The organism is Roseovarius litorisediminis (assembly GCF_900172295.1).
Classification (GTDB): domain Bacteria; phylum Pseudomonadota; class Alphaproteobacteria; order Rhodobacterales; family Rhodobacteraceae; genus Roseovarius; species Roseovarius litorisediminis.
Window position 1 is genome coordinate 1 of sequence record NZ_FWFL01000003.1, and the last position, 452,816, is coordinate 452,816.

A 452,816-nucleotide genomic window follows, 5' to 3' on the forward strand; every position below is an offset into this window, starting at 1 on the left:
ACGCCTGTTTCGAAGGCTGAAAGGATACCGACGCATCTTCTCAAGGTTCGAAAAGCTGGACGTCATGTACCGCGCTTTCCTGAATTTCGCCCTAATCGTCGATATGATTAAGTGTTAACAGGCCCTAGTATAAGGTCCGGTTCGCCTGATGGGAGGTAACGTTAACGTCATCGGCGGCAAACCTTTGACGGCGCAGGGTTATATGGCTGCTGCTGTTTTTTTATTTTCCGGGGGTGACGTGCTTTGGAAATAAGCTAGGGTCTGCGCGAATGCGAACAAGGCGGAAGGGCCGGATATGAAAAGGAACCCGTTGGGACGCACCGGGATTATGGTGAGCGAATTATGCCTGGGATCAATGACTTGGGGCACCCAGAATACGATGGCCGAAGGGCATGCTCAGATTGATCGCGCGCTGGACGCCGGGGTGTATTTTGTTGACACAGCCGAGATGTATCCGGTCAATCCAATCAGCGGTGAAACCACTGGAAAAACTGAGGAAATCATCGGTGAGTGGTTTGCAAGAACCGGGCGGCGGGATGATGTAATACTGGCCACAAAACATTCCGGCGCTGGGTTTGCACATGCCCGAGACGGGGCGCCGATTTCTTCCGAAACCATCCCTCAAGCCGTTGAAAGTTCATTAAAAAGACTAAAAACAGACCATATCGACCTGTATCAGTTTCACTGGCCCAACCGGGGCAGTTACATGTTTCGGCAGAACTGGCGGTTTGATCCGTCAGGGCAGAACCGCAAAGATACGCTGGCGCATATGGAAGACGCGCTGGAAGCTTTGCAGCGCGAGGTCGAGCGCGGGACAATCCGTCACTTTGGCCTGTCTAACGAAAGCGCCTGGGGCACGGCGCAATGGCTGCAGGTGGCCGGGGAAAAAGGCGGTCCAAGGGTGGCCTCAATCCAAAATGAATATTCGCTGATGTGTCGGCTGTATGACACCGACCTTGCCGAGTTGAGTGTCAACGAAGATGTTGGTTTGCTTGCCTTTTCGCCGCTGGCGGCAGGGCTGCTGAGTGGTAAGTACCAGAATGGCGCGGTGCCTGAAGGGTCCAGGATGGCACTTAATGGCGACCTTGGCGGACGCAAAACAGATCGGGCGTTTAACGCGGTGGAGGCATATCTGGAGATTGCCAAGCATCACGATTTGAATTGCGCGCAGATGGCGCTGGCATGGTGCCTGACGCGGCCATTCATGTGCTCGGCCATTTTTGGTGCTACGACGATGGCGCAACTGGATCTGGCATTGGGCAGTGCCGATCTGACGCTGTCAGAGGAGGTGCTGGCGGAAATTGACGCAGCCCACAAGGCGCACCCAATGCCCTATTGAGATGGCGCAGGATTGCCGTCGGCGACGTGTACAGTTTGTACGATTTGTACGTGGAATTTGTACAAATCCGGACGGTTTTCTGCGGTGGCGTACAAATTGCACAAAAACTGCGCTGACTAGGCCCGTTTCAGCCTGGTTGGCGACTGGGTGGGCCTGACAGGAACACATATGGTACGTGCGAAAATCGCCGAATGGAGCAATGCGATGATCAACTACAAGCCCGGCGATGATGTGGGCCCGCTAGAGGACTGGCCGTTTGATAATCCGGCCAGCGGGTATCGGATCAAAGAGGGCCGCCCAAGGGCATCGGGCCGTATTGATGCGGGTGGGCCCGGATACCCAACCCGGTTCGGCATCTGGCGGTGTACGAAAGGCGTGTTCGATTGCACCGAGCAGGGGGACGAGTTGATGGCAATCCTTTCCGGCCGGTGCCGGTTGATCGATCACGTCAGCGGAAAGACAAGCAGCCTTGGGCCCGGTGACAGCCTTTTTGTCCGCGATGGCACCCGGGTAACGTGGGAGATTATCGAGGATGTCGTGAAAGTTTTCTTTGGTCAGAAGCCCGACGGCTTTTAACCTGAAGATGCTGACCAAGGGCTTCTGAGGGCTGGTGACCCACGGAAGAGTCACCAGACACCTGTCACAGACAAAGCTTACCGGTTTGCAGTCAGCCTGCCTTTTGGATTTCCACCTGATGCGGGTAGGGAATGCTGATTCCTCCTTTGTCGAAGGCTTCTTTGACGGTCTTTGTCATGCCGAATTTCAGGTCCCAGAAATCATCGGCGTCGCACCAAAGCCGCGCTGTCAGATCAACGCTGCTGTCGCCCAGGTTGGTCACGCGCACCCACGGTGCAGGGTCGTCATGCACGCGGTCGTCGGCTTGGGCCAGATCAAGAATGATCTGGAGTGCACGGTCGGCGTCATCACCGTAGTCGATGCCGAATGTCAGGTCGCAACGGCGGGTCGGGTGATGTGAGAAATTGGTAATGACCGAGCCCCAGGCCTGACCATTGGGCAGGATGATCTGTACATTGTCCGGTGTTGCCAGTTCGGTGAAGAACAGGTTGATTTCCTTGACCGTACCCGAGGTGCCGCCGACGTCAACATATTGTCCGATCCGGTAGGGCCGGAAAAGAATCAGCATGAACCCCGCGGCCAGATCGCTGAGCGTGCCCTGCAACGCCATTCCAATGGCCAGCGTCGCCGCGCCCAGAACGGCGACAAGGCTGGTGGCCTGAATGCCGAAGATGCCCAGCACGGCGACCAGCACCATAAGCAGGATCACCCATTTGATGATCGAGGCCGCGAAATTGCCAAGCGTGTTGTCGATGCGGGGGTTGGCGTTAACCTTGCGGCGCACCAGTGCGGCGACCATACCTGCCAACATCCAACCGATAACGAGGACCGCCAGTGCCTTGACGGCGCTGATGACAAGGGGGCCATAGCTGATGATCTGCTCAAATATTGCCTGCATTTTCGTCTCCTCTTGTCGTGTTTGGATACAGGGTATGGCATGAAAAAAGGCCCGCCGAAAGGCGGGCCTTAGCGTCATGTCCGACGCTTATTTCTTTTTGGCCAGCGCGTCGCGGATTTCCATCAGGATATCCAGTTCGGAGGGGCCCGGTTCTTCGGCGGGGGCCTCTTCTTCTTTCGTGGCAGCGGCATCTTTGGCCTTGTTCACCATCTTGACCAGCATGAACACAACCCATGCAATGATCAGGAAGTTGATGATGGCCATGATGAACCGGCCGATGGCAAAAACGGCGGCGCCGGCCTCTTCTGCGGCGGCGAGTGTGGGGTAATCGCCCCCATCCAGCACGACGAAAATTTCGGTGAAATCAATGCCGCCCATGAACAGCCCGATGATCGGGTTGATCAGATCGGCCACAAGCGAGCTGACAATCGCGGTAAATGCCGCGCCGATGATGATACCAACGGCCATGTCCATGACATTACCTTTGGCGATGAAGTCTTTGAATTCTTGAAGCATTTCTGTCCCTTTACTTCACTATAACGAGTCTGTTCGCACCTGCCGCCCTTGCTTTAACATAAATTGGGGCAAAATGAATCCTGCAAATTGGGGGGGAAAACGCATTGGTATTCCCTTGCGCATTTTGTCGATGGAACGCGCCAGCTATGCTGTGCTTCTTTCCTGCATCGTGACACGCAACCCTTCGCCCTGGCCGGTGAACCGGGCATCCGTGGCTGACAGCGTCTGAATACGGTCAACGCGGAAAGTGCGGAAATCACGACGCAGGTGACACCATGCCGACACGACCGAGACCTCGACATAGTAGGTGAGCATCAAAGGCCAGATGCGGCGTGTGGTCTGCGTGTCGGCCAGTGACAGGTAGGTGATCTCAACCTCGGTCTCATCTCTGATGGCGCGGCGCAACAGGGCCCCGGTATTGCGCGGATCGGAGGGAATTCCCCAATCCGACACATCCATTGCCGCACTGGCGCCTGTTTCGATCTTGTCCAGTACCCGGCGCGCGGCCTGTTGCAGTTCGGCGTCACCAGTGCGGGCCAGAAGACCCATGCCGACAATCAGCGCTTCTTGTTCGGTGGCATCGAAATTCAGCGGCGGCAGGTCATAGCCGGGGCGTAGAATATAGCCCACGCCAGCGGCACCGTCGATGGGGATGCGCAAAGACTGCAGGCTGGCAATGTAGCGATAGATCGTGCGTGACGACAGCTCCATCCGGGCGGCGATCTGATCGGCGGTCATCGGGCCGCGGGCCCGGCGCAAAAGGTCGATGACTTCGAACAATCTGTCGGTGCGCTGCATGAGTGCTCCGTTTTTGGTCTGGCTACCCGGACACTCCTGACAGCTAGCTGTCAGGAGTGCAACGCTAACAGTTTCAAAGGACAAGGAGTATCCGGGCAATGGATGACAGTGGCAAACGGCAAATCGGCATTTTTTTGATGCTGGGATCGGCGTTTTTGTTCAGCACCGCAGGTATTTTCACCAAGGGGGTCACGGCCAGCGCATGGCAGGTGATTTTCTGGCGGGCGCTGTTCAGTGCAATACTGGTGGTTGGCACAATTTCCGCGCGGCGGCGCTGGCGCACCGAGGTCACCGGAATGGGGTGGCGCGGGATTTTGGCCGCCATTATCGGGGCCGGTGGCACCGCGGCGTTTCTGAGCGCTTTCAAACTGACCAGCGTGGCCAATGTGGCGCTGATCTATTCCATGACACCGCTACTGGCCGCGCTTCTGGCCTGGGCGCTGATCCGTGAGGCACCGGGGTGGAGCGTTGTGCTGGGTGCCCTGTTGGGGGTTTGCGGAATTGGCGTGATCCTGAGCGGGTCGCTGGGGCAGGTCCATCTGAAGGGCGATCTGCTGGCGCTTGTGATGTCGGTGGCGCTGGCGTTGTTGTTCGTGCTGTACCGGTGCTGGCCCGATACGCCCTCGGCGGGGCCGACAGCATTGTCGTCGGTGTTGCTGCTGCCGGTGGCCGCCGTGATGGCACCGCCGTTGGCAGTGCCGCTGGCCGAGATTGCGGTGATGGCCGCGTTCGGGCTGGTATTCGCATTGGCCTCGGTTCTGATGTTCGAGGGGGCCAAGTGCCTGCCATCAGGGCAAACCGGATTGTTGAGCACAGCCGAGACGCCTTTTGCCATGGTGCTGGCCTGGCTGATCCTGGCAGAATGGCCGGGTGCCGCAACGTTGGCCGGCGGGGTGCTGGTGTTGGCAGGGGTGATGACGGGCAGTCGGCGCCCGCGCCGAAATACCAGTAGTCGGCCATTGACCGAAAACAGCAGCGGTTGAGGTGTCAGATTGCCTTTGCGGTTCGGGACTTGCCATCCAGATAGTGCCGGCAGAACCGGTCCACGCCCGCATGCAGGAGCAGGGTGAAAATGGCCAGCACGATCAGGGATGCAAACATCAAGTCGATTTTTGCACGGCCATTGGCAAGCAGCATCAGATAGCCCAGCCCTTTTGAGGCCCCGACCCATTCGCCGATGATGGCGCCGATGGGGGCGTAGACCGCAGCCAGACGCAGCCCCGAGGCAAAGCCGGGCAGGGCGGCAGGCACACGGATGTGCCACATGATACGGCGTGGATGGGCGCCCATGACGCGGGCCAGATCAAGCCAGGGGGCGGGCGTGCGCATCAGCGCGTCGAAAAACGCTGACGTAACCGGGAAGTAGATGATCAGCAGGGCCATGAATATCTTGGACGACAGGCCATAACCCAGCCACAGGGTTAGAACCGGGGCAAGGGCAAACACCGGGATGGCCTGACTGAACACCATCATTGGCCGGATCAGGGTGCGTGCGACCGGCGACGTGGCCAGCCCAATTGCCGAAAGTCCACCCAGTAGGGCGCCCAGCATCAGCCCGATCAGCACCTCGGCGATGGTGATCACTGCATGTTCTGCGATTAGTGCCCGGCTTTTCCACAGTGTTTCAGCCACCAAAACGGGGCCGGGAAGGATAAAACGCGGCAGGGCGCCCAACGTGACGACGGCCTGCCAGAGCAGCACCGCAAACAGCGCCGAGGCGAAAAGGCTGGCGGCTTTTTTCATCGCTGCCCTCCAGGTCGAACAGCATCAAGGCAAAGGCGCGAAGATCTGTTCGTGTGCCGACGGGTTGTGCTGTGCGGTCTCTGAAGGAAGGCGGGGTGCATATTCTATACGCTTTCGTCTTGTTGCGTGGTTTGACGGAGCAGCGCCAGAAGCTGCCCCTGTGTCTTGAGGGTTTCGCCATCATCCACCGCACGCGGGGCAGGGCTGGGGGGCGGCGGAAACGAGGATATTCCGGTTTCGGTCATGATCAGGATTGTATCGGCCAGTCTTGCGGCCTCGGCCGGGTCATGAGTGACCATCAGCACGGTGCGCCCGGACAGCAATTCCACCGTCAGGTCCTGCATCTGCGAGCGGGTGCGCGCATCCAGCGCCGAAAAAGGCTCGTCCAGCAGGACGATGGGGCGGTCTTCCATCAGGGTGCGGGCCAGGGCGACCCGCTGGCGTTGTCCGCCCGACAGGGCATCAGGTGTCTTGCGGGTGTGGTCTGAAAGTCCGACCCGGCCCAACACACGCGCAGCGCGCGCATGATCTGGCGTCTTACCGCGCAAGCGGGCCCCCAGCAGAACGTTATCCGTCACATTCAGCCAGGGCATCAACAGATCGCTTTGCGCCATCAGCGCAGTGCGCCCGGCAAGTGGAAGATCATCCGAGGCGTTGAGATGCCCGTCAAAGCGCGTGACGGCATCAAGCCCCGCCACCAGCCGCAACAGGGTTGTTTTGCCGACCCCAGAGGGCCCCAGCAGGCAGGTCCATTTTCCGGCCCCGATGGTCAGTTGCAAAGGACCGAAGAGCAGGGTGCCATCAAACCAGGCAGACCCGGATATCAGCAGCGAAGGGGCCGGAGTCATGTAGATGCCCCAGTCCTGAGCGGGCCGATGAAATGCCGACACCGGCAAGTCATCAAAAAGCGTGGCTGGCGTTGTGTTGCCATGTCTTTTCCTAGCGTTGTCATAGCTTTGCAGAGGAAGAGCGTGGCGTGTTGGCAATTTTGCCTGCTCCGTTCCCTCCGCCGGTGCTGACCGGATCAGGTTCGGTGGGTTGGTTTGTTAAAACCTCTCAGCCACGATAGCGGCACCCCAACGGATGCAGGGGTTCTATCAGCAAGCTGAGCCCGGAACAAGCCGGGTCGCGAGGCTGACGCCAACCGGAAAGTTAGGGACAATTTCCTATGTTGGTAGAATCTTAACATAGCCTTGGGATGCTTGCCGTGAAGTAGTGGAGTGACGAATGCACGGGCTTATCAACAAATCGGTCGAGCGGTTTGTACGTGATACCTATGGGCGGGATGTCTGGGTTGGAGTGACCCGGAGGCTGGATCTTGGATTTACTGAATTCGAGGCGTTGCTAACCTATGATCCCGACATTACCCAGCTGGTGCTGGACGAGGTTGCGCAAACATTAGCAAAAGCACGCTCTGAGGTTCTGGAGGATATCGGGACCTATCTTGTATCGCACCCCAGTTTCGAAGCGCTCAGGCGGCTTTTACGGTTCGGTGGCGTGACCTTTGTAGAGTTTCTGCAATCACTTGATGACCTGCCGGAACGGACCCGTCTGGCGCTGTCCGACTTTGACCTGCCGCGCCTGGAATTATCCGAACACTCCAATGATTTTTACACCCTGACGGTCTATACAGGCGACACAGAACTGGCCCAGTTTGGCTATGTTGTGGTTGGATTGCTAAGGGCGATGGCGGATGATTACGGGGCGCTGGTGCTGCTGGAACACAAGGGCGTTCGCGGTGGCACGGAAATTGTCGAAATCCACCTGTTGGAAATGGCATTTGCCGACGGCCGTGCCTTTGACCTTGGGGCGCGGGCGCGATGAGCGGGCTGCCAGGTGAAAATCATCTGGGTCCGGTGCTGGATACCCTATGCCCGATGCATGCAGTGCTTGATGCGACGGGACAGGTGATCCACCTTGGGCCGACCCTGAAAAAACTGTTTGCAGACAGGAATCTGAACGGAGCCCGGTTCACAGACCTGTTCGAGATCAGGCGGCCACGCGTCGGCCCGACCATGGACGATCTGCGCCGGATCGCGCACGGCAAACTGCATCTGCGGCTGCGCGACGCGCCCTGTACCGAACTGAAAGGTGTCCTGGTTCCGTTACCCGAAACCGGGGACTTCGGGGTTTTGGGCGGGGCCATTGTGAACCTGTCGTTTGGAATTTCCGTGACCGATGCCGTGCGGGATTTCTCCCTGACCAGCGCGGATTTTGCGCCCACGGACCTGACCGTGGAAATGCTGTACCTGATCGAAGCGAAATCAGCGGTTGTTGCGGCATCCCGCAAGCTGAACCTGCAATTACAGGGCGCAAAAATTGCCGCCGAGGAACAGGCATTTACCGACACACTGACCGGATTGAAGAACCGGCGCGCGATGGATCTTGTCCTGAGGCGCCTGATCCTGAGCGGGCAGAATTTTGCGTTAATGAATCTGGACCTGGATTATTTCAAGGCGGTCAATGACAATTTTGGTCATGCGGCGGGGGATCATGTGCTGCAACATGTGGCGCGGGTGATGGTGGAAGAGATCCGCAGGGAAGATACGATCATCCGTACCGGCGGGGATGAGTTTGTACTGGTGCTCACGCAGAAGGTTGACAGGCACGCGGTCGCAGAGATTGCCAGGCGGCTGATTGAGAGACTGGAACAGCCGATATCCTTTGGCGGTCACGAATGCCGGATATCGGCAAGTGTCGGTGCGACGCTGAGTTGCAGGTATTCGGACCCCGACCTGTCTATGTTGCACGAAGATGCCGATTGCGCGCTTTATGCCGCAAAGGGCCGCGGGCGTGGATGTTTCGTTCTTTACCATGCGGCGTTGCGATCGGGTTCAGGACAAGCCGGTGAACTGCCCGAGCGGCGGGTTGACGACTAGGCCCAGGACCGGTTGCCGCCGCCGGATGGCAGACACGGCAACATGGCGACAATGCCCAGCATCACCGAGATAAACGCCAGACAGCGGCCGAGGGGGAGGCACCGTTTTCCTGAAATTCACTGCCTGTTTCAGCCAACTCAAACCTGGCCGCCGATAACAGGTGCGGCGGCATCATAGGGTTTTCCTTTGCAACGCAACGGAAACGCCTATTTTCCAGAGCATGACTGGGCTGATAGCGAAAACTGTAAGATTTATTTTGCCGCGCCCCGCCGCAAACCGGGACCGGCCAAGCTGAAAGGACACGTAATGCTGAGAACCGGTGATCAATACCGAGAATCCATCCGCGGAACCCGCGAGGTGTATATCAACGGTGAAAAGGTCAGGGACGTCACCGTGCATCCGCAGTTCAAGCCGCTGGTCGATATCCGTGCACGCATCTACGATATGCAGCACGAAGAGGCGCACCGCGATATCATGACGGTCGAGCAGGACGGCGAACGCAATGCGCTGGGCAATGCGCTGCCCTATACGCAGGATGACTGGTGGGCCAAGCGAAGGGCCACTGACAACATGATGAATGAAATCGGCGGCGTTGTGACCCGCGTGGGCGACGAGACCGTGGGCGAGATGTGGTCGCTTTACGATGGTCAGGACGTGCTGAACGAGGTCGATCCGCAGTTTTCCAAAAACATCGAGAACCACATTTTCAACGTTCTGAAAAACGACCCCTTTCACGTGTCGGCGAACACTGACCCCAAGGGCGACCGATCCAAAGCGCCTCAGGATCAGGACCCGGATATGCTGTTGCATGTGGTTAAGGAAACAGATGCGGGCATCATCGTGCGCGGGGCCAAATATGAAACCGCTGCCGCCTATGCCAATCAGGCCTTTACCAAGCCGACGATTGCCAACTGGGGCAACAACGAGCTGTCGGATTATGCGGTGGGATTCATTTGCGATCTGAACTCACCCAACCTGAAATTCATCTGCCGGACCGGGTTTGCCGGACGTGCGCCGGAAAAAGACTATCCGCTGGCGAACAAGTTCGACGAGGTCGATACGATTGTCATTTTTGATAACGTACTGATCCCATGGGAAAATGTTCTGTTTTACCGCCATACACGCGCGGCGGCGTTTATCCGGGCAACGCTGCACCGCTATTCGGCTTTTGCCTTTGTGCAGCGCAATCTGAAGCTGGCGGACATGATGATCGGTGCCGCACTGTTCAATGCCCGTCAGACCGGGTTGGACAAACAGCAGGCGGTGCAGGAAAAACTGGCCCAGCTTGCGGTTTACCGTGAGGGCATTAACGCGCATTTGACTGCGGCCATCACTTTGGGGGAACGCAGCCCGGCGGGACTGATGATGCCGAATCCGTCGCTGTTGTATACCGGGCGTGTGCATGCCTGTTCTCAATTGCACAACATGGTCCATATCGCGCGCGAGCTATGCGGGGGGCAGATTTGTGTGACACCGGATTTAGCTAGCTTTGAACATCCCGAGACCAAGCCCTGGATGGACAAGTATTATACCATCAACGACGAATGGGTGGCGGATGACCGGCGCAAGCTGCTGGCCTTTGCCCGTGACATGCTGAATTCGGACTATGCCGGGCACCGGCTGACGTTCCAGCTGTTCGCGCAATCACCGCCCTTCGCACATCTGGGTGCGGTCTATCGCAACTTTGGCTGGGACGGGCCGCTTGCATTTGTGAAAGATGCGGCCAACCTGTCGGATAACGTGATGAGCGGGCAGGCAGGATCGATGGGTGACCCTGCCGTGGCCAAATGGTTTGCCGCCAAGGCGGCGGAATGAGCGAAAGGTTGAAAGATGGCCAAGGATCACATCGACGCGGTTGAAGCCCTGCGCGGCAACACGTCCCTGCCATTTGAGCAGGCCAGGGCGATGCCGCCCGAAGTTTATACCTCGGACGCGTTCACCGAGCAGGAACTGGAGAAAATCTTTCGCAAGGAATGGTTTTGCGTTGGTCGCGTGGATGCGTTGGCCAGGTCTGGTGACTACGTGACCTGCGATCTGGCGGGGCAACCGATTGCGGTCGTGCGGGACGCCGCGGGCGATTTGCGGGCGTTTTCGAATGTTTGCCTGCACCGGATGTCGACACTGCTGCACGGGCGCGGCAATACCAAATCCATCGTCTGCCCCTACCACGCCTGGACCTATAATCTGGACGGGTCCCTGCGTGGCGCGCCGGCAATGTCGCAGAACCAAGGGTTTTGCAAAGACAATTACAAACTGCCCAAGATCCGCTGCGAGGAATGGCTGGGCTGGGTTTTTGTCACGCTCAACCCCGACAGCGCGCCGGTGGCCGAACAACTGGCCGAGGTTGAGGGGCTGATCGAAGACTACGACATGGCTGGCTATGTCGAATCTTTTTATGAAACCCATGTCTGGGATACCAACTGGAAGGTGCTGGCCGAGAATTTCATGGAAAGTTATCACCTGCCGGTCTGCCATGCGGGCACCATCGGCGGCATGAGCAAACTGGAAGAGGTGGTGTGCCCCGAGGGGCGCCCTGCGTTCAATTTCCATACGTTTTTCAAGGATGGTTCGCTGCCCATCGCGCAGGCACACAAGGATAATGACCGACTGAAAGGAGACAGGCGGCGCACCAGTTTTCTGCTGGTGATCTATCCGTCGCTGATGATCACGCTGACACCGGGGTATTTCTGGTATCTGTCGCTGCATCCCAACGGGCCGGGGCAGGTGCGGATGGGATTCGGCGGCGGCATGGCGCGCGACTATGCCGCCGAGCCAGAAGCGCAACAGCATTTTACTGCTTTGCGCGCGCTGTTGGAGGATGTGAATGTCGAGGATCGCGGATGCACCGAAAAGGTCTATCGTGGCCTGTGTTCGGGGCTGTCGCGGCCGGGACATCTTTCGCATCTGGAGCGCCCGAACTATGACTTCGCCCATTACCTGATCAACCGGATCGACGCGGCCTGACAGGGCAGCTCAAAGAATTGGACCTGTAGAATGATTCACAAACGTATTCGCCCTTTCAATACCAAAGAAACCTATCCCGAACAGAAGCTGGACAACGATCTGAGCCAAGGCGTGGTGGCCCGCGGCACCATGGTGTTTCTGCGCGGTCAGGTCAGCCAGGATCTGGACAGCCGCGAAAGCCTGCACACAGGCGACGCGGCGGCACAGACCGCAAAGACCATGGAAAATATCAATATGCTGCTGAAGGAAGCGGGCAGTGAGATGGCCCATGTGTGCCGGATTGTGGTTTACCTGACCGATATCCGCTACCGCGAGGCGGTGTACCAGGAAATGGGCAAATGGCTGAAGGGGGTGCATCCCTGTTCCACCGGAATTGTCGTGCCCGCCCTTGCGCGCCCGGAATGGGTGGTGGAAATTGAAGTAACTGCCGTAATTCCTGACTGAAGAACTGGACCTGACATGACTTTTTCAATCTCGGCCCGCTGCCCCGACAGCAATATGTTTGGCATTGCGGTGTCGTCGTCTTCGCCTTGTGTGGCGGCGCGTTGTGCGCATGCGCGTGCCGGGGCGGGGGTGGTGGCCACGCAGAATATCACCGACCCGCGACTGGGGCCGAAGGGCTTGGATCTGATGGGGCAGGGGATGTCTGCCTCTGAGGCGCTGGAGCGGCTTAAGGTGGATGCGCCGCATCTGGAATACCGCCAACTGGCGCTGGTGGATGCCAATGGCGGCACAGCGCATTTTTCGGGCGCGAATACGCTGGGAACACACCATGTGGTCACGGGCGACGGGGTGGTTGCGGCGGGCAATCTGCTGTCGACGCCAAAGGTGCCCGAGGCCATGGTCACCGCTTTTGCCGATACCGCCGGTCAGCCGCTGGGTGACCGTCTGGTTGCCGCGATGCGGGCCGCGCTGAAAGCGGGCGGTGAAGAAGGGCCAGTGCATTCGGTGGGTATGGTGCTGGTACGTGATGTGGCATGGCCCGTGGCTGACCTGCGCATCGACTGGACCGACGGATGCCCGATCGAGGAACTGGACGCGCTTTGGTCCCGCTGGAAAAGCGAGATGGACGCCTATGTCAGCCGCGCGCTGAACCCGTCAGAGGCGCCAAGCTATGGCGTGCCGGGCGATCTGTGAGGTGGCAACAACGCTGGACATCCTTGAGCGGTTGATTGCGTTTCCAACACTTAGCCGCACGTCAAATCGCCCCCTTATAAGCTACGTAACCGGGTTACTGGACAGCGCGGGTATCGGGTGGTCTCTGATTGAAAGCCCGGATGGGACGCGGACCAACCTGTTTGCCACTGTCGGCCCGCAGGACCGCCCTGGGGTGGTTCTGTCGGGGCACACCGATGTGGTGCCAGTCGAAGGACAGAACTGGACAACCGATCCGTTCCACCTGCGGCATGCGGAAGGCCGGTATTACGGGCGCGGCACGGCAGATATGAAGGGGTTTGTCGCCTCGGCTATATCGGCGGCTCTTTTTGCGGCCAAACGCCCGCTGGTGGCGCCGCTGCATCTGGCGCTGTCGTATGATGAAGAAATCGGCTGTATCGGCGTGCGCGGGTTGCTGGACTGGTTGCAGCATCACGGCCCCAAAGCGGCGGTCTGTATTGTAGGCGAACCCACAGGCATGAAGATTGCCACCGGCCACAAGGGCAAGACAGCGCTGCGCGCAAGTTGCACTGGCCATGCCTGCCATTCGGCGTTGGCACCCGAAGGGCTAAACGCGCTGCATCTGGGCGCGGATTTTCTGACCTGCCTGCGACAGCATCAGGCGCGTATCGTTGCCAATGGCCCCCGCGAAGAGGGCTATGATGTGCCCTATACCACGCTGCATGCCGGTCTGATGTCGGGCGGTCGGGCGCTGAACATTGTGCCGGACCATTGCGATATCGATTTTGAAATCCGCAACATTGCAGCAGATGATCCGGCGGGGATTGTCGAAGCCTTGCGGGCGGATGCGCAGGCCATAGCGGCACCGTATCGCAAACGTTTCCCCGAAGCTGCCATAGAGATCACGCAGGAGAACGCCTATCCCGGACTGCAAGCCGGTGAAGACATGGATATTGTCGCCCTTCTGCGCGATATCACCGGAAGCAATGACGCGCTGATCAAGGTGGCCTTTGGCACCGAGGGCGGGCTGTTTCAAAGCGTTCTGGGCATGCCCGTGGCCGTCTGCGGCCCCGGTGATATGGCGCAGGGCCACAAACCGGACGAATTCATCACCGCCCAACAGCTGGCCCGGTGTGACGCAATGATGGCGCGGCTTATCGGACGGCTGGAAACCGGCCTTTAAGCGACCGCCTGCCGAGATGGGAAAGACCGCACAGGACTGGACATTTGCGGTGGCCTCGCCCACGAATTGATGTGCCGCCTGTGACCGAGGGCTGTCGCGGATCAGGCATTAACCGGGATTTAAAACGCCATGCGATTCACCTTGCGTCAGCTTAGTTATTTCATCGCAGCCGGTGAAACCGGCAGTGTTACCCGCGCGGCTGAGAGCGTGAACATCTCGCAGCCCTCTGTTTCAGCGGCGATTGCGCATCTGGAAAAGGAATTCGGCGTGCAGCTGTTTGTGCGCCAGCACGCGCAGGGCCTGTCGCTGACGCCGGCGGGCGAGCGGTTGTTGCAGGCCGCGCGCAAATCGCTGCGCAGTGCGCAGGATCTGTATGACCTGGCGGGGGATATGGCCGGCGTTGTTTCGGGGCAAATCAATGTCGGAACATTCCGGACGTTCGGCGCCCTGATCATCCCCGAACTGTGGCGGTCGTTCACCGAAATTTACCCGGATGTTCAGATCAGACTGACCGCTGGCAACGAAGCCGAATTGATGGAGCAGCTTCGCAAGGCGCGGATTGATGTGGCATTGACCTATCAGGTGCATCTGGCCGACGACATGCAGTTTCTGCCGCTTGCGGAATTGCCCACCTATGTGCTTTTGGCGGCGGATCATCCGCTTGCGGACAGGTCCTCGCTTAATCTTGCAGAGCTGGCGGCGGACCCGTTTGTGCTGCTTGATCTGCCACTAAGCCGACAATACATGTTGTCGCTGTTCGAGCGCTCGGGGCTAACCCCGAAAATCATCGCGGAATCCGGGGATGTGGCGATGTTGCGATCACTGGTGGCCGCCGGGATCGGGTATTCGCTGATGACGTCACGACCGCTGAACATGCGTGCCGAAAACGACCGACCGCTTGTCTATGTGCCGCTGGAAGGGGATCAGGCACCACTGGTGATCGGGCTGGCGTCTTTGAAAGACATGCAGCGTACCCGGCTTGTAAACGCGTTTGAAGACCACTGCCGGGACACCATCGTGCCTGGTAATATTCCGGGCATGCGGTCTTTTTGAAACCAGCGGACCGGTTGCCTCGTAAATCCTGAATATCTGCTGCAGAAATCCCGTCTTTGAACCGGGCGTTCCTTCTTGCACGATGGGGCACCATCAAAATGGCCGGGAAGGATATGACATGACTGCCAGAACAGATCAGAGTTTGCGCGACCGGTTTCTGTCGGGCATGAGCAATGCCGCCTGCACCGTCAATGTGGTGACAACAGACGGGACGGCTGGACGGGCCGGGGTGACGGTATCGGCGATGGCGTCCGTATCGGCGGATTCGGACAAGCCGACCCTGCTGGTCTGCGTTCACGAGAAAAGCCCGGCTGCGGCGAAGATCATGGAAAACGGTGTGTTTTGCGTGAATGTCCTGCGGGATGATCAGACCTATATCTCGGACACGTTTGCCGGGCGCTTCAATCATGAGATCGGCGACAAGTTTGACTGTACCGACTGGGTTACCTGCGAGACAGGCGCGCCGCGTATCAAGGATGTGCTGGTGGCCTTTGACTGCCGTTTGCAATCCGGTGAACGCGTCGGGACACATCATATTTTTCTGGGAGAGGTGAATGATCTGCATCTGTCAAATAACGGCTCGCCACTGATCTATGCCAACCGGGCCTATGGCTCCTCTAACAGGATTGACGGGGCCAAAACACTGGGGGCGGCACGTTCGATGGAGGCCAGCAAGCTGACGGTCGGTTGTTTTCAGACATTCGCCCCGTTTGTGATGCCCCGATTGCTGGGGGCGTTGCCCGATTTCGATATCAGACTGATCGAAGGCGATCACCGTCGTTTGCGTGAAAGCCTTGCTTCAGGCGAATGTGAACTTGCCTTGGTCTATGATCTGGATCTTGGCGATGACATGGCTGCCGAGCCGCTGGTAGAGCTGGAGCCCTATGTATTGCTGCCCCAGGCGCATCCGCTGGCGCATCTGCACGAGATTGCCCCCCATGAACTGGCAGAAGAGCCAATGATCCTGCTCGATATCGACCCAAGCCGTGATTATTTCGTGGGGCTGATGCAGGCCGCAGGTGTGACGCCGATGATCCGGCATCGGATCAGTTCGTTTGAGATGGTCCGCGGCATGGTCGGGCATGGTCTGGGCTATTCGCTGCTGGTCACCCGACCGGCGGTGGGGATGACCTATGACGGCATGCCGGTTGTCGCCCGCCCGCTGACCGGCGTGAGTAAAAGATCCAACGTGGTTCTGGCGTATCGCAAGGATCGCAACCTGTCCCCTGCGGCCAAAGGATTTGCAAGCAAGTGTCACGCTTTGTTTGGGGCGAATACTGCTACAGCGGCAGTCACCCGGAAAGCCAGTTAGTCAGGGGCGGTCTGCAGAGACGGGCCGCGCGGGATTATCTGATTGCCCTGAGCAGCCGGTAGGCCAGCGCCAGAATGCCCAGGGCGGCCAAGGCGATGACAGACCAGTTTTGCGTGGGAAGGTTCGCGGCGATGACCCCGGCAAGCGCCCATATGATGGCCAGGGGATAGGCCCATTCCCTGCTGCGGCAGGACTGGACATAGAGCGCGACAATCAGAACGATGCCAAGCATTGTCAGCGCAGCGGTATTGGGCGAAACGAGCCCGTAGCCCCCCAGAACCACGCCAGTGCCCACACCTGTGGCTGCGGTCAGCCAACCGGCATAAAGTGCGACCGGGCGCACTTGCCAGACAGGAGTGCCGTGCCCGGCGCGCAACATGGCCATGATCGCTGCGACTGCCATTGCCACGATCATGAATGTCGCCAGAACCGGAGAGGCATTCGCGGCAGCCACCCAGAACGCGCCGATCGCAAGGCTGATCAACAACGGTTTGCGCATGGCCTGCCAGTCGGTATCATCGGGTGTCTTGAACAGCCCCCAGATGGCACCCGCAATCAGCCACAGATAAATCACGCCCCAGATGCTAAAGGCCCAGCCTGCGGGCTGCACCGGCCAGAAATCCTGCTGAATAGGAAACTGTTCCGGCCTGTAGCCTGCGAAACCGGAACTTAACAGCGGTGATGCAGCAAATGCGATGGCGGCCAGTAAAACTGCAACGGCAAGGATCGGGAAGGGGCGGGACATTGGGAATACCTTTTGATGTCTGGTTTATGGCTTGGCGGCGGTATCGGGGCGCATGGTGGCGATCAACTCGGCCACCTTTATGCCGAACAGGCGCATTTCGGATCTGTTCATGATGATCCCGTTTTCAGTCAGGTACATCCAGTCAGTTGCGTTAAGCGTATAGCCCCCGGCCTCTTTAGGCAGGATGATCTTGTAGCGCAGCATGACGGTCGTGCCGGACACAACGCCCTGAGCCACACCTTTGATATCATCCGCCGTGGCGGTAAACCGATTGCCGGGGCCAGTTTTCAGATACCATTTACGTCGCTGCCTGCGACCGTTGGAATAGGTGAAATCTTCGGTCAGGGTGCCGCTGTCGCCGCTCCAGTCCCCCTGCATTTCAGCGACAAAGCTGTTGGTCATCCTGCCAGCCGGTCCATAGATCAGCCCCTCGGACAGGATCGACCCGGAAAGGTGTTTTTTGAGATCGAGATCAGGGCCGGTATCCGAATAGTCGTCGGGGGATTGGGCGCGAAAGCTTAGAAGCAGGGTTTTTGCCAGGAACGCTGCGACAGACAACAGTAAAAGGACCGTGAGGGTCTGCATGGCGTTCAATCCCTATCAGGAAGCGTCAGGACAAAGCCCAAGGCAACAAGTTTCAGAAGGCAAGGGACAACAGCGTAGGCAATGTTAAGCGTTGCCAGCGCCGCTGCGCTGTTGGCTTGCCCGGGGGTAAAGCCGTTTCTTTCAAGCAGGGGCAAAACGATGAAGGCGGCCAGTGCCAGACCCAGTTTTCCGGCAAAGGACCAGATGCCGAAAGCAGCCGAGGCATTCAGCCCGGCCCTGGTCAGGGCAACTGAGAACATTGCCGGTAACACCACCATGTCAGCGCCCAGAGCGGCACCCGAGGCAACGCAAATCGCTGCAAAACCCAGAATGTTTCCAGGCGCCAGAAAACCCGCGCCGATAAAGCCCGCGATGGCCAGTGGCATGGCAATCAGCAGCGTCTTTTTGGCACCAGAACTGTGGCTGACCCGTGCCCAGAGCGGCACGCTTAATCCCGCACTGAGGAAAAACAGGATAAGCAGCGGGCCCGCGCTGCCTGTCAGTTGCAGGCGATCCTCGACAAAGAACAAAAACAGCGTTGACGTCAGCGCCACCGGCAGGCTGTTGACCAACGCCAGTATCAAAAGGCGCAGAGCGCCCGCGCTTGCAAGCCCCTTCAGGGAAAGGGTTTCTCCGACAATGGGTGTGCGGCGCCAGATCGGGCAGGTGACAATGGCAGTGACCACAGCAATGGCGCCAAGAAACACGCCAAAGGCCGGGTAGCCCTGATCGGTCGCCCCCAGTCCGACAAAGACAGCCGGGGCGATCGCGGCAATCACCACGCCCGCCAGCATGCCGCCTTCGCGAAAGGCCGCAAGTGTCATGAGTTCGCGCGGATCAGGGCGTTTGGCCAGCGTCGCGCTGCGCCCGTAAAGCAGGATCATTCCAAGGCTATAGGCGGAAAAGAGCAACACCAGAATGACAACCAGTTCTGCCACCAGATGGGGGCCTGAACGGGGCGCAAACAGCATCGGGAAACCGATGGCAAGTCCGCCTGCTGCCAGCATGGCAAACAGGCCTTGCGCCCGCGGCCAGCGGTCAATGGCCCAGCCGATCAGCGGGTCCTGCACCAGATCAATCAGTCGGATCAGCAAAAGCACCGTGCCGATCACGCCCAGCCCCACACCCAGATTGACCGAGGCAAACCGCGGCAGATGAATATAAAGCGGGATGCCAGCTGCCGCCAGCATCAGCGCATAAAGGCTGACGCGCGGGTAGACCATCAAAGGCCCTGCGATCTGCAAGTAAAGCTGGATAAACGGGCGTTTCCGTTCTGTGAGGTTGCGCTGAAGCGGTCTTTTGTCCGAAGGTGCTTCAAGGGGCAGTCGGTTCGCCCGTTGCGACGCAGCAACATAGGGGCGCTGCGGTTACGCATGTGCCAATTCAACCTGCACGACATTGGTGTGACCGATCGCAAACGAGGCGGCGCAGATTTCCAGATAGTATTGCCAATTGCGAAAGAACGTCTTGCCATAGCCCAGTTCATCAATCCGGCGTTTCTGTCCGGCAAGCCGTTCGGCCCAGATCCGGCAGGTCTTGGCATAATCCTGACCAAAGGCAAAGTTATCCTTTACCTCAAGCCCGGCCCCTTTGGCCTGTTGCGCGATCACCTTGTCAGATAGCAGCATGCCGCCCGGAAACACATATTGCCGGATATAGTCTGAAGAGGTTTTGTAGGTCTCAAAATAGCTGTCCCTGACGGTGATTGCCTGCAGCAAAACCCGCCCGCCTTCTGCCAGGTTACGTTTCAGCACGTCAAAATAGCTGGGCCAGTAGCGCGCACCGACGGCCTCGATCATTTCGATCGAGACAATGTTGTCATACTGCCCTTCAATGTCGCGATAATCGCGCAGCTGGATGTCCGCGCGCCCGTCGAGGCGGCATTCGGCATAGCTGTGCTGGTTACGAGAAATCGTGACGCCGGTCACATCCCGACCCTCGCGGGCGGCGTGTTCGGCAAACCCGCCCCAGCCGCAACCGATTTCCAGCAACCGTTCGCCCTGACCCAGCCGCGACAGGGCGCGGGTGTTCTTGAGGCTCTGCGCCTGCGACAGGTCAGTGCCGCCGGGTTCGAAAAGGCCCGAGGAATAGTTCATGCCCTCGTCCAGCCATAGCTGATAAAATTCGTTGCCGACATCATAATGCGAGCGGATGTTCTTGCGCGCTCCGCGCCGCGAATTGGCCCGCAGGAGTGTATCCACCGCCCGGAATTTTGCCCGGTTGAACATGCTGGCCTGATCATAGTTGCCAAGGTGATCGCGGTTGCGCATGGCCAGTTTCATCAGCCCCTCGATCGAGGGCGTATCCCACAGGCCCTGGACATAGGCTTCACCCAGACCGACCTGCCCATGCGCTGCCATCGCAGACACCGCCGCCCAGTCGCGGATCACCATCTCGGCCTCGGGGCCGGAGGTGCCAAAACTGTACCGCTCGCCCTCGGGCGTGCGCAGGGTCAGTCGGCCTTCACGCAGTCGCCCGCACGTCGTCAGGAATTCTGATTTCAGGGCTTTGTTTGTCAGTCGCAAAGGATGTTCCTTTCATCTGCAGGGGATCGTCGATCATGCGGACAATGCGCATGGCGCTGGCGATGCCGTCCTCGTGAAAGCCGTGACGGTTATAGGCCCCGGCGAACCATGTATTGTTCTGCCCCTGCATAGCGCGGATCCGGCCCTGTGCCTGCAAAGCAGCCTTGTCAAAGACCGGGTGGGCAAACTGAACCTGATCATAAATCTTTTCGGCGGGTATATCGCGCGAGGGGTTGAGCGTGACAAAAAGCGGATCATCCTCGGGTATGTTTTGCAGTTTGTTCATCCAGTAGGTCACGCCGATCGCCCCATTCTGGGACCGATAGGCCCAGCTGGACCAACAGGCCCGCCGCCTGGGCATCTGGTTGGTGTCACAATGAAGAACGGCCGTGTTGGGTTGATACCGGATCGCGCCAAGGGCCGATGCCTCGGCCGGGGTGGCATCCGCACCGAGGATCGCCAAAGCCTGATCCGAGTGGCAGGCCAGGATGATGTCATCAAAGACCTGCGCGTCTTGCCCCCGGGTCTGAACCGAAACGCCAAACCGCTGCCGTGTCACCCGTGCAACAGGGGTATTTTTAAGAATATTGCAACCGCGCGCTTCAAGCGCCGTTTCAAGGCGGCGCACATATTCGATACTGCCGCCCTTCACCGTCCACCATTGATGTTGACCGCTGTATGCCAGCAAGGCGTGGTTTCTGAAAAACTGAATCAGTGACTTTGCTGGAAAAGCATCGACTTCGGCCACGGGCGTTGACCAGATCGCGCCACACATTGGCAAAAGGTAGTTGTTACGGAACCACAGTCCCAGGCCCAGATCATCCACCAGTTCACCGATCGTCTTGCTGTCGTCGGTCGCTGCGGCCTCGGCGTGTTTTCCAAAGCGCAGGATATCCGCGATCATCCTGTAATACTGGGGCCGCACCAGATTGCGTTTCTGGGCCGAAATTGCCCGTAGACTGTTCAGACCATATTCAAGCCTACCGTCATCAATACTGGCCCCAAAACTCATTTCGCTTTTGATCACCGGTACGTTCAGATCGCGGAAAAGCCGGGTCAGATAGGGGTATGTGACATAGTTAAACACGATAAAGCCGGTATCAACCGGCTGATCGCCGTTCCGCCCAGCCAGAACCGTGCGGGCATGTCCGCCAAGCCGCGGAGCGGACTCGAATAAGGTGACTTGATGCCGAGCCGACAGGTAATAGGCGGCTGAAAGGCCGGAAATACCCCCCCCGACAATCGCGATGTTCTTTCGGGGGCCTTGGGTCTGATCAAGCATTCGGTCCTCATTCACTCTTGCTTACAAGGCAGATACGCTGGCTTTGACGGGTTGGATCACAATAGGGTTTACAAAAATTCCGGCATGCGATTGTTCGCGTCGGGAAAAACCGAAAACAAATGATCCGGATGCACAGTTGCTGCGTATTGATCTTGTCATGATGGAACATATTCAAGCACAGACCTGTCACGCCCGACGCGGCGCACTTAAAAATGCTTTTCGCTATGGTGTGGATTACGTGCTGAGCGATCTGCATGATACCGGCCCCGCGTTGATGTCGCGCAACCGCTTCAACCTCTGGTCGCTCTGGGATCGCAGGCATGGCGGTCCGCGTGGTGACGGACGCGGGCTTGCATGGTTCAGGCAGGTTTTATCAGAACGCGGGTTTCCGGTGGAAAATGCGCAACTTTTATTGCTGACCCAGCCCAGTTTTCTGTGGGTGCATTTCAATCCCGTCAGCTTCTGGATCGCGCTGCTGGAGGGCAAACCCTGTGCCTTTGTGGCCGAGGTGAACAACACCTTTGGCGACCGCCATTGTTATTTCTGTGCCCATGATGATTTTCGGCCGATTGGCAGAACGGACAGAATTATTGCCGAAAAGCTTATGCATGTGTCGCCGTTTCAAAAAGTGGCAGGGCGGTATGTGTTCAGTTTTGACATGTCCGGGGGCGCGATTGATATCCGTATCAACTATGAGAACGGCGACCAGGGTGTGCTTGCCACCCTTGCCGGCGCGCGCAGGCCTGCCACGAATGCGTCGCTGCTGTGGGCCGCGCTTCGCCGCCCGTTTGGTGCAGCGCGGGTTGTGGCGCTGATCTACTGGCAGGCGATGATCCTTTACCTCAAGCGTGCGCCGTTCCTGAAAACACCTGAACCGCCCGAGCCGCTGATTTCCGACAGTCATACCTTTCGAAGGCATCAGTAATGGTTTCGGTTTCAGGGAAAACCTACTGGCTGGTTGGCGCCAGTGAAGGTTTGGGGCGAGAGCTGGCCAGAGAATTGAGCGCCCAAGGTGCACGGCTGGTGCTCTCGGCGCGCAATGCCGGCCGCCTTGAAAGCCTTTGTGCCGAATTGCCTGACGCGCGCGCCGTGCCTCTGGATGTGACCGATCTGAAAGCGGTTCGGCAGGCCGCTGCCGGGATCGGTCCGATCGACGGCTTGATCTATAATGCGGGTGCCTACGATCCGATGCGTGCGACCGGGTGGGATGCCGATGCCGCGCTGACCATGGCAGATGTCAACTTCACCGGGGCCTTACGGGTGCTGGGCGAAGTGGTGCCACAGTTCATGCGTGCAGGTAGGGGTGACATCACCCTGGTCGGATCGCTTGCCGGGTATCGCGGGTTGCCTGCCTCCATCGGCTACGGCGCCAGCAAGTCTGCGCTGATCAGTCTGGCCGAAACCATGCGGCATGACCTGAAAGGCAGCGACGTTGTCGTCCGGATCGTTAACCCGGGTTTCATCAAAACCCGCCTGACCGCGAAAAACGATTTCAAGATGCCGATGCTCATGTCACCCCGCGACGCCGCTAAACGGGTTTTCAAAGCCATGTGTTCTACCCGATTTCGCACAGATTTCCCCGCCCCGTTTTCATTTGCCATCCGGGCGCTGGATTTCATTCCAGACTTTTTGCTCTACCGCGGAAAGTAACACCCGGCAGATATCAACCGGATATCATTTGGACATCACATGAATCATACCGATGACGGCCAAAAAGCCCAAAATCGTGTCATCCGCGATCAGGATGTTTATGTTTCCAGTGGTTGTGGTTGGGCCTGCAAACGGATTTATCGCTAGATGCGAAAGAACGGTTGAAGCAGGCGCGGCACAAGCGAGTTAAAGCGCAAAGGCGCGTCGGTTGCCGCCAGGCAAATGCAGGGATCCCCCATATCCGCCACCGGCGTATGCTCTAGATCCTCATCGCCGATTTCAACGTCCCCCACACCGAAGCGTCCGGTTTCGTCGCTAAAGCTGCCTTGCAAAACCAGCGTCAGCTCCAGCCCGTTATGGCTGTGATCAGGCACCGCTTGACCGGGTGGAATGAACAGCAGCCGGACCGAGCCTTCGTTGTTCGAATACAGGATGTTCTGGCGCACCCCCATGCCCAGGGTTTTCCAGCGCGGAGGTTTGCCTTTCAGCGCCTCCATGACCGGGCCAGGAAACACCCCCGTGCGATCATAGGCCGGCGCAGGTACAAAGGGTGCATCAAGCTGTGCCAGAATATCCGCTCTGAGGTCACTGGAGACTGCAACCGCATCTGTTGCCTCAAGCACTGTGCCGCCTAAAGCTTGATGCGTCTCAAGCGCGCCACGGCAATCCGGGCACAGGGAAACATGGCTGGCCACGACCAGAGCAAATGGGTGTGGCAGGTTGCCGGCCGCATAGGCCGCCAAAATGGATTCGGGGATGTGGTGGGTGATTGCGGTCATCTATCGCAGTCCCTTTAACTCGTGTCTCAACCGTTCCAGCCCTAGCCGGATACGTGATTTTATCGTTCCAAGCGGCAGGCCGGTGAGTTCGCTGATCTCTTGATGAGTCAGTTCGCCCAAATAGGCCTTTTCGATGATGTCGCGCTGATCTTCTTTCAGCTGCGCAAGTGCCTGCTTCAATTGCCCCGCTTCCTGATCCATGGCAAGAATCTGACCGGCGTCAGGCTCAGCGTCCAGATTGTCGCCCAATTCTTCGGGAACGGGGCGTTTTTCCTTGCGGACTATGTCGATCTGCCGGTTGCGGGTGATCTGGTAGATCCAGGCTGAAACCTGCGCACGATGCGGGTCGTAAAGTGCCGCCTTGCGCCAGACTGTCAGCATTACATCCTGTACAATCTCTTCGGCCTGGGCGGCCGATGTACCCGACCGCATGATAAAGCCTTTCAAACGCGGTGCGAAATAATCAAACAGCGCAGCAAAGGCGTCGCGATCCCGGGAGTCCCGGATGGCAATCATCCAAACGGTTTGCTGCGATAGCTCAGTTTCGGTCGACGGCACCGGTCTGCTTTCATCTCTGGGCGCAGGAGACACAGTTGGTCTTGTGCGCGGGATATCAAGGCTCAGCGTCATCATAGACTGATTACGCAGACGCATGTAACTTGGATCATTCGACCTGTAATTTTTTTCTTACCTGGTCAAGCCGTCTGATCCGGCCTTGGCCAGATGCCAGGATGGCAAAGAAACATTTCGGGCGCCAGTGCAAGACGGGATCAATTATCAGGGCCTGCTTGAAACGCGTTGGGCCTGGTCAACCCGGCAATGTGGTTTCGAGTGTGAAAAGCCACCTGCCGTCGAAGACTGAAACGGAAGGTCGATCGATTGGCCGACAGGCGCACTAAGCAGGTTTACAACAGCCCTTCAGGCAGGTCGACAATGATGCGGCCCGAGGTCAGGTCGATGGTCGGCACGGCCTCGTGGGTGAAGGGTAGCAGAACCGCTTCTTTCAGGTCAGGGCCGTTGATTTCCAGAAGATCCGAGGCACCATGGTTAAGCACGTTTTGCACGCGTCCAAGAGAGGCGCCACCGGTATCGAAGACTTCCAGGCCAATGAGGTCTGCGTGGTAATATTCGTCATCCGGCAGATTGGGCAGCTGATCGCGGCTGGCGTAAAGCCGGACACCGCGCAGGGCATCGGCCTGTTCCTTGGTGCGGACACCAGTAAGTTGAGCGATGAAACCGTTCTTGATCTGGCCGGTCAGGGTGACACTGAAGGTTCTGCCGCCATCTTCGTCTGAAAGCGGGCTGTAGGCGGCGATATCCTCGGGCATGGCGGTAAAGCTTTTCAGCCGTACCTCGCCTTTGACCCCAAAGGCGCCGACGATGGCGCCAACGCAGATACGGGTTTCATCTGTCATCCGTTTGCTCCGGTACAAAGGCCCGACACAACTGCCCCCCCTGCGGCGGCGCAACGTTCGCCGTGCTGGTATCGTTCAAAGAAGACACCGGCCAGAAAGACCAGAACCATCAGGAAAAGGGTGCGGACCGGCCGAAACATGGTTACCGCACCTCAACGGGCAGGGTGCCGCGGCGGGTTTCCCAACCAAGGTTTTCAAGTTCGGGTGAAAGGCTTTCTTCTTCTGGCCAGCCAACGCAGAGGTAGGCCACCAGTTGCCAGTTGTCGGGCATCTCCAGATCGCGGCAAAGCTGATCGGGATCAAGGATCGAAACCCAGCCCACGCCAAGACCAAGCGCACGCGCGGCAAGCCAGAAATGGGTGATTGCCCCAACCACCGAATACCGCCGGGTTTCGGGCATGGTAGCCGCGCCAAGCCCGGCGCCTTTGTCGGTCTCGTCTGCACAGAAAATGGCCAGCTGAACCGGCGCTTCCTGCATGCCTGAAAGTTTCAGGCTGCTGTAAAGGCGGGCTTTTTCACCCTGATATCCGGCCAGCGCCCTGGCGTTGGCGGTTTCGAAGTTCTCAAGCGCGGCGCAACGGGCGCCGTTGCTTTCAACCCGGACAACACGCCAGGGTTCAGAAAGGCCCACCGACGGGGCCAAAAGAAAAGTGTCGAGGCACTGCGTAAGCAATGCCTCGTCCACCGGATCTTTTCGAAAGCGACGCACGTCGCGCCGCCACCGCATCAGATCTAGCAGGTCGTTCTGGAAGTCTTGTGAAAACTCGGACATTCCAGTGCGATCCTGCCTTATTCTTCTGCGGACGCTTCTTCAGCAGCGGCCTCTTCAGCAGGCGCTTCTTGTGCTGGCGCAGCAGCGGCTTCGGCTGCGGCGGCAGCTTTGGCGGCTTTTTCCTCAGCGCGTTCTTTGGCTTTCTTGCCCGGCTCACCCTTGTTGGGGTTCGAGCGTTCTTTTTTCTCGACGACACCGGCGGCTTCCAGCATGCGGCTGATCCGGTCGGTGGGCTGGGCGCCCTGCCCAAGCCAATGCTTGACGCGGTCGATATCCATTTTCACGCGCTCTTCGCTGTCTTTCGGCAGCAGTGGGTTGTAGGTGCCCAGTTTTTCGATGAAACGACCGTCGCGTGGCATACGGCTGTCGGTTGCTACGATGCGATAGAAGGGACGTTTTTTCGAGCCGCCGCGGGCGAGACGAATTTTCATAGCCATGATTAGATTCTCCTATTTTCTAGCTATTTGAAGGGCTTTTGCGCCCATCATTCCTGATGTTTCTTGTGGTGTTGAATCACTTCGCCAATGATGAAGTTCAGAAACTTCTTGGCAAATTCGGGGTCGAGATCGGCATCCATCGCCATGCGCTGAAGCCGTTCGATCTGCTGGCTTTCGCGCAGCGGATCAGAAGGGGGCAGGGTGTGTTCAGCCTTGAGTTTACCCACGGCCTTGGTGTGTTTGAACCGCTCTGCCAGCGTGTACACCAACACGGCATCCAGCCGGTCGATGCTGTCACGATGTCCTTTGAGCAGGTCAGCGGCGATTTTGGAATGATCATCAGTCAACGGGCATTCCTTTCGGTTTGAAAAGCGGGTCGCAGTAGTGGCTGATCTCAAGTGCGATGCCGTCTGCGATCTGGCCGGATTTCAACCGGTCAGGTGAAGGGTGCCGGTAAACGGCGTCACTACCATCAATTGTGGCGGCTTCTTTATCTTTCACAGCGCCCAGACGTTCAGCCAACCGGATGCTGTCAAGGTTTTTGGGGTCGATATAGCTGACCGCGCCGTCCCAGCCCATCTCATGGTAGAGATGATGTCGCGCGGCATGGGTGGCCTCGAGCGCATAGCCGTGGCCGGATTTCTCGGGCCATATGATCCAGGCGATCTCGCGTTCAGGCCAGCCTGCGGGGAACCAGCCACCGGCCATGCCAAGGGTTTCACCGGTGGTTTTTTCGTGGATCATCCACATGCCGAAACCACGGATATTCCAGTGGCCGATCTCGGCGGCATAAAGCATCCACGCCTCGTATTTGTTCAGCGGCCCACCCATGAAACGCGAGCGGTAAGAGCTGAATGTGGCTTTGAAATCGGGGTAATCCTGCGGTTCGGGGCTGCGCAGGAAAAGGCGTTTCGTTTCCAGGGTTGGTATGGTCACCACAGACATCTCAGGCAACTCCAAGCGTCGGGTGACGGTAGATATGGCAGGGCTTGCCCAGCAACTGGCCTACGCGTTCGAAGCCCGCCCCAAGTCGGCGCGCAAGAGCGACGGAGCGGGTATTGGCCGGATCGATATAGGAGATGACCCCATTGAGGCCAAAATACCGGGCAGCGTGGTCGCGAGCCGCGATACTGGCCTGATAGGCGTATCCTTTGCCTTCAAACCCGTCGTAGATATGCCAGCCCAGTTCAGGTTCGTCCCAGCCTTTGTTGTTGATCATGCCAACCCGGCCTGCAGTCTCACCGCTGCTGCGATGTTCGACCATCCACATGCCGTAGCCGCGCAGCATCCAGTGGCCAATGCCCGCCAGAAAGGCGCGCCAGCTATCCCACTGGCTTTGCGGGCCACCCACGAATTTTGACCGCTCAGAACCCCCAAAGGCAGCAAAGGCGTCGAAATCGGATTCGACATAGCCGCGCAGGATAAGATCGGCGGTGTAGATGGTTGGGGCGTGGGGGGTAATTGTCATGCGTAGGCCTCGGGGTTGCCATCGGCATCGGTGTTGAGGCCCAGATCAGACGGCGAGGGGTGGCGAAAGAGCATCTCGGTGCCCATTTCGACATTCTCGTAGGTGCGCTCCAGATGGGCTCCCATGCGTTCCGCCAGCGCGATCGAGCGGGTGTTGCCGGGCACGATATTCGAGGTGAGGGTGGTCATCCCCAGATGTTCATAAGCCCAAAGGCGTGCCCGTTCAGCGCCTTCGCGGGCAATGCCCTTGCCTTCATGGGCCTGGTAAACGACCCAGCCCAGTTCGGGTTCGGGCCAGCCATGGGGGTTCCAGATCCCGGTGATGCCGCAGGGCGTCCCTGTTTCTTTCAGTTCCATAGTGAAATAGCCATAACCATGTAATGCCCAGTGGCCGATCGAGGTGGCAAACCAGCGCCACGCCTTGGAGCGGTCGGGGGTGGCCCCGAACCCATGAGCCCGTTCCTGATCGGTCAGGAAGTCGGCCAGTGGGTCGAAATCTGACGCGAGGGGCCCACGCAGGATCAGCCGGTCGGTTTCCAGCCGGGGTATGTTGAGGGTCAGGCTCATGGCAGCGTGATCCAGATGTCGCGCTGCCGCGCGGCTGATTTCAGAGTGGGGCGGGTGCAATACATCGCCGCCGCCGGTTGGGCGGGGTGCGAGGGCAGAAGCCTCGGGCGGGGATATTTGGGGCACGAATAATACATGCTATTTTTTCTTGCCAAAACCGCTGAGGCCGGGGGGCAGACCCATGCCGCCGCCAAGGCCGGGCAGGCCACCGGGAAGTTTACCGCCCATCTGTTTGGCTGCCTGTTCCAGCGCCTTGGGGTCCATGCCCGCAGCGAGGTCTTCGGGAGATGGGCCGCCTTTGCCGAACATGCCTTTCATCGCCTGTTTCAGCATGCCGCCTTTGCCCATTTTGCCCATCTTCTTCATCATGTCGCCCATCTGGCGCTGCATTTTCAGAAGCCGGTTGAGTTCCTGCACCTCAAGGCCCGCCCCTTTGGCGATGCGTTTCTTGCGGCTGGCCTGAAGGATTTGCGGATTGGCGCGTTCCTTTTTGGTCATTGACTGGATGAGGGCGATCTGGCGGCTGAGGATCTTGTCGTCAAAGCCAGCGTCCTGCACCTGTTTGGCCATCTTACCCATGCCGGGCATCATGCCCATCACGCCTTCCATGCCGCCCATCTTTTGCATCTGTTCAAGCTGCATCTTGAGGTCGTTCATATTGAACTGACCCTTCTGGAAGCGCTTCATCATGCGTTCGGCCTGTTCGGCCTCGATGGTTTGCTGGGCTTTCTCGACAAGGCTGACGATATCGCCCATGCCGAGGATGCGGCCGGCGATGCGTTCCGGCTCGAAGGTTTCGAGCGCGTCCATTTTCTCGCCAAGGCCGACGAATTTGATCGGTTTGCCGGTGACGGCGCGCATCGACAGGGCAGCACCGCCGCGGCCGTCGCCATCCATCCGGGTAAGGACAACGCCGGTGACGCCGATCTTGTCGTCAAACTCCGTGGCGACGTTGACGGCATCCTGACCAGTCAGGCCATCGACCACCAGCAGGGTTTCGCGCGGGTTTGCAACGTCGCGAACGGCAGCGGCCTGGGCGATCAGTTCTTCGTCGATATGGAGCCGGCCAGCGGTATCGAGCATGTAGACGTCATAGCCGCCAAGGCTGGCCTGGGTTTTGGCGCGTTTGGCGATCTGTACGGGGTCTTCACCCTTGACGATGGGCAGGGTATCGACGCCGATCTGTTTGCCCAGAATTTGCAGTTGTTCCATCGCCGCCGGACGGTTGACGTCAAGCGAGGCCATGAGCACGCGCTTGCCATCGCGTTCGGTCAGGCGTTTGGCAAGTTTGGCCGTGGTGGTGGTTTTACCTGAACCCTGCAGGCCGACCATCAGAATCGGCGCGGGCGGGTTATCAATTTTCAGAGCACCCGGTTCGCCTTCGCCGGACAGCGTTTCAACCAGCGCGTCATTTACAATCTTGACGACCTGCTGGCCGGGTGTGATGGATTTGGTGACAGCCTGACCGGTGGCTTTTTCCTGCACGGCCTTGACGAAGTCGCGCGCGACGGGAAGGGACACGTCAGCCTCGAGCAGGGCCACGCGGACCTCGCGCAGGGCGGTTTTGACGTCATCTTCGGACAGGGCGCCCTGTTTGGTCAGACGGTCGAAGACGCCAGAGAGGCGTTCTGACAGATTTTCAAACATCCAGGCGGCTCCTTCATCACCGTTTCATTCTGGTCCAAAGGTAGGCATGGACCGCTCCAATTGCCAATGCCCGAACGAGCAATCCCAAACGTTAAGCGCCCCCGTGGGCGCAACGCGCTGACGGAGGGCGATCCCGGCACAAGGGCCATGGGACCGGAAGCTTGACGAACTTCCGGAGTGTTGCGGGCTGTTACTGCGCCATGAGGGGAGAGTCAATAACTGCGGTGACTGACCTGCCAATGGTAGGGCCGTTTGGGTTTCGGGATAACACTTGTACCTGCTATATATCCGGCGGACCCGCTTAGGCAGGCTAACGGCGGCCTTGCAGAAGGGCGCGCAGGGCGTTTGTCATTTGCTGCGCCTCAGAACCGGAAAGCCGACCATGCCGGGTAAGAAATTCGGCGATATCGTTTCCACTATAACGTCCGACAAGCCTGTCGTCGCGAATGGCAAGGCGCAGCCTGGCAAATTCAAACGCGCGGTCGTGGCAGTTACGGCATTTGCTCTCAAACAATCCCTCCGATGTGATCTGCGCGCGAAACACATCCAGAAACAGGGCCTTTTCCGGTGCTGACAAACCGCCAGCGTGGTGGTCAAGGAAATCATCAAGAGACTGGCCGCGACTGCTGGTCAATGTGTTTTCGTCGAGAGTGACGTGGTCGCGCATGAAGGGGCCGGCATGTCCGTGACAGGACAGACATCTTTCCTCGAAAAGCTCATGAAAGTTGGCCCCTACGACCGGATCGGCGACTGCCGCGACGGTGGCGGCGACGTAGAGGAAAACCGCTGGCAAATACGCGTTAATCCTGACCATCCTTGCCTCCGGCCATTTGTTGCAGCGGCTCGCATCACCTCACCCTGCGCTTCTTGTTTATAGCGTTTGGAACATCTGCGCATTGAGACAGATCAACCGCAGCCAGCTGACGGCTTGGAAGAAGCTAAGAATATGGGTGCTTTTTGATCGGCGTGCCGTACCAAACCCTGAAAAGGTGCTTTTTTGATTGCGCCATTCATTTTGCCGCCGATAATAAAACCAATGCCCCGGCGGACTATCGGGCCGGGGTACGGTCGGGTTGGACATGTCGGCTTGCGAGGCTACATCTGCAAGTTGATTGTCTGGGAGTGTCTGAGATAAGTGATTGTGGTGCGCGCCAGTAGGAAAAAATCACAAATTGCAGAACATTGCTTGCCAGGGGGTAAAGCCGAATTTGGGCCGTTAAATTTGGGGGCAAAGGTTTGGCAGTTGGCCCTGGGGGCTTGCGAAAAGGCCCGACGCTGAATTGAGATGCGGGCATGGTTTGGTAATGAAAAGGGTTTTGCATGAATAATTGGGACGAAATTCGCACAGCATTTAACGTGGCACGGGTCGGGACCGTAAGTGGGGCGGCAGAGGTTCTGGGCGTGCACCACGCCACGGTCATCCGGCATATCGATGCGCTTGAGGAACGCCTTGGTGTAAAGTTGTTTCAGCGGCATGCACGCGGTTACACACCGACCGAGGCCGGCGATGACCTGCTGCGCGTGGCGCAGGCCACTGACGATCAGTTCAATCAGTTGGCGGGCCGTATAAAAGGGCGCGGCAATGATGTTTCGGGAGAGCTGGTGGTAACATCTCTGGGCGGGCTGAGCCATCTGCTGGTGCCGGTTCTGGCAAACTTTCAGATAGCGCATCCCGGGCTGATCGTGCGCTATCTGACGGGGGACCGGCTGTTTCGGCTGGAATATGGCGAAGCCCATGTTGCGATCCGTGCAGGTTCGGTGCCGGACCAGCCGGATAATGTTGTGCAACCCTTTGTCAGCCTGCAATACACGCTTTTTGCCAGCAAGGACTATATCGACCGGCATGGGAAGCCTACAGACCAGGAAAGCTATGCCAGACATCGATTTGTTGGCGTGGATGACGCAAATTCGCGGGCGCCTTTTGCCCGCTGGATGCGCGAGAACGTGCCTGCGGATCGCATCGTTTTTCGAAGTGGTGACGTGCATGCGCAGCGGCGCGCTATCATTGCAGGTGCCGGTATCGGTTTCATGCCTAAACTGGAAGCTGTTGAAACGGGTGGATTGATACAGATTACCGAGCCGAAGCCAGAGTGGTCTTCGCCCTTGTGGTTGGTAACGCATATGGATTTGCACCGGACCACAAAAGTGCAGGCCTTTCTGTCCTACCTCAAGGAACGGTCCAAAGCATGGGAGGTCGCGTGACAAACGCCTTGCGCGGCCATCTGGCGATGCTGTGCTTTTCGGCGTTGATTGCCGGATCCTTTGCTTTGGGATCCATGGCGGCCCCGCATATCGCCCCAACGGCCCTAAATGCGGTGCGGTTTGTGCTGGCCTCAATGATCGTAGGTACGGTGGCGCTGGCCACGTCCGGGCTGTCGCGGTCGGCACTGACCGCCCCCTGGCGGTATCTGCTGATGGGCGCGGCGATGGGAGTCTATTTCGTGCTGATGTTCGAGGGTCTGAAAACCGCGCCGCCGGTGTCAGCCTCGGCAGTGTTTACACTGACGCCGATTTTGTCGGGCGTCGCAGGCTATGTTCTGTTGCGCCAGATCACCACAGCGCGCATGTCCATGGCGCTGAGCGTCGGGGCCGTAGGCGCCCTTTGGGTGATCTTTCGTGCCGACTGGTCTGCACTGCTGGCGTTTGAGGTCGGCCGGGGAGAGATTATCTATTTCTGGGGCTGCGTGGCGCATGCGGTCTATACGCCGCTGGTACGTCTGTTGAACCGCGGTGAATCGCCGGTGGTGTTTTCTTTTGGCGCCCTGACGGCTGCGGCTGCATTGATCATGTTGTTCGGGTGGCGGGATATCTTGCTCACAGATTGGGCCGCGCTGCCGGGGATTGTCTGGATCACCATCCTTTATACGGCTGTCTTCGCCACTGCAGTGACCTTTGTCTTGCTACAATATGCCAGCCTGCGCCTGCCCAGTGCCAAGGTCATGGCCTATACCTATCTGACACCCACCTGGGTGATCTGCTGGGAGGCCGCGCTGGGCCACGGCGTGCCGCGTGGATTGGTCCTGGGTGGGGTGGGCCTGACGATACTGGCCCTTGTTTTGCTGCTGAAAGACGAACACACCATGAACGCAGCGCCCGCGCGCGCCGCGCAATAGCCCCTGGGCCACTTGTTGCTCAGCCTGCGTCCGGAAATTCGGTTGCCAGAAACCGCTCGAAGTCGTCCAGATTGACCGCCTCGAACTGACCAAAACTTTGCATCCAGATGCTGGCATCGCGCAGGGCGTCTGGCTCCAGCTTGCACCATTTCACGCGCCCGCGCTGTTCCTGACTGATCAGGCCCGCGCGGGTCAGGATGCCAAGGTGTTTTGAGATCGCGGCAAGGCTCATGTCAAAGGGGTGGGCCACGTCCGTCACAGCCATGTCATCCTCCAGCAGCATCGACAGGATCGTGCGGCGGGTGGGGTCTGCGAGGGCCGAAAAAACGGTATCAAGCGGATCGGACATACCGCATGCGTTAGCGGGTTGGCAGGGGGGGCGTCAACCGGATTGACCTGTGACAAGGCCGGTCGGCTGTGTGATTGTTACGGTCAGGCAAATCAATGAGAGAGGAGGCCAATATGTTTAGTCACATTATGGTGCCGGTTGACCTGTCGGTGAAAGACACATTGACCAAGGCGCTGGACGCGGCGGCGGATATGGCCAGGCTGTACGATGCAAGGCTGACGCTGGTGAGTGTCTGCGGCGGGATACAGGCGAAAGTATCGCATTCGATCGAGACCTATAGCCGCCTGTTGGATATCTTTGCCGAAGAGCTTGGCCAGGGCAAGGGCATCGAGGTGAGCACGCTGACGATTTCAGTGCCTGACCCCAGTGTCGAGGTCGACGCAAAGCTGAGGCAGACAATTGACGAGATCGGGATCGATCTTGTGGTCATCGCGTCACATCAGCCGGGATGGGCGGAATATATCGTCGCCTCGCACGGCGGGCGGCTGGCGGTGCACGCGCCGATCTCGGTTTTCGTGGTGCGCGATTGAAAGGCCTGCGCGCGGCGATGAGGCCGCGCGCAGGTGTCATTATCAGGCCGGGCAGTCCCTGTTGCCCGTGCCCCCGCAGTGCGCAAGTCAGCGGGCCTGAAACGCGATGGGCCACATGAAATCAAGCGGTCTGTAGCCTTGCCCAAGATAGCGCACGACCCCGGCGCTGTCGGTCTTGTTATAGCCCGGATGCAGCGCGCCTGTCGGCACCGAGAAGGGGAAGAAGGCGGCGGTCTGCGGATTATAGGCCGCTGTTGCATGGCAGCCATGGCAACTGGCCTCGAACGCTTTCCAGTACTGCGGTTGCGCGGTGTTGGGGCTGCCGGCGAAATCTTCCATATCGGTGTGGCCGAGGATAACCGGTGTGGTGCCGTCCGCATTTTCGGTAAAGCGAATCTGGGTGCCATTGGGGGCATAGGATTCGAACCCGAAACCGGCCAGCCCCCCGGCCTTGAGGATCTCCGATATCTCGTCCTGGGGCAGAGGCGCCCGCTGGGTGATCAGCGTTTCGCGCACATGGGCCACGCCGGGGTTGTCGTTGAGCTCAAAAGTCGTCCAGAACCAACTGGGCTCTTCGGTATAAAAGGCATCGCCGGGATCTTTGAGCGGCTTCATCTTGACCATGATATGCAGCCCGCGCCACCAGTATTCGCCACTGTCGAACCTGAAGGTCAGCGCGCCCTCGGGGGCCGGGCTGCCTTTGGTAACCTGTAACCATGAGGCCTTGAGTTCAACCGAGCCGACGGGCATGTCGACGTAATCGTGTTTGGTGAAATAGGTGGCCACGTCAATCTTGGTCGTAAGGCCGTTATGGATCAGGTAATCATAGCTGATTTTGTTGCGGGTCACCTCTTCGTTGGCACCGTCGGGGTCAGCGGTGGCGATGCGACCGGCCTTGATATCCTTTTTCTCGACCGAGGGGTTGAGATCGTTGCGGACATCCTTGTCTAAGGCAAAGGGCCAGGCGGTGCCGAAGGTGTCGGGATCGGTGGGCCAAGCCATCCAGACCGGGGCTTTGCCCTTGCCGGACATGCCGCCCTTGTCGGGGTCGTCGACCAGCTGGCTGATCCGGGCAAAGAACATCCAGGCCAGTTTCTGACGTTCCTCAAGGTCGCCGTCAAAGGCCATGTCGGCACAGTCGGCGGCAAATTTTTCGTCCGATTTGGCTAGCCAACCGTCATCGGTGCAGCCGGACGAGGCGCTTTGGGCCGTAACGGGAAGCGAAAGGGCGGCCAGACTGGCGAGGAGTGTCAATTGTTTTGAGGGCAGGGTCATGATTGGCTCCAGCGGTAAAGGAATTGAAAAATCGTGGCGACGCGAACGAGTAAATTTTTATAATTGATCTCCCGTTGGTTGAGGGCATGGCATTGGCTCGCGCCAAAATCAATCACTGCGTGTATATTCCTGTTTGTTGGCGCAGTGTTGTCGTGCGGGCCGGTAGGGCAGAGTCAACCAGATGGTTGAATATCGCAAACCGTGGCTTTTGGCGGTTTCACGGCCTGCGGCAGAAACCCGCATAAGTTCAGCGGGAAATAAATTTACTATAAATCAATAATTTAACCCTGTTCGACGGGAGGTTTAGGTGCGCTTGACTCAGGGCCTGACGCGGCTTAGCAAAGGCGCAACCGTTTGAGAGGGCAAAAGCGTGACCGAACCCGATCCAGCCGAGCGCCTTGCGCAGCTTGAGGCGAGGATCAACAAGCTGAAAAGCAAGGACGCGCCCAAGGCCCATCAGAACGAACATTATTCTCAGGCACAACATGCCTGGCGGATGGTGATAGAGTTGGTTGCCGGTCTGTTGATCGGTTTTGGCATCGGATACGGGCTGGATAGCCTGTTCGGGACGCTCCCGATCTTTCTGGTGCTGTTTACTTTGCTGGGGATGGCTGCGGGTATCAAGACGATGATGCGCAGTGCAGCAGAACTCCAGCGGACAAATATGGCCGCAGAGGCCGGGGACAAATCACCCGAAACGGGTGGAGACGAGAGGGCAAAGAATGGCGACTGAAGCGCATGGTGCCGAAGGCGGGGCGTTGGAACTGGTTTTCCACCCGATGGATCAGTTTATCGTCAAACCGCTGTTTGGCGACGGACAAGTGGGCATGTTCACAATCACCAACGTGACCCTATGGATGGGCCTGACCATTCTGGCGATTGTCGGTCTGTTGGTGCTGGGCACCTCGGGGCGCGCAACGATCCCTTCGCGCATTCAGTCGATCGCAGAACTGGCCTATGGCTTTATCCGCAAGATGGTAGAAGACGTCGCGGGCAAGGATGCGCTGCCGTATTTCCCCTATATCATGACGCTGTTTATCTTCATCGTTTTCGCCAACTTCCTGGGTCTGCTGCCGATGGCTTTCACCACAACCAGCCACATCGCAGTTACTGCGGTCATGGCGATGATGGTGTTCCTGACCGTGACAATCCTGGGATTTGTCAAAAACGGCGCGGGTTTCCTGAGCCTGTTCTGGATCAGTGCGGCACCGTTGCCGCTACGGCCCATTCTGGCGTTGATTGAAATAATCTCGTATTTCGTGCGTCCGGTCAGCCACTCGATCCGGCTTGCGGGCAACATGATGGCGGGTCACGCGGTGATCAAGGTTTTCGCGGCTTTCGCGCCGATGATCCTGATTGGCTGGATCGGCGTTATTGTAACACCGTTGAGCATCATTGCCATAACAGCGATCTATGCGCTTGAGGTGCTGGTGGCCTTTATCCAGGCATATGTTTTCACGATCCTGACCTGTGTGTATCTCAAGGATGCGCTGCATCCGCACCACTAAGGTCATAGAGACAACGGCGGGTTCGCCCGCCTTACGAACAAACGAAACAACGCAAATTCCAATGTAAGGAGAATTCTAATGGAAGGTGACGTCGTACAAATGGGTGCATACATCGGTGCTGGTCTGGCTTGTACAGGCATGGGCGGTGCTGCTGTAGGTGTGGGCCACGTTGTTGGTAACTTCCTGTCGGGCGCCCTGCGCAACCCGTCGGCTGCCGGCGGCCAAACCGCAACCATGTTCATCGGTATCGCGTTCTCGGAAGCGCTGGGGATCTTCTCGTTCCTCGTTGCCCTTCTGCTGATGTTTGCTGTCTAAACCTGACGGAATCTGATCCTTACGAGGGGGTGAAGGGTTTAGGCCTTTCACCCTTTGCAGACGGAAAGTTCCCCGAGGGAGGACGACATGGCAAGCGAAACGCACGAAGCCACGGAAATCGCCGCTGACGCGGCGCATGGTGCAGCCGATGCTGCCCATGGTGGTGCCGAAGCTGTCGGCATGCCGCAGCTGGACTTAACAACTTTTAGCAACCAGATATTTTGGTTGGCGGTCACGCTGGTCGTGATCTATTTTGTCCTGTCGCGCATCGCGCTGCCGCGCATCGCGGCGGTTCTGGCCGAGCGTCAGGGGACCATCACAAATGACCTTGCAGCGGCAGAAGACCTGAAAGCCAAAGCTGTCGAGGCCGAAGAAGCCTATAACAAGGCGCTGGCAGATGCCCGTGCGGAGGCGCAGAATATTATCGCTCAGGCCAAAGCCGACATGAAGGCGGATCTGGATGATGCTATTGCCAAGGCCGACGCCGAAATTGGCGCCAAGGCGGCTGAAGGTGAAAAGAAAATCGCCGAAATTCGCGCGAACGCCATGGAAAGCGTCAAAGTTGTCGCCAAGGACACCGCAAAGGAAATCATTGCGGCGATGGGTGGCAAGGCGGATGCCAAAACAGTCACGGCGGCCATTACAGCCCGGATGAAGGGGTAACAGATATGCGCGGAATACTTGCTACTCTGACGGCCCTGATCACAGCCAGCCCCGCGCTGGCGGCATCCGGCCCGTTCTTTTCACTGACCAACACGAACTTTGTCGTGTTGATCGCATTCCTGCTGTTTGTCGGCGTTCTGCTTTATCTCAAGGTGCCAACCCTTCTGGGTGGCAAACTGGATGAACGCGCCGAAGGCATCAAGAGCGAGCTGGAAGAAGCCCGCGCCCTGCGCGAAGAGGCCCAGACTTTGCTGGCGAGTTACGAGCGCAAGCAGAAGGAAGTGCAGGAGCAGGCCGACCGTATCGTCGCCCATGCCAACGACGAGGCTGTTTTGGCAGCCGAACAGGCCAAGGCAGACCTGAAGGTGTCAATTGCACGCCGGTTGCAGGCCGCTGAAGATCAGATCGCTTCCGCCGAGGCGCGCGCCATCAAGGATGTGCGCGATCAGGCGGTATCCATCGCGATTGGCGCGGCCAAGGATGTGATTTCCAAGCAGATGACAGCGACAGAAGGCAACAGTCTGATTGAGTCTGCCATTGCGGATGTGGATGCCAAACTGCACTGAGAAACGTGGGTGTAACCCACCCTACCGAATAAAGCTGCGGAATATAGCCTGGGCCGAAGTGCCCGGGCTTTTTTCTGTTCAACTTCCTCTGTCATCGTCAACTGTAATGGCATCAAGCCCTACATTGCCCATTTGCTGACCTATCTGCCGCAACAGGGCATCTCGGGCGATATCCGCAAATGCCAAGGGCAGGCCGCCCATTTCCTTGTCACGCGCGACAACGGTGATGCGGCGCGACAGACCGGCAACAGGCAGGGGGCGGATGTTCATGGGCATCTTTTCGACAAAACCATCAATCAGCAGGGTGGGGCTCAGCAGAGTGAACCCCATGCCGCGGGCCACGCAAGCGGTCACCATGCTGGATCGGTCGGCCTGTATGACCCGGGGGACCTGCAGTTTCAGCCGCCGCAGATGCTGTTCGATCTGACGACCTACGCTTGTGGTATCTGCAAAGCGCACCAGCGGCAGGTTTTGCAGGATGTCCCCCAGGTTCTGCTGTGGTCCGTTATAGCTGGCAGGCAAAACCAGCAGGAACGCCTCTTGCAGGACATCGTGCCGCTCTAACCCGTCCATGTCGTAGAACGGATTAGAGCTGATAACGACGTCGGCGCGTTTGGTACGCAGCAGTGTTTCATGATCGCCGCTTTGCCCTGCGTGCAGGGTCATGTCCTGAACGTTGAACCTGTCCTTGGCAAGTTGAACCAGCGGCACTGACAGCGTTGTCGCAATCGAGGCCAGCATGCCGACGCGCAGCACGCTGATCGGGTGCGGGCCCTGATGGCGCAGGTCAGTCGCCAGATCTGCCACCGAATTCAGGATGCGTGCGGCATGGCGATACATCAGCGTCCCGGCTTGTGTTGGTTTGACCGGGCGGGTCGAGCGGTCGATCAGCCTGACATCATAGGTGCGCTCAAGATTGGCGATATGTTGCGATGCAGCGGATTGGGTCAAACCCACCAGTCGTGCAGCAGCGGTCATCTGACCGGTTTCAACAATGGCGACAAAGACCTCCATCGCCTTGATCAGATTAGTGTCTGTAGAAATGCGGGTTGCCATTGGGGGCCCCATGAGAAATTTAATAGTATTAGAAATACTTATGATGCGATCTATCAATTGATTGCAACGGTCCAAAGCGCGCAGAGTCGGCGCAAGGAGGGCCCGGGCAGGTGGTTGATGCAAGGATCAGAACTGGCAGGCGGCGGGGGGTAGCCCGTAAGAACGTGCAGCGGCGGGCGCCTTATATCCTGCGACAGATCGGGACACTTAATGCCCTGAGTGAAGAGGGGCTTTGCCTGATTGAGGAAAACGCGGATCGTATCCTCAATCAAACAGGAATGGAATTTCACGACGACCCCGAGATTTTGCGGATTTTCCACAATGCCGGGTGTGACGTGCAGGACACGAGAGTACGGTTCGAGCCGGGTTTTTGCCGCCAAACCATTCAGGCAACAGCGCCCGCAACGTTCATCCAGAACGCCCGAAATCCTGCCAACGCTGTGCAGATGGGCGGAGATGCGACGGTGCTATGCCCGTCATGGGGGCCGCCGTTTGTGCATGATCTGGACGGTGGGCGGCGTTACGCGACCTATACCGATTTTGAGCGGCTGGTGAAACTGCACCAGACCATCCCATGGCTGCACCATTCTGGCGGCGTGGTGTGTGAACCGGTGGACCTGCCCGCCAACAAGCGTCATCTGGATATGCTTTATGCCCACATCCGTTGGTCCGACCGGCCGTTTATGGGCGCCTTTATCGGGGCCGAGCGGGCCGGGCATGCACTGGACATGGCTAGGATTGTGTTTGGCAAGGATCATGTCGCGGACAACGCGGTTCTGTATTGTGTGTCTAACACCAACGCGCCGCTGGTGATGGATGCCCATATGTCCGGCGCACTGAAAACCTATGCGCGGGCCGGGCAGCCGGTGGCTTGTACGCCCTGGGTTTTGACCGGTGCAATGAGCCCCTGCACCGTGGCCGGAACATTGGCGCAGGTTCTGGCCGAGGCGATGGCGAGCCTGGCGCTGGTGCAGTTGATCAATCCCGGGGCACCCTGCCTGATGGGGTCGTTCGCCTCGACTATGTCGATGCAGACGGGCGCACCCACATTTGGTACGCCCGAGGCGGGGCAGATGGTGTTGGCCGCCGGGCAGTTAGCACGCCGATTAGGGGTGCCTTTGCACACAGTTGGCACGTTGTCGGCTTCGAAATTACCTGACGCCCAAAGCCAGCAGGAAGGAACCTGGGGCTTGATGATGGCGATGTTTGCCGGGGCAAATGTGATCAACCATGCCACCGGCTGGCTGGAGGGCGGTCTGGTCACGAGTTTTGAGAAAACGATGATTGATGCCGATCTGTGCGGCAAGCTGGGGCGTTTCTTTGAAGGCATTGACCTGAGTGAGAATGCCCAGGCCATGGCCGCGATTGCAGCCACCGGCCCGGGCCAGCATTTTCTGGGCTCGGAGCATACACAGGATAATTTCATGTCTGCACTTTTCCGGGCCGAGACGCCCGACAACAACGCCTATGAACACTGGGAGGCTGCAGGGCGGCTGGACTCGGGTCAGAGGGCCAATGCGTTATGGAAGTCGCATTTGAGCGCCTATGAAGACCCTGGACTGGACCCTGCTATTGATGAAGAACTTCGCGGCTACATCGCGCGACGAAAAGCCGAGAAACCGGACATGGATTATTTCTGATGGGACGCACCGTGATCATCGGCGGAGGGGCTGTCGGGCTGAGCGTTGCCTATCATCTGGCGGCACGCGGGACGAAAGATGTGCTGCTGCTGGAACGCAACCAGCTGACCAGCGGTACCAGTTGGCACGCGGCGGGAATAGTCGGGCCACTGCGCGCCACACCCAACATGACCCGGCTGGCGATGTATGCGCTGGAAATGTTTCCCCGACTTGAGGCCGAGACCGGGATGAGCACAGGCTACAGGCGTACCGGTGGCTACTGGCTGGCTCGGGTGCCCGAGCGGATGGATGAATTGCACCGGATTGCGGCACTTGGGCGGCATTTTGGGTTGGATGCGCAGATCTTGCCCCCCGGTTCGGTCGCGGTGCCAGGGCTGAACCTGGACCTGTCTGCCCATGTGGGGGCTATGTCTGTGGCCGAGGATGCCAACGTGAACCCCGTGGATCTGTGTATGGCCTATGCCCGCTCGGCCCGCCGCGGCGGGATCGAGATGCGCGAAGGGGTTGAGGTCTTGGATGTTCTGGCCCGGGGACGCCATGTAACCGGGGTTCGTCTGGCAGATGGTGAGGTGATCGAGGCAGACAGCGTGGCGCTTTGTGCCGGGGCCTGGTCCAAGCCGTTGGCCGATGGTCTGGGTGTGGCGCTGCCATTGCAGGCGGTTGAGCATATGTACGTCGTGACCGCGCCAATTCCTGGCCTGCCCGATCCCTTTCCGGTGCTGCGCGATCTGGATACCGGCATTTATATAAAAGGCGACGCGGGCAAGCTGGTCATTGGCGGGTTTGAACCCCATGCCAAATGCTGGAATGCCTTTGGCCCCGAGGGCAGCCGCCCGTTTCTGGAATTGCCCGAAGACTGGGATCAGTTCACCCCGTTCATGGAGGCCGCACTGGCCCTGATGCCGGCACTGGAAAACGTTGGCATTCAACATTTCATGAACGGGCCTGAGAGTTTCACCCATGACACGCGACCGTTGGTGGGGCAGGCGCCCGACGTGGACGGGCTTTATGTGGCGGCGGGGATGAACTCGGTCGGGATCATGTCTTCGGCCGGTATCGGACGGGCGCTGGCCGATTGGATGGTGGATGGGGTGGCGCCAATGGATCTGTGGGAGGTGGATGTCGCGCGGGCTGATCCCGCGGCATCCGGCACGGCCCATATGGCTGCGCGGATGGACGAGGCGGTGGCGGATCTGTTTGCTTTGCATTGGCCGTTCAAACAACCCCGCGCCGGGCGTGGATTGCGATGCTCGGTCCTGCACCACAAGTGGGCAGCGCAGGGCGCTGTCTTTGGCCTGACCGCCGGATGGGAGCGCGGGTTGTGGTATGCCAGCTCCAGATCCGAACGTGATCTGCCCTATTCGATCGGGCCACAGCCATGGTGGCCGATTGCGGCCCGCGAGGCGGCGGTGATGGCTGATGGTACGGCGCTGCTGGATCTGTCGCCTTTTGGCAAGTTCGATGTCAGTGGGCCGGACGCCCTGTCATTCCTTGAAATGCTTTGCTGTGCCGGCATGGATCGGGCGATTGGCCGGGCCACATATACGATGGTCCTGAATGAAACGGGCGGGATCGAGGCGGATGTAACCGTGACGCGGCTGGCGCCCACATGGTTCCGCATCACCTCGGGGGCGGCCACACGCTGGCGCGACATGGCGCTTTTACGGCGGCGGGCAAAACCATGGAATGTGACCGTTGACGATGTCACCGAAGACGAAGCTGTGATCGGGGTCATGGGCGCTGGTTCGCGTGAACTTTTGGCACGTCTGTCGGACGCGAATTGGGCCGGGTTTGAATTTTCCACCTGCCGGGATGTTAGGGTGGCAGGGCAGGGGTGTCGGGCCACACGGATGAGTTTTGTCGGCGAGATGGGCTGGGAGCTTTCCATCCCTTCGGAGGGCGCCGGAGTGGTTTTCGACAGCCTGATTGAGACAGGCGCACGGCCTATGGGACACTACGCGCTTGAAGGTTGCCGGATTGAAAAAGGATTTCGGCACTGGGGCCATGACCTTGGCCCCGAGATCACACCGCTTGAGGCCGGGCTTGGCTTTGTGGTCGACTGGAACAAGGCGTTTACCGGAAAACCGGCGCTGGAGCGACAAAAGGCCAAGGGGCTGACGCAGCGGATCTGTCTTTTTGACGTCGCAGGCGGGCCTTTGATCCTGCATGATGAGCTGATCTATGAAAATGGCGGTGTGGTTGGCCTGACAACCTCGGGCGGGCGCGGGGCGCGAACCGGTTTGACACTGGCGCTTGGGCTGATTGAGGTGGTGGCCGGAGAAACATTGGCTGCGACGTGCAAAAGAAACTTCGAGATCGAAGTTGCGGGCCAAAGGTACGCGGCCAAGGCGCTGATGGCGCCACCGTTTGATGCAAAAGGCGAAAGGATGCGCGCATGACAGATGCACAGGTGGTCATTGTCGGCGGTGGGGTGATGGGCGTGTCGCTGCTGTATCATCTGGTTAAGGCCGGGTGGCGCGATGTGGTATTGCTGGAAAAGAATGACCTGACCCATGGATCAACCTGGCACGCGGCGGGGCTATGCACGCATTTTGCCCATAACCCGACGATACAGGAGTTACGCGCCACATCTGTCCGCCTGTACCGGGATATTCTGCCAGCCCAGACAGGACAGGAGTGTGGCTTCCATGCCTGCGGTGCGATGCGGATCACGCGCAACCCTGACAGGATGGACGAGTTTGCGCATGTGGCTGGTCTGTCGGCGTTTACCGGCTATCCACTGGAAATTCTGACGCCTGAACGGGTGGCCGAGCTGCACCCGCTGGCGCAGATAGAGGGGCTGCTGGGCGGTATATTCGAGCCCGACGACGGTCACGTCGACCCGACCCTGGCCACCACTGCGATGGCGCAGGTGGCGGTTCAGGGTGGTGGTGTGATCCGACGTTACAGCCCGGTGCAGGCCATCCGGCGTGAGGCCGGAAAATGGCTGGTTGAGACACCCAAAGAAACCTTCCGGGCCTGCCATATCGTCAACGCCGCCGGCACATGGGGGTATGAGATTGGCCGGATGATGGGCATCAACGTGCCCTCGGTGCCGGTGTTGCATCAGTATCTGGTGACCGACACGGTGCCGGGTGTGGCCGAACGTATCGTGGCGGGCGCACCTGAGTTGCCGATCATCCGTGACCCTGAAGAAAGTTGGTATGTACGGCAGGAACGCGAGGGACTGATACTTGGGCCCTATGAGAAGGACGCGCAGGTCTGGTCGGTGGATGGCGTACCGCCAGAGTTTGGGGCTGATCTGATGCCGCCGGATCTGGACCGGGTTGAACATATCATCGAAGCGGCGATGGCCCGCATACCTACGCTGGCAAATGGCGGAGTGAAATCGGTGATCAACGGGCCGATTACCTTTACGCCCGATGCCAATCCTTTGATCGGCCCGGCGCATGGGGTTGAGGATGCATGGTTATTGACCGGGTCTTCGATGGGCGTGATGGAAGGTGGCGGGGCCGGTTGGTTTTTGGCCCATTGGATGACCCATGGCGCGCCACCAATGGATGCGCTGGCAGTGGACAGCCGGAGGTTTGGGCGGTGGGCAGATCGTGATTTTCGCGTGGCCAAGGCGGTGGAATGTTTCGGCTTGCAGTTTGGCGTCCATTATCCGCATGAGGAACGGCCCGCCGGGCGGGGGCTGCGCCTGTCGCCCCTGCATGATCTGATGATCGCGCGTGGTGCGGTGATGGGGGCGGTCCATGGCTGGGAGCGGCCTAACTGGTTTTCCGATACTTCCGGTGTTGTCGCGGATGAAACGTTCCGCCGGGCCAACTGGTTTGAGCCTGTGGCGCGCGAATGCCTTAAGGTAAGTGAAGCTGCCGCGCTTTCGGATCTGTCGGTGTTTTCCAAATTTGAAGTCACCGGGCCGGACACCCGTGAATTTTTAGATAGCCTTGGCGCCAACCGCGCCCCGGCAGAAGGGCGGATCGGTTTGACCCATGCCCTGACCCCTGCTGGCGGAGTGTTATCTGAATTCACGGTGGCGATGGTGAACGAGACCTTTGCCTATCTGACTTCGGCCGCCGCAGCGGAAGAGATTGATTACGATGTTTTGCGCGTTCATGCGCAGGGCTTTGACGTTGACCTATCGAATCGGACCGACGACCTGGCGGTGATCGGTCTGATGGGGCCTAAGGCAAGGCAAATCCTGGAAACGTTGACTGAGGCGGATTTGCAGTCCGAATTTCCCTGGCTGAGCGTACGAGAGATTGACGTGGCAGGCGTGCCGGTCAGGGCCTTGCGGGTGTCTTATGTCGGGGAACTGGGTTGGGAACTGCATGTGCCCCGGGCGCACGCAGTTCACCTTTTCACGGCACTGGAAGAGGCGGGAAAGCCCTTTGGTGTAGGGTTTTATGGCGCCTATGCCGCCAATGCGATGCGGTTGGAAAAGGGCTATCGTGCCTGGGGCAGCGATCTGACCACCGAACGCACGCTGACCGAAAGCGGGCTTGGCAATCTGGTGCATCATGCTGCGCGTGATTTCACCGGAGGCGCGGCGATGCTGGCGCGGCAAGGGGACAAGGCCTGGGATATGGTTCTGCTGGAAGTTGAGGCAGGCGCGATTGACCCGTTTTATTCTCACCCTGTTTTTCAGGGCCAAAGGCCTGTTGGCATAGTGACATCCGGGGCTTACGGGCCACGAACGGGCAAGGTGCTGGCATTGGCGTACCTGCGGGATAAAACGGTGCGCACAGGCTTGGCGCTGCGGATTCTGGGGCAGGTCCGCAAGGCGAATATTCTGGATGCTGCCCCCTATGATCCTGACAATGTAAGACTGAAATCCTGATGCGAAGGACACGATATGACAGATACGAGCCTGACAACTGACTGGTCGATCGAGGCGACGGCAAAGCGGCGTGATACCTATTATGCGGCTTCGCAAAAGAAATTCGTGCCGTTTGCCGCGCCGATGGTCTTTAAACGCGGGTCAATGCAATACCTGTGGGACCCGGAGGGCCGAAAATATATCGACCTTCTGGGGATGAATGTCTGCATTTCGGTCGGGCATTCCCATCCCAGGGTTGTGGCCGCCGCGATGGCGCAGGCGCAGGAACTGACCCATTGCACAACAATGTTTTACCACCCCACCCCCGCCCATCTGGCCGAGGAACTGGCCGCGACGATGCCCAAGGGCCACGACTGGGTTGTGCACTTTACCAACTCAGGCGCCGAAGCGATCGATCTGGCGATGACCATGGCGCGAACCTTTACCGGCAACCTTGATCTTCTGGCGCTGCGTACAGCCTATCACGGACCCACGGCGGCCGCACAATCGGTGACGGGGATCAGCAGCTGGCGGCATCCGGGTATGCCGGGTAATGTGGCCTTTGTGGCCGAGCCCAACCAGTATCGTGGTATATTCGGAGAAAACGCCGGGGCGGCCCCTTATCTGGACGAGATTGAGCGGGTGATTGCCACCTCGACCACCGGCCAGCTGGCAGGCATATTGGTTGAAAGTGTGCAGGGCTACGGCGGGGTGATCGAGATGCCACCTGGTTACATGTCCGGCGCGGCAGAAAGGGTACGCGCGGCGGGGGGGCTTTATATCGCGGATGAGGTGCAGTCGGGCTTTGGCCGCACGGGTGATCACATGTGGGGATTTCAGGCCGACAATCTGGTGCCGGATATCGTTGTGATGGCCAAGGGTATCGGCAACGGGTTTCCGTTGGGGGCGGTTGTCGCGCGCAAAGAGATTGCCGCACCGATGGCGGAAAAGTTCATGTTCCACACCTATGGTGCCAATCCTACCAACTGCGCCGCCGGGCGCGCAGTGTTGCAGGTCATTCGGGAAGAGAACACACAAGAAAATGCACGCGAAGTCGGGGCTGCTCTGCTTGGACATCTGCACGATTTGAAGGCCAAATATCCGGTCATCGGTGACGTGCGCGGGCGCGGCCTTATGCTGGCCATCGAGATGGTCAAGGACCGCAAAACCAAAGAGCCGGATCGTGATGTTACCGCTGCTGTATTTGAAGAATGCCGCAAGCAGGGGCTGATTTTGTCGAAATCAGGCGCCTATCAATCCTGCCTGCGCATGGTGCCACCGATGTGTTTGACACGTGAAGATGTGGTGGACGTCGCAGAAGGGCTGGAGCGGGCATTTTCTGCGCTATAGCCGCATATTGACATTCTTCGAAGCCGGCGAAATCGTCACCCGAGAAATAATCCTGCCAAAAAAAAGAAAGGGGGCCGTTGAACCGGCCCCTCATTCGTTCCTGCCTGGTGTCTTCGAATAACCTTGAGTTGCTGAAATGCCTGTGCGTTTAGCTGTTGTGTCCACATATAGTGTGATCCATGCGAATCGGTCAACAAGAAGTGATTCGCAAAAGCGTCAAATTGGCAGTTTTTATGCCGGGTGATTCGAAAAAGGCAGAAAATCAACCCAACGAGGTCTGATGCTTCGTCAATTCACATCAAATTTTTGAAGAACCTTGGGTGTACGGTCTTAGCCGTTTGATCGCAGAATTACCCCAGCCAGATACAAAGAACCGCAGATCAGAATTCTGGCCTTGGGGTCCTGTGCTGCAATTTCAGCGACGGCTTGCAGGGCTGACGCGGCCGTTGACGTGGCCAGCCCAACAGCGCGGGCCGCTTCAGCCGTGGCTTCAGCGGGCAGTGTATTCGTTTCCCCCGGTATCGAAATGGCGGTCAGGCTGTCGGCCTGCCGGGCCAGTGGCGCCAGAAAGCCGGTAACGTCTTTGGTATTCAGCATTCCGCAGACCAGATGCGTGGGACGCGCCGGAAGACCCGCCAGATAGCGGCCAAGCGCCTGTCCTGCCGCGGCATTGTGGCCACCGTCAAGCCAGATTTCGGCCTGGGGCGCGGTGTCAACAATCGGGCCGTTTTGCAGGCGCTGCATGCGGGCGGGCCAGTGGGCCGAAGTGACAGCACCCTCGTAAGCCGCATCACCCATTTGAAGGTGACGCAACGCCGCCAGTGCGGCTCCTGCGTTGTCGATCTGATGGGCACCGGGCAGGTTGGGCAGGGGCAGATCGCGCAAGCCTGCCTCATCCTGAAAGATCAGGCGTCCGCGTTCTTCGTGGACATGCCACTGCTGACCCTGGGCGATTAACGGCGCGCCAAGACGTTTGGCTGTCGCCTCGATCACCTGCATCGCCTCGTCGGGCTGCGGACCGACGACGCAGGGCACGCCGCGTTTGAGTATCCCGGCCTTTTCGGTGGCAATCTTGGCCAGCGTGTCGCCCAGATATTGTTCGTGGTCTATTGAGATCGGTGTCAGGATGGTAAGTGCCGGCTTTTCAATCACGTTGGTGGCATCCAGACGCCCGCCAAGGCCGACCTCTAGCAAGGTGAAGTCCGCAGGAGTACGGGACATGGCCAGAAGGGCCGCGCAGGTGGTGATTTCGAAATAGGTGATGTTGCCACCGTCATTGGCCGCATAGCATTCATCAAGCGCGGCAGTCAGATCGGCTTCACTGATCAGCGTGCCTGCAAGGCGGATACGTTCGTGAAACCGTGCCAGATGCGGCGAGGTGTAAGCGTGCACAGACTTGCCTGCCGCTTCAAGCCCCGCGCGGACCATTGCCTGGGTAGAGCCCTTGCCATTGGTGCCTGCGATGTGAATTACCGGAGGCAGATTGTTTTGGGGGTTTCCAAGTGCGTCCAGCAGACGCCAGACCCGATCAAGCGTCAGATCGATAATCTTGGGGTGTAGCGCCATCATCCGTTCAAGGATGATGTCCGATGTGGGGGCGGTCATTTCTTGGCTGACTTTTCGGTGGCTTTATCAGCGGGCTTCCCCTTTGCCGTTTCCGGCTGCGTTGCATCTTTGGTGTCGGGGGCGGGTAAATCGCCTTTGACCGCGGGTGGCAGTTTCAGAAGCATGCGGATGATCGTAATCAACTCGTCCCGCATCTGCGGGCGTGCGGTAACGCGGTCCAGCATGCCGTGGTCCAGCAGATATTCAGCGCGCTGGAAACCGTCAGGCAGTTTTTCGCGGATCGTCTGTTCGATCACACGGGGCCCGGCAAAGCATATCAGCGCATTGGGTTCGGCGATATGCACGTCACCGAGCATTGCATAAGATGCGGTAACGCCGCCTGTCGTGGGGTGGGTCAGTACGACGATGTAGGGCAGACCTGCCTCTTTCAGCATCTGAACGGCAACGGTTGTGCGAGGCATCTGCATGAGGCTTAGAATACCCTCTTGCATACGCGCGCCACCGGCGGCGGAAAACAGGATCAGCGGGCGTTTGAGTTTTACCGCCTCTTGTGCGGCCGCAATGATGGCATTGCCCACATACATGCCCATCGAGCCAGCCATGAAGCTGAAATCCTGTGCTGCGGCAACGACGGGTGTGCGGCCCATTTCACCGGTCACGACAAGCATCGCTTCTTTTTCGTTCGTGGCTTTCTGCGCGGCCTTCATCCGATCGGGGTATTTTTTCTGGTCTCGGAAGTGCAGCGGGTCGGTGGGGGGGACGGGCACGTCAACTTCGGCAAAAATCCCGCCATCGAACAAAGCGGAAAAGCGTTCGCGCGGGGTAATTGCCATGTGGTGGCCGCAGCCGGTGCAGACATTCAGGTTTTCGCTGAGTTCGCGGTGAAATAGCATGGTGCCGCATTCATCGCATTTAGACCAAAGGTTTTCAGGGATTTCGCGCCGCGAAAAGATCGAATTGATCCGCGGTCGTACATAGTTGGTGATCCAGTTCATCGGGTCCGATCCCTTATTGCCTTGCCGCCCTGAAATAATGGCCCGCGACAGGAATTGCAATCAGCGTCGCAGGGCAAGTCTTGCGGCCAGCCAACTGCAGAGCAGTATCATCAGATCTACCGGTAGCCAGGCGCGAAGTGCGGCGGTGTCATCGAGCGAGAATGGATAGGTGTATAGGGTCAACCCGTCGAAATTTCCCTCGGGGGCTGCGATGAGAATGGCACTGAAATTGTTGACCAAATGCAAGGCGATAGCGGGCCCCAAAGTACCCGAACGGGCCGTAAGATCGGCTGCAGCAAGCCCGAATGCTCCAGCCCAGATCACGATCAGCCAGGCGTTGGCGCCACCTACCTGGGAATCGTAGTGCAGCAGGGCAAAAACGATCGTTGGAATGCCGATCCAGACCGCAGGATGCGGAAACCGCGCCGCAAGCTGGCTTTGCAGATAGCCCCGAAACACCAACTCTTCGGTGGCTGTTTGAACCAACAGGCCACAGAGTGCTAGCGGCAGAAATTTCAGCCAGCTGTCGAAAGGTAGGTTTTCAGAAATCTCTCCGCCACCCGGCGATGGTAAAACCGATACCACAACATAGAGCGCCAGAATGGCAAACACACAGCGTTTGAACTGGAAAACGGTTTGCGGCAACGGGCCTATCAGGCTGGTCATGCCCCGCCCGTGCACCAGCAGCAGGGCCGCCCACAGCGCCAGTATCATAAGTCCAAACAGATACAGATTGATAAGGGCAGAAACCGGGGTCGAACCGGTTTGCAGGTCGGCAGACAGGGCTTCCCACTCGGTCGGGGAGAGCAGGCCCTGATGGAGGGTCGAGTAGATATGGCTGAAGAAAAGAAACAAAACAGCTGTCAGGCCCATTCCCGCCAGCAGGCGAAACGGGTCTGACGAGGGGCGGGCCGGGGCGACCAGTGTTTCATAGGCGTCATATCGCATGACCCGACGCTATCCGGGCTGTCAACGGGGTGCAATCATCGACGTGTTGTCGCCTGCAGCTTTGTTTAACGTTGCGCGGAACCGGCTTGCCGAGGGCGCGCCTGTGTCCTAGACCGTTGAAGACAGTTTTCGGGAGGCCCCTTATGACCAAATTCGACAAAGCCAAACTACCCAGCCGCTACGTAACCGAAGGCCCCGCACGGGCGCCGCACCGGTCGTACTACTATGCCATGGGTATGAGCGAGACAGAGATTCATCAACCACTTGTGGGTGTTGCCACCTGCTGGAACGAGGCGGCGCCGTGTAACATCGCGCTGAGTCGGCAAGCACAAGCAGCTAAGATGGGCGTGAAAGAAGCGCACGGCACACCGCGTGAATTTACCACCATCACAGTGACCGATGGGATTGCCATGGGGCATGAAGGCATGCGGTCGTCGTTGGCCAGCCGCGAGGCGATTGCCGACACCGTGGAACTTACAATGCGCGGCCATTGCTATGATGCGCTTGTAGGTCTGGCGGGCTGTGACAAATCTCTGCCGGGGATGATGATGGCGATGGTACGGTTGAATGTGCCGTCGGTGTTCCTCTATGGCGGATCGATTCTGCCGGGCCGTCTGGATGGCAAAGATGTCACCGTACAGGACGTGTTCGAAGCCGTGGGCCAGCATCAGGCAGGTAATCTGAGCACCTGCGAGCTGGAAAAGCTTGAAGCGGTGGCATGCCCGTCGGCGGGCGCCTGTGGTGGCCAGTTCACCGCCAACACCATGGCCTGTGTGTCCGAGGCAATCGGTCTGGCACTGATGAACAGTTCGGGCGCACCGGCCCCCTACGAGAGCCGCGACCAATACGCCGAGGCCTCGGGCCGGGCGGTAATGAACTTGCTGGAGAAAAATATCCGCGCGCGTGACGTCGTGACGCTGAAGTCGCTGGAAAATGCCGCGCGCGTCGTGGCCTGCACCGGCGGCTCCACCAACGCTGGTCTGCACCTGCCGGCGATCGCCCACGAGGCGGGGATTGATTTCTTCCTTGATGATGTCTGTGAGATTTTCCGCGACACCCCCTATTTCGTTGATCTGAAGCCGGGCGGACAGTTCGTGGCCAAAGACCTGTATGAGGTCGGCGGCGTACCGGTGGTAATGAAAGAGCTTCGCAAAGCAGGGCTTCTGCACGAAGATTGCATGACTGCCGATGGCACTTCGATTGGCGAGGCGCTGGACAAGATCACGCACGAGGCTGACGGCCGGGTGATCTATCCTATTGAAAAGCCGCTTAGCAAATCCGGTGGTGTTGTTGGCCTGAAAGGCAATTTGGCACCGGGTGGTGCGATTGTGAAGGTTGCCGGCATGACCGAGGAACAGCAGGTCTTTAGTGGGCCGGCCCGCGTCTTTGAATGCGAAGAGGATGCCTTTGCTGCTGTACAGGCGCGCACGTACAAGGAAGGTGAGGTGCTGGTCATTCGTAATGAGGGACCGGCTGGCGGCCCTGGTATGCGTGAGATGCTGGCAACCACAGCGGCGCTTTCCGGTCAGGGCATGGGCAAGAAGGTGGCGCTGATCACCGACGGCCGGTTCTCAGGCGCGACACGCGGTTTCTGTGTCGGTCACGTGGGCCCCGAGGCTGCGCACGGTGGCCCGATCGCAATGTTGCAGAATGGCGACATGATCACCATTGACGCGATCAAAGGCGAGATCAGCGTTGATCTGAGCGATGCCGAGCTGGCCAAGCGCAAGGAAAACTGGGCCGGTCCGCGCGAGACGATTTATGCCAGTGGCGCGCTGTGGAAATACGCACAGCTGGTGGGAGAGACCTACAAAGGCGCGGTAACCCATCCTGGGGGCAAGGCCGAGCGCCATGTCTACATGGATATCTGACAAGAAAAGGGCCTGGAAGATTGTCTGCCGGGCCTTTTTTCTAGCGATTTTTCTGCCAGTCGGGGCTTGTATCAAGAGCACAGGGGGCCTTGAGTTACGACCTAATGAAGACCCACCCCTGAAATCCGTGTCCCTGTTTGCCGGAGATGTCATGGTGAGCGCCCCCCAAGGCTACTGCCTGGATCGCAGTAGCTTGCGGCAGAGCGCGCAGGGTAGTTTTGTCCTGATGGCCAGTTGTGCCAATCTGAGTGCGGCGCCTTCTGCACGTGTTCCGCTTGCGGTGATAACCGTGGCGGTGCTGCCTGCCGAGGCGGACGTCAACCCGCCTACAGCGGCCGAGCTTGCCACGGCAATGGCGCCAAGCCTACCGGTTCAGAAGGTGGACAACGAACATTTTTCTCTGGTTCGGCTGGCAAAAGGCGGAGACGCAGCTGTACCCGGAGGGGACCCAAGCCACTGGCGCGGTTACCTGGTCGTAAACGATCATCTGATCGGCTTGGCGCTATACGCCCCCAAAGGCAGCATTTTGACAGGAAAGCATGGCAAACGCATGGTTTCGGACTTGGCAAAGACCCTGCACGCCAAGAGCGCGATGCGCAGCGCCAGCCAGTGACCTAGACGCTCGCTTGCCACATCACGGGCGCCTGAAAATTCGAACTGCGTCACAGGATGGATTGTTCGTTAAAATCAGGTAATGCATTGCAAGGGCGAGGTCGGGTAGGATGGAGCGGAGTAGGCACAAGATGGATCCGAAGTGGTAAAACTACGTAAATCGTTCTTTGATTGGTTTATTCATCAGCGTGCTTTGCGCCGGTGGAAAAAGGCAGCCCGAAACGCCCCGATGATGAGTTATGCGCGGTTGCGCGAAGAACGCGCTCGCGCCCGCAGGCTGCGGCAGTCATTGAACGAAGTCATATCGATCGCAGACAACAGGCTGGCGCTGCCAATGATCGGTTCAACCGCATTTCCCAAACCCCATGGAACGGATTGGTCGTGGCGACCCGCCCTCTGGCGAGAGCCGCTGGCAGTGCCGGGCCTTTCCCGGGTTGAACAAAAAGCCGGGCTGGGCAGAGACGTCACGGTGTTTCATGACTGTACCCAGTCCGAGCTGACCCTGCGGCAAATCAGGAACAATCGCGAGGCCGATCTGGCGCCCTACGGCTTGCGCATGGAAGTTTTCAACTTTGATGGTTCATTTCTGTCGCTGGTGCTGGATTTGCCGGGTGACGTGATCGAAGGAATGCTCAAACGGCACCTGATCCGAATGGACACGATTGTTGAAATGGAAAAGCCACTGGAAATTTTTGCGCGGTTGAATATCAAAAATGGGCCTAACACCGAACAGATCGTACGCGAATTGCCCCTGCGCCAAGACGGTAGCATGGTCGAATTCGATTTGGCTTACAGCCACATCCATGAAAAACGCATCGAGAAGGCCTGGGTTGACCTGATATTTAAAGACCCGGCGATGAGTCAGGTCATCCTGCGGGATCTTACCTTTAGCCGCCGCCCAAGGGCCGAGCTTTGACGGAGCAATGCATGAGTAACCTTACACTGACCAAAACACGCTTGTTTGAAGGGGTTTGGGAGGGCGTCCTGAGCCGTAACGGCGATGGCAACTATCAACCGGATATCGAGGTGACACACCTGCAAGAGGCGTTGAATGATGTTCAGGTGACCGAAAAAGCCGAGCAGGGGCTTTGGGTCGTCCGGGTGCCAATCCCCGCGAAGCTGATCGCGGATGGGGTGCAGACATTCCTGATCAATGACAAGCGCAGCGGCGAGACGCTGAACAGTTTCTCGCTGATGTCCGGGGATGCGCTCAGCTATGATATCCGCGCCGAGGTGACCTTGCTGCGCGAAGAACTGGATATGCTGAAAAGCGCCTTTCGGCGGCATTGTCTGGAGACGATGTAGAGTGGCTGACCAAGGCTGCTGGTTTTGTGAACAATTCAGCCCCTCGGTTTTAAGTTTCCAATATCCGGCATCGGCCCCACGCTATCCCTTTTTCGAGCATCAACAGGACCTGCGACAGAATCGATTGCCATTTACATCGCTAGATGCCAAGCAGGTTAGCTGGCTGAGGTAAGGTCGCAAACAATTGCAGTCGCCGATGTATCCCCGCGATTGTAAAACCAGTGCACCGTATCGCCGTCCTCAAGAATCCCATCCGTACCACCGCTCTTGTAGGTCGCTTCACCATCCGGGCGGCCCTCGGTCCATTCACCGGAAATCACTTTGACAAGCCCGGGACGTTTCTCATGTGAATGCTGTGCGATTTGCCCGCCCGGCTCAATTGTGATGGCGCGCAATTGCATAAAGTATCCGTCCAGCCCGGTTTGCCTGCGCAGCATATCCTCATCGATCACGCCCAGTTTCTCGACAGAAAGCCCTTTGTGTTCAGTCGGGCCGGATACCTGTGCCAGAGCAACCCCCGCCACCAGACCACAGATTGAGAATGCCGACGCTGTAACGAAATCGAATTGTTTGCGTTTTTGAACGATTTTACGAATGACTCCTAGCATTAACCTTGCTCCAAATTTTGTGATTTCTGGAAATTAGGGTAATGTGTCAGGCAAAATCTTTGCAAATGATAGGAATTCAACCCAGGTTGAATTGAATTCACCTAATGAAACGCAAACTGCCCCCTTTTCCTGCGCTTCGTGCGTTTGAAGCTGCTGCTAGACTAGGTAGCTTCAAGTCGGCGTCCCAAGAGCTGTGCGTTACACCGTCAGCGATCAGTCACCAAGTCAGCCTGCTTGAAACATACCTGGATAGACCTTTGTTCAAACGAGGTGCGCAGACTGTGGTGCTGACCGCCGATGGCCAGCAATATCTTGATCGGGTCAGTCCGGTTCTAGACGAATTGGAGGCCAGTACGCGTGAGATAACCGGTGAGACGACACAAGGCCAATTGCGGCTCAAGATGACCGAATGGTTTGCAAAGCGCTGGCTTATCCCAAGATTGCCAAGCTTTATGCAAGCTTGTCCAAATATAGAGATCAAAATCGAAACGGGCCTTCCCCCTACGAATTTTCGGGGAGGTAACTTGGACGCAGTTATCCATTGGGGTGACGAGCCTGTCGAAGGCGCTGTCATCGAACCATTTTTTTCCTCAACTCGAACACCCGTTTGTAGCGCTACATATTTGGCGGCTCACCCCGAACTGAGAGACCCACAAAACCTGACATCCCATGTGCTTTTTCGGGATGAGACATCCGATGGATGGCAAGAGTGGTTTGATACCGTCGGATTACCCAATTTATGCCCTGATGGCGGGCCGGAATTTTCGCATTGCGAATTGTCCACCAACGCAGCGCTGGCCGGCGCGGGGATTGCTCTTTCCTACAGAGAACTTATTGATGACCTCATAGAAGAAGGTCAATTGAAGCAAATTTTCGATGTCTGTTCGCCCGTGAGGACAATCTATTCTCTGGCATATGAGAAGAGGCGAGCAAAAAATTCCAAAATACTTGCATTCCGCGACTGGCTCTTCAGTCAGATTTTACAAGATTCTGGAGAAAAGAGAGCGGCTTGAATCCTATTAACCGTTGTTCAAAAGCGTCTAAAGCGAAGCAAACTGTAATGTCAGTTTAGGAAGTTACTTTTTCCTGGTCGTTCGACGTGCATCATAGGTCAGAATGGGCTCTTAGCTGTCTTTTGTCAGCTTGATGATCGTCGGGTCGGTGTCGGGTGCGAGTTCCTCAAAATCGAAATTGTCCAGCCGACGAGCCCGGCGACCTGCCTTGTCCGCAGAAATCTTGATGTCCGAGATATCCTTGGAGGCCTGATTGAAATGTCGGTCAAGGTTTTCCACCCGCGCGCTTAGCCGCTCGACATCGCCAAAAAGCAGGCCCAACTCGCGTCGGATGGCCCCGGCCTGTTCGCGCATGCGCGAATCTTTCAGGATGGCACGCATGGTATGCAGCGTGGCCATGCAGGTGGTGGGCGAGACGATCCAGACCCGCGCGGCAAACCCGTCGCGTACCAGTTCGGGGAAGTTGGCGTGCAATTCGGCGTAGACCGCCTCGGACGGCAGGAACATCAGGGCGCCATCTGCGGTTTCTCCGTCAAGGATATATTTTTCGGATATATCGCGAATGTGTTTCCTGACCGAGATACGCAGGAATTTGGCGGCCTCGTTCAGCTCCCAATCGGTTTTGGCGTTGCGCAGGGCCTCGTAGGCTTCCAGCGGGAATTTGCTGTCGATGCAGATCGGGCCCGGCGGATTGGGCAGATGGATCAGGCAATCGGCGCGTTTGCCGTTCGATAGCGTGGCTTGCATCTTGTAGCTATCGGCGGGCAGGGCCTTGGATACGATATCGGTCAGCTGGATTTCACCAAACGCCCCTCGGGTTTGTTTGTTCGACAGAATATCCTGCAATGTCAGGACATCGCCGCTGAGTTTTGTAATATTATCCTGCGCCTTGTCGATGGCCATCAGACGTTGTTGCAAATCGCCCAGTGACTGCGCTGTGCGCCGTGCAGAGCCATGCAGATTTTCGTTCATCTGTGCGGAAACTGTCGATAACCGCTCTTCCATCAGTCGCAGCATATTTGCCTGCGAAGCGGCCTGGGCCTCGGATACATGGTTAAGCCCACCAGCCAGTTGTTGCTGTCCGTCACCAAGGCTTTGAATGCGCAGGCCCATCTGGCCGATCTGCTGTGACAGCGGCTCAGCCAGCCGGGCCGAGCGGCCAGCGGCCCGAACGGCAATGATCAGCAGGATCAGGACCAGCAGCACGATCGCGGCGCCGGCGAGGGCGGTCATGACGAGGGGGTCGTCAAAAGCATAGGTTTTTTCGCCGATCTGGATCATGTGCGCCCGAAAAGCCGTTCGATATCGGCAAGCTTGAGTTCAACGTAGGTTGGTCGCCCGTGGTTGCACTGGCCTGAATGCGGTGTTGCCTCCATCTCGCGCAGCAGTGCGTTCATCTCATCGGCCCGCATGCGCCGGCCCGCGCGGATTGAACCGTGACAGGCCACGCGACTCAGGATCGCCTCAATCTGGCTGCGTACGGTCTGGCTATCACCCTGATCGGCGAGTTCATCAAGGATATCAAGAACCAGGGCGCGGGCATTGACCTGGCCCAGAATGGCCGGAGTTTCGCGCACAGCGATGGCGCCACCGCCAAAGGCCTCGATGACAAGGCCAAGACGGCCCAGATCATCAGACAGGTCGAGCAGACGCGCAGCGTCACCCTCGGACATCTCGACAATTTCGGGGATCAAAAGCGCCTGTGCAGCCACGCCGTTTTTGGCCATCTGGGTTTTGAGCTTTTCATAGACCAGACGCTCATGTGCAGCGTGTTGATCGACAATCACCATGCCGTCAGCCGTCTGAGCGATGATATAATTCTCGTGCACCTGCGCGCGGGCTGCGCCAAGCGGCAGATCTTGGGGGGGCGTCTCTTCCGGTTCTGACAGGCAAGTCTCGACCGGTTCGACCCGGGCGCTGTAGGCCGCCTGCATATCGGCAAAGCCGGGGGCCTGCGCCTGATAGCTGGCGGCACGGGCGGTGGGCGAAGGGCGGTCCATCTGGTAGACGCGAGCGCCAGTCTGTTCAGGCCGGAAAGCGCCAAGCGTGGCCCCGGCGACGGTGGTTGAGGCGCGATGCCCGGCCTCGGCCAACGCATGGCGCAGGCCCGACACGATCAACCCGCGTGCCAGGCCCGGATCCCGAAACCGGACCTCGGATTTGGCAGGATGTACATTGACATCCACCAGTGTTGGATCGCAGTTGATGAAAAGGGCTGCAGCCGGGTGCCGGTCGCGGTTTAGAAAATCGTGATAGGCGGCGCGCAAGGCGCCATAAAGCATCTTGTCCCGCACCGGCCGACCATTGACGAAAAGATATTGTGCCACCGCCGAGCCACGTGAATAGGTCGGCAGGGCAGCATAGCCCGTCATGTGAAGACCTTCGCGGCTGGCATCAATACGCAGGGCATTTTCGGCGAATTCTGCGCCCAGAATGCGGGCCAGTCGCCCGTGAAGTGCGTCAAAAAGATCGCCTGTTTCGGCATCGGCGCGGAAGGTCACACGCCCCTCTCCGCCGCCCGATACGTCGCGCAGGGTAAAGCCGACAAAAGGTTCGGCCATGGCAAGGCGTTTGACTGTGTCGGTGATAGCCTGCGCCTCGGCCCGGTCGGTGCGCATGAATTTCAGCCGCGCTGGTGTGGCGAAAAACAGGTCACGCAGGGTGACAATGGTGCCGCCGTTCAGCGCGGTTGGTTTGGGGGCGGTTACCTGCCCACCATTGACCGAAATCTCGGTCGCCTCAAATTCGGGCACACGGGAGGCAATGGTCAATCGCCCAACTGCGCCCAGAGACGGAAGTGCCTCGCCGCGAAAGCCAAAGGTGTGGATGTTCAGCAGGTCGCTGCCATCGATTTTCGACGTCGCATGTCGCGCCAATGCCAGCGGCAGATCGTCGGGTGCGATGCCACAGCCATCATCGGTGACGCGAACAAGGGTTTTGCCCCCATCGGCGAAACAAATTTCGATTCTTCGGGCGCCGGCATCAAGTGCGTTTTCCACCAGTTCCTTTACTGCCGAGGCGGGGCGCTCGACCACTTCGCCTGCGGCAATACGATTGATTGCGCCTTCATCCAGCTGGCGAATAACCGGGCGATTTTCGCGTATATGGGGGGTCGTTTGAGCCATGCCACAAGACTTAGCACAATCCATCGCGATTCGGCCACTGGATTGCTGTGGTGGCGGCACATTGTTGACGCTATTATTTTGCGAATAGATTCGAGCAACCCGGAGGCAGAAATGCAAAGCGAAACCATCAATGGTGCGGTCTTTGAGACTTGGGATATCGATGAGGTTGCCGACGCGTGGGCGGCCAACCGGATCGTATTGATCGACGTGCGCACCGTGCAGGAATACAGCTTTGAACATATCGAGGGTGCGCTGTTGCTGCCCATGCCATTTTTCAACGCCGAAAAATTGCCGGGCCAAAGCGAAAAACAGATTGTTTTCCACTGCGGTTCAGGCGTCCGTTCAGAAAAAGTGGCACGCGCGGCGATCGCTGCAGGCATCACGAAAGTCGCGCATATGGCAGGCGGATTCGCAGCGTGGAAGGCGGCTAAGCTGCCCTATATCGGCACGAATTTGGGAACCGGGGCGCCGCAAAAAGTAAATGCGGGGGCTTGAATTAGTCTATTCCAAAATCTTTTCTGCGGCGCGAAGGGCCAGCGCCTGAATGGTTAGCGACGGCGCCTCGCCGCCGCCACTTGCCGGAAACAGACTGGCATCTGCGATCCAGAGGTTTGCGTGATCATGGGTGCGCCCCCAAGGATTGGTCACTGAATCAGCGCTGTCATTACCCATGCGCGCGGTGCCAAAAACATGCGTCGCGGTAAACCGATCCCATGAACTGTTTTCTTCGGCAAATTCGGTCACACCGATTTCCGACAACATACTGCGCGCTGTCTTGGCCATGAAATGCAACAGCGAGATGCTGTTCTGCGTCAGCACGGAATGAATGACAGGCAGTGGCAGGCCGTTCTCATCCTTCTGATCCGGCGACAGGGCAATGTGGCTGCGTTCATCGGGAAGAACTGCGCCGGTGGCCGCAACCACAATTGCCGATCCGAACTGGTCGCGCATCTGTTGTTTGAAATCGGTTCCGAACCCCGGAATCAGCCGCGTCGCATACCCGATCGGGCCGTTCAATCCAACTTCGTGGACGGCAGAGGTAAACCGGCAACCGCCGATCGCGCCTGCCGTGGCGTCGGGCGCATTGTAAGTCCAGCATATTGCGTCTGCAGGCAGGCCCATATGGCTGTTCTTGAGGCCGGGCAGAAGCGCGGCACTGGACCACGTCAGGGTTTCCATGAAATTGCGACCAACCTGTCCTGAGCCGTTGGCAAGCCCGCTGGGAATGTCCCGGCCCTGATTGGCTAATAGCAGCCGAGGCGTCTGCACCGCGCCGGCGGCCAGGATCGCAATGGGGGTCTCTTGTACCACAGGGCCGTTTTCTGACAGATACTCGACCGCCTTAATTCGCCCGCTTGCCCCGGATAGAATTTTGCGTACCGGTGCGTTTGCAATGATTGTCAGAAGGCCGGTTTTCAGGGCGTGACGCAAAAACGTCTGATCAACTGATCCTTTGTCCCGCAGGGGGCAACCACGGCTGCACTGGCCACAATAGTTGCAGGCCGGACGGTCATCATAGGCAGCAGAAAGCGCCGCGCGGGAGTTGGCCTGCCATCCCATGCCGGACCGTGCCGCCGCCGCCAAAAGGCGCTCTGATGCCGGGCTAAGTGGATGAGGGGGCAGCGGAAAAGGTGCCGAGCGCCAGCGAGCGCCCTGGCTTTCGGGGCCGGCGGCACCGATCAGTGTTTCACAAGTTTGATAGTGTGCTTCAAGATCTGCATAGCCCAAGGGCCAGTCCGCACCTGTTGCGTGATCGGTTTGCAGGCTGAAGCTTTTGGGGTGCAGCCGGTGAGCCTCGCCCACGTAGTGCAAGGTGCTGCCGCCAACGCCCTGTACATGGGCGTAACCGGATCGGCTGGGCGTTCGGAGGGGCCCGGGTTCGTGACGGCCCTCAACACGGTTCCAGCTGGCTAGATCAGCGTCGGCTGTATTCAGCTTTCCAAGGTCGCCGTACAGAACCTTGCCACGGCTGTTGGGTTTGTGCGGGAAAGGCCGCCGTTCCCACCCCGGCTGATCCAGTGAATAGTCAGTGTCCGGGTCAAACCATGGACCAGCCTCGAGGATCAGTACTTTCAACCCTTCGCGGGTCAGGCGCCAGGCTGCCGCAGCACCGCCTGCGCCTGCGCCAATGATAACGGCGTCGAAACGTTGCCTGGTCATGCGATCTCTATGTCCAGGGGGGCGGATAACCCTGCGGTTGCGGCGTAACCTGCAGCGGGAATCCGGTAATCGCCCCGGGTCGGGCATAGTAAAGTTCAACCGCGAAAAGCCGGATCACCTGATAGAAACGTCCCGGGATTTCATTGACATCTGCCTGGCTCATCCACGTGACGACTTTGAATTGCGTCTCCTCAGGCAGGGTTGCAAACCTCCGGGCGTCGAGACTGTCGAGCCAGGTTAGCCCAAGGCTGAGCAGTTTTCCCGGTAGGCTGTCCGGGACAATGATTTCCAGCATTTCAGCCCCGATATTGAGCGTGCTAGCAGCGGGGGACATCGCATCAGCAGGCAGCAGAACATCAAGAAATGCGTCCAGCGTCGCGACATCGTCCATAGGTGTCTGGGCCTCGACCAGACGCGCCGACATCGGCAAAAGACTGGCCGCAGCAAACCCCAGAAGCGCCGAGCGGCGGTCTGGGGCAAGATATCGTTTCAACAGTTTTTCCTTATCAGGTCGGAGGTGGCATGGTAGCAGGAGCCGGTGCTACTGGAGCACGTGGCTTGTCGTCAAAATCGCCGAAGCTGTGCCCACCGACATATCCTTCGAATGTTCCGTCAAATCCAATGGTTGTGCCGAGGTTCCAATAATTCCCGACACCGCCAACTACGCCAAATGGCCCGCTGCCATCAAAATTCAGACCCAAGCCCAGCTCGCCCGCCAGATCATCACTGCCGATCAGCCCGGTCAGGCGGATATCGGTTGGATTACCGCGGCCCAGCAGATCCATGTGAAGGGACAGGCGTCCGCCAACAATGTCTCCGCTGCTGTCAATTGATGTCTGCATCACGCCGATCACGCCTTCAAGCGTGCTTGTCTTGCCGAATGTCCAGTTCAGGCCAACAAAAAGATCGGTTGAATCATTGTCGCCTACTGTGGCTGTGGGGGCAGGCAAAGGTGGCGGAGCCGGTATGCTGCCAGCGACGGCTGAAATCGGAAAAAAGGCTGCCGTCGTGGCAATAATGACGTTTCTTAAGTACATTAAATTTCCCTCATAAATAAAAACTGAAGGAATTATATCACCTTGGCAGGACTGTGAAAAGAAGGGCAATGTATTTTGGGACCGCGTGCAAGCAGGTGTCTGGCTGTAAAGTGAACGAATATCCATTGTGATTTGATACCCTGCTGGCGAATAGGTGATGAAAAAAACGGAACTGGGCTAAATCCCGGGGGTCTACATTGTTACATTGACGCTATAGAGTGCAGGAAAACAAACAGGTCCGGGCAGGACAATTATGAAAAGCACAGGTGGAAAAAAGCCGCAACTGGCGGCTGACAAACGCTACACCAAGGCAAAGCCGGCGGCGCGGCGCAAGCCTGCGGCCAAGCGCAAAAGGCGTGCGCCTGCGCGCAAACGAAACCCGATAGTGGCGTTTTTCCGGGGTATCCTGAGGTGGATTTTACGGTTGTTGTGGTGGATCACCTGGCGGGTTACCGCAGTGGTTGCCGTGGTCGTTGGCTTGGCGGTGGCTTATGTTTATGTCAGCCTGCCGGATGTGGCGCATTTGCTGGACGGCCGCGCGCGCGGGTCGGTCACATTACTGGATCGCGACGGCGAGGTTTTTGCCTGGCGTGGCGATCAGTTTGGTGGCGCCGTGACGGCCGAAACTGTCAGCAGGCATCTGAAGAATGCAGTCGTGGCCACCGAGGACAGGCGTTTTTATATGCATCCCGGTGTCGATCCCATCGGAATTGCCAGCGCAGTAAGGATCAACCTGCGTGAAGGGCGGGGGCCGCTTTCGGGCCACGGCGGGTCAACCATCACCCAGCAGACGGCCAAGTTGCTTTGTCTTGGCGTCGAGTTCGACAAGGACACTTGGAAGGACGAGGCCACTTATATCGCGGATTGTCGCCGGGGTTCGCTTGGTCGCAAGATCAAAGAGGCGATCTATGCGCTGGCCATGGAGGTGAAATATACCAAGGACGAAATTTTGTCGGTTTATCTGAACCGCGCCTATCTGGGCGGTGGCGCTTATGGGGCCGAGGCCGCAGCGCAACGCTATTTCGGCAAACATGCTGCACAACTGAACGTGGCGGAAAGCGCTATGTTGGCGGGCCTGCTTACTGCGCCATCGACACTGTCGCCAACCAGTAACCTGGAGCGCTCGCAAAACCGCGCGTCAGTGGTTGTCCAGTTGATGCAGGAACAGGGATATCTGTCAGCATCCGATGCTGCGGTGGCATTGGCCAACCCGGCTGTATTGTCGGCAGCGGCCGAGGCACAGGCCGGCGGGTATTTTGCCGACTGGGTGATGGAAACCGCGCCTGATTATTTTGCACGCGACACGACCGAAGATGTGATCATCAAGTCCACACTGGATCAGCGCATCCAGAGGGCTGCAGAGGACGCTTTGACATTCATCTTTGAAAACAAGGTGCGTGACGGTTCAAAGGCGCAGGCGGCAATCATTGTGATGTCGGCAGACGGCGCCGTGCGCGGCATGGTCGGGGGGCGCAAGACCAAGGTTTCAGGCGCGTTCAACCGGGCGACGCAGGCCAAGCGCCAGACCGGATCTGCGTTCAAGCCGTTTGTCTACGCAACCGCGCTTGAGATGGGGTATCACTATGATTCAGTTATTGTGGACGAACCCTATTGTCTGAATATTCCCGGATCAGGCCGGTGGTGCCCGGAAAACTATACCCGAAAACATTATGGCCGCGTGACGTTGGCTGAAGCGTTGCGCCAATCTCTGAACGTGCCGGCGGTCAAGGTGTCCGAAAGCGTTGGGCGCGACCTGGTACGTCGTGTGGCCAGCGATTTTGGTATTGAAAGCGATCTGGCAGCGGGGCCTGCACTGGCGCTTGGGGCGTCAGAAAGCACCCTGCTGGAGATGACAGGCGCCTATGCTGGCATTCTGAACGGGGGCTCTTCGGTGACGCCATATGGCTTGGTCGAACTACGCCTTCTGGGCGACGATAACCCGATGATCGCCACGACAAGCGGCATCGGCGAACGTGTGATTCAACGCGCTGCCGCAGAAGAGTTGATCTATATGATGAGCCGGGTGGTCAATGGCGGCACAGGCGCGCGCGCGGCTTTGCCGGGGCGCGAAGCTGCGGGCAAGACGGGTACAACCCAGGCAGCTCGGGATGCCTGGTTTCTGGGCTTTACGGCTGACTATGTGGCGGGTGTCTGGATGGGGTATGACGACAACACACCATTGTCTGGTGTGACGGGGGGCGGTTTGCCCGCTGAAATCTGGAAAGAAACGATGGTTCGGGTTCATGAAGGACTGCCTGCAAAACCGTTGCCGATGCTCCGCGCCAAGCCCAAGCAACAGCCCGTCAGACAGCAGCGGCGAAAACCCAGAGACAACTCAATAGAGAACCTTCTCAACCGCCTGCTGGGGAGATAGCCGATACAGACGCAAGTTGCGGAAGGATTTAAGGCCGGTTCAGTATATTACGGTAAGTAAAACGGCCCACGTAGCTAGTCACTATGTGGGCCGCTATCATAAATGCAACTGGACAAGTCGCTGCGAGCTTTAACCGGCTTTGCGCAAATCCGCGATCATGGCATCGATATCACCTTTGCGGCGGTCCAGCATCGACCCGATTTCCGTTCGTTCGCTCAGTCGCAGGCTGATGCCTTCGATCGTCATGTCAAAGAACAGATCCTTGCCCGAGCGATCTGAGACCAGAAAGTTTACCTCGAAAGGCGCTTCGCCACGCAGGAACGCCATTGACTTGACTTCGTGCCAGGACTTGACCTTGCGCACGGATTGCACTTCGATGCGACCGCCGACGAACTCGTTGAAACGCTTGCCATATTTACGGGCGATATAACCCCGGAATGCCTTGGTAAAGGCCTGCATCTGGCTTTTGCTGATACGGCGGGCATCGGCCCCCAGGGTGGACCGGGCAATGATATTTACATCGGCGTAGCGGGTGAAAATACGCTCAAAGTCGGAAATCATCGCTGAGAGCGATTTGCCCGATGAGATAACCTTGTTGATATCGGCCACCACTTGGTCAACCAGGGTTCTGGCCTTGGCATCCGTCAGGGCAAACGCCCCGTTGGGCAGCGCCGTAACTGACACTGTGGCGATTGTTGAGATTAGAAAGCCACGGCGTGAAAAATCATTCATCATAGGGGTCCTCATAAGGGTCGCTGTAAGGATCTAAATAGGTATCATCCACGCCCTTGCCCAGTTCGAAGCGGCGGTTTTGAAGGTAAATTGAACGTGACTGAGCGTAACTGTCGGCGCTCTCATAAAGGATCGAATCAATTGTATCAGAATAGCGCCCGCGGTTGCTAAGACCGGACGACACTGAAGCTGCTGTCCCGTATAAGTTTTCGGGTGATTCAAGTACGTACGTCAGCGGGTTGGTGAACAGATCTACCGCTTTGCCCCAGGTATCGCGTTCTGTGCCCGGGCCCAGCAGTGGCAGTTCTACATAGGCGCCTTCACGCGCCCCCCAGACATACAGCGTTTCACCAAAATCCGTATCTGTGGGTTGTGGCAGCCCCATTTCAGTTGCGGGATCGAAGAAGCCGCCAAGACCAACGGTTGTGTTCACAGCAAAGCGGAAGGTGTCTTGTATTGCGCCCTTCATATTGCCCTGAAGAACATTGTTTACCACGTCACTGGGAATCGCCAGGTTAAAGGCAAACCGGCCAATTGCAGTTTCAATATCATCCGGCAGAAAGTTGCTATAACCCTTGCTGGCAGGCCGGATCAGCGCTCGGTCCACACCCAGGTTGAATGCGTGGACTTTTCGGTTCTGACGTTCGTAAGGGTCAAACGGATGATCTGGCGGATGGGATGCATCTGGCCGCGCGCAGGCCACAAGCAACATCATGCCTATAAGGCTGATGAGAAGTTTGAACTGACGAGTGAAGCAATCGTATAAATATCGGAGCAAGAGTCTAACCACTTTTAGATGTGTCAATCAGGTACTTAAACTATCAGAGCCTTGTGCCCAGCACGAGCATAATGTCATCACATTGCTGTGGCAGAATGGTGACATTCACTGTATTGCAGGAAGCGGCGAAGTATCAAGCCAGCGAAACCAGACGTGACCGGTGCAGGAACTTACATGAACAAGACAATGATTGCGGTCGGGCACGAGGAATTGCGTACGGCACGGCGTGAAAGCCGCAAGCTTTACTGGTTTGTAGGCAGCTTCAGCTTTTTTGCCAATCTTCTGATGCTGACTGGTCCGCTTTACATGCTGCAGGTCTATGACCGCGTGCTGGGCAGCCGGTCGGTCGAGACGCTGATTGCCTTGTCTGTGTTGGTTGCCTTTCTTTACGGAATCATGGCGCTGCTGGATTATGCGCGCGGAAGGATCATGGGGCGCGTCGGCGCGCGTTTTCAATCGCGTCTTGATCAGCGTGTCTTTGATGCTGTCATTCGTAAATCGGCGGTCAGTCCTGATGAGCAGACTGCGACCGGGCTGCGCGATCTGGAATCGGTGCAGCGCTTGATGACCTCACCTGTCCTGACGGCGATGTTCGATATCCCCTGGACCCCGTTCTTCCTGGCTGGCATTTGGATATTCCACCCCTGGCTGGGCGTTCTGGCGTTGGTTGGTGGTCTTGTTTTGATTTCGGTGACGTTCATCAACCAGTATGTCACACGCGGCCCTGTGGCCAACGCAAACCGCGCCACAGTTCAGTCCGAGGCCATTTCGAACCAGATACGAACAGAGTCCGAGATGGTGCAGGCCATGGGGATGCGCCGCGCTGCATTTGAACGCTGGCAGATCGCACGGGACCGGTCGCTTAAAGAACAGATTTTATCGGCGGATTTGGGGGGGACGTTCACATCGACCACCAAAGCTTTCCGGCTGTTTCTGCAGTCTGCCATGCTGGGTGTCGGAGCTTATCTGGTGCTTCAGAATAAGATGACGCCAGGCGCGATGATTGCTGGTTCGATTCTGCTGGGGCGGGCACTTGCACCGATTGAGCAGGTAATCGGGCAGTGGCCGCTGGTTCAGCGCGCGTCAAAGGGCTGGACCAGCCTGGCCGAGTTACTTGGTTCCGTTCCCCCCGAGGTTTCGCGCACAGAGCTGCCAGTTCCACGCGCCCTGCTGGAAGTGCAACAGGTGACCGTTATCCCGCCGGGCGAACAGCAGGCCGCACTGAAAACAGCCACATTTACCCTGCAGCCCGGCCAGGCCGTCGGTGTGATTGGACCCTCAGGGGCGGGCAAGTCTACCCTGGCGCGGGCGCTGACGGGTGTTTGGCGCCCTGCGGGGGGCAAGATCAGGCTGGATGGGGCCTCGCTTGAGCAATATGCCCCCGAGGTTCTTGGCCAACATATTGGGTACCTGCCGCAGCGGGTGCAGCTTTTTGATGGCACAATCGCGGAAAACATCGCGCGCCTTTCTGGACATCCGGATGCCGAAAAGGTTGTCGCGGCGGCCCGCAAGGCGGACGCGCATGAGATGATTCTGAAACTTCCCGATGGCTATGACACGCGCGTCACCGCAGGTGGGGGGCGCCTTTCAGGCGGGCAGATGCAACGCATCGGCCTGGCGCGGGCGATGTATGGCGATCCGGTTCTGCTGGTTCTGGATGAACCTAATTCGAACCTCGACAACGAAGGCAGTGAGGCCGTGAACAATGCGATACGCAGCCTGAAGGCCGAAGGAAAATCGATCCTGATTATGGCGCACCGGCCCGCTGCGATCAAGGAATGCGATTTGTTGCTGGTGCTTGAGAACGGTGTTGTTCGGGCGTTTGGCCCCAAGGAAAAAGTGCTGCGTGAAGTGGTGCATAACCATTCGCAAATTGCAAACGCACCAGGATTGGGAGGGGTCCAATGACAACTTCTGGCGGTGTCTGGTCGGCGCGCAAGCCGATGACAATTGGCCTTCTTGGTCTGGTCCTGTTGCTGGGTGGCTTTGGCACCTGGGCCAGTGTGACAAATATTTCAGGTGCCATCATTGCCAGTGGTCGTATCGAGGTTGATCAGAACCGCCAGGTGGTTCAGCACCCTGATGGCGGCGTTGTTGCGTCGATCGAGGTGGATGAGGGCGAGCAAGTTGAAGTTGGTCAGGTGCTTTTGCGGCTGGATCCCACACAGTTGAAATCGCAACTGGCGATTACGGAAAGCCAGTTGATAGAGCTAATGGCACGGCGTGGCCGGCTTGAGGCCGAGCGTGACGGAGCCGATACCGCAAGCTTTGATGAATTGCTACTTGAGATGGCGCGAAAGAACCCGGACGCTGCCGGTTTGATTGCAGGGCAGGAGCGGCTTTTAGTCGCCCGACTGGAATCAACCAACAATGAGATTGACCAGCTTCAGAAACGCCGTAGCCAGATCACCAATCAAATTGAAGGGATACAGGCGCAGCAGGTTTCTCTGGAACGCCAGCTTGAACTGATTGCAAAAGAGCTGACAGATCAGCAGGCTTTGTTGGCGCAGGGGCTGGCCCAGGCCACACGGGTGCTATCCCTGCAGCGCGAAGCGGCCCGCCTGAACGGCGATATGGGGGATCTCAAGGCGCAGGAGGCGCAAGCGGGCGGGCGGATCACCGAAATCGATATCGAAATCCTCAAGCTGGGATCAGCCCGTCGCGAAGAAGCCATCTCAAATCTGAGGGACCTGCAGTATCGCGAACTCGAACTGCGTGAAGAACGGCGCGCGCTGATCGAACAACTGGACAGGCTGGACATCACTGCGCCGGTGTCCGGGCTGGTCTATGGGTTGCAGGTTTTTGCGCCGCGCTCAGTTCTGCGCCCCGCCGATCCGGTCTTGTTCATTGTCCCGCAGGACCGGCCTCTGATCATCAATGCTCAGGTCGAAACCATTCACATCGACAAACTGCACATGGGGCAAGAGGTGACCCTGCGCTTTTCGGCGCTGGATCAGCGGCGGACGCCGGAACTGTTCGGCCATGTGACGCAGATATCAGCGGATGCATTTCAGGATGAGGGAACGCAGCAATCCTACTACCGCGCTGAAATAGCGCTCAGCGAAGGCGAACAGACCCGTCTGCCTGAAGGCACCGTTCTGATCCCCGGTATGCCGGTCGAGGCGTTTATCCGCACCGAGGACCGCACGCCAATTGCTTATCTGGTCAAGCCGTTCAGCGATTACTTTGCCAAGGCATTCCGTGAGTAACCATAACTTGGTCGTGCGCGGCCCGAGTTTTTGATTTCCTTCTTGTGGACCAACGGCTAGCGTCTGGCAAAAATCAGAATCCCGGAGGAATGATCATGGGGAAATTCGAACAAAAACTTGCAGCCATGGGTGTCACCCTGCCCGAGGCCCCGGCGCCAGCGGCCAACTATGTGCCCTACGTCGTCGTCGGCGATATGGTTTATGTTTCGGGCCAGATTTCGAAAGATGACAGCGGACTGATCATTGGCAAGCTGGGCGATGACATGGATACTGCCGCTGGTGCAGAGGCTGCAAAAGTCTGCGCGATCAACTTGTTGGCGCAAGTCAAAGCCGCCTGCGGTGGCGATCTGGACCGGCTTGTGCGCGTGGTGAAACTTGGTGGTTTCGTCAATTCGACTCCGGATTTTCTTGAACAACCCCAAGTAATCAACGGCGCCTCGGACTTCATCGGCGATGCTTTGGGGGATGCGGGGAAACACGCGCGGGCTGCTGTATCGGCCGCCTCTTTGCCGTTTGGCGTTGCGGTCGAAATAGAAGGTGTTTTCCAGATCAAATGAGCGCACTTCCGGCTGTTTTCCGGCGTGTTCCGCTGGCTCATCGGGCGCTTCACGATGTGGATGAAGGTCGGCCCGAAAACTCTTGCGCGGCGATCCGCGCAGCGATGGATGCGGGCTATGGCATTGAAATAGACCTGCAATTGTCCCGCGACGGGCGGGCCATGGTCTTTCACGACTATAGCCTTGATCGCCTGACAGGGGAAAAAGGTGCTATTCAGCAGCGCGATGCTGCCGAGTTGGGGCGCATTCTTCTGACTGGTGGAGACGAAGGGATTCCGACTTTCGCGCAAGTGCTTGAACTGGTCGCAGGGCGTGTGCCTTTGTTGATTGAACTGAAAGATCAGCACGGGCAGATGGGCGTGACCGATGAGCGGTTGGAAAAGGCGGTTGCCGCTGATCTTGCCGGGTACTCTGGCCCGGTTGGGTTGATGTCTTTTAACCCAAATTCTGTCATGTCTCTGGCCGGCCTCGTACCTGACCTGCCCCGGGGCATCGTAACCGAAGCCTACCCGGCAGAGCATTGGCGGTTGCTCAAACCCGAGGTGCGCAGGCGGTTGCGAAATATCCCCGACTTCGACCGGGTTGGAGCCAGTTTTATCAGTCATGACAAAAGTGATCTGGACAATCCGCGTGTCGCCGAACTCAAAGCGCGCGGTGCCACGATCCTGTGCTGGACAATCAGGTCACGTGAGCAAGAGACCGAAGCGCGCAAGGTGGCACATAATATCACGTTTGAGGGGTATCTGGCTGAAATCCCGTCTTGATTACGGCTGAAGTGGCCACAGATTGGACAAAAGGACAAGCGGGGCCATGGCGGACAATCAGGTGATGATCAGCTTGCATGACAATCTGGCGCGGATTGACGCGGCCGATTGGGATGCCTGTGCCTGTCCCGAGGCAGTGGATGGCGGACGCCCCGAAGATCCTTTTACAACCCATCGCTTTCTCAAAGCACTTGAGGATAGTGGTTCGGTTGGGGCGGGCACCGGGTGGGAACCGCAATACATGACGGCCGAGCTGGATGGCCAGATGATCGGCTGCGCGCCGCTTTATGCGAAATCTCATAGTCAGGGCGAATATATTTTTGATCACAGCTGGGCCAATGCCTATGACCGGGCCGGTGGGCGGTACTATCCGAAACTGCAAATTTCCGTGCCTTTTACGCCAGTTACAGGGCGGCGGTTGCTAGTGCGGCCCGGATTTGAAGTGATCGGACAGGCGGCGTTGATACAAGGGGCGGTGCAGGTGGCGGACCAGAATGGCCTGTCCTCGTTGCACGTGACCTTCTGCACCCAAGACGAGGTGTCAGCCGGGCGGCGGCTGGGATTGATGGACCGGACCAGCCAGCAGTTTCACTGGGTCAATCAGGGCTATGAGGATTTCGAAGATTTCCTGGGCAGCCTGAGTTCGCGCAAGCGCAAAAATATCCGTCGGGAACGCCAGAAGGCTGCCGATTTTGGCGGTGAAATCAAAGTGTTAACGGGTGATCAGATTGAACGTCACCACTGGGATGCCATTTGGACCTTCTATCAGGACACCGGCGCGCGAAAGTGGGGGACACCCTATCTGACACGTCGTTTCTTCGAGATTGCGCATGAGGTATTGCGCGATGATATCTTGCTTGTGTTGGCCGAAAGGGACGGAAGCGCCGTTGCGGGGGCAATGAACCTGATTGGACGTTCGGCGCTATATGGCCGATACTGGGGTTGCATAGAGGATCATCCGTGCCTGCACTTTGAGCTATGTTATTACAATGCAATAGGTTTTGCGATTGCGAATGGGTTGGACAGGGTGGAGGCTGGCGCGCAGGGAGAACATAAACTGGCGCGGGGCTACCTGCCGGTAAGCACCCATTCGCTGCATTGGATCCGTGATGCAGGATTTGCTGAGGCGGTTGAGCGTTACCTTGAGGCTGAACGGGCTGCGGTGGCGGAAGATATTGAAATTCTTACAAGTTTTGGCCCGTTCCGAAAAGAAAATGTGGAGGACCACCAGTGACAGAACTTTTAAGCGATACCGCCCGCAAAACAACGCTTGAACCGTTGCTGAAAACCGGATGGAAATTGGATTCAAACCGGGATGCTATAAAAAAGACATTTAAATTCAAAGACTTTGCCGATGCGTTTGGCTGGATGACACGGGCCGCGATATGGGCCGAGAAATGGAACCACCACCCGGAATGGTTTAATGTCTACAAAACGGTAGAAGTTACCCTGACCACTCATGACGTGGGCGGTTTGAGCACGCTTGACGTCAAACTGGCGCGCAAACTGGACACGCTGGCAGGCGAGGCGCGCGCGTAAGGTCTGTACGTTTTGTACGTGGATTTTGTACGGAATTTCCAAGGTTTTTTAACCGCCGCGTGCAAAACGGGGCTGATATGCGAAATGCCAAATATCGCGCACCCCAGCTTGGCCGGGCGTTTTAGGTGCTGCGGAAAATGCGGGATTCACCGATCATTTCTTCGAGGGCCGCGATGCGTTCGGCGCTGCGGCTTCGGCTTTGAATTTCGGCGACAAGCGCCTCGATCAAAAAGTTGATCGCCAGGGTGGAGTCCCAGCTTGAGGGGACTTCGACCATGCTGCGAAAACAGAAGGCTGCGTATTTTTCTATGGGAGATCCCCACTCATCGGTGAAAAGAACGATGTTTGCCCCCTGATTGACGACCAGTTTTGCAAGGCGTTCCAATTCTTTTTCGTACCGGCGGATGTCAAAAACGATCAGCGTGGATTTTTCATCCATGTCCAGCAGCGATTGTGGCCAGACACTGGGTGAGAAATCCAGTAGCGAGACGCCGGGCCGGATGATTTGCAGATGGTTGAAGAAATAATGCGCGTTGGACCGCGTGATCCGGCCACCCAGCAGATAAAGTTTTCTGTCCAGGTCGGAAAGCACGGCTGCGACCTTGTCAAATTCCTGTAGATCAAGGCGGTCAAGGCTTCGGTTGATATTGTGAGATACCGCTGCCGCAAATCGGCTGACGATGTGGTCTTTTCCGCCGCTCAGTCTGGCGGTTTCAAGCTTTGCCAAGGGCTCTTTCATCCGCGCGGCGACCTCTTCGCGGATTGCATTCTGTAGATCGGGATACCCATCATAACCCAGCTTGCGGGCCAGGCGGATGACGGTAGGTGTGGACACGCCGACGCTTTCGGCAAGTTTTGTAATCGATTGCAAGCCGGCGATCAGCGAGTCATCAAGAAGCGTTGCTGTGAGTCGCCTTTCGGCAGCTGTCAGCTCTTCCTGCTTTTCCTTGATCAGGTCCTTGACGAGGGGTTTCTTTCCCATTTTTTCACCGTTGTATTCAGGAAGCATTTCCATGTTGGAAAAGTTTCTGAAATAATCTTGACATCCGATGTCGTGATGTAGTGATAATTACACAACATGAATTGGGGGACAAGGGACATGCACAACGCGGGATGGCCACCAGCTGCGGTTTTCGGCATTGCTGGAACAGCCCCTGTGGTGCTGGTGTGTGAACATGCCTCGGATTTTATTCCGCCGGAATTCAGCGGGCTGGGATTGGCGGCCGGGGTGGAAAAAAGCCATGCGGCCTGGGACATCGGGGCGCTGGATGTTTCAAAATGCCTGAGCGCCCGGTTGAGCGCACCGCTGGTGGCAGGGCAGGTGTCACGGCTGGTTTATGATTGTAACCGTCCGCTAGAGGCGCCTGACTGCATTCCTGCAAAAAGCGAGATTTTCGAGATACCGGGAAACAGAAATCTGAGCGACGCTGATAAACAGGCCCGGTTTGAAACGATTCACAGTCCCTTTCACGAAACGATTGGCTGGGTTCTGGACCGGCAGATACCCTTTGCTAATGCCCCCGTTCTTTTGATTACGATTCACAGTTTCACGCCGATTTACAACGGCAAGAAAAGAGAGCTTGACCTAGGGTATCTGTTTCATTCGAAAGGGAAAATAGCCAATTCGGCAGTATCTGTCGAGAAAAAGCGAGGGGTGATGCGCGCCGCCGTCAACGAACCTTACGCGGCGTCTGACGGTGTAACCTATACCCTGGCGAAACACGCAGAGGCGCGCGGGCTGGACAGTGTCATGATCGAAATTCGCAACGATATGATTGATACCCCTGAAAAGGCCGAGCGCGTGGCCGGGCACCTTGCGGAAACGCTTGGCCGAGTGGACGCGCGGTGCAAAAGCCTGGAGGGTTTTCAGGTATGACGGCAATGCGAACGTTCATCCGTTTTGTGGACCAGATCAACTATCGGATCGGCCGGGTCGCCATGTACGGGATCTTTGTGATGATGGCGATCCTGCTTTGGTCTTCGGTTTCCAAGATGTTCTTCAACCCATCTCTCTGGACCCTTGAAATGGCGCAGTTCGCCATGGTGGCCTATTATATTCTGGGCGGCCCGTATTCGATCCAGATGGGATCGAATGTACGCATGGATTTGCTTTATGGCGGGTGGAGTACACGGCGCAAAGCTGCGGTCGATACGATCACCGTGTTGTTCTTGATCTTTTATCTGGTTGTTCTGCTTTGGGGTGGAATCGACAGTACTGCTTATTCTTTCAAATATGGCGGGGAACGCAGTCCGACAGTCTGGCGCCCCTATCTCTGGCCGATCAAGGTGATCATGTGCTTTGGCATCGTGCTGATGCTGCTGCAGGCGTGCTCGGAGCTGTTCAAAGACATTCTGCGCCTGCGCGGAGAGGAGATCGACCATGTCGTATGAGATGATCGCGCTCTTCATGTTTGCCACGATGATGGCACTGCTGTTGACCGGGCAGCGGGTTTTCGGGGCCATCGGCTTTGTCGCGGTCATCGCTGCGCTGGTTTTGTGGGGGGACAGGGGCGGTTATGACATTGCGTTTTCCTCGGCGATCAAGCTGATGAAATGGTATCCGCTGCTGACCCTGCCGATGTTTATCTTCATGGGCTATGTCCTGTCGGAATCGAAAATCGCCGATGACCTGTACAAGATGTTCCATGTTTGGATGGGCGGCCTGCGGGGTGGGCTGGCGATTGGCACAATCGGTCTGATGGTGCTGATTTCGGCGATGAACGGCCTGTCTGTGGCGGGCATGGCCATCGGGGCGACGATCGCGTTGCCCGAACTGCTGAAGCGCAATTACGACAAGAGAATGGTAACGGGGGTGATCCAGGCCGGATCGTCTTTGGGTATTCTTGTGCCGCCTTCGGTTGTTCTGGTTCTCTATGCAATGATCGCACGTCAGCCGGTGGGACAATTATGGCTGGCGGGCGTATTACCGGGGCTGATGATGGCCGCGATGTTCATCCTGTACATCGCTATTCGCTGCCGAATGAATCCGTCGCTGGGCCCGGTCATGCCGCCCGAGGACCTGGTGGAATACGATCGCGTGTCCGAAGTGCCGGTACGTCTGAATTATATCGTGCTGGGGGCGCTGGTGCTTTTGCCGGTGCTGTTTTTTGCCGGTGTGCTCGACTTCAAACAGGTCGGCCTTGGGGCGATTGCGGCGGGCATTCTGGCACTGTTGGTGCGCAAAACTCCGGTCTTTACCCATGACGTTTATCTGATCGAGAAAAACCGGCTGCTGTTTGCCGGGGTTCTGCCGCTGGCGATTTTTGCCACCATGATGATCCCCTTTGTGAACGGCTGGACCTCGCTGGTGGAAAGCTCGGCCATCGGGGCGATGACCGCCTTTGTCGCAGCTTTCCTCAAGGGGCGCATGACGCGCAAAGTGTTCGAGGTTTCGGTCCGTCAGACGTTGGGCATTTCGTGCATGTTCATGTGGATCATTCTGGCAGCACTGGCCTTTGGCGCGGTGTTTGACGGGCTGGGCGCGGTGAAGGCGATCGAAAGCCTGTTCACCGAAAAGCTGGGCCTGAACCCCTGGGTAATCCTTATTCTGATGCAGCTTAGTTTCATCTTGATGGGGACGTTTCTGGATGACACGGCCATGCTGGTGATCGTGGCCCCGCTTTATGTGCCACTTGTCGGCGCGTTGGGCTTTGATCTTATCTGGTACGGGGTGCTGTATACGATCACAACGCAGATTGCCTATATGACGCCGCCCTTTGGCTATAACCTTTTCCTGATGCGCGCGATGGCTCCGCCAGAGATTACGTTGAAAGACATCTATGCGTCGATCCTGCCTTTCGTACTGGTTATGGTTATTGCGCTTTCGGTCATCATGGTGTTCCCGGAAATCGCCCTTTGGCTGCCAGAATATGTATATAACAAATAAGGACAAGACCCCGGCGAAGGGGCAATTCAACCCGAGCAAAAACAGAGAGAGGAAATAAAAATGACTTCAAGACGTAAGTTTTTAACATCCGCTGGCCTTGGCGGTGCTGCGGTTCTTGCCAGCCCGGCCATCGTCAAAGCCCAGGCTCCAATCAAGTGGCGCTTTCAGACCTATGCGGGGGCTGCGCTGGGTGAGCATGTCACCAAGCCCATGGTCGATTATGTCAACAACGCTGCCAATGGCGAGATGGAGATCGAGCTGTACTACGCCGACCAGATCGTGCCCACCGGCGAGTTGTTTCAGGCGCTTCAGCGCGGCACCATTGATGCGGTGCATTCGGATGACGACTCGATGGCGTCGCCCACGCCGCTGCGTCAGTTTGGCGGCTACTTCCCCTTTGCCACCAAGCACATCCTGGATGTGCCGGTGTTGTTCAACCAGTATGGTTTGGCCGACATCTGGCGGGCGGAGTACGAAAAGGTCGGTGTCACCTGGATCTCCGCCGCAGGCCAGGACCCCTGTAACTTCAACACCAAAAAGGAAATTAAATCGGTTGCCGATCTGGATGGCCTGAAGCTGTACACCTTCCCCACCGCCGGCCGTTTCCTGGCCAAGTTCGGTGTGGTTCCGGTAAACATTCCCTACGAGGACGCAGAGGTTGCGGTGCAAACTGGCGAACTGGACGGCATGTCATGGTCGGGCATCACCGAAGATTACACCGTTGGTTGGGCAGAGGTGACAGATCACTTCCTGACCAACAACATTTCGGGGGCCTGGATCGGGTCGTGGTTCGTGAACCAGCAGCGCTGGGCTGATCTGCCCGATCACCTCAAGCAGTTGGTTATGGCCGCAACCGAGGCAAGCCATACCTACCGCAATCAGTGGTACTGGGGTGGTGAGGCGCGGCTGCGGGCAAAAGGCGACAAGCTGGCGCTTCGGACCGTGCCCGCAAACGAATGGGCCGAAGTGGAAGATGCCGCCAAGGAATTCTGGAATGAGATTGCCGAAGAAGGCGAAATCCAACAGAAAATCATCGGTATTTTCCGCGAATACAACGAAGTCATCAACCAGGCCGGACCGCCCTATACCAACGGCTGAGTATTGTTGTCCCCCGGCCGAAGTCGGGGGGCAATTTTTTTCGCAAAAAAATTGACAAAATTCTTTGGAAGAATTTTGCCTCCGCAAACAACAACGGATCGCCAGAATGAGCCTGAGTTTTGAAGAGCTAAAGTCACAAATTGCCTCAGGAGAGGTCGACACTGTCCTTGCCTGCCTTGTGGACATGCAGGGCCGTCTGCTGGGAAAGCGGTTTCATGCCGGCCATTTTGTCAGCAGCGCCTGGGAAGAGACCCATTGCTGCAACTATCTGCTGGCCACTGATCTGGAGATGGCGACGCCCGATGGCTATGCCTCGACCAGTTGGCAATCGGGCTATGGCGATTACGTGATGAAGCCGGACCTTTCCACGCTACGCCCGGTGCCGTGGTTGGAAGGTACGGTGATGGTGCTGTGTGATGTGCTGGATCATCATACTCACAAAGACATTCCCCATTCGCCCCGCGCGGTGCTGAAAAAGCAGCTGAAGCGGTTGGCGGCGATGGGATATGACGCGATGATGGCGACCGAACTGGAGTTTTTCCTGTTCGAGAAAAGCTTTGACGAGATCCGCAAGGACAAGTTCCGCGATCTTGAGCCGATCAGCGGTTATAACGAAGACTATCACATCCTGCAGACCACCAAGGAAGAACACGTGATGCGCCCGATCCGCAATCACCTGTGGAATGCGGGTATTCCGATCGAAAACTCAAAAGGCGAGGCCGAGGCCGGACAGGAAGAGCTGAACATCAAATATGCCGCCGCTCTGGATACCGCCGATTATCATACGATTGCCAAACATGCGGTGAAAGAGATCGCCTGGCAGCAGGGCCATGCGGTGACGTTTTTGCCGAAGTGGCATCATGACAGGGTCGGATCGTCCAGCCATGTGCATCAGTCGCTGTGGCAGGACGGCAAGCCGCTGTTCTTTGACGAGACCGATGCGCTGGGCATGTCTGAGCTGATGAAGGCCTATATGGCGGGTCTGCTGAAATACGCCCCCGATTACACCTATTTTCTGGCGCCCTATATTAACAGCTACAAAAGGTTCCAGAAGGGTACGTTCGCACCCACGCGGACAATCTGGTCGGTGGACAACCGCACGGCCGGGTTCCGCTTGTGCGGGGACGGCACCAAAGCGGTTCGGGTTGAGTGCCGCGTCGGCGGGTCTGATCTGAACCCATATCTGGCCATGGCCGCGCAGATTGCTGCCGGACTTGCCGGACTCGAGGAGAATTTGGCGCTTGATCCGCCGTTTTCCGGAGACGCCTATGAGGGCGACTCGGGTATGATTCCCCAAACTCTGCGAGACGCCCGGAAAATGCTGACCAGTTCGAAGATGCTGCGTGCGGCAATGGGAGACGATGTGGTCGATCACTATGCCCGCGCGGCGGAATGGGAGATCGAAGAGTTTGACCGCATCGTCACCGACTACGAAGTGGCACGCGGGTTTGAGCGGGCGTGAGATGCCTTCGGCGAGAGTATTTGCGGAAAAATGAAAGCCCGGCTTTCACACTGATGAGGATGAAATGACCCAGACACTGAAATGTATCTCTCCGATTGACGGATCGGTATTTGCCGAGCGTCAGGCGTTGACACGCGATGCCGCGATGGAGGTGGCCCGCAAGGCACGTGCGGCGCAGGCGGCGTGGGCAGACAGGCCCTTGCAGGAGAGGATAGATCTGGTCATGGCCGGCGTTGCCGCTGTGGGCGAGATGAACGACGAGATCGTGCCGGAGCTGGCCCATATGATGGGGCGTCCGATCCGCTATGGTGGTGAATTCGGCGGTTTTAATGAGCGCGCCAGCCACATGGCCAAAATTGCCCGCGATGCGCTGGCCGATATCGCCGTGGGCGAGGATGCGACGTTCAAACGCTATATCAAACGTGTACCCCATGGCGTTGTCTTTGTGGTGGCGCCGTGGAACTATCCCTACATGACAGCGATCAACACTGTGGCGCCGGCGCTGATCGCTGGCAATGCGGTGGTGCTGAAGCATGCCACGCAGACGCTGCTTGTGGGCGAACGCATGGCGCGCGCCTTTCATTCGGCGGGCGTGCCCGAGGATGTGTTCCAGAATGTTTTCCTTGATCACGACACCACGTCCGATCTGATCGCTAACCGCGCGTTTGATTTTGTCAATTTTACCGGATCGGTCGGCGGGGGCCGCGCGATGGAACGTGCGGCGGCGGGAACTTTTACCGGCCTCGGGCTGGAACTGGGCGGCAAGGACCCCGGTTATGTCATGGACGACGCTGATCTGGAGGCGGCGGTGGACACCCTGATTGACGGGGCGATGTTCAACTCGGGTCAGTGCTGCTGCGGGATCGAGCGGATTTATGTGCATGAAAGCCTGTTTGACGCCTTTGTGGACAAGGCTGTTGCCATTGTGAACGGCTACAAACTGGGCAATCCGATGGCTCCTGAAACATCAATCGGGCCGATGGCAAATGTGCGGTTCGCCACGGAGGTTCGCGCGCAAATCAATGAGGCGCTGGCGGATGGCGCCAAGGCGCATATTGACAGGTTTGCCGAAGATGACGGTGCGGCCTATCTGACACCGCAGATCCTGACGAATGTGACCCATGACATGCGGGTGATGCGCGATGAAAGCTTTGGCCCCGTGGTGGGCATCATGCCGGTCAAAGACGATGCCGAAGCGATTGCGCTGATGAATGACAGCAACTTTGGCCTGACAGCCAGCCTGTGGACGCGCGATTTAGACCGAGCGGCACGGGTGGGCGATGCCGTTGAAACGGGTACTGTTTTCATGAACCGCGCCGATTATCTTGATCCGGGCCTGTGCTGGACCGGGTGCAAGGATACCGGCCGCGGCGGCGGCCTGTCGATCATCGGTTATCACAACCTTACACGTCCAAAATCCTACCATCTGAAAAAGGTAACATCATGAGCCCTGTTGGAAACTGGTCTTACCCGACCACAATGAAATTCGGCGCTGGCCGGATCAAGGAACTGCCCGACGCCTGCGCGGCGGCGGGGATCAAACGGCCGCTTCTGGTGACCGATAAGGGGCTGGCGGGCCTGCCGGTCACGCAATCGACGCTGGATATCCTGGAGGCCGCAGGGCTGGGCCGGGCGATGTTCAGTGAGGTGGACCCCAACCCGAACGAAAAGAACCTTGATGCCGGTGTTGCAGCCTATAAGGCCGGTGGCCATGACGGGGTGATTGCATTTGGCGGCGGCTCGGGGCTGGATCTGGGCAAGATGGTGGCCTTCATGGCCGGTCAGACGCGACCGGTGTGGGACTATGAGGATATCGGAGACTGGTGGACCCGCGCCGACAGCGATGCCATCGCGCCCATCGTCGCCGTGCCGACAACGGCCGGGACCGGCTCGGAGGTCGGGCGCGCCAGTGTCATTACCAATTCCGAAACTCATGTGAAAAAAATCATTTTTCATCCCAAGGTTTTGCCCACGGTTGTGATCTGCGACCCGGAACTGACTGTAGGCATGCCGAAGTTCATCACCGCGGGCACCGGGCTTGATGCCTTTGCCCATTGCGTCGAGGCCTTCAGCAGCCCGCATTACCACCCGATGAGCCAGGGTATCGCCCTGGAAGGCATGCGCCTTGTGATCGATTACCTGCCGCGTGCCTACAAAGACGGTACAGATATCGAGGCGCGCGCACAGATGATGAGTGCCGCCGCCATGGGCGCCACTGCCTTTCAGAAGGGTCTGGGTGCCATCCACGCCATGAGCCACCCGATCGGTGCGGTATTCAACACCCATCACGGTACGACCAACGCCGTTTGCATGCCTGCTGTGCTGGATTTGAATGCACCCAAGATTGCGGACCGTTTCAACATGGCAGCGGCCTATCTGGGGATTGACGGCGGTTTTGACGGTTTCCGCAGCTTTGTGCAGGAGTTAAACGACAGCTTGGGCATTCCGCGCAAACTGAGCGAAATGGGTGTTAGTCTGGACAAGCTGGATGATCTGGTGGCCGGGGCGATTATCGACCCAAGTTGCGGCGGCAATCCGATTGAACTGACCAAAGAGAACCTGACGGATCTGTTCAAGGCGGCTATCTGACCAATACTTTCAGGCCGCCCCGCAGCGCTGCCAGATGGCAGGGCGGGGCGGTTCTGCCATGTTGAAGGCTATGAACGGAATTCACCCAGCTTGTCGTTATAGACCAGCTGGTGAATGTCCCATTTGGCGCCGCTGCCTGCGGGTTCTTCCAGTTTTTGGGCAAGGATTACCTGATCGCCAAGCGCGCGCAGGGTGATCATGCCGTAAACCGCGACGTTGCGGTCCTTGCGGGCCTCAATCGCTGAAGTCAGGCGTTTCTTTTCAGCTTCACTGCTGGCAGCGGCGATGTCTGCCAGATATTTCTCAATGGTGGTCAGAAATTTTATCACCGGGGTGAATTCGCGGGTGGACCGGGCCAGTTCGGTTGAAAAGATCAGCGGCCGCCGCCCGCGCCCATATTTCCCAAAGGCGCCAAGGGCGTCTGGGCGGGGATGCGCATAGCTTTCGGCATCGCCGCTGGAAATTACCGTTGCCGTGGCATCGAGGCATTGCAGGAACGTGTCCGAAAAATGATGGCTGCCGTGATGGCAGGCCTTGGCCACGTCGCATCGAAACACCCCGCGGGCCTGCGTGATGATGTCGGCGATATCGGTTTTGGCGTTTTGCAGGGCCTGTAACTCGGCCGGGGAGGCGGTGTTGCCCTTGGCCTCGATCCGGTCAATCAGGTTTTCCAGGTCTGATGCCAGAGCCGGGACATCGGTATAGCTTTGCAACAGAAAGTCCTGCGCCTGTGTATTCAGATCACCGCCCAGCATCATGGTCAGCTTGCCGTGGACCAGACGCAGGATTACCGAATGGCCATTCTTGGTGACGCCCTCATTCCCCAGCTTGCGCAGTCCCTCGCGCGTCTGGCCAGCGTGGCTGACATCTTCGCGCAGGGGGCCGAGGATTTGCAGTGACAGGCCGTTGCCCGGCCCGAAAGAGGGCATGAAACGGGGGGTGGACAGATCATCCAGCCGTGTGCCCAGAGCCATTATCGTGGCCGCGGGTGAGTTTTCTAGGCAGGCACGAATCGTTGAAAGATAGTATTTGCGCGTTGTCGGGTGCGCATCGTTCAACGCCTGCATGCGCGCGGTATCCTGTACCACATCCCAAAGGTATTTTTGCCCGCCCGCTGATGCGTAGCCCCCCAGATCATCCGGGTATTCCAGATTTGGGTCTTCTGTTTCACTGGGGCGCTCAACCACACCGTTGTGGTAGACTGCGCCGAAGGACAGCTTTGGATCGTCAAAGATGTGGCGCAGGCCATAGTAGTGATCCGCGTCGGGGTGTGAAATAACCACATGGTCAATCTTCCAGGGCTCGCGCGCTGGCTTGGCCGGGTCGAAATCAGGCGCGCGGGCCACATTGCGCGAGCGCAGGTTGTAGCGCCAGCACAGGAAGCGGTACATGTTGTCGTCTTCGCCAGCATCAATCAGGATGATGTCATCGTCGGGCGTCACGATGTGACAGCCATCCCCCTGACCGATATCAACAAAATTCACTTCAAGGGCACGCGTGGGCGTGACCTGATCCTCTTTCAGCCAGCCGGTGTCGCCGCGGCAGCGGACTTTGACCCAATCGCCGTGTGTGTCGCCCAGATAGCGCAGCCAGTCGCCCAAAAGCAGGTGATTTTCCTTGGCCCCGCTGCCCGGGCCAGCACGCAGATAGACATCGGGTTTGGCAATGTAATAGGTCTGCTCGTTTACTAAAGTCATCAAATCCACCCCAAATGGCTGAAATAAGCCTGTGGAGGATACCACTTAAACGGGATTCGGGAAAATCCTGCCGTTGCCCGCCTCAGATGGCCGAGCTGTGGCCGGCCTCGCTCATTTCATAGGCGTCAAGGCTGCGCGCGATCATCCGGGTAAGGGGCCGTGCCTCGGGCGGGATGAAAAGCCCGTCGGTATCAACATGCAAGAGGCCGGGAAACTCGGCGCCTACCTTGGCCAGCATGGCGGCCAGGGCCGGTTTTTCGATCCCGAAACTGTTGCGGATCTCGGCGGCATCAATGCGGAAATCACACATCAGCGCCTCGATCATCCGGCTGCGCATCTTGTCGTCGCCGCTGAACACATGACCGCGCGCGATGGAGAATCGTCCGTCGCGAATGGCGGCTGTATGCGCACCGGTGGCCGGTGCGTTCTGCGCATAGCCCTGTGGAAACCGTGATATGGACGAGGCGCCGACCCCAATCAGCACCTCGGCCGTATCATCGGTATAGCCTTGAAAGTTGCGTCGCAGCTGGCCGGTTTTCTGTGCGATGCCAAGGCCGTCTTCGTGAGTGGCGAAGTGGTCAATTCCAATCTCGGCGTAATTGTCCCACAGGAACAGCCGCCGTGCAGTTTCAAAAAGTTCAAGCCGCTCTTGCGGGGTGGGCAAGGCATCCGAGGGGATCATCTGCTGACGCTTGGCCATCCACGGCACGTGGGCATAGCCATAAAGGGCTACCCGGTCCGGGTTCAGCGACAACAGTTTTTGCACGCTTTCGGTGATCCGAGCCTTGGTCTGATGTGGTAAGCCATAAAGGATGTCGGCATTAAGACTACCCACACCGCGGGCCCTGATTTCATCCACAGCCTGACGGGTGATATCGTAGCTTTGCAAGCGGCCAATGCTTTGCTGAATCTCTTCGTCAAAATCCTGCACCCCGATCGAGGCGCGGTTCATGCCAGCCGCAGCCAGCGCATCAAGTCGCGGGCCGTCAATTTCGTTGGGGTCAATCTCGACCGAAAATTCAGTGTCTCCGGCGAAGGGGGCGACCTGTTTGATCGCATCTGCCAATTCGGTCATCATGTCCGGCGCCAGCAAAGTGGGCGTTCCGCCCCCCCAGTGCAGTCGTGACAGGTGCACGCCTTCAGGCAGGTGCCGGCCCAGCATGGCCAATTCGGCTTTCAGCGTTTCAAGATAGGCGACGACCGGTTTGTCGGTCTGAGTACCTTGGGTGCGGCAGGCGCAGAACCAGCACAGCCGCCGACAAAACGGGACATGGACATAAAGCGATATCTTTGCCCCTTGTGGAATCTCACTGATCCACCGGGTGAATTGATCCGGCCCCACGTCGCGGCTAAAATGCGGGGCTGTGGGGTAGCTTGTGTATCGCGGCACCTTTGCGTCAAAGAGACCCAACTTGCCCAGTTGTGCTTTTGTAACCATATCCTTACCGTTAGAGCACGCGAACAGACCTAACTTTGACCCAGATCAAAAACCGAAAAGTGACCTGTGATGCTGAATGAACAGACAACAGCCGCCCCACGTGACTGTGGTGACTGCCCGATCCGTCATCGGGCTGTTTGTGCACGATGTGAAGCGGATGAACTGAAGCGGCTGGATGAGCTGAAGTATTACCGCAGCTTCGAGGCAGGTCAGACAGTGATCTGGTCAGGGGACCATATGGAGTTTGTAGGCTCGGTCGTGACAGGTATCGCGACGCTGACCCAGACCATGGAAGACGGGCGTACTCAAATGGTGGGCCTGTTGCTGCCCAGTGATTTTGTGGGACGTCCGGGGCGTGATGCGGCTGCGTATAATGTTGTGGCGATTACTGACATGGTGATGTGTTGCTTTCGCAAGAAACCGTTTGAGCAGATGATGAATGAGACACCTCATATCGCGCAGCGCCTGCTTGAGATGACATTGGATGAGCTGGACGCCGCCCGTGAATGGATGCTGGTTCTGGGCCGTAAGACTGCCCGCGAAAAAATTGCCTCTCTTATGGCAATCATCGCCCGTCGCGACGCCACGCTGAACCTGGCGGGAATCGACAAGCCGATTGTATTTGATCTGCCTCTGACGCGCGAGGCGATGTCTGATTACCTGGGTCTGACGCTGGAAACTGTCAGCCGCCAGATTTCGGCGCTGAAAAAGGATGGGGTGATTCATCTTCAGGGCAAACGCCACGTGACCGTGCCCGATTTTGAACGCCTACTGGAAGAAGCCGGCGACGACAGCGATGGCGGTATGCTGGCCTGACGGCGCGTGTGGTTCATTGGCTGCGGCGTATAATAGGGCATGCGGGCAACGGTCTGGATGGCAGACTTTGGAGGAAATCCTTTAAGCTTTGACCGTGCCGACGGGCGTGACGGCACGGCCACTGGCCGAGGGATTTAGAACGTCAGAATCCGGTAGCCGTCATCAAGATAAGCCGAGAGGTCGATGATTCCGTTGGTGCCGGGGATCGCCTTGTTACGGATCAGGCTGAGGCCTGAGGCCTGTGCATCATCGGTGGCCCCGAAAACGTCTGCGCAGCCACCACATACACCCACGACTGTGTCTTCCACTGCTTGGAAAAGCGCATGTGCCGGATGTTCCGGGTTTACCAGTTCGGCCGCCCAGCGGACACCGGTGCCTTGAAAGATCAGGGCGACATCCTGTTTCTTTTCCTTGAGTTCATAGGCCACGAACATGGCATTGAAGATGCGCCCAAGCGCCTCTTCCGACTTTGACGCGGGGTCTGAATATACAACAATTGCGGTTTTGGTCATTCGATTTCTCCTTATTACCGATCGTTCGGTAAATTACATATTGGTCCGCCGTTGCATTTGTCAATAAATAATATTACCGTCCGTCCGGTAAATAATTGGATCGGGGAAACCGTGGCGCGACCGGCATTGATTGAAGATGACGAATTGCTGAGCAAACTCAGCCAGACGTTTCGGGAAACTGGATATGAGGCGGCTTCGGTTGCAGCGCTTGCATCGGCCGCCGGGTTGCAGAAGGCCAGCCTTTATCACCGGTTTCCCGGCGGTAAGGAACAGATGGCGCGAGACGTGCTGACTGCTGCAGAAATCTGGCTGACCGAAAACGTGATTGCCGCGTTGAAAGCGGATGGTACCCCACGACAGCGGCTGGCAGGCATGGCTGATGCGCTGAATGTCTTTTATTCGGGTGGAAAACTGTCGTGCCTTCTGAACGTTCTGTCCACCGATTTTGGGAAGGTCGGACCGTTCACAGAACAGTTGAGAGGGCTGATGCAAAGCCTGATTTCTGCGATCGCAGCAACACTGGAGGATGCCGGGCTTGAGTCCGACGAGGCGCAGGCGAAAGCTGAACAGCGTGTTTCGGAACTGCAGGGAAGCCTGATCGTATCGCGCGTGCTGGAAACGACCGCACCATTCGAGCAGTGTCTTAACAGAATGAAAGAAGTGCCCTGTGGTTAGGCGTGTCAGCCCATAATTTTGATCGAATAGGATAGATCAGATGCGGGCAAACGGCCCCCAAAAAGAGGGCGGGACATCGTGATGGCCCCGCCGCATTTTGTGCGCTCAGATCGAGGCCAGCAAGGCCTCGCCGCCGGAAATTTCACAGGTACCAGGGCTTTCTTCGGCCTGAAGCACGGACACGGTGCCATCCTCGACCAGCATCGCATAACGTTTCGAGCGGCCCAGAAGCCCTGCGGGAGGCGCATCAAAATCCATTCCAATGGCTTTGGTAAAGCTGCTGTCGGCGTCGCCCAGCATGGTAATGCCTGCCTCGGTCGCGCCGGTGGCTTCGCCCCATGTTTTCATTACGAATGGATCGTTGACGCTAAGGCAGATGATCTCGTCCACGCCTTTGGCGGCGAACTGATCCTTGTTGCGGACGAAACTGGGCACATGGGCGGAATGGCACGTGGGGGTGAAGGCGCCGGGGACGGCGAAAATCACCACCTTGCGGCCCTTGAGTTTATCGGCGAGGGCGACGCCCTGAGGCCCTTCATCGCCCATTTGCAATAGGGTTGCATCGGGGAGTTTGTCGCCTTTGGAAATGGTCATGGTCGTTCCCTGTCTATCGTTTGCGTTTCCGGTGCGTGTAGATATAGGGTCAGCGCGCATGCGTGACCATAAAAATTAAAGGGAGGGGCCGATGCCCAGTGTTGTTGTGATAGGGGCCGGGCAGGCGGGATCGTCGCTTGTTGTGAAGCTGCGCAATGAGGGATTTGAGGGCCAGATCACGCTGATCGGTGAAGAGCCGGTACCGCCTTATCAGCGCCCGCCCTTGTCCAAGAAATACCTGCTGGGCGAGATGGAACTGGAGCGGCTGTTTCTGCGGCCTGAAAGTTTTTACGGCGAAAACGGGATTGATTTGCATCTGAACGAAGTGGTCAGCGGGATTGATCGTGACTCACATGAGGTCATCGTTGGCGATAAACGGGTGGCGTATGACCATCTGGTGCTGACCACGGGATCGGTGCCACGGCGCCTGCCGGCGGCGATCGGCGGGGATCTGGACGGTGTGTTTGTGGTGCGTGATTTGCACGACGTTGACACGATGGCGCCGGGGTTTGTGCCGGGGGCAAAGGTGCTGATTGTCGGCGGCGGATACATCGGGCTTGAGGCAGCAGCCGTGGCGGCCAGTAAGGGCCTGAATGTGGTGTTGGTCGAGATGGCCGAGCGGATCTTGCAGCGGGTCGCCGCACCTGAGACATCGGATTATTTTCGCGCCTTGCACACCGGGCACGGTGTGGACATTCGCGAAGGCGTGGGGTTGGACCAGTTGTTGGGCGAGGATCACGTAAGTGGCGCGCGGTTAAGTGACGGCACTGAACTGGACGTTGATTTTGTGATTGTCGGCGTGGGTATTGCCCCGGCGACCGGGCTGGCCGAAAAAGCGGGCCTTGAGATTGAGAACGGCATCAAGGTGAATGCGTTGGGTCAGACCAGCGATCCGGCGATCTGGGCGGCGGGCGATTGTGCCTCGTTTCCACTGGGCGAGGGGCGCTGCCGTTTGGAAAGCGTGCCCAATGCAATTGATATGGCTGAATGTGTGGCCGTCAATATCATGGGCGCAGGCAAGGCCTATGTGCCGCAGCCGTGGTTCTGGTCGGATCAGTATGATGTGAAGCTGCAGATTGCCGGGCTGAACACCGGTTATGACCGGATCGTGAGCCGTGAAAGCGAGGGCGGTGTATCGTTCTGGTATTTCAAGGGCGATCAACTTCTGGCGGTGGACGCAGCCAATGACGCGCGGGCCTACATGGTGGGCAAGCGGCTGATTGATAACGGAAAAACGGCTGACCCCGCAGTTGTGGGTGATCCAAGTGCCGATCTGAAAGCCCTGTTGAAAGCGTGAGGATCATTGGTGGTCAGCATCGCGGCCGGACGCTGGCATCCGTCGGCAAGGGCGATGCTGCGGCGCATCTGCGCCCCACGACCGACCGGGTGCGCGAAAGTCTGTTTAATGTTCTGGCCGGTGCGTACGGCGATCCGGTGACGGGTGCGCGGGTGCTGGACATATTCGCGGGCACCGGCGCGCTGGGGCTGGAGGCGCTGTCGCGCGGCGCCGAATTTGTGGGCTTTGTTGAGGATGGTCGCAAGGCGCAGGCGATTTTGCAGCAGAATATTAACCTGCTCCGGGCTGAGACGCAGACAAAACTGTTTCGCAAAGATGTGCGGCGGCTGGGCGAAAATCCGGGTGCGGCGTATGACCTGATCTTTCTTGATCCACCTTATGGCAAGGGTCTGGGCGAGGCGGCGATGGAGGCCGCACTTAGGGGCGGCTGGATTGCCGATGACGCGCTGATTGTCTGGGAAGAGAACACTGCCCTGGTAGTGCCCGAGGGGCTGTCCCTGCTGGAGGCGCGCAAATACGGGGATACGATGATTTCGTTTTTGGAGCGCAGTTAACGCGAATGGGTTCGTAACGGCATCACGGGTAGCGCCCGATCTCCGCCATGGGCGGGCGCTGTTTCTTGTTGGGATGAATCTTCTTCTTAACCCCGCATCAAAGCGGGCAGATCACCCGTCAGTCCCGCCGCCTCGCGGATGAATTTGCGGCGTAGCCCCGGCATGGTGTTGAGCGCGCCCATGCCAAGATCGCGCGCGGCGCGCAGCAGGGGGTTATCGTTTGAGAACAACCGGTTGGTCAGGTCGGTGGCCATGGCCAGCGTGGCGGTGTCAAAGCGGCGCCATTGCTGGTAGCGGGCCAGAACATCCGCCGCGCCGATGTCTTCGCCGCGGTGTGTGGCCTCGTCGATAACCTGCGCCAAAGCACCCACGTCACGCAGCCCGGCATTCAGGCCTTGGCCCGCGATTGGGTGCATGCCGTGGGCCGCATCGCCGATCAGCACCAGCCGGTCGGCGATGAAGCTGTTGGCGACAGTCAGGCCAAGGGGGTAGGTAAAGCGTTTGCCGCGCAGGCTGATCTGGCCCAGAAAATCCCCAAAACGCGGGCGCAGGACCGCCATGAATTCCTCGTCCGAAAGGGTGGCGAACTGGGCGGCGGTCTCGTCTGTTTCGCTCCAGACGATCGAACTGACATTTCCGGGCAGGGGCAGGATGGCCAGCGGCCCCGGCGGCATGAAGAACTGATGGGCGATGCCATTGTGCGGCAGCTCGTGTTCGATGGCGGCGACAAGCGCAGTCTGACCATATCCCCAACCGGTGCGTTTGATGCCAGCGCGGGTGGCAGTGCCCGAGGCGCGCCCGTCCGAGCCGATCAGAACCCGGCCCGAGACGGTTTTACCCGAGACCAGGGTGACCGTCGCCCCCTGAGTGCTGGCTGCCTGAGCAACGACGATGTCGTTGACCTGCGTGACCAGCGGCGCCCCATCCATCGCCTCAAGAAAGGCGCGGCGCAGATAGCGATCTTCCAGCATGTGACCCATCGGGCCTTCTTCGATCTCTGCATGGTCGAAATGCAGGAAAAACGGCGAGGGGCCTTCACCGGCGCGGCCATCCGATACCTTGATTTCAAGCATAGGCTGACTGCGATCGGCTACGCGCGACCAGATGCCGATATTGTCCAGAAGCCGCACCGAGGCCAACGCCAGTGCATAGGCGCGGCCATCAAAGTCATCGGTCTGGCGGGCACCTGTGCTGAGCGCGTCGATGACGGTGACGCTGTGGCCTGATCCGGCCAGAGCCAGGGCAAGAGCCGGGCCGTTGAGCCCGCCGCCCACGATCACGATATCGCTGTCATATTCCATACCTCTCAATATCGGCAGTCGTGCGGGATTGTCCATGCGCCGTGCTGCCGCTACCGTTGGTTTTAACAAGATGACATGAAGGGGGCGGATATGAGCGATTGGCTTTATATGACGGCAGGGGATCTGGGCCGTGGGATAGGCGCAGGGGAAATTGATGCGCAAGCGCTGACCGAAACCTATCTGGAAGCGATTTCAGGGCATTCTGCCCGAGATCGGATTTATTCGGCGGTCACCGCAGAGCGGGCGCGGGCCGAGGCCGCGGCTGCGGGCGCGCGGGCGAAGGCCGGGCAAAGGCTTGGCCCTCTGGACGGCGTGCCGATCAGTTGGAAAGACCTGTTTGACAGCGCCGGCGTGGCAACCGAAGCGGGCAGTGCCCTGCTCAAGGGCCGGGTACCGGGGCGCGATGCCGACGTGCTGCGTAATGCCACGGCGGCCGGATTGGTCTGTCTGGGCAAGACCCATATGAGTGAGCTGGCCTTTTCGGGGCTGGGGCTGAACCCGGTCACGGCCACGCCGCCTTGTGTAAATGATGCAGAGGCGGTGCCGGGGGGATCTTCTTCGGGGGCGGCGGCATCGGTTGCGTTCGGACTGGCGGCCTGCGGGATCGGGTCGGACACGGGCGGATCGGTGCGAATTCCATCGGCATGGAATGATCTGGTAGGGTTGAAAACCACCAGTGGGCGGGTGTCTTTGGGCGGGGTGGTGCCGCTGTGCGCAAGGTTCGATACGGTAGGCCCCTTGTCGCGCTCGGTCGAGGATTGTGCGCTGATTCTGGCAGCGCTGGAAGGCGGCAAGGCTGCGGATCTGCGTGGTGCCTCACTGAAAGGGGTGCGTCTGGCGGCCTTGCAGACCGTCGTGATGGACGATGTGCGTGACGCGCCTTTGGCAGGGTATCGCAGTGCAGTAGAGAGGCTGCAGGCCGCAGGGGCCATTGTCGACAAACTCGACGCGCCGGAAGTGGCCGAGGCGATGCCCCTGTCGGGTATTTTGTTCACCGCCGAGGCCTATGGCACCTGGGGAGATGTGATCGAGGCCAGTCCGGACAAGATGTTCGCCCACATTCTGGAGCGGTTTCGCAGTGGCCGTGATTTCAAGGCCAGCGATTATGTGGCGGCTTGGCAGCGGCTGGACGCATTGCGCGCGGACTGGAACGCGCGGGTGGCAGGCTATGACGCGGTGATCATGCCGTCGGCCCCGATCTTGCCACCTGATGCCAGGCGGCTGATGGAGGATGAGGATTATTACCTGACCGAAAACCTGCTGGCGTTGCGCAATACCCGCGTTGGCAACCTGATGGGCCTGTGTGCCGTCAACCTGCCCACGGGTGTGCCAAGCTGTGGCATCATGTTGTGCGGCAAACCTACGCAGGAAGAAAGATTGCTGCGGGTGGCGAGTGCTGCCGAAGAGGCGCTGAGCTGAGCCTGCCAGAGTAAAAATACCTGCGAGGCTGATTGCAATGTGCGTGCGGTCGGGATGTGCAAAGCAGGGCGTTCGGCATGTGATCCTCTGCGAACTGCCAAAAATGCCACAATAGCCATGTCAAGACATTGGTTTTGCTGGACCTGAGCGTCGGGCTTGGGTAGATTCGGGACAAACGGGGCGATAACGATCCCGAAGTCTGAGGCAGTATTGATGTTTCCCGAGCGGTTCTCGAACCTACCGGCCTACGCGTTTCCGCGCCTGCGGAGCTTGCTGGACGCCCACGCGCCCGGCGGCGAAGTGCTGCATATGACCATTGGCGAACCGAAACACGAATTTCCCCGCTGGATCGTTGATATCATTGCAGAAAACGCCGATGGCTTTGGCAATTATCCGGTCAATGAGGGCATGCCCGAACTGCTGGTCGCGATCACCGACTGGATCGAGCGGCGCTATGGCGTCACGCTGGACCCGCAGGCCAATGTAATGGCGCTGAATGGCACCCGAGAGGGGCTGTATAATGCGATGATGGCGCTGTGCCCGGAAACCAAGAGCGGTCAGCCCAAGGTGCTGATCCCCAATCCGTTTTATCAGGTCTACATGGTGGCGGCCCTCAGTGTCGGGGCCGAGCCGGTGTTTTTGCATGCCACACGCGACACCGGATATCTGCCGGATTTCAATACCTTGTCCCCCGATGAATTGAACCGGGTTGCGGTGGCTTATCTCTGCTCGCCGGGGAATCCGCAGGGCGCCGTGGCAAGCCGCGCCTATTGGGCCGATCTGATCGGATTGGCGGAGAAATACGATTTCAAGATTTTCGCGGATGAATGTTATTGCGAGATCTACCGCGATGTGCCCCCCGTGGGTGCGCTGGAAGTGGCGCGTGATCTGGGGGCCGATCCCGAGCGCGTGCTGAGCTTTCATTCGCTTTCCAAAAGGTCGAACCTGCCTGGGCTGCGCAGTGGCTTTGTGGCCGGCGGCCCGGAAAGCATCAAACGCATGAAGCAGTTGCGCAACTATGCAGGCAGCCCGCTTCCGATGCCGCTGCAGCACGCTGCGGCCAGGGTCTGGGCGGATGAAGAGCATGTGCGCGAAAATCGCCGACTGTATGGCGAGAAATATCTGATCGCCGATGAAATCATGGGGGACGTGCCCGGCTATCTGGGACCCGAGGCGGGATTTTTTCTGTGGTTGCCGGTGAAAAATGGCGAAGAAGCCGCGCTGCGGCTGTGGCGCAAGACCGGAGTGCGGGTGCTGCCCGGTGCTTATCTGAGCCGCGAGGCCGGGGGGGTTAACCCGGGTCAGAATTATATTCGGGTCGCGATGGTGGCCCCAAAAAACGAGATGGCGCAGGGGCTTATCCTGCTTCGCGACTGTCTTTATTAATAAGTGAGGACGAGGGAAAAGATGGCTTATCAGACACGTGGGCGCGATCCTTTGCTAGACAGCAACATGGCCGAGGCGATTGAAAAGCGCGGCAAGGAGTTACTGGGTTTGGCGCTGGTTTTTCTGGGGGCGATGGCCGCGGCGATGATTGCATCGTACAGCCCTGATGATCCAAGCTGGATGTCAGCCACGGATGCCCCTGTGCAGAACTGGATGGGTCAGATCGGCGCCTCGATTGCGGCGCCGTTGTTCATGATTGTGGGCTGGGGGGCCTGGGGGCTGGCGATTGTGCTGGGGGCCTGGGGCCTTCGGTTTACCCTTCACCGCGGCGAAGAGCGGGCTATTGGCCGGTTGATCTTTGCACCGATCTGGGTGGCTGTGCTGGCGCTTTATGCTTCGTCTCTGGCGCCAAGCCAGGAATGGGCCGCGACCCACAGCTTTGGTCTGGGTGGCCTGTTCGGTGACACCGTTCTGGGCACCGTTCTGGGCGTTCTGCCTATCAGCGCAGGACTGGGGCTCAAGCTGCTGTCGCTGGTGTTGGGCGTTGCTGTGCTGGTGTTGGGTGCTTTTGTTCTGGGCTTTACCAAGGTCGAACTTATGCGCATTGCGCGGTTCCTGATTGTGGGCGTGATCATGACCTATGCCGGGTTGATGACGCTACTGGGCAAAGGTGCCGTTGGGGCAACGCAGACTGCGCAGAGCCTGCAGGCAAAACTGGCCGAACGACGCGAACGTCGTGCTCAGGCCCGTGCCGAGGCTGATGAGATCGCCGCAGCGCATGCCGCTGTGCCAGAACCCCGTGTGCGCCGGGCTTCCATGGCAATTCCGATTGCCGAGGAACAGGATCATGGCATTGAAAAAACAGGCAGTCTGCTGGCGCGTATGCCCTCACTTCTGCGGCGTCCCGATGTGATGCCCGAACCTGAACTGGTGGAAACTGCCGATTTCGAGGGCGACGCTGATGCGCCCGGCGACGAGCGGATCAGTGCCAAGATTGCCGATGTGATCAAGGCCCGGGTACGTCAGACGCCTGCACTACGGGTTGAAAGCGTGGCACCGCTGACAAAAGGCCGCGGTCGTGGGCCCGATCCGCTGCTGTTGAATTCCGGCCCCGCCGCCGGGTTGCCGCCCGAGCCGCCGCTGACCGCGCGTCATATGACGCCGGCCGGATCAGAGTTGAACGTGCCGGAAATGCCCGATGAATACCTCATCGAGGAGGATTACGAAGCGCAGGAGCCATACGATCAGGTGCGCATCCCCGTGGCAGAGCCCCGCAAAGTGGTGCAGCATGCCCCGCGCAAAGCCCCACAGCCTTCAACGCGCGCTTTGGCCGAAGCCCAACCGCGGCTGCAATTCGAAGAAAAGAACAGGATCGAGTACGAACTGCCGCCACTGAGCCTGCTGTCGAACCCGGTCAACATCCAGCGGCACCATCTGAGTGATGAGGCGCTCGAAGAAAACGCCCGCATGCTGGAAAACGTTTTGGATGATTACGGGGTCAAGGGCGAGATCGTGTCGGTCCGCCCCGGTCCGGTTGTCACCATGTACGAACTTGAACCGGCCCCGGGCCTCAAGGCGTCGCGCGTGATCGGTCTGGCCGACGATATCGCGCGTTCGATGTCGGCTTTGTCAGCACGGGTTTCTACCGTGCCGGGGCGTTCTGTGATCGGGATCGAGCTGCCGAATGAAAACCGCGAGATGGTGGGTTTCCGCGAAATCCTGTCAACGCGCGACTATGGGGATGGCAATCAAAAGCTGCCGCTGGCCTTGGGCAAGGATATCGGCGGCGATCCGATTGTGGCCAATCTGGCCAAAATGCCCCACCTGCTGATTGCCGGGACAACCGGATCGGGCAAGTCGGTGGCGATCAATACGATGATCCTGAGCCTGCTGTATAAACTGACGCCGGATGATTGCCGGATGATCATGATTGATCCCAAGATGCTGGAACTCAGCGTCTATGACGGGATTCCCCATCTGCTGAGCCCGGTCGTCACTGACCCGAAAAAGGCGGTTGTTGCCCTCAAATGGGTCGTCGCCGAAATGGAAGACCGCTATCGCAAGATGTCGAAAATGGGTGTGCGCAACATCGACGGCTATAACGGCCGGGTTTACGAAGCGCTGTCCAAAAACGAGCTGTTCAGCCGCACGGTGCAGACCGGATTTGATGACGATACCGGCGAGCCGGTGTTCGAGACCGAAGAATTCATGCCCGAAAAGATGCCCTATATCGTGGTCATCGTTGACGAGATGGCCGATCTGATGATGGTGGCCGGCAAAGAGATCGAGGCCTGCATTCAGCGCCTTGCACAGATGGCACGTGCATCGGGTATTCATCTTATCATGGCCACGCAACGCCCCTCGGTGGATGTGATCACCGGGACGATCAAGGCCAACTTTCCAACCCGGATCTCATTTCAGGTGACTTCGAAAATCGACAGTCGCACGATCCTTGGCGAAATGGGCGCCGAGCAACTGCTGGGCATGGGCGACATGTTGTATATGGCGGGTGGCGGCAAGATCACCCGTTGTCACGGGCCTTTTGTTTCGGATGAAGAAGTTGAAGAGGTGGTTAATAACCTCAAGGCGTACGGCCCGCCTGAATATGTGAACAGTGTTCTGAGCGGCCCGTCCGACGACAAGGCCGACAGTATCGATGCGGTGCTGGGGCTGAACACCGGTGGCAATACTGATGGCGAGGACGCGCTGTACGATACGGCAGTAGCGATTGCGATCAAAGACCGTAAATGCAGCACCTCGTATATTCAGCGCAAACTGGCGATCGGGTACAACAAGGCCGCCCGTCTGGTAGAGCAGATGGAGGACGAAGGGATTGTCAGCGCCGCCAACCACGTTGGCAAACGCGAGATTCTGGTGCCCGAGCAGCAATAGGGTGTTTCGCGTTCAATGTGCTGCGCCCGGTAACTTTGATTCCTTTGCAGCATGAACTGCCGCGAGAAACGCCGAGCATGCACGTGATCTTGGCCTTTTGCTGCAGTTCAAGTTTACCATCCCGCGCGGGTTCAAGGCCGCAGGCCGCCGCGCATCGACGGGCCGCCCCCCGGCACGGCGATTCGGCTGAGGCTGGGCGCAATGCTATGATTTGGTTCGGATTTGGCTGGCATAAAGCGCTGCAAGGCCAGCGTTGGATCGCCCTGCCGCAGCCCGTCGATACGCGTCTTGTTTCTCAACCCGCCAAAGGCAGAAAAAAGGTCATTTGCCATCACTACTCGGCAGTTCAGGAACGGCCGAAAAGGGCTCAGAGCGGGCATTTTCTGCTATCTCGCATTTCCTGAAATTCACCAGAAAACTGCCTCCACATCAGGACGCGTTATCGGATATCAAGCGGCATGTTATTGCCAGTCTGGATGCGCGTGCCCATTTCATAAGGCGAACAGGATGCAATACCTTGCAAAAAGGCTTAGATCAGAGGCTATGAAATTTATGCGTATCTTGATGGTTCCCGCGCTTCTTGCGGCAATGGCGGTACCGGCTGCGGCTGAGAAGCTGTCGCTGAGTGCCTTGTCGAGCTATCTTAACAGTCTCGGGACGGCGGCGGGCAAGTTCACCCAGATCAACGAAGACGGCACAATCAGCACTGGACGGATTCTGATCAAGCGTCCGGGACGGGTCCGGTTTGAATATGACCCGCCAGAGCAGGCCCTGGTGGTGGCCGATGGCAATTCGGTTGGTATTATTGACCCTAAATCGAACACCGGGACCGAGGCCTATCCGCTTCACCGTACGCCGTTATCTATCATTCTGGCGCACAACGTCGATCTGACGCGGACGCGCATGGTGACAGGCCACACAAGCGATGACAAAACAACCACCGTGCGGGCGCAAGACCCGGACAATCCCGAATACGGCAGCATCGATCTGATATTTACCGGTGGCCCGGTCGAACTGCGCCAATGGGTGATCCATGACGGCAATGGCGGTCAGACAACAGTTATTCTTGGCGACCTCACCAAGGGGGTGCGCCTGAGTGACGAGCAATTTGTCATCCCCGGGATTGGCGTAAGCGAAGTAGAGCGCTGAGGGACATTCGCCCAAAGACCCTACAACGCGGTTAAATGTGGCAGCCAGGCTGAGCAACCGGGTCGGTTACAATCCCGCAAATCGATTGCCACCACAGCGCGCCAGTTGTGCGCGGTAGGTCTGAGACCGGGTCTCGACCTCGCCTGCCACGCGCAAAAGCCACGGCTTGCTGTTGTGGCTGCCGCGCGAATAACCTGTGCGGCCTTCATGATAGGCCAAATACTGGTTGCGCGCATCATTGCGGGAAATACCCAGCCGATCCGAAGAGCCCACCATGTACCAACCGATAAAATCGGCAGAGTCGTGGATGTCATTGCGCCGGGCACGATGTCGGTTGGTATCGCGGCGGTATTCATCCCAGGTGCCATCAAGAGCCTGAGAAAACCCGTAGGCCGAGCTTTGTCGCCCCATCGGAATCACGCCCAGAGTATAGCGAAACGGGGTGCGGGCGGAGCCGTCAAATTTGCTTTCCTGATAGATCGTCGCCATTTGCACATGCACCGGCACGCCCCAGCGGCGTTCCGCTGCGCGGAAGGCACGTGAATATTCAGGGCGCTGATCTAGGATTAGACAGGCATCATCCAGCGCACGTGGCGCGGGACCGTGGTTGCCGCCTCCACCGCCGCAGGAGCCCAGCAGCAAGATTACCATGATCGCGCGAAGAGTTCTGCTCATTTGCCTCTCGCTTTCGTTTGTTTTTGGCCTTTTTAGCGTAAAGTGACGCTGGTGGAAATCACCAATTCGGCATCGGGTGCGAATGTCAGAATGCATCATGCCGGAGGGCGCCAGGTTGGTCGGCGAATTGATGCCGATACGGATCGGGCCAAATCACTGTCCAAATAAGGTTCACAGACTGTTTCCATGATTTTGTCAGCGTTTGTTGGACAAACCGCCCTTGAAAACGGTAGACTCTATCGGTAGGGGCTGCAGGAATATGTTGAGAACACGTGCAAAATATCATTTAGGCCAGGTTGTGCGCCACAAGAAACATCCCTTTAGGGGGGTGGTTTTTGACGTCGATCCCGAGTTTTCGAATACCGAGGAATGGTATGATGCCATTCCCGAAGAAAGCCGGCCCGAGCGTGAACAGCCGTTTTACCACCTGCTGGCGGAAAACGATCAGAGCTATTACGTGGCCTATGTGAGCGAACAGAACCTTGTCGCCGACTATTCCGGCGAGCCAGTGGACCATCCCGATATCCCGGATCTGTTTGGCCCGTTTGAAGACGGGCAATATCCGCTGCATTTTCACATGAACTAAAGCCGTAGGGCTGGCCCCGCGGCTTTGATCAATAGCCAAGCGCACAGCCATCCTTGCGCGGGTCGCTACCGCCTTCCAGCACGCCGTCATCGTGGATCAGGATCGCCTGAGCGCCACCAATGGGTTCGTCGGGGATAACAATCTTGTGGCCCATATCTGCCAGTTCCTGCCGGACGCTTTCGCAATAGCCTCGCTCGACCTTCAACTGGCCAGCGTCCGCAAAGCAACGGGGCGCGTCGATGGCTGATTGCGGGTCCATCCCGAAATCGCGCAGGTTCGAGACAAACCGTGCATGCCCGTTGGGCTGATACTGTCCGCCCATGACACCAAAGGGCATCGTCACGCGGCCGCCTTCGGTCAACATGCCGGGGATGATTGTGTGCATCGGGCGTTTGCTGCCTGCCATTTCGTTCGGGTGCCCTTGTTGCAGGTTGAAACCTGCCCCGCGGTTTTGCAGCAGAATGCCGAATTTTTCTGATGCAATCCCCGAGCCGAACCCATGAAAGATCGAGTAGATCAGTGACACTGCCATGCGGTCGCGGTCGACGACGGTGATATAAATCGTGTCGCGGTGCACTGCTTCGGTCAGCGGCGCCGCGGCTGGCATGGCGCTTTGCGGGTCAATCAGCGCTGCCAGCTTCTCTGCCAGCTCTGGCGAGAGCATCTTGTCCAGCCTGGTGGTGTAATCGGCATCGGCGATGATGCGGTTGCGCGCGTCATAGGCCAGTTTAGCCGCTTCAGCCTCGATATGGGCCCGCTGGCTACCAAACGGATCCATCAGGGAAATATCGAAATGTTTGAGGATGTTGAGCATCAGGATCGCCGTTGCGCCCTGGCCGTTGGGCGGATGTTCCACCAGTGTGACGTCTTTGTAGTCACCGCTGACGGGCGTGGTGTATTCGCTGGTGGCCCCGGCAAAGTCCTCGGCTGTGTGCACGCCACCCATTGCGTTTAATGTGGTCAGCATATCTTCGGCCACTTCGCCCTCGTAGAACGCGCGACGCCCCTCACGGGCGATCCGGCGCAACACCTCGGCCTGACCGGGGGCGCGAAAAATCTGCCCGGTGGTAAGGGGCGTGCCACCCGGCATGTAGTGGGTCAGCCCATGACCCTGAAGCGCCCTGCCAGCCCTGGGCCAGTCCAGGGCAACGCGGGGGGCCACGGGCACACCCTCTTGGGCATATTGAATGGTAGGGGCCAGCAACGCATCAAGGCCAAGACGGCCGTGATCGTCGGACAGGCGGCAGAAGGCATCAATCGCGCAGGGGATGGTTACCGCCTCGGGCGCGTATAACGGCACGGCATCCAATCCGCGCGCCCTGAGCTCCGCAGCCTGCGCCGCCGCCGGCGCACGCCCCGAGCCGTTGATCGCATGGATCGTGTTGTCACCCGGTTTAGAGAAAAGCACAAAACAGTCACCTCCGATCCCGGTCATTTGCGGTTCGCAAATGCCCAGGATCATGGCGCCCGCTATGGCCGCATCCATCGCATTGCCGCCACGTTGCAGGACATTGATGGCTGTCTGGGCCGCAAGTGGATGCGACGTGGCACAGATACCATTGCTGGCATAGATGGCCGAGCGGCCGGGCAAATGAAAATCGCGCATGTAAGCTCCTGTACATGAATCAGGGGAACACTAGAGCCGCGTTTCGGAATTGCCAATTGTCAGGGGAGATAAAGCCTCGACGTCGCGCACTGGGTGGGGGCTGTTAACGCACGACGCCGAGGGAAGCTATATGCAGCTACGAGATTATGTATGTTGGATCATTCAGGCCAATTTTCGCTAAGATTTTGGTCAGATTGCGGCACACGCCCACTATAAGTTGCATTTTCCCATGTTTTTCCGGGGAAATGACAGTGTCAGCTGATTTTTCTCGTTTTCACGCCTGTACTTGACGCTGGCAGCCAGGGTGCGAATCAAAAACCAGCCGAATCCCCCCTCGGGCAGATCATGAACGGGTACGTTGTGGTCGGGTAATTTGCCCAAGGCAAGCCCCTGGTCCGGCAGGGGCTTGCCGAAATCTTGCAGGTCAAAACGCAAAAAGCTTGGGCTGACCCGGGCGCAAATGTGCAGTTGTCCGGGGCTTTCTGGCTCATAGGCGTGCTCCGCGATATTGTTCATAGCCTCGGCCAGGACCAGTTCAACCGTGCCGCAGGTGTTTTCGCTAATACCCAGATCACTCAGTTGGTTACGTATCTGGGTAAGCGCCTCGCGTACGCCAGCCATGGAGCCGGTGACTGAAATAGAAAAGCCCTTTTTGGGTTCATCAATTTTCAAACCGGCCCCCGCAGAATGGGTTGGAATATCCTGTGCCGTTCAGCCTGCCGCACGACATTTCAGGCTTTCAATATTTTCGTGGATGTCAAAGATTGAATCCATCCGGGTCAGTCGAAAAACCTTCGCCACATCCGGCGTCAGGCAGGCCAGATCCAGTTTGCGGTTGCTGTCTAGCTGTTTCATCGAAGCAATGATCGCCCCAAGGCCGCTGGAGTCAACGAATGTGACATTGCCAAGATTGAGCACCACAAGCGGGGGGCCTTCGTTGGTGGCTGCGCGCATGGCATCCTTGAACCGGATGGCCACGGACGCGTCGATGCGGGCGTCTTTGACGGTAATGATATTGAGGTTGTTGTGATAAGTGCTTTGCAGGTCCATGATGCCTCCGGCGGTTACGAAGTAGTGGGGGGCAGGCTAGACCTCATTCCTTACCATTCGGTATTCAAGGGCAGAAAAGCAGGAGGATTATCCATGAAAGATGTTGTTATTGCCGGGGCGGCACGCACACCGATGGGCGGGTTTCAGGGGGACTTCGACGGTGTTGCGGCCAGCGTGCTGGGGGGGGCTGCGATTCGGGCGGCTTTGGCCGATGCAGGTGCTGATACGGTGGATGAGGTGCTGATGGGCTGTGTGCTGCCCGCAGGTCAGGGTCAGGCGCCCGCCAGACAGGCCGGATTTGCTGGCGGTCTGGGTGAAGAGGTGCCCGCCACCACGCTGAACAAGATGTGTGGATCAGGCATGAAGGCGGCGATGATCGGGTTTGACCAGATCGCCCTTGGCCAGACCGACACGATGATAGCGGGCGGCATGGAATCGATGTCGAATGCACCCTACCTGTTGCCCAAGATGCGCAGCGGCGCCCGGATCGGGCACGCACAGGTGATCGACCACATGTTTCTGGACGGGCTGGAAGACGCTTATGACAAGGGCCGTCTCATGGGCACCTTTGCTGAAGACTGTGCTGAGAAGTTCCAGTTCACCCGCGAGGCGCAGGATCAATATGCGCTGGCGTCGCTGTCCAATGCCCTGGAGGCCGAGCGCAGCGGTGCGTTTCAGGGCGAGATCACACCGGTCACGCTTCACAGCCGCACCGGCGAGCGGGTGATTGCCACGGATGAACAGCCCGGCAAGGCACGGCCCGAGAAGATCCCGAACCTGAAACCGGCGTTTCGCAAGGACGGCACGGTGACAGCAGCCAATTCCAGTTCCATCTCGGATGGGGCGGCAGCGCTGGTGCTGGCCTCGGCCGAAGCAGCCGGGCGTCAGGGCCTGAAGGTACGCGCAAGGATCATGGGGCATGCCAGCCACGCGCAGGCGCCGGGCTGGTTTACCACGGCTCCGGTGCCGGCTGCGCAAAAGCTTCTCAAGCAGCTTGGCTGGAGGCTGGGCGATGTGGATCTTTGGGAAGTAAACGAGGCCTTCGCCGTGGTGCCGATGGCGTTTATGCATGAAATGGGCATTCCCCGGGATCAGATCAACGTCAATGGCGGGGCCTGTGCCTTGGGCCATCCGATTGGCGCCTCGGGCGCGCGGATCATGGTGACGCTGCTGAATGCGCTGGAAAAACGCGGGCTCAAACGCGGTATTGCTGCGATCTGCATTGGCGGTGGCGAAGGCACGGCAATTGCCATTGAGCGGGACTAGCTTTCTTCTTGCCATAAATATCCCGGGGGTGCGGGGGCTGGCCCCCGCCTTTTTTCGCTGTCAAAGGTCGAGACATGCAGATTGATTACGACAACCTTGCCAGAACGCTGCGCGCCCTGACGCAAGGCGAAACCGATACAGTGGCCCTGATGGCCACGGTGGTGTGCGAGTTGCACCACGCCGACGACCGGTTCGACTGGACCGGGTTCTACCGGGTGGTGGGCCCGGAGCTGTTGAAGATCGGCCCTTATCAGGGTGGTCATGGCTGCCTGGTAATCCCGTTTTCAAGGGGGGTTTGTGGGGCGGCGGCTCGCACGGGTCAGGTTCAGCTGGTGGACGATGTCGAAGCTTTTGCGGGGCATATCGCCTGTGCCAGCTCGACCCGCTCTGAACTTGTGTTGCCGGTATGGAACAGGCAGGGCCGCCTGCTGGGGGTGCTGGATATCGACAGCGATCAGCCCGCCGCGTTTTCGAAGGTGGATGCCGATGCGCTTAGCGCCCTGATGTCAGATATATTTGCGCCAGTACGATAGAGGCGGCTGAAAACCCCAATACAGTAAAGCGCTGATGCCAGTGACAGAGGCGCAGAATGTAGCGGCGTGTCGGCGGTTTCAGAAATTTGTAATGTCCCAGTCTTTGTACCCGTCGCGCCGCAGGCGTCCCGCCAAGTAGGGCAAGGGTCAGCAGCCCCATTTCCGGTATGCGGCGGTGGCCGCTTGTGGCCTGTTTCAGATCATAGCGATATAAAACCCAGGTGATCAGGTTGATAACGATCAGGTAGGTTGCTGCAACAAGTAGTATATGGGTCAATGCGGATGTCCTTAATCTGCAGGAGTTTGTTAAGTAACATTAACAGCTGTCGGCGGCTTTCTGCCAATTGGGGAAACCCCGTGGTGACATGAAATTTTTCTTGAATTTTTCATGGAATCATTTCATCGTGAAATTTGACTAATAAATTTCACGGACCGGCCCCGATGCACCCATTCGACCCGACCAAGATTCCGACACTGGGGGCCGATCTGCGGGCGCTGCGCAAATCTCGCGGTGTCACGCTTCGCAGACTGTCCGATAAACTGGGGCGGTCAGTGGGATGGCTTAGTCAAGTCGAGCGTGACAAATCCGAGCCCTCCATCACCGACCTGCGCCAGATCGCGGCGGCGCTGGATGTGCCAATCTCGTTGCTTTTCGGACAATCACCAGCGCCAGTCTCTGAGGTTGGCTATGTGGTGCGCGCCCGCGCACGGCGGCAAATCGGTTCGGGGCGGGGTGGGCTGATAGAAGAGTTGCTGTCACCTGACCTTACAGATGATTTCGAAATGGTGCATTCCACCTTTGCCCCTCACAGCCGGGCGGGCGAGGTCATTCAGCGGCCAACCCAGGAAGTGGGATTTTTGATCTCGGGCCAGCTGGACCTGATGATTGATGGAGCGACCTATACCATCCATCCTGGCGACAGTTTCCGCATCCGCGGTGAGCCGCACGAATGGATCAACCCCTATGATGAGCCTGCGGTCGCGATCTGGGTGATCGCACCACCGGTGTATTGAGGTTGCAATGAACTGGGATGCCTGGATCATATTTGCGCTTTTCTGGGCCGTCTTCGTCGTCACCCCGGGGCCAAACGCAGTGAACTGCATCACCAATGGTATGACTATCGGGTTTCGTAGCGGCCTGTGGGCGGTGGTGGCGATCCTGACGCAGGCATCCCTTTTTCTGACCCTGTCTGCCCTGGGGGTCACGGCATTGATCGTGGCCTCACCGGTCACGTTCCAGGTCGTCCAGATGATCGGCGCGGCCTTTCTGATCTATCTGGGCGGGCGCGGCTGGATAATGGCACGGCGGCCTGTGAGGACCGATGAGCGGCCAGGTGGGTCAGTCTACTGGCGTGCTTTTGCGATTGCTACGATCAACCCCAAATCTGTGGCCGGTTACCTGGCGGCGTTCAGCCAGTTCGTGCAACCCGATGTGCCGATTGGCCAGCAGATGTGGGTGATCTTTCCAACTGCGCTGACACTTACCTGTCTTAGCTACGTCACCTACACCGCCCTTGGCGCCGGGATAGGGCGGGCGGCACTGGGCGCGGTTTTCAATGTCTGGCTGCGGCGCGGCTTGGCGTTGTGTTTCATCATCTATGGCATCCTGCTGGGGACTGCTGCATCACCGGGAAGGAACTGAGATGCGCAAGGGATCGTGTTTGTGTGGTGCCGTGGTTTTCACGGTCGAGGGCGACATGAAGCCGCCGATTGCCTGTCACTGCAGGGAATGCCGGCAGCAATCGGGCCACTATTTTGCAGCATCCGAAACCCGAAGGGACGCGGTGAAGTTTACCAATGACGAGGGGCTTGCCTGGTATAAGGCCAGCGATTTCGCTTCGCGCGGGTTTTGCCGGCATTGCGGGTCGAAACTGTTCTGGAGCCGGGATGGAAGCCCCATGATTCATGTGCTGATGGCGTCGCTAGAGGCGCCCACCGCTTTGAAACTTTCCGTGCATATGTGGGCTGGTGAAAAGGGTGACTACTACGACATCGCCGACGGGCTGCCACAGGTTGAGGGAGACGACATATGATACATGGTAATTGTCTGTGCGGGGCGGTGTCATTCACCGTTGATGGGCCCCTGGGCCGCGCAACCTGCTGCCATTGCAGTCAGTGCCGCAAACAGTCTGGGCATTACTGGGCCTCGTCGAGCGCGAAGGAAAACAACGTGACTGTCACCGGCGAGGTTCAATGGTACGAGGCCAGCCCTGCCGCCAAACGCGGTTTTTGCCCGACCTGTGGATCGTTCCTGTTCTGGAAAGCAAACGACGAAGACAGGATCAGTTTTTCGCTGGGGCTGGTGCAGGAGCCAACGGGCCTTCGGCTGGAAAGCCATATCTTTGTGGCGGACAAAGGCGATTATTACGAAATTGCCGACGGACTGCCACAGCTTGAAAAATCCTGAGGCTTGCGGATTGCAAGGCTTCAGACAACATCAAACATTTCGAAACGGAGTTCTGACAAATGGCTGAAATCCCAACCAAGGCAAAGGTTGTCATCATCGGGGGCGGCGTTGTCGGCTGCTCGTCACTGTATCATCTGGCCAAGAAGGGCTGGACCGATTGTGTGTTGCTGGAAAAGAACGAGCTGACGGCAGGCAGCACCTGGCATGCGGCGGGTAATGTGCCGACATTTTCGACCAGCTGGTCAATCATGAACATGCAGCGCTATTCGACCGAACTTTACAGCCGTCTGGGTGACGAGGTTGATTATCCGATGAACTATCACCAGACCGGATCGTTGCGGCTGGCCCATAGTCAGGAGCGAATGCAGGAATTCAAGCGCGCCGCGTCGATGGGCCGGTATCAGGGGATGAATATCGAGATCCTGACACCTGAAGAAACCAAAGAGCGGTATCCGTTCCTTGAAACCCACGATCTGGCAGGCGCGCTTTATGATCCGCATGACGGTGATATTGACCCCGCTCAGGTGACGCAGGCTCTGGCAAAGGGCGCCCGGGATATGGGAGCAAAGATTATCCGCTTCTGTCCCGCCACCGGCGTCACCCAGAACGACGATGGCACCTGGATCGTGCATACCGAAAAGGGGGATATTGCCTGTGAATACGTTGTAAACTCGGCCGGGTATTATGCGCAGCGCGTGGGCGAGTGGTTCAAACCTTATGGCGGGCGCACCGTGCCCATGATGGTGATGAGCCATCAGTATCTGCTAAGCGAAGAAGTGCCCGAGATTGAAGAATGGTCAAAGGCCAATGGCGGCAAAAAGCTACCATTGCTGCGGGATGTCGATATCTCTTACTATCTGCGGCAAGAGAAAAACGGCTTCAACCTTGGGCCTTATGAGCCGAATTGCCGGGCGCATTGGGACACCGGTGCCGATCCGATGCCCGAAGATTTCAGTTTTCAGCTGTGGCAGGAGGATCTGGACCGGATCGAGGATATTGTCACTGACGCGATGGAGCGGGTGCCGCTGCTGGGCTCGTCCGGGATTTCCAAAATCATCAATGGGCCCATTCCCTATGCGCCGGATGGTCTGCCGCTGATCGGCCCGATGCCAGGGGTAAAAAACGCGTTCGAGGCTTGTGTCTTTACCTTTGGCATTGCGCAAGGCGGTGGCGCTGGCAAGGTTCTGGCGGAATGGATCGTCGATGGCGTGACCGAGTGGGATATGTGGTCTTGTGACCCGCGGCGGTATACCGATTACACCGACCACCAGTATTGTGTGGACAAGGGCATGGAGGTTTACGGCAACGAATACGCCATGCATTTCCCGTATCACGAATGGCCCGCAGGGCGTGACCGCAAGCTGAGCCCGGTACATGACAAGGTAAAGCAGTTGGGCGGTGTGATGGGCGCCTATAACGGCTGGGAACGCGCCAACTGGTTTGCGCAGCCCGGTGACGATACCTCGCTTGAGGCAACACATACCTGGAACCGCAAAGGCCCATGGGAGCAACGGATCAGAGAAGAGTGCGAGGCGGTGCGCGACACTTGCGGCGTGCTGGATCTGCCAGGATTTACCCGGCTTTGGCTGCAGGGCGAAGGGGCCGATGAATGGCTGCGCGGGTTTGTAACCGGGGGGCTGCCCAAGATCGGCCGGATGAATCTGGTCTATGTGGCTGATGGCCGTGGCAGGATCGTGACCGAGTTCTCCTGCATCCGCCTGGCCGAGAACAGTTTCGTGCTGATAACCGCCGCCACCGCGCAGTGGCATGATGGCGAACTGGTGCGCAATTCGGTGCCTGCAGGGGTGACAGTGAAGGAAACCACCACCGAGCGCGATGCTTTGCTGGTGGCAGGCCCGAAAAGCCGCGAGATTCTCAGCGACATAACCGACGCTGATCTGTCTGCAGGCTGGCTGACCCATCAGCATTGCTCCGTGGCCGGACAAAAAGCATTTTTGATCCGCGTCAGCTTTACCGGAGAACTGGGCTGGGAGGTGCATGCTGAAAACGATGCGATTCCTGCGATCTATGACGCCCTGATCAGCGCCGGGGTCAAACCCTTTGGCATGTACGCGCTGAATTCCCTGCGGATGGAAAAGGGCTATCGCGCGTGGAAGGGCGACCTGAGCACCGACTATTCCATGCTCGAGGGCGGGCTGGAACGGTTCGTCAGGTTCGACAAACCGCAGGAGTTTACCGGCAAGGCTGCGCTGCTGGCGGAAAAACAGCGCGGGCGCAGGAAGGCCTTTGTTACGTTGATCGTTGACGCGCACGAGGCCGATGCACCTTATATGTCAACGATCTGGCATGATGGGCAGATTGTGGGCGAAACCACCAGCGGCGCCTGGGGCTACCGGGTGAACGCAAGTGTGGCCTTGGGCATGGTACGCGCTGATCTGGCGGAACCCGGCACTGAATTAGAGGTGGAGATTTACGGCGAGCGGTGCAAGGCTGTGGTGCAGCCGGATCAGCCGCTCTGGGATCCGGAAAATGAAAGGATCCGGGCGTGAGCCTTGAGACCTATCTGATATATCTTGGGGTTCTGGCAGCGTTCTTTGCGACGCCGCCGGACACCAGCCAGTTACTGATCATCTCGAACAGCCTGCGCCATGGGTTGCGCCGGACAATGGCAACCGTGGCGGGTGATCTGAGTGCCAACACCATACAGATGACACTGGCCGCTTTTGGCCTGACAGCAATTGTCGCCACGTCTGCAAATGCGTTGGTGTTGGTGAAGTGGTTGGGTGTAACCTATCTGGTCTGGATCGGTTTGCAGCTGATGCTGTCACGGAACGATGAGACAAAGGCAGAACCGGCCCGTGACGGGCAACTATTCCGGCAGGGGTTTCTGACATCATCGGCCAACCCCTATGCGGTGGTTTTCTTTGGCGCGCTTTTCCCGCAGTTCATTGACGTAAGTGAACCCGTTCTGCCGCAACTTTTGATCCTTGGGATCACCTATCTGATTGTCGATGGGGCGATCCTGTTGGCGTGGGGATGGGCGGCAGTGCGCACGCTGGGACGAGTCAGGCAAATGACCGGCATTTGGGTCAACCGCATTTCGGGGGCTTTGATGATCGGGGCAGCGATGTTGCTGGGGGCCAAGGACATGGCACAGGGCCCTGCAAAATGAACCTGCCCACCATCATGTCGGGCGTTTATCTGACGCATCATGGCGGGCCCGAGGCGCTGGAATGGCGCACGGATATTCCGGTGCCGGTACCCGGAAGTGGTGAAGTATTGGTGAAGGTGCTGGCAGCTGCGGTCAACAACACTGACATCAACACGCGTATCGGATGGTATGCGCCCGAAGTCACCGGCGCCACGGACCAGGCCTCACCCGTGGGGGATGAGACTGCGGGCGGATGGTCGGGTGCATTGAACTTCCCCCTGATTCAGGGTGGTGATCTGTGTGGCCGGGTGGTGGAGGTGGGGTCGGATGTATCGGGGATCCGCCCCGGACAGCGGGTAACCTGCCCGATCAACCAACCGCGCCCGACGGAAGAAAACCCGGTCGGGTTTGTCGCCATCGGATCAGAATACGATGGGGCCTTTGCCGAGTATTGTCTGGTGCAAGAGCGCGATTTGTATGATGTCAGCGCGTCGCCGCTGACGGATACCGAAATTGCCGCGATCCCCTGTGCCTTTGGCACAGCAGCGGGGCTGCTGCACCGTGCGGGTGTCGGACCGGGCCATCAGGTGCTGATCACCGGCGCGTCTGGCGGGGTTGGGCTGGCTGCTGTGCAACTTGCCACAAAGATGGGTGCGCGGGTTACGGGGATATCCTCGGCCAGCAAGGCAGACACCGTGCGGGGCGAGGGGGCCGAAACGGTCCTGAAGCGTGGTGCCCCGATCCCCGAGGCCAAGTTCGATTGCGTGATAGATGTGGTGGCGGGCGATATCTGGGGTGCGCTGATTGATGCGCTGAAACCCGGTGGGCATTATGCCGTGGCCGGTGCCATTGGCGGAGCGGTGGTCGAGGCAGATATGCGCCGTATTTATCTGCGTGACATTACGATCCATGGCTGCACGTTTCAGCCGCCCGAGGTTTTTGCGCATCTCATCGGTATGGTGAATGCGGGGCAGGTCAGGCCTCTGATCTCAAAGACCTACCCGATGGATCGCATCGCTGAGGCACAGCAAGACTTCCAGTCAAAACAGTATCCCGGCAAGCTGGTGCTTTTCCCTGTTCCCGGGTGAATCCTGGACAATATCGATGCCGTTTCAGACTAAGAGTGTGCAACAGATGGCACGCGCCCCCTTCACAAAGGCGCGACCATAGTAGAATGGCTGTTCTGAATAAAACTGAAACATCCGGAGATGCGGCAATGACGGAAATTACCTTGTTGGATGGCTCGATTGGGCAAGAGATCGTCAAACGGTCGGGTGACAGGCCAACCTTTCTGTGGTCCACCAGCGTGATGATCGAAAAGCCCGGAATCGTTGGCAACGTTCATAGCGATTACTTTGCAGCAGGGGCCACAGTGGCCACCACCAACAGCTATGCCCTTCATCGCGACCGGCTGGAGCGGGTGGATATGCTGGATCAGTTCGAAGCCCTGATTGAACGCTCCTTGACCGAGGCAGAGGCGGCAAGAACGGTAAATGGAGGCGGGCGCATTGCCGGGGCACTGGGGCCGCTTGGGGCCTCTTACCGCGTCGACGTCTGCCCCGAACCGGATATGGCTGCCGGTTTGTTCTCCGAAATTGTCACGATGATGGATCACCGGGTTGATCTGTTCGTGATCGAAACTGTTGTATCATTGAAACATGCCGAAGGAGCGTTGCGCGGCACCGCGAAAGCCAGCAAGCCGATCTGGCTGGCTGTGTCGGTGGATGATGACGACGGGACGGTGTTACGCTCGGGTGAAGCGGTTGCGGATCTTGCCGAGATCGTGAACCACCATGCGCCCCAGGCGGTGTTGGTGAATTGTTCGCGCCCCGAAGCAATTGCAAGCGCGCTGGATATCATCAAAGGCTTTGGGCGTCCGTTCGGAGCCTACGCCAACGGCTTTACACGGATCAGCGAAGGCTTTCTGAAAGACGCCCCCACGGTTGAGGCGCTTCAAGAGCGCGTTGACCTTGATCCCATGGCCTATGCGCGGTTTGCCATGGGCTGGGTCGATCAGGGGGCTACAATCGTCGGCGGCTGCTGCGAGGTAGGCCCGGCGCATATCGCCGAGTTGGCCAGACAGTTGCGTACCGCCGGGCATGCGATTGTCTGAGGGCCCGGCATGGCAGGCGCGCAACCCGAAAAGATCAGGTTTGATCTGCTGCTGATCGATGGTTTCGTCCTGACCGAATATGCAGGGGTGGTCGATCAGCTGCGGTTGGCCAACCGGATCATGCTGAAGCCGGTTTTCGAATGGCGCAGCCTGTCGGCAACAGGGGGGGCAGTGTCATGTTGGTCAGACGCCTGGGTTGAAACCGTGCCGTTCGATCCCAAGCCCGAGGTGGACTATGTTTTCGTACTGGGGAATTCCGACCCGGGGAATCCCGGCCTGTCGCTGGGCCGGGTGATTGACGCATACGCGGCGCGCCAGACCAAGGTTATTTTGCTGGCTGAAGCCGCCAGTCGATACATCAGTGAGCGCGGTGGTCCCGGCCTGACCACCCATTGGGAAAACCGCGCTGTGCTGCAAGAGAAGATCGGCCTCGAGGCAGGCAATCAGGCATTGGCAACCGAACGCGGCCAGATCATCACCAGTGCCGGAATGGGCTCGACGGTAGACGTCGTCCTGACAATCATGGCGCGGCATATCCCGGCTGCAACCGTTTCGACAGTGGCTGACATCCTGTTGCATGATCACATCCGCGATCTGGGCTCGCTTCAGCCATTTGGCGGCAAACGCATCGTCCTTACCGGCGATGACGAGCTGGATTTGTGTGTTGAACTGATGCAGGCGAATATCGAAGACCCTCTGCCCATTGCCGAACTGGTAAGGTTGGTGGGGATTTCTTCGCGCTCGCTGGAGCGGCGGTTTCGGGACAAGTTGGGTACGCGTCCGGCGGAATATTACCGTGCTCTAAGGCTGAACAGAGCCAGCAATCTGCTGCTGAATACGACGATGCCGATCAATGAGATTGCCCTTGCCTGCGGGTTTCCCAGTGGGTTCACGCCACATTACCGGGCGTATTTTGGACTGACGCCGCAAGCTGCGCGTAAAAAACTTCGGGATCCGGAATAGATGCGCTGGTGCTGAATTCTTTGGTATGTTTGACGCAAAAAGGCAGGGCACCCTGAAAATATAAATGCCACAATCGGGTGGAGTTGAACATGCCGGAAACAAAGTGAGACGCCCCTATACCCGGGCGACGCGCGGACCGTCGAACCAGACGGCCTGCCTTGCATAAGGAGAGATCAAAATGGAACTACCAAAATCGGCACGCGTAGTAATTATTGGCGGTGGTGTGGTGGGGTGCTCGGTCGCGTATCATCTGGCGAAACTGGGGTGGAAAGATGTTGTACTGCTGGAGCGCAAACAACTGACCAGTGGCACCACTTGGCATGCGGCCGGGCTGATCGGCCAATTGCGGGCCAGTTCCAACATGACGAAACTCGCCCGGTATTCGGCTGAATTGTACCGTGGATTGGAAGAAGAAACCGGCGTGGCGACGGGCCTGCGGCAGGTAGGGTCCGTATCGGTTGCCCTGACTGAAGAGCGGCGCGAAGAGCTTTACCGTCAGGCGGCCATGGCACGTGCCTTTGGCGTGCCGGTGGAAGAACTTTCACCCAAAGAGGTCAAAGAGCGTTATGAACACATTAGCCTTGAAGGAGTGACAGGCGGAGTCTGGCTGCCAACCGACGGGCAGGCGGACCCGGCCAATATCGCGCTGGCGTTGGCCAAGGGCGCGCGTCAGAACGGGGCTTTGATTAAGGAACGTGTTAAAGTCAACGCGATTTCCCGTTCAGGTCGTCGGGTGACCGGTGTTGACTGGGCCAGCGATGACGGTACTGCACAGGGCCATATCGCCTGCGACATGATTGTGAACTGCGCCGGCATGTGGGGCCATGAAGTGGGTCGGATGGCAGGTGTAAACGTGCCGCTGCACGCCTGCGAGCATTTCTACATCGTGACCGAAGCGATTTCCGGCCTGACCCAAATGCCGGTGCTGCGGGTGCCCGATGAATGCGCCTATTACAAGGAAGATGCAGGTAAATTCCTGCTGGGTGCCTTCGAGCCCAACTCGAAACCCTGGGGCATGAACGGCATCCCCGACAGTTTTGAATTCGACCAGCTGCCCGAGGATTTCGATCATTTCGAGCCGATCCTTGAAGCCGCCTGCAGCCGTATGCCGATGCTGGCCGAGGCTGGCATTCACACCTTTTTCAACGGGCCTGAATCGTTCACGCCCGACGATGCCTATCATCTGGGGCTGGCGCCAGAGATGGACAATGTCTGGGTGGCCTGCGGTTTCAATTCGATCGGGATCCAGTCGGCAGGCGGGGCCGGTCATGCCCTGTCGCAATGGATGGATAGTGGCGAAAAACCGTTTGATCTGGGTGATGTGGACATCAGCAGGATGCAACCGTTTCAGGGCAACAAACACTACCTTTTTGAACGCTCCAAGGAAACGCTTGGTCTGCTTTACGCCGACCATTTCCCTTACCTGCAGAAGAAAACCGCGCGCGGGGTACGGCGTACACCGTTCCATCACCACCTGCTGGAGCAGGGTGCAGTGATGGGCGAGATTGCGGGATGGGAACGCGCCAACTGGTTTGCCAATGAGGACCAGGAGCGGGAGTATCGCTATTCGTGGAAACGGCAGAACTGGTTTGAGAATGCTGCCGCCGAGCACACTGCCATCCGCACCAATGTCGGCATGTACGACATGTCTTCCTTTGGCAAACTGCGGGTCGAGGGGCCAGACGCCGAGGCGTTTCTGAACTATGTGGGCGGTGGCGATTATTCTGTGCCGGTGGGCAAAATCGTCTATACCCAATTTCTGAACAACCGGGGCGGGATTGAGGCCGATGTCACCGTGACGCGGTTGAGCGAGACGGTCTATCTGGTGGTGACGCCGGCCGCGACCCGCCAGGCTGACCAGACATGGATGATGCGCCACAAGGGCGAATTCAACGTAGTGATCACCGATGTGACGGCGGGTGAGGGCGTGCTGGCGGTAATGGGTCCCAAGGCCCGCGAGGTGTTGCAGGCAGTGTCACCGGCAGATTTCTCGAATGCGGTGAACCCGTTTGGTACCGCGCAAGAGATTGAGCTGGGTTTCGGTCTGGCGCGGGTACACCGGGTGACCTACGTAGGTGAGCTGGGTTGGGAGATTTATGTCAGCTCAGACATGGCAGGGCATGCCTTCGAGGTGCTGCACGAGGCCGGGCAGGCGCATGGCATGAAACTGTGCGGCATGCATATGATGGACAGCTGCCGTATCGAAAAGGGCTTTCGCCATTTCGGCCATGATATCACCTGCGAAGATCATGTGCTGGAAGCAGGATTGGGCTTTGCCGTGAAGACTGCCAAGCCTGACTTCATCGGTCGTGATGCAGTGCTGCGCAAAAAGGATGAGGGGCTGAATGCGCGCATGGTGCAGTTCCGCCTGACCGATCCCGAGCCGCTGCTGTATCATAACGAGCCGCTGCTGCGTGACGGCGAGATTGTCGGCTATCTGAGTTCAGGCAACTACGGCCACCATCTGGGCGGGGCGATGGGCATGGGGTACGTGCCCTGCAAAGGGGAAACGCCCGAGCAGGTTCTGGCCTCGGAGTATGAAATTGACGTTGCAGGCACACGGGTGAAAGCCGATGCATCGCTCAAACCGATGTATGACCCGAAAGGCGAACGAGCCAAAGTGTGAGGTCAGGTTGTCAGATTGTGCGCGCCTTAGGGCGCGCGCTGGTTGTCTCGTTATCCGCCTTTGGCGTTTTCCTTGGGTTGTCTCCGGCAAGAAGAAGCCGGGGTGTGGCCCTGGCGTGGGGGATGGTGTAAGCGACGGGCATGTCTGAGTATACCCCGCCTGATACAGCCCTGGATATTTTGCACGAAGATCACGAACTTGTCGTGGTCAACAAGCCTGCAGGGCTTTTATCGGTGCCGGGCAAGGGGGAACATCTGGCTGATTGCCTGTTGACCCGTGTGCAGGCCGTTTTTCCGCAAACCCTGCTGGTGCACCGGCTGGATCGGGACACGTCGGGGGTGATGGCATTTGCTCAGACGCCCCATGCGCAGCGGCATCTGGGGCTGCAGTTTGAAAAGCGGCAGACAAAGAAAACCTATGTGGCACGGGTACTTGGCCGGTTAGAGCCAAAGACAGGCACGGTTGATCTGCCGCTGATCGTCGACTGGCCGAACCGACCGTTGCAGATGGTGTGTCATGAGACCGGCAAAGAGGCCGTGACCGACTGGCGGGTGCAGCGTTATGCGTCGGGTGAGACCCGCGTGCGGCTTATGCCAAAGACCGGGCGCAGCCATCAGTTGCGGGTGCATATGAAGGCATTGGGCCATGTAATTCTGGGGGATCCGCTATATGCGGAGGGGCCCGCGCGTGATTTTCCGCGCCTGATGCTGCATTCCGAAGAGTTGCGGCTTAGGCACCCCGATGGCGGGCGCGGCATGGTGTTTCGGGCAAAAGTGCCGTTCTGATCGGCAGCGTACGAAGTGTACGGAACGTACGCGGATTTGGTACGGTTTCAGGTGTCTGAGATTTCAGGAGCGGAGTTTGACAACGAATGACCGCTTTTGAGCCCTTTGCAGAACGGACACCTTGCCCGGATGTGCGCCCCCCGCGGTCAGGCACCGCCCGGCACTCAACGGCAGCAATGTCCGCGTAGCGGCATGCGGTTGATAGCTGTTTATGAATATCGCCGGGCGCATCTTGATTTACGCGGGCCTAGGGACGCAGGACGCGGTCGGTCAGGTTGAGCCGGGCGGCGATGATCGGTTTCAGTACGGTGGCCAGATCGGGATCGGAGGACTGCAGTACCTCAAGTTCGTCCAGACGATTGGTGGCGACAAGTTGCAGTGCATCCATTCGTGGGGTGCCGTCGGCGTGACGGGGGAGTTTGGCAACGGGCTGAATCAGTTCTGGTTTTGGGTCGGGGGCGATTTTGGATAGCGCCTGTGTCGAAAGACCGGTTTCGGCAAAGACATAAAGACCAACCCCCTTGGCGGGCAGGGCGTAGGTGCAGATGGCGACGTCGTTGACGTCTTGCTGCGCCAGAAGGGCGGCGCGCAGGGCGGGGCCGTCACGCTCTATCCGGTCTTCGGTGCCTTCGCCGTCGGACCAGTTCATCACACGGCGGGTGATGAAATTGTAAAGCCTCTTGCCGGTGGCCATCCAGAGCCGCGCGGGCAGGGCCTTGGTCGCCAGCATCTTATGCTCGGATGGCGTGAGCAGGTCAGGCGCATAGGCACGTTTCTGTTTCAGCAGGTGGCGTAGGTCTTCGCGGGCCATGGTGCGAAACAGCGGCCCACGGCGGCGATGCACCGAGGCGAGTTGAAAGTCGATCACGGCAGCCCGGCCATCCGGCGTCATCAGCCAGTTCTGCGGTTTGGCGATGTCGTTATGGGTGACACCGGCCCGACGCATTTCACGCAGCAGACGTTTGGCATCGCGGTACCACGCGGGATCGATGGGTTTAGCCAGTTGCAAAGGCGTGCCCTGGGTCCAGCTGCGCAACAGGCCGGTTCTGTCTGAGCGGACAAGGACAGGGCAGCCTTTGATACCCTGCACGGCCCGCAAGCCGCGGATTTCCTTGCGTGCCAGAAACCAGGCGATGGGGCGGGCATAGCGTGGCACGCCATCCAGTTTGCGCAGGACAACGGGGAAATCGGGGATGCCTTCAAGGTGGCCCGAAATCGTTTCGGAAAAGATATCTCGCTTGTGCACGGTCTCGGGCACAAAGCGGGCGTTGGCGATATCTGGTTTGGCTGTCATGCGGCTGGTCTTAGAGGGTTTCGTAGGTCGGGGGAAGCGCGGCCCCGCCGGAATTGCGCACTGTCGCGTTAAAAGCGGGCCCAGGCATCTGGCAGGATGTCAGGGTTGGGGGGATGATCCGGACCGAACCACTTTCGCGGTGCGGCTACGATCCTGTCGGGATTGGTGTTGAGCCAGGCGCCCCACCACGAAAACGTCGAGTTGGCGATGACGTTGTGGTTACACAGCGATTGCAGGTGCAGGTCGAAATGGCCCGAGGCCTCGTCATTGATGTCGACAATCACGGTCTTGTAGCCCAGATCAAGATTGTCGCGCGCCCAGGCGGGATCGTTGGAGAAAACGAAACAGGTCAGCGGGCCATTGGTGTTGACCGAGATATATTCGAGCGCCGCGCGGTAATATTCGGGCGTGCAGGCGGCATAGGCACCGGATTTGAGGTAATCACCGCGACGCAGGTGCAGCGAGACGGCACCGGGTGTTTCGGTGATGCGCGCGGCCATATCGGCATTGGCGCCGTCAAGCGGGGTCGTGAAGGTAAGATCCTGATGCAGTTCGTCTGTGATGTTCAGGAAGTAGCGGTCGGATTGCCAGTAGCCGTGCAGGTAGGTACCCGGTGGGCGAAACCGCTGGCCGGGATCGAATGCCAGACCGTTTTCGCGGTAGAGCCGCGGGTAGCGGTTGAGCAGAAGCTTGGGCCGGTGACTGAGAAGGCGCCATAAACCGTAAAGCAGCATACCGTCGGATTTGGCCGGGGGCAGGGGGCGGTCGCGCAGGAAACGTGCATTCTGGAAATGCACGAAACAATCGTTGCGGTTTTCCAGCCCGGCAAGGTAGCGCGTGTCGATTACCAGATCGCAGCCCAGACGATCAGCCAGCGCGCGCCCGGCGGAATATTGAAAAAGCTGATTGCCGATACCGCCGAAAAGTCTTGTGTAGACCGATCTTTCAGGCATTGGACAGCCCACCTTTTTGTGGCGCAGAGCTCTGGCGTGACAGGCGGGAAACGGCTGATCGGTAATGCGTGCGCGCCGCTTCGCGCCAGACCTTTTCCCAGAATGGTTTCTTGCCGCCCTGAATGGTCGACCCATCCAGCGTATCGGCGATATCGCAAATACCTGACGGATAAATCTCGGCCGGGCGCAGTCCGGTATGCCAATGACTTTGCACAAAGGTATCCACGGGGCGGTCGATGGTTTCGGACAGGGCCAGCAGCCGTGCTGCAGCCTGTTTGCTGACCATCTGCGCGGTGGTGCGCAGCCCGGTGTTTTGCGGCACAACCAGCGCAGAAGACCCCGATGTGTCAATCAGGGTCGAGGGGCCTTTGTGGTGGCGGGTCTGGAACTGGATATAGCCCAGTTTCTGAATATGGGTCTGCGCCAGATCAATGGCGGCATCCAGCACATCGGTCTCAATTCCTGCGTCGTCCTCGATGATCAGCGCAGCCTCAATGTTGCACGCCTGCATCTCGGCCCAGATCTGGCGGTGGCTAAGAAAGCAGCCGATCTCGCCGGTTTTCAGGGGAAACGGATAGGTCGGTTGAAAAAGTTTCGCACCAACGGTTGTCTCCAGATCGCCCGAGGACATGGCAGACCCGTCTACGGCTGGCCAGATTTCTCCGGCCAGCCCGCAGTTTTCCAGCAGCTTTTTCGCATTTTCCCGGCGTTTTTCTGCGCGAGTCAGATGCAGGATAAAAGCGTGTAGCTGCATGGTATCAGGCGCCCGGAGTCCAGCCCGAGACGGCCTTGACCTCGATGAAGTCCTCGATGCCCCATGTGCCGCCTTCGCGACCATTGCCCGATTGCTTCATACCGCCAAAGGGCGACCCGGCTGAGCGGCTTTTGCCGTTCATTTCGACCATGCCCGAGCGCAGGGCGCGGGCGCAGCGATTGGCGCGGGCAGGGTCCTGCGTCTGGACATAGTTGGTAAGGCCGTAGGGCGTGTCATTGGCGATGGCGATACCATCCTCTTCGGTATCAAACGGGATGATCGACAGGACGGGGCCAAAGATTTCCTCGCGGGCGATGGTCATGTCGTTGTTGACGTCAGCAAAGACCGTGGGTTTGACATAGAACCCGCGGTTCAGACCATCCGGGCGGCCCACACCTCCGGCGACCAGCCGGGCGCCTTCGTCGATACCCTTCTGGATCAGGTCCTGAATCTTGTTGAACTGGACCTCGTTCACCACCGGGCCGACGTGACGGCCTTCTTCGTGGGCCGAACCCACGGTGACACTTTTTGCCACCTCGGCCGCAGTTTCGACCGCCTGATCATAGATATCCCGCTGCACCAGCATGCGGGTGGGGGCATTACACGACTGGCCGGTGTTGTTCATGCAGTGCAGAACGCCACGTTTGACGGCCTTTTCATCGGCATCGGCAAAGATCAGGTTGGCCCCTTTGCCGCCCAGCTCGAGGCTGACGCGTTTAAGCGTGTCAGCAGCAGCTTTGGAAATCAGTTTGCCTGCGCGGGACGAGCCGGTGAAGCTGACCATATCGACATCCGGGTGCGATGTGAGTTGACTGCCCACGCCTGCGCCATCGCCGTTCACCAGATTGAAAACGCCAGCGGGAATGTCAGCGGCATCCATGATTTCGGCGAAAATGATCGCATTGAGTGGCGATTCTTCTGAGGGTTTCAACACCATGGTGCAGCCTGCGATCATCGCGGCGATAACCTTGAGTGTGACCTGATTCATCGGCCAGTTCCACGGCGTGATCAGGGCGCAGACGCCAACCGCCTCGTGGATGATCCGATCATTGGGCGCATGATCACCAAGAGGTGCATCAAACTCATATGCCCTGGCGGCCTTGATGAAATTCGAGATGTGCCAGGTGCCTGACGTGACCTGTTGCTGACGGGACATGTCGATGGGTGCCCCCATTTCCATGCTGATCGCCTGAGCCATGTCTTCGGCCCTGGTTTCATAAGCTTTCAGAATGCGCTCAGCCGCAGCAATGCGTTCGGCTGGCGGTGTTGCCATCCATGCCGGGAACGCCGCTTTGGCGGCGGCCACAGCAGCGTCGGTGTCGGCCTGATGACCCAGCGAAATGATGGCGCAAGGTTCTTCCGTTGACGGATCAATCACATTGTGGTCATTTGGCACACTGGGATCGACCCACCGACCGTTTATATAGAATTGGCGTTTCTCGATCATGGTTGACCTCCTTGAATTTGGCGGCACTGTGTCAGGGGATTTCACCGCCTGCAAGGCGGGAATTTAGCGGATTTGCAGGATTTCACCAAAGTCCGCGAATTCAAAAGCAGACAACAGAAAGGGAAGATAAGATGGGACTTAGAATTAACGACACCGTACCAAATTTTACCGCCGAGACCGATCAGGGCACCATCAGCTTTCACGACTGGATCGGCGACAACTGGGCGATCCTGTTTTCGCATCCCAAGGATTTTACACCCGTCTGCACCACAGAGTTTGGCGCCGTGGCGCGGCTGGCCGATGAATGGGCAAAACGGGATACCAAGGTAATCGGCGTTTCCGTAGACGGCGTTGAAGATCACAAGAAATGGAAAGGCGACATCGAGAAAGTGGCGGGTACCAAGGCCGGTTTCCCGATCATCGCGGATGAAGGTCTGGCAGTATCCAAGGCATTCGACATGCTGCCCGCCGAGGCCTATATGCCCGACGGACGTACCCCGAATGACAGTGCTACGGTGCGCAGCGTTTTCATCATCGGACCGGACAAACAGCTGAAACTCAGCATGACCTATCCGATGAGCGTTGGCCGCAACTTTGCCGAAGTTCTGCGCGCCCTGGATGCGTTGCAGACGACGTCCTCGAAAGGGGTGGCGACGCCTGCGGATTGGCAGATGGGTCAGGATGTTATCATACCGCCGTCGGTCAATGATGCGGATGCCAAAGCCAAATTCGGCGAGTTTGATGCGGTTCTGCCGTATCTGCGCAAGACCAAGATGCCAGGCTGAGGTCGGGATCGCCCCTTTGCCGGGCGCGCCCACCCGCCCGCCCCGCCCCCGGCAAAGGGGCGGGAGCCTTTGGCGGGCCTATGTTGGCCAAGAAGATGGGGAGGGTTTGCGGACCTTCCCCATTTGCTTTTTTGTCCGTACTTTGTTCCGGTTGTGATAGGTTGTTGTGATCCGGTGAAACAGGGGTAGCATGGTCAAGCTTCAACAGCAGAAATTCGAAGTGTTTCGCGCGCTGCACGAACGCGACCGGGCCTTTGTCATGCCCAATGCCTGGGATGCAGGTACCGCGCGCATTCTTGGCACCTTCGGGTTTGAGGCATTGGCCACCACCAGTGCAGGTTATGCGTTTTCAGTCGGCAAACGGGATTCCTTTGCCTGCCTGAGCCGGGCCGAGATTCTGGAGAATGCAGCCGCCATTGCCGAAGCCACTGAGCTGCCGGTGTCGGGCGATCTGGAAGATGGCTTTGGGGCCGGGCCCGAGGCCTGCGCCGAGACCGTGATCGGGGCCGTGGAGTGCGGGTTGATTGGCGGCTCGATCGAGGATGCCACGGGTGATTTGAGTTCTCCGGTCTATGAACTTGAACAGGCGGTTGAGCGCGTCACAGCGGCGGCCGAGGCAGCCAGGGGGCGGCCCTTTTTTCTGACGGCACGGGCCGAGAATTTCATCTGTGGCAGGCCCGATCTGAAGGATACAATCCGTCGTTTACAGGCGTTTTCTGATGCGGGCGCAGATGTGCTTTACGCGCCGGGCCTGCCCGATCTGGAGGCAGTACGGACCGTCTGCCGTGAGGTGGACAAGCCGGTAAATGTGGTCATGGGCCTGAAGGGCAAGGCGTGGTCGGTCGATACGCTGTCAAAGGCGGGCGTGCGCCGGATCAGCGTTGGCGGGTCTTTTGCGCGGGCCGCGCTTGGTGCGATGATGCGTGCCGCGCACGAAGTGTTGGAAAAGGGCACGTTCACCTATGCCAAGGATGCGGTGCCCGATGCGGTTGTTGCCGGGATGATGCGGGCCCGGAAAGAGGATCGCAGAGGGTAGGGTTGGATGGTTGGTTTTAAGTTTCGGTTGGCCGCTCTGAGCCCATAGCGTCGCTTGCTGCGCCCTGTTCGAACTGGTGCAGAGCGCGATCAGCGGACATGGTCCGTGATGGCGCGGGGCTCCTTCTAAGGTTCCCATGTGCGATGCATTTGCAAAGCAGCTTCGCCAATCCGGATGTCCGTTCGCCGCGCAACGTGACTAGCCAGGCGTGCGACCGCAGAGAGGATAGGGCTGATGTGAAATTCTACGTCCGAAAGGTGCTAATTTGAAACCCGCCACACGGTGCCTTCACGCGTCATTTTGCAGACGTCCCCTTCATTCTTCTGAGAAAAGCGATCTAGAAACTGCACATACACTTCGAAGACGCATGTTCCATTGCCGTCATCAATATTGAACTTACCGCCTCTTCCTGGCTGGATGTTTGCTCCAAAAGGAAGGAAATCGACCATGCCCTCAGCGTTTCTCGAGATGAGTTCCATGGTTGGTTCTCTGCTCCCGGGTGTTGTCCCGGGTCTTCCTGCGTAGAGGGAGATAATCGGTTCCGAGCCTTCATTGACCACGGCAAGAACACGCTGCTGTCCATCGTCGCTAGAAGGCGTCGAACAAGATGCCAACAGACAGAATACAAGCGGCACCGTCAGAAATTTCTTTGAATTAGCGATCATTTATGCCTCCACTAAGGCTCACGCCGTTGCACCTGCGACACCCAATAACAAGTTGAGTTTTGCTGGCGTTCAGTCGACGTGTGTCTTGATCGCGAACCACGGACACAGACCGTTTACCAAGAAAACCTGACCGGCCGTTCTGTCCGCTTTGCAGAACTTTGGAACAAGATAGGGCCATATCCCGCTAAGCGTGGACAGTCGGGTTTTTTTTGCCTATCGCTCTGACATGAAACCAGCAAGTGAGTGGTATGGCAGGCCGAGACCCCTTTGAGATCAATGGACACGCGATTACACCGGGGACGCGGCAAACGGTTGATGTGCCGGTCAGTACCCTGTCGGATCACACGCCGATCGCTCTGACAATCCATGTGATTCACGGAAAGAAACCGGGACCGGTCTTGTTTGTCTCGGCCGCCATTCATGGCGACGAGGTGATCGGGGTCGAGATTGTACGCCGTCTGTTGAAGGCCGACGCGCTGAGGACGATGGCGGGCACGCTGTTGGCGGTGCCGATCGTGAACAGCTTCGGGTTTCTCAATCACTCGCGCTATCTGCCTGACCGGCGCGATCTGAACCGGTGTTTTCCAGGTGTGCCCGAAGGGTCGATGGCATCCCGGCTGGCGCATATCTTCATGACCGAGGTGGTCAGGCGGGCCGATGTGGGGATTGACCTGCACTCGGCGGCCATTCACCGCACCAACCTGCCACAGCTGCGTCTGACGCCGGATAACACGCGACTGGCCGAACTGGCCCACGCCTTTGGCGCGCCGGTGATGATGCATTCAAAACTGCGCGACGGATCGCTGCGAATGGCGGCGGAAGAGGTGGGTGTTGATGTATTGCTTTACGAGGGCGGCGAGGGTTTGCGGTTTGACGAACTGGCGGCGCGCGCGGGTGTCAGCGGTATCCTGCGGGTGATGCAGCATCTGAAAATGATCCCCCGCAAGGGCGTGCCAAAGTCACGCGGCACGCCAGTGATGGCGGCGGGGTCAACATGGTACCGGGCACCTGCGGGCGGGCTTTTTCGCGGGTACGTGGGTACGGGCGACACGGTTGAACCTGGCGCGGTTATGGGCGCGATTACCGATCCGTTAGGTCAGGTCGAAACCGAACTTGTGGCAGACAAGTATGGGGTTGTGATCGGGCGCACCAACATGCCGGTGGTTTATGAGGGCGACGCGCTGTTCCATGTTGCCGAAACGCCGCGTGCCGATGCGGCTTCCGAAGGGGCCAGCGCCCATATGGAGGCCGCCCCTTTATATGACGAAGACGAGATAATCTGAACCGGTGTACCGGTACGGAGCAAGGGACTGACAGATGGTGAAACGTACGACCGACCTTAACGATATCGCCTTTGGCGTGATCCGTGCCCGTATGCGGCTGCATTTCATGGTGACGCCCAAAGGCGACCGGCAGGCAAAGAAGTACTTTGTCATCGGTCATCCGCGCAACGGCACAACGACGATGCACAAGCTGTTTCAGGCCAACGGACTGAATAGTTTCCACGATTCACGCGACTGGGAAACGGGCAAATTTGATGCGTTTTCGGATTTTGGCCAGGTGCGCCCCGTGGCCGCGTATGACCGCACCTATCCGAATGCAACGTTTATCCTGAATTTTCGCCCTCTGCGCAAATATCTGATCAGCATCGCAGCGCATCATCAGAAAATTTTCAGCACGCAGAATTTCGTGAATGAGATCTGGCGGCGGGCAGAGTATTTTGCCTGGGTGCTGCGCCATTTCAAAGGCCGTGATGATTTCATCGCGGTCAATATCGAGGCACCTGGTGCGCTTGCGGCAGTGGCGGATTTTTGTGGATTCAAGACCGCTCAGTTGCCGGGGGGATCCGTGCATAATGTTTCGAACCGGCCCAAACTGGAGGAAAACCAGCGCAATATCGACGAGGCGCTGGCGCTGCTGGAACTGACCGAAGAGGCTGTCAGGGGGTGTCTGGTCTCGCGCCTGCACGGCGACGAGCAGGCCGAACTGATCGCGGCCCGCGATACGATCCGGTTCCTGGAATAGTCAGGTCACCTGATCCGCGTTCCGGGGGCGCAGAAAGATCGAGAGCGTCAGCAAGCTGAAGACAAACTCGTAGCATTCCCATTTGGTCATCATCTGGACTGCCAGAATCACGATTGTGGCGGCAAGAGCCAGGAACATGTGCCGGGTGTCGGGCACCGGGATAGCAAGCCGTTTTGCAATGCCGCGAACCAGCGACATTCGCGTATAGACCAGCGGCATAACCAAAAGGTAGAGCAGAATCACCACCGTCAACCCGCTGCCAAAGACGGTTTTGACCAACTTGACATCGCCCACCACCAGATTGTGCAGGTTGGTTTCTTTCTGGGCGTTGTTTTGAAGGAAGAACTCGTTGGCGTCCCAATGGAACAGACGGTAGCCCCACGAGATTTCTTCGCCCGAGGCAAAGAAAAAGAGAAATGCGTAAAACCCGGTGATAAGCGCCGCGGCAGCCCCGCGTTTCGTCCAGAGTACGCGCGCGTTGCGGATAAGCACCATGGATGACAGCAGCAGGCAGACCGCTGTACCCCATTCTATGGGGCCGTCCTCGGTGGCAAAGCCCATGCGGAACGCTTCGTGCAGGCCGGTAATGTAGTAGATCACCGTAAAGATGAGGGTCGCATAAGCCAGGCCGAAAAGCAAAGTGTCTGCATTGCTTAGTCCGGAGCGGTCATTCAGGTGGAGCATAGCGAGGGCCTATATGTCAGCTGGCAATGTCAGGCGGTTACATCATGTTCCAGGCCGCAGCAAGCGTAGCGAGCATATGCCGGATTTTCCTAAGTTCTGCGGGAGGCAGTTCGTGACCCGGGAAAGGCATTTGCGTTCTGCGGCATCAGGAAAATCGACAGGGCTACAAGGCTGAAGATAAATTCGTAGACTTCCCAGCGGCGCTGAAGATCGACGGAGGCAACCACAATTGACCCGACCAGCGCGATCAGCCCGTGTTTCAGGTGCGGCACCGGTATCGCCAGCCGGTCTGCCAGACGTCGCACCCTTTCGACGCGCGGGTAAACAATTGGCAAAATCACCAGATAGACCAGCAGAATGGATGTCAGGATATTGCCGAACAGAACCTTGACCAGCTTTACCTCGCCCACTTTGAGATTGTGCAGGTTGGTTTCCGCGCGGTTGCTGTTTTCAGTGAAGAATTCCGAAGCCTCCCAGCCGAAAATCCTTTGCCCCCAAGACAGTTCTTCGCCGGAGGCAAAGAAGAACAGGAGCGCATAGAACCCCATCGCAACCATGGCCGCATTCTGCCCGGTGCGTCGGAACCCCAGTGCATAGCGCGCCAGAACGGTGAAGGACACGAACAGGCAAATGGCCGTGCCCCATTCGACGGGGCCGTCCTCGACCGCAAAAAACTCGTGGAAGGCCGGGGTCTGAACGAAGTGGAAAATAGGCAGGATGGCGGTGCAAAGCATCGCAATCGCCAGCAGTGTGGTGTTAAATTTTTCAGAGTAGAGCACGGGAGGAAACGCCTTCTACTGTTACAGGCTGTTGCAATACCGCCGTCTTACCCGAGTAGCATGCGTACGGCAAGAATATGGGCAAGGCCGGAATTCACATTTCAGTGGTGAGGTTCGCCAGGCTGGATGGTGCCGGTTTATCCCAGACGGGCGAAACGACGCAGGAATAGCGGCAGCCGGTCAATGCGAAGACCGGCTGCCGAAATTGTTTTCGGCATTTACTCGGCGGTGCCGTCAAGCATCCCCGACTTGAACAGCAGGCCAGCGGTCAATCCGCCGGTCACCGGGGCTGTGACGAATAGCCAGACCTGGCTGATCGCGTGCCCACCGGCAAAAATTGATCCCAGGATCACGACAACGAACAGGAAGGTGGCGACCAGTTCAAAGACAAACGCGGCTGCGATCGAATACTCGCCCAGATATCCCTGGCCCCAGCCGTTCTGGCCCAATCCGTTTTGAGCGACTCAATAGTCGGCCTTGCCGCTGGCGATGATCATCAGCACCAAAACCGCCACGACGGCCCCTGTCACTTGTGCAGCAATGCATCTGACAGCTTCTGCCATCTCCATGCGTCCGGCGGCGATTGCACCCAATGAGACAGCAGGGTGGATGTGACACCCCGAGATCGGCCAATCCCATAAGCCATACCAATAAGGGCCAGACCGAAGACAAAGCTGATTCCGGCAAGGCTAATATCTGCCCCTGCGATTACGGCAGAGCCGTAACCTATCAGGACCAGCGTGAAATTTCCGATAAATTCGGCAAGCATTTTGTTCATGAATTGCCTACCGTTTCGGGGCCAAGACCAGCCTCGTTTCTTCGGGAACAGGGTCAGAAATCCAGCTTATGGGTCACGGGAAAGGTTGCGCAGATTTAACCCAGCAACCCGTTTGGGCCGGGCAGGTGGCTGCCTACACCACTTTGTCACGGTTCTGCGGCAGTAGAAAAGTGGACACGGCAAGAATGCTGAAAACCAGCTCGTACACCTCCCATTTCCGGGCGACGTCGATTGAGGCAATGACAAGGCTGGCGATGACTGCAAGCGCGGCGTGGCGCATGCCCGGGACTGGAACGGCAAACCAGTCAGCAAGGCGTTTGATGAATGCGATTCTGGGGTAAAGAACAGGAAAAACAACAAGATATACTAGCAGAACCGTGGTCAGACCGCCACCAAACAGTGTCTTGGACAGGGGTTTGCCAAAGACAATCATATTGTGGAGGTTCGTTTCGCCCTGATTGTTGTGGGTGCGAACAAATTCACTCGATTCCCAGCCGAATATGCGCTGGCCCCACGAAATTTCCTCGCCCGAAGCCGCAAAGAACAACAGTGCATAAAACGCGGTAAACAGCGCCACGCGCACGCGCTGTTTGTGGCAGAGTGACCGCGCATTACTGGCCAGAACAAAACTGGCCACGAGAAGAAAGAGCGCGGTGCCATTTTCCACCAGCCGGTCTTCGGCCGCGAAGCTTAGGTAGAAATAGTCCGTATTCCAGATGTAAATGGCTACCGTAACCGCGAGCGTCACGAAAATCAGCAGAATCAGGAAAAGGTCAACTTTGTGCAGCTGCGACTGAGACATGGAGAGCTTTCAGTGAATACGGTTGCTGGTGTCAGATCAAATAGGTGAGAGCGGTTCTGGCATCAAGGACTGTTTGAGGCGCAGTGCCAGTTGGCATGCGGCGGTGCCAAGTCCAAAACGATAAAGGCGTAACCAAGTTGTAGTGGCGCGAACCCGCGCATCATGTGTGAAGGGTTACACAAGGATATTTGCAGTATTGCCAGCCTGTGTCTGGTCTGTCTGCGCGGTAAGATAGTCGCGCACCGTTGGGTCGATATGCCGACTGTCCGTCGAAAATGCACCGCAGGCCTTCAGGGCCTCACGGGCGCTGATGCGTTCGTCGACCCGTTTCCAGATCGAGCGCGATGCATAGGGGTTGACGTTTGGGCGCCAGGCCACGCCCATTGTCACACCGCGCAGGAATTTGACTTCTTGCCGGTATGACGGTGTGAGAATCGTCTCGACGATACTACCATCACGCACCATTTCATGCTCAACCACATAGATGCGGTTGCCCCGCTGTGTGGCCATCCCTTCGTAGCGCGATTTCTGGTTGATGCTGCCATCTTTTGAACGGACCCGTTCAAGCGACCGGCACATGACAAACCCGTCTTTTTCGCGCAGCCAGACCAGACTTCGCAGGATCATGCCATCCCATGTGGGGGTCTGAAAATGGGCATGGTAAAATCCAAGATACCGGCGCAGCGATCTGGCCTGATCGCGGAAGGCGCCTGTCATCAGGTCAACCGTGTCGCCCACGTTGTGCTTGTGCTGTAGGATGTGGCGTTGTGTGAAATCTGTGTGATCGGCGAAAAGATCAGCCTCGCTCAGGTCGAAATGTCGGGCGATGCGGCGCAGATTATGGGCCGAGGGCATGCCGCTGCCGTTCAGATACCGATTGAATTGCTGACGGTTGATTCCGATTTCGCGGCAAACCTTTGCGATCGAGCCGGTGTCAGCGCAAATGCTGCGCAGGTTTTTGGAAAAATCTTGTGTCACAACCGCTGAATCCTTCGCAAGAGGAAGCTATATCGCGTCTAAACGCTTACACCAGTTTACAATCGCGCCATTCACGGAATCAAGCCTTTGATCAATCATCCCTTCATATAGCGGGCGCTGCCCGGCATCTTTTGGGAGGGTGAAACATGGACAAACATGAAAAACACGCAAAATGGTTGATTGGACAGGTTGAAACGGGCCGCATGTCGCGGCGTGAATTTCTGGGGCGCACCTCGGCCCTTGGTATGGCGCTGAGTGTCGGGACAGGCCTGTTCAATCAGGCCCATGCCGCAACGCCCAAAAAAGGTGGCCATATGCGTCTGGCCATGGGGCATGGCGCGACTTCCGACACGCTTGATCCTGCAACCCTTACAAATGGCCTGCAATGGGTCGTGGCTTATGGTGTGGCAAACACCCTGACCGAGCTGGATGCTGCGGGCAATCTGGCGCCGTCGCTGGCGACGGAATGGTCGTCATCGCCTGACGCGGCGACCTGGACATTCAGGCTGCGCGAGGGTGTTGAGTTTCACAACGGCAAGACAATGACGGCCGAGGATGTCATCGCGTCGATCAACTATCACCGCGGCGAAGAATCCACATCCGTGGGCAAGCCGGTGATGGCCTCGGTTACTGACATCAAGGCCGATGGACCAAATGTTGTTGTATTTACGCTAAGCGAAGGGAATGCGGATTTCCCGTTCAACTTCAACGAGGCCACTTTTGGCATCTATCCCGCGTCGGATAATGGTATCGACTGGAAAGCCGGTGGATCAGGTGGGTATATCCTGAAAAGCGAAAAACCGGGTGAAACCTATCAGTTCGAACGTAATTTGAATTACTGGAAAGAAGGCGCGGCGCACGCCGATACAATTGAATTGCATTCCATGACGGATCCGGGTGCACGGACGAATGCACTTATCACCGGTGACGTGGATTGTATCGACCGGATCGAACCAAAGGTCATATCGCTGCTTTCCCGCAACGCAGGTATCATCATCGAAGAGGGGGCCGGCCCCTTGCACTACACTTTCCCGATGCTGACCAAGGTTGCACCTTTCGATAACCTTGAGATGCGCAAGGCGTTGAAATTTGCCATCAACCGTCAGGAAATTGTTGATAAAATCCTGTTTGGTCACGGTGTCATCGGCAATGATCACCCGATCGGGCCATCTTATCGCTACCATGCGTCTGACATAGAGCAGAACAGCTATGATCCGGACAAGGCCCGTCATCATTGGCACCAATCGGGATTGGGCGACATCACCATAGACCTGAGCGCATCGGATGCGGCTTATAGCGGGGCGCTGGATACGGCTGTTCTGTTCCAGGCCTCGGCGAAACAAGCCGGTATCAACATCAACGTCGTGCGCGAGCCCAACGATGGATATTGGTCAGATGTCTGGATGAAGAAACCCTGGTGCGCCAGCTATTGGGGTGGATATGCCACCGAAGACAACATGTTTACAACCGGGTTTGCACCGGGGGCTGCATGGAATGACACGCAATGGGATCATCCGCGTTTCAACGAATTACTGGGGGCGGCCCGCGCCGAGTTGAATGAAACACTCAGGGCGGAAATGTACCGCGAGATGCAGATCATCCTGCGTGATGAGGGCGGTAATATCGTCCCGATGTTTGCCAACGAGGTTCACGCGCGCAACGACAAGATCGGCCATGGTGATTTGTCCTGGTCACGTGGCTTTGACGGACGCCGCATTCTGGAACGTTGGTGGATGGTGTAACCACCTCCCGGGTTACGCCAACCCTTCGCGCCCTTGAGGGGCGCGAAGGGCTTTAGAAGATGGGCAGAAATCAAAGCAGGCTTGGCGCATGGGCAGCACACAGACCCTATATTTCAACGGAACCATTCTGACGATGGACGACGCCCGACCCAAGGCAGGCGCCGTCCTGACGCAAGGCGAGCGTATCATGGCCGTTGGCGCAGAATCTGATCTGCGCCCCGATCTAGGGCCAGAAGCTGTCGAGGTTGATCTGCAGGGCAACACCCTGATCCCCGCCTTCATCGACCCGCACGGGCATTTTCCTGACCCCGGCTTTATTCGGCTCTTCCGGGTTGATCTGGCGCCACCACCAAGGGGGGATTGTGTGGATATGGCCACTGCGCTGGCGCGATTGGCCGACAAGGTGCGGCAAACGCCCAAGGGCGAGTGGGTGATGGGGGTGCTTTTCGACAATACCGCCATTGCCGAGCAGCGTATGCCAACCCGCGACGAGCTTGACCGAGTATCTGAAGATCACCCTATATGGGTGATCCACGCCTCGGGCCATAACGGAGTGGCCAATTCCCACACTCTTCGTTTGCAGGGTATCGATCGAAATACACCTGATCCGGCGGGCGGGCGTTTCGGGCGCGACCCGGCAACCGGGGCGCTGACTGGTCTGATTGAGGGCATCTCGGCCATGGGTGAGATGAGCGCCACCGATTTCCTGATTGATCGGGGCCGTTTCTGGCAGGGTTTCAACGCATCTCGCGACGAATATCTTTCTTACGGCGTCACCTTCGCGCAAAACGCCTGGGCATCGCGCGATATGCTTGAGAATTTTGCCAGCCTGCCATCCGGCCAGGATCCGGGTATCGATATAATTTTGCTTCCGATTGGCGAGCTGGAACCTGATCTGTCAAAGGGTCCGGATGCGCTGCAGTGGCCTGAGACACCCTATTTTACGCTGGGGGCACGCAAACTGTTTACCGACGGCGCGTTTCAGCTTCAGACTGCGTTTCTCAGTGCCCCTTATCACAAACCTCTGGACCCGGAGGCGCCCTGCGGAATGTCCTACACTGATCAGGGTGAATTGAACGCCCAGGTCAGCAAACTGCATGGCATGGGGTTTCAGATTCACTGCCACTGCAATGGCGATGCGGGTACTGACATGTTTCTGGATGCGGTCGAGGCCGCGCTTGAGGAAACGCCCCGTGCAGATCACCGTCACACCGTTATCCATGCGCAGGTATTGCGCGATGAGCAACTGGAACGCATGGCCCGTCTGGGCGTGACGGTCAGTTTCTTTTCAGCGCATATCCATTTCTGGGGGGACCGGCACCATGATACGTTTCTGGGCCCGGAGCGGGCCGCGCGAATATCACCAGCGGCGTCGGCCGAACGTTTTGGCGTGCGTTACACCATTCACAATGATGCCTCTGTCACACCTACACGCCCCCTGTATCTGGCGCATTGTGCGGTGAACCGGCAGACGGCCTCGGGCCGGGTATTGGGGGAAGGACAAAAGATCACAGTTCTGTCCGCGTTGAAGGCCCAGACGATTGAGGCCGCGTGGCAGGTTTTTCAGGAAAATGAACGCGGCTCGATCACCGCCGGGAAACTGGCCGATCTGGTGGTGCTGGACGCAAATCCGTTGGATCATTCAGCGGACTTGGCGGATATCAGGGTGATGCAGACGATTCGCCGCGGGCAGCGCGTCTATCAGGTAACATAGGCCGAGGCTTTTTCATCGCCGCCTTCCAGAAAAGACAAACCCCCGCGGCTGGGCCTCGGGGGTTATCAATCTTTGTGTCAGTCCAAGCTGGACGAACAGATGCTTAGAGCATCCCTTCGCGCTGGGCTTTCTTACGCGCCAGTTTACGGGCACGACGGATCGCTTCAGCTTTCTCGCGCGCTTTTTTCTCGGACGGTTTCTCGAAATGTTGCTTGAGCTTCATTTCACGAAAAACGCCTTCACGCTGTAGCTTTTTCTTCAGGGCACGAAGCGCCTGATCGACATTGTTGTCGCGAACACTAACCTGCATGTGGTTTTCACCACCTTTCTAAGTTGAGTTGCAAGGATTTGCAGGAAATGGCCGTATAGCAAAGCCCTTTTGTTTTGTCTAGGGTGGCGCGCAGGAATGGGAGAGCTGCAATGCCTGATGCCGATGTAAAATCAAAACTGCTGGAAGCGGCCAAATCGCATGTGCCTTTTGATGGCTGGAGCGAGACCACATTCAGAGCCGCGCAAGAGGATGCCGGGATCGAGCCGGGCGTTGCCAAGGCCGTTTGCCCACGCGGTGCTGTTGATCTGGCGCTTGCCTTTCACGAGGCCGGGGATGCGGCCATGCTGGAGCGGCTTGAGGCAACGGATCTCAGCGAGATGCGGTTTCGCGACCGGGTGGCCTTTGCCGTGCGCGCAAGGCTCGAGGCAGTGGAAGACAAGGAACTGGTACGCCGCGGGGTGACGCTGTTTTCGTTGCCACCCTACGCGATGGATGGCGCTCAGGCGATCTGGCGCACATGTGACCGGATATGGGTGGCGCTGGGCGATTCATCGAACGACGTGAACTGGTACACGAAACGCATGACCTTGTCGGGCGTTTACAGTTCAACCGTGCTGTATTGGCTGGGTGACACCAGCCCGGATCACGAACGCACCTGGGAATTTCTGGATCGGCGGATTGACGATGTCATGCAGATCGAGAAATTCAAGGCGCAGGCGCGCGAGAATCGGTTGGTCAGCGGGTTGATGGCCGGGCCACTGGCCTTTCTGGGCCGGATTAAGGCGCCGAAGGATGAACAACAGACAGGTATGCCAGGCCGCTGGCACGGGCCACAGTAAGGAGCAACAGAAATGGGCGATACAATGAACGCGGTGGAAATCACCCAGCCCGGCGGGCCAGAGGTGTTGCAACTGACGACGCGGCCACGCCCGCAGCCCTGCGTGGGTGAAGTGGTGATCAAAGTTGCCTTTGCCGGGGTTAACCGCCCCGATGCCCTGCAGCGCGCGGGCATGTATGCCCCGCCACCTACCGCCAGCGATCTGCCGGGGCTTGAGGCCGCAGGCGAGGTGGTGGCGCTGGGCGAGGGCGTAAGCGACTGGAAACTGGGCGACAAAGTCTGCGCATTATTGCCCGGCGGCGGTTATGCGGAATACGTCGCCACCCCTGCGGCGCATTGTCTGCCGGTGCCTGCAGGGCTGGGATTGAAAGAGGCCGCCTGCCTGCCCGAGACTTATTTCACCGTCTGGTCGAATGTCTTTATGCGCGGAGGTCTGAAAGGGGGCGAACGGTTTCTGGTTCATGGCGGATCAAGCGGGATTGGGACCACGGCCATCCAACTGGCACGTGAGTTTGGCGCGCGGGTATTCACCACCGCCGGATCGGATGAAAAATGCGCCAAATGTCTGGAACTGGGGGCTGAAAAGGCAATCAATTACCGCGAAGCGGATTTTGTCGAGGTGCTGCGTTCCGAAGGCGGGGCTGACCTGATCCTGGATATGGTCGGTGGCAGCTATCTGCCACGCAATGTGAAATCTCTGGCCGATGATGGTCGGCTGGTTCAGATTGCATTTCTTCAGGGACCGAAAGTGGAACTGAACTTTGCGCAGCTGATGATGCGGCGGCTGACCATTACCGGCAGTACCCTGCGCCCGCAGAGTGACCTGGCCAAGGCAAGGATTGCCGAGGCGCTGCGCGAACATGTCTGGCCGTTGCTGGAGGCGGGCAAAGTCGCCCCTGTGATGGATAGTGAATATGAGCTGGCCAATGCCGCGCTGGCGCATGCGCATCTGGAAGAAAGCGCTCATATCGGCAAGATCGTCATGAGGGTCGGGTAACTTCGTGAGTGTGCCGTTGGCAATTGCAGCATTGGCGCTTCTTAGCGTCTGCCTGAGCGTCTATGCCATCTGGCGTGACAAACCGCTGGAGTGGCGGTTTTCGGAGGCGAGACCGGTGGCATCCGCGGGCAAGCCGGTGTTTGAAACGGTGCTGGACTATACAGCCCCCGCAGGGCAGGCCCATGCCCCTGCCATTGTGACCGGCGATGACGGGTTTTCGGTGATCTGGTTTCAGGGCTCGGCCGAGGCGCAGCCGGATGTGGACATTTTTGCGGTAAAATTCACCCCAGACGGTGATGATTGGCGCGCCTCTGATCCGGCGCGGTATGTCACGCGCAGCGGGCTGGGTAAGGTGTTTGAGCCGAAACAACTGGTTGTGACCCTTGGCAACACCATCCAGAACGAGGCGGCCGAGGGGCACCTTTACAGCACGGCCGTCTCGGTTGGGGGCTGGGCCATGGCCTCGGTTGCGGATGTGACGATGGGCAAGGAAGGGCCGGTCTGGGCCCGAAAGCTGAACCTTTCACCACTGTTGAACCGGTCGCATCTGGTAAAGTCGCCGATGATCAAATACGCCGATGGCAGCCACGCGTTGCCTGCCTATTTCGAAATGGGCCCCACCTTTGCCGAACTTGTGCGGCTGGGACCGAATGGCCGGGTGCGCGACGTACGGCGGATGCCGTCAAAGGGCGTGAAGGCAATACAGCCTATGATCGTACCGCTGGATGAGCACCGTGCCGTGGCCTTTCTTCGGGACTTTGACCGTAGCGGAAAGCTTTGGATCAGCCACACATCGGATGGCGGGCAAAGCTGGTCGCCGGTGACGGCCACCGATATGCGCAACCCAAGCGCGCCGGTTGCGGCGCTGCACCTGGGGGGGGAGCGGATCATGATGGTGGCCAATGATGACCCGGAAGGCAGTGACGCGCTGCGTCTGCTGCTGTCTGGGGACGGCGGGGCAAGCTGGCATCCGTTTCGTGATCTGGAACCGGGATCGGCCGGGGCGCGTTACCCGATGCTGCGCCGGCTGGACACGGGCGAGATCGTGCTGACCTATTCGCATGGTCAAAAGCGCGGTGTCCGGGCGCATGTTTTCAACGATGCCTGGCTGGAGGTGGCATGATGGCCCGGGTGCTGACATCCATCGCGCTGGCTGCGGTGCTGGGCTGGCTGGGTTTTGCGCTGCTGAGCCTGTTGGCGGATGCGCAGGTGGCGGCGCTGGCCGGTCTGGTGACTGGCATTGGCTGCATACTGCGCCTGCGCGACACGATCGTGCTGCGGGGCATGGTGGCGTTGCTGGCGCCGTTTGGCGTGATGCTGCCAGCGCTGACGCTGCGGCATATGGGGGTGGCCCTGGGCCTGCCGATACCGGGGTTCGGCACGGTGGAACTGCTGGTATTCCTGGTTGTCCATGTGGCGTTTCTGGCCGCTTCGATGGGGGTGCTGCGGGTGGATATCTACCGTCTGGGCTATGCCCCCATCCCGGTGGCGGCGATGGTGCTGGTGGTCTGTGCCTACGCTGCCCTGACCGGCAACTGGTTTGTGGCCCTGGTGGCGGTACTGGGGCAGGTGGGCTGGGTGATGCACTGGGGCAGCAGCAACTGGTTTGACTATGTGCTGCACGCTTTGTTGGTGCCGGTGGTTGCTGTTGTACTGATCCTGCGGCTGCTGGGGATTTAGGCAGCACTGGGATTCAGGTATTTTTGCCAAGAAAAAACTGGGGCCTCTTGATAGTCTGAAAACGTGGCTCTTTGTTGATCAGCGGACTGGTTCAAACAAGGCGTCTTTCATCCGGCAGTCCTGTACGACATCGCGGCCGCAAGGGACGGGGTTTAGGGTTTTTGACAGGCAGACTCGTGCCTCTTGAATACGGCCCTGTTTGCAGGTGATTGTCAGCATATCCCGCTCCAACCCCGGGTTGGCCTTGAGAAAGGCCTCTTCCACCACAGAGGCGGGAAGTTTTATCGGTTTTGACAGTTTGCGAAACACGGCCGGGCGGGTGATACGGGCGTATGCCCTGCGGGCCAGCGCGTAGTAGGCGGTTGCCGTAAGCCCGGTACAGCTGCCATGCTTTTTCCATTGATACCACGCCAGACCCGAGGTGCCCATGATATCGGCCATGTCTTGGGTCATGGCGCGCGATGGTGGGCGTTGGGCGGTGGGGCAATTCGAGGGAAAGCCGCGATGGTATTGCGGCCAGAGACCGTGCAGCACCCAGCCAAAATTTCCCGACGGATCGCATTGCGGAGAGCCGCGCGCATCGCCCTCAAGTGCGCACCAGGAGGGCGACCAGCTGAGGCTGAGCACATAATAGTCAAACTCGCCAGCGCGCTCGCCCTCGGCCAGGGCGGCGGTGGCGGTAAGCAGAAACATCAGCAGGGCGCGCATTCTTTGGTCTTTCAATTTTACTTGGGGGCCACTATATAGCGCCCAAGTTCCCCGACAACGGAAACCCGCACCCTTCAAAAGGTGCCGCCCTTCCAGGCGACGGGAAAGATATGCGTGAAGGAGACCTGAGACATGGGAAGACCGCTGATGGCCAAGGCCACCGCCGTTTGGCTGGTGGATAACACAACGATCAATTTCAAGCAGATTGCCGATTTCGTCGGCATGCATGAGTTGGAAGTACAGGGCATCGCCGATGGCGACGTGGCCGCTGGCGTGAAAGGGTTTGACCCGGTCGCCAACAACCAGCTTACGCAGGAGGAAATTGATGCTGCCGAAAAGGACCCGCTGCATAAGCTGAAACTGAAGTTCAACGCCGCTGCGCAGGGTGAAGAAAAACGCCGTGGGCCGCGCTATACGCCGCTGAGTAAACGGCAGGACCGGCCCGCATCTATCCTTTGGCTGGTCAAGTTCCATCCGGAACTGGCCGACAGCCAGATCAGCAAACTTGTGGGCACGACAAAACCGACCATTCAGGCGATCCGCGAACGCACGCACTGGAACATTTCGAACATTCAGCCGATCGATCCGGTTGCCCTGGGCCTGTGCAAACAGTCTGAACTGGACGCCGCCGTGCAAAAGGCCGCCGCCAAGAAGGCCAAAGAGGGCGAAGCCATGAGCGATGACGAGCGTCGCAAGTTGCTGAGTACCGAACAAAGCCTTGGCATGGAGGCCGAGCCCAAGATTCCGACCGCGATCGAGGGACTGGAAACGTTCAGCCTGAGTGGCGGCAGCGACGACGGCGAAAAGGAAAAAGAATACGACGCTGACAGCTTTTTCAACCTGCCGGACGATTCGGATGATGACGAGGATGAGCAGCCCTGAGGCAAACGCCGCTTGTGCCGACATTGAAACCCCGGACGCTTTACATTGTGTCCGGGGTTTTCTTTTTATCCAAGCTCAGCTTTTGCTGATGGCGTGCAGCCAGGTTATGAAATCCTGAAGAGGTTTGCGGCGCACGCCCGGCCGGGTCACGATATAATAACCGATGCCGGGGATCGGATCCCTGAAAAGTTCTACCAATTCGCCCGAACGAAGCTCGGATTCGATAAATCGGGGCACTGTGGCAACGATACCGTCACCGTGTCTGGCACCTTCGAGCAACATATTGCCGGGCATGTGGACGACATTGCGCCGGATAGTTTTGTCGACGCCGCGTTTTTCGAACCAGTTTGCAAATTCCTCTGACCCGAACTCCTGAAGCAATGGATATTCCAGAAGCTCGGATGGTTCGGTGATCTTGCGTTTGCCGATCAGTGATCGTGAGGCAACGACCGTCAGACACCCCAGGAATAACAATTCTGACTGCAGGCCTTTCCATTTGCCGGTACCGTAACGAATTGTCATGTCAATGCCGCCCGGTGCAAGTTCGACCACTTCGATCTGAGGGTTCAGCATCAGTTCAATTTCAGGGTGGCGTGTGCAGAATTCAGTGATGCGCGGCATCAGAAAGCCGGTTGCGAACATTGGAGTCATTGATACCTGCAACGACCGGCTTGCTTCGGCCTTGCCAAGGGCTTCGATGGCGCTGGATATATTTGCAAAAGAGGCATTCAGCGTGACCGCCAACGCGGCCCCCTGTGATGTCAGCGTTACGCCACGCCCTTTGCGCAATACCAGTTGGGTGCCAAGGTGCTCTTCAAGGTTGCGGATTTGCCGGCTGATTGCTGGATGGGTCACGTTCAGAACCTTCGCCGCATGTGACAGGTTCAGCGTTTCGGCGACCGCTGCGAAGGCGCGCAAGGCATTCAGAGGGGGAAGGTCTGCCCACTTCATATGTCAGATTTTCTGATATCAGAATAATATTTTTGATTAGCTGAAATGCAAACTTTGGGACAAGTATTATAATACAAGCGCATTTTGGGTCGTTCCCGGCATCTGTAGTTCATAACATGTCACATTTTGTATTAATTGCGAAGCTTTGCCTGATGTCATCGGTCAACGGCAGAAAACGACAGGGGGAATAAGAATGATTACCGTAGATGAGATCAAAACCGTGGCCATTATCGGAAATGGCTTGATGGGGCAGGGGATTGCACAGGTATTTGCCCGGGCGGGCAAGAATGTTGTTCTGATCGGTCGAAGTGGAGAAAGCCTTGCGCGGGCGATGTCTGTGATCTCGACGAATTTTCAGGCGTTTGTCGAACGAGGCCTGAGCGAGCATGACGATATCATTGCCGCAATCGGGCGCATCCGCACCAGTACCGACATGAAAGATGCCGCCAGCGCGGATTTCGTGATCGAGGCCGTGCCGGCAGTGCGCGACCTGCAAATCAGCATTTTCAAGCAGTTGGATCAGATTTGCGCGCCAGAGATTGTTCTGGGGTCAACCAGCGGACAGCCAATCAGCCTGATGAGTGTTGAGATGCAGCACCCTGAACGGGCGGTTGCCATCCATTTTGTCTATCCCGCACAACTGATCCCGGTGGTCGAGGTTTGCGGTGGACCAGATACCCGACCCGATGTTGTGACCTGGGCTTGTGACATGCTGGAATCTGTTGGTCAGGTCGCGGCACCGATGATGAAAGAAGTAGATGGGTTCATCATCAATCGTCTGCAATTCGCCCTTCTGCGCGAAGCCTGGTCGATGTGGGCGGAAGGTGTTGCCAGTGCCGAAGCAATTGATAATTCCTTCAAGATGACATTGGGGCGGCGCTATTCAGTGACCGGCCCGATCGAATCGGCCGATATGGGCGGGTTGGACATCATGAATACCTTTGCAGAGTTCCTGCTGCCCTCGCTGAACACGGATAAACATCCCCCCGCGGCATTGGGCGAGTTGGTGAAGGGTGGGAACTTTGGGCTCAAATCCGGCAAAGGCGTTTATGACTGGTCACAACGCGATGGCAAAGCGCGGCTGGCAGCGCGGGCGGACCGCCTGTTTCAGCACATGGCCGAGGACGCGGCAGAACAGGCTTGATCGGCTGAATTTCAGCGCGGGTCAAATCGCCTTGCGCGCTATCAGGGCCGCGCTGATAGTGCCGTCATCGAGGTAATCCAGCTCCCCCCCGATCGGCACACCCTGCGCCAAAGAGGTCAGCGTGACACGGCCATCCAGCTGGTCAGCGATATAGTGTGCAGTGGTCTGGCCATCGACAGTTGCATTCAGTGCCAGAATGACTTCTGAGATGTCCTCGCGCTCAACCCTGTCGATCAACTGCGGGATGCGCAGCTGTTCAGGACCGACCTGATCCAGGGCGCTGAGCGTGCCGCCCAATACGTGGTAACGCCCCTTGAATGCCTGGCCGCGCTCCATTGCCCAGAGGTCGGCCACATCCTCGACAATGCACAGCAGGCCGTTGGCGCGCTTTTCAGCGTTGCAGATATCGCAGATGTCAGTTGTGCCGACGTTGCCGCAATTGAGGCATTCGCGGGCAGTGGCCGCGACCTTTTGCATGAGATCCGCCAGAGGTATCAGCTGCAACTCGCGTTTGCGGATCAGGTGCAGTACCGCACGCCGGGCCGAGCGGGGCCCGAGGCCCGGCAATTTCGCCATCATCTCGATCAGGGAGTCGATATCGCGGGTGCTGCTCATTTCGGGGTTCAGAACGGCAGGTCCATGTCCTTGGGCAGGCCCATGCCCTCGGTCAGCTTTCCCATTTCCTCTTTGGCGCGTTCGGTGGCCTTGGTCTGGGCATCCTTGATGGCGGCAAGGATAAGATCCTCGACCACTTCCTTGTCATCGGCATTGAAGATCGACGGATCGATATCCAGGCCCTTGAGTTCGCCCTTGGCGGTGCAGGTGGCCTTGACCAGCCCCGCACCGGATTCGCCGGTCACGGTGACGCGGTGCATTTCCTCCTGCAGCGAGGCCATCTTTTGCTGCATTTCCTGTGCGGCTTTCATCATCTTGGCCATGTCGCCCATCTGGCCCAGTCCTTTGAACATTTGTTTTCTCCGGTGTGTTGGTGTTTGTTTCGCTTTAGATACGGGTCTGGCGGGACCGCGACAAGGGGTGATGGCCGGGTGGTTTGCCAGGTCCGGACCCTACGAAAATTCTGCGAATTTTCAGGGCGCAGGTGCAGACGGAAAGGGTCGCTGCATCAGTCCTCTTCAAACGGATCCCATTCGTCGTCCACTTCAGGCAGAGCTTCGGCCTGAGCCACGGCGGCCTGTTCTTCAGGCGTGCGGATCTTTGTGATTTTCGCCTTGGGAAAAACTGCCAGAACTGCCTGCACCATCGGGTGTTCGGTGGCGCGGGCCCGAAGCGCCAGTTCCGCCGCATCGCGTTTTTCGGCGATGGTTTCACTGCCGCCTTCGTTTACCAGTGTGACTGCCCAGCGATTGCCCGTCCAGCGTTGCAGGGCACTGCCCAACCGCTGCGCCAGATCGCCCGGCGCAGTGTCGGTGGGGTGGAATTCGATCCGGCCGGGCTGATAGGCGACAAGGCGCACGCAGGTTTCAATCTCGACCAGCAGCTTCACATCGCGGTTGGCACGGATGAGTTCGATCACATGTTCAAAAGTCGGATAATGCGCCAGCGCCTGTTCAGCATCTGTGGCCAGAGCAAGCACCTGACCATTCCCCGATGCGCCTGGCCTTGAGGTGCCTGAGTGGGCGGGGGGCGCGAAAGGCGCCTGCGCCGACTGGGCTTGTGGTGATGCCGCCCTTGTGCCGCCCGGATTTGGCGGTGGTGGCGGCATGTCACGCAGTTTGCGCACAAGTTCTTCGGGGCTGGGCAGGTCGGCCACATGGGTAAGGCGGATGATTGCCATTTCAGCGGCCATCATCGCGTTGGGGGCGGCTGCAACCTCGTCCAGTGCCTTGAGCAGCATCTGCCAGGTCCGGGTCAGCACCCGCATCGGCAGGGCGGTGGCCATTTCCTGCCCTCTTGTGCGTTCATCGGGGTTGATGGTGGGGTCGTCGGTAGCTTCGGGGGTAATCTTGACCACGGAAATCCAGTGAGTGATCTCGGCCAGATCGCGCAGCACCGCCATCGGATCGGCGCCGTCGGCATATTGGCTGGAAAGCTCGGTCAGTGCGCCAGCCGCATTGCCCTTCATGATCAGATCAAACAAGTCCAGCACCCGGCCGCGATCAGCCAGCCCAAGCATGGCACGGACCTGTTCGGCAGTGGTTTCGCCGGCACCGTGGCTGATCGCCTGATCCAGCAGGGATGTGGCATCGCGGGCCGATCCTTCGGCGGCCCGGGTGATCAACGCCAGTGCGTCATCGCTGATTTCGGCGCCTTCGGCCGTCGCGATCTTGCGGATCAGCGCGATCATTACCTCTGGTTCGATCCGGCGCAGATCGAACCGCTGGCACCGTGAGAGAACCGTCACAGGTACCTTGCGGATCTCCGTGGTGGCAAAGATGAATTTCACATGTTCTGGTGGTTCTTCCAGCGTCTTGAGCAGCGCGTTGAACGCACTGGTCGACAGCATGTGGACCTCATCGACAATGTAGATCTTGTAACGTGCACTGGCTGCACGGTAATGCACCGAGTCGATGATTTCGCGAATATCGCCGACGCCTGTCCGGCTGGCGGCATCCATTTCCATCACATCGACATGGCGGCCTTCCATGATGGCGACACAATGTTCGCACTGGCCGCAGGGTTCAGTCGTGGGGCCGCCCTGACCATCGGCACCAATACAGTTCATGCCTTTGGCAATGATCCGCGCAGTGGTGGTTTTTCCGGTGCCGCGAATGCCAGTCATAATAAAGGCCTGAGCGATCCGGTCTGCCTGAAATGCATTCTTGAGGGTGCGCACCATTGCATCCTGTCCGACCAGATCGGCAAAGGTTTCAGGCCGGTATTTGCGGGCAAGCACCTGATAGTTGGGTTTGTCGGTCACGCGGTCAGCCTGTGCAAGGGAATCGTCCCCAACAGCCTATGGGCTGGCTGGTCCAAGGTCCAGAGAGCCCGACCGTTGCGAAAGCCATCAAGCCGGGTTTCCCCGGTTGAGGTCTGGTTTTCAAAAGGGCATCCAGTGAATTGCCGGTCAGACATTTTGGGGCCTGATCATGTGATCGTGTGTCCATTTTTTCAGGTGCCGCCGTGCTTTCGGTAGGCTTTGTTGATGTTGACACCCCGACGAGGACCAACCTCTGGAGTGAGGTATGAATTTGGCTAGGCAGAAAAATGTGAAAAGGTATATGCTGAGGGCATTGTGTATCCGGGGAGATGTTACATGCGCTTAAGGGGTGTTCGTGGTAGCAGGAACGTCGAGGATCGCCGACGGATGGGTGGCGGCGGCAAGGCTGGCATTGGCGGTATCGGGCTGCTGGTGGTGCTGGCCCTGGGTTATTTTACCGGAATCGACGTGACACCTTTGCTGCAGGGGCAGCCCCAGGCAACCCAAAGTGGCGGCTTGCGCGACCTGTCTGAACAGGAACAACAAGCGGCCGAGTTTTCAACCCGCGTTCTGGCAACCACCGAAAAAGTCTGGTCCGACCTTTTCCCCCAACAGTTGGGCCGCGAGTATCGCCCGCCCGTGATGGTGCTGTATTCCGGTGTCACCCAAAGCCCCTGCGGCAGCGCCTCGGGGGCGACCGGACCGTTTTATTGCCCGGCTGATCGCAAGGCGTATCTCGACACCGAGTTTTTCGGCACGATGTCGCGGCAGCTGGGGGCCAAGGGAGATTTTGCAGCGGCCTATGTAATCGCCCACGAAGTGGCGCATCATGTCCAGAACGAACTGGGCATCCTGCCGGAAGTGAACAAGCTCCGCCAGGCCGTTGGCAAGGCAGGCGCTAATGCGCTGACCGTGCGGCTGGAGTTGCAGGCCGATTGCCTGTCGGGTGTCTGGGCCCGTTCGGTTGGCGAACTTCTTGAGCCCGGAGATCTGGAAGAGGCGCTGAATGCCGCGCGCATGATCGGGGACGACCATTTGCAGAAACGCGCAGGCCAGGTGCCGCGCCCGCATACCTTTACCCATGGTACGTCCGAACAACGCTCGCGCTGGTTTGCGACCGGCTATCAGACTGGTGATGCCGGACAGTGCGATACCTTCAGCACCAATCAGCTTTAGGCGCGGCTGGTCGTGGCCGATTTTGCAATCCATGCGTTGCCGGTGGCCCGGGGTATTCTGGCGCTGTCGCCCTTGCCCGGGCGCGGTGGGCAGTATGCCGATGACCTGAAGCTTCTGCGTAACTGGCAACCCGGGCTGGCGATCTCGATGACAACCCGGGCCGAGATGGTGGCACACGGTGCGGAAAATCTGGGCATGGACCTGCAAGACATGGGCACAAGGTGGGTGCATCTGCCGGTGGAAGATTTCAGTATCCCCGATCCCCTTGTCGCAGAAGCCTGGCATGCCGCCAGCACTGGCGCACTGTCAGCACTTGAGGGGGGCGGGCGGGTTCTGATCCATTGTAAGGGCGGCAGTGGACGTTCGGGCATGGCGGTATTGCGACTGATGATTCAGGCGGGTGAAGACCCGGCCGCTGCACTTAAGCGCCTGCGTACCATCCGCCCTTGCGCCATCGAGACCGTTGCGCAGATGCAGTGGGCATGGCGGGGGTAGATTTACGCCAAACCCCACTTCTGGCCAGATCAAGCGTAGGGGTGTCCAGGACGGTGCTGACAGTTTTGATCCTTGCCAAATTGTTGGGATTGCTGCGGTTCCAATTGTCCTGAGCTGCGGGAAAAGGAAGAACATTGCCCCCGCATTCCCCGTCAGGCCTGCCCAGCGTAAAAAACCCGCAACATCAATCGAGCCCGGGCGTTTTGACTGATTTTAGTTATCCAGCAATAAGCCGAAATGCTTTAGCCAACGTTTGCGAGGCGGATCTCATTTCTGCATGGCGAGATTCCCCTGACGCTTTCCCACGCGAGAGGCGAAATATTATCAGGCTCCCCTAGGGGGTAAGCTTCTGTTTTTCGGAAAATCTGGAGCGGGTGATGAGATTCGAACTCACGACATTTACCTTGGCAAGGTAACGCTCTACCCCTGAGCTACACCCGCATCCTTGGGTGAGGCGTGAGATATAAACTCTGGCGCGGGGCTGCAAGAGGAAATCGTACTGGCGTGCAAAGTTTTTTGATAACAAGGTGCGGACGATTGAAAATAACGACCAAAGGTGAGGTTGTACAGGATATCGGATGGCATGCTAACCTGCGCTTCGTGGTCGTGACCCCGAAAAATCGCGCCCGAACAAAAAGGGAGGAATGTAATGACAGTTTATTTAATCGCAGACGTGAAGGTGACCGATGATTCGTGGATTCCGGATTATGCCGCGAGTGTGCACGGCATAGCGGAGAAACATGGTGGCAAATACCTGTCCCGCAGTGCCAATATCACTACGCTTGAGGGCACGCCTCTTGATACCACTGTCATTGCGCTGATTGAATTCCCCTCTAAGGAAGCTGCAGAAGCCTTTGCTGGAGACCCCGAATATGCGCCTTTTGCCAAGGCCCGTCAGGCTGGCAGCGTCAGCAAATTGTTTGTTATTGATGATAGCGATGCCACTGGTGGCATTCCCTACCTGCCCGCAGGCTGATCAGGCATTGATTTGAAACTATTGCGATGGGTACGGGGTAAACATCGTCCCGCTGGCATACTCACACAAACGCCCTGAAGGGGCGTTTGGGCTATTTGGCGACGGGTTGGTTATGTTTACTGGCTGAAACGCAGTGCCATTTCGACATAGATAAGAGTTGACGAAAGAAGCAGTAAGCATGCGAACAAAAATGCACGGCGTTTGGGTTTAGGGGCGACGCGTCTGGTCATGCGATCAAAAGGCATGGTCATGAAAACTCTCCCTTTTTCTGCCGCACCGGAGGGTGCAATGATGCAACTCATAGTAGTCTTTGCGGGGCCATCACGCAACAAGGGTGACAGGTATCGGCGGGGATATGCCAATCGCACATCAAAAACCCCCGGCGCCGTTGTTCGGCGCCGGGGGCAATTTTGCAGTGCCCTGTTGTCAGAGATTACCGCGCGACATCTCTGCTGCTATATGGTCAGCCTGACGGATGGCCAGGGCGACGATGGTCAGTGTCGGGTTTTCCGCAGCCCCGGTGGTAAATTGCGAACCGTCCGAGACAAAAAGGTTCTCAATGTCATGGGTGCGGCCATTGCGGTTCACCACGCCGTCGCGCGGGTTCTCGGACATCCGGTTGGTGCCAAGGTTATGCGTTGACGGGTAGGGCGGTGTCGGGAAAGTGCGCGTCGCCCCAACTGCGTCATAAATGGCTGCACCCTGCGTATAGGCATGGTTGCGCATCGCGATGTCATTGGGGTGGTCGCTGAAATGCACATTCGCAACCGGCATGCCAAACTGGTCCTTCACATCATGGTTCAGCGTCACACGGTTGGTTTCCTGTGGCATGTCCTCGCCCACGATCCACATGCCAGCCATGTTTTCGTAAGCATCCAGCGCGGTTGTAAATTCGCGTCCCCATCCACCCGGATCAAGGAAGGCGGCCATGAAAGGCAGGCCAAGGCTGAGCGTTTCCAGTTCATACCCGCCGACAAAGCCGCGGCTTGGGTCATGGCGCGCCTCGTCCTGGATGATCCCGGCCATGGTGGTGCCGCGCCACATCCTGACGGGTTTGTCAAACACGCCGTAAACCGAGCCGGTCATGTGGCGCATGTAGTTGCGGCCCACCTGACCCGAGCTATTGGCCAGCCCGTCAGGATACATCGACGTGGCCGAATTGAGAAGCAACCGGGGGCTTTCGAACGAGTTGCCGGCCACGCAAACCGCGCGCGCCATTTGCTTGTGCTCATTACCATCGGCATCGGCATAGACAACGCCGTTGACCTTGCCATCCTCACCATGCTCGATCCGCAGGACATGGGCCTTTTCGCGGACTTCAAGGTTACCGGTCGCTTCGCCGCGCGGGATGTCCGTGTAGGCGGCTGACCATTTGGCGCCCCATTTGCAGCCCTGAAAACAGAAACCGGTTTGCTGGCAGGCCATGCGGTCGTCATAGTCGGCACTGTTGATTGCCATACGGCCTGTGTGAACTTCTTCGTAGCCCAGCTTTTTCGCACCCGCCTCCAGCACCTTGTAGTTATTGTTGCCTGGCAGGCCCTCGCGACCTCCGGTGCGGGTCACGCCCAGCTTGGTTTCGGCCAGTTCGTACCATGGGTCCATTTCAGCGCGGTCAATGGGCCAGTCCAGAAGGCTGGCACCCTGAACCTCGCCGTAGTTGGTCTTTGCCTTCCACTCGTGTTCCTGAATGCGCAGGGAGGCCCCCGCCCAATGGGTGGTGGTGCCGCCCACCGCCTTGACGATCCAGGCCGGCAGGCCGGAAAAATCCTTGGCGACACGCCAGTCGCCTGACGTGGTACGCGGGTCAAGCCAGGCCAGTTGGCCGAAACTTTCCCACTCGTCGTTGACGTAGTCTTCGGGTAGGTAGCGTCCGCCCGCCTCAAGCGCCACAACGCTGACGCCGCGTTGGGCCAGTTCGTTGGACAGAACGCCGCCGCCGGCGCCGGTGCCGATTACGACGATTACGCTGTCATCTTTCAGATCAAATGGTGCAGCCATAGTATTTCCTCCTCAGTTGGCTATGGCTTAAAGCCAGTTGATATCGTTGAAACCACGGTCGATGTAGCCGCCCTGGGAATAGGATTCGCCCTCGTAGCCAAACAGCGGCCAGACCGCTTTCTGGTTATAAAGGCCTGTCACCAGGCCGCCGCGAATCTGCTGGAAGAACGGGCTGTCTTCCAATGCGCGCAGAATATCCACGCGGTCGCGTTCCCATCCGATTGACAGATAGTCGGCGTAGCCCTTGCCTTGGGCTGCTGCATTCAGCCCGGCGATGCCGGTCTCAATGCCGGGGGCGGCCTCGGGCGTGTCATAGCCTTTTACGGCAACGGCATAGAATTCGTCCGCCACATGATCATGCGGGTAGATGTCGCGTGCCATCTGGATCAGCGTGGCCATGGTTTCAGGCTTTAGGGCTGTGGTTTCAAGCGCCCAGGCCGCATCGGCCCCGGCAACAAAGCCTGCGCCGACCACCAACGTGGCCCCCGCGGCCATGCTGCGCGACAACAGTTCGCGCCGCGTCAAGCCTTTCTGTAATGCGTCGTCCATTTCATTTCCTCCCTATATTTCAGTCGTTTGTATGAGCTATTTAAAGCGCCCGCCGCGTTGCAGGACCTCGATCTCATAGCCATCCGGGTCAGCGACAAAAAAGAATTTACCGATGAGTTTGCCATCGGGCGCGAACTCCACGATCTTGCGGGGGTTCAGCCCTTCAGCCTCAAACCTGGCATGCTCGGCATCCAGATCTTCGACCAGAACGGCAAGATGGCCATAGCCATCACCCAGATCGTAAGGCTCGGTGCGATCCTTGTTGATTGTCAGTTCAACCTCAAAAGCGCTTTCGGAATTGCTCATGTAGACAAGTGCGAATTTTTCGAAATCCAGCTTGTCAGCCACCTCAAGGCCAAAGGCCCTGTTGTAAAAATCGACTGACCGCGCCTCGTCCAAAACGCGGATCATGCTGTGAATGGTTTTGGCCATTGCGTCCTCCGGACTGTTATTGGTCCGGAAAGCTTACCGCGCGGCGGTTGGCTTGGGTAGTAAACGGTTACTACGTTGCGAAGGAATTCTATTCTGCAGCGATTTGCGCAGCGTCAGCCGGCATCGCGACCTCTTGTGGCACAAGGCAGGTGCAGCGCAAAAGCGAGGTGAAATTCTTGGGTTCGCCATGCAATTCCAAAACTTCGGAATGCAGTTTCGACACAAACGCAGGGGTCGTCAGGCCTTCGCTTTCGGCGATATCATCCAGGATTCCCCAAAAGGATTTTTCCAGCCGGATGCTGGTGCTCTGACCATTCAGGCGCATCCGGCGGGTTTCAAGTGAATAGCGTTCCGGGTCCTGTCCGGCAAAAATTCTGCACATATCTGATCCTCCCTTGCCCAAAACACAGGCTTGCCCGCGCCTTGCGGCAGATATCCATCACATCACATCATTGCCAATTTTTCAAGATTGGGAAAGCCTGACAAACGGTTAAACTTTTGTGCGCCGGCGTTTCTGGCGTAAAAGGTTCAGGACCTCAACCGCGCCACCAAAGACCATCGCGGCGTAGATAAAGCCACGTTCAACGTGGAAATGAAACCCGTCTGCCACCAGCGCCATGCCCACCATCAGCAGAAAGGCCAGTGCAAGCATTTTGGTGCTGGGATGCGCCTCGACAAAGTCGGCGATGGGGGTGGCGGCGACCATCATTACCACAATGGCCACCACCACGGCGGCAATCATTACCTCAAGATGATCAGCAATGCCCACCGCGGTAATCACGCTATCGACGGAAAAGACCAGATCCAAAAGCATGATCTGCAAGACCACGCCAATGAAAACAGCCTCGGCCACGCGTTCTTCTGCAGTGTGCAGGTCATCGCCCTCAACCTCGTCAAAGATTTCGGTGCTTGCCTTGTAGATCAGGAACAGCCCGCCCAGCAAAAGGATCACATCACGCCACGACACGGCCCATCCAGACACAGTGGCAAAAGGCTCGGACATGCTGACGATCCACGAGATCGAGAAGAGCAGTGCAATCCGCAGGATCAGGGCGCCTGCAAGCCCCAGAATTCGGGCTTGTCGGCGCTGCTCGGGGGGCAGTTTTGCGGCGGCAATCGAAATGAAAATCACGTTGTCGACGCCCAGCACAATTTCAAGAATTGTCAGGGTCAGGAAAGACGCCCAGACAGCGGGGTCTGAGAAAAGTTCGATCATTTGCGACCCCGTTGCGGATTAGATCAGGGCGTGACCAACATTGGCCAGTGCCGCCAGTATAAGCATCAGCAATGTCAGTGCCATCCCTGACTGGCGCATCAAAATGTTCTGGGGCGTCAAACCCAGACCAACAGCGTGCAGTATCCGGCCAATCAAAAGCATCAGACCCAGCAGATGGACCACCCACACGGGCGCCCCCTGAATTTCAGCCATGGCCAGCAGCAAAAGACCAATGGGCGCGTATTCGGCACAATTGCCCTGCACCCGGATGCGTTTGCGCAGCGCCTTGTCATCACCATCGCCCACCGAAACCTTTGCCTCGAACCGGCCCTGAACGACCTGGACACTGAGGTATACGAAAAGCAGACCGACAAGCCCTGCATAAAGGGGAGTGATCGAAAGAGTCATCTGGTCCTGACTTCCCTAATTGTAAATTGAAATTTCAGTTTCAGGCAGGGTGAAGTCTTCGGTGTGCACGACGATGCCGTCGTCATCCAGCAGCAACAGACCATAGGCACCGGGCTCGTCCACTGCCAGGCTGGAATCCTGGTATCCCAGGGCCATGGGCATCTGGTGACAGGTGCTTTTGAAAATGGCTGTGGGAATGCCGCCGGCACTGCCCAAAATGGTGCGGTGCACATGGCCGCTTATGATCTGGGCAATATTGCCATGCGCCGTGAGGCGGGTAATCATCTCGGCCCGGTTATGAAATCCGATCCAGTCCATGCCTTTGAATCCGGTCAGGATTGGCGGGTGATGTGTGAACACGGTTATGCGCCGGTCGGGGGCGTCGGCGAGTGTCTTTTCAAGCCACTCCAGCCGATGGGCGCACATATGGCCGCTGTGCGTGTCGTCGGCCTCTTCGTTCTGGGTGTCCAGCAGGATCAGGCGATCATGGCCGATGTCGACCACCTGTTGAATATAACCGCCCTCGGTGATCGGTGTCTCGGGGAATACCTCCAGAAAGGGCTGGCGCCGGTCATGGTTGCCCACCATCAGGTGGACGGGCAGGGGGCAGTTTTCAAGCACTGTTCGCAGGCGCTTGTATTCATCGCGGTGGCCATTATGCGACAGGTCACCGGTGATGATGATCCGCTCGGCATCCGCATGGTTTTTCAGCGCATGACCCAGACCCATTGCAAACCTCTCGGCCGGGTCCAGCCCGATGATGGTTTCACCCTCGGGCACAAAATGAATGTCCGTGAAAACCAGAAGCTTTTTCATTCCTGCGCCTCCAAAAAAGAAATGACGCGCGAACCTTATTGGATTCGCGCGCCGTTAAAAGGCGAAATGTCTGGAAAGGCCGCTCAAAAGGTATTTGAGTGCCCGCCTTTCAGAAGCGGATGAGCCGCCCCCGGATCACTCCAGTTCTACCAGCAGATCCTTGGCGTCGATTTGCCCGCCTGCATGTACATGAACGGCTTTGACCACCGCATCACGTTCGGCATACATTCCGGTCTCCATCTTCATCGCTTCGATCGTCAGCAGCAGGTCATCGGCTTTCACCTCTTGTCCTACCGTGACGGCAACGCTGGCCACCACGCCGGGCATCGGGGCGGCAACGTGATTGGGGTTGCCCTGCTCGGCCTTTGGCCGCTGAGCGGTCTGCGATTTGACCAGACGGTTTGGTACCCGGATCACGCGGGGCTGGCCATTGAGTTCGAAGAACACCTTCACCTCGCCGTCGTCCGTGGTTTCGCCCACGGCCTGCAGGCGGATTTCAAGGATCTTGCCGGGGTCGATCTCGACGCTGATTTCCTCGCTGGGTTCCATGCCGTAAAAGAACGTGCGTGTCGGCAGGGTGCGCACCGGGCCATAGCTGCGGTGGCGGCCCATGTAATCCAGGAAAACCTTGGGATACATCAGATAGCCGTTCAGATCCTCGTTATCTACGGCCTTGCCTTCAAGCTCTTTGCTCAGCTGCGCCCGGGTGGCCTCAAGATCAATGGCGCTCAGATGTTTGCCAGGGCGTTCGGTATTGGGCTTTTCGCCTTTCAGCACCTTAGCCACAATCGTGTCGGGAAACCCGCCCGGAGGCTGACCGAGATTGCCGCGCATCATGTCGATCACCGAGTCCGGAAAGGCGACATCGGTTTCAGGGTCTTCCACCTGGGCGCGGGTCAGGTTCTGACTGACCATCATCAGCGCCATGTCACCAACCACCTTCGAACTGGGTGTAACCTTTACGATATCACCGAACATCTGGTTGACGTCCGCATAGGTGCGCGCCACTTCAGGCCAGCGTTCTTCAAGGCCCATGCTACGGGCCTGAGCCTTGAGGTTGGTGAATTGCCCGCCGGGCATTTCGTGCAGGTAAACTTCGGATGCTGGCGCGGCAAGGCCGCTTTCAAACGCCACATATTGCGCGCGCACCTGCTCCCAGTAATCCGACATCTCGCGTATGCGTTCGATGCTAAGGCCGGTATCGCGGTCAGTATGGGCCAGTGCCTCGACGATCGAACCCAGACAGGGCTGTGACGTGCCGCCCGAAAACGCATCCATCGCAGCGTCTACCGCATCCACACCCGCATCGGCGGCGGCCAGAATGGTGGCACCTGCAATGCCGCTGGTATCGTGGGTATGGAAATGCACCGGAATATCCAGTTCGTCCTTCAGCGCCTTGACCAGTACCTTTGCCGCAGCAGGTTTCAGCAGGCCAGCCATATCCTTGAGGCCCAGAATATGCGCCCCTGCGGCCTGTAGCTCTTTGGCCATGCCGACATAATATTTAAGATCATATTTGGCGCGGTCCGGGTCCAGAATGTCTCCGGTGTAACAGATCGTCCCCTCACAAATGCGGCCCGTGTCATTTACCGCATCCATCGCAACGCGCATGTTTTCCACCCAGTTCAGGCTGTCAAAGACACGGAACACATCAACGCCGGTTGCCGCCGCCTGACGCACAAATTCCTGCACCACGTTGTCGGGATAGTTGGTATAGCCCACGCCATTCGAGGCCCGCAGCAACATCTGCGTCAGCAGGTTGGGCATGGCGCGGCGCAGATCGCGAAGCCGCTGCCAGGGGCACTCCTGCAAGAACCGGTAGGCCACGTCAAATGTCGCGCCTCCCCAGCATTCCACGCTGAACAACTGTGGCAGATTGGCGGCATAGGCCGGGGCCGCCTTGACCATGTCGATCGAGCGCATGCGCGTCGCCAGCAGGCTCTGATGTCCATCGCGCATGGTTGTATCGGTCAGCAACAACTGCTTTTGCGCCAGCATCCAGTCGGCTACTGCTTTGGCACCTTTTTCCTCCAGCAGGGTTTTGCTTCCGGGTTGTACGTCGCCCTGTTGCTTGGGGGGGCGGGGCAGTTTCACATCGGCGGATGGCTCGGCCCGGCCCTGGGTCTCGGGGTGCCCGTTGACGGTGATATCGGCGATATAGGTCAGCACCTTGGTGCCCCGGTCGCGCCGCTTGGTAAATTTGAACAGCTCGGGCGTCTCGTCAATGAACTTGGTGGTATATTCGTTCGACAGGAACGTGGGATGCTTCAGCAGGTTCTCGACAAAGGCGATGTTGGTCGAAACGCCACGGATGCGAAATTCGCGCAAGGCGCGGTCCATCCGGGCAATCGCCCCCTCGGGCGTCTGCGCATGAGCCGTAATCTTGACCAGCAGCGAATCATAAAACCGCGTGATCACACCGCCGGAATAGGCCGTGCCGCCATCCAGCCGGATGCCCATGCCCGTGGCCTCACGAAACGCGGTGATACGGCCGTAATCCGGGATGAAATTGTTCTGGGGATCCTCGGTTGTGATCCGTGTCTGGATGGCATGACCGTTCAGCGTCACCTCTTCCTGCGACTTCTTGCGGGTCGCCTCGGTCAGGGTCTTGCCTTCGGCGATCTTGATCTGGGCCTGCACGATATCAATGCCGGTCACTTCCTCGGTGACGGTATGTTCGACCTGCACGCGCGGGTTCACTTCGATGAAAAAGAACTGGCTCGTGTCCATATCCATCAGAAATTCAACCGTGCCAGCGCACTCATAGCCGACGTGTTTGCAGATCTTGTAACCCAGCTCGCAGATTTCTTTGCGTTGCAACTCTGTCAGATATGGGGCGGGCGCCCGCTCGACCACTTTCTGATTGCGGCGCTGGACCGAACAGTCGCGCTCGAAAAGATGGTACATGTTACCATGTTTGTCGCCCAGCACTTGTACTTCCACATGGCGCGCGCGGATGATCATCTTTTCCAGATAACCTTCACCATTGCCAAAGGCCGCTTCGGCCTCGCGCCGGCCTTCCAGCACCTTTTCTTCCAGCTCTTCGGGTTTGGTGATCGGTCGCATTCCGCGCCCGCCGCCGCCCCAGCTGGCCTTGAGCATCAGCGGATAACCGATCTTGGCCGCCTCGGCGCGGATCGCGTCCATGTCATTTCCCAGCACCTCGGTGGCCGGGATTACAGGGACACCGGCTTCAATAGCCACGCGGCGCGCGCTGGCCTTGTCGCCCAGTTCGCGCATGGTTTTGGCCTTGGGGCCGATAAAGGTGATGCCGTTGGCGTCACAGGCATCCACGAAATCAGGATTTTCGCTCAGCAGACCATAGCCGGGATGAATCGCATCCGCTCCGGATTGCTTGGCCACGCGGATAATTTCGTCAATCGACAGATAGGCCGCCACCGGCCCCAGACCTTCGCCAATCCGGTAAGCCTCATCGGCCTTGAAGCGATGCAGGCCCAGCTTGTCCTCTTCGGCAAAAACCGCGACCGTGCGTTTGCCCAGTTCATTGGCAGCCCGCATGATGCGAATTGCAATCTCGCCACGGTTGGCAATGAGGATTTTTTTGAATTCCGGCACGGGCCTGTCCCCCCTTCGTCTTTGAAGACATGTGTCATTGGCAGGCGCGCTCAGGCGACGAAAATTGCCGCAACGCAGCGCAACCTTTGCTGTCTTGTAGGATTTGTGAAAGGATTCCGCAATCCGGCATACTGGGTATTCACCCTGCAGGGACATTTCCTGCCTGAGCGGGTAGGCGGGCTACCCGTCCGGGATAATCCGCTGCCGTACCTCTTGCAGTCTGGCGGTTCCCAACTGACCCATATTCGCCTCAAGATCGGCGCGCAGGATATGGGCCAGATGGTTCGGCCCGCCCGCCCCAAGCGCGGCCAAAGCGTAGTGCCAGGCACGCCCCAGCATGACAAAATCCGCCCCAAGAGCAATGGCGCGCAGGATATCAAGGCCGCCTTCTATGCCACCATCCAGGATGATTGGCAGATCAGTTGCGGCCCGTATTGAGGGCAAAACCTCGATCGTGGCAGGGGCCGCATCAAACTGCCGACCGCCATGATTCGAAATCCAGATGGCGTCCATGCCTTCGGCCTGCAGCTGTTTTGCATCTTCGGCGCGCAACACCCCCTTGACCACCATCGGCCCCTCCCAGGCATCGCGCAGCCAGCGCAGGTAATCCCAGTCGGGCGAGGTGCGCAGCAGATAGCCGGCGTGCTTGTTGGACGGCAGGCCTTTGGTTTCACCGGCATAATCATCAATCATCCGCATCCGGGGCATGCCACGCTGCGCCATCCCCATGGCCCAGACCGGGCATTGCGCCACCTGTGCCATCAGGCGCGGCGTCAGCCGGGGAGGTTGCGTCAACCCAGATCTGGCCTGACGTTCGCGCCTGCTGCCAACGGGGACATCGACGGTCAGCACCAGCACGTCAAACCCTGCCGCCCGCGCCCGGTTCAGCATATCGCTGCGAATCTCGGGGTCGCGCGGTGGATACATCTGAAACCATGCGTTTTCACCCAGATGCGGGGCCACGTCCTCGGGTGTCTGGCTGGCAACAGTCGATAGGGTATAGGGAATGCCCAGATCAGCCGACGCTTTGGCCAGCAACCGCTCGGCATCCGGCCAGATCAGCCCCGACATGCCCACCGGTGCGATGCCGACCGGCAGCGCCATATGCTGTCCCAGCAGTTCAACGCTGACATCCGGCTCAAACTCGCCGTGCAGAACGGACGGCATCAGCCGCACACAGTCCAGTTGCGACCGGTTGCGCGCCTTGGTGGCCTCAACCCCGGTGCCACTATCCAGATATTCCCAGACAAACAGGGGCAGACGCCGCTTTGCGCGGGCGCGCAGATCGGACAGGGCAGGGTATCGGCTGTTCAGGTCCATTCCTGCATTTGCCGTGCAAATCAGGTTTTTGTCCAGATGTGCTTGGCTGTGCCGCAACGTTTAATCACGCAGGTCATCGTCAAAATCGTCTTCATCCGCAAACAAGTCGGGGCGCGCCGCAGCAATCGCCCCGTTCAATTGGTCATAACCTTTGTAAATGTTACTTCACTTGATCGCGCGTGTTCCAGAAATTCCATTTACCTGCCTCAGGGCTGAGGTGCGACGTCGATACAACCGCTTACCGACGGTAGTAAAATGGCTTGATCCGCCCAATATCGCGTCATCGCCTCAAGGTGGGAACACAGTGTGAACATCTCTTTAACTTTTGTCTTGCCCGCGCTATCGTCCCGGTCATGAGCAGTTTCGACGAATCCGACGCCTTTGAAGGCGCATCACTGGCCGCGCGCGCCCTGGCAGCCCGGCCTGCGCCTTATCTGAATGATCTCAATCCCGAGCAACGCAAGGCGGTTGAAACCATGGATGGCCCGGTGCTGATGCTGGCTGGCGCCGGCACCGGCAAAACCAAGGCGCTGACCACCCGCATCGTGCACCTTCTGAACACCGGCCGTGCCCGGCCTAATGAAATCCTTGCGGTGACCTTTACCAACAAGGCCGCGCGCGAGATGAAAGAGCGTGTCGGTCGCATGCTGGGCCAGTCGATTGAGGGCATGCCGTGGCTGGGCACCTTTCACTCGGTCTGTGTCAAACTTCTGCGCCGCCACGCTGAACTGGTTGGCCTGAAATCCAATTTCACCATTCTGGACACTGACGATCAGTTGCGCCTTTTAAAGCAACTGGTCAGTGCAGCGGGTATCGACGACAAACGCTGGCCTGCCCGCGCACTGGCGGGTGTCATCGACAACTGGAAAAACCGCGCCTGGACCCCTGATAATATTCCCGCGTCCGAGGCCGGGGCCTATAACGGCAAGGCACCCGCGCTCTACAAACTTTACCAGACCCGCCTGAAAGAACTGAACGCCGTCGACTTCGGTGATCTGCTCTTGCATGTTGTCACCATCTTTCAGCAACACGATGACGTTCTCCAGCAATATCAGCGCTGGTTCAAATATATCCTTGTGGACGAATATCAGGATACCAACGTCGCCCAATATCTCTGGCTTCGCCTGCTGGCGGCGGGGCACAAGAACATCTGCTGTGTCGGCGACGACGATCAGTCAATCTATGGCTGGCGCGGGGCCGAAGTGGGCAATATCCTGCGGTTCGAGAAAGATTTCCCCGGTGCGCACGTTGTCCGACTGGAACAGAACTACCGCTCAACCCCGCATATCCTTGCCGCCGCATCCGGCGTCATCGCGGGCAACAAGGGCCGACTGGGCAAAGAGCTTTGGACCGACGCGCAGGATGGTGAAAAGGTCCGCCTGATCGGCCATTGGGATGGCGAGGAAGAGGCCCGCTGGATCGGTGAAGAAGTCGAATCGATGCAGCGCGGCACCCGCGGCCTGCGTGCGTTTTCTTTGGACGAAATGGCCATCCTCGTGCGCGCCAGCCACCAGATGCGCGCCTTCGAAGACCGTTTCCTGACCATCGGCCTGCCGTATCGCGTTATTGGAGGCCCGCGGTTCTATGAACGCATGGAAATCCGCGACGCCATGGCCTATTTCCGGCTGGTGACCTCGCCCTCGGACGATCTGGCGTTCGAGCGTATCGTCAACACCCCCAAACGCGGCCTTGGCGACAAGGCGCAACAGAAGATGCAACTCGCTGCGCGGCAAAATGGCGTGCCCCTGGCCCAGGGCGCCCGCATCCTGCTGGATCAAAAGGGGCTAACCGGCAAGGGGGCCACAGAACTGGCCAAACTGCTGGACGGGTTGGATCGTTGGGGCCGCATGACCGGCGACAATGCAATCAGTCACATGGAACTGGCCGAGATCATCCTGGATGAATCCGGCTATACCGAGATGTGGCAAAACGACAAAACGCCCGAGGCCCCGGGCCGCCTTGAGAACCTCAAGGAACTGGTCAAGGCCTTGGAACAGTTCGAAAACCTGCAAGGTTTCCTCGAACATGTCAGCCTGATTATGGACAACGACAGCGGTGAGGCCGGCGAGAAAATCTCGATCATGACCCTGCACGCCGCCAAGGGGCTGGAATTTCCCGCCGTCTTCCTGCCGGGGTGGGAGGACGGCCTGTTTCCCTCGCAACGCTCAATGGACGAAAGCGGGTTGAAGGGCGTCGAAGAAGAACGCCGCCTTGCCTATGTCGGCATCACCCGCGCCGAGGAACTGTGCACCATATCCTTTGCCGGAAATCGCCGCGTCTACGGCCAGTGGCAAAGCCAGATGCCCTCGCGTTTCATTGACGAGTTGCCCGAGGACCATGTCGAGGTCCTGACCCCGCCCGGCCTTTACGGCGGCGGCTATGGAGCGGCGGCAATGGACTCCTCCATTGAGGCGCGCGCGGCTGAGGCGAACGTCTACAACTCCCCCGGCTGGCGTCGGCTTCAGGCCCGCTCCGGTCAACGCGCCACGCATCAACCCGCCGAGGCCCGCAATAGCGTGATCGATGCAACGGCTGTCAGTAGCCACACCATGGGCGAGCGGGTTTTCCACCAGAAATTCGGTTATGGCGCGATCATCGGCATCGAGGGTGACAAGCTTGAGATCGACTTTGAAAAGGCCGGCGTGAAAAAGGTCGTTGCGCGGTTTATTTCAGGGGCCGACGACATCCCGTTTTAGACCGGGCGACGTACCCCTTAGGGTTGGTGAAATCCACGCATCGCCGGTTGCCCCCAAAATCACCGCTTGCGCGACTCTTTTCACTGCGCCAAAGTCAAATCTCCAAGGTGCCGCCTTTCGGGGTGGAGAATTGGGAAGCCGGTGAAATTCCGGCGCTGCCCCCGCAACGGTAAGGATGGGGGATGCCGCAACCAGCCACTGGGCCGCAAGGTCTGGGAAGGCGCTGCATCCAGAACCCCGCCAAGCCCGGAAACCAGCCCTGGAACACGACGTCAAGCCGCGGGGGGCGGTGCGGGCGGATGGCTGGCACGCATGCCCCCTCATCCCTCGTTTCCCATCCCCGCCCCATACGGCCCGGGGTGTGGCCGAGGAGAAAAAAAGATGAATATTTCCCGTATTTTGCGCGATCTGGAAGATGTTGATGCCAGCGGCCCCGCGGCGCAGGCCGCCGCACGCCTTGGTTTTCTGGAATGGGCCTTTTCCAGTGCCGAGGCAACACCTCAGGCCGCCTGCCGTGCGCTTGAAGATCCGGCTACGCAAAAGGCCCAAAGTGCGGCCGCGCAGGCTTTTGTCAGTTATCTGCATGAGGCGACCCTGACAATTGCGCCGCGGCGGCGCAAATCCCGGCTTCACTGAGCCGCCTCCAGCAGGGCAAACAGACGCAAATCCCGCGTCGGATTAAGCTGTGCCACCCAGCCGATTCGCCCGGCCAGATGCGCCCGGAACCTCGGATCATGCAGCCGGTGATCATCAGGTTGGGCGCAGGCATGCAGGATTGCTTTCAGCCGGGCATAGTCTGCCCTTGGAACGTTCAGGTGCCGGTCCACAACGATGCCGGTCACCTGTTGGCGCTCACCCGCGCGCAGCGATGTGATGGATTTCTCGATGCCTGCGGGTAACCGCCGGGTCAATGCCCACCTGATGCCTTCCTCACTCCATTCCGAATGAGCCAGTGTCTGTGGCAGATTGCGCGCCAAAGTGGCCAGCGCCATGTCATGGGGCGGTTGCAACGGCACCATGCAGCCCTGGCGGGCGCAGGCCACTTGCCGATTTCCCGACGGCTAGCCCAAAGAAGTGGGGTTAGGTTGCAGAAATAAAAAAACGGCGACGCCAGGGAGGAGGAGAGGCGCCGCCGTTCATTTGTACGTCCGGCCCAGGGAGGAGGAGAGGGCCATTCGCAATCTTCTGTCGGGCCAGTCTGGCCCGGTCTTTAGGCGGCGGCGGTATCAGGGAGGAGGAGAGACACCGCCGCCGTTTACAAGTGACCCAGGGAGGAGGAGAGACACCGCCGCCGTTTACAAGTGACCCAGGGAGGAGGAGAGGATCACTTGATCTCTGATTTACGCGCTCTTGCCGTAGACGGCCTCGGACGCAACGCGGCGGACTTCGCTGCGATGCATGCCCAGATCGGCCAGTTCAGCTGCGCCAAGTGCCGAAAGTTCCCTGACGGTCCGGCGGTAGGCACGGTAGTCAGCAGCGCGTTGCAGCAGGGCATAGATCGCGGCGCTGAAATCTTCGCTCAGGCCACGGGTGGCGCTGGTTGTGTTGGTTGCAAATGCCATGGTCAGGCTCCTTGCGTCGGATGTTGCATCAGTTGGGGCGGTGATAGTTTGCCGCCTCGGTTGTCATGAAGATACGTCGATGCTGCGAATGCACAATACCCCGTTGTGTCAATGCTGCTATGCAGCAAATGCATAAGCAATGTTGACCTAAGGTTAAGCAATAGTTGCATTATTTAGGCAGTTTTGAGACGGGCCTTGCCCCTGCGAAAAAAACTGCCACCTATTGCGGAAGCAATGATGAGGTATTTTACATGGCACCGACGCGGGCACAGATTGAACAGAAACTTGCACGGCTCGAATTGCCGGATGGTGGCAACCTGATCTCGCGCGACATGGTGCGTGCGTTGACGGTCGACGGGGGCGACGTGCGATTCGTTATCGAGGCGCCATCCCCTGATCTGGCCCGTCGGATGGAACCTTTGCGCGCGGCTGCCGAACGTGCCGCCCTCTCGGTTGATGGGGTGACCCGTGCCACTGCCGCACTCACGGCTCACGGTCCGGCAGCTGCGGCCAAGGCGCCTCCCGGTCTTAAACTGGGCGGTCATCCGAAGGGTGGGAATGAACCGATAAAACCTGTCGGCGTGAAATCCATTCTCGCGATTGCCAGCGGTAAGGGCGGTGTGGGTAAGTCCACCGTTTCGTCCAACCTGGCCGTGGCGCTGGCAAAGCAGGGCCGTCGCGTTGGCCTACTGGATGCCGATATCTATGGGCCAAGCCAGCCACGCATGATGGGGGTCAGCCAACGCCCGGCCAGCCCCGATGGCAAGATCATTGAACCCCTGCATGCCCACGGTGTCACCTTGATGTCGATCGGGCTGATGCTGGAGCCGGACAAGGCCGTGGTCTGGCGCGGTCCGATGCTGATGGGGGCACTGCAACAGATGATGTCTCAGGTGAACTGGGGCGAACTGGACGTGCTGATCGTCGATCTGCCCCCCGGCACCGGCGACGTGCAACTCACACTTTGCCAACGTGCCGCCCCGACCGGTGCCATTATCGTTTCCACGCCTCAGGACGTGGCGTTGCTGGATGCGCGCAAGGCGATGGATATGTTCAATACGCTCAAGACACCCGTTTTGGGCCTGATCGAGAACATGTCGACGTTTCATTGTCCCAATTGTGGGCATGAGACGCAGATTTTTGGCCACGATGGCGTGCGCGTCGAGGCAGAAAAACTGGAACTGCCGTTCCTTGGCGCCCTGCCGATTGACCTTGAAACCCGGCTGGCAGGTGACGCGGGAACGCCGGTTGCTGCAGGGGACGGGCCTGTTGCCCAAGCTTATGCGCAGTTGGCGGACCGGTTGGTCAAGGGTGGTCTGGCTTAGTAAGGCGCCAAGATGGCGACCAACCCCATTTGCCGGGCTGCTGCAATCGACAGGACACCGGTCTGCAGCCCCTGTGGTGCCTGATAGCTGTACACAGCAGCACTGGTTTGGGTGCCATATTCGCCGGTGACAGGACCAGCATACAGGTTTCGCGCTTTCAGGGCCCGCTGTAACGAGGCGATAAATTCCGGTGTCAGCACTTCTCTACAGGGCGTCTCAAACCAGATGTCTTTGCGCGCTTCGAAATCGCTTTCCTGAAGTTCTGCATCGTCGGCTGCCGGTTTGACATCACTGCCATTTGTCCCCGAACTTGATGGAATTTCCCACATCCTGCCGGTTAGGGGGGCGCCTGCGTCCGGTATGCTGCTTTTTTCCCAGCATGTGCCGGGACGCGGATATTGCGGTTCCTGATCAAGCAGTTGCACCACCTCAGGCTTGAACGGGCGAGGCAGGGCGCTTTGACAGGCCGCAAGAACAAGGGCGGTCAGAAAAAGAGGGGCGGGACGGATCATGGCACTCGTGACGTAAAGGGTTTGTTTGGGGCAACCTAAGGGAGTTCCGCAAAATGTGTAATCGGTTTTTGTCTCGTCCGTTGCAACACATTACGACCGGCACTTCACAGCCGTTCTTTCCCTGTGGCAGGCCGACCGAGCGTTTGAAGTTGAACAAAGACCGAATATGGATATTTAACACCTATTCTTTTTGCGATAAGTCGCAAATGGGCTGGTCTGATCCAAAGGGCTTGGCTAGGAACCTGAGAAGCGTTGAATGAAGCGGAGTGTGCGACCCATGGCGAAAATCACTTATATCGAGCATAACGGCACCGAACATGTGGTCGAGGTTGCCAATGGCCTGACCGTGATGGAAGGCGCGCGCGATAATAATATTCCTGGTATCGAAGCCGACTGCGGCGGTGCCTGCGCCTGCTCTACCTGCCACGTCTATGTCGATCCGGGCTGGGTTGAAAAACTGCCCGCCAAAGATGACATGGAAGAGGACATGCTCGATTTCGCGTATGAACCCGATCCCGCCCGCTCGCGTCTGACCTGCCAGATCAAGGTTACCGATGCGCTGGATGGCCTTGTGGTGCAGATGCCCGAAAAACAGATCTGATGCGCCTGGCCGCCTGTCTGCTGGCGATAGGCCTTGGTGGACCGGCGCTTGCCTGCGACTATCCCGGCCCGCCGCCCGGTAGCCTCGAGGCCCGAGCAGAGACCGGTGATATTCTCTGGGCTGGCTATTCTGACGCCACGGACCGCTATGGCCATGGCATTCTAGGCGACGTTTGGGAGGCAGGCGGTCTACGGGTCAGCACCGGTATGAATGGGCCGTGTTCGCTTTCGATTATCCTGCCGCGGCATTCTGTCTTTGAGGATACCGGACCGCGGATCGTGGATCTGGACGGTGACAACCGCAACGAGGTGATCGCGGTGGAAACCCATCGCAAGACCGGTGCCGCGTTGGCGGTTTATGGGCTTCGTAACGGGCGGCTGAGAAAAATCGCTGCCACGCCGAATATCGGCCACACCCACCGCTGGCTCGCCCCTGTCGGAGCGGCAGATCTCGACGGTGACGGCCATGTTGAGATCGCTTATATCGACCGTCCTCACCTGGCAAAGACCCTGCGTATCTGGCGCTACCGCAAGGGCCGACTGGAACATGTCGCCGACCGGTCCGGCATGACAAATCACAAGATTGGCTGGGATCACATCCCCGGCGGCATCCGCGACTGCGGCACCGGCCCAGAGTTGATCACCGCCGACGCAGACTGGCGCCGCATCATGGCCAGCACCCTTCACGGCGGGCAGATCACCAGCCGCGCAGTCGGCCGCTACACCGGCCCCGACAGCCTCAACGCCGCTCTGACCTGCCCCTGACTTTCATTTTTCCAAAAATACTCTGGGGGTGTGGGGGTGAAATCCCCACGCCGGTCGGATTGCGCCTGCGCAATTCGAAACCTTCTACAGCGCCCGCCAGCCGATATCGCTGCGGCAAAACCCTTCGGGCCAGTCAATCCGGTCAACCATCGCATAAGCCCGCACTGCGGCTTCTGACAGGCTTGCCCCGCGTGCCGTCACGGCCAGAACCCGGCCCCCCGTGGCCACATATTGCCCATCCTTGTGTGCCGTGCCAGCATGAAAAACCATGTTGAAGCTATCCTCGGGCAGGGCTTCCAGGCCTTTGATCACGCTCCCCTTATCGTAATCTCCGGGATAGCCATTCGCCGCCAGAACCACCGTCAGCGCATGATCATCGGCCCAGTTCACCTGTGCACTCTCCAGCCGCGCTTCTGCCGCTGCCTGCAACAGATCCAGCGCCTGCGCGCCCAACCGCATCATCAGCACCTGGCACTCCGGATCGCCAAACCGCACGTTATATTCCACCAGCCTTGGCTGGCCGTCCTTGATCATCAGACCAACAAACAGGATCCCCTGAAACGGCGTGCCGCGCCGCGCCATCTCGGCCAGCGATGGGCGCACGATCTCGTCCAGCGCCTTGCGCGTTACCTCATCTGTCATCACCGGGGCAGGTGAATAGGCGCCCATGCCGCCTGTATTGGGCCCGGTATCGCCTTCGCCCACACGCTTGTGGTCCTGTGCGGTTCCAAGGGGCAGGGCGGTCTGCCCATCACACAGCACAAAGAACGAGGCCTCCTCGCCCTCCATGAATTCTTCAACCACCACCTCGGCCCCGGCGCTGCCAAATTCGCCGCCAAACATGTCGTCAATCGCGGCCAGTGCCTGATCCACAGTCTCGGCCACGATCACGCCCTTGCCCGCCGCCAGCCCATCCGCCTTGATCACGATCGGGGCACCCTGCGCCTCGACATAGGCCCTGGCCGAGGCGGCATCGGTGAAATGACCATATCCGGCCGTTGGTGCCCCCGCCGCGTCACAAATTTCCTTGGTGAAACTCTTGCTCGCCTCCAACTGTGCCGCCGCAGCCGAGGGCCCGAACACCAGTAAACCCGCCTCGCGCAGCCGGTCTGCCACGCCAGCAGCCAGTGGCGCCTCGGGGCCGACAATCACGAAATCCACAGCGTTTTCATCGCAGAAATTCGCCACCGCCCCGCCGTCCATGATGTCCAGGCTGGCGCATTCCGCGATCCCGGCAATCCCGGCGTTGCCCGGTGCCACGATCAGCTTGTCGCATTTGGGGTTTTGCATCACCGCCCAGGCCAGCGCATGTTCACGTCCGCCCCCCCCGAGGATCAAGATATTCATGGTGCGCTCTCCCACTTGGCCTTAGATGCCCTGCGTTCTAAGGTGGCGCAAAGCCAGACACAAGGTGCGCGTATGTCCGATCTGATTGACGATCCCACTCTCGGCGAAAACGCCCCTGAATTTTCGGTGTCCGACCTTTCCGGTGCGATCAAACGGATGATTGAAGGCGAATTTTCCCATGTCCGCGTGCGTGGCGAGGTGGGCCGCGTCTCGCGCCCCAGGTCAGGCCATGTCTACCTTGATCTCAAAGATGACCGCTCGGTGCTGGCGGGCATTATCTGGAAGGGTGTGGCCAGTCGTCTTGCCGTGCAACCCGAAGAGGGGATGGAGGTGGTCGCGACTGGCCGTCTCACTACCTTCCCCGGCCAGTCGCGTTATCAGATCGTGATCGAGGATATGAAACCGGCCGGTATGGGCGCGCTTATGGCCATGCTGGAAAAGCGCAAGGCGCAACTTGCCGGTGAAGGGCTGTTTGATCCCACCCGCAAGCAACCCATCCCCTACCTGCCAGAAATCATTGGTGTTATCACCTCGCCCTCGGGGGCTGTGATCCGCGATATCCTGCACCGCCTGCGTGACCGGTTCCCGCGCAAGGTGCTGATCTGGCCTGTGGCCGTGCAGGGTGAAAAATGCGCGCCCGAGGTGACCAATGCTATTCGCGGGTTCAACGCCTTCACGCCCGGCGGCGCCCTGCCGCGCCCTGATCTTCTGATCGTGGCACGTGGCGGTGGCAGTATCGAAGACCTCTGGGGGTTCAATGAAGAATCCGTTGTGCGCGCGGCCGCTGACAGCGATATCCCTCTGATTTCCGCCGTCGGGCATGAAACCGACACCACGCTGATCGACTATGCCTCGGACAAACGCGCGCCCACCCCCACCGCTGCGGCCGAACTGGCGGTGCCGGTGCGGCTCGATCTGCTTTCCTGGCTTGATGCTCAGTCGGGCCGCCTGACCCATGCGCTGACCTCTGGTATCTCCCTGCGCGGCCAGCGCCTGCGGGATCTGTCCCGCGCTCTGCCGCGGGCCGATACATTGCTTGATACACCCCGTCAGCGGCTTGATGCCTGGTCTGATCGTCTGCCTGCGGCCCTGATCCGCTCGGTTCAGACACGGCGCGTGCGCCTGTCCGAATCCGCGGGCGCCCTGCGACCGGGTCTTCTGCGCCGGGCCCTCGACGGCGACCGTCACAGGCTTGAAAGTACCGCTGCCCGGCTGAACGTTCCAGCGCTTTGCCGCGACATTGATCTAAAAAAGCGCGACCTTGACCGGCTCGCGATTCGCCTGTCCGAGGTTGCAACCCGTCAGATGCGTGGCTGGCACGACCAGGTCGAATCCATGGATCGCCTGCGCGAAACACTCGGGTACAAGGCCACGCTGGCGCGCGGATATGCCGTGGTGCGCGGCGATGGCGATCTGGTGACATCCAAAGACGCGGCATCGCAGGCGTCCAGCCTTGAGATCGAGTTTGCCGATGGCCGCCTTTCTGTTGGCCAGGCAGGCACCCAGGCCCGAAAGGCACCAAAATCCAAAGCGCCTCCTCCGGATCAGGGTAGCTTGTTCTGAGGGGTTTGTTTTTTCATCTTGCCGAAAATATCCCCGCCGGAGGCATCGGTGCTTTCAGCGGGGTAACTTGGAAAAAAGATCGCTAAGTGACATTCTAAGCCCAAAAAATGCGGTTAACTGGCATATTTTGGTTGAATTAGTATATCTTAGGCGCCCACCTCGGGCCCGAGGCACATTAAAGGTTCAGGCGATTTTTCAACCTCATAGATATCAACGTTGTCCGGGTTATTTTCAAATCTTGCCACCAACCCGCCACCTTGCCGGATAAAACTCCAACATTGCGGGTCTGGGTGGGTTTCATAGATGAAACAAATCATACCGGCCTCTTCATACCAGCTACCTTCCTGACATCTGCCATCCAGAAAGGACCAGCGCACGCGCCGGCCATCCAGATATTCCTCGCCGCCATAAGGCTGGCCGATTCTGCCGTAGTAAAACGTGTGACCCCGCGTGTAGGCGTCAAATTCGGCTGCTGTCATTGTTGACTGTGCACCGGACACCGTCGCGGCGAAAATCAGAAAGGGCAAAAGTTTCAAAATGCGCATAGGACAAGTTTGCCAGATGCAACCCTGCCAGACCACCCACATTCAAAGACATCGGCACAAGCCGGCAGTAAACCGGCAATACCGATGGTGAAATGGCAAAGATCGGTGAATTTTGCCAAGCCTCAACGCTTACGGGGGCGGTTGTGTCGCTTTTGGTCTCGCTTTGCCGGGCCTTGGGCGGTATTTCTCAGGCCGAACACCAGACAGGGGAAATCGCATGGCACTGGATGAACGCAAGGGCGTCTGGAAATCGGGCAAGGGCAAGGGGCGTCATACCCCCAAGGGCCGCCAGTTGGAGGATCAGCCATGGGCCGAAATACAAACCCTGTTGGGCGATGCCCCCCGGCGTCGTGATCTGCTGATCGAATATCTGCACCTCATTCAGGACAAATTCGGCCATCTGTCGGCAGCGCACCTGCGCGCCCTGGCCGAAGAAATGCGTATCAGTCAGGCCGAGGTCTATGAGGTCGCAACCTTCTACGCCCATTTCGATGTGGTGAAAGAGGGCGAAACGCCCCCACCAGCGCTGACCATTCGGGTCTGCGATTCACTTTCCTGCGAGCTGGCTGGTGCGCAACAATTGCAAAAGGCACTGGAAAACGGGCTTGATGCCAGTCAGGTCCGGGTTCTGCGGGCGCCCTGCATGGGGCGTTGCGACACCGCTCCTGTACTCGAACTCGGCCATAACCACATTGATCATGCCACGCCTGAAAAGGTTCAGGCGGCGATCTCGGCACAGGATACCCACGCGCATATCCCTGAGTATCAGGTGTTTGACGCCTATTGCGCCGATGGTGGGTATCAGACACTAGCGGATATCCGCGCCACGGGTGAATTCGATGCCATTCAGCAGACCCTGCTTGATTCAGGTCTGCGCGGCCTTGGTGGTGCTGGTTTCCCCTCGGGGCGCAAGTGGGGTTTCGTGCGCGCTGCCGAAGGCCCGCGATACCTGGCTGTAAACGGCGACGAGGGCGAGCCGGGCACCTTCAAGGATCGGTTTTACCTTGAGCGGCAACCTCATGTTTTTCTTGAGGGAATGCTGATTGCTGCTTGGGCGGTCGAGGCTGAAACCTGCTTTATCTACATGCGCGATGAATACCCCGCCGTCCTTGAAATTCTGCGTCGCGAGATCAAGGCGCTGGAAGACGCCAAAATCGTCGCGCCCGGGTACATCGATCTGCGCCGCGGTGCCGGCGCCTATATCTGCGGTGAAGAATCCGCGATGATCGAATCGATCGAGGGTAAGCGCGGCTTGCCACGCCACCGGCCCCCCTTCGTGGCGCAGGTCGGCATCTTCAACCGCCCCACTTTGGTGAACAATGTCGAAACCCTTTACTGGGTCACTAAAATTCTGCGCGAGGGTGGCGAAGTTCTTTCCGGTGTCGAGAAAAACGGCCGTAAGGGTCTGCGTTCCTATTCGGTTTCGGGCCGGGTCAAGAACCCCGGCGTGCACCTGCTGCCAGCGGGTTCAACCATCACCGATATCATCGCGGCCTCTGGCGGCATGCTCGACGGTCACGCCTTCAAGGCCTATCAGCCGGGCGGCCCGTCCTCGGGCCTGCTACCGGCCAGCATGAACGATATTCCGCTCGATTTTGACACGCTGCAACCGCACGGCACTTTCATCGGTTCGGCGGCGGTCGTTGTATTGTCGGATCAGGACAGCGCCAGACAGGCCGCCCTCAACATGCTGCGTTTCTTCGAGGATGAAAGCTGTGGTCAGTGCACGCCTTGTCGTGTGGGCTGTGAAAAGGCGGTCAAGCTGATGCAGGCTGATAAATGGGATCAGCCATTGCTGGAAGAGCTTTGCACGGCGATGGGCGATGCCTCAATCTGTGGTCTGGGGCAGGCGGCGCCGAACCCGATCCGCCTGACAATGAAGCATTTCCCCGACGAGGTGTAACAGAATCCCCTGTATTTCCTGCTCCGGCTTTTGGCCCCGCAGCAAGATACCTGTCTGAGGCTTCCAAATCAGCGCAATCCGCATTAGGTGGTGATTAAAGCGTTTCGTAGTCGATCTGGTTCAAGGATCGAACGCGAAACGCCCACAACATTGTTTAGGTTTTACGGCACTTCATCTTGCCTGAGATTCAGGAACAAGGTGAATCGCTTTAACAACCTCATCGGAGGGCGCATGGCGTTTTTCAAGAAACTCAAGGAAAAGCTTTTCAGGTCTTCCTCCAAGATCGAAGAAGGTCTGGATGCGATCGTCGAAGAGGGCGGCGAAGAAGAGGAAAACGAGGTTGAAGAGGCCCCGGTTGACGCCATCGCAGCCGAACCCGAACCCGAACCCGAACCTGAAGTCGAAGTTGAACCAGAAGCTGATCCGGTTCCCGACCCGGCACCGACACCCGAACCAGAGCCAGAACAGATCCCCGCACCCGCGCCAGGGCCTGAACCCGCGCCGGAGCCTACGCCCGAACCCGAGCCCACCCCGATTCCCCAACCCGAGCCGGAACCTGATCCGATCCCCGAACCGGCTCCGGCCCCATCGCCCGAGGCTGAACCGGAACCCGCGCCGCAAGAACTGCCGCCCGAACCGGCCGAAGTACCCGATCCGGCTCCGGTTGAATTACCCGAGGCCACGCCGCAGGAAACGCCAGTACCTGCGCCCGACCCAATGCCAGCGACGACGCCGGCTGAAATCCCGGTCGGAGTGCCGGGCGACGTCCAGTACTCTTCGCGGCCCGGCTTTCTGGGGCGTCTTCTGGGCCGTAAGGAAAAGAAAACCATCGTCCGCCGTGCGCTAGATGACGATATGCTGGAACAGCTTGAAGAGCTGCTGATCACCGCCGACATGGGTGTGGATACCGCCTTGCGTGTCACGGCTAATATGGCCGAGGGCCGGATGGGCAAGAAACTGTCCACCCAGGAAATCAAGGAACTGCTATCAGGTGAAATTGCCCGCATCATGGAGCCGGTCGCCCGCCCGATGCCGCTTTATCCCAACCGACCGCAGGTGGTGTTGGTGGTCGGTGTCAACGGCTCGGGCAAGACCACAACCATTGGCAAGCTGGCCAGCCAGTTCAAGGCTGCGGGGAAATCCGTGGTCATCGCCGCCGGCGATACCTTTCGGGCCGCCGCCGTTGAACAGCTGCAAATCTGGGGTGATCGTGCGGGTGTGCCGGTCCTGACCGCGCCCGAGGGCAGCGATCCGGCCAGTCTGGCGTTCGATGCGATGACGCAGGCGCAAAAGGACGGGGCCGATCTGCTGATGATCGATACCGCAGGTCGCTTGCAAAACCGGGCTGATCTGATGGAGGAACTGGCCAAGATTGTTCGTGTCATTCGCAAAAAGGATGAAACCGCACCGCATAACACCCTGTTGGTTCTGGACGCCACGACCGGCCAGAATGCTTTGTCTCAGGTCGAAACCTTCCAGAAACTTGCCGATGTTTCAGGCCTGGTCATGACCAAGCTTGACGGCACCGCCAAGGGCGGAGTTCTGGTCGCTCTCGCAGACAGGTTCGGCCTGCCGATCCATGCCATAGGCGTGGGTGAGCAGATTGATGATCTGGCCCCCTTTGATCCGCAGGAATTTGCCGCCGCCCTGACCGGGTTGGAGACATGATCACATTCGGGTGGCGTTCGATGTGCGCCCCCCTTTCATTTTTCCAAAAATACTCGCCTGGGTCCGGGCGGCGTCAGCTCCCGGCTATCCGGGGATGAGCGACTGGCTGATCTCACTAGAAGGTTCCGAGGCGGGGCATCAGCTGGCTCTTGTGCTGGCCTTGCTGGCAGCGGTGCTGCATGCGGTTTTTGGCGCCCTGCAAAAAGGAAGGCACGATCCCTGGCTGACCCGCGGCGCGATTGATTTCAGCTATGCGGTCATGGCTGCACCCTTTGCCTTTTTCGTTGTGCCCTGGCCTGAACCCCATATGTGGCCGATCTTTTTCGGGGCCTGGGCAATTCATCTGATCTACAAGATCCTGCAGGCGATGGCCTATACAAGAGGGGCCTATACGGTGGTCTACCCTGTGGTTCGTGGTACCGGTCCACTTTTCACGGTGATCGGGGCTTATCTGCTGTTTTCCGAAACCTTCACCTTCACACAGTGGATGGGGGTTCTGGTCCTGCTCGTCGGAATCTACGGTCTGGCCGTCTATAATCTGCGAACCATCAGCCTTGATCGCGATACCATGCCACTGGCGCTTGGGTTGGCGGTGCTGACCGGCCTGTTTGTGGCGCTTTATACCACGTATGACGCCTACGGCATCCGGGCTGCGGCCGATCCCTTTACCTTTCTGGCGTGGTTCTTCTTTTTTGACGGGCTGGTAATACCCGTAGTTGCCTATTTGCGCTATCGTAACCTGCCCACCCCACCCACACCCGGACCCCTGATGCTGCGCGGTGTTGCGGGGGGACTGGTGGCGTTCATGTCCTTCGGGTCGATCATGCTGGCCACCCGCCTTGACAAGGTGGGCGAGGCGGCGGTGCTGCGCGAAACCTCAACCGTATTTGCCGCCCTCATCGGCTGGTTGGTGCTGCGCGAAACGGTTGGCCCGCGACGGATTGCCCTGATGGCATTGATTGCAGCCGGGGCTGTGATAGTTGAAATGGGCGGATGAACTCATTTTGTACAGAATCCGCTTACAAACCTTACGGAGCTTACATAACTGATGGCTGACACAAAACCACCCGGATGGCTGAAAACCGCGCTTGAACTGGGCCCGATCCTTGGCTTTTTTGCTGCTTATCTTTGGCTCAAGGGGCACGTTTTTTCCATTGGTGGCACCGACTATGAGGGTTTCATCGTCGTCACTGCGGGATTCATCCCGGTGTTTCTGCTGTCAATGGGGCTTTTGTGGAGGCTAACGGGTCATTTATCCAAAATGCAGGTCGTTACGGCCGTTTTGATTGTGGTCTTTGGCGGTCTAAGCGTTTGGTTCAACGATCCGCGGTTTTTCAAAATGAAGCCAACGATCATCTACCTGCTTTTTGGTGGGGCGCTTGGTCTGGGTCTGATGCGCGGGCGGTCTTATCTGCAATATGTAATGGACGGTGTGATGCCCCTGACCCATGCGGGCTGGATGCTTCTTACCCGCCGGTTAATGATTTTCTTTCTGATACTTGCGGTGCTGAACGAATTGATCTGGCGTACTCAAAGTGAAGAAACCTGGGTCTATTTCAAGACGTTCGGACTGACGGCGGCGATCTTTATTTTCTTTATGACACAGGGAAAACTGTTTCAGGATCATAGCCTTACAGAGAGCGATTCAGACTAGCTTCTCCTAGGCTGTCTGGTCACCTCGGGGACGAAAAAAAATGAGTCTGCGGTTGTATATCTTGGAATGCCCACATCTATGCCGGGGTTTAGCCTGAATTTGCGGTCAGACCTGTGGCATGATCAAACGACTCTCAACCCGCTTATGGCACGTCACCACATCCATTCCGCCTATACGGCCGGAAAATGTGCTGCCGATTGTAATAATGATGATCCTTTGGGTCGTGCTGCGTCAGCTGGCCATATCAGAAGACAATGCATTTGTGGTTTCGGTTGTTGTGGCCGAGGCCTATGCGATTTGGCGTAACCTGCCGAACGCTGCGTATAGCCTTAAAAAAGTTGAGTCCGGCAAACCCGGCATGCTGCGCTGGCCAGTGGCTTTGTTGATTGTGCTGGCGGCCTTGCAACTGTGGTTGAACAATCCTTTGTTTACGCAGCGTGTATTGACCGGATTTAGCGTATTTTTCCTTTTGATCATGGTCTTTGGCATAAGGCGTGAAAAGGATTTGCTGGATCGTGTTGCGCCGATAGCTGAGAATGATTCCGTCACGGTTGAGCGGGTCAGCCTGCTTCGCATCAATGCGTTGGCTGCGGCGATGGTCGTCGGCGTGAATGAACTTTTGATTGCCTTTGAAACGCTTTCCGTCTGGATCACGGTGATGCCGGTTTTTGTTCTGGTTTTGCATGCATTCTACTGGTTCATGGTGTTGATGGCGCTGCCGTCGGAAGAGTCAGCCGTCTGATCTTGTAGGGCCAGGTCTGCTTCCCTTTTATTCACCTTCCTGTCGGCACGACTGCAACAAGTAAATCCCTTGTGAAGCGCATCACCAAAACGCGCTGCAGTGTTGACGCATAATCTTCCTGCGGCTAAAGCAGGGATGTGGCGATTTGTTACCGGATTGCGGGCCACGTAAAATAATACCGCTAAAGAGGTCAGGATGAGGGACCCCCTTTCGCTTGACCGCGTCGGGGGTTTTTTTATGGGCTGAGCAGCCCGGAGGTTAGAGATGAGCGATACCTGGAACACACGCACCAAGCTGGTCCATGGCGGTACGCGCCGCAGTCAGTACAATGAAGTCAGCGAAGCGATCTTTCTGACGCAGGGCTTTGTTTATAATACTGCCGAAGAGGCCGAGTCGCGGTTTCTGAAATCGGGTCCGGATGAATTTATTTATGCCCGGTACGGAAACCCGACCGTTGCAATGTTTGAAGACCGCATTGCGGCGCTGGAAGGCGCAGAAGACGCATTTGCCACTGCAAGCGGCATGGCGGCGGTTAGTGGTGCACTCACGTCGATGTTGCGCGCAGGCGATCACGTGGTAGCCGCCCGGGCGTTGTTTGGATCCTGTCTTTACGTTCTGGAAGAGGTGCTGACCCGCTTTGGTGTCGAGGTAAGTTTTGTCGACGGAACTGATCTGGCCCAATGGAAGGCGGCCTTACGGGCGAATACCAAGGTGGTCTTCTTTGAAACAATAGCAAACCCCACGCTGGAGGTGGTTGATATCGCGGGCGTCGCCAGCCTTGCTCATGCCGTTGGGGCGAGTGTTGTGATCGACAACGTTTTTGCCACACCAGTTTTTTCAAAGGCCATCGCACAAGGGGCTGATGTCGTGGTGTATTCGGCGACCAAACATATTGACGGGCAGGGCAGGGCCCTGGGCGGTGTGATACTTGGGTCCCGCGACTTCATTCGCGGAACGGTTGAGCCTTACATGAAGCACACTGGCGGCTCGATGTCGCCCTTCACGGCGTGGATCATGCTGAAGGGCCTTGAAACGATTGATCTGCGCGTGCGGGCGCAGGCAGCGTCTGCCCTGGCGATGGCAGACGCTTTGCAGGGCCATGAAAAGTTGTCGCGAGTAATCTATCCGGGACATCCCAGCCACGCCCAGAATGCGTTGGTTGAACGGCAAATGGGTAAAGGTGGCACAGTCATTTCGCTTGAAATCAAGGGTGGGCAGGCGGCGGCATTTGCTTTTCTAAATGCGCTGGAGATTGTATTGATCTCGAACAATCTGGGGGACGCAAAATCTATCGCTACGCATCCGGCTACCACAACCCATCAGCGTTTACCGGAAGAGCAAAAAGCGTCGCTTGGCATAACACCGGGGTTGGTGCGCCTAAGTGTTGGTATCGAGGATGCGGATGACCTGATTGCGGATGTAAAACAGGCCCTGGCCAAGGTATAATCCACAACGATACATTCGCAGCCGTCGAACTGGCCCCCCCTTAACATCGCGTCTTGTTTCCGGGGCGCCGCCTATGCTTTGTCGATGGATCTTGCGGCGTCGCAACACTGTTTTTGATAAGCCTCTCCAAAAGGATTGATCTATTCCGCCGATTTCAGCGTAATTTACTATGATATTGGTATTTTAGCTGCAAACCCTTATGTTGGGGGCCGGCAGCACGGATAAGGAAGCCATGCAATGAATATACGTCCGTCTGACGTAAAGCAGTTACCTGACCGGGAAGAGGCGAAAACAGCATTGGCGCTGTTGCGTCAATGGGCAGAAACCGCCACGCCGGAAGAAGTTGCTGATCTGGATCCGGCCATAGCGCGGCTGCTGCCATCTGGTGTGGTCTCAAACTATCCGATGCTGTCACGGGAGTACCCGGAAGGTTTTACCACTGACGAAGGCTATCGTGCGACCCTGCCAGATCTTCAAAATGGCCCCAGTTCGCTGATCCGCGGTGCAAAACAACATCTTCAGCATGTCGGAATTTCAAATTTCCGCCTTCCCATCCGGTTTCACACCCGCGACGACGGAGATCTGACACTAGAGACATCGGTGACCGGTACTGTCAGTCTTGAGGCTGGCAAGAAGGGCATCAACATGTCGCGGATCATGCGAAGCTTTTACAAGCATGCAGCTAAGACCTTTAGCTTTGAAGTGGTCGAAGCGGCGCTGGATGACTACATTACCGATCTCGATAGCATTGATGCCCGTCTGCAGATGCGCTTTTCATATCCTGCCAAGGTTCAGTCGCTGCGATCGGGACTGGAAGGATATCAATATTACGACATCGCATTGGAACTGGTCGAGTCAGGCGGCCTGCGGCGCAAGTTCATGCACCTTGACTATGTCTACTCTTCAACCTGTCCTTGCTCACTTGAACTAAGCGAACATGCCCGTCAGGCCCGTGGCCAACTGGCGACGCCGCATTCGCAGCGTTCTGTGGCGCGTATATCAGTTGAGGTCAAAGGGGGCGACTGCCTGTGGTTTGAAGACTTGATCGACATGGCGCGTCAGGCTGTGCCGACGGAAACCCAAGTTATGGTCAAACGAGAGGATGAGCAGGCCTTTGCCGAGTTGAACGCTGCCAACCCAATCTTTGTCGAAGACGCGGCCCGGCTGTTTTGCAAACAATTGCTGGCCGATCCGCGTATCGGTGATTTTCGGATTGTCGCCAGCCACCAGGAAAGCCTTCACAGCCACGATGCTGTCAGTGTTCTGACGGAAGGTGCGACATTTGCAGCAGACAGTCTTGATCCGAAACTATTTAACACGCTGTTTCATGTAGGTTGATCGACAGGCCTACGTTGCGGCGTATCCAGGGCGCCTGTTTTTTCATCATGTATTGCTGTGCCATGGCTAGATTTCGCGCACGTTACGCGATGTCGATTGATATTGCGCAACCAATGTGTGATTCATCAGCGCTTTCTGCTTTACGCTCCTGTCATGTGCGCGTGTAAAAGCCATGTCAGAACAACCCAATGAGGATTCCCCTATGACTCCCGCCGCTCTCCCCCTGAAACTGTCTGCCGCAAGTGTGCGGATGGCCGGTTATATGATCGAAAACAATCTGCGCGTTGCGCAGATCTTTGGACAAGCTGCAATATCTTCAAATCCATTCTTGGCGCAGGTCAAAGTCAAGTCGGCAAAATCCGTCGCGAAAGACGTCAACGAGAACTCGCTTTCGTCGACGAAAACCAGCGGTTTGGCGGCGCCAATCAAAACAGCCAAAGTCAAATCGGCGGCTTCCACGCAAACCAGACCAGTGTTGCAAAAATCTACCCCAATGCCCAAAGCGCCAGTAACTGAGGTCAAAAAGGCCAAACCGGTTGCTACAGCACCAAAATCGCAGCCTGCGGTGCAAGATGTAAAAACCGTAGCAAAGGCGGCTGTATCCCAAGCGACGTCGCCGACTAAACCCGTGATCGGGGACAAGCCCAAAAAGCTTGACGCGCAATCTGTTGTCGCGGCCAAGCCGGTAAAGACAGTCGTGCCAGCAGCAACGCCCGTTGCGCGTGCTGAGATGGCAAATGACACCAAAGTGGCGACGGCCAAACCACGTCGCGAGCCGGCAACACCGCCCGCGATGCCTGCGGCACCTAAAGCTCAGGTGAAGCCTGCCGAAAAACACTCAAAGAAATAAGAACCTTCTGGCCGGGGTGCCATTTTTTGCAACCCGGCTATTCGGACTTGTTTGTGGTAAAGTCAGCGCTACTTACCTAACTTGGCGTCAGGGAGGGAACCAGACTAATACCCAGCGAGAGGTTTCCAATGACATACGTTTCCACCAAATCCTATACCATTTCAATCCGGGGAGCTTTTGGCGCGTTTGGGGCGGCCATTCTGCGATGGTTCGAGGCTTACGCGGACACCCGAGTGTCGCCGCGCCGCAAACAGATTGAAGCGCTGGAAGCTAAAAGCGATGCTGAATTAGCCGGGATGGGGCTGAGTCGTGACCAGATTGCCTATTATGTTTTCCGGGACGTGTTCTATACCTGAGACCGCCTTGCAGTTGTCTCGTGAAAGTTTCAAGCGTTCCGAATTCAAAGTTTGATCCAACCTGAACTTGGGACGCTTTACCGCGCCAGTGTGGTTTTTCTCTTAACCGTTTGCCGGACGGGTCTGAGTTACTTGACACTGGGGCGGCAGGGGGCCAACTCTGCGCCTCATGTTTGATCTGCGACCCGTCGGATATGTTATTGGCCTAATGGTCATGGCCCTGGGGCTGACCATGGTGCTGCCAATGCTGGTGGATATTGCCGAAGGGCTGGGCCATTGGCCTGTCTTCGCGGAAAGTGCCGCCCTGACAACCCTCGTCGGAGGGTTTGTCGCCCTGGCCTGCCGCAATGGCGTGCGCGAAGGATTGACCATCCAGCAAACATTCCTGCTGACAACGGGTGTGTGGTTGGCCCTGCCAATCTTCGGTGCGATTCCATTTATCCTCGGCGCGACCGAAGCACGTGTTGTCGACGCTTTTTTTGAGGCGATGTCAGGGCTGACGACAACTGGATCTACAGTTTTCACCGGCCTCGATGACCTGCCCAAAGGTTTACTTTTGTGGCGCGGGTTAATGCAGTGGCTGGGCGGGGTCGGGATCATCGTTGTGGCTATGGTATTTTTGCCAGAGCTTCGGGTTGGCGGCATGCAGATTTTCCGCTCGGAAGCGTTTGAAACTGATGGGAAAATTCTGCCCAGAGCGACTGAAATTTCTTCTCAGATTTCAGTGATTTACCTAAGCCTTACACTGGCCTGTGTCGCGACCTACCTGTTTCTTGGAATGAATCCTTTTGACGCAACTGTGCATGCGCTGACCACAGTTTCCACCGGTGGGTTCTCGAACTACGATGCGTCATTTGGCACCTTTTCAGGCCCTGCAGAATACGCCGCTTCGGTTTTCATGATTCTCGCGGCCCTTCCGTTTGTGAGATATGTTCAGTTGGTCAATGGTAACTCCACGCCTTTGTTGCGGGACACGCAAATTCACACGTTTCTCATGATCATTGGTGTTCTGGTTGTTGTCACCTCAATTGTCCTGACCTCGATCTTTCCGCATCACTGGGAACAGGCGGTGCGCGAGGCCCTGTTCAACATAACTTCGATCATTTCAGGTACAGGTTATGCGTCGGTAGATTATATGAATTGGGGAAATTTCCTGATCAGCATGTTCTTTTTCATCGGGCTGATCGGCGGATGCGCCGGATCCACAGCCTGTTCAGTCAAAATTTTCAGGTATCAGCTGCTTTTTTCGTCCATCAGGGCACAGGTCAGGCGCATTCATTCGCCGCATGGGGTGTTTATACCACGCTACCAAGGCCGACCGATTGACGATGATGTCCTAAGTTCGGTCATGTCTTTTTTCATGTTTTTTCTGGTGACCCTCGGGCTTGTTGCCGTGGCGCTTGGTCTGACAGGTCTGGATTTTACAACATCGGTATCGGGCGCTGCGACTGCGGTTGGCAATATCGGTCCGGGTCTGGGTGACATCATCGGTCCTTCGGGCAACTTTGCAACTTTAAGTGACGCCGCAAAATGGGTTTTGGCTATTGCGATGCTGATTGGACGGCTCGAACTTTTGGCCGTCTATGCGATCTTTACTGTCAGCTTCTGGAGAGTGTAATGGCAACGCGACCCCTGGGTACGCAAATCAGCCATATGCTGAAATCCCGTGGTGTCGATACAATTTTCGGAATTCCCGGCGTTCATAATCAGGAACTGTACCGAGGCATCGAAGAGGCGGGCATCAAGCATGTTCTGGCGCGTCACGAGCAGGGGCAGGGTTTTATGGCGGGGCTGATGACTGGCGGCAGGTGGTGGATCGTTTGCAGCCCGACCGGCCCTCATTAATGCATATGACGCCTGATTTACGGCAATCGGAAATCAGGCATGCACGTACGGGGCATGTGCATCAAGATTTCATGGTCGACCCAGAAAGCTTATTCCCAGCACCTGACCAAAACAGTCATACCTGCGGCCTTGTGTGTCAGCACTTCAGGCGGAATCTGTTTCTGTTCTGATGTCTTTGAGATCGAAATGCCTGCTTGCGTCAGAACTTGTTGCACCGCGTCCGCATCGGCGGCAAAGCTCACGCCTTCAGGTAGTTTGCGACCACTCTGACTTGCGGGCAGCAACATTCCGAGAACGGCACCGCCGGCATCAATCACAGGTCCGCCAACATCACCATCCAGCGCCGCCAGAGCCAGACGTTTAAGGCTTTTTTCGCCGTTTAATCCGCGGACATCAGACAGCTGGCCGAATGTTAGCGTCGGGGCGCCCAGAACTCCGCCATAGGAATATCCGGCGACGGCGATATCAGACTTCAAGCGGGGTATAACTTGTTGGAAGGCTGCAATCGTCAAGGGCGCCAGGTTTTCAAGTGGCCGGAGAACAGCAATGCCCAAACCATTGTTACTGGCTGCAACTTCTGCTTCGTGTCCGTCTTCAATCGTGATCCTTCTACAGCTTTCCACCACTTCAACAGTCGTTACAACTGTTCCTGCTTGATCGACAAAAAAGCCCGAGCGCGAAAAGATCGGACGCCGGATTTCCAACCCCGATACCAGATCAATACTTTGCTCTTCATGGTTTCCAGCGTTGGCATCCAGAACCCCGTCGATACGCGCAAAGCTTTGCTGCATTTCACCCAATAGCCGGGTGCGCCGCTCTTCGTCGCCCGCTGGCCAGACAAGTGAGAAGCCCTTGATTTGACCGTTCTGCAACCAGACCTCGGTATGTGAAATGGTCAATGCGCTTTCACCAATCAGCGTAAATGCATTCTGTTTCAGCGTTCGAGGTCCTGTTTCCGGCACGATTTCCAGGGTTTGCATGATGTCGTAGAGACCGGTCAGAGTGTCGCTGTCACCCTCCTGACTGATCAACAGAACGCTCGCATCGACATCACCGGTGGCAGTATAGTGCGCGAAGGGGGGATCGTACTTCTGAAAGGCAACTATATCCAACGGCATTTTGATTGATATGCCAGCGGCAGCGTCGCTGACCATTTGCAGGCCCAGCCCCTCAAGAACCGCATTGTATTGGCGCATCAATTCGGCGCGCTGTTTTGTTGTCAGAATTCCAGTACCTTCGAAATTATTAGCCTCTTGCCACCGCGCCATAGAACTGCGGGTGCCGCGACCAAAGGCGGCGTCAATGGCCCCGTCGTAAAACCCGGCCCACTTCAGCGCGATTTGCAGATCGGCCCTGTCTTCACGGCTAAGCAGGCGTTCGCCTTGCCGGGCTTGACTGGGGGTTTCATCCGCAGGCTCTGTCAGGGGCTCTGCGGCAAGGGTCTCTGGCTCGGGTTCAGGCGTCTGGGCCGTCTGGATATCCGGGGTGTTCAAAGGTGTACGGTTCAAAAAATTCGCGCCGATCGGCCAGAATTGTTGCCGGTAACTGCTGCTGAACGCGATATAGCTGTCACGTGGAATGATACCTTCACTGCGGTAGACCCGCAAAACCTGTTCTGCATCCTCGGTTGTATAGGGGCCCAGAGCAATTGCGTACCATCCGCTGCTCAGGGAAAATCCGTTTACATCCTGCAGCGCTGTCGCATACCGGCGAATGCTTTCCTGTGCGCGTGCCAGACTGGGCTGCGCCTCGACCTGAACCCAGACCACTTGCTTCTGCTGCGACAGGGCCGTCGTAGCAGGAAGCAAAATCATTAAAACCATCAACAGAAAATAACGCGTCATACTATTTCGTGCCCTTGCCATTACCGAACTGCCTTTGTGACAGCATTTGCGACCCTTTTATCAAATTTGCATGCGCGTGCACTGAAAATATGCGGCCAGCCGTGATTGACCCGACCGTATCGGGGCCGTAGGTAAGAGCGGCGAATTCACCCGCTTGGTTCAGGGGACGGGCATGGTAGAAAAAAACAGCAAGCCACGATGCTTTCAGGACATAATTCTGCGGCTTCAGACCTATTGGGCGTCACAAGGCTGTGCCGTGATGCAACCCTACGACATGGAGGTCGGCGCTGGTACTTTTCATCCGGCGACAACCCTGCGGTCACTGGGGTCAAAACCATGGGCTGCGGCCTATGTGCAGCCTTCGCGCCGTCCGACCGACGGTCGTTATGGCGAAAACCCCAACAGGCTGCAGCATTACTATCAGTACCAGGTGCTGATCAAACCCAGCCCCCCAAATTTGCAGGAGCTTTATCTTGGAAGTCTCGAGGCGATCGGCATTGACATGGCTTTGCATGATATCCGGTTTGTCGAAGATGACTGGGAAAGCCCGACGCTGGGGGCCTGGGGCCTGGGATGGGAAGTGTGGTGCGACGGAATGGAAGTTTCGCAATTCACCTATTTCCAGCAGGTTGGCGGGCATGACTGTCATCCGGTTTCCGGTGAATTGACCTATGGGCTGGAGCGGCTGGCGATGTATGTACTGGGGGTCGATCACGTGATGGACATGCCCTTTAACGATCCGGATGCACCGATTCAGTTGAAATATGGCGATGTGTTCCAGCAGACCGAGCAGGAATATTCGCGATGGAACTTTGATGTGGCCAACACAACGGTTCTTCTCAAACAGTTTGAAGAAGCTGAAGCCGAGTGCGAGGCTATCCTGTCGCATCCGCATGAAGACCCCAAGACCGGCCGCCGAATTGTGATGGCTCACCCGGCTTATGACCAATGCATCAAGGCGTCGCACCTGTTCAACCTTCTGGATGCACGCGGGGTGATTTCTGTTACGGAAAGGCAGGCCTACATTGGACGTGTCCGCACTTTGGCCAAGAAATGTGCCGATGCCTTTGTACAAACCGAGGCCGGGGGATACATGGCGTGATAGGTAAAATCCTAGCGGGGGCGATTTTGGTTACAGCGTTGGTGGCCGGCGCGGCCATGTACTATTTGCAGGTCTATTATTTTTATGAACCTGTCACCGTCAATGGCGTGGATGATGTGCAAATGACATCAATGGTTTCGGGGCAGCCGGAACCGGTTCTCTATGATGATTTCGAAGCAATCGATGCCAGCAGTTCGCCCATTCGCTATCGCGCCTGTTTCAAAACGACAATGAGCCACGCCATGCTGACTGAAACCTACCAGCCATACGAATCCCCCGAACCGCTGACGGCGCCCGGCTGGTTCGACTGCTTTGATGCCACGGCACTTGGGGCGGAACTGGAAGCAGGCCGCGCTCTGGCCTTTCTGGGCACCCGCGACGTGCAATATGGTATCGACCGCGTTGTTGCTATCACCGAGGATGGTCGCGGTTACGTCTGGCACCAGATCAACAATTGCGGCGAGGTTATTTTCGATGGCCAGACAGCGCCAGCCAACTGCCCCGAACCTCCACAAGGGTACTGACCAATATGCCTGATCTTCTGATCGAACTTTTCTCTGAAGAAATTCCCGCCCGCATGCAAACCCGTGCGGCCGAGGATCTGAAAGCGCGTGTTACCGATGCGCTGGTCGAGGCCGGTTTGACATACGCCGGGGCCGCCGCTTTTTCGACGCCACGCCGCCTGACACTGGCCGTGCAGGGGCTGCTTGCCGAAAGCCCAACCGTCAAAGAAGAGCGTAAGGGCCCCCGCGTTGACGCCCCCGAGAAAGCCATCGAAGGATTTTTGCGTGGCGCAGGGGTATCCCGTGAACAGCTTGAAGTTCGTGACGAGAAGAAGGGCCAGGTCTATTTCGCCATGATCACCAAGCCCGGACGCCCGGCTACTGAAATCGTGGCCGAAGTTCTGGAGCAGGTCATTCGCAATTTCCCCTGGCCCAAATCCATGCGATGGGGGTCGGGTAGCCTCCGGTGGGTGCGACCGCTTCATTCGATCCTGTGCATCCTGACCAATGATGCCGCTGAGGTCGATGTGGTTGACCTGAATATCGACGGGATCAAGGCCGGGAATACCACCCGGGGACACCGCTTTATGGGGGCAGGACAGATCTCTGTTTCCTCATTTGACGACTATCAGTCCAAATTGAAACGCGAACACGTCATACTTGATGCCAAAGAGCGCGCCGATCATATCTGGCAGGACGCGACCAATCAGGCCTTTGCCGCTGGCCTGGAATTGATGGAGGACCGCAGTCTTCTGGCCGAGGTCGCTGGGCTTGTTGAGTGGCCTGTTGTTCTGATGGGCAAGATCGACGAGGCGTTCCTGGAATTGCCTCCCGAGGTATTGCAGACATCGATGAAAGAGCACCAGAAGTTCTTTTCGGTGAAAAACCCTAAAACCGGTCGGATTGAGCGGTTTGTCACGGTTGCAAATATTGAAACTGCTGACCAAGGGGCGACTATCCTGGCTGGCAATCAGAAAGTTTTGTCAGCGCGCTTGGCGGATGCAAAATTCTTTTGGGAAAACGATTTGCGCGTGGCCAATGCGGGCATGGACGCATGGATTGAGCAGCTTGAGAATGTTACTTTCGAACGCCAGCTTGGTACGCAGGCGGCCCGGATTGTACGTATCGCACTGCTCGCCCGCGAGATGGCCCCAGTTCTGGGGGCTGATCCTGATTTGGCCGAGCAGGCCGCAAAGGTCGCCAAGGCCGATCTCAGCTCGGAAATGGTGTATGAATTTCCAGAGCTGCAGGGTCTGATGGGGCGCTATTATGCGAAAGCGGCAGGTTTGCCTGATGAGGTGGCCGCCGCCTGCGAAGAGCATTACTCGCCCTTGGGGCCGTCCGATGACGTGCCCCCGGCGCCGGTATCGCAAGCGGTCGCGCTGGCGGACAAGCTGGATACGCTGACCGGATTTTGGGCGATTGGTGAAAAACCCACTGGGTCAAAAGACCCGTTTGCGCTGCGCCGTGCAGCGTTGGGGGTGATCCGGATCATTCTGGATGGCAAGCACCGCCTGAAACTTGACCGCTTTGTGGATGGTCAGCTTTTGCGTCACAAGATCAGCCTCAATCGTTTCAAGGCGAACGAAGGCGAAATTGACACGCTTGAGGAAGTGCTGAAAGAAATTGCAGATCGCGGTGTTTTCGGTGCGGCCTGGCACGCAGTGCTGGATCGTGTCGCGGGCAAGGATGGGGCCCCCGATACCGACAAAGGCAGCCTTTTGCACACCGTTGGCGATGCGGTTCCAGATATCAGTACCGACCTGCTTGCGTTTTTCCACGAACGGCTAAAGGTTTATCTGCGTGACCGCGGTCTGCGCCACGATGTGATTGACGCCTGTCTGGAGTTGGATGGCGGCGATGACCTTTCCCTGATCGTCGCACGTGCAACAGCGCTTTCGGACGTTCTGAAAACCGATGACGGAGAAAATCTGTTGCAGGGTTTCCGGCGTGCAAACAACATTCTGTCCCAGGCCGAGGAAAAGGACGGAGTTGAATATTCTTACGGTGCCGACGTCAAATTTGCGGAAACAGACGTGGAAAAAGAACTGTTCGCTGCGTTGGACACGGCCGAGGAGGCCATCAACACCGCAATTGCAACCGAGGACTTTGTAAGCGCGATGGCTGCAATGGCTACATTGCGTACCCCGATCGATGCATTTTTCGACGCGGTGCAGGTCAATACAGACAATGCTGTTGTGCGCCGCAACCGTCTGAATCTGCTTAGCCGAATTCGCCATATCTGCCTGTCTGCGGCTGATCTGACCCGGGTCGAGGGCTGATATTTTCAGATTCTGATGTGTGGCTAGCGACAAGATGAATTATTGCTGGTCATCTTTGGGCTAAAACGCCGCTGGTTCTGCCCCTTGCCTTGTGCGCCGTCGCGGGTATGCTGCACCAACAAAGAGAAGGGTGCCGCAGTGCAGCAAGGCGACAAAGATATCACTCTGATTACCCCTACGGCACCGATTACAGCCAAAACCCACGGGGGACGGGCGAAGTGCCTGCAACGTCTTGTGCGCCTTGACCTTCCGGTGCCGCGCACGATTGCCTTGTCGTTTGACGCGGTGCATTCCATCGCCGCTGGCGAATTACCGGATATGAACGCCATTCTGGAACCATTCGGGGATGCGCCGCTGCTTTGTGTGCGTCCCTCATCGGAAGATCCCGATTGGGGTGGGCCGGGTGCCATACTTAATATCGGCATGAACGACGCCCGTTATGTCGAGCTTTCCGACCAGATCGGAAAGGTTGCGGCGGCTGAGATTTATCTGCGTTTCGTGCAATCGTATGCCATCCATGTGGCGCGGTTGGACCCGGATATTCTGGACGATGTCGTGGAAGAGCCAACCGAAGGGCTGGGGCAGGCGTTGCGTGCCTATGAAGAGGAAACAGAAGAAGAGTTTCCTCAGGACCCGGCGGTGCAAATGTCCGAGGTTTTGCGCTCGATGGCCCGCGCATGGGAAGGCACAACCGCGCGCCTTTTAAGGCAGGCGAAAGGTGCGCCAGCGGACGCGGGCCTTGGGTTGGTGGTGCAACAGTTGGCTCTTGGATTAGGCTATGGCGAATGCGGCTCCGGTGTGATGCAACTGGTCAACAGCCAGACTGGCGAGCGTAAGATTACGGGTCGGTATCTGTCGCAATCGCAGGGACGCGAGGCGTTGAGCAGCGGTAGCGATGCGCTGTTTCTGGAACGTGACCCGCGCGGCCCCTCACTGGAAGAACTGGCACCAGAGGCCTTTGAACAACTCAAATCCCACACAGCGCTGATGCGGGAAAAGCTGCGCGAGGAAATGCAGTCGGAGTTCACCATCGAGAATGGAAAAGTGTACCTTCTGGACGGCCTGCGTGTGGCCCGCAATGCACGCGCAGCCGTCAGTATCGCTGTTAATCTGGCCGAGGACGGCATCATCAGCCGTGAAGAGGCATTGATGCGGGTTGAACCACGCGCCCTGAATGAACTGCTGCACCAGCAGGTCGACCCGGAGGCCAAACGCGATATCCTGGCCCGTGGTATCGCAGCCAGCCCGGGGGCTGCGGCTGGACAAATTGTTTTCTCTGCTGCCGAAGCGCAGGCAAGTGAATCGCGTGGTGAGGCGTGTATTTTGGTCCGTCGCGAGACGAGCCCCGAGGATATTCGCGGGATGCATGCGGCCGTTGCTGTGTTGACAGAGCGGGGGGGGATGACCAGCCATGCCGCCGTTATCGGACGCGGGATCGGGTTGCCTTGCGTTGTAGGTGCATCGGAAATCCGCTTTCAGGCGAGAAAAAAACAGCTGACCTTTCCGGACGGCCGAGTTTTGAAACAGGGTGACATGATCACCATCGATGGAAGCAATGGCCACGTTTTGGCTGGCGAAACCCCGTTGCTTGAATCCTCGCGCGACAAATCGCTCCAGATTTTGATGGAGTGGGCCGATGACGTTCGCGACATTGCAGTGCGTGCCAATGCCGACACTCCTGCCGATGCCAAAGTGGCCCGTAATTTCAAGGCGCAGGGAATTGGTTTGTGCCGGACCGAGCATATGTTCTTTGAAGCGGACCGGCTGACTGTCATGCGCGAGATGATCTTTGCCGACACCAGCAAAGATCGCGCCGCAGCGCTTGAGCTTTTGTTGCCAATGCAACGAGATGATTTCACTGATCTGTTTCGTATCATGCAGGGTCAGCCCGTGTGCATCAGATTGCTTGATCCGCCGCTGCACGAGTTTTTGCCCACCGACCGCGCCGGACATCTGCAACTGGCCGAGGCGCTTGATCTGCCATTGTCTGTCGTTACACGCCGGGTCGAGGCATTGGGTGAATATAACCCCATGTTGGGCATGCGCGGCGTGAGGCTGGGTATAACCGTGCCGGAAATTTATGACATGCAGGCGCGTGCCATCTTTGAAGCGACGATTGAGGCCAGCCACGAAAGCAAGCCTGTCGTGCCCGAGATAATGATCCCACTGGTATCGGCCCGACGCGAAGTTGAAATGGTCAAAGCCCGGGTTGATGCCGTGGCGGCTGCGGTGCGCAACGAGACAGGCGAAGATTTCACCTATCGGCTCGGGGTCATGGTTGAAACCCCACGCGCCGCCTTGCGCGCGGCGGAAATCGCGCCCTTGGTGGCCTTTCTCAGCTTCGGCACAAACGATCTTACGCAGATGACCTATGGGCTATCACGAGATGATGCTGGCAGGTTTATGTCCGAATACGTGCGTCAGGGTGTCTTCCCGGAAGATCCGTTTCATACGCTGGATATCGACGGTGTCGGAGAGCTATTGCAGATCGGGGCAGAGCGGGGTCGCTCTGCCAATCACGATGTTTTTCTGTCAATCTGTGGCGAGCATGGCGGCAATCCCGAATCAATCGCTTTCTGCCGTGAGGCGGGATTTGACTATGTTTCCTGCTCTCCGTTCAGGGTGCCGGTGGCGCGACTTGCTGCCGCACAGTTAGCGGTAAAAGATAAAATCGGATAGAAATTTTGGGAATGCTGTAACTTTCGACAAATTTTTGCCACATTTCCTTTTCGAAAATTTCACCCGTTTTCGGGCGTGGCAGCAGGGGCTAGACCTAAACGATTGTTTTCTGTACCCCGCCCCCTTGGCGTGGGGGATCCCACTTCGTTAGGAGAATGGGTATGGTAAAGATAGCACTCGCTATGGTGCTGGCCTTTGCTGGTACAATTGGTTTTGCGGATACACCGACTGACAAGCTGGTAAATCACGAACGCGGCGCGTTGAACGCGATTTCCGGTAACAAGCTTGCGACTTTTCTCAAACCATCGGAATCTGAAATTCAATACTCGCGAGAATGGCTGGCGTCTCAAGACCTGGTCAAAGGCGGGCCACAATGGAAATGCCTGAGCGAAGCCTTGTATTTCGAAGCCCGCGGCGAAAGCGTGAAGGGGCAGTTTGCAGTGGCAGAGGTCATCCTGAACCGCGTGGATAGCCCGCGTTTTCCGGATACAGTTTGTGAAGTCATCAATCAGGGGACCGGGCGCAAATTTGCCTGTCAGTTCACCTATACCTGTGACGGCCACAAGGAAGTTATTGCCGAACCTCAGGCGTATAAACGTGTAGGTAAGGTGGCGCAGCTTATGATCAACGGGGGCCCCCGCGAACTGACGAGGGGCGCGACCCACTATCATACGCGGGCAGTCAGCCCCAAGTGGTCGCGAAAGTTTCCACGCACGGCTACGATCGGTGTGCACCACTTCTACCGACAGCCGACTCGGCTATCACAGAATTAATACAGTTTTTCCAGAAACCGGGCCGAAAGCCCGCAGTGACGCAGTAAAGTCGGGACAAACCCCGTCAAATTGGCCAAAAGCAAACAATCGCGGTTGACTCGCTCGCGCGCGTGAGTAAAAGGCAGGCTTCACAGGAATTCACGGGCGGCAGAGCTGCCCGGCGCAGGAGACAATAAAATGGCGAAGCCGACGACTATCAAGATCCGTCTGAACTCGACCGCGGGCACGGGCCATTTCTATGTGACCAAGAAAAACGCCCGCACCATGACCGAAAAAATGGTTGTACGTAAATACGACCCGGTGGTGCGCAAGCATGTCGAATACAAAGAAGGCAAGATCAAGTAAGATCAGCCGGATTACCAGTTTATAAGGCCGTGCCAGTTGGGCGCGGCCTTTTCTGTGCCATGGGGTCTGTTCACGAGAGCAGATAATCGCCTAAGCGTCTGCGGGTCGGGATTGGCAAACATCGTCCACGCGCGCTTGAGGTGACGGTGTTTGTGTAGCGGGCAAAGCCTCTACAAATCAAAAGCACCCTAAATTTTGTTAATCGGGTGGGGCAAATACCCGAGAAACCTGACCTTCGCGCCGCTTGCCTTCAGTGTCTCAGATGCGGGATGGGTCGGACGTTGGCAAGGCGCATTCCAATCATCGTTTCGGATATTCTGCTCTGAACGACCTTTGACTGACGCCACCCCCAAAACCTGCATGAAAAGCTGGATGCGGCGCCTCAGCGAACTCACCGCAGTAGGTCTTGCGTCAATGTTAGACCCTGCCGGAGGTTACCGACTGTTTGAAAAGTACCTACCCTCTCTAGGGATGACATTGGATGATGCACCTCATGAGTATCGAAGATGATGTAAAAGAGGCGCAAGCAATTGGGATTCCTTAACTGAAAGCCTTCACGGTGCGGTAAAGAAACTCGCGTCACCGGATCGGAATACCATATTATTTGGCGCCGATTCAGATGGGCTTGTAACGTATCTCTTTTTGAAAAAATCCGTTCAATCGCTGGGCCAGAAGCGCTGACGTCAGACAGTACATTTCCTCCGCCAGGACGGTGATGGAAAGTGAATGTTGAGGCCCATCAACAGCCAGAATAATTTTACCGATCGTTGTTTTGTTTCTCTAATGAAACAGCGTGCGGATGGGATGTTTTGTTGCGCGAAGCCGTGCGGCCGCTGTGCGCGACAAGTACGGGTTTCCGGCTTGCATCGGGTTGCGGTCGGGGCGCTGTCTGACCCGTGTCGTACTGATAGTCCCGCGTCAGTGGCACAGCATCGACGTTTGGCGATAACTGAATCTGGAAGACGGCTTGTGGGGCATGGCGGAACGTTTGTTCACTGGCCGCCAGATAGAAGCGCCACATTCTTGCAAAGCGATCGTCATAGAGCACGCGCGCCTCGTCTTCGTGCGCCCGGAACCGATCATACCAGTGACGCAAGGTATAGGCATAATGCAGCCGCCAGCATTCGATATCCGTGGCCCACAGGCGGTTTTGCTCGACTGCGGTCATCACCTCCGAGACGGCGGGAATGTAACCACCGGGGAAAATGTATTTTGCGATCCAGGGGTTGGTGGCTTTCGCGGTTCCGGCCCAGCCGATCGTATGGACCAAGGCAACCCCGTCGGGCGACAGCCGTTTGCGAATGGTGGCGAAGTAATCAAGGTAGTGGGGCAGCCCGACGTGTTCGAACATGCCCACAGATACAACTCGATCGAACGTGCCCTCGACCTGACGATAGTCGCAAAGCCGAAACTCGATCCGGTCTGACAGACCCGCGTGCGCGACCCTCTCGGTCGCATAGGCATGCTGTTCCTCGGACAGGGTGATACCGACCACTTTGGCCCCGTGATCGCGCGCAAGCGTCAGTGCCATGCCGCCCCAGCCGCAGCCGATATCGAGAACGCTCATGCCGGGCCTGATCAGCAGTTTGCGCGCGATGTGGGCCTTTTTATCCGCCTGAGCCTGTTCCAGTGTCGCATCGGGAGTGCGAAAATACCCGCAGGAATACTGTCGGTCATCGTCGAGAAACAGGTCGAACAACTTGCCCGAAAGATCATAGTGATGCGCTACATTCCGTCTTGCCCGTGTTACGATGTTGTTTTGTGCAAGCCCGCGCAGGGCGCCACGCGCCTTTTCCGAAAGCTTTTGCCACCAGACCGGATTCGCCTCGGCATGTCGCGCGTTGCGAACGACGATCGCGAGCAGGCCTTGCAGTTCATCCCCGTCAATCTCAAGCGATCTGTTCATGTAGGCTTCACCAAATGCCAGTTCGGGGTTCAGCACCAGGCGCCGCACGGTGGCCGGGTCAAGCAGGCGAACCTTAACCGGCGCGCAGGAAGTTTCGCCATAGTCGCGTATGCCTCCCGAAGGCATGACGACGCGCAGCGATCCGAGTTTTATGAGACTGCGCAGCATTCTATCGAGCGCATGTTGCCAAACCCCGGTCATCGACCCGCCCCCCTTACATTGAATGTCATTGCCGCTGGCCGCTGATGGCCTTTCAGGGCAACTTTCGATTGCCCGACCGGTCGTGCAGCAGGGCAGTTAAGCAAAAGGGATTGCGCCCGCAGATCGACTGCGAAGATGATCTGCAATGGCAGAAACGGAATGCGTGATATGATCGATACCTGTTTGCGCATTCGTAAAGTTTAGTGCCTCGCGCGTGTGCGCGATTGATTTGGGTCAATCGCCACTGCGGATGCGCGGTTACATTCTCCACATCCGCGATCTTTGGTCGAAACGGCTTCGGCATTGCTGTATTTGGATGGTTTGCGATGCGCAGATGGCGGAGCGCCTCGCGGGCTCGCTATGTCTGAGCCAGGAGGTCGACCACCTCGTGAAGCACGGGTGTATGCGTCGCGAAATCTCGCGCTGCCAGTTTGTCGCGGAACTTTTTCATGCCCCTTTCTGGATCGCCATGAACCAGAAACGTTTTTTGAGGTTTTCCGGTGTGGCTGAGCCACTCAAGCAATTCTTGCTGGTCAGCATGTGCCGAAAAGCCGTTGATCGTATGGATGTGCGCATTGATCGTGATCTCTTCGCCGTAAAGTCTGATCGTCTTTGCGCCATCGATGATCTTGCGGGCCGGTGTTCCTTCGGCGGCAAAGCCAACGAAGATGACACTGCTCTCGGGTCTCCAGATATTATGCTTGAGGTGATGCTTGACACGTCCGCCTGTACACATCCCCGAACCTGCCATGATGACCGCCCCGCTTTTGACGTTGTTGATCGCCCGGGATTCGGCGACTTGACGTGTGTAGCGCAATCCGGGAAGCGTGAACGGGTGTTTTCCCGCGCGCATCGCATCGCGAAGCTCTGGCCTGAAGCCTTCTGCTTGGCGCTGGAAAATCTTCGTAGCAGAGACAGCCATCGGACTATCGAGAAAAACCGGAAGGGACCTTGGCAACTCACCCCGCTCTGTCGCGATCTTCAGGTGAAACAGAATCTCTTGCGCGCGCTCCAGTGCGAATGTCGGAATGACAACATTGCCGCCACGTGCCAGGGTCTGTCTGATCGCATCTAAAAGTTCGGCAACAGAGGCCTCAAGGCTTTTGTGTTGGCGGTCTCCATAGGTCGTTTCCACCACCACGAAATCGGCTTCGGGCGGCGGAGAAGGATCGGCCAGCACTTCGTGACCGCGATTGCCCAGATCGCCTGAAAAGACAATACGCCGGGTTTGACCTTTCTCGCTGGCTTCGATCACGATTGAGGCCGACCCAAGGATGTGACCCGCATCGATGAAACGGACCGAGACCTGATCGTTCAGCGCAAGGGGATCTTCATATCGGATATTGCGGGTGAAATAATCCAACGCGCGCAAGGCGTCGGAAACATCGTAAAGGGGTTCGATCCCGGCCCGGCCCTGTCTGCGCCGATGGCGCGAGGCACGTGATGCGTCCTCTTCCTGAATATGTGCGGAATCCATCATGATGAGCTTGGCAAGTTCCCTCGTCGCAGCCGTTGTTATGATCTCGCCCTCAAACCCGCGTTTCACCAACAGCGGGATTCGCCCGCAGTGATCAAGATGTGCATGGCTCAAAAGCAGGAAATCTATGTCAGACGGATCAAAGCCGAAGTCGTCGGAATTGTCCTCATCGGCATGGCGACTGCCCTGAAACATGCCGCAGTCGATCAGGATTTTCAGGCCCGCACAGTCCAGCAGGTGGCAAGAGCCGGTGACACCTTTTGCGGCCCCGTGAAATGATATTTTCATATGCTTGTTTCCTCTTGCGGGATTGAAAGTGAGGCGGTCACTGATCACCCGAGGCTCGAAACAGTGGTTTTCCCGCCTGCACGTGCCAAGTATCGATACATTCGCGGATCTCTTTTGCGGTCTCTGCATAGCTGAACAGGGTTTTATCCTCGGGGTCGATGACGCCCTCATCAACAAGGAACTCAAAGTTCACGGCCCGCTCCCAGAAACTGCGCCCGACAAGGATGACCGGCAGAGGGGCGATCTTTCGGGTCTGAACGAGGGTCAGCGTCTCGAAAAGCTCATCAAGAGTGCCATATCCGCCGGGAAAAGCCACAAGCGCGCGGGCGCGATGCAGAAAATGCATCTTGCGAAGGGCGAAATAGTGAAACCTGAAACACAGGCCCGGTGTCAGGTATGGATTTGGATACTGTTCGTGTGGCAGGGTGATGTTAAGTCCGACGGACTTTGCCCCGGAAAGAAACGCGCCCCGGTTGGCCGCTTCCATCAGGCCGGGACCGCCCCCGGTCATGAGAGCGATCTTGCCGCCACCATAGGCATCGCACAGTCTGCCAGAGTCGGCGGCGAAGTCTTTGGCTATCGTGTAGTAATGGCTCTTTTCGAAAATTCGCTGTGCGATTTCACACGCGCGCTGTAGCTCTGGATTTTCGGGATCTTTGGCAAGACGCTTGTGCGCCTCATCCTTGCGCCGTTTCGCGGCAACGGGTTCGGGGATGCGCGTGCTTCCGAAAACAACAATCGTGTGCCGGATATCATGTGTTCTCAGACCATAATCGGTTTTAAGAAAATCAAGCTGAAGGCGGACACCGCGCAGGTCTTCGGATTGAAGAAGGGCAATGTCTTCGTCCGCTTGCAGGTAGGCGGGGTCTTCCAGAGTGGCCTTGATCCTGGCGGTCGCATCAGGATCTTCCGCAGGGGATTTGGGTGTCTGCCAGGGAAGCGGCACAACGTGCGCCTGGGCGACGGGTGCCTGCTCCGGTGAGCCAGAGGGGGGAGCCGGTCGCTTCTTGTCCAATCATCTCTTCCTTGCATGGCAAAACGTTCAGTTCCGGTCTCCCTTTGCTGGCATCGTGCAGTGACCAAACTTGCAAAGCATGTCCTTTTTCAGGTGCCTGCGAAGTGACAGAGACCTGCCCTTAATCTTGCGCCGGATTGGCCTGAACGGAATGATCTTGGTCAATCCCGAACCCATGTTTTCATGATCAGATGATCTTTATGCGACAGGCAGGGCTTCGGACGGATGTGACGATCAAATGCTGAGTCCCTGCAATATCCGGTCAGCCTGAGGGCACCCAATCAGGCAATGATGAAAGGGAAGCAAGAGATGGAAGAAAGTGACCTGCATGACCGCCTTGAAGCGCTGAGTGCCAAAATATCCAAAGCCCGAACGCGCTTGGACAATCTCAAAGCCTGGAGTGATGGCCATAGGCTTAGCAGTGGTGAGCTTGAGGCGCGCTATCGCTATCTCAAGTCCGAACTGAACGGCGAAATCAAGGATATGGAGACGCATGGCCACCACGTCTCAAAACTTGAGGCATCGTTGCGGGAATGGCTCGATAGTCTGGAGCTTTACGCGAATTGGGAGTGACCGAACGCAAAGGAACATTGCCTGATGGGCTTGATCGTCGTTGATGCAAACACGTGGTCGCCGTCATGAGTGGCTTTCTCTGCGGGCTTCCTTTGATTGGCGCTTTGACCTGGCTCTGCCCGGCAGAGCCGCCTTTTGCAGCGGGCTATGCCGAGGGCGAGTATGTCCTTGTGGCGCCGATTGAAGTCGCGACGATTGCCTCTTTAAGTGTTGAGAGGGGGGATCGGATCGCCGCCGACCAGCCACTTGTTGAGCTTGAACGCCGGGATGCCGAGATTGCCGTTGCCCAAGCTCACGCGGCACTTGCCGAGGCCAAAAGCAGTCTGGCCGACCTTCATCAAGGGCAGAGGCCGGAGGAGATCGCGGTACTCGAAGCATCGCTGGCCTCAGCCAAGGCGCAAATGGCCGAGGCCGAGCGGGTCATGTATCGGCAATCCGAGTTGCTCTCGCGGGGTATTTCAGCGCAAGCCCAGTTTGATGAAGCCTCAACCGCCATGAAGCTTGCCCGCGCCAAAGTCGTGGAACTCGAAGCTGATCTTGCGGTGGCACGGCTGCCTGCGCGACCCGATAAGATCAAGTCCGCCGAGGCGTCTGTCGCACAGGCGCAGGCTGCTCTGGATCAGGCAAAATGGCGTCTTGAGCATCGGACGCTTTCCATTGGATCGCCTGGCATCGTGTCCGATATCATTCGAAATGCAGGCGAGGTGGCGGGACCACAAGCTCCTGTATTGTCTGTTCTGCCTGACGGCGCGATTAAACTGCGTCTCTATGTGCCAGAGCCATCCCTCGCGCAGGTGTCTGTCGGGGATCGCCTGGTCGTCACATGCGATGGCTGTACAAAAGGTCTCGGGGCGCAGGTCAGCTATATCTCGGACCACCCGGAATTCACGCCCCCCGTGATCTATGCGCGCGATAGCCGACAAAAGCTTGTCTTCCTGCTGGAAGCGCGCCCGCTGGACGGATCGAGCAGTTTGAAACCGGGTCAGATTGTCGATGTGTTGCTAGAAGAGCCGGGCGAATGAACGTGATCGAGGTCGATAACCTTGTTAAGCGCTTCGGCGACAAGACTGCGGTGGATCATGTCTCGATGTCGGTCGCCAAGGGAGAGATCGCGGGTTTCCTGGGGCCGAACGGATCCGGGAAAACCACGACGATCCGGGTAATCTGCGGCCTTCTGACACCGGACGGCGGAACCGGGCATGTTCTGGGGCATGACATCCGGTCTGAATCTGCGCAGATCAAGCGGCAAGTCGGCTACATGACACAGCGGTTTTCGTTTTACGAAGATCTTTCCATCGAAGAGAACCTGACGTTCGTTGCACGTCTTTACCAGATGGACCCCGTCAGGACGGTCGTGCGCGACACGCTAGAAGACCTTGGCCTTGCGTCGCGCCGAACACAGCTTGCAGGCACGTTGTCAGGGGGCTGGAAGCAACGTCTTGCATTGGCGGCCTGCCTGATGCACGCGCCGAAGCTGCTTTTGCTGGATGAGCCGACCGCCGGGGTCGATCCCAAGGCGCGGCGCGAATTCTGGGAGGAAATTCATCAGCGGGCGGAGACGGGCCTGACGGTTCTTGTGTCGACCCACTACATGGATGAAGCAGAGCGCTGTCACCGCATAAGCTATATCTCCGACGGTAAGCTTCTGACGAGCGGAACCGTGGCCGAGGTTCTGGGCAAGGCCGATCTGGCAACCTTCGTTCTCGAAGGGGCGGGCGTGGATGAGGCTGCACATCAACTCGCCGGGATCAAAGGGGTTGATCAGATCGCCGCCTTTGGCGTGTCCCTGCACGTTGTCGGGCGCGATCATGCCGCGCTGAAGGTGGCCGTTGATCAGGTGGCTCGCAATACGGACGTCACCGTCAGGCAGGGTGAAACCAGCCTTGAGGATGTCTTTATCCAGTTCATGGGGCAAACGGCGGACACCCCCCGATGAACAGGGTATTCTCGATACGCCGATTGATGGCCATCATTCGCAAGGAAGCGATCCAGATGCGCCGGGACCGGCTTACGTTCGCGATGATGCTGGGCATTCCGATCATGCAGTTGATCCTGTTCGGATTTGCCATCAACAACGATCCGAAACATCTGCCTGCGGCTCTGGTCTCGAGCAGCCATGATCATTACACGCGCGCGATGATCTCGGCGATGGAACTGACCGGCTACTATCGCTTCGACCATATCTTCGCCAGTGCAAGCGAGGCCGACAATCTGCTCAAGTCCGGCGCCGTGTCGTTTGTCGTGACCATTCCTTCGGATTTCGCGCGACGCGTCCAGCGCGGCGATCATCCGCAGATCCTGATCGAAGCCGACGCCACCGACCCTTCGGTCGCCTCCGGAGCGATTTCAACCCTTGGCACGGTTGCAGCCCAGGCCTTGCTGCGCGAGCAGGCCACCGAGGCACAGGCCGCGCGGCAATCGACATCAGCGCTGGAAGTTGTCGTTCATCGCCGGTTCAATCCCGAAAGCATCACCCAATACAATATCGTGCCGGGGCTGCTGGGGGTGATCCTGCAACTGACCATGGTGATGATGACCGCGATGGCGTTGACCCGTGAGGTCGAGAGGGGGACGATGGAAAACCTGCTCGCCATGCCGACAAGGCCGGTCGAGATCATGTTGGGCAAGGTCCTGCCTTATCTGGCGGTTGGGGCGGTGCAGGTCGTGGTGGTGCTGGCTGCGGCCCGGTTCATGTTCTCGATTCCCTTTGTGGGGTCGATGTGGCTTTTGCTTTACGGAACACTGGTGTTCGTGCTGTCGCTGGTCCTGCTGGGATACACCATTTCCACGCTGTCGCGCAGCCAGATGCAGGCGATGCAGTTGACGTTCTTCTTCTTTCTTCCCTCTCTGCTGCTGTCCGGTTTCATGTTTCCGTTTCGCGGCATGCCGCAGTGGGCACAATTTCTTGGAGAGCTGTTCCCTCTCACGCATTTTCTGCGATTGATCAGGGCGGTGATGCTCAAGGGGGCAGATCATGCAACCGTTTCACCATCAATGGTGGCGCTTTATGTGTTTGTTGCGGTCTTTGTCGGATTGGCGCTTATGCGCTTTCGCCGCACCCTTGATTGAGGCAGGTCAAGACGTGTCATGCGTGATCGTTCATGATCCGGGCCGGTCGTGCCAAAGCGATACATCGTGCCTTTTGACAAGGCTTCGGGCGGCGGGGCGACGGTTGAATCGGATCTCAAGGGGATAATGATTTGCGAATCCGAACCATTCTAGTGCCCTTCAATGTAGCCAGGGATGACAAAGCCGCATTCCTGAGAGTTTTCAGTGTTGCCGAGGCCCTGAAGGCGCATGTTCAAGTGGTCTTTGTGCGACAGGACCCTGATGAGGTCTTCGTCTATCTTGGAATGGATGTCGAAAGCCCGAGCGAGCTTAGGGAATACACCAGAAAGCGCGTGGAAGAGGAGGGCAAGCTGGCGGCATTGCGATCGCGACGCCACTTCAACGCGGCGTGCAAGGACATGGGCCTTGTGAAGTCGAAAAAGCCGACAGACTCAATTGCAGCGTCCGCGCATTGGGAGCAGGAGTTTGGCGAGCCGACGGAAATCATACCAGAGCGGGCCAAGCTGAGCGATGTGGCGGTCTTCGTCGGAGGGTTGGCGAGATACAGCAGGTCCTCTCGAAATGTCCTCAAAGCGACCGTAATACAGTCGGGCCGCCCGGTGATCCTGGTCCCGGACGCCGTGACGGCACCATCTTTCTCAAGCATAACAGTCGCGTGGGATGCCAGTCCGTGTTGCGTGCGGGCCGTGGCGGCGGCGTTGCCTATTCTGGCAAAGGCAAGCCGGGTTCAAATCGTGTCGATAACCGAGCCCCATGATAAAGCGCCCGAGCCTGAAAAACTGGTCAGGTTTCTTGAGTGGCATGGCATTCAGGCGACAGCCGACGTGCTGCCGGCGCAAGGTCGAAGGGTTGGTGAACTTATCCTTGAGAGCGCCGCTACAAACACATCCGGTCTCGTGATATTGGGGGGGTATGGCCATGGTCGCTATGTTGAAACCGTGTTCGGCGGAACCACGAGCTATGTGATCCGCAAATCGGATATCCCGTTCCTGCTTATGCACTGAAGACAAAGGTCAATGGCTTAGGGAGTGCATCAGTTGACGCGGCCAATCAAGACAGACCGGAATGACCGTATCAACCGGCTTTTGGTGCATCCGGTGGCAAAGCTTGCCGTTCCTCTTGTGATATCTGTCGTCGCCTTTTTTGTTCTGCACCGGCTGGCAAGCGAAATCAGCTGGCAAGAGGTCAAGCTTGACATGACGGGCGCGCCGAAGCGCGCCCTGCTGGCGGCTGTGTGTCTCACAATCGTAAGTTTTGCGGCGCTTGCGCTCTACGATGTGCTGGCGGTTGAAATCGTTGCCAAGGGCAAGGTTCCGCGCAGGGTGGCGGCGATGACCGGTGCGGCGGGGGCGGCGATCACCAATTTTCTGGGGGCCTCTTGGCTAACGGGCAGTTCTCTTCGCTTTCGCGTCTATTCGGCACAGGGGCTCGACTGGACGTCGATTGCGGGCATCCTTGCGACCGCGTGGTTTGCAACTCTTCTCGGCATGGCCTTCGTAACCGGGTTTGCGATGGTGGTGCGCCCCATGGGGATAGGCACCGTTTTCGGGCTTGCTCCTAATGCCGAGACGGCTTTCGGCGTTGCCGTGTTGATTGCAATCGCGGGCCTGTTCATCTGGTTGTCTCTGGGTCGACGCACCATCACATTCCGTGATTTCAGGATGACTCTTGCGTCACCGCGACTGGCCGCCATGCAGATTGGGATTGTCACGGTGGATATTCTTGCGGCGTCGTTGGTGCTTTACGTCCTGATGCCAGCCGATTTGACACAGAATTTCGGCTTTTTCCTCGTTGTTTATCTTGCCGCCATCGGTGGCGGCCTTCTTAGTCATGCGCCGGGCGGCGTTGGCGTGTTCGAGGCAATTATCATCGCGGGCCTTGGCGCGACTGGTCGCTCGGACGTTCTGGCGGGGCTGCTGCTTTATCGGCTGATCTATACGGTGCTGCCTTTCACCCTCGCCGTTCTGGCGATCGCGGGCCTTGTTGTTCGGCCGCACTTGGGCCGCGTCGGGGAAACAGGCAAAGCCCTGCATGCAGCACTCAGGCCGATGATTGCGCCGGTCAGCGCCGCGATCACTCTCTTGTCGGGGTTTGTCCTGATGCTCTCCGGAAGCATCCCGTCAGACACGGGCCGCCTTGGTTTGTTACGCGATATCCTGCCACTGCCGTTCATTGAGGCCTCGCACCTTGTGGCGAGTATCATCGGCGTTTTGCTGGTGGTGATTTCGCGCGGCCTGTTTCGCAGGCAATTTCGGGCCTGGCTCGCCGCAATTGTTCTGCTTTGCGCGGGTCTGGTCGCCTCTTTTCTGAAGGGCGTCGATCTGGAAGAAGCCGCGATCCTTGCGGCCTCTCTCGCGGTCCTGTTGCTGTTTCGGCCCATTTTTTACCGCGCTATGGCGCAGCGGGCCTTTCAGCTTTCAGTGCAGTGGGGATTTGGAGCCGCAGTTCTCATCGTGGCGGCGATCTGGGTGGGGTTGCTGAGCTATTCGCATGTTCCCTATCGCAATGAGCTTTGGTGGGAGTTTGCATGGCATGGCGATGCCTCGCGATTTTTGCGCGCGTCGCTGGCCATCGCCGTCATCTTCATGGCGATTGGTCTGAACTCGATAATCAACGGTGCAGGCAAACGCCTGCCGCCTGAGCCAATCCCCGCACGTGTTCTTGACCTGGTCGCCATGTCACCGACAACCGATGCAAACATCGCCCTGACCGGCGACAAGCGGTTTCTGGTGTCCGGCGACGGCAGCGGCTTTCTGGCATATGCGGATACGGGCGGCTCCCTGATTGCCTATGCTGATCCGGTCGGCCCCCGAGAAACCGGCGAGACCGTGATCTGGCAGTTTCGCGATCTTGCCGACCAGATGGGTCGACATTGCGCGTTCTACTCGGTTTCATCCCGATATCTGCCAACATTCCTTGATATGGGGTTTGCCGTCCTCAAGATCGGCGAGGTCGGGCGTATTGATCTGACCACGTTCACCCTGGATGGGCCCAAACGAAAGGACTTTCGCTACGCACAGCGTCGCGCGCGGCGGGAGGGGTATGTTTTCGAGGTGGTTGCGGCCGCTGATCTCGCGCCGATCCTGCCAGAATTGCGAGGGGTTTCCAAGAGTTGGCTGGCGTCAAAGCATGGCCGCGAAAAGGGGTTCTCTCTTGGGTCTTTTGATGAAGATTACCTAAGCCATTTCGATCACGCCATTTTGCGCAAGGCCGAAAACGGGGCCATCATTGCTTTTGCAAACCTCTTTCAGGGGGCCGATCACAACGAGTTGTCGTTTGATCTGATGCGCCACGTAACTGCGGCACCCGGTTTTGTCATGGACGCTCTTTTTGCCGAGATACTCCTGTGGGGCAAAGCGCAGGGGTTCCGCTGGTTTTCACTTGGCGCCACGCCTTTCGCAGGGCTGGAAGACCACCCGCTTGCCACGACCTGGAACAGGTTTGGCAGTTTCATCTATCAGCATGGCGAACGGTTCTATAACTTTGAAGGCCTGCGGTCGTTCAAGGAAAAGTTCGATCCCGAGTGGACGCCCACCTATCTGGTCAGCCCGCGAGGGCTCCAGACGCCGCGTGTCCTTTATGACGTCAACCTTTTGGTCTCGGGCGGTGTCCGGGGTCTGGCACTTGAGGCAAAGAACGATGATTAAGAATTTCAATGATCATTCGGCGAATGAGCGCACGTTTCTGGCATGGGTCCGAACGGCTGTCGCCATTGTAGGCTTTGGGCTGGTTGCCGCGCGGGTTGGTCCGCCGCAAGGCACCTACTGGTCACAAATTTTATTGCTGATCTCGGGCGCTGTTGTGGTTGTGATTGCGTACTTGAGAAAACGGGTTCTTCGGAAACGCATTTCGATGGCGCGGGAATTCGACGGCGACAACATTCCGGCGGATACGCTTTTGCTTCTTTTGATCGTCGCGATGTTTGCGACGCTTGCAATTTTCGCATTCCATGTCTCCTGAAACCGTGCCCAAGTCGCAGTTCCAAGGTCCCATATCCGTCGCTTGCTCGGGCCTTTGCCGCGCTTGGCATGCGCCGTTGTTAACGGTCCGGGTTGCGATCCAAGCGAGCAAAGAGGCATACACAGCACTCAGATGCGCAGCCCAGTCTTTGGCGTGTGTGCATTGATTGACGCAAGTCAATCCTGCGACGTCGGAATATGCCAGTATTCATCCCGAGGCCGTTCTTTCACGTAAATGCCCTCGGGCGTTGGAGGCGCGGAGCGCCGAGGGGCCCCGTTGCGGACCCCTTGCACATCAAATGACGCGAGAACGCCGATCTGTGTGGTTGCAGGTCGGCAAAGCGGAGAGAGATCATGCCAGCGGATTTTGCTTCAACGGACAGATACGCGACGACAGAAACGTCGGGAAAGCTGGGCCTTTTGCCTCTGACAGCGCTGGTGATCGGGTCCATGGTCGGCGGTGGTGTCTTCAGCCTTCCGCAGAACATGGCACGGGGCGCATCGGCCGGGGCCGTCACGATCGGTTGGCTGATTACCGGTATCGGCATGCTGGCCCTCGCGTTCGTCTACAAGAACCTCTCGACTCGCAAACCCATGCTGGACGCCGGGCCATATTCTTACGCGCGCGCCGGGTTCGGCGATTATGTCGGGTTCAATAGCGCCTGGGGGTACTGGCTTAGCGCGTGGCTCGGGAACGTGTCCTATGCGGTTCTGATTTTTGGTGCGCTCAGCTATTTTTATGCGCCCTTTGGTGCGGAGGGAAACACCTGGCAGTCGATTGTCGGCGCTTCGGTTGCGCTATGGCTTGTGCACGCTCTGGTTCTCATGGGCGTGCGGGAGGCGGCGATTGTCAATGTCATCACCACCATTGCCAAGCTTGGTCCTATTTTCCTGTTTGTCGTTCTGGCCCTCGTGGCGTTCAATCTGCCCACCTTCCAGCTTGATTTCTGGGGCACTGAAACGCTGTCGCTTGGCAGTATTACGACTCAGGTGCAAAGCACGATGCTGGTCACCCTGTGGGTTTTCATCGGCATTGAGGGGGCAAGTGTCGGATCGGGCCGTGCCAGGAAACGCAGCGATATCGGCAAGGCGACGATCCTGGGATTTGTGACGGTCCTTTGCCTCTACCTTCTTGTGTCCCTGCTGTCGCTGGGGGTGATGTCGCAACCCGAGCTTGCAGGGCTTCCGGCTGCGGCCTCGATGGCCAATGTGCTTGAGTCGATTGTCGGGTCATGGGGGGCGGTGGTGGTGCGCATCGGTCTTGTCATCTCGGTCGCGGGGGCGTTCCTGAGCTGGACCCTTCTGGCCGCCGAGATCCCATACCGCGCCGCGAAGGAAGGGATGCTGCCAGAGATTTTCTTCACCGAGAACGCCAACGGCTCGCCGTCCGGTGCTCTCTGGATCACCAATACCTGTGTGCAGATCGTCCTGCTGGTAACGCTTTTTGCCAACTCGACCTACCTGGCACTGTTCTACATCGCTTCGACCGCCATTCTTGTGCCTTACGTGTTTTCTGGCGCCTATGCCTTCAAACTTGCCCTGAGCGGCGAAAGCTATGCGGAGCATGAGGGGCGGGGGCTTGATATGGCCATCGGCGGGCTGGCCACGGTGTATGGCGCATGGCTCGTTTATGCGGCCGGGCCGACGTATCTGCTGATGTGCGCGATCCTCTACGCGGTGGGGATTCCGGCCTATATCTGGGCGCGCAGGTCGCACCGGGAGCGCGCCTTCAACCCTGTTGAAATGCTGATTGCCGCAGGGCTTCTGGTGGCCGCCATTGTGGCTGGCTACCTGATGTGGACCGGCGCGATCAGCGCCCTGTGACAAACCCGCCCGGCAAGAAAGCAAACACCATGGAAAATGTCGAAACCCTGGGCGCTCATTCGGAAACGGGTAAGCTGCGACAGGTGATCGTGTGCCGTCCCGGTCTGGCCCATCGTCGCCTGACGCCGGTCAATTGCAAGGATTTGCTGTTTGACGATGTGTTTTGGGTCAAGCAGGCACAGAAGGACCACGATGTGTTTTCCGGCATCATGCGCGACGAGGGGGTCGAGGTTCTCGATACAAATGATTTGCTGGCGGAAACTCTGGACAAGCCCGAGGGGCGCGCCTGGGTGCTGGATCATCGGATCGTACCGAATGAGATAGGCGTCGGCATGATGTCCGAATTGCGCAGCTGGTTGGATGATCTGCCGGGCGCGCAACTGGCGGAGTTTCTGTTGGGTGGTCTGGCCACCGACGATCTGCCGTTCAAGCCTACCGCGCTGTTCTCCGGCTATCTTGGTCAGCATGGCTTTATCCTGCCGCCGTTGCCGAATGCCTTGTTTACCCGTGACAACTCTGCATGGATATTTGGCGGCGTGTCGCTCAATCCGATGTATTGGGCGGCGCGGCGTCCCGAAACCTTGTTGACGACCGCCATCTACAAGTTTCATCCGAAATTTGCGGGACAGGTGACATTTCATTTCGGCGACCCGACTGTTGATCACGGGCTTGCGACCCTCGAGGGGGGCGACATCATGCCCATCGGAAATGGCACGGTGTTGGTCGGCATGGGAGAGAGGTCGTCGCCGCAAGGGGTGGGCCAACTGGCAGAGGCGTTGTTCGATACCGGAGCGGCGCAAAGGGTGCTGGCCTTCGCGATCCCCAGATCGCGCGCCGCGATGCATCTCGATACCGTATTCACGCTGTGTGGCGGTGATGTTGTGACCACCTTCAAGGAGGTCGCGGATGCGCTTGTGTGCTATGACATCCAGCCCGGCGAAGGCGCCGCCCCCCTGCAATTTCATCGCGACCCGCGCCCGATCTTTGACATCGTCGCCGAGGTGCTTGGCTATAAGAGCCTGCAGATCGTGCCGACCGGTGGCACCACCGAGGAAGAGCGTGCCCGCGAGCAGTGGAACGACGGCAACAACGTGGTGGCCCTGCGGCCCGGTGTGGTCATCGGCTATGATCGCAACGACGACACCAACGCTGCGCTCAGGGCTGCGGGAATCGAGGTTCTGGCCATCCCCGGCGCGGAACTGGGCCGGGGTCGCGGTGGCGGCCATTGCATGAGCTGCCCGACCGCGCGCGACCCCATTTAACCTGAAAGGCGACCCAAATGGCTTTCAATCTGAAGAACCGTCATTTTATCACGTTGCGCGACTACACCCCACGTGAAATCGCGTTCCTTCTGAAACTCGCGGCCGATCTGAAGGTTGCGAAATACACGGGCACCGAGGTGCCAACCCTTCAGGGCAAGGATATTGCTCTGATCTTCGAAAAGGATTCCACGCGAACCCGTGTGGGATTCGAGGTTGCCGCCTATGATCAAGGCGCACGTGTCACTTATCTTGGGCCGACCGGATCGCACATCGGCCACAAGGAATCTGTCAAGGATACCGCGCGTGTTCTGGGCCGGATCTATGACGGGATCGAATATCGCGGGTTTGGCCAGAACGTTGTCGAACAGCTCGCCCGGTATTCCGGTGTGCCCGTCTATAACGGGCTAACAAACGAATTTCACCCGACCCAGATCCTTGCCGATTTCCTGACCATGCAGGAGCATGTGGAAAAGCCACTGCACGAGGTCGCTTACGCGTTTCTTGGCGAAGCGGGCAACAATATGGGTGACAGCCTGCTGATTGGCGGGGCCAAGATGGGCATGGATGTGCGTTTGTGCGGGCCCAAGGCGTGCTGGCCGAGCAAGGCCATAGAGGCCGAGGCGCAGACGATTGCCAAGCAGACCGGTGCGCGCATCATGATCACCGAAGACCTCGATGCCGCCGTCAAAGGCGTCGATTTCGTCTATACCGACGTCTGGGTGTCTATGGGGGAGGCCAAGGAGAAATGGGCGGAGCGGATCAAGCTTTTGACGCCGTATCAGGTCAACGCTGACGTGATGAGCAAAACGAACAATCTGCGCGCCAGGTTCATGCATTGCCTGCCGGCCTTTCATAATACCGAAACCAGTGTGGGCGCCGAAATCAAGGCCGAGTTTGGTCTCGATGCCATGGAAGTCACCGAAGAGGTGTTTGAGAGCGAGGCCTCGATCGTGTTCGACCAGGCCGAAAACCGTATGCACACCATCAAGGCGGTTTTGGTCGCCACACTGGGGGCTTGAGATGCTGGTCGTTGCGGCCATTGGTGGCAATGCCTTGCTGCAACGCGGTCAGTCGCTGACGGCCGAGGCGCAGCGCGCGAACGTGAAAATCGCGGCGCAGGCACTGGCAGAGATCGTGCGTGCCGGGCATCGGCTGATCGTGACCCATGGCAATGGTCCGCAGGTTGGGATGCTCGCCTTGCAGGGCGCGGCCTACAAGCCGGATGAGGCCTACCCTCTGGATGTTCTGGGGGCCGAAACCGAAGGCATGATCGGCTATCTGATAGAGCAGGAACTTGAAAATGCTCTGGGTCACGATCACGCGGTCGCAACCCTGCTGACGCAGGTGATCGTCGATGCCTCTGATCCGGCGTTTGCCAAGCCCACGAAATTCGTAGGCCCTGTCTATAGCAAATCGGACGCCGAAGCGCGTGTGAAATCCAATGGCTGGACCATCGCACAGGACGGCGAGATGTGGCGCAGGGTGGTGCCTTCCCCGAAACCGGTCGAAATCCCCGACATGCGTGTTCTGCGGCTTTTGCTTGATCAGGGTGTTATCGTCATTTGCGCGGGTGGTGGCGGCATCCCGGTCATGCGCCGCGCCGACGATAGCCTGATCGGGGTCGAGGCGGTCATCGACAAGGATGCTGCAAGTGCGCTTCTGGCTGCGGATATCGGGGCTGAGGCGCTGTTGTTGCTGACGGATGTTGACGCGGTCTATTCGGATTTTGGCACGCAGGATGCTGCGGCTATCCGACATCTGACACCAGATCAGGGCCGCGCTCTTGACATGCCCAAAGGCTCGATGGGGCCAAAACTGACGGCTGCCTGCGATTTTGCGGATCGAGCCGGGCGAGCCGCGATCGGGCAGCTTTCCGACGCTTTGGCCATGCTTGACGGCACCGCCGGAACGCGCGTTGCCAAAAGTGAAACAGGTGCGACATGAGCGCCAATGCCGACATCGACGCAGCGACACGGACCGAGGGCCGCATCGCGGCCATTCGCGGGGGCGTGGTAGACGTCTTGTTCGACGGATCGGTGCCAAGGATCCATGATCTGTTGTTCGCAGGTGACATCGCTCTCGAAGTCTCTGCCCTGATCGGAGAGGGGCTTGTGCGGGCCATCGCGATGGCGCCGGTGCGTGGTCTGGGGCTGGGCATGGCGGTCAAGGCGACGGGTGCGCCGATCATGGTTCCCGTTGGCGATGCCGTTCTGGGGCGCATGCTTGATGTGTTTGGCGCGCCGATTGACGGGCGTCCGGCACCCGAAGCCGTGGCGCGGCGGTCGATTCACCAACCCTCTCCCAAGCTGAGCGACCGGGTGCTGCACTCGGAGGTTCTTGAAACCGGGATCAAGGCGATTGACCTTTTGTCGCCGATCGAACGCGGCGGCAAAACTGGGCTTTTCGGCGGGGCAGGGGTTGGCAAAACCGTACTGATTACTGAGTTGATCAACAACACCGTTCAGCACCACAAAGGCGTCAGCCTTTTTTGCGGCATCGGCGAACGTTCGCGGGAAGCCGAAGAGCTGTACCGCGAAATGGGCGAGGCTGGCGTGCGCGACAAAACGGTGATGCTGTTTGGCCAGATGAACGAGGCGCCCGGCGTGCGCTTTCTGATCGGCAATGCCGCCCTGACGATGGCAGAGTATTTTCGCGACGACAAGGGACAGGATGTCTTGCTGTTGATCGACAACATCTTTCGCTTCGTGCAGGCCGGCGCGGAGGTCTCAGGGCTGATGGGGCGGATGCCGTCGCGGGTGGGCTATCAGCCAACGCTTGCCTCGGAACTGGCGGCACTGGAGGAGCGGATCACCTCGACAAGACGGGGGGCGATCACGTCGATTCAGGCGGTTTATGTGCCGGCTGACGATTTCACCGATCCGGCGGCGGCGCATATCTTTTCACATCTGTCCGCCTCGGTGGTTCTGTCGCGCAAGCGCGCAAGCGAGGGGCTTTATCCTGCGGTCGATCCGCTGGCCTCGGCGTCGGTCATGCTGACCCCCTCTGTGGTGGGACAGCGGCACTATGACATCGCGCGTGCCGTGCGCCGCACCTTGGCGGAATACGAGGAACTGCGCGATATTATCGCGATGCTCGGCCTTGAAGAACTGTCTTCGGCAGATCGGGCCACCGTGGCCCGGGCGCGGCGTTTGGAACGGTTCCTGACGCAGCCTTTCTTCACAACCGAATCCTTCTCGGGCACGCAGGGCAAACTGGTGCCGATTGCTGAAACGCTGGACGGCTGCGAGGCAATCCTTGGCCTGACCGAGTTCAAGCTGTCTGAAAACGCCTATTACATGATCGGCTCGCTGGACGACCTCAAGGAGGCGGAATCATGAGCATGGCGGCGGAGATGAGCGTTGCCCTGCGGCTTCCGACCGGTTCTTTGTTCGAGGGGCGCGCGACCCGCATGACCGCGGTGGCCCAGAACGGTGCCTTCGGTATTCTGCCGAACCATGTCGATCTGGTCACTGCTCTGGTGCCATCTGTCCTGACGCTGACGTTGGCCGACGGATCCGAGGCGATTTTTGGTATCGACGAAGGGCTTTTGGTGAAGAAAGGGCACCGCGTCACCGTGGCGGTGATGCGCGGTGTGCGCGGCGATGACCTTGGCACTCTGCAAGACGCCGTCATGAGCAAATTCATCGAGATGGATGAAGAGGAACGTCAGGCCCGTGCGACGTTCTCCCGTCTGGAGGCGGACGTGGTCCGACGCTTTGCAGACCTGCGAAAGCCGCACCCATGAAGCCGGAATCAGACAAATCGGCGGAGGATATCGCGCGCCATGCGAAACGACTGAAATCCGCGCGCGACAAGCCGGGGCCAAGCCCGCTGCGGGGCATCGGAACCTTTGGCATGATCGGATGGTCGATTGCCGTGCCGACCGTGGGCGGGGCGTTTCTCGGGCTCTGGCTGGATCGGGTGGCCCCCCAGAGGTTTTCATGGACGATAGCCTTGATCCTCGGCGGTGTCGTGCTTGGGGCCTTTATCGCGGCGTCATGGATCAACAAGGAAGGTGGTGACAAATGATAGATGTGGATTGGAATGCAGCGCTGCTTGGGCTGGCCGCCGGTGCCGTTGTGGGCGGCGTATTTTTCATGGGCCTTGGCCTGGGCATACGTCTTGCCTTGCAGGCAAGCAAACCGGTCAGGGTCTTGATGTTAAGCGCTGTTGTTCGGATTGCAGCATTGCTGGCGAGTGGATGGGCTGTTGTCTGGTATTCAGGGCCCTGGACATTCCCAGGCTTTGCCCTGGCGTTCGTCCTGACGCGTACAGTTGCCACGACGCTGGCCAGCGTTAGGCCCGCTGGCGGAGAATCCAAATGAATCTGTCACCGGATGAAACAATCATATTCCAGGCTTGGGGCGTCCCGATCAACGCGACGATATTCTTCACCTGGATTGTCATGACCCTGCTGACGGGGGCGTCCGTGTTGATCACCCGCAACCTGCGTCCAGATGTGCCGCCAGACCGGTGGCGCACCATGCTGGAGGTCATTGTGCAGGGCATTCAAAGCCAGATCGAAGAAGTTGCACAGGGTCCGTCCCGCTATCTGCTCTATTACGCAGGAACGCTGTTCCTGTTCGTTGCCACCTCGAACCTGCTATTGGTCGTCCCCGGGTTTGAGCCTCCAACGGCCTCGCTCTCCACGACCACGGCACTTGCCTTGTCGGTTCTGATTGCCGTGCCAATTTTCGGAATTTCGAGCCGCGGGATCGGGGGGTATCTCAAGACCTATCTGGAGCCGTCCTTCATCATGCTTCCGTTCAACATCATCTCAGAGTTCACGCGCGGGATATCTCTGGCGATCCGGCTTTACGGCAACATCATGAGCGGGGCCGTCATTGCGGCAATCCTGCTTAGTGTCGCGCCGTTTTTCTTTCCCGTCCTGCTGGACGTGCTAGGCCTGCTGACCGGTATGATCCAGGCCTATATTTTTGCGATTCTGGCCACGGTCTACATCTCCAGCGCGACAACACCTCCCCCCTCACAGCAGCCTGAAAAGGAGACTTCATGACTGACCTAGCCATTATTGCGAGCATCTCGATCTTTACCGCCGGATTGACCGTGTCTTTCGGGGCAATGGGCCCCGCCTTGGGCGAAGGACGCAGCGCATCGGCCGCCCTGACTGCGATTGCCCAGCAACCGGATGCGGCCTCGACCATTTCCAGGACGCTTTTCGTGAGTTTGGCGATGATTGAATCGACAGCGATCTATTGCTTCGTCGTCGCGATGATCCTGATCTTTGCGAACCCTTTCTGGAACGCGGCCGTTGCTGCCGCAACCCAGGCCGCAGGAAGCTGACACATGTCGATTGACTGGATCACGGTCGCAGCTCAGATCGCCAATTTTTTGGTGCTGGTATGGCTTCTGCGCCGGTTTCTGTACCGTCCTATTCTGGATGGCATCGACGCGCGCGAGGCCGAGATTACCACCAGAATGCAAGAAGCCGAGCACGCGAAAGAAAATGCAGAAGGAGTGAAGCACGAGTACCAGGATCAACTCAAGGCCTTGAATGCCAAGCAATCGGACATGGCTGAGGCCATCCGGCAGGAGGCCGAAAAACAGCGCGATGCATTGCTGGCCGAAGCCCACGAACGGATGGCTCAGGAGCGGGTAACCTGGCAATCCCACCTTGATGAAGAAGCGCGCAAATACACCGCGAGACTACAGCGCGCGGGCGGCGGCGCCTTGTTGTCCCTGACCCGCAAGGCATTGACCGATTTGGCCGACGAAACGCTGGAGGGGCGGATCGCGCAACATCTTGTCAAGCGGATCGAAACGATGGTCGATGACCTGCGGACCGCTGCCGGTCAAAGTACGGCGGCGGTGGTAACCAGTCGGGACGCCTTGCCGCAATCCGCGCGGGCTGATCTTTCAGCCGCCGTGCAAAAGGTGTTTCCAGATGTCGCAATCAAGTTCGAAACGAACGCCGAACAGCCCCCCGGCATCATTATGCGCATCGGCGGCGCCCAGTTGGACTGGACGGTGGATGGGTACGTCGAGAGCCTGTCCGATGTGATGGAGGAGCAACTGGCTGGTGGCGTGGGTTTGAAGGATGCGGCCCAATGACCGATCTGATGACCCATCCGAGCACACATCCCGAGGCGCTAATTGAAGCGCTTTTGGCTGCTCCGCCCCCTGCGCCGCGCCTGAGCGAGATCGGACAGGTGGACGAGGTGGCCGACGGCATCGTTGTCGTTTCGGGACTGGAGCGTGCGCTGTCGGATGAGGTGTTGCAATTCGCAAGTGGCGTACAGGGCGTGGTCCTTGATGTTGAACCGGGCAGGTTGGGGGTCGTGCTTCTGGGGCCGTCGGACAGGGTGACGGTCGGTGAAAGCGTTACACGATCCCACAGGGTCGTCAGCGCCAAGGTCGGGCCGGCCCTTCTGGGCCGTGTTGTGGATGCACTGGGAAATGCACGCGATGGCAAGGGCGTGATCAAGACAGAGCTTCTGCGCCCGGTAGAAGCGCAAGCGCCGAAAATTCTCGACAGGCAGGCGATCACCCGGCCATTGGCCACCGGAATCAAGGCCATTGATGCAGCCGTGCCGGTGGGGCTCGGACAACGCGAGCTTATCATCGGGGATCGTCAAACCGGCAAGACGTCGATTGCAGTGGATGCCATCCTGAACCAGAAGACGACCGGTGTCATCTGTATCTACTGCGCTATAGGGCAACGCGGCGATGCCGTGGCCAAGGTGATCGGGGCCATTCGCGAAGGCGGCATGATGGAGCGCAGCATCGTCATGTCGGCGGGGGACGAGGATGCTGCCGGTCTGGCCTATGTCGCCCCCTATGCGGCGATGACGATGGCCGAGTATTTTGCGGCACAGGGAAAGGACGTTCTCGTGGTGCTGGACGATCTGACCCATCACGCACGATCCTATCGCGAGCTGTCGCTGCTGCTGCGCCGCCCACCGGGGCGCGAGGCGTTTCCGGGTGATATCTTTTACATACACGCAAGGTTGCTGGAACGGGCGGGGCAATTCAACGACGCCAAGGTCAGCGGGTCGATCACGGTTCTGCCGGTGGTCGAGACGCAGGCCGAAAACCTGTCCGCATATATCCCGACCAACCTGATCTCGATCACCGATGGGCAAATCTATCTGTCGCCGCGTCTTGTGCGCAAGAACCAGTTTCCCGCGGTCGACCTTGGCGTTTCCGTCTCCCGCGTCGGCGGCAAGTCGCAAAGCCGCGCGTTCCGCTCGGTGGCGGGCAACCTGCGCGTGACCTTGTCGCAATTCGAAGAACTTGAGGATTTCGCCCGCTTCGGCACCCGGCTTGACGATGAGACGCGCGCGCGCCTGACACGCGGGGCGGCGGTGCGGGCATCCTTGCGCCAGCCAGAGCGCGATCCCATGCCGGCGGTGGAACAACTCGCGGTTCTGGTGGCCGCGATGGAAGGGCAGTTTGACGGGTTGGACGACACCGAGACGCTAGAGGTCATGGCCCGGCTTCGAGAGGCCGCTGCACGTGACCTTGGTGACGTTGCAGAGGCAATCTCAGAGAACAGGGATCTCGCCGACGATGATCGGGCCCGCATGGTGGCCCTTGGCAAGACAGCCCGCGAAGATCTTGGAGGGGCAGATGACGCAAACGCTTGAAAAACTTGCCCGTCAGACAAGCAGTTTGAAGGGTATCCGCAGCGTCGTTCATACCATGAAGACCTTGTCGGTCATCAACGCGTCGCCCTATGAACAGGCGGCGCAGGCAATCGAGCTTTATCACGAGACGGTTCTGGACGGCCTGCACTCGTTTTTGACGGCGTTCGGCCCGATTGAAGACACCTCACGACACAAGGCCGGAAACGTTCTGATTATCTTTGGGTCGGATCACGGGTTGTGCGGCAACTACAACGAGGTCTTGGCCAGACATGCCGCGGCGCAGATTGACGGATCAACGGCGTCGCCCGTGCGCGTTCTGTGTGTCGGTGCCCAGATGGCGGATGCCTTGGCCGATCAGCACATCAGGATTGACCAAACGCTTTTTCCCGCCGCTTCCGTTGACGGGATAGGACGGCTTGCAAACCTTCTCATACAGCGGCTGGAAGATATCCGCAGCGAAGACCCGGCGCGCGAAATGGCCGTGTCACTGGCCTATGTCACCCAGGACGGCGCGAAGGGGCAACGCCCTGTGGTCACATCGCTTCTTCCGATTGATCAGGCGCTGCTGACGCGTCTTCAGGCAAAGCCATGGACGTCGCGAAGTCGGCCGTTCTTTTCAATGCCGCCCGGGGATCTGTTCCTGACTCTGGTGCGCAGCCATTTGTTCGCCACGCTTTTCCGCGCCATCGCCGAAGCCCTGATGACCGAGAACGCGGCGCGTCTGGCCCTTATGCAGCAGGCGGAAAAGTCGGTTGACGACAGATTGGAAACCCTTTTGCAGCAGACCCGCGCTGTGCGTCAGGATGAAATCACAACCGAGCTTCTGGACGTGATCATCGGGTTCGAAGCGCTGAGGAAAGGCAGGGCGAAAAAGGCTCGGCAACCGTCGCAAGAAACAGGGGCCGACCGCGTTCCGCCCCATGCGATCTGAGGCGGTTTGGTGGTGTGGTGGACCCTTTGGCCTTCGTCGATTGACTTGGGTCAATGCGGCCAAGCGCGATTGTGGCGATCTCGATCTGGCGCAAAGCCAGCACGCCGACTTTGGGTTGGTACTTGAGACGCTTTCGACTGCCGCTATCGCGCGGATCTAAGGGGCGCCGGAGACGAGAAGGCTGAGCATGTCGCAATCGGAGAGGTAAATGCAACGACACCACCATATCTTCGCCTCGATTATTGCCGCGGCCAAGCGGTTCGACCCGATTGCCTTGGCTGTTGTCTATCCGCTCAGCGAGGTGTCGCTGCGCGGCGCCGTCGAGGCGGCCGTGCAAGGGCTTGTAACGCCCACTCTGATCGGCCCGGTGGAGCAGATGACCGCCTTCGCCTCCGATCATGGCATCGACATTTCATCCTGCGCAACCGCCGAGGCGGACACCGAAGAGGCCGCAGCCTCGCTTGGCGTCGAGATGTGCCGCACCGGCAAGGCCGAGGCCCTGATGAAAGGAAGCCTGCACACCGATCACCTCATGCATGCCGTCATGCAGGAAGCCACCGGGTTGCGGACACATCGGCGGCTGAGCCATGTTTTCATCTTCGATGTGCCGGAGTATCCCCGGATGCTTTTGATCAGCGATGCCGCAATCAACATCTATCCGACGCTGACCGACAAGGTGGATATCGTGCAAAACGCCATCGACCTGGCGCATGGTCTGGGGGTGAGTGACCCAAAGGTCGCAATCCTGTCTGCCGTGGAGACGGTGACGCCCGCCCTTCACGCGACAATCGACGCCGCTGCGCTGTGTAAGATGGCCGAGCGCGGGCAGATAACCGGCGCCACATTGGACGGGCCGCTGGCCTTTGACAACGCGGTGAACCTCAGGGCCGCCGAGATAAAACATATCCAGTCTCCCGTGGCCGGGAACGCAGATATTCTGATCGTGCCGGATCTTGAGGCGGGCAATATGCTGGCCAAGCAGCTTGAATATTTCGCCGAAGCAGACGCCGCCGGGATCGTCATGGGCGCCCGGGTGCCGATTATCCTGACCAGCCGCGCCGACAGTGCGAAGACGCGCCTTGCCTCATGTGCTGTGGCGGTTGTGGTGGCTCATGCCCGGCGACAGGCCGCGACGGGTCAACCGGTGCCGACGGGTGTCCACCATGAGTGAAAATGGAAGCATCATGGTGATCAACGCCGGATCGTCCAGTATCAAGTTTGCCGTGTTCGGGACTGATATTGCGCCACGGCTGACGGGCAGGCTTGAGAGTCTTGGAAGCGCTCCGAGGCTCTCGGCGAAATCTGCCGAGGGTAGGGTGGTGGCCGATGAGGATTGGTCCGCAGACCACGCATCCGGCGTCCATGTGCTCATTCAGCGGCTGATGAACTGGCTGGAAGATCACCTGGGCGCGGAGGCCGTGGTGGCGATCGGGCACCGGGTGGCGATAGGCGGGTTGGAACATTCCGGCCCGGCTCTTGTGACCCCAGAGCTTCTGGTGAAGTTGAAAGCGCTTGTCCCGCTTGCCCCGTTGCACCAGCCGCGCAACCTTGAGCCGATCGAGAGCCTGGGCGCGTCGCACCCCCATGTTCCGCAGGTTGTTTGTTTCGATACGGCGTTTCACCAGACCCTGCCCCGTGTCGCCCAGATGTATGCCTTGCCGAAGGCCCTGCGCGATGCCGGTGCCCATCGCTATGGGTTTCACGGGCTGAGTTATGAATACATCGCCAGCCGCCTGCCGGATATCGACCAGCGCGGCGCCACGGACCGCACCATCGTTGCGCATCTGGGCAGCGGGGCAAGCATGTGCGCGCTCCGGTCCGGGCGCAGTATCGCCACAACGATGGGCTTTAGCCCGCTCAGCGGTCTTGTGATGGGCACCCGGCCCGGCGATCTGGATCCCGGCCTGATGATCTGGCTGATCCGCGAGTGTGGCATGAGTGTCGATCAGATCGAGGCGACGCTTTACCACGACGCGGGACTGAAGGGCGTGTCGGGGATCAGCGGCGACATGCGCCAGCTTTTGGCCAGTGACACCCCCGAGGCCTCTGAGGCGGTCGAACTGTTCGCCTATAAAGCCGCAACCGAGGTCGGCGCCCTCACTGCGGCGCTCGGCGGGCTCGACACGCTCGTCTTTACCGCCGGTATCGGCGAGCGGAGCCCAGAGGTCAGGGCAATGATCTGCGCCCGCTGCAAATGGCTGGGTCTTGAGGTGTCGATGGCCCGGAACCAGGCAGGGTCCTCGACGATCAGTACCCCGGACAGTCGTGTCGCGGTGCATGTGATTGCGACCAACGAAGAGCTGATGGTGGCAAGACACACCATAGACCTTGTGTTGAAACGGATGCTGAAGGAGTCGGTCCAATGAGCAAGAAACAGTCAAGGACACCGCGCCACGAGCATTCGGTTCCGTGGTTCTGGCCAATGGCCGCTGCCATTGAGATGCAAGAAGAGGGCTTGCGCCTTTTCCAGGACAACATGCGTTATATTGCCGAAACGATGAAAATCGAGGCCCCTGAGCCGCCTGAGTGGGCCACCACGAACCGGGTCATCCTTGACCTCGACACGATGCGCCTTCGGGATTTTTCGCCGGACATGGCGTCGGATGAAGTGCCCACCCTGATCGACGCACCCTATGCCGGGCATTCCTCGACCATTGCCGACTTTGCCAAGGGGCAAAGCCTTGTTGAAACGCTGTTGGCCGGGGGGCTGGTGCGCGTCCTGTGCACCGACTGGAAAGCCGCAACCGAGGCGATGCGCGATTTCGATATCGACAGGTATCTCGCGGATCTGAACGTCGCGGTCGACACGCTTGGTGGGCGCGTGGCGCTTGTGGGGTTGTGCCAGGGTGGCTGGCTTTCGGCGATGTACGCTTGCCGCTTCCCCGAAAAGGTCGCAGCGCTGGTTTTGGCCGGGTCGCCCATTGACACCGATGCAGGCAATGGTCCGATCAAAAAACTGGCGCATGAACTTCCGCTCAGCTTTTACGAGGAGATGGTTGTGGCGGGCGGTGGCCGCATGCTTGGCCAATATATGCTTGCCGGCTGGAAAAACATGCATCCGGGCGAGCAGTATGTCGGCAAATTCATCGACCTTTATGAGCATATCGAGGACCGGTCATACGTCACACGCACCGAACAGTTCGAACGCTGGTACGAGAATCCGATTGATTTGCCGGGACGCTATTATCTTCAGGCGATCAAGCTCTTGTTCAAGGAAAACCGCTTTGCAAAGGGTGACTTCACCGGGCTTGGCCAAACGCTGTCGCTGCGAAACGTGACCTGTCCGGTCTATCTTTTGGCCGGGGCATCGGATGACATCACCACCAAAGAACAGGTCTTTGCCGCCGAACATCTGGTCGGCACGCCAAAAACCCGGATCGAGAAAAAGCTGGTGCCGGGCGGCCATATCGGCCTCTTCATGGGCTCGAAAACCCTTGAGGAAACCTGGCCCGTCATTGCCCGGTGGATTGCAGACAATGCAGACCCGAGCCCGATCACGCCAACACCGCAACTTCAAAAACAGGCGCCCTCATGATCAAGATACTCGATAACTTTCCCGACGATGTGCTGGCGATGGAATGCATTGGCAAGGTAACGGCCGATGATTACCGTGATGGTCTGATCCCGGAGGTCACGGCGCGCCTCAAAAAACACAAGAGCCTTCGTGCGCTCTGCCTCATAGGCGAAGGTTTCAAGGGCTATGCGCCGGGTGCCGCGTGGTCGGACTTTACGTTCGGCGTTTCACATTGGAACCAGTTCTCGCGCATGCCGGATGAGGGCGCGCTATCAAACATCCGTCGCGCGGGGGCCTTGCCGGGACAGGCCCTGATCGGGGGGATATGGCGTCAGTCTTCGAACACGTAGGTTCCGGGCGCCTTGCCAAGGTCCTCTTGGTCGGATCCCATTGGAGGGGGCGGCACCGGTGTGCCCGACTTCCCGTCGAGCCAGGCGCGCCATTCAGACCACCACGACCCATCCTTGTCCGTGGCCTGTCGTGCCCAGGTATCGGGATCGACATAACGCTCCTGCGCGCCGGTGGTCATCACCCGGTAATGGCGGCGGGGATGTCCCGGCTCGGACACGATACCGGCATTGTGACCGCCGTTGGTTAAGACAAAGGTCACGTCGGTCTCTGACAGAAGATGGATCTTGTAGACCGATCGCCACGGTGCCACGTGGTCATATTCGGTGCCGACGACAAACATCGGCGCGCGGATGTCCTTGATCGCAATCGGCACGCCGTCCACGTCATAACGGCCCTGTGCCAGTGTATTGTCCAGAAACAGCTGACGCAGATATTCGGAATGCATCCGGTAGGGCATGCGTGTCGCATCTGAATTCCACGCCATCAGATCGCTCATCGGCGCGCGTTCGCCCATCATGTATTCGTGCACCAGACGGGACCAGATCAGATCGTTTGAGCGCAGCATCTGGAACGCGCCGGCCATCTGCTTGGTGTCCAGAAAGCCTTGTTCCCACATCATGTCCTCAAGGAACGTCAGCTGACTTTCGTCGATGAAAAGCGTCAACTCGCCGGCCTCGGTGAAATCCGTCTGAGCGGCCAGAAGTGTCATGGATTTCAGGCGCTGGTCGCCCTCTCGCGCCATTGCGGCGGCAGCTATCGACAGCAAGGTGCCGCCCAGGCAATAGCCTGCCGCGTGGACTTGTTGATCGGGCACGATGTCACCTATCGCGGCAAGAGCCGCCATCACCCCCAGGGTGCGATAATCTTCCATGCCAAGGTCGCGTTCGTCGCGTCCGGGGTTCTTCCACGAGATGATGAACACCGTATACCCGGAGTCCACGAGGTATTTTACCAGTGAATTCTGCGGCGACAAATCGAGGATATAGTACTTCATGATCCAAGCCGGAACGATCAGAACAGGTTCGGGGCGCACAGCGCCAGTCGTGGGAGAATATTGAACAAGCTCGATCAGCCTGTTGCGGTAGACCACCCGGCCCGGGGTTACGGCAACGTCCTCGCCCACTTTGAACGCCTCGGTGCCGACCGGCTTTAGCCCGGTTAACTGACGGTTGAAATCTTCAAGAAAGTTCTGACCGCCGCGCCAGAAATTCAGCCCGCCCTGACGCAGTGTCTTTTGAAGCACCTCGGGATTGATGAAGGGATTGTTCGAGGGGGCAAGCATGTCCAGCAACTGGCGTGTTCCGAAATTGACAACCTTTTCGTGATGTTTTGAGACGCCGCGCACATTCGTGGTTGCGCCGTCCCACCATTGCTCTTGCAACAAAAAGGCTTGCGACAAGACATTGCAGGGCCATTTTTGCCATGCCTCGCCGGCAAACCGTTTGTCAAAAGGCTGTGGCTCGATGCACCTGTCTGCCTCTGTGATGGGGGCGGTGCCGCAGTGTCTTAGGTATGTGGCGAGCGTGGCACCGGATCGGCTTGCGTTCTGCAGGAGCTGTACCTGTTTATCGGGCGAGGCGAGCAGATGGATGAGCCAGTCGGAGTAGGCAGCGCCCAACGATGCGGGCGAAAGCCCGAATGTGAGCCGGGCAAGGGCTGCATGCAGCGCCGGATCGATTCCAAACCCCGCGCTTGCGGGCTCTACATTTGTCTGGCGCTCGACCTTATCCGGTTGCACGGGCTGGCTTGGGTGAGATGCCGACATGCGATCCCCATCAGGTGTTCGGCCCGAGGCGGGCTTGGCAGATGGCGCCGCAGACAGTTCGTGAATGGTTGCGCCCGCGGTCTTGTCCGATGTTCTGGTTTGCTTTGCCATCACCGTCGTCCTCTCATGTTAAAGCGCGCTGCATGGGGTGTGTCCTTGCAAAGCGCGTCGGGTCATGCCCGGTTGTCAGGCCTTTCGCGACTGCGGGTCCGCCCTCGAGGTCGCCACCGTAGGTTCCGATTGCGGTGCGAACCGGATTGCACAGAACGACGTCATTGAGTTTCATTTTGGTGCTCCCGAATGATCGGCACGCCGGTTAGCGACCGAAGGTGCCAAAGTGTCCATCACAGCCCGGGACTGCCATCAATCTCAGGAATGCGTCGGTTGGAAACGGTGACCTCCGGAACGCAGAGCGCCCCGCAGCTGACGTCTCGATGTCTGGCAGCCCCGCGTGCCGGGATCGTCAAAGCGATCGGCCCGCTGATGTCATCCAGGATAGCGGCGACCATCCTTGCATCGCAAAACTCCGGCGCGATACCGGCGGCGCGCATTCCAAAGCGGGCAGATCCCTTTGCCCGGATCACCGTCATCGCGGCAATGCCGGTTTCAGGTTTTTCCGCCGGGCTTGGATTTTGCGTCGCCTTTATACGCACCCGCAGCTTGGTCTATTGCCTTCTGGCCGAGGCTGGCCATTTCGGCAAATTCGCGTTGATAATCGTCGACCGCCGCCTTGTAGAAGTCTGAAAAAGTCGAAGTCGCTTCAGTTGGGTCTTTGCAGGCGCCAAGACGATGGAGCAGGTCCGCGTCCTGCTTGAACCTGTTGGACAAGAAGGTCATCCAATGCTGGTTCATTTCGAGCCAGCCAGCCATCGGGTTGGCGCCTGATGGTGACACCCCATCCATTTTCGACATGAAGTCTTGCAGGGTGGCGATAGGATCAAAGACTGAGGACTTGTTTGCTTTCTGCGCGCCACCGTTGCCTTTGGAGTCTCTGGCCATGATCTATCCTTTCCGTAGGGAGAGTTTCAGAAATACTATGACCTGCGGTGTGAAAAATATTGATGCAGGTCAATCAGCCGGCAGGAGGAGGCGGGAAATCGTTATCATGCCGCTGACTGGCGTCGGTTTTGTTTCGGCTTCAATTGCTGCACTGAGGTTTTTGGCTCACCGTCGTCCTTGAAGGGATACGAGATGAGAGCGAAGACAGGGCCGAATGGATCGGCTGACAAACACGTTAAAGAGATCAGGCGTAAGACGCGGCGTCAATTTTCTGCTGAAGAGAAGTTCCGGATCGTTCTGGATGGCCTGCACCGATGTGACGCTCACCTCATCAAACCCGCAGCCGGTCTTGACCGACAATGCCGCGACCCGCGACGATGAGGTGAGCGATGCATATGCGAATTTGGATCCACCTTCCTTCCTTTATTCACAGATATTTGGAACGGTTCTGACATGCGCCTGTTGAAGCTTTCCACGAAGCCGTTCTGCATCGGTCTGCCAGGCACAATGTGATGCCAGTCGAGCTTGCGATCCTCCTGCCATTTGAGGATGGCGTTGCTGTTCAGTCAGATGCCGCTATCACTGATCACCATGCAGGGGTTAATCAAATAGCAGTTCCGGGTCAAAACCCGCGGGTTACGCAGTTGGCACCAACCCCACCAAGTCGACAGAAGCTGAGACCCGAAAGCCACCCGTTATTCTTTTGGAATAGCTGAGCGAAGCTGAACGCAGATCAACCTGTCAGGGGCCGAATGAGCATAGCGGGAATTTTCGTTGAGTCTGTGGCTGCTGAGTATTACCTCAATCGGTCCCAGATCTTTGTTTTTTTGTCACAAATACAAAGATTTTTGTTTACGTTGACGCAAGTCAATTCGTCATAATCGTCCTTTTAATATAGATTGCGTTCCCAAAACTCTAAGCGTCACAAGGTAGGAAAATTGCAAAAAAATCTAAATCTGCGCGGCTTGATGCTTCCGGTTGTAGCGTCAGTGCTTTTTGGTCAAATGGCGGCGGCCGATGGCGACGGTGCGGCTGTTCTCTCCACCCAGGTTGGTTCGCCTGCTGAATTTGACGCCGGAATATCGCTTTCCGAGCAGTATACGGACAACGTCTTTCCGACTGCCAATGATCGTCGTGACGATTTCATAACAGTAATCTCGCCTTGGGCCAGCCTGTCGTTTCGGCGAGAGGATTTCAGGCTTAACCTTGACGCGAGTGCCGAACTTGGCCGGTTCGCCAAAAACTCCAGCGAAGATTTCAATGATTACTTTCTTGGAGCAGAGGCGCGCTATCGTATTAATGACAGCCTTTTTGCCTTTGGCGGTGCGGATTATTCCTGGGATCACGAAAGCCGGAATTCGCCAGATGATGTGAACGGTATCAAACCTACCAAGTTGCAAGAGGCCAGTGGATTTTTCGGGCTGGGCGGCAAGGTTAACGACAGAAGCTTCCGGCTGGGCGTGCACCTGCGGAACCTCGACTATGACGATGTTCTGAGATTTAACGGCACCACGTTTGCAAATGTCGATAACGATGACCGGGACCGCCTTGAGATGGAAATCGGTGGTCGGCTGGGCGTCGCAGAAACCAAAAATGGCGAAGTGTTTTTTCAGGGTATCTATGACAAACGCGAGTATGACGACAAAATTGACAACGGAGGTCTTGGCTTTCAACGCAGTTCAGATGGTTTTCAGGCAGCCGTGGGTTACTCTGGCACAGTGGGCGATCTGAGCGGTGAGGCGCTGCTTGGCGTCATGTCTCAGAACTACGATGATCCAAGGCTCGGCACGACGACAACTGTTGATTTCGGTGCTGACCTGACGTTGCCGATTAGTGCACAAACGCAATTGACCGGAATTGTCGAACGCAGCATCGAAGAGACCACACTGTCCGGCGCTTCGGGCTATGTTTCGACCTCGGCGGGACTGCGTTTGCGCCACCGGGTGGCCCCCAATATGTCTGTTGCTGGCTATTTCTTTTTGACCCAGAACGACTATCAGAAGGTTTCGCGCACCGATGTTCTGTCAGAAACCGGCGTTTCGGTACGTTACCACCTGAACCCCCACGTTTATATTGATACCGATTACGATTTTCTGCAAAGGCAGTCGGATGTTGCGGGTGTAGAATTTGACGAACACCGCCTGACCCTTAGTTTTGGTGCCACTCTTGATCCGCGCTATGAAAAAGGCACGGCCAATCTGGCCAAAGTCAGCGCCTCTGGTTTTTATGTAGGGGCCCAGATTGGCAATAGTGCACTGCAGACCAAAGTGGATGGACCACGCGGCGCGGGTGGCAATCTGACTGCCGATTTTGGCGATAACGATCTCTCTGGCGGTCTTTTTGCCGGTTACCGGGCAGATTTCGGAAATCTGGTTCTGGGGGCGGAAGCCGACGTGGAATTCAGCGATTCTGGCTGGCCGCATCTGGCCAACCGGAATTTTTCGGCAAAACGCGGCAACTCGTTTGGTCTGAGCGCGCTGACTGGCGTTCGCATGAAAAATAACAACCTGGTTTATGGGCGTTTCGGTATTGTATCGACCGAATTTGACAGTACCTATCAACGAGGTGCAAACCCGCTTGTTTCAACCAGTGAACGGGAACTTGGGTTGCTGGTTGGTATCGGCACCGAAGTTCCACTTGGCCGCGGGTTGTCGGGCCGGATGGAATATCAGGTCCGCGCCTACGAGGACTATCCCATCGGGTCGCCCCTTGGCAGCGCCAATGATGACAATTTCGCTAATCTGGAAACCGTTGCCCGGTTCGGACTTGTCTATGAGTTCGGAGCAGACGATCAGCCCCCACGTCAAGTTGAGCCGACAGATTTCTCTGGTTTTTATGCCGGTGTTCAATTGGGACATGGTACCGTGCAAAGCGATAACACCGGTCCTCGCCCAAATGCTGTGGCACCGGCATTTACGCTCGATACCATTCGGGCGGGCCAGGGGTTCACGGCTGGTCTGGTCGCCGGATACGGATATGAGGCCAATAACTTTTATGTTGGCGGCGAAGCCGAATTCGAACTGTCCACAGCGGACTGGGACATCGAACGCAGTCCGGTTGGCCGAATTTATTCGGTGGAAAAAGTCGGAACGATTGGTGCCGGTATTCGGCTGGGCTATGTCGTCAACGACGCTGTTCTGATCTATGGCCGGGCCGGAGTTGTCCGTTCGAGATTTAACACCAAATATCAGTTCGGCGGTGTAAGTGTTGATCAGGATGATGACCTTGATGGCGTCCGGTTTGGCGGCGGTGTTGAATTTGCAGTCGGCGATAAAGCCAACGTCAGATTTGATTATACACAGACTGAGTATGACTCTCATTCAGTCAACTACGTCGCAGGTGTTGATCAGTTTGACACCACTGAACGGCTGTTCCGGGTCGGGTTAACGCGTAAGTTCTAAAAAACCCAAATTAGCGACCCCAAAAACCAAATTTCCAGCAGTTTCTGCCGGATTTTTTTGGACCAAATTAATCCATATCAATTCTTGAATGTGAAAATCTGTTCTAATCTGCGCAAAGGTGGTTATGGAGCAGTTTTGTTCCCCTGCCTTGTGATGAATCTGCAATCAGGAGGACAACATGAAACAGTTTTTGAATTTTAAGAGTTCTTTGAAATATACGCTTGCTGCGGGATGCGCAGTAGTCGCACTTGCGACGGCCCCTATTGGGTCCGGCATCGCCTTTGCCGAGCAAGGTTCGGGTCAAGGTAAGCAGGCGCATGGCTCTCAGTCTGGCAGTGGAGCAAGCGGAGGTCACGGGCAGGGTGGCCAGATGGGACAAGGTGGAAAAGGCAAGGGCCTTGGGGGTATTTTCAAGGATATCACCGGTATGGATGACCCGGTCACCGGTCATGGTGATTCTGCTGACGCGGCCGATGAGGGCGACGACGATTCAGACCGTCCGGAATGGGCCGGTCAAGCTGGCGGCAAGGATGGTGCCGGCGGTGGTCAGCCCGCTACCTCGGGCTCAAAGAAAGGGGATCTTTTCGGCGACTTGTGGATTATCGACCGTGATTCCAATGGCGTTCCAATCCTGACCGCAGACGGTTACGTGCAGCCTCTGGATGCGGATGGCAACCCGATTGAACTCGACGAAGAAGGTCATCCGGTAGATGAAACTCTTACAGTTGAGGTTGAGCTTGGCCGCTTGAATGTCGGGCGGGCGCCGAAATCGGTTCTCGAAAACCGTGCAGATGAAGTTATCACAATGCTTTCCAGTGCAACGGCAGTGACGGTCGACGCAGCGGGCCGTCTTGTGCTGACGGTGGATGGCGAAGCCAAGACCATCGACTCGCCGTTGGAGAATCTGGCGATCTATGTGTCGCTGCTGACGACCGGCAGCATTCCGGGCCTCACGGCCGATGATCTGGTCGGAACGGACTATGATTTCCTCGTCGATGGCCAGTATACTCAGGCTGATCTGGACGCATCGACGGCATTCTTGGCCGCCGCAACGGACAAGACCGGGGAATTCACGTCTGACGAGATTGCCTATATTGACGCCTTTCTGGGGATCAACCTGACAACCACAGGGGATGTGACTTATTCGGTCGTCGACTATTCGTCGTTCTCATACGACCGGTCCGATACCTATTCGGGCGTAACGGCCACGGTCCTTGTGGAGCAGCCTGATGGCTCTTTCGAACTGGAGGATCTGAATATCTACGATACTGTCTTTGGATCGGTTGATGTCTCTGCGGCGGGATCTCTGGATGCCTACACGCAGGCGGCGGATGATGCCCGGGCTGTGATTGAATTCATCCACGAATATGCGGTGCCTGAAGCGCTCTAACGATGGTGTTTAGTCAGGGGTAGCGTATCGGCTGCCCCTGACGCTTTGGTTGGAAAGGATTTCGACAATGCCTGAGAATTGGATAAACCGGCGCCTGCTGCTGACCAGCCTCTGTGCAATCGTTGTTGCAGCACCGGGTTTCGCCCAGCACACCGATGGGGCGGATACCACGCATGGGTCTGATAAGGGCAAGGGGCGTGGTGCCGGAGGCGCCCAGCATGGACGGCCAGCTGACGCACACAGCGGTGAGGATGATCATGGTGATGACCACGGTGATGATCATGGTGATGACCACACTTCCGACGAGGGGCATGACTCTGATCATGGGAGCGGCGGTAAGGGTAAGGGCCCGAAATATAAAGGCGGGCGCAATGTTGTGCGAGTGAGCGGCGGAAGTGGCCATTCGCTTGAAGACCGGGTTCTTAAAGAACCGCCCTTCGAGTGAAAATCTCAGAGTGTAGGCCGGTGCAAGGCATTTGATCCACTTGGGCGACTCCAAGCAAGGTACATTCGGGTCGCTGACCCTGAATACCTGCCATATTTCCGTGCTGGAAGACCGTTGATTTGGCGTTGTTTTTGGCCAGTGATAGGTGGGTATGTAGATCAACTTCGTCGCGCTTGCAGAACTCGTTCAGAGCGTTTGTGTCACCCCAGTTTACGTCTCCAGCATGGTAAGCCACAAAGAGCGCATTTTGCAGAACATAGCCATTCTCATCCTTAGCGATATCTTTAACGATGCCCTGCTTGTTGCGGGGGCCAGTTAGGCGGTGTCTCGCGCGCCCGATCCCTAAGACGTTCGGGTGCGGAGATATTCCAGAAGCGCATCATAGCTTTGCATCTTCGGATAGTCGGCCTCGGGCATGTCGAGGTCAAAGCGTTTGCCAAGCGCGGTGACGAGGGTCAGGAAATCCATTGAATCGATATCGAATTCCTCGCGCAGATCCTGTGTGCGGTCGATCTCCGACAACTCGATATCAGGCGCGATGCGATGAAGTTCGTCGGCCAGGGCGGCGTCAATGCTCATTTCTGTCATAGCGTTTCCGGTCTTTGCAGATGTTTGGCGATTGCAGTGAGAAACAGCGCGCCCCGACGGCCGTCGCTGACCCGGTGATCGGCTGCAAGCGTGAGTGTGGCGGTGAGGCGCGGTAAGACTTTCTTGCCCTCGACCCAGGGGCGCAGGGCCGGGGTGCCGACCCCGACAATGGCGACCTGCGGCGGGTAGATCACGCCGTAAAGCTGATCCACGCCGCGATCCCCAAGGCTGGACAGGGTGATCGTGGCCTCTGACAGTTCGCGCGCACGATAGCGCCCGGCGCGCACCCGGGCGATCAGGTCGCGCATGGATGTCATCAGGTCGTCAAGGCTTTGCGTGTCGGCGTCAAAGAGGGCCGGGGCCACCAATCCGCCGCTGCGCAGCGCGATGGCAAGGCCCGCATGCACCGCCTCGCTTTGATGAAAGTGACCCTCTTCAAACGTGCCGTTCATTTCCGGCACCTTTTTCACCGCGCGGGCAAGCGCCTTGAGATAGAGCGCCCCCAAAAGCAATCTTTCATCCGGCGCGCGCGTGGCGTTCTCGGTGGTGATAAAGGCCTCGGCCTTGGTCAGATCGACGGTATGGCACAGGTAATAATGCGGGATGTCGCGTTTGGAGCGGCTCATCGCGGCCGCGATGGCGGCGCGCATGTCGCTTTGCGCCGAGTGGTGCTCCCTGGTCAGTGCCGCGATGTCAGACCGGGTGATCGGTTTGTCCGTGCTGGGGCCAAGGCGGCCTAGGTCAACCCCGGTCTGCGCCGCCAGACGGCGTGCCGCCGGGCTTATGTGTTGACGGTGGTAATTGGCCGCAACACCCGCCTCAATGCGGTCTTCGGGCATGGGGATTTCGGGAAATGGCCCTTCGGGCATCGGACTTTCTGGGCTGGGCCTCTGGGGAGCGGGCTCTTGCGGGGCTGGGTCTTCGCGCGGCACCGATGCCGGTTTCGGGTCGTGCGGCTGGGGCGTTTCGGGCTCTGGCGTGTCCGGGCCTGCGGCGTTACTGTCGGACGTTGAGCGGATCATCGCGAGAGGCGTGCCGACTGGGACTTTGATGCCCGTATCGACCAGCCAATCTTCAAGCACGCCATCCTGGAAAATCTCGACCTCGATCACGCCTTTCTGGGTTTCAACGGCGGCGATCACATCGCCATGCTTTACGCGGTCACCGGGCGAAACCAATTGTTCCACCAAGGTTCCGGCCTCCATATCTGCGCCAAGCGAGGGCATGAGAAACGCGCTCATGGCGTGGTGTCCATTATCTGTTTGACCGTCGCGACGATCCGCGCGCTCTGGGGGATCGCCGCCTGTTCTAGATGCTGGGCGTAGGGGATTGGCACCTCTTCGCTACAGACGCGGGCAAGCGGGGCGTCGAGTTCGTAAAAGGCCTCTTCGGCCAGCCGCATGCCGATCTCTGCCGCGAGACTTCCGGTTTTCCAGCCTTCATCGACCATCACTGCGCGGCGGGTCTTGGTGACCGAGGCGATGATCGTCTTCATGTCGAGCGGGCGCAGGCTGCGCAGGTCAATGACCTCTGCCGAGATGCCCGCCTCGGCCAGCTTATCGGCGGCCTCAAGCGTCTTGAACAGCGACCCGCCATAGGTGATCAGCGAGACATCCGTGCCATCCCGCCGGATCGCGGCGCGGTCGATATCGACGGGACCGGCGTTTTCGGCAATCTCGCCCTCGCGGTTATAAAGCATCACGTTCTCGAAGATCAGAACCGGATCAGGGTCTTGCAAGGCGGTCCAGAGCATACCGCGCGCATCCTCCATCGTGGCGGGGGCCAGCACGCGCAATCCGGGAATATGGGCATACCAGCCCTCAAGCGAATGCGAATGCTGCGCCGCAAGCTGTTTTCCGGCCCCCGTCGCCATGCGGATCACCACGGGCACGCCAAACTGATTGTTGGACATATGGCGTAGCGTTGCGGCGGTGTTGAGGATCTGGTCCAGCGCCAGAAGCGAGAAATTGACCGTCATCACCTCGACAATCGGGCGCATTCCGGCAATCGCCGCCCCAATCCCGGCCCCGGTAAAGCCGGATTCCGACAAGGGCGTGTCACGGATCCGCTCGGGGCCGAATTGATCCAACAGGCCCTTGCTGACCGCATAGCAGCCGCCGTAATGGCCGACATCCTCGCCCATCAGAAACACCTTGGGATCGCGCGTCATGGCATCGACAATCGCGCCCCGGACGGCCTCGCGATAGGTGGTCGGGATCATCGGGCCGGGTTTAACGGGCACGGGCGGGGCAGGGCGGTCGGGCGACATGACGAACCGCGTCAGGCTTTCAAGTGGCTCGTCTGTGCCCGCTTCGGCAAAGGCGACCGCCTTGGCGATCTCTTCGTCGGTCTCGACGATGATCCTTGAGACCTCATCCGAATGCAGCAGCCCGTTTTGATCAAGCCAGGTCTGAAACCGCAGGATCGGCCCCTTTTCGCGCCATTCCGCGACCTCTTCCTTGGAGCGGTAAAGCTGGGCGTCAAACATCGAATGGGCGCGAAAGCGATAGGTGCGGCATTCAAGAAAATAGGGCTGGCCGGTTTCCGCGATGTGGCGCAGGGCGCGGCGCGCGGCGACCTCGACGGCGACGACATCCATGCCGTCGACCGAAGTGCTCTCGATGCCATAGCACGCGGCCTTTGCGCTTATGTCGGTTTGCGATTCAGACAGGCGCAGGGCCGTGCCCATGGCATAGCCGTTGTTTTCGCAGACAAACAGAACGGGCAGCCCCCAGAGCGCGGCAAGGTTCAGACTTTCGTGAAACTCGCCCTCGGCAACGGCGCCTTCGCCGCAAAAACAGGCCGTCACGCTATCGCGCGCCTCCATCCGATCGGCGAGACCAAGGCCCACGGCCATCGGCAAGCCGCCGCCCACGATGGCGTTGCCGCCGTAAAACAGGTGATCGCGGCTAAAGAGGTGCATCGAGCCGCCGCGCCCCCCGGCGCAGCCCTCGGCCTTGCCGTACATCTCGGCCAGAATGCTGGCCATCGGAATGCCGCGCGCTAGGGCATGACCATGTTCACGGTAGGTCGCGACCACCCGGTCCTGCGCGCCAAGGAGCGGAATGATGCCCGCAGCAATCGCCTCTTCCCCGTCATAGAGATGCAGAAAACCGCGGATTTTCTGTTGGGTATAAAGCTCGGCGCATTTGTCCTCGAAGCGGCGGATGCGGATCATCGCCTTGAGCAGATCGCGCAGATGGTCATGATCGAGACGGGGTTTGAGAGGGGGCGCTGTCATTGCTCATCACTTTCCAATGTCGATATGTCGCCTTCCGGCAGGCCCAGTTCGCGCGCCCGCAACAGTCGGCGCATGATCTTGCCGCTTCGGGTTTTCGGCAGGTTCTTGCGAAACGCGATTTCCTTTGGCGCAACGGCGGGGCCAAGCCGTTTGCGGGCATGGCCGCTTAGCTCAAGCATCAACTCTTCGGTGGGCGCATAGCCCGGTTTCAGCGCGACAAAGGCCTTGACCCGTTCGCCAGCCGTTTCATCGGGCACGCCGATGACGGCAACCTCGGCCACGGCCTCGTGTTCCATGAGCGCGCTTTCAACCTCGAACGGGCCGATCAGGTGGCCGGCGCTTTTGATCAGGTCATTGCTGCGGCCCACGAACCAGAAATACCCATCACTGTCGCGCATCGCCAGATCGCCGGTGAGATACCAGCCATCGCGAAAGCATTTCTCGTATCGCGCCTCTTCGTGCAGATAGCCGCGCATCATCGATGGCCAGCCCGGGCGCAGCGCCAGCTCGCCGACCACCAGAGGCTCGCTCACCTCACAAAGGCCATCCTCTGTCACCTCGACAATGCCCGCCTTGATACCCGGAAGCGGCTTGCCCATCGAGCCGGGTTTGACATCCATCGCGGCGAAATTGGCGATCATGATGCCGCCGGTTTCGGTCTGCCACCAGTTGTCATGAAAGGGCATGCCGAAGACGTCATTGCCCCAGATCACCGCCTCGGGATTCAGCGGCTCGCCGACACTGGCCATGAACCGCAGGGACGAGAAATCATGCCCTTTGGTCGCCTCGATCCCGGCCTTCATCAGCATCCGGATCGCCGTGGGCGCGGTGTACCAGACGTTCACGCTTTCCCTGTCAAGGATGTCATACCAGCGGGTCACGTCAAACTCGGCCTCATCCACGATCATCGTGACGCGGTTGGTCAGCGGCGCGATGATGCCATAGGAGGTGCCGGTCACCCATCCCGGATCGGCGGTGCACCAATAGGTATTTCCGGGTTTGAGGTCTAGCGCGAGGCACCCGGTCATGTGATGGGCCACAACCGCGTCATGCACATGCACCACGCCCTTGGGTTTGCCGGTGGTGCCAGAGGTGAAATGCAAGAGCGCGGTGTCTTCGGGATGCATCGGCTCGGTGGTGAACTCGGGCGAGGCGGCCTTTATCAGGGGCGACAGGGCGTCGGTATCCTCTGCCGTGCCATCGCTTAGAAACACATGGCGCAGATCGGGCAGCAGGTCGCGCAGCGCGCTGACCTTGCGCTTGTAAAGCCGCGCCGTGGTGATCAGCACGTTGGCGCCGCCGATCTCCATCCGCGCGCGGATCGGTTCGGGGCCGAATGCGGAAAACAGCGGGCAAAACACGCATCCCGCTTTTAGCGTGCCAAGCACCGCGATGTAGAGATCGGGCGTGCGCCCCAACAGAGAATAGACCCGCGCGCCTTTTTCAATGCCGTGATTGCGCAGCACATTGGCAAAGCGATTGGTCAACTGCGACAACTCGAGATAGGTATAATCGGTGCGCTCCCCGGATTTCGCGATCCAGCGCAGCGCCACCTGCGCGCCGTGACCGGCCGCGACGTGCCGCTCAATCGCTTCATGGGCGATGTTGAGGTGCCCGCCCGGCAACCCATCGATCAGGCGGCGCGCGTCCTCCCAGCGAAAGCTGTCATACGTGGCCGCGTAGTCGGCCATATTGGCGGCCTTCGAGGTCGCCGTTGATTTTCTGATAGTGTCATGTGCCATGTCTTCTTTTGTCCTGAAAGCACCGATCTGACGCGATCTTAGACCGATGCCCCGGGGCCCGGATGATCAAGATCAATCCGGGCCTGGGCCGAAGAAATACAAATCCGGGGCTAGGGACGCGCAGCCCTGAAAGGCGTTGGATGGTTACCTCGCCGTCCTGATATATTCCGGCGCCACCGTTTCCGTGTCCGGGGTGGGCGTTGCTGTTGAAGGCCTAGCAGGCCCTCGCCAAGCTTTGCTGGTCCATCCCATGTCCCTGCGACAACCCGAACAGCACATGGGGCTGCAAGATCACGACCGTGTGGACATTGTTGATCGCTATGATCCCGCTATTGCGAAGCAGGCTTAGCGTGCGGCTGACCGTTTCTGTTGTCAGACCCAGAAAATCGGCAATGTCTGACCGGCTCATCGGCAACAAAGCCTGGTTGCGTGAACCTGACTCGGCGCTCATTCTTTCAGTCAGGACGCACAAAAAGGAGGCAACCTTCTCAATGGCGGATTTACGCCCGAGCATCATGAAATGATCCTGCATCGCACTTATCTCACGCAGGGCCGCCTGAAGCAGTTCCTTGTGAAGCTCAGGGTCGCCGTTCTCACCTTCCAGCGACGACAAATGGTAGGCCTGCAGCCGGGCATCGGTCAGAACGTCACAGTCGGTATGATACCGTCCATTACAGGGAAATCCAACAATATCACCCGGAAAACCAAAGGAAATCACCTGACGGCGCCCATCCTCTAGTATGCGAGTAAGGCGCAGGACGCCGGATTGCACCTGATAAAGGCGTTCGACTTTGTCACCTTCATAATAAAGATTGGAGCCGGCTTTGAAAACTTTTGTAATGCTTGCAGTCCGTTTGTGCGCAGGTCGGATGTGCTGCGCGTTGGAAAGTTGTTCCGAAGGAATAGTGACATACATTAGCGGGACCCCCATAAGGTGTGATGAGGTCAAGTTGAACAGTCAATGTAATAGGGGTTAGGTTGGATTGTGTAAGTTTTGCATCAATTTGTAACGAAGAGGTGCATAGCCCGGCAGTAAAGATTTGAACGTTCGTTTCTGAAATCGGCCAGTGCTTCTACAAGAAAGGGTTGAATTATGACTCGCAAGATTATTCTTGTCGTTGATGATAACCAAAAAATCAGAACCCTCCTGCGCAATGTTCTGGAGGGCGAGGGGATTGGCGTGTGCGAGGCTGCGAATGCCGAGGAGGCATTGGCGCAACTCAAAGAATCAGCGCCTGACCTTGTTACGTTGGACATCAATCTTGGCGCTGACAATGGTCTTGAACTGGCGCGCGCGATCCGCGTTATTTCGCAGGTGCCAATCATCATGGTGAGTGGAAAAGACGACGTGATTGACCGCGTTGTCGGCCTGGAAATCGGCGCTGACGATTACATCACCAAACCCTTTCACGCCCGCGAAGTGGTGGCCCGAGTGCGCAGCGTGCTGCGCAGAAGCGGCAATCCCGCCCAGCCGGATGAATCCGCAGTCGTGTCACCTGACGTGGCACAGAGCGAGACCGGCAATACCTACTGTTTTGACGGGATCACCGCCTTGCCCGACCGCCTTGAAGTGCTGGACAGGGATGGTGCCGACTGTGGGCTGACGACGGGTGATTTCAAGCTGCTTACGGTGTTTCTGGAGCGGCCCAAACGCGTCTTGTCACGCGATCAGTTGATGGATCTGACCGGCGGAATCGAATGGAGCCCCCTTGACCGCACCATCGACAATCAGGTTGCGCGATTGCGCAAAAAGATCGAACGCGATCCGTCAGATCCAAAACTGATCAAAACCGTGCGCGGCATCGGTTATACTTTTGTTGGCGATGTCAAGATTTCTCAATCCTCGGAGGGCGGGAGCAAAAGCGCCTGAAGCCGTTGCGCCAGATCCGCGTGATGATAGGGCTTGTGCAGGATGTCCCAGCTTTGTGCGTGAGGCATTTTCCCGGTGACAACATCGCTTGCATATCCTGATGTCAGCAAGACCTTTATCGAGGGAAATTCGGCTTGGACCTTTGCGGCCAGCTCGTAGCCGCTCAGGGTGCCGGGCATGACGAGGTCGGAAAACAAAATTTCCACATGCAGGCCCGCTTTTAGCATCTCATAGGCCGCATCCCCGGTCTCGGCCTCTGCGCTCTGGTAGCCAAGCTTGCAGATGCGATCGACCGCAAGCTGCCGCACTTTCGGGTTATCCTCGACAATAAGAACGGTTTCCCCATGTCCGCATGGAATGTCTTCGCCCAGCATTTGATCGGGCTTGGGGTTCCCAGAGTGGGCGCTGTTTATAACCGCCGGAAAATAAAGGCCAAAACTTGTGCCATGACCCAGCTCGCTATAGAGGGTGATGTGGCCGCCGGACTGGCGCACAAAGCCATAAACCATGGAAAGGCCAAGCCCCGTGCCTCCGCTGTTCGATCTTGTCGTGAAAAAGGGCTCGAATGCGCGACGCTGTGCTTCGGGGGACATTCCTTTGCCATCATCGCTGACCGACAGGCGGACATATTCGCCAGAGGTGATATCGGTTTCCTGCGCCATGTAACTGTCATCGATCGTGACGTTGGAGAGGGAAATCAGCAGCTCGCCCTTTTTGCCCATGGCGTCTCGCGCATTTAGCGCCAGGTTGATCAGCGCCGATTGCAATTCGACCGGATCGACCATGACAGGTTTCAAATCCGTCGCGAAATCCGTTCTTATTCTATAGGCTGCGCCAAGGGTTCTCTTGAGGATATTCAAGGCAGCCTTGCAAAGGTCACGAAGGTCGGATTCCACTGGTTTGAGGTTACTTCTGCGCGCAAACACCATCAGCCTTGACGTCAGATCTGCCCCAAGTTCGGCGGCATCCAGAGCATCGCGGATCAGTGGCATCTGTTTGTCAGTCGCCTCCCGCATCTCCAGTAATTCCAGATTTCCGATCACAACCGTCAGCAGGTTGTTGAAATCATGGGCGATTCCTCCGGTCATCTGACCGATGGCATCCAGCCGCTGCGACCGGGAAAGGGCCGCCTGGGTCGCGTGTCGATGGGTCAGGTCGTGCAGAATGCTGACGAACATTGGTTCGCCCGCCGCCGTTGTTTCGCCAACAGAAATGTGCAGTGGGAAAGCACTTCCGTCCTTGCGTTGGCCGTCGATATCGCGCCCGGTGCCGATGATATTATTCTCGCCGGTTTGCGCGTAGTGCGACATGGACGCGTCGTGGTGTTCGGCAAACACTTTGGGCATCAGTATGTTTACGCTTTGCCCGATCATCTCGGATATCTCGAATCCAAACATCTGCCCGGCCGCCGGATTGGTTCGCAGGATCAGGCCGCGCGCGTCCGATATGATCATCGCGTCAACGGCGGCATCCATGATTGCATTCAGCAATGCACTGTCCTGAGCGGTATTTTTCACATTCTGTCCCGTCTTGTTTTCCAAAAATGCCAACATCTCAAGGCTCGACGCAAGTCACAATTGATTTTGCTCAAACACCGGGCGTCAATTTCTGCAACAACGAATGCAGGTTCAAATTCTGGAGTGTGACATGAAACCGATTGTAACTTGGGTAGTTTTGGCAGACGCGCGCAATGCCAGTGTCGTGGTCAATAGCGGACCGGGCAAAGGGCTTGCCGTCCTGGAGGATAAGGCTTGGAGTGCGGAACCCGCGACCGGGTTTTCGTCCGAGGCAGGAATGGGCCATAGCAGCGCCGGACCGGGTGTCAGCGCGGTAGATCAGGGCGACCCGCAGGAACACGCCGATCAGGTTTTTGCAAAACAGATCGCCCGGCATCTTGAGACCGCCCTTGCGAAGAAAGATTTTGACCGGCTTGTGATCGCGTCAGGCCCGCATATGCTCGGGCTGATGCGAAAGGCGCTCACGCCGTCGTTGAAAAGCGCTGTTGTCGGGGAAATTCCCAAGGACCTGTCGGATGTGCCGCTGGACCGGCTGCAAACGCATCTTGACGACATCATCGCCACTTAGGTCGGCCCCGAGTAGGGTTAACGGGCGCGCATGCCAAGCTTTCTGGCTTTTGCCAGAAACCGGGTCTGCGCCCGTCTGCTTGGGTCTTCTGCATTGCCGAGGATGCTCCAGCGAACCGGGCGGATGCCGCAGAACTTCAGGATATTGCGATCAAGGCTGCGCAGGGAATGCGCGAAAAAGAACCAACGATAGGCAAACCCCGGCATGCCCATGGTCACGATCACCCGTGCCGATTTTCCCTTGAGTGCGGGATGCCATCCGCGCCGGTCCATTTCAAAGGCAAAGCCTTTGCGAAACACCTGTTCGATCCAGGCTTTCAGCAGGGCAGGGACATCCCCCATCCAGAGCGGGTAAACAAGGACCAGATGCTCGGCTGCCAGGATTGCTGCCTGCGCAGGGGCGCAGAGGGGCGGCAAATCCGAGCCTTCCCATTGCGCCTGCGAGCGCAGAAAGGGAACATCCTGCTGGGCGATATCAATCACCGTTACCTGGTGGCCCCCGGCCTCGGCGCCGGCGCGATATGCCTGAGCTATCGCATGGCACAGGTGAGGCTCCGAGGCGTCAGGATGGCCCTGAATGATCAGAATATCGGTCATGACTTCAATGGCTCTTTGTTGGATGGGCAAGTATTTCCGAAAGGTTGAGGTAGGCGGTCAAATCCGCCAGAGTGATTACCCCAAGCAATGCGTGGTTATCTGTCACCAGAAATTTCCGGCGCCCGGTCTTAGCGATAAGCGACATCAACTCTTTGATCGACAGGTCAGATTGCACTTTGGCGGCGCTCTCCAGATTGGTAAAAACATCGTCTACGCGGGTACTGGCCCAGTTTTCCCGGTCGATCCCGCCAAGAACCGTCGTGTCAATGTACCCAAGCAGGACGCGATCCTCGACCACCGGAACAAAGCTGATGCGGTGTTTCAACATGATCAGGTCGACCATGTCGTTCAGTGTCATTTCCGGTCTGACAACAACGGGATCGGTAGTCATCAAGGCCTTAACGGTTTTGCCGTCAAAAGCGGTGTGCATCAATTGCGTCTGATAGCTTGCTCTTGCGGCAAAAAGCACGAAACCGCCAATCAGAATATACCAAAGCCCGGTAACCGCCGCGCCCTGAAACAGCGCGATCAGGCCCAATGCCATCAAAGCATAGGCAAAAACCGCGCCTGATTTTGCCGCCGTTTCGGTGGCGCGCAGCAAGTCGCCACTTCGATGCCAAAGATAGGCGCGCAAGACACGCCCGCCATCAAGCGGAAAGGCCGGGACAAGGTTGAACAGCGCAAGCACCAGATTGATCAGCGAAAGGTAAGACAGCACCTCGATAATCGGCGCAGGTAGCGACGCCATGGCGACAACCCTGGCGAATACCCAGAATCCAAAAGCCAGCGCCAGACTCATCACCGGACCGGCCAGGGCCACCTGAAATTCCACCGCTGCGGTTTGCGGCTCGGCTTCAAGCTCTGCCACGCCGCCAAACAGGAACAGGGTAATGCTTTTGATCTGCACGCCATAGCTTCGGGCCACGACCGAATGGGCCAACTCGTGCAATAGAAGTGAGCCGAAAAAACACAGCATCGCCGCGATCGCCATGACCAGATAGACATCGCTAGTCTGCCCTGGAAGGGCCGCAGGAAAATACTGCCGTGACAGGCTCCAGGTGATCAGCGCGGCAATCAAAAGCCAGCTTGGATCAACCTTGATCTCAAACTTGTTCAGTGTGCATATCCTGACGGCGTTTGTGAACATGGCCACCCCTGATCCCTTCATCCCAGTTTAGCGGGTGAACGCGCCAAAATTTTGATTTTGCTCAAGCGGCAAAGCTTTTGTTTTGACGGCAGGGGGCGGGTATGTGCCTAGCGGCGCTTCGGGCTGGGCGGGATTTGCGTGCTATGCTCAAGCTGATCGCCCGAGGCCGCTGCTCCGAACACAAACAGAGGACAGCGCGCGACCTCGAGCACCTGGCGCAGCTGATCCGGGGTGCGGACCGGCCCGTGCGCGAGGTCAAGCAGGACCGCCTGCACATTCAGGCGGGCAAGGGCCGCCAGTGCGCCGCCGAGGTCGGCAAATGCATGTGACTGGGGCGGGCCATCGGATTGCTCACCGACCGAGAACACCAGGTGGTCGGTTGCCAGGGCCCTGGCCAGCTGATCGGAAAACGCCTCAAGCGCGTCATCCGCCACCGGCGCGGCCCTGAGCGAAATGATCTTGCCCCGCATCGGATGCACGCTTCGGTGCCCGACCACGACGATGTCCCACCCGGCAGAGGCCGTCAGGGATTGCTGCACAAGCTCGCCGATAGAGTGCTCAAAGCTCCAGGCGGCACCGGCAAGCCCGGCAACCTCTGCCAGAGAGCGCTGAAAGGCCTTTGCATCGGCTTCAAGGACGGTGCGAAGCTGTGCCGGGTTTGGGGCGAACACGAGCGTGCCGCTGGCCGAGACAACCCGCTGATTTGGAATCTGACAGATGTTCAGCATGTCCCGGTCTTCGATCAACAGCCCGCCAAAGGCGACATTCCCCCCCTCCGCCAGTCGACCGATGATCTTGAGAGCAGCAGTTGCATCGGCAAAAGACCCGGCGCCGATCAGGATGCGGGTTTCGGCGTGCGGCGGGGCGGTCATGTCATGTCCTCCGGCTTTGGCGGGGCCAGGTCATTCTTGGCAAAGCGCCGACGGTTTTCGGCAAATGCTCTTAACTGCGCCTCCACGAGCGCATTGATGCTGCCCTCGGGGAACGCGCCGTTGCGTTTGCGTTTTCCGGCCTCGCGCCCGGTCAGGGCCTCGATGCCCTCGTCGATGGTCTTGATTGCAATGACCCTGAATTTGCCGGCCCTTGCCGCCTCGACGATATCGTGGCGCAGCATCAGATGCTCGACATTCGCGGCCGGGATCAGAACGCCCTGTTCGCCGGTCAGCCGCCGCGCCTTGCAGGTGTCAAAGAAGCCTTCGATCTTTTCATTGACCCCGCCGATGGCCTGCACCTCGCCGTTCTGGTTGACCGATCCGGTGACCGCCAATCCTTGCCGGATCGGTACGCCGGACAGGGCAGAGAGAAGCGCATAAAGCTCGGCAGACGAGGCGCTGTCGCCATCGACGCCGCCATAGCTTTGTTCAAACACCAGACTGGCATGCAAGGACATCGGCACGTCGCGCGCATAGCGAGAGGACAGAAAACCGCCAAGGATCAGCACGCCCTTTGAATGCAGCGGACCACCAAGTTCGACCTCGCGCTCGATGTCGATCACCTTGCCGGCGCCCATCCTGACACGCGCCGTGATACGCGAGGGGCGGCCAAAGTAATGCTGGCCGGTGCCGACGACCGAGAGGCCGTTGACCTGGCCGACCACCGATCCAGCGGTGTCGATCAGAATGGTCTTGCGCGTGACGGCCTCTTGCAGGCGTTCCTGAATGCGCGATGCGCGTCTGTCGGCCTGCGTGATGGCCTCTGCGATATCTGCGTCGGTGATCAAGTCCTTGCCCGCTTGCCCGGCATAGTGATCCGCCTCGCGCATCACGTCCTTCAGCGCGCCAAGTTGCAGCGTGAATTTCTTGCTGTCATCGGCCAGCCGCACCGCCTGATCCAGTAGCGCCGCAACCGCCGCCGCGCTCATCGGGTGCAGGTTTTCCTGCTGGGCATAGCCCGCGACGACCCGCGCCATAAGGCTGGTATTCTTGGCCGTTCTGGGAAGGTCATCCTCAAAATCGGCCTGTAGTTTGAACAGCTCATTGAATTCCGGATCAAGTAGGCAAAGCAGCATGTGCAGGCGCCGGTCGCCGATCAGAACCACGCGCAGGTTGAGCGGGATCGGATCCGGCTCAAGTGAGACCGTCGACACAAGGCCAAGCCGGTCACCGAGCGAGGTGATGGAAATCGACTGGCTTTGCAGGCTGCGCTTGAGCGCCTCCCAGGCGTAGGGCTCGGACAAGAGGCGCACGGCGTCAAGCACGAGAAAGCCGCCATTCGCCCGATGAAGCGCGCCGGGCTTGATCAGGGTGAAATTGGTCACCAGCGTGCCCATTTCCGAAATATGCTCGATCCGGCCGGTCAGGTGATGCAGGGTTGGCAAGTCTTCGCTGACAACCGGCGCGGCGACGTCCTTGGAGACCTCATGCGACACCATAATGTTCACGGCGTATCTGTCAAACTGTGGCTCAAGGTGGAATTTCCGGATCACTTCGGGGAAAGGGCCGTTGTTCGTCCCTTCCTTTGAGACAAGAAACAACTCGGCGTTCGAGATCATGTCCTGACGGACTTTCTCCAGGTAAATGCCGACCTCGGCAACTTTCTTGAACTGGTCCGCGACCTCCTTGACCCGAAGCGACACGACGCGCTCTGCCAGCCCGGCGTGCAACTCTTCGATCCGCTGGCGGTATTCCTTTTCAAGTTGCGGCCCATGGCGAAGCACCTTGGCGAGCTGATCTTGCAGCCGTTCCACCTTGGCGTCGATTTCTCTGCGTTTCTCGGGGGCAAGCGCCTCGTAAACCTCGGGCTTGATCGGTTTGCCATCAATGATTGCGGCCAGCATGAACCCCATCGGCGTGCGCAAGAGCGCGACACCCTCTTTCGCGGCACGCTCGGCAAATTCGGCGATCGGCTCTTCGTGTCTTTGACCGAATTCCTCTTCGGTGGCGCGGCGTTGGGTCTGATATTCCTCTGACTCGAACAGAGCCGGAATCTCGTTGGCCAGATCATCGACCAGATCCTGCATGGCGGATCTCAAAAGAGACGCAGAGCCCGCCGCAAGCTGCATGGCGTTGGGTTTGTGTGGCGCATCGAAATTGTTGACATACACCCAATCCGAGGGGGCCGGGCGGTCAGCGGCCTGTTCGGAAATCAACTTGGACACGGTTTCGTGACGTCCCATGCCCATGCGCCCAAGAACGTAGATGTTGAAGTCCTTGTGGGTGATGCTGGCCGCAAGGTTGATGGCGTCGATTGCGCGGTCCTGCCCGATCATGGTGTGGGTCGAGCGAAGGTCGGCGGTGGTTTCAAACCCAAGGTCCGCCGGGTCGCATTCCATGCGCAGCACCTTGGGCGCCAGCCCTGTCGGGAGCGATTCTGCCTTGGATTTCTTTTTTGTCATTTTGAGGGCCTCTGATGTCAGGCGTCTTTTGCCCCGGTGAAGGGGTGCGATTTGAGGGGCTTGCACTCTGCCGCGCGATCTTCTTTGTGGCACGGATTGCGCGTCAGGCCTTTGATGTTGATCAATCAGGTCGGATTGCGATTTTGGCGGTCTCTCAATCGGTGACCGGCTCTGAGGTCGCGACGACAGAGTCCAGAAAAACGGCATCAGCAAAACGGCCTGCCTTTTGCTGACCGCCAAAACCGTAGATGTGGCCGTTTGGCCCGGCCACGGCGGCGAACTGGCGACGCGGCATGGGGCTGGACGACCGGGTTTGCCGTGTGTCCGCTGCGGGGTTTTAGGCCGCGACCGTTGCTAGGGGCGCATGCGTCGATTGAGATTACAGCATCGGGTTTAAAGCGCCTCACCTTGAACGTCGCTAAGGTGATTATTGTCCATCTGTAAGTTTGACGGTCCGCAGACAAGGATGCGCAGTTTGACGGCTTCTAAAAGGGCGGAACATCAGACGGGCAAAGCTTCACGTGCAGCTGTTTTGCAGCGGCAATACCTCAAATAAACAACTCTTAATTGATTGTTATCAATTCAGGGTAGAAATTTTCGCATACCCTAGTCGGTCTTAGAGAATATTTATTGGAGGAACTCGCAATGTCGATGATTGTTCAATACGTCTCACAGTACAGTTGCCGATTAAGGCCGGTGTTGGCCGCAGCCTTCGGAGGGCTTTTCCTGGTGGCCGCCGGTTTGCCCGAGAGCGCCCTGGCGCAGGACAATCCGTGCAGTGGCCTGTTGTTTTCCACGTCCGAGGATTTTCTGACCAGAGGCCCCAAACCCGCAGATGGCAATCCCATCATATCGGACGGCGACCTTCTGGCCTGGGATGTTTCAGCCGGTGCGCGGATATGTCGGCGCAATGCCGATCTTATCCGTCAGTTCGATATCTCGCGCGTGGACCTTGGCCTTGATGCGGTCGCGTCGGTCGATGAAAAGCGCGAGTTGATTGCCTTTTCCACCGAACTCGACAGCCCCAATGGCGATCAGTTCACCGCGGGCGATCTGTTGTTCACCAACGGCGGGGTCATTCCCAACGCGGCTCTGCTGGCGCGCTTCAGGCTGCCGCGCTCACTGGATCTTGGCCTTGATGCGGTGACTCTTGTCGGCAAGGAAGACCGGTTGCGCCGCCTTGCAGAGCTGGCCCGCAGTGGGCGGCTGCGGGATAATCCCGATCAGCTTGCGGGGATTTTGAAGGAACTGGATGTCGATATCTGGTTTTCAACCGAAGGGACGCCACCGGAAATCGGAAAGCCGATGTTTCTGGATGGCGATCTGCTGTCGGCGCGTGACGGTGTGATTGTGCGCTCGAACGCCTCGCTCTTGCCGGCCCTTCCTGCGGGTATTCCGGTGCGCGGCGCCGATTACGGGCTTGATGCCTTTACCCCGGCACTTGATCCGATCGAAAACGTTCCGGTCGAATTGATGTCGACCGAGATCGTTGGCTTCGGGCGCACGCCGTTCACTGATGGCGATGTGCTTCAGCCCGGGCCGTCGATCTGGCTTAAGGCGGGGGACCTGCTGAAAACGCTGGAACCGGCAACCCGCGATCTTGGGCTTGATGCCCTGCATGACACCATGGGCGACGTGGTGCAATGCGCGCCCCCGTCGATCACCTTTATCAGCAACGTCGAGGTCGGCGTGATCGACCCGACGACCGGCCTTGCCGATTTTGCGGGCGTCACGCAGCGGCCCTTCGCCAACGATATCCGCATTCAGGGCTCGATGCCCGAAGTGGTGAATTGCCCGGAGCTTGCCAAATACGAATACCGTGTAGAGATCGATCAGGGCGCGGGGTTTCCGACCTTTGCCGATCCCGGTGTCGTGCATCCGGCCAGCGACAACTGGCGCCGGATGGTGCGGCCTACTCCCGCGTCGCCCTGTCCGATTTCGCGCAATGATGTCTATGACAGCGATTCGCTTGGCTGGTTCGCGGTGACGGATTACCGCCGCTTCGACGGCTGCGGTGATCCGCCGAGCCTGGCGGTCTGGGACTCGACCACCGGGGCGAGCAATGCCCTGGTTCGGGTTCGCCTGGTGATGCGTGAAATCGGCGCCACGACCCCCACTTACGTGAGCGCCGCGGTGCGCGTTCAGATCGACAATGACCGCATCAGCCTGCCGGACAACCTGTTGCAGACCTCGTCGGGCACTGGCGATATGTGGTTTGACATCTACCGCGCCTCTGCGACCTCGCCGCTTGGCGATCAATGCAAGGTCGAAGGCGAAGGCAAGCCTGTGGTGCTTGATATGAAGGGCCGGATCAATGACGATCACTTCTGGAAATATGATCTGCGCTGGTCGGGTGGATTTGTGGTTGGTGCCCATATGATCACCACGGCCGCCGACCAACCCGAATTCGATGACGGGCGGGCCGATCTTGACGGCACGGGCACACAGCCGCCGAATTCAATCCTTGTGCCGCTCAAGACCGGGTTCGATCTGACGGCGGCCTATGCATCGGTTGCAGCGGCGCAAAGCGTTCCGACCGACCTGCCGGATGTGTGCGGTTTCACGGTGCATTTCCGGGCCTGGGATCGGGCGATCCAGCTCAACTTTTCCCCTGCCGCGAATTACTTTAGCCCCATCAGTCGGCACACGACGATGTGGCGCTCGTTCTGCGTCTCTCGCTAAGGCGGAGCAGGATGCGAACGGCCCCCGTTCATAAATGGAACGGGGGCCGTTTTTCGTGGGCGTTTGGTCGATCAGCCCGCCAGATACCGCGCGATCGCGGTTGAAATCGGCTGGCCGGTATTGGCCTCGTAATAGGAATAGGCCGGGCTTGGGTTGACCTCGAAACACACCCAATCCCCGCTCGGCGTTTCGCGCAGATCAATGCCCGCCAGCGGCAATTCAAGCATCTGCGACAGGGCAACGGCCCGCTTCGCCACCTCGGACGGCAGATCGAAAGCCTCAAGCTCGGTAGAGCCGCCTTCGTCGCGGCTGGCATAGCGGTAATCGACGCCCGTGGTGGTGATGCGCGTGGCAAAGACCTCGCTCCCGACCACATGCACCCGCACATCGCGGCCCTCGACGCGCTCCTGAAACTGCACCGGGCAGATGCGCAAACGGTCAAGCCGGGCCAGATCATCGGCCGTTACGCTGCGCACGATCGAGCGCACCGCACTGGCGGATTTAAAGATCACCTCACGGCCCTGCGCCCCGGCCTCTTCTACAAATTCGCGGGCGCGCTCCGGGGCATTGGTGATCAGGGTGCGTGGAATGCCAAAGCCGGCGCGGGCAATGATCTGTGCCTGAAACGGCTTGGAATTATTGGTACCCATCCCCGGTGTCCGGTTCAGAACCCTGCCGGTGCAGAGGTCGGAAAACACCGTGAAAAGCGTCACGAAACTCGAAAACCGCTGCCGTGTCGGATCGTCGGGGGGCAGCTTGCACAGCTCGGGAAAGCTTTCGTCGGAATGCAGTCGCTGATAAAGGCCGGTGACCTCTTCAAGGGCGATATCGTCTTGTCCCGCACAGCGCAGATTGCCCTGCAAGACGCCCTGCGCAGCCGCCGGATCAAAGGCCAGATGCAGATCGGCGTGGCGGCGTTGGTCAATCATGCGAAAGGCAATGCCGAGATCATCCAGCGCGGTCGCGACGCGGGCAAGGGGCGGCTCATCGGGCAGTCCAGCCAACACGATCATGGCGCGCCCTCCTGAAATATCTGCGCCACCTGTGCCAAAAGGCCGGGCTCTGCGCGGCTCAAGTCGGGGACTGGCGAGGCAAGCGAAAACACCGCGCCCTCCGGTCCCTGGCCGAACATCACCTCTAGCATGTCGAAGCCGACATAGCGCGCCAGATCGCAGCAGGCCCCGAACAGATCGGGTGGCACGGTTGGGCTGTGGCATTGGTCCCTGCAGACGATCACCGAGTGCACCGGGACGGGCGGCACCGGATCAGGCAGGTCAACGTCATAGAGCATCGGCGCCGTCGGCAGGCCTGCGGCGGCGGCGTGTTGGTGCCAGATCGCGGGATGAAACAGCGGCCCGGTTACGGAAATCGCCGTTGGCCGGTTGATGACGGGGCAGGGCAGTGCACTTATCCAGCTTGACCAGATCGCCAGCAATTCCTGCTGAATATAGGCGCGGTCCGTTGCGCTGACCCGTGCCAGATGCGCGTCGGGCAGAAACTCCAGCCGGTTGACCACGCCGGTGATCGAGCTGCTGTCGAGCATACCGTGGGATTTCAGCGTCACACTGCTAAAGGTGTCAATGCCGTCCAGCCGATGCTCCATATCTGGCGCATAGACCAATTCCTGCGGGGTGATGATCTGTGCGGCAATACCGTGATCATGCCGCAAACTCGCGACAAACCAACGCGCCGATATATCGTCGGGAGAGCATAGAAATACAATCATATCAATGGCTTTCACCAGAAAGAAGGGCCCCGCCGCGGATGCGGCGGGGCCGGGCCGGGATCAGAAGGTTTCGGTGTCCTTGCTGTCCTTTTCATCCTTGGCCATTTGCGCCGCAAGTTCGGGGTCATCGTACTCGCCCGCATAATCCTGCGCGCCCTGCGCCAGATCTGGGCGCAGTTCCGAGGTGATGAAATGGGTCAGGTCACTGACCATCGCCTCAAGCGAGGCAATCCGGGTCTCGATGTCACTACCGCCCGGTGTCAGGCCGCCTTCACGTTGCTTCTCGGCCTGCTTCTCGATCTGTTTTTCAACCTGTTTTTCGGCCCGTTTCTCAAGCTGCTTGTCAAAGCGCTTTTCAAGGGCCTTTTCAAAGCGATCCTTGTCCTTCTCCTTGAATTCCTTGATCTCCTTGTTGTCCTTGCCCTCCTTGAATTCCTTCTCCTTGAACTCCTTGCGATCCTTTTCCTTCAGCTCCTTGATGAACTCCTTGCGCTCTTTGACCTTTTCGATCTCTTTCACCGTTTCCTTGGTGATTTCCTTGGCCTTGATGACCGGACCAAATGCACAACGATGCAGCGCCTTGAGATCGGGCCGGTTGCCGATGCGCTGTGTGCGCGGGCGCCCCGGTCCGTCTGTTTGCGCGGCCCCTGTCGTGCGCAGGCAGTGACGCACCTTGGCCGGGCTTAGAACCGCCGTGCCGCGGGCGCGGGCCATGCCCTGCAAGGAGCCGATGGCCCCCACCACGATGGGCGAGGCAGAGGATGTTCCCGAGAAGGTATCGGTGTACCAGACGTCTTCGCTCCCGCCCTGAAGCCCGCCGTAACCGCAGGTCGTGACCTCGCGACCCCAGCCCTGGGCATCAATCAGCGCGCCGTAGTTCGAGAAATCCAGCCGCGAGCGATCCGGCCCGTGGTTGCGCCCATGGGTGCCGGGAGGCGGCGCGCCGGCCCCGACGACAATCGCCCCGGAATCGCGGTTCGAGCGGCGGAACGGATTGGTCCAACTGCCGGGAAATCCGGCGGGGCGCGCCTGATAGAGGTTGTCATCAAGGTTCTCGGCGCCGTTGCCGGCGGCCTCGACCACGATGATCCCGCGCCGGGTTGCGGCGAGGATGGCGGCGAAATCGTCTTCCCACCATTCAATCGCGATATATCCCTTCTGGTCGCCGCGCGACTGAAAGTTGTGGCGCGGTCCCGGACGGTGCAGTTCCAGCAGCATCACATCCCCGCGCCGAAGCCGCGCTGTGGCATGGCGGATCGCCCCGGCCGAGCCCATGCCGCCAAAGATCGACACCGCCGATGCCGTGGCATGATCGCAGATGCCCGAGATGCCAAAGCTGTTGTGATCGCCGGAAAACTCGCCAAGCACCGCCGTGCCGTGGTTGCGCCAGCCGATATTGGTGGACTGGGTGCCGCCGACCACGCCGCCCTGCATCTGGCGCAGGTCCTCGTGCGTAAAGCGCCAGGCGCCTTCGATGTCGATGATGCGCACGTTTTGCCCGCGCCCGCCGCCGCGCGCCCAGGCCCATCTTGCATCCACGCCTGTGGGCGAGGGATCGAGGTAACCCTGACGCGACACGTAATTCGGTGTCACGGGGGGCTCGTCCAGGCCCGGTGCCGGGCCGTCATCCAGCATCACGGGGGGCTCTGCGCCGGGTTTGACATAGGCGGCCTCGACCTGGCTCAGCTTGGCCAGGGCCTCGGCGGCTTCCTCGGCTTTGGCGTCGTCGACATCAAGCCTGTAGAAGCGGTTCAGCTCTGGCATGGGGGCGTCGCCCTCGGCGGATTCCTCCATCATTTCAAGCTCGACACGTTCTTCGGTGCTGCCAAACATCGGCAACATGCTGGCCTTGTATTTCTTCAGCACCTTTTCAAGGTCTGTGACCGGCTCTGCCGTGGTGGTTTCAAATCGCCCGGCAGAAGACCGCAGGCCCGCGTCAGGCTGCATCACAACGATGGTTTCGCGCGGGGATGCCGGCGCGGTGTTCAATGTGTCGTCAGTCATGTCTTGAACTCCTCCTTGGTTGAAAATGACCTAGGGGAGGGCGTCAGCTGGCTTTCTGTAACTGGTGTCAACGAACGCCTTGCCCAGAAGATCCGCAATCAGCGCGTCTGCCTGATCCACATCAGAGGTCAGAACAACCGCAAACCGAAGGGTTTCAGCGTCGGTATTTACAGGGGGCTGCACAGTCAAATTCTGTGTGGCTGCCCAATCTTTCAGCATTGCAAAGGCATGAGCCATCGACTCTGAGCCGGACGGGTCCGGTACTGGCTTTAAAATTACTGTAACTAAAACGGGCTCAGGCAACTGAAATTCTCCTGTCAGACGCATGGTGATCGCCCTTAAAGGGTATTTCCATTTCACTCCCGGCCTTTGATAAATATCAGGTCAGTCCCCAATTTTCGACGTATGCTCTATTGAACCGGCAAGAATTGGCCGATCACCCTGCGGTTGACCCATCGTTCGGGAATTTGCGGTTTTTTATGGTTAGATCGGTGTCAGTCCCAATTTGTTATTTCCGGGACACAAGTATTAAGGTTTTTTCTAACCGGTTTTTGCCCGGTTTTTCGGGCCTCACTCATAGACCCAGAGGTGCCTTATGACACAGCAAATCACACTGTCTGAGCTTAAAGCCAAAATTCGCGATATCGACACCCCGGATGAAGAAATTGCCGCCTACCTTCTGGAAGCTTCGGAGGTTTCTGACGCCTTCGCCCCGCAGGTCCGGATCAACCCGGAACTTGTGGATGACGAGGGCGTTGAAGCCGATGTCGCCATGCGATTTTTCAACGCCATGTCCAAACGGCGGCGTCAGAAAAGGTATCAGCGGAAAATCGAGAGCGGCTGGACCGGGCTTCGCATCGTGTCCGAAGGCGATAGCTGGTTTCAATATCCTTTCCTGCTGCGCGATGTGATTGACCAGCTGTTCGACGATTACGCGATCTACAGCCTCGGGGCGGCTGGTGATCTGGTACAGGACATGCTGGATCAGGACGAGATATTGCAGGCGGTGCGCCAGCAAAAGCCGCATGTGTTTCTGATCAGCGGCGGCGGGAATGACCTTTTGGGCGATGGCATGCTGAAGACCGCTGTTCATCCGTTCAAGGCCGGCAGACCAGCCAAGGACTATCCCAACGCCACTTTCGGCAAGCGCCTGAAGGATATCATCGGCGTCTATCGCTCGATCTTTACCGCGCTGCTGGCCGAATTTCCGGGGCTGAAAATTCTCTGCCACGGCTATGATTACGCCCGACCCGACAACGCCCGCTGGCTGGGCAAGCCGATGGCCAGCCTTGGCATCAAGGACAAGGCGCTACAGACGCGGATCGTGGCCGAGATGATCAACCGCTTTAACGCCGCACTGGTGACGCTGGCGTCAGAGTTTCCTGGCTCGGTCGTGCGCGTCAGTTGTTTGAATGCGGTGGGCGACAACTGGCACGACGAGTTGCACCCCAACAACAAAGGTTATGCTGACGCCGCCGACAAGTTCCGCTCGGTGATTGCCTCGATGTTCGGGTCGGTCACCGAATTCGAGGCCACCGCCCCACTGTCACCGGGCAAAGAGGCGATGATCGATGCGCAGGATCTTGAGCCGCAGGCCTTTCGCGAATTGGTCGATACCCGAGGGCGCGAATTGCTGGAAACGCCTTTGCCGCCGACCGAAGACGAAGGCCGGCGCAAGGAAATCGAACAGGACATCTCGCAGCACTTCGAAAAAATCTCGGGCGGGGCCGATTTCCTGCCGGCCAGCTTCCTTTATCGCGGGGCGGATGCGGCGGCCTCGGTCTGTCGGGTCAACCTGCCGGGCGGGTCGGGCACAGGGTTTCTGATCGGAACCAGCAAGTTCATCATGACCAACAACCACGTCATCGCCGACAAGGAAGAGGCCCGCGAAGCGATCGCCGAATTCCGCTTTGAAGAAGGCGGCGCCAGCCTGATGGTCAATCTTGACCCGGACCGGTTTTTCGTGACCTCCAAGGAGCTGGACTTTACCATCGTCGGCTGTGACGATCCCGTGCTGGACGAGTTTGATCCGATCCCGCTGCTGCGCAACCCGTCGACGGTGACGCGCGGCGAAAAGGTCAATATCGTACAGCACCCGCGCGGCCGCCCGAAAGAGGTGGCGCTTCACAACAATGACGTGTTGCGGGTCAAGGACAAGGTCGTCTGGTATGAAACCGATACCGAGCCGGGATCGTCCGGCAGCCCGGTGTTCAACAACGCCTGGGATCTGGTGGCCCTGCACCACGCCGGGTGGATCGAAAACGGCGTGACCACCAATGAAGGCGTGCGGATCGCAGCAATCGTGTCGCATCTTGTGGCTCGCCAGCACAGCGAGGCAGCCGGCTCACCGGGGTTGGTGCAGCTGCTCTCGACCATCCCCGATAGCTCTCCGCATTTGGGATTCTTCGATATCGCGGGCATCACCGGGGCCAGTACGCAGGAAGTCGAAGTGCCCGAATACAGGGGCTCGCTTGAATTCGCCGATATCGGGTTCTGGAACATCGAACACTTCAACGATGCCATTTCCGACATGCGGGTGAATGCGGTTGCCGGTGTGCTGGGTCACCTGTCGCTTGACGCCATGGGCCTTGTCGAGGTGCAAAAAGACGCGATGGATCGCCTGATTGCATCGCTTCAGGCCCTCGGGCAGAGCTATGACTACAAGTACCTCAACGTCAGAGGGAGCCAGGATCTTGCCGTTCTTTATGACAGCAAGACCACCGAGGTGAACATTTCCGCCAAGATCATGAACCGCCACAAATCGGCCTGGGCCGCGACAACCGGAACCGGGCGCACTGCCTTTCCGCGACGCCCGTTGATCGCCAACGTCAAGGTCGCGCCCAACACCAAGAGCGGCGAGCCGGTGGAATTCATCATGATCCTGCTGCATCTCAAGGCCTTTGGCGATCCGCAAAGCAAGGCCCGCCGCCGTCTTGCCGCAGAAATCCTGACCGAGGTGATTGCCGATATCCGTGACACCGAAAAGCTGCCTGTGGTGCTTGGCGGCGATCTTAACGAGACCCTGAACAATGACGTGCTCAGCCCTCTGACCGATGCGCCTGATCTGTTCACGCTGACCACCGATGATGCCGCCGACAACGCCCTTTCTTATGTGGGGGCGCGCTATCGGTCCTTGATTGATCACATCGTGGTCAGCAATGACGTGCGCATGTCACCCATCAGCGGCGATGACGCAGCCATCGTGCGGCTTGATAAAACGGTGACGGATTTCACGCGCGATGTCTCGGATCACGTGCCGCTTGTCATCCGTATGGTAAGCCGCGACGCCCCATTACAGATCGGCGATGCTGGCAAGGCGTGAAATCAGAGGTCTGGTTCTGTCAATGAGCTTTTGAAACTGACCCGGTTTCAGCACCAATCACGGGCTGCCGGTTGGCATCACGCCCGTGATTGGTGCTGTTAGGCTTATGTGCCGCGGATTCCGACCTGACATTCTTAGCCTTTGATCCGCAGGATTGCGGGCAACGCGCAAGCCAGAAATCGTCAGCGCGCTAAAGGCGAAAGACGCCCCGAACGTGAAACCAGTTTCAAACAGGATGGTCCAATAGCGGGGCGAGTGGTTGCAATCCTTTGTATGAGGCGCTCGATCCAATGCCATCATCTAAAAAGGGTCACCCCTCGGGCGTGATTTGCTCCAGCGTGGTCGCGACCATCTGTTTGTCGCGAAGCGCAAGGTACCAGGGATCGCGCGCAAGCGCGGTATCCACGATGTTGGCCACGACGCCGTGCTCTTCGTCGCTGTCAATCACGATGGAGATATCGGTCTGGAGTGGTGCGGCCGACATGCCGCCGATGCCGAACAGCGCCAGATCGTGCATATCGGTTTCGACAGTTACCTCGACCGTTTTGAACACTTTGCCTTTGTTGGCGGCATGCATCTTGACGGCCATGGCAACACAGCTGGCAATTGCGGCTCTTGCGTAGAAGCTTGGAGACGGCCCGTGGGCATCGCCTCCCATACCGCGTCCGAGGTCGGAGACCAGCGTGAAGTTGCCCTGCCGGATGTTGCAGGCAAGGCCATCCTGGATTATTCCGGTTGTGGAAGTGATGCTGCGGGCGAGGTCGGGGTCCGCTTTCATCCGATCCACAGCCTTGGCCTGCGCCGTTCGAATGCGGATGTCGCGGTCGGTGTCTTCAGTATTGGCAGGCATCAGATTTTCCATCAGTTTCACTCCTTTAAGCCGCGATTGTCTGGCGGCAACTGTCTACAAGATGAGTCGTGAGGTCACGGGCATCGTCGCCCGCACCGTCGATAAAGGTGGATTTGCGGCGGCGCAGGAACGGCAGCCCCATAACGTAGAGGCCCCGGCAGACCACACCGCCCTGATGCTGGATGTGCCCCTTGCGGTCGAAGACCGGGAGATCGATCCAGCTGTGGTCGGGGCGGAAACCCGTTGCCCAGACAACGGCGCCAAATCCTTCGCGGACGAGATCGATTGACAGGCGCGGGGCCGTCGGAATGCGTGTACGTGGCAACTTGTAGGACGGGTCCACGAAAGGCTGCAGTCCGGCTTCGGTCGCCCAAGTGTCGAATCCGTTCAACAGGCGATCCATTTTCAGATCCGCCGCTGCACAGACGTTGGACAGGGAGCCCGAGAACAAAGCAGCGCCATCGCGGATGGCGACCATGCGGCCGACCAGTTCGATGCCGATGTCCTGAAGCGCATTCAGGTCCAGCGGGTTGCCTCTGGCTTCACCGGTCAATTGCAGTGACGGCAGGCGGCGCTGACGGTCGAGATCTTCGACCTGATCAAAGCGTTCGCTCCAGCGGCCGGTGATTTTCATCCAGGTCAGGATGTCGGCGTCGCGAAAAATTCGCGGCACGCGCACATGTTCTCCGACGGCCAGCGTTACCTCGCGCCCGCTTGATTGAATCTCGCGGGCAATCTGCGTGCCCGAGGCAGATGCCCCGACCACTAGGATCTTCCCCGGTGGCAGATCGCCCGGACGCTTGTAATCCAGCGGTGTAAATTGAGCGATATCGCCGGGCAGGTCGGCGGCGAAACCCGGGCGGCTGGCGAGGGTTGCGGCGCCGGTGGCCACAACGACACACTCGCAATCGATGGCGCCTTGGTCGGTCTGAACTCGGTAGCCTTTCAAGAACGGCGCGATCCGCAGGACCGAGGTTTCGGTCATCACCGGCGCATTCGTTGCGCGGGCATAGTTTTTGAAACGGATGATCAGTTCGGCAACGGACATATAGCCATCGCGGTCGTGGCCAGCGTACATGGCCCCTGGCAGGCCATTCATCCAGTTCGGAGTCAGCAGGCGCAGGCTTTCCCAGCGTTCAGTGCGCCAGCTGTTGGCGACCTTGCCGCGCTCGAGGATCACGTGATCCACGCCGCGCGCGGCAAGCTCTCGGCTCATGGCGAGCCCGGACTGGCCGGCGCCGACAATGACGGTCGTTGTTCTTTTCATGACCCTCGCTCCTTTCGGGGTGGTCGGTCGCCTCAGGCGACCGACACATGCACGTTGGTGGGGTTGGTCAGGATGTCGAATACCGCCGAGCGTTTCTGCGACTGGGACACCAGCGCCGCGATATCTTCGGCTGATGCATCGGCGTCGATATCGAAGGTGGCGCGGATGGCCGAGAAGCCGTTGCGGATATCCGGGTCCATGCCCAGAATGCCACGCACGTCGACATCACCTTCGACGATCACGTTGACCGAGTTCAGCTGGATGCCACGGTGCTGGGCGACCGAGGCAACACCACCTGTCAGGCAGCTTGCCAGGGCGGCGAGCACGATTTCCGGCGGGGTCGGGGCACGGTCGGCGGCGTGGAAGACCTCCGGATGATCGGACTCGATTGTATAGGTCTTCTTGCGTGCGTGTTCCTGGCCCAGCCCGAAGTATCCATTCAGGTTGTTCGTGCTGTAGGTTCCTTCGATCCAGCTGCAATCACTGCGAAAGGTGAACGCTGCGGCTTCGGGCATCTGCTCGAATGCGCCGCGTGCGCCCATCAGGGCTTCGGTGTCGACGCCATTGTTGGCTTTTATCTCGGTGTGAACTGTCATTTTGGGTTCCTTTCAGTTTCATATTTGGTTGGTTGGTTGATGCACTGATGCGCCCCGGGGTCTTCTTGAAAGGGGCAGCGCGCTGAAGCCCGGCGGCCTGCGTTACTCGTTACGGTTACTGGTTAAGGCGGTTCTCCGGCGGATCCATTTAGTTGATCTCGGACGGACCAGGGCCGTGGATCCGCAGATCGTCTCGGTGCAGGCCCAAGCGAACTGCCTTCGGCGATCCTGCCCTGCTGGTGGCGCCTAGGAGGCGGATCTTGGGTTGCGGCCCGTGATCAGCCAGGAGGAGCTGTCCATCCAAAGCCCACCTTCGCGTTCGATGACGCCCTCGAAGAGTTTGGACAGGGCCGCTTCGATTTCCGCGCGGCGTGTTTCTCCAAGAGCACCAGCCTCGCGGTAGGTTTCGCCTGCCGGTCCGACGGCCAGTTGGAAATTGACCGCATCCTCGACATCGCGGCCCACGTTGACCTTGGCGTCGATCCGACGAAACTCGATGTCGGCAAAGCCGGCGGCCTCCATCTGCATCCGGGTCACCTTCTCATCGGCCATCGAGAAAGGACCCGGGCCGCAGGTTTGCGCATCGGGGCCCGGCGGCGGCAAAAAGCGGCGCACTACGTCTCGGGCGTCGGACAGCCAGGGGTTATCCTCGCGCTGACGCCAGACAATATGCGCCATCCGCCCGCCAGGCTTGAGTGCCCTGCGCATCGTGCGCAGACCCGCTACGGGGTTCGTGAAGAACATCGTGCCGAACCGGGCGAACACAAAGTCATACTCTGCCTCGACGAGATCACGCTCGGCATCGCGATTTTCGAAACGCAAGTTCGGGAGGAACATTTTCTCAGAACGGCTGCGGGCGATGTCCAGAAAGGCATCGCAACAATCAACGCCAAGAACTTTGCCGTTTGTACCGACCCGGCCGACCAGTTCGATCGCGGTGTCACCGAAGCCACAACCGACATCCAGCGCATGATCGCCGGCGCGGACATCCAGCAGAGGCATGACCGCTTCGCTGTGACGCGACAGACCGCCTTCTATGATGTGGCGGTATTTGACGAATTTCGGGGCGAGCGTTTGGTTCCAGAACTGGACGAGGGCATTCGCCTGCTCTACGTTAATTTGCTTTACATGCGTGTTCATCTCGGTCTCCTGTGTGTAGCCTCGTTGTGCGGTGCTGAAGAAAGGATACGGATACCGACGCGGGCAAGCTTGAGCGGGGTCTGAGTATTTCTTGAGGATATTCTGAGAATTTCGGGGTTAGGACACTTGGAATACAGGTTTGATGAATTCTTGGTTCAGATCGACCATGGCGAACTGTGCCTCGGGGCCGAGCCGGTTGCGATCGAGCCGCTTGCGTTCTCCTTGCTGGTCCATCTGATCGAAAATGCCGGGAGGCTGGTAACCAAAGACGAACTTGTCGAGAAGGTCTGGGAAAGACGCTTCATCTCCGACGCTGCAATTTCGACCGTTGTGAAATCGGTGCGGCGTGCGTTGGGGGATGATGGAACAACCCAGAAATACGTCAAAACGGTGCGTGGGCGCGGTTTTCGGTTCGTCGGGAGGGTAACGATGCAAGTTCCCGGGGTCGCAGCAAACTACAAAGACACACAGCCCGAGCCTGAGATGGACCGCAAGGGGCAGGCTCCCACATTGGCGATCTTGCCCTTCAACCTGATCGGCGATGCAGAAAACCGGGGCGCCATTGCCGACGGCCTGCCCGCCGAACTGATCACAACGCTTTCTCGCCTGCGCTGGTTGAAGGTTATTGCGCGCGGATCAAGCTTTCGCTTCCATGGCCCCGATATAGACATCGAACAAGTTCGTGTGGCACTCGGAGCGACCTATGTGCTGACCGGCGAGATCGAAATTTTCGGGCCGCGTGCTGCTGTGAACCTCGAACTGGTAGACTGCCGTTCAGCGCGGATTGTCTGGGCTGATCGGCTCTCTGGACCGCTTGCTGACGTACATCAATTACGCGAAGAGATCTCTATCCGCGTCATTTCCATGCTTGAACAGCATATACCGCAGCATGAAGCACAGCTCGCTCGGACGCGGAACCCGGCCTTGCTGGATGCCTGGGCGTTTTATCATACTGGTCTTCAGCATATGTATCGGTTCAACAAGGCAGACAATGCCCTTGCTGACGGGTATTTCCGTCGCGCATTGGAGCTGGATCAGGATTTCGCACGTGCTTACGGCGCCTTGTCCTTCACAAGTTTTCAGTCGGCGTTTCTGCGCTATGAAGGAGACCGGGGCATCGCCATAGAAGCAGCCCGCAGACATGCGCTCCGTGGCATGGAACTCGACCCGCTGGACCCGTTCATAAATTACAATCTGGGGCGGTCCTATTGGCTTGAGGGAGCCCCGCAAGCCGGTTTCGGGTGGCTCGAACAGGCGACGGTCCTCAGCCCGAATTTCGCCCATGGCCTTTATTCGCGCGGATGGGCAGAGATCATGGCCGGAGATGGGGCAGCGGCTCTTGAGCATATCTCGCGTGCGGTAGATCTCAGTCCGATTGATCCGTTGCTTTATGCGATGTTTTCAGCAAAGGGCCTTGCCTATCTCCATACCGGTGAATTTGATCAAGCCGCCATCTGGGCCGAGCGCGGCGCTCGCAAACCCGGGGCACATTTCCTGATCAAGGCCATATCTGCGGCGGCCTGGCAGATTGCTGGGCAACATGACAAGGCTGTATTTTGGCGCGATCAAAGCCTGGCAGCCCGACCGGAAACTTCCTCTGCCATGTTTTTTTCGGCATTTCCTTTCAGGGATGAAGAGACACGCGAGAGATTGCGCGACGCTTTGCTTCGCCTTGGTTTTCCGGAACAGTGACAGGTTTTGCGCGCACGTCGTGTCTTTCAAGAAAAGCACAAGACTTGCCCGTGTAGTGAACGATGCATCAGGTTTGCGCCGCTGCATGTGGTGTTAACTGGTCGCCGGGGGCGGACAGGTAAGAACCTTACAAGAACAGGCCTCTGGCGGGCGTTATTGCCAATGTGTGAACGTGGGCCATGGAACGAAAGCCGCAGATTATCGTACCTTCGCAAATGTCCCTTCCCCCCAACGTCAAAGAACAGATGATTTCAAAAAGCCATTTTCTAACAGTATCTTAGCGCCCGAGCTACCGGGCGTATTGCAAAAAACTTGCTTTCACAGATCGGTTCCGACCCGTTTTTTATCAATGATGTTCGTGTTCAGCGGTCCCGGGACAAGTTGGGCAGCCTGAGAGACGCTTCAAATCCCGACTCTTGTCCGGTGCGAGGAGATGTCAGGACAAGCGGGCTTCCGATGCGCTCTGCGATCGCTGCGACAATAGCGAGCCCAAGGCCGCTGCCATCTGCATTTGATCCGGCACGTTCGAAGCGGGCTGTCAGTCGGCCTAGTGCCTCGGGGCTTACGACAGGTCCTTCGTTGGATACGCTCAAGACTCCGTTTGCCGATAAAGCTACTTCGACGGGATCGGTTTCCGAGCCGTGTCGCAGGGCATTCTCTACCAGGTTCCGGCAAAGAATTCCGAAAGCGTCCGGATCAAGGTCCGACATCACGGGTCCATACGGAAGCGTCAAGACGATGCGGTCCGGCGCGGTCGTACGCCCGATATCCTCGATCACGATTTCAGCCACGGTCCGCAGATCCAACGCCTGATCCAACCTTAGGCGGCCGCCCTCGGCCCGGGCCAATTGCATGAGGCGTTCGGACAGGCGGGTCAACCGTTTCAGCGTCGCTTCGATATCAGCCGCCCGAGCCGATGCCGCCGGGTCGTTGGTCTCTGACTGCAAACGCTGCGCTTGTGCGATGGCTCCGGCGAGTGGCGTTCGTAACTCGTGGGCGGCATTGGCGGCAAAACTCCGCTCGGCATCGAAGGCGCCTTTCAGGCGCTCCAGCAAGTGATTCAGCGTGACCGCCATTGGGGCGATCTCGGCAGGTACGTTGTCGGTCGGAACTGGTGACAGATCACGCGCATCGCGCAGTTCCAACCGTTCCCGAAATCGGCGAAGAGATCGAAAGCTTGCCCGAACGGCAAGAATAATCGCAAGCAAGGCAAACGGGATTACGACGAGAAGGGGCAGGCCAAGGCCCATCTGGATTGCTCGCGCGATCATCGCGCGGTGGTCCAAAGGCTCTGCAACCGTGATTCTGATACTGCCTTGCAACGCGTTTTCGTTGAACAGCCTGTGGGTTGCAGTCTGCCGAAAGCCCGGCCCGTCATAAGGTGGGAATACCTCCGGATCGGCAGCATGCGACTGCAAAAGGATGCGGCCCCGCGCGTCCCTTACAATGTAGGTAAAGAACTCCTCATGTTCCCGGATCACGCCGAGGCGTTGGGTTATGCCGTCATCATCACGCCCGACGATGTCCAAGACGGCCAGCGGCAGCAGTCGTTGCGCTGTTTCCTGCAAGGCAGAGTCAAATACCTCGTCCATTTCGTGCCGCAGGATCACGGCTGTCACCGAGGCGGCAGCAATCCAAAGAACCGTCAGCAGAATTCCGAGTAACAGACCAAGTCTTGCCTGAAGGCTGCGCGGCAACCTCATGGCGCCCCCAGGCGATAGCCCATGCCGCGCTCGGTCTCGATTATGCCGCTCCCCAGCTTCTTGCGCAGCCGGCTGACATGCACCTCGATCGTGTTGCTCTCGATTTCGGAGTTGAAGGCATACAGCGTATCTTCGAGTTGTGCCTTGGACAGCAGTTGGCCGGGGCGCAAAAGGAAAGCTTCAAACAGGGCCCATTCTCGCGCCGTCAGCTGAATGGGCTTGCCTTCAAGGTGAATGCTGCGCGCAGCAAGGTCGATCTCGAGCGGGCCGTGGGCGATGATCGGGTTCGGATTGCCCGTATAGCGCCGGGCGACCGATCCGATCCGCGCGGAGAGTTCGGCAAGGTCGAAGGGCTTCACAAGGTAGTCGTCGGCACCCGCGTTCAGTCCTTCGATCCTGTCTGAAACCTGGTCGAGCGCGGTCAGGATGATGACGGGGGTCACGTCACCCCGGGCGCGCAGGCCTTTCAGAAAACCAATGCCGCGCCCATCTGGCAACATCAGATCCAGCAGAATCAGATCATAGGCCGCGCTGCGCACTGCATCGCCTGCAGCATCCAGACGCGTGACCCAGTCGACCGACTGCCCATCGCCAGCGATCTGGTCGCGCACTGCGGCGCCCAGAACCGTATCGTCCTCAATCAACAGGATGCGCATTTCTGTTCCGATTCCTTTTCCGACGGCCCTCCATGAACTGCATGGCTGACGCAAAGCTGACGCTGCCCGGTTCTGCACTTCAGGTTCCTGTCAGCTTCACCGCGCATAAATTGCATCAAGTTGGCCGCAAGGAGGAGTTTGCCCCATGAAGAAGACATTGACAATTCTGCGTTTTCTCGCGGTCTTTCCGGCCGGTGTCGCGCTGGCGGACGACGATTGCTTTGTGCCGATGGCCGATTGGCAACCGCGGGATGCCGTTACCCGGCTGGCTGAGGAGAACGGTTGGTCGGTGCGCCGCATCAAGATCGACGATGGCTGCTACGAGATTGACGGACGCGACGCCGAGGGGCGCAGGATCGAAGTAACGGTCCATCCGGCCACCCTCGAAGTGATCGAGGTCGAATACGAGGACAACGATGACGATTCTGCGCAAGGGAATCGCAAAGGACGCGGCGATGACTGAAGCTACTACGCAAGAAGCACTGCGGATCGACAAGGAAAAATCTGCCAATGTGCGGGTCTGGGATCCGCTTGTGCGGACGTTCCACTGGGGTCTTGTTGCGGCTTTCGCAGTGGCTTGGTTGAGTGCGGAGGAGCTTGATACTGTTCACGAAATCGCGGGCTATGTGGTTGCAGGTCTTGTCGCATTTCGCCTCGTCTGGGGCCTTGTCGGTAGTCGGTACGCGCGGTTTGCCCAGTTTTTAAGATCTCCCGGGGCGACTTTGTCCTATCTCCGCGACATGGTGCAAGGGAAGGAGCGGCGCTACCTCGGCCACAACCCGGCCGGCGCTGCCATGATCGTTGCGCTGCTTGTGACGCTTTCGGGCACGGCCTTCACGGGGTGGCTCTTGGAGGAACCCGACCGCGTGGCGATGCTGCCATCCGTGCCTGTCATCGTAGCGCCCGCTTGGGCCGACAATGATCGAGACGACCACGAGTATGGTCAGCGTGGCGAGGTGGACGGCCTTTTGAAGGAGGTCCACGAAGCGCTCGCGAGCCTGATGCTTCTGCTCGTCGCGTTGCATGTGGGTGGCGTTGTATTGGCATCCTTCCGACACCACGAAAACCTCGCCCGTGCCATGGTCACCGGAGGCAAGCGCGCGCCCGGTCCCGGCGATATCGCCTGACAGATCGAATCCCCAAGGCCGATCGTCCCTTCGGCCCAACCTGGCTCCGCCTTCATCGGTGGGGCCTTTTTCTTTCTGACGGCGAGCTGAAGCGGAAATCGCTCTGCCGTCAGCAAGGCCTCAGGTCGGCTCTCCAGATTGGTCTCACCAGAAGAAAGGAAACCCAGTTATGAACAAGACCCTGACCGCAATAGCCCTCATAGCCCTCCTGCCCGCAGGCGCAGTGCTTGCTGATGATGACGATTGCTCTGTACCACGCAATCAGTGGCAACCGCGCGACACTGCACTGCAAGTGGCGCAAGACAATGGTTGGATTGTTCGAGACTTCGAGATCGACGATGGCTGCTACGAAATCGAGGGTCGCGACAGCAATGGTCGGGAGATCGAGGTGAAACTAGATCCTGCGACCCTTCAGATTGTCGAGATGGACTACGAGGATGACGACGAACGTGGCGGCGCAAACAACCCCGCGCCCGCAGGCACCGTGGCACCGCCGCAGAACGGACTCTTTGGCAACGGTGCCTTGCCGCAGGTCCAGGTGAACTGAGCCTCCTCGCCGTAACATTCTGAACAAGGACCCTTCCGATGAAATCACTACTTGCAACGCTCACGCTCACCACCGCGCTGACGCTTCCCTGCCTCGCCGCGGCACGACCGGTAACGCTCACCACGTCCCTTAACAACTATGGCGGCGACGGGGCGTATCTTGCGCTCTACGTCACCGACGCCTCGGGCGACTATGTCGGCAGTCTCTGGATGGCTGGCGGCAAATCAAAATACTACAAGCATCTTAGTGACTGGAATCGCGCCACGCGCGGCGACGCCACGCAGGTCAACGGTATCACCGGGGCCAGCGTCGGCGCAGGCCGTACGCTCGAGATCACGCTTGATCTCGCTGATGCGCTTTTTGATGCGGGCTTTACGCTTCACATCGACGCGGCCGTCGAGGACATGCGCGACAGCCCGAACGAGGTGTCGGTGCCTCTGACGACGGAGGGCGCGGGCATGCCGATGAAGGGGCGCCGTTACGTCGCCAGTTTTGCCTACGATATGTGAGGAGTGAGGGTCATGTTCCGTGTACTCCATCGCTGGCCGGGTCTTTTGGCCCTCGCGCTTGTCACTGTCCTCGCCCTGAGCGGCGCAGCGCTGTCGGTCTTCCCTGCGGTCGAGCGACTTGCCGGGCCGCAGGCCGAGGCCGGATTGACGGCTGCCACCCTCGCGGACCGCATCCTGGCACTCTATCCGGGCCTCGAGCAGATCCGCCGGGCGCCCTCGGGCCAGATCACCGCCTATTGGTTCGATCAGGGCGCGCCGGGCGCTGCCGTCATCGACCCCGCGACCGGGCAGGGCGTGGCCTCGGCTGATCCGAACCTGGTCGAACGATGGCTCACCAATCTTCACCGCTCGCTGTTCCTCGGGGATGGCGGTCGCATCGCCATGGCTGCGGGGGCAGCGGCGATGCTGGTTCTTTCACTCTCGGGTGCAGCGCTGGTCGCGCGGCGGGCTGGCGGCTGGCGGCACTGGTTCGCGCCTCTGCGCGGGCCGCTTGTTAGCCGGTTGCACGTCGAGATTGCTCGTATCGCCGTCATCGGCCTTGTCCTGTCGTCCACCACGGCCTTGTGGATGACGGCTTCTACCTTTGAACTGCTCCCAGAACTTGGCGCAATGCCTGCTTTCCCGGCCAAGGTCAGCGGCAAAACGGGGGTTGCGTTGGGTCAGGTGCCCACCCTCCTGCAGACGCCTGTCGCTGAGCTGCGTGGGTTGAGTTTTCCCTACCCGGGTGATGCAACAGACGTATTCACGCTCAGGACCGACCGGGGAACTGGGTATCTCGATCAGGGTACAGGTGTGCTTCTTGGTTGGGCCGACCTGACGGGGTGGGAGCGTGTCTCGGAAACCATCTACATGCTGCACACAGGTCAGGGCGCGGCGACGCTTGGGCTTGTTCTGGGGTTCATGGCCCTTTGTGTCCCTGCGTTGGGCGCAACCGGTGTCCTGATCTGGCTCGCCGGGCGGCGCGGGCGGCCGCGCATTCGGGGCAACCATCCCGCAGGGCGCGCGGAGACGATCCTGCTCGTTGGCAGTGAAGGCGGCAGCACCTGGGGTTTTGCCGCAACGCTTCACGCTGCGTTGAGCCGCGCCGGGCAAGGCGTGCACGTCGGGCCGATGTCGGCGTTCGCGCCAGACCGCTATGCCCGGGCCGAAAGGATCATCCTGCTGGCCGCGACCTACGGCAATGGCGCGGCACCCGCATCGGCAAAGGGATTCCTTGACCGGCTGAACGCCGCCGGACGCGCGGCTGATATCCCCCTGGCCGTTCTTGGCTTCGGCGATCGGAGCTTTCCCGCCTATTACGCCTTCGCCAAGGCGGCCGCCCGGGCGGCCGGGGCGAAGGGTTGGCCCGAACTCTTGCCGCTCGACACTGTCGATCGCCAGTCGCCGCAGGATTTTGCGCGCTGGGGCCGCACGCTCGGTCAGGCGCTGGGAATCCCTTTGGAATTGTCGCACCAGCCGGTCCTGCCGGTGACCGAATCGCTGACCCTCGTCTCGCGCCGCGACCACGGCGCCGAGGTGCAGGCCCCGACCGCAATCCTGCGCTTCGCCTTGCCGCACGTCCCGCTCTGGCAGAGGCTGACCAGAGCGGGGTTCGCAGGGTTCGCGGTCGGCGATCTGATCGGCGTCCTGCCGGAGGGCAGCGCTGTCCCGCGGTTCTATTCTCTTGCCTCTGCGCGCCGGGACGGCTTCATCGAGATCGTGGTCAAGAAGCATCCCGGCGGCCTTTGCTCGCAGCAACTCACGTCGCTGGCGCCGGGCGACACGGTGACGGCCTTCGTCCGTCGCAACCCCGGCTTCCGCCCCGGGCGGGGCAGGGCGCCTCTGATCCTGATTGGCGCCGGGACGGGTATCGGACCGTTGGCGGGCTTCGTGCGCGGCAATACGCGCCAACGGCCAGTCCATCTCTTCTTCGGGATGCGTCATGGGGGTAGCGACTTCTTCTACGGCGAGGAGATGGTCGACTGGCAGGCGGAGGGCCGTCTGACCCGGCTGGTCACAGCCGTCTCTCGGGGCGCGCGGCCGCTTTACGTGCAGGACGCGTTGCGCGGCGACGCTGCCCAAGTCACGCAGCTTATCCGCGACGGTGCCCGTGTGATGGTCTGCGGTGGGCGTGACATGGCGGCGGGCGTGGCCGACGCGCTGGCCGAGATCCTTGCGCCGACCGGGCTCACACCTGCGGTACTGAAGGTGGAGGGGCGATATGTCGAAGATGTGTACTGAGCTTGAGCGCTTTGCCCTGAACGGCGTGACCATGGGCACACGCTGGTCGGCGCTGTTTTTCGCGGAGGCGGGGTTCGACACGGCCCCGCTTCGCTCGGCGCTCCAGAAGGCAGTCGATGAGGTAGACGCTCAGATGTCGACCTGGAAGCCCCGTAGCGACCTGATGCAGCTCAACGCAGCACCGGTGGGCGAATGGGTGGTGGTGCCCGATCACCTGCGCGCGGTCCTGCGCCTTGGCCTTGAGATCGGGCGCGCCTCTGGCGGGGCCTTCGACATTGGCACGGGCGACGCAGTAACGGCCTGGGGCTTCGGGCCGGGGGTTGCGGCGCCCGCAGGCATCCGCGCAGCGATGGTCGCCTCGCGCCGCCCTGCGCACGAGATCTTGGAGGTTGGAGAGCAACATGTCCGCAAGTCCGCGCCCGTTGCGCTCGACCTGAATGGTATCGCCAAGGGATATGGCGTGGACCGGCTGGCCGAGACCCTGCGCGACCACGGGGTCGCCGACGCACTGGTCGGGATCGACGGTGAGATGCGTGCGCTCGGCCTTCGGCCGGACGGAGAGGCATGGACCATCGCGGTCGAGGCGCCTGATGTCGGGCTCCGGATGCCCCATTCGGTTCTTGCGCTGCAGGACGCCGCCGTGGCGACCTCGGGTGACTACCGTCATTGGGTCGAGGTGAAGGGGCGACGCCTGTCGCACACGATGGACCCGACCCGTGGCACGCCCCTGATTGAATCGCCCGCTTCCGTCACGGTCGTTGCCTGCAGTTGTGCCGAGTCCGATGCCTGGGCGACGGCTTTCATGGTGCTTGGTGACGACAAGGGTTCGGCACTCGCAAGAAAACGTGGGCTCGACGCTCTGTTCCTCATGCGCGATGATGACGGAAGCACAAGGGGCGTTGGAGTCGGTCGGTTGTTTTGCGAAAAGCCGGCGACAATTGCCTTAGCCGAGAGGACATGAGTGGCATGGAACACAGCAACACTGACCGCTTCAAGACAGTAATTCTTATGCTGGCAGTGACTGGTCTTGTTGTGGGCCTTGCGTTCTGGTTCGCGGGCTTGGGCGAAGTTGCTGATGTCGTCTGGTCTGCGGGGGTCGCTCCCGCGCTGGTCGCGCTGGTCGTCGAGATCCTGCGCAGCATCAGCCGCGGAGAGGTCGGGCTGGATATCGTGGCTGCGCTGTCCATGACGGCGGCGCTCGTCTTCGGCGAGACCCTCGCGGCGGCGGTCGTCGCGTTGATGTATTCCGGCGGTACCTTCCTGGAAAGCTTTGCCGAAGGCCGCGCCCGGCGCGAAATGCACGATCTCTTGTCGCGCGTCCCCCGAACGGCGGCCCGCCATCTGAATGGTGGGCTTGAAGAAGTGCCGTTGGATGACATCGAACCAGGCGACCGGCTATTGATCCGGCAGGGCGATGTGGTGCCTGTAGACGGCACAGTAGTGTCTGATGCGGCTTTCCTTGATACATCCGCTTTGACTGGCGAGTCGCTTCCAGTGCGCGTGCGAAAGGGTGGCGCGGCAATGAGCGGATCAACCAATGCCGGAGAAGCCTTCGATCTGACCGCGACCCGTTTTGCAAAAGACAGCACCTACGCCGGGATTGTCCGATTGGTCGAGGAGGCGCAGCGCTCAAAAGCGCCGATGTCGCGGCTGGCAGATCGCTGGTCTCTGGGGTTTTTGGCGATCACCGTCACGATTGCTTTTGTGGCTTGGTGGTTCACCGGCGATCCGATCCGGGCCGTCGCTGTCCTGGTCGTGGCCACGCCCTGTCCGCTGATCCTTGCGGTGCCGGTCGCCCTTGTCGCGGGCCTTTCTCGCGCAGCGCATTTCGGCGTGCTGATCAAGGGTGCCGGGCCGCTCGAGACGATGGCGCGCATCCGTACGCTGATCCTCGACAAGACCGGGACACTCACGGACGGGCGCCCCAAGATCGTGTCGATCGACGCTCACAACGGCATGGGTGAGAAAGATATTCTTCGCTTCGCCGCCTCGCTTGATCAGGCATCAAAACACCCGGTCGCACAGGCCATCGTCGCGGCTGCGAAGGCGCGGGGCCTGGAATTGCCCATACCGTCGGAAGTGGCGGAGATTCCCGGTGAAGGGGTCGTCGGCTATGTTGAAGGCCAGAAAGTCATCGTTGGCGGTGACGACTTCGTCGCGAAGCGCGTCGGACGTGCGGAAGGCGCTCATGCGTCCCTTGCAGCGGGTTCGGTTCTTGTTGCCATTGCGGTGGATGGTCACATGGCGGGTCATCTCGTGATGGCCGACCCCCTGCGCGATGGCACCGCCGGCATGCTTGCCGGGCTTCGTCGGCAGGGGATCGAGCGTATTCTGCTCGCAACGGGCGACCGGGCCGCGGTAGCCGAGCGTGTGACCGAGGGGCTTGGTCTTGACGGGCTCCGCGCAGGACTGACCCCGGATCAAAAGGTCTTGCTGGTCCTCACCGAACGCAAGAATGGACCCGTTATGATGGTGGGCGACGGCGTGAATGACGCACCTGCGTTGGCCGCTGCCGATGTAGGCGTGGCAATGGGTGCACGTGGGGCTGCCGCGTCGGCAGAGGCAGCCGAGGTCGTGTTGCTGGTTGACCGGGTCGATCGGCTCGGGCCGGGGATTGAGGTCGCCCGCCGCTCGCGGCGCATCGCTTTCGAAAGCGTTGTCGCAGGGATCGGATTGTCTGTCGCAGGGATGATTGCCGCGGCCTACGGATACCTGACGCCTGTGCAGGGCGCCCTGTTTCAGGAAGTGATCGACGTGGCCGTGATCCTGAACGCGCTGCGCGCTCTGCGCATCAAACCCGATGATCCAAATGCTCCGGTTGCGGTGATCGACGCTGTGCCGGAAAACATCGATTTGAAGGAGAAAACCCTATGAGCCGCCTTTCGAACTCTGAAATCCACATGGTCCATCGGATTGGCCGGTTGCGCTTGCCATACTCGGTGGCCTTGGTGCGTTGGCGGGAGGAGCGGGTATCGTGGAGGTCGCCGTCCGCGTGACCTTCTGGGGCTCGTGGATATCGAAGCGCTCAAGAAAATGGGGCGAAAAACCAGATCTGAAAAGCAACCCGGCGAAGGCCAAACCTTAAATTAGGCGCAAATATCGGCAATCTCCCTTAAAAGACCAAGGATGTGTTCAATGATCTTTCCTGGTTATATGGCGCCGACAAGCTGTTACGCGCCCATGACGATCACAAACCGGACGAGCCCGGCGAACAGGATCAGATCGAGGTGCGGTTGAATGCCCAGACGGCGCGGTCGTGGAAGGTGATGAACGGTGAATGGTTCGCGCCCGAAGGTCTGCCCACACTATTCTACGTCGGCAAGCCGCATCCCAAAGGTGCAAAGAGATACGCGATAATATCACCGGTTTTCATTTGCCGATATTTTTGAACGAGCAGATCGCACTGGTGATGCGCGAATTCGGGTTGGGCGAGCATGCGTTGCAGATCGCTACAGCATTGACCACGTCGGTCTTGCGCCGTTTCACATAGGGTTTGGCGTAGGCCGTGGGATCAGGTGTAGATCATGGCCGACCGCGCTCAATTCACTTGCTCAAGTGGTGCGCTGATCCACAGTGTCCCATTGGCGCTCTGATTTTTTCCAGCGGGCTGTTGCACCGTCTTTTGCAATTTCCCGCTTGCGGCCCTTGTTTAAAACCTTTGCTCTCGCTTTCCCGCCCTTGAGGCCACCCTTGCGCTGCCCTGACGTGTCTGGCTCATGCTTCACGTCCTCACCGGTAACTATCCCCGCTATCATGTGGGCAAGCTGGTTGGCGTCTCTGGGTCTTTTGGGTTTGTCTGTCATGCCTCCAATATGGGGGTAAATCAGTATTGGCGCAATTGTGGACATTTGCCACACTGTCAAATGTCCACTTTTCAAATTTCAAAGTGACCCACTACCGGCGGTTGGATTCGCTTCTCAATAAGGAAGCTAGGGAGATTCTTAATAGTACGGGTTGAATAGCCGCTAAGGCATAAGGCAGCTAACGGCTTAAGCGGCCTACAGCACAGCGCGGTTCCGGTGGTTTAGAGAGCTTCTTCCGAAGCCAATCAATGCCCCGATAGAAGACATCAAGAACCAGATAGCTGCGGGAACCGGGACTACAGAGAATGAAATTGGAATTTCTCTGGAATCCGTAAGTCCCGCTCTTCCGTTAATGACATCACTAATAACCGCTTTGCTATTGGTGACATAGGCGCTTTGATCGCCGGAAAACAAGCCAAGTGAAAATACTGAAAGGTCTGTTTTTAAGGTAACATCAAGATTGAACGTCCCATACTGGCCAAGCCCACCCAAGCTATAGGAGAAAGGCAAATTTAATATTTTACAATCCGCAGGAGATTCTTCGGGACTGGCAGGGCAAGGATCTTCTATAAAAAAATCGAGAAGTATACCTGATACTTTAAGATTAGTGATGGTATCAGCCGGGTCGTCCGACTCGATGATACCGTCGCCGTTGCCATCAATACCCCTAAAAAACCCTGACACCCTTACGTTGGCGTTTGAGCCCGAAAACTTCAAGGCAAGCTTCTGTGACGCCGCAGAGCTATCACTCGGAACGATAAACAACATAAAAGCGCATAATACTACAAAGCTACTGCGCATCATTGGTTTAGCTTTAAAAAAAATGCAAAAGCCGCAATTAAACTGAAAGACTTCATTTTCTAATCCTTACTACAAACAAAACTTAGATAAGATTAAACTATGAAGTTAGCTCCCTAATGCAAAGCCATTTCTGATTTGAGTTATGTGCGGGTCGAGGAAAGGTGGAGCCTATGGGAGCCAAGATATCTTGATCACTGTGCTCCCGCGCTCAAATCCCATGCAATGAGACGAAAACCCGCTTGCGGATCAAGCGTTTTTTCTATGTGGGGTATTATGTGGGGTAGCAATTTGAAATCTGGAAATTAGTAGATGATTTCAATTGTGTATGGCAGCCCGTAGGGGAATCGAACCCCTCTTTCCAGGTTGAAAACCTGGCGTCCTAACCGATAGACGAACGGGCCATACCTTGGCGTGAGGCGTTACCTAGGCAAAACGCAGCAGCAACGCAAGAGGCATTTTGCAAAAACTTCACTGGGCGGGAAACCTTTGTAACACAGGTTGAAATTGACACATCGCTGCCAGCCCCTGCCATGGGAATTCAATTGGCCTTCAAATCTGATTTCCAGGCCGAATCTGATTGATTGACTTGCCTGGAATGAATTGCGCCGGCCTGATCTTTGCGGTCGGTTCTATGATCAATACCACCAATCCGTTGCCGCAAAAACTTGAGACAGCATCTGGTCAGAAATATCTGCGAGTCTCATTCTGACGCCGATACCCCCCAAATAGGGAAACCTTGCATGCTTATCTAAACGCTATGAAAACGGCGTCATGCCTGCGAGGCGCGCGCAGCATCCTCAAGGCGAAGTTGCACTGATTGACGGCCGCCCCAGCTGTTTATTTCCAACCGCCCGGCAAGATGAAAAGGCGCACCGCCATGGTTTTCAAGGACAGCGCCCATGGCGCCGTCGTAGGCGCCAAAGGCAATCGCATCGATCTGCGCACCCATGCCATCGCCAAAGCGCAACTTGAGATGACTGTCGCCAACGCGTTTGGTGAATCCGATCTTCATTTCAGGGAAGACATAGCGCGGTCCTGCCGCCCCGGCGCCGAAGGGGCCTGCAGCCTCGATCTGTTCGATCAGTTCAATTGTGGCTGCCCCGGGCATCATCAGGGCGTCGAGCCTGAGGTCTGCCGGGCCTGCATCGCCGGCACCCTGACGCCCCAATAGTTCGGCCAGCCGCGCCATGGCAGGCTCAAGCATGTTGCGGGCCACTGTCAGTCCAGCAGCCATTTTGTGGCCACCGCCCCTGAGCAACAGGCCTTCGCTGGCCAGGCGCTGAATGCTTGCACCCAGATCGACTCCGCTGACAGACCGACCAGAGCCTTTGCCCTCGTTCCCTTCCAGCCCAATAACTACCGCCGGGCGGTTGCTGGCCTCTTTCAGGCGGCTGGCGACGATGCCGACAACACCTGGATGCCAGCCTTCTCCGGCGGCCCAGACCAGCGGTGCATCCAGCCCGCGCTTTTCAGCCTGCGCCAAGGCGGCGGCCCTAACCGATGCTTCAATCTCGCGCCGCTCGGCGTTCAGCTGGTCCAGGCGTTCGGCCATGGTATGGGCTTCGGCCGGGTTATCACAGGCTAGCAGGCGGGCCCCCAGATCGGCCTTTCCGATACGCCCGCCGGCGTTGACGCGCGGGCCCAGCAGAAACCCGAGGTGATAGGCGTTTGGCGCGGTGTCCATCCGCGCCACGTCAGCAAGTGCCACCAGACCGGGACGCTCGCGCCGCGCCATGATCCGCAGACCTTGACGTACAAAGGCGCGGTTGACACCTGTTAACGGCGCCACATCGGCGACAGTGGCCAGTGCAACCAGGTCCAGCATGCCCATCAGATCAGGCCCCTGACGACCCGCCTCGCGCAGTTGGCGACCCACTTCGACCAGCATCAGGAACACCACCGCCGCCGCGCAGAGATGCGCCAGATCACCAGCTTCGTCCTGCCGGTTGGGGTTCACAACTGCCAATGCATCGGGCAGGGTTTCGCCGCCAAGGTGGTGATCCAGAATGATCACGTCCGCACCTTTGGCGGCCTTTACTGGATCATGGCTGAGTGTTCCGCAGTCGACACAGATAATCAGATCATGAGCCTGGGCAAGCTCGGCCATGGCGGGTTCATTGGGGCCATAGCCCTCGTCGATGCGGTCGGGGACATAGAGTGTTGCCTGCCGCCCCATCTGCCTTAACCAGTCGATCAGCAACGCGGCCGAGCTGCCACCATCCACATCGTAATCGGCAAAAATGGCGATCTTTTCGTTGCGGTTCAAAGCCTGCACAAACCGAGCGGCTGCTTTTTGCATGTCTTTCAGGCTGCGCGGATCCGGCAGCAGGTCGCGCAATTGGGGGGTCAGATAGGCATCGGCTGCTTCGGGGGTGACACCAAGCCGGGCAAGGGTCTGGCACAAAGGGCGGGGCAGGGTGGTTTGTTGGGCCATTGCCTCGGCCTGCCTGTTGGTTTCGGCAGACGGCCCCACCCATCGCCGCCCGGTCAGGGATTGCGTGACGCCCAGATATGCAGTCACCTGATACTCCTGACCTTTGATGCCTTAGCCTACGGGGTTACGATAGATTATCCGCCGCAGCGATCCGGTTTTCGAGCGCATCAGTACAGTTTCGGTTTCGACATAGGTCGAGCGGCGTTTGACGCCCGACACGATCGAGCCGTCTGTTACGCCCGTGGCGGCAAAGATCACGTCATCTGTCACCATCTCGTCGCGGCTATAGATCCGGTCAAAGTCGGTGATACCGGCCTTACTGGCGCGACCACGTTCATCATCGTTGCGGAACAACAACCGTCCCCAGATCTGGCCGCCCAGACACTTAAGCGCACTTGCCGCCAGAACCCCCTCGGGGGCGCCACCCGAACCCATGTACATATCGATACCGGTACGCTCGGCCTCGGCGCAGTGGATAACGCCTGCCACGTCACCATCGGTGATAAGATAAACGGAAGCACCGGTTTCGCGCACCTGCGCAATCATATCCTGATGGCGCGGGCGTTCCAGAATGCAAACTGTGATTTCTGATGGCTTGCAACCTTTTGCTGCGGCCAATGCCTCAACCCGCTCGCGGGGGGACATGTCCAGTGAAACGACATCCTTTGCGTAACCCGGACCGATGGCCAGTTTGTCCATGTAGGTATCAGGCGCATGCAGCAGCGTGCCGCGCGGTGCCATTGCGATCACGGTAAGCGCATTGGGCATCGCCTTGGCGGTTAGCGTGGTTCCTTCCAACGGGTCCAGGGCGATATCCACACCGGGACCGTCGCCCGAGCCTACCTCTTCGCCAATAAACAGCATCGGCGCCTCATCGCGTTCGCCTTCACCGATAACCACGACGCCCTGAATGTTCAGCATGTTCAGCTGTTCGCGCATTGCATTAACAGCGGCCTGATCGGCGGCTTTTTCGTCACCGCGTCCAATCAGATCGGCGCAGGCCAGTGCCGCCGCCTCGGATACGCGGGCAAGGCCCAATGAAAGCATGCGATCATCAAAGTTTACGTGGGCAGTCATGAAGGTTTCCTTGCAAAATTCGGCATTCAAAGCATTAACGGCAGCACCATTGCGGCACAAGGGTGGCCTCAGACAGATTCGATCCTGAGGGCCACCGGGTCTCCGGCCAACACGTCCAGTTTGGCCATGGCGAGCAGGGCTGCATCCAGTGCCATTCGGGTGGTTTTATGGGTGACGATCAAAACGGGGGCTGTGCTGTCATCATGCTGATACTGACGCATGCGGTCGATCGAGACACCAGCCTCTCCCAAGGCCGCGGCGACCTTGGCCAGTGAACCTGGTTTGTCCACTAACGCCATGCGCAGATAATACGGCGCAGGGGTCGCGGCCTTTGCCGCCTTGGCTTTGCTGAGCCCGGCGGCGGGTTGACCAAAGACCGGCATGCGGAAACCGCGGGCAATGTCCATGACGTCCCCCATCACGGCACTGGCGGTTGGGCCTTCGCCCGCGCCGGGGCCGCGCAGGACGATCTGTTCCACGCTATCGCCTTCCAGCACACACATGTTGGTGCCGCCCTCTAGTTGGCCAAGCGGACTGTTGTCGGGCACAAGGCAGGGCGACATGCGCTGTTCCAGCCCCCGGCCTGTCATCTGACAGACCCCAAGCAATTTGATGCGATAGCCCATGTCGGCTGCATGGTTGATATCCTCGATGGTGATCCTTTCGATACCTTCAAGTTCGACAGCGTCGAAATTCACCTGAGACCCAAATGCAATTGCCGCCAGCAGCGACAGTTTGTGACCGGCATCAATACCGCCTACGTCGAGCGTCGGATCAGCCTCTAGATACCCCAGCTGGTTGGCTTCTTCGAAGACCACGTCGTAGGGCAGACCTGCCGATTGCATTCTGGTCAGGATGTAATTGCAGGTGCCGTTCATCACGCCCATAACGCGGGTGATATTGTTGCCGGACAGCCCTTCGGACAGCGCCTTGATTACGGGGATTCCGCCTGCAACGGCGGCCTCGAACCCGATGACGCATCCGGCGTCTTCAGCGGCCAGCGCCAGCGCCTGGCCATGGTGGGCCAGCATGGCTTTGTTTGCGGTGACCACGTCCTTACCGGCGGCGATTGCGGCTTCGGTCGCGGCCTTGGCCGGGCCGTCGCTGCCACCCATCAGTTCAACAAAGACATCCACGTCATCCCGTTTTGCCAGGGCAACCGGATCATCCTCCCAGGCATAATCAGTCAGATTTACCCCGCGATCCTTGTCACGGTTTCGGGCCGATACTGCCGTGATGACAACGGGGCGCCCCGCGCGCGACGCGAGAAGATTGGCTTTCTGGCGTACAATCTTGACGACGCCAGCGCCGACTGTGCCCAGTCCAGCGATGCCAAGGCGCAGGGGTTTTGTCATGGGGGTCTCCGGATTCACTGTAAAATGGCTCTGGTTGCGCGATGTAACGGGTTACGCCCGCCCATGCAACGCGGGTTTTGAGTGTACGCTGACAATATGAAAGGGGCGATGCAGTGTTATTGGACGCCCTGTTTCATCCGCCGGTGGGTCGCGTCATCCACGACCGGGCCTCTCAGCTGTTGCGCCCGCTCTTTAAGCCGCGCCGCGCGGGCCTCGACCTCCTCGACCGTTGTGGGCTCGACCTGGGTGTCAGGTACCTGATTTTGAATGTTTTCCACGGGCACAAGATCGGGATAGGGGGCATCACGGGCGTCGGTGCTGACGGCGTCATCCAGCTGCGGGAACTGGGTGCAGGCGATTATTATCGTCAGAGGGAACAGCGCAAGGGCAAAGCGTGGGCGCATCTGAGGCGGTCCTTGTCATCGGGTGCTGTTTCTCTCATGCCACTCTTTTGGGGGGTGTAGCAAGCGGGGCTTTGATCTGAACGAATGTTCAGATAAATCTGGATCATGGCAAGAACTCAAGGTTCACATTCTGATATTACCGGCCCCCGCGTTCGTGACGCGGCGCTGTCGCTTTTTGCGCAGCATGGCTACGCGGCGGTGTCGATGCGGCAGATTGCAGCCGAGGTCGGGGTGCAGGCCGGGGCGCTGTATAACTATACCTCTGACAAACAAAGCCTTTTGTTCGATCTATTGAAAAGTCATATGGATCAACTGCTTGCAAGCTGGATGGCGCAACCGGAAGCCCCTGTCGCCATGCAGGCGCTGGAGCAATTCACCCGCTTTCATATCCGCTTTCATTCGGAACGACCCGAGGCGGTTTTCATCTCGTACATGGAACTGCGCAACCTGACGCCAGAGAATTTTGCTGTGATCGAGGAACTGCGCAAGGACTATGAAACCAAGTTAGAAGATATTTTGCGCGCCGGCGTTGCGCAGAATGTGTTTTCCGTGCGCGAGCCAAAGGTTACGGCAATGGCATTGATTGCCATGCTGACCGGGGTGAACACATGGTTCAAATCGGACGGACGGCTTAGCCTGGAGGATGTCGAACAGGTCTACTGGGACATGGTGCGCAAGGCCGTTTCAAAGCGTACGGATTGAACGTTTCGTACGCCTATTTCGTACGTTTTTACCCAGCCCCTTCTGAGAGCCAGCTGGCAACAGGGCGAGGCCGGCCGACGCCCCCAGGTTGCAATGTTTTATTGCGGGCCATTTTTCTTGCAATTGGGTTCGGGCAGATATTTCGATTCAACACCTCTTAAAAAAGAGATAGAGCCCCCTGAAAGGGAGACACAAGAATGAACGAAGAGATTTTGGCAACAGTGCATGCGTCGGGCCCGCGCCGTTTTATCGGGGTGGCCTCGCTTTTTCTGTTGGGCGGGTTGCTGATCTATATCGCGTTGGCGCAGCCCCCGGAAAATCTGTTTTGGCGCCTGTTTCTTTTCGTGCTGGGTGGGGCGACCCTCTGGCTGTCCGAGATGATGCGGCGCGCGACGTTGATGACGGTTGAACTGACCGAAACACATCTGCGCTGCAGTGATGGTCGCGTGATTGCGGAAGTGTCACAGATTGCATCACTGGATCGGGGGACATTTGCTTTCAAACCGTCGCACGGGTTTCTGGTGCGGCTGAAAGACAAAGCCCCGGCTTGCTGGCAGCCGGGGCTTTGGTGGCGTTTAGGGCGCCGTGTAGGGATTGGTGGCGTTACGCCGGGGCCGCAAACCAGGATCATGGCCGATATGATAGCGGCCATGCTGGCGCGGGATTAAATAACGCAGGAATTTCCGCCCTCGAGGCAAATCTGCGGTGCGAACCGAATTGTTGTAAAGGTCCGGGTATCTATCCTCAGGTCCTTTTTCAGACCAATATTGAACAACGAATGAAAAACCGAGTTTGATTCGATCAAGATAACCTCTTTGCCGTGATCCAGAACCGGTATCCTGTCATGGGCATTTGCGACATCCGCGTCGGTGAGGGCAACGAGACCGCCCGTGCCGCGCACCTCGGACCAGCTGATTTTGTATTTATCAATGTTCTGATCGTATTTGACGATCGAAATGCGAATCTGGTTTACGCCGTTGTCATTGGTGATTTCATCAAACAGCGCCTTTGTGTTGTCGATGTAGGTCGTGGTCAGGTAATCCTGCTCGCGCGAGATCATGTCGCCAATGGTGAATGTCGCTTTTTCCCGCACGCTTTTATAACGGTGAAGTTCAAAAAGGTCATAGGTCGCGGTGAGGGCCCAGAACAGAATGGGCAAGGTAATGACCGTTTCGACCATCAATGAACCACGCGTGTCATCACGAAAACTGCGCAGATATTTATACATGCTTTTCAGTAACATTTTACAACGGCTCCTGAACGAAGGCAGTCAGTGAAACGATAGCCACCTGACCATATGCATCTTTTTGCAGCGCTTTGCCCAAAAAGCTTTTTGGGAACAAAGGATCGTATTTCAGACAGGCGCGCAGCAGCATCAACTGGTTCTGAGCGCCTGGCGTAACTTCGGTTATCAGGTTCACTTCTTCAGATTTATCGGTGCATTTCACCTGTGACGAAAGCGGGTTGAAGGCACGCAGATCTGCCGGCTCCATTTCGAGGCGCAAGTTGTTTTCGCAATTCACAAGCAGGGATGCGTATTCACATATGTCCGCCTTAATCGAGTCATGCGTCGGATCCGGGTTGCTTCCTGTCGACAGGCGGATGTCACGGGCGGCCATGTCCAGCCCACGCTCGAGCAGGGTGTGGCGCAAGGTGACGAACCCCAGTTCGATGGAAAACATCATCAGGATCAGGAACACCGGGAAAACCAGAACAAATTCAACCGACGCGGTCCCGGATTCGGATTTTCGAAACCTGCCGAGAGCTTTGTTGAAAAAGCGTGTCATTGGGTCAACCTCAGATTTTGAACGTTGGCTGCGATCGAACTAAAGGCATCTGTGATGCTGAGACCCTGTGCCCGGTAGTAGTGCTCGACCGACGAGGCACAGTTTTTCAGGTTCTCTTCTGCCGTTCCTCCGTCGGGGATTTCAAAGCCGACCGAGTAGATAAACGCGCCTTCGCCTTTGAGAGTGGTACAGATTTTCCCCATGCGGGTGTTCTTCAGCGCTCCGGTGACTTGCTCGGAGTAGCGATAGTCATTCCACGCATCCCAGTCGCCGGTTATGCGCCCATAATAGTGCGGAGACATCAGACCCCAGGCTTGCTCCCAGCTAAGTTGCTCTTTGGAGATAAAATCAGGGTTCGGAGAATTAGCTGTTCCTTCAAGGGCAGCCATATAACCATCGTCACGCCATTCGTCGTTTGCGACGTCGTAAAAACTGTCAACGTCGCCGTCGTTGTCACGATCATATGGTGTGGGATCTTTGAGATAATAGACCGACTCGATCGGACCGGTGGCCTTGTAGATGCAATTCCATCCTTGGGTGCCGCACTTCGCTTCATAGGACGCATCAGTGTATTGTTTGTCCTTGTTCTTGTTCTGGAATGCGTAGTCGAATGCATGATCCTGCATTTTATACTCAAACAAGTCCGAGTGCGCGCCGCGGAATTCCGGATTGCTTTTGTCAAAGAAATACGTGGTTGTATTTTCGCCGTCGCCCATGACGATCATGATCTTGAGAGTCTCGGGCTCGCCATAGTCAACCGGCACGCGCGACAGGGATCCGTCAATTTCTCCATTGTTGATCAGGGCAGCCGAAACTTCACGGAACCGTGGCCCCAGAAGGGCAGAACCCCATTTGACACCCTGTTCGGTTGACGTGTTGCCAGCGGCAAGCAGGCCGTCGATCTTGTTATTCAACTCAGTTTCACTGATTGAATATGGCAAGATGCGGAAATACTCATCCGTGTAGCACGACCGCCAATCCTGGTTAAGGTCGTCAAAATCACCGTACATTGACGTATAGATCATCTGCTTCATGTTCGTACCGGTGCTCAGCGAAGAGTTCCCGGTGGCAAGCGACGGATGTGTATAGTCGTTTTCTTCAAGGTAAATACAGTTCGAATACTGGTGTGTATCTTCAACAGCCAGGACATTGTAGATGCCCTCTGTTGGTGTCACAGAAGTACTGAAGGGCACAATGGAAATGACCGTGTCGCCAGGCAGTGAGGCGTTCAGGATGGTTGTGACAAAATCCTTGGCTGCGATGCGCAGGTTTTCAATCTTGCTGTTGTTCCGCATTGATCCGGACACGTCCAGAACCAGAACAATTTCAAGTTTGGGGATGCGCCGCTCGGCCGTGGCTGCGGTAGACGCGCTAAGCGTGTTCACGCCGGAAAGCTTCATCAGATATGTATCGAGTGTCATGCTGGCACGTGCAGACACCTTTGTTGCGTTCATTGTGGATACAACATCGCCGTCCTGAAAATCGTGCAGGTATTCTGACATCTCGGACTTGGCGAAATAGTCGGTCACGATCGTTTTTGGGTCCCGGCCATCGGGTGCCGCGGCCCCCGCCAGAACGGCGTTGTCCAGCACGGCATGGAGATGCGCGCGCTCCATCTCGTGGCGCATGGTATCAATACCGATCCCGCCCATGGCAAGCATGAAGATAAAGATGAAGAGGGCCAGAATGACCATCGCACCGTCTTCTTCCTTGCGGAGCTTTCGGACTTGATGAGCAAAATTCCTCAGACCTCTGACTTTTCGGGTTTTGTCTTCGGTCTGATCAATATTATGATTTAGGTATTGCTTAAACATTTCTACACCTCTTCTGGACATGGGCTTGTCCTGCGGAACGCACCGCATCAATGCTTTTTATTAACGATTTATGTGACGAGATTAGGGCAGAAATGGGACAAACCGCCTGAGATTAAGCGCGATTTTTCAACAGTGTAATTTAATTATGCCTATTGTTTTCGAATCCAGGCCAAGTCGCAATTATTAATGTTTAAGCGGTCTCAGGGGGAATCGCACCTGCCAGCGCGGGTGGACAAAATTGTCACATGCTTTAACCATACGTGAATACCCGGAGCGGTACGGCGGAAGGCATGCTGGCGCCCCGGGGGTTATCAAGGGAGATAAAAATGAACGCTGTTAAAGAGCCAAGCTTTCGCGAAAGTGTGGATCTGATGTTTAATCGCGCCGTGGCGCTGATGGATTTGCCGCCCGGTCTGGAAGAGAAAATTCGCGTCTGCAATGCGACCTATACCGTGCGTTTCGGTGTGCGCCTGCGCGGAAAGCTCCATACTTTTACCGGCTATCGAAGCGTTCATTCCGAACATATGGAACCTGTCAAAGGCGGCATCCGATTTGCCATGGGGGTGAACCAGGATGAGGTAGAGGCGCTGGCCGCACTGATGACCTACAAATGTGCGCTGGTTGACGCGCCATTTGGCGGATCGAAAGGCGGCTTGCGGATCGATCCGCGTGAATGGGACGAGCACGAACTGGAACTGATCACCCGCCGCTTTGCCTACGAGTTGATCAAACGCGATCTGATCAACCCGGCGCAGAATGTACCGGCCCCCGACATGGGCACGGGCGAGCGCGAAATGGCGTGGATTGCGGACCAGTACAAACGCATGAATACCACGGATATCAATGGCCGGGCCTGTGTGACGGGCAAGCCGATCAATGGCGGTGGTATTCAGGGCCGGACCGAGGCGACGGGGCGCGGCGTGCAATACGCGCTGCAGGAGTTTTTCCGGTATCCCGAAGATACCAAGGCAGCCGGTCTGAGCGGCAAACTGGATGGCAAGCGGGTGATTGTGCAGGGGCTGGGCAATGTGGGTTACCACGCTGCCAAATTCCTGCAGGAAGAAGACGGCTGCAAGATCACCGCCATCATCGAGCGTGACGGCGGGCTGATGGATGAGGACGGTCTGGACGTCGAGGCCGTTCGCAATTGGATAGCCAGCCACGGTGGCGTTGATGGCTATCCGAAAGGGAAATACATTCGTGATGGTGCGAAATATCTGGAAAACGACTGTGACATCCTGATTCCGGCGGCGATGGAGGGTGTGATCAACATGTCGAACGCGGCCAATATCAAGGCACCCCTGATCATCGAGGCTGCCAATGGCCCGGTGACGGCAGGGGCGGATGATATCCTGCGCGCCAAGGGCTGTGTGATTATCCCCGACATGTATGCCAACGCCGGTGGTGTGACCGTGTCCTATTTCGAATGGGTCAAGAACCTGAGCCACATCCGCTTTGGCCGTTTGGGCCGTCGCCAGGAAGAGGCACGCCACCAGCTGATCGTGGACGAGTTGCAGAGGCTGGACGCGCATCTGGGCGACAAGTGGGTGATGACGCCGAACTTCAAGCAGAAATATCTGCGCGGGGCCGGCGAGCTGGAGTTGGTGCGTTCAGGCCTGGATGACACGATGCGCGCCGCTTATCAGGCCATGCGCGAAACATGGCATAGCCGTGAAGATGTCGAAGACTTGCGCACTGCGGCTTATCTGGTGTCGATTGGAAAAGTCGCGACCAGCTATCGTGCGCTGGGGCTTTGATATCCGGGTCGCGGACTGACTTGAAAGTGTCGAAAAACATGGGGGGCGGTAACGCCCCCCATTGCTATTGATGGGGTGACTTGCTTCTATCGGGGCGAGTTGATCTGGGAGGTCATTTATGCGGTTTTCGGGATTTCGCATTCTAAAAGAAGGCCTGACCGGCAACAAGGGCTGGGCTGGGCACTGGCGAGATGCCGCGCCGAAGTCCGAATATGACGTGGTCATCATCGGCGGCGGCGGGCATGGCTTGGCCACGGCGTATTATCTGGCGAAAAACCACGGGATCACCAATGTCGCGGTGCTGGAAAAGGGGTATCTTGGCGGGGGCAATGTGGGGCGCAATACAACGATTGTGCGCGCCAATTACTTTCTGCCCGGCAATTCCGAGTTCTACAGCCATTCCCTGAAGCTGTGGGAAGGGATGGAAGAAGACCTGAATTACAACGTCATGCACAGCCAGCGCGGGCAGATTGTGTTGTTTCACTCGGACGGGCAGCGCGATGCGATGGTGCGGCGCGGCAACGCGATGGTCAATCAGGGCGACGATGCCGAACTGCTGGATCGCGAAGGTGTGCGCCGCCATCTGCCCTATCTGGATTTCGACAACGCGAGGTTCCCGATTTATGGCGGCATACTGCAACGCCGGGCGGGCACGGCGCGCCACGATGCGGTCGCCTGGGGTTACGCCCGCGGGGCCAGCGACCGAGGCGTTGACCTGATCCAGAACTGCGAGGTCACCGGGATTGATATCGAAGGCGGAGTTGTCAAAGGGGTGCAGACCAGCCGCGGGTCGATCCGGGCCAAAAAGGTCGCGATCATTGTGGCCGGGCGCTCAAGCCAGGTAGCGGCAATGGCGGGGATGCGCCTGCCCATCGAAAGCCACGTGTTGCAGGCCTTTGTGACCGAGGGGCTAAAGCCGGTGATCAACCATGTGGTCAGTTTTGGCATGGGGCATTTCTATATCAGCCAGTCGGACAAGGGCGGGCTGGTTTTTGGTGGGGATCTGGACATGTACGCCTCTTACGCTGCTCGGGGCAATCTGCCCATCGTCGAACATGTGATGGAGGCGGGCATGACCCTGATGCCGATGATCGGCAAGGCCAGGGTATTGCGCAGCTGGGGCGGGATCATGGACATGTCGCCCGATGGATCGCCCATTATCGACAAAACGCCGACGACAGGGCTCTATCTGAATTGCGGCTGGTGTTATGGCGGGTTCAAGGCGGTTCCGGGCTCGGGTTATTCAACCGCGCATCTGGTGGCGACGGATACACCGCACGAACCCGCTGCCCGGTTCCGGCTGGACCGTTTTCGCACCGGGCGCGGATTGATGGATGAAGAAGGTACCGGCAGCCAGCATAATCTGCATTGATGCGGCTGCGGTGAGGGTGGAATTTTGAGTATTTCAGGAAAAATGAAAGTCACCAGGAGCGGAGCGCAGCCATGAGGATTATCTGTCCAAATTGCGGAGAGCGCGACCGACGCGAGTTTTACTATGTCGGCGATGCGGTGGCGTTGGAGCGACCGGCAGAAGATGCAGATCTGGCCGCATGGGACGACTATATCCACAATCGTGAGAACCCGGCAGGTGTGACGCAAGACCTTTGGTATCATGAAATGGGGTGTTCCGCCTGGCTGGTGGTGAAACGCAATACGGTGACACATGAGGTGCTCAGTGCCGAGTTGGCAGCGGATGTGAAAGGGGCGGGCGCATGAGAGTCGAAGGCACTGGCCTGATTGACCGCAGCAGCCCGGTCGGATTCAGTTTTGACGGCCACCTCTATCAGGGGTTCGCAGGCGATACGCTGGCCTCGGCGTTGATGGCCAACGGTGTCGGGATGGTGGCGCGGTCGTTCAAATATCATCGCCCGCGGGGGGTAATGACAGCAGGCAGTGAAGAGCCCAACGCGCTGGTTACACTTGGGCTGGAGGCGGGGCAGGAGCCAAATGTGCGGGCCACCACCCAAGAGCTGTTTGAAGGGTTGATGGCGCGGAGCCAGAATCGCTGGCCGACGCTGGACTGGGATTTGTTGGCGCTCAATGATCTGGCTGCACGGTTTCTGGGGGCCGGTTTTTATTACAAGACTTTCATGTGGCCCCGGGCGTTCTGGGAAAGGTTGTACGAGCCGGTGATCCGTCGTGCCGCCGGGTTGGGGGCGCTTTCGGGCAAGCCCAATGCCGATAAGTATGAAAAGGCATATGCGCATTGTGACCTGCTGGTGATCGGCGCCGGACCCGCCGGGCTGATGACAGCGCTGACCGCGGCGAGGGCCGGGGCGGATGTTATCCTGGCAGAGGAAGACACGCGGGCCGGAGGGCGGCTGAACGCTGAAAGTTTCGAGGTGGATGGCGCGCGCGGGGCTGTCTGGGCGGCCGAGGTTACGGCAGAGCTGGCGGCAATGGGCAATGTGCGGATCATGACGCGCACCACAGTGACCGGGGCCTATGACCAGGGCACTTACGGCGCGCTGGAGAAACTTGGCCCGCAGATGGTCGCGCGTGCTGGCGCGCCGCGCGAGTGTTTCTGGCGGATCACTGCCAGACGCGCCGTGCTGGCGGCTGGTGCAATCGAGCGCCCGATCGCTTTTGCGAACAATGATCGCCCCGGTATCCTTATGGCGGGGGCGGTGCGGGCCTATGCCAACCGCTGGAATGTGGTTCCGGGGCGCAATATTGCTGTTTTTGGAAACAATGACAGCGCCCATCGCACTGCAGCCGACCTGATTGAGGCAGGGGTGCATGTAAGTGCGCTGATCGATGCGCGCCACCATGCGACCTGCGATCTGGATATCCCCTTTTACCCGGGTGCCGAGGTGTGCAATGCCCATGGCCGCAAGGCACTTGAAGCAATCACGGTTGCGACGACAAGTGGCACCCAAAAGATCCGCACCGATGCGCTGGCGATATCGGGCGGCTGGAACCCGTCTGTGCACCTGACCTGTCATATGGGCGCGCGGCCGGTCTGGAATGCCGATCTTGAAGCCTTTGTCCCGGTTGCAGGTGCCATTCCGGGTTTGTCCGTTGCCGGGGCTTGTCAGGGCGATTTCTCAACCCGCGCCTGTCTGGAAAGCGGGATTGCAGCAGGGAGGCGGGCAGCCGAGGACCTTGGCCTGACTGCCCCTGACATGGCCGCGCCGATGGCCGAAGACAGCAACTATGACATCCTGCCGCTGTGGTCCGTGCCGGGCAGAGGGCGCGCCTGGCTTGATTTCCAGAATGACGTGACGGTCAAGGATGTACAGCAGGCTGTGGCTGAAAACTTCCGCTCGGTCGAGCATATGAAACGCTACACCACGCAGGGCATGGCGCCGGATCAGGGCAAAAATTCAAACATTGGGGCGCTGGCGGTGCTGGCGGATGCGACCGGCCGGGGCATCCCCGAAACCGGCACTACCACGTTTCGCCCGCCCTTTGTTCCGGTTGCCATCGCGGCGATGGGGGCCGGGGCGCAGGGTGCCGGGTTTGCGCCACAACGCTTTACCACCTCGCACAAGGCAAGCATTCAGCGCGGGGCGCCGATGATCGAAGCGGGGCTGTGGTACCGGCCCAGCTATTTTCCTGCACCTGGTGAAACCCACTGGCGGCAATCGTGTGACCGCGAGGTGGCCATGGTCCGCAACGCGGTCGGTATCTGTGATGTCTCGACCCTGGGAAAGATTGATATCCAGGGGCCGGATGCGGGGAAATTCCTTGATTTCGTCTATACAAATACCTTTTCCACGCTCAAGACCGGTCGTACGCGGTATGGTCTGATGTTGCGTGAAGACGGGCATGTGATGGATGACGGCACCACGGCTCGTCTGGGGGAACAGCACTATCTTATGACCACGACCACCGCTGCTGCCGGGCAGGTGATGCGCCATCTGGAATTTGTGCATCAGTGCCTGTGCCCGCAGTTGGACGTACGTTTTATCTCGGTTACCGAACAATGGGCGCAGTTTGCCGTTGCCGGGCCCAAATCGCGCAGTTTGCTGAACGGGCTCCTGGATCAGGAAATTGACGATACCGGATGGCCTTTCATGGCCTGCGGTGAAGTATCAGTTGGAGAGATGCAGGCGCGCCTTTTCCGCATCTCGTTTTCAGGCGAGCATGCGTATGAGCTGGCCGTGCCGTCGCGCTATGGCGATGCCGTGTTCCGCGAACTTGTCGCGCGGGCCGAAGCAATGAACGGCGGCCCTTACGGGATGGAGGCGCTGAATGTGTTGCGGATCGAAAAGGGCTTTATCACCCATTCCGAAATCCACGGACGCATCACCGCGTTCGATATTGGCATGGCGCGGATGATCAGTGCGAAAAAGGATTGCATCGGCAAGGCGGCTGCCGCACGGCCCGGGCTTGTGGATGAGGATCGCGAACAACTGGTGGGCCTGAAACCCATCGGCGCGGTCAAAGAGCTGACCGCCGGGGCGCATCTTTTCAACCGCGATGACGACGCGATCAGGGTCAATGATCAGGGCTATATCACTTCGGTGGCGTTTTCACCCACCTGCGGGCATTTCCTTGGGCTGGCCTTTTTGAAGAACGGGCGTGCGCGGCATGGCGAGGTGGTGCGCATGCACGACCATCTGCGCGGCTCGGTCACACTGTGCGAAGTGCATGATCCGGTTGTCTTTGATCCCGAGGGAGGGCGCGTTCGTGGTTGATATTATTGCCAAAACTCCCTGCGAAGGGCTGTTGCCGCTGACCATCGGCACTACCACTGTGACAGAAGTGCCCCCTAGTATGATGACCTCGGTCGCACCTTACAAGGGGTGTGAAAAGGCACTGTCGACGGTGCTGAAATCAACGCATGGCATTGCCGCTCCGGCGCCGGGACGTGCCACAGGAAAAGAAGGCGCGCGCGCGATCTGGTTCGGACAAAGGATGATCCTTCTGATGGGGCCTGTGCCGGATGCCGCGTTGGCCCAACATGCCGCGCTTACCGATCAATCTGATGCCTGGGCCGTGGTGCGGCTGGACGGGGCGGGCGCCGCAGAAGTCTTGGCGCGCCTGACACCGATTGACCTGCGCGACGGCGCCTTCAAGCGGGGCCACACCGCGCGGACCGAATTGCAGCACATGATGGCAAGCATCACCCGGCTAGGGTCGAACAGCTATCAGATCATGGTGTTCCGCAGCATGGCCGAAACGCTGGTGCACGACCTGAAAACCGCAATGCAGAGCGTTGCAGCCCGCAACGGCTGATTCAGACTGTTTGCTTGCCAAAGTGGTTTGCCGCGCAGAATTCCCTTGGCCGGGCCCCTGACAAGCGGCAAAGCTTGCGATAGATTGTGGCAACGCCGGAACAATCAACGAGGCACCAATGGTAACCACCGCCCTAAAAATTGCTGGTTTCACCCTATTGCTGGCAACGCCCCTTGCGGCACAGGACAAAACCTTTCTGTGCAATACGTCCGGTGAGATCGTTGGTGCCGCTGTCACCTTGCGTGTGAGCGGGGCCTCGAATGCAGCTACGATCAAGTCGATCTCGAAATCGCTTGAGGGCGACAAGGCAACCTTCAAGCCGGCCGTTCAGCCCATCGTGGATTGGGTCTATACGCTTGATGAGCCTCTGCTGACCGATGAGGTGGCCCCGGCTTATGTCGAGGCCTGTCTGGCGCAATAGCGCGCCGCGTTCGGGGCATTTCCGTCGAACGGGCTGGACAGTGCCGCCTCTGAGACCGATAAATGAAACATGAGTCTGCCACCCGGATTTCTGGATGAACTGCGAACCCGCACCTCGCTAAGTCAGGTTGTGGGCCGCAAGGTCATGTGGGATACGCGCAAGTCCAATCAGGGCAAGGGTGACATGTGGGCACCTTGCCCCTTCCACCAGGAAAAAAGCGCGTCTTTTCATGTGGATGACAGAAAAGGCTATTACTATTGCTTTGGCTGTCATGCCAAGGGTGATGCGATCAGTTTTGTGCGCGAAACCGAGAATGTCGATTTCATCGAAGCGGTGCGCATCCTGGCGGGTGAGGCAGGCATGCCAATGCCCGAACGCGACCCGCAGGCGCAGGCCAAGGCCGACAAGCGCACCGAACTGGCCGAGGTCATGGAGATGGCCGTTAACCACTTCAGACTGCAACTGAAAACCGCGGCAGGTCAGCCGGCACGTGATTATTTGGACAGGCGTAAGCTGGGCCAGAAGGGACAGGACAGGTTCGAGATCGGCTTTGCTGCGGATGCCTGGCAGGGGCTATGGGATCACCTGAAAAACAAGGGAGTCGAGGATGATCTGATTCTGGGCTGCGGTCTGGCCAAGCCGTCGCAAAAGGGCGGTAAACCCTATGACACATTCCGCAACAGAATCATGTTTCCGATCCGAGATGCGCGCGGGCGCTGTATTGCCTTCGGGGGCCGCGCGATGGACCCCAACGATAATGCCAAATATCTGAACTCGCCCGAGACCGAGTTGTTTGACAAATCCCGCACGCTTTACAATCAGGGCCCGGCCCGCGAGGCGGCAGGCAAAGGCCAGCCTCTGATTGTCGCCGAGGGTTATATGGATGTGATCGCGCTGGCCATGGCCGGTTTTGGCGCGGCCGTGGCCCCCCTGGGTACGGCGGTGACCGAGCACCAGTTGCAAATGCTTTGGCGCATCTCTGATGAACCGATCATCGCTCTGGATGGTGACACTGCCGGGATGCGCGCGGCCTACAGGGTGATTGATCTGGCGCTGCCGTTGATTGAGGCAGGGAAATCGCTGCGCTTTGTGCTGATGCCCGAGGGCAAAGACCCGGACGATCTGATCCGCGCCGAAGGGGCAAGGGCGGTGCAGGCGCTTTTGGACAAAGCCCTGCCGATGGTGCTGCTGCTTTGGAAGCATGAGACCGACGGGCGTGAATTTGACAGCCCCGAACGCAAGGCCGCGCTGGACAAAACCCTGCGTGAAAAGATCAAACTGATCCGCGATCCGTCTATCCGTGGCCATTATGGTCAGGCGATCAAGGATATGCGGTGGCAGCTTTTCAACCCGCGCCGTACCCCTGTTGCGCGCGGCAAGGGGGGTAAATGGCAACCCGAACCTACGGCAAGGGCCAGCACCAAATCCTCGTTACTTGTTGCGGCGGGTGACAAGGCCGAAACGCACCTGCGAGAAGCGGTGATACTTGCCACATTGCTGGGGTGCCCCGAACTTATTGAAGAGTTTGAAGTCGCGATCGATAGAATGGAATGCCTCGACAGGCGGCATTCGGACCTGCGCGAGATTATTTTGCGGCATTGGCATTCTGGCGCCGAGGCACTGAAGGGTGAAATAGAGGCGCGCCTGGGGCCCGATGCCCTTGAAAAACTGATGTCGCTGCCCCATGTCGCGCTTACCCCTTCCGTTCGGAATGCGGGAGATAAAGACGTTGCCCGAATGGCCGTAGCCGAGGAGTTGGCAAAACTTGAAGCCGAGCGCGGCGTCAGCGCCGAGGTATCCGAGGCAGCCGAAGACATTGTTGGTATTGCGGATGAGGGGGTAACCTGGCGTCTGGGTCAGGCTGCCGAAGCCCGAAATCGCGCGGTGCGCAGCCAGCAAGAGGATACGACAGAATACGAACTGGGCGACAATGGCGCCCGAATCAACCGTGGTGAACGTGAACAGTTTGAAGCGTTAATTGACAAGATAACCTTTTCCAAATCGGGCCGTTGAAGGATTTTGGTGAGGAATAGGTAAAGAAAACAGGGTAAACGGGTGTGCGAATCACCAGATCGCGCTATTGATTCGAATATCGAATCAGTGCCCAGCTCATATTCAGGAGTCTTTCATGGCCGCCAAAGATAACGACGACCAAAAGTCCGACGATTCCGACACCGAGATCTCGCTTGATATGAGCCAGGCAGCGGTTAAGAAAATGATCGCTGAGGCCCGCGAGAAGGGCTTTATCACTTACGATCAGTTAAACAGTGTTCTGCCGCCCGATCAGGTGTCTTCGGAACAGATTGAAGACGTGATGTCGATGCTGAGTGAAATGGGCATCAACATCATCGAGGCAGAAGAAGCCGAGGAAGAAGAGCAGAAGACAACCGCCCTGGCCGAAGTCGGCCGGCGTGGTGAAATCACGCTTGGTTCGGGCAAAGAAGAAAAGCTGGACCGTACCGATGATCCGGTCCGCATGTACCTGCGTGAAATGGGCAGCGTTGAACTGCTGAGCCGCGAGGGTGAGATTGCAATCGCCAAGCGCATCGAGGCTGGTCGCAACACGATGATTGCAGGCCTGTGTGAAAGCCCGCTGACCTTTCAGGCCATCACCATCTGGCGCGACGAGCTTTTGGGTGAAGACATTCTGCTGCGTGACGTGATCGACCTTGAAGCGACATTCGGTAACCAGTTGGGCGATGAAGATGCAACCGAACCGGTTGTGGCTGCTGCAAACGTGTCTGCACCGCCCTCGGACAAATCGGCCAATGATCAGCCCGAACTGGATGCAGATGGCAATCCGATTGCCGATGACGACGATGATGATGAAGACGAACAGGCCAATATGAGCCTGGCCGCAATGGAGGCGGCGCTAAAACCTGGTGTTTTGGAAACGTTGGACAGGATCGCGGACGACTATGTCAAGCTGTCCGAGATGCAGGACAGCCGCATTTCGGCAACGCTGAATGAGGATAACTCGTTCACGGACAAGCAGGAAAAAACCTATCAGAAGCTGCGCGCCGAAATTGTTGAACTGGTGAACGAACTGCACCTGCACAACAACCGGATTGAAGCGCTGATTGACCAGTTGTACGGCATCAACCGCCGGATCATGCAGATCGATTCCGCCATGGTAAAGCTGGCCGACCAGGCCCGCATTAACCGGCGGGAATTCATCGACGAATATCGCGGTCGCGAGATGGATCCGAACTGGCTGGATGATATGGCCCAAAAATCGGGTCGCGGCTGGCAGATGTTCATGGAACGCTCACTTGAGAAAGTCGAAGAGCTGCGCTCGGATATGGCCCAGGTGGGGCAGTATGTCGGACTTGATATTCCGGAGTTCCGCCGCATCGTACAGCAGGTGCAGAAGGGCGAAAAAGAGGCCCGTACCGCCAAGAAGGAAATGGTCGAAGCCAACCTGCGGCTGGTTATTTCCATTGCCAAGAAATACACCAACCGGGGCCTGCAATTCCTTGATCTTATTCAGGAAGGTAACATCGGCCTGATGAAGGCGGTGGACAAGTTCGAATACCGCCGCGGCTATAAATTCTCGACCTATGCAACATGGTGGATCCGTCAGGCGATCACCCGCAGTATCGCCGATCAGGCTCGCACGATCCGTATTCCGGTGCATATGATCGAGACGATCAACAAGCTGGTCCGCACGGGCCGCCAGATGCTGCATGAAATCGGCCGCGAGCCGACGCCGGAAGAACTGGCGGAGAAGCTGCAAATGCCGCTGGAGAAGGTTCGCAAGGTGATGAAAATCGCCAAGGAACCGATCAGCCTTGAGACCCCGATTGGCGACGAGGAAGACAGCCAACTGGGTGATTTCATCGAGGATAAGAACGTTATCCTGCCTCTGGAATCGGCGATTCAGGACAATCTGAAAGAAACCACAACGCGGGTTCTGTCGTCGCTGACGCCGCGTGAAGAACGGGTTTTGCGGATGCGGTTTGGCATTGGCATGAACACCGATCACACGCTGGAAGAAGTCGGCCAGCAATTCAGCGTGACGCGTGAACGTATCCGTCAGATCGAGGCGAAAGCGCTGCGCAAGCTCAAGCACCCCTCGCGGAGCCGGAAACTGCGGTCGTTCCTGGATCAGTAGGCGACAGATGTCTCTGTTTTCAAAATTGTTCGGGGCCGGTTCCAAACCTGAACCCGAAGTTCAGGCCGAGATCTACAAGGGCTTTCGCATTGTGCCCGATCCACAGTCTTGTGAGGGTGGCTATCGCTTGGGTGCCCGGATTGAAAAAGAGATCGCGGGTGAGGTGAAGGTGTATGACCTGCGGCGTGCCGATGTTCTGCGGAGCGTTGAAGACGCCGAAGGCTTTTCGGTTCGCAAGGCGAAACAGGTGATCGACGAGCAGGGCGAGGCGATCTTCGGCTGAGCCGACGCAGTTTGATTACGAGATGAGGTGCGCCATAAATGCGCCCCCCACGTCGCCTGCGACCGCGTACGTTTTGTACGTTTCGTACGCGGGTTTCGTACGTTTTGCCCCGGTGGAGGAATTCCGCTGGCAACAGAGCGCGGCGGATTTACAAATGTGCAAGACATCCTGACCGAAAAAACTGCCGGATTGGCAAAGGTGACGATGGCAGAAACCGGGCGTGCGCTGGTGAAAGGTAAAGACAGCGACCGCGCTCTTTCTTATGCTGTGATACATGCAGACCACGTTTCAAATCCCCACGCGCGGCCCCGGTCTTTATGAGTTCACCGATCAGGTAGCGGCCTGGGTGCAGGGCAGCGGGGTGCTGACGCTGTTCGTCCGCCATACCTCGTGCTCGCTCTTGATCCAGGAAAACGCCGATCCGGAGGTGCAGAATGATCTGCGGAATTTTTTTCACCGCCTGGTGCCGCCAACCACTGACCCGAGCATGGCCTATCTGACCCACACCTACGAGGGCCCCGATGATATGCCCGCCCATATCAAGGCGGCGATGATGCCGGTGAGCCTGAGTATTCCGGTGGAAAACGGACGGATGCGATTGGGAACCTGGCAGGGAATCTACCTGTTTGAACACCGAAATGCCCCTCACACGCGACAGGTAGCGGCCTATCTAGCGGTGTAATTTCCCCCCTACCCAAAACCTTGTTGCTGTCCTATAGTGGCTGTGGATAACTGGGCCGAAGACCCATGACCAAGAAGGCAGAGAAGAAAAGGGGGACGGCCGATGCGCTGCCCGTTTTGCGGAAATATTGATACTCAGGTAAAAGATTCACGCCCCGCGGAGGAGCATGTCTCGATCCGGCGGCGGCGGTTTTGTCCGGCCTGTGGTGGACGGTTTACCACCTATGAGCGCGTGCAACTGCGTGATCTGGTCGTGGTGAAATCCAACGGCCGGCGCGAGGATTTCGACCGCGACAAGCTGGAGCGTTCGATCCGGATCGCGCTGCAGAAACGGCCGGTCGAGCCGGACCGCGTGGAGCAGATGATTTCTGGTATCGTGCGGCGGCTGGAAAGCATGGGCGAGACGGATATCCCGTCAAAAACCGTGGGTGAGATCGTGATGGAAAGTCTGGCGCGGATTGATACCGTGGCCTATGTGCGCTTTGCCAGCGTCTACAAGAACTTTCAGGCGGCAGACGATTTTGACAAGTTTGTCAGCGAACTGCGCCCAGACGACGCCCACACAGACGTCAAAACGGAAGAGTGAGCGCGGCTGACACCCGGTTCATGGCCCTGGCATTGATGCTGGGGCGGCGCGGGCAGGGTCAGTGCTGGCCCAACCCGGCAGTTGGCTGTGTGATTGTGAAAGACGGCCGGATTGTCGGGCGTGGCTGGACGGCGCCGGGTGGTCGGCCCCACGCCGAGCCGCTGGCGCTGGCACAGGCCGGGGCGGCGGCCAAAGGTGCCACGGCCTATGTCACGCTGGAACCCTGCGCGCACCACGGGCAAACACCGCCATGTGCCGAGGCCCTGATTAACGCAGGGGTGGCGCATGTGGTGGCGCCGTTTGCGGATAATGATCCACGTGTGTCGGGCAAGGGGTTCGAGATGCTGCGCGCCGCGGGGGTCGAAGTGACAACCGGTGTTTTGTCCAAGCAGGCAGCACAGGAACTGGACGGGTTTTTGCGGCGCAACGAACAGGGACGGCCCCGGGTGACGCTGAAGCTGGCCAGTTCCTTTGACGGACGGATCGCGACGGCCACGGGGCACAGCCAATGGATCACGGGCGCGCAAGCACGCCGCGCGGTGCACGGGTTGCGGGCAAAGCATGATGCGGTGATGATCGGCGCGGGGACGGCACGGGCCGATGACCCGATGCTGACCGTGCGCGACATGGGGGTTTCGCGACAGCCGGTGCGCGTCGTTGTTTCCCGCAGGTTAGACCTGCCGATGATGTCGAAATTGGCGATGACCGCAAAGGAGGTGCCGCTATGGCTGTGCCACGGCCCTCACGCGGATGCGGCTTTATCGGAAACCTGGGAGGGGATCGGCGCCACGCTGGTGCCGTGCCAGTTGACCGGCGGACACCTGGACATGGCATCGGTGCTGCAGGCCCTGGGGGATCTGGGGCTGACACGGGTATTCTGCGAGGGCGGCGGTGCGCTGGCGGCCTCATTGTTGTCTGCCGGGCTGGTGGATGAACTGGTGGGCTTTACCGCCGGGCTGGCGATCGGTGCCGAAGGGTTGCCTGCCATTGGTGCCATGGGCATTGCCCGGCTGGAAGAGGCCGCGCGGTTTACGCTGATTGAGACGCGGGATGTGGGCGGCGATGTGATGCATCGCTGGGAACGGCGCTGATCCTGGTTCGCACGCCTCGGGCCCCCACGGCGGCATATGCTGTCTTTGGTTAAGTTAGATCGCAAAGTGAACTAACGGACATTTACCTGAATGCGCAGGGGTCATCACTCAACTGCATTCCCGGCATTGTCCAGTGCTGTAGAAACGCCGCCTGCAAACAAAATCCATGTGTGGGTGAGCGCGGCCCTGAACCAACATCGACCAGATTGACGAAATGTTCGACATTTTGGCCGAGGGGATTCAGCTGACCACAGAAGATCTGAAACGCGAAGGGCTTTGGTCAGCTATCTGATCGGATCATACCTAGGTAATTGTCATAAAACGACTGAATTCCCCATTCCATTTGAGACAGCGGGCCGGGTACAAAATGGTGCGAATTGACACCTTCTTGATTGATCCGAATGATCCGTTCGTCATCAAGCGACGTTACGTGCCACAACCAGGTTAGCATGTCGCGGTCATAGTCCTTGCCGGCTACTGCATTTCCACGGACATACCAAACGACCTGGATATCGGTTTCTTGCAACGCAGTGGGCACAAATCTGTAACCCACCACGTGATCGGAATAGATCAGGAAATTGTTCAAGATTTCACCGGCCTGCAAGCTGCGCTTGCCCAATCCGGCATCAGCCCTCAGGAACAAATTGCAGCGGTGATAGAAAATGACCTTAGCGAGAGCGTGCTGAATGAACGCTCTGTAAGAGTTTGGTATGCTTTTCGTGGTGAATCGCGCAATCATCCTGGGATTGGCCGCTATTCCGACACCCGTGACAACAGGCTCCGCGATTTGATGTTCAACGCCTTCGAAAGCATTGTGCATAAAATTGACTTCCCAGACCCTTCGGTCGTTGCAAGAGATGCGACACACGGCTCATTGGCTTTGCTTGAGGGGATGTGGACCGATTACCTACTTCATCCCAAATCATTCAACCGAAAGTCTGCCAAGCGCATCATCTTTCGCTTTCTCGGGTCACTGTTTCCATCAAGTTTCTCAGAGAACGGCCCAAATTAATGCGTTTAGAACCTGCTTTCGAAAAAGTTTGCATCTCGTCGCTGGCGTGAAGCCAAGGTAGCGGTGACAATGTATTGGGCCGCCCATAGAACCCGGTTAAAGGTCAGCGATCGTGAATCTGAACCAGAGCTACCAAAGCTGCTGTAACGAGCCAGGGTTCAAATACATCCATCCCACGAGCAGAGCGCCGATAGGCATAGCGGCGGGTAGTCAGCGCCAGACGCTAGAGTAAGACGCAAACATTCCCTGTAGCCTGGCCAGCAGCCGGTTGGCGGTGCCCGGATGCGAAACATTACCGCTGGCAAGCCGGTCCATTACGACTTCGACAGGGCAGGGCTGGCGGTTTATGGGGTCAAAATAGCGTGGATAGTCAATCAAGGTGGCGTGTACCAGCCCGGCCAGCGTTGGGCGGGCAGTACGGCGGCAAGGCACATCCCCCAGATCGGTTGTCAGCCCCCAGCCAGCATAGAACGGCGCGCCGGTGCAAGTGACGGGCACGCCGCGTATAAGCGCCTCGAATCCCAGAAGCGAGGTCATGGTCCAGACCTCGTTTACCTGCGCCAGCAGGGCGGCGGGGTCGGTATGGGACAGGATGACATCTGCCAGCCCGTTCAGGTCGTCGGTCGCCAGGGTACCGGTGCGCAGACCGGCTTCAACATCCGGGTGGGGTTTGTAGAGGATCACGGCATCGGGGTTGGCGGCGCGCACCTTTTGCAGCAGCGCCAGATTGGTCGAGACCGCCCCCGCCCCAAGCCGGATTGAGGCGTCATCCTCGACCTGGCCGGGAACAAGGATGCAGTGTCCGGTGGGCAGGTCGGGCAAGGGGCCACCAAGGTTATATTTGCTGAGCCGCCGATCAATCAGCCGTTTGATCAGCGCTTCGGTGCGGTGTTGCTGATCGGGGCGCAGGTTGGCGCGTCTGGCGATCCAATCCTCCAGCCGACTGGGGCGGTTGGGGTCATAATAAATGCCCAGGTCGTCACAGACGAGCGACAGCGGCGGCACCAGTTGGGCCCCCAGACCACGCGAACGCAGAAACCCGTCTTCGACCTGTACGGCGCCTTCCGGGGCCTGATCCGCCTTTGAAGCCCAGACCATGGCGCGGCGTGATGGGTCAGGCCGGGTCCCCTTGCGGAACGTGACGCTTGTGTGTTGACCGAAAAACCGTTGCAGAGGCTTGCGTTTCCATAGGCGCATGCCGTAAGCCGCCCAGCCCCCGTGATCTTCACGCCAGCAGCGTGCGCGGGCCTCGAGCAGGGAAATCACATCTTCAATCTGGCAAAGGCAGTCGCGGTGCGGATCATACCATTTGGGGTAGAGGATCATCGCGGCGGCAAAAAGCTGTGCCCGGCTGAGGGGGCGGCCCCGGCGTGTCAGTCCCAGCGGGTGTCGGTCATCAGTCAGGCCCCACCCGGCATAGAAGGGTCGCCCGAAGATTTGGGGGCGGTGACCGGCAAAGATCGCCTCGAACCCCAGATGCGATGAGACCGAGTAAACCGCAACGGCCCCTTCCAGCAGGGACCAGGGGCTTACAGGATCAGATAAAAGCGTGACGCGGTCGCTGGCATCCCCGGGCCCAAAATAGCCGGTGCGGTGGCCCTGGGCGGTTTCGGGGTGGGTTTTGATCACGATACGCGCGCCGGGGTTATCCTCGGCGGCGTAGTACAGCATTTCGCGAAACGTGTTGGTGTCGGCGCCGCCATGGGTGACGCTGGCGTCGCCTTTTGTCTGGTCGATCACCAGCACATACCCCGGATCGGGGCAGGGCAGGGTGGGGTCACAGGCGCTGTATTTGGTCAGATGCGCCTCAGTCAGGCGGGCAATGGCACCACGGGCGCGGTCCATCAGGGCGGTGTCATCCAGTGGATGTGTGGCCAGCAGCGTTTCCAGATCCGACGGGGTGCTGGCATCGAAATGCACGCCGCCATGATCAATGACTAGACCAAGGGGCGGTTCGCAATCGCGACCGGGAAAGAGCGAGCGCAGAAAAGCGTCCTCGATGCGGATAAGACCCGCGCCCGTGCGTTCGGCCATCGCTTCGCCGCGTTTGGCATAAGGGCTGTGACCCCAGACGGCGATAAGGTCCTTGGCCTTAGGGGTGCCGAGTTGTAGTTTGTAGCCTGCAAGTTCAAGGATCCGGCGGAGCCGTTGCTGGTACAGAAAGCCCGCGTTGAAATAGAAAATCCGCCGGGGATCAATGTCTCCGGCGGGGTCACACGCGTCACCTGGATGGATCAAATGCCGTCCAGTGTATTGCCCGCTGTCGAGACTGAACCAACCGCGCCAAGCGTGCCGGTCAGAGCCGAGATAACCTTGCTCCATTGGGCGAACGGGGCTTCGGTCACATAGATTGTATCTTCGTCACGAATGACAAAATCGCGCGCCATGAACATGCCGTTGGGTTCGGTCAGGTCAAGCACGTAAACCATGCGTTGCGCGCCCTCAAGATCGTTGCGCCCCAACACCTGATTGGAAATCGACGCGGGTTCGTTGCGCATGACAAAAACGCCGGTCGGATCGGCGAAGTTTGTGGTCAGGCCACCAACCTGGGCCAGAGCCTCAAGCGCGCTGAGCGTCTGGGTTTTGAATTGCACACGCGCCTGCGCACCTGTGGCCCCAAGAGCAGTGAAGGCGCGGGTGTCCTGTTCAACCAGGATACGGTCGCCACCGCGCAGCGCGATGTCAAATTCTGGGTGTTTGTAAAGATCCTGAAACCAGATTTTGCTGCTTTGCTGGCCGCGGATCAAAGTGATCTGGGCAACCTCGGGTTCAATCGAGATACCGCCGGCAGCGGCCATCATTGTCGAGAGCGTCCGGGTCGGGCGTTCAATCGGGTAGACGCCCTGGCCGTTGACCGACCCAATCAGCGAAACAGTCGATCCGTCGCCGGCAAGGCGGCGCACCTGAACCTGTGGGTCGGGCGTTTGTTCTTCAAGTTTTGTGGTGATGATTCGGCGGATCGCCTCGGGAGAGTTGCCTGCCGCGCGGATGCGGCCCGCATATGGCACAAAGATAAAGCCCGAGCCGTCGACCTGCACTTCGTTCAGGACGGTCTGATTCTGCGCCTCACCGGCCAGCAGCCCGTCATCCACGTTTTCCCAGATTGTCAGGCCCAGGGTATCGCCGGGCTGGATGGTGTCAGAGCCAAGAACATTTGCGTTCTTCAAGCCCTCGGAAAAGCTCAGAGCAGGTTGTACTGCGGTTGCCTGAGTCACCCTGTCATTGACTTCCACAACAAAGGAATCGCCGGACTGCTGCACAGATCCTGAATAGATTTCCCGCTTGTTGGGGCCGGTACGGGGCAACGTACCGCAGGAAGCTACGATACTTACGACTGCAAGCAGGGCGACAGATTTCGCCCATGGGTTTAATCGAGATTTCACTGCCCGGTCTCCTCGACCTATTATAAAGGCCACTCTTTTCAGCGAACCTAAAGCGAAGTCACTGGAAAATCCAGAGTTACTACAACTGAAAGTTACGTCACAACATGCAACTGTTGCCTTGGGGCCGCGGTACCTGATTTCAGCGCATCATAGGGGTCGTCGTTGGCAAGCATCATATCAACGACCTGGCGCAGCAACTGGCGCCGCCCGCGAGACGAATAATAGCCACCTGCAATCTGGCTGGTTTCCAGCAAATAGCGGCGATAATCGGTATAAGATTTACGATCGGGACGGTCGGCATCTGCAAAGAAATCGCGCAGCGGTTTACTGCTGACGAATTCGGGTTTGGCATAGACTGCAGCCCCGAATGTTTTGAGGGGGATACAGCGCCAGAGAACTTGCTGTGCAGCGGTGGAATTCACGGTCACTGCGCTGCTTGCCTCGTCCAGCAGCCGGGCAAGTTTGCCGCCACGCACAAAATGCACCCGCTTTTCAAGGCCATAGGCGTGAGCAAGCCGCCGCAGGTCGCGCTGGATTGGTGCGCGGCCATCTTCAAGCGGATGGGCCTTGAAAACCAGGTGGTGATGGGGGGGGGCACCATTTGAAAACCCCTGGATCACGTCTTCGAGAAATTCGGCTATTCGGGTAAACGGAGAGTGCGCCTGAAACGAGGCATCATGTTCCAGCTGCAATAGCACAAGATGATACGGAAAGGCGCCGTGTTTGATACGGGCGGTTGCGATCCGGCGTTCAATTGCGTGCAGGGGCATCAACAAAAATCTGCGCAGATACAACTTGAATTCCTGGCCGACAGAAAGCGACCGGTGTGGCCGGATATTTCCGTACCGTCGGTTCTTCAGCAGGACAAACCCGTGGTACAAGGCGCCGTAGAAGATATGCTGGCGCATATCTCCCCAACTGGCGGGCGGCAGGGGGGCGTCCGTTTCAGAATGTTCGAGAGCAGCGCGCATATCGTCCACGCTCATGTCCATCAGACGCGAGTTTCCGTTGCTGCCATCACGCTCGTAGGTCACCCAGTAGGGGCGCATGTAGCCTTCTTCAAACACATGGACCCTGAGGCCAAACGCATGCGCAAGGCTGACGGCCTGGGCGTGGATTGGGCGTATATCTCCATAGATCACTAGATCGGTGATGGTTTTCTGGTCTACCAAGGCGGTAAATCTGTCGGGCCAGTCCTGCGCCCGTTCCAGATAGGGAATATAACTGCTTTTGTCGGGCCAAAAAGCCTGATCCCCGGCGTTGAAGCCGACACGCCAGACCTGTGCGCCTGCCTTCAACAGAGCCTGCCCAAGTTGGCCGAAAAACGGGCCGTGTGGCCCTTGCAGAAATAGAAAGTTTCGGCCTTTTCCGGTCAAATCGCTCATGAAGTTGCGGAACCTTTACGGATTTCGCTCTGTTTAGCGGGGAAATGGTGCGAAAGTAAGCCCCAAGTCGCGCCCTGTCTTGTCAGTTTGGCGCGGCACGGCTAGGTCAGGAAGACAGCCAAGCGGAGGCCATTCATGTTTACGGGAATTGTCACGGATATCGGTCGGGTTCGCCAGATTGAACAGCGCGGTGATATGCGCGCGCGTGTTGCCACGGGGTACGATACCCGCGGGATCGATATCGGGGCCTCGATCGCCTGCGACGGCGTCTGCCTGACGGTGGTCGCGACCGGAACCGACTGGTTTGACGTGGATGTATCAGCGGAAACCGTATCAAAAACCAACCTGGGCCTCTGGGTTGGGGGGCGGCGCGTGAACCTGGAGCGCGCGCTGAAAGTCGGCGATGAACTGGGTGGGCATATCGTGTCGGGTCATGTGGATGGTCTGGCCGAGGTTGTGGCCATTGCAGATGAAGGCGACAGCACCCGCGTCACCCTGCGGGCGCCGACAGAGCTGGCAAAGTTCATTGCCCCCAAGGGGTCGGTCGCGCTGAATGGCACATCGCTGACGGTGAACGAGGTTGAGGGCTGTGATTTCGGCATCAACTTTATTCCCCACACCAAAGAGGTCACAACCTGGGGGGATGTGGCGATTGGCGACAAGATCAATCTGGAGATTGATACCCTGGCGCGTTACGTCGCGCGACTGGCCGAGATGTCATAAAGCGGGGTTTTCCAACCCGGTTCAATCCTGCAACAGGGCCAGCTTGTTGCCGGCCCACCAGCATGCCAAGGCAATGAAAAAGCCGAAGTAACCGTCCACGGCGTAGTGCCAGGCCAGATGCACCGACCCAAGCTGGACCAGGATTGCAAAGCCCACCATCGACCAACCAAATAAACGGTTGTAGCGAAATCCCAGGAATGCCATCAGCCAGGAACTTGTTACATGCATGCTTGGCATGGCGGAAATGCCGCTGAGTTCACCGTCGCTGAGGTATCCGTCAAGCAGCATTTTCTGCAGGTCCAATGCCGAAAGCGGATTGATCGACGACATTTCGTGAAGATTTGCCATCAGCGGTGCAAACTGGTCACCATAGCCGAAAGCCTCGTAATAGACGGGTCCGCCCGAGGCAAAGAGGATCGCCAGAAGGTTGCCGCCAATCGCCCAGACCAGGACAAAGGACAGCAGAAAAGCGTTTCGGCGCTGCAGGTTAGAGGTATCGAAGCAGGTTATGAACACGCAGTAATACAGCGCGAAAAACCAGATGTTATAGACACCGTTTATCAGGCTGGTGGCGGCTGCCGTCCCAAATAGCGGCTGCACAAGTACATATGGGTCATAACCGCCGTGCAGCACACGGTCTATCCGGGCAAAGAAGGGATCCCAAGAAAACGGGTTTATCAGGGGAATCGTATCTTTGATGAAAGCAAAGGTGCTGGCAAACAGAATGATACCGAGAAACGAGATAACCCCGCCTGACATGCGTCCGGGTTCAAGTAAGGTGTTGCGGATGTCCCCCAAAAGCCAATGGATTGGTTTGGCAGGGCGAACATGCCGCGCCATGTAGATGAAACGCCAGCAAACAAGACCAGCCAGGAAAAGCGGCACAAAGGTTGTCAGCAAACGCAGAAGGTTTGGTACAGCCGTGGATTTGAATGGAATGGACAGGGCAATGCTGATGCCAACACCGGCCAGCAGATGCACGGCAATGAGACCAAACAGAACCTTGTTGCGCGAATAGGCTTGAACCAGCGGGTTGTCCCGTAGCGTCCAGCCAGATGAATCCGGCCTGGGGTGTGTTTCCAACTGCATTGCCATGCCTGCGCCTCCACGTGATTGTGGACGGACATAGGCGGGCAACTTGGCAGCGCCTTGGCAGCATTGCGCCGTTTTTAGGGCGCGGTTTTATTCCGGCGGGGGCACTGCGGCGCGATAAAGATGCCAGGTGGCATGTCCCAGCACAGGTAAAACAACGATCAGCCCCAGGAAAAGCGGGATTGAACCCAGCGCCATTGCCAGGGCCACGATCAGACCCCAGATGGCCGTGGTGCGCGGGTTATCACGTGCGACCTGAACCGATGTCATAACCGCTACAGGCAGGCCAGCGCGCCGTTCGATCAGCATGGGAAACGAGACCATACTGATGACCAGAACCAGACAGGCAAAGACAAAGCCCACTCCCATGCCGAGGATCACCATCATCCAGCCAGCGCTGGTGGTCGCGACATCAAATATAAATTTACCCACTGAAACAGGTGGTTGTGGGCCTAAAGTCATGTTGTAGATCAGGCTGGCGGCAAACATCCAGGCGATGAAGATACCCAGCAGGACCAGGCCCAGGACCGTAACCGGCCCGATGATATGAGCTCGCAGTGCCGATAAGGCCGCACCCCACCCAACCTGTAATCCGGCCTCACGCTGTCGGCTCATTTCATACAGGCCGACCGCCGCAATCGGGCCCAACAGGGCAAACCCGGCAGCCAGTGGGAACAGCAACGGCAGTCGGGCCATGTCAAAAGCCATGACCGCAAGGCAAATGCCGATGATCGGGTAGATCGCGACCAGAAACATGACGTCGCTGCGGAACGTGGTGAAATCATTCACCCCCTTTCGCAGGGCGTTGCGGATATCGGTCGTGGTGATTTTGTTTGTGGCCGGTGGTGCTGTCAGTTCGCTGCCAAGCGAACCGGCCACGGCGCCGACCGTGCGCCCGGTGCCAAATGCCGCGTCGGCGGCCCAGCTAAGCGGGTTTCCGATAGTCTTGACCATTTCAAACCTCCTGATTTGCAGCCAGGACGGCAGATCAGGCCCGTGCACGACGGAGAAAGGCGTTTGGACATGCAGATGCGTCCCGGCCTTGTGACGGCCTATCCTAACACGTTTTGGTGCCGGATGGTGTCACAATCGCGGGATCATGGGTTAATCGTTGTCGCTAAGTCCGGCGCCCGCCCCGGCAAGGCGGCTTTCAGGGGTGTCGGGCGCATAGGTTCGATTTGCAAAAAATCCTAATTTATCAGCGGATTGGGCGCCGACATTGCCACGGTAGACCCGGCGAAGGGAGGCGCCCCGTTGTTCAGCAGAGACGGCTACTGAAACAGATTCGGCAGCGGGAATGAGCAGGTCTGCATCTGTGTCGGCGTCCACAAAGGAAAGCCCCTGGCAGCGTGTCAGCACAGCGCCGGGCCAACTGAGGGAGAGTGCAGCCCCGGTCATATCGGCGGCAGCAGCGACATAAGGATAAAGCAACAAGGGACAGGAGGTATGCCCAAGCGTTATCTCGCGTCCCGACGCAAGGTCAGCCGCAAGATCGCAGAGCGCCGCGCCGGTGATCAGGGGGCAAAGGCTGCTACCCGCAGTTGTCCAGTTTGCGGCGCTTGTGTCCTGTGGGCGCAGGAGTTCATAGGCGATGCCGTCATTCTGCTCAAGCAGGCCGGCCAGCATGTCCGCCCCGGGATAGCCCATCGCACAAAGCCAGCGGGTGGCTTTGCCAGCTTCTTCGGCAAGCCCCCAGCAAAGGCCCGATCCGCGCGCGGCTTTTTTGGCAAGGGATTCGATTTCGTTCAGGGACCAGTTCATAACGTGGCGCTTTCAAGATAGGGGTAGGTCCAGTCGTCTGCGTTGCCAGTGGCAATCTCGTGTGGGAACGGGGCGTGTTGGAACATGTTGATACGCACCCAGCGGTCTGAGCGGGGATCGAAATGGCAGGCGCCGAAAAAGGCCAGCTTGGCGCGCAAAAGGTCGATGGGCAGCATCGTGGCGTCGATGGTGTTATCCCGGATCTCGGCGTAGGGATACCGCGCGGCGATCTGGGCGCGGCGCACCACATGGCGGTGCTCGGGGTGTTTCAGAAGGAAAGCGGCAACCGGGCCGTCGGCAAAACCTTTCAGATCGGCATACATACGTGCCGCATCGCGCCCCGGGCAAAGCGGTTGTTCGTAGGGTTCGATCGGCTCTTCAAAACGCTCGCCAAGGCGTGGTTCAAGCTTTTCCTCGGAAACGTACCAGACGCGGGCCTGAGCGGAGCGGCTTGTCCAGTCGATGTTCAGGGCCCAACCATAGATATCTTCAGTCAATTCCTTGAGTGTGGCGACGGACATGGACCCGTCGATGCGGTAGACCGTCGTTTCATCGGCCGCCATGGTATCGGCCAGATCGTCCACCATAGCGCCATAAGGTTCCATCAGCAGTGAGACCAACTGTTCCTGCCCTTCCAGCGAAAGCGCGCCTTCAGCCCAAAGCCACAGGCGATTCCAGGGGTAATCTGTTTGTAGATCAGCCCCGTTAATATGACCTTCAAGACGGCTCATATCTGACTGAAGTTGCGCGATTTTCTTGATTTGCAGCGGGTGTTCGGAATGCCAGGCGCGGGCGTGCAGCTGCGCGCGTGCCGCAATTTGCCGGAAGGCCAGCACAGCATCCGCACTTGCCGTGGGCAAAGACCGGACCCGCGCCAACGCGTTTTCGCGCGCTGAGATCCAGTTGCTGATCAGGGCCGGGTGGTTCAGCAGATACGGGGCCATGCCCAGACCGGTGGAATTGCCGATACCAAAACGGCGACGCAGATCGGGGTCGATCTTGACCGCCGTATCGGGTGCGCGGGCTTGGGCCAGATACTCGACCAGGTCCAATACGAAGGCGCGTGTCAGGTAGACCGACAGCATCTCGATCTGGAAAGGCGCTTTGAATTCGGGGCGATCTGCGGTGTATTCGCGATCTGCCGCCCCCAGCTTGCCCGAGCCATAAACGGCGGTGGTACGCATGAGGTATCCCACCTGATTGACTGTGGCCAGTTCCGGTTGCTCGCCTGCGGCCAGACGCGATACGACATGTTCAAAAAGGCGCACCGAGCGGTTGGCGCGCGATACTGAAAGTTCGCGATCAGTGACGCGACCGGCCTCTTGTTTGGGGATGTTGGCACCAAGGCGGGTAATGTCATCGTCGGTAGGAATGCCGTCAAATAGAGTAAATGTAGCATCCCAGGCCGTGGCAATCACCCGGTCCGAGCGCATTTCAGGCGGCAGATCATGCGCAAAGGCCACCAGCGAGTAGCTGTGGTCGGGCCCGTGGGCCGTATAGACGGCATGGCCAACGCCATTGGCGTCAATTTGGAAGGCGTGGCGTTCGAACCGCCAGTTTTCGCGTTTAAGTCGACGCAGCAGAATGCGCATGAATGACAAGCGGCTTTGGTGAAACGAGCCCATCCGGCTAAGTTGCATCACAACGTTGGGGTCGCGGGGGGCGATGGCGCCAGCGGGTTGAGTTTCTTGCATTGTCATCCTCCGGTCTTGCCCATGATATAGTGCTGTTTCCGATGTTGATCAGATCTGTTGCGGCCCAAAATTTTCGTCGTAGAAACGAAGCCAGTTGTTGCCCATGATGCCGGCGGTTTCGCTCTCGGAGAAGCCGATTTTGCGCAGGCCGTTTTCGATATTGCCGAAATCGCGGTTGTCCTTGAACCAGTCGGGCTGTGGCGGGAAACCGGGGGCGGCAGCCGAACCTTCACCATAGTCGATTTCTTTGGACCAGCGGCCGACACGCATCCATTCGACGATACTATCGGGTTGGTCCTGACACAGATCAGAACCAAGGCCGAAATGTTCGGCGCCAAAGGTTTCGGCAGCGCGTGCGATCATTTCGCAGAAACTTTCGACGGTGCAATTGGATTTGTCTTTCAGGTGGTGGGGATACATCGAAAAGCCCATCATACCACCGTTTTCTGTGACAGCGCGCACCACATCATCGCGTTTGTTGCGCAGGGCGGGTTGCCAGGAATGCAGATTGGCGTGGGTGATGGTGATTGGACGCTCGGATATCTCAGCCGCCTCAATCGTGGAACGATCTGCAGAATGGCTCATGTCGATCACCAGCCCGACGCGGTTCATCTCCTTGATGACCTGCTTGCCCATGCGGGTGATGCCGGAGTCATCGGCTTCGTAGCAGCCCGTCGCCAGCAGCGATTGGTTGTTATAGGTCAGCTGCATGAACCGCGCGCCCAGTTTGTGCAGGATTTCCACAAGGTCGATGTCATCCTCGATCGGTGAGGGGTTCTGGAAGCCAAAGAAAATCGCAGTGCGGCCCGTTTCGCGTGCCTTGCGCACATCGCTGCCCCATTGCCCATGAAAGATCAGGTCGGGAAATTGTTCGAACCAGCGGTTCCACTGCTCAAAGTTCAGAACGGTTTCACGGAAATTCTCGTGGTACGAGATGGTGACGTGCACCGCATCGACGCCGCCCTCGCGCATCTGGCGAAAGATTTTCTCGGACCAGTTGGCATATTGCAGGTTATCGATGCGGTAGGTCATGAGGGGGTTCCGGCCGAGATATAGGCGGTTTTCACGGTGGTGTAGAACTCGGCTGCTGCCTTGCCCTGTTCGCGCGGGCCATAAGAACTGTCGCCGCGGCCACCGAAGGGCACGTGGTAATCGGTGCCAGCTGTGGGCAGGTTGACGGTGACAACCCCGGTGCGCGCGTTGCGGCGGAAATGGGTTGCACGGGCCAGCGACTGTGTGACGATGCCCGAGGTGAGGCCGAAATTGGTGTCGTTCACTGTTGCCAAAGCCTCGTCATAGCTGCCCACCCTGATGACAGCGGCCAAGGGCGCAAACATTTCTTCCCGGTTGATGCGCATATCGTTGGTGGTGTTCAGGAACACGCCGGGGGTCATATAGTACCCTTCCGTTTCACGGCTGACCCGTTCGCCGCCGCAGGCCAGTTCCGCCCCTTCGGATTTGCCCAGATCGGCATAGCGCAGGTTTTCATTCAGCTGCTGTTCGCTGACCACGGGGCCGATTTGCGTACCCTCGGCCAGCGCATGGCCCACTTTCATGGCTTTCGCGCCAGTGATCAGTTTTTCGACAAAGGCATCGTGGATTTTGTCATGTACGATCAGGCGCGAGGAGGCGGTGCATTTCTGCCCCGACCCACCAAAGGCCCCCCCAAGCGCCAGAGTGACCGCCAGATCAAGATCGGCGTCATCCATCACGGCAAGGGCGTTTTTGCTGCCCATTTCCATCTGCACCTTGGTCAGGTTCTGAATGGCGGCGGTGGCAATGCCTTTGCCCACAGGCACTGAACCGGTGAAGGAGATGGCGTTGATCTTGGGGCTTTCGACCAGGCGCTGACCTACGTCGCGACCTGCGCCCATGACCAGATTGAACAGGCCTTTGGGCATATCCTGACGGCTGATGATTTCGGCCAGCGCTACGGCCGAGGCCGGTGTGACGTTAGCGGGCTTCCAGATCACCGCGTTGCCATAGCAAAGCGCCGGTGCGATCTTCCAGCTGGCGGTGGCGGTGGGAAAGTTCCACGGGCTGATCACGGCCACGGTGCCGATAGGCTCGCGACGTACGTCCACCTCGATGCCCGGACGGACAGAGTCGGCGTTTTCGCCCAGCTGACGCAGGCATTCGGCAGCATAATAGGTAAAGAACTGGCCAGCGCGGAAAACTTCGCCCTTGCCTTCGGCCAGAGGTTTGCCTTCTTCGCGCGACAGGAGTGTGCCCAGTTCTTCGGCGCGGGCCATCATTTCGTTGCCGATCGCCATCAGGACCGCTTGCTTGCGCTCCATCCCGTAGGCGGCCCATTTTCGTTGGGCGACAGCGGCGGCGTCAAGTGCCTGTTCCAGCTGGTCGGCACTGGCCTGTGCGTACATTCCGACAAGCTCGGACAAATCCGAAGGGTTGCGGTTTTCGATCTCGCTGGTACCGGCGACCCATTCGCCTGCGATGAAGTTAAGCTGTGTATCGGCCATGGCGAGATATCCTTTTTTTGCGCGCGGAAGGTGCCCCATAAGAGGACACATAATGAAGATTCAGGCAAACGCAAAATTGTTGAAATAACTTCAGTTTGACTGAAGTTTCTTTTGCCCTGCTGAAATATTGGTGGCGCGAATGGCATTGGCCAGAGCGCGGGCCGCAGGGGTCAACATATGGCCGGGTTGGGTCACCATCCACACCTCGCGCCGCGCCGTGCTGTCAACCAGGGGCAGAAAGGCAAGGTCGGTGAATTCCGGCAGAACAGCGAGCTCGGGCAAAATGGTCACGCCAACACCGGCGCGTACAAGGCTAAGGATCGACGCGGTGTTGTGAACCATGAGGTGCGAGGCCTTGAGTATGGGCGCAAAGTTTTCGTCCCTGATAAAATCACACAGACCATTGGCAATGAAATTGATACCGTCCAGATCGGCCCAGGTCAGTCGAGACCAGTCGCGCGCCAAAGGGTGATCGACGGGACAGACCACGCCAAAGGCATCGGTGAACAGCGGTTGGCGGTCAAATCCGGGCATATGCCCCAGGCTGGCCAGTCCTATATCGGCGCGTTCGGCCATCAGTTCACGGTGAACGGTGGCCGAATTGGTATCCATCATGTCGATTCGTACACCAGGGTGCTTTTCCATATATTGCCGCAGGATGGGGGGCATCACGGTTTGCGCAACCGAAGGCGTGACGGCGATGCGGACATGGCCCAGCCTGGCCTGAGACAAGCCTTCAATCGCAGATACCGTACGCTCAAAATGGGCCAGTTCGCGGTTGGCTTCAATCTGGACAAGTTCACCCAGTGGGGTGAGGCGCGATTTGCGGGCGGTTTCAAACAGAGGCGCCCCGACGTGATCTTCGAACTGGCGCAGCATCATCGACACGGCAGAAGGTGTCCGCCCCAGCGTTGCCGCCGCATCCGCAAGACTGCCGTGTTCGGCGACCGCCCGGAAGCATCTGAGCATTTCGATTTTAATCGCCAAATTTAGATTTCCTTAATTTGCCTAACTCTAAATCAGTAGTTTTTAATTATGACGCCCAATTGCCCGATTGTCTACTTGAGTCTGGCAGCGGTTCTTGAAATTGCCGACGTGCCGGAATCAAAAACTTGGCGATGGTTTTTGCGCGAGCTCTGGTTTAGAGTTTCTCCTTAAGGGTTATTTTTTCGATTGAATTTTTCGTATTCCTTTTTAGAAACGGAGCTTCCGATGACCAAGAAAGACAAGGCGTCCAACGACAAAACAGCCAATGACATCGCCTGCTGGGATTGCGCGAACCATCCAACCGAGCGGCTGGAAGAGATGTTCGTCACGCTTATTCAGGGCGAAAGGATCAGACGTGGACAGAACCCGGCACTGCGCACGGTTTTCCTTAAACAGCACGGTGTGGCCTGCGGCATGTTCGAGCCGCTGGAGGATCTGCCAGAGGACATGAAAGTGGGCGTGTTTGGGCAGGGGACAATGCCCTGCTGGGTCAGGTTTTCATCGGATACGCAGCCAGATTCACCCGATTTGCACACAACCATGGGCATCGGGATCAAGCTGTTCGGGGTGCAGGGCGGAACGTTGATGGGTGCCGAGGATACCGCCGATTTCATCCTGCAGAATCACGATGTGTTTTTCGTCGACAATGCACAGGAATTTTGCGAGTTCACCACTGCGGGCGTGGTAGACCGTGATTATCCTGCTTATCTGCGTCGCCACAAGAAAACAGCACGCATCCTGAACGAGATGCAAAAATCCGAGGCCAGTTGCCTGACTGCCAACTATTGGGCAATCCTGCCCTTTGGCTTTGGCAAAGAGAGATACGTGAAATACCGGCTTGAGCCTGTTGCCGTAGCGGCGGGAGAGCCGTCTGAGGGCAACAATTATCTAGCGGATGATCTGGCACGGCGCCTGCGGCAAGGGGAGGCGAAATTTGCTTTTCAACTTCAGTTTCGCGAGGGAAATGAACCGCTGGATAAGGCCACAGAACGCTGGAAAGGCGAGTGGCAGACAGTGGCGCATCTTCGCTTGCCACAACAGGACATCTGCGCACGCGGTCAGGGCGAGTATGGCGAGCATCTGTCATTCAACATCTGGCGCACGCCAGAGGAGCAGAAGCCGCAGGGCAGCATCGCCGACGCGCGACGGGTTGTCTATCAGGGCAGTGCTGATCAGAGGCGGCGTGCCAACGGCGTAGGCCTGGACGAGCCGACCACGCCGCGCGCCCATGCGGTGAGCACGCCAAAAGACGATTGCATTGTCTCTGCCGCAATCTATCCGCCAATCGGAGTATGCCGTGTCGGCAACAGCGCAGAGGGGTTCTACATCGGCCCCGAGGTAACAGACCCGGCACCGCAGGAACCGGGATTTTACCGTGATGGCAAAGGTCGCCTGAAACGCGAAGCGGCGCGGTTTCGGGTCTATGGGCTGAACGCACTTGGCCAGCCGGTGAAAGAACTCACGCTCGACAATGCCGATATCCGCTGGCATGTGCGATTGGAGAACCAGAAATCGGCCTGGTACCAGTTTCAGCTGGCCATGGATATCCCCGAGTTTGCCGACGCCCCTGCCAGCCTGCGGCGCAACGCCAGTGTTTCGGATCGTGCGGCACTGAAGATAACACCCGAACCAAAGGAAATTTCCGGGGTCTTGAAGAGTGGCAAGAAATACGCCTTTGCAGACGGCAAGTTTATGGGCAGCAAAGTGTATCTGGGAGAACTGCGCACAGATGAGGCCGGGCGTCTGATCGTGCTGGGTGGGCATGGCGTTTCGGCCTCGGCCGATGGCAGCCCGGCAGTGACCTTTGCCAACAACGAAGGTTGGCATGACGACACCAGTGATGGGCCGGTAACGGCGCATGTCAGCTATGAGGGGCAGGCGCTGCGGGTCGATCCGGCATGGGTTGTCTGCGCGCCGCCAAACTATGCACCCCTGTTGAAATCAGTGCGCACAATGTGGGACCTGATGCGCGATGTGGCGGTTTCAGCCGGGATGCTGACCCGGCCCGAGCGCCCGTCATTCCAGAACGACATCCGCCCGATATTCGAGCGGATGAGCGGGTTGCAATGGGTCAATCAGGGCTTTTCCGCAGGTTTTGGCCATAACGCGCCGTTTGATTTTTCAAAGGCGGACATGATGGCAAGCCTTGCTGATCCAAGCCCGGCGCGCATCGAGACGCGGCGCGTTCTGGCGAATAACTTCCGGCATTTCGACGTGGATGGAAAATCACCCGTACCCTGGCCGTGGCTGTATGGAGATGCGATGAACATCCCGCCCGCAGATACCCCGCGCCAGAACGCCACACTGAGCGATCTGCAGCTTTGGGCCATGGATCAATGGGTGATGGGTAATTTTGAGGCTGACTATGACCCAAAGGCCAAAGTCCCGCACGCAATCGAAGATGTGCCACTGGCCGATCAGCCCGATATGCTGACCCGTGCGGCGATGGAGTTTTGTCTGGCCGATGCGTTTCATCCCGGCTGCGAGATGACATGGCCGATGCGGCAGAAGGGCATGTACCAATCGGCCTTCCGGCTGAAGCATCGCAAGCATGACAACCCTGAACCGTCTTTTGGCGCACAACTGGGCGCGTCAGACTGGGGGCTGCCGGATGGGCCGGTGAATGGAGGGCAAAGCCCGGGGTCGGTTACCCGCTGGATGGCGGTGCCGTGGCAGACCGATACGGCATCCTGCCGGTCAGGCTATACCCCGGCCTATGATCCCTACCTGCCCACCTTCTGGCCCGCCCGTGTGCCGAATGAGGTCATGGGGCAGGTAGCTTATGACGTGGTCACCAATGACAGCCTGCCGATGTCCGAGCGCCTTCAGGCCTTTGCCAATCGCGCCAATTGGCTGGAGCCGCTGAACTTACAGAAATCCTATACCCATCAGATCAATCACATGATCCATCATTTTGGGGAAATGGGTGTGGTAGAAACCCGCGAAGGGGTGCCGGATGATCCGGCATTTCCGGCAATGATGCAGGTTTCGGACCAGCATCAGGCGGGTTGGAAGGCTCCCAATGTTGAAACCGAAGACGGTGCAAAGCAGTTGGCCGAACGGCTGGCCGCGCCCCCGTCCGAGCCTGTCATAGATCTGACCGACGAGGGGGCACCAGATCTGAGCCGGATAGAGAAAGTCCAGCGGTTTACCGGGCGAAGCCGTGGCTGACTATGACGTTGCCGTGGTCGGTGCCGGGCCGGCTGGCGCGGCGCTGGCCAGTGTTCTGGCACCGCGTTACCGGGTGGTATTGCTGGACCGGCTGGCCGAGCCGCTGGCGCGGATTGGCGAGTCTCTGATTCCTGCTGCGCGCCGTTTGTTGCGGGATATGGGATTGCTGACTGCCTTTGAGGCGCAGGGATTCCCGGCGTATCTGGGCAACCGGTCCTTCTGGGGCGGTGCGGAGCAGAGGACTGACTTCATCCGTGATCCGGACGGGCCGGGCTGGCATCTGGATCGGGCCGGATTTGAGCGGTTCATGCGTGCGGCAGCAGTTGCACGCGGTGCCAAAATGATGGCTCCGGTGCGGCTGCTATCGGTGGCCCGAAGCGGTTCGGGCTGGCGGTTGACGCTAAAGGCAGAAGAGCGCGGGTTTGGCCTGCAAGCGCGATTGGTGGTTGATGCCGGTGGCCGTACGGCACCGCTGGCCAAAATGCTTGGTGCCGTGCGCCAAAATACCGACCGCACAGTCGCGCATTGGCTGCACGGGACTGATGCCCCGGCCGCGCCGCCCGATGCGGGGTTTTCCACTGTAGAAAGTACACGTGAAGGTTGGTGGTACACGGCTCCGTTGAACGGGCAGCGGGTCGTGGCCTTTCATGCCGATCCGGATGGTGAGACGACAAAAAACCTTTCAACTGCGGCTTTGGTCACGCAGGCCCGCGCCTTGCCTGGGATTGGGCCATTGTTGCAGAGCTCTGCGTTTGTTTCAGACAAGGATGTGACCACGACTGCAGCAAACTCGGCCCGGCTACGCCCTTTTTCCGGAACTGATTGGCTGGCGATTGGCGATGCCGCACTAAGCTTTGACCCGCTGGCGTCGCGCGGCTTGTTCCACGCGCTTTATTCCGGATATTCCGGCGCCGCAGCCTGTGATGCAGTGTTGCAGGGACAAGCCAGCGGGTTCGAGAGCTATGCCGACGATCTGGACCGGATCGTACAGGCCTACAATCGACACCTGGCAGTGTTCTATAGTGCCGAGAGGCGTTGGCCCGATGCGCCGTTCTGGCGGCGGCGGCAACATGCTTTTAATGAAACCAACGCCTGAAAAAAGACCGGCACCGCAGATATTGCGATGCCAGTTATTTTGGTGTCCACGCCGGGTGTCAGGCGGCCTTGCGCGATAGCCCGTCGGCGCGCGCCAGCAGGGTGTCACGCAGCCCTTCGGGAACAAGGCGCGCTGCCGATACGCGGGGCAGCGACATTTCGGCGATCTGGTTTTTCCGGGTGTCTTGGGCATTGATAAAGCTGTCTCGGCCGGCGTAGTCGATAAAGGTCTCTGCGGCGACGCCTTCGGCCAGCAGCAACTCGTGGGCCTCGGTCTCGACATGGTAATAGCTGAAACCATCCCGCGGCATGTCCCGGACGCGATAGATCGTAGTACCGTTGACCAGCGCCCCGGCGTTATAAAGCGTGCCGTTTATCGCAATTGCATGATCCCCGGACAGATACAGATCACGCAAGGGAACATTCTCGGCCAATGTGCCCGCACGGATGCAGACCGGGTTGACTTTGGCCGGATGGGTCAGGCGTGTGTCGATCATTTGTTGACCCAGCCAGGTGACAGGTGTCAGGCGGCCATCGGCGGTGCGTACCAAGTCACCAGCCTGCAAATCTTCCACCGGAGTTTCGCCGTGTTCCGTTGTGATCATCGTGCCGGGCATAAAGCAACTGGGCGTCCCGCTGACGCTTGCAACTGTCATAAATCCATTGTTGGCCGTAAAGGTGATTTTGTTGTACTCGGCATTGGCATCGGCGGCGACAAAGGGGCCGATCCCGCTGCTGAAGGTGGTGCTGGGCAACGTAAACGTCGTTTTTCCGCCCGTCACCGTGTTGGAGAGGACAATAACACCAGAGCCCGACCCATAGCTTGCAAGGCTGATGGACACGCTTTTGAGGAAGGACTGGCTGGCGTCCGTATCAACCACCGAGACAGTCACAACCCCTTGTAAGTCCGTCGCGCTGGAACCCAGGAAAGTAAACGCATTTCCCCCGTTTCCGGGCACCTCGGCGATGGTATCAGAGGTGAAGGAAAAGCTAATTCCCTGCTCTGTGAATACAGTGCTGGTATGTGTGGTTCCGTTAACCACATTGTACTGGCCGCCTGTACCGGTGACGTCGCCGCCCTGAAAATCAAATATTGCCATAATCTGGCCCTTTCGTTGTTTTGTTAATGCCCTGACACATCGGCGATGTCAGGGCATTTATGCGGTCTCACCTTAGTTGCGTGACGGGAAAATTCCCTGTGTTACAACACAGTACTGAACGCCAAGGTAGGGGTTGCGGATATCGACAGGCTGGTTCTGGCCGGCATTGGACGCCGTGGAATCTACGGTTACCTGCACCGTATTTGCATTTAGCGGCTTGTTGGGAGAGCCGGTGGGCGCATAGATCTGAGCGTTTGCTGCAAGGTGCTCGTCAGCGGCATATTCCCCCGGAGTGCCGTTGCCAACGTTGGCAACGGCCGTTGCAGTATTGCTAATCGCGTGGCTGTGCGACGCCAGCGTTGAGATATTGGGCGTGAAGTTTTCACGGCCGCCGCGTTGCCCAAGAGCCACCGGCTGCAGCCCGGGTCCTGTGCCGTTATTCATGGCGATACGCCCCCGCAAGTCCGGCAGGGCAAACGTTGTTCTGCAATCACCGCCATAGGTGCAGCCGAGCAGTGAGAAAAGCGCTGAATTAGAAGAAATGGGCAACAAAGCACCGTTTGCGGGCAGGGTCGTCCGAGGGCAGAAATTCCAGCCACCCATGACGATCTGACCGAGCCAATAGTCCTGCGCGGTTGCGGTTGACGTTTGAGAACTGAGAGCGGTTGCCGCCCCGAGCACAATTGCTGCAATTTTTCTTTTCATTCTATCATCCTTTAAATGCGTTAGCGCCTTGGCACCGTTTGAAAACCTAAACCGATGAAAAACCTTTATGGCGCCATGAAAGCACAACTAAAACGTTATTCCAATGCTTACTTTTCCCTTGAAGTAATTTGTATGTCACCGGTACGTCTGGATGCCCTTGCACAGACAAGTGCAATTTCGTTTACTGCGCCGCGATCAAATGGCCAGCGCGGGTGGGTTGTTCGCACGTGCCTTACATTTTTGAAATTTCCCGGTTTCCGCCGGGCTCCGGAGAATGAAATGACTGAAAGCCAAGCCGCTGCCGCCGAAAAAGAAAAAGTTATGACACAAGAGATTCTTGAGCGCATCGCAAGACATCAGAATGCCGGTAGGCTTCCCGAAGCCTTGCAGCTGTTGGAGGGCCTGATTGAAGAAAAAGGCGAGATGCCAAGACTGTTGCATTACAAGGGTCTTAACCTTGCGATGTCAGGCAATATTGAAGAAGGCGAGCGTCTGATCCGAGATGGCCTGAAGGCTGCCCCGGAAGACCCGATGCAACATGCTGATCTGGGAGTTTTGCTGGCCCAGTCCAATCGTCTGGAAGAGGCCATCGAACATTTCAGAACTGCGGTTGAGGCCGCCCCGAATTTTGGGGTGGCACATTCCAATCTGGGTGGCGCATTGGTGCTTCAAAAGAAATATGGCGAAGCGGTGAAACACCTTGAGCGCGCAATCGAGCTGGAGACCGGTCTGCTGGACGCCCATACCAATCTTGGGATTGCCTATTCTCAGGTCAATCAGCACGCCAAGGCGGTCGAGGTTTTGTACAAAGCCCTGTCGATTGATCCGCTGAGTATCAGGGCCCATATTCAGTTATCGGCGGCGCTGTACCGGAACGAGCGCCACGACACAGCCGAACATCATGCGCGCCGCGCAATCGAGTTGGATCCGAATGCCGCCGAAGCCTATCTCCACCTGGGTAACGCCCTTGGGTCGGCTGGAAAAATGGACGAAGCTGCCGAGGCGCTGCTAGCGGTTTCGGGTCGCCCACCGGTGGGATTGCCGGCGCTGTCCCGGCTGATTCATCTGCGCAAAACCAAGGAAGACTCGCCCGAACTGAAAATTCTGGAAAAGTATCTGGAACGTTTAGATAACCTTGGGGAAGAGGCGCAGTCGACTGCGCATTTCGCGGCAGGCAAGGCCTATGACGACCTGGGGAAATTTCCGCTGGCGTTTGAGCATTTCCGCAAGGGTAACGAGATCAGCAGAACGCTTCATCCCTTCGACAAAGAAGCTTATGTCGCTAGGGCCGAAAGGCTGCGTGCCTTCGCGTCGCCCGAGTTGGTCCAGCGCTGCAGCGGGCAAGGGATCACGGATATTGCGCCGATTTTCATCACCGGCATGCCACGGTCGGGCACGACATTGATGGACCAAATGTTTTCGCGCCACCCCAAGGTAATGGCGGGCGGCGAATTGCGGGCGATGCCGGCCGCGATGCATCGGGCCCGCCGGATGCGTCAGGCGTTGCAAGAGGAAATACCCGACAGCGACATCACTGCGGATGATTTCAGCCGTCTTGGTGAAAACTACATGGACGGGGTGCGGTCCGAGGGGATCAAATCGGAGTACGTGTCCGACAAAATGCCCTCAAACTATCTGTATGCCGGTCTGATCGCGCTTGCCATGCCGCGCGCCAAAATCCTGTTCATGCGGCGGCACCCGCTGGATTGCCTGTTGTCCAACTATATGCAGCATTTTGGCCAGAACCAGCCGTTCAGCACGGATTTCGACAATCTGGCACTGGTCTATGCCGAGTTTGACAAGATGGTAAATTATTGGACGAAAGTTATCCCGGATCGGGTTCGTGTCGTGAACTACGAAGATGTCACCACCGATTCCGAAGCCCAGATGCGCAGCATCCTAGACTGGGTCGGGCTGGATTGGGACCCCGAGGTTCTGAACTACAAATCCTCAACCCGGCAGGTCAACACCGCGTCCCTGGCGCAGGTGCGCGAGCCGATCTACACCCGCTCGGTTGCGCGATGGAAAAACTATGCGCCTAACCTTGGCGGGTTGGCCAAACCGTTGGCAAAATATCTATCAGACGAGGATCTGGCCCTTTGCCAGGCATGACCCCGTGAACCGGGAACCTTAACAATCGGGCCGTCTGCCAATGAAACTTGACCGGGAACTGGATGGTCTTTTGGTTGTATCGCTGGAACAGGCGGTAGCCGCCCCTTATGCGGGGCTGCTGCTGGCGGATGCCGGGGCGCGGGTGATCAAGATTGAGCGGCCCGAGGGCGATTTCGCCCGCGGGTATGACGCGGGGGCAGGTGGGCAAAGCGCGATATTTGCCTGGCTCAACCGGGGCAAGGAATCGATCCGTCTGAACCTCAAAGATGCAGACGACATGGCGGTGTTGCGGTCGATGCTGAGGCGCGCGGATGTGCTGCTGAGCAATCTTGCCCCCGGAGCGCTGGCGCGGATGGGGCTGAGTGGTAAGGCCCTGCGTAAGGACAATCCCGGCCTGATCACCTGCGCCATCACCGGGTATGGCGAAACCGGTGCTGCGGCAAAAAAGAAAGCTTACGATTTCCTTGTTCAGGCGGAAAGCGGGATTTGTTCGGTGACAGGAACCGAGGAAATACCAAGCAGGGTGGGCGTGTCGCTGACCGATCTGTCGACAGGTCTGACCGCCTTTTCGGCCATTTTGCGCGCGCTTATTCAGCGCGGACGCAGCGGGCAGGGTGCTGATTTGTCGATTGCGATGTTTGACGTGATGGCCGACTGGATGAACTTGCCGCTGATGGCACATCGCTATGGCGGCGGCGCGCCCCCGCGTACCGGGTTGCAGCATAGTTTCATAGCACCTTACGGGGCGTTTTGGTGCAAGGGCGGGGCGCAGGTGCTGTTGTCGGTGCAGAGCAACCGGGAATGGGCCGCCTTCTGTCACGATGTGCTGCAGAGGCCTGAACTGACAAGCGATCCAAGGTTTGCCGACAATCCGGTGCGCTATATCAATCGCTCGGATCTGGATGCGATCGTGAATGATGTTTTTGGCAAGCTTGAGCGCGGCGCCGTGCTGGACCGCCTGGATCGCGCCGGGATCGCCAATGCCACGCTGAATTCGGTCGCGGACCTGTCAGAGCATCCTTTCCTGTGCAATGCCAGCGCGGTCATTGGCGGGACCGAAATTGAAGTGGCTGCTTTGCCTGTCCGGTCCGGACCGGACACGCCAACAGCGGTGCCGGGACTGGGCGAGCACGACGATATCCTGCGCCGGGAATTCCCGGGCGATCCCTGAGAAAGGCCAAACAGTGACCTACGCGCTAAATCATCCTGAAATCCGAGAAGGTATCACCCGTCTGTGCACCGGATTTCCCGGGTCTTATTGGCGGCAATGTGATCGCGATCAGGCTTATCCCGCGGAATTCGTTCAGGCCCTGACCAAAGAGGGGTATCTGGGCGCGCTGATTCCGGAAGACTATGGGGGGCTTGGTCTGACGCTGTCGGCCGGGGCGGCGATTCTGGAAGAGATCCATCGCGCGGGCGGGAATGCGGCGGCCTGTCATGCGCAGATGTATACGATGGGCACCGTCCTGCGCCACGGGTCGGACGAGCAGAAGGCAAAATACCTGCCGCATATTGCCGATGGATCGCTGCGCCTGCAGGCATTTGGCGTGACCGAGCCGACCAGCGGGACCGATACCACCGCCCTGCGTACCACGGCGCGGCGAGATGGCGACAGGTATATCGTCAATGGCCAGAAAATCTGGACCAGCCGGGCGGAACATTCCGACCTTATGCTGTTACTGGCGCGCACAACACCGCGCGCCCAGGTACAAAAACGCACCGATGGTTTGTCGGTCTTTCTGGTCGATATGCGTGAAGCCGCCAAAGAGTCCCTGATAATCCGGCCCATCCGGACGATGATGAACCATGCCACGACCGAAGTTTATTTCGATAATCTTGAAATCCCCGTCTCCAGCCTTGTAGGCGAAGAAGGCAAGGGGTTTCGTTATATCCTGTCGGGGATGAACGCCGAGCGTATCCTGATCTCGGCCGAGTGTATTGGCGACGCAAAATGGTTTATCCGCAAGGCCGCCGACTATGCCGGGGAGCGCGAGGTTTTCGGGCGCCCCATCGGACAAAATCAGGGTGTCCAGTTTCCGATCGCCCGGGCCTATAGCCAGATGCGGGCCGCCGAATTGATGGTCGCGCGCGCGGTTGCGTTGTACGAGGACGGCCACAACCCTGGCGAAGAAGCAAACCTGGCCAAGCTTTTGTCCGCCGATGCCAGCTGGGCCGCAGCCGAGGCCTGTTTACAGACCCACGGCGGCTTTGGCTTTGCCGAAGAGTATGATGTGGAACGAAAATTCCGTGAGGCGCGGCTATATCAGGTGGCGCCGATTTCCACCAATATGGTCCTGAGTTATATTGCCGAGCATGTACTGGGCATGCCGCGGTCCTATTAACCCGTTAACCGGATCAGTCCGTTTTGCCTGGTGCGCCCCCCTGAAATGCATTGCCGTTGGCATAATCGCAAGGCGCCTCCTGCATTTCCAGATGCAGGCCGGTACCGGTATAGGGATGGGCGCGGGCCAGGTCCTCGTCCACTTCTATCCCAAGGCCCGGGGCGTCGGAAGGTGTGACAAAGCCCCCCTCGACATGGATCGTTCCCTTGATCAGATCGTTGTGAAACCCGGTTTCAATCGACTCGGCCATCAGGATGTTGGGGATTGAGGCTGCAAGCTGGATATTGGCAGCCCATTCTACCGGCCCTGCATAAAGATGCGGGGCCATCTGGGCGTTATGAACTTCGGCGATGGCAGCAAGTTTTTTCATCTCCCATATGCCACCTGCACGGCCCAGAGCGGGTTGCAGAATGCCAGCGGCCCCGGCGTGAAGCACAGCAGCAAATTCAGCTTTGGTGGTCAGGCGCTCGCCGGTCGCCACAGGGATGGTGACGGCGCGGGCGACCTTTGCCATTTCGGTGATATTGTCGGGTGGAATGGGTTCTTCGAACCACAGCGGCGAATACGGCTCAAGTGCTTTGCCCAGCCGGATCGCCCCGGCGGTGGTGAATTGACCATGGGTGCCAAACAGCAAATCCGCTTTGTCTCCAACAGCTTCGCGGATGGTTTTGCAGAAGGCGACAGATTGGCTGATATCTGACATGGCGGGCATGTGGCCGCCGCGCAGGGTGTAGGGCCCGGCGGGGTCGAACTTTATCGCAGTGTAGCCCCGCCCAATGCAGTCGGCGGCGGATTCTGCGGCCATCTCGGGTGAGTTCCAGAAGGCAGCGATGTCGTGATGCGGCAGCGGATAGAGGTAAGTATAGGCGCGGATATGGTCATTCATCTTCCCGCCCAAAAGGGCATGGACGGGCCGTTCGCGGGCCTTGCCAAGGATGTCCCAACAGGCGATTTCGAGCCCTGAAAAGGCCCCCATGACGGTCAGGTCAGGGCGTTGGGTGAAGCCGCTGGAATAGACGCGACGGAACATAAGTTCTATGTTTTCAGGGTTTTCGCCCTGCATGTGCCGCTCAAACACATCCTCGATCACGACGCGCATCGCCTTGGGGCCGACAGAGCTGGCGTAACATTCTCCCCAGCCGGTGATACCAGTGTCGGTGGTCACTTTCACCAGTATCCAATAACGCCCTCCCCAGCCGGGGGCAGGCGGGGCGGTGACGATGATGTCGAGGTCTTGTAAGCGCATGGGAGCTCCGGCGGTTGCTATTCAGGTACGGTGCCTTGGTGCGAAGCAGGAGGCAAGCCCGAAACCGGCGGGTTCTGTCGCAGCTGGCGCTTTGTGCGGCTTGTAAGCTTTGTATGTGGATTTGCAGGGTCGGAAGGATGTAGCGCGCTGATGATGCGTGAATGTTTCTCGACAGAGTTTGCGGCGAAACCAGCGGCAGGGGACCCGAGGTTCTTTGCTATTCGACCTGTGCGAGGTGGGCATCGACCACCCGTTGCACGACAGGGGCGAAATGCCAGTAATCCGGGGTTTGCATGTCGGGGTTTTTCCCCGCCTCGTCGAGATAACGAACCTGGATGATCTTCGGCAAATTCGGGTTAAGTTCGAACGCGGTCACTTCTTCAGGGCTCATCGGTCCGCCCTGAAGGTTGAGCGAGTGCACCGAGGCCTCGGACAGGCGTTTGAAATATTCGGGTCGGGTGGCACACAGGTAGCGTTTGGCGGCGACGTGGTGGCGCACGCAATCGGTGACGATTGAGGGAAAGAAACCTTCTAGCACCTTTGCCCCGGCCTCTTCGTGAAAGCGGTCTTCGGTATCGTTCATGGTGAAGGTGCCGAACTCCGAGGTGAAGTGCCCGATATCGTGGAGCAGTGCGGCGACGATCACGTCGTCAGGCAGGTCCTGCTGTTCTGCCAGCCATGCGCCCTGCAACATGTGTTGGGCCATCGTCACCGGTTCCCCCAGATATTCGGTATCCCCGCAGCGGGTGAAGATGTCACCGATAAAGTCGACGATCGTGTCAGGTGTGGGTTGGGTCATAGGGCGGCCTCGAGTGCATTGAGGGTGGAAAGCAGCCCGTCCTTGTCAGCATAACAACCCTGAAGCCAGCGATGGCCTTCGCCGGAATAGCCCTTGCGCGCGTGCAGGACGCGGGTGTTGTCAACGATGAACGCCTCACCCGGGGCAAGCTTGAAGGTCACTTCCATGCTGGGATCATCGATGATCCGGCTCAGCCGTCGGTAGGCGCCATAGTAGGCGGCCATGTAATCAAACGGCACATCGGTCAAAGGTGCTGCGGAACGCGCGTTGAAGCGAATGGCTTGCAGGGTCCCGTCGGGGCTGAGCTCGATCATCGGGCGGCGCGAGCGCAGCGCGACGCCTGCGCTGCCCTCGTAGGCAAAGCGGGCACAGTGGCGGGTTAGCAGATCAAATCCATGCGGGTCTTCGGATTGCAGGCGCCGGGCGGCGGCAAAGCCGTCGACCACCATGTTTTCGCCCCCTGCGGCCGAGTTTTCAAGGCAGGCCAGCACCTGCAGGGTCGGCACCGGATCGCGGTAGGGATTGTCGGTATGGGCCTGCAACCCAAGGCCGGTATAGGCCAGATTGGTCGGGTGTACCTCGGTCCGGACTTCGAAATGACGGCCATAATTGGTTTCGCGCACATAACCGAAGAGATCGACAATGCCGAAAAGCGCGCCGGATTCCGGCTGCAGACCGGTGACCTTGGCAAATCCGTAGCGGCGGATATGGGCCAGCCAGTCGCGGCGCTCGATTGGGTCGGATTGCAGGGTTGGCAGGTGCCCGGTGGGGACATTCGACGATAGCGTGGCATCCCATTGTTCAGCCTGGTCCGGAAGACGCCCGGGGCGGTCTTTGTGCGGATGGTCATACGCATGGGCACGCAGCCACGCCAGCGGAAAGCTGACTGTTTTATCTTCGGGCTGAAATGTGCAATGCAGTTGCCCCGCTTGGGTGTGGGCGTCCGAGATGGTCACATCTTCGGGGATATCGGAAAGTGTGATCAGGCGCTGGCCATTACGAGGATCGCGGGTGTCCGGATCAAGGGCGTTGTCGCGCAGCCAGACAGCGTGAAAGCGAAGGTCGTCCAGGCAAAGTACTGCGCCAGCGTCTTGCAGGGAAACTGTTGGTTCTGACATTTGACTATCCTCCGGTTGCCGCGGTGGAATCGCGGATTGTGCCACCCTTAATTGAAAAGGATCACGTTGCGCCGTGCGGCGCCGGTTTTGGTATCGGCGATGGCCTCGTTGATCTGGTCCAGTGTCCAGCGCCCCGAAATCAGCTCGTCCAGTTTCAGGCGGCCCTGCTGATAGAGGTCGACCATCCAGGGGATATCGCGCCGGATCACCGCATCGCCCATTTTGCTGCCAACCATCGATTGTCCGATAGCGGCGAAATTGGCGGGCTCGTAGGTTGAGGTGGCGCCGGTGGCGGGCATGCCGACCATGATCACCTTGCCGCCTGATGCCAGATAGCGTGGTGCCTGATCATAGGCGGGGGCAGCACCAACAGTGACAAGCACGGCATCCGCGCCGCGGCCCATGGCGGCCTTGGCCGCGCGCCATGGCTTGCCGTCCGAGGCCAGAACACCATCGGTTGCGCCGAAATCACGGGCGACGGCAAGCTTGTCCTCGCTCATGTCCACGGCGACGATGCGGCGGGCCCCGGCGATGCGCGCGCCCTGAATGGCGTTCAGGCCAACGCCGCCCGCGCCGATCACAACCACATCCTGACCCGCGCGCAAGCTGGCGGCGTTCACCACAGCGCCCACCCCGGTGATCACTCCGCAGGCCAGCAGGCTGGCGGCATCCATCGCCATGTCATCGGGAATTTTGACGACCTGGCTTTGATCTACGACAACCTTTTCGGCGAAGGCGCCACAGGCCATGGCCTGATGCAATTTGCCGCCATCGGCGGTTTTCAGGGGGCCCTGATCGCCGTCATACGGGGTTTCGCAGATCGTGGGTTTGCCGGAGCCGCAGCTGGGGCATTGGCCGCAGGCGCGGATCAGGGTAACCACAACCGGATCGCCCGGGGCCAGGCCGGTAACACCTGCTCCAACTGCGCTGATATACCCGGCGGCCTCGTGGCCGTAAACCGCAGGCAGTGACCCGCCCCAGGCACCATCGGCATAGGAAATGTCGGAATGGCAGATCGCCACGGCCTCAAGATCGACCTGCACTTCACCGGCTTGCGGCGCGCGCAACTGAACCTGTTCGATTAAAAGAGGAGACCCGAATGTATGGCAGACGGCAGCTTTGATGGTTTGCATGGTTTTCCCCCGATGTTTGCCTGCAGACTGAGCCGGATTCTGTACCCTTATCAAGGAAAATCGGGGCGTTGCGGCTAATTTTTACCAGGGGCGAATGGGCGGCGTTCCGGGCCGGCATCAAAACTGCATTCCCAGAAAGCTGGATGGCCGAACGCCGGGCCAAGGTGTCTTTCAGAGTGGATTTTGCCTGAGGCGTCTGGTGTTGCGATGTGAGCGGGCCAATTCAAACAGCGCGCGGGTGGTGACAGAGGCAATGACCATTGCACCGCCCGTGATTGTCCAGTCTGTTGGGCGTTCCGAGATAAAGATCCACACCCAGATCGGACCCAGGGCAAACTCTAGCAGCATGAACAGCGTCAGTTCGGCCGCAACCAGCTGTTTCGCGGCGGCAATGAAAAGCGCGTTGGCCAGGCCAGACAGGACGCCGCCCAGCAGAAAACACAACGCAATATCATGCAGCGGGATATTCAGATCACGCCAGCGCAAAAGGCCTGAAATGACCATGATGACCAGCCCCGAGACGATCAGGGAGGGCAGCATTTCGATCCCGCGATGGCGCCGCACGACGATGGCGTAGCTGGAAAAACACAATGCAGTGACAAGCGCCATGACATTGCCATAGAGCGAGCCCGCACCGATGCCGCCCGCCACCATGACGCAGATGCCGCACAAGGCCGCCAGCATCGTGAAAACGGTCAGTCGTTGCAGGGACTCGCGCAGGAACAACCAGGCAAGGGCAGCGGTGAAAAACGGAATCGCACTGAGGATGAATAATGTATTGGCCACCGTTGTGTTGGTGATGGATTGCAAGAACGCCAGCCCCGCCCCGGCAAGGAACGTGCCCGCCATCAGGCCGGGTCTGCCAATGCGCCGGACATGGGTCGGGGCACTGGCGCCATAGCGAAAGACCATGATCAACGAGACAGATACGATCAGGGCGATAGAGCGATAGAAGTTGATCTGCAACGGGTCGGCCAGATCGATCTGGCGGATGACCAGCCCGCTGAAGCTGATGCTGACAGAACTGATCACCATCAACCCCATCGCATAACCCCGGCGACCGGGGGATTGAGCAAGGTCGGTTATGACGGTCATTTCACTGACCTGAGGTTGCAACTAAGCGCGGCATCGGGACACCCCTTTCAAGCCTCAGGGTATCCGAGGTTCAAGCACCGGGGCGTCGGAAACTGCGACAAGACAGGTCGTTTTAGCGCGTTTTACCGTGTTTTACGGGGGCGCTTTGACTATTTATGCCCTGTGTCGTGCAGAAATTCCGTCAGCAGGCGGGCGTATTCGGTGGGCTGCTCAACGCAGGGCAGGTGGCCTGCACGGCGGATCAGCCGGAATTTCGAGCCGCGGATCAGCTCAACCGTTTCGCGCACCAGATCGGGCGGGGTTGAGCCGTCTTCGGTTCCGGCAATGCCCAGCGTGGGCAGGCGCAGCCCACTGGTGGGCGTGTAGAAATCGGTGCCGGAAATGGCAGCAGAACACCCGATATAACCTTCGGCTGGCTGGCTGGCCAGCATCCTGCGCCAGGGCAGGTATTGCCCTGAGTCACGAAAGGCGCGTGAAAACCAGCGCTCGCAAATGCTGTCGGCCAGCGCCTCGATCCTACCCGCCTGCACGGCGGCGATCCGTTCGTCCCACATGGCGGGCTGGCCGATCTTGGCGGCCGTGTTCGACAGGACCATGGCACGGATCTGGTCCAGCCGTTTGACAGCCAGCCCCTGTGCGATCATGCCACCGATCGACAGTCCGACAAAGACGCAATCGCGTACCTTCAGGTGATCCAGCAGGCATTCGGCGTCGCGTACTAATGTGCCCATCGAATAGGGGGCCGGCGGGCAATCCGAGCGACCATGGCCGCGTTTGTCATAGCGGATAATCCGCAGGCCGGCGGGCAACAGTGGCAGGATAGCATCCCAAAGATGAAGGTCCGTTCCCAAAGAGTTGGCGAAGACGACGGGCGGGCCATCGGGCGGGCCTTCGTCCAGGTAGTGCAGGCGGATGCTGCCAATTTCAACAAAGGGCATGGTCAGTACTTTCGGGATCAATCCGACAGGTTGATATGGGCCATAATCTGACCATGATCCGAGGCGAGTTTGTTATAGGGGGCCTCGGGGTGGCTACCGTCGGTCAGGTGGTCGTTGAAGGCGCTGAAATAGGTCATCTCGCCAATGCGCCCGTCAAAGTCGGGGTGAAAATGGCGTGACAGGAACAGCTGGTCGATGGATTCGAAAACGCCGCCAAAGGCCGAAGTGTAGACCATGTCGCGGAGGGATTTGCGCACAAACAGCTTTTCCGCCGAATGCAGGCGGACTTTTTCGATGTCTTCGGTGATCTGGCGGTTTTGTTCCTCTGTGTAGCGGTCTGAACTGGCCTTGGCGTCGTGGCGCAGCATCCAGGCATAGTTTTTGAACGGTGTCTCACCAGCAATAATCTCGGAACTGACGGCATGTTCACCATCGTTGAAATCGCCCATGACCATGACCGGATTGCCCGCGCTGATTTCCTTGACGATCTCAGCGCGCAGCACCCAGGCCTCGGCCATGCGGCGCAGGGCCGAGCGCAGGCTGCCAAGGGCCCGACCCACAGGATCATATCTGGTCAGATCCTCTTCCGGGGCGAAATCGACACCTGCGGGCCGGATATATTCGCCCAGTTTGGATTTCAGGTGGCAGTTGAACACGGTGATCACCTTGCCGCCGATAGGGATGCGTACCTTGAGAATGGGGCGCGACAAGCGCTTGATGGTGTATTGCCCGGCGTCGTCGCCCTGCAGGCCGCGCAGGGGCTGGAACGGAATGGTCAGCGGCTGCGGCAGATCCTGAATGATCTCAGGGTCACCCGCAAAGCCGAAACGCGACAGGATCGCCACACCGGGGCGGCGTTTCCCGGGCACGCCGGTGTCGGCGGCATTGGGGGCAAAGGCCAGGGCGGCGTCATGATAGGGCTCGACGCTGAGTTTGCGGAAAATGACCTTGCGGTGATAGCGTTTGGATTTGTCGGGCACGGTGGCCGCGTTCAGTTGTGTGGCGCGCTGGTTCGTTTCTTCTATCACAGCGCGCAGGGCGTCTTCCTCGAATATCTCCTGAAAACCCACGATATCGGCGCTCATTGTCAATAGCTGGTCGGCCATCCAGTCTTCTTTCCACGCGTATTCTTCGGGCGTGTAGGTCTGGAATTCGTAATATTCCTTGTTGGGGCCAATCAGGTTCTTGACGTTGAAACTGGCAATCGTGAACTCGGTCATTGTGTCAGGTTCCGTATCTGGAAAGCGCGGTCTGATAAATTTCGGCATCGACATTCCCACCTGAAATGGTGGCGATGACTGTGTCGCCCTCTATCTGATCCTTGCGGAACAGCGCGGCGGCAAGGGCGGCGGCCCCGCCGGGTTCGGCCACAACCTTGAGCCGCGACCAGGCCAGTGTCATGGCGTGCAGGCATTCGTCTTCGGAAACTGTCAGACCGGGACCGCAGAGGCGCTTGAGGATGGGAAAGGTGATCTGGCCCGGCGCGGGTGTCAGGATGGCATCGCAGATATTGCCGGATTGCCGGTTATTGGTCTCGATATGCCCAGAGGCAAGCGAGCGGGTCACATCGTCGAACCCGATCGGTTCACATGGGCGCACCCGCAGGCCCGGCGCGTCGGCCTCAAGCGCCAGAGCGATGCCGGACGTCAGGCCTCCGCCGCCGCAACAGACCAGCATATCAGCCTGCGTAATGCCAAGCGCGTTGGCATCCTCGGCAATCTCAAGGCCGGTGGTGCCTTGCCCGGCGATCACCTGTGGTTCGTCATAGGGTTTGATCATGGTCAACCCGCGTTCGGCGGTCAGTTTTTCGCCCACGGCCTCGCGGCTTTCTCCGCCGGCGCGGTCGTAAAGCACCACCTCGGCACCCAGGGCGCGGGTATTGGCGATTTTCATTTGTGGCGCATCAGCGGGCATGATGATCACGGCAGGTGCGCCAAGTTCGCGCGCGGCTAGCGCCACGCCCTGTGCATGGTTGCCGCTGGAAAAGGCAATCACGCCGCGCGCGCGGACCTCGGGGTCAAGCGCTGACACAGCCGAGCGTCCGCCACGGTATTTGAAGCTGCCGGTGTGCTGCAGGCATTCAGGTTTGATGAAGACGCGCCGCCCGGCAATTTCATCCAGAAACGGCGAACTGAGCAGCGGGGTGCGCCGGACGTGGCCCTTGAGCCTTTCAGCCGCGGCGCGGATCATGGTGATGTTGGTCATGCAGTTTGCTCCAGCAGGGCATTTATGGCTTCAAGCGCCTCAGGTTCGTCCAGGAATGGCACATGGCCGCGATTGGGGACCGTTGCGGTGATCATGCCGGGGTGGTGGTCAAGCATCTGCGCAAGGGTTTGTGCGGTCAGCAGATCGGAATTGGCACCGCGGATCGCGGCCAGTGGCGTGTTCTTGAGTTGGTCGAACAACAACCAGAGGTCTGGCGCGTCGCCAGCACCCGCCTGGCCGACCAGCGCGTCGCGCAGACTGGCATCATAGCGGATGCCAAGGCCGCCGCCTTTTTTTTCAAAAAACATGAACTCTGCCTGCTGGCGCCAGCGATCAAGCGGGACGTCGGGAAACCCATCGGCATGGACGTGTTTAAGTGCACTGGCGGCCGCGTCGAGATCAGGCAGATCGGGTTCCTTACCGACGTAGTCCATGATCCTTTCAAGCCCTGCGGCATCGACCACCGGGCCGATGTCATTGAGCACGACCGCGCGCAGCCGGTCGGCATGGCCATAGGACAAAGCCATGGCGATGAGGCCGCCGCGCGAGGTGCCGATGATTGTGGCCTGATCAAGCCCGAGATGATCAAGCAATTCGATCGCATCCTGTGCCTCGCGCAGGATATTGTAATTCATGTACTGGGGGTCGTAATCCGATTGACCGCGCCCGCGGTAGTCCATGCAGATCAGTCGATGATCGGCCATGTGGGGCGCCAGAAAGTTGAAATCCGTGCTGTTGCGGGTCAGCCCGGCAAGGCAGAGAATCGGGCGGCCTGTGCCCTTGTCCATGTAATGCAGGTTCAGTCCGTCGGATGTCTTGAAACTGCTCATGCCGATTGTGCAAGGGCTGGAATGCCGGTGAGATCACTCAGCATGGTTGCAGGTTTGGCAGGCAGGCGGTCGACGGGCTCGCCTTTGCGGTTAACCCATGCGGTGGTAAAGCCATAGCCCGCAGCAGCCGAGGCATCCCAGCCGTTTGACGACACGAACAGCACCTCGTCCGGCCTGCAGCCAAAACGCTGGCCGACCAGATCGTAGACGACTTTTGCGGGCTTGAAGATGCCGACGCTTTCGACAGACAGCACATCGTCCAACACGTCACCGATACCGGCCGATTGTACGGCGCCCGCCAGCATTTCGGGAGAGCCGTTGGACAGGATTGCGGTGTTCAGACCGGCCGATTTCAGAGCCGCCAGCATGGCAGGGACTTCGGGGTATGCTTCAAGCTCCCAGTACAGTTGCAAGAGACGTTCGCGCAACCCGGTGTCACCTTCCAGCCCTTCGGCTTCAAGCGCCCAGTCCAGCCCGTCCTGGGTGACCTGCCAGAAATCGGTGTGTTTATCCATGACCGCACGTAGCCAGGTGTATTGCAGTTGCTTGAGGCGCCAGTATTCTGCGATTTTGGACCAGTGTTCGGCAAATGCTTCGCGGCCGGGTTCGGATGCGGCGTTGCGGGCGGCGGCGGCAACGTCGAAGAGTGTGCCATATGCGTCAAAGATACAGGTGGTGATTGGCATGGTCGAATTCCCTAATTGTCGAACGGCAGATTTGCATGGATGCAAACAAGGGAAAAGCCCCGAATGATCACGGAGGCGTGTGGTTTGCATGTCCCGGCAATTACCGCTAGATTTCGTCTCAGCCACACAAGCACCCGCGTGACAGGCGCGGCCTTGCAAACCCATTTCCCTACTCAAGATTGGATATTTAATGACCCAGGTCAAATCGGGCGACACCGTTCGTATTCACTATACCGGCACGTTGACAGACGGCACCACCTTTGACACCAGCGACGGGCGCGACCCGCTGGAGTTTACCGTGGGATCGGGCCAGATCATTCCGGGGCTGGATGTCGCCATCCCTGGCATGGTGGTGGGCGACAAGAAAACCGTCGAAATACCCGCTGATCAGGCCTATGGTCATATTCACCCCGAGGCCCGGCAGGCCGTACCGCGCAGTGATATTCCGGCAGATATTCCGCTGGATTTGGGCACGCAGTTGCAGGTGCAGACCCCGCAAGGGCAGACGATGCAGGTGACGGTGGTCGAAGTGACCGACGCGCAGGTCGTGCTGGACGCCAACCATCCGCTGGCGGGCAAGGAGCTGACGTTCGCGATTGAGCTTGTATCCATCGGGTAACGCCACTTTGGGCAACGTGGGTTTCACCTGCCCTTTGGTTAATGTCGCGCATCCGGAGTAATCTCCTGGTGCGCGCTTTGCGTTTTACCCTTGAAGGTTTAAGGTGGTTGCAGAGCCAGAATTTGCCGGAGAGCGCTGATGACCACCGCCACTGAAAAACTGCTGTCTCGCATTCGCGAATTGCAGGACGAACTGGATGCGGAAATCACGCGCCGCAGCAAGGCGTTTCGCTATCGCCTTGAGAATGGCAGGGTGGTTTTCGAGGCCGAAGTGCGGCGCGCGCATCGTGACTTGCGGGTGCGGTTGCTGACCTTCCTGCGCTACACAAGGCCGATGGTGGTGATCACTGCACCGGTGATCTATTCTTTGATCATACCTTTTGTGTTGCTGGATATTTTCGTCACCCTCTATCAGTGGATCTGTTTCCCGGTTTACGGGATCGACCGGGTGAAACGCGCTGATTTCATCCGTTTGGACCGTCAGCATCTGGCTTATCTTAACGGGCTGCAAAAGCTGAACTGTGTCTATTGCGGCTACGGCAACGGGGTGATCGGCTATGTGCAGGAAGTGGCCGGACGAACCGAGGCCTATTGGTGCCCAATCAAGCACGCCTCACGAATCGGCGCACATCATGCCTATTACGCGCAGTTCGTCGATTACGGCGACGCCGAGGGGTTTGAGGCCGGGCTTATGGCCTCGCGCCAGAAAATCACGCAGGCGGGGCTGTCGGGCATCAAGGCAGACTGAGAATATACCGGCGGCGGGTTTAGCAGGTTGTTAGTAGTACCGCACCGGCGCGACCTGGCGTCATCACGGTGTCATGGGCTTTTGCGCAATCCTGCAGCGGGAAAATGGCGTGGATGGCGGGGGTCAGAACGCCAGCAGCCAGAGCCTGATGCAGGCAGTTTATGGCCGCCTGACGTTCGGCCTGAGGCAGGATATAAATCAAAGTTATGTCGATTTTCAGGGCTTTGAACAGGTACGGGCCGAATGGCAGGGTAGGGGTCATGCTGGCGCCAGAACCATAGGTGGCGATCGTTGAATTCGGGGCGATGATATCGGCCAGAAGGGCTGCGTTCTGGCCAAATTCAACCTCGACCGCGCGATTGATGCCTTTACCCTTGGTCAGATCGTTGATTTTGGTGGCCAGATCGGGGTCGGCATAGTCCAAGACGTGATCCGCGCCTGCTGCGGCAACCCGGGTCGCGGCACTGGGCGAACAGGTTGAGATCACCCTGGCCCCCCCCCATTTTGCCAGTTGCACCGCGTTGTGACCCACAGCGCCCGCGCCACCACTGATCAGCAGGGTTTTGCCTGCCACATCGCCATCTCCAAAGACGGTATGGGCCGCGGTCAGCCCTGGAATCCCAAGCGTTGCACCGCTTTCCAGCGAGATATTTTCGGGTAGCGGCACGGCCTGAGCAATGGGCAGGGTTATATATTCGGCGGCAGTCCCGAAGGCACGCTGCCACTGGCCATTCCAGAGCCAGACGCGCTGACCGATGCGGTCCGGGTCAACGCCGTCGCCCACAGCCTCGATGACGCCCGAGCCATCTGAATGCGGGATGATTTGCGGGTAGGCAGGTTTTGTCACGCCGGGACGGGCACCGGCCCGGGCCTTGGCGTCAGACGGGTTCACACCTGAATAGGCAACACGTACCAGAACTTCGCTCGGACCGGGAACCGGCGTCGCGATTTCAATCTCTTCCAGAACCTCGGGGGCCGGACCAAAACGGGAATAGACGATGGCCTTCATCGTGGAACAGTGCCTTTTTTGAGAGTTACCAAAGTTTCCACCACGGGCGCTTACCCGACTGACTGTCGAGCAAAACATTGTCTTCCGGATCAAAAAATTCGCCATCATCGCCCTGGACCCGGGCCCTCATGTGAATTGCAATTTCGTTCATCTTGGCCAGTAGGGCCGCATCCGGGTTGCTCACCGAAATCACCCCATTGTGGTGGGTAATCCGAGCCGCATCTTTGTCGGGGTGATCAAGCCAGACAGCTATGCCCGGTGATTCGGCGCGAATTGCTTCTTTCGTTGCAGATATCTTGGCGCTTGCAGCATCCTCCAGCCGGAGACTGTCATCGCCGTCGACATAATTGAGCCACTCATTCAGGGTGATGTCTTTGCCTTTGCCTGACCATTTGGCGCGGCGGGTGATGTGGACGTCACGACCCATTACAGGTCAGGTGCGGCGCAGGCGGATCACAACATCGACCTTTGCAATTTCAGCGCCGTCGGGTGCCTGGGGCAGGCGGGAAATCTCCAACTGATCAGCGGGTGCATCGGTAAGGCGGTTTTCGTCTTCCCAGTAGAAATGCGGGTGATCGTGGGTGTTGGTGTCGAAATAGCTTTTCGAGCCGTCCACCGTGACTTCCTGAATGAGTCCGGCATCACAAAAGGCGCGCAGCGTATTGTAGACTGTCGCCAGCGAGACGCTTTCACCAAATTGCTGAACATCTGCGAAAAGGCTTTCGGCGGTCACATGACGATGCTGCCCGTCGCCCACCAGCAACGCGGCAAGGGCGACGCGCTGACGTGTCGGTCGCAGATTTGCGCCGGACAGCCATTTTGTTCCCAATGTCGTCGCTTGCGGTGTCATCAACTGTCATTCTCCATATTCTGCGTACAATATATGTCTGCAAAGCTGTCGATTTCAAACTAATTTCATAGGGCAGAACGATAGGTCGCGGTGTGGCGCAGGCTTGCATGCGCCTTTTGCAGGGTGTTAGAGGGGAAGGTAACGAGATATTTCAGAATTGAAGGGGGCCGCCGGCATGGCCGACTATCCGAGCAGCTTTGACAAGGAAGACCTGCTGAAATGCGCCCGAGGCGAATTATTTGGTCCCGGCAACGCACAATTGCCCGAACCCCCAATGTTGATGATGGATCGGATCACTGAAGTTTCCGGCGATGGTGGCGCACATGGCAAAGGTCATGTGGTGGCCGAATTCGACATTAACCCGGATCTTTGGTTCTTTGCCTGCCACTTTCCCGGCAACCCGATCATGCCCGGCTGTCTGGGGCTGGACGGCCTTTGGCAGTTGACCGGCTTTAACCTGGGCTGGCGCGGCTGGCAGGGGCGCGGCTATGCGCTGGGTGTGGGCGAGGTCAAGCTGACTGGTATGGTGCGGCCCGACCGCAAGATGCTGACTTATTACGTCGATTTTACAAAGGCCGTGCAAACCCGACGCTTGACCATGGGCGTTGCGGATGGTCGTGTAGAAGCCGATGGCGAGGTGATCTACCACGTCAAGGATATGAAGGTTGCGCTGTCAGAAAGCTGACACCCTGGAATTAAGGAGTACGCTTATGCGTCGTGTTGTCGTGACCGGGCTGGGCATAGTCTCAAGCATCGGGAACAACGCAGAAGAGGTGCTGACCTCGCTGAAAGAGGGACGGTCAGGCATCACCGCGAATGAGGCCATGGCCGAGCACGGCTTTCGCAGTCAGATCGCGGGGGCCGTTAATCTGGATGTGGCCGAGCATGTCGATAAGCGTCAGTTAAGGTTCATGGGCCCAGGGGCGGCTTATGCCTATATCGCGATGAACCAGGCGATAGCCGATTCAGGGCTTGAGCAAAGCGATGTCATCAACCCGCGCACGGGTCTGGTCGCCGGATCGGGCGGGCCATCAACCAGCGCGATGCTGGCGGCGCACCAGGTTGTGCTAAAAACCGGGGCAACCAAACGGATCGGGCCTTTTGCCGTGCCCAAATGCATGTGTTCGACGATTTCGGCGAATCTGAGCACCGCTTTTCAGATCAAGGGGATCAACTATTCCATCACATCGGCCTGCTCGACATCGCTGCATTGCATCGGCAATGCCGCCGAGCAGATCATGATGGGCAAGCAGGACGTCATGTTTGCCGGCGGCGCGGAAGAACTGGACTGGACGCTGAGCTGCCTCTTTGATGCCATGGGCGCGATGAGCAGCAAGTATAATGACACGCCCGAAAAGGCGAGCCGCGCGTTTGATGCGGGCCGCGACGGGTTTGTAATCTCGGGTGGCGGTGGCATTCTGGTCCTGGAAGAACTGGAACATGCCAAGGCCCGCGGCGCGAAGATATATGCCGAGGTCACAGGGTATGCCGCCACCAGTGACGGGCATGACATGGTGGCGCCTTCGGGCGAGGGGGGCGAGCGCGCCATGCGTCTGGCGCTTGGTCAGCTGCCCGCAGATCGCAAGGTGGGCTATATCAATGCCCACGGCACCAGTACGCCGGTGGGGGACGTGGGCGAAGTGGAATCGGTGCGCCGTGCCTTTGGCGAAGGCAATGCCCCGCCGATCAGTTCGACGAAATCCATGACCGGCCACAGCCAGGGTGCGACCGGCGCGCAAGAGGCGGTCTATTGCCTGCTGGCGCTGGAACACGATTTCATAATTCCCTCGATCAATGTCGAAACGCTGGACCCCGCGCTGGACCCGGCCGAAATTGCGACAGTGCGAGTGGACAATGCGGGTCTGGATACCGTGATGACCAACAGCTTCGGCTTTGGTGGTACGAATGGTTCCATGCTGCTTAGCAAATATCACGGGTGACAGATTTATGAACGATTCAATGCAGGGCAAACGCGGCCTGATCATGGGGGTGGCCAATGATCGCTCGATCGCCTGGGGTATTGCCCGCGCGATGCATCAGGCCGGGGCCGAACTGGCTTTTTCCTATCAGGGGGATGCGTTTTCCAAGCGGGTCGAACCTTTGGCGGCTTCGCTGGGATCGGATCTGTTGCTGGATGTGGACGTGACCAGTGACGCCTCGCTGGATGCCGCGTTTGACTCATTGGCGGCCCGCTGGCCGACAATCGACTTTCTGGTGCATGCGGTGGCCTATTCGGACAAGTCCGAACTGGCCGGCCGGTTCATGAATACCAGCCGCGCGAATTTCAAGCATTCCATGGATATATCAGCTTATTCATTTATCGAGGTGGCCCGCCGGGCGCATCCGATGATGAAAGACAAGGGTGGATCGCTGATAACGCTGACCTATCAGGGGTCAAACCGTGTGGTGCCGAATTACAACGTGATGGGGGTGGCCAAGGCAGCCCTTGAGGCGGCAACCCGCTATCTGGCTAATGACCTGGGGCCGGATGGGATTCGGGTGAATGCCATTTCGCCCGGCCCCATGAAGACACTGGCAGGGGCGGCGATCGGCGGGGCTCGCAAGACGTTCCGCCACACCGAAGAAAATGCGCCGCTGCGCTGCAATGCCACGCTTGAGGCGATCGGGGGAACGGCGGTTTATCTGGCGGCAGACAGCGGGATCTGCACCACAGGCGAAATTATCCGCGTCGATGGTGGCTTTCACGTTTTGGGAATGCCGCAGCCTGATCACCTCTGACCGGGAAATAGCCAGAAGTTTGCCTAAAATCTGCCATGCTGACCCGATAGGGTGCTTGCATGAATGGTAAATTTGGTAAAGCCGAGGCGCGGCAATCGCGCTACAAACAACGGGCACGCGGCGCGCGCAAGTGGGCGCACAGGGTGATGTTCCTTTTGTTGGTGTCCTGCGGAGCAGCCCTGTGGATGGACGAATCTATCGGGCCGGACCTTCAAAAACGTGTCTTTGCCGCGATGGCAGAACTTGAGACGGCGTCGGTCAATGAAAAAGGCGCAAGCGGCGCGTTTCAGGCGGCATTCGCAAAACTGGTCCTTTGAAACACCATTTCAAAACCACTGACCCGGTTCCATAAGCCCAAGATCCAGCAACTGACGTGAGTGCCATTCAAATGGCACTGAATTATGCCATTTGAAGGTCGCGATTTCAAAGGTCGAGCCCGGGTTTTGTTTCAGGGCCTTGGCGGTTCTGAACGACGCAATAGATGCGGTCAGGTTGTTGTGCCAGGGGCAGGCAAAGGTATTGTATTCTTCATCATTGAAAGTGTGATTTTCCTGCAGCTTTAGCCCGGGTTTAGCCCTGAATAACGCGATCCGGTCGATCTTGCGGTTGCGGTATGGAATATGTTCTTCATAGCGCCAACGCAGCCCGCCGTAGAAATCAAGCTGGCGTTCTTTGGGATGGTAATCCTTTTCAGCGTCTTTGCGGGCCAGTGCATAATACCCGGATTTGTCGAGAAGCGCGTCGTCCAGTGACACCGCAACAGGATGGGTTTCCAGATCGGCTGCATAAAGATCAATGACATAAGTCAGCATGGCATCGCGGCGTTCTTCGGTGTGAAAGCTCAGCATCTCACCAATCGTGCGTGTTTCGCAGAACGGGTAGAACAGGTATTCGCTGTTGAAGCAGTAGTACATCCACAGGCCCGGGGCCGCAGCGATGAGGGTGTTTACCGCATCAAAAAAGGTTTTTCCGGTACTCAGGTCATAGTCTATGCGGTGAACTCTGGGGGCGATATCGGCGCCGATTGCAAAGGTGGCTGGTATGAATACCAGCAGAGTTTGAAAGCCGGTCTCAAGATGGTGGCGCAGTGTGCTGTCAACCTCGACCTCGTCTTCGACAAAAATCATCGCAACAGGGCCTTTGAGCGTGTCTTTGCCGTTGGCTGAAAGAAAGTTTTCGGGGCTGGAATACTGCATCTTCTACCTTGTCCTGTTGTGGACAAAATCCGCCAAATCCGCACGCATTGCAAGAGACCCCAATGTTGATGTAGTCAGACCCCTGAACTGGCGACAGGACCCGGACAGATGACAGAACCCAAGAAGCTATACATCAAGACATATGGCTGCCAGATGAACGTCTATGACAGCGAGCGCATGGCCGAGGCCATGGGTGGTGCGGGCTATGTCGAGACCGGATCGCCGGATGATGCGGACATGATTTTGCTGAACACCTGTCACATCCGCGAAAAAGCCGCCGAAAAAGTCTATTCCGAACTGGGGCGATTTCGCGAGTTTAAAGAGGCTAAACCGGATCTGAAAATCGGCGTGGCAGGCTGTGTCGCGCAGGCCGAAGGGCAGGAGATCATGCGCCGCCAGCCTTTGGTAGATCTGGTCGTCGGCCCGCAAAGCTATCACCGTCTGCCGCAGATGGAACAACAGGTGCGTGAAGGCAAAAAGGCGCTGGATACTGACTTCCCGCTGGACGATAAATTTGACACCCTGCGTACTCGCGCCAAGGCCAAACGTGGCCCGACAGCATTTCTGACCGTGCAGGAAGGCTGCGACAAGTTCTGCGCCTTTTGTGTTGTGCCCTATACCCGCGGTGCCGAGGTCAGCCGCCCGGCGACACGCATTTTGGAAGAGGCGCGTGAACTGGTGGATCGCGGTGTCCGCGAGATCACCCTGCTGGGCCAGAATGTGAATGCCTATCACGGCGCGGGGCCGGAGGGTGATATGACCTTGGCCCAGTTGATCTGGGAGTTGGACAAGATCGACGGGCTGTCGCGGATTCGCTTTACTACCAGCCACCCCAACGACATGGCTGATGACCTTATCGAAGCGCATGGCACTTGTGCAAAACTGATGCCCTACCTGCATCTGCCGGTGCAGTCGGGCAGTGACCGGATTCTAAAACGCATGAACCGCAGCCATACCGCGGAAAGCTATCTACGTCTGATCGAACGCATTCGCGCGGTGCGCCCCGATATCGTGATGTCGGGCGATTTCATCGTTGGCTTCCCGGAAGAGACGGAAGCGGATTTTCAGGCGACGATGGATCTGATCGAAGAGGTGAAATACGGATATGCCTATTCTTTCAAGTATTCCACCCGCCCGGGCACACCGGCGGCCGAACGTCCGCAGGTGGATGAAGATGCGAAATCGGACCGTCTGCAACGGCTTCAGGCGCTGATCACCCGCCAACAACGCGAAGTTCAGGATGCCATGGTGGGCCGCAAGGTCAGCGTTCTGTTCGAAAAACCCGGCCGGCTGGATGGGCAGATGGTGGGAAAATCGGAATATCTGCACGCCGTCCATGTGGTTGATTCTTCGCTGAAGGCGGGGGATCTGGTGGCGGTTGAGGTTGTTGAAAGCGCTTCCAATTCGCTGGCAGGGCGGATCCTGCCCGATTGAAAGGTCGAAAAAGCCTGTAAAATGGGCCCGGAACGCCGTTGAAAACGCGTTTCGTTTCAAAATTGTGACATTTTGCCAGTAGAGCTTGCGCCTTCCCGCACAACTTGGCACGATTTGTATGACACCTTTTCAAAGGAGAATTGTTTGGTCACCAGCGTGCTGCCCCCAGCTTCCGACCCGAATTCGATGCACGAAACGCTCGTTGAATTCCCTGATAACCTTCTGTTGATTGATCTTTGCGGCGAATACGACAGAAACCTTGCCGAAATAGAACAAAAGCTTGGCGTGCAGATCATGCGACGCGGCAACCAGTTGGCTGTCGTTGGCGAAGAAGCGGCGGCGGGTGAAGCAGTTGATGTGCTGACGGCGCTTTACAAACGTCTGGAGACCGGCAAATCGGTTGAACATGCCGATGTGGACCGCGAATTGCGCATGGGCGGATCAGAGGACGGGACCGGAAGCCGCGATGGTGATCAGCTTGAGATGTTCAAGGGCGGGCATGTCGAGATCAAGACCCGCAAGAAACTGGTCGAGCCACGCACTGATGCACAGAAAGTTTATGTTACATCGCTGTTCTCCAACGAGCTGGCCTTTGGTATCGGTCCGGCGGGGACCGGTAAGACCTATCTGGCCGTGGCGGTGGGGGTGTCGATGTTTATCGAAGGGCATGTCGATCGCATCATTCTGAGCCGGCCGGCGGTCGAGGCGGGGGAAAAGCTGGGCTATTTACCGGGGGATATGAAAGACAAGGTTGATCCCTATATGCAGCCGCTTTACGACGCGCTGAACGATTTCCTTCCTGATAAACAACTGGCCAAGCTGATTGAGGATAAACGGATTGAGATTGCACCGCTGGCATTCATGCGCGGGCGAACGTTGTCAAATGCCTATGTTGTGCTGGATGAGGCGCAGAATGCGACCTCGATGCAAATGAAGATGTTTTTGACGCGTTTGGGTGAAGGAAGCCGCATGGTGATCACCGGCGACCGTACTCAGATCGATTTGCCCCGAGGGGTTACATCCGGTTTGCATGACGCCGAAAGATTGCTGAAATCCATTCCGAAAATCAGTTTTAATTACTTCACCGCCAAAGATGTTGTCCGCCACCCGCTTGTGGCCGCGATCATCGAGGCGTATGAGGCCGATGTATAGGCCCCGGTATGGGGCAGAAAACATGCACCGGACCAGATGCTGACCGAAACGATTATCGAGGATGACAGATGGCAGTCCGTTGAATTGGACGCCCTGTGTGAACGTGCGGCAACCGCGACGCTGGAATATCTGGGTTTGGAAGTAAAATCATTTGAGATCAGTATACTGGGCTGTGATGATGCGCGCATATCGTTGTTGAACAGCGATTTCAGGGGTAAACCCCAGCCCACCAATGTGCTGTCCTGGCCCACCGAAGAGCGCGGGGCACGGCAAGCGGGTGAAACGCCTGAATTGCCTGCCCCGGGCGCCGATCCGGAACTTGGCGATATCGCAATCTCGTATGATACATGTGCACGCGAAGCGAATGGTGCGGGCAAGCCCTTTGCCGATCATGTCGCACATTTGATCGTTCACGGGGTTTTACATTTGCTAGGTTATGACCATATCCGTGACCAAGATGCCACTTTGATGCAGTCAACTGAGGTGGCGATACTTGGCAAATTGGGTCTTCCTGACCCATATTGAGGCAGCTGGATGATATTCCCACAACTGGAAAGAGAAAATGGGCGACAGTATCGACGGATCCTCTAATGCAGCGCAACGCGCGCAGCCGGACGAGCAGGATAGTAACGAGGAACAGGGCGGGTTTTTTCGCCGGATAATCGGGGCGCTGAGCCCCAGTGAAGAAAACGCGCCCGAGGATTATGAGGCAAACGTCAAACCGCTGAATGGTTTTCCGGGCCTTGGAAACCTGCGGCACATGGCTGTCGAGGATGTCGCGATTCCTAAAGCAGAAATCGTTTCTGTACCGTCGACGATCAGCAAGGATGAGCTTGTGCAGGTTTTCCGCGACAGTGGCCTGACGCGTCTGCCTGTGTATGACGGCACCCTGGATACGCCGATCGGTTTTGCCCATCTCAAGGATTTTGCGCTCAAGCACGGCTTCAACGGGGCCGGAGGGCGGTTTTCGCTGAAGAAAATGCTTAGGCCGCTGCTGTTTGTGCCACCTTCGATGCCCATCGGTGTGCTGCTTCAGAAAATGCAAAGTGACCGCCGCCACATGGCGCTGGTGATTGACGAATATGGTGGAGTTGACGGGCTGGTAACGATTGAGGATCTGATTGAACAGGTCGTAGGCGAAATCGAGGACGAGCACGATATCGACGAGGCGCATTTCTGGACGATAGAAGCGCCCGGCTGTTACCTGGCGGTGGCGAAGACCCCGCTGGATGAATTCGAGGCCGAGATTGGCCAGTCGCTTACGGATGTCGACGGTGTTGACGAAGAAGAGATCGACACACTCGGGGGGCTGGTTTTCATGTTGCTGGGGCGGGTGCCGGTCCGCGGGGAAGTTGTTGAACATCCCGGCGGGGCTGTCTTTGAGGTAATCGAAGCCGATCCGCGCCGTATCAAACGCCTTAGGGTGCGGTTGCCCGGCCACTCGGATAAATAGACGGATGACAACGGCGCTGATGCTGGTCGACCGGGCGCGGGGCTTTCGCCCCATATATCGGTTGTTGATCTGTGCCGTACTTGGGGCTTTTGCTGCGTTGGGGCAGGAGCCCTGGGGCATCTGGCCTGCAACAATCGTTGGGTTGGCTGCAAGCTTTGGCTTTTTCGTAATTGCCAGAAGCTGGGCGCAGGCCGTCTGGACGGGCTGGGCGTTCGGGACAGGGTATTTCATGCTGGCCCTCAGCTGGATCGTAGAGCCGTTCCTGGTGGATGTGGCGCGCCATGGCTGGATGGCGCCATTTGCCCTGTTGGGCCTGTCCGGAGGACTGGCGCTGTTCTGGGGGGCCGCTTTTGCCGTTGCGCGGGGCTGTGGTGGCGCTGCTGCGGCCTGGATTGCATCTTTTACACTGGCCGAGGCCGCGCGGGGATATGTGTTGACAGGTTTTCCCTGGGCGCAGCCGGGGCATGTCTGGATTGACACACCTGTCCTGCAATCGGCGGGCTACACCGGGTCGCTGGGGCTGACAGTGATTTTACTGCTTGCTGCGGTATCTGTCTGGTGCATCGCTTCTGGCCGTTGGGTTTCAGGCGGCGCGGGGCTGGCGCTGATTGCGGCGGTATGGGGCGCAGGGACGGTACTGCCGCCTGAGATGCAAATTCTCAAGGATGCGCCGGTGGTGCGTCTGATCCAGCCAAATGCGCCGCAGCATGAAAAATGGAACCCTGAAAAGGTTCAGCTCTTTTTCGATCGACAAATCGAATTCACCCGCACCGGAGCGCGACCTGACCTGATTGTCTGGCCGGAAACTGCGGTGCCTGTCACCCTCAATCGGGCCGGGCCGACGCTGAATGTCATCGCAGAGGCAGCGGGCGGTGTGCCGGTGGTTTTGGGAATCCGGCGTTTTGAGGGAATGCGCTTGTTCAACTCCCTGGTGCTGCTGGATGAGAGCGGCGCGGTTGACTCGATTTACGACAAGCATCATCTGGTCCCATTCGGCGAATACATTCCCTATGGGGACCAGTTGGGGCAATTCGGCATCAGGGGCATGGCAGCTGGTGAAGGCGACGGATTTTCAGCAGGCCCCGGGGCACAGGTGATCCAGCTGGGCCAGCTGGGCCGCGCACTGCCATTGATCTGCTACGAAGGCGTTTTTCCGCAAGATGTGGCTTCGGCGCCGGGGCGTGCGGATTTCATGCTGCTGATCACCAACGATGCGTGGTTCGGCGCGGTTTCGGGCCCCTATCAGCATCTGGCGCAGGCGCGATTGCGCAGTGTCGAGCAGGGCTTGCCGATGATCCGCGTGGCCAATACCGGTGTGTCAGCGATGATCGATCCTTGGGGGCAAATCATCGCTGAGATACCCCTTGGCGAAGCGGGCTGGAGCGATGCACCTCTGCCGTCGCCACGGCCCCCTACGGTCTATGCCGCTTCTGGTGATTTGCCTTTGTTCGCGCTGCTGCTTGTCGTTTTGGGTTTGTCCCTTATTTACGACAGGAAGGTTCAGCCCAGAAGTTAGCGATTGACCTTATTGGCACAGAGCCATAACCAGATTGAAATCTGTCACAACGGCTTCCTGGCGTGGCAGTGAAATCCAATGGAGCGTTTTCATGACCCGTAATAACTATATTTTCACCTCCGAATCCGTCTCTGAGGGGCACCCGGATAAGGTCTGTGACCGTATTTCGGATGCTATTCTGGATGCATTCCTTGCCGAAGAGCCCGAGGCGCGTGTCGCCTGCGAAACCTTTGCCACAAGTGGCATGGTTGTGGTCGGCGGCGAAGTTGGTTTGACGGATCAGGAGCGCCTTAAAAACTACATGGGCCGGATTGGCCAAATCGCGCGTGATTGCATCAAGGATATAGGGTACGAGCAGGAAAAGTTTCACTGGAACACTTGCCATGTGCTGAACTTCCTGCATGAACAATCGGCCCATATCGCACAGGGTGTTGATAAGGACGGGGCTGGCGACCAGGGCATTATGTTCGGCTATGCCACCAATGAAACCGAAGCGCTGATGCCTGCGCCGATCCAGTACAGTCACGCAATTCTGCGGCGTCTGGCCGAGGTACGCAAGGACGGCACCGAGCCGACGCTGCGCCCCGACGCCAAAAGCCAGCTGTCGTTGCGGTATGTTGATGGCAAACCGGTTGAGGTGACATCCGTAGTGTTGTCCACCCAACACGAACTTGAATCTCAGGGCAGCGCCGAGATACGCGCGATAGTCGAGCCCTATATCCGCGAAGTCTTGCCTGATGGATGGCTGAATGACAAAACCGAGTGGTGGGTGAACCCCACAGGCACCTTCGTCATCGGCGGCCCTGATGGCGACGCTGGTCTGACCGGCCGGAAGATTATCGTAGATACCTATGGTGGGGCAGCCCCGCATGGTGGCGGTGCATTTTCGGGTAAGGACCCGACAAAGGTGGATAGATCAGCTGCTTACGCGGCCCGCTACCTGGCCAAAAACGTTGTTGCTGCTGGCATTGCCGAAAAATGTACAATCCAGCTGAGCTATGCAATTGGTGTTTCCAAACCGCTGTCGATCTATGCCGATACTCATGGCACAGGTGAGGTCAGCCCCGAAGCGATTGAGAAGGCTGTCGCGGAGTGTATGGATTTGACGCCGCGCGGTATCCGGGAACATCTGCAACTGAACCGCCCGATCTATGAACGCACCGCCGCTTATGGCCATTTCGGCCGCGAGCCCGACGCTGATGGCGGTTTTAGCTGGGAAAAAATCGACCTGGTCGATACACTGAAAAAAGCTGTGTAAACAAAAGGCTGGCACTTGACGTTTACGTGCCAGCCAATGGTCGCCTCATGAGTCAAGACAAACACCCCTCCGGCGCTCCATGGCGCAATTTTTATGGCCGGTTCAAAGGCAAGGGCCTGCGCCAGAGCCAGGAGGTATATCTGGACGAGGATCTGGAGAACCTATCGCCAGGTCCAGTGGACTGGGACGTGAACCCCGACCGGAAACCGATTGACATAAAAGAGATTTTCGGCGGCATACCCGTCTGGCTGGAGGTCGGGTTTGGCGGCGGCGAGCATATGGTGCATCAGGCCGTTAAGAACCCTGGTGTCGGCATCATCGGATGCGAGCCCTTTATTAATGGTGTGGCCATGCTGCTGGGTAAAATCCGTGCGGCCGAGGCGCAAAATATTGCGGTCTACCCCGGCGACGTCCGTAATATGTTTGATGTTCTGCCAGAAGGGTCTATCGACCGCGCCTTTCTGCTATACCCTGATCCATGGCCCAAGAAACGCCACCACCGCCGCCGGTTCGTGACGCCTGAATATCTGGAGCCCCTTGCCAAGGTATTGAAAAAAGGCGCAATTTTCAGAGTGGCAACGGATATCCCGGATTATGTGCGCCAGACATTGGAGCAGGTACCACAGCACGGGTTCGAATGGCTGGCCGAGCGGCCACAGGACTGGCGTGAACCCTGGGCAGACTGGATTTCAACCCGTTACGAGCAAAAGGCGTTGCGCGAGGATCGCGTGCCGCACTACCTGACATTTCGCAAACTGTAATCGGGCAAGGGCGTACGTTTGGTACGCTTTGTACGTGGATTTCGTACGCGCTGTAGGGTGGAGTCACAATCAAGCGTACGAAACGTACGTTTCGGATCAACCGAGCCGGGGAATCCTATCCGTTCAGCAACTCCACCGACCGGATATCCACCCGCAACGACCTGCGCCAACGTGTCCTGTCTGAACTCAGCCGTGAGCCGAATTCCCGAATTCATATCCGTCTTCCCAGGTTCCAAAATTACCGCGCAGAGCCCCTGAAAATTCAGCGGCACCTGATTCAGGCTTTGCGTTGGAACTTGTTCTTTCAGGTCCGCCCCACAGCTCACATCCGGGTCAAGAAAAGCCAAGGTGTTCATTCTCCGGAGCGGAGCCGAAGGTAGAATCCGTTTTCGCCCGCCTCGGCTGGGGCTATTCTTTACAGTGCTCGCGTTCAGGCTGCGCCGCTCAGAGTGGAGCGGGTCTTGCGCCGCCTTTTTCGACCTAACGAAGCGAGACCAAGGAAAGCTGTTCCGGCGAGAAGCCCGCTAGCGGGGAGTGGGATGAACGCAAGGTTGAGTCTTACGCCCTGTCCGAAATTTCCGGTCAGATCGTCGGGGCCTGAAAATTTCAGAATGTTGCCGAATTCATCGATGGGCGTTGCCCGGACAAGTGGATTGAAACCGACAATATTCCAGGAGAAAGAAAAATCGCTGCTGCGATCGGAAGAGAACCCAATCGACGTCCAGCTGTCATCGTCGGTCAAATTGAATTCGTACAGAACCGTGAAAATCTCGGTTGGCGTATCCACGATGTCGAATATGCCGTCGGTCCCGGCATCGGTTTCGCTCCAGTGGTAGGTCAGGGTTTCGGTGGTGGGTAGGCCGAAAACGTAAGACTCGCAAATCGTGCCACAGTCAAATGGCGCGTCCGGGTTGGTCTTGGCAACTTCGCCGATGGCGCGCGTGCCTTCTACCACTCTTTCCGCTCTGTATTCCAAGTTAACCTTGTCTGCGAGCTCTGTCATGAGCTTGATGTTTTCTAACGTTGGCGGCAGAACCTTGGCTTGGTCCCGGATCTCTTTCAGTCTTCTGTCTCTTTCGTCCATGGTAATGGCGTCAGCTGAAACAGGCAGCATCAACACGCAGAGCGCCGCAGCGTAAAATGATTTATGGTGCATGTCAGAACTCCTTATAAAAATTCCTGGCCCCTACCGTCATTCCGATGGAGCCGGTCAGGGCGTACCCCCTGTTTTCATTTGAGAAAACGGCTTGAAGTCGCTACCCTGCAAAATTTTTATACCCTATTTTAGGGTTGAGCTTTTGATCTATGTTAAAACTTTAGGTGGGACCTGAACGGTTCCAGTGCGGCTTGTCAGGGACGATTTCTTTTATCTGTGAGGTGTTGATGATGACAAGCGCTCGAAAATCATTGGGCGCCAACGCTTGTCAAAACACAGCTGAAATTTGTCGAATTGCAGAAGATCTCTGGTACCGGCCCGGAGCCGTTATTTGAACGTGTCGGTCCACAGGTTGTTGGACCAGTCAAACATGTCGCGAAAGTTTTCACGGCTCCCCCCCCCCTGGCTCGGCCAGCGATCCGGGGACCAGCTTCATCTGGCCAATGGTTTCGTCATAAGCAAATACCGGCGTCAGCTTTCCATCCAGATGGTAACGGGCCCGTCGTTGAGCAGTTCAACCTTCATGTCGGCACCGAATTTGCCGGTTTCAACCGGCACGCCCTGTGCTGCCAACTGATCGGCGAAATACAGATAGAGCTGCTTTCCGGTTTCGGGAGAGGCGGCGCTGGAAAAACCGGGGCGGTTGCCGCGCGAGGTATCGGCAGCAAGGGTGAACTGGCTGATCACCAGAGCGCTGCCGCCGGCATCAAGTACAGAGTGGTTCATCTTGTCCGCCTCATCCTTGAAGATACGCAGTTTGGCAATTTTAGCGGCAAGCCGTTCGGCCTGCGCGGGTGTGTCGCCCTGCATCGCGCAGATCAGAACCAGAAGACCAGGGCCGGTTTTTCCGATCACCTGACCGTCGACCCTGACCGAGGCATGGGTGACGCGTTGAAGAAGGGCGCGCATGGGAAAACTCCGGCAGTGTGGATTGACCCGCATCAAGTCAGGTCTGTGCAGGTTATGTCAAGGTGCTGGCATTCGGTTAACAAGGGAGACTGACCAATGGTTGAAAAATCTCAGACACATTCAACGGGCCTCTGGCCTTCGATTTATGAGCCGTTTCGCAGTTTAGGCACCCGGATGGCTGATTGGCTGGCCCCGGCATCGGACGCTTCGGCCGATGACAATGCCTATCGGATTACTGTGGAATTACCGGGAGTCGATGAAAAAGACATTGACGTGCAAGTGCATGAAGGCGTGGTCAGTGTGACCGGAGAAAAATCAGAAGAGCGCGAGGAAAAGGGTGACACATGGTTCTTTTCCGAGCGGCAGTTCGGCTCGTTCAGCCGAAGTTTCCGCCTGCCAGCCGATGCGGATGGTGAAAAGGTGGATGCCAGTCTGAAAGACGGCGTGCTGACGATTTCCGTGCCGAAGACCAAGCCGAAGCTGCCCGAAGCCAAGAAGGTCAAGATCAGCAAGGGATGAGGTTTTGCCACCCGGACGGGTGGCCTGACTTCGTGGTTGTCCGTTATCCACGCGGGTCGTAGATATCCTCAAGACCGGCCCGCGTGGTGCGGAAATTGTTGGCCGGATGATCGGTGTCGGCATAGCCAAAGGAAATCGCGCAGAGGATCAGGCGATTGTCCGGCAGATCAAAATGCGACCGGATCATCGCAGGGTAGGCCGCGACCGAGGCCTGCGCTATTGTGGCCACGCCCATGGCGACAGCGGCCAGCGTAAAGGCGGTAACAAATCCGCCGGTGTCCATGGCACCGTAGGGGCCAAGCTCGGCCTCGGAATGTACGATGGCCACATGCGGCGCCCCAAAAAGCTGGTAGTTCTGCAAGGATTGTTGCGCGCGCCCGGCGCGGTCGCCGCGTTCTATGCCCACCGCCTCGTAGAGCTGCAGTCCACATTCGCGCCGACGCGCACCGTACGCCCCGGGGTAGCCGTCGGGCCAGGGCAGGTCGGGCGCGGGTTTGTCAGAGGCGACGGTTTCCAGCAGGGCAGCCCGAAAGCGGTCGGTTGCCTGGCCACGGGTGACGGTCACCTGCCACGGCTGGGCGTTGCACCACGAGGGCGCCCGGCCTGCGGCGTTGACGATCCGGGCGATGGTTTCGTCCGGCACCGGATCCGGGCGGAAGGAGCGGCAGCTGTGGCGCGCAACCAGAAGCCGGTTCAGAATGTCAAAGTCGTCCGGCATTCAAAGCCTCCCCTGGTTCACAGCGATCAGATAACCCACGGCTGCCGCAATCAGCGCCCCGACGATCACCGCAACCGCAATCTTTACCGCCGACCAGGGCCGTTCGCCCTGCACCCGTCCGGTGCGGCCATTGACCACAAAACGATAGGTTTCACCACGGTATTTATAGGCTGCAAGCCAGACCGGCAGCAGCACATGTTTGAATGTCACTTCATTCACCTGGGTTTGGATATCGTGGATGCGCTGGCGGTCGCCGCCAATATCGAATTTCACGTCGCGGGTGATGACGCGGTCCATATGGGCGCGGGCTTCGGCAAAGCCATCCTCAAGTTCGACTGTATAGCCTTCGGCCCGGAAGCCCGCGAGGTATTCGGGGCGGTAAGGTTCAAGGGCGGCCAGATCCCACGGTTCCAGCGCATCGGTAAAGCGTTTGGGCAGGCTGCGTGAGGCCAGCACCAGAACATCGTCAAACCAGCGCGCTACCCGACCCGAAACAGCCCGCCAGCGTACCTTGGCGACGCGGACGTTCTGGCGCTTGCCGTCGCGCATGACGGTACGGGTTTCATAGTAAACTGTGCCGCGTTCGCCGCGGTAGGCCGATTTGGTGTCGGCATCGAAGGTCCAGTAGGGCACGTAGATGCCCTGCATCTTGCGGCCTTTGCGGGCATAGCCCTGCAACCCATTGGGCGCAAACCAGAGCCGTCCCAGCCAGTTGGTCATCGCATCGCGGGCGGTTTCCTCGGTCAGGGCAAAGGGCAGCACGGCGCGGGGTTTGATCTGGCGGTGCGTGCCGGTATCTGCAACGACAGGCGTGGCGCAGAACGGGCATTCGGTAGCATGGGTTGCGGGATCAAATTCAACTTCGGCAGCACAGTTCGGGCATTTCGAGATGCGGGTTTCCCCGATCTCGAGTGCGGGAAGCTGATTGGCCAGGGCGGCGCGGAAATCCAGCTCTTGTATGGCGCCACGCCAGAGGCCTGAATCGCCAATCGGGCAGATGTCGCCACAATGGTCGCAGACCAGCTGGCCCTGATCCGGGGCAAAACGGTAATCTGCACCGCAGTTGTTGCAGGGAAAACGGTGTTCTTCGAAAGGGGTATCACGGTCAGAGGTAGGCACGATGCTTCAGACCCCGGAGTTAGGTATTTTTGCCAAGAAAAAGCCTGAGGTCAGGCACCTGGCGGCGGCGGCGGCAGGACGGTGAACAGCTGGGCCAACTCGGTCACGTCCCCGGCCAGCATCCAGCCGTCCTGGCCGGCTGTCCAGACGTGGCTGTCACGGGTCAGTTTGCCTTCGGTGGCCATACGGCCCATGGCGGCCTTGGAGTAGGGCCCGTGGGTTTTGCCATCCTTGGCAATGTGCCAGACATGTTCAACCGGGGGCGGAGGGGGGGGCGAGGCCGGCTGCGAGGCCGGACGGGCACCCCAGGGGCCCTGCTGCATCTGGTTTGCCATGGCCATGCCCATCCCCATGCCCAGACCGGCGCCCATACCGCCGCCGCCACCGGGGTTGCGGGCGGCTTCGGTCATGGCTTCGGCTGCGGAATATTCGGTGAAACGTCCCAGGTCGCCGGCGATACCGGTTGAGGTGCGTTTATCAAGGGCGGCCTCGACCGCGGGGGGCAGTGAGATGTTTTCGATATAAAGCTCGGGGATGCTGAGGCCGTATTCGGCAATGGTGCCGCTGATCGCGGTAGCCACCAGCTTGCCCAGATCGGCCGTGTTGGCGGCCATGTCCAGTACCGGAATGCCTGAGCTTGCGAGGACGCGGGAAAATTCCTGCACGATGATATTGCGAATCTGATAGCTGATCTCGTCCATGGTAAATTCACCGTCGGTGCCGACGATCTCGGACAGGAATTTGGCCGGATCCGAAACCCGCACGGAATAGGTGCCGTAGGCGCGGATGCGGGTGGGGCCGAATTCGGGATCACGCAGCATGATCGGGTTCTTGGTGCCCCACTTCAGATCGTTGAACCGCGTCGTGTTGACGAAATAGATCTCGGATTTGAAGGGGCTTTGAAAGCCATGATCCCAGTGGTTGAGCGTGGTCAGGATGGGCATGTTGTTGGTTTCCAACATGTACAGCCCCGGAGTGAAGACATCGGCCAGAAGGCCCTCGTGGACGAACACGGCGGCCTGGCCTTCGCGGACGGTCAGTTTGGCGCCGTATTTGATTTCATGGCCTTCGCGCTCGAACCGCCAGACCATGGTGTCACGCGTGTCGTCGACCCAGTGGATGACATCAATGAATTCACCGGTCAAAAAGTCGAAAATACCCATATTTCAGGTCTCCTTTGTCATCATACAGGACCCAGACGACCTGAAAGGATGCGTTGTGCGATCGGGCGGGCCTCATCGGCACTCATCCCCGGGGTCAGGGCGGGGTTATACAGCAGGCGCAGCAGCTCTTCGTCGTGGGTGGTCAGCAGCGCAAATTCGTCGTCGTCATTAAAGATAGACGGCCGCGCGCGGGGGCTGTCATTGGCCAGGCCGAGGCCTTGGGCCAGTTCCTCGTGCACGCAGGAACGGCGCATCAGATCAGGGTGTTCCGACCGGATAAAGGCGATGGCGCGGCGATAGCTATAGTCATTGTCCCGCGCCGAGAAGGCCACGACAAGGCAATGAATGGACCGGGGCATGTCCCGGAAAAGCGACAGGGCACTGGCGCTGATGCCCGGCACGATCTGTTTCACACGAGCGACGGCCTGAGCACGGTCGTCCTCGCTCATGAACAGGACGTGGAAATTGGGGTCAGCGCTATCGGCGCTGATCGGGTGGAGGGTCACGCGCGCCAGACGGGCGGCATATTGGCGGACAGTGGCGCGATCCGCTTCTTGCTGCCCGACGGGGACATGGGCGCCAAACTCAACCGCCATGCGCACCGGCGAGGTCCATTTGCGCAGCCCCCCCGAGGTGCTGCCACTGGCCCGACGAAAGCCGCCGCCCTGCGCGTATTCGTCGTAAAATGCGATGGTTTCGAAATTGCGCAGAAGATCGGTGTCTGTGTAGGGGGTGTCGACCCCGCCGCCGCCGGTGCGCAACAGGCCCTGCGCCAGAAGATCGGCCTGAACCCTGGCATAGTAACGCGCCAGCGCTTCGCTGCGGGGCGAGGGGGAAGGGGATGTTACCGGCGGTTCCGGCATCAGTCCCGCCGGACGCGCCTGTGGTTTGGAGGCCGGAAGAACAGGCCCCAAGTCACAGGCGGCCAGGGCCATCAGCCCCAGCCCCAAGATCAGTTTACCTGCCGCGCCGCGCCACCCCACCTGTGTTTCAGGCCCCGGGAACCGCAGTGCCGGCGTTGTCGCCAACACCATCCTTGCGTGCCTTTGCGGCAGCGAGGGTATCGCGCAATTCGGCCTCCATCTTTTTCAGCTCGGCCTCGGCAGCAGCGCGACGGGCCTTGCCTTCGTCGGCGATCTGCAAGCTTTCCTGAATGGTGCCGATCAGATCGGCATTGGCCTGTTTCACAGCTTCGATGTCAAACACGCCACGCTCCATTTCCTTGCGGATCATGGTGTTGCTTTCACGCAGGTTTTTCGCGTTTGCAGTCAACAGCTCGTTGGTCAGATCGGTGGCATCCCTGACTGCAACCGCGGCTTCGGCCGAGCGCTGGATCGTGACGGCCTGAGCCAGCTGGGTTTCCCAAAGCGGCACGGTGTTCACCAGGGTCGAATTGATCTTGGTGACAAGGCTTTTGTCGTTTTCCTGCACCAGCCGGATTGAGGGCAGCGATTGCATGGTGACCTGTCGGGTGAGTTTGAGGTCGTGTACCCGGCGTTCCAGATCATCGCGGGCGGCGCGCAGATCACGCAGTTCCTGCGCTTTCATCACCTGATCGCCTTCAGGCGCTTTGCTTACGGCTTTTTCCCGTGCGGGGATGTCCTTGGTATCCAGAACATGCAGCTTTTCCTCACCTGCGGCGATGTACAGTGCCAGTTCGTCATAAAAGGTGAGGGTTTTGTCGTAGAGCATATCCAGCGACTTGATGTCTTTCAGCAGCGTGTGTTCGTGGCTGAGAAGATCATCGGTGATTTTGTCGATCTGATTTTGAACGGTCTCGAACCGGGCGGTGAACTTGGCAAATGGGGCGGCGCGGCCCAGCAGCTTTTCCCACCAGCTGCGTTTGCGGCGCACGTCAAGTTCGGACACGGAAAAGCCCCGGATCGTGGTGACGATACCGCGCAGGCTGTCACCGGCGGGGCCGACATCCTTGTTGCGTACACCGGCCAGCATGGATTGCGAGATAACCTGCAATTCTGCCTGGGCGGCCGATCCGAAAGAAACGATCGAGTTGGTATCCTCCATGTCAATCTCGGACATGCGTTTCTTGATTTCAGCCCCAACCGGCGCGTCAGCCTTGGCCAGCGGTACGATGGCATTGGCGTCGGTGGGTTCGGGCAGGATGACCTTGCTGACTTCTTCGATCTCGGCCAGGGCGGCCTGAGCTTTTTCGCGGATATTCTCTGACATGAAAGTCCCCTTACTAGTTATTCGTTATTGGTCAGCTGAATGCCTTCGCGTTCCAGTCGGTCGCGCAGCACGCTGATTTCGATTTCCAGATCGGCATTGTTATCTTGCAGCAATTTGCGGGTTTTGGCGGTAAAGTTCTCTTCCAGATCGGTGAGAAGCATCATGTAATCCGAGCGCGCTGCGGCATCGCGGGACCGGGCGTAGATGTCGGCAAACTTGATCGTCGCATCGCGCGCGCCCATCAGATAGACGCCCAGAAATTTGCGCGCAGCTGTCAGATCGCGGGGGTCGTTTTCGACCGTGCGCAGCATGTCGCGTACGCTGATCTGAAACCGGTCTACCCGCGCCTCGGCCTGCCTGTCGCCCGCCCGTTTGACTGCGTCGGACATGGCGGTCAGGATTTCTTCGGCACGATCCACAACCCGCGCCACGCGCTCGGTCTGGAACTGGTCAATCCCTTCCATGCCCTTGTCTTTGAGCGGGTCAAATCCGAATGAGAAACTGTGCAGCACGGTGCCCACCAGGGCATAAATCACCGGCGCGACAACGCCGCCCCCAAGGGCAAAGCCCGCCACGGCAAGGCCCAGTCCGGTCAGGACCGATCCCGCCATCTTGCGGGGAAAACCGGGACGGCGGGCGATTTTGCGCGCCTCGTATGCCTCTTGCGCCAGAATGCCTTCGCGTGTGAGCCAGGCCGCCAAAAGCAGCAGGCCAAGGGCGGAAAGGTTCAGCAACATCACAACCGGGCCATTGCCGAAGGCCTGCCAGATCAGGGGCAGGGGTGCCAGAAACAGAAGGTTGACGCGGCCACCGGCACGGGTGCGCCGGGCACCATGATAGCTGCCCCGGTCGGCAGGCGTGCCAGTAGTTTGCCCGTCCGGGCTGAATTTTCCGCCAAACCGCTGCGCCATCATACGCCCCCTGCGACCGCGACGTAGAGGATCAGCATAACAAGCAGAAAAAACGCCAGTTTCTGCAGCCCAGTGTCTGTCATGTCGTTTCAGGTCCCCGTGTCAACAGGGCAAACTTAAGCGATGCTGTGGCTGCATACTAGGGGGAAGATTCAACCGGGCGGCTCATTGCGCGTCAGGCTGCGGGGGGACGCATCCGGGATTTGAGCGCACTGAGTTGCGCTTCAAGCGAGTTGCGCCCGTCGGTGACAAAGCGCCACGCTTCTTTGGCGAATTCCTGTTCGAACCCGACCAGTGCCGCGAGAAACTCTGAGCGTGCCGTGGATTCACCCGTGGTGCGGTAATGGGTGACGAACGGATCGATCAGCGAATTGATTTCCACCAGATAGTGCCCCAGATGACGGCGCAACTCGCGGTGCCGGTCGGGGTCGTCGGCAAGGGCTTTGATCACCAACGCTGCAGTCCGGCAAAACGTTTCGGTATGCGTGCTGAGTTCGGGATCGTTCAGCTGGCCGATGCGGGTGCGTATCGCAATCAGGCGGGCCTGGGCCCCGGTTTGTAATTCATCGGCGGCATGGCGACGGATATCGGTTGCGGTTTCAAGCCCCTTGTCGCGAAAAGGATCAAAGCCAAAGGCCACCAGGCAAAGCGATGAGGCCAGACCGCCCTGAACCAACCCATTTGCAACGCTGCCTGTCCCAAACATGACGAGAGCGCCACGCGATCAAGATTCTGATCTGGATATGCCGGGGAAATCTGGTGGGGAAATGAGGTTGGGCGGGCAATCTTTTGGCGATCGCCCACCCCTTAACAAGGGTTCGCGGGTTTCAAGTTCAAGTTGTGATCCAGCTTGAACCTGAAACACTTTAGTGGCGTGCCTTGGCGCTGCGCTCGGCGTTCAGTTTGCGGGAATAGCCGGATTGGATGACTTCCACCGCAACAAGAACCAGCACCGAGAAGTAGAAAGTGGTTTTCGACATCGGGATGACCTCGTGCCCGAAGAACTTCAGCGCCAGCGTATCATCATGCATGGCATGGGCCGCTGCCTGCCCGGATTCGCCCAGAAGAACAACGCCGACGATCAGCAGGATGAACAGGCCCAGCACCTCGTACATGCGGTTTTTCTCAAGAAACCGCGTGACACCATCGGCCAGAACCAGCATCGCCAGGCCTGACAGCAGGATAGCCGTGGCGAGAATGGGAAAGACATCGGTAATAGCCAGCGCCGACAGGACGGAATCGAAGGAAAAGATCAGGTTCATGATGACGATCAGCATTACCACCTTGACTGCTGACTTGCCCGATTTTTCACCCATATCCGTATCCAGATGATCCAGGGACAGCATATGGCTGATTTCCTTGACGGCCGTGTAGATGATGAAAATCCCGCCGACGATAAAGACGCAGGTGGCAAAGTTTATGCCGCCCTCCAGAACGCCCACCCAGTTGAAGACGTGGAACGGTTCGGCCAAGGCATCGATCAGCCGGACCATCACGAATAGCAGAACGACCCTAAGGATAACGGCCAGAATAATCCCCCAGAACCGCACGGCTTTTTGCTGTGCCACCGGCGCGCGTTGGGATTCGATCGAGATATAGAGAAGATTGTCAAACCCCAGCACCGCCTGCAGAAAACATAACATCAGCAGGTTGCCCAGGTTTTTAAGACTTAAAAGATCGGCCATTGATCCGCCCCTCATTCGTTACAACTTTGAGCCGTGACTTACCGCAGGTGAATTGGAAAAACAAAACGAAACCGGTTGCCGCAGGGTAATGGCGCCTTTAGCGGGGCGGGCAGGGGTGCTATAGGATCGGCCATGACAACGCGTTCTTTTGTGCCCCGCGGGGCGGCCAGTTTTCAGGTGGGCTATGATGGCCCGCCAAAGGACTATTTTTTCCTGCTCTTGCCAAAACTTACGCTGCTGGCCTTCACCTCGGCGGTAGAGCCGCTTCGCATTGCCAACCAGGTGACGGGCAAGGAACTGTACCGCTGGTATGTGATGACCGAAGACGGTGGCCCGGTGACCTGTTCGTGCGGCGTGCATATCACGCCTGATAGCGGGTTGCAGAACATCCCCCGCGATGCAGCGGGTTTTGTGTGTTCAGGGATCGAACCGATGGCCAATCTCAGCCCGGGTGTTGTGCATTGGGTCAGCCGTCAGCGGGCCTTTGGCTGCAAGGTGGGCGGAATCTGCACCGGCGCATTTGCGCTGGCGCGGGCCGGGCTGCTGGAGGGGGGGGAATTTACCTTGCACTGGGAAAACCAGCCGTCGTTTCGCGAAACATTCATCGGGTTGGAACCGACAGGCAACCTGTATGAAAATGACCAGGGGTTGCTGACCTGCGGCGGCGGCAGTGCCGCCACCGACATGATGCTGGACATCATCGAACAGGAGCACGGCGCCGAGCTGGCCACCATCGTGGCTGATATGTGCCTGCATTTTCGCAGCAACAACCGCGAAGCACCGCAGAAATCAGCCTATTCCTTTGGTTTGGGCAGCCGCAACCGGCACCTGATCGCCGCCATGCAATATATGCAGAAAACGCTGGAAGACCCGGTGGATATCGAAGCCGTGGCCGCCCATGTTGATATCTCCCGCCGTCAGTTGGAGCGACTTTTCAGCGGCCATGTCGGCGTAACCCCGGCGCAGTTCTACATGGATATGCGGGTGACACGGGCGCATGCGCTGCTGAATGAAACCAATCTGAGCCTGGCAGAAATTGCCGCCGCTACCGGCTTTGGCAGCACCACGCAGCTGGCGCAACGGTTCAGGCGCCGATTTGGCAAATCGCCCAGTGCCTGGCGCAAAAGCTGGTCGCAAACCACCACGCGCAACGGCTAAGAGGGCGGGCGGCGTCTGCGCTGCGGTTTGGGCCGGGCGGCTTTGGTATCCTGCGGCTTTTCAGCGTCCAGCCCCAGTTGATCGCGCAACACCCTGGGGCGGATTTCCTCGACCGCACCGGGTTTTAACTGGCCCAGCTGAAAGGGACCGTAAGACACCCGGATCAGCCGGTTGACGGTCAGCCCGACGGCTTCCATCGCGCGGCGAACTTCGCGGTTCTTGCCCTCACGGATCGACACGGTGGCCCAGGCGTTGGCGCCGGTCTGCCGATCCAGCGTGACGGTCATCGGCTGAAATCTTTCACCGTCCACCACCAGCCCCTTGCGCAGGGGGGCAAAGGTGTCGTCGGTCGGTCGCCCCTTGATTCGCACCCGGTACTTGCGCAGCCAGCCGGTGGCGGGCAGTTCCAGCTTGCGTTTGAGCCCGCCATCGTTGGTCAGCAGCAACAGCCCTTCCGAATTCAGGTCAAGCCGTCCGACACTCATCACCCGGGGCAGGTCTTCGGGCAATTCGTCATAGATTGTTGTGCGGCCCTGTTCGTCACGGTTGGTGGTCACCAGCCCGGCGGGCTTGTGATACAGCCACAGACGTGCCGGTTCGGGCGCATTCAGCAGACGGCCATCGACGGCCACGCGGTCCTTGTCGGTGACGTTCAGGGCGGCGCGGTCGATTTTGCGGCCGTTGACGGTGACACGGCCAGCCTCGATCATGCGCTCGGCTTCACGCCGGCTGGCGATGCCGGCGCGGGCGATTACCTTGGCGATGCGGTCGCCTTGTGGGGGTTTGGTGCTCATGCCCTGTCGCTTAACGCATCTCAAAGACTTGCGAAAGCCGTGATGACACGGCAAAGACGCAGGTATGACGTTCAGGAGCCATATGCAGGTCGCACTGGCCGAAGCGCGCGCCGCTGCCGAGCGCGGCGAGGTGCCGGTTGGGGCCGTCATCGTCGATCCCCGGGGCCAGTTGGTTGCGCAGGCCGGAAACCGGACGCGCGAGTTGAACGACCCAACGGCGCATGCCGAGATTCTGGCGATCCGGGCGGCCTGTGCGGCCGTCGGCAACGATCGTCTGCCGGGGTATGATCTTTACGTCACACTGGAACCCTGTGCGATGTGCGCCACGGCGCTATCAGCGGCCCGTATCGCGCGACTGTATTATGGCGCGGCCGACCCGAAATCAGGCGGTGTTGCACAGGGCGCGCGGGTTTTTACCCACCCGCAATGCCATCATGTGCCCGAGGTTTATGATGGCATTGCCAGCGACGCGGCCGAAGCCCTGTTGAAAGAATTTTTCGGACGGCTGCGCTGATCGCCCGGAATTTTTCAAAAATTCCGGGCCGTTTTCTTGAAAGAAAACGGGGCCGCCTCAAATCGTTATGGGTTGCATCACCTCAGGCTCGATCACATTCACGCCCGGCAGCGCCTTGATCAGTTCAGCGGCGGATTGCTCAAGGATCGGGAAAGTCCGGTAGTGGCAGGGGATCACCGTATTGAAGTCAAAGAAGGTTTTTGCCGCATAAGCCGCGCGGCGCATGTCCATTGTGAAATGCCCCCCTGCACACAGAATGCCGATATCGGGGTGGTGCAGGTCATTGAAAACTTTCATGTCGGCCATCACATCGGTATCGCCGCTGAGATAGATCACATGCCCCTCGGCCTCGATAATGTAGCCGCATTCAGTGCCCGGCACGTGCGGGCCGTTTTCCGTGCCAAAACTGCTGGAGTGGGTGGCGTGGACCATGGTGACGCTGACGCCCCCCAGATCAACTGTGCCGCCCTTGTTGAAACCTACCGTGCTGACATGTTCGTGTTCTTCCCAATGGGCCATCAGATCGTATTGGCCGACGACGGGAATTTTCTCGGACCGTGCCAGTGACAGAACGTCGGCCACATGATCGAAATGCGCATGGGTCAGAAGGATGTGGGTGGCCCCTTTTGTGGCCTCGATATGCTGATCTTCGGGCATCATCGGGTTTCCGTTGAGCCATGGATCCACCAGCAGCACCAGCCCGCCGATTTCAATACGGAATGAACTGTGGCCCAGCCATGTGATTTGCATGGTACGCTCCTGTTTGTTGTCTTGCCTGCAGCTTAGCATGTGGGCAGATGACGAAAAGGGGGCAATTGAATTGTGGCCTTTGTCTTGCGGGTCCGCGCCCGCGGCGCTAAACGCAGGAACAGCAAGAACACCCCGGAGACAGCCCATGTCAATCGACAAAGAAACCGCCGCCAAAGTGGCCAAGCTGGCCCGCATTCGTGTGGATGACGACGCGCTGCCGGCACTGGCGCAGGAATTCAACACTATTCTCGGTTTTATCGAGCAGCTGAACGAGGTTGATGTTGACGGCATTGAACCGATGACCAGCGTCACGCCGATGCGGTTGAAGCGCAGAACCGACGTCGTGACGGATGGCGACCAACAGGACAAGATCCTGTCGAACGCGCCAGATGCACGGGAAGGATTTTTTGCAGTGCCGAAGGTGGTGGAATAATGGCTGAGCTGAACACACTGACAATTGCCGAGGCCCGCGATGCACTGCGCAAGGGCGATGTAACCAGCCTTGAATTGACCGAGGCCTGCCTGACACAGATTGAAGGGGCGGGCGCGCTGAATGCCTTTGTGCATCACACCCCCGATCTGGCGCGCGAGCAGGCCAGGGCCGCCGACCTGCGGATCAAGGCGGGTGATGCACCGTCGATGTGTGGCATCCCGCTGGGCATCAAGGATCTTTTCTGCACCAAAGGTATCCCCAGCCAGGCGGCAAGCCGCATTCTGGAGGGGTTCAAGCCCGAATACGAATCCACCGTGACGCAGAACCTGTTTGATGCGGGCAGCGTCATGCTGGGCAAGCTGAACATGGACGAGTTTGCCATGGGTTCGTCGAACGAGACATCGGTTTACGGCGATGTGATCAACCCCTGGCGGCGCGGCAATGACGACACGGCGCTGACGCCGGGTGGCTCGTCCGGGGGGTCGGCCAGTGCTGTGGCGGCCGATCTGTGTCTGGCGGCCACGGGGACGGATACCGGCGGGTCAATACGCCAGCCTGCGGCCTTTGTCGGCATCACCGGCATCAAGCCCACCTACGGGCGGGTGTCGCGCTGGGGGGTTGTCGCCTTTGCCTCAAGCCTGGATCAGGCCGGACCGATGACCAAATCGGTGCGCGATGCGGCAATCATGCTGGGCGCGATGAGCAGCCATGACCCCAAGGATTCGACCAGTGCAGATATTCCGGTGCCTGATTTCGAGGCGGCGCTGACGGGCGATGTTAGGGGCAAAGTCATCGGTATTCCGAAAGAATACCGCATGGACGGCATGCCTCAAGAGATTGAAAAGCTGTGGCAGGACGGCACGGCAATGCTGAAAGAGGCAGGCGCCGAAATCCGCGACATCAGCTTGCCCCATACGAAATACGCCTTGCCTGCCTATTATGTCATCGCGCCTGCCGAAGCGTCCAGTAACCTGGCGCGCTATGACGGTGTGCGCTATGGCCTTCGCGCCAAGCTGGATCACGGCGACGGTATCACCGAGATGTATGAAAAAACCCGCGCTCAGGGGTTCGGGCCCGAGGTGCAGCGCCGCGTGATGATCGGAACCTATGTGCTGAGTGCGGGGTTCTATGACGCCTATTATAATCGTGCCCGCAAAGTGCGCGCCCTGATCAAGCGCGATTTTGAGCAGGCGTTTGCCGCGGGCGTTGATGCGATCCTGACGCCGGCCACCCCAAGTGCCGCTTTTGGTCTGGGAGAGATGGCGGAGGCCGATCCGGTGCAGATGTATCTCAACGACGTCTTCACCGTGACTGTGAACCTGGCTGGTCTTCCAGGGATTGCCGTGCCTTCGGGGCTGGACAAGAAAGGCCTGCCGCTGGGTCTGCAACTGATCGGACGGCCGTGGGAAGAGGGTGATCTGCTGAATACGGCCTATGCCCTCGAGACGGCAGCGGGATTTGTGGCCAAACCCGGAAAATGGTGGTAAACACCCCGCCAAAACACCTTAAGGCAGGAATGTAGCAGATGCGATTTGTCCCTTATGTGCTGGCCCTTGTGGCTTTGGCGGCCTGTGTCCCGCCGATACCCGACAGCGGCGCGGGTGTGGGTTTTAACGACTACGACGCCTATCTGCAGGAAAAGCAGGCGCGCGAGGCGCAACTTGCCGGGTCAGCTTTGCCGCGGGCCGATGCGGTATCGTCCGAAACGGTGGATGATATTGGTGTTGTGACTGGCCGCAGCCCGGCATCGTCGGATATTGCCGCAGATACGCGGGCCGCGCTGGATGAAACCGCAGCGAATTCCGGTCAGCCGGTCGTGCATGCCAGCCCGTCCAATCCGGCGCCTGCCGCGGTCACCAACGCGTCGGGAATTTCGAAGGAGAACGATTTCGAAGCGGTGGGTGCGCAGCGCTCGATTGAATCGGACAAGGCCAAAATTGCCCAGGACCGGGCGCAGTATCAGGTGATCCAGCCGCAAGCACTGCCGACACGGTCAGGCAGCGGTGGGCCAAACATTGTGGACTATGCCTTGCGTAGCAAACATCCGCGCGGCACCCGGGTGTACAGCCGCAGCGGTTTCAACTCGAACGGTAAATATCAGCGCAATTGCGCCAAATATGCGTCACCCGACCGGGCGCAAAGCGATTTTCTGTCCAGAGGCGGGCCGGATCGGGACAAGCTGGGTCTGGACCCCGATGGCGACGGGTATGCCTGCGCCTGGGATCCAAGCCCGTTCCGCCGGGCCGTGGGCGGGTAAGGTGCGGTGCGTGCGGGCACGCACCCTGATGTGACTTCATTTCTGTCACCAAATTATGGTGAACGCCGCGACAATGCGCTGCCCGACATGATCGTGCTGCATTATACGGCAATGACATCTGCGCAGGCTGCGCTGGAGCGGTTGTGTGATGCCCGGGCCGAGGTGTCGGCCCATTATCTGATTTGTGAGCGTGGTCGCATCTGGCAACTGGTCGACGAGGCGCAACGCGCCTGGCACGCAGGGGCGGGGTGTTGGGCTGATGTTGGCGATGTAAATTCACGTTCGATCGGGATCGAGCTGGCCAATACCGGCGTACATCCTTTTCCCGAGCCGCAGATCGCCGCGCTGGAAGGGCTGATGCGTGGGATCATGAACCGGTGGAAAATCGGGCCGTCCCGTGTGATCGGGCATTCAGACATGGCGCCGGGGCGCAAATTTGATCCGGGTCCAAAGTTTGACTGGATGAGGCTGGAGCGGCGCGGGCTGGCCGCGCGGCGCGGCTATGGCCCTGGTCCCGATAATCCGAGCCCCGATCTGTTTCGCCGGTTGGCGCAGGATGCAGGTTACACCGCCGATGTTGATGATGACTCGTTGCTGGCGGCAGTCAGGTTGCGATATCGCCCGCAGGCAAAGGGGCCGCTGGCGCCTGAAGATTTTACACCATTGGGGCATACAGCCCTCTGGACCTGAGGCGTGCGGGATTGACGCCTTCTGTGCAAGCACTTAGATCACATGGTGCGCGGAGGGCCGGATGGCCGCGGGACCTGCAAGGGTTTCGAGGAAAGTCCGGACTCCACAAGACAACGGTGCCGGGTAACGCCCGGCTGGGGTAACCCAAGGGAAAGCGCCACAGAGAACAGACCGCCCTGCAATCCACTCAAGTGGATCATATGGGTAAGGGTGAAACGGTGGGGTAAGAGCCCACCGCGGGACGGGCAACCGGACCGGCACGGCAAGCCCCACCGGGAGCAATGCCAAATAGGGACCGCGCGCGGGGCAGGTCGGGCAACCGATACCGCCCGCAGGCACGTTTTGGCCCAGCGGTCCGGGTTGGCAGCTAGAGGTGCCCTGGTAACAGGGCGTCAAGATGAATGGTCATCCATGGGGGGCAACCCCCGGGACAGAATCCGGCTTACAGGCCCTCCGCGCATATTTTTCGAAGTTTATAAAAACAGCGCCCGCGTGCCGCAGGCAAGATGTTTGAACCGCGCCACGGCGCGGTGTGGGGGCGCCGCCCCCAACGTGGAATTTCGCAGAAATTCAACGACCCCCGAGGTATTTTGGCCAAGAAAAAACGAGGCTTGTGGGCTGAAGCGGATTTGTGGGGGTCAAATGACGCATGGTCTGGGTGCTATCTTACTTTCCCTTGGAGATAGCGGCGTTAAAATGGGAGCATGCCTTACACATGGACCCAGCCATCGGCAGATGATGCCACCACACGCCTGGCGCTCTGGCCGCACCGGTCTTTGCCGCGCCGCGGGTTTGCGGCCTTTATTCTGGGCACGTTTGCCTTGATCACGATTCCGCTTTACCCGTTGCTGGGGACGGTGGTGTTGTGGGGGCTGTTGCCCTTCCTGCTGCTGGCGGTGGCGGGGCTGTGGTGGGGTCTGGAGCATACCTACAAGACGGCGCGCCTGCGCGAGGATCTGAGCATCGACCCGCAACACGTCCACCTGGTGCGCACCAACCCCGGCGGGGATGTACAGGAATGGGACTGCAACAGCTATTGGGCGCAGGTGCATCTGCATCCCACCGGCGGACCGGTGGCGCATTACATCACGCTGAAAGGCAGGGGCCGCGAGGTGGAGATCGGGGCGTTTTTGTCCGAGGATGAACGCAAGGTGTTATATGGCGAACTGGCAGATGCCCTGCGCGCCGCTACCAAGCCTGTGTAAGGCGTTTAGCGAAATACCCTGCCCGTTGGGTTTGCCGCGAAACACGCGTAACCTTTTGATGTTGCCGGTGCTTCGAAAAAACGCCTGTCTCAGGTTGATTTCGAAATGCTTTAGCTGAGTTTTTCTTTGACCATCGGCCCGACCGCACCGAAATCCATCTGCCCGGTATATTTGCCTTTGAGCTGCCCCATGACCTTGCCCATGTCGCGGATCGAGGAGGCGCCGACCTCGAGGATCGCCGTGTCTATGGCCTGGGCGATTTCATCGTCGTCCAGCTGCCGGGGCAGGAATTCTTCGATGATCGCAATTTCGTTGCGTTCGCGCTCGGCCAGGTCGAGCCGCCCGCCTTCTTCGTAAGCGCGCACGCTTTCGTTGCGCTGTTTGGTCATTTTACCAAGAATCGCGAGTATATCGGCATCGCTGACCAGCCCGTCGCCATCGCCGGTACGGGCGGCGATATCCTGATCCTTGATTGCAGCGTTGATCAGACGAAGCGTTGTCAGACGCGTGGCTGCTTTGTCTTTCATAGCCTGTTTCAGGGCCGTATTGACCCGGTCGCGCAAATCCATACCGTTCCATCCCCATGGTTGGTCATAAGCCTTGAACCCTATCGAAATTGCGCGGCAGTGGCAACAGCCCGTGGCGTTACGTAAAGCCCTTGTTTTGAAGGTCGGGTAGGGGCATCTTGTGGCTTGACCCTACCACTGTGCACCCGTAGGTTCGCGCCAATTTACACCCCGGAGATTCCCTGCCATGGCTCATGTGCCCAATACCCGCCCAACCGCCTGCCTGGCCCTTGCTGATGGCACGCTGTTTTACGGGCACGGATTTGGCGCCACCGGGGACACCACCGCCGAGCTGTGTTTCAACACCGCGATGACCGGCTATCAGGAGATCATGACAGACCCGTCTTATGCGGGCCAGATCGTGACCTTTACCTTCCCCCATATCGGCAATACCGGCGTGACCCCCGAGGATGACGAGACCGCCGATCCGGTGGCCGAAGGAATGGTTGTGAAATGGGATCCGACCCAGCCCAGCAATTGGCGGTCGGTGGAAAACCTGTCGGATTGGCTGGCGCGTCGCGGGCGGATTGCCATTGGCGGGGTCGACACCCGTCGCCTGACTCGCGCCATTCGCCAGCAGGGTGCACCGCATGTGGCCTTGTCGCATGATCCCGAAGGTAATTTCGACGCCGAGGCACTGGTGGCCCGCGCCCGGGGCTTTGCCGGGCTGGAGGGCATGGACCTGGCCAAAAAGGTAACCTGCGCACAAAGCTATCGTTGGGATGAAATGCGGTGGGCCTGGCCCGAGGGTTATACCCGCCAGACCGATCCGAAATTCAAGGTGGTTGCCGTTGATTATGGCGCCAAACGCAATATCCTGAGGTGCCTGGCCAGTGCCGGTTGCGACGTGACGGTTCTGCCGGCGACCGCGACCGCCGAGGACGTTCTGGCGTTTGACCCTGACGGTGTGTTCCTGTCCAATGGACCGGGCGATCCGGCGGCGACAGGCGCCTATGCCGTGCCGATGATCAAAGGCGTGCTGGACAAGGGCCTGCCGCTGTTTGGAATATGCCTGGGTCATCAGATGCTGGCGCTGGCGCTTGGGGCGCAGACGATCAAGATGAATCACGGCCATCATGGGGCAAACCATCCAGTGAAGGATATGGAAACCGGCAAGGTCGAGATCACCTCGATGAACCACGGGTTCGCGGTAGACAGTCAGACCCTGCCCGAGGGGGTACTGGAGACCCATGTGTCGCTATTTGACGGGTCGAATTGCGGGATCCGGATGAAGGATAGGCCGGTCTTTTCGGTGCAGCACCACCCCGAGGCCAGCCCGGGACCGCAGGACAGCTTTTATCTGTTTGAACGCTTCGCCGCGTCGATGGCCGGTTGATCGGGGCGGATTAATCCCCTGTTAACCTATTGTTAAAAAAACATTAACCATAATCGCGCTACCTTGGCTTTCTAGGGAAGGCAAGGAATTAAGAAATGGGGATTTCTGAACTGCGCCAATTGGATGCGCGGCAATTACGGGCTGCGGAGCCTGTCAGCCTTTTGGGGCGTGATCTGGTGCGATCCGGGGTGATTTCGAAATCGGATGCGGCTTTGGCGCAGATGGTCAAAAAGCAGTGCGATGCATCGCTTGACCGGATTCTGACGGCGGAAGGGCTGGCCAGCGAAGACGATCTTCTGACTGCGCACGCCAGACGGCTGGCGGCGGGGCAGATGTCGGCAGGCGATCTGGAAGGTGCCACTCTTTTGGACGCTGATCTTGATCCGAGAGTTCTGCTGAAACATGGGTTTGTTCCGCTTGAGGCAGAGACAGGGGAGCCTGTGATTGCAACCGCCAATCCCCATATTTTGTGCAGACTGCAATCGCACTTGCCAGAGGCGCTGAAGGGGGCCGGTCTTGTTCTTGCGCCGCATCATGCGGTTCAGGAAGCCGTGGCGCGACAGCATCGCAACCGGTTGACCGAGGCCGCCCGGGCGCGGGTTAGCGAGGCGGAAAGCTGTCGGACATGGGGGCAGACTTTTAACAAACGCCTGGCGTTGACATTGGTGCTGATTGCGGCGCTCTGCACGCTCACCCTGGCCTTTCCGACCGGTGTATTCACTGTCTTCATTTTATGGGCCAGCTTCACCCTGTTGGTGTCGATGGTGATGAAAACCGCGTCGTTTGCCGCCAGTCGTGCTGCGAAGGAAGACAAACCTCTGCCGGGCGGCGCGAAAGAGCCGTTGCCCAAAGTGTCAATTCTGGTGCCGTTGTTCCGCGAAACCGAAATTGCCCATGCCCTGGTCGCCCGGCTGTGTCGGCTGACCTATCCCAAATGCCTGCTGGATGTGGTTCTGGTGCTGGAGGAGAAAGACGACCTGACCCGGCAGACTCTTGCAGCAATTGATTTGCCGCCGTGGATCCGGCCGGTGGTGGTGCCAGATGGCACCCCCCGCACCAAGCCACGGGCGATGAATTATGCGCTGGATTTCTGCGAGGGTGACATTATCGGCATCTATGATGCCGAAGATGCACCCGACCCGGATCAGATTACCATGGTGGCCCGCCGGTTTCAGCAGGTACCGCCCGAGGTGGTCTGTCTGCAGGGTGTTCTGGACTACTACAATCCGCGGCAGAATTGGCTGGCGCGTTGTTTTACCATCGAATATGCCACCTGGTTTCGGGTGATGCTGCCCGGCATGGCGCGGCTGGGATTTGCAATTCCGCTTGGGGGCACCACGCTGTTTTTTCGCCGAGAGGTGCTGGAAGAGCTTGGCGGCTGGGACGCCCATAACGTGACCGAGGATGCCGATCTGGGCTTTCGGTTGGCGCGGCACGGCTACCGCACCGAAATGATCCCAACTGTCACCGAGGAAGAGGCCAACTGCCGCCCCTGGCCCTGGATCAAGCAGCGATCCCGCTGGCTGAAGGGCTATATGACGACCTATCTGGTGCATATGCGGCGGCCCATGCAATTGCATCGGCAACTGGGGAACTGGAAATTCTGGGGCTTTCAGGCGCATTTTGTTTCGGCCCTCTCGCAGTTTTTTCTGGCGCCCGTTTTGTGGTCTTTCTGGCTGGTGTTCCTGGGGGTGCCACATCCGTTGGGCCGGGTGTTGCCGCATGAGGTTCTGGTTGGCTTCGGCAGTCTTTTTCTGGTCTCAGAAGTGCTGAACATTGCAATTCACATGACAGCGGTGTCAGGGCGGAAACACAGCTTTCTGATGGGCTGGGCGCCGACGATGCATTTTTATGCGCCATTGGGGACAATCGCGGCCTACAAGGCGTTATACGAGATTGTTCTCAAACCATTTTACTGGGACAAGACAGCACATGGCCTGTCCCTGCATGGCACCGGGCAGCGACCTTCAGACGCTGCTGACGACCTCACCGGAATCAAGTTTCAGCCGCGTCACGAAGGCCTTTGAAATATGTGCCCTGAGGGCGGCGCTTGCCGCGTCCGAGTCGCGCGCTTCGATGGCACTGACGATGGCGTCATGCTCTTTCAGTGCGTCTTCGTCGCGGCCAACGGCGGCCAGCGATGTGGTCGCCATCAACGCCATTGAGCGATGCACAAGATCCAGTTGCTGCACCAGAAAGCGGTTATGCGACGCCAGGTGAATCTGTTTATGGAACCGCCGGTTGGCCCGGGCCAGACCCGACGGGTTGCCCAGCAATCCACGGTCTTTTTCGACCATGTCGCGCAACACGCGCACTTCTTCTTCGGTGGCGTGGCGGGCGGCAAGGCTGGCCGCCAGCCCTTCAAGCTCGGCCCGGACGACATAAAGTTCGGCCAGTTGGTTGTGATCCAGTGAGGATACGATCAGGCTGCGGCCATCGCGGGTCAGCAGCGATTGCGTTTCCAGCCGCTGCAGCGCCTCGCGGATTGGAGTGCGCGAAACGCCGAACCGTTCCGCCAGATCGCTTTCGACCAGCCTGTCGCCGGGCTTGTAGATACCCATGTCGATCGCTTCGAGGATCAGCGAATAGGCATCTGTCTGAGGCGCTTTCATCTGCGGTTCCGTCCCTGTCTGTTTTTTGTTTTGCCGACACTATCCACTGATCGCGCGGGCAATCAACCCTTGGTGCATTGCGCCCATTGTCGCGGGGCCCTAACCTGGGACCATGCCAAAGCAGCATTTCACACATATCGCAACCTGGGTGTTTGATCTGGATAACACGCTATATCCGCCACAGGCGCGGTTATTCGATCAGATCGAGCTGAAGATGACGCAATATGTCATGGACACACTGCGGGTGGACCGGCCCGAGGCTGACCGGCTGCGCCGCAAGTACTGGCACGAACATGGTACCACCCTGGCCGGGCTGATGCGTGAACATGATCTGGATCCCGGCCCCTATCTGACCCATGTGCACGAGATATCGCTGGACCATCTGGAGCCTGACGCGGCGCTGAACACGCATATTCGCGCGCTGCCGGGTCGCAAGATTGTCTATACAAATGGCACCGCCCCATATGCGGAACGGGTGATTGCACAGCGGGGGCTGACGGGGGCGTTTGACGCGGTTTATGGCGTTGAGCACGCAGGGTTTTTCCCCAAACCCGAACGCCGCGCATTTGATGCGATTTTTCTTCGCGACGGCGTGGTGCCCGAGCGTGCCGCGATGTTCGAAGACGAGCCGCGCAATCTGGCCGAGCCGCACGCGATGGGGATGCGCACGGTGCACGTAGCGCCCGAGCCTCATGGGGCTGCACACATCCACCATCATACGGATGACTTGACCGATTTTCTGTCAAAATTGCTGTGACAATTCCACAGGATGCGTCGAAATGCGCATTTAAAATATATCTTTTACCACTAGCTGGTGCCTTGACGCTGAACTTGATCGAGGAACACCATGACATTATCCGAAACGGCCCGGCCTGCACATGTAGATATATCCGCTGACGCGACCGAAGGCCGACTGTTAAAGCGGATTTTCCTAGGCATCTTTCTGTTTCTGGCTGGTTGGGGCGGATCCGTGGTGATGTGGGGTATTCCGGGGCTTTACCTTCCGGCGCTGGCACTGGTGCCGGTGATGTATATAATCCTGATCCTGATTTCGCGCGGCTAAGCGGCGCACTGGTATCCGGTGCGGCAGGACGCTATTCTGGCAGCTGAAAGTTATGAGGTTGCACATGGCAATGGCGCAATATGACATCGTGGTTTCCGGCGGCGGCGTGGCCGGGCTGACGGCGGCAGCGGTTTTTGGAACGGCCGGGTTTTCGGTGCTCTGCGTCGATCCCTCGCCGCCGATTACCGAACGCGAGACCAAGGGTGCAGATTTGCGGACCACGGCCTTTCTGCAACCGGCACAAGCCCTGCTGGATCGGGCGGGGCTGTGGGCGCGGCTGGTGCCCTATGCCGCTGATCTGCAGGTGATGCGGATTGTTGATGCGGGCGGTGAAACACCCGAGCCGCGGATCACCAAGGAATTCGACGCTTCGGATATTTCCGACCGGCCGTTTGGCTGGAACCTGCCCAACTGGCTGCTGCGCCGCGAAATGGTGGCGCATCTGGAAACCCTGGAGTCGGTGACGTTTCTGCCCGGTACCGGCACAACCAGCCTGTTCACCCGCGAGGCTGAAGCGCGCGTCGGGCTAAGCGATGGCACCAAGGCGCGGTGCCGTCTGGTGATTGCAGCCGACGGGCGCAATTCGCCGGTCAGGCAAGCTGCGGGTGTGGATGTGAAAACAACGCGCTATGGGCAAAAGGCGCTGGCCTTTGCGGTGACGCATCCGATTCCGCATGCCAATGTCTCGACTGAAATCCACCGTTCGGGCGGGCCGTTCACCCTTGTGCCACTGCCCGATCACGACGGGCGGCCCTCGTCGGCGATCGTGTGGATGGAGGAAGGGCCAGAAGTTTTGCGACTCGCAAATCTGACTGTGCCCGAGTTCGAGGCGGCGATGAATGAACGCTCCTGTTACCTGTTCGGGCCTTTGACACTGGCCTCGCGCCGGACGGTCTGGCCGATCATCAGCCAGGTGGCGGAACGAATGTATTCTGAGCGCGTGGCACTGGTGGCCGAGGCCGCCCATGTGGTGCCGCCCATCGGGGCGCAGGGGCTGAACATGTCACTGGGCGATATGCGGGTCCTGCTGGAGTTGGCCGAGACCGCGCCGGACCGGCTGGGTAGCCGGGCCATGCTGGAAACCTATCACCGCCGCCGTCACGCCGAGGTCAGGGCGCGGGTTGCCGGCATTGACCTGCTGAACCGCGCCTCGATGATGCGGGCGCAGCCCCTGCGCGATGCCCGCGCGATGGGGCTGAACGCAATCTATTCGCTGGCGCCGGTGCGCAAGACGATCATGCAGCTGGGGCTGGGCGCGCGCGGGTAACGCCTAACAGGCCCGTGTTTAAAGAACCTGGTCCAGCACGGTTTTCAACCGGTTCATCGTGCCCGGCACGTCATAGAGTTTATCCAGGCCAAACAGGCCTAGACGGAAGGTGCGGAAATCTGCGGGTTCTTCACAGGCCAGCGGCACACCGGCGGCAATCTGCATGCCGAGGGCGGCAAATTTCTTGCCGTTCTGGATATCGGGGTCGCTGGTATAGCTGACCACCACGCCGGGGGCGCCAAACCCTTCGGCGGCAACCGATTTAACGCCTTTTTCGGCCAACATGGCACGCACGCCATTGCCCAGCTCCCACTGCGCATCGCGTAGTTTTTCAAAGCCATAGTCACGGGTTTCAATCATCGTGTCGCGAAAGGCGCGCAGGGCATCGGTGGGCATGGTGGCGTGATAGGCATGGCCACCGTTTTCATAGGCCTGCATGATCGCGTGCCATTTTTTCAGGTCGATCGAAAAACTGTCCGAAGTGGTGTTTTCCAACCGTTCAAGTGCACGGTCGGACATCATCACCAGGCCTGCCGATGGCGAGGCGGACCAGCCTTTTTGGGGCGCCGAAATCAGCACATCAACGCCGGTTTTTTCCATGTCGATCCAGGCGCAGCCGCTGGCGATGCAATCCAGCACCATCAGCGCACCTACTTCATGCGCGGCAGCGGCCAACTGGGTAATGTAGTCATCGGGCAGGATAAGCCCGGCCGAGGTTTCGACATGCGGGGCAAACACTGCATCGGGTTTGACCTCGCGAATCTTAGCGGTCACTTCCTCGATCGGAGCGGGGGCAAAGGGGGCCTGCGTGCCGTTTCCGGTCTGGCGGGCCATGCAAACGGTTGTGTTGGCGGCAAACTTGCCTGCGTCAAAAATCTGCGACCAGCGATACGAGAACCAGCCATTGCGTACGATCAGCGCATGAGCGTCATGGCCGAACTGGCGCGCAACCGCCTCCATCCCGTAAGAGCCGCCACCGGGGACCAGCGCCACGGCCTTGGCATTATAGACTTCTTTCAACATGCCAGAAATGTCGCGCATGACCTGTTGGAAGGCCTGGCTCATGTGGTTAAGCGAGCGGTCGGTGAATACCACTGAAAATTCCTGCAGGCCGTCGGGATCAATGTGGTCAAGAAGGGCAGTCATGGCGTGGTCTCCTGAATAGTCGCATAAAGGGCGTTGATGACCGAATATCAGGTCGCGCAGGGTGTGCAACAGCCCAAAGACGCCAAAAGCCAGCCGGTTTTCGCCAGATAAACTAGCCAATGGGGCCGGGGCGGCGCTCTTCACTCAACAGGACGTTGGCCTCGACATCGCCGACCCCGGGCAACATCATTATACGGCGGCGCAGGACGCGTTCGAAATCGGATATGTCGCGGGCTACAACGCGCAGACGGTAATCATAAAGTCCAAGGATATGTTCCACGGTCTGCACCTCGGGGATGGCTGACACCGCGCGCTCGAAATCGTCAAGGCTGACGCGGCCCTTGGTGGCCAGCTTGACACCCAGAAACACGGTAACACCAAAGCCCAGCTTTTCGTGATCAAGATCAAGGTGTTGGCCTTTGATTGCGCCGCTGTCATAAAGCCTGCGGATGCGCCGCCAGGTGGCCGGTTGCGACAGGTTCAGCTTCCGGCCCAGCGAACTGGCGCTTTGGGTGGCATCCTGGGTCAGGGCGCGCAGGATCAGCCGGTCGGTTGTGTCCAGCTCGATCATAGGGGCAGAACCTCGTCTGATTTGATCCGCGCGACATGCATCAGTGCCTCGATATCGGCGATATGGGGCAGGGTCAGGATGGCGCTGCGATAGACCTGCTGGTAATGCGCCATGTCCCGCGCGATGACTGACAGGCGAATATCAACACGACCCAGAAAGGATTGAATTTCAATCACTTCAGGCACTTCGCGCGCGGCGGCGACAAATTCATCAAAAGCGCGGGACTGGGTTTTGTCCAAGGTCACGCGCAGCGATACCTCAACCTCGTAGCCCAAGGCGTGCCAGTCGATGACGGCACGGTTGGCACGGATGACGCCCGCAGCCTGCATGCGTTCCAACCGGCGGGCGCAGGTGGCAGGGGTAACCCCCGCCAGATCGGCCAGGTCCGCCGGGCCAAGCGTGGCGTCGTGCTGATAGTGGCGCAGGATACGTCTATCGGTATCATTAAGCATGAAATTTTACCAATAATAAGGTTTTACGAATGATTACAGCAAAAATACTGATTAATAAAGCAAATTTGCGCCGTCTCTCGCGTTGTTAAGCGTAGATTGGCGCGAAACCAACCATAAGGAGAAAACCATGCGCGTTTATTATGACCGTGACTGCGATATCAACCTGATCAAAGACAAGAAAGTCGCCATTCTGGGCTATGGCAGCCAGGGTCACGCCCATGCGCTGAACCTGCGCGACAGCGGTGCCAAGAATCTGGTAGTTGCTCTGCGCGAAGGGTCAGGCAGTGCCAAGAAAGCCGAAGCCGAAGGCCTGAAGGTTATGGGTATTGCCGAAGCGGCGGCGTGGTGTGATCTTATCATGTTCACCATGCCCGACGAATTGCAGGCGGAAACCTACAAGAAATACGTGCATGACAACATCAAACCCGGCGCGGCAATCGCTTTTGCCCACGGTCTGAACGTGCATTTCGGCCTGATTGAACCCAAAGAAGGTATCGATGTGATCATGATGGCCCCCAAGGGCCCCGGCCACACCGTGCGCGGCGAATATGTCAAAGGCGGCGGCGTGCCCTGCCTTGTGGCGGTTGATACGGACGCATCCGGCAAGGCCCTTGAAATCGGGCTTTCCTATTGCTCGGCCATCGGTGGTGGTCGCTCGGGCGTCATCGAGACCAACTTCCGTGAAGAATGCGAAACCGATCTGTTCGGCGAGCAGGCGGTTCTGTGTGGCGGTCTGGTCGAGTTGATCCGCATGGGCTTTGAGACGCTGGTTGAGGCGGGTTATGCGCCGGAAATGGCCTATTTCGAATGCCTGCACGAAGTGAAGCTGATCGTGGACCTGATTTATGAAGGCGGTATCGCCAACATGAACTATTCGATCTCGAACACGGCTGAATATGGCGAATACGTTTCCGGCCCGCGCGTTCTGCCCTATGAGCAGACCAAAGCGGCGATGAAAGGCATCCTGACCGACATTCAGAAAGGTGCCTTTGTACGTGATTTCATGCAGGAAAATGCCGTTGGGCAGCCGTTCTTCAAGGGCACCCGTCGCCTGAATGACGAGCATCAGATCGAAGAGGTTGGTCGCAAACTGCGCGCGATGATGCCGTGGATTTCGGCCGGTAAACTTGTGGATCAGGAGAAGAACTGATCATTCCATCTGTAGCGATGTGAATTGGATTGACCCCGGCCGATGGTCGGGGTCTTTTCGTTAAAAGGTCAGCGGAGTGGTCAAATGCCTGAGATTACAGGAAAAAGCTGGATAATGGTGCTGACCCTGGGGCTGGTCTGGGGGGCGACGTTCCTGGTGATTGAGGTCGCACTGGAGGGGATCACACCCTTCTGGCTCGCCGCCGCCCGGATCGGGTTTGCATCCGCTCTGATGGTGGCGTTCTGGGGGCTGAGGGGTTTTAAGTTGTTTGAGCAACCTCTTGGAAAGGCGGATATTCTTCGGCTGATCTGGATCGGCGCATTGTCGTCTGCGGTGCCGTTCATGCTGCTAAGCTGGGGGCAGCAATTTGTCACCTCTGGTTTTGCGGGCGTGTCGATGGCGGCGGTGGCGTTGATTGTGCTGCCGCTGGCGCATTTCATGGTGCCGGGAGAGCGGCTGACCCTGCGCAAGGTGGCGGGTTTTGTCATTGGATTTGTCGGGGTGGTGATCCTGATTGGCGGGCAAGCCTTTGAATCTACAGGGGAGTCCATGGAGTTTTTTGGCCGGGCGGCCTGTCTGACGGCGGCGGGTTGTTATGCTCTCAGTTCGGTTCAGATGCGCAATCTGCCGACTGTGGACAGCATCGGCCTGAACGCAGTGACGCTGATCATCGGTGCGGTGATCGTGATTGCAGCGGCCTGGGCGGCCGAGGGGCCTCCACCGCAAGTGGACAGCAAGACATTGTATGTATTGATTTTTCTGGGCGTTGTGCCAACGGCGGGGGCCAGTCTGCTGAGGGTCATGGTGATCCGTACGGCGGGGCCAGTGTTCATGTCTCTGGTGAATTATCAGGTGCCGGTCTGGTCGGTGATACTGGGCGCGCTGATCCTGTCAGAGGCTTTGCCGCCCAGTTTGTTGCTAGCCTTGGGGCTGATCCTGTGTGGCGTGGGGCTGAGCCAGTACGGCGCGCTGAAGCGGCTGTTTGGCGGGGCATGAAACCTACGCATTGTAAGAAAAGTACGTTTCAGCCCGTCTGACCCAGGGTTGCGGCCTGCCACAGGCGCAGGGCCTCGGCGGTGTCGCCGACATCATGCACGCGCAAAAGCTGCACCCCCTGCGCCACCCCGGCGAGTGCCACGGCGATGGATCCGGGCGCGCGATTGCGGGCCTCGGCGGTGCCGCCGATTGTCCCGATGAAACGCTTGCGCGAGGCGCCCAAAAGGACGGGGCAGCCGAGCGCGTGAAAAAGTGAGAGATTTTGCAAAAGCGTCAGGTTGTGTTCCAGCGTTTTGCCAAAACCAATGCCGGGATCGGTGATGATCTGACCGCGCGGGATGCCGGTGGCGACAAGGGTCTCAATCCGGTCCGACAGGTAGTCATAGATATCCAGCGCGACGTTGTCGTAGCGCGGATCACGCTGCATGATCTCGGGCGTACCTTGCGCGTGCATGACACAGACCGGCAGGCCCGCTTCGGCGGCAAAGGGGGCCAAAGCGGGATCAAAGGTAAAGCCCGCGACATCGTTGATCAGGCCGGCGCCCGCCGCATGGGCGGCACGGGCAACGGCGGCTTTGCGGGTGTCGATGGAAATCGGCACCTCGGCTTGCGCACGGATCGCTTTGATCACCGGGGCGGTGCGTTTGATTTCTTCGTCGATGGACACCTCACTGGCACCGGGGCGGGTGGATTCGCCCCCCACATCGACGATCTGCGCGCCCTGGGCGATCATGGCATGGGTATGGGCAAGGGCCTGCGCGGGTTCAAAATGTTCGCCCCCGTCCGAGAAACTGTCGGGTGTGACATTGAGAATGCCCATCAGGCAGGGTTTGGACAGGTCCAGTCCGGCTATGGATGCGCGCGGGGCGGTGAGGCGCTCTAGCACATCCCTTGGCGCGTCAGAGGCGGCAATCAGGCGCGAGGCGGCGTCACGGTGTAATTCCTCGACCGTGTCGAACCATGTCCAGCCCCCGGCAAGCGTGTAAGCGCCCGAGGGGCGGGCGTGGTCGGTTCGGGCAACGGGGCGATAGTAAGTCGTCATCGGAGTTCAGAGGCCCGACTGTGCGATATCCTGCACCAGCACCGGCACGGATGACCGTGTGGGTGGGCGTTCGCCGATCAGCAGCAGGTCAGAGGCCTCGATATGGCCCGAGAACCAGGCGGCCAATGCGACCGGGTCGTTGGGGCCGACGGTGGGGCCGTCGACCGCGTCGAGAACGATCTTGGAGGGGGCCCAGACGCTGATCTGGCCGTTCTTCATCGCCCAGTCCAGCTCGGTCCGGGTGGAAACGACAACGCAGCGGTTATCGCGGCCTGCCAGTACCCAGGCGTTTTGTTCGATGGCCAGCAGATCAACCCGGCGTTGGGTCATGCGGTGGCCGGTCTTGGGACTGTCGGTTGCGGACTGGCCGACACACAGGATCACCGGTTCGGCCCGCGCTTCAAGCTGATCCAGCCATTGCGGCAGGTTGGCGGATCGGATCGCGGCGTTGGTCAGGAACACCACATGCGGGTGCGGCGTGGTGTCGGCATGGGGGCTGACCGGTTTGGTTTTGAGGTCATCGACCGAGCGGACGATTTCAACACCCAGGGCGCCCGGGCCACGATCAAGTTTTTCGACGCGCACGAAAGTCCGCACTGCCTGGGGTTCCCAAAGGATGCGCTCGGCGATGCGTTCGGCCAGGGTTTCCAACAGGTTCAGACGTTCCTCGGCCAGTTCGGCGGCGATCGCCTCGGTCACCTTGTCGTAGCTGAGGATGCGGTCCACGTCGTCATCCAGCGGGTTGGTGATCGGGCGGACCTCAACGACAACGTTGAAACAGATACGCTGGGTGGTGCCACGCTCGGCCTGGAACGCGCCGATTTCGACCTCGACGATATGATCCCGCAACGAGATGCGATCCAACGGGCCATCGGGGGCGGTGGCATCGGCGCGTTCGGCGGGATGCTCGAAGGCGAGGCGGATTTCGTTGCTCATTTTCAATGCGCTCCGGGTGTCATGCCTGCGGGGCATAACATGCAGGGCAGGGCCCGGGGAAGGGTGAATGCGACAGTCAGGGTGGCGGGGGCGGCAAGTTGTTGCGAAGGCAGAGCCGGGGCGATGGTGGGGTCAAGCTTTTTTGCGGCTTACCACGGATGTGCTAGATTGATGAAATTACAGGCAGCGTTACCGGTTATAAAAGGTGAGGTATCATGAGACTTCGAACCGTTGTTCTTGGAGGTTTTGCGCTGGCGCTTGCATCCTGCGCCATTCCCCGAACCGATTCTGTGGCGCGTCTGAGTTCTTATCCGGTCGTGTCCGGAGGAACCTATACATCCGGAGGGGGGATTTCTGTCGCTGTCGACCTGCGCGAGATTGGCGGATTGACGGCTGTTTGCGGTGTCTGGGCAATCAGCCGCCAGCAATCCGTTCTCACCAAATTTGCAGAACGTCAGGTGCTGGGCTCCAGCGCTGTTTACCTGGGGCAGGACCATATCCTTAGCAATTTCCTTTTCATGCGGCGGGTAGATCCGGCGCCCTCCTATGGTGGGAAAATGGCGAATTGCACGCGGACCGACAGGGTTTGGCGCCAGAGTTATGCGGCTTCAAAGCCGGTGATACGCATGCCGCGCCAGATCGTTGCCAACGAATCTGACGGTTTCGGCGGGCTTTGGGGGATTGGATTGGGCGGGCCCGTTATCTGGTTCCGTCAAACCGGCCCCGGAGCGGGCGACAGTTAAGGGTTCGTTCAGATCAGGGCCAGGCAAATATAAAAGCCCCCGGCGCAGGACCGGGGGCTTTTGTGTGTCTCAGAGGTTTGGAGTTTTGCATCAATCCTTGAACCAGACTAAATGCAAAACGCTTTAGTGCGCGTGGCCTTTATCCCATTCTTCCTGCTTGGGAAGAATTTCGAACGTGTGTTCGGGTGGGGGTGAGGACACGGTCCATTCCAGTGTATCGGCGTATTCGTTCCAGGGGTTGTTCTCGGTCACTTTTGCGCCGCGCAGCAGCGAGTAGATCACGATACCGAAGAAGAAGACGAAGGATGCGAAGGACAGGAATGCGCCCATCGACGACCACCAGTTCCAGGGCGCAAAGGCCTCGGGGTAGTCGATGTAACGGCGCGGCATGCCCTGACGGCCCAGGAAATGTTGCGGGAAGAATGTAAGGTTCGCCCCGATGAACATCGCCCAGAAGTGCAGTTTGCCAGCCCATTCAGGATACATCTTGCCTGTCATCTTGGGGAAGTAGAAGTAGATCCCTGCGAAGATGGCAAAGACGGCGCCAAGCGACATCACATAGTGGAAGTGTGCCACGACGTAATAGGTGTCGTGATAGGCCCGGTCGATACCTGCCTGTGACAGAACGATGCCGGTCACACCGCCCACGGTGAACAGGAACAGGAAGCCAAAAGCCCAGAGCATGGGTGTCTTGAATTCGATCGAGCCGCCCCACATTGTGGCGATCCAGCTGAACACCTTCACACCCGTCGGCACCGCGATGACCATCGTCGCCAGCATGAAGTAACTTTGCTGAGTCAGCGACATGCCAACCGTGTACATGTGGTGCGCCCACACAACAAAGCCAAGGCCGCCGATGGCGATCAGAGCCCAGACCATCGGAAGGTAACCGAAGATCGGTTTGCGGCTGAAGGTGCCAATCACATGAGAGATGATGCCAAATCCCGGAAGGATAATGATATACACCTCGGGGTGACCAAAGAACCACAGGATATGCTGATAAAGGATCGGATCACCGCCACCGGCAGGATCAAAGAACGTCGTGCCGAAGTTCCGGTCGGTCAGCAGCATGGTGATGGCGCCCGCCAGAACCGGCAGCGACAGCAGAATGAGCCAGGCCGTGACGAAGATCGACCATGAGAACAGCGGCACCTTGAACAGTGTCATGCCCGGGGCGCGCATGTTCAGGAAGGTGGTGATCATGTTGATCGCCCCAAGGATCGAACTGGCGCCCGATACGTGCACGGCAAAGATAGCCAGATCCATCGAAATGCCCTGTTCGGTCGTCGATAGCGGCGGATAAAGCACCCAGCCCACGCCCGAGCCCAGCTGGCCATTGCCACCCGGTGCCAGAAGCGAGGCAACCCCAAGCGATGTCCCGGCGACATACATCCAGAACGACAAGTTATTCATCCGCGGGAAGGCCATATCGGGTGCGCCGATCTGCAGCGGCATGAAGAAGTTGCCGAAGCCGCCAAAAAGAGCCGGAATCACCACGAAGAACATCATAAGCACACCGTGATAGGTGATCATGACGTTCCAGAGATGCCCGTTGGGGGTACATTCGCCGGCAGCAGCTGCGGTGAAACGCGCGCCTTCCAGACACATGTACTGAACACCCGGTTCCATCAGTTCCAGCCGCATGTAGACGGTGAAAAGAACCGAGATCAGGCCGACAAGCGCCGAAACCACCAGATAAAGGATACCGATATCCTTGTGGTTGGTCGACATGAACCAGCGGGTAAAGAACCCGCGTTCGTCATGATGCTCGTGGCCGTGAATGGCTGCATCTGCCATTGTTTGCCTCCTGCTGGTATGTTGCAGGGCGCACGACGACTGCCGCCACACGCCCGTGATCCATTCTGGTTTTAGAATGTCGGCGCGTCAGGGGCAATGTCAGAGTTTGATTTAAATCAAAGAATTTTGTCGCACCCTTGGGCCGCGTGTCCGGGGTACGAACCCAACATTCGGGACAGGCAGGCCTTGAGCAATCCAAATTGCTCTGATCGATGGGATATGAGCAGCCGAGTCGTCCCGAAAGGTAAGGTTTTCAAGAATTTTTTTAATCGTGAAATTTTGGTAGGATCGACCACGGCTCAGGGTTTGGGCCGGAATTCAAGACTATCGATTCCCAGAATATTATTGAAAGGAAAATGCGTTATTAGACATCTGATTACGACCTTGATGCTGATCGGCATCCCATTGGCCGCGCCCGCCGCTGTTGTTGATCTTGAGATCACGGGATCATGGCAAGCCAGCGACTATGATGTAACCTCGGCCGGACCCGATTCACCACTGGGTATTCCCGAAGAGAATGACGACAAGGTTTTCGGAACAAGCCCGTCGGCAGGATCGACTACCTTTACCCTGCAGGTGGAGACGTCGAGTGTGGTTCATTTTGCAACCGGAGAATTCGGCGTCACGCACGATTGGTTCGGGTATGATCTGGTATCGCTTCCGGGCGGTCACAGCTTTGGGTCGGCCACCTGGGATACAGCGGACATTCTGACGGGCCTTGTCGGCCCGAACGGGTCAACCGCCGCTTTGTGGACTGATACAGATCTGACTCTTGCTGATCCCACCCGGCTGTCGTTTCGCATGTTTGGCGACTGGGAGGGTAGCAATGCCGATTTATTCATCGGATCGCGGACTGCGACCACGATCGGCGATCAATTCCTGATGTGGGAATATTTCGGAGGCGAGGAAATCCGGTCGTCAAGCTATTCGGCCAGTGTGGGCGCGGTGCCGCTGCCTGCCTCTTCGCTTTTGTTGCTGAGCGGCCTTTTTGCTGTCTCGCGCCTACGCAAACGAAGCTTGTGAGCTGATTGAACTGGCGGGCGCAGCGGCGGTGTGCTGTTGCGCCCGTATCAGAACCAGGGTTTTTGACCTACCAGGCCTGTTTCGCAGGGGCGTGTCGCAGGCGAAAACTGTTTGCGCTACTCGGTCGAGAATGTACCCAGATAAGCCGCGACATCTTCGCCACCCTTCCTGAGTTTGAAGCTCATCTTGGCGCGGGCTTTGGGATCGTCGAGCTCTTTTTTCAGATAGGCCGTCGGATCCTGTACGTATTCGGCCAGTTTCTCTTCGTCCCAGACAAGGCCTGCCTCGCCCGCAGAGATCATCGATTTGGAATATTTGAACCCTTCAACCGAACCTGCCGCGCGCCCGATGGCGCCAAAAAGGTTTGGGCCGGTCCTACCGCCTTTGACGATGGTTTCATCCGGCGATGCGATCGTGTGACAGGATTTGCATTTTTTGAAAATCTTCTCGCCCGCATCAGCGTCACCCGATGCAAGCGCGGGCAGGGACAGGGCCAGTAAGGCGGCGGAAGCTGTCAGAAAGAGTTTCATCGGTAACCTCGTTTGTTGGGGCAGGGTGTCTGCCACCACATGATAGCTGTGAGCGGCGTCCTGCAAGCCGCGCAGTGGATTTCGCAAGCGATTGTGATGGGGTGTGAATGTTGGGCGTTTGGGGGCAGTGCCGATGTTCGCTCAGAAGGGTGAATACTGCCATTTTCGGCCTGCGGGCTTTGTTTCTTGACGAAGATGCTGACCTGTCTGCAGGCATGCGGCCCTACAAAACTGGTCAAATTTGTGATAGTCTCGCCCTATTAGACAAGGCTTTTCAGGGAGGATATTACATGCGTGTGAACAACAGTCATCGGTTGCTTTTTGACAGTGGTACGGCCGTTCCGTTTCTGGAGACCCCGAACAAAAGCGGCAAATTGTCGGGCGGTAAACCCAAATACGTTATCATTCATTATACGGCGGGCGGGTCTGGCAACAGCGCAATCAACGTTTTCCGCAATCCTGCGCACAAGGCCTCGGCGCATTTCGTTCTTGGGCATGACGGGGCAATCACGCAGATGGCACGGCTGGATGAAAAGTGCTGGCATGCCGGGCGTAGCAAATGGGATGGTCTTGTGGGGTTGAACAGCCATTCGGTTGGAATCGAGATTGCCAACTGGGGCTGGCTGAAAGGTGGCAACGGTAACTGGAAATCCCATGTCGGCACCCGGGTTGAGGATGCACGGGTCATTGTCGCCCGTCACCGAAATGGCGGCGCGCTTTTGGGGTGGGAAATCTTTGACGAGGTCCAGTTCATGACCTGTGTCGATATGGTGCGCGCGATTGCCGATAAATACGGCCTGGGCCCCCAGCATATTCTTGGGCATGACGATATTTCACCGGGCCGCAAGCAGGACCCGGGCCCGGCATGGCACATGGATAAGTTCCGGGCACTTGTATTTGGGCGCGCCGAGGATGACGGAGACGTGGAGCAGCTATACCGCGTGGAAAGTTCAAGCGGGTTAAATATGCGCAAAGGCGCGGGAACCACCTTTGATGTCATCAAGCTGCTGGCGGACGGAACGCAGGTCTTGCAAATCGAAAGCGACGGTGCATGGTGGTTGGTCTCTGAGATTGTAGAAGGTGAGCCGGATGTTACAGGCTGGGTCCATTCCCATTGGTTGCGACGTATCTGAGCGCCGGTTGTTCCGCGTACTAAAGCTATTTGCCCTGTCGGTCGGTTTTCTTATGCCTGCGATCAGGGATGTGCAGGCAGAGGGGTTTTCGTTCTTCCCGGCCATGGCGCAGGTGGCCAATATCGCGTCAGGAGATACGCTTAACGTACGCGCCGAAGCATCGGGAAGCAGCGCTGATCTGGGTGATCTGGCGTCCGGAGAACAGATCGAGGTTCTGGGGCTGAATGCTGACGGGCGCTGGGCGCATATTATCTGGCAGGAAGGCAACGGTTGGGTGGCCACACGCTATCTTGCGCCCGCTTCGCGCCCTGCAAGCGACTCGGGCCTGCCACTAAATTTGACCTGCATCGGAAACGAGCCGTTCTGGTCCCTGAAGCTGGATAATAGCACGCAGGCGGATTTTGAAATCGCCGGAGAAATGCCGGACCATTTATCGCTTGAATGGAGCGGGACCTCGCGCAATGTCGGTCTGGCGGCCTATGGGTTTTCAGGGCCGGCGGTGTCAGGCGTGCTGCGCCGGGCGGAATGTTCAGACGGCATGTCAGACCGCACATATGGCTGGTCGGTCGATGTCGTCCTGCGCGACGGACCGATGTCGCAGCTATATTCGGGCTGCTGCGTGGGGCGCTAAAGCGTTTCGCCAAATATGTCGCCGAACCGGCGCTTCAGGGCCACATCCACATCGTCCATGGTTACGGGCAGGCCCAGATCGACAAGGCTGGTGACGCCGTGGTCAGTTATCCCACAGGGCACAATGCCTGTGAAATGGTCAAGATCGGGTTCGACGTTGATCGAAATGCCGTGAAAGCTGACCCATTTGCGCAGGCGGATGCCGATCGCTGCAATCTTGTCCTCTTGTTTTGCACCACTGGCAGTCAGCGGCTTGTCATCGCGGGTAACCCAGACACCGACGCGGCCCTCGCGGATTTCGCCCTGCACGTTGAACTCGTCAAGGGTGGCGATCACCCATTCCTCGAGCTGTTGCACGAAACGGCGCACGTCGCGTCCGCGACGGCCCACGTCCAGCATGACATAAACCACGCGCTGACCGGGGCCGTGATAGGTGTACTGCCCGCCGCGCTGGCTGATATGGACAGGAAATCGGTCCGGGTCGGTCAGATCGGCAGGTTTGGCCGAGGTGCCGGCAGTATAAAGGGCGGGGTGTTCCAGCAGCCAGATCGCCTCGGGGGCGTCACCCCGGGCGATTCGCGCAACCCGGTCTTCCATGGCGGCGACGGCCTGCTTGTAGGGGACCAGACCCTTTGAGACATGCCATTGCACGGCATTTCGTTTTGGAAATTGCAACCCTTGCGGTAGCACAGGCGGAAACTTTCTGTGTTTGACGGGAGGATATGGTACAATGCCCCCATATTATTCAGCAGCTGCATAAGGGAGAAATAGGATGTTTTCAAAGCGATTTGTCATGAGCGCCGTGGCTGCAAGCCTAGTGTTACTGCCCGGCACAAGATCTGTGGCAGATATCGGTGACGGCATTGTCGGCGGTCTCGTCGGAGGCGCGGTGAGCGGGATCATCGTGAACGAAAGTGCCAAGGCACGCGAGCGCAAGCGGGCGACAACAACAACCACGCGTACGCGCACGATTTATCAAAACGCGCCGGCCAGCTCTGCAAGGCGGGCCGAGGTCCGTGAGACGCAGGTGGCGCTGAATTACTTTGGCTTCCCTGCCGGAACCCCGGATGGGGTGACCGGGCGCAATACTCGCAACGCCGTGGCGCAGTATCAGGCCCATATGGGGTATCCGGTTTCGGGCTATCTGAATGACTATGAGCGTCAGTTTCTTGTCGGGTCCTATTACCGGGCCCAATCCGGCGGGATGGCGACCACACAGCTGATTGCACAACGCGGGCAGGGCACCCGGGGCCTGCTGCATGCTTACCGTGACGAGGCGGCGGGCAACCCGAATTATTCGGCCACGACGGGTACAGGCGTGACCCAGGCCACCGCCGCCCCGACAGAAGCTTCGCCGGAACAAAATCAGACGTCGCTGTTGCCCAACCTTATGGGGTCTCAGGACAACGGCCGGTCACTGGCATCGCATTGCAATCAGGTCAGCCTGCTGACCAACAGCAATGGCGGTTTTGTTACCGAGGCCTCAATTTCAGACCCGCGGTTTGCCCTGAATGAACAGTTCTGTCTGGCGCGGACCTATGCCATTGCATCAGGCGAAAAACTGGCCGGCAGCCTGCAGGGCGTGACCAATTCCCAGCTGGAAGAGCAGTGCCGCGCCTTTGGCCCGGCGATGCGTGATCAGGTGGCGGCGCTGTCGCTGAAAAATCAGGCGGATGTCATGCAGGATGTACGTGGTTTCATTCTGGATGAGGGCATGCCCCCGGCGCAACTGGCCGGAACCGCCCGGATTTGCCTGTCGGTCGGATATCGCACCGACAACATGGATGTGGCACTGGGATCGGCCCTGTTGCTGACGGCACTGGGGGAGGGAGTTTATGGCGAGTTGATGGGCCATCATCTGAGCGAAGGATTCGGAACCGCCAAACGCCCTGATCTGGCGCTGGCCTGGTACCAGACCGGATTTGACGCGATTGACCGTGGTGCCGAGCCGGTATTTGCCCCCGGCAATCCGGGACGCAATGCGCTGATTCAGAAAGCTGCTTATCAACTGAATGGCATTCAGGGAGATCAGGCTGGTGGATCGTCAGAAGGTACGGTTCAGCCCGCATCGACGTTGCCCAGTTTCAACATTGCCCAATAGGTGATCGGGTTAAGTTGGAACGTTACATAAAAGGCAGAAATTCTGCTTCACATCCGTCAGGTGCGTTGCTATACGGCGCGCACCTGCCTGATCATGTGCGGTCGTGGCGGAATGGTAGACGCGCAGCGTTGAGGTCGCTGTGGGGTAACACCCGTGGAAGTTCGAGTCTTCTCGACCGCACCAATTTTCCGAAAAAATCCTATAATGTATTGAAGTTAGGCAGTTGCACGATTTTCTAACCAGCCGGTAATCCACCTCATGCGTGACGTAGGTGGCAATAAACCCAATCTGGACTCAACCAGAATCTACCGTTTGCGCCTGAGGCGTCTCTGTCTCGGCGTGCGATGGGAAATCCATACCGCAACGCAGCAGAAAAAGCGGACTTTGATGTAATCCGCAGCAACTCGACCGCGGCTATGACTGCATTGCGGACAAACGGGCCCATCCAATACCGTCGATCAGGCGATCCCATCAATAACGACCAGATTTGTAGAAGCGGTTTGATGGCGGATTTTTGCTAACTCCACATAGTCTGGATCGTCGTGCCATGCCCTGGCATTTTCTAAAGAAGGGAAACGCATGATGACTGTCCGGGGCATCGCCCATGAGCCTTCAAGGATTTGCGTTTCAGCGCGCGACGTTGCCAAAAGCTCCCCGCCGTGCCGCTGAAAGCTTGGCATGAAACCATTGAGATAGGCTTGGTATGCATCAGGGTCATGTATGTCGAGTTGGCCGATCACATAGGCTGGCATGGGCTTCTCCCTCTCGTCGCCGTGTGTCCAACTATACTAACAGCAACGAATGACAGCGCCAAATGCAGCGTTTTGCGGAAATGCTATGGCCTCGGACCAGCCGTTCGTGGCGCCCACCATCAATGACTGCTGAGCGGACGAAGCTGCCGTTCGCGGCGTGGGTGTCTAAAGTCCTGCTTCACACCAATCGACTGCCTCGAGCAGACGTAATCAATTGGCTTAGTGCGTGGCCATGGTAATAAGAAAATTGCATAGCCAGATATAGCTGCCGGGGCACGAACCTTTGGAAAATTTGCTGGCCGAGCGGCGTTTTACGCTCTGTTGAATACGAACGACCGCATTGAGATCGAGCCAAGATCAATGGCATCTGTCATGAAGGTCAATTCGTCCCGTGCGTCCGAAGCCCCGGCGATGGTCAGCGCGGGCATGTAGTGATCGACGGTCGGGTGAGCCTGGGGCAAGAGAGTTCCGAGAGTCTCTTCGTCCGTCAGCGCTGCAAAATCTCGATCCGCGAGCCGGTCTGAGAAGAGTGCGTCAAATTCCAGGGCGAAATCGAGAGGCTTCGCATCGTGCCGCATGGTGCGAAGATTGTGAACCACATTGCCGGAACCAAGGATAAGAAAGCCCCGGTCCCTTAGTTCAGATAGCGTCCGACCAATTTCGAGTTGATGACTGAGACCGCGCGCCATGTCGATGGAGACCTGAAAGACGGGCACGTCAGCCTTGGGATAGAGGAACTTGAGAACCGCCCAGGCGCCATGATCGAGCCCCCAGGTGTCATCTTCCTGCGAACGATGACTCGCAAGAAGCGTGACGACCTCCCGGGCCAGTCCAGGGTCTCCGTGGGCCGGGTACTGCTGGGTGTAAAGTGCCTCTGGGAATCCATAAAAATCATGGATTGTACGCGGCATCGCTGAGACATCGACCAGGGTGGTTTCCCTGGTTACCCAGTGCGCCGAGACGACGAGGATTGCTTTCGGTCGCGGCAGGTTTTGCCCGAGGATCGTCCAGGCCCTGCCAAACGGGGTGTCCTCTATGACGTTCATCGGGCTGCCGTGCCCAAGGAAGACGAGGGGCATCCGGTCTGAGGCAGCGAAGCTGTCCTTCAAATACTGAAGACTGCGCGTATCCATGCTGGGCTCCTTGGAATGTGCCGGGCCGCTTTAGCGCGGCCCGGGCTCTGGCAAGTGTTAGGCGAACTGGCCCAGGGCTTTCTGAAGTCCGGGCACCCGAAGTGCAAAAGCGCCGCTGCCAAGTGTGGCAATCGCCCCCTGAACAACGGCCCAGAAGAGCGGGAATTCCCATCCGCCACCTTCGCCTGAAAACAGCCAGCCATTGCCTGAGTGAGCCCAGGTGGCGCCAAGAAGCACCGGGATCAGGGCGAGCGAGACAAGACGAGTTGCCACGCCCAGAATGAGAGCTGCACCCCCGGCGATTTCAGCCAGGATCGTAAGGTAAGCCAGGAAGCCCGGCAGTCCGAGGCTTTCAAAATAGCCGACAGTGCCGGCGATGGTGAAAACGCTCAACTTGAGCCAACCATGGGCAAGAAAGAGAGTGCCGCTGGAAACGCGAAGCGCAAAAGCGGCGTAGTCAGAGTTGGTATATGTGGTCATATCGAAACCCTATCTGGAAGTCGCCGTCAATGCGGCCTGCTTGTGTCACCCATATGTACGCTCCGGACGAGCCACTTTAAATGGCGAAGGTATTGAATAACTATCCACAAAATGTTCATAATAGGGTTATGGATCTTATTGACCAAATCCGCGCATTCGTCGCCACGGCCCGGACAGGCTCGTTCACAAGCGCCGCCGAACAACTTGGTACGTCGAACAGGTTGACGTCGAAATACGTGGCGGAACTTGAAGCGCGTCTTGGCGTCCGACTGTTTCAACGGACCACCCGAAAGGTGGGGCTGACGGCCGCGGGCGAGGACCTGTTGTCCCGCGCACCGCTTCTGATAGATGATCTCGACGATCTCTTGGCCGAGGTTTCCGAAGGATCGCGAGGGCTGACCGGCGTCTTGCGTGTCTCGGCACCCGTTACATTCGGTGAGATCTACGTAGCGCGCATGCTTGGTCGGTTCGCCGAGACCCATCCTGATCTTTCGATCGACCTCAGGCTGAACGACCGTTATGTCGATCTGGCCGCCGAGGGGATCGATCTTGCGTTCCGCATTGGAAGCTTTGACCTGGCATCGCTAAAGGTGCGTCGGCTCGGTTCCTTTCGTAGTATCGTAGTCGCCAGCCCGGATTATATCGCGCGTAATGGCGTTCCGGAAATTCCGGCCGAGCTGGCGCAGCACGCATGCATCGTCGACACCAATCGCCGGAATGCACGCCGCTGGGTTTTCAAAGACAACGATGCCAAGACTGCGGTGGCCGTATCGAGCCGGTTCGAGGTGAACTCTGCCCGCGCTGCGATCGAACTTGCCGTTCAGGGCCTGGGTATTGCCTATACGCCCCGGTTTGCGCTTGGCTCCGATCTTGAAGAAGGCAGGTTGCTGCCTTTGCTTGAGGACTATTCCGGAGAAGCCGGTGAACTCGGCGCCGTATATCTCGAAGGGCGTACCTTGCCTCGTAAAGTCCGGGCTCTTGTAGACTTCGTTGCCAAGGACATTCGATCCTCAAACATTCTCTGATGTGAAACAATCCGGTCATTGACTTGTTGTGAACCGCTTCTTGGACCTGGACCGACGCTACGCCGCGAGACGTGATCGAAAGCGCTGACGGGAGTGAAATTTGCCACGGGCAGACAATAACCATTCGTCTCAAAAGGGCTCGTTGCGGTCATCCGGCGCTTTCGGACGCGATAACGGATATGCGAAGCCTACGGTTTAAGCCAGACGATTGGTGCCGATTTACCAGACGCCCAACACGAGTAGGGCGGCGAACGAGGACAAGACCTATCCCAATCTGCTGCGCGGGCTGCGGATTGTGGATCTGGCCGAGGTCAAAGTGATCTGGCGTCGCCAAAGAAATGCTTTGGGGGCGCTTAGGTCAGTTTTGACGCGTTGTGATAGATTAAAGCGTTTCGGGATAAACCATGAATCATGAGTTGGTCACGAAATGAAGGTAACCTTCTGATATTGAACTAATTTTTAAAAATTTTTGGCTCAAGTTTATTGCGGAACGATTTAACCGGGGTCTGGTCCGATGTCGGGCCTGCCCTTGCGGATTCAAATGTTTCGGATCGCCTGACCCGCGGCCCAGCCCGACGACCAGGCCCATTGGAAATTGAAACCGCCCAGCCAGCCGGTGACGTCCACGGCCTCGCCGATGAAATAGAGGCCGGGGAGGGTTTTGGACATCATGGATCTGGACGACAGGCCGTCGGTATCTATGCCGCCAAGGGTGACCTCGGCGGTGCGGTAGCCTTCGGACCCGGTGGGTTTGAGGGACCAGTTGGTGAGGCTGTCCACAATCTGCGCCAGACGCGCGTCGGACTGATCTGCGAGGTTGCCCGAGAGACCCAGTTGCGGGGTAAGGAAATCAACAAGTTTTCCGGGCAGGTGGTAAGAAAGCTCGGTTGTCAGGTTGCGCCGCCCTTCGCGCTGGCGCTGATCACGCAGCAGGGTGAAGAGGTCTGTCGCTGGCGACAGGTCAAGGGTGATTGCTTGCCCTTCGCGCCAGTAGGACGAAATTTGCAGGATTGCAGGGCCCGAGAGGCCGCGGTGGGTGAATAGAACCGCTTCGTCAAACGAGGTGCCATTGGTTGTCACGCGGGCGGGCAGGCTGCTGCCCGAGAGCGGGGCAAAGGGATTGTCCGAGAATGTCAGGGGCACGAGAGCGGGGCGTGTTTCAGTCACCTCATGGCCGAACTGACGGGCGATATCATAGGCCTGCCCGGTGGCGCCCATGGCGGGAATGGATTTGCCCCCCGTTGCGACAACAAGGTTTCGTGCGGAGACGGTGCGCAGCTTCCCCTCACGCTCCAGCATGGCGGAAAACCGGCTGCCGTCATGGCTGATGCCGACAAGCGAGGTTTGCAGCCAAAGCTTTGCCCCGGCCTGATCCATCTCGGCCAGAAGCATCGTGATGACCTGCGTGGCCTTGTCATCGCAAAAAAGCTGCCCAAGGGTTTTTTCATGCCAGGCGATGCGGTGGCGCGCCATCAGATCAATGAAATCCCATTGGGTATAGCGGCTGAGGGCGGATTTGCAGAAATGCGGATTGGCTGAGATGAAATTACCGGGTCCTGCATGAAGATTGGTGAAATTGCAGCGCCCGCCGCCCGAGATGCGGATCTTTTCACCCGGCGCTTTGGCGTGGTCGATGATCAGAGTGTCCCGGCCTGCGTGGGCGGCACACATCATGCCCGCGGCACCGGCGCCAAGGATAAGGGTTTCGACCGTGTGTTCCATGCCGCGCAGAGATGCGAATCTCTGCCGGTTGGCAAGGGGTTTACGCTAGCAATATGACCTAAATCGCGCTAAACTGCGTCAACAGATCCCGAAAAGGGGCGATTTTCGAGGCAGTAGTCGGCGGTAGTCATGACAGAAATGGTCTATGGGGCGGTCCCGGTTCGGGATGGTGAGCCCGTTCTTCCCAAGTGGTGGCGGACGATCGACAAGTGGTCGGTGTCCTGTGTGCTGATCCTTTTCGGGATCGGCATTTTGCTGGGGTTGGCCGCGTCGCCGCCGCTGGCCGAGAAAAACGGATTTCAACCATTCCACTATGTACATCGGCAAGCGTTTTTCGGCGGGCTGGCGCTGGCGGCGATGATGCTGACCTCGATGATGAGCCCGGCACTGGTGCGCAGGCTGGCGATTGTGGGGTTTTTGGCGGCCTTTGTGGCGCTGATCCTGCTGCCGGTTTTCGGGACCGATTTTGGTAAGGGGGCCGTTCGCTGGTACAGCCTTGGTTTCGCGTCGCTGCAACCCTCTGAATTTCTCAAGCCCGGATTTATCGTCGTTGCGGCCTGGCTGATGGCGGCCAGTCAGGATATCAACGGCCCCCCGGGGCTAAGCTGGTCGTTCCTGCTGGCCATTATAATTGTCGCGTTTCTGGCGATGCAGCCTGATTTCGGACAGGCCTGTCTGGTGCTGTTCGGCTGGGGGCTGATGTATTTCGTGGCTGGCGCGCCGATTTTGCTGTTGCTGGGCATGGCAGTTTCAGTGGTGGCCGTGGGCACCTTTGCCTATTCCAATTCCGAGCATTTCGCACGCCGGATCGACGGGTTTCTGTCACCTGATGTTGACCCAAATACCCAGCTTGGTTTTGCGGCGAACGCGATCCGCGAGGGCGGCTTTTTCGGTGTGGGTGTCGGCGAAGGGCAGGTGAAATGGTCTTTGCCGGATGCCCATACCGATTTCATCATTGCTGTGGCCGCCGAGGAATATGGGCTGGTGCTGGTGCTGTGCATTATCGCGCTTTACACCGCGATTGTGATGCGGTCGCTGCTGCGGTTGATGCGCGAGCGTGATCCGTTCATTCGTTTGGCGGGTACCGGGCTTGTGGGCATTTTCGGGGTGCAGGCGATGATCAACATGGGCGTGGCCGTACGATTGTTGCCGGCCAAGGGCATGACCTTGCCATTTGTCAGTTATGGCGGGTCTTCGCTGATTGCGGGGGGGATTGCGGTGGGGATGCTGTTGGCCTTTACCCGGACCCGGCCGCAGGGCGAGATTGGCGACATCCTGCGGGGACGGGTCAGATGACGGCCCAGGCGCCGTTGCTGGTGATCGCCGCAGGCGGCACCGGCGGGCACATGTTTCCGGCACAGGCGCTGGCCGAGGTAATGTTACGCCGCGGCTGGCGGGTAAAGCTGAGCACGGATGCGCGGGGTGCGCGCTATACCAGTGGCTTCCCGCACACGGTGGCAATCGAAGAGATTTCAAGCGCCACATTTGCAAGGGGCGGTGTGCTGGCCAAGTTGGTGGTGCCGTTTCGCATTGCCGGTGGAATTATTGGGGCGACGTTCCGGATGCGGGCGGAAAAGCCTGCGGTGGTGGTGGGGTTTGGCGGCTATCCGACGATTCCGGCACTGGCGGCGGCTTGGATTTTGCGCAAGCCGCGCATGGTGCATGAGCAAAACGGCATTCTGGGCCGGGTGAACAAGGTGTTTTCAACCCGTGTGGATCGCGTGGCATGCGGCACATGGCCCACGGCACTGCCAGAAGGGGTTGAGGGAGTACATGTGGGCAACCCGGTGCGTGCCGCCGTGCTGGAGCGCGAGCAGGCTCCGTATATTGCTCCGGGCGACTATCCGATGTCGATTCTGGTGATCGGCGGCTCTCAGGGGGCACGCATCCTGTCGGATGTCGTGCCGCCTGCGATTGCGGCGCTGTCCACGGATATATTGCGCAATATTCGTGTCAGCCATCAGGCCCGCGACGAAGATGGCGAACGGGTTGCCAAATTTTATGCCGAACACGGCATTGATGCCGATGTGCAGCCCTTTTTCCGCGATGTGCCGGCGCGCATGTCCGAGGCGCAGTTGATCATCAGCCGGGCCGGGGCCAGCAGCGTGGCTGATATCAGCGTGATTGGCCGCCCGTCGATCCTGATCCCTTATGCCGCAGCAACGGGCGATCATCAGTCGGCCAACGCGCGCGCTCTGGTTGAGGCGGGCGCGGCAATCCGCGTGCCCGAATCAAAGCTTGAGATCGGCGCGCTTTCACAGCAGATAACCACGGTTCTGACGAATCCCCATGGCGCGTTGCAGATGGCACGGGCCGCCTATAAGTGCGCCGTACCGGATGCGCCGCAGAGATTGGCGGATATGGTGGAGGAACTGGCAGAGAAGGGTAATGGCCAATGAATGCAGCAACCAAGCTTCCGGGGGATGTCGGCCCGATCCATTTTGTCGGGATTGGGGGCATTGGCATGTCCGGGATTGCCGAGGTGTTGCTGAACCATGGCTATACGGTTCAGGGATCGGATCTGAAACGCTCCAAAATCACCGACCGGTTGGCCGAAAGGGGCGCGACCATCTTTGAGGGACAGCGCGCCGAAAATCTGAAATCAGCCGAGGTTGTCGTAATCTCATCGGCGATCAAGCCGGGCAATCCCGAACTGGATCAGGCCCGGCTGCAAGGCTTGCCCGTGGTGCGCCGGGCAGAAATGCTGGCCGAGCTGATGCGGCTGAAATCCAACATCGCCGTCGCCGGTACCCATGGCAAGACCACCACCACCACGCTGGTGGCGGAACTGCTGGTCGCGGGCGGGATCGACCCGACGGTGATCAATGGCGGTATCATTCACGCCTATGGCAGCAATGCCCGTATGGGCGAGGGCGAATGGATGGTGGTTGAGGCGGACGAGTCGGACGGCACCTTTAACCGTCTGCCTGCCACAATCGCCATCGTCACCAATATCGATCCCGAGCATATGGAGCATTGGGGCACCGAAGAGGCACTGCATCAGGGCTTTCTGGATTTCGTATCGAACATCCCGTTCTACGGGCTGGCTGTTTGCTGCACCGATGACCCGGATGTGCAGACCCTGGTTGGCAAGATTACCGACCGGCGGGTGATAACCTATGGATTCAACGCGCAGGCCGATGTTCGTGCCGTCAACCTGACCTACAAGGCTGGCGTTGCACATTTCGATATTTTGCTGCAGGCCGAGGAAAAAGAGATCAGGGGGTGCACCCTGCCAATGCCCGGCGATCATAACGTGTCAAACGCGCTGAGTGCCGTCGCCGTCGCCCGGCATCTGGGTATGAAAACCAGCGAAATCCGCGAAGCACTGGCCAAATTCGGCGGCGTCAATCGCCGGTTCACGCGTGTGGGCGAAGTGAATGGTGTGACCATCATCGACGACTACGGCCACCATCCGACCGAGATCACCGCCGTTCTGAAAGCGGCACGGCAGGCGACCGAGGGTCGCGTTATCGCCGTACATCAGCCGCACCGGTATACGCGATTGCATTCGTTGTTCGATGATTTTTGTGCCTGTTTCAATGAGGCCGACGTAGTCGCCATAGCCGAGGTTTATGCGGCTGGTGAGGATCCGATCGAGGGCGCAAGCCGCGATGATCTGGTGGCGGGGCTGATCCGCCACGGCCACCGCCACGCCCGCGCCATCCGCGATGAGGCTGATCTGGAACGTCTGGTGCGCGAACAGGCGCGCGCCGGTGATATGGTGGTCTGCCTGGGCGCCGGGACGATCAGCGCTTGGGCCAATAACCTGCCGGAGCGCCTGAAAGGATAAGCTGATGCCTAACACCCTGAAACGCCGGATCGGGCCGGGTCTTTTGACCGCCTATGGCATCGGCATCATGGTGGGGGCCGGCATTTATGTGCTGACCGGGGCTGCGGCCGGTGAGGCTGGCATGTGGGCGCCGGTGGCTTTTTTGCTGGGCGCTCTGGTGGCCGTGCCGACCGCTTTGTCGTTTGCAGAACTATCTGCGCGCATTCCCGAGGCCGCAGGCGACAGTTCGTATGTCGAAGTGGGATTGCAGGCACATTGGCTGGCGGTTGGGGTCGGCATGATCAACGTGGTTGCAGGCACCGTGGCCGCGGCGGCGGTGTTAAGGGGCGGGGTGGGGTATCTGACCTCGATCGTGGATATTCCTTTCGCCGTGGCTGTGATCGGTCTGGGTGTGATCCTGACAGGCGTTACCATCATCGGCGTGCTGGAAAGTCTGGCGTTTGCCGCACTTCTGACGGTGATCGAGGTGATTGGCCTGATCCTGGTGATCGGGGCCGGATTTGCCGCAACCCCGGTAGAAACATGGGCGTTGCCCATGCCGGCACCCGAATGGAACGGCGTGGCAGCGGCCACGATATTTGCGGTTTTCGCCTTTATCGGCTTTGACGACGTAGTGAACATGGCCGAAGAGGTGCAGAACCCCGAACGCAACATGCCACGTGCCATTCTCTATGCCCTCGCGATTACCGCGATCCTTTATGCCATGGTGTCGCTGGCGGCGGTACGCGCCGTCCCGCGTGAGGTTCTGGGCGTCTCTGAGCGCCCGCTGGCGCTGGTCTGGGAGGCAGGAACCGGCACAAGTTCGGTGTTTCTGGCAGCGATTGCTGTGGCCGCCGCGCTGAACGGTGTGCTGGCGCAGATCGTGATGGCCAGCCGGGTGTTGTTTGGTCTTGGGCGGCGCTCACTCCGGTTTGCGATTTTTTACCACGCGCATCCGCGTTTTGGCACGCCGGTTCTGGCTTCGGTGCTTGTGGGGGTGGTGGTGACCGGCTCGGCGCTGACCCTGCCGGTGGCGGTGCTGGCCGAGGTGACAACCCTGGCACTGCTGATCGTCTTTGCCATCGTCAATGCGGCCCTGATCGGTGCCAAACGGCGCCGGCCGGAGTCGCCTTTTGCGGTGCCGGGATATGTGCCGTGGGCCGGGGTCACCCTGAGTCTGGGCTGTTTTGTGGCTTCTGTCGCCGGGAGCCTGCTATGAACCTGCTGTTGCTTGGATGCCTGTGGATAGTGGCGGCGTCAGTCGTGGCCTTTCTGCCGATGCGACTGCAATACGTGCTGGGGCTGGTGTTGCTGATCACGGCAGGGGTGCTGATTACGCTGATCGGGCGTCAGCACGGCTGGTTCTATGCCCTGACCGGTGTTGCGGTTCTGGTGTCGATGTTCCGCAAACCGCTGAAAGTGCTGACCCGCAAGCTGATCCGCAATCCCCCGGAGATACCGAAATGAACCTGTCCCTGATCCTGGCGTGCCTCTGGGCGTTGCTGGCCAATGTGCTGGCCATGCTGCCGTCAAAAGACAACGGCTGGCGCCGGGCGTATTTTCTGGTTGCCGTCGGGGTGCCCCTGCTGGGGTACGTCACCTATCAGAACGGGCCGTGGTGGGGGCTGTTTGTGCTGGCCGCAGGCATGAGCGTGCTGCGCTGGCCGGTGATCTATCTGGGCCGGTGGGTGAAAGGGCTGTTTGGCGGCGACAAACCCGCAACCTGACGCAGAGACTGGACAGCGCGTGGCCCGCGGGGCAAGGTGCCCGGAATGGTTGAAATTGCGGATATCAAAGACGAGGCAAGCTTTCGAGGTTGGTTGCAGGATCAGCCGCAAGAGGTAGCAACCTGGATTGCATTTCGTGCTGCGGCGCGAGTGTTACCAATCTGGTGGCAGGGCGTTTCAGATCATACTTGGGCAGGGATGCATGACCGAACGAGACTGCCTGGGCTTAGCGGTCTGTTGTTCCTGTTGGTTTCAACAAACAGTGATATTGAGCTGTCACTGAAACTTAAAGCTGCAGCGCGTGAGTTGAAAAAGGATGCGAGTTTCGCAGGTGATGAGGCGACAGAAATTGGTAGCGCTATATCACGATATCCTGACCAAGAAAGGCCAGAGCATAGGCCGCAAATGCGAACTTTGTATCGCGCAGCTTCTGCAAGTCAGGCGCTGGCGCTGGCTGCTGAAGCAAACAAGTTAGAAGAGTTCGTACATGCTGCAATAGCTGCAACCAAAATTCACGGTGATTGGTCTGTTGTTCGCAAAGACGCCACGGATGTAGAACGTGGTTCAAATCCAATGAGACGGCCACTTTGGTACGATCAATCAAACCCATTTGCAGATGAATGCAAATATATTCAGCGTTCGGGTGTGGTTGCTGGAGGCCGCAAGAATTGGACCTTCTGGATCGACTGGTATCAATCCCTGCTGGATGGCCGTCCGATGTTGGGGGACGAAGCGCGCACATGGGATATGCTGAAAAAGATCGCGCTGATCCCCGCCGAGACATGGGAGCAAGGACCGGACGTAGTGAACCCGAAGATTGCGGAGATTTGGGCAAGCTATAGAATTGGCAGCCGGGTCGAGCTTTTCAAAGCCACGCTGTATGATTTCAAATTCGATGCCATGGCACATGTTATGCGCGCAGTACCGATGCCTGCGGATTGGGAAACATTAACCGAACCGGATCGGTTACAAAGGTTTTTGAGAGACGCGCTGGATTTGCGCGAAGATATGATCGATCTGAGCCAAGCCTTTGCCGCCGAAGGGATGGTGATGCAGGGCGCAGGAATGACCTGTACGTACCTGGCGAAGGTATTGGACGAACTGGAAAATGCTGAAACCGTGGGCGCGCTGCGTGTTGGCAAGTTGGTGGAATGGGGGCGTATTCTGGAAGCGATCGCGTTGCGCGAGGATACGAAGCGTGAATTCGGCCCGATGTCCGAACCCTTTAATATGGCGGTGGACAAGCTAAAAGACCTTGTCCGCGATCATTTTGCGCTTACTTTGGCCCGGTTTAGCCAGCTTCGCGATGTCCGGATGGAAAAGGGCGCGGCACCGTGGGAGGTATTGAAAGACCTGCGCGGCATAGTCGCAGCGGTTCGGGACGGATCGGGCGGCGTATTGCCGCCACTGGTCGATGCTGATGCAGCCATTCTGGACGACATTCTGGACAGTATTGACCGGATGATCCGCGAATTGGACAATACAACCAGTGAGGATGCCCGCAGCAGTCTTAAACGCGAGATTGACTTTCAAATGGCCAAGGTCGGTGCGACGGTAGGGCTGTACGGTGAAAAAGCAAAAAAAGCGGCGGGACTTGCCGATAAAGGAGGCAAGTCTGCTGATAAGATTTTGATTTGGGAAAAGCGCGGTAAAGGTCTTTGGGGTTTGCTGCGCGCCATTCGTGAAGTGCTTGAGTCTCTTGGCGGTTAGAGCGAAAACCTGCAACAAATTGGTATGAACCCGTCGTTCACTCAAAGCACCCGGCACGGAATAAAGGCCGCAGGCCGCCGTGCATCGCCAGACCGCCCCCCCGGGCTGGTGATTTGGATAGGTCGCCGCAACGTGTTGGGGGTTTACGGATTTGGTTGGGATAAAGTGCTGCCCACCTCTGGTGGGTCACCATCCCGCGGTCTGTCACGGCGCGCCCTGCGTTTGGGGGGCTTTACCTATGGCCAAAGGCGGGGCAAAAGCGCGGCATGAATGATTTGCCGCAAACAAGGGGGAAGCTGACCCCCAACCGTCCGCTGAATGATCTGACGTGGTTGCGTGTGGGCGGGCCGGCGGACTGGTTGTTTCAGCCGGCGGATCTTGAGGATCTGGCGGAGTTTCTGGGGCAGCTTGATCCTGATATCGCGGTGTTCCCCATGGGTGTGGGCAGCAATCTGATTGTGCGCGATGGCGGCTTGCGCGCGGTGGTGGTCCGGCTGGGGCGCGCGTTCAACGCCATTGAGGTCAGTGGCAACCGTGTCACCGCCGGGGCGGCGGCGCTGGATGCGCATGTGGCGCGCAAGGCCGCCGATGCAGGTGTTGATCTGACCTTTCTGCGCACTATTCCCGGCGCTATTGGCGGCGCGGTGCGGATGAATGCGGGCTGTTATGGCAGTTATACGGCAGATCATTTTGTCAGCGCGCAAGCGGTGGCGCGCGACGGCCGGATTGTCACGCTCACCGCGGATGATCTCAGGTTCCAATACCGCCAGACCGACCTGCCCGATGGCTGGGTGATCACAAGTGCCACCTTTGAGGGGCCGATGGGGGATCCGGATGCGCTGCATGCACGGATGGCGGCACAGCTGAAAAAGCGCGACGAGACGCAGCCAACCAAGGATCGCACGGCAGGCAGTACGTTTCGCAATCCGGCCGGGTTTTCGTCAACCGGGAAGGCCGATGATGTGCATGATCTGAAGGCCTGGAAGGTGATTGACGACGCTGGCATGCGCGGCGCGCGGCGGGGCGGGGCGCAGATGAGCGAGATGCACTCCAACTTTCTGGTCAACACCGGCGGTGCCACGGCCGCCGATCTGGAAGGTTTAGGCGAAGATGTGCGAAAAAGGGTTTTCCAAAACAGTGGAATAGAGTTACATTGGGAAATCATGAGGGTCGGCGAAACGACCCCGGATGAAGCCTTATAGGCGGTAGATAAACAACATGGGCCAAATACAGGCCCAGGACATTGAGGCACAAGGTGGTTGGTTCGAGCAGAACAACCCACAAAGTGGCGGTGATTATGGGTGGCCCTTCGGCTGAGCGCGAAGTGTCGTTGTCATCAGGGCGCGAATGCGTGGCCGCGTTGAGGGAAGCAGGTTATGACGTGGTCGAGGTTGATGCCGGCCGCGATCTGGCTGTGCAGTTGTCCCAAATTTCCCCGGATGTGGTTTTCAACGCCCTGCATGGCCGCTGGGGTGAGGATGGCTGTGTTCAGGGGCTGCTGGAATGGATGCAGATCCCCTATACGCATAGTGGCGTCTATGCGTCGGCCCTGTCGATGGACAAGCAGCGCACCAAGGATTCCTATGCCGCTGCCGGGTTGCCATTTGTTCATAGTGTGATTGCCTCGTCGGACGAGGTTGAGGCGGCGCATGTGTTGCCGCCACCCTATGTGGTCAAACCTTTCAACGAGGGGTCCTCTGTCGGGGTTTATATCGTTGGCGAGAATGCCAATGGACCCCCGCAGCTTGCCCGCGAAATGCCAAAGCAGGTGATGGTGGAAACCTTTGCGCCGGGGCGCGAACTGACCACGACAGTACTGGGGGACCGGGCGCTTTCTGTAACGGATATCCTCACCGACGGCTGGTATGATTATCATGCAAAATATGCAGAAGGCGGATCGCGCCATGTGATCCCGGCTGAAATTCCGACCGAGATATTTAACGCCTGCCTTGATTATGCACTGCGCGCGCATCGGGCCCTTGGCTGCCGCGGGCTGACCCGCACCGATTTCCGCTGGGACGAGGCGCGCGGGCTGGAGGGGCTTATCCTGCTGGAAACCAATACCCAGCCAGGCATGACGCCAACGTCGCTGGCGCCTGAACAGGCGGCCCATTGCGGGATCACTTTTCCCGAGCTGTGCCGCTGGATGGTGGAGGATGCCTCGTGCGACAGGTGACACAATGGGCCGACCCGGCGCCGTCGCGCTGGTCATACCGCTATCAGCGTCTGATGCTGACACCGCTGTTCCGCAAAGTGCTGAAGATCGGTGTGCCGTTCTGCCTTTCGCTGGGGCTGGGGCTTTATTATCTTTCCGATGAGGTCCGGCGGGAAAATCTGGTTTTGGCCGTGGCGGATATCCGTCAGCAGATCGAAACCCGGCCCGAGTTCATGGTCAACCTGCTGGCTGTCGAAGGTGCCAGCATGTCGGTCGAGGAAGACATTCGCGAGATATTTCCCTTCGATCTGCCGGCCAGTTCCTTTGATCTGGAGCTGGATGAAATCCGCAGTCTGATCGCAGATCTGCCTGCTGTTGCGGATGCCTCGGTCCGGATCCGGCAGGGCGGGGTTCTGGTGGCAGAGATCACCGAACGTCAGCCGGTTGCCCTGTGGCGGACACGTGACGGGCTGGGAGTTGTGGACATTGACGGCGTAGTGATCGGTGAGGCCGCGGAACGCGCGGCCCATCCGGACCTGCCGGTCGTTGTGGGTGAGGGCGCCGACATGGCGGTGGCCGAAGCGCTGAATATTCTGGAAGCCGCCGCACCCCTTAAAGCGAAATTGCGCGGGCTGGTGCGCGTCGGCGCGCGGCGTTGGGATCTGGTTCTGGATCGGGATCAGCGGATTCTGCTGCCTGAGAAAAACCCTGTCGCCGCACTGGAGCGGGTGATCGTGCTGAGCAGCGTGCAGGACATGCTGGAGCGTGATCTGGTGGCGGTTGATATGCGGCTGGCGGCACGCCCGACACTCAGAATGAACCAGCGCGCGGTCGAAGACTGGTGGCGGGTGACAAATATGACGGTAGGGACGGACGACCAATGATCGAGCTTTATGAATCCCAAAGGGCGATGCGTAACATGCGCCGGGCCGCAATGCAGCGGGGCGTGGTGGCGGTGCTGGATGTGGGGACATCCAAGATTGCCTGTCTGGTGTTGCGGTTCGACGGTACGGATCGGCTGAGCGAGACCGACGGTATCGGCACCATGGCGGGGCAGGTGGGGTTCCGGGTGATTGGTGCAGCCACAACCCGGTCACGTGGTGTGCGCTTTGGCGAGATCGAGGCGATGCAGGAAACCGAACGTGCGATCCGCACCGCCGTACAGGCGGCCCAGAAGATGGCCAATATCCGCGTCGATCATGTGATTGCCTGCTTCTCGGGGGCCAGTCCGCGGTCATATGGTCTGGCGGGGCTGGTCGAGTTGGAGGCAGAAGTTGTCAGCGAACAGGATGTCAGCCGGGTACTGTCGGCCTGTGATGTGCCCGACTATGGCGACGGTCGCGAAGTATTGCATGCCCAGCCGGTGAATTTTGCGCTGGATCACCGTTCGGGGCTGATCGATCCGCGCGGACAGATCGGCCATGAATTATCGACCGACATGCATATGCTGACGGTTGATGGCATTGCGATCCAGAACCTTGCGCATTGCGTCAAGCGTTGTGATCTGGAACTGGCGGGGCTTGCCAGTTCGGCCTATGTGTCGGGGATCGCATCGCTGGTCGAGGACGAGCAGGAACTGGGCGCGGCCTGTATCGACCTTGGCGGCGGTTCTGCGGGCGTGTCGATTTTCATGAAAAAGCACATGATTTTTGCCGATAGCGTGCGGATGGGCGGTGATCACGTCACCAGCGACATTTCTATGGGATTGCAGGTACCAACGGCCACCGCCGAGCGTATCAAGACGTTCTATGGCGGCGTCGTTGCCACCGGTATGGATGACCGTGAGATGATCGAAATAGGCGGCGACACCGGCGATTACGAACATGACCGCCGCACTGTCAGCCGGGCCGAGCTGATCGGTATCATGCGCCCGCGGGTCGAGGAAATACTGGAAGAGGTGCGCGCGCGCCTGGACGCGGCCGGGTTTGAACATCTGCCAAGCCAGCAGATCGTGCTGACCGGCGGCGGCAGCCAGATACCTGGGTTGGACGGGCTGGCCAGCAAGATTTTGGGCCAGCAAGTGCGTTTGGGCCGGCCTTTACGTGTGCATGGGCTGCCGCAGGCCGCGACCGGTGCAGGCTTTGCCAGCGCGGTGGGGATGTGCCTGTTTGCCGCCAATCCGCAGGATGAATGGTGGGATTTCGAAATCCCCGTTGATCGCTATCCGGCGCGTTCGTTAAAGCGTGCAGTGAAGTGGTTCAAGGATAACTGGTGATCAAACGCGGCGACGCAGGCAGCCAAGCAGGGCAAGGCCGGCCAGCAGCATCGGAAGCCCCGTGCGCAGGGGGGCTGCGGTTGGTGCGGGCGCTACCGTTCCGTTGTCACAGTTAAATTCTACGCTGTGATGCTTTTCAGCTTGATTAAATGCTCTCAACCTGGCGTCGAATGAAAACGACACAGTGACGCGGAGTTCGATTTGTTCAGGAAGGTGCTGCGCTGGTTTGATACCCCATCCACGCTGCCAATCTTTAAAAGAACCCCGAAATTTATGATCTTTCCGATATCAGATTTTCTCTTTTGGGTCGACTTTTGCCGAGGGTCATATTGTAGCCAAACTGGAAACCGCCGTTTCCGAATCGGATCCGAAAAAACGAGAATCATTTCAGGAATCGCGTGACCACCGGCCTTTGCCATGGTAAGTTATCCACAAGGCCCGCAGAGGCCGTTGGATTGGCAGAGCAGCCGTCCCTCAATCTTGACGTGTATTCCGAGACCCTACTGGCGTCTGGGATGGTCGCTCTTTGACTTCGGATTTAGTGTCTTGCCCCTTGGTTTTGCGCAACATCTTGCCGATGTGGGCACATAGCGCGTTAAAATCAGTAATTGCAGCCCAGATTTTGTGGTTTGTTCGTGTTTTTTACGTGACGGTTGGCCCGTCGGACGTTAATAATGAGCGGGGATAGTAAGTTAAAAACACCCGTGTATGCGGGCGAAAACACAGGCGGAATGTATTATGACCCTCAATCTTTCAATGCCCGGTCAGGATGACCTGAAACCACGCATCACTGTTTTCGGTGTTGGTGGGGCCGGTGGTAACGCCGTCAACAACATGATCGAGAAAGAGCTGGATGGCGTCGATTTTGTTGTCGCCAACACGGATGCGCAGGCGCTGCAACAAAGCAATGCCGACAATCGCATTCAGCTGGGCGTGAAAGTGACCGAAGGTCTGGGCGCCGGGGCGCGTGCCAGCGTGGGGGCCGCCGCCGCCGAGGAGAGCATTGAACAGATCGTGGATCATCTGGCAGGCGCGCATATGTGTTTCATCACCGCCGGCATGGGTGGCGGAACCGGCACCGGGGCCGCGCCAATCATCGCGCAGGCCGCCCGCGAGCTGGGTGTGCTGACTGTGGGTGTTGTCACCAAACCGTTCCAGTTCGAAGGCGCCAAGCGGATGCGTCAGGCCGAGGATGGCGTGGACGCACTGCAAAAGATGGTTGATACGCTGATCATCATCCCCAACCAGAATCTGTTCCGTCTGGCGAACGAGAAAACCACCTTTACCGAGGCGTTTTCGATGGCCGATGACGTGCTTTACCAGGGCGTCAAAGGTGTGACTGACCTGATGGTTCGCCCTGGTCTGATTAACCTTGATTTTGCCGATGTCCGCGCCGTTATGGACGAGATGGGCAAGGCCATGATGGGGACCGGCGAAGACAGTGGCGAAGACCGCGCCATTCAGGCTGCCGAAAAGGCCATTGCAAACCCGCTGCTGGACGAAATCAGCCTGCGCGGCGCCAAGGGTGTTCTGATCAACATCACCGGCGGGCACGACCTGACCTTGTTCGAACTGGACGAAGCGGCCAACCGCATCCGCGAAGAAGTGGACGCCGAAGCAAATATCATCGTCGGTTCGACGCTGGATACGGCCATGGAAGGCTCGATGCGGGTCAGTGTTGTGGCGACAGGCATTGACGCCTCGGAAAGCGTATCTGATATGCCGGTTCCCCGCCGTTCCATGGCGCAGCCGTTGCGGCCCATGGCCGAGGAAAAAGCGCAAGAAGAGCGTGAAGAGGTTGCCGCCGCCGAGCCTGAACCAGCGCTTTTCCGCGAGCTTGATGAGGTCGACAGCCAGTCGGACGAAGATTTCGAAGCAGAAACCGCCGCCAAGGACGATCTGCCACCGCCAGCCTATACGCCTAAGGTGCGGGAATTTCAGCCGACGACCGACCACGCTGATGAAGATGAGGGACTTGACGATTATGTAGCTCCGCGCGCCCCGGCGCCCGGCACCCCGTCCCCCGAGGCCCTGGCCCGTTTGCAGGCCGCTGTCAGCAAGGCACCTGGCCAGCAGTCTTTCAACAATCGGCCTGAGGTTGCACGCGCGCCCCAGACCGAGCCTGCCGGCGAGCGGCCGCGCTTTGGCATCAACTCGCTGATCAACCGGATGACAGGGCACGCCAGCGCCGAGAGTGAGCAGCAGACAGCTCGAGCAACACGCCAACAGCCAACGGTACAGGCCCGCCAGGCCCCCGTTGAAGTGAAAGACGAAGAAGACGAACAGATTGAAATTCCGGCGTTCCTGAGGCGTCAAGCCAACTAAGACTGCCGCAAATCGAGTTAGAAAGAGCCGCAAGCCAGCGGCTCTTTTTCATTTTAAAACAGGTATTTATTGTCAAGAAAAATGCCCTGAGCGAAAAGTTGCCACCGTGAGGTGGCCGCATGTTTCAAGTCGTTGCAAAGATTGAATTGAGCATTTGTGGCCGGGCGCTTAAACACCTCGCTAACCAAAACAAACCCTGTGTTTGTGCAACGGTGAGGGCAGTCTTGCAAACCACGATCAAATCCCCTGTCTCTTTCGAGGGCTCCGGCCTGCACTCGGGCGCGTCTGCACGCCTTAGGGTTGTGCCTGCGGATTGTGACAGTGGCATTGTGTTCCGCCGGGTTGATCTGGCGCCTGCGGTTTGCGAACTGCCGGCACGTTGGGACCTTGTAGACCAATCGCCACTGTGCACGCGTCTTGTCAATGCACATGGCACCTCGGTTGCGACCGTTGAACATATCATGGCCGCGCTGGTAGGTTGTGGTATTCATAACGCGATTGTCGAAGTTGACGGACCCGAAGTTCCAATTCTGGATGGCAGTTCGGCCCTGTTTGTGCAGGGTATCCTGTCAAAGGGTGTCTGGGCGCAGCACCGCCCGGTCAAGGCCCTGAAAGTGTTGAAGCCCGTCGAGGTACACCGCGGCGAGGCCTGGGCGCGCCTGCGGCCGCACAACACGCTGTTGCTTGAGTTTGGCATCGAATTCGAGGACGCGGCGATTGGTGTTCAGAAAAAGACTCTGAACATGTCCAATGGCAGCTTTGTGCGGGAACTTTCGGACAGCCGGACGTTCTGCCGCAAGGCCGATATCGACAGCATGCGCGCCAACGGGCTGGCCCTGGGCGGAACGCTGGAAAATGCGGTTGTCGTCGATGGTGAAAAAATTCTGAGCCCTGGTGGCCTGCGCCACCGGGATGAGGCCGTGCGCCACAAAATGCTGGACGCCCTTGGCGACCTTGGCCTGGCCGGAAGCCCAATCCTGGGGCATTATCAGGGGTTCCGTGCGGGTCATGCGCTGACCAATGATTTGCTGCGCGCCCTTTTCGACCGCACTGACGCTTTTGAAATGGTCGAATGTGACAGCGAAATGTCTTCGCGACTACCCGGGGCAGGGGTGCACTGGGGTGAAATTCCCAAAGTTGCCTGAACCGGGGCGCAGAAATGCGCCAAAGGCGTTTTGCACCGGAAAATTCTGTGCTAGGACCAAGGCGAAGTTCGGTGGGTACCCCCGACAATTCGCAATGAAGGTGAGTTCGAGCATGACAGTCGGCAAGTCCCGGGCACTACTGGTCAGTGCATTGGTGTGTGGCGTTGGTTTGGCCGGTTGCGGCAAGAAGAACAGCGTTGAACGCGGTGACGTAAATTACGAGAATTACACCGCCGAGCAGATTTTCGAGCGTGCGGAATATGACCTTGCTCGCAATGATCCCGATCTGGCCGCAAGCGTTTTTGCCGAGGTTGAGCGGCTTTATCCCTATTCGGAACTGGCAAAACGCGCTGTGATCATGCAAGCCTATGCCTATCATCAGGACAAGGATTATGAAAACAGCCGCGCTGCGGCACAGCGTTTCATTGATTTCTATCCGACGGATGAAGATGCCGCTTATGCGCAGTACCTGCTGGCACTTAGCTATTATGACCAGATCGACGAAGTTGGCCGCGATCAGGGCCTGACCTTTCAGGCGCTGCAGTCATTGCGCGAAGTGATCGAGCGGTATCCGGATAGTGAATATGCCCGTTCGGCAATTCTCAAGTTCGATCTGGCGTTTGACCATCTGGCGGCCAAGGAGATGGAAATTGGCCGGTACTATCTGCGCCGGGATCATTTCACCGCGGCGATCAACCGTTTCCGGGTCGTGGTTGAGGATTTCCAGACAACGACTCACACTGCCGAGGCGCTGCACCGACTGGTCGAGGCCTATCTGTCCCTTGGCCTGACCAATGAGGCACGCACTGCGGGCGCCATTCTGGGCCATAACTTCAAGGGAACCGGCTGGTACGAGGACAGCTACAAGCTGCTGACCGGTCGCGGGCTGACGCTTGAGGCGGTTGGCGATAACTGGCTGCGGCAAGTGTACCGCCAGATGATTCAGGGCAAGTGGCTGTGACCCAAGAATAAGGGGGGCAGAGTTGCTCAGGGGTCTTGATATCCGTGACATGCTTATTATCGACCGGCTGGAACTGACGTTTCAGCCGGGCCTGAACGTGCTGACCGGCGAAACTGGGGCAGGTAAGTCCATTTTGCTGGATTCCCTGGGGTTTGTTCTGGGCTGGCGTGGGCGCGCCGAGCTGGTGCGCGCCGGCGCAGAACAGGGAGAGGTACAGGCGTGGTTTGACCTGCCCCCCAACCATGCGGCGCATGTTGTTTTACAAGAGGCCGGTTTGCCGGATGGCGATGAGTTGATCCTGCGGCGCGTAAATACCGTTGACGGGCGCAAGACCGCCTGGGTCAACGATCGCCGCTGTTCGGGCGATGTGTTGCGCCAGCTGTCGGAAACGCTGGTCGAATTGCATGGGCAACATGATGATCGCGGGCTGCTGAACCCAAAACACCACCGCGACTTGCTGGACAGTTACGGCGCGCTTGACGGGGTGCGCGACAAGACCCGGGCGGCCTGGCGCGAAGTGTCTGCCCGACGCAAAGATCTGGATGCGGCCGAAAAGGCCCTGGATGTGGTTCGCGCCGAAGAAGAATTTCTGCGCCATGCGGTGGGTGAACTGGATCAGCTTGACCCGCAGCCCGGCGAAGAGGCGGAACTGGACAGCCGCCGCCGCCTGATGCAGGGGGCCGAGCGGATCCGCGATGATATACTCAAGGCCTTAAGCGCCCTTGGCCAAGAGGGAGCAGAAGCGGCGGCAGGCAACGCATTGCGCTGGCTGGAAGGAGTGGCTGACAAGGCCGAGGGGCAGCTGGACGCGCCAATCGCAGCCCTTGGCCGGGCACTTGTGGAACTGGACGAGGCCGTGGTCGGGGTTGAAAGGTGCCTTGACACTTTGTCGTTCAACCCGATTGATCTGGAAGAAGTGGAAGAGCGCCTTTTTGCGATCCGGGCGCTGGCGCGTAAACATGATGTGGCGCCTGATGATCTGGCCGAATTTGCTGGTGGTCTGCGGGCACAGCTGGACGCGCTGGATCAGGGTGACGCGGATATCAAGCAGCTCAGCCAACGAGTGATTGAGGCCGAAGCCAACTATGCCAAAGTCGCCGATGCGCTGACGGTTGCCCGCACCAAGGCTGCCAAGGCCCTGGACAAGGCGGTATCGGCCGAACTGGCGCCGCTGAAAATGGAGCGCGCCGTGTTTGAAACCGTCCTTACCCGCGGGCAACCGGGGCCGTCGGGACAGGATGAGGCGACCTTTACCGTGGCGACCAACCCCGGTGCGCCCTCTGGGCCGCTCAATCGTATTGCCTCGGGCGGGGAATTGAGCCGGTTTCTGCTGGCGCTCAAAGTGTGCCTCACGGGGGCCGAAAGCGGCCTTACCCTGATTTTCGACGAGATTGACCGTGGGGTAGGCGGGGCCACGGCCGATGCTGTCGGGCGGCGGCTGTCGCAACTGGCTGCGTCAGGTCAGGTTCTGGTGGTGACCCATTCACCGCAGGTGGCGGCGCTGGCGGCCCATCACTGGCGGGTGGAAAAGCGGGTTGAGAAGAATTTGACCCTGTCGACCGTTACGCATCTGATTGACGGCGACCGTGTCGATGAGATCGCGCGCATGTTGTCTGGTGATACCATCACCAACGAGGCCCGCGCCGCAGCACAGGCGCTTATGGCTGGGTGATCTGCTGCTCGGTGCCTGACCAATAAAAACGCCGGAAACGCGATGCCATTCCGGTCAGCGCCTTGCGTCGGTAAAATGCGGGAAAATCTGCGTCTCATTACAGCAAATTGATCCCTTGTCGTAGCCCGACAATTTTGGGATAACCCTTGCAGCCTATCAGGAGATCTGCCCATGTCCGCGCGTATTTACAAGCCTGCCCGCAATGCCATGCAATCGGGTGTTGCCAAGACCAAACATTGGGTTCTTGAGTATGCGGCGGATAAATCGCGCGAGGTTGATCCGCTGATGGGCTGGACCTCGTCTTCGGATACGCAGACACAGGTTAAACTGCGGTTCGGCAGCAAAGAGGCCGCGCTGGAATATGCCCGGGAACACGGTATTGATGCCATCGTTCAGGAGCCACACAAGCGCAAGCCCAATGTTCGCGCCGGCGGCTATGGTGAGAATTTTGCAACCAATCGGCGCAGTGTCTGGACGCATTGATATTTCATCAAAGCGATACGAAATTGCCTGACATCGTTTAACAAAGCCCCGTTTCCTGACGGGGCTTTTTCGTTAAAGCCTTATTCTACAAGGTTTTTCTTGGCTTCTCGCCGGGCGAAGGGTTTCATGTGTTTGCCGTTTTCATCCAAGAAGGCGCGGACACGGTCCGGGTCATGTTTGGAAAGGTCGCGTAACCACCAGGCCACGGATTTCTGGATGAACCATTCCGGATCACGCACATAGCCCGCAGCCCAGCCCAGTACACGATCGCGGATGGCGGCCTCGAACGGCTTGGGATGGTTCTGCTTGGTGTAGGGCAGAGTGATGACCATTGCGGCACGGCGGGTCCAGTGGTTGCTGGAACTGGTCCATGCCTCAACCTGATCCATGCGCGACGGGTCGGCCACAAGGCGCTTTTGCCCGGCCATCATGGCGTGATCAGCAATCGCCCAACTGTCGAAATCGGGCACCCAGCTTACGATCAGGTCCCATGCGGGTTGATCGGGGGTGATCCGGGCCTGCGTCAGCAGTTTGGCGGCGGCAAGGCGGGCCTCAAAAATGTTCGTGTTCCAGAGAGCATGGGCCAGATCGACGCGTTCGGGCACAGACAGTTCGCCGCGCCAGGCCTTGGTCAGGTCATTGATCGCCGGGTTGGGCACACCCAGGTATTCCCGTGGCACTTTGTGATACTCGGCCATGCCTTCGGCGCGACCGGGTTCAATATGGGATCTGAGCATATCCAGCGCCTGATCGGGGGTCATTCGACGGTCACAGACTTTGCCAGGTTGCGGGGTTGGTCCACGTCTGTGCCTTTAGCGACGGCGGTGTGATACGCCAGCAACTGCGCGGGCAGGGCATATAGGATCGGGCTGAGAATCGGGTCGACCTCGGGCATGGTCAGGCTTCGCCAGACACCTTCATTGGCCTCTTTTGCGCCAGGACCGTCGGTGACAAGCAGAATTTTCCCGCCGCGTGCCATCACCTCTTGCATGTTTGAGACGGTCTTGTCGAAAAGCGCGTCGCGCGGGGCCATGACGACAACGGGCATCTTTTTGTCGATCAGGGCGATAGGCCCGTGTTTCAACTCGCCGGATGCATAAGCTTCGGCATGTATATAGCTGATTTCCTTTAGTTTAAGCGCGCCTTCAAGTGCGAGTGGATACATCAGGCCCCTGCCCAGGAAAAGTACGTTATCCGTTTCGGCCAGCAGCCGCGCACATTTTCGGAAAGTCGTATCCTGCTCCAGTACATTGTTGATCAGCGCGGGCAGGCCACGCAGTGAGGACAGAATATCGGCCAACCGGTCGTCGGTGATCGTGCCACGGTCTTTTGCAGCCTTGAGCGCCAATAACAAAAGCACAGTCAGCTGGCAGGTAAAGGCTTTGGTTGAGGCAACGCCGATTTCGGCCCCGGCATGGATTGGCAGTGCAAGGTTGCTTTCGCGCGCGATCGAGCTTTCGGGGACGTTGACCACCGACAGGATGGTCTGGGCATGGGGCTCGCAGTACCGAAGGGCAGCCAGCGTGTCGGCGGTTTCACCCGACTGGCTGACGAAAAGGGCGGCGGTCCGGGCCGAGATCGGGGGCTCGCGATAGCGGAATTCCGAGGCAATATCGACCTCGACCGGCATCCGGGCCAATTGTTCGAACCAGTATTTTGCAGTCAGGCAGGCGTAATAGGCAGTGCCACAGGCCACCATCGTCAGGCGGTCGATACTTGTGAAATCAATGCCGTCGCCGGGCAGAACAACGTCGCGCCCGTCGTCAGTCAGATAATGTGACAGGGTATCCCCGATCACAACCGGCTGTTCGGCGATTTCCTTGGCCATGAAATGCTTGTGTCCGGCCTTGTCGACGCGGGCGTTGTCGATCTGGATGGTGCGGATGTCCCGATTGGCCAGTTCACCGTTGAAATCGGTTATCGTGACGCCATCGCGGGTCACGACGGCAAAATCGCCTTCTTCCAGGTAGGTGATCCTGTCGGTAAGCGGGGCCAGGGCAATGGCGTCAGAGCCGACAAACATCTCATTGTCACCATGACCAATGGCCAACGGGCTGCCTTTGCGGGCAGCGATCAGAAGATCGGTTTCACCGTCAAACAGGAAGCACAGTGCATAGGCACCTTCAAGCCGTGCTACGGTTGCGCGGGCGGCCTCGGATGGTGAAAGGCCCTGCTTGAGATGGTAATCGGCCAGAAGTGCCACGGTTTCGGTATCGGTATCGGTTTCATGCCCCATGCCGTTTTGGGCAAGTTCGGAACGCAGTTCACGATAGTTTTCGATGATCCCGTTATGCACCACGGCAACTGATCCGGCGCAGTGCGGGTGGGCATTGGCGACGTTGGGTGCGCCGTGTGTGGCCCACCGGGTGTGACCGATACCGGCCTTTCCGGCCAGCGGTTCATGTACCAGCAGGTCCGAAAGATTGACCAGTTTGCCCACCGCGCGACGGCGGTCCAGCCGACCGTTGTTGACGGTGGCAATCCCGGCGCTGTCATAGCCACGGTATTCCAGCCTTTTGAGTGCTTCAACCAGAATTGGCGCCACTTCGTGATGGCCCAGAACACCTACAATACCACACATTATTTCGCCCCTTTATCACGTTTAGCCTTTTTAGACTTTAACATTTCGAACAATTTGCGTGCCAGGCCCGGTTTGTTTTCCTGCCGTGCGCGGGCCAAAGCCAGAGCGCCCTCGGGCACGTCAGATGTAATCACCGAACCCGAGGCGGTCATCGATTCATCGCCCAGTGTGACCGGGGCAACCAGCATTGTGTTCGAGCCGATGAAGACGCGCTTGCCCACTTCGGTGCGATGCTTCATCACGCCGTCGTAATTGCAGGTAATGGTGCCCGCACCGATGTTGCTGCCCTCGCCCAGATGGGCGTCGCCGATATAGCTGAGGTGATTGACCTTGGTGCCTTCGTCAATGATGGCATTCTTGATCTCGACAAAATTGCCGACGCGGGTGTGTTCTGCCAGTTCGGTGCCGGGGCGCAGGCGAGCGTAGGGCCCGACCACAGCACCGCGCGAGACATGACAACCTTCGAGGTGAGAAAAAGCGCGGATGTGCGCGCCTGATTCGATGGTGACATCGGGGCCAAAGACTACGTTCTGGTCAATCACAGTGTCCCGCCCGACAACGGTGTCATGAGCGAAATGTACCGTTTCAGGCGCGGCCAGGGTGACACCGTCGTCCATGGCCTGCGACCGTGCGCGCGCCTGAAAGGCGGCTTCGGCCTGGGCCAGTTCGGCACGCGAGTTGATGCCCATCGTTTCGGATTCGTCACAGGCGACAGCGGTGGCCGAAAGGCCACGGGCGCGGGCGATGGCGATGATGTCGGTCAGGTAGTATTCGCCCGAGGCATTGTCATTATCGACCTCGGCAATGAGATCGAACAGCAGCGTGGCGGGGGCGGCCATGACGCCGGAGTTGCAAAAGGTGATCGCGCGCTCGGCCTTGGTGGCGTCCTTGAACTCGACGATCCGCTCCAGCGTATCGCCTGCCATCACCAACCGGCCATAACGGCCCGGATCGGTTGCGTCAAAACCCAGGACAACTACGTCATGGCTGGCACGGGCCTGCGCCATTTTTTCCAGTGTTTCCGGCCGGATAAAGGGCGTGTCACCATACAGGACAATGGCGTCTCCCTCATAACCTGCGAGCGCCGGGGCGGCCTGGGCGACGGCATGGGCGGTGCCAAGCTGCTCGGTTTGCAACACGACCTGGGCGGCTTCGTCATAGGCTTTTGCAGCTTTGTTTACAGCCTCGGCGCCGTGGCCTGCGACAACCACGGTGTGATCAGGCGACAAAGACGCGCCTGAGCGCATGGCATGAACCAGCATCGGCGCCTGCGCAATCTGGTGCAGCACCTTGGGCAGGTCGGATTTCATGCGGGTTCCCATGCCTGCGGCAAGGACGATCAGCGCAGTGGCCATACGGTTTCTCTTTGTAATTACCTCGCGCCCGTTTTATCGGGTTCGGGTGGTTGCGCAAGGCCGCAGCGGATCAAAGAAGATTGCGGGATGTGACAGGGATGCGCGGAAACACGCCAACCCTTTGAAATGAATAATGGAGTTTTGGCATGCGGACAGTGGTTTTCGATCTGGATGGCACCTTGGCAGATACCAGCGGTGATCTGATTGCCGCTGCGAATGCCTGTTTTCAGGCCATGGGGATGGGCGATCAGCTGGATCCTTTGGCTGATGCGGGCACGGCCCTGCGTGGTGGTCGTGCGATGCTCACTCTTGGGATGGAACGGCTGGGGCGTGGCGGTGATACGGTTGAGATCGACCGCTATTACCCTGTGCTGCTGGAGGCCTATGCCGGGGCGATTGATGTGCATACGAAACTATATCCCGGAGCGATGGACGCCGTAGAGGTGCTGCGCGGGCAGGGGTATGGCGTGGCCATCTGTACCAACAAACCCGAGCGCCTGGCGCGGCTTTTGATGACACGGCTTGGGGTGCTGGACTCCTTTGCCGCCCTGACAGGGGCCGATACCCTGCCGGTGCGCAAGCCTGACCCCGAGCATCTGTTTGAGACGGTACGACGTGCCGGGGGCGATCCGGCGCGGTGCCTGTTGGTGGGGGATACGGTGACGGATCGCGAAACCGCGCGCGCGGCGGGGGTACCATCGGTTCTGGTGACCTTTGGGCCGAACGGTACGGGCGTGGCAGATTTGGAGCCAGAGGCGACAATCGGGCATTTCGACGAGCTGGAAGGCGTTGTGCGTCGACTAATCGGCTAGGGTCTTTCGTTCCTTAAAAGCGACATTTCGGGTTTCCTGAATTAAGGCCCGCAGTTTCAAAGGAGCATTGACGCAGGCCGGATGTGGGCTCAAAACGTCTGCATGACAGAGATATTCAAAGGCAGCTTCACCCAGCAGGAACCGATCCCCGACGAGGGAATCGCCGCCGCGCTGGAGGTGATGCAGAGCGGGCGGTTGCACCGCTATAATCTGGTCGGCGACGAGGTGGGGGAAACGGCCCTGCTGGAACAGGAATTCGCGGCTTATGTGGGGGCGAAATACGCCCTTGCCGTAGCCTCGGGCGGATATGCGATGGCCACGGCCCTGCGCGCGGTCGGGGTCAAGCCTGGCGACAGGGTACTAACCAACGCGTTCACACTGGCGCCGGTGCCCGGGTCCATTGCCAGTGTTGGTGCCGTGCCGGTTTTCGTGGGCGTCACCGAAAGCCTGACAATTGATCTGGAAGAACTGGCGGCCAAGGCGGATCAGGCCAAGGTGCTGATGCTAAGCCACATGCGCGGGCATTTATGTGACATGGACCGGCTGATGGAGATTTGTAACAGCGCGGATATTACTGTGATTGAGGACTGCGCCCACACGATGGGGGCCGCCTGGAAGGGGCGGCCATCGGGGCGTGACGGGCTGGTGGGATGTTATTCGACCCAGACCTACAAGCACATGAATTCGGGCGAGGGCGGGTTCTTTGTTACGGATGACGACGAGGTGATGGCACGGGCAATCATCCTGTCGGGATCGTATATGCTCTATGGTCGCAACGGGACGGTACCGCCAGCCGAGGTATTCGAGCGGGTGAAATACGTCACGCCTAATGTGTCGGGGCGGATGGACAATCTGCGTGCAGCGATTCTGCGGCCTCAGTTGCGCAAGCTGGACAAGCAGTGCGCGGCCTGGAATGAACGCTACGCAACCGTCGAAGACGGTATTCGCGGCACGCCGGGCCTGACAGTGGTCGAGCGACCGGCGGAGGAAACCTTTGTCGGGTCGTCTATCCAGTTCTTGTTGCTGGACTGGAAGGATTCCGCCGTGGCCGAGGTGATGAAGCGCTGCGTCGATCGCGGTGTGGAACTCAAGTGGTTCGGCGGGGCAGAGCCGGTTGGCTTTACCAGCCGTTATGACAGCTGGCGCTATGCGCCGTCCGAGAGGATGCCGGAAACGGACCGTATCCTGAAAGGGATCGTCGATATGCGCCTGCCGCTGACTTTTAGCCTGAATGATTGTGCGCAGATCGCGCGGATCATCCGGGCCGAAGTAGGCGCCGTATTTCAGGCACAGGCCTGAGGCGCCAAGAGTAATCCAACGGTGTGGCTGCGCCACGCAGTATACTAAGACAGGGGGCGCCGCCCCCCGTGTTGAAATTTGAATAATTTCAACACGTCCCCCGGAGTATTTTTGGAAAAGCGAAAGGCAAGGCTCTGCTTGCGAAAGTGCAGTTGTGTCTGCGGGATTGACCCGACTCAGTTGTTGTGGCTATAAAATGAACAAGTGTTCAATAAATGCTGGAAGCGGGGGTGAGACGCGATGTTCAACGCGACGATGCAATTTGATCTGGGTGAAGATGTAAACGCGTTGCGCGAGATGGTACATCGCTGGGCACAGGAGCGGGTCAAGCCGATGGCGGCTGAAATTGACCGCACAAATGCTTTTCCCGGCGAGTTGTGGACCGAAATGGGCGCGTTGGGCCTGTTGGGTGTCACGGTACCGGAAGAGTATGGCGGGGCGGGCATGTCGTATCTGGCGCATGTGATCGCTGTCGAGGAAATCGCGCGGGCCAGTGCCAGCGTGTCGCTGTCGTATGGCGCGCATTCCAACCTGTGTGTCAATCAGATCAAGCTTAATGGCACGGAGGCGCAGAAGGCGAAATATCTGCCCGGGTTGATTTCAGGTGAGCATGTCGGCGCTCTGGCGATGTCCGAGGCGGGCGCGGGCAGCGACGTGGTGTCGATGAAGTTACGGGCGGAAAAGCGCAACGATCATTACCGTCTGAGCGGCAACAAATACTGGATCACCAACGGCCCGGATGCCAGCACGCTGGTGGTCTATGCCAAGACCGATCCCGAGGCCGGCAGCAAAGGTATCACCGCCTTTATAATCGAAAAATCCATGGTCGGATTTTCCACCAGTCCGCATTTCGACAAGCTGGGAATGCGCGGCAGCAACACGGCTGAATTGATTTTTGACGATGTCGAAGTGCCGTTTGAAAACGTCCTTGGCGAAGAGGGCAAGGGCGTGCGCGTGCTGATGTCGGGGTTGGACTATGAGCGCGTGGTGCTGGCCGGGATTGGCACCGGCATCATGGCTGCCTGTCTGGATGAGGTGATGCCTTATGTGTCCGAGCGTAAACAGTTTGGTCAACCGATCGGGAATTTCCAGCTGATGCAGGGCAAGATCGCCGATATGTACACGGCGATGAATTCGGCGCGGGCCTATGTATACGAGGTGGCCAAGGCCTGTGACCGCGGCGATGTCACCCGTCAGGACGCAGCGGCCTGTTGTTTATATGCGTCTGAAGAGGCGATGAAACAGGCGCATCAGGCGGTGCAGGCATTGGGCGGTGCTGGCTATTTGTCAGACAATCCGGTGGGCCGGATTTTCCGCGATGCCAAGCTGATGGAGATCGGGGCGGGGACATCTGAGATCCGGCGGATGCTGGTGGGCCGCGAGATGATGGGGGCGATGGGGTGAGGGATGCTTTCTATTGCCGACTCATATCAAGCACTGGCAGACGGGTTTATGTGGAACCTTCCTGACCGTCTGAACATGGCGGGGCAGACTTGTGATGATTGGGCTGCAGCTGAGCCCGGCCGTGTGGCAATTATTGATCTCACCGATGGGCGGCGCGACGTTAGTTACGGCGAGCTTAAGGCGCTCGCCGACGGGTTGGCGCATGAATTGGTTGCGCGCGGGGTGAAGCGCGGTGACCGGGTGGGCGTGCTGCGCTCACAAGGGGTATGGACGGCGGCGGCACATATCGCGATCTGGAAGATCGGGGCGATCTCGATACCGCTGTTCAAGCTGTTCATGCGGGATGCGCTGCAATCCCGGGCAAGGGACGCCGGCGCGCGGATTATCGTGACGGATGCCGAAGGCGCTGCCATGCTGGACGGGCAAGAGGCGCTGATCCCCGAAGAATCAGACCTGTCTGACACCCTCTTTGAGACCGCCGATACCGGCCCCGAAGACCCGGCTGTACTGATCTATACCTCTGGAACCACCGGCAGCCCCAAGGGTGCGCTGCACGGGCACCGGATGCTGACAGGGCATTTGCCGGGCGTTGAAATCAGCCATGATTTTCTGGGTCAGCCGGGCGATTGCCTGTGGACGCCTGCCGACTGGGCCTGGATCGGCGGATTGTTTGACGTTCTCATGCCGGGGCTTGCGCTTGGGGTGCCGGTGGTGGCGGCGAGGATGGCGAAATTCAGTATTGGGGAATGCCGGGATATCATCTCGCAAGGTGCTGTTCGGAATGTGTTTTTTCCCCCGACAGCCCTGCGGATGCTGAAAGCGGAAGAGGCCGGGATACCGGGATTGCGCAGCGTTGCCAGTGGCGGTGAACCTTTGGGCGCTGAAATGCTGGAATGGGGGCGTCGGGCGTTCGGCCTGACGATCAACGAGTTTTATGGCCAGACCGAGTGCAACATGGTGGCGTCAAGTTGCGGCGTCTTGTTTGAGCCAAAGCCGGGGTGCATTGGCAAGCCTGTGCCGGGGTTTGACGTTGCGGTTCTGAATGACAGCGGCCAACCCACAGATTCTGAAGGCGAAGTGGCTGTCAGGCGTGGGGCCGCGAGCATGATGCTGGAATATTGGAACCGGCCCGAGGTGACTGCCGAGAAGTTCGCTGGTGACTGGATGCTGACCGGGGACCGGGGCATCTGGGAGGGCGACTATTTGCGTTTTGTCGGGCGCGAGGATGATGTGATTACTTCATCCGGATATCGCATTGGCCCGGCTGAGATTGAAGATTGCCTGATGCAGCACCCAAGCGTGGCGACCGTGGGCGTGGTGGGCAAGCCAGATGCGCTGCGTACTGAAATCGTCAAAGCCTATGTTGTGCTGCGACCGGGATACATCGCGACGGACGCGCTGGCTGCTGGCTTGCAGGATTTTGTCAAGCAACGTCTGGCAAGATATTCTTATCCCAGAGAGATCGGATTTCTGGATGCCTTGCCTATGACGGTGACCGGCAAGGTGATCCGCAAGGAGCTTAAGGCGCGGGCGACAGCGGAGGCGGTTCAGTGAAAGTTCGGTCGAGCATCCATGTCAGGAGCGGGCAAGGCGGCGACCTGGCGCTGGAGCAGTGTCGGGGTCAATGTGGGCACGCGGTAAGGAGACACGCGCGATACAAATACGGCACACCGGGTAATGCACCGGCGCCTGCCCGGAAAGCATGTCGGTCTGCGGCTAATGCAAAACGGGCCGATCAAAAGACCGGCCCGCTGAATTGGCTGAATACGGATTCAGAACTTGTGGACGTAAGCCAAACCAAAAATCCACGGGTCGATCTTGGCTTTGCCGATATTGACGCCATTCAGCTTGACGTCGGATTCGATGTCGATCCAGCGGACATCGGCACGCAGCGAGCCACTCGGGCTGATTTCATAGTCCAGACCGGCATGCAGGGCGAGGCCCCAGGAATCGTCCACGCTGAGCGAGTTCCCGGCCAGCGGACCAACAGCCTTGTCTTCAACGAAGGTTGTGTAGTTGATACCGGCGCCGACAAAGGGCGTTACAGCCGAACTGTTGGCGAAGTGGTACTGCAGCGACAACGTGGGCGGCAGGTGCTTGACCTGACCGATCTTGGTGCCATTGGTGTTGATGTCATGCTCGAACGGCCAGGCGGCCAGAAGCTCAACGCCAAGGTTTTCAGCGATAAAATATTCGGCAGTGATGGTCAGGCTGTAACCTTCGTCAACGTCGATCGGGGTGGGGCCTGCAAGGACGCCGTTGTTGTCTTTGGGGAACACGCCGGCGAAGCCGAGGCCAACGGTCCAATCGCCCTGAGACTGGGCCAGGACAGGTGCGGCAGTGCAGGCAAGGGCGGCGGCGAGGGTGAGGGCTGTGATTTTTTTCATGGTCTTTCCGTTCCTAGTAAAACTGGGCAGACCATGCTTTGTGCCATGCCAATACACCTTGATCTGGGTCAATTTCCCGGGGAAATGCCGCGCTGCGGCAGAAATGCAACATTTTGGGGAAGGCGGCAGTGCCAGCCCGATGATTTTCAGGAGGCTTTCGTATGAAACTGGCAAGTTCCGCCCTGCCGACGTCTGAGGCGTTCACGGCTAATCGCGCGGCGCATCTTCAAGCCATATCGCTGGTGGCGGAGGCTGCTGCAAAAGCGGCTGCCGGTGGTGGCGAGGCAGCGCGCGAACGGCATGTGTCCCGTGGTAAGATGCTGCCGCGCGGCCGGGTGGCGAACCTGCTGGATTCCGGAAGCCCGTTTCTGGAGGTGGGCGCCACGGCAGCGCATGGTATGTACGAGGAAGCGGCCCCTTGCGCCGGCGTGATCACCGGGATCGGCCGGGTGCAGGGGTTGGAGTGTATGGTGGTGTGCAATGACGCCACGGTGAAGGGCGGCACCTATTACCCGCTGACCGTCAAGAAACATCTGCGCGCGCAGGAAATTGCCGAGGAATGCAATTTGCCCTGCATCTATCTGGTGGATAGCGGCGGGGCAAATCTGCCCAACCAGGATGAGGTGTTTCCCGATCGCGACCATTTTGGCCGGATTTTCTATAATCAGGCGCGGATGTCGGCCAAAGGGATCCCGCAGATCGCCGTGGTCATGGGATCCTGTACTGCGGGCGGTGCCTATGTGCCGGCCATGTCGGATGTGACAATCATCGTGAAAGAACAGGGCACCATCTTTCTGGCAGGCCCGCCACTGGTCAAGGCGGCGACGGGTGAGGTGGTAACATCCGAAGATCTTGGCGGGGGTGATGTGCACACGCGGCTGTCGGGTGTGGCCGATTATCTGGCCGAGGATGATGCCCATGCACTGGCGCTGGCAAGGCAGGCGGTGGCCGGGCTGAACCGGGTGAAACCGATGACGGTGAACTGGGCCTCGCCCGAAGATCCCGCCTATGACCCCGAAGAATTGCTGGGCGTTGTGCCGGGCGACTTGCGCACGCCATATGATATTCGCGAGGTCATTGCCCGGTTGGTGGACGGGTCGCGGTTTGATGAGTTCAAGGCGCGTTTTGGTGACACGCTGGTGTGTGGATTTGCACATCTGATGGGCTGCCCGGTGGGCCTTGTCGCCAACAATGGTGTGCTGTTTTCCGAAGCTGCCCAGAAGGGCGCGCATTTTGTTGAACTTTGCAGCCAGCGGAACATTCCACTGGTGTTTTTGCAAAATATCACCGGTTTCATGGTGGGCCGGAAATACGAAAATGAGGGCATCGCCCGACATGGGGCCAAGATGGTAACCGCGGTGGCGACGACCAATGTGCCGAAGATCACCATGGTGGTTGGCGGATCGTTCGGGGCGGGGAATTACGGCATGTCCGGTCGGGCCTATCAGCCCAGGTTCATGTGGTCCTGGCCGAATTCGCGCATCTCGGTGATGGGGGGCGAACAGGCAGCGGGCGTTCTGGCCACGGTAAAACGCGATGCGATCGAGCGTAAGGGAGGCCAATGGTCGGCCGAGGAAGAGGCTGAATTCAAACGACCCACGATTGAGATGTTCGAGCGCCAGTCACACCCTCTTTATGCCAGCGCGCGTCTGTGGGACGACGGGATCATTGACCCGCGCAAAAGCCGCGAGGTTCTGGCGCTGTCGCTGAGTGCTGCGCTCTGCGCCCCGATCGAGGAGACCCGGTTTGGCGTGTTCCGGATGTGAGCCATCAGTATGAGCATGCGAAACCTCATTCGGTTCTACCGTGGTGCGCGCAAGCATCCCGAATGGGACATCAGCACCCCTCCCATTCCGCGAGGCTGCAAGCCATATCGCCCGGCGAAACGTGGTGGGCGGATGAAATTGGCATTGGCTCTCGTCTTGTGTTTCATTTTGGGGCCAAAGGCCCTTGATCTTGTCAGTATGGCATGGCGCAAAAGCGAAGGTTGGAGGGTTGGCGCGGTGGTACGATGGAGGCCGCAGGCGGGGATGGTGGGATGCGCGGTAGCGGTTCAAAACTGGCGATCAGGGAATTTGAGTATTTGAGCCAAGAAGAAGCAGCAGGTTCAGGCTTGGCGAGGACCGGAAGGGACGAAGATGTTTGACACTATTTTGATAGCGAACCGGGGCGAGATTGCCTGCCGTGTCATGGAAACCGCAAGGGCCATGGGCGTGCGCACGGTGGCAGTTTATTCAGACGCTGATCGTGCCGCAAAGCATGTGGCAATGGCCGATGTGGCGGTCCACATTGGCGGGCCTGCCCCGGCGGACAGTTATCTGCGCGGTGACGTGATCATTCAGGCTGCGCTGGATACGGGTGCGCAGGCGATCCATCCGGGCTATGGGTTCTTGTCCGAGAATCCGGACTTTGTGGATGAAGTCGAGGCGGCAGGGCTGGTTTTCATCGGGCCCTCGTCCAGTGCAATCCGGGCCATGGGGCTGAAGGATGCCGCCAAGGTGCTGATGGACGAAGCCGGTGTGCCGGTGGTGCCGGGGTATCACGGCAAGAACCAGAACCCCGAGCATCTGTCGGGGGCGGCGGATGCCATTGGCTATCCGGTACTGATCAAGGCCGTGGCAGGCGGCGGCGGCAAAGGCATGCGGTTGGTCGAACGGCCCGAGGTTTTCATGGATGCGCTGGAAAGTGCCAAGAGCGAGGCGAAAACCGCCTTTGGCAATGAGGCGGTGCTGATCGAGAAATACATCCAGAAGCCGCGCCATATCGAGTTGCAGGTCTTTGGCGACGGCCAAAGCGCGGTGCATCTTTTCGAGCGCGACTGTTCGTTGCAGCGACGCCACCAGAAGGTGATCGAAGAGGCCCCCGCGCCGGGTATGACCGACGAGATGCGCGCGGCCATGGGGCAGGCTGCGGTGCGCGCGGCCGAGGCGATTGGTTATGCCGGGGCAGGTACGATCGAATTCATCGTAGATGGTTCAGACGGGCTGCGCCCTGACGGGTTCTGGTTCATGGAGATGAACACAAGGTTGCAGGTTGAACATCCGGTAACAGAGGCGATTACCGGGGTTGACCTGGTAGAGTGGCAGTTGCGGGTTGCTTCGGGCGAAGGGCTGCCCAGGCGACAGAAGGATTTGCAGATCAATGGCCATGCCTTTGAGGCGCGGCTTTATGCAGAAGATGTGCCTAAAGGGTTTTTACCTGCCACTGGCACACTGACCCATCTGGAGTTTCCGCAAGGAGCGAGGGCGGATAGCGGCGTGCGCGCGGGCGATGAGATTAGCCCGCATTACGATCCGATGATTGCCAAGTTGATCACCCATGGCACCACACGCGCCGGGGCGTTACGACGGCTTTGCAGTGCGCTGGAAAATTGTGAGGTGGCCGGTACGGTGACCAATCTGGCGTTTCTGGGTGCGTTGGCGCGGCATCCCGGATTTGCAGCGGGTGATGTGGACACGGGCCTGATTGGCCGCGACATTGATACGCTGGTGGTGGCACCGGAACCGGGTGCACCCGAGGTGGCGCTGGCCGGACTGGCCACGCTTGGGCTATTGCAGACCGAGACGCCTGATACCGGGTTTACCTTGTGGGCGCCACTGGAACGGATTGTGTCTTTGCGCCGGGGGGGCGAAGATATCTCTGTTTGCGTGCGCAGCCTGTCGAGGGATGCGCACGACGTGGTGTGCGACGGAAAGGTTGTTTCGGCGCGGCGCACTACCGGACGCTGGCAACTTGACGGGCGGTTGGCGCCCCCGGTTGCAGTGACAGGAGCGACAGTGACGCTTTTTACGCAATACGGCATGGCCTTTGAAAGGGTCGACCCGCTGGAGCGAGACAGCGTGGCGGGCGGCGATGCTACCCTGATCGAGGCGCCGATGCCAGGGTTGGTCAAGGCGGTTCTGGCATATGCCGGGCAGGCGGTTGCCAAAGGTGACCGGTTGGCGGTGCTGGAAGCGATGAAAATGGAACATGCGTTGCTGGCCGCCCGAGATGGTGTGGTGGCCGAGGTTCTGGTCAGCGCGGGTGATCAGGTTGCAGCGGGGGCGGCGTTGATCCGGCTGCAGGACGACGAGGAAGGAAAAGCGGCATGATCACATTGCACCATTCGGCCGAGACGCGTTCGATGCGGATTTTGTGGTTACTGCATGAGTTGGGTGTCGAGTTTCATGTTGTACCGCATGCGTTTGACAAATCGCTGCGGGCGCCGGAATTTCTGAGCCTGTCGCCCGCAGGACGGGTGCCTGCACTGGAGCTGGAAGGCGAGAGGATGTTCGAAAGTGGTGCCATGGTGGAATATCTGTGCGAGCGATATCCCGAGCGTGGTTTGGGCAGGTTGCCGGGTGATATGGACCGGATGGCCTGGCTGGTCTGGATTCATTTTGCTGAAACTGTCAGCCAGCATGCCGCGGCGCTGACGCAGCAGCATATCGCGCTTTACGACGACGCGATGCGCAGCCCCATCATTATGAAACTGGAGGCCGCGCGGCTGCGTAAGTGCTATGCGGCGATTGAAGCGCGCTTGAGCACACCGATTGAAAACCGTGATTACCTGCTGACCGGGGGGTTTTCGGCCTGCGATATCTGCGTGGGGCAGGCGGTCTACATGGCCAGGCATTTTGCGCGGATCGATGACTTTCCTGAAATGTCCAGATGGTATGCGCGCATAACCGAGCGCGAAAGTTTCAAAGCGTCGCTGCCGGGGCCCGATACAACACGGCTGTTTGAACAGGACTTTTACGAGGCCTGGGATGTCTGAAACGGTTGAGATTTTCGAAGTTGGTCCGCGTGACGGACTGCAGAATGAAAAGCGTCCGATCCCGCTGAATGAAAAAATCGCTCTGGTCGATTGCCTTAGCCGTGCAGGGTTCAAGCGCATCGAGGTGGCCAGTTTCGTGAGCCCAAAATGGGTACCTCAGATGGCGGACAGCGCCGAAGTTCTGGCCGGTATAGAAAGGGTTGAGGGGGTTCGTTATGCGGCGCTGACACCCAATTTGAGAGGGTTTGAAGACGCGTTGGCAGCGCAAGCGAACGAGGTGGCAATATTCGGATCCGCCTCGGAGGGTTTCTCAAAGGCCAATATAAACGCCACCATCGCCGAAAGCCTTGAGCGGTTCGCGCCGGTGATGGATGCGGCCAAAGAGGCGGGCATTCGTGTGCGCGGCTATGTCTCTTGCGTGACGGACTGCCCTTATGACGGCAAGGTGGCGCCGGGGCAGGTGGCCTGGCTGGCGGAGAAACTGTTGGCGATGGGCTGCTACGAGATAAGCCTTGGTGACACCATCGGGCAGGGCACGCCCGAAAGCGTTGATGCGATGCTGGCGGCCGTGTCGGGGGTTGTCCCGGTAACGCAGCTGGCGGGACATTACCACGATACGGCGGGACGGGCATTGGACAATATCGAAGTGTCTTTGATGCGCGGGCTGCGGGTATTTGATGCGGCTGTGGGGGGCTTGGGCGGTTGCCCCTACGCGCCGGGTGCGGCTGGAAATGTGGCAACCGAGGCGGTGCATGACAGGCTGGACGCCCTGGGATACATGACCGGGTTGGAGCGGAAGGTTTTGGCGGATGCCGCAGATTTGGCACGGGCGATGCGGGCCGGGTAAGCTACGAATTTTCTGCGAAAATTCGGCAGCGATACAAAGGGGAAGAAGATGTCTGAAGTGATTAGCGTGGAACATGACGCGCGCGGCGTGGCCACAGTCAGGCTGGACCGGGCGGAAAAGCATAATGCGATGTCTGCGCAGATGATCGCAGAACTGACCCGGGCGGCAGCGGATCTAGCGGCTGACCCGGGCGTGCGGGTTGTCGTGCTGGCTGCGAAAGGCAAAAGTTTTTGCGCGGGGGGGGATCTGGATTGGATGCGCGCACAATTTGATGCTCCGCCCGAAGTGCGTTCTGCCGAGTCGGCCAAGTTGGCGCATATGTTGCAGGCGCTGAATACCTTGCCGAAGCCTTTGATCGGTCGGCTGCATGGCAACGCTTTTGGTGGCGGTGTCGGGTTGGCGTCGGTTTGCGATGTGGCAATTGGCGCCGATCATATTCTGATGGGGTTGACAGAAACCCGGCTGGGACTGATCCCCGCCACGATCGGTCCCTATGTCTGTGCCCGGATGGGCGAGGCCAGGGCGCGGCGCGTTTTCATGTCGGGCCGCCGATTTGGTGCAGCCGAGGCGGTGCAGCTGAACCTGTTGGCGCGCGCGGTGCCCGAGGCAGAACTGGATGCAGCAATCGAGGCCGAGGTTGAGCCCTATCTGAGCTGTGCACCCGGTGCGGTGGCCCGGGCGAAAGCGCTTTTGCGGTTTCTCGGTCCCGATATTGATGACGGGGTTATTGCCCATACCGTAGATGAGCTGAGTGCCTGCTGGGCCGGGCGAGAGGCCCCTGAGGGCATCGGGGCTTTTTTCGACAAGCGCAAGCCGGGCTGGATCGAAGACGCATAGACCACCGCAGACATATCCTGAAAGAACAGTATTTTAAGGGGAGAAGTTTTTTCCCTTATCTTTCAATATGTCCTTGCTGCAACTTGATGTACTGTGGGCGCTATTTCCCAAAACGCAACATGCCTGACCTGCGACAGGGTTTCGGCGCTGACGCTGCAAGGGCGGTACTTGTCGGAACTGTTTCAAAAACCAGCGGTATATTCGGTCTCGGCCAGCCACGCCGAACAAGCGGCGAACGGCACCGAGTGGGAGCGCATGGTGCAGATCATTCTGGGGCCGGAGGTGGAACCAACGCCGCATGTGAAGCTGGGCGTTGAATATATGTACAACGCGGGTTTTGTGCCGATGATCCTGCCGGCGATCACCGCTGACAGAAGCGTGGATTCACGCACGCTGATTGTAGGTGGCAAGCTGACCTTCTGATCTATTGAGGGGAAGGGATCGCAGCAGGTTGCGTGGGTTTTGCTTTAAAGATAGCGTCATCTGCGACAACCTGCGGTAAGTTGATGAGGTCCGCCATGCTCTTAACCACCACCTGCATCGGGGCCTATCCCAAACCTGACTATGTCCCGATCTCGGACTGGTTTCAGGTGCGCCACGATGCCGAAGAGTATAACGATACAGTTTTGCGTCAATGGAGTGAGGCCAATTCGGGCGACGCCCTGGCGTTGATGGACCGGGCTACAGCCGAGGTAGTTGCCGATCAGATCGCCTGCGGGATTGATGTGCCCACCGATGGCGAGGTGCGGCGTGAAAATTATGTTCATTATCAATGCCGGCATTTCGATGGGTTTGATTTTGAAAACCTGACCGAAAGGGTGCTGCGCAACGGCGCCTATAGATCCGAATTGCCAACCATCCGCAGCGTGATCCGCGCCAATGACACTAAAACGCTGATACGTGATTGGCAGGTGGCCGAGGCGGCTGCAGGTCGGCCTGTGAAAATCACCGTGCCTGGTCCAATGACCATTTCGGATACAACGGCGGATGTTTTTTACAACGACCCACCCAGGCTGGCACGCGATCTGGCGGACGCACTGAATGGCCAGATCAGGGCGCTTGCCGATGCCGGGTGCCGTTATATCCAGGTGGACGAGCCGATTTTTGCCCGCAAACCGAACGAGGCGCTGGAATACGGTATGGAAACGCTGGAGCGGTGCTTTCATGGGCTGCCGGCGGAAGTGACGCGCGTGGTTCATATGTGTTGCGGCTACCCCTCTTATCTGGATGAAAAGGGCTATCCGAAGGCCGATCAGGCCTCATACACACAGATTGCAGAAGCTGTTGACGGTCTTGCGGATCAGATTTCGATCGAGGATGCACATCGCCATAATCCGACGGATTTGTTTTCCCAATTTGAGAAATCCAGCCTGATCGTGGGGTTCGTGACCGTTGCATCCAGCCAGGTTGAATCAGTCGAGGAAATCCGCGCGCGCATGCTTGAAGTACTCGAGTATTTGCCGGCCGAGCGTCTTATTGCCGCGCCGGATTGCGGGCTGGGCTTTTTGGGGCGTGATCTGGCGATGAAAAAACTTCAGAATCTCTGTCGGGCGGCGCGGTCTGTCTGAGGGCAATACCCGGACCTGATGAGCTGTGTAATATGCGGTTTGGTGCATTGGTAATGGACCAAAGAGATGACTTTTGCCAAAATCGGGTAAACTGCCATTTTTCGACCGCGTGAAAATGTCCAGCGTCTGTTGACCCCACCATGGGGCAGGGGTAAACCCGCTTTAGTCATTGCAGCAATTTGAATGCGCGCTGTTGACGTGCATGAAAGGAGCCACCTCGTGGAAGAGATGCTGAGGGAATACCTTCCCATTCTCGTGTTCCTGGCCATCGCCATCGGCCTTGGAATTGTTCTGATCCTCGCAGCCGTCATTATTGCTGTCAGACATCCCGATCCCGAAAAGCTAAGTGCGTATGAATGCGGTTTCAATGCGTTCGACGACGCACGTATGAAATTTGATGTCCGGTTCTATCTGGTGTCGATCCTTTTCATCATTTTCGACCTTGAGATCGCGATGCTGTTCCCCTGGGCGGTGGCCTTCAAGGATGTCAGCATGGTCGGCTTCTGGTCGATGATGGTTTTTCTGGGCGTGTTGACTGCCGGTTTTGCCTATGAATGGCGCAAAGGAGCGATGGAATGGGAGTAGCAACCGGAGCCAACAGCGCGGGCATTGATCGCGAAGTTTCAACGCAGGCCCTGAACGCCGAGCTGCAGGACAAGGGTTTCCTGCTGACCTCGACCGAGGATATCATTAACTGGGCGCGCACCGGCAGCCTGCACTGGATGACCTTTGGTCTGGCCTGTTGTGCGGTCGAGATGATGCACACCGCGATGCCGCGTTATGACGTGGAGCGTTTCGGTTTTGCCCCGCGCGCATCCCCGCGTCAGTCGGACGTGATGATCGTCGCAGGTACGCTGACCAACAAAATGGCCCCGGCGCTGCGCAAGGTTTACGACCAGATGCCCGAGCCGCGCTACGTTATCAGCATGGGCAGCTGCGCCAATGGTGGCGGGTATTACCATTACAGCTATTCGGTGGTGCGCGGATGTGACCGGATCGTGCCGGTGGACATTTACGTGCCCGGCTGCCCGCCGACGGCCGAAGCGCTGGTCTATGGGATCATGGCTCTGCAACGTAAAATCCGCCGCACGGGGACGATTGTAAGATGACCAATGCATTGAAAGAGCTGGGCGCCCATATCGAATTGAAGCGCAGCGATTGTGTGCTGGGGTGGGACTTGGCACATGGCGAGCTGACCGTGGATGTGGCGCTGGCCAACATCGTCGGGCTGGTGGAGTTTCTGAAAACCGATCAGACCTGCAAATTCTCGACTTTGGTTGACATAACTGCGGTGGATTACCCAGAGCGGGCCAAGCGGTTCGACATGGTCTATCATTTCCTGAGCATGTATCAGAACCAGCGTATCCGTCTGCGCGTTGCAGTGCGTGAAGAGGATATGGTGCCCTCGGTTATCGATGTCTTTCCGGCCGCCAACTGGTTCGAGAGAGAAGTCTTTGACATGTACGGTATTCTGTTTTCGGGCCACCCGGATCTGCGCCGAATTCTGACCGACTATGGCTTTCGCGGCCATCCTTTGCGCAAGGACTTTCCGACAACCGGCTATACTGAAGTGCGCTATGACGAGGTGCAGAAGCGGGTGATCTATGAGCCCGTGAATCTGGTGCAGGAATACCGGCAGTTTGATTTCATGTCGCCATGGGAAGGTGCCGAATACATCCTGCCGGGCGATGAGAAGAAGGAGGAGTCGAAATGATGGGCGGCGGTTACGGCATGGGATTCGGTGGCGGCGGGCTGCTTTTCATGGCGCTCTTTGCGGCGTTGATCGTCATTCCTTTTTGGCGGCTTTTGCCGAAATTCGGTATCCCGAACTGGGTGGCTCTGGTTGCGATCATTCCGCTGGGGGCTCTGATCCTGCTTTGGGTCATGGCGTTCAAGGACAAGATTGACGGAGCCCAATCATGATGGACGGCTCCAAAGGTTTCGATGACGCCCTGACCGGCGAACAGAAGATTCGCAACTTCAACATCAACTTCGGTCCGCAACACCCGGCAGCCCACGGCGTGCTGCGGTTGGTGCTGGAGCTGGACGGCGAGATTGTCGAACGATGCGACCCGCACATCGGTCTGCTGCACCGCGGCACCGAAAAGCTGATGGAAAGCCGGACATATCTGCAGAACCTGCCTTATTTTGATCGCCTGGATTATGTAGCGCCGATGAACCAGGAACATGCCTGGTGTCTAGCGATTGAAAAGCTGACTGGCGTCGAGGTGCCGCGCCGCGCCAGCCTGATCCGGGTGCTCTACAGTGAAATCGGCCGCATCCTGAACCACATCCTGAACATCACCACACAGGCGATGGATGTGGGCGCGCTAACCCCACCGGTTTGGGGGTTTGAGGAACGCGAAAAGCTGATGGTTTTCTATGAGCGCGCCTGTGGGGCACGGCTGCACGCAGCCTATTTCCGCCCCGGCGGCGTGCATCAGGACATGCCGCCCGAGTTGCTTGACGATATCGAAACCTGGGCCAATGAATTTCCCAAGATGATTGCCGATATCGACGGGTTGCTGACTGAAAACCGGATTTTCAAACAGCGCAATGCGGACATTGGCGTGATTTCCGAGCAGGATGCCTTGGATTGGGGATTCTCGGGCGTGATGGTGCGCGGGTCAGGTATGGCCTGGGATTTGCGCCGCGCGCAACCTTATGAATGTTATGATGAATTCGAATTCCAGATTCCTGTTGGCAAGAACGGCGATTGCTATGATCGCTATCTCTGCCGGATGGAGGAAATGCGCCAGTCGCTGCATATCATCCATCAGGCTATCGCCAAGCTGCGCGCACCTGACGGGCAGGGCGATATCCTGGCCCGCGGCAAGATCACACCGCCCAGCCGGGGCGACATGAAAACTTCGATGGAGTCGTTGATCCATCACTTCAAACTTTACACCGAGGGCTTCCACGTGCCCGAGGGCGAAGTCTATGCCGCGGTTGAAGCCCCGAAAGGTGAGTTCGGCGTTTATCTGGTGGCCGATGGCACCAACAAGCCGTACCGCGCCAAGATCAGGGCGCCCGGATTTTTGCATTTGCAGGCGATGGATTATGTGGCCAGTGGTCACCAACTGGCCGATGTGGCTGCGATTATCGGTTCACTGGATGTCGTTTTCGGGGAGATCGACAGGTAATGACACTTGCGGGGGCCGCTATAGCGCTTTCGGGCGCGGGGATATTGGTGACAGGGTTTCTGGCACTGATGTTTCTGCGTGATCCGATTGCCGGATTGGCCCACACGACGCACCGGGCGGAACATCTGCCCGAAGTCATGACGGACCGCTACATTGCCTTTACCATCCTGACGATCGGGGCCACGCTTTATGGCGATATGAAGGTGATTGCGGCGCTCTTTGCGACTTTTGCATTTATGGGGTTTGCCGACGCCTGGATTTATGCGCGCGGTGGTCATCCGATTGCCAAGCATATTGGTGCCGGCATTGCGGCCTCGGTCGTGACTGTGGTGGCGCTGCTGGCGATATGGGGGCAGGGCGCATGATCCGGATCATTGTGGCCATATCGTTGTCTTTCGGGCTGGCGACAGCCCCTGTTTCTGTTACGGCCTCAGAGGCCGTGTCGCCAGAGCGCGTCGAGGCTTTTGTTGCGGTGGTCGAGGCGAATGGCTGCCGGATGACCCAGTACCGGGCCAACACGGTGCTGCCCGAAGCAGGGTTCGACAACAAGACCGAAACAAAATCGATCACCGAATTGCTGATCGAGCAGGAACGAGCCCGCATTCTGGACGGACAACTGGTTTTGTTTGGCGGCGCCTGTGGCGAGACACTGAAATATTCGGGCCGCGAACGGTTTTTTGCCGGGCTGGCCGACAATGGCTGCAAAATGAATTCGGAAGAGGCAAGGCTGATCCTGCCCCGTGTGGGTGTCGAGATGCAGGAAGTGCAACTTCTTATGGAGCGTATGATCCATATGAGCGAGGTCAGCCTGTCAGATGACGAGAAAACTGTCTATCTAGAGCAAGGCCTTTGCGACAAATTCAGGGGTCTTTCGGCGTCCATGGCCGCGACAAAACCGATCGCACAGCAGCGCACCGCGGAAGAGCTGAAGGCGGCTTTTGTTGAATTCATGAAATCAGTGGATTGCAAGATGACCCGCGCCCAATCGCATGAAATGCTGCCTGCCGCGGGCTTCACCGGCAAAGAGCTGCGGCCGATTATTGCTGGTATGATCAAAGACGGCGAGGCAACGATGACCGGTGAACAGGATCTTTTGACGCTAAAAAAAGAGGTGTGTAACGGATGATACGCAAAGCCGTTTTAGCGACGACGGGCCTGACCCTGCTGACTGCCTGTGCCTTGCCGCCGCAAAGCGTCAATCGTCAACAGATTGCCGATTACGAGGCCGCTGTCGCCAGCATTGGCTGCGAGCTGGTGAGTGAATCTGATTATCTGCCGGTTGAACTTCAGGCCGGGCTGACGCGCCAGCAGGCGCTTGATATTACGAAATACGAACTTGCTGCCGGGACTGCTGAAGCGCTGCCCGGCGGTGGAGTGAGACTGACCACAGGAGCCTGTGCCTAGATGCTACGCCGTCTCTATCATGAGCAGCCCGAAAGCTTTGCTTTTTCGCCCGCAAATCAAAAGTGGGCCGAGGCGCAGATAACGAAATACCCCGAGGGGCGTCAGGCATCGGCGATCATTCCGTTGCTTTGGCGCGCGCAGGAGCAAGAGGGCTGGCTGACACGCCCCGCGATCGAGCATGTGGCCGACAGGCTGGGCATGGCCTATATCCGGGCTTTGGAAGTGGCCAGCTTCTATTTTATGTTTCAGCTACAGCCGGTTGGTTCCGTGGCGCATATTCAGGTTTGTGGCACAACGTCCTGCATGATCTGCGGCGCTGAGGATCTGATCGGGGTCTGCAAGGAGAAAATCGCGGCTAACCCGCATACCCTGAGTGCTGATGGCAAATTCAGCTGGGAAGAGGTGGAATGCCTGGGGGCCTGCGCCAACGCCCCGATGGCACAGATCGGGAAAGACTATTACGAGGATCTGACCGCGGCGCGTATGGGCGAGATCATTGATGAACTGGCTGCAGGCAAGGTGCCAACACCGGGCCCGCAGAACGGGCGTTATGCTTCTGAGCCAAAATCCGGTCTGACGTCGCTCAACGAATTCGACAGTGGCAAGACCAAATACAATGCCAGCGCACAGCTTGCCATTGATATTGGTGACACGGTCAAGCGGATCGACGGGACCGAAGTGCCGCTGTTGACGCCTTGGCGCGACAAAGGGGCTAATCACACCCCCGCAGCGCCAAAGGTGAAACTTGCCAGCGAGCCGGTTGCAGTGGTTGCCAAAGAGGCACGGATTTCAAAGTCTGATGCCAAAAAGGGCGATGATGCAAAATCGAAAGCCAAACCAAAGCTCAAGGCCCCGAAGAAAGCCGCAGTCAAGCCTGCCGCTGAATCAGCGACGCCAGCAAAGGCGGCATCCAAAGCAGCCGTAACAGGCGCTGGCAAGAAGCCACGTGTCATGAAGGCCCCGCGCAAATCCGGTGCGGATAACCTGAAAATGATCAAGGGCGTTGGGCCGAAACTGGAAATCATGCTGAACGATCTGGGCTTTTTCCATTTTGACCAGATTTCGAAATGGACCGAAAACGAGGTCGCCTGGGTCGATCAGAACCTTGAAGGCTTCAAAGGGCGGGTCAGCCGTGACAACTGGGTAGAACAAGCGAAACTTCTGGCGGAAGGAAAAGAGACCGAGTTCTCGGCCCGGGCCAAAAAAGGGAATATCTATTGACGACATCCAAGTGACCGCCACAGGGAGTAACTGCCATGTCTAATTCTGGAACTTCGGGAAGCTGCCCGGTGATCTGCTGGGGCCTTGCCCTGATCGCAGGTCTGATAACTGTCTGGTCAACGATTGATGCAGTCGGTTTTGTGGCTGCCCTGATGCTGGGATTGGCGTTGGCAGTTCTGCTGGGGTTGGTCCTGACGCAGTTGTTTTGCTCTGCCTCGGAAAGCCATGTGGTGCCTTCGGACGCCAGCGCTCCTGTCGAGAAGCGCGAGACGGCGAAGCCCGCGGTGAACAAGGCCGTCGCTCCGGAGACTGCTTCTGCCGCCAAGGAAACGGCGAGTGCCCCCGCTGATGAGGTTGAGGCGGAAAAGACGCAAGACTCTGACGGCGATGGCGTGTTGGAAGGTGAAGATGAGGGCGCACAGCCCGAGACGCTGAAAGCGGCGCGCGGTGGCAAGGCGGATGACCTCAAGCAGATCAGGGGCGTCGGCCCCAAGCTGGAAGTCTTGCTGAACGAAATGGGGTTTTACCATTTCGACCAGATCGCAGGATGGAATGCGAATGAGGTGGCTTGGGTCAATGCAAACCTCAAAGGCTTCAAGGGGCGCGTGACGCGCGACAATTGGGTCGAACAGGCAAGGATTCTTGCCGCAGGCGGTGAAACAGAATTCTCGAAACGCGTCGAAGACGGCGGCGTGTATTGAAAGCGATGAGTGATGCAGGGACCGGACAAACAACAGGCGCAGAAAGGCCGCTTCACCGCGATGGTGATCGCAGGCACGGCTGTGTTCTGGGTGCTGGCCACGCTGATCGGGGGGCAATTGGGGCTGAGCAACCGTGTTCGAGCCTTGTTCGATATGCTGGCACTGGCGGGGTTCATATGGGCCTTCGTCTTGATTTACCAAATCTGGCGCGATCGCCAGAGCAATCAGGGGTAGCGGGATGCTGAAAGACCAGGACCGTATTTTTACCAATCTCTACGGGATGCATGACCGCACCCTCAAGGGTGCCAAGGCGCGCGGACATTGGGACGGTACGGCAAAGATTTTGCAGAACGGGCGCGACTGGATCATCAACCAGATGAAAGCCAGCGGCTTGCGCGGACGTGGTGGTGCAGGGTTCCCCACGGGCCTGAAGTGGTCGTTCATGCCCAAGGAAAGCGATGGCCGCCCGGCCTATCTGGTGGTCAATGCCGACGAATCCGAGCCCGGCACCTGCAAAGACCGCGAGATCATGCGGCATGACCCACATACGTTGATCGAGGGCTGTCTGATTGCCAGCTTCGCGATGAATGCACATGCCTGTTACATCTACATTCGGGGTGAATATATTCGCGAGCGCGAGGCGCTGCAGGCCGCGATCGACGAGGCTTATGATGCCGGGTTGATCGGCAAGAACGCCTGCAAATCCGGTTATGATTTTGATCTGTATCTGGCGCATGGCGCCGGGGCCTATATCTGCGGTGAGGAAACGGCGCTGCTGGAGAGCCTTGAAGGCAAGAAGGGCATGCCACGGATGAAGCCTCCGTTCCCGGCAGGGGCAGGCTTGTATGGTTGTCCGACCACCGTGAACAACGTGGAATCGATTGCCGTAGTGCCGACCATTTTGCGCCGTGGACCGGACTGGTTTGCAGGTTTCGGGCGCCCCAACAATGCGGGCACCAAAATCTTTGGCATCTCGGGCCATGTGAACAACCCGTGCGTTGTCGAAGAATCGATGTCGATTTCATTTGAAGAACTGATCGAGAAACACTGTGGCGGTATTCGCGGTGGCTGGGATAACCTGAAGGCGGTGATCCCGGGTGGTTCGTCCGTGCCCTGCGTGCGCGGCGAAAACATGCGCGATGCGGTGATGGATTTTGACGCGCTACGCGAAGTTGGTTCAAGCTTGGGCACGGCGGCAGTCATTGTGATGGACAAGGACACCGACATCATCAAGGCGATCTGGCGGCTGTCGAAATTCTACAAACACGAAAGCTGCGGTCAGTGTACGCCGTGCCGCGAGGGTACAGGCTGGATGATGCGGGTGATGGACCGCCTGGTAAAAGGCGAGGCCGAGGTTGAAGAGATCGACATGCTGCTGTCAGTCACCAAGCAGGTCGAAGGTCACACAATTTGCGCCCTTGGAGATGCGGCGGCCTGGCCAATTCAGGGCCTGATCCGCAATTTCCGTGACGAGATCGAGGACCGGATCAAGGCGCAGAAAACCGGCCGCGTCAGTGCCGTGGCGGCGGAGTGAAGTGGTTGGAGCAATGAGTATGCGGTTTTTCCTACTGGTCCTGACATCGACCCTTGTGCTGGGCGCTTGCACTGACAAGAAAGAACGCGTGTTCTTTGATGGTAAATACTATCCGGCAAAAGCCAAGCATCAGTCCAAGAACGATCGCACGTTTTTCACGGCGACGGTTCGCAAGGCGTCGCAGGGGCTGGAAGGTGCTCGCGCGGCGGCGCTGCATGCCGGTACGCAATATTGCGTCGAGAATTATGGCACCTCGCAGATTGACTGGAGCAGGGCGCCGGATGACGACCAATCGGTGATCGTAACCTCTAACGGCAACGTCGTAGTTGCGGGTGAATGCAAGATATGGTGATAAGTCTTTCAATATCAGGGTGTTACTCTGTTTGCTATTGTATAGCAGATAGCGCACGACCCATCTGCTGTGCAGATGGTGCCGCGATGTACGTAGCACCTGATAACAGTATGAAAGGACTATCCCCATGCGTATGATGACAACCTTGGTTTTAGGTTTCGCACTGGTGGCCAGTGCCGTAGGTGCCAGTGCCAAAACGCCGCTGCGTGATGTCAGCGAGATTGACGATGCTATGCTGTGGGTCGCTTTGGCCATTGAGATCAGTGACAAATGCAATGAAATTGACCCGCGCACTTTTAAAGGGCTTTCGGTGCTTTACGGGCTGAAAAACCGGGCCCAGGAGCTGGGCTATTCGAACTCCGAAATCAAAGCCTATGTCAAAAGCCACGAGGAAAAGGCGCGAATGCGCCAGCGCGGCGAGAAATATGTGAAATCCAGAGGTCTGAACCCGTCCGATCCGGCGGCGCTGTGCAGTCTTGGCCATACCGAGATTGACCGCTCCAGCAAGATCGGGGTTCTGTTGAAAGCAAAGTGAGAACGGATGTCTGACCTACGCAAGATCATCATTGACGATACCGAGATCGAAGTAGACGGGGCGATGACCCTGATCCAGGCCTGTGAACAGGCCGGGATCGAGGTGCCGCGCTTTTGCTACCACGAGCGTTTGTCGATTGCCGGAAACTGCCGGATGTGTCTGGTCGAAGTGGTCGGTGGGCCGCCGAAGCCCGCCGCATCCTGCGCCATGCAGGTGCGCGATCTGCGGCCCGGCCCCGAAGGTCAGCCGCCAGTGGTGAAAACCAACAGCCCGATGGTCAAGAAGGCCCGCGAAGGGGTGATGGAATTTCTGCTGATCAACCACCCGCTGGACTGCCCGATTTGCGATCAGGGCGGCGAGTGTGATCTGCAGGATCAGGCAATGGCATACGGTGTGGATTTCAGCCGTTTCCGTGAGCCCAAACGCGCGACTGAAGATCTGGATCTGGGGCCGCTGGTTGAAACCCACATGACGCGCTGCATTTCCTGCACGCGCTGCGTGCGCTTTACGTCCGAGGTGGCCGGGATCACGCAGATGGGCCAGACCGGTCGTGGCGAAGATGCCGAGATTACCTCGTATTTGGGCGAGACCCTGGACAGCAACCTGCAGGGTAACATCATTGATCTGTGCCCGGTGGGCGCACTGGTAAGCAAGCCATATGCCTTTACCGCCCGCCCGTGGGAACTGACCAAAACCGAAACCATTGACGTGATGGATGCCCTTGGCAGCAATATCCGGGTGGATTGCAAGGGCCGCGAAGTGATGCGGATTTTGCCACGAAACCACGATGGCGTGAACGAGGAATGGATATCCGACAAGACGCGTTTTGTCTGGGACGGGCTGCGTCGTCAGCGACTGGACAAACCCTATGTGCGTGAAGACGGTAAGCTGCGGCCTGCCAGTTGGGGTGAAGCGCTGAGTGCTGCTGCGACGGCGATGAAAGGCAAGAAAATTGCCGGCCTGGTCGGCGATCTGGCCCCGGTAGAAGCGGCGTTTGCGCTAAAACAACTGGTTGAAGGGCAAGGCGGCAAGGTGGAATGCCGCACTGATAAGGCCAAACTGCCTGCGGGGAACCGCAGTGCCTATGTTGGTACGGCCAGCATTGAAGATATTGATAGCGCGCAGATGATCCAGCTGATCGGCTGCAACCCCCGTGTTGAGGCCCCGGTGCTGAATGCGCGTATCCGCAAGGCCTGGAGCAACGGCTGCAATATCGGACTTGTGGGCGAGGCCGTGGATCTGACTTACGATTACGCCCACATCGGCACCGATCGCAAAGCGTTGGAAAGCCTGTCGTCTAAGGAAATTGGTGCCGCCAAGGACATGAACACCGTGGTGATCATCGGGCAGGGCGCCTTGACCGAGGCTGACGGCGAGGCGGTTCTGGCCCATGCGATGAAGCTGGCCGAGAACTCAAATTCAAAATTCATGGTGCTGCATACGGCGGCGGGCCGGGTTGGCGCAATGGATGCGGGCTGCACCACAGAAGGCGGGCTTGAAGCTGCCATCGAGGGTGCCGAGGTGGTCTATAACCTTGGTGCCGATGAAGTCGAAATCGCTGCTGGTCCCTTTGTGATCTATCAGGGCAGTCATGGTGATCGTGGCGCGCATCGTGCCGACGTGATCTTGCCGGGGGCCGCTTACACCGAGGAACAGGGCCTGTTCGTGAACACCGAAGGACGGCCGCAACTGGCGTTACGCGCCGGATTCGCGCCGGGTGAGGCAAAGGAAAACTGGGCAATTCTGCGCGCTTTGTCCGCCGAGATAGATGCAACTCTGCCCTATGATAGCCTGCCGCAACTGCGCACAGCGCTGGTGGCTGAGGTGCCGCATCTGACCCAGATTGACACGGTGCCCGAGAATGATTGGCAGCCGGTGAAGATTTCGAAACTGGGCAAGGCCGATTTCCGGGGGGCGGTTGCGGATTTCTATCTGACCAATCCGGTTGCCCGTGCCAGCGAACTGATGGCCGAGCTGAGTGCCAACGCCAAGGCGCGTTCGGCCAAGGCGATGGCGGCAGAGTGATACGTCGTGTGACATATCTGACGCCTTTGGCGTTTGTCCTGGCCGGTGGTGTATCGGGATGCGAGGCGACGTCACCTGATATGGTCACGCGCGCAGACCCGGTTTACCAGGGAATCGAAACGCGGTTGCTGGACGACGATCTGGTGAATTTTCGGGTCGAGTTGGCAGGTGGCAGCACTTCCAGCGACGTGGATCGCTATGCAGAATGCGCTGCGGCACAGTATACGCTGATCCGGGGATACGGTTTTGCGCGACATCTGCGCACGAAAGTGGCCGAAGAGGGTGGCATCTGGCGCGGTGATGCGGTTTATACGATCTCATCGGCCCGGCCCGATGGGCTAAGGACAATCGACGCCGAAGTCGTCGCCGCAGATTGTGCGGAAAACGGAATACCGATGGTGTGAGGACATGATGGCTGAATTCTTTACAACCCCTCTCGGGATCTTGGTGCTTATCGTGGCACAGTGTCTGGCGGTTGTCGCCTTTGTCATGATCTCGCTTCTGTTCCTGGTTTACGGCGACCGTAAAATCTGGGCCGCAGTGCAGATGCGGCGGGGGCCCAACGTGGTGGGCACATTTGGCCTGCTGCAATCGGTGGCGGATGCGCTGAAATATGTGGTCAAAGAGGTGGTCATACCTGCCGGGGCCGACAAGACAGTGTTCCTGCTGGCGCCGCTGACCAGCTTTGTGTTGGCGATCCTTGCCTGGGCAGTGATTCCATTCAACGACGGCTGGGTATTGTCGGACATCAACGTGGCGATACTTTTTGTCTTTGCCGTTTCCAGCCTTGAAGTTTACGGCGTGATCATGGGCGGATGGGCGTCAAACTCGAAATACCCCTTCCTTGGTTCGTTGCGCTCGGCCGCACAGATGATTTCCTATGAGGTCAGCATCGGGTTGATCATCATCGGGATCATCATCTCGACCGGATCACTGAATTTTGGCGATATCGTGCGCGCACAGGATACAGGTTACGGGTTTTTTGGCTGGTACTGGCTGCCGCATTTCCCGATGGTTTTCCTGTTCTTCATCTCGGCGCTTGCGGAAACCAACCGCCCGCCATTTGACTTGCCAGAAGCGGAATCAGAGCTGGTTGCAGGCTATCAGGTTGAATATTCAGCCACGCCCTTCCTGTTGTTCATGGCGGGGGAATACATCGCTATCTTCCTGATGTGCGCGTTGACCTCGCTGTTGTTCTTTGGCGGCTGGCTAAGCCCCATTCCCGGGCTGCCCGATGGGGTATTGTGGATGGTTGGCAAGATGGCGTTTTTCTTTTTCATCTTCGCAATGGTCAAGGCGATCACCCCGCGTTACCGCTATGACCAACTGATGCGGATCGGTTGGAAAGTGTTCCTGCCGCTTAGCTTGGGCTGGGTTGTGATCGTGTCGTTCCTTGCGAAATTCGAAGTTCTAGGCGGTTTCTGGGCCCGCTGGGCAATAGGGGGCTGATAAGTTGGGCGTGGATTACGTTCTTTTTGACCGGCTAACAGAACTGTCCACCCGGTTTCAACCGGGCGGGCGGACGCTGATGCTTGGTCGGCAGACGTTTTCCATCCAGTCGCAGTACCGCCAGCTTTATGATCAGTCGCTTGAGCGGTGCGGGATCAAGGCTTCGCGTTTTGATTTTCTGCAAAAGGACGGTTACGCGGAAACCCTGATGCGTAAGCTGGGCTTTGGCGAGATGGAGGTCATGGACTTCTCAGACTACGAAGGCGCGCAGATTTTGCACGACCTGAACATCAAGCCGCCAAAGGCGCTGGAAAAGCAGTTTGATCTGATTTTTGATGGCGGCACGATTGAACATGTGTTCAACACACCCGTGGCTTTGGAGGGTGTTTACCGCATGCTCAAGCCGGGTGGGCGGTTCATCTCGGCTAACGGTCTGAACGGCTGGTATGGGCATGGGATGTATCAGTTCAACCCCGAGCTTGTTTGGACATTCTGGAAACGTGCCTGCAATTGCAACGTGATCAGCTGCCGCGCGGTGCCCAAGGATCCGTTGGTGGGGTTTGATCCGGTTGAATTTCCTGATCCGGCCCACACCGGTGTTCGACTCAAGCTTTACAACCAAATCGGACCGGGGCGCACATATCTTTATTACGAGGTGGAAAAGACCAGACAATCCCACCTGCCGAAATATGCGCTGCAAAGCGACTACGAGACAAAGTGGCATGGTCACGACAACGCCGGCGCAACCCGGTTTGAAGAAGCAAGGAGCTGAGCGATGGCGAATATAGATTATGGGCGCGCAGCCGGATATTTCCTGCTGAAAGACTTCATCGTCGGTTTCAAGCTGGGCCTGAAGTATTTCTTTGCCCCCAAGGCGACGCTGAACTATCCGCATGAAAAGGGCCCGCTGAGCCCCCGTTTCCGAGGTGAACACGCGTTGCGCCGCTATCCCAATGGCGAAGAGCGCTGCATTGCCTGCAAGCTGTGCGAGGCGATCTGTCCGGCACAGGCGATCACCATTGATGCCGAGCCGCGCGATGACGGCAGCCGCCGTACGACGCGCTATGACATCGACATGACCAAATGCATCTACTGCGGTTTCTGCCAGGAAGCCTGCCCTGTGGATGCGATTGTCGAGGGTCCGAATTTCGAATTCGCCACCGAGACCCGCGAAGAGCTGTTTTACGACAAGGCCAAATTGCTTGAAAACGGTGACCGCTGGGAAGCCGAGATTGCCCGCAACCTTGAACTGGATGCACCTTACCGATGACTGATCCCAAAAACCCTTTCGAGATGATGATGAAGCAGGCGCAGGAAATGGCGAAAGCGATGAACCCTGCGCTGGAATCCTTTTCGCCCAAGGGGTTTGAAAAGCTGTGGCCGACCATGCCCAAGGAATTCATGGAAATGAGCTTTGGCAGGGGCGCCAGCAAGGACGGGCTGGACGCCAAGACACGGCTTTTGCTGACACTGGCGGGGCTGACCATGCTGGGCGCGCAAAGCGATACCCAAATTCGTCTGACAGTTCGCCACGCCCTTGAGGCCGGCGCCACCAAGGACGAGATCGCCGAAACCATCGCGCAGATGTCGATGTTTGCCGGTATTCCGTCGATGACCCGCGCCATGGAGTTCGCGCGCGAGGTTATGGACGAGAGTGACAAAGAGGGAAAAGACACATGACCATTGCAACGTTTTGCTTTTACCTTTTTGCGATTTCCGTACTGACAGGGGGCCTGTTCACGGTAATCAGCCGCAACCCGGTGCACTCGGTGCTTTGGCTGATCCTGTCGTTTATCTCGGCTGCAGGCCTTTTTGTTCTACTGGGTGCTGAATTTGTCGCGATGCTGCTGGTAATCGTTTATGTCGGCGCGGTCGCGGTGCTATTCCTGTTCGTGGTGATGATGCTGGACGTGGATTTTGCCGAGCTAAAGGCGGAAATGGCGAAATACATGCCCTTGGCGCTGCTCATTGGGGCAATCCTGCTGATGCAGCTTGGGATGGCCTACGGCGTTTGGCAGGTGGCAGACGGGGCCGAGGCCGCGCGTGGTGCGGTTGCGCCCGAGGGCGTGCAGAACACCGCTGCGCTTGGCCTGCTGCTGTATGATAAATATTTCCTTCTGTTCCAGTTGGCCGGACTCATTCTGCTGGTGGCGATGATCGGGGCAATTGTTCTGACGCTGCGCCACCGCACCGATATCAAGCGCCAGGATGTGCTGCAGCAGATGTGGCGCGATCCGGCCAAGGCGATGGAACTGAAAGACGTAAAACCGGGCCAGGGGCTGTAACGCTTTTTGCCGACCGACAAGAAAAAGAACTGAGGGACGAGATGATAGGTTTGGAACATTATCTGACAGTGGCGGCGGCCTTGTTCGTCATTGGCATTTTCGGCCTCTTCCTGAACCGGAAGAATGTGATCATCCTGCTGATGTCGATCGAGTTGATGCTTTTGGCAGTCAACATCAACCTTGTCGCCTTCTCTAGCTTTGCAGGTGATTTGGTGGGGCAGGTGTTCACCTTGTTTGTCCTGACAGTGGCAGCAGCTGAGGCAGCGATCGGGCTTGCCATTCTGGTCTGCTTCTTCAGAAACCGCGGCACCATTGCCGTGGAAGATGTCAACGTGATGAAGGGCTGAATTGATGGAAAAAATTATCCTCTTCGCGCCGCTTATCGCGTCCATCATTGCAGGCTTTGGCTGGCGGTTCATTGGCGACAAAGGTGCGCAATGGCTGACCACGGGTGTGCTGTTTCTGTCATGTTTCCTTAGCTGGATCGTGTTCTTCGGCCATGACGGTCAAACCCATTATATCCATGTGCTGGATTGGGTTCAGTCCGGCACACTGGACACCGCCTGGGCCATCCGGTTGGACCGGCTGACAGCGATCATGCTGATTGTGGTTACGACCGTTTCAGCGCTCGTGCATCTTTATTCCATGGGCTACATGGCGCATGATAGCCAGTTTGCCGAAAACGAAAGCTATCGCCCGCGTTTCTTTGCCTATCTGAGCCTGTTTACCTTTGCCATGCTGATGCTGGTGACGGCCGACAATCTGGCGCAGATGTTCTTTGGCTGGGAGGGGGTTGGCCTTGCCTCGTATCTGCTGATCGGGTTTTACTTTCGCAAACCATCCGCCAATGCTGCTGCGATCAAGGCGTTTGTGGTCAACCGGATTGGCGACTTTGGTTTCGCGCTTGGCATCATGGCGCTGTATTTCCTGACCGACAGCATCAAATTTGACGATGTTTTTGCCGCAGCACCCGAACTGGCGCAGACGCAGCTCACTTTCCTCTGGACCGAGTGGAATGCCGCCAACCTGATCGCCTTCCTGCTGTTCGTCGGCGCGATGGGTAAATCGGCGCAATTGTTCCTGCACACATGGCTGCCGGATGCGATGGAAGGCCCGACACCTGTTTCGGCACTGATCCATGCGGCCACGATGGTGACGGCGGGCGTATTTCTGGTCTGCCGGATGTCACCTTTGTTCGAATACGCCCCCGAGGCCAAGATGGTTGTTGTCTTTATCGGCGCCTCAACCGCGTTTTTTGCCGCCACGGTGGGGTTGGTTCAGAACGATATAAAACGGGTTATCGCCTATTCCACCTGTTCGCAGTTGGGCTACATGTTCGTGGCCGCGGGTGTGGGCATGTATTCGGTGGCGATGTTCCACCTGTTCACCCATGCGTTTTTCAAGGCAATGCTGTTTCTCGGCGCGGGCTCGGTCATCCACGGGATGCACCACGAGCAGGACATGCGTAACTACGGCGGGCTGCGGTCGAAATTGCCTTATACCTACTGGGCGATGATGATCGGCACACTGGCCATCACCGGCGTGGGTATCCCACTGACGACAATCGGATTTGCCGGGTTCCTGTCCAAGGATGCGGTGATTGAAAGTGCTTATGCGGGCACACAGGGGGGCTATGCTTTCTGGATGCTGGTGATCGCTGCACTGTTCACAAGTTTCTACAGCTGGCGGCTGATCTTCATGACCTTCTATGGCAAGGCGCGCGGCGACAAGCATACGCACGAGAATGCCCATGAAAGCCCCATGGTCATGTTGGCGCCCCTTGGTGTTCTGGCGCTTGGCGCGGTGTTCTCAGGGATGTTGTGGTATGGCAGCTTCTTTGGCAGCCATGACAAAGTGAACGCATTCTTCGGTATTCCCGCGCATCACGCCGAGGCGGATGCCGGCCATGGCGAAGACACCGCCACAGCCGATACGGGCCACGGCGCAGATGCGACCCATGGCGAAGCAACCGCACAAGGGGGTGAAGCGCCCGAAGCGGACGCGGGGCATGCTGTTGCAGATGCCGGACATGGCGAGGCGCCCAAAGGGGCCATTTTCATGCATCCGGACAACCATGTGATGGACGACGCACATCATGCGCCGAAATGGGTCAAAATCAGCCCGTTCATTGCAATGCTGATCGGCCTTATCACTGCCCTGTGGTTCTATATCTGGGATCCGTCGATGCCGGGCAAACTGGCAGAAAACCAGCGCCCACTGTATCTGTTCCTGCTGAACAAGTGGTACTTCGACGAGATTTACGACTTCCTCTTTGTCCGGCCTGCAAAGGCGCTTGGTGGTTTGCTGTGGAAGCGCGGTGATGGCACTGTAATCGACGGGTCACTTAATGGCGTGGCGATGGGGATCATCCCCTTCTTTACCCGCCTCGCAGGGCGGGCGCAGTCCGGCTACATCTTTACCTATGCCTTTGCCATGGTGATCGGGATTGCGGTTCTGGTCACATGGATGACGTTCACCGGAGGGGCTGAATAATGGATAACGTGCTTCTTTCCATGGTGACCTTTATCCCGGCTCTTGCCGCGTTGATTCTTGCCGTGTTCCTGCGGGGTGAGGATGAGGCGGCACAGCGCAATGCCAAATGGGTGGCGCTGCTTGCCACGTCGCTGACGTTTCTTGCATCGCTATTCATCCTTGCCGGATTTGACGCCAGCAATACCGGTTTCCAGTTTGTCGAAGAACGTGAATGGCTGCTGGGGCTGAAATACAAGATGGGCGTTGACGGGATCAGCGTTCTGTTTGTGCTGCTGACCACCTTCATGATGCCGTTGACCATCGCCGCATCATGGAGCGTGAAGGTCCGGGTCAAGGAATACATGATTGCATTCCTGTTGCTGGAAACCCTGATGCTGGGTGTCTTCATGGCGCTGGATCTGGTGCTGTTCTACCTGTTCTTCGAGGCGGGCCTGATTCCGATGTTCCTGATCATCGGCATCTGGGGCGGCAAGGAACGCATTTATGCGTCGTTCAAGTTCTTCCTTTATACCTTCCTTGGATCGGTTCTGATGCTGGTGGCCATGGTTGCCATGTTCTCTGAGGCGGGTACAACGGATATCCCGACCCTGATGCGCCATGAATTTGCGTCTGAATCATTCAGTATTCTGGGCGTTCACATCGTGGGCGGCATGCAGACGCTGATGTTCCTGGCCTTCTTTGCCAGCTTTGCAGTCAAGATGCCGATGTGGCCGGTGCACACATGGCTGCCCGATGCACACGTGCAGGCGCCGACCGCCGGATCGGTTGTGCTGGCCGCGATCCTGCTAAAGATGGGCGGTTATGGCTTTCTGCGGTTCAGCCTGCCGATGTTCCCGGTTGGCGCCGACGTGCTGACCCCGCTGGTTCTGTGGATGTCGGCAATCGCGATTGTCTACACCTCACTGGTGGCGCTGGCGCAGGAAGATATGAAAAAGCTGATCGCCTATTCCTCTGTCGCGCACATGGGATACGTGACCATGGGTATCTTTGCGGCCAACCAGCAGGGCATCGACGGGGCAATCTTCCAGATGATCAGCCACGGCTTTATCTCGGGTGCGCTGTTCCTGTGTGTCGGGGTGATCTACGACCGGATGCATACCCGTGAAATTGACGCCTATGGTGGTCTGGTCAACCGGATGCCGGCCTATGCACTGATCTTCATGTTTTTCACCATGGCCAACGTCGGCCTGCCAGGCACCAGCGGGTTCGTGGGCGAATTTCTGACGCTGATGGGCATTTTCCAGGTCAACACCTGGGTGGCTGCCGTGGCAACATCTGGCGTGATCCTGTCGGCGGCTTACGCACTTTGGCTTTATCGCCGGGTGGTGATGGGGGATCTGATCAAGGAAAGCCTGAAGTCGATCACGGACATGGGCAGCCGTGAGCGCGCAATCTTTGCGCCGCTTGTGGCGATGACCCTTTTGCTGGGTGTTTATCCCAGCCTTGTCACCGATATCATCGGCCCCTCGGTCGAGGCGCTGATTTCCAACTATGACACTGCACTGGCCGAGGCGCATAGCGCTACCCAGGTCGCAGCAACATCGCATTAACGGAGGCCCTGAATATGCAGGCTGATCTGAATGTTATTCTGCCCGAGATCGTGATCTCGGTCTACGCGATGGCGGCGCTTCTGTTCACGGCCTACACCGGCAAGGACAAGATGGCAGGTTTGCTGGTGTGGCTGACGGCGGCCCTGTTCACGGCGATGGCGCTGTGGATCGGCGCCACGGGGCAGGGCACACGCACCGCCTTTGGCGGAATGTTCAACGACGATGGATTTGCGCGCTTTGCGAAAGTGACGATCCTTTTGTCTGCGGCGGCTGTTCTGGTCATGAGCCAGGAATACATGGCACGACGCAATATCCTGCGGTTTGAATATCCGTTGCTGGTTTCGCTGTCGGCGGTCGGCATGATGGTGATGGTCAGCGCGGGCGACCTGATGGTGCTTTATATGGGGCTCGAGCTGCAATCGCTGGCGCTATACGTTGTGGCCAGCTTGCGCCGCGACAATGCCAAATCAACTGAAGCGGGGCTCAAGTATTTCGTTCTGGGCGCGCTGTCATCGGGTTTGCTGCTTTACGGCGCCTCGCTGACCTATGGTTATGCGGGCACAACGCTGTTTTCCGGCATCATCGCCTCGGCCGACGGGCAGGCGCCGATTGGCCTGTTGCTGGGGCTGGTCTTTGTGCTGTGCGGGCTGGCGTTCAAAGTATCAGCAGTCCCGTTCCACATGTGGACACCGGATGTTTATCAGGGGTCGCCCACGCCGGTCACAGCCTTTTTTGCAACAGCGCCCAAAATGGCCGCTATGGGGCTTTTCGCCCGGGTGATGCATGACGCTTTTGGCGCGATCGTCGGGGACTGGCAACAGATCGTGGCCCTGCTGAGCCTTCTGTCCATGTTCCTGGGCGCTGTGGCGGCGATTGGTCAGACAGATATCAAACGCCTGATGGCCTATTCGTCGATCGCGCATATGGGTTATGCGCTGATGGGACTGGCTGCGGGTACGGTGTTTGGCGTGCAGTCCATGCTGATCTACATGGCAATCTACGTGACAATGAACGTCGGCACCTTTGCCTTTATCCTGTCAATGGAACGTGACGGGCAGCCGGTGACGGACATCAAAAGCCTGAACATGTACTCAAAGGCGCATCCGGCCCGTGCTATGGCGATGCTGGTCTTGTTGTTCAGCCTTGCGGGCGTGCCGCCGTTTCTTGGATTTTTCGGCAAGCTGTATGTACTGCGTGCAGCCTATGAGGGCGGGTTGGCCTGGCTGGCCGTGGCTGGTGTTGTAGCCTCGGTCATTGGTGCGTTCTATTACCTGCGGATCGTCTATTACATGTATTTCGGCGAAGAGGGAGAAACGCTTGAAACCATGCGCTCTCCGGTGCTGTGGGGACTGCTTATGGTTTCTGCTGCTGTCATGCTGGTTGGTATCATCAACATGTTCGGTGTCGAGGGTGTGGCGCAGGCTGCGGCGGCGACGCTGGTCAACTGAGCCAGAATTTGCCGTCTTGCACGACATTCCAAGGTGACGCGCCAAGGCGCGTCGCTTTTTTTGGGGCATCCGTGCCGGACGCATGCCTCCGGCGGGAGTATTTAGGGAAAAATGAAAGAGCCATCTGATTGCTCAGGCTGGCCTGCAGGTTATGGTCGACGGGTGCTGGCAGAAGTGGACAGCACCAATGCCGAGGCCGCGCGGATTGCGCCTGGATTGGCTGGCCCGGAATGGATTCTGGCGTTAAAGCAGACCGCCGCGCGGGGGCGCCGCGGGCGGGCATGGTCCAACCCGGAAGGCAACTTTGCTGCAACGTTGGTGATGCGCCCGGCCGAGACGCCCGACAAGGTGGCCTTGCGGTCCTTCGTGGCGTCGCTGGCTTTGTACGACGCGCTGATAGCGGCAACGGGCCGGGCAGAGGTGTTCAGCCTGAAATGGCCAAATGATGTTTTGCTTAACGGTGGCAAGCTGGCAGGTATCTTGCTGGAAAGCGCGGGGAGTGCTGCAGGGCTTTCGCATTTTGCCATCGGGATAGGTGTCAATCTGCTGCAGGCACCCACACAGCAACAGGTTGAACAAGGGGCGATGCGACCGGTATCGCTAATGTCAGAGACCGGTGTGGCGGTGACCCCGGAAGAGTTTCTTGATCTGCTGGCGCCTGCGTATTCGCGGTATGAAGCACAGTTCACCACCTATGGATTTGCCCCGATCCGCACCGCATGGCTGGCGCGGGCGGCCAAGCTGGGCGAGGTTATTACCGCACGCACCAACTGGGACGAGACGACCGGTACATTTGAGACAGTGGACGAGGTGGGCAATCTTGTTCTAACTACAGCCAAGGGGCGCGTGGCCATTCCGGCTGCTGAAGTTTTTTTTCTGAATAAGGGCTGGACCCATGCTGTTGGCGATTGATTGTGGCAATACCAATACCGTCTTCTCAATCTGGGACGGCCAGGAATTTCTGTGCACGCTGCGGACTTCAACCCATCATGCCCGCACCGCCGACGCCTATTTTACTTGGTATTACACACTGGTAAAACACTATGGTATCGAGGTGGATATCACCGACGTTATCATATCGTCTACGGTGCCACGTGTCGTTTTCAACCTCAGGGTCTTTTCCGACCGGTTCTTCGGGTGCCGCCCGCTGGTGGTGGGCAAGCCCGAATGCCGTCTGCCAGTAGAACCCCGGGTAGATGCCGGCACGCAGGTGGGGCCCGACCGTCTGGTGAATACTGCGGGGGCGTTTGACCGGCACGGTGGTAATCTGATTGTGGTGGATTTCGGCACAGCAACCACATTTGACGTGGTGGCCCATGACGGGGCCTATGTAGGCGGGGCGATCGCGCCGGGCGTAAACCTGTCGCTCGAGGCGCTGCATACCGCCGCCGCCGCTTTGCCGCATATCGACGTGGCCAAACCTGACAGGGTGATCGGGACCAATACGGTTGACTGCATGAGATCCGGTGTTTTCTGGGGTTATGTTGGTCTTATCAATGGGATATGCGACAGAATTAAAGAGGAATATGGCCACCCGATGAAGGTTGTCTCAACCGGAGGGCTGGCGCCGCTTTTCCAGCAGGGCCACGCGGTTTTTGATGTCTTTGAAGATGATCTGACAATGCACGGTCTGACCGTGATTCACGACTACAACAAGGAGGGCTGAGCCCCCATGAGCAGTGACCGACTGATATACCTGCCCCTTGGTGGGGCCGGCGAGATTGGCATGAACGCCTATATCTATGGATATGGCAAACCGGGCAAGGAAAGGTTGATTCTGGTCGATCTTGGTGTGACCTTTCCTGACATGGATGGCACCCCTGGGGTTGACCTGATTTTGCCAGATATCGGGTGGCTTGCAGAGCATCGCGACCAACTGGAAGCGGTATTTATCACCCACGCCCACGAGGACCACGTCGGCGCTGTGGCGCATTACTACAACCAGTTGGGTGCACCGATTTATGCGCGCGCCTTTACGGCCAACATCGCGCGACGCAAGATGTCGGAATTCGGCCACCCGGAACGCGCTGTGCAAACCGTGTCCCCCTGGCCGGAATTCACCGAAGCCGGACCTTTCAAGGTTGGCTTTATCCCTATTTCCCACTCGATTCCCGAAAGTTCCGGACTTGTTATTGACAGCCCCGAAGGGCGGGTGATTCATACTGGTGACTTCAAGCTGGATGAAAATCCTGTAGTAGGAGAGCCGTTTGACAGGGCCCTCTGGGAAGAGATTTCAGCGCCCGGTGTCAAAGCGTTGATTTGTGATTCCACCAACGTTTTCAGCCCGCTTGCGGGGCGTTCCGAAAGCAGTGTCGGACCCGAGATTGAAAAACTGGTGGCGGGATCCAAGGGTATGTTTGTCTGCACGACCTTTGCCAGCAACGTAGCGCGGGTGAAAACGCTGGCCGAGGCGGGTGAAAGGGCCGGACGGTCGATTTGCCTGATGGGCCGGGCGATGCGGCAGATGATTGAGGCCAGCGTGGAAACCGGTGTGCTCAAGGGTTTCCCCAAAACCGTGAGCCCTGAGGATGCAAAGGGAATTCCACGCGAGAACCTGATGCTGATTGTGACCGGCAGTCAGGGCGAGAGGCGCGCGGCAAGTGCGCAACTGGCCAATGGCAAATACCAGGGGATCACGCTGAAGGAGGGTGATACGTTTTTGTTCTCGTCAAAAACCATCCCCGGAAATGAACGCGGCGTCATCAGAATTATGAATCAATTCAGCGAGATGGGGGTTGATGTCGTGGACGACAGCAGCGGGCTCTACCACGTTTCGGGCCACGCGAACCGGCCCGATCTGGAGGCGATGCACAAGCTGGTGCAGCCGCAGATTCTGATCCCGATGCATGGCGAACACCGGCATTTGCGCGAACATGTAAAACTTGCGAAATCCAATAGGTTAAATGGTTTTCTTGCGGTAAATGGCATGATGATTGACCTCAGCGGAAACAAGCCCAATGTCGCCGAATACATTGAAACCGGGCGTACCTATCTGGACGGGTCGGTAAAGGTCGGTGCGCTGGATGGAATCGTGCGTGACCGTATCCGTATGGCACTGAACGGTCATGTCATGGTCAATGTGATCCTTGATGAAAATGACGATCCTTTGGGCGACCCCTGGTGTGAAATCATGGGTTTGGCCGAAACCGGCCACAGTCGGGCGCCGCTGGTTGACGTACTTGAAGAAGACCTGAGTCAGTTTCTGGGGCGTGCCGGGGATCGCACTTTGGCTGACGATGACAAGCTGGAAGAGGGGCTGCGCAAGATTGCAAGGCAATCGACACAGACCGAGATCGGCAAGCGTCCCGAAGTGACGGTGGTGATCAGCCGAATGGCGCTCTGATTCTGTAAGGTCTCTACGTTTCGTATGTGGATTTTGTACAAATTTCCGGGCCTCTGGGCAGTGGGACGTAGGTTTTGCATGAAACCGGCCCGGAATCTGTCGAAAACGGGCAAGACTGTCAGGGATGACTGTCCTTTGTTTCTGATGACAGAGGAGTAAGTCATGATCCAAAATGAGGCACATCTGATCAACCTTGATCGCTATCCGATCCATCGTGATTGCCCGGAACGCGATGCGGTGCTGCTGCAGGTGCGGGCCGATCTGGCGCGCGATGGTTGTGCGGTGCTGAAAGGGTTTCTGACCGCCGAGGCTATCCGCGCACTGACCGCCGAGGCGGAAAGCGTGGCGGACAAAGGCCACCGGTCATTCAGTCGCACAAACGCCTATTTCACAACAGACAACGCCAGCCTGCCCGAAGATGATCCGCGGCGGCAATTCTTTGACCGCTCGAACGCGTTCATCCCCGCGGACAATTTCGCCCCTGACGGGCCGCTGCGCCGGGTGCATGATTTTGACGGTTTCGACCGGTTTATTCAGGAGTGCCTGCAGGAAGAGAATTTTTACCGCTACGCCGATCCGTTGGCGGATGTGATCGTGAACATGGCCGAAGAGGGCAACGGATTCCCGTGGCATTTCGACACCAACAATTTCACCGTGACACTGGCCATTCAGAATGCGACGGGCGGTGGTTCCTTTGAATATGCGCCGATGATCCGGCAAGGCGGGGAAAACTTCGCAGAGGTGGCACAGGTGTTAAACGGAACATCCGACAAGGTCACGGTGCTGGAATTGGAGCCCGGCGATCTTCAGTTGTTCCGCGGCCGCTATTCATTGCACCGGGTGGCACCGCTGACGGGCGATCGCCGCCGCTACGTGGCGATATTCTCGTATGTCGAAGAGCCGGGTATGGTGGGCGCGCCCGAACGCACCCAGCAGCTATATGGGCGTACCCTGCCTATCCACCATGAACGCGCCGGGCAACGGGTGGATTCATATCTCGACTAAAAACGTTTCGCGACCAACCTGAATCACAGCTTTTTGCAGAACGCCCCGATACATATGAATGCTGCCCGCGTTTCGACCTGAGTGAGTGGCTCAAGTTCAAGTCGTATCTTTTTGGCGGTTGTGACAGCGTTATCTTCTTGCCCGAAATATCCCGGGATCGTTGAAATTCGACGTAAGAGGAAATCCCCTCGTTCAAAAAAGCGCGGCGTAGCCGCGCTGTTTTTAAAATCCTGCAACAGGATATCGGCGGGGCTAGCCGGTGCGGCGATCCTCGAAACTAAGGGCGATAAAGCTGGGCAGGTGATCCCCCATCCCTACAACCTTGTTGTTCTCGGACCTGCCGCGGCCACGGCTGCGGTTGTTGTCGTCACCACGGGTGCGGTTGCTGTCACGGCCACGGGATTGGGGTTTTTCAGCCGGTTCTGCTGCCTGTTCGTCCACCCGATTTTCTGTGGCGGCAGGCGCCGGGCTGGGAGCCGTTTCGACTGCCGGTGTTTCGGCGGTCTCGTCTGGCTTCTTGCGCGTGCGTGACCGACGCGGCTTGGCGGGTTTGTCCTCAGGCGTCTCGGGGCTTTGTGCCGTCTCGGGCTTGCCAGATTGCAGCGGATTATCCAGGCGCGGAATCTCTTTCTGGATCAATGCCTCAATCGCGGCGAGGTTCTTTTCGTCGCGCGGAATGCAGATCATCATTGCCTTGCCTTCGCGTCCGGCACGGCCGGTACGGCCGATGCGGTGCACGTAATCCTCGGCATGGCTGGGGACGTCGAAGTTGAAGACATGGCTGACGGCGGGCACATCAAGGCCGCGTGCAGCCACGTCAGAGGCGCAAAGAAAACGCAGGTCACCGGCGCGGAAACCATCCAGTGTCCGGGTGCGCTGAGACTGGTCCAGATCACCGTGGATCGGGGCCGCGTCATAGCCATGTTTTTTCAGGCTTTTGGCGACGATATCCACATCCGTTTTACGGTTGCAGAAGATGATGGCGTTGGTGCATTTGGCACCTTCTGCGTCAATCAATGTGCGCAGAAGTTTGCGTTTTTCGGTGCCTTCGCGGTCACGGCGCGAGGCTTTGAACATCACAACACATTGTTCGATGGTTTCCGAAGCAGTCGCCTGACGCGCCACTTCGATGCGTTCAGGGTTCGACAGGAAGGTATTGGTGATCCGCTCGATCTCGGGTGCCATGGTGGCAGAGAAGAACAGCGTCTGACGGGTAAAGGGTGTCAGGCCAAAGATGCGTTCGATATCGGGTATGAAGCCCATGTCAAGCATACGGTCAGCTTCGTCCACGACCATGATCTTGACGTCTGACAGGATCAGCTTGCCGCGCTCAAAATGATCCAGAAGGCGACCAGGGGTGGCGATGAGAACATCGACGCCCTTGTCGATCAGCTGATCCTGTTCCTTGAACGACACACCGCCGATCAGCAGGGCCTTGGTCAGTTTCAGGTATTTGGAGTAGGTGTCGAAGTTTTCGGCCACCTGTGCCGCAAGTTCGCGGGTGGGGCAGAGCACAAGGCTGCGCGGCATGCGCGCACGGGCGCGACCACGCGCAAGCATCGACAACATGGGCAATACGAAGCCAGCAGTCTTGCCGGTGCCGGTCTGGGCGATGCCAAGAACGTCGCGGCCCTGAAGTGCGGGGGGAATCGCGCCAGCCTGAATGGGCGTGGGTGTTTCATAGCCCGCGTCCTCAATTGCTTTGAGAACCTTGGGATTCAGGTTAAGTTCGGAGAATTTTGTCATGTGTATCCGTGGTTTGCGGACACAACCATGGCCCGCACATATGTCACCGGGTCGGGCCCGGACGGCCCCGTGGTATTCCACAATGATTGACCCGTTAGGCAAGGCTTTTACGGATTTCAGAGGCAGCGGTCAATGCGGCGTAACGAAACAGGAACAATGTCGCGCAAACCTTTGCGATTATTGGCAGAATGGCAACAATCAGGCGTGATCAGGGAAATGACGGGCGCGCTTAGTGTCAAGATCGAGGGTAATCTGGTGCAGATGGCCAAATCTTTCAAGGCGGCTGCGCAGGCCGGGCGTGGCCACACAGGTTTCATGGAAAAACCGGCGCAGCGCCGCTTCGCCAGCGTCTTCTTCCAGCGTAGAGAAAAGTTGATTGATTGTAAGTTCATACCCGGAGGGGCCGGCCAGGGCTTGCAATTCAGGCCTGTAAGAACCCTTTTGCAGGCGGAACCGGTAGGTTTCAAGCCATTCCTCAAGGCTGGGGGCATGCAGGTGGCAGAGGTAGAAGTCTTTCAGGTCAATCCCGTCAGTGATTTTTTCTTTGCCCAGAAAGGCATTGTGTATGCGCAGATTGATGCCTTCGATGCCTGTGCGGACCAGTATCTTGCCCTGCACATGGCTAAGAAATCCGCCGCTTAGATATTGGCCAAGTCTGGAATAGATCTGCTGGGTTTCGGCTGTGCGGGTCAGGCGGTCAGGCGCGCACCCCTTGCACCATAGCGCACCTTCCGGGGGCGGATCCGCGGGATCGGGTGCCATGGATTCAACCGGGCGGATGCGGGCGACCGGGATAGCGTCGGACAGGGTGGCCAGACATTGCGACAGCGAGGCGTTGGCTGTCCATAAGAACTCATCCGCATCGGCATGCAGCAGCCAGTCAACCGGTGGGTTGCGGCCATAGCAATGAGTGGCATTCAGCGTCTGGCGAGGCTGGTGCATGTCCGGGCGTCCGCCGTGGCTTTGCCAATAGGCGTCATCGGTAAGAGAGACACGGCATTTGGGATGAGCCGCGAGGGCCTCTTGAGCCGCAGGATTGGCCTGGTCCAGGTAGATATGAACGTAGTCTGCACCCAGGTCGATATGGTGGGCTGCAAAATTCAGAATATCACGCGCGGGGGCCCGGATGGTCGACACCACGCCCCAGGTGGGCGTTTTTGCAGATTCTGGCTGCGGTACGGGTTGATCCTGCGTGTGGGTGGTATCGGCGGGTGCCGAGACCGCTTGGGTTGACGTTTTACTGGCACGTTTGATCTGCTGAACACGCGCGAAAATGCTGCGCTTATCCCGCATGACCTGATTGAGCATATGAAACCCCAACGGGGCGATTGTGGGGTCGCGTTCGCAAATCTTCCAGAGCCGGGACAACATGTTGCGATCCAGACCACCCCCCTTGAAGGAATAAGGCGACAGATCAAAGGCCAGAGAATCGCGGTTTTTCATCCGGCGTTTGCGTGTGAACGAAATGTTGTTGGGCTGTCCGCTGAACCTGCGTTCGGAATCGTGCAGTTTGATCAGATCAAAAAGAACCGAAAGCCCCATACCGCAAGCCCGTTGATCGGCGGTCTGGCCGTGATCGGCAAAGGTGGTTGCGGCTGAAATCTGCCAGCGGGTTGGTAAATCCTTTACAAATTCGTGGCCCAGTTCCCCCCAGATGCGGTGGAAAAGAAGGGCGGCTTCGGCGGGCGGTCTGCGCCGTCTAAGGATGGCGATCAGCATGGCGTGCAACAGATGCAATTCGGTCTTGCCGGCAAGTTCTTTCTGCAGTGACGCCCTTTTGAAGGCGATGCTGCGACGCGTCGAGCGAGGCATAGGTTCGGTCGGAGGGGCCAGGGAGGTTTTCAGAAGGGCCGTCAGATCAGCATCAACGGTCGGCAGGACGTCAAAGGGGGCGTCGAAAGGGCGGCGGCGGGCGTCAAAAGAGAGCAGCACAGATTTGATTCCGCCGGAATAAATTGCGTCGTCATCCTTCATTATGCGATCCTGCTCTGCGGGTTGAGCCGAAGAATGGGGCGTCGGCACTAGAGGTGCAAGGGAAATTCGGGATAAACGATGCCCGGAAGGACCAGGTGATCCTGTGCCTGAAGGCGAAACACGGAGAGTTATTACCGAAGTGGCTTCAGACCATCATTTCCTTGGTTGCAGTCAGTCTCACGTCTGGAAAATCACGTTCAATACGGTCTATATCCCATTGTAAACGTGTCAGATAAACCGTGTCGCCATCGTTGTCATACGAAATGTGCTGCTTGTTGGCCGCGACAAATTTATCGACCGCCTGCTTGTCACCTGACACCCAGCGGGCCGAAGTGAATTGTGAGGGTTCAAACCGCACCGGCAGACCATATTCAAGCTCGATCCGGGACCCCAGAACCTCGAACTGCAAGGCGCCGACGACACCAACGATAAAGCCCGAGCCAAACGCAGGTTTAAAGACCTTGGCGGCGCCTTCTTCGGCGAATTGCATCAGCGCCTTTTCAAGGTGCTTGGCCTTCATCGGGTCGCCCGCGCGGCAGGTTTGCAGCAGTTCGGGCGCGAATGAGGGGATGCCCGACACGCGGATCGCTTCACCTTCGGTCAGGGTATCGCCGATGCGCAACTGACCGTGGTTGGGGATGCCGATGATATCGCCCGCCCAGGCCTCGTCGGCCAGTTCGCGGTCAGAGGCCAGAAAAAGCACCGGGTTGGTGATGGCCATAGGTTTCTTGGAGCGCACATGGGTCAGCTTCATGCCGCGTTTGAAATGGCCGGAAGCCATCCGCACAAACGCCACCCGGTCGCGGTGCTTTGGGTCCATGTTCGCCTGGACTTTGAAGACAAAGCCGGAAACCTTTGATTCTTCAGGCGAAATGTATCGCGGCTCAGCGCGCTGTGGTTGCGGTTCAGGGCCATATTGCCCGATGCCCTCCATCAGTTCCTTGACGCCAAACGAATTGATCGCCGAGCCAAACCAGATAGGTGTCATATGGCCCTCAAGCACCGATTTCGGGTCAAGCACGGGCAGCAGTTCGCGTGCCATTTCGACCTCTTCGCGCAGCTTTTCGGCAAGGTGAGCGGGCACATGTTCATCCAGGGCCTGATCGTCCAGCCCGTTGATCTCAATGCTTTCGGCAACGCGATTCCGGTCGGCGCGGTCCATCAGTTCCAGCCGGTCGTTCAGCATGTCGTAGCAGCCCATAAAATCGGCACCAACGCCGATGGGCCAGCTGGCGGGGCTGACATCAATTGCCAGATTTTCCTGAATTTCGTCGATGATATCAAAGGTATCGCGGCTTTCGCGGTCCATCTTGTTACAGAATGTCAGGATCGGCAGGTCGCGCAGGCGGCACACCTCGAACAGTTTCCGGGTCTGGGATTCGACCCCCTTGGCGCCGTCAATAACCATGACGGCGGCATCAACGGCCGTCAGTGTGCGATAGGTGTCTTCGGAAAAATCCGAGTGGCCCGGTGTATCGACAAGATTGAAGCGGAAGCTATGGAAATCAAAAGACATTGCCGAGGCTGAAACGGAAATACCGCGGTCCTTTTCCATTTGCATGAAGTCCGAGCGCGTGCGCCGGGCCTCGCCTTTGGCGCGCACCTGACCAGCCATCTGGATGGCGCCCCCATAGAGAAGGAATTTCTCAGTCAGGGTGGTTTTGCCGGCATCTGGGTGGCTGATGATCGCAAAGGTGCGACGGCGCGCAATCTCGGGCGGCAGGGAGGGGCGGTTTGAAGCGGTATCAAGCATGAGGGCGCATATAGAGCGCGCCGGAGTGCGGCGCAACAACCACCTGTGATTTCAGAGAAGAAGGAACACAAAGCGACCGAGTTTTGCCCCGGTGGCCCGCCCCGATCAGCGCGTCGTCGCGCGTTTGAGAACGGCGGCGGCGTTGGGGTGTTTGGCAACCTCGGCCTTGGTCAGTTCATAATCCATATGTGGCCGGTGCGCGTGGGTTTTTATGGCACCGATGGTTTCGTTGGCCACAGAGGCGGGCAATACGGCCCGTGTGCGCGGATCAATCAGCAGGGTTTCCGCGGCGATCCCTTCGGCGTAGATGATCTGGTGGCGGTCGAACAGAAGCTGGTAATAGTCGATGAATCCGCCCGATTGCTGCACCACGCTGTCGCCGTTGACCAAGTGGCGCGCGCGCACAAGTACCTCGTGTCGGCCAGTGCCCAGTTCATCCGAATGCTGGAAAATGAAAAGCCGGTGATCGGGACTTACCAGTAGGTCATTTTCGTTATGCAGGGTACCGGCGCGAATACGGATCGGGGCAAAGTCGCCCACAGCGCGAACCGTGGACTGGCCGATCCAGCGCACAGTCTGGGGGCCATCATCACGGGTAAGGACACGGTCGCCAGCGGCCAGATCCTGGATCAGCTTCTGTTCGCCCGAGGCCATGGTGATATGCGTACCACGGGCAAACGAGACACAAGCCACTTCGGCAAATTTGGTGCGCGCGATATCTGTATCGATGCCAACCAGAGTATAGCCCATCCGGGGTTTCAGCTGTGACAGGGGCAGTACATAGGTTTCTGCAACGTCGCCGAGGCTATCGGTTTCGACAAGGATCAATGCCTCGGTCGCTATACCATTGCTGCACATCAGGGTAAGGCAGCAATCAAGATGCACTCGGGCGCCGGGATGGCCAATCATCGTATTGGGGGTGATGATCATTGTGTCGGTGTCGTCCCGTATCACCGAAAGGCGATATTGCCTGACGTTCGGACGCAACTCGTAAGAATCGTCAAGCTCAAGTTCAGCCGCAAAAGAAATCGGATCGTGCAGATTGGCGCCATTGACCGCATAAAAATCCACTGCCTGGTAGACCGCTATGGACTGAGTGTTTTCTGTGGCGGGATGGCTCATTGTCTGCCCGGCTTGTCCTGTTGTGCTTTCCGTTGTCCGTTAGAAGGTCAACTTTTTTATATACCCGCAAGTGTTTAAGATTATGCCACCGGCGGTCAAGTGCTGTTGTGTTTTGCTGGAACTCTTAGCCTGGCTAGTGCTAATCGTCAGGGGGAATTCAAGGAGATCTATGTCATGAACTTGGGAATCAAGGGGAAACGGGCACTGGTTTGTGCCTCAAGCAAGGGGCTTGGGCTGGGATGTGCACGCGCGCTGGCCGAAGAGGGCGTTGACCTGGTGATGAATGCACGTGGCGCCGAGGCGCTGGAGGCCGAAGCCGCAAAGATTCGGGATGAATTTGGCGTTGATGTGGTGACTGTCGCCGCTGATGTCACCACGCCCGAAGGGCAGGCCGCAGTATTGAAGGAAGCCGCCGGCGTAGACATTCTGGTGACCAACGCGGGCGGCCCGCCCCCGGGCCTGTGGAGCGACTGGGACCGAGAGGATTTCATCAAGGCACTGGATGCCAACATGCTGACGCCGATTGCCCTGATGAAGGCGCTGTTGCCCGGGATGATGGAAAAGGGCTGGGGCCGGGTGGTGAATATCACGTCGGTTTCGGTCAAGGCGCCGGTGCCGGTGCTGGGCCTGTCAAACTCGGCCCGTGCAGGGCTGACCGGCTATGTCGCCGGGACATCGCGGCAGGTCGCGGGAAAAGGTGTTTGCATCAACAATTTGCAGCCGGGAATTCACGCAACTGACCGGGCGGTTTCGCTGGATAAAGGGGCCGCCAAGGCACAGGGTATTTCGACGGACGAAGCAATGGAGCAGCGCTGTGCCACCATCCCCGCCGGTCGCTACGGCACAATCGAAGAGTTTGGCGCGACCTGCGCCTTCATGTGCTCGCAGTATGCAGGATACATGGTAGGGCAGAACATCCTGCTGGACGGCGGCGCAACAAATTCGACCATGTGATCCGTGGCGCAAGGGTTTTTACTGAAAGACCATCTGTTCAATGCGGATAGCATCGGCGATCTGGCGGCAGAGTTTGCCGCCGGATTGCCGGGCTTTGACAGCGCATGCTTTTACCGCGATGTGATGGCCGGGCTGGCTCAACGCGAGCTGATGGCGCGGCTGGAGTGGATCGCCGATTGCCTTGAACCGCATCTGTCTGCGGGGTTCCCTGAAATGGCAGATCAGCTGCAGGCCGCTATGGTGCCGGAACTTGACCCGGACCTGCAGGATGACGATTTCGGCCGGTTCATCCATGCAGCCCCGGGGATTCTGGCGGTACGGCACGGGTTAGAGCACCACCGCGAGAGGGCGCTGGATTTGCTGTACGAGGCGACCAAGCGGTTTTCGATGGAATTCTATATCCGCCCTTTCCTGAACCGCTGGCCCGAGGAAACGCTGGCACGACTGGCACTTTGGGCGGAAGATGAAAATTACCATGTGCGCAGGTTGGTCAGCGAAGGCACGCGACCGCGTCTGCCCTGGGCCGGAAAAATCACCATTGATCCGCTGGCCCCGATGCCGCTGCTGGACCGGTTGCATGCGGATGGCACGCGCTATGTCACAAGATCGGTTTCTAATCATCTGAACGATATCGCGAAATTTGCCCCCGATCTGGTGACTGGGCGGCTGGATCTTTGGCGAGAGGCTGGCGCTCAGGTGCCCGGGGAACTGGACTGGATGACGCGCCACGCGCTACGCACGCTGGTCAAACAGGGCCATGAAGGCGCTTTGAAATTGTTGGGATTCCGTTCCGACGTGCCGGTGCGGCTAACCCAACTGGCACTGGAAAGTGATCAGGTGGCGCCGGGCGGGGCGCTGGAGATGACGGTCATGTTGGAGGCCGAAGAAGATTGCCCGGTGATCGTGGATTACCAGATATGGTTCCGGCGAAAGGACGGCAACCTGGCGCCAAAGGTGTTCAAGCTGAAACAAGGGCAGGTGGCAGCGGACAAGCCTTTGCAACTGAAAAAACGCCATGTGCTGAAGGCCAATGCAACGACCTTTAGCTTATATCCAGGTGCGCACCGGGTGGCGGTGCAGGTCAATGGCCGGGTTTTGGGAGAAGTTGAGTTTGAGGTGCTGGGGTGACCGGCCCCCTTGAGTTCAGGGTGATTGTGGTTGACGGCTCGTGACCTTTTTTGTGCGGAGGTCAATCAGATCACATTTACGTTTTAAGCCTGCGTTCCTGCTGGTGCGGAAAAAAGGCAGATGCTAGGCCGAAAAAAACATTACTCACTGGGGGAAGGTTTATGCAGGCCACTGCAATAATTGGGATTTTCGGCTTGGTTGTTCTGGCCAGTCTGGTAGCTGCTCCACGCCGGGCAACGATTGAGGGTTTCTTTGGCGGGGCCACGCCGGAAGGACGGGCGCCCGGATTGTGGGTTCTGGTGCTAAGCCAGGTCACCACCTGGATCTTTGCCCGATCGCTGATGAATTCTGCCATTCTTGGGTATTTCTACGGTATCTGGGGCACCTTGGCCTACGCGGCTTATTACACATCCTTTCTGACCGGCGGCTTCATCGTTGGCCGGTTGCGTGAAAACGGCGCGCATTCAGTGCAGGACTGGTTGGGCGCGCATTTTGGCGGCGTGGGGGTGACCTGTTATAATCTGGTGATTGCCCTGCGATTGCTTTCGGAAGTTTTTGCCAATTTGCTGGTGGTCGGTCTGATCTTTGCAGCCGCTTTGCCAGAGGTGGGGATCGCCCGAGAGGTGTCGATCCTGCTGGTGGCGGGGCTTGGCCTTGCCTATAGCGCCTGGGGCGGGCTGAGTGCGGCGCTGCGCACCGATGTGCTGCAGATGCTTGTGTTTTTGGTGGTGTTTGCACTGGCCTTTGGCGCCCTCGTGACAGCCCCTGGATTTGATTTGGGCGCGGTTCTGACCGCGACAGGGACAAGCGGGTCGTGGAACGGGCAGGTGTTGCTGCTGGTGGCGTTTCTGCAGGTTTTCTCGTACCCCGCACATGACCCGGTGATGATGGACCGCGGGTTTCTGGCGGATCGGGAAACAACGCGGCGGTCGTTTGTGCATGCGTTCTGGATTTCGACGCTGTGCATTATCGCCTTTGGCTTTTTCGGGATCGAGGCCGCGCTGGCTGGGGCCGAATATGAGGGGCAACTGATTGGCACATGGAGCGCGATGTTCCCGCCCTGGTTATTTGTGGCGCTTCTGGTGTCGCTGTTGATTTCGGCGCTGAGCACACTGGATTCGGCACTGGCTTCGGCGGCGCGACTGGTGGTGGACGAACTGCGTCTGACCCGCCGGACACTGAACGGCGGGCGTCTGGCGATGGTCGTCTTCATGGTGCTGGGGGCGTTGCTTACGCTTTGGGGCAATCAGACGCTGTTCGATGCCGTAGCGGTCAGCGGCACCGCCAGCATGTTCCTGACGCCGGTGCTGCTGGTTGGACTGGTCATGGGGCGGCAAATTGCGCTTTGGTCTTACCTTTTGGGGTTTGGTGCGGCAATGCTGGGCGCGGTGGCCTATTTTGCGCGCGACGGGGCTGTTTTTGCGGCGATCCTGCCCGAAGGGCATAAATACGAA

439 protein-coding genes, 3 tRNA genes, 1 other RNA gene, 3 pseudogenes and 4 riboswitches (1 of these 450 running past the window's edge) are annotated in these 452,816 nt (G+C 58.4%); of the genes and pseudogenes, 264 read left to right on the forward strand and 182 right to left on the reverse strand.

The genetic code is table 11. The features are described 5' to 3' along the window. The 3 genes and pseudogenes from PEL8287_RS19725 to PEL8287_RS06140 all read left to right on the forward strand — a co-directional run. A pseudogene (locus PEL8287_RS19725) lies at window positions 1–118 on the forward strand (IS5-like element ISCARN85 family transposase); the annotation flags it as partial. Between the two features lie 177 nt (window positions 119–295). Next, complete coding sequence (locus PEL8287_RS06135) at window positions 296–1,339, forward strand: aldo/keto reductase (protein WP_085891515.1); 1,044 nt, start codon at window positions 296–298, stop codon at window positions 1,337–1,339. 168 nt (window positions 1,340–1,507) lie between these two features. Beyond that, window positions 1,508–1,915 (forward strand): cupin domain-containing protein, encoded by a 408-nt coding sequence (locus tag PEL8287_RS06140; protein WP_085891516.1) that lies wholly within the window; start codon window positions 1,508–1,510, stop codon window positions 1,913–1,915. Between the two features lie 91 nt (window positions 1,916–2,006). Here PEL8287_RS06140 and PEL8287_RS06145 read toward each other — a convergent pair whose 3' ends face one another. From PEL8287_RS06145 to PEL8287_RS06155, 3 genes are all read right to left on the reverse strand, one after another. Next, on the reverse strand, window positions 2,007–2,813 hold the full coding sequence (locus tag PEL8287_RS06145) for a mechanosensitive ion channel family protein (RefSeq protein ID WP_085891517.1): 807 nt from the start codon (window positions 2,811–2,813) through the stop codon (window positions 2,007–2,009). Between the two features lie 87 nt (window positions 2,814–2,900). Continuing rightward, window positions 2,901–3,329, reverse strand: a complete 429-nt coding sequence (gene mscL, locus PEL8287_RS06150; protein ID WP_085891518.1) for a large conductance mechanosensitive channel protein MscL — start codon at window positions 3,327–3,329, stop codon at window positions 2,901–2,903. 144 nt (window positions 3,330–3,473) lie between these two features. Beyond that, window positions 3,474–4,127 carry a helix-turn-helix transcriptional regulator gene (locus tag PEL8287_RS06155; RefSeq protein ID WP_085891519.1) on the reverse strand — a complete coding sequence of 218 codons (654 nt, stop codon included), beginning with the start codon at window positions 4,125–4,127 and terminating at the stop codon, window positions 3,474–3,476. A gap of 98 nt (window positions 4,128–4,225) precedes the next feature. Between PEL8287_RS06155 and PEL8287_RS06160 the strand changes: the two genes are divergently transcribed. Further along, a complete protein-coding gene (locus tag PEL8287_RS06160; protein WP_085891520.1) occupies window positions 4,226–5,110 on the forward strand; it encodes a DMT family transporter in 885 nt (294 codons plus the stop codon). Window positions 5,111–5,114: 4 nt separating this feature from the next. Here the strand turns inward: PEL8287_RS06160 and PEL8287_RS06165 are convergent, their stop codons facing one another. Next, window positions 5,115–5,870, reverse strand: a complete 756-nt coding sequence (locus PEL8287_RS06165) for an ABC transporter permease (protein WP_085891521.1) — start codon at window positions 5,868–5,870, stop codon at window positions 5,115–5,117. A 104-nt stretch (window positions 5,871–5,974) separates the two neighbouring features. Next, on the reverse strand, window positions 5,975–6,718 hold the full coding sequence (locus tag PEL8287_RS06170) for an ABC transporter ATP-binding protein (protein ID WP_085891932.1): 744 nt from the start codon (window positions 6,716–6,718) through the stop codon (window positions 5,975–5,977). 136 nt (window positions 6,719–6,854) lie between these two features. Next, window positions 6,855–6,959: riboswitch (TPP riboswitch) on the reverse strand. A 138-nt stretch (window positions 6,960–7,097) separates the two neighbouring features. Here PEL8287_RS06170 and PEL8287_RS06175 point away from each other — a divergent pair. The 9 genes from PEL8287_RS06175 to PEL8287_RS06215 all read left to right on the forward strand — a co-directional run bounded on the left by PEL8287_RS06175 (window position 7,098) and on the right by PEL8287_RS06215 (window position 16,377). After that, window positions 7,098–7,694, forward strand: a complete 597-nt coding sequence (locus PEL8287_RS06175; RefSeq protein ID WP_085891522.1) for a heme NO-binding domain-containing protein — start codon at window positions 7,098–7,100, stop codon at window positions 7,692–7,694. Beyond that, complete coding sequence (locus PEL8287_RS06180) at window positions 7,691–8,749, forward strand: GGDEF domain-containing protein (protein WP_085891523.1); 1,059 nt, start codon at window positions 7,691–7,693, stop codon at window positions 8,747–8,749. The genes PEL8287_RS06175 and PEL8287_RS06180 overlap by 4 nt, the downstream gene beginning before the upstream one ends. Before the next feature lie 306 nt (window positions 8,750–9,055). Continuing rightward, the gene (locus PEL8287_RS06185; RefSeq protein WP_085891933.1) at window positions 9,056–10,564 is read left to right on the forward strand and encodes a 4-hydroxyphenylacetate 3-hydroxylase family protein; all 1,509 of its coding nucleotides are present in this window, start codon (window positions 9,056–9,058) and stop codon (window positions 10,562–10,564) included. A gap of 15 nt (window positions 10,565–10,579) precedes the next feature. Further along, window positions 10,580–11,713 (forward strand): aromatic ring-hydroxylating oxygenase subunit alpha, encoded by a 1,134-nt coding sequence (locus tag PEL8287_RS06190; RefSeq protein WP_085891524.1) that lies wholly within the window; start codon window positions 10,580–10,582, stop codon window positions 11,711–11,713. Window positions 11,714–11,743: 30 nt separating this feature from the next. Continuing rightward, window positions 11,744–12,157: a RidA family protein gene (locus PEL8287_RS06195; protein WP_085891525.1), complete on the forward strand. Its 414-nt coding sequence runs from the start codon at window positions 11,744–11,746 to the stop codon at window positions 12,155–12,157. A gap of 15 nt (window positions 12,158–12,172) precedes the next feature. Then, window positions 12,173–12,850, forward strand: a complete 678-nt coding sequence (locus PEL8287_RS06200) for a DUF1028 domain-containing protein (protein WP_085891526.1) — start codon at window positions 12,173–12,175, stop codon at window positions 12,848–12,850. Between the two features lies 1 nt (window position 12,851). Beyond that, window positions 12,852–14,012 carry an acetylornithine deacetylase gene (argE, locus tag PEL8287_RS06205; RefSeq protein ID WP_235862220.1) on the forward strand — a complete coding sequence of 387 codons (1,161 nt, stop codon included), beginning with the start codon at window positions 12,852–12,854 and terminating at the stop codon, window positions 14,010–14,012. A gap of 129 nt (window positions 14,013–14,141) precedes the next feature. Next, window positions 14,142–15,065 carry a LysR family transcriptional regulator gene (locus tag PEL8287_RS06210; protein ID WP_085891528.1) on the forward strand — a complete coding sequence of 308 codons (924 nt, stop codon included), beginning with the start codon at window positions 14,142–14,144 and terminating at the stop codon, window positions 15,063–15,065. 118 nt (window positions 15,066–15,183) lie between these two features. After that, window positions 15,184–16,377: a LysR substrate-binding domain-containing protein gene (locus PEL8287_RS06215; RefSeq protein ID WP_139837714.1), complete on the forward strand. Its 1,194-nt coding sequence runs from the start codon at window positions 15,184–15,186 to the stop codon at window positions 16,375–16,377. A 34-nt stretch (window positions 16,378–16,411) separates the two neighbouring features. On the opposite strand, the gene PEL8287_RS06220 is transcribed toward PEL8287_RS06215, so the two are convergent. The 5 genes from PEL8287_RS06220 to PEL8287_RS06240 all read right to left on the reverse strand — a co-directional run bounded on the left by PEL8287_RS06220 (window position 16,412) and on the right by PEL8287_RS06240 (window position 21,514). After that, the gene (locus PEL8287_RS06220; RefSeq protein ID WP_085891530.1) at window positions 16,412–17,122 is read right to left on the reverse strand and encodes a TspO-related membrane protein; all 711 of its coding nucleotides are present in this window, start codon (window positions 17,120–17,122) and stop codon (window positions 16,412–16,414) included. Between the two features lie 24 nt (window positions 17,123–17,146). Beyond that, entirely contained in the window at window positions 17,147–17,707 is a 561-nt protein-coding gene (locus PEL8287_RS06225) for a DUF3833 family protein (RefSeq protein ID WP_085891531.1), read from the reverse strand. A gap of 5 nt (window positions 17,708–17,712) precedes the next feature. Beyond that, window positions 17,713–18,930, reverse strand: a complete 1,218-nt coding sequence (locus PEL8287_RS06230; protein ID WP_085891934.1) for an MFS transporter — start codon at window positions 18,928–18,930, stop codon at window positions 17,713–17,715. A 144-nt stretch (window positions 18,931–19,074) separates the two neighbouring features. Continuing rightward, the gene (locus PEL8287_RS06235) at window positions 19,075–20,232 is read right to left on the reverse strand and encodes an SAM-dependent methyltransferase (RefSeq protein ID WP_085891532.1); all 1,158 of its coding nucleotides are present in this window, start codon (window positions 20,230–20,232) and stop codon (window positions 19,075–19,077) included. Further along, a complete protein-coding gene (locus PEL8287_RS06240; protein ID WP_085891533.1) occupies window positions 20,171–21,514 on the reverse strand; it encodes an NAD(P)/FAD-dependent oxidoreductase in 1,344 nt (447 codons plus the stop codon). Before PEL8287_RS06240 ends, PEL8287_RS06235 begins: the two co-directional genes overlap by 62 nt. A gap of 157 nt (window positions 21,515–21,671) precedes the next feature. On the opposite strand from PEL8287_RS06240, the gene PEL8287_RS06245 reads away from it, so the two are divergent. Beyond that, window positions 21,672–22,439 carry a DUF1365 domain-containing protein gene (locus PEL8287_RS06245; protein ID WP_085891935.1) on the forward strand — a complete coding sequence of 256 codons (768 nt, stop codon included), beginning with the start codon at window positions 21,672–21,674 and terminating at the stop codon, window positions 22,437–22,439. Continuing rightward, window positions 22,439–23,164 carry an SDR family NAD(P)-dependent oxidoreductase gene (locus tag PEL8287_RS06250; RefSeq protein ID WP_085891534.1) on the forward strand — a complete coding sequence of 242 codons (726 nt, stop codon included), beginning with the start codon at window positions 22,439–22,441 and terminating at the stop codon, window positions 23,162–23,164. Before PEL8287_RS06245 ends, PEL8287_RS06250 begins: the two co-directional genes overlap by 1 nt. 143 nt (window positions 23,165–23,307) lie before the next feature. Here PEL8287_RS06250 and PEL8287_RS06255 read toward each other — a convergent pair whose 3' ends face one another. The 12 genes from PEL8287_RS06255 to PEL8287_RS06305 form a co-directional block, all read right to left on the reverse strand. Further along, window positions 23,308–23,943: a ChrR family anti-sigma-E factor gene (locus PEL8287_RS06255; protein WP_085891535.1), complete on the reverse strand. Its 636-nt coding sequence runs from the start codon at window positions 23,941–23,943 to the stop codon at window positions 23,308–23,310. Beyond that, window positions 23,944–24,597, reverse strand: a complete 654-nt coding sequence (locus PEL8287_RS06260; protein ID WP_370737914.1) for a sigma-70 family RNA polymerase sigma factor — start codon at window positions 24,595–24,597, stop codon at window positions 23,944–23,946. It abuts the gene before it with no gap. Window positions 24,598–24,848: 251 nt separating this feature from the next. Beyond that, complete coding sequence (gene rimM, locus PEL8287_RS06265) at window positions 24,849–25,358, reverse strand: ribosome maturation factor RimM (RefSeq protein WP_085891536.1); 510 nt, start codon at window positions 25,356–25,358, stop codon at window positions 24,849–24,851. After that, window positions 25,355–25,498 carry a hypothetical protein gene (locus PEL8287_RS19950; RefSeq protein ID WP_176228571.1) on the reverse strand — a complete coding sequence of 48 codons (144 nt, stop codon included), beginning with the start codon at window positions 25,496–25,498 and terminating at the stop codon, window positions 25,355–25,357. The genes rimM and PEL8287_RS19950 overlap by 4 nt, the downstream gene beginning before the upstream one ends. Before the next feature lie 2 nt (window positions 25,499–25,500). Further along, the gene (gene bluB / locus PEL8287_RS06270) at window positions 25,501–26,130 is read right to left on the reverse strand and encodes a 5,6-dimethylbenzimidazole synthase (protein WP_085891537.1); all 630 of its coding nucleotides are present in this window, start codon (window positions 26,128–26,130) and stop codon (window positions 25,501–25,503) included. Window positions 26,131–26,147: 17 nt separating this feature from the next. Further along, entirely contained in the window at window positions 26,148–26,567 is a 420-nt protein-coding gene (gene rpsP / locus PEL8287_RS06275; protein WP_085891538.1) for a 30S ribosomal protein S16, read from the reverse strand. Between the two features lie 47 nt (window positions 26,568–26,614). After that, window positions 26,615–26,914, reverse strand: a complete 300-nt coding sequence (locus tag PEL8287_RS06280) for a chorismate mutase (protein WP_085891539.1) — start codon at window positions 26,912–26,914, stop codon at window positions 26,615–26,617. Further along, a complete protein-coding gene (locus tag PEL8287_RS06285; protein ID WP_085891937.1) occupies window positions 26,907–27,512 on the reverse strand; it encodes a GNAT family N-acetyltransferase in 606 nt (201 codons plus the stop codon). Before PEL8287_RS06285 ends, PEL8287_RS06280 begins: the two co-directional genes overlap by 8 nt. 1 nt (window position 27,513) lies before the next feature. After that, entirely contained in the window at window positions 27,514–28,035 is a 522-nt protein-coding gene (locus PEL8287_RS06290; RefSeq protein ID WP_085891540.1) for a GNAT family N-acetyltransferase, read from the reverse strand. After that, on the reverse strand, window positions 28,032–28,727 hold the full coding sequence (locus tag PEL8287_RS06295; RefSeq protein WP_306372179.1) for a GNAT family N-acetyltransferase: 696 nt from the start codon (window positions 28,725–28,727) through the stop codon (window positions 28,032–28,034). Before PEL8287_RS06295 ends, PEL8287_RS06290 begins: the two co-directional genes overlap by 4 nt. Window positions 28,728–28,739: 12 nt before the next feature. After that, window positions 28,740–30,248 (reverse strand): signal recognition particle protein, encoded by a 1,509-nt coding sequence (gene ffh, locus PEL8287_RS06300; RefSeq protein WP_085891542.1) that lies wholly within the window; start codon window positions 30,246–30,248, stop codon window positions 28,740–28,742. 310 nt (window positions 30,249–30,558) lie between these two features. Then, the gene (locus PEL8287_RS06305; protein WP_085891543.1) at window positions 30,559–31,062 is read right to left on the reverse strand and encodes a hypothetical protein; all 504 of its coding nucleotides are present in this window, start codon (window positions 31,060–31,062) and stop codon (window positions 30,559–30,561) included. A gap of 506 nt (window positions 31,063–31,568) precedes the next feature. Here PEL8287_RS06305 and PEL8287_RS06315 point away from each other — a divergent pair. Both PEL8287_RS06315 and PEL8287_RS06320 read left to right on the forward strand, forming a co-directional pair. Beyond that, entirely contained in the window at window positions 31,569–32,450 is an 882-nt protein-coding gene (locus PEL8287_RS06315; protein ID WP_085891545.1) for a LysR family transcriptional regulator, read from the forward strand. Next, on the forward strand, window positions 32,447–33,361 hold the full coding sequence (locus PEL8287_RS06320) for a DMT family transporter (RefSeq protein WP_139837715.1): 915 nt from the start codon (window positions 32,447–32,449) through the stop codon (window positions 33,359–33,361). Before PEL8287_RS06315 ends, PEL8287_RS06320 begins: the two co-directional genes overlap by 4 nt. 19 nt (window positions 33,362–33,380) lie before the next feature. Here PEL8287_RS06320 and PEL8287_RS06325 read toward each other — a convergent pair whose 3' ends face one another. Beyond that, a complete protein-coding gene (locus tag PEL8287_RS06325) occupies window positions 33,381–33,710 on the reverse strand; it encodes an ArsR/SmtB family transcription factor (RefSeq protein ID WP_085891547.1) in 330 nt (109 codons plus the stop codon). Window positions 33,711–33,823: 113 nt separating this feature from the next. Between PEL8287_RS06325 and PEL8287_RS06330 the strand changes: the two genes are divergently transcribed. Next, window positions 33,824–34,240, forward strand: coding sequence for a universal stress protein (locus tag PEL8287_RS06330; protein ID WP_176228572.1), 417 nt, complete (start codon window positions 33,824–33,826; stop codon window positions 34,238–34,240). Window positions 34,241–34,327: 87 nt separating this feature from the next. On the opposite strand, the gene PEL8287_RS06335 is transcribed toward PEL8287_RS06330, so the two are convergent. Then, window positions 34,328–35,515, reverse strand: a complete 1,188-nt coding sequence (locus tag PEL8287_RS06335; protein ID WP_085891549.1) for a hypothetical protein — start codon at window positions 35,513–35,515, stop codon at window positions 34,328–34,330. A 370-nt stretch (window positions 35,516–35,885) separates the two neighbouring features. Between PEL8287_RS06335 and PEL8287_RS06340 the strand changes: the two genes are divergently transcribed. The 5 genes from PEL8287_RS06340 to PEL8287_RS06360 all read left to right on the forward strand — a co-directional run bounded on the left by PEL8287_RS06340 (window position 35,886) and on the right by PEL8287_RS06360 (window position 38,567). Continuing rightward, window positions 35,886–36,248: an AtpZ/AtpI family protein gene (locus PEL8287_RS06340; protein ID WP_085891550.1), complete on the forward strand. Its 363-nt coding sequence runs from the start codon at window positions 35,886–35,888 to the stop codon at window positions 36,246–36,248. Continuing rightward, the gene (locus PEL8287_RS06345; protein WP_085891551.1) at window positions 36,238–37,023 is read left to right on the forward strand and encodes a F0F1 ATP synthase subunit A; all 786 of its coding nucleotides are present in this window, start codon (window positions 36,238–36,240) and stop codon (window positions 37,021–37,023) included. Before PEL8287_RS06340 ends, PEL8287_RS06345 begins: the two co-directional genes overlap by 11 nt. Before the next feature lie 78 nt (window positions 37,024–37,101). Beyond that, a complete protein-coding gene (locus tag PEL8287_RS06350; RefSeq protein ID WP_085799500.1) occupies window positions 37,102–37,338 on the forward strand; it encodes a F0F1 ATP synthase subunit C in 237 nt (78 codons plus the stop codon). Between the two features lie 87 nt (window positions 37,339–37,425). Then, entirely contained in the window at window positions 37,426–38,001 is a 576-nt protein-coding gene (locus tag PEL8287_RS06355; protein WP_085891552.1) for a F0F1 ATP synthase subunit B', read from the forward strand. A gap of 5 nt (window positions 38,002–38,006) precedes the next feature. Further along, window positions 38,007–38,567 carry a F0F1 ATP synthase subunit B gene (locus tag PEL8287_RS06360; protein WP_085891553.1) on the forward strand — a complete coding sequence of 187 codons (561 nt, stop codon included), beginning with the start codon at window positions 38,007–38,009 and terminating at the stop codon, window positions 38,565–38,567. A gap of 78 nt (window positions 38,568–38,645) precedes the next feature. Here the strand turns inward: PEL8287_RS06360 and PEL8287_RS06365 are convergent, their stop codons facing one another. Next, complete coding sequence (locus PEL8287_RS06365) at window positions 38,646–39,623, reverse strand: LysR family transcriptional regulator (protein WP_085891938.1); 978 nt, start codon at window positions 39,621–39,623, stop codon at window positions 38,646–38,648. A gap of 110 nt (window positions 39,624–39,733) precedes the next feature. Here PEL8287_RS06365 and PEL8287_RS06370 point away from each other — a divergent pair, with 110 nt between their 5' ends. From PEL8287_RS06370 to PEL8287_RS06385, 4 genes are read left to right on the forward strand one after another with little or no spacing between them, the layout of a single operon-like run. Continuing rightward, window positions 39,734–41,263, forward strand: coding sequence for a trimethylamine methyltransferase family protein (locus PEL8287_RS06370; RefSeq protein ID WP_085891554.1), 1,530 nt, complete (start codon window positions 39,734–39,736; stop codon window positions 41,261–41,263). Beyond that, window positions 41,263–43,662, forward strand: coding sequence for a GcvT family protein (locus PEL8287_RS06375; RefSeq protein WP_085891555.1), 2,400 nt, complete (start codon window positions 41,263–41,265; stop codon window positions 43,660–43,662). Before PEL8287_RS06370 ends, PEL8287_RS06375 begins: the two co-directional genes overlap by 1 nt. After that, window positions 43,659–46,067 carry a GcvT family protein gene (locus PEL8287_RS06380; RefSeq protein ID WP_085891556.1) on the forward strand — a complete coding sequence of 803 codons (2,409 nt, stop codon included), beginning with the start codon at window positions 43,659–43,661 and terminating at the stop codon, window positions 46,065–46,067. The genes PEL8287_RS06375 and PEL8287_RS06380 overlap by 4 nt, the downstream gene beginning before the upstream one ends. A 15-nt stretch (window positions 46,068–46,082) precedes the next feature. Beyond that, window positions 46,083–47,396, forward strand: coding sequence for an aspartate aminotransferase family protein (locus tag PEL8287_RS06385; RefSeq protein ID WP_085891557.1), 1,314 nt, complete (start codon window positions 46,083–46,085; stop codon window positions 47,394–47,396). Window positions 47,397–47,726: 330 nt separating this feature from the next. Here PEL8287_RS06385 and PEL8287_RS06390 read toward each other — a convergent pair whose 3' ends face one another. From PEL8287_RS06390 to PEL8287_RS06400, 3 genes are read right to left on the reverse strand one after another with little or no spacing between them, the layout of a single operon-like run. Further along, complete coding sequence (locus PEL8287_RS06390) at window positions 47,727–49,001, reverse strand: bifunctional folylpolyglutamate synthase/dihydrofolate synthase (protein WP_085891558.1); 1,275 nt, start codon at window positions 48,999–49,001, stop codon at window positions 47,727–47,729. After that, entirely contained in the window at window positions 48,998–49,957 is a 960-nt protein-coding gene (gene accD / locus PEL8287_RS06395) for an acetyl-CoA carboxylase, carboxyltransferase subunit beta (protein ID WP_085891939.1), read from the reverse strand. Before accD ends, PEL8287_RS06390 begins: the two co-directional genes overlap by 4 nt. Window positions 49,958–50,017: 60 nt before the next feature. Continuing rightward, the gene (locus PEL8287_RS06400; RefSeq protein ID WP_085891559.1) at window positions 50,018–50,905 is read right to left on the reverse strand and encodes a CPBP family intramembrane glutamic endopeptidase; all 888 of its coding nucleotides are present in this window, start codon (window positions 50,903–50,905) and stop codon (window positions 50,018–50,020) included. Between the two features lie 143 nt (window positions 50,906–51,048). On the opposite strand from PEL8287_RS06400, the gene ilvD reads away from it, so the two are divergent. From ilvD to PEL8287_RS06420, 4 genes are all read left to right on the forward strand, one after another. Further along, window positions 51,049–52,776 (forward strand): dihydroxy-acid dehydratase, encoded by a 1,728-nt coding sequence (gene ilvD, locus PEL8287_RS06405; RefSeq protein ID WP_085891560.1) that lies wholly within the window; start codon window positions 51,049–51,051, stop codon window positions 52,774–52,776. A 151-nt stretch (window positions 52,777–52,927) separates the two neighbouring features. Continuing rightward, window positions 52,928–53,389 (forward strand): hypothetical protein, encoded by a 462-nt coding sequence (locus tag PEL8287_RS06410; protein ID WP_085891561.1) that lies wholly within the window; start codon window positions 52,928–52,930, stop codon window positions 53,387–53,389. Window positions 53,390–53,530: 141 nt separating this feature from the next. Next, window positions 53,531–54,304 (forward strand): DUF6478 family protein, encoded by a 774-nt coding sequence (locus PEL8287_RS06415; RefSeq protein ID WP_176228573.1) that lies wholly within the window; start codon window positions 53,531–53,533, stop codon window positions 54,302–54,304. 11 nt (window positions 54,305–54,315) lie between these two features. Beyond that, window positions 54,316–54,693: a hypothetical protein gene (locus tag PEL8287_RS06420; protein ID WP_085891562.1), complete on the forward strand. Its 378-nt coding sequence runs from the start codon at window positions 54,316–54,318 to the stop codon at window positions 54,691–54,693. A 155-nt stretch (window positions 54,694–54,848) separates the two neighbouring features. On the opposite strand, the gene PEL8287_RS06425 is transcribed toward PEL8287_RS06420, so the two are convergent. After that, a complete protein-coding gene (locus tag PEL8287_RS06425; protein WP_085891563.1) occupies window positions 54,849–55,301 on the reverse strand; it encodes a cupin domain-containing protein in 453 nt (150 codons plus the stop codon). A gap of 104 nt (window positions 55,302–55,405) precedes the next feature. Between PEL8287_RS06425 and PEL8287_RS06430 the strand changes: the two genes are divergently transcribed. Beyond that, window positions 55,406–56,314 carry a LysR substrate-binding domain-containing protein gene (locus tag PEL8287_RS06430; RefSeq protein ID WP_085891564.1) on the forward strand — a complete coding sequence of 303 codons (909 nt, stop codon included), beginning with the start codon at window positions 55,406–55,408 and terminating at the stop codon, window positions 56,312–56,314. 111 nt (window positions 56,315–56,425) lie between these two features. Here the strand turns inward: PEL8287_RS06430 and PEL8287_RS06435 are convergent, their stop codons facing one another. Both PEL8287_RS06435 and mutL read right to left on the reverse strand, forming a co-directional pair. Then, on the reverse strand, window positions 56,426–57,595 hold the full coding sequence (locus PEL8287_RS06435) for a DNA recombination protein RmuC (RefSeq protein WP_085891565.1): 1,170 nt from the start codon (window positions 57,593–57,595) through the stop codon (window positions 56,426–56,428). Then, window positions 57,592–59,439 (reverse strand): DNA mismatch repair endonuclease MutL, encoded by a 1,848-nt coding sequence (mutL, locus tag PEL8287_RS06440; RefSeq protein WP_085891566.1) that lies wholly within the window; start codon window positions 59,437–59,439, stop codon window positions 57,592–57,594. The genes PEL8287_RS06435 and mutL overlap by 4 nt, the downstream gene beginning before the upstream one ends. Here mutL and PEL8287_RS06445 point away from each other — a divergent pair. Continuing rightward, on the forward strand, window positions 59,431–59,934 hold the full coding sequence (locus tag PEL8287_RS06445; protein ID WP_306372180.1) for a rhodanese-like domain-containing protein: 504 nt from the start codon (window positions 59,431–59,433) through the stop codon (window positions 59,932–59,934). The genes mutL and PEL8287_RS06445 overlap by 9 nt on opposite strands. Before the next feature lie 6 nt (window positions 59,935–59,940). Here PEL8287_RS06445 and PEL8287_RS06450 read toward each other — a convergent pair whose 3' ends face one another. The 3 genes from PEL8287_RS06450 to PEL8287_RS06460 are packed head-to-tail and all read right to left on the reverse strand — an operon-like array spanning window position 59,941 to window position 62,762. Next, window positions 59,941–61,599, reverse strand: coding sequence for a GMC family oxidoreductase (locus PEL8287_RS06450; protein ID WP_085891568.1), 1,659 nt, complete (start codon window positions 61,597–61,599; stop codon window positions 59,941–59,943). 7 nt (window positions 61,600–61,606) lie between these two features. After that, on the reverse strand, window positions 61,607–62,092 hold the full coding sequence (locus PEL8287_RS06455) for a gluconate 2-dehydrogenase subunit 3 family protein (RefSeq protein WP_085891569.1): 486 nt from the start codon (window positions 62,090–62,092) through the stop codon (window positions 61,607–61,609). A 13-nt stretch (window positions 62,093–62,105) separates the two neighbouring features. Beyond that, a complete protein-coding gene (locus PEL8287_RS06460; protein ID WP_139837716.1) occupies window positions 62,106–62,762 on the reverse strand; it encodes a hypothetical protein in 657 nt (218 codons plus the stop codon). A 127-nt stretch (window positions 62,763–62,889) separates the two neighbouring features. Here PEL8287_RS06460 and PEL8287_RS06465 point away from each other — a divergent pair, with 127 nt between their 5' ends. After that, window positions 62,890–65,010 carry a transglycosylase domain-containing protein gene (locus PEL8287_RS06465; RefSeq protein ID WP_085891571.1) on the forward strand — a complete coding sequence of 707 codons (2,121 nt, stop codon included), beginning with the start codon at window positions 62,890–62,892 and terminating at the stop codon, window positions 65,008–65,010. 129 nt (window positions 65,011–65,139) lie between these two features. Here the strand turns inward: PEL8287_RS06465 and PEL8287_RS06470 are convergent, their stop codons facing one another. Continuing rightward, window positions 65,140–65,745, reverse strand: coding sequence for an MlaC/ttg2D family ABC transporter substrate-binding protein (locus tag PEL8287_RS06470; RefSeq protein ID WP_085891572.1), 606 nt, complete (start codon window positions 65,743–65,745; stop codon window positions 65,140–65,142). Then, window positions 65,735–66,547 carry an MlaA family lipoprotein gene (locus tag PEL8287_RS06475; RefSeq protein ID WP_306372181.1) on the reverse strand — a complete coding sequence of 271 codons (813 nt, stop codon included), beginning with the start codon at window positions 66,545–66,547 and terminating at the stop codon, window positions 65,735–65,737. The genes PEL8287_RS06470 and PEL8287_RS06475 overlap by 11 nt, the downstream gene beginning before the upstream one ends. A gap of 147 nt (window positions 66,548–66,694) precedes the next feature. Between PEL8287_RS06475 and PEL8287_RS06480 the strand changes: the two genes are divergently transcribed. The 6 genes from PEL8287_RS06480 (at window position 66,695) to PEL8287_RS06505 (ending at window position 72,589) form a co-directional block, all read left to right on the forward strand. Then, on the forward strand, window positions 66,695–68,428 hold the full coding sequence (locus PEL8287_RS06480; protein WP_085891573.1) for a type I secretion system permease/ATPase: 1,734 nt from the start codon (window positions 66,695–66,697) through the stop codon (window positions 68,426–68,428). Continuing rightward, window positions 68,425–69,729, forward strand: coding sequence for an HlyD family type I secretion periplasmic adaptor subunit (locus PEL8287_RS06485; protein ID WP_085891574.1), 1,305 nt, complete (start codon window positions 68,425–68,427; stop codon window positions 69,727–69,729). The genes PEL8287_RS06480 and PEL8287_RS06485 overlap by 4 nt, the downstream gene beginning before the upstream one ends. 95 nt (window positions 69,730–69,824) lie before the next feature. After that, window positions 69,825–70,286, forward strand: a complete 462-nt coding sequence (locus PEL8287_RS06490) for a RidA family protein (RefSeq protein WP_085891942.1) — start codon at window positions 69,825–69,827, stop codon at window positions 70,284–70,286. Beyond that, window positions 70,283–71,050 carry a glycerophosphodiester phosphodiesterase family protein gene (locus tag PEL8287_RS06495; protein WP_085891575.1) on the forward strand — a complete coding sequence of 256 codons (768 nt, stop codon included), beginning with the start codon at window positions 70,283–70,285 and terminating at the stop codon, window positions 71,048–71,050. The genes PEL8287_RS06490 and PEL8287_RS06495 overlap by 4 nt, the downstream gene beginning before the upstream one ends. Window positions 71,051–71,096: 46 nt before the next feature. Next, window positions 71,097–72,284, forward strand: coding sequence for a GNAT family N-acetyltransferase (locus PEL8287_RS06500; RefSeq protein ID WP_085891576.1), 1,188 nt, complete (start codon window positions 71,097–71,099; stop codon window positions 72,282–72,284). Next, a complete protein-coding gene (locus tag PEL8287_RS06505; protein WP_085891577.1) occupies window positions 72,281–72,589 on the forward strand; it encodes a 4a-hydroxytetrahydrobiopterin dehydratase in 309 nt (102 codons plus the stop codon). Before PEL8287_RS06500 ends, PEL8287_RS06505 begins: the two co-directional genes overlap by 4 nt. A 121-nt stretch (window positions 72,590–72,710) precedes the next feature. On the opposite strand, the gene PEL8287_RS06510 is transcribed toward PEL8287_RS06505, so the two are convergent. Then, entirely contained in the window at window positions 72,711–73,571 is an 861-nt protein-coding gene (locus PEL8287_RS06510) for a MurR/RpiR family transcriptional regulator (RefSeq protein WP_085891943.1), read from the reverse strand. A gap of 117 nt (window positions 73,572–73,688) precedes the next feature. Here PEL8287_RS06510 and PEL8287_RS06515 point away from each other — a divergent pair, with 117 nt between their 5' ends. The 7 genes from PEL8287_RS06515 to PEL8287_RS06545 all read left to right on the forward strand — a co-directional run bounded on the left by PEL8287_RS06515 (window position 73,689) and on the right by PEL8287_RS06545 (window position 81,624). Beyond that, the gene (locus PEL8287_RS06515) at window positions 73,689–74,465 is read left to right on the forward strand and encodes an N-formylglutamate amidohydrolase (RefSeq protein ID WP_085891578.1); all 777 of its coding nucleotides are present in this window, start codon (window positions 73,689–73,691) and stop codon (window positions 74,463–74,465) included. Continuing rightward, on the forward strand, window positions 74,462–74,980 hold the full coding sequence (locus tag PEL8287_RS06520) for a TRAP transporter small permease subunit (protein ID WP_085891579.1): 519 nt from the start codon (window positions 74,462–74,464) through the stop codon (window positions 74,978–74,980). Before PEL8287_RS06515 ends, PEL8287_RS06520 begins: the two co-directional genes overlap by 4 nt. Beyond that, window positions 74,970–76,475: a TRAP transporter large permease gene (locus tag PEL8287_RS06525; protein WP_085891580.1), complete on the forward strand. Its 1,506-nt coding sequence runs from the start codon at window positions 74,970–74,972 to the stop codon at window positions 76,473–76,475. The genes PEL8287_RS06520 and PEL8287_RS06525 overlap by 11 nt, the downstream gene beginning before the upstream one ends. Before the next feature lie 60 nt (window positions 76,476–76,535). Further along, entirely contained in the window at window positions 76,536–77,573 is a 1,038-nt protein-coding gene (locus PEL8287_RS06530) for a TRAP transporter substrate-binding protein (protein WP_085891581.1), read from the forward strand. A gap of 106 nt (window positions 77,574–77,679) precedes the next feature. Beyond that, window positions 77,680–79,035: a glutamine synthetase family protein gene (locus tag PEL8287_RS06535; RefSeq protein WP_085891582.1), complete on the forward strand. Its 1,356-nt coding sequence runs from the start codon at window positions 77,680–77,682 to the stop codon at window positions 79,033–79,035. 64 nt (window positions 79,036–79,099) lie between these two features. Next, a complete protein-coding gene (locus tag PEL8287_RS06540; RefSeq protein ID WP_085891583.1) occupies window positions 79,100–80,482 on the forward strand; it encodes an aldehyde dehydrogenase family protein in 1,383 nt (460 codons plus the stop codon). Next, window positions 80,479–81,624, forward strand: a complete 1,146-nt coding sequence (locus PEL8287_RS06545) for an iron-containing alcohol dehydrogenase (RefSeq protein ID WP_085891584.1) — start codon at window positions 80,479–80,481, stop codon at window positions 81,622–81,624. The genes PEL8287_RS06540 and PEL8287_RS06545 overlap by 4 nt, the downstream gene beginning before the upstream one ends. Before the next feature lie 68 nt (window positions 81,625–81,692). Here PEL8287_RS06545 and PEL8287_RS06550 read toward each other — a convergent pair whose 3' ends face one another. Then, window positions 81,693–83,321 carry an MBL fold metallo-hydrolase gene (locus PEL8287_RS06550; protein ID WP_085891585.1) on the reverse strand — a complete coding sequence of 543 codons (1,629 nt, stop codon included), beginning with the start codon at window positions 83,319–83,321 and terminating at the stop codon, window positions 81,693–81,695. Window positions 83,322–83,403: 82 nt separating this feature from the next. Beyond that, the gene (gene hemN, locus PEL8287_RS06555) at window positions 83,404–84,759 is read right to left on the reverse strand and encodes an oxygen-independent coproporphyrinogen III oxidase (RefSeq protein ID WP_085891586.1); all 1,356 of its coding nucleotides are present in this window, start codon (window positions 84,757–84,759) and stop codon (window positions 83,404–83,406) included. 69 nt (window positions 84,760–84,828) lie between these two features. Between hemN and fnrL the strand changes: the two genes are divergently transcribed. After that, on the forward strand, window positions 84,829–85,575 hold the full coding sequence (gene fnrL / locus PEL8287_RS06560; protein ID WP_085891587.1) for a transcriptional regulator FnrL: 747 nt from the start codon (window positions 84,829–84,831) through the stop codon (window positions 85,573–85,575). Window positions 85,576–85,709: 134 nt separating this feature from the next. Here fnrL and PEL8287_RS06565 read toward each other — a convergent pair whose 3' ends face one another. After that, window positions 85,710–86,087 (reverse strand): DsrE family protein, encoded by a 378-nt coding sequence (locus tag PEL8287_RS06565; protein WP_085891588.1) that lies wholly within the window; start codon window positions 86,085–86,087, stop codon window positions 85,710–85,712. A 111-nt stretch (window positions 86,088–86,198) separates the two neighbouring features. Here PEL8287_RS06565 and PEL8287_RS06570 point away from each other — a divergent pair, with 111 nt between their 5' ends. Further along, window positions 86,199–86,762: a TetR family transcriptional regulator gene (locus PEL8287_RS06570; RefSeq protein ID WP_176228574.1), complete on the forward strand. Its 564-nt coding sequence runs from the start codon at window positions 86,199–86,201 to the stop codon at window positions 86,760–86,762. A 105-nt stretch (window positions 86,763–86,867) separates the two neighbouring features. On the opposite strand, the gene PEL8287_RS06575 is transcribed toward PEL8287_RS06570, so the two are convergent. Beyond that, window positions 86,868–87,356 carry a peroxiredoxin gene (locus PEL8287_RS06575; protein WP_085891590.1) on the reverse strand — a complete coding sequence of 163 codons (489 nt, stop codon included), beginning with the start codon at window positions 87,354–87,356 and terminating at the stop codon, window positions 86,868–86,870. A 91-nt stretch (window positions 87,357–87,447) separates the two neighbouring features. Here PEL8287_RS06575 and PEL8287_RS06580 point away from each other — a divergent pair, with 91 nt between their 5' ends. Next, the gene (locus PEL8287_RS06580; protein WP_085891591.1) at window positions 87,448–88,653 is read left to right on the forward strand and encodes an NAD(P)/FAD-dependent oxidoreductase; all 1,206 of its coding nucleotides are present in this window, start codon (window positions 87,448–87,450) and stop codon (window positions 88,651–88,653) included. Then, entirely contained in the window at window positions 88,650–89,207 is a 558-nt protein-coding gene (gene rsmD, locus PEL8287_RS06585; RefSeq protein WP_085891592.1) for a 16S rRNA (guanine(966)-N(2))-methyltransferase RsmD, read from the forward strand. Before PEL8287_RS06580 ends, rsmD begins: the two co-directional genes overlap by 4 nt. An 86-nt stretch (window positions 89,208–89,293) precedes the next feature. Here rsmD and PEL8287_RS06590 read toward each other — a convergent pair whose 3' ends face one another. Beyond that, a complete protein-coding gene (locus tag PEL8287_RS06590) occupies window positions 89,294–90,544 on the reverse strand; it encodes a UbiH/UbiF/VisC/COQ6 family ubiquinone biosynthesis hydroxylase (RefSeq protein ID WP_085891593.1) in 1,251 nt (416 codons plus the stop codon). A gap of 54 nt (window positions 90,545–90,598) precedes the next feature. Here PEL8287_RS06590 and PEL8287_RS06595 point away from each other — a divergent pair, with 54 nt between their 5' ends. The 3 genes from PEL8287_RS06595 (at window position 90,599) to PEL8287_RS06605 (ending at window position 96,205) form a co-directional block, all read left to right on the forward strand. Continuing rightward, entirely contained in the window at window positions 90,599–91,927 is a 1,329-nt protein-coding gene (locus tag PEL8287_RS06595) for an amidase (protein WP_085891594.1), read from the forward strand. A 213-nt stretch (window positions 91,928–92,140) separates the two neighbouring features. Then, window positions 92,141–93,313, forward strand: a complete 1,173-nt coding sequence (locus PEL8287_RS06600) for an aminotransferase class I/II-fold pyridoxal phosphate-dependent enzyme (protein ID WP_176228575.1) — start codon at window positions 92,141–92,143, stop codon at window positions 93,311–93,313. 21 nt (window positions 93,314–93,334) lie between these two features. After that, entirely contained in the window at window positions 93,335–96,205 is a 2,871-nt protein-coding gene (locus PEL8287_RS06605; RefSeq protein ID WP_085891596.1) for a DNA translocase FtsK, read from the forward strand. 131 nt (window positions 96,206–96,336) lie between these two features. On the opposite strand, the gene PEL8287_RS06610 is transcribed toward PEL8287_RS06605, so the two are convergent. Beyond that, entirely contained in the window at window positions 96,337–96,537 is a 201-nt protein-coding gene (locus tag PEL8287_RS06610; RefSeq protein WP_085891597.1) for a hypothetical protein, read from the reverse strand. Window positions 96,538–96,748: 211 nt separating this feature from the next. Between PEL8287_RS06610 and PEL8287_RS06615 the strand changes: the two genes are divergently transcribed. Then, complete coding sequence (locus tag PEL8287_RS06615; RefSeq protein ID WP_085891598.1) at window positions 96,749–97,354, forward strand: LolA family protein; 606 nt, start codon at window positions 96,749–96,751, stop codon at window positions 97,352–97,354. 66 nt (window positions 97,355–97,420) lie between these two features. On the opposite strand, the gene PEL8287_RS06620 is transcribed toward PEL8287_RS06615, so the two are convergent. Next, window positions 97,421–98,029, reverse strand: a complete 609-nt coding sequence (locus tag PEL8287_RS06620; protein ID WP_085891599.1) for a transglycosylase SLT domain-containing protein — start codon at window positions 98,027–98,029, stop codon at window positions 97,421–97,423. Between the two features lie 259 nt (window positions 98,030–98,288). On the opposite strand from PEL8287_RS06620, the gene hspQ reads away from it, so the two are divergent. Continuing rightward, entirely contained in the window at window positions 98,289–98,615 is a 327-nt protein-coding gene (gene hspQ / locus PEL8287_RS06625) for a heat shock protein HspQ (protein WP_085891600.1), read from the forward strand. Between the two features lie 28 nt (window positions 98,616–98,643). Here the strand turns inward: hspQ and PEL8287_RS06630 are convergent, their stop codons facing one another. The 3 genes from PEL8287_RS06630 to PEL8287_RS06640 form a co-directional block, all read right to left on the reverse strand. After that, on the reverse strand, window positions 98,644–100,221 hold the full coding sequence (locus PEL8287_RS06630) for a gamma-glutamyltransferase family protein (RefSeq protein ID WP_085891601.1): 1,578 nt from the start codon (window positions 100,219–100,221) through the stop codon (window positions 98,644–98,646). 210 nt (window positions 100,222–100,431) lie between these two features. Next, a complete protein-coding gene (locus tag PEL8287_RS06635) occupies window positions 100,432–100,893 on the reverse strand; it encodes an ATP-binding protein (RefSeq protein ID WP_085891602.1) in 462 nt (153 codons plus the stop codon). A gap of 39 nt (window positions 100,894–100,932) precedes the next feature. Beyond that, on the reverse strand, window positions 100,933–101,271 hold the full coding sequence (locus PEL8287_RS06640) for an STAS domain-containing protein (protein WP_085891603.1): 339 nt from the start codon (window positions 101,269–101,271) through the stop codon (window positions 100,933–100,935). A 93-nt stretch (window positions 101,272–101,364) separates the two neighbouring features. Between PEL8287_RS06640 and PEL8287_RS06645 the strand changes: the two genes are divergently transcribed. Further along, complete coding sequence (locus PEL8287_RS06645) at window positions 101,365–102,537, forward strand: acetyl-CoA C-acyltransferase (protein ID WP_085891604.1); 1,173 nt, start codon at window positions 101,365–101,367, stop codon at window positions 102,535–102,537. Between the two features lie 74 nt (window positions 102,538–102,611). Next, window positions 102,612–103,070, forward strand: coding sequence for a free L-methionine (R)-S-oxide reductase MsrC (gene msrC / locus PEL8287_RS06650; RefSeq protein ID WP_085891605.1), 459 nt, complete (start codon window positions 102,612–102,614; stop codon window positions 103,068–103,070). On the opposite strand, the gene PEL8287_RS06655 is transcribed toward msrC, so the two are convergent. Then, window positions 103,030–103,347 (reverse strand): DUF1294 domain-containing protein, encoded by a 318-nt coding sequence (locus PEL8287_RS06655; RefSeq protein WP_085891606.1) that lies wholly within the window; start codon window positions 103,345–103,347, stop codon window positions 103,030–103,032. The genes msrC and PEL8287_RS06655 overlap by 41 nt on opposite strands. Window positions 103,348–103,511: 164 nt before the next feature. Between PEL8287_RS06655 and PEL8287_RS06660 the strand changes: the two genes are divergently transcribed. The 11 genes from PEL8287_RS06660 (at window position 103,512) to PEL8287_RS06710 (ending at window position 115,076) form a co-directional block, all read left to right on the forward strand. Continuing rightward, the gene (locus tag PEL8287_RS06660; protein WP_085891607.1) at window positions 103,512–104,084 is read left to right on the forward strand and encodes a helix-turn-helix domain-containing protein; all 573 of its coding nucleotides are present in this window, start codon (window positions 103,512–103,514) and stop codon (window positions 104,082–104,084) included. A gap of 7 nt (window positions 104,085–104,091) precedes the next feature. Further along, window positions 104,092–104,712, forward strand: coding sequence for a LysE family translocator (locus PEL8287_RS06665; protein ID WP_085891608.1), 621 nt, complete (start codon window positions 104,092–104,094; stop codon window positions 104,710–104,712). A gap of 1 nt (window position 104,713) precedes the next feature. Continuing rightward, the gene (locus tag PEL8287_RS06670) at window positions 104,714–105,103 is read left to right on the forward strand and encodes a GFA family protein (protein WP_085891609.1); all 390 of its coding nucleotides are present in this window, start codon (window positions 104,714–104,716) and stop codon (window positions 105,101–105,103) included. Next, entirely contained in the window at window positions 105,100–105,477 is a 378-nt protein-coding gene (locus PEL8287_RS06675) for a GFA family protein (RefSeq protein WP_085891610.1), read from the forward strand. The genes PEL8287_RS06670 and PEL8287_RS06675 overlap by 4 nt, the downstream gene beginning before the upstream one ends. A gap of 59 nt (window positions 105,478–105,536) precedes the next feature. Then, entirely contained in the window at window positions 105,537–107,987 is a 2,451-nt protein-coding gene (locus tag PEL8287_RS06680; RefSeq protein WP_085891611.1) for a GcvT family protein, read from the forward strand. Next, the gene (locus tag PEL8287_RS06685) at window positions 107,984–108,610 is read left to right on the forward strand and encodes a LysE family translocator (protein ID WP_085891612.1); all 627 of its coding nucleotides are present in this window, start codon (window positions 107,984–107,986) and stop codon (window positions 108,608–108,610) included. Before PEL8287_RS06680 ends, PEL8287_RS06685 begins: the two co-directional genes overlap by 4 nt. Continuing rightward, the gene (locus PEL8287_RS06690; RefSeq protein ID WP_085891613.1) at window positions 108,607–109,677 is read left to right on the forward strand and encodes an alcohol dehydrogenase catalytic domain-containing protein; all 1,071 of its coding nucleotides are present in this window, start codon (window positions 108,607–108,609) and stop codon (window positions 109,675–109,677) included. The genes PEL8287_RS06685 and PEL8287_RS06690 overlap by 4 nt, the downstream gene beginning before the upstream one ends. A 128-nt stretch (window positions 109,678–109,805) precedes the next feature. Next, complete coding sequence (locus tag PEL8287_RS06695) at window positions 109,806–110,702, forward strand: homocysteine S-methyltransferase family protein (protein ID WP_085891944.1); 897 nt, start codon at window positions 109,806–109,808, stop codon at window positions 110,700–110,702. 9 nt (window positions 110,703–110,711) lie between these two features. Further along, window positions 110,712–111,665: a GlxA family transcriptional regulator gene (locus PEL8287_RS06700; RefSeq protein WP_085891614.1), complete on the forward strand. Its 954-nt coding sequence runs from the start codon at window positions 110,712–110,714 to the stop codon at window positions 111,663–111,665. Window positions 111,666–111,843: 178 nt separating this feature from the next. After that, window positions 111,844–114,291: a GcvT family protein gene (locus PEL8287_RS06705; RefSeq protein WP_085891615.1), complete on the forward strand. Its 2,448-nt coding sequence runs from the start codon at window positions 111,844–111,846 to the stop codon at window positions 114,289–114,291. Window positions 114,292–114,431: 140 nt separating this feature from the next. Continuing rightward, window positions 114,432–115,076, forward strand: a complete 645-nt coding sequence (locus PEL8287_RS06710; protein ID WP_085891616.1) for an RluA family pseudouridine synthase — start codon at window positions 114,432–114,434, stop codon at window positions 115,074–115,076. Between the two features lie 247 nt (window positions 115,077–115,323). On the opposite strand, the gene PEL8287_RS06715 is transcribed toward PEL8287_RS06710, so the two are convergent. The 4 genes from PEL8287_RS06715 to PEL8287_RS06730 all read right to left on the reverse strand — a co-directional run bounded on the left by PEL8287_RS06715 (window position 115,324) and on the right by PEL8287_RS06730 (window position 119,524). After that, window positions 115,324–116,370 carry a serine/threonine protein kinase gene (locus tag PEL8287_RS06715; protein ID WP_085891617.1) on the reverse strand — a complete coding sequence of 349 codons (1,047 nt, stop codon included), beginning with the start codon at window positions 116,368–116,370 and terminating at the stop codon, window positions 115,324–115,326. A gap of 68 nt (window positions 116,371–116,438) precedes the next feature. Continuing rightward, window positions 116,439–117,323, reverse strand: coding sequence for an alpha-1,2-fucosyltransferase (locus PEL8287_RS06720; RefSeq protein WP_085891618.1), 885 nt, complete (start codon window positions 117,321–117,323; stop codon window positions 116,439–116,441). Beyond that, window positions 117,316–118,077, reverse strand: a complete 762-nt coding sequence (locus PEL8287_RS06725) for a glycosyltransferase family 25 protein (RefSeq protein WP_085891619.1) — start codon at window positions 118,075–118,077, stop codon at window positions 117,316–117,318. Before PEL8287_RS06725 ends, PEL8287_RS06720 begins: the two co-directional genes overlap by 8 nt. A gap of 4 nt (window positions 118,078–118,081) precedes the next feature. Next, window positions 118,082–119,524 carry an aldehyde dehydrogenase family protein gene (locus PEL8287_RS06730; RefSeq protein WP_085891620.1) on the reverse strand — a complete coding sequence of 481 codons (1,443 nt, stop codon included), beginning with the start codon at window positions 119,522–119,524 and terminating at the stop codon, window positions 118,082–118,084. A gap of 131 nt (window positions 119,525–119,655) precedes the next feature. On the opposite strand from PEL8287_RS06730, the gene PEL8287_RS06735 reads away from it, so the two are divergent. Together PEL8287_RS06735 and PEL8287_RS06740 are read left to right on the forward strand one after the other, a co-directional pair. Continuing rightward, on the forward strand, window positions 119,656–120,309 hold the full coding sequence (locus tag PEL8287_RS06735; RefSeq protein WP_085891621.1) for a peroxiredoxin: 654 nt from the start codon (window positions 119,656–119,658) through the stop codon (window positions 120,307–120,309). 190 nt (window positions 120,310–120,499) lie between these two features. Next, complete coding sequence (locus tag PEL8287_RS06740; protein WP_085891622.1) at window positions 120,500–121,345, forward strand: isocitrate lyase/PEP mutase family protein; 846 nt, start codon at window positions 120,500–120,502, stop codon at window positions 121,343–121,345. Between the two features lie 260 nt (window positions 121,346–121,605). Here PEL8287_RS06740 and PEL8287_RS19730 read toward each other — a convergent pair whose 3' ends face one another. After that, a complete protein-coding gene (locus PEL8287_RS19730) occupies window positions 121,606–122,010 on the reverse strand; it encodes a hypothetical protein (RefSeq protein ID WP_139837717.1) in 405 nt (134 codons plus the stop codon). 248 nt (window positions 122,011–122,258) lie between these two features. Between PEL8287_RS19730 and PEL8287_RS06750 the strand changes: the two genes are divergently transcribed. Next, window positions 122,259–123,293 (forward strand): succinylglutamate desuccinylase/aspartoacylase family protein, encoded by a 1,035-nt coding sequence (locus PEL8287_RS06750; protein WP_085891624.1) that lies wholly within the window; start codon window positions 122,259–122,261, stop codon window positions 123,291–123,293. 34 nt (window positions 123,294–123,327) lie between these two features. Continuing rightward, the gene (locus PEL8287_RS06755; protein WP_085891625.1) at window positions 123,328–124,035 is read left to right on the forward strand and encodes a sulfotransferase family protein; all 708 of its coding nucleotides are present in this window, start codon (window positions 123,328–123,330) and stop codon (window positions 124,033–124,035) included. Here PEL8287_RS06755 and PEL8287_RS06760 read toward each other — a convergent pair whose 3' ends face one another. The 7 genes from PEL8287_RS06760 to PEL8287_RS06780 form a co-directional block, all read right to left on the reverse strand. After that, a complete protein-coding gene (locus PEL8287_RS06760) occupies window positions 124,036–124,719 on the reverse strand; it encodes a hypothetical protein (protein ID WP_085891626.1) in 684 nt (227 codons plus the stop codon). It abuts the gene before it with no gap. An 89-nt stretch (window positions 124,720–124,808) separates the two neighbouring features. After that, window positions 124,809–125,498, reverse strand: coding sequence for a hypothetical protein (locus tag PEL8287_RS06765; RefSeq protein WP_139837718.1), 690 nt, complete (start codon window positions 125,496–125,498; stop codon window positions 124,809–124,811). Between the two features lie 218 nt (window positions 125,499–125,716). Next, complete coding sequence (locus tag PEL8287_RS20265) at window positions 125,717–125,947, reverse strand: MIP/aquaporin family protein (protein ID WP_235862222.1); 231 nt, start codon at window positions 125,945–125,947, stop codon at window positions 125,717–125,719. Between the two features lie 15 nt (window positions 125,948–125,962). After that, window positions 125,963–126,067 (reverse strand): hypothetical protein, encoded by a 105-nt coding sequence (locus PEL8287_RS20270; RefSeq protein WP_235862223.1) that lies wholly within the window; start codon window positions 126,065–126,067, stop codon window positions 125,963–125,965. Further along, window positions 126,025–126,276: an MIP/aquaporin family protein gene (locus PEL8287_RS20275; RefSeq protein WP_235862255.1), complete on the reverse strand. Its 252-nt coding sequence runs from the start codon at window positions 126,274–126,276 to the stop codon at window positions 126,025–126,027. Before PEL8287_RS20275 ends, PEL8287_RS20270 begins: the two co-directional genes overlap by 43 nt. 133 nt (window positions 126,277–126,409) lie before the next feature. Then, complete coding sequence (locus tag PEL8287_RS06775; protein ID WP_085891628.1) at window positions 126,410–127,078, reverse strand: hypothetical protein; 669 nt, start codon at window positions 127,076–127,078, stop codon at window positions 126,410–126,412. A gap of 174 nt (window positions 127,079–127,252) precedes the next feature. Continuing rightward, window positions 127,253–128,056 (reverse strand): helix-turn-helix transcriptional regulator, encoded by an 804-nt coding sequence (locus PEL8287_RS06780; RefSeq protein WP_085891629.1) that lies wholly within the window; start codon window positions 128,054–128,056, stop codon window positions 127,253–127,255. A gap of 146 nt (window positions 128,057–128,202) precedes the next feature. Here PEL8287_RS06780 and PEL8287_RS06785 point away from each other — a divergent pair, with 146 nt between their 5' ends. Together PEL8287_RS06785 and PEL8287_RS06790 are read left to right on the forward strand one after the other, a co-directional pair. Next, complete coding sequence (locus PEL8287_RS06785) at window positions 128,203–129,798, forward strand: ABC transporter substrate-binding protein (RefSeq protein WP_085891630.1); 1,596 nt, start codon at window positions 128,203–128,205, stop codon at window positions 129,796–129,798. An 88-nt stretch (window positions 129,799–129,886) separates the two neighbouring features. After that, window positions 129,887–131,512, forward strand: coding sequence for an amidohydrolase (locus tag PEL8287_RS06790; protein WP_085891631.1), 1,626 nt, complete (start codon window positions 129,887–129,889; stop codon window positions 131,510–131,512). 103 nt (window positions 131,513–131,615) lie between these two features. Here PEL8287_RS06790 and rpsU read toward each other — a convergent pair whose 3' ends face one another. Continuing rightward, window positions 131,616–131,822 (reverse strand): 30S ribosomal protein S21, encoded by a 207-nt coding sequence (rpsU, locus tag PEL8287_RS06795; protein ID WP_008207378.1) that lies wholly within the window; start codon window positions 131,820–131,822, stop codon window positions 131,616–131,618. Between the two features lie 110 nt (window positions 131,823–131,932). On the opposite strand from rpsU, the gene PEL8287_RS06800 reads away from it, so the two are divergent. Genes PEL8287_RS06800 through PEL8287_RS06815 form a run of 4 tightly spaced genes read left to right on the forward strand, consistent with a single transcriptional unit; the run spans window position 131,933 to window position 135,298 of the window. Then, window positions 131,933–132,622: a COQ9 family protein gene (locus tag PEL8287_RS06800; protein WP_085891632.1), complete on the forward strand. Its 690-nt coding sequence runs from the start codon at window positions 131,933–131,935 to the stop codon at window positions 132,620–132,622. A 12-nt stretch (window positions 132,623–132,634) separates the two neighbouring features. After that, window positions 132,635–133,618 carry an NAD(P)H-quinone oxidoreductase gene (locus PEL8287_RS06805; protein ID WP_085891633.1) on the forward strand — a complete coding sequence of 328 codons (984 nt, stop codon included), beginning with the start codon at window positions 132,635–132,637 and terminating at the stop codon, window positions 133,616–133,618. Between the two features lie 4 nt (window positions 133,619–133,622). After that, on the forward strand, window positions 133,623–134,741 hold the full coding sequence (locus PEL8287_RS06810; protein ID WP_085891634.1) for an exo-alpha-sialidase: 1,119 nt from the start codon (window positions 133,623–133,625) through the stop codon (window positions 134,739–134,741). After that, window positions 134,738–135,298 (forward strand): hypothetical protein, encoded by a 561-nt coding sequence (locus PEL8287_RS06815; RefSeq protein WP_085891635.1) that lies wholly within the window; start codon window positions 134,738–134,740, stop codon window positions 135,296–135,298. Before PEL8287_RS06810 ends, PEL8287_RS06815 begins: the two co-directional genes overlap by 4 nt. A 78-nt stretch (window positions 135,299–135,376) precedes the next feature. Here PEL8287_RS06815 and PEL8287_RS06820 read toward each other — a convergent pair whose 3' ends face one another. Further along, entirely contained in the window at window positions 135,377–136,006 is a 630-nt protein-coding gene (locus PEL8287_RS06820; protein WP_085891636.1) for a ribonuclease T2 family protein, read from the reverse strand. Between the two features lie 132 nt (window positions 136,007–136,138). On the opposite strand from PEL8287_RS06820, the gene PEL8287_RS06825 reads away from it, so the two are divergent. Continuing rightward, a complete protein-coding gene (locus PEL8287_RS06825; protein ID WP_085891637.1) occupies window positions 136,139–136,888 on the forward strand; it encodes a DUF1013 domain-containing protein in 750 nt (249 codons plus the stop codon). Between the two features lie 75 nt (window positions 136,889–136,963). Here the strand turns inward: PEL8287_RS06825 and PEL8287_RS06830 are convergent, their stop codons facing one another. Next, window positions 136,964–137,839, reverse strand: a complete 876-nt coding sequence (locus PEL8287_RS06830; RefSeq protein ID WP_085891638.1) for a LysR family transcriptional regulator — start codon at window positions 137,837–137,839, stop codon at window positions 136,964–136,966. 193 nt (window positions 137,840–138,032) lie between these two features. On the opposite strand from PEL8287_RS06830, the gene PEL8287_RS06835 reads away from it, so the two are divergent. Beyond that, window positions 138,033–138,983: a 3-hydroxyacyl-CoA dehydrogenase family protein gene (locus tag PEL8287_RS06835; protein WP_085891639.1), complete on the forward strand. Its 951-nt coding sequence runs from the start codon at window positions 138,033–138,035 to the stop codon at window positions 138,981–138,983. A 21-nt stretch (window positions 138,984–139,004) separates the two neighbouring features. Here PEL8287_RS06835 and recR read toward each other — a convergent pair whose 3' ends face one another. The 3 genes from recR to PEL8287_RS06850 form a co-directional block, all read right to left on the reverse strand. After that, window positions 139,005–139,598 (reverse strand): recombination mediator RecR, encoded by a 594-nt coding sequence (gene recR / locus PEL8287_RS06840; RefSeq protein ID WP_085891640.1) that lies wholly within the window; start codon window positions 139,596–139,598, stop codon window positions 139,005–139,007. A gap of 8 nt (window positions 139,599–139,606) precedes the next feature. Beyond that, on the reverse strand, window positions 139,607–139,951 hold the full coding sequence (locus PEL8287_RS06845) for a YbaB/EbfC family nucleoid-associated protein (RefSeq protein WP_085891641.1): 345 nt from the start codon (window positions 139,949–139,951) through the stop codon (window positions 139,607–139,609). 155 nt (window positions 139,952–140,106) lie between these two features. After that, window positions 140,107–141,861: a DNA polymerase III subunit gamma/tau gene (locus PEL8287_RS06850; RefSeq protein ID WP_085891642.1), complete on the reverse strand. Its 1,755-nt coding sequence runs from the start codon at window positions 141,859–141,861 to the stop codon at window positions 140,107–140,109. Window positions 141,862–142,197: 336 nt separating this feature from the next. Between PEL8287_RS06850 and ypfJ the strand changes: the two genes are divergently transcribed. Both ypfJ and PEL8287_RS06860 read left to right on the forward strand, forming a co-directional pair. Continuing rightward, the gene (ypfJ, locus tag PEL8287_RS06855) at window positions 142,198–143,037 is read left to right on the forward strand and encodes a KPN_02809 family neutral zinc metallopeptidase (RefSeq protein WP_085891643.1); all 840 of its coding nucleotides are present in this window, start codon (window positions 142,198–142,200) and stop codon (window positions 143,035–143,037) included. Between the two features lie 12 nt (window positions 143,038–143,049). Next, complete coding sequence (locus tag PEL8287_RS06860) at window positions 143,050–143,532, forward strand: phosphatase domain-containing protein (protein ID WP_139837719.1); 483 nt, start codon at window positions 143,050–143,052, stop codon at window positions 143,530–143,532. A gap of 366 nt (window positions 143,533–143,898) precedes the next feature. Here PEL8287_RS06860 and PEL8287_RS06865 read toward each other — a convergent pair. Further along, window positions 143,899–143,973 (reverse strand) — tRNA-Gly (locus tag PEL8287_RS06865). 208 nt (window positions 143,974–144,181) lie between these two features. Between PEL8287_RS06865 and PEL8287_RS06870 the strand changes: the two genes are divergently transcribed. Next, a complete protein-coding gene (locus PEL8287_RS06870) occupies window positions 144,182–144,508 on the forward strand; it encodes a DUF1330 domain-containing protein (protein WP_085891645.1) in 327 nt (108 codons plus the stop codon). A gap of 426 nt (window positions 144,509–144,934) precedes the next feature. Here PEL8287_RS06870 and PEL8287_RS06875 read toward each other — a convergent pair whose 3' ends face one another. From PEL8287_RS06875 to PEL8287_RS06915, 9 genes are all read right to left on the reverse strand, one after another. After that, window positions 144,935–146,506: a GMC family oxidoreductase gene (locus tag PEL8287_RS06875; RefSeq protein WP_085891646.1), complete on the reverse strand. Its 1,572-nt coding sequence runs from the start codon at window positions 146,504–146,506 to the stop codon at window positions 144,935–144,937. A gap of 27 nt (window positions 146,507–146,533) precedes the next feature. Next, a complete protein-coding gene (locus PEL8287_RS06880) occupies window positions 146,534–147,055 on the reverse strand; it encodes a Twin-arginine translocation pathway signal (RefSeq protein ID WP_085891647.1) in 522 nt (173 codons plus the stop codon). Between the two features lie 36 nt (window positions 147,056–147,091). Further along, window positions 147,092–147,487, reverse strand: coding sequence for a VOC family protein (locus PEL8287_RS06885; protein WP_085891648.1), 396 nt, complete (start codon window positions 147,485–147,487; stop codon window positions 147,092–147,094). An 88-nt stretch (window positions 147,488–147,575) separates the two neighbouring features. Then, window positions 147,576–147,869, reverse strand: a complete 294-nt coding sequence (locus tag PEL8287_RS06890) for a ribbon-helix-helix domain-containing protein (RefSeq protein ID WP_085891649.1) — start codon at window positions 147,867–147,869, stop codon at window positions 147,576–147,578. A 108-nt stretch (window positions 147,870–147,977) separates the two neighbouring features. After that, a complete protein-coding gene (locus PEL8287_RS06895; RefSeq protein WP_085891650.1) occupies window positions 147,978–148,703 on the reverse strand; it encodes a TerC family protein in 726 nt (241 codons plus the stop codon). An 18-nt stretch (window positions 148,704–148,721) separates the two neighbouring features. Continuing rightward, window positions 148,722–149,111, reverse strand: coding sequence for an MAPEG family protein (locus tag PEL8287_RS06900; protein WP_085891651.1), 390 nt, complete (start codon window positions 149,109–149,111; stop codon window positions 148,722–148,724). 15 nt (window positions 149,112–149,126) lie between these two features. Next, on the reverse strand, window positions 149,127–149,927 hold the full coding sequence (locus tag PEL8287_RS06905; RefSeq protein WP_085891652.1) for a phosphodiesterase: 801 nt from the start codon (window positions 149,925–149,927) through the stop codon (window positions 149,127–149,129). A gap of 135 nt (window positions 149,928–150,062) precedes the next feature. Continuing rightward, window positions 150,063–153,503, reverse strand: coding sequence for a pyruvate carboxylase (locus PEL8287_RS06910; protein ID WP_085891653.1), 3,441 nt, complete (start codon window positions 153,501–153,503; stop codon window positions 150,063–150,065). 180 nt (window positions 153,504–153,683) lie between these two features. Further along, the gene (locus tag PEL8287_RS06915) at window positions 153,684–154,823 is read right to left on the reverse strand and encodes an alpha-hydroxy acid oxidase (protein WP_085891654.1); all 1,140 of its coding nucleotides are present in this window, start codon (window positions 154,821–154,823) and stop codon (window positions 153,684–153,686) included. A 353-nt stretch (window positions 154,824–155,176) separates the two neighbouring features. On the opposite strand from PEL8287_RS06915, the gene PEL8287_RS06920 reads away from it, so the two are divergent. Both PEL8287_RS06920 and PEL8287_RS06925 read left to right on the forward strand, forming a co-directional pair. Beyond that, window positions 155,177–157,519 (forward strand): ATP-dependent helicase, encoded by a 2,343-nt coding sequence (locus PEL8287_RS06920; RefSeq protein WP_085891655.1) that lies wholly within the window; start codon window positions 155,177–155,179, stop codon window positions 157,517–157,519. 88 nt (window positions 157,520–157,607) lie between these two features. After that, window positions 157,608–157,795: riboswitch (cobalamin riboswitch) on the forward strand. A gap of 105 nt (window positions 157,796–157,900) precedes the next feature. Then, window positions 157,901–158,155, forward strand: a complete 255-nt coding sequence (locus PEL8287_RS06925) for a hypothetical protein (RefSeq protein WP_139837720.1) — start codon at window positions 157,901–157,903, stop codon at window positions 158,153–158,155. On the opposite strand, the gene PEL8287_RS06930 is transcribed toward PEL8287_RS06925, so the two are convergent. Together PEL8287_RS06930 and PEL8287_RS06935 are read right to left on the reverse strand one after the other, a co-directional pair. Then, window positions 158,149–158,562 carry a hypothetical protein gene (locus PEL8287_RS06930; protein ID WP_139837721.1) on the reverse strand — a complete coding sequence of 138 codons (414 nt, stop codon included), beginning with the start codon at window positions 158,560–158,562 and terminating at the stop codon, window positions 158,149–158,151. The two genes, PEL8287_RS06925 and PEL8287_RS06930, sit on opposite strands and share 7 nt — an antisense overlap. 297 nt (window positions 158,563–158,859) lie before the next feature. After that, a complete protein-coding gene (locus PEL8287_RS06935) occupies window positions 158,860–159,081 on the reverse strand; it encodes a DUF1127 domain-containing protein (protein ID WP_085891658.1) in 222 nt (73 codons plus the stop codon). A 251-nt stretch (window positions 159,082–159,332) separates the two neighbouring features. Here PEL8287_RS06935 and PEL8287_RS06940 point away from each other — a divergent pair, with 251 nt between their 5' ends. Continuing rightward, window positions 159,333–160,406 carry an Mrp/NBP35 family ATP-binding protein gene (locus PEL8287_RS06940; RefSeq protein ID WP_085891945.1) on the forward strand — a complete coding sequence of 358 codons (1,074 nt, stop codon included), beginning with the start codon at window positions 159,333–159,335 and terminating at the stop codon, window positions 160,404–160,406. Here PEL8287_RS06940 and PEL8287_RS06945 read toward each other — a convergent pair. Next, on the reverse strand, window positions 160,403–160,918 hold the full coding sequence (locus PEL8287_RS06945; protein ID WP_085891659.1) for a peptidoglycan-binding domain-containing protein: 516 nt from the start codon (window positions 160,916–160,918) through the stop codon (window positions 160,403–160,405). The genes PEL8287_RS06940 and PEL8287_RS06945 overlap by 4 nt on opposite strands. A 277-nt stretch (window positions 160,919–161,195) precedes the next feature. Here PEL8287_RS06945 and PEL8287_RS06950 point away from each other — a divergent pair, with 277 nt between their 5' ends. After that, a complete protein-coding gene (locus PEL8287_RS06950) occupies window positions 161,196–161,519 on the forward strand; it encodes a 2Fe-2S iron-sulfur cluster-binding protein (protein ID WP_085891660.1) in 324 nt (107 codons plus the stop codon). Next, a complete protein-coding gene (locus PEL8287_RS06955) occupies window positions 161,519–162,283 on the forward strand; it encodes an FG-GAP repeat domain-containing protein (protein WP_139837722.1) in 765 nt (254 codons plus the stop codon). Before PEL8287_RS06950 ends, PEL8287_RS06955 begins: the two co-directional genes overlap by 1 nt. Before the next feature lie 84 nt (window positions 162,284–162,367). Here the strand turns inward: PEL8287_RS06955 and purD are convergent, their stop codons facing one another. Beyond that, window positions 162,368–163,630 carry a phosphoribosylamine--glycine ligase gene (purD, locus tag PEL8287_RS06960; RefSeq protein WP_085891661.1) on the reverse strand — a complete coding sequence of 421 codons (1,263 nt, stop codon included), beginning with the start codon at window positions 163,628–163,630 and terminating at the stop codon, window positions 162,368–162,370. 72 nt (window positions 163,631–163,702) lie between these two features. Between purD and xseA the strand changes: the two genes are divergently transcribed. Continuing rightward, a complete protein-coding gene (gene xseA / locus PEL8287_RS06965; protein WP_085891662.1) occupies window positions 163,703–165,193 on the forward strand; it encodes an exodeoxyribonuclease VII large subunit in 1,491 nt (496 codons plus the stop codon). A 146-nt stretch (window positions 165,194–165,339) separates the two neighbouring features. On the opposite strand, the gene PEL8287_RS06970 is transcribed toward xseA, so the two are convergent. Continuing rightward, window positions 165,340–165,738 (reverse strand): hypothetical protein, encoded by a 399-nt coding sequence (locus tag PEL8287_RS06970; RefSeq protein WP_085891663.1) that lies wholly within the window; start codon window positions 165,736–165,738, stop codon window positions 165,340–165,342. 217 nt (window positions 165,739–165,955) lie between these two features. On the opposite strand from PEL8287_RS06970, the gene PEL8287_RS06975 reads away from it, so the two are divergent. From PEL8287_RS06975 to PEL8287_RS07025, 11 genes and pseudogenes are all read left to right on the forward strand, one after another. Next, the gene (locus tag PEL8287_RS06975; RefSeq protein WP_085891664.1) at window positions 165,956–167,641 is read left to right on the forward strand and encodes an NAD(P)H-dependent oxidoreductase subunit E; all 1,686 of its coding nucleotides are present in this window, start codon (window positions 165,956–165,958) and stop codon (window positions 167,639–167,641) included. A 231-nt stretch (window positions 167,642–167,872) separates the two neighbouring features. Next, the gene (gene ftsY, locus PEL8287_RS06980; RefSeq protein ID WP_085891665.1) at window positions 167,873–169,309 is read left to right on the forward strand and encodes a signal recognition particle-docking protein FtsY; all 1,437 of its coding nucleotides are present in this window, start codon (window positions 167,873–167,875) and stop codon (window positions 169,307–169,309) included. A 94-nt stretch (window positions 169,310–169,403) separates the two neighbouring features. Continuing rightward, window positions 169,404–170,306, forward strand: a complete 903-nt coding sequence (locus PEL8287_RS06985) for an EamA family transporter (RefSeq protein ID WP_085891947.1) — start codon at window positions 169,404–169,406, stop codon at window positions 170,304–170,306. 51 nt (window positions 170,307–170,357) lie between these two features. Beyond that, window positions 170,358–170,963 (forward strand): inner membrane-spanning protein YciB, encoded by a 606-nt coding sequence (locus PEL8287_RS06990; RefSeq protein WP_085891666.1) that lies wholly within the window; start codon window positions 170,358–170,360, stop codon window positions 170,961–170,963. Between the two features lie 118 nt (window positions 170,964–171,081). Next, window positions 171,082–171,705, forward strand: coding sequence for a hypothetical protein (locus PEL8287_RS06995; RefSeq protein ID WP_139837723.1), 624 nt, complete (start codon window positions 171,082–171,084; stop codon window positions 171,703–171,705). Window positions 171,706–171,832: 127 nt separating this feature from the next. Continuing rightward, window positions 171,833–171,911, forward strand: a riboswitch (SAM riboswitch). Between the two features lie 58 nt (window positions 171,912–171,969). After that, on the forward strand, window positions 171,970–173,151 hold the full coding sequence (gene metZ, locus PEL8287_RS07000; RefSeq protein ID WP_085891668.1) for an O-succinylhomoserine sulfhydrylase: 1,182 nt from the start codon (window positions 171,970–171,972) through the stop codon (window positions 173,149–173,151). A 237-nt stretch (window positions 173,152–173,388) separates the two neighbouring features. Then, complete coding sequence (gene folE2 / locus PEL8287_RS07005; protein WP_085891669.1) at window positions 173,389–174,489, forward strand: GTP cyclohydrolase FolE2; 1,101 nt, start codon at window positions 173,389–173,391, stop codon at window positions 174,487–174,489. A gap of 172 nt (window positions 174,490–174,661) precedes the next feature. After that, window positions 174,662–175,339, forward strand: coding sequence for a hypothetical protein (locus PEL8287_RS07010; RefSeq protein WP_176228576.1), 678 nt, complete (start codon window positions 174,662–174,664; stop codon window positions 175,337–175,339). A 128-nt stretch (window positions 175,340–175,467) separates the two neighbouring features. After that, window positions 175,468–175,695: a hypothetical protein gene (locus tag PEL8287_RS07015; protein WP_085891671.1), complete on the forward strand. Its 228-nt coding sequence runs from the start codon at window positions 175,468–175,470 to the stop codon at window positions 175,693–175,695. Between the two features lie 169 nt (window positions 175,696–175,864). Continuing rightward, a complete protein-coding gene (locus PEL8287_RS07020) occupies window positions 175,865–177,313 on the forward strand; it encodes a TrkH family potassium uptake protein (RefSeq protein ID WP_085891672.1) in 1,449 nt (482 codons plus the stop codon). Then, window positions 177,313–177,534: pseudogene (locus PEL8287_RS07025) on the forward strand (thiamine pyrophosphate-binding protein); the annotation flags it as partial. The gene PEL8287_RS07020 and the pseudogene PEL8287_RS07025, both read left to right, overlap by 1 nt. A 95-nt stretch (window positions 177,535–177,629) precedes the next feature. Here PEL8287_RS07025 and PEL8287_RS07030 read toward each other — a convergent pair. After that, window positions 177,630–179,384, reverse strand: a complete 1,755-nt coding sequence (locus PEL8287_RS07030; protein WP_085891673.1) for a serine protease — start codon at window positions 179,382–179,384, stop codon at window positions 177,630–177,632. A gap of 172 nt (window positions 179,385–179,556) precedes the next feature. Between PEL8287_RS07030 and PEL8287_RS07035 the strand changes: the two genes are divergently transcribed. The 6 genes from PEL8287_RS07035 (at window position 179,557) to rpmG (ending at window position 187,068) form a co-directional block, all read left to right on the forward strand. Then, window positions 179,557–180,486: a glycine--tRNA ligase subunit alpha gene (locus tag PEL8287_RS07035; RefSeq protein WP_085891674.1), complete on the forward strand. Its 930-nt coding sequence runs from the start codon at window positions 179,557–179,559 to the stop codon at window positions 180,484–180,486. Beyond that, window positions 180,486–181,010 (forward strand): DUF6446 family protein, encoded by a 525-nt coding sequence (locus tag PEL8287_RS07040; RefSeq protein WP_085891948.1) that lies wholly within the window; start codon window positions 180,486–180,488, stop codon window positions 181,008–181,010. Before PEL8287_RS07035 ends, PEL8287_RS07040 begins: the two co-directional genes overlap by 1 nt. Window positions 181,011–181,015: 5 nt before the next feature. After that, on the forward strand, window positions 181,016–183,271 hold the full coding sequence (gene glyS, locus PEL8287_RS07045; protein WP_085891675.1) for a glycine--tRNA ligase subunit beta: 2,256 nt from the start codon (window positions 181,016–181,018) through the stop codon (window positions 183,269–183,271). A 138-nt stretch (window positions 183,272–183,409) separates the two neighbouring features. Then, window positions 183,410–185,950: a putative PEP-binding protein gene (locus PEL8287_RS07050; RefSeq protein ID WP_085891949.1), complete on the forward strand. Its 2,541-nt coding sequence runs from the start codon at window positions 183,410–183,412 to the stop codon at window positions 185,948–185,950. Window positions 185,951–186,111: 161 nt separating this feature from the next. Next, window positions 186,112–186,723: a cell wall hydrolase gene (locus PEL8287_RS07055; protein WP_085891676.1), complete on the forward strand. Its 612-nt coding sequence runs from the start codon at window positions 186,112–186,114 to the stop codon at window positions 186,721–186,723. Window positions 186,724–186,900: 177 nt separating this feature from the next. Further along, window positions 186,901–187,068 carry a 50S ribosomal protein L33 gene (gene rpmG / locus PEL8287_RS07060; protein ID WP_007814563.1) on the forward strand — a complete coding sequence of 56 codons (168 nt, stop codon included), beginning with the start codon at window positions 186,901–186,903 and terminating at the stop codon, window positions 187,066–187,068. Between the two features lie 757 nt (window positions 187,069–187,825). On the opposite strand, the gene PEL8287_RS07065 is transcribed toward rpmG, so the two are convergent. The 3 genes from PEL8287_RS07065 to PEL8287_RS07075 all read right to left on the reverse strand — a co-directional run bounded on the left by PEL8287_RS07065 (window position 187,826) and on the right by PEL8287_RS07075 (window position 191,955). Further along, window positions 187,826–189,175, reverse strand: coding sequence for an SAM-dependent methyltransferase (locus PEL8287_RS07065; RefSeq protein WP_085891677.1), 1,350 nt, complete (start codon window positions 189,173–189,175; stop codon window positions 187,826–187,828). A 358-nt stretch (window positions 189,176–189,533) separates the two neighbouring features. Continuing rightward, complete coding sequence (locus PEL8287_RS07070) at window positions 189,534–190,940, reverse strand: MBL fold metallo-hydrolase RNA specificity domain-containing protein (RefSeq protein WP_085891678.1); 1,407 nt, start codon at window positions 190,938–190,940, stop codon at window positions 189,534–189,536. A 37-nt stretch (window positions 190,941–190,977) separates the two neighbouring features. Continuing rightward, entirely contained in the window at window positions 190,978–191,955 is a 978-nt protein-coding gene (locus tag PEL8287_RS07075; protein WP_085891679.1) for an LOG family protein, read from the reverse strand. A 309-nt stretch (window positions 191,956–192,264) separates the two neighbouring features. Between PEL8287_RS07075 and PEL8287_RS07080 the strand changes: the two genes are divergently transcribed. The 24 genes from PEL8287_RS07080 to PEL8287_RS07195 all read left to right on the forward strand — a co-directional run bounded on the left by PEL8287_RS07080 (window position 192,265) and on the right by PEL8287_RS07195 (window position 215,044). Continuing rightward, window positions 192,265–192,528 (forward strand): 3-ketoacyl-ACP reductase, encoded by a 264-nt coding sequence (locus PEL8287_RS07080; RefSeq protein WP_139837725.1) that lies wholly within the window; start codon window positions 192,265–192,267, stop codon window positions 192,526–192,528. Window positions 192,529–192,593: 65 nt separating this feature from the next. Next, the gene (locus tag PEL8287_RS07085) at window positions 192,594–193,550 is read left to right on the forward strand and encodes an HlyD family secretion protein (RefSeq protein ID WP_085891681.1); all 957 of its coding nucleotides are present in this window, start codon (window positions 192,594–192,596) and stop codon (window positions 193,548–193,550) included. Further along, entirely contained in the window at window positions 193,547–194,464 is a 918-nt protein-coding gene (locus PEL8287_RS07090) for an ABC transporter ATP-binding protein (RefSeq protein ID WP_085891682.1), read from the forward strand. Before PEL8287_RS07085 ends, PEL8287_RS07090 begins: the two co-directional genes overlap by 4 nt. Beyond that, a complete protein-coding gene (locus PEL8287_RS07095) occupies window positions 194,461–195,597 on the forward strand; it encodes an ABC transporter permease (RefSeq protein ID WP_085891683.1) in 1,137 nt (378 codons plus the stop codon). The genes PEL8287_RS07090 and PEL8287_RS07095 overlap by 4 nt, the downstream gene beginning before the upstream one ends. A 131-nt stretch (window positions 195,598–195,728) precedes the next feature. Continuing rightward, the gene (locus PEL8287_RS07100; RefSeq protein ID WP_139837726.1) at window positions 195,729–196,601 is read left to right on the forward strand and encodes a universal stress protein; all 873 of its coding nucleotides are present in this window, start codon (window positions 195,729–195,731) and stop codon (window positions 196,599–196,601) included. A 33-nt stretch (window positions 196,602–196,634) separates the two neighbouring features. Further along, window positions 196,635–199,244 (forward strand): bifunctional lysylphosphatidylglycerol flippase/synthetase MprF, encoded by a 2,610-nt coding sequence (gene mprF, locus PEL8287_RS07105; RefSeq protein ID WP_085891950.1) that lies wholly within the window; start codon window positions 196,635–196,637, stop codon window positions 199,242–199,244. After that, the gene (locus PEL8287_RS07110; protein ID WP_085891685.1) at window positions 199,237–199,557 is read left to right on the forward strand and encodes a YidH family protein; all 321 of its coding nucleotides are present in this window, start codon (window positions 199,237–199,239) and stop codon (window positions 199,555–199,557) included. The genes mprF and PEL8287_RS07110 overlap by 8 nt, the downstream gene beginning before the upstream one ends. A 353-nt stretch (window positions 199,558–199,910) precedes the next feature. Continuing rightward, entirely contained in the window at window positions 199,911–201,380 is a 1,470-nt protein-coding gene (gene arcD, locus PEL8287_RS07115; protein WP_085891686.1) for an arginine-ornithine antiporter, read from the forward strand. 29 nt (window positions 201,381–201,409) lie between these two features. Further along, on the forward strand, window positions 201,410–202,642 hold the full coding sequence (locus PEL8287_RS07120) for an arginine deiminase (protein WP_085891951.1): 1,233 nt from the start codon (window positions 201,410–201,412) through the stop codon (window positions 202,640–202,642). A gap of 17 nt (window positions 202,643–202,659) precedes the next feature. After that, window positions 202,660–203,661 carry an ornithine carbamoyltransferase gene (argF, locus tag PEL8287_RS07125; protein ID WP_085891687.1) on the forward strand — a complete coding sequence of 334 codons (1,002 nt, stop codon included), beginning with the start codon at window positions 202,660–202,662 and terminating at the stop codon, window positions 203,659–203,661. A 1-nt stretch (window position 203,662) separates the two neighbouring features. Continuing rightward, window positions 203,663–204,586, forward strand: coding sequence for a carbamate kinase (arcC, locus tag PEL8287_RS07130; protein WP_085891688.1), 924 nt, complete (start codon window positions 203,663–203,665; stop codon window positions 204,584–204,586). Further along, a complete protein-coding gene (atpD, locus tag PEL8287_RS07135) occupies window positions 204,583–205,980 on the forward strand; it encodes a F0F1 ATP synthase subunit beta (RefSeq protein WP_085891689.1) in 1,398 nt (465 codons plus the stop codon). The genes arcC and atpD overlap by 4 nt, the downstream gene beginning before the upstream one ends. Continuing rightward, on the forward strand, window positions 205,977–206,387 hold the full coding sequence (locus PEL8287_RS07140; RefSeq protein ID WP_085891690.1) for an ATPase: 411 nt from the start codon (window positions 205,977–205,979) through the stop codon (window positions 206,385–206,387). The genes atpD and PEL8287_RS07140 overlap by 4 nt, the downstream gene beginning before the upstream one ends. Beyond that, complete coding sequence (locus tag PEL8287_RS07145) at window positions 206,384–206,671, forward strand: AtpZ/AtpI family protein (protein ID WP_085891691.1); 288 nt, start codon at window positions 206,384–206,386, stop codon at window positions 206,669–206,671. The genes PEL8287_RS07140 and PEL8287_RS07145 overlap by 4 nt, the downstream gene beginning before the upstream one ends. After that, entirely contained in the window at window positions 206,668–206,967 is a 300-nt protein-coding gene (locus tag PEL8287_RS07150) for an N-ATPase subunit AtpR (RefSeq protein ID WP_217807668.1), read from the forward strand. Before PEL8287_RS07145 ends, PEL8287_RS07150 begins: the two co-directional genes overlap by 4 nt. Continuing rightward, window positions 206,964–207,659 (forward strand): F0F1 ATP synthase subunit A, encoded by a 696-nt coding sequence (locus tag PEL8287_RS07155; RefSeq protein ID WP_085891692.1) that lies wholly within the window; start codon window positions 206,964–206,966, stop codon window positions 207,657–207,659. Before PEL8287_RS07150 ends, PEL8287_RS07155 begins: the two co-directional genes overlap by 4 nt. Beyond that, on the forward strand, window positions 207,656–207,946 hold the full coding sequence (locus tag PEL8287_RS07160) for a F0F1 ATP synthase subunit C (RefSeq protein WP_085891693.1): 291 nt from the start codon (window positions 207,656–207,658) through the stop codon (window positions 207,944–207,946). Before PEL8287_RS07155 ends, PEL8287_RS07160 begins: the two co-directional genes overlap by 4 nt. Before the next feature lie 3 nt (window positions 207,947–207,949). Then, the gene (locus tag PEL8287_RS07165) at window positions 207,950–208,714 is read left to right on the forward strand and encodes a F0F1 ATP synthase subunit delta (RefSeq protein ID WP_085891694.1); all 765 of its coding nucleotides are present in this window, start codon (window positions 207,950–207,952) and stop codon (window positions 208,712–208,714) included. After that, entirely contained in the window at window positions 208,711–210,249 is a 1,539-nt protein-coding gene (locus tag PEL8287_RS07170; protein WP_085891695.1) for a F0F1 ATP synthase subunit alpha, read from the forward strand. The genes PEL8287_RS07165 and PEL8287_RS07170 overlap by 4 nt, the downstream gene beginning before the upstream one ends. Further along, window positions 210,233–211,180 (forward strand): F0F1 ATP synthase subunit gamma, encoded by a 948-nt coding sequence (locus PEL8287_RS07175; RefSeq protein ID WP_085891696.1) that lies wholly within the window; start codon window positions 210,233–210,235, stop codon window positions 211,178–211,180. Before PEL8287_RS07170 ends, PEL8287_RS07175 begins: the two co-directional genes overlap by 17 nt. A gap of 208 nt (window positions 211,181–211,388) precedes the next feature. Further along, window positions 211,389–212,351, forward strand: coding sequence for a bifunctional enoyl-CoA hydratase/phosphate acetyltransferase (locus tag PEL8287_RS07180; RefSeq protein WP_085891697.1), 963 nt, complete (start codon window positions 211,389–211,391; stop codon window positions 212,349–212,351). Continuing rightward, the gene (locus tag PEL8287_RS07185; protein ID WP_085891698.1) at window positions 212,344–213,546 is read left to right on the forward strand and encodes an acetate/propionate family kinase; all 1,203 of its coding nucleotides are present in this window, start codon (window positions 212,344–212,346) and stop codon (window positions 213,544–213,546) included. Before PEL8287_RS07180 ends, PEL8287_RS07185 begins: the two co-directional genes overlap by 8 nt. Further along, complete coding sequence (locus tag PEL8287_RS07190) at window positions 213,543–214,715, forward strand: alpha/beta fold hydrolase (RefSeq protein ID WP_085891699.1); 1,173 nt, start codon at window positions 213,543–213,545, stop codon at window positions 214,713–214,715. The genes PEL8287_RS07185 and PEL8287_RS07190 overlap by 4 nt, the downstream gene beginning before the upstream one ends. Next, on the forward strand, window positions 214,712–215,044 hold the full coding sequence (locus PEL8287_RS07195; RefSeq protein ID WP_085891700.1) for a SpoIIAA family protein: 333 nt from the start codon (window positions 214,712–214,714) through the stop codon (window positions 215,042–215,044). Before PEL8287_RS07190 ends, PEL8287_RS07195 begins: the two co-directional genes overlap by 4 nt. Here PEL8287_RS07195 and PEL8287_RS07200 read toward each other — a convergent pair. The 4 genes from PEL8287_RS07200 to PEL8287_RS07210 are packed head-to-tail and all read right to left on the reverse strand — an operon-like array spanning window position 215,026 to window position 217,809. Then, the gene (locus PEL8287_RS07200) at window positions 215,026–216,921 is read right to left on the reverse strand and encodes a PHA/PHB synthase family protein (RefSeq protein WP_235862225.1); all 1,896 of its coding nucleotides are present in this window, start codon (window positions 216,919–216,921) and stop codon (window positions 215,026–215,028) included. The two genes, PEL8287_RS07195 and PEL8287_RS07200, sit on opposite strands and share 19 nt — an antisense overlap. A gap of 13 nt (window positions 216,922–216,934) precedes the next feature. Continuing rightward, window positions 216,935–217,096 (reverse strand): hypothetical protein, encoded by a 162-nt coding sequence (locus PEL8287_RS19955; RefSeq protein WP_176228577.1) that lies wholly within the window; start codon window positions 217,094–217,096, stop codon window positions 216,935–216,937. 58 nt (window positions 217,097–217,154) lie between these two features. Then, window positions 217,155–217,463 (reverse strand): Rossmann-fold NAD(P)-binding domain-containing protein, encoded by a 309-nt coding sequence (locus PEL8287_RS07205; RefSeq protein WP_139837727.1) that lies wholly within the window; start codon window positions 217,461–217,463, stop codon window positions 217,155–217,157. Further along, window positions 217,417–217,809, reverse strand: coding sequence for a phasin family protein (locus PEL8287_RS07210; RefSeq protein WP_085891702.1), 393 nt, complete (start codon window positions 217,807–217,809; stop codon window positions 217,417–217,419). Before PEL8287_RS07210 ends, PEL8287_RS07205 begins: the two co-directional genes overlap by 47 nt. Window positions 217,810–218,023: 214 nt before the next feature. Between PEL8287_RS07210 and PEL8287_RS19960 the strand changes: the two genes are divergently transcribed. Then, a complete protein-coding gene (locus PEL8287_RS19960; RefSeq protein WP_176228570.1) occupies window positions 218,024–218,275 on the forward strand; it encodes a hypothetical protein in 252 nt (83 codons plus the stop codon). Here the strand turns inward: PEL8287_RS19960 and PEL8287_RS07215 are convergent. After that, window positions 218,256–218,408: pseudogene (locus PEL8287_RS07215) on the reverse strand (integrase core domain-containing protein); the annotation flags it as partial. The gene PEL8287_RS19960 and the pseudogene PEL8287_RS07215 overlap by 20 nt on opposite strands. A gap of 339 nt (window positions 218,409–218,747) precedes the next feature. Here PEL8287_RS07215 and PEL8287_RS07220 point away from each other — a divergent pair. From PEL8287_RS07220 to PEL8287_RS07230, 3 genes are all read left to right on the forward strand, one after another. After that, on the forward strand, window positions 218,748–221,210 hold the full coding sequence (locus PEL8287_RS07220) for an outer membrane beta-barrel protein (protein WP_085891703.1): 2,463 nt from the start codon (window positions 218,748–218,750) through the stop codon (window positions 221,208–221,210). A 370-nt stretch (window positions 221,211–221,580) separates the two neighbouring features. Next, window positions 221,581–222,600 carry a hypothetical protein gene (locus tag PEL8287_RS07225; protein ID WP_139837728.1) on the forward strand — a complete coding sequence of 340 codons (1,020 nt, stop codon included), beginning with the start codon at window positions 221,581–221,583 and terminating at the stop codon, window positions 222,598–222,600. A gap of 67 nt (window positions 222,601–222,667) precedes the next feature. Next, window positions 222,668–223,045, forward strand: a complete 378-nt coding sequence (locus tag PEL8287_RS07230; protein ID WP_085891705.1) for a hypothetical protein — start codon at window positions 222,668–222,670, stop codon at window positions 223,043–223,045. Window positions 223,046–223,387: 342 nt separating this feature from the next. Here PEL8287_RS07230 and PEL8287_RS07235 read toward each other — a convergent pair whose 3' ends face one another. The 5 genes from PEL8287_RS07235 to PEL8287_RS07255 form a co-directional block, all read right to left on the reverse strand. After that, on the reverse strand, window positions 223,388–223,633 hold the full coding sequence (locus PEL8287_RS07235; protein ID WP_085891706.1) for an acyl carrier protein: 246 nt from the start codon (window positions 223,631–223,633) through the stop codon (window positions 223,388–223,390). After that, window positions 223,630–224,874: a dihydrolipoamide acetyltransferase family protein gene (locus PEL8287_RS07240; RefSeq protein WP_085891707.1), complete on the reverse strand. Its 1,245-nt coding sequence runs from the start codon at window positions 224,872–224,874 to the stop codon at window positions 223,630–223,632. Before PEL8287_RS07240 ends, PEL8287_RS07235 begins: the two co-directional genes overlap by 4 nt. Continuing rightward, window positions 224,871–226,874 (reverse strand): pyruvate dehydrogenase (acetyl-transferring) E1 component subunit alpha, encoded by a 2,004-nt coding sequence (pdhA, locus tag PEL8287_RS07245; RefSeq protein ID WP_085891708.1) that lies wholly within the window; start codon window positions 226,872–226,874, stop codon window positions 224,871–224,873. Before pdhA ends, PEL8287_RS07240 begins: the two co-directional genes overlap by 4 nt. Continuing rightward, a complete protein-coding gene (gene acsA / locus PEL8287_RS07250) occupies window positions 226,871–228,616 on the reverse strand; it encodes an acetate--CoA ligase (protein ID WP_085891709.1) in 1,746 nt (581 codons plus the stop codon). The genes pdhA and acsA overlap by 4 nt, the downstream gene beginning before the upstream one ends. 214 nt (window positions 228,617–228,830) lie before the next feature. After that, window positions 228,831–229,532, reverse strand: coding sequence for a helix-turn-helix domain-containing protein (locus tag PEL8287_RS07255; protein ID WP_085891710.1), 702 nt, complete (start codon window positions 229,530–229,532; stop codon window positions 228,831–228,833). A 177-nt stretch (window positions 229,533–229,709) separates the two neighbouring features. Here PEL8287_RS07255 and PEL8287_RS07260 point away from each other — a divergent pair, with 177 nt between their 5' ends. Further along, on the forward strand, window positions 229,710–230,486 hold the full coding sequence (locus tag PEL8287_RS07260) for a response regulator (protein ID WP_085891711.1): 777 nt from the start codon (window positions 229,710–229,712) through the stop codon (window positions 230,484–230,486). On the opposite strand, the gene PEL8287_RS07265 is transcribed toward PEL8287_RS07260, so the two are convergent. Further along, complete coding sequence (locus PEL8287_RS07265) at window positions 230,453–232,003, reverse strand: PAS domain S-box protein (RefSeq protein ID WP_085891954.1); 1,551 nt, start codon at window positions 232,001–232,003, stop codon at window positions 230,453–230,455. The two genes, PEL8287_RS07260 and PEL8287_RS07265, sit on opposite strands and share 34 nt — an antisense overlap. Window positions 232,004–232,133: 130 nt before the next feature. Between PEL8287_RS07265 and PEL8287_RS07270 the strand changes: the two genes are divergently transcribed. After that, window positions 232,134–232,571, forward strand: coding sequence for a host attachment protein (locus PEL8287_RS07270; RefSeq protein WP_176228578.1), 438 nt, complete (start codon window positions 232,134–232,136; stop codon window positions 232,569–232,571). Window positions 232,572–232,588: 17 nt separating this feature from the next. Here the strand turns inward: PEL8287_RS07270 and PEL8287_RS07275 are convergent, their stop codons facing one another. The 5 genes from PEL8287_RS07275 to PEL8287_RS19965 all read right to left on the reverse strand — a co-directional run bounded on the left by PEL8287_RS07275 (window position 232,589) and on the right by PEL8287_RS19965 (window position 237,943). After that, the gene (locus PEL8287_RS07275; RefSeq protein WP_085891713.1) at window positions 232,589–233,167 is read right to left on the reverse strand and encodes an NAD(P)H-dependent oxidoreductase; all 579 of its coding nucleotides are present in this window, start codon (window positions 233,165–233,167) and stop codon (window positions 232,589–232,591) included. 4 nt (window positions 233,168–233,171) lie between these two features. Beyond that, window positions 233,172–234,314, reverse strand: coding sequence for a site-2 protease family protein (locus tag PEL8287_RS07280; protein ID WP_085891955.1), 1,143 nt, complete (start codon window positions 234,312–234,314; stop codon window positions 233,172–233,174). A 107-nt stretch (window positions 234,315–234,421) separates the two neighbouring features. Further along, complete coding sequence (locus PEL8287_RS07285) at window positions 234,422–235,186, reverse strand: hypothetical protein (protein ID WP_085891714.1); 765 nt, start codon at window positions 235,184–235,186, stop codon at window positions 234,422–234,424. Continuing rightward, on the reverse strand, window positions 235,183–237,648 hold the full coding sequence (locus PEL8287_RS07290) for a Lon protease family protein (RefSeq protein ID WP_085891715.1): 2,466 nt from the start codon (window positions 237,646–237,648) through the stop codon (window positions 235,183–235,185). The genes PEL8287_RS07285 and PEL8287_RS07290 overlap by 4 nt, the downstream gene beginning before the upstream one ends. Window positions 237,649–237,802: 154 nt before the next feature. Beyond that, on the reverse strand, window positions 237,803–237,943 hold the full coding sequence (locus PEL8287_RS19965; RefSeq protein WP_176228579.1) for a hypothetical protein: 141 nt from the start codon (window positions 237,941–237,943) through the stop codon (window positions 237,803–237,805). A 350-nt stretch (window positions 237,944–238,293) separates the two neighbouring features. On the opposite strand from PEL8287_RS19965, the gene PEL8287_RS07295 reads away from it, so the two are divergent. Continuing rightward, a complete protein-coding gene (locus PEL8287_RS07295) occupies window positions 238,294–240,330 on the forward strand; it encodes a hypothetical protein (RefSeq protein ID WP_085891716.1) in 2,037 nt (678 codons plus the stop codon). 71 nt (window positions 240,331–240,401) lie between these two features. Here PEL8287_RS07295 and PEL8287_RS07300 read toward each other — a convergent pair whose 3' ends face one another. From PEL8287_RS07300 to PEL8287_RS07310, 4 genes are read right to left on the reverse strand one after another with little or no spacing between them, the layout of a single operon-like run. After that, entirely contained in the window at window positions 240,402–241,343 is a 942-nt protein-coding gene (locus PEL8287_RS07300) for an ATP-grasp domain-containing protein (RefSeq protein WP_176228580.1), read from the reverse strand. Continuing rightward, window positions 241,340–242,056: a hypothetical protein gene (locus tag PEL8287_RS19970; protein ID WP_176228581.1), complete on the reverse strand. Its 717-nt coding sequence runs from the start codon at window positions 242,054–242,056 to the stop codon at window positions 241,340–241,342. Before PEL8287_RS19970 ends, PEL8287_RS07300 begins: the two co-directional genes overlap by 4 nt. A gap of 60 nt (window positions 242,057–242,116) precedes the next feature. After that, window positions 242,117–244,060 (reverse strand): S8 family serine peptidase, encoded by a 1,944-nt coding sequence (locus PEL8287_RS07305; protein WP_217807669.1) that lies wholly within the window; start codon window positions 244,058–244,060, stop codon window positions 242,117–242,119. A 30-nt stretch (window positions 244,061–244,090) separates the two neighbouring features. Continuing rightward, complete coding sequence (locus PEL8287_RS07310) at window positions 244,091–244,363, reverse strand: hypothetical protein (protein ID WP_176228582.1); 273 nt, start codon at window positions 244,361–244,363, stop codon at window positions 244,091–244,093. 292 nt (window positions 244,364–244,655) lie between these two features. Here PEL8287_RS07310 and PEL8287_RS07315 point away from each other — a divergent pair, with 292 nt between their 5' ends. Then, window positions 244,656–247,382: a trypsin-like peptidase domain-containing protein gene (locus tag PEL8287_RS07315; RefSeq protein WP_085891719.1), complete on the forward strand. Its 2,727-nt coding sequence runs from the start codon at window positions 244,656–244,658 to the stop codon at window positions 247,380–247,382. A gap of 310 nt (window positions 247,383–247,692) precedes the next feature. Here the strand turns inward: PEL8287_RS07315 and PEL8287_RS07320 are convergent, their stop codons facing one another. The 4 genes from PEL8287_RS07320 to PEL8287_RS07335 form a co-directional block, all read right to left on the reverse strand. Then, window positions 247,693–248,244, reverse strand: a complete 552-nt coding sequence (locus tag PEL8287_RS07320) for an OsmC family protein (protein WP_085891720.1) — start codon at window positions 248,242–248,244, stop codon at window positions 247,693–247,695. Between the two features lie 13 nt (window positions 248,245–248,257). Continuing rightward, window positions 248,258–249,499 (reverse strand): flavin-containing monooxygenase, encoded by a 1,242-nt coding sequence (locus PEL8287_RS07325; protein WP_085891721.1) that lies wholly within the window; start codon window positions 249,497–249,499, stop codon window positions 248,258–248,260. A gap of 32 nt (window positions 249,500–249,531) precedes the next feature. Next, window positions 249,532–250,095 carry an OsmC family protein gene (locus tag PEL8287_RS07330; protein ID WP_085891722.1) on the reverse strand — a complete coding sequence of 188 codons (564 nt, stop codon included), beginning with the start codon at window positions 250,093–250,095 and terminating at the stop codon, window positions 249,532–249,534. Between the two features lie 246 nt (window positions 250,096–250,341). Beyond that, complete coding sequence (locus PEL8287_RS07335) at window positions 250,342–251,235, reverse strand: class I SAM-dependent methyltransferase (RefSeq protein WP_085891723.1); 894 nt, start codon at window positions 251,233–251,235, stop codon at window positions 250,342–250,344. A 126-nt stretch (window positions 251,236–251,361) separates the two neighbouring features. On the opposite strand from PEL8287_RS07335, the gene PEL8287_RS07340 reads away from it, so the two are divergent. Continuing rightward, complete coding sequence (locus tag PEL8287_RS07340) at window positions 251,362–252,927, forward strand: winged helix-turn-helix domain-containing protein (RefSeq protein ID WP_176228583.1); 1,566 nt, start codon at window positions 251,362–251,364, stop codon at window positions 252,925–252,927. Window positions 252,928–253,289: 362 nt separating this feature from the next. Here the strand turns inward: PEL8287_RS07340 and PEL8287_RS07345 are convergent, their stop codons facing one another. Together PEL8287_RS07345 and PEL8287_RS07350 are read right to left on the reverse strand one after the other, a co-directional pair. Further along, the gene (locus PEL8287_RS07345) at window positions 253,290–254,630 is read right to left on the reverse strand and encodes an ATP-binding protein (protein ID WP_085891725.1); all 1,341 of its coding nucleotides are present in this window, start codon (window positions 254,628–254,630) and stop codon (window positions 253,290–253,292) included. Then, window positions 254,627–255,286 (reverse strand): response regulator transcription factor, encoded by a 660-nt coding sequence (locus tag PEL8287_RS07350; protein WP_085891726.1) that lies wholly within the window; start codon window positions 255,284–255,286, stop codon window positions 254,627–254,629. The genes PEL8287_RS07345 and PEL8287_RS07350 overlap by 4 nt, the downstream gene beginning before the upstream one ends. A gap of 145 nt (window positions 255,287–255,431) precedes the next feature. Between PEL8287_RS07350 and PEL8287_RS07355 the strand changes: the two genes are divergently transcribed. The 8 genes from PEL8287_RS07355 to PEL8287_RS07390 all read left to right on the forward strand — a co-directional run bounded on the left by PEL8287_RS07355 (window position 255,432) and on the right by PEL8287_RS07390 (window position 263,078). After that, a complete protein-coding gene (locus PEL8287_RS07355; RefSeq protein WP_085891727.1) occupies window positions 255,432–255,749 on the forward strand; it encodes a PepSY domain-containing protein in 318 nt (105 codons plus the stop codon). Beyond that, the gene (locus PEL8287_RS07360; protein ID WP_085891728.1) at window positions 255,742–256,413 is read left to right on the forward strand and encodes a cytochrome b/b6 domain-containing protein; all 672 of its coding nucleotides are present in this window, start codon (window positions 255,742–255,744) and stop codon (window positions 256,411–256,413) included. The genes PEL8287_RS07355 and PEL8287_RS07360 overlap by 8 nt, the downstream gene beginning before the upstream one ends. A 169-nt stretch (window positions 256,414–256,582) precedes the next feature. Continuing rightward, window positions 256,583–256,960, forward strand: a complete 378-nt coding sequence (locus PEL8287_RS07365; RefSeq protein WP_085891729.1) for a PepSY domain-containing protein — start codon at window positions 256,583–256,585, stop codon at window positions 256,958–256,960. A 38-nt stretch (window positions 256,961–256,998) separates the two neighbouring features. Next, a complete protein-coding gene (locus PEL8287_RS07370) occupies window positions 256,999–257,469 on the forward strand; it encodes a DUF2271 domain-containing protein (protein ID WP_085891730.1) in 471 nt (156 codons plus the stop codon). A 12-nt stretch (window positions 257,470–257,481) separates the two neighbouring features. Beyond that, entirely contained in the window at window positions 257,482–259,689 is a 2,208-nt protein-coding gene (locus PEL8287_RS07375) for a PepSY domain-containing protein (protein WP_085891731.1), read from the forward strand. Next, window positions 259,670–260,650, forward strand: a complete 981-nt coding sequence (locus PEL8287_RS07380) for an FAD:protein FMN transferase (RefSeq protein WP_085891732.1) — start codon at window positions 259,670–259,672, stop codon at window positions 260,648–260,650. Before PEL8287_RS07375 ends, PEL8287_RS07380 begins: the two co-directional genes overlap by 20 nt. Before the next feature lie 5 nt (window positions 260,651–260,655). Further along, complete coding sequence (locus PEL8287_RS07385; RefSeq protein ID WP_085891956.1) at window positions 260,656–262,563, forward strand: heavy metal translocating P-type ATPase; 1,908 nt, start codon at window positions 260,656–260,658, stop codon at window positions 262,561–262,563. 254 nt (window positions 262,564–262,817) lie between these two features. Then, entirely contained in the window at window positions 262,818–263,078 is a 261-nt protein-coding gene (locus tag PEL8287_RS07390) for a hypothetical protein (protein WP_085891733.1), read from the forward strand. 162 nt (window positions 263,079–263,240) lie between these two features. Here the strand turns inward: PEL8287_RS07390 and PEL8287_RS07395 are convergent, their stop codons facing one another. From PEL8287_RS07395 to PEL8287_RS07425, 7 genes are all read right to left on the reverse strand, one after another. Further along, complete coding sequence (locus tag PEL8287_RS07395; protein ID WP_085891957.1) at window positions 263,241–263,492, reverse strand: histone H1; 252 nt, start codon at window positions 263,490–263,492, stop codon at window positions 263,241–263,243. A gap of 195 nt (window positions 263,493–263,687) precedes the next feature. Beyond that, on the reverse strand, window positions 263,688–264,296 hold the full coding sequence (locus PEL8287_RS07400) for a hypothetical protein (RefSeq protein ID WP_085891734.1): 609 nt from the start codon (window positions 264,294–264,296) through the stop codon (window positions 263,688–263,690). Between the two features lie 323 nt (window positions 264,297–264,619). Further along, window positions 264,620–264,694: transfer RNA gene (locus PEL8287_RS07405), tRNA-Glu, on the reverse strand. Between the two features lie 368 nt (window positions 264,695–265,062). Beyond that, window positions 265,063–266,814: a single-stranded-DNA-specific exonuclease RecJ gene (gene recJ / locus PEL8287_RS07410; protein WP_085891735.1), complete on the reverse strand. Its 1,752-nt coding sequence runs from the start codon at window positions 266,812–266,814 to the stop codon at window positions 265,063–265,065. A 24-nt stretch (window positions 266,815–266,838) separates the two neighbouring features. Further along, window positions 266,839–267,804, reverse strand: coding sequence for a class II fructose-bisphosphatase (gene glpX / locus PEL8287_RS07415; protein ID WP_085891958.1), 966 nt, complete (start codon window positions 267,802–267,804; stop codon window positions 266,839–266,841). 68 nt (window positions 267,805–267,872) lie between these two features. Continuing rightward, complete coding sequence (locus PEL8287_RS07420; RefSeq protein ID WP_085891736.1) at window positions 267,873–269,159, reverse strand: homoserine dehydrogenase; 1,287 nt, start codon at window positions 269,157–269,159, stop codon at window positions 267,873–267,875. A gap of 116 nt (window positions 269,160–269,275) precedes the next feature. Further along, window positions 269,276–269,563 carry a hypothetical protein gene (locus PEL8287_RS07425; protein WP_085891737.1) on the reverse strand — a complete coding sequence of 96 codons (288 nt, stop codon included), beginning with the start codon at window positions 269,561–269,563 and terminating at the stop codon, window positions 269,276–269,278. A gap of 105 nt (window positions 269,564–269,668) precedes the next feature. Here PEL8287_RS07425 and PEL8287_RS07430 point away from each other — a divergent pair, with 105 nt between their 5' ends. Together PEL8287_RS07430 and PEL8287_RS07435 are read left to right on the forward strand one after the other, a co-directional pair. Next, window positions 269,669–270,265, forward strand: coding sequence for a TetR/AcrR family transcriptional regulator (locus PEL8287_RS07430; protein ID WP_085891738.1), 597 nt, complete (start codon window positions 269,669–269,671; stop codon window positions 270,263–270,265). Window positions 270,266–270,462: 197 nt separating this feature from the next. Beyond that, window positions 270,463–270,933, forward strand: a complete 471-nt coding sequence (locus PEL8287_RS07435) for a hypothetical protein (protein WP_085891739.1) — start codon at window positions 270,463–270,465, stop codon at window positions 270,931–270,933. Here PEL8287_RS07435 and PEL8287_RS07440 read toward each other — a convergent pair. Genes PEL8287_RS07440 through PEL8287_RS07450 form a run of 3 tightly spaced genes read right to left on the reverse strand, consistent with a single transcriptional unit; the run spans window position 270,930 to window position 273,746 of the window. Then, window positions 270,930–271,508, reverse strand: coding sequence for a TadE/TadG family type IV pilus assembly protein (locus tag PEL8287_RS07440; protein WP_139837730.1), 579 nt, complete (start codon window positions 271,506–271,508; stop codon window positions 270,930–270,932). The two genes, PEL8287_RS07435 and PEL8287_RS07440, sit on opposite strands and share 4 nt — an antisense overlap. 1 nt (window position 271,509) lies before the next feature. Next, complete coding sequence (locus PEL8287_RS07445; RefSeq protein WP_085891741.1) at window positions 271,510–272,052, reverse strand: TadE/TadG family type IV pilus assembly protein; 543 nt, start codon at window positions 272,050–272,052, stop codon at window positions 271,510–271,512. Beyond that, a complete protein-coding gene (locus tag PEL8287_RS07450; protein ID WP_176228584.1) occupies window positions 272,049–273,746 on the reverse strand; it encodes a pilus assembly protein TadG-related protein in 1,698 nt (565 codons plus the stop codon). The genes PEL8287_RS07445 and PEL8287_RS07450 overlap by 4 nt, the downstream gene beginning before the upstream one ends. 446 nt (window positions 273,747–274,192) lie before the next feature. Between PEL8287_RS07450 and PEL8287_RS07455 the strand changes: the two genes are divergently transcribed. From PEL8287_RS07455 to ribD, 12 genes are all read left to right on the forward strand, one after another. Further along, window positions 274,193–275,623: a Glu/Leu/Phe/Val family dehydrogenase gene (locus PEL8287_RS07455; RefSeq protein WP_085891743.1), complete on the forward strand. Its 1,431-nt coding sequence runs from the start codon at window positions 274,193–274,195 to the stop codon at window positions 275,621–275,623. Between the two features lie 118 nt (window positions 275,624–275,741). Further along, window positions 275,742–276,995, forward strand: coding sequence for a sarcosine oxidase subunit beta family protein (locus tag PEL8287_RS07460; RefSeq protein WP_085891744.1), 1,254 nt, complete (start codon window positions 275,742–275,744; stop codon window positions 276,993–276,995). A 71-nt stretch (window positions 276,996–277,066) separates the two neighbouring features. Further along, a complete protein-coding gene (locus PEL8287_RS07465) occupies window positions 277,067–277,339 on the forward strand; it encodes a sarcosine oxidase subunit delta (protein WP_085891745.1) in 273 nt (90 codons plus the stop codon). Next, window positions 277,336–280,266, forward strand: coding sequence for a sarcosine oxidase subunit alpha family protein (locus PEL8287_RS07470; protein WP_085891746.1), 2,931 nt, complete (start codon window positions 277,336–277,338; stop codon window positions 280,264–280,266). Before PEL8287_RS07465 ends, PEL8287_RS07470 begins: the two co-directional genes overlap by 4 nt. Further along, a complete protein-coding gene (locus PEL8287_RS07475; RefSeq protein ID WP_085891747.1) occupies window positions 280,259–280,807 on the forward strand; it encodes a sarcosine oxidase subunit gamma in 549 nt (182 codons plus the stop codon). Before PEL8287_RS07470 ends, PEL8287_RS07475 begins: the two co-directional genes overlap by 8 nt. A 118-nt stretch (window positions 280,808–280,925) precedes the next feature. Continuing rightward, window positions 280,926–281,228: a hypothetical protein gene (locus tag PEL8287_RS07480; RefSeq protein WP_085891748.1), complete on the forward strand. Its 303-nt coding sequence runs from the start codon at window positions 280,926–280,928 to the stop codon at window positions 281,226–281,228. A gap of 69 nt (window positions 281,229–281,297) precedes the next feature. Continuing rightward, window positions 281,298–283,241, forward strand: a complete 1,944-nt coding sequence (gene dnaG, locus PEL8287_RS07485; protein ID WP_085891749.1) for a DNA primase — start codon at window positions 281,298–281,300, stop codon at window positions 283,239–283,241. 115 nt (window positions 283,242–283,356) lie between these two features. Beyond that, window positions 283,357–285,342 (forward strand): RNA polymerase sigma factor RpoD, encoded by a 1,986-nt coding sequence (gene rpoD, locus PEL8287_RS07490; protein ID WP_085891750.1) that lies wholly within the window; start codon window positions 283,357–283,359, stop codon window positions 285,340–285,342. Window positions 285,343–285,349: 7 nt separating this feature from the next. Further along, entirely contained in the window at window positions 285,350–285,625 is a 276-nt protein-coding gene (locus tag PEL8287_RS07495; protein WP_085891751.1) for an HlyU family transcriptional regulator, read from the forward strand. A gap of 274 nt (window positions 285,626–285,899) precedes the next feature. Next, window positions 285,900–286,307 (forward strand): secondary thiamine-phosphate synthase enzyme YjbQ, encoded by a 408-nt coding sequence (locus tag PEL8287_RS07505; RefSeq protein WP_085891753.1) that lies wholly within the window; start codon window positions 285,900–285,902, stop codon window positions 286,305–286,307. A gap of 102 nt (window positions 286,308–286,409) precedes the next feature. Next, window positions 286,410–286,892, forward strand: coding sequence for a transcriptional regulator NrdR (gene nrdR / locus PEL8287_RS07510; protein WP_085891754.1), 483 nt, complete (start codon window positions 286,410–286,412; stop codon window positions 286,890–286,892). A 20-nt stretch (window positions 286,893–286,912) separates the two neighbouring features. Further along, window positions 286,913–287,983, forward strand: a complete 1,071-nt coding sequence (ribD, locus tag PEL8287_RS07515) for a bifunctional diaminohydroxyphosphoribosylaminopyrimidine deaminase/5-amino-6-(5-phosphoribosylamino)uracil reductase RibD (protein WP_085891959.1) — start codon at window positions 286,913–286,915, stop codon at window positions 287,981–287,983. Between the two features lie 280 nt (window positions 287,984–288,263). Here the strand turns inward: ribD and PEL8287_RS20280 are convergent, their stop codons facing one another. After that, complete coding sequence (locus tag PEL8287_RS20280; RefSeq protein WP_235862229.1) at window positions 288,264–288,539, reverse strand: SRPBCC family protein; 276 nt, start codon at window positions 288,537–288,539, stop codon at window positions 288,264–288,266. On the opposite strand from PEL8287_RS20280, the gene PEL8287_RS20285 reads away from it, so the two are divergent. Then, complete coding sequence (locus tag PEL8287_RS20285) at window positions 288,504–288,995, forward strand: TetR family transcriptional regulator C-terminal domain-containing protein (RefSeq protein ID WP_235862233.1); 492 nt, start codon at window positions 288,504–288,506, stop codon at window positions 288,993–288,995. The genes PEL8287_RS20280 and PEL8287_RS20285 overlap by 36 nt on opposite strands. Before the next feature lie 210 nt (window positions 288,996–289,205). Here the strand turns inward: PEL8287_RS20285 and PEL8287_RS07525 are convergent, their stop codons facing one another. From PEL8287_RS07525 to PEL8287_RS07535, 3 genes are all read right to left on the reverse strand, one after another. Beyond that, window positions 289,206–291,233, reverse strand: coding sequence for a capsule polysaccharide biogenesis protein (locus tag PEL8287_RS07525; protein WP_370737915.1), 2,028 nt, complete (start codon window positions 291,231–291,233; stop codon window positions 289,206–289,208). Then, window positions 291,230–292,378, reverse strand: a complete 1,149-nt coding sequence (locus tag PEL8287_RS07530; protein ID WP_235862236.1) for a polysaccharide biosynthesis/export family protein — start codon at window positions 292,376–292,378, stop codon at window positions 291,230–291,232. The genes PEL8287_RS07525 and PEL8287_RS07530 overlap by 4 nt, the downstream gene beginning before the upstream one ends. A 92-nt stretch (window positions 292,379–292,470) precedes the next feature. Then, entirely contained in the window at window positions 292,471–293,763 is a 1,293-nt protein-coding gene (locus PEL8287_RS07535) for a capsule polysaccharide biogenesis protein (RefSeq protein WP_085891757.1), read from the reverse strand. Between the two features lie 135 nt (window positions 293,764–293,898). Between PEL8287_RS07535 and PEL8287_RS07540 the strand changes: the two genes are divergently transcribed. Then, on the forward strand, window positions 293,899–294,486 hold the full coding sequence (locus tag PEL8287_RS07540; RefSeq protein ID WP_085891758.1) for a riboflavin synthase: 588 nt from the start codon (window positions 293,899–293,901) through the stop codon (window positions 294,484–294,486). Between the two features lie 21 nt (window positions 294,487–294,507). On the opposite strand, the gene PEL8287_RS07545 is transcribed toward PEL8287_RS07540, so the two are convergent. The 7 genes from PEL8287_RS07545 to PEL8287_RS07575 all read right to left on the reverse strand — a co-directional run bounded on the left by PEL8287_RS07545 (window position 294,508) and on the right by PEL8287_RS07575 (window position 302,500). Continuing rightward, window positions 294,508–295,581, reverse strand: coding sequence for a phosphatase PAP2 family protein (locus tag PEL8287_RS07545; RefSeq protein ID WP_085891759.1), 1,074 nt, complete (start codon window positions 295,579–295,581; stop codon window positions 294,508–294,510). Between the two features lie 87 nt (window positions 295,582–295,668). Then, the gene (locus tag PEL8287_RS07550) at window positions 295,669–296,532 is read right to left on the reverse strand and encodes a DUF2189 domain-containing protein (protein WP_085891760.1); all 864 of its coding nucleotides are present in this window, start codon (window positions 296,530–296,532) and stop codon (window positions 295,669–295,671) included. Window positions 296,533–296,682: 150 nt separating this feature from the next. After that, entirely contained in the window at window positions 296,683–297,339 is a 657-nt protein-coding gene (locus tag PEL8287_RS07555) for a DUF3726 domain-containing protein (RefSeq protein ID WP_085891761.1), read from the reverse strand. Next, window positions 297,336–299,039 carry a hypothetical protein gene (locus PEL8287_RS07560; protein WP_085891762.1) on the reverse strand — a complete coding sequence of 568 codons (1,704 nt, stop codon included), beginning with the start codon at window positions 299,037–299,039 and terminating at the stop codon, window positions 297,336–297,338. The genes PEL8287_RS07555 and PEL8287_RS07560 overlap by 4 nt, the downstream gene beginning before the upstream one ends. A gap of 42 nt (window positions 299,040–299,081) precedes the next feature. Then, a complete protein-coding gene (locus PEL8287_RS07565; RefSeq protein ID WP_085891763.1) occupies window positions 299,082–300,065 on the reverse strand; it encodes a membrane dipeptidase in 984 nt (327 codons plus the stop codon). Further along, window positions 300,062–301,513 (reverse strand): aldehyde dehydrogenase family protein, encoded by a 1,452-nt coding sequence (locus tag PEL8287_RS07570; protein WP_085891764.1) that lies wholly within the window; start codon window positions 301,511–301,513, stop codon window positions 300,062–300,064. Before PEL8287_RS07570 ends, PEL8287_RS07565 begins: the two co-directional genes overlap by 4 nt. A 90-nt stretch (window positions 301,514–301,603) precedes the next feature. Then, window positions 301,604–302,500: a LysR family transcriptional regulator gene (locus PEL8287_RS07575; RefSeq protein ID WP_085891765.1), complete on the reverse strand. Its 897-nt coding sequence runs from the start codon at window positions 302,498–302,500 to the stop codon at window positions 301,604–301,606. 225 nt (window positions 302,501–302,725) lie between these two features. Between PEL8287_RS07575 and PEL8287_RS07580 the strand changes: the two genes are divergently transcribed. Further along, the gene (locus PEL8287_RS07580) at window positions 302,726–305,671 is read left to right on the forward strand and encodes a LodA/GoxA family CTQ-dependent oxidase (RefSeq protein ID WP_217807670.1); all 2,946 of its coding nucleotides are present in this window, start codon (window positions 302,726–302,728) and stop codon (window positions 305,669–305,671) included. Next, entirely contained in the window at window positions 305,664–306,767 is a 1,104-nt protein-coding gene (locus PEL8287_RS07585) for an FAD-dependent monooxygenase (protein WP_085891766.1), read from the forward strand. The genes PEL8287_RS07580 and PEL8287_RS07585 overlap by 8 nt, the downstream gene beginning before the upstream one ends. 58 nt (window positions 306,768–306,825) lie before the next feature. Here PEL8287_RS07585 and PEL8287_RS07590 read toward each other — a convergent pair whose 3' ends face one another. Together PEL8287_RS07590 and PEL8287_RS07595 are read right to left on the reverse strand one after the other, a co-directional pair. After that, entirely contained in the window at window positions 306,826–307,866 is a 1,041-nt protein-coding gene (locus PEL8287_RS07590) for a Hint domain-containing protein (protein ID WP_085891767.1), read from the reverse strand. A gap of 72 nt (window positions 307,867–307,938) precedes the next feature. Beyond that, window positions 307,939–308,571: a phage tail protein gene (locus PEL8287_RS07595; RefSeq protein WP_085891768.1), complete on the reverse strand. Its 633-nt coding sequence runs from the start codon at window positions 308,569–308,571 to the stop codon at window positions 307,939–307,941. Window positions 308,572–308,850: 279 nt separating this feature from the next. Here PEL8287_RS07595 and PEL8287_RS07600 point away from each other — a divergent pair, with 279 nt between their 5' ends. Genes PEL8287_RS07600 through PEL8287_RS07610 form a run of 3 tightly spaced genes read left to right on the forward strand, consistent with a single transcriptional unit; the run spans window position 308,851 to window position 313,025 of the window. After that, window positions 308,851–310,683, forward strand: coding sequence for a tetratricopeptide repeat-containing sulfotransferase family protein (locus PEL8287_RS07600; protein ID WP_176228585.1), 1,833 nt, complete (start codon window positions 308,851–308,853; stop codon window positions 310,681–310,683). A 40-nt stretch (window positions 310,684–310,723) separates the two neighbouring features. Beyond that, window positions 310,724–311,854 carry a CaiB/BaiF CoA transferase family protein gene (locus PEL8287_RS20155; protein ID WP_085891770.1) on the forward strand — a complete coding sequence of 377 codons (1,131 nt, stop codon included), beginning with the start codon at window positions 310,724–310,726 and terminating at the stop codon, window positions 311,852–311,854. Window positions 311,855–311,867: 13 nt separating this feature from the next. After that, on the forward strand, window positions 311,868–313,025 hold the full coding sequence (locus tag PEL8287_RS07610; RefSeq protein WP_139837731.1) for an acyl-CoA dehydrogenase family protein: 1,158 nt from the start codon (window positions 311,868–311,870) through the stop codon (window positions 313,023–313,025). Window positions 313,026–313,038: 13 nt separating this feature from the next. On the opposite strand, the gene PEL8287_RS07615 is transcribed toward PEL8287_RS07610, so the two are convergent. The 10 genes from PEL8287_RS07615 to PEL8287_RS07660 all read right to left on the reverse strand — a co-directional run bounded on the left by PEL8287_RS07615 (window position 313,039) and on the right by PEL8287_RS07660 (window position 323,075). Next, window positions 313,039–314,271: a mandelate racemase/muconate lactonizing enzyme family protein gene (locus PEL8287_RS07615; RefSeq protein ID WP_085891771.1), complete on the reverse strand. Its 1,233-nt coding sequence runs from the start codon at window positions 314,269–314,271 to the stop codon at window positions 313,039–313,041. 217 nt (window positions 314,272–314,488) lie between these two features. Continuing rightward, window positions 314,489–315,070, reverse strand: a complete 582-nt coding sequence (tmpB, locus tag PEL8287_RS07620) for a (R)-1-hydroxy-2-trimethylaminoethylphosphonate oxygenase (RefSeq protein WP_085891772.1) — start codon at window positions 315,068–315,070, stop codon at window positions 314,489–314,491. After that, window positions 315,067–316,188 carry a 2-trimethylaminoethylphosphonate dioxygenase gene (gene tmpA / locus PEL8287_RS07625; protein ID WP_085891773.1) on the reverse strand — a complete coding sequence of 374 codons (1,122 nt, stop codon included), beginning with the start codon at window positions 316,186–316,188 and terminating at the stop codon, window positions 315,067–315,069. Before tmpA ends, tmpB begins: the two co-directional genes overlap by 4 nt. 47 nt (window positions 316,189–316,235) lie before the next feature. Continuing rightward, complete coding sequence (locus PEL8287_RS07630; RefSeq protein ID WP_085891774.1) at window positions 316,236–317,321, reverse strand: Zn-dependent alcohol dehydrogenase; 1,086 nt, start codon at window positions 317,319–317,321, stop codon at window positions 316,236–316,238. A 171-nt stretch (window positions 317,322–317,492) separates the two neighbouring features. After that, complete coding sequence (locus PEL8287_RS07635; RefSeq protein WP_085891775.1) at window positions 317,493–318,416, reverse strand: DMT family transporter; 924 nt, start codon at window positions 318,414–318,416, stop codon at window positions 317,493–317,495. Between the two features lie 149 nt (window positions 318,417–318,565). Then, window positions 318,566–319,354: a 3-oxoadipate enol-lactonase gene (gene pcaD, locus PEL8287_RS07640; protein ID WP_085891776.1), complete on the reverse strand. Its 789-nt coding sequence runs from the start codon at window positions 319,352–319,354 to the stop codon at window positions 318,566–318,568. Window positions 319,355–319,371: 17 nt separating this feature from the next. Beyond that, window positions 319,372–320,574, reverse strand: coding sequence for an endonuclease/exonuclease/phosphatase family protein (locus tag PEL8287_RS07645; RefSeq protein ID WP_085891777.1), 1,203 nt, complete (start codon window positions 320,572–320,574; stop codon window positions 319,372–319,374). A 4-nt stretch (window positions 320,575–320,578) separates the two neighbouring features. After that, window positions 320,579–321,559, reverse strand: a complete 981-nt coding sequence (locus PEL8287_RS07650) for a threonine ammonia-lyase (protein WP_085891778.1) — start codon at window positions 321,557–321,559, stop codon at window positions 320,579–320,581. Next, window positions 321,556–322,389, reverse strand: coding sequence for an alpha/beta fold hydrolase (locus PEL8287_RS07655; RefSeq protein ID WP_085891779.1), 834 nt, complete (start codon window positions 322,387–322,389; stop codon window positions 321,556–321,558). The genes PEL8287_RS07650 and PEL8287_RS07655 overlap by 4 nt, the downstream gene beginning before the upstream one ends. Further along, entirely contained in the window at window positions 322,386–323,075 is a 690-nt protein-coding gene (locus PEL8287_RS07660) for a haloacid dehalogenase type II (RefSeq protein WP_085891780.1), read from the reverse strand. The genes PEL8287_RS07655 and PEL8287_RS07660 overlap by 4 nt, the downstream gene beginning before the upstream one ends. Before the next feature lie 190 nt (window positions 323,076–323,265). Between PEL8287_RS07660 and PEL8287_RS07665 the strand changes: the two genes are divergently transcribed. Both PEL8287_RS07665 and PEL8287_RS07670 read left to right on the forward strand, forming a co-directional pair. Then, window positions 323,266–323,694 carry an FKBP-type peptidyl-prolyl cis-trans isomerase gene (locus PEL8287_RS07665; RefSeq protein WP_085891781.1) on the forward strand — a complete coding sequence of 143 codons (429 nt, stop codon included), beginning with the start codon at window positions 323,266–323,268 and terminating at the stop codon, window positions 323,692–323,694. Window positions 323,695–323,832: 138 nt separating this feature from the next. Further along, window positions 323,833–324,441: a hypothetical protein gene (locus PEL8287_RS07670; protein ID WP_085891782.1), complete on the forward strand. Its 609-nt coding sequence runs from the start codon at window positions 323,833–323,835 to the stop codon at window positions 324,439–324,441. A 19-nt stretch (window positions 324,442–324,460) separates the two neighbouring features. On the opposite strand, the gene PEL8287_RS07675 is transcribed toward PEL8287_RS07670, so the two are convergent. The 3 genes from PEL8287_RS07675 to irrA are packed head-to-tail and all read right to left on the reverse strand — an operon-like array spanning window position 324,461 to window position 326,300. After that, the gene (locus PEL8287_RS07675; protein ID WP_085891783.1) at window positions 324,461–325,450 is read right to left on the reverse strand and encodes an NADPH:quinone reductase; all 990 of its coding nucleotides are present in this window, start codon (window positions 325,448–325,450) and stop codon (window positions 324,461–324,463) included. 25 nt (window positions 325,451–325,475) lie between these two features. Next, window positions 325,476–325,877: a hypothetical protein gene (locus PEL8287_RS07680; protein WP_085891784.1), complete on the reverse strand. Its 402-nt coding sequence runs from the start codon at window positions 325,875–325,877 to the stop codon at window positions 325,476–325,478. A gap of 6 nt (window positions 325,878–325,883) precedes the next feature. Continuing rightward, complete coding sequence (gene irrA / locus PEL8287_RS07685) at window positions 325,884–326,300, reverse strand: iron response transcriptional regulator IrrA (RefSeq protein ID WP_085891785.1); 417 nt, start codon at window positions 326,298–326,300, stop codon at window positions 325,884–325,886. A gap of 175 nt (window positions 326,301–326,475) precedes the next feature. Here irrA and fabA point away from each other — a divergent pair, with 175 nt between their 5' ends. From fabA to PEL8287_RS07705, 4 genes are read left to right on the forward strand one after another with little or no spacing between them, the layout of a single operon-like run. Next, window positions 326,476–326,985, forward strand: a complete 510-nt coding sequence (gene fabA, locus PEL8287_RS07690; RefSeq protein WP_085891962.1) for a bifunctional 3-hydroxydecanoyl-ACP dehydratase/trans-2-decenoyl-ACP isomerase — start codon at window positions 326,476–326,478, stop codon at window positions 326,983–326,985. Between the two features lie 25 nt (window positions 326,986–327,010). Then, entirely contained in the window at window positions 327,011–328,240 is a 1,230-nt protein-coding gene (fabB, locus tag PEL8287_RS07695) for a beta-ketoacyl-ACP synthase I (protein ID WP_085891786.1), read from the forward strand. Window positions 328,241–328,247: 7 nt separating this feature from the next. After that, window positions 328,248–329,039, forward strand: a complete 792-nt coding sequence (locus tag PEL8287_RS07700) for an enoyl-ACP reductase FabI (RefSeq protein ID WP_085891787.1) — start codon at window positions 328,248–328,250, stop codon at window positions 329,037–329,039. Window positions 329,040–329,098: 59 nt separating this feature from the next. Further along, window positions 329,099–329,356 carry a hypothetical protein gene (locus tag PEL8287_RS07705; protein ID WP_085891788.1) on the forward strand — a complete coding sequence of 86 codons (258 nt, stop codon included), beginning with the start codon at window positions 329,099–329,101 and terminating at the stop codon, window positions 329,354–329,356. 9 nt (window positions 329,357–329,365) lie between these two features. Here PEL8287_RS07705 and PEL8287_RS07710 read toward each other — a convergent pair whose 3' ends face one another. Beyond that, window positions 329,366–330,235, reverse strand: a complete 870-nt coding sequence (locus PEL8287_RS07710) for a hypothetical protein (RefSeq protein ID WP_085891789.1) — start codon at window positions 330,233–330,235, stop codon at window positions 329,366–329,368. A 108-nt stretch (window positions 330,236–330,343) separates the two neighbouring features. On the opposite strand from PEL8287_RS07710, the gene miaB reads away from it, so the two are divergent. The 7 genes from miaB (at window position 330,344) to trmB (ending at window position 337,809) form a co-directional block, all read left to right on the forward strand. Continuing rightward, window positions 330,344–331,669 carry a tRNA (N6-isopentenyl adenosine(37)-C2)-methylthiotransferase MiaB gene (gene miaB / locus PEL8287_RS07715; protein ID WP_085891790.1) on the forward strand — a complete coding sequence of 442 codons (1,326 nt, stop codon included), beginning with the start codon at window positions 330,344–330,346 and terminating at the stop codon, window positions 331,667–331,669. A 186-nt stretch (window positions 331,670–331,855) separates the two neighbouring features. Further along, window positions 331,856–332,821, forward strand: a complete 966-nt coding sequence (locus PEL8287_RS07720; protein ID WP_085891963.1) for a PhoH family protein — start codon at window positions 331,856–331,858, stop codon at window positions 332,819–332,821. Window positions 332,822–332,857: 36 nt separating this feature from the next. Continuing rightward, entirely contained in the window at window positions 332,858–333,346 is a 489-nt protein-coding gene (gene ybeY, locus PEL8287_RS07725; RefSeq protein ID WP_085891791.1) for an rRNA maturation RNase YbeY, read from the forward strand. 37 nt (window positions 333,347–333,383) lie between these two features. After that, entirely contained in the window at window positions 333,384–334,274 is an 891-nt protein-coding gene (locus tag PEL8287_RS07730; protein WP_085891792.1) for a hemolysin family protein, read from the forward strand. A 4-nt stretch (window positions 334,275–334,278) separates the two neighbouring features. After that, the gene (gene lnt / locus PEL8287_RS07735) at window positions 334,279–335,790 is read left to right on the forward strand and encodes an apolipoprotein N-acyltransferase (RefSeq protein ID WP_139837732.1); all 1,512 of its coding nucleotides are present in this window, start codon (window positions 334,279–334,281) and stop codon (window positions 335,788–335,790) included. Between the two features lie 38 nt (window positions 335,791–335,828). Further along, window positions 335,829–335,876, forward strand: a riboswitch (SAM-SAH riboswitch). 5 nt (window positions 335,877–335,881) lie between these two features. Further along, window positions 335,882–337,048: a methionine adenosyltransferase gene (metK, locus tag PEL8287_RS07740; RefSeq protein WP_085891793.1), complete on the forward strand. Its 1,167-nt coding sequence runs from the start codon at window positions 335,882–335,884 to the stop codon at window positions 337,046–337,048. Between the two features lie 47 nt (window positions 337,049–337,095). Next, the gene (trmB, locus tag PEL8287_RS07745) at window positions 337,096–337,809 is read left to right on the forward strand and encodes a tRNA (guanine(46)-N(7))-methyltransferase TrmB (protein ID WP_085891794.1); all 714 of its coding nucleotides are present in this window, start codon (window positions 337,096–337,098) and stop codon (window positions 337,807–337,809) included. A gap of 430 nt (window positions 337,810–338,239) precedes the next feature. Here trmB and PEL8287_RS07750 read toward each other — a convergent pair whose 3' ends face one another. Together PEL8287_RS07750 and dtd are read right to left on the reverse strand one after the other, a co-directional pair. Beyond that, window positions 338,240–338,965, reverse strand: a complete 726-nt coding sequence (locus tag PEL8287_RS07750) for a hypothetical protein (RefSeq protein ID WP_085891795.1) — start codon at window positions 338,963–338,965, stop codon at window positions 338,240–338,242. 471 nt (window positions 338,966–339,436) lie between these two features. Continuing rightward, window positions 339,437–339,874, reverse strand: coding sequence for a D-aminoacyl-tRNA deacylase (gene dtd, locus PEL8287_RS07755; RefSeq protein ID WP_085891796.1), 438 nt, complete (start codon window positions 339,872–339,874; stop codon window positions 339,437–339,439). A 96-nt stretch (window positions 339,875–339,970) separates the two neighbouring features. Here dtd and PEL8287_RS07760 point away from each other — a divergent pair, with 96 nt between their 5' ends. Then, the gene (locus PEL8287_RS07760) at window positions 339,971–340,393 is read left to right on the forward strand and encodes an Hsp20/alpha crystallin family protein (protein ID WP_085891797.1); all 423 of its coding nucleotides are present in this window, start codon (window positions 339,971–339,973) and stop codon (window positions 340,391–340,393) included. Between the two features lie 43 nt (window positions 340,394–340,436). Here PEL8287_RS07760 and PEL8287_RS07765 read toward each other — a convergent pair whose 3' ends face one another. From PEL8287_RS07765 to PEL8287_RS07800, 8 genes are all read right to left on the reverse strand, one after another. Next, complete coding sequence (locus PEL8287_RS07765; protein WP_085891798.1) at window positions 340,437–341,111, reverse strand: nitroreductase; 675 nt, start codon at window positions 341,109–341,111, stop codon at window positions 340,437–340,439. Then, the gene (locus PEL8287_RS07770) at window positions 341,112–342,230 is read right to left on the reverse strand and encodes a TFIIB-type zinc finger domain-containing protein (RefSeq protein WP_085891799.1); all 1,119 of its coding nucleotides are present in this window, start codon (window positions 342,228–342,230) and stop codon (window positions 341,112–341,114) included. A 50-nt stretch (window positions 342,231–342,280) separates the two neighbouring features. Next, window positions 342,281–343,393 (reverse strand): SPFH domain-containing protein, encoded by a 1,113-nt coding sequence (locus tag PEL8287_RS07775; protein ID WP_085891800.1) that lies wholly within the window; start codon window positions 343,391–343,393, stop codon window positions 342,281–342,283. A 20-nt stretch (window positions 343,394–343,413) separates the two neighbouring features. Further along, window positions 343,414–344,328 carry a DUF2927 domain-containing protein gene (locus PEL8287_RS07780; protein WP_370737916.1) on the reverse strand — a complete coding sequence of 305 codons (915 nt, stop codon included), beginning with the start codon at window positions 344,326–344,328 and terminating at the stop codon, window positions 343,414–343,416. Window positions 344,329–344,383: 55 nt separating this feature from the next. Next, window positions 344,384–345,583, reverse strand: coding sequence for a toxic anion resistance protein (locus PEL8287_RS07785; RefSeq protein WP_085891801.1), 1,200 nt, complete (start codon window positions 345,581–345,583; stop codon window positions 344,384–344,386). Window positions 345,584–345,600: 17 nt separating this feature from the next. Continuing rightward, entirely contained in the window at window positions 345,601–346,494 is an 894-nt protein-coding gene (locus PEL8287_RS07790) for a 5-bromo-4-chloroindolyl phosphate hydrolysis family protein (protein ID WP_085891966.1), read from the reverse strand. A 175-nt stretch (window positions 346,495–346,669) separates the two neighbouring features. After that, window positions 346,670–347,200, reverse strand: coding sequence for a hypothetical protein (locus PEL8287_RS07795; RefSeq protein WP_085891802.1), 531 nt, complete (start codon window positions 347,198–347,200; stop codon window positions 346,670–346,672). Window positions 347,201–347,360: 160 nt separating this feature from the next. Further along, entirely contained in the window at window positions 347,361–348,179 is an 819-nt protein-coding gene (locus tag PEL8287_RS07800; protein WP_085891803.1) for a TerC family protein, read from the reverse strand. Window positions 348,180–348,311: 132 nt separating this feature from the next. Between PEL8287_RS07800 and PEL8287_RS07805 the strand changes: the two genes are divergently transcribed. Continuing rightward, window positions 348,312–349,337: a GlxA family transcriptional regulator gene (locus PEL8287_RS07805; protein WP_085891804.1), complete on the forward strand. Its 1,026-nt coding sequence runs from the start codon at window positions 348,312–348,314 to the stop codon at window positions 349,335–349,337. Here the strand turns inward: PEL8287_RS07805 and PEL8287_RS07810 are convergent. Beyond that, window positions 349,334–350,131 (reverse strand): pseudouridine synthase, encoded by a 798-nt coding sequence (locus PEL8287_RS07810; protein WP_085891805.1) that lies wholly within the window; start codon window positions 350,129–350,131, stop codon window positions 349,334–349,336. The genes PEL8287_RS07805 and PEL8287_RS07810 overlap by 4 nt on opposite strands. A gap of 64 nt (window positions 350,132–350,195) precedes the next feature. On the opposite strand from PEL8287_RS07810, the gene PEL8287_RS07815 reads away from it, so the two are divergent. Continuing rightward, window positions 350,196–350,645 (forward strand): nucleoside deaminase, encoded by a 450-nt coding sequence (locus tag PEL8287_RS07815; RefSeq protein ID WP_085891806.1) that lies wholly within the window; start codon window positions 350,196–350,198, stop codon window positions 350,643–350,645. 57 nt (window positions 350,646–350,702) lie between these two features. On the opposite strand, the gene PEL8287_RS07820 is transcribed toward PEL8287_RS07815, so the two are convergent. Then, window positions 350,703–351,395, reverse strand: coding sequence for a metal-dependent hydrolase (locus tag PEL8287_RS07820; RefSeq protein WP_085891807.1), 693 nt, complete (start codon window positions 351,393–351,395; stop codon window positions 350,703–350,705). A 145-nt stretch (window positions 351,396–351,540) separates the two neighbouring features. Here PEL8287_RS07820 and gatC point away from each other — a divergent pair, with 145 nt between their 5' ends. The 6 genes from gatC (at window position 351,541) to PEL8287_RS07850 (ending at window position 355,980) form a co-directional block, all read left to right on the forward strand. Next, a complete protein-coding gene (gene gatC / locus PEL8287_RS07825) occupies window positions 351,541–351,828 on the forward strand; it encodes an Asp-tRNA(Asn)/Glu-tRNA(Gln) amidotransferase subunit GatC (protein ID WP_085891808.1) in 288 nt (95 codons plus the stop codon). Continuing rightward, window positions 351,828–353,315, forward strand: coding sequence for an Asp-tRNA(Asn)/Glu-tRNA(Gln) amidotransferase subunit GatA (gene gatA / locus PEL8287_RS07830; protein ID WP_085891809.1), 1,488 nt, complete (start codon window positions 351,828–351,830; stop codon window positions 353,313–353,315). Before gatC ends, gatA begins: the two co-directional genes overlap by 1 nt. A 38-nt stretch (window positions 353,316–353,353) precedes the next feature. Continuing rightward, a complete protein-coding gene (locus tag PEL8287_RS07835; protein ID WP_085891810.1) occupies window positions 353,354–354,085 on the forward strand; it encodes a hypothetical protein in 732 nt (243 codons plus the stop codon). An 87-nt stretch (window positions 354,086–354,172) separates the two neighbouring features. Continuing rightward, on the forward strand, window positions 354,173–354,775 hold the full coding sequence (locus PEL8287_RS07840) for an N-acetylmuramoyl-L-alanine amidase (protein WP_085891967.1): 603 nt from the start codon (window positions 354,173–354,175) through the stop codon (window positions 354,773–354,775). Window positions 354,776–354,824: 49 nt separating this feature from the next. Continuing rightward, window positions 354,825–355,236: RNase P RNA component class A (gene rnpB, locus PEL8287_RS07845), an RNA gene on the forward strand. Between the two features lie 243 nt (window positions 355,237–355,479). Next, window positions 355,480–355,980: a DUF2244 domain-containing protein gene (locus PEL8287_RS07850; protein ID WP_085891811.1), complete on the forward strand. Its 501-nt coding sequence runs from the start codon at window positions 355,480–355,482 to the stop codon at window positions 355,978–355,980. A 110-nt stretch (window positions 355,981–356,090) separates the two neighbouring features. Here PEL8287_RS07850 and PEL8287_RS07855 read toward each other — a convergent pair whose 3' ends face one another. Next, window positions 356,091–356,549, reverse strand: coding sequence for a GatB/YqeY domain-containing protein (locus tag PEL8287_RS07855; protein WP_085891812.1), 459 nt, complete (start codon window positions 356,547–356,549; stop codon window positions 356,091–356,093). Between the two features lie 184 nt (window positions 356,550–356,733). Here PEL8287_RS07855 and carA point away from each other — a divergent pair, with 184 nt between their 5' ends. Continuing rightward, a complete protein-coding gene (gene carA, locus PEL8287_RS07860) occupies window positions 356,734–357,882 on the forward strand; it encodes a glutamine-hydrolyzing carbamoyl-phosphate synthase small subunit (protein WP_085891813.1) in 1,149 nt (382 codons plus the stop codon). Window positions 357,883–357,977: 95 nt separating this feature from the next. Further along, window positions 357,978–359,909, forward strand: coding sequence for a glycosyltransferase (locus PEL8287_RS07865; RefSeq protein WP_085891814.1), 1,932 nt, complete (start codon window positions 357,978–357,980; stop codon window positions 359,907–359,909). Here the strand turns inward: PEL8287_RS07865 and PEL8287_RS07870 are convergent. Further along, window positions 359,850–360,494 carry a GntR family transcriptional regulator gene (locus tag PEL8287_RS07870; RefSeq protein WP_085891815.1) on the reverse strand — a complete coding sequence of 215 codons (645 nt, stop codon included), beginning with the start codon at window positions 360,492–360,494 and terminating at the stop codon, window positions 359,850–359,852. The two genes, PEL8287_RS07865 and PEL8287_RS07870, sit on opposite strands and share 60 nt — an antisense overlap. A gap of 112 nt (window positions 360,495–360,606) precedes the next feature. On the opposite strand from PEL8287_RS07870, the gene PEL8287_RS07875 reads away from it, so the two are divergent. The 3 genes from PEL8287_RS07875 to PEL8287_RS07885 all read left to right on the forward strand — a co-directional run bounded on the left by PEL8287_RS07875 (window position 360,607) and on the right by PEL8287_RS07885 (window position 362,824). Beyond that, window positions 360,607–361,251 (forward strand): pyrimidine 5'-nucleotidase, encoded by a 645-nt coding sequence (locus PEL8287_RS07875; protein ID WP_085891816.1) that lies wholly within the window; start codon window positions 360,607–360,609, stop codon window positions 361,249–361,251. A 90-nt stretch (window positions 361,252–361,341) separates the two neighbouring features. Continuing rightward, window positions 361,342–361,557 (forward strand): hypothetical protein, encoded by a 216-nt coding sequence (locus PEL8287_RS07880; protein WP_085891817.1) that lies wholly within the window; start codon window positions 361,342–361,344, stop codon window positions 361,555–361,557. Window positions 361,558–361,621: 64 nt separating this feature from the next. Next, window positions 361,622–362,824 carry a UbiH/UbiF family hydroxylase gene (locus tag PEL8287_RS07885; protein ID WP_085891818.1) on the forward strand — a complete coding sequence of 401 codons (1,203 nt, stop codon included), beginning with the start codon at window positions 361,622–361,624 and terminating at the stop codon, window positions 362,822–362,824. An 18-nt stretch (window positions 362,825–362,842) separates the two neighbouring features. On the opposite strand, the gene PEL8287_RS07890 is transcribed toward PEL8287_RS07885, so the two are convergent. From PEL8287_RS07890 to PEL8287_RS07900, 3 genes are all read right to left on the reverse strand, one after another. Continuing rightward, window positions 362,843–363,970 (reverse strand): aminotransferase class V-fold PLP-dependent enzyme, encoded by a 1,128-nt coding sequence (locus tag PEL8287_RS07890; RefSeq protein WP_085891968.1) that lies wholly within the window; start codon window positions 363,968–363,970, stop codon window positions 362,843–362,845. Between the two features lie 112 nt (window positions 363,971–364,082). Further along, window positions 364,083–364,541 carry an Lrp/AsnC family transcriptional regulator gene (locus PEL8287_RS07895; protein ID WP_085891819.1) on the reverse strand — a complete coding sequence of 153 codons (459 nt, stop codon included), beginning with the start codon at window positions 364,539–364,541 and terminating at the stop codon, window positions 364,083–364,085. After that, window positions 364,538–364,993, reverse strand: a complete 456-nt coding sequence (locus tag PEL8287_RS07900; RefSeq protein ID WP_085891820.1) for an Lrp/AsnC family transcriptional regulator — start codon at window positions 364,991–364,993, stop codon at window positions 364,538–364,540. Before PEL8287_RS07900 ends, PEL8287_RS07895 begins: the two co-directional genes overlap by 4 nt. A 127-nt stretch (window positions 364,994–365,120) precedes the next feature. Here PEL8287_RS07900 and ilvC point away from each other — a divergent pair, with 127 nt between their 5' ends. Together ilvC and PEL8287_RS07910 are read left to right on the forward strand one after the other, a co-directional pair. Continuing rightward, window positions 365,121–366,143, forward strand: coding sequence for a ketol-acid reductoisomerase (ilvC, locus tag PEL8287_RS07905; RefSeq protein ID WP_085891821.1), 1,023 nt, complete (start codon window positions 365,121–365,123; stop codon window positions 366,141–366,143). Window positions 366,144–366,227: 84 nt separating this feature from the next. Beyond that, the gene (locus PEL8287_RS07910; RefSeq protein WP_085891822.1) at window positions 366,228–367,139 is read left to right on the forward strand and encodes a DMT family transporter; all 912 of its coding nucleotides are present in this window, start codon (window positions 366,228–366,230) and stop codon (window positions 367,137–367,139) included. A gap of 28 nt (window positions 367,140–367,167) precedes the next feature. Here the strand turns inward: PEL8287_RS07910 and folP are convergent, their stop codons facing one another. Together folP and PEL8287_RS07920 are read right to left on the reverse strand one after the other, a co-directional pair. After that, window positions 367,168–368,181, reverse strand: a complete 1,014-nt coding sequence (gene folP / locus PEL8287_RS07915; RefSeq protein ID WP_085891823.1) for a dihydropteroate synthase — start codon at window positions 368,179–368,181, stop codon at window positions 367,168–367,170. A 6-nt stretch (window positions 368,182–368,187) separates the two neighbouring features. Next, a complete protein-coding gene (locus PEL8287_RS07920; RefSeq protein ID WP_085891824.1) occupies window positions 368,188–369,117 on the reverse strand; it encodes a dihydroneopterin aldolase in 930 nt (309 codons plus the stop codon). A gap of 215 nt (window positions 369,118–369,332) precedes the next feature. Between PEL8287_RS07920 and PEL8287_RS07925 the strand changes: the two genes are divergently transcribed. Further along, window positions 369,333–369,860: a hypothetical protein gene (locus PEL8287_RS07925; RefSeq protein ID WP_085891825.1), complete on the forward strand. Its 528-nt coding sequence runs from the start codon at window positions 369,333–369,335 to the stop codon at window positions 369,858–369,860. 123 nt (window positions 369,861–369,983) lie between these two features. Here the strand turns inward: PEL8287_RS07925 and ctaD are convergent, their stop codons facing one another. Then, entirely contained in the window at window positions 369,984–371,657 is a 1,674-nt protein-coding gene (ctaD, locus tag PEL8287_RS07930) for a cytochrome c oxidase subunit I (protein ID WP_085891826.1), read from the reverse strand. Between the two features lie 387 nt (window positions 371,658–372,044). Here ctaD and PEL8287_RS07935 point away from each other — a divergent pair, with 387 nt between their 5' ends. Beyond that, a complete protein-coding gene (locus PEL8287_RS07935; RefSeq protein ID WP_085891827.1) occupies window positions 372,045–372,680 on the forward strand; it encodes a hypothetical protein in 636 nt (211 codons plus the stop codon). A 116-nt stretch (window positions 372,681–372,796) separates the two neighbouring features. Here the strand turns inward: PEL8287_RS07935 and PEL8287_RS07940 are convergent, their stop codons facing one another. After that, on the reverse strand, window positions 372,797–373,210 hold the full coding sequence (locus PEL8287_RS07940; protein WP_085891828.1) for a c-type cytochrome: 414 nt from the start codon (window positions 373,208–373,210) through the stop codon (window positions 372,797–372,799). A 290-nt stretch (window positions 373,211–373,500) separates the two neighbouring features. On the opposite strand from PEL8287_RS07940, the gene PEL8287_RS07945 reads away from it, so the two are divergent. Together PEL8287_RS07945 and PEL8287_RS07950 are read left to right on the forward strand one after the other, a co-directional pair. Then, window positions 373,501–374,343 (forward strand): N-acetylmuramoyl-L-alanine amidase, encoded by an 843-nt coding sequence (locus PEL8287_RS07945; RefSeq protein WP_176228588.1) that lies wholly within the window; start codon window positions 373,501–373,503, stop codon window positions 374,341–374,343. Between the two features lie 7 nt (window positions 374,344–374,350). After that, the gene (locus PEL8287_RS07950; RefSeq protein WP_176228589.1) at window positions 374,351–374,974 is read left to right on the forward strand and encodes an SH3 domain-containing protein; all 624 of its coding nucleotides are present in this window, start codon (window positions 374,351–374,353) and stop codon (window positions 374,972–374,974) included. Here the strand turns inward: PEL8287_RS07950 and lipB are convergent. Continuing rightward, window positions 374,971–375,624 (reverse strand): lipoyl(octanoyl) transferase LipB, encoded by a 654-nt coding sequence (gene lipB / locus PEL8287_RS07955; protein WP_085891969.1) that lies wholly within the window; start codon window positions 375,622–375,624, stop codon window positions 374,971–374,973. The genes PEL8287_RS07950 and lipB overlap by 4 nt on opposite strands. A gap of 121 nt (window positions 375,625–375,745) precedes the next feature. Between lipB and PEL8287_RS07960 the strand changes: the two genes are divergently transcribed. Together PEL8287_RS07960 and PEL8287_RS07965 are read left to right on the forward strand one after the other, a co-directional pair. Next, complete coding sequence (locus PEL8287_RS07960; protein WP_085891831.1) at window positions 375,746–377,074, forward strand: peptidoglycan-binding domain-containing protein; 1,329 nt, start codon at window positions 375,746–375,748, stop codon at window positions 377,072–377,074. 97 nt (window positions 377,075–377,171) lie between these two features. Then, a tRNA-Leu gene (locus PEL8287_RS07965) sits at window positions 377,172–377,257 on the forward strand. 275 nt (window positions 377,258–377,532) lie between these two features. On the opposite strand, the gene PEL8287_RS07970 is transcribed toward PEL8287_RS07965, so the two are convergent. From PEL8287_RS07970 to PEL8287_RS07980, 3 genes are all read right to left on the reverse strand, one after another. Then, window positions 377,533–377,826, reverse strand: coding sequence for a DUF1330 domain-containing protein (locus PEL8287_RS07970; RefSeq protein WP_085891832.1), 294 nt, complete (start codon window positions 377,824–377,826; stop codon window positions 377,533–377,535). Between the two features lie 311 nt (window positions 377,827–378,137). Next, complete coding sequence (gene ygiD / locus PEL8287_RS07975; protein ID WP_085891833.1) at window positions 378,138–378,959, reverse strand: 4,5-DOPA-extradiol-dioxygenase; 822 nt, start codon at window positions 378,957–378,959, stop codon at window positions 378,138–378,140. A 57-nt stretch (window positions 378,960–379,016) separates the two neighbouring features. Continuing rightward, window positions 379,017–379,439, reverse strand: a complete 423-nt coding sequence (locus PEL8287_RS07980) for a DoxX family protein (RefSeq protein WP_085891834.1) — start codon at window positions 379,437–379,439, stop codon at window positions 379,017–379,019. Between the two features lie 128 nt (window positions 379,440–379,567). Here PEL8287_RS07980 and PEL8287_RS07985 point away from each other — a divergent pair, with 128 nt between their 5' ends. Continuing rightward, window positions 379,568–380,464: a LysR family transcriptional regulator gene (locus PEL8287_RS07985; RefSeq protein WP_085891835.1), complete on the forward strand. Its 897-nt coding sequence runs from the start codon at window positions 379,568–379,570 to the stop codon at window positions 380,462–380,464. A gap of 537 nt (window positions 380,465–381,001) precedes the next feature. On the opposite strand, the gene PEL8287_RS07990 is transcribed toward PEL8287_RS07985, so the two are convergent. Beyond that, window positions 381,002–382,186, reverse strand: a complete 1,185-nt coding sequence (locus tag PEL8287_RS07990; RefSeq protein ID WP_085891836.1) for a BaiN/RdsA family NAD(P)/FAD-dependent oxidoreductase — start codon at window positions 382,184–382,186, stop codon at window positions 381,002–381,004. A 129-nt stretch (window positions 382,187–382,315) separates the two neighbouring features. On the opposite strand from PEL8287_RS07990, the gene ftsW reads away from it, so the two are divergent. The 16 genes from ftsW (at window position 382,316) to PEL8287_RS08080 (ending at window position 400,351) form a co-directional block, all read left to right on the forward strand. Beyond that, window positions 382,316–383,482, forward strand: coding sequence for a putative lipid II flippase FtsW (gene ftsW, locus PEL8287_RS07995; RefSeq protein ID WP_085891837.1), 1,167 nt, complete (start codon window positions 382,316–382,318; stop codon window positions 383,480–383,482). Further along, window positions 383,479–384,585, forward strand: a complete 1,107-nt coding sequence (locus PEL8287_RS08000) for a UDP-N-acetylglucosamine--N-acetylmuramyl-(pentapeptide) pyrophosphoryl-undecaprenol N-acetylglucosamine transferase (protein ID WP_085891838.1) — start codon at window positions 383,479–383,481, stop codon at window positions 384,583–384,585. The genes ftsW and PEL8287_RS08000 overlap by 4 nt, the downstream gene beginning before the upstream one ends. Next, entirely contained in the window at window positions 384,582–385,979 is a 1,398-nt protein-coding gene (gene murC, locus PEL8287_RS08005) for a UDP-N-acetylmuramate--L-alanine ligase (protein ID WP_085891839.1), read from the forward strand. Before PEL8287_RS08000 ends, murC begins: the two co-directional genes overlap by 4 nt. 4 nt (window positions 385,980–385,983) lie before the next feature. Beyond that, window positions 385,984–387,177, forward strand: coding sequence for an APC family permease (locus PEL8287_RS08010; protein ID WP_085891840.1), 1,194 nt, complete (start codon window positions 385,984–385,986; stop codon window positions 387,175–387,177). Continuing rightward, a complete protein-coding gene (locus tag PEL8287_RS08015; RefSeq protein ID WP_085891841.1) occupies window positions 387,174–387,425 on the forward strand; it encodes a DUF2484 family protein in 252 nt (83 codons plus the stop codon). The genes PEL8287_RS08010 and PEL8287_RS08015 overlap by 4 nt, the downstream gene beginning before the upstream one ends. Beyond that, a complete protein-coding gene (locus PEL8287_RS08020; protein ID WP_085891842.1) occupies window positions 387,422–387,685 on the forward strand; it encodes a DUF2484 family protein in 264 nt (87 codons plus the stop codon). The genes PEL8287_RS08015 and PEL8287_RS08020 overlap by 4 nt, the downstream gene beginning before the upstream one ends. A 237-nt stretch (window positions 387,686–387,922) precedes the next feature. Further along, the gene (locus tag PEL8287_RS08025; protein WP_139837733.1) at window positions 387,923–389,395 is read left to right on the forward strand and encodes a hypothetical protein; all 1,473 of its coding nucleotides are present in this window, start codon (window positions 387,923–387,925) and stop codon (window positions 389,393–389,395) included. Between the two features lie 266 nt (window positions 389,396–389,661). Continuing rightward, complete coding sequence (gene murB / locus PEL8287_RS08035; RefSeq protein ID WP_085891845.1) at window positions 389,662–390,597, forward strand: UDP-N-acetylmuramate dehydrogenase; 936 nt, start codon at window positions 389,662–389,664, stop codon at window positions 390,595–390,597. A 95-nt stretch (window positions 390,598–390,692) separates the two neighbouring features. After that, window positions 390,693–391,571, forward strand: coding sequence for a D-alanine--D-alanine ligase (locus PEL8287_RS08040; RefSeq protein WP_235862243.1), 879 nt, complete (start codon window positions 390,693–390,695; stop codon window positions 391,569–391,571). Next, window positions 391,559–392,434, forward strand: a complete 876-nt coding sequence (locus tag PEL8287_RS08045) for a cell division protein FtsQ/DivIB (protein ID WP_235862244.1) — start codon at window positions 391,559–391,561, stop codon at window positions 392,432–392,434. Before PEL8287_RS08040 ends, PEL8287_RS08045 begins: the two co-directional genes overlap by 13 nt. Then, the gene (gene ftsA / locus PEL8287_RS08050; RefSeq protein ID WP_085891847.1) at window positions 392,431–393,765 is read left to right on the forward strand and encodes a cell division protein FtsA; all 1,335 of its coding nucleotides are present in this window, start codon (window positions 392,431–392,433) and stop codon (window positions 393,763–393,765) included. Before PEL8287_RS08045 ends, ftsA begins: the two co-directional genes overlap by 4 nt. A 738-nt stretch (window positions 393,766–394,503) precedes the next feature. Next, the gene (gene ftsZ, locus PEL8287_RS08060; protein ID WP_085891849.1) at window positions 394,504–396,090 is read left to right on the forward strand and encodes a cell division protein FtsZ; all 1,587 of its coding nucleotides are present in this window, start codon (window positions 394,504–394,506) and stop codon (window positions 396,088–396,090) included. A gap of 224 nt (window positions 396,091–396,314) precedes the next feature. Next, on the forward strand, window positions 396,315–397,235 hold the full coding sequence (gene lpxC / locus PEL8287_RS08065) for a UDP-3-O-acyl-N-acetylglucosamine deacetylase (RefSeq protein WP_085891850.1): 921 nt from the start codon (window positions 396,315–396,317) through the stop codon (window positions 397,233–397,235). Between the two features lie 112 nt (window positions 397,236–397,347). Then, window positions 397,348–398,196: an outer membrane protein assembly factor BamD gene (locus PEL8287_RS08070; protein ID WP_085891851.1), complete on the forward strand. Its 849-nt coding sequence runs from the start codon at window positions 397,348–397,350 to the stop codon at window positions 398,194–398,196. Window positions 398,197–398,218: 22 nt separating this feature from the next. Next, window positions 398,219–399,868: a DNA repair protein RecN gene (recN, locus tag PEL8287_RS08075; RefSeq protein WP_085891852.1), complete on the forward strand. Its 1,650-nt coding sequence runs from the start codon at window positions 398,219–398,221 to the stop codon at window positions 399,866–399,868. 171 nt (window positions 399,869–400,039) lie between these two features. Then, window positions 400,040–400,351 (forward strand): ETC complex I subunit, encoded by a 312-nt coding sequence (locus tag PEL8287_RS08080; protein WP_085891853.1) that lies wholly within the window; start codon window positions 400,040–400,042, stop codon window positions 400,349–400,351. Window positions 400,352–400,431: 80 nt separating this feature from the next. Here PEL8287_RS08080 and PEL8287_RS08085 read toward each other — a convergent pair whose 3' ends face one another. From PEL8287_RS08085 to glmU, 3 genes are read right to left on the reverse strand one after another with little or no spacing between them, the layout of a single operon-like run. Then, window positions 400,432–401,112 carry a DNA alkylation repair protein gene (locus tag PEL8287_RS08085; protein WP_085891854.1) on the reverse strand — a complete coding sequence of 227 codons (681 nt, stop codon included), beginning with the start codon at window positions 401,110–401,112 and terminating at the stop codon, window positions 400,432–400,434. Beyond that, window positions 401,109–402,932 carry a glutamine--fructose-6-phosphate transaminase (isomerizing) gene (gene glmS, locus PEL8287_RS08090; protein ID WP_085891855.1) on the reverse strand — a complete coding sequence of 608 codons (1,824 nt, stop codon included), beginning with the start codon at window positions 402,930–402,932 and terminating at the stop codon, window positions 401,109–401,111. The genes PEL8287_RS08085 and glmS overlap by 4 nt, the downstream gene beginning before the upstream one ends. Beyond that, the gene (gene glmU / locus PEL8287_RS08095; protein ID WP_085891856.1) at window positions 402,932–404,287 is read right to left on the reverse strand and encodes a bifunctional UDP-N-acetylglucosamine diphosphorylase/glucosamine-1-phosphate N-acetyltransferase GlmU; all 1,356 of its coding nucleotides are present in this window, start codon (window positions 404,285–404,287) and stop codon (window positions 402,932–402,934) included. The genes glmS and glmU overlap by 1 nt, the downstream gene beginning before the upstream one ends. A 146-nt stretch (window positions 404,288–404,433) precedes the next feature. On the opposite strand from glmU, the gene PEL8287_RS08100 reads away from it, so the two are divergent. The 4 genes from PEL8287_RS08100 to PEL8287_RS08115 all read left to right on the forward strand — a co-directional run bounded on the left by PEL8287_RS08100 (window position 404,434) and on the right by PEL8287_RS08115 (window position 409,356). Next, window positions 404,434–405,099: an HAD-IA family hydrolase gene (locus PEL8287_RS08100; RefSeq protein WP_085891857.1), complete on the forward strand. Its 666-nt coding sequence runs from the start codon at window positions 404,434–404,436 to the stop codon at window positions 405,097–405,099. 102 nt (window positions 405,100–405,201) lie between these two features. Beyond that, window positions 405,202–406,398: a DegT/DnrJ/EryC1/StrS family aminotransferase gene (locus tag PEL8287_RS08105; protein ID WP_085891858.1), complete on the forward strand. Its 1,197-nt coding sequence runs from the start codon at window positions 405,202–405,204 to the stop codon at window positions 406,396–406,398. 240 nt (window positions 406,399–406,638) lie between these two features. Beyond that, a complete protein-coding gene (locus PEL8287_RS08110; protein ID WP_085891859.1) occupies window positions 406,639–407,802 on the forward strand; it encodes an isovaleryl-CoA dehydrogenase in 1,164 nt (387 codons plus the stop codon). 3 nt (window positions 407,803–407,805) lie between these two features. Beyond that, a complete protein-coding gene (locus tag PEL8287_RS08115; RefSeq protein WP_085891860.1) occupies window positions 407,806–409,356 on the forward strand; it encodes an AMP-binding protein in 1,551 nt (516 codons plus the stop codon). A 218-nt stretch (window positions 409,357–409,574) separates the two neighbouring features. On the opposite strand, the gene PEL8287_RS08120 is transcribed toward PEL8287_RS08115, so the two are convergent. Continuing rightward, window positions 409,575–410,189 carry an OmpW/AlkL family protein gene (locus PEL8287_RS08120; RefSeq protein ID WP_085891861.1) on the reverse strand — a complete coding sequence of 205 codons (615 nt, stop codon included), beginning with the start codon at window positions 410,187–410,189 and terminating at the stop codon, window positions 409,575–409,577. A 161-nt stretch (window positions 410,190–410,350) separates the two neighbouring features. Here PEL8287_RS08120 and PEL8287_RS08125 point away from each other — a divergent pair, with 161 nt between their 5' ends. The 36 genes from PEL8287_RS08125 to PEL8287_RS08300 all read left to right on the forward strand — a co-directional run bounded on the left by PEL8287_RS08125 (window position 410,351) and on the right by PEL8287_RS08300 (window position 442,685). After that, the gene (locus PEL8287_RS08125; protein WP_085891862.1) at window positions 410,351–411,955 is read left to right on the forward strand and encodes a carboxyl transferase domain-containing protein; all 1,605 of its coding nucleotides are present in this window, start codon (window positions 410,351–410,353) and stop codon (window positions 411,953–411,955) included. 372 nt (window positions 411,956–412,327) lie between these two features. Further along, window positions 412,328–414,280, forward strand: a complete 1,953-nt coding sequence (locus PEL8287_RS08130; RefSeq protein ID WP_085891863.1) for an acetyl/propionyl/methylcrotonyl-CoA carboxylase subunit alpha — start codon at window positions 412,328–412,330, stop codon at window positions 414,278–414,280. Continuing rightward, window positions 414,277–414,945, forward strand: coding sequence for a glutathione S-transferase family protein (locus PEL8287_RS08135; protein WP_085891864.1), 669 nt, complete (start codon window positions 414,277–414,279; stop codon window positions 414,943–414,945). The genes PEL8287_RS08130 and PEL8287_RS08135 overlap by 4 nt, the downstream gene beginning before the upstream one ends. After that, entirely contained in the window at window positions 414,938–415,792 is an 855-nt protein-coding gene (locus tag PEL8287_RS08140; RefSeq protein WP_085891865.1) for a hydroxymethylglutaryl-CoA lyase, read from the forward strand. The genes PEL8287_RS08135 and PEL8287_RS08140 overlap by 8 nt, the downstream gene beginning before the upstream one ends. Before the next feature lie 48 nt (window positions 415,793–415,840). Further along, entirely contained in the window at window positions 415,841–416,629 is a 789-nt protein-coding gene (locus tag PEL8287_RS08145; protein WP_085891866.1) for a crotonase/enoyl-CoA hydratase family protein, read from the forward strand. 168 nt (window positions 416,630–416,797) lie between these two features. Then, window positions 416,798–417,052 carry a hypothetical protein gene (locus PEL8287_RS08150; protein ID WP_139837734.1) on the forward strand — a complete coding sequence of 85 codons (255 nt, stop codon included), beginning with the start codon at window positions 416,798–416,800 and terminating at the stop codon, window positions 417,050–417,052. A gap of 95 nt (window positions 417,053–417,147) precedes the next feature. Beyond that, entirely contained in the window at window positions 417,148–418,197 is a 1,050-nt protein-coding gene (locus PEL8287_RS08155; protein WP_085891868.1) for a cobalamin-independent methionine synthase II family protein, read from the forward strand. 219 nt (window positions 418,198–418,416) lie between these two features. Beyond that, window positions 418,417–418,782, forward strand: a complete 366-nt coding sequence (locus PEL8287_RS08160; RefSeq protein ID WP_085891869.1) for an NADH-quinone oxidoreductase subunit A — start codon at window positions 418,417–418,419, stop codon at window positions 418,780–418,782. Continuing rightward, window positions 418,773–419,306, forward strand: a complete 534-nt coding sequence (locus tag PEL8287_RS08165; protein WP_085891870.1) for a NuoB/complex I 20 kDa subunit family protein — start codon at window positions 418,773–418,775, stop codon at window positions 419,304–419,306. The genes PEL8287_RS08160 and PEL8287_RS08165 overlap by 10 nt, the downstream gene beginning before the upstream one ends. After that, entirely contained in the window at window positions 419,303–419,911 is a 609-nt protein-coding gene (locus tag PEL8287_RS08170; protein WP_085891871.1) for an NADH-quinone oxidoreductase subunit C, read from the forward strand. The genes PEL8287_RS08165 and PEL8287_RS08170 overlap by 4 nt, the downstream gene beginning before the upstream one ends. Then, window positions 419,908–420,120, forward strand: a complete 213-nt coding sequence (locus PEL8287_RS08175; RefSeq protein WP_235862245.1) for a hypothetical protein — start codon at window positions 419,908–419,910, stop codon at window positions 420,118–420,120. Before PEL8287_RS08170 ends, PEL8287_RS08175 begins: the two co-directional genes overlap by 4 nt. Then, on the forward strand, window positions 420,120–421,340 hold the full coding sequence (locus PEL8287_RS08180; protein WP_085891872.1) for an NADH-quinone oxidoreductase subunit D: 1,221 nt from the start codon (window positions 420,120–420,122) through the stop codon (window positions 421,338–421,340). Before PEL8287_RS08175 ends, PEL8287_RS08180 begins: the two co-directional genes overlap by 1 nt. Continuing rightward, window positions 421,340–421,705, forward strand: coding sequence for a hypothetical protein (locus tag PEL8287_RS08185; RefSeq protein WP_085891873.1), 366 nt, complete (start codon window positions 421,340–421,342; stop codon window positions 421,703–421,705). The genes PEL8287_RS08180 and PEL8287_RS08185 overlap by 1 nt, the downstream gene beginning before the upstream one ends. Beyond that, entirely contained in the window at window positions 421,702–422,466 is a 765-nt protein-coding gene (locus tag PEL8287_RS08190; protein WP_139837735.1) for a hypothetical protein, read from the forward strand. Before PEL8287_RS08185 ends, PEL8287_RS08190 begins: the two co-directional genes overlap by 4 nt. After that, the gene (locus PEL8287_RS08195) at window positions 422,463–422,744 is read left to right on the forward strand and encodes a hypothetical protein (RefSeq protein WP_085891875.1); all 282 of its coding nucleotides are present in this window, start codon (window positions 422,463–422,465) and stop codon (window positions 422,742–422,744) included. Before PEL8287_RS08190 ends, PEL8287_RS08195 begins: the two co-directional genes overlap by 4 nt. Next, on the forward strand, window positions 422,745–423,965 hold the full coding sequence (locus tag PEL8287_RS08200; protein ID WP_085891876.1) for an NADH-quinone oxidoreductase subunit E: 1,221 nt from the start codon (window positions 422,745–422,747) through the stop codon (window positions 423,963–423,965). It begins immediately after the preceding gene. Between the two features lie 35 nt (window positions 423,966–424,000). Beyond that, a complete protein-coding gene (locus PEL8287_RS08205) occupies window positions 424,001–424,666 on the forward strand; it encodes a helix-hairpin-helix domain-containing protein (RefSeq protein WP_085891877.1) in 666 nt (221 codons plus the stop codon). Between the two features lie 12 nt (window positions 424,667–424,678). After that, window positions 424,679–424,900 (forward strand): DUF5337 domain-containing protein, encoded by a 222-nt coding sequence (locus PEL8287_RS08210; RefSeq protein WP_085891878.1) that lies wholly within the window; start codon window positions 424,679–424,681, stop codon window positions 424,898–424,900. 4 nt (window positions 424,901–424,904) lie between these two features. Further along, window positions 424,905–426,200, forward strand: a complete 1,296-nt coding sequence (nuoF, locus tag PEL8287_RS08215; RefSeq protein WP_085891879.1) for an NADH-quinone oxidoreductase subunit NuoF — start codon at window positions 424,905–424,907, stop codon at window positions 426,198–426,200. 19 nt (window positions 426,201–426,219) lie between these two features. Further along, complete coding sequence (locus PEL8287_RS08220; protein WP_085891972.1) at window positions 426,220–426,552, forward strand: hypothetical protein; 333 nt, start codon at window positions 426,220–426,222, stop codon at window positions 426,550–426,552. Between the two features lie 127 nt (window positions 426,553–426,679). Beyond that, window positions 426,680–427,087 (forward strand): DUF5333 domain-containing protein, encoded by a 408-nt coding sequence (locus PEL8287_RS08225; RefSeq protein WP_085891880.1) that lies wholly within the window; start codon window positions 426,680–426,682, stop codon window positions 427,085–427,087. Between the two features lie 6 nt (window positions 427,088–427,093). Next, window positions 427,094–429,112, forward strand: a complete 2,019-nt coding sequence (gene nuoG / locus PEL8287_RS08230; protein ID WP_085891881.1) for an NADH-quinone oxidoreductase subunit NuoG — start codon at window positions 427,094–427,096, stop codon at window positions 429,110–429,112. Continuing rightward, on the forward strand, window positions 429,112–429,516 hold the full coding sequence (locus PEL8287_RS08235) for a YNQ4 family lipoprotein (RefSeq protein ID WP_503167646.1): 405 nt from the start codon (window positions 429,112–429,114) through the stop codon (window positions 429,514–429,516). The genes nuoG and PEL8287_RS08235 overlap by 1 nt, the downstream gene beginning before the upstream one ends. A gap of 7 nt (window positions 429,517–429,523) precedes the next feature. After that, window positions 429,524–430,561 (forward strand): NADH-quinone oxidoreductase subunit NuoH, encoded by a 1,038-nt coding sequence (gene nuoH, locus PEL8287_RS08240; RefSeq protein WP_085891974.1) that lies wholly within the window; start codon window positions 429,524–429,526, stop codon window positions 430,559–430,561. Between the two features lie 10 nt (window positions 430,562–430,571). Further along, entirely contained in the window at window positions 430,572–431,333 is a 762-nt protein-coding gene (locus PEL8287_RS08245) for a class I SAM-dependent methyltransferase (protein WP_139837736.1), read from the forward strand. 3 nt (window positions 431,334–431,336) lie between these two features. Beyond that, window positions 431,337–431,831, forward strand: a complete 495-nt coding sequence (nuoI, locus tag PEL8287_RS08250; RefSeq protein WP_085891883.1) for an NADH-quinone oxidoreductase subunit NuoI — start codon at window positions 431,337–431,339, stop codon at window positions 431,829–431,831. After that, entirely contained in the window at window positions 431,828–432,241 is a 414-nt protein-coding gene (locus PEL8287_RS08255; RefSeq protein ID WP_085891884.1) for a carboxymuconolactone decarboxylase family protein, read from the forward strand. Before nuoI ends, PEL8287_RS08255 begins: the two co-directional genes overlap by 4 nt. Next, window positions 432,238–432,846 carry an NADH-quinone oxidoreductase subunit J gene (locus tag PEL8287_RS08260; RefSeq protein ID WP_085891885.1) on the forward strand — a complete coding sequence of 203 codons (609 nt, stop codon included), beginning with the start codon at window positions 432,238–432,240 and terminating at the stop codon, window positions 432,844–432,846. The genes PEL8287_RS08255 and PEL8287_RS08260 overlap by 4 nt, the downstream gene beginning before the upstream one ends. A gap of 41 nt (window positions 432,847–432,887) precedes the next feature. After that, on the forward strand, window positions 432,888–433,193 hold the full coding sequence (nuoK, locus tag PEL8287_RS08265) for an NADH-quinone oxidoreductase subunit NuoK (protein ID WP_085891886.1): 306 nt from the start codon (window positions 432,888–432,890) through the stop codon (window positions 433,191–433,193). 4 nt (window positions 433,194–433,197) lie between these two features. After that, window positions 433,198–435,339, forward strand: coding sequence for an NADH-quinone oxidoreductase subunit L (nuoL, locus tag PEL8287_RS08270; RefSeq protein ID WP_085891887.1), 2,142 nt, complete (start codon window positions 433,198–433,200; stop codon window positions 435,337–435,339). After that, window positions 435,339–436,889, forward strand: coding sequence for an NADH-quinone oxidoreductase subunit M (locus PEL8287_RS08275; RefSeq protein ID WP_085891888.1), 1,551 nt, complete (start codon window positions 435,339–435,341; stop codon window positions 436,887–436,889). Before nuoL ends, PEL8287_RS08275 begins: the two co-directional genes overlap by 1 nt. A gap of 14 nt (window positions 436,890–436,903) precedes the next feature. Further along, a complete protein-coding gene (nuoN, locus tag PEL8287_RS08280; protein WP_085891889.1) occupies window positions 436,904–438,337 on the forward strand; it encodes an NADH-quinone oxidoreductase subunit NuoN in 1,434 nt (477 codons plus the stop codon). Between the two features lie 111 nt (window positions 438,338–438,448). Beyond that, on the forward strand, window positions 438,449–439,249 hold the full coding sequence (locus PEL8287_RS08285) for a biotin--[acetyl-CoA-carboxylase] ligase (protein WP_085891890.1): 801 nt from the start codon (window positions 438,449–438,451) through the stop codon (window positions 439,247–439,249). Further along, entirely contained in the window at window positions 439,233–440,003 is a 771-nt protein-coding gene (locus PEL8287_RS08290; protein WP_085891891.1) for a type III pantothenate kinase, read from the forward strand. Before PEL8287_RS08285 ends, PEL8287_RS08290 begins: the two co-directional genes overlap by 17 nt. Before the next feature lie 6 nt (window positions 440,004–440,009). After that, the gene (locus tag PEL8287_RS08295; RefSeq protein WP_085891892.1) at window positions 440,010–441,680 is read left to right on the forward strand and encodes a ribonuclease J; all 1,671 of its coding nucleotides are present in this window, start codon (window positions 440,010–440,012) and stop codon (window positions 441,678–441,680) included. 162 nt (window positions 441,681–441,842) lie between these two features. Further along, window positions 441,843–442,685 (forward strand): HalD/BesD family halogenase, encoded by an 843-nt coding sequence (locus PEL8287_RS08300; RefSeq protein ID WP_085891893.1) that lies wholly within the window; start codon window positions 441,843–441,845, stop codon window positions 442,683–442,685. Between the two features lie 252 nt (window positions 442,686–442,937). Here PEL8287_RS08300 and PEL8287_RS08305 read toward each other — a convergent pair whose 3' ends face one another. From PEL8287_RS08305 to PEL8287_RS08320, 4 genes are all read right to left on the reverse strand, one after another. After that, window positions 442,938–444,431: a DEAD/DEAH box helicase gene (locus PEL8287_RS08305; protein WP_085891894.1), complete on the reverse strand. Its 1,494-nt coding sequence runs from the start codon at window positions 444,429–444,431 to the stop codon at window positions 442,938–442,940. A gap of 198 nt (window positions 444,432–444,629) precedes the next feature. Continuing rightward, window positions 444,630–446,405, reverse strand: a complete 1,776-nt coding sequence (locus tag PEL8287_RS20290; RefSeq protein ID WP_235862247.1) for a glycosyltransferase family 2 protein — start codon at window positions 446,403–446,405, stop codon at window positions 444,630–444,632. Between the two features lie 145 nt (window positions 446,406–446,550). Next, the gene (locus tag PEL8287_RS08315; protein ID WP_085891895.1) at window positions 446,551–448,158 is read right to left on the reverse strand and encodes a peptide chain release factor 3; all 1,608 of its coding nucleotides are present in this window, start codon (window positions 448,156–448,158) and stop codon (window positions 446,551–446,553) included. A 105-nt stretch (window positions 448,159–448,263) separates the two neighbouring features. After that, window positions 448,264–449,280 carry a Hint domain-containing protein gene (locus PEL8287_RS08320; RefSeq protein WP_085891896.1) on the reverse strand — a complete coding sequence of 339 codons (1,017 nt, stop codon included), beginning with the start codon at window positions 449,278–449,280 and terminating at the stop codon, window positions 448,264–448,266. A gap of 174 nt (window positions 449,281–449,454) precedes the next feature. On the opposite strand from PEL8287_RS08320, the gene PEL8287_RS08325 reads away from it, so the two are divergent. The 3 genes from PEL8287_RS08325 to PEL8287_RS08335 form a co-directional block, all read left to right on the forward strand. Continuing rightward, entirely contained in the window at window positions 449,455–450,234 is a 780-nt protein-coding gene (locus tag PEL8287_RS08325) for an SDR family oxidoreductase (protein WP_085891897.1), read from the forward strand. Between the two features lie 3 nt (window positions 450,235–450,237). Beyond that, window positions 450,238–451,362 carry a YhaZ family DNA alkylation repair protein gene (locus PEL8287_RS08330; RefSeq protein ID WP_085891898.1) on the forward strand — a complete coding sequence of 375 codons (1,125 nt, stop codon included), beginning with the start codon at window positions 450,238–450,240 and terminating at the stop codon, window positions 451,360–451,362. Window positions 451,363–451,523: 161 nt separating this feature from the next. After that, a protein-coding gene (locus PEL8287_RS08335; RefSeq protein WP_085891899.1) for an SLC5/6 family protein crosses the window boundary here: on the forward strand, window positions 451,524–452,816 show its 5' portion. 78 nt of this gene lie beyond the right edge of the window; the window shows 1,293 of its 1,371 coding nt (coding positions 1–1,293); the start codon lies at window positions 451,524–451,526; the stop codon falls past the right edge of the window.

Bases quoted from the DNA above. Each gene is read 5' to 3' on its own strand.
- PEL8287_RS06135 (WP_085891515.1), top strand. From the start codon at position 296: ATGAAAAGGAACCCGTTGGGACGCACCGGGATTATGGTGAGCGAATTA.
- PEL8287_RS06140 (WP_085891516.1), top strand. From the start codon at position 1,508: ATGGTACGTGCGAAAATCGCCGAATGGAGCAATGCGATGATCAACTAC.
- PEL8287_RS06145 (WP_085891517.1), bottom strand. From the start codon at position 2,813: ATGCAGGCAATATTTGAGCAGATCATCAGCTATGGCCCCCTTGTCATC.
- mscL (WP_085891518.1), bottom strand. From the start codon at position 3,329: ATGCTTCAAGAATTCAAAGACTTCATCGCCAAAGGTAATGTCATGGAC.
- PEL8287_RS06155 (WP_085891519.1), bottom strand. From the start codon at position 4,127: ATGCAGCGCACCGACAGATTGTTCGAAGTCATCGACCTTTTGCGCCGG.
- PEL8287_RS06160 (WP_085891520.1), top strand. From the start codon at position 4,226: ATGGATGACAGTGGCAAACGGCAAATCGGCATTTTTTTGATGCTGGGA.
- PEL8287_RS06165 (WP_085891521.1), bottom strand. From the start codon at position 5,870: ATGAAAAAAGCCGCCAGCCTTTTCGCCTCGGCGCTGTTTGCGGTGCTG.
- PEL8287_RS06170 (WP_085891932.1), bottom strand. From the start codon at position 6,718: ATGACTCCGGCCCCTTCGCTGCTGATATCCGGGTCTGCCTGGTTTGAT.
- PEL8287_RS06175 (WP_085891522.1), top strand. From the start codon at position 7,098: ATGCACGGGCTTATCAACAAATCGGTCGAGCGGTTTGTACGTGATACC.
- PEL8287_RS06180 (WP_085891523.1), top strand. From the start codon at position 7,691: ATGAGCGGGCTGCCAGGTGAAAATCATCTGGGTCCGGTGCTGGATACC.
- PEL8287_RS06185 (WP_085891933.1), top strand. From the start codon at position 9,056: ATGCTGAGAACCGGTGATCAATACCGAGAATCCATCCGCGGAACCCGC.
- PEL8287_RS06190 (WP_085891524.1), top strand. From the start codon at position 10,580: ATGGCCAAGGATCACATCGACGCGGTTGAAGCCCTGCGCGGCAACACG.
- PEL8287_RS06195 (WP_085891525.1), top strand. From the start codon at position 11,744: ATGATTCACAAACGTATTCGCCCTTTCAATACCAAAGAAACCTATCCC.
- PEL8287_RS06200 (WP_085891526.1), top strand. From the start codon at position 12,173: ATGACTTTTTCAATCTCGGCCCGCTGCCCCGACAGCAATATGTTTGGC.
- PEL8287_RS06210 (WP_085891528.1), top strand. From the start codon at position 14,142: ATGCGATTCACCTTGCGTCAGCTTAGTTATTTCATCGCAGCCGGTGAA.
- PEL8287_RS06215 (WP_139837714.1), top strand. From the start codon at position 15,184: ATGACTGCCAGAACAGATCAGAGTTTGCGCGACCGGTTTCTGTCGGGC.
- PEL8287_RS06220 (WP_085891530.1), bottom strand. From the start codon at position 17,122: ATGTCCCGCCCCTTCCCGATCCTTGCCGTTGCAGTTTTACTGGCCGCC.
- PEL8287_RS06225 (WP_085891531.1), bottom strand. From the start codon at position 17,707: ATGCAGACCCTCACGGTCCTTTTACTGTTGTCTGTCGCAGCGTTCCTG.
- PEL8287_RS06230 (WP_085891934.1), bottom strand. From the start codon at position 18,930: ATGGTCTACCCGCGCGTCAGCCTTTATGCGCTGATGCTGGCGGCAGCT.
- PEL8287_RS06240 (WP_085891533.1), bottom strand. From the start codon at position 21,514: ATGCTTGATCAGACCCAAGGCCCCCGAAAGAACATCGCGATTGTCGGG.
- PEL8287_RS06245 (WP_085891935.1), top strand. From the start codon at position 21,672: ATGATGGAACATATTCAAGCACAGACCTGTCACGCCCGACGCGGCGCA.
- PEL8287_RS06250 (WP_085891534.1), top strand. From the start codon at position 22,439: ATGGTTTCGGTTTCAGGGAAAACCTACTGGCTGGTTGGCGCCAGTGAA.
- PEL8287_RS06255 (WP_085891535.1), bottom strand. From the start codon at position 23,943: ATGACCGCAATCACCCACCACATCCCCGAATCCATTTTGGCGGCCTAT.
- PEL8287_RS06260 (WP_370737914.1), bottom strand. From the start codon at position 24,597: ATGCGTCTGCGTAATCAGTCTATGATGACGCTGAGCCTTGATATCCCG.
- rimM (WP_085891536.1), bottom strand. From the start codon at position 25,358: ATGACAGATGAAACCCGTATCTGCGTTGGCGCCATCGTCGGCGCCTTT.
- PEL8287_RS19950 (WP_176228571.1), bottom strand. From the start codon at position 25,498: ATGTTTCGGCCGGTCCGCACCCTTTTCCTGATGGTTCTGGTCTTTCTG.
- bluB (WP_085891537.1), bottom strand. From the start codon at position 26,130: ATGTCCGAGTTTTCACAAGACTTCCAGAACGACCTGCTAGATCTGATG.
- rpsP (WP_085891538.1), bottom strand. From the start codon at position 26,567: ATGGCTATGAAAATTCGTCTCGCCCGCGGCGGCTCGAAAAAACGTCCC.
- PEL8287_RS06285 (WP_085891937.1), bottom strand. From the start codon at position 27,512: ATGTCTGTGGTGACCATACCAACCCTGGAAACGAAACGCCTTTTCCTG.
- PEL8287_RS06290 (WP_085891540.1), bottom strand. From the start codon at position 28,035: ATGACAATTACCCCCCACGCCCCAACCATCTACACCGCCGATCTTATC.
- ffh (WP_085891542.1), bottom strand. From the start codon at position 30,248: ATGTTTGAAAATCTGTCAGAACGCCTCTCTGGCGTCTTCGACCGTCTG.
- PEL8287_RS06305 (WP_085891543.1), bottom strand. From the start codon at position 31,062: ATGGTCAGGATTAACGCGTATTTGCCAGCGGTTTTCCTCTACGTCGCC.
- PEL8287_RS06315 (WP_085891545.1), top strand. From the start codon at position 31,569: ATGAATAATTGGGACGAAATTCGCACAGCATTTAACGTGGCACGGGTC.
- PEL8287_RS06325 (WP_085891547.1), bottom strand. From the start codon at position 33,710: ATGTCCGATCCGCTTGATACCGTTTTTTCGGCCCTCGCAGACCCCACC.
- PEL8287_RS06330 (WP_176228572.1), top strand. From the start codon at position 33,824: ATGTTTAGTCACATTATGGTGCCGGTTGACCTGTCGGTGAAAGACACA.
- PEL8287_RS06335 (WP_085891549.1), bottom strand. From the start codon at position 35,515: ATGACCCTGCCCTCAAAACAATTGACACTCCTCGCCAGTCTGGCCGCC.
- PEL8287_RS06345 (WP_085891551.1), top strand. From the start codon at position 36,238: ATGGCGACTGAAGCGCATGGTGCCGAAGGCGGGGCGTTGGAACTGGTT.
- PEL8287_RS06350 (WP_085799500.1), top strand. From the start codon at position 37,102: ATGGAAGGTGACGTCGTACAAATGGGTGCATACATCGGTGCTGGTCTG.
- PEL8287_RS06355 (WP_085891552.1), top strand. From the start codon at position 37,426: ATGGCAAGCGAAACGCACGAAGCCACGGAAATCGCCGCTGACGCGGCG.
- PEL8287_RS06360 (WP_085891553.1), top strand. From the start codon at position 38,007: ATGCGCGGAATACTTGCTACTCTGACGGCCCTGATCACAGCCAGCCCC.
- PEL8287_RS06365 (WP_085891938.1), bottom strand. From the start codon at position 39,623: ATGGCAACCCGCATTTCTACAGACACTAATCTGATCAAGGCGATGGAG.
- PEL8287_RS06375 (WP_085891555.1), top strand. From the start codon at position 41,263: ATGGGACGCACCGTGATCATCGGCGGAGGGGCTGTCGGGCTGAGCGTT.
- PEL8287_RS06380 (WP_085891556.1), top strand. From the start codon at position 43,659: ATGACAGATGCACAGGTGGTCATTGTCGGCGGTGGGGTGATGGGCGTG.
- PEL8287_RS06385 (WP_085891557.1), top strand. From the start codon at position 46,083: ATGACAGATACGAGCCTGACAACTGACTGGTCGATCGAGGCGACGGCA.
- PEL8287_RS06390 (WP_085891558.1), bottom strand. From the start codon at position 49,001: ATGACCGCCCCCACATCGGACATCATCCTTGAACGGATGATGGCGCTA.
- accD (WP_085891939.1), bottom strand. From the start codon at position 49,957: ATGAACTGGATCACCAACTATGTACGACCGCGGATCAATTCGATCTTT.
- PEL8287_RS06400 (WP_085891559.1), bottom strand. From the start codon at position 50,905: ATGCGATATGACGCCTATGAAACACTGGTCGCCCCGGCCCGCCCCTCG.
- ilvD (WP_085891560.1), top strand. From the start codon at position 51,049: ATGACCAAATTCGACAAAGCCAAACTACCCAGCCGCTACGTAACCGAA.
- PEL8287_RS06410 (WP_085891561.1), top strand. From the start codon at position 52,928: ATGGTGAGCGCCCCCCAAGGCTACTGCCTGGATCGCAGTAGCTTGCGG.
- PEL8287_RS06420 (WP_085891562.1), top strand. From the start codon at position 54,316: ATGAGTAACCTTACACTGACCAAAACACGCTTGTTTGAAGGGGTTTGG.
- PEL8287_RS06425 (WP_085891563.1), bottom strand. From the start codon at position 55,301: ATGCTAGGAGTCATTCGTAAAATCGTTCAAAAACGCAAACAATTCGAT.
- PEL8287_RS06430 (WP_085891564.1), top strand. From the start codon at position 55,406: ATGAAACGCAAACTGCCCCCTTTTCCTGCGCTTCGTGCGTTTGAAGCT.
- PEL8287_RS06435 (WP_085891565.1), bottom strand. From the start codon at position 57,595: ATGATCCAGATCGGCGAAAAAACCTATGCTTTTGACGACCCCCTCGTC.
- mutL (WP_085891566.1), bottom strand. From the start codon at position 59,439: ATGGCTCAAACGACCCCCCATATACGCGAAAATCGCCCGGTTATTCGC.
- PEL8287_RS06450 (WP_085891568.1), bottom strand. From the start codon at position 61,599: ATGACCAGGCAACGTTTCGACGCCGTTATCATTGGCGCAGGCGCAGGC.
- PEL8287_RS06460 (WP_139837716.1), bottom strand. From the start codon at position 62,762: ATGGATATTCGTTCACTTTACAGCCAGACACCTGCTTGCACGCGGTCC.
- PEL8287_RS06465 (WP_085891571.1), top strand. From the start codon at position 62,890: ATGAAAAGCACAGGTGGAAAAAAGCCGCAACTGGCGGCTGACAAACGC.
- PEL8287_RS06470 (WP_085891572.1), bottom strand. From the start codon at position 65,745: ATGATGAATGATTTTTCACGCCGTGGCTTTCTAATCTCAACAATCGCC.
- PEL8287_RS06480 (WP_085891573.1), top strand. From the start codon at position 66,695: ATGAACAAGACAATGATTGCGGTCGGGCACGAGGAATTGCGTACGGCA.
- PEL8287_RS06485 (WP_085891574.1), top strand. From the start codon at position 68,425: ATGACAACTTCTGGCGGTGTCTGGTCGGCGCGCAAGCCGATGACAATT.
- PEL8287_RS06490 (WP_085891942.1), top strand. From the start codon at position 69,825: ATGGGGAAATTCGAACAAAAACTTGCAGCCATGGGTGTCACCCTGCCC.
- PEL8287_RS06495 (WP_085891575.1), top strand. From the start codon at position 70,283: ATGAGCGCACTTCCGGCTGTTTTCCGGCGTGTTCCGCTGGCTCATCGG.
- PEL8287_RS06500 (WP_085891576.1), top strand. From the start codon at position 71,097: ATGGCGGACAATCAGGTGATGATCAGCTTGCATGACAATCTGGCGCGG.
- PEL8287_RS06510 (WP_085891943.1), bottom strand. From the start codon at position 73,571: ATGGGAAAGAAACCCCTCGTCAAGGACCTGATCAAGGAAAAGCAGGAA.
- PEL8287_RS06515 (WP_085891578.1), top strand. From the start codon at position 73,689: ATGCACAACGCGGGATGGCCACCAGCTGCGGTTTTCGGCATTGCTGGA.
- PEL8287_RS06520 (WP_085891579.1), top strand. From the start codon at position 74,462: ATGACGGCAATGCGAACGTTCATCCGTTTTGTGGACCAGATCAACTAT.
- PEL8287_RS06525 (WP_085891580.1), top strand. From the start codon at position 74,970: ATGTCGTATGAGATGATCGCGCTCTTCATGTTTGCCACGATGATGGCA.
- PEL8287_RS06530 (WP_085891581.1), top strand. From the start codon at position 76,536: ATGACTTCAAGACGTAAGTTTTTAACATCCGCTGGCCTTGGCGGTGCT.
- PEL8287_RS06535 (WP_085891582.1), top strand. From the start codon at position 77,680: ATGAGCCTGAGTTTTGAAGAGCTAAAGTCACAAATTGCCTCAGGAGAG.
- PEL8287_RS06540 (WP_085891583.1), top strand. From the start codon at position 79,100: ATGACCCAGACACTGAAATGTATCTCTCCGATTGACGGATCGGTATTT.
- PEL8287_RS06545 (WP_085891584.1), top strand. From the start codon at position 80,479: ATGAGCCCTGTTGGAAACTGGTCTTACCCGACCACAATGAAATTCGGC.
- PEL8287_RS06550 (WP_085891585.1), bottom strand. From the start codon at position 83,321: ATGACTTTAGTAAACGAGCAGACCTATTACATTGCCAAACCCGATGTC.
- hemN (WP_085891586.1), bottom strand. From the start codon at position 84,759: ATGGTTACAAAAGCACAACTGGGCAAGTTGGGTCTCTTTGACGCAAAG.
- fnrL (WP_085891587.1), top strand. From the start codon at position 84,829: ATGCTGAATGAACAGACAACAGCCGCCCCACGTGACTGTGGTGACTGC.
- PEL8287_RS06565 (WP_085891588.1), bottom strand. From the start codon at position 86,087: ATGACCAAAACCGCAATTGTTGTATATTCAGACCCCGCGTCAAAGTCG.
- PEL8287_RS06575 (WP_085891590.1), bottom strand. From the start codon at position 87,356: ATGACCATTTCCAAAGGCGACAAACTCCCCGATGCAACCCTATTGCAA.
- PEL8287_RS06580 (WP_085891591.1), top strand. From the start codon at position 87,448: ATGCCCAGTGTTGTTGTGATAGGGGCCGGGCAGGCGGGATCGTCGCTT.
- PEL8287_RS06590 (WP_085891593.1), bottom strand. From the start codon at position 90,544: ATGGACAATCCCGCACGACTGCCGATATTGAGAGGTATGGAATATGAC.
- PEL8287_RS06595 (WP_085891594.1), top strand. From the start codon at position 90,599: ATGAGCGATTGGCTTTATATGACGGCAGGGGATCTGGGCCGTGGGATA.
- PEL8287_RS06600 (WP_176228575.1), top strand. From the start codon at position 92,141: ATGTTTCCCGAGCGGTTCTCGAACCTACCGGCCTACGCGTTTCCGCGC.
- PEL8287_RS06605 (WP_085891596.1), top strand. From the start codon at position 93,335: ATGGCTTATCAGACACGTGGGCGCGATCCTTTGCTAGACAGCAACATG.
- PEL8287_RS06610 (WP_085891597.1), bottom strand. From the start codon at position 96,537: ATGGCAAATGACCTTTTTTCTGCCTTTGGCGGGTTGAGAAACAAGACG.
- PEL8287_RS06615 (WP_085891598.1), top strand. From the start codon at position 96,749: ATGAAATTTATGCGTATCTTGATGGTTCCCGCGCTTCTTGCGGCAATG.
- PEL8287_RS06620 (WP_085891599.1), bottom strand. From the start codon at position 98,029: ATGAGCAGAACTCTTCGCGCGATCATGGTAATCTTGCTGCTGGGCTCC.
- hspQ (WP_085891600.1), top strand. From the start codon at position 98,289: ATGTTGAGAACACGTGCAAAATATCATTTAGGCCAGGTTGTGCGCCAC.
- PEL8287_RS06630 (WP_085891601.1), bottom strand. From the start codon at position 100,221: ATGCGCGATTTTCATTTGCCCGGCCGCTCGGCCATCTATGCCAGCAAT.
- PEL8287_RS06640 (WP_085891603.1), bottom strand. From the start codon at position 101,271: ATGGACCTGCAAAGCACTTATCACAACAACCTCAATATCATTACCGTC.
- PEL8287_RS06645 (WP_085891604.1), top strand. From the start codon at position 101,365: ATGAAAGATGTTGTTATTGCCGGGGCGGCACGCACACCGATGGGCGGG.
- msrC (WP_085891605.1), top strand. From the start codon at position 102,612: ATGCAGATTGATTACGACAACCTTGCCAGAACGCTGCGCGCCCTGACG.
- PEL8287_RS06660 (WP_085891607.1), top strand. From the start codon at position 103,512: ATGCACCCATTCGACCCGACCAAGATTCCGACACTGGGGGCCGATCTG.
- PEL8287_RS06665 (WP_085891608.1), top strand. From the start codon at position 104,092: ATGAACTGGGATGCCTGGATCATATTTGCGCTTTTCTGGGCCGTCTTC.
- PEL8287_RS06670 (WP_085891609.1), top strand. From the start codon at position 104,714: ATGCGCAAGGGATCGTGTTTGTGTGGTGCCGTGGTTTTCACGGTCGAG.
- PEL8287_RS06675 (WP_085891610.1), top strand. From the start codon at position 105,100: ATGATACATGGTAATTGTCTGTGCGGGGCGGTGTCATTCACCGTTGAT.
- PEL8287_RS06680 (WP_085891611.1), top strand. From the start codon at position 105,537: ATGGCTGAAATCCCAACCAAGGCAAAGGTTGTCATCATCGGGGGCGGC.
- PEL8287_RS06690 (WP_085891613.1), top strand. From the start codon at position 108,607: ATGAACCTGCCCACCATCATGTCGGGCGTTTATCTGACGCATCATGGC.
- PEL8287_RS06695 (WP_085891944.1), top strand. From the start codon at position 109,806: ATGACGGAAATTACCTTGTTGGATGGCTCGATTGGGCAAGAGATCGTC.
- PEL8287_RS06700 (WP_085891614.1), top strand. From the start codon at position 110,712: ATGGCAGGCGCGCAACCCGAAAAGATCAGGTTTGATCTGCTGCTGATC.
- PEL8287_RS06705 (WP_085891615.1), top strand. From the start codon at position 111,844: ATGGAACTACCAAAATCGGCACGCGTAGTAATTATTGGCGGTGGTGTG.
- PEL8287_RS06710 (WP_085891616.1), top strand. From the start codon at position 114,432: ATGTCTGAGTATACCCCGCCTGATACAGCCCTGGATATTTTGCACGAA.
- PEL8287_RS06715 (WP_085891617.1), bottom strand. From the start codon at position 116,370: ATGACAGCCAAACCAGATATCGCCAACGCCCGCTTTGTGCCCGAGACC.
- PEL8287_RS06720 (WP_085891618.1), bottom strand. From the start codon at position 117,323: ATGCCTGAAAGATCGGTCTACACAAGACTTTTCGGCGGTATCGGCAAT.
- PEL8287_RS06725 (WP_085891619.1), bottom strand. From the start codon at position 118,077: ATGCAGCTACACGCTTTTATCCTGCATCTGACTCGCGCAGAAAAACGC.
- PEL8287_RS06730 (WP_085891620.1), bottom strand. From the start codon at position 119,524: ATGATCGAGAAACGCCAATTCTATATAAACGGTCGGTGGGTCGATCCC.
- PEL8287_RS06735 (WP_085891621.1), top strand. From the start codon at position 119,656: ATGGGACTTAGAATTAACGACACCGTACCAAATTTTACCGCCGAGACC.
- PEL8287_RS06740 (WP_085891622.1), top strand. From the start codon at position 120,500: ATGGTCAAGCTTCAACAGCAGAAATTCGAAGTGTTTCGCGCGCTGCAC.
- PEL8287_RS19730 (WP_139837717.1), bottom strand. From the start codon at position 122,010: ATGATCGCTAATTCAAAGAAATTTCTGACGGTGCCGCTTGTATTCTGT.
- PEL8287_RS06750 (WP_085891624.1), top strand. From the start codon at position 122,259: ATGGCAGGCCGAGACCCCTTTGAGATCAATGGACACGCGATTACACCG.
- PEL8287_RS06755 (WP_085891625.1), top strand. From the start codon at position 123,328: ATGGTGAAACGTACGACCGACCTTAACGATATCGCCTTTGGCGTGATC.
- PEL8287_RS06760 (WP_085891626.1), bottom strand. From the start codon at position 124,719: ATGCTCCACCTGAATGACCGCTCCGGACTAAGCAATGCAGACACTTTG.
- PEL8287_RS20270 (WP_235862223.1), bottom strand. From the start codon at position 126,067: ATGGAGATGGCAGAAGCTGTCAGATGCATTGCTGCACAAGTGACAGGG.
- PEL8287_RS20275 (WP_235862255.1), bottom strand. From the start codon at position 126,276: ATGAACAAAATGCTTGCCGAATTTATCGGAAATTTCACGCTGGTCCTG.
- PEL8287_RS06775 (WP_085891628.1), bottom strand. From the start codon at position 127,078: ATGTCTCAGTCGCAGCTGCACAAAGTTGACCTTTTCCTGATTCTGCTG.
- PEL8287_RS06785 (WP_085891630.1), top strand. From the start codon at position 128,203: ATGGACAAACATGAAAAACACGCAAAATGGTTGATTGGACAGGTTGAA.
- PEL8287_RS06790 (WP_085891631.1), top strand. From the start codon at position 129,887: ATGGGCAGCACACAGACCCTATATTTCAACGGAACCATTCTGACGATG.
- rpsU (WP_008207378.1), bottom strand. From the start codon at position 131,822: ATGCAGGTTAGTGTTCGCGACAACAATGTCGATCAGGCGCTTCGTGCC.
- PEL8287_RS06800 (WP_085891632.1), top strand. From the start codon at position 131,933: ATGCCTGATGCCGATGTAAAATCAAAACTGCTGGAAGCGGCCAAATCG.
- PEL8287_RS06805 (WP_085891633.1), top strand. From the start codon at position 132,635: ATGGGCGATACAATGAACGCGGTGGAAATCACCCAGCCCGGCGGGCCA.
- PEL8287_RS06815 (WP_085891635.1), top strand. From the start codon at position 134,738: ATGATGGCCCGGGTGCTGACATCCATCGCGCTGGCTGCGGTGCTGGGC.
- PEL8287_RS06820 (WP_085891636.1), bottom strand. From the start codon at position 136,006: ATGCGCGCCCTGCTGATGTTTCTGCTTACCGCCACCGCCGCCCTGGCC.
- PEL8287_RS06825 (WP_085891637.1), top strand. From the start codon at position 136,139: ATGGGAAGACCGCTGATGGCCAAGGCCACCGCCGTTTGGCTGGTGGAT.
- PEL8287_RS06830 (WP_085891638.1), bottom strand. From the start codon at position 137,839: ATGAAGTGGGCAGACCTTCCCCCTCTGAATGCCTTGCGCGCCTTCGCA.
- PEL8287_RS06835 (WP_085891639.1), top strand. From the start codon at position 138,033: ATGATTACCGTAGATGAGATCAAAACCGTGGCCATTATCGGAAATGGC.
- recR (WP_085891640.1), bottom strand. From the start codon at position 139,598: ATGAGCAGCACCCGCGATATCGACTCCCTGATCGAGATGATGGCGAAA.
- PEL8287_RS06845 (WP_085891641.1), bottom strand. From the start codon at position 139,951: ATGTTCAAAGGACTGGGCCAGATGGGCGACATGGCCAAGATGATGAAA.
- ypfJ (WP_085891643.1), top strand. From the start codon at position 142,198: ATGCGCTTAAGGGGTGTTCGTGGTAGCAGGAACGTCGAGGATCGCCGA.
- PEL8287_RS06870 (WP_085891645.1), top strand. From the start codon at position 144,182: ATGACAGTTTATTTAATCGCAGACGTGAAGGTGACCGATGATTCGTGG.
- PEL8287_RS06875 (WP_085891646.1), bottom strand. From the start codon at position 146,506: ATGGCTGCACCATTTGATCTGAAAGATGACAGCGTAATCGTCGTAATC.
- PEL8287_RS06880 (WP_085891647.1), bottom strand. From the start codon at position 147,055: ATGGACGACGCATTACAGAAAGGCTTGACGCGGCGCGAACTGTTGTCG.
- PEL8287_RS06885 (WP_085891648.1), bottom strand. From the start codon at position 147,487: ATGGCCAAAACCATTCACAGCATGATCCGCGTTTTGGACGAGGCGCGG.
- PEL8287_RS06890 (WP_085891649.1), bottom strand. From the start codon at position 147,869: ATGTGCAGAATTTTTGCCGGACAGGACCCGGAACGCTATTCACTTGAA.
- PEL8287_RS06895 (WP_085891650.1), bottom strand. From the start codon at position 148,703: ATGATCGAACTTTTCTCAGACCCCGCTGTCTGGGCGTCTTTCCTGACC.
- PEL8287_RS06900 (WP_085891651.1), bottom strand. From the start codon at position 149,111: ATGACTCTTTCGATCACTCCCCTTTATGCAGGGCTTGTCGGTCTGCTT.
- PEL8287_RS06905 (WP_085891652.1), bottom strand. From the start codon at position 149,927: ATGAAAAAGCTTCTGGTTTTCACGGACATTCATTTTGTGCCCGAGGGT.
- PEL8287_RS06915 (WP_085891654.1), bottom strand. From the start codon at position 154,823: ATGGACCTGAACAGCCGATACCCTGCCCTGTCCGATCTGCGCGCCCGC.
- PEL8287_RS06920 (WP_085891655.1), top strand. From the start codon at position 155,177: ATGAGCAGTTTCGACGAATCCGACGCCTTTGAAGGCGCATCACTGGCC.
- PEL8287_RS06925 (WP_139837720.1), top strand. From the start codon at position 157,901: ATGAATATTTCCCGTATTTTGCGCGATCTGGAAGATGTTGATGCCAGC.
- PEL8287_RS06935 (WP_085891658.1), bottom strand. From the start codon at position 159,081: ATGGCATTTGCAACCAACACAACCAGCGCCACCCGTGGCCTGAGCGAA.
- PEL8287_RS06940 (WP_085891945.1), top strand. From the start codon at position 159,333: ATGGCACCGACGCGGGCACAGATTGAACAGAAACTTGCACGGCTCGAA.
- PEL8287_RS06945 (WP_085891659.1), bottom strand. From the start codon at position 160,918: ATGATCCGTCCCGCCCCTCTTTTTCTGACCGCCCTTGTTCTTGCGGCC.
- PEL8287_RS06950 (WP_085891660.1), top strand. From the start codon at position 161,196: ATGGCGAAAATCACTTATATCGAGCATAACGGCACCGAACATGTGGTC.
- PEL8287_RS06955 (WP_139837722.1), top strand. From the start codon at position 161,519: ATGCGCCTGGCCGCCTGTCTGCTGGCGATAGGCCTTGGTGGACCGGCG.
- purD (WP_085891661.1), bottom strand. From the start codon at position 163,630: ATGAATATCTTGATCCTCGGGGGGGGCGGACGTGAACATGCGCTGGCC.
- xseA (WP_085891662.1), top strand. From the start codon at position 163,703: ATGTCCGATCTGATTGACGATCCCACTCTCGGCGAAAACGCCCCTGAA.
- PEL8287_RS06970 (WP_085891663.1), bottom strand. From the start codon at position 165,738: ATGCGCATTTTGAAACTTTTGCCCTTTCTGATTTTCGCCGCGACGGTG.
- PEL8287_RS06975 (WP_085891664.1), top strand. From the start codon at position 165,956: ATGGCACTGGATGAACGCAAGGGCGTCTGGAAATCGGGCAAGGGCAAG.
- ftsY (WP_085891665.1), top strand. From the start codon at position 167,873: ATGGCGTTTTTCAAGAAACTCAAGGAAAAGCTTTTCAGGTCTTCCTCC.
- PEL8287_RS06985 (WP_085891947.1), top strand. From the start codon at position 169,404: ATGAGCGACTGGCTGATCTCACTAGAAGGTTCCGAGGCGGGGCATCAG.
- PEL8287_RS06990 (WP_085891666.1), top strand. From the start codon at position 170,358: ATGGCTGACACAAAACCACCCGGATGGCTGAAAACCGCGCTTGAACTG.
- PEL8287_RS06995 (WP_139837723.1), top strand. From the start codon at position 171,082: ATGATCAAACGACTCTCAACCCGCTTATGGCACGTCACCACATCCATT.
- metZ (WP_085891668.1), top strand. From the start codon at position 171,970: ATGAGCGATACCTGGAACACACGCACCAAGCTGGTCCATGGCGGTACG.
- folE2 (WP_085891669.1), top strand. From the start codon at position 173,389: ATGAATATACGTCCGTCTGACGTAAAGCAGTTACCTGACCGGGAAGAG.
- PEL8287_RS07010 (WP_176228576.1), top strand. From the start codon at position 174,662: ATGTCAGAACAACCCAATGAGGATTCCCCTATGACTCCCGCCGCTCTC.
- PEL8287_RS07015 (WP_085891671.1), top strand. From the start codon at position 175,468: ATGACATACGTTTCCACCAAATCCTATACCATTTCAATCCGGGGAGCT.
- PEL8287_RS07020 (WP_085891672.1), top strand. From the start codon at position 175,865: ATGTTTGATCTGCGACCCGTCGGATATGTTATTGGCCTAATGGTCATG.
- PEL8287_RS07030 (WP_085891673.1), bottom strand. From the start codon at position 179,384: ATGACGCGTTATTTTCTGTTGATGGTTTTAATGATTTTGCTTCCTGCT.
- PEL8287_RS07035 (WP_085891674.1), top strand. From the start codon at position 179,557: ATGGTAGAAAAAAACAGCAAGCCACGATGCTTTCAGGACATAATTCTG.
- glyS (WP_085891675.1), top strand. From the start codon at position 181,016: ATGCCTGATCTTCTGATCGAACTTTTCTCTGAAGAAATTCCCGCCCGC.
- PEL8287_RS07055 (WP_085891676.1), top strand. From the start codon at position 186,112: ATGGTAAAGATAGCACTCGCTATGGTGCTGGCCTTTGCTGGTACAATT.
- rpmG (WP_007814563.1), top strand. From the start codon at position 186,901: ATGGCGAAGCCGACGACTATCAAGATCCGTCTGAACTCGACCGCGGGC.
- PEL8287_RS07065 (WP_085891677.1), bottom strand. From the start codon at position 189,175: ATGACCGGGGTTTGGCAACATGCGCTCGATAGAATGCTGCGCAGTCTC.
- PEL8287_RS07070 (WP_085891678.1), bottom strand. From the start codon at position 190,940: ATGAAAATATCATTTCACGGGGCCGCAAAAGGTGTCACCGGCTCTTGC.
- PEL8287_RS07080 (WP_139837725.1), top strand. From the start codon at position 192,265: ATGGAAGAAAGTGACCTGCATGACCGCCTTGAAGCGCTGAGTGCCAAA.
- PEL8287_RS07085 (WP_085891681.1), top strand. From the start codon at position 192,594: ATGAGTGGCTTTCTCTGCGGGCTTCCTTTGATTGGCGCTTTGACCTGG.
- PEL8287_RS07090 (WP_085891682.1), top strand. From the start codon at position 193,547: ATGAACGTGATCGAGGTCGATAACCTTGTTAAGCGCTTCGGCGACAAG.
- PEL8287_RS07095 (WP_085891683.1), top strand. From the start codon at position 194,461: ATGAACAGGGTATTCTCGATACGCCGATTGATGGCCATCATTCGCAAG.
- PEL8287_RS07110 (WP_085891685.1), top strand. From the start codon at position 199,237: ATGATTAAGAATTTCAATGATCATTCGGCGAATGAGCGCACGTTTCTG.
- arcD (WP_085891686.1), top strand. From the start codon at position 199,911: ATGCCAGCGGATTTTGCTTCAACGGACAGATACGCGACGACAGAAACG.
- PEL8287_RS07120 (WP_085891951.1), top strand. From the start codon at position 201,410: ATGGAAAATGTCGAAACCCTGGGCGCTCATTCGGAAACGGGTAAGCTG.
- argF (WP_085891687.1), top strand. From the start codon at position 202,660: ATGGCTTTCAATCTGAAGAACCGTCATTTTATCACGTTGCGCGACTAC.
- arcC (WP_085891688.1), top strand. From the start codon at position 203,663: ATGCTGGTCGTTGCGGCCATTGGTGGCAATGCCTTGCTGCAACGCGGT.
- atpD (WP_085891689.1), top strand. From the start codon at position 204,583: ATGAGCGCCAATGCCGACATCGACGCAGCGACACGGACCGAGGGCCGC.
- PEL8287_RS07140 (WP_085891690.1), top strand. From the start codon at position 205,977: ATGAGCATGGCGGCGGAGATGAGCGTTGCCCTGCGGCTTCCGACCGGT.
- PEL8287_RS07145 (WP_085891691.1), top strand. From the start codon at position 206,384: ATGAAGCCGGAATCAGACAAATCGGCGGAGGATATCGCGCGCCATGCG.
- PEL8287_RS07150 (WP_217807668.1), top strand. From the start codon at position 206,668: ATGATAGATGTGGATTGGAATGCAGCGCTGCTTGGGCTGGCCGCCGGT.
- PEL8287_RS07155 (WP_085891692.1), top strand. From the start codon at position 206,964: ATGAATCTGTCACCGGATGAAACAATCATATTCCAGGCTTGGGGCGTC.
- PEL8287_RS07160 (WP_085891693.1), top strand. From the start codon at position 207,656: ATGACTGACCTAGCCATTATTGCGAGCATCTCGATCTTTACCGCCGGA.
- PEL8287_RS07165 (WP_085891694.1), top strand. From the start codon at position 207,950: ATGTCGATTGACTGGATCACGGTCGCAGCTCAGATCGCCAATTTTTTG.
- PEL8287_RS07170 (WP_085891695.1), top strand. From the start codon at position 208,711: ATGACCGATCTGATGACCCATCCGAGCACACATCCCGAGGCGCTAATT.
- PEL8287_RS07175 (WP_085891696.1), top strand. From the start codon at position 210,233: ATGACGCAAACGCTTGAAAAACTTGCCCGTCAGACAAGCAGTTTGAAG.
- PEL8287_RS07180 (WP_085891697.1), top strand. From the start codon at position 211,389: ATGCAACGACACCACCATATCTTCGCCTCGATTATTGCCGCGGCCAAG.
- PEL8287_RS07185 (WP_085891698.1), top strand. From the start codon at position 212,344: ATGAGTGAAAATGGAAGCATCATGGTGATCAACGCCGGATCGTCCAGT.
- PEL8287_RS07190 (WP_085891699.1), top strand. From the start codon at position 213,543: ATGAGCAAGAAACAGTCAAGGACACCGCGCCACGAGCATTCGGTTCCG.
- PEL8287_RS07195 (WP_085891700.1), top strand. From the start codon at position 214,712: ATGATCAAGATACTCGATAACTTTCCCGACGATGTGCTGGCGATGGAA.
- PEL8287_RS07200 (WP_235862225.1), bottom strand. From the start codon at position 216,921: ATGGCAAAGCAAACCAGAACATCGGACAAGACCGCGGGCGCAACCATT.
- PEL8287_RS19955 (WP_176228577.1), bottom strand. From the start codon at position 217,096: ATGAAACTCAATGACGTCGTTCTGTGCAATCCGGTTCGCACCGCAATC.
- PEL8287_RS07210 (WP_085891702.1), bottom strand. From the start codon at position 217,809: ATGGCCAGAGACTCCAAAGGCAACGGTGGCGCGCAGAAAGCAAACAAG.
- PEL8287_RS19960 (WP_176228570.1), top strand. From the start codon at position 218,024: ATGGATCGGCTGACAAACACGTTAAAGAGATCAGGCGTAAGACGCGGC.
- PEL8287_RS07225 (WP_139837728.1), top strand. From the start codon at position 221,581: ATGGGACAAGGTGGAAAAGGCAAGGGCCTTGGGGGTATTTTCAAGGAT.
- PEL8287_RS07230 (WP_085891705.1), top strand. From the start codon at position 222,668: ATGCCTGAGAATTGGATAAACCGGCGCCTGCTGCTGACCAGCCTCTGT.
- PEL8287_RS07235 (WP_085891706.1), bottom strand. From the start codon at position 223,633: ATGACAGAAATGAGCATTGACGCCGCCCTGGCCGACGAACTTCATCGC.
- PEL8287_RS07240 (WP_085891707.1), bottom strand. From the start codon at position 224,874: ATGAGCGCGTTTCTCATGCCCTCGCTTGGCGCAGATATGGAGGCCGGA.
- pdhA (WP_085891708.1), bottom strand. From the start codon at position 226,874: ATGACAGCGCCCCCTCTCAAACCCCGTCTCGATCATGACCATCTGCGC.
- acsA (WP_085891709.1), bottom strand. From the start codon at position 228,616: ATGGCACATGACACTATCAGAAAATCAACGGCGACCTCGAAGGCCGCC.
- PEL8287_RS07255 (WP_085891710.1), bottom strand. From the start codon at position 229,532: ATGTATGTCACTATTCCTTCGGAACAACTTTCCAACGCGCAGCACATC.
- PEL8287_RS07260 (WP_085891711.1), top strand. From the start codon at position 229,710: ATGACTCGCAAGATTATTCTTGTCGTTGATGATAACCAAAAAATCAGA.
- PEL8287_RS07270 (WP_176228578.1), top strand. From the start codon at position 232,134: ATGAAACCGATTGTAACTTGGGTAGTTTTGGCAGACGCGCGCAATGCC.
- PEL8287_RS07275 (WP_085891713.1), bottom strand. From the start codon at position 233,167: ATGACCGATATTCTGATCATTCAGGGCCATCCTGACGCCTCGGAGCCT.
- PEL8287_RS07280 (WP_085891955.1), bottom strand. From the start codon at position 234,314: ATGTTCACAAACGCCGTCAGGATATGCACACTGAACAAGTTTGAGATC.
- PEL8287_RS07285 (WP_085891714.1), bottom strand. From the start codon at position 235,186: ATGACCGCCCCGCCGCACGCCGAAACCCGCATCCTGATCGGCGCCGGG.
- PEL8287_RS07290 (WP_085891715.1), bottom strand. From the start codon at position 237,648: ATGACAAAAAAGAAATCCAAGGCAGAATCGCTCCCGACAGGGCTGGCG.
- PEL8287_RS19965 (WP_176228579.1), bottom strand. From the start codon at position 237,943: ATGCCGCGTCGCCAGTTCGCCGCCGTGGCCGGGCCAAACGGCCACATC.
- PEL8287_RS07295 (WP_085891716.1), top strand. From the start codon at position 238,294: ATGTCGATGATTGTTCAATACGTCTCACAGTACAGTTGCCGATTAAGG.
- PEL8287_RS07300 (WP_176228580.1), bottom strand. From the start codon at position 241,343: ATGATCGTGTTGGCTGGACTGCCCGATGAGCCGCCCCTTGCCCGCGTC.
- PEL8287_RS19970 (WP_176228581.1), bottom strand. From the start codon at position 242,056: ATGATTGTATTTCTATGCTCTCCCGACGATATATCGGCGCGTTGGTTT.
- PEL8287_RS07305 (WP_217807669.1), bottom strand. From the start codon at position 244,060: ATGACTGACGACACATTGAACACCGCGCCGGCATCCCCGCGCGAAACC.
- PEL8287_RS07315 (WP_085891719.1), top strand. From the start codon at position 244,656: ATGACACAGCAAATCACACTGTCTGAGCTTAAAGCCAAAATTCGCGAT.
- PEL8287_RS07320 (WP_085891720.1), bottom strand. From the start codon at position 248,244: ATGGAAAATCTGATGCCTGCCAATACTGAAGACACCGACCGCGACATC.
- PEL8287_RS07325 (WP_085891721.1), bottom strand. From the start codon at position 249,499: ATGAAAAGAACAACGACCGTCATTGTCGGCGCCGGCCAGTCCGGGCTC.
- PEL8287_RS07330 (WP_085891722.1), bottom strand. From the start codon at position 250,095: ATGACAGTTCACACCGAGATAAAAGCCAACAATGGCGTCGACACCGAA.
- PEL8287_RS07335 (WP_085891723.1), bottom strand. From the start codon at position 251,235: ATGAACACGCATGTAAAGCAAATTAACGTAGAGCAGGCGAATGCCCTC.
- PEL8287_RS07345 (WP_085891725.1), bottom strand. From the start codon at position 254,630: ATGAGGTTGCCGCGCAGCCTTCAGGCAAGACTTGGTCTGTTACTCGGA.
- PEL8287_RS07350 (WP_085891726.1), bottom strand. From the start codon at position 255,286: ATGCGCATCCTGTTGATTGAGGACGATACGGTTCTGGGCGCCGCAGTG.
- PEL8287_RS07355 (WP_085891727.1), top strand. From the start codon at position 255,432: ATGAAGAAGACATTGACAATTCTGCGTTTTCTCGCGGTCTTTCCGGCC.
- PEL8287_RS07360 (WP_085891728.1), top strand. From the start codon at position 255,742: ATGACTGAAGCTACTACGCAAGAAGCACTGCGGATCGACAAGGAAAAA.
- PEL8287_RS07365 (WP_085891729.1), top strand. From the start codon at position 256,583: ATGAACAAGACCCTGACCGCAATAGCCCTCATAGCCCTCCTGCCCGCA.
- PEL8287_RS07370 (WP_085891730.1), top strand. From the start codon at position 256,999: ATGAAATCACTACTTGCAACGCTCACGCTCACCACCGCGCTGACGCTT.
- PEL8287_RS07375 (WP_085891731.1), top strand. From the start codon at position 257,482: ATGTTCCGTGTACTCCATCGCTGGCCGGGTCTTTTGGCCCTCGCGCTT.
- PEL8287_RS07380 (WP_085891732.1), top strand. From the start codon at position 259,670: ATGTCGAAGATGTGTACTGAGCTTGAGCGCTTTGCCCTGAACGGCGTG.
- PEL8287_RS07385 (WP_085891956.1), top strand. From the start codon at position 260,656: ATGGAACACAGCAACACTGACCGCTTCAAGACAGTAATTCTTATGCTG.
- PEL8287_RS07395 (WP_085891957.1), bottom strand. From the start codon at position 263,492: ATGACAGACAAACCCAAAAGACCCAGAGACGCCAACCAGCTTGCCCAC.
- PEL8287_RS07400 (WP_085891734.1), bottom strand. From the start codon at position 264,296: ATGATGCGCAGTAGCTTTGTAGTATTATGCGCTTTTATGTTGTTTATC.
- glpX (WP_085891958.1), bottom strand. From the start codon at position 267,804: ATGACTGCCCACGTAAACTTTGATGATCGCATGCTTTCATTGGGCCTT.
- PEL8287_RS07420 (WP_085891736.1), bottom strand. From the start codon at position 269,159: ATGACAAAACCCCTGCGCCTTGGCATCGCTGGACTGGGCACAGTCGGC.
- PEL8287_RS07425 (WP_085891737.1), bottom strand. From the start codon at position 269,563: ATGCGCCCACGCTTTGCCCTTGCGCTGTTCCCTCTGACGATAATAATC.
- PEL8287_RS07430 (WP_085891738.1), top strand. From the start codon at position 269,669: ATGGCAAGAACTCAAGGTTCACATTCTGATATTACCGGCCCCCGCGTT.
- PEL8287_RS07435 (WP_085891739.1), top strand. From the start codon at position 270,463: ATGAACGAAGAGATTTTGGCAACAGTGCATGCGTCGGGCCCGCGCCGT.
- PEL8287_RS07440 (WP_139837730.1), bottom strand. From the start codon at position 271,508: ATGTTACTGAAAAGCATGTATAAATATCTGCGCAGTTTTCGTGATGAC.
- PEL8287_RS07445 (WP_085891741.1), bottom strand. From the start codon at position 272,052: ATGACACGCTTTTTCAACAAAGCTCTCGGCAGGTTTCGAAAATCCGAA.
- PEL8287_RS07450 (WP_176228584.1), bottom strand. From the start codon at position 273,746: ATGGTCATTCTGGCCCTCTTCATCTTTATCTTCATGCTTGCCATGGGC.
- PEL8287_RS07455 (WP_085891743.1), top strand. From the start codon at position 274,193: ATGAACGCTGTTAAAGAGCCAAGCTTTCGCGAAAGTGTGGATCTGATG.
- PEL8287_RS07460 (WP_085891744.1), top strand. From the start codon at position 275,742: ATGCGGTTTTCGGGATTTCGCATTCTAAAAGAAGGCCTGACCGGCAAC.
- PEL8287_RS07465 (WP_085891745.1), top strand. From the start codon at position 277,067: ATGAGGATTATCTGTCCAAATTGCGGAGAGCGCGACCGACGCGAGTTT.
- PEL8287_RS07470 (WP_085891746.1), top strand. From the start codon at position 277,336: ATGAGAGTCGAAGGCACTGGCCTGATTGACCGCAGCAGCCCGGTCGGA.
- PEL8287_RS07480 (WP_085891748.1), top strand. From the start codon at position 280,926: ATGGTAACCACCGCCCTAAAAATTGCTGGTTTCACCCTATTGCTGGCA.
- dnaG (WP_085891749.1), top strand. From the start codon at position 281,298: ATGAGTCTGCCACCCGGATTTCTGGATGAACTGCGAACCCGCACCTCG.
- rpoD (WP_085891750.1), top strand. From the start codon at position 283,357: ATGGCCGCCAAAGATAACGACGACCAAAAGTCCGACGATTCCGACACC.
- PEL8287_RS07495 (WP_085891751.1), top strand. From the start codon at position 285,350: ATGTCTCTGTTTTCAAAATTGTTCGGGGCCGGTTCCAAACCTGAACCC.
- PEL8287_RS07505 (WP_085891753.1), top strand. From the start codon at position 285,900: ATGCAGACCACGTTTCAAATCCCCACGCGCGGCCCCGGTCTTTATGAG.
- nrdR (WP_085891754.1), top strand. From the start codon at position 286,410: ATGCGCTGCCCGTTTTGCGGAAATATTGATACTCAGGTAAAAGATTCA.
- ribD (WP_085891959.1), top strand. From the start codon at position 286,913: ATGGCCCTGGCATTGATGCTGGGGCGGCGCGGGCAGGGTCAGTGCTGG.
- PEL8287_RS07535 (WP_085891757.1), bottom strand. From the start codon at position 293,763: ATGAGCGATTTGACCGGAAAAGGCCGAAACTTTCTATTTCTGCAAGGG.
- PEL8287_RS07540 (WP_085891758.1), top strand. From the start codon at position 293,899: ATGTTTACGGGAATTGTCACGGATATCGGTCGGGTTCGCCAGATTGAA.
- PEL8287_RS07545 (WP_085891759.1), bottom strand. From the start codon at position 295,581: ATGGCAATGCAGTTGGAAACACACCCCAGGCCGGATTCATCTGGCTGG.
- PEL8287_RS07550 (WP_085891760.1), bottom strand. From the start codon at position 296,532: ATGGTCAAGACTATCGGAAACCCGCTTAGCTGGGCCGCCGACGCGGCA.
- PEL8287_RS07555 (WP_085891761.1), bottom strand. From the start codon at position 297,339: ATGAACTGGTCCCTGAACGAAATCGAATCCCTTGCCAAAAAAGCCGCG.
- PEL8287_RS07560 (WP_085891762.1), bottom strand. From the start codon at position 299,039: ATGACAATGCAAGAAACTCAACCCGCTGGCGCCATCGCCCCCCGCGAC.
- PEL8287_RS07565 (WP_085891763.1), bottom strand. From the start codon at position 300,065: ATGACCTACCGCATCGATAACCTGCAATATGCCAACTGGTCCGAGAAA.
- PEL8287_RS07570 (WP_085891764.1), bottom strand. From the start codon at position 301,513: ATGGCCGATACACAGCTTAACTTCATCGCAGGCGAATGGGTCGCCGGT.
- PEL8287_RS07580 (WP_217807670.1), top strand. From the start codon at position 302,726: ATGACCAAGAAAGACAAGGCGTCCAACGACAAAACAGCCAATGACATC.
- PEL8287_RS07590 (WP_085891767.1), bottom strand. From the start codon at position 307,866: ATGGCAATATTTGATTTTCAGGGCGGCGACGTCACCGGTACAGGCGGC.
- PEL8287_RS07595 (WP_085891768.1), bottom strand. From the start codon at position 308,571: ATGAAAAGAAAAATTGCAGCAATTGTGCTCGGGGCGGCAACCGCTCTC.
- PEL8287_RS07600 (WP_176228585.1), top strand. From the start codon at position 308,851: ATGACTGAAAGCCAAGCCGCTGCCGCCGAAAAAGAAAAAGTTATGACA.
- PEL8287_RS20155 (WP_085891770.1), top strand. From the start codon at position 310,724: ATGAAACTTGACCGGGAACTGGATGGTCTTTTGGTTGTATCGCTGGAA.
- PEL8287_RS07615 (WP_085891771.1), bottom strand. From the start codon at position 314,271: ATGCGCTTACAAGACCTCGACATCATCGTCACCGCCCCGCCTGCCCCC.
- tmpB (WP_085891772.1), bottom strand. From the start codon at position 315,070: ATGACCCAACCCACACCTGACACGATCGTCGACTTTATCGGTGACATC.
- tmpA (WP_085891773.1), bottom strand. From the start codon at position 316,188: ATGTCAGAACCAACAGTTTCCCTGCAAGACGCTGGCGCAGTACTTTGC.
- PEL8287_RS07630 (WP_085891774.1), bottom strand. From the start codon at position 317,321: ATGCAAACCATCAAAGCTGCCGTCTGCCATACATTCGGGTCTCCTCTT.
- PEL8287_RS07635 (WP_085891775.1), bottom strand. From the start codon at position 318,416: ATGACCGTCATAACCGACCTTGCTCAATCCCCCGGTCGCCGGGGTTAT.
- pcaD (WP_085891776.1), bottom strand. From the start codon at position 319,354: ATGCCCTTTGTTGAAATTGGCAGCATCCGCCTGCACTACCTGGACGAA.
- PEL8287_RS07645 (WP_085891777.1), bottom strand. From the start codon at position 320,574: ATGACCGAGTTCACGATTGCCAGTTTCAACGTCAAGAACCTGATTGGC.
- PEL8287_RS07650 (WP_085891778.1), bottom strand. From the start codon at position 321,559: ATGACCAACATCACCATGATCCGCGCCGCGGCTGAAAGGCTCAAGGGC.
- PEL8287_RS07655 (WP_085891779.1), bottom strand. From the start codon at position 322,389: ATGAGCAGTTTCAAGACATCCGACGGACTGAACCTGCATTACATGGAC.
- PEL8287_RS07660 (WP_085891780.1), bottom strand. From the start codon at position 323,075: ATGCCAATCACCACCTGTATCTTTGACGCATATGGCACACTCTTCGAC.
- PEL8287_RS07665 (WP_085891781.1), top strand. From the start codon at position 323,266: ATGACCCAGGTCAAATCGGGCGACACCGTTCGTATTCACTATACCGGC.
- PEL8287_RS07670 (WP_085891782.1), top strand. From the start codon at position 323,833: ATGACCACCGCCACTGAAAAACTGCTGTCTCGCATTCGCGAATTGCAG.
- PEL8287_RS07675 (WP_085891783.1), bottom strand. From the start codon at position 325,450: ATGAAGGCCATCGTCTATTCCCGTTTTGGTCCGGCCCCCGAGGTTCTG.
- PEL8287_RS07680 (WP_085891784.1), bottom strand. From the start codon at position 325,877: ATGGGTCGTGACGTCCACATCACCCGCCGCGCCAAATGGTCAGGCAAA.
- irrA (WP_085891785.1), bottom strand. From the start codon at position 326,300: ATGACACCGCAAGCGACGACATTGGGAACAAAATGGCTGTCCGGCGCA.
- fabA (WP_085891962.1), top strand. From the start codon at position 326,476: ATGGCCGACTATCCGAGCAGCTTTGACAAGGAAGACCTGCTGAAATGC.
- fabB (WP_085891786.1), top strand. From the start codon at position 327,011: ATGCGTCGTGTTGTCGTGACCGGGCTGGGCATAGTCTCAAGCATCGGG.
- PEL8287_RS07700 (WP_085891787.1), top strand. From the start codon at position 328,248: ATGAACGATTCAATGCAGGGCAAACGCGGCCTGATCATGGGGGTGGCC.
- PEL8287_RS07705 (WP_085891788.1), top strand. From the start codon at position 329,099: ATGAATGGTAAATTTGGTAAAGCCGAGGCGCGGCAATCGCGCTACAAA.
- PEL8287_RS07710 (WP_085891789.1), bottom strand. From the start codon at position 330,235: ATGCAGTATTCCAGCCCCGAAAACTTTCTTTCAGCCAACGGCAAAGAC.
- miaB (WP_085891790.1), top strand. From the start codon at position 330,344: ATGACAGAACCCAAGAAGCTATACATCAAGACATATGGCTGCCAGATG.
- PEL8287_RS07720 (WP_085891963.1), top strand. From the start codon at position 331,856: ATGCACGAAACGCTCGTTGAATTCCCTGATAACCTTCTGTTGATTGAT.
- ybeY (WP_085891791.1), top strand. From the start codon at position 332,858: ATGCTGACCGAAACGATTATCGAGGATGACAGATGGCAGTCCGTTGAA.
- PEL8287_RS07730 (WP_085891792.1), top strand. From the start codon at position 333,384: ATGGGCGACAGTATCGACGGATCCTCTAATGCAGCGCAACGCGCGCAG.
- lnt (WP_139837732.1), top strand. From the start codon at position 334,279: ATGACAACGGCGCTGATGCTGGTCGACCGGGCGCGGGGCTTTCGCCCC.
- metK (WP_085891793.1), top strand. From the start codon at position 335,882: ATGACCCGTAATAACTATATTTTCACCTCCGAATCCGTCTCTGAGGGG.
- trmB (WP_085891794.1), top strand. From the start codon at position 337,096: ATGAGTCAAGACAAACACCCCTCCGGCGCTCCATGGCGCAATTTTTAT.
- PEL8287_RS07750 (WP_085891795.1), bottom strand. From the start codon at position 338,965: ATGCACCATAAATCATTTTACGCTGCGGCGCTCTGCGTGTTGATGCTG.
- dtd (WP_085891796.1), bottom strand. From the start codon at position 339,874: ATGCGCGCCCTTCTTCAACGCGTCACCCATGCCTCGGTCAGGGTCGAC.
- PEL8287_RS07760 (WP_085891797.1), top strand. From the start codon at position 339,971: ATGGTTGAAAAATCTCAGACACATTCAACGGGCCTCTGGCCTTCGATT.
- PEL8287_RS07765 (WP_085891798.1), bottom strand. From the start codon at position 341,111: ATGCCGGACGACTTTGACATTCTGAACCGGCTTCTGGTTGCGCGCCAC.
- PEL8287_RS07775 (WP_085891800.1), bottom strand. From the start codon at position 343,393: ATGGGTATTTTCGACTTTTTGACCGGTGAATTCATTGATGTCATCCAC.
- PEL8287_RS07780 (WP_370737916.1), bottom strand. From the start codon at position 344,328: ATGGCCCTGGCCGCCTGTGACTTGGGGCCTGTTCTTCCGGCCTCCAAA.
- PEL8287_RS07785 (WP_085891801.1), bottom strand. From the start codon at position 345,583: ATGTCAGAGAATATCCGCGAAAAAGCTCAGGCCGCCCTGGCCGAGATC.
- PEL8287_RS07790 (WP_085891966.1), bottom strand. From the start codon at position 346,494: ATGGCGCAGCGGTTTGGCGGAAAATTCAGCCCGGACGGGCAAACTACT.
- PEL8287_RS07795 (WP_085891802.1), bottom strand. From the start codon at position 347,200: ATGTTTGGGACAGGCAGCGTTGCAAATGGGTTGGTTCAGGGCGGTCTG.
- PEL8287_RS07800 (WP_085891803.1), bottom strand. From the start codon at position 348,179: ATGGCCGATCTTTTAAGTCTTAAAAACCTGGGCAACCTGCTGATGTTA.
- PEL8287_RS07805 (WP_085891804.1), top strand. From the start codon at position 348,312: ATGACAACGCGTTCTTTTGTGCCCCGCGGGGCGGCCAGTTTTCAGGTG.
- PEL8287_RS07810 (WP_085891805.1), bottom strand. From the start codon at position 350,131: ATGAGCACCAAACCCCCACAAGGCGACCGCATCGCCAAGGTAATCGCC.
- PEL8287_RS07815 (WP_085891806.1), top strand. From the start codon at position 350,196: ATGACGTTCAGGAGCCATATGCAGGTCGCACTGGCCGAAGCGCGCGCC.
- PEL8287_RS07820 (WP_085891807.1), bottom strand. From the start codon at position 351,395: ATGCAAATCACATGGCTGGGCCACAGTTCATTCCGTATTGAAATCGGC.
- gatC (WP_085891808.1), top strand. From the start codon at position 351,541: ATGTCAATCGACAAAGAAACCGCCGCCAAAGTGGCCAAGCTGGCCCGC.
- gatA (WP_085891809.1), top strand. From the start codon at position 351,828: ATGGCTGAGCTGAACACACTGACAATTGCCGAGGCCCGCGATGCACTG.
- PEL8287_RS07835 (WP_085891810.1), top strand. From the start codon at position 353,354: ATGCGATTTGTCCCTTATGTGCTGGCCCTTGTGGCTTTGGCGGCCTGT.
- PEL8287_RS07840 (WP_085891967.1), top strand. From the start codon at position 354,173: ATGATCGTGCTGCATTATACGGCAATGACATCTGCGCAGGCTGCGCTG.
- PEL8287_RS07850 (WP_085891811.1), top strand. From the start codon at position 355,480: ATGCCTTACACATGGACCCAGCCATCGGCAGATGATGCCACCACACGC.
- PEL8287_RS07855 (WP_085891812.1), bottom strand. From the start codon at position 356,549: ATGGATTTGCGCGACCGGGTCAATACGGCCCTGAAACAGGCTATGAAA.
- carA (WP_085891813.1), top strand. From the start codon at position 356,734: ATGGCTCATGTGCCCAATACCCGCCCAACCGCCTGCCTGGCCCTTGCT.
- PEL8287_RS07865 (WP_085891814.1), top strand. From the start codon at position 357,978: ATGGGGATTTCTGAACTGCGCCAATTGGATGCGCGGCAATTACGGGCT.
- PEL8287_RS07870 (WP_085891815.1), bottom strand. From the start codon at position 360,494: ATGAAAGCGCCTCAGACAGATGCCTATTCGCTGATCCTCGAAGCGATC.
- PEL8287_RS07875 (WP_085891816.1), top strand. From the start codon at position 360,607: ATGCCAAAGCAGCATTTCACACATATCGCAACCTGGGTGTTTGATCTG.
- PEL8287_RS07880 (WP_085891817.1), top strand. From the start codon at position 361,342: ATGACATTATCCGAAACGGCCCGGCCTGCACATGTAGATATATCCGCT.
- PEL8287_RS07885 (WP_085891818.1), top strand. From the start codon at position 361,622: ATGGCAATGGCGCAATATGACATCGTGGTTTCCGGCGGCGGCGTGGCC.
- PEL8287_RS07890 (WP_085891968.1), bottom strand. From the start codon at position 363,970: ATGACTGCCCTTCTTGACCACATTGATCCCGACGGCCTGCAGGAATTT.
- PEL8287_RS07895 (WP_085891819.1), bottom strand. From the start codon at position 364,541: ATGATCGAGCTGGACACAACCGACCGGCTGATCCTGCGCGCCCTGACC.
- PEL8287_RS07900 (WP_085891820.1), bottom strand. From the start codon at position 364,993: ATGCTTAATGATACCGATAGACGTATCCTGCGCCACTATCAGCACGAC.
- ilvC (WP_085891821.1), top strand. From the start codon at position 365,121: ATGCGCGTTTATTATGACCGTGACTGCGATATCAACCTGATCAAAGAC.
- PEL8287_RS07910 (WP_085891822.1), top strand. From the start codon at position 366,228: ATGCCTGAGATTACAGGAAAAAGCTGGATAATGGTGCTGACCCTGGGG.
- folP (WP_085891823.1), bottom strand. From the start codon at position 368,181: ATGACGACTTACTATCGCCCCGTTGCCCGAACCGACCACGCCCGCCCC.
- PEL8287_RS07920 (WP_085891824.1), bottom strand. From the start codon at position 369,117: ATGAGCAACGAAATCCGCCTCGCCTTCGAGCATCCCGCCGAACGCGCC.
- PEL8287_RS07925 (WP_085891825.1), top strand. From the start codon at position 369,333: ATGAGACTTCGAACCGTTGTTCTTGGAGGTTTTGCGCTGGCGCTTGCA.
- ctaD (WP_085891826.1), bottom strand. From the start codon at position 371,657: ATGGCAGATGCAGCCATTCACGGCCACGAGCATCATGACGAACGCGGG.
- PEL8287_RS07935 (WP_085891827.1), top strand. From the start codon at position 372,045: ATGCTGATCGGCATCCCATTGGCCGCGCCCGCCGCTGTTGTTGATCTT.
- PEL8287_RS07940 (WP_085891828.1), bottom strand. From the start codon at position 373,210: ATGAAACTCTTTCTGACAGCTTCCGCCGCCTTACTGGCCCTGTCCCTG.
- PEL8287_RS07945 (WP_176228588.1), top strand. From the start codon at position 373,501: ATGCGTGTGAACAACAGTCATCGGTTGCTTTTTGACAGTGGTACGGCC.
- PEL8287_RS07960 (WP_085891831.1), top strand. From the start codon at position 375,746: ATGTTTTCAAAGCGATTTGTCATGAGCGCCGTGGCTGCAAGCCTAGTG.
- PEL8287_RS07970 (WP_085891832.1), bottom strand. From the start codon at position 377,826: ATGCCAGCCTATGTGATCGGCCAACTCGACATACATGACCCTGATGCA.
- ygiD (WP_085891833.1), bottom strand. From the start codon at position 378,959: ATGGATACGCGCAGTCTTCAGTATTTGAAGGACAGCTTCGCTGCCTCA.
- PEL8287_RS07980 (WP_085891834.1), bottom strand. From the start codon at position 379,439: ATGACCACATATACCAACTCTGACTACGCCGCTTTTGCGCTTCGCGTT.
- PEL8287_RS07985 (WP_085891835.1), top strand. From the start codon at position 379,568: ATGGATCTTATTGACCAAATCCGCGCATTCGTCGCCACGGCCCGGACA.
- PEL8287_RS07990 (WP_085891836.1), bottom strand. From the start codon at position 382,186: ATGGAACACACGGTCGAAACCCTTATCCTTGGCGCCGGTGCCGCGGGC.
- ftsW (WP_085891837.1), top strand. From the start codon at position 382,316: ATGACAGAAATGGTCTATGGGGCGGTCCCGGTTCGGGATGGTGAGCCC.
- PEL8287_RS08000 (WP_085891838.1), top strand. From the start codon at position 383,479: ATGACGGCCCAGGCGCCGTTGCTGGTGATCGCCGCAGGCGGCACCGGC.
- murC (WP_085891839.1), top strand. From the start codon at position 384,582: ATGAATGCAGCAACCAAGCTTCCGGGGGATGTCGGCCCGATCCATTTT.
- PEL8287_RS08010 (WP_085891840.1), top strand. From the start codon at position 385,984: ATGCCTAACACCCTGAAACGCCGGATCGGGCCGGGTCTTTTGACCGCC.
- PEL8287_RS08015 (WP_085891841.1), top strand. From the start codon at position 387,174: ATGAACCTGCTGTTGCTTGGATGCCTGTGGATAGTGGCGGCGTCAGTC.
- PEL8287_RS08020 (WP_085891842.1), top strand. From the start codon at position 387,422: ATGAACCTGTCCCTGATCCTGGCGTGCCTCTGGGCGTTGCTGGCCAAT.
- murB (WP_085891845.1), top strand. From the start codon at position 389,662: ATGAATGATTTGCCGCAAACAAGGGGGAAGCTGACCCCCAACCGTCCG.
- PEL8287_RS08040 (WP_235862243.1), top strand. From the start codon at position 390,693: ATGGGTGGCCCTTCGGCTGAGCGCGAAGTGTCGTTGTCATCAGGGCGC.
- ftsA (WP_085891847.1), top strand. From the start codon at position 392,431: ATGATCGAGCTTTATGAATCCCAAAGGGCGATGCGTAACATGCGCCGG.
- ftsZ (WP_085891849.1), top strand. From the start codon at position 394,504: ATGACCCTCAATCTTTCAATGCCCGGTCAGGATGACCTGAAACCACGC.
- PEL8287_RS08070 (WP_085891851.1), top strand. From the start codon at position 397,348: ATGACAGTCGGCAAGTCCCGGGCACTACTGGTCAGTGCATTGGTGTGT.
- PEL8287_RS08080 (WP_085891853.1), top strand. From the start codon at position 400,040: ATGTCCGCGCGTATTTACAAGCCTGCCCGCAATGCCATGCAATCGGGT.
- PEL8287_RS08085 (WP_085891854.1), bottom strand. From the start codon at position 401,112: ATGACCCCCGATCAGGCGCTGGATATGCTCAGATCCCATATTGAACCC.
- glmS (WP_085891855.1), bottom strand. From the start codon at position 402,932: ATGTGTGGTATTGTAGGTGTTCTGGGCCATCACGAAGTGGCGCCAATT.
- glmU (WP_085891856.1), bottom strand. From the start codon at position 404,287: ATGGCCACTGCGCTGATCGTCCTTGCCGCAGGCATGGGAACCCGCATG.
- PEL8287_RS08100 (WP_085891857.1), top strand. From the start codon at position 404,434: ATGCGGACAGTGGTTTTCGATCTGGATGGCACCTTGGCAGATACCAGC.
- PEL8287_RS08105 (WP_085891858.1), top strand. From the start codon at position 405,202: ATGACAGAGATATTCAAAGGCAGCTTCACCCAGCAGGAACCGATCCCC.
- PEL8287_RS08110 (WP_085891859.1), top strand. From the start codon at position 406,639: ATGTTCAACGCGACGATGCAATTTGATCTGGGTGAAGATGTAAACGCG.
- PEL8287_RS08115 (WP_085891860.1), top strand. From the start codon at position 407,806: ATGCTTTCTATTGCCGACTCATATCAAGCACTGGCAGACGGGTTTATG.
- PEL8287_RS08120 (WP_085891861.1), bottom strand. From the start codon at position 410,189: ATGAAAAAAATCACAGCCCTCACCCTCGCCGCCGCCCTTGCCTGCACT.
- PEL8287_RS08125 (WP_085891862.1), top strand. From the start codon at position 410,351: ATGAAACTGGCAAGTTCCGCCCTGCCGACGTCTGAGGCGTTCACGGCT.
- PEL8287_RS08130 (WP_085891863.1), top strand. From the start codon at position 412,328: ATGTTTGACACTATTTTGATAGCGAACCGGGGCGAGATTGCCTGCCGT.
- PEL8287_RS08135 (WP_085891864.1), top strand. From the start codon at position 414,277: ATGATCACATTGCACCATTCGGCCGAGACGCGTTCGATGCGGATTTTG.
- PEL8287_RS08140 (WP_085891865.1), top strand. From the start codon at position 414,938: ATGTCTGAAACGGTTGAGATTTTCGAAGTTGGTCCGCGTGACGGACTG.
- PEL8287_RS08145 (WP_085891866.1), top strand. From the start codon at position 415,841: ATGTCTGAAGTGATTAGCGTGGAACATGACGCGCGCGGCGTGGCCACA.
- PEL8287_RS08155 (WP_085891868.1), top strand. From the start codon at position 417,148: ATGCTCTTAACCACCACCTGCATCGGGGCCTATCCCAAACCTGACTAT.
- PEL8287_RS08165 (WP_085891870.1), top strand. From the start codon at position 418,773: ATGGGAGTAGCAACCGGAGCCAACAGCGCGGGCATTGATCGCGAAGTT.
- PEL8287_RS08170 (WP_085891871.1), top strand. From the start codon at position 419,303: ATGACCAATGCATTGAAAGAGCTGGGCGCCCATATCGAATTGAAGCGC.
- PEL8287_RS08175 (WP_235862245.1), top strand. From the start codon at position 419,908: ATGATGGGCGGCGGTTACGGCATGGGATTCGGTGGCGGCGGGCTGCTT.
- PEL8287_RS08180 (WP_085891872.1), top strand. From the start codon at position 420,120: ATGGACGGCTCCAAAGGTTTCGATGACGCCCTGACCGGCGAACAGAAG.
- PEL8287_RS08185 (WP_085891873.1), top strand. From the start codon at position 421,340: ATGACACTTGCGGGGGCCGCTATAGCGCTTTCGGGCGCGGGGATATTG.
- PEL8287_RS08190 (WP_139837735.1), top strand. From the start codon at position 421,702: ATGATCCGGATCATTGTGGCCATATCGTTGTCTTTCGGGCTGGCGACA.
- PEL8287_RS08195 (WP_085891875.1), top strand. From the start codon at position 422,463: ATGATACGCAAAGCCGTTTTAGCGACGACGGGCCTGACCCTGCTGACT.
- PEL8287_RS08200 (WP_085891876.1), top strand. From the start codon at position 422,745: ATGCTACGCCGTCTCTATCATGAGCAGCCCGAAAGCTTTGCTTTTTCG.
- PEL8287_RS08205 (WP_085891877.1), top strand. From the start codon at position 424,001: ATGTCTAATTCTGGAACTTCGGGAAGCTGCCCGGTGATCTGCTGGGGC.
- PEL8287_RS08210 (WP_085891878.1), top strand. From the start codon at position 424,679: ATGCAGGGACCGGACAAACAACAGGCGCAGAAAGGCCGCTTCACCGCG.
- nuoF (WP_085891879.1), top strand. From the start codon at position 424,905: ATGCTGAAAGACCAGGACCGTATTTTTACCAATCTCTACGGGATGCAT.
- PEL8287_RS08220 (WP_085891972.1), top strand. From the start codon at position 426,220: ATGCGGTTTTTCCTACTGGTCCTGACATCGACCCTTGTGCTGGGCGCT.
- PEL8287_RS08225 (WP_085891880.1), top strand. From the start codon at position 426,680: ATGCGTATGATGACAACCTTGGTTTTAGGTTTCGCACTGGTGGCCAGT.
- nuoG (WP_085891881.1), top strand. From the start codon at position 427,094: ATGTCTGACCTACGCAAGATCATCATTGACGATACCGAGATCGAAGTA.
- nuoH (WP_085891974.1), top strand. From the start codon at position 429,524: ATGGCTGAATTCTTTACAACCCCTCTCGGGATCTTGGTGCTTATCGTG.
- nuoI (WP_085891883.1), top strand. From the start codon at position 431,337: ATGGCGAATATAGATTATGGGCGCGCAGCCGGATATTTCCTGCTGAAA.
- PEL8287_RS08255 (WP_085891884.1), top strand. From the start codon at position 431,828: ATGACTGATCCCAAAAACCCTTTCGAGATGATGATGAAGCAGGCGCAG.
- PEL8287_RS08260 (WP_085891885.1), top strand. From the start codon at position 432,238: ATGACCATTGCAACGTTTTGCTTTTACCTTTTTGCGATTTCCGTACTG.
- nuoK (WP_085891886.1), top strand. From the start codon at position 432,888: ATGATAGGTTTGGAACATTATCTGACAGTGGCGGCGGCCTTGTTCGTC.
- nuoL (WP_085891887.1), top strand. From the start codon at position 433,198: ATGGAAAAAATTATCCTCTTCGCGCCGCTTATCGCGTCCATCATTGCA.
- PEL8287_RS08275 (WP_085891888.1), top strand. From the start codon at position 435,339: ATGGATAACGTGCTTCTTTCCATGGTGACCTTTATCCCGGCTCTTGCC.
- nuoN (WP_085891889.1), top strand. From the start codon at position 436,904: ATGCAGGCTGATCTGAATGTTATTCTGCCCGAGATCGTGATCTCGGTC.
- PEL8287_RS08285 (WP_085891890.1), top strand. From the start codon at position 438,449: ATGAAAGAGCCATCTGATTGCTCAGGCTGGCCTGCAGGTTATGGTCGA.
- PEL8287_RS08290 (WP_085891891.1), top strand. From the start codon at position 439,233: ATGCTGTTGGCGATTGATTGTGGCAATACCAATACCGTCTTCTCAATC.
- PEL8287_RS08295 (WP_085891892.1), top strand. From the start codon at position 440,010: ATGAGCAGTGACCGACTGATATACCTGCCCCTTGGTGGGGCCGGCGAG.
- PEL8287_RS08300 (WP_085891893.1), top strand. From the start codon at position 441,843: ATGATCCAAAATGAGGCACATCTGATCAACCTTGATCGCTATCCGATC.
- PEL8287_RS08305 (WP_085891894.1), bottom strand. From the start codon at position 444,431: ATGACAAAATTCTCCGAACTTAACCTGAATCCCAAGGTTCTCAAAGCA.
- PEL8287_RS20290 (WP_235862247.1), bottom strand. From the start codon at position 446,405: ATGAAGGATGACGACGCAATTTATTCCGGCGGAATCAAATCTGTGCTG.
- PEL8287_RS08315 (WP_085891895.1), bottom strand. From the start codon at position 448,158: ATGCTTGATACCGCTTCAAACCGCCCCTCCCTGCCGCCCGAGATTGCG.
- PEL8287_RS08320 (WP_085891896.1), bottom strand. From the start codon at position 449,280: ATGAGCCATCCCGCCACAGAAAACACTCAGTCCATAGCGGTCTACCAG.
- PEL8287_RS08325 (WP_085891897.1), top strand. From the start codon at position 449,455: ATGAACTTGGGAATCAAGGGGAAACGGGCACTGGTTTGTGCCTCAAGC.